At 71.8% G+C, this 461373-nt stretch carries 404 protein-coding genes, 1 tRNA gene, 3 rRNA genes, 3 pseudogenes and 3 riboswitches (2 of these 414 running past the window's edge); of the genes and pseudogenes, 254 read left to right on the top strand and 157 right to left on the bottom strand.

Annotated features, from left to right (window positions below):
• The 3 genes from ctaD (CP981_RS10680) to CP981_RS10670 all read left to right on the top strand — a co-directional run.
• Positions 1-1650, top strand: the 3' portion of a protein-coding gene (ctaD, locus tag CP981_RS10680) for an aa3-type cytochrome oxidase subunit I (protein ID WP_150522322.1). The gene continues 87 nt to the left of window position 1, outside the view; only the last 1650 of its 1737 coding nucleotides appear in the window; its start codon lies beyond the left edge, outside the window; its stop codon occupies positions 1648-1650.
• The gene (locus tag CP981_RS10675; protein ID WP_030083935.1) at positions 1647-2045 is read left to right on the top strand and encodes a cytochrome c oxidase subunit 4; all 399 of its coding nucleotides are present in this window, start codon (positions 1647-1649) and stop codon (positions 2043-2045) included. The genes ctaD (CP981_RS10680) and CP981_RS10675 overlap by 4 nt, the downstream gene beginning before the upstream one ends.
• 134 nt (positions 2046-2179) lie before the next feature.
• Positions 2180-3451, top strand: coding sequence for a L,D-transpeptidase (locus tag CP981_RS10670; protein WP_208852923.1), 1272 nt, complete (start codon positions 2180-2182; stop codon positions 3449-3451).
• A gap of 19 nt (positions 3452-3470) precedes the next feature.
• Here CP981_RS10670 and CP981_RS10665 read toward each other — a convergent pair whose 3' ends face one another.
• Positions 3471-3872 carry a DNA-binding transcriptional response regulator gene (locus CP981_RS10665; protein WP_085927301.1) on the bottom strand — a complete coding sequence of 134 codons (402 nt, stop codon included), beginning with the start codon at positions 3870-3872 and terminating at the stop codon, positions 3471-3473.
• Between the two features lie 263 nt (positions 3873-4135).
• Here CP981_RS10665 and ctaE point away from each other — a divergent pair, with 263 nt between their 5' ends.
• From ctaE to CP981_RS10635, 6 genes are all read left to right on the top strand, one after another.
• Positions 4136-4756 (top strand): aa3-type cytochrome oxidase subunit III, encoded by a 621-nt coding sequence (gene ctaE / locus CP981_RS10660; RefSeq protein WP_085927300.1) that lies wholly within the window; start codon positions 4136-4138, stop codon positions 4754-4756.
• Positions 4757-4833: 77 nt separating this feature from the next.
• Complete coding sequence (qcrC, locus tag CP981_RS10655; protein WP_085927299.1) at positions 4834-5643, top strand: cytochrome bc1 complex diheme cytochrome c subunit; 810 nt, start codon at positions 4834-4836, stop codon at positions 5641-5643.
• Entirely contained in the window at positions 5640-6704 is a 1065-nt protein-coding gene (gene qcrA, locus CP981_RS10650) for a cytochrome bc1 complex Rieske iron-sulfur subunit (RefSeq protein WP_085927298.1), read from the top strand. Before qcrC ends, qcrA begins: the two co-directional genes overlap by 4 nt.
• A complete protein-coding gene (gene qcrB, locus CP981_RS10645; RefSeq protein WP_085927297.1) occupies positions 6701-8338 on the top strand; it encodes a cytochrome bc1 complex cytochrome b subunit in 1638 nt (545 codons plus the stop codon). The genes qcrA and qcrB overlap by 4 nt, the downstream gene beginning before the upstream one ends.
• Before the next feature lie 140 nt (positions 8339-8478).
• The gene (gene trpD, locus CP981_RS10640; RefSeq protein ID WP_085927296.1) at positions 8479-9543 is read left to right on the top strand and encodes an anthranilate phosphoribosyltransferase; all 1065 of its coding nucleotides are present in this window, start codon (positions 8479-8481) and stop codon (positions 9541-9543) included.
• Positions 9544-9634: 91 nt separating this feature from the next.
• Positions 9635-9752: riboswitch (SAM riboswitch) on the top strand.
• A 169-nt stretch (positions 9753-9921) separates the two neighbouring features.
• Positions 9922-11301 (top strand): aminotransferase class V-fold PLP-dependent enzyme, encoded by a 1380-nt coding sequence (locus CP981_RS10635; RefSeq protein WP_085927295.1) that lies wholly within the window; start codon positions 9922-9924, stop codon positions 11299-11301.
• Between the two features lie 509 nt (positions 11302-11810).
• Here CP981_RS10635 and CP981_RS10630 read toward each other — a convergent pair.
• Together CP981_RS10630 and CP981_RS10625 are read right to left on the bottom strand one after the other, a co-directional pair.
• Complete coding sequence (locus CP981_RS10630) at positions 11811-12092, bottom strand: Lrp/AsnC family transcriptional regulator (RefSeq protein WP_085927294.1); 282 nt, start codon at positions 12090-12092, stop codon at positions 11811-11813.
• Positions 12089-12769, bottom strand: coding sequence for a rhomboid family intramembrane serine protease (locus CP981_RS10625; RefSeq protein ID WP_042162181.1), 681 nt, complete (start codon positions 12767-12769; stop codon positions 12089-12091). Before CP981_RS10625 ends, CP981_RS10630 begins: the two co-directional genes overlap by 4 nt.
• Before the next feature lie 294 nt (positions 12770-13063).
• Between CP981_RS10625 and CP981_RS10620 the strand changes: the two genes are divergently transcribed.
• The 5 genes from CP981_RS10620 to CP981_RS10600 all read left to right on the top strand — a co-directional run bounded on the left by CP981_RS10620 (position 13064) and on the right by CP981_RS10600 (position 18757).
• Complete coding sequence (locus CP981_RS10620) at positions 13064-13303, top strand: hypothetical protein (protein ID WP_085927293.1); 240 nt, start codon at positions 13064-13066, stop codon at positions 13301-13303.
• A gap of 18 nt (positions 13304-13321) precedes the next feature.
• Entirely contained in the window at positions 13322-14695 is a 1374-nt protein-coding gene (locus tag CP981_RS10615) for an NYN domain-containing protein (protein ID WP_085927292.1), read from the top strand.
• 305 nt (positions 14696-15000) lie between these two features.
• A complete protein-coding gene (locus CP981_RS10610; protein ID WP_085927291.1) occupies positions 15001-16026 on the top strand; it encodes a C40 family peptidase in 1026 nt (341 codons plus the stop codon).
• A gap of 232 nt (positions 16027-16258) precedes the next feature.
• Positions 16259-17305 carry a C40 family peptidase gene (locus tag CP981_RS10605; protein WP_085927290.1) on the top strand — a complete coding sequence of 349 codons (1047 nt, stop codon included), beginning with the start codon at positions 16259-16261 and terminating at the stop codon, positions 17303-17305.
• Positions 17306-17356: 51 nt separating this feature from the next.
• Positions 17357-18757, top strand: a complete 1401-nt coding sequence (locus CP981_RS10600; RefSeq protein WP_085927289.1) for a hypothetical protein — start codon at positions 17357-17359, stop codon at positions 18755-18757.
• A 15-nt stretch (positions 18758-18772) separates the two neighbouring features.
• On the opposite strand, the gene CP981_RS10595 is transcribed toward CP981_RS10600, so the two are convergent.
• Positions 18773-20107 (bottom strand): glycosyltransferase 87 family protein, encoded by a 1335-nt coding sequence (locus CP981_RS10595; protein WP_085927308.1) that lies wholly within the window; start codon positions 20105-20107, stop codon positions 18773-18775.
• A gap of 243 nt (positions 20108-20350) precedes the next feature.
• On the opposite strand from CP981_RS10595, the gene CP981_RS10590 reads away from it, so the two are divergent.
• On the top strand, positions 20351-21493 hold the full coding sequence (locus tag CP981_RS10590; RefSeq protein ID WP_085927307.1) for a glycosyltransferase family 4 protein: 1143 nt from the start codon (positions 20351-20353) through the stop codon (positions 21491-21493).
• Positions 21494-21755: 262 nt separating this feature from the next.
• Here CP981_RS10590 and CP981_RS10585 read toward each other — a convergent pair whose 3' ends face one another.
• A complete protein-coding gene (locus tag CP981_RS10585) occupies positions 21756-23552 on the bottom strand; it encodes an AMP-dependent synthetase/ligase (protein WP_085927288.1) in 1797 nt (598 codons plus the stop codon).
• 277 nt (positions 23553-23829) lie between these two features.
• Between CP981_RS10585 and CP981_RS10580 the strand changes: the two genes are divergently transcribed.
• The 6 genes from CP981_RS10580 (at position 23830) to CP981_RS10555 (ending at position 29017) form a co-directional block, all read left to right on the top strand.
• Positions 23830-24606: a metallophosphoesterase family protein gene (locus CP981_RS10580; protein WP_085927287.1), complete on the top strand. Its 777-nt coding sequence runs from the start codon at positions 23830-23832 to the stop codon at positions 24604-24606.
• Positions 24607-24783: 177 nt separating this feature from the next.
• On the top strand, positions 24784-25266 hold the full coding sequence (locus CP981_RS10575) for an SRPBCC family protein (protein ID WP_085927286.1): 483 nt from the start codon (positions 24784-24786) through the stop codon (positions 25264-25266).
• 2 nt (positions 25267-25268) lie between these two features.
• Positions 25269-26471 carry an ArsA family ATPase gene (locus CP981_RS10570; protein WP_085927285.1) on the top strand — a complete coding sequence of 401 codons (1203 nt, stop codon included), beginning with the start codon at positions 25269-25271 and terminating at the stop codon, positions 26469-26471.
• Between the two features lie 106 nt (positions 26472-26577).
• Positions 26578-27054 carry a DUF5304 domain-containing protein gene (locus CP981_RS10565; RefSeq protein WP_085927284.1) on the top strand — a complete coding sequence of 159 codons (477 nt, stop codon included), beginning with the start codon at positions 26578-26580 and terminating at the stop codon, positions 27052-27054.
• A 122-nt stretch (positions 27055-27176) separates the two neighbouring features.
• Positions 27177-28118 (top strand): ROK family glucokinase, encoded by a 942-nt coding sequence (locus tag CP981_RS10560; protein ID WP_085927283.1) that lies wholly within the window; start codon positions 27177-27179, stop codon positions 28116-28118.
• A 122-nt stretch (positions 28119-28240) separates the two neighbouring features.
• A complete protein-coding gene (locus tag CP981_RS10555) occupies positions 28241-29017 on the top strand; it encodes an endonuclease/exonuclease/phosphatase family protein (protein ID WP_425282121.1) in 777 nt (258 codons plus the stop codon).
• 1 nt (position 29018) lies between these two features.
• Here CP981_RS10555 and CP981_RS10550 read toward each other — a convergent pair whose 3' ends face one another.
• Together CP981_RS10550 and CP981_RS10545 are read right to left on the bottom strand one after the other, a co-directional pair.
• Positions 29019-29603, bottom strand: a complete 585-nt coding sequence (locus CP981_RS10550) for a hypothetical protein (RefSeq protein WP_085927282.1) — start codon at positions 29601-29603, stop codon at positions 29019-29021.
• A complete protein-coding gene (locus tag CP981_RS10545) occupies positions 29590-30384 on the bottom strand; it encodes an alpha/beta hydrolase (protein ID WP_085927281.1) in 795 nt (264 codons plus the stop codon). Before CP981_RS10545 ends, CP981_RS10550 begins: the two co-directional genes overlap by 14 nt.
• A gap of 160 nt (positions 30385-30544) precedes the next feature.
• Between CP981_RS10545 and CP981_RS10540 the strand changes: the two genes are divergently transcribed.
• The 5 genes from CP981_RS10540 (at position 30545) to CP981_RS10520 (ending at position 35787) form a co-directional block, all read left to right on the top strand.
• Positions 30545-31276 carry a lysophospholipid acyltransferase family protein gene (locus CP981_RS10540; RefSeq protein WP_042161973.1) on the top strand — a complete coding sequence of 244 codons (732 nt, stop codon included), beginning with the start codon at positions 30545-30547 and terminating at the stop codon, positions 31274-31276.
• 55 nt (positions 31277-31331) lie between these two features.
• Positions 31332-32666 (top strand): MacS family sensor histidine kinase, encoded by a 1335-nt coding sequence (gene macS / locus CP981_RS10535; RefSeq protein WP_425282120.1) that lies wholly within the window; start codon positions 31332-31334, stop codon positions 32664-32666.
• 41 nt (positions 32667-32707) lie between these two features.
• On the top strand, positions 32708-33379 hold the full coding sequence (locus tag CP981_RS10530) for a response regulator (protein ID WP_085927304.1): 672 nt from the start codon (positions 32708-32710) through the stop codon (positions 33377-33379).
• Between the two features lie 203 nt (positions 33380-33582).
• Positions 33583-34611, top strand: a complete 1029-nt coding sequence (locus tag CP981_RS10525; RefSeq protein ID WP_085927280.1) for a 6-phosphofructokinase — start codon at positions 33583-33585, stop codon at positions 34609-34611.
• A 159-nt stretch (positions 34612-34770) separates the two neighbouring features.
• The gene (locus CP981_RS10520; RefSeq protein ID WP_085927279.1) at positions 34771-35787 is read left to right on the top strand and encodes a 2-hydroxyacid dehydrogenase; all 1017 of its coding nucleotides are present in this window, start codon (positions 34771-34773) and stop codon (positions 35785-35787) included.
• On the opposite strand, the gene CP981_RS10515 is transcribed toward CP981_RS10520, so the two are convergent.
• Complete coding sequence (locus CP981_RS10515; protein ID WP_085927278.1) at positions 35753-37702, bottom strand: anthranilate synthase family protein; 1950 nt, start codon at positions 37700-37702, stop codon at positions 35753-35755. The genes CP981_RS10520 and CP981_RS10515 overlap by 35 nt on opposite strands.
• Before the next feature lie 259 nt (positions 37703-37961).
• Between CP981_RS10515 and CP981_RS10510 the strand changes: the two genes are divergently transcribed.
• Together CP981_RS10510 and CP981_RS10505 are read left to right on the top strand one after the other, a co-directional pair.
• Positions 37962-39305 carry a class II 3-deoxy-7-phosphoheptulonate synthase gene (locus tag CP981_RS10510; RefSeq protein WP_190146092.1) on the top strand — a complete coding sequence of 448 codons (1344 nt, stop codon included), beginning with the start codon at positions 37962-37964 and terminating at the stop codon, positions 39303-39305.
• Positions 39306-39477: 172 nt separating this feature from the next.
• Positions 39478-39732, top strand: a complete 255-nt coding sequence (locus CP981_RS10505; protein WP_167536079.1) for a (2Fe-2S)-binding protein — start codon at positions 39478-39480, stop codon at positions 39730-39732.
• A gap of 70 nt (positions 39733-39802) precedes the next feature.
• On the opposite strand, the gene bfr is transcribed toward CP981_RS10505, so the two are convergent.
• Positions 39803-40279 carry a bacterioferritin gene (gene bfr / locus CP981_RS10500; protein ID WP_085927275.1) on the bottom strand — a complete coding sequence of 159 codons (477 nt, stop codon included), beginning with the start codon at positions 40277-40279 and terminating at the stop codon, positions 39803-39805.
• A 156-nt stretch (positions 40280-40435) separates the two neighbouring features.
• Here bfr and CP981_RS10495 point away from each other — a divergent pair, with 156 nt between their 5' ends.
• A complete protein-coding gene (locus CP981_RS10495; RefSeq protein WP_085927274.1) occupies positions 40436-41059 on the top strand; it encodes a sulfite oxidase-like oxidoreductase in 624 nt (207 codons plus the stop codon).
• Positions 41060-41104: 45 nt separating this feature from the next.
• Here the strand turns inward: CP981_RS10495 and CP981_RS10490 are convergent, their stop codons facing one another.
• From CP981_RS10490 to thiO, 6 genes are all read right to left on the bottom strand, one after another.
• Positions 41105-41617 (bottom strand): DUF4396 domain-containing protein, encoded by a 513-nt coding sequence (locus tag CP981_RS10490; RefSeq protein WP_085927273.1) that lies wholly within the window; start codon positions 41615-41617, stop codon positions 41105-41107.
• Positions 41618-41657: 40 nt separating this feature from the next.
• A complete protein-coding gene (locus CP981_RS10485) occupies positions 41658-42557 on the bottom strand; it encodes a deoxyribonuclease IV (protein ID WP_085927272.1) in 900 nt (299 codons plus the stop codon).
• A gap of 66 nt (positions 42558-42623) precedes the next feature.
• Positions 42624-44612: a Stk1 family PASTA domain-containing Ser/Thr kinase gene (gene pknB, locus CP981_RS10480; RefSeq protein ID WP_244329611.1), complete on the bottom strand. Its 1989-nt coding sequence runs from the start codon at positions 44610-44612 to the stop codon at positions 42624-42626.
• Positions 44613-45115: 503 nt separating this feature from the next.
• The gene (locus CP981_RS10475; protein WP_085927270.1) at positions 45116-45910 is read right to left on the bottom strand and encodes a thiazole synthase; all 795 of its coding nucleotides are present in this window, start codon (positions 45908-45910) and stop codon (positions 45116-45118) included.
• A 9-nt stretch (positions 45911-45919) separates the two neighbouring features.
• A complete protein-coding gene (gene thiS, locus CP981_RS10470; RefSeq protein ID WP_085927269.1) occupies positions 45920-46135 on the bottom strand; it encodes a sulfur carrier protein ThiS in 216 nt (71 codons plus the stop codon).
• A gap of 76 nt (positions 46136-46211) precedes the next feature.
• Positions 46212-47435, bottom strand: coding sequence for a glycine oxidase ThiO (thiO, locus tag CP981_RS10465; RefSeq protein ID WP_208852921.1), 1224 nt, complete (start codon positions 47433-47435; stop codon positions 46212-46214).
• Positions 47433-47545, bottom strand: a riboswitch (TPP riboswitch). It overlaps the preceding gene by 3 nt.
• 154 nt (positions 47546-47699) lie before the next feature.
• On the opposite strand from thiO, the gene CP981_RS10460 reads away from it, so the two are divergent.
• The 5 genes from CP981_RS10460 (at position 47700) to CP981_RS10440 (ending at position 52486) form a co-directional block, all read left to right on the top strand.
• Complete coding sequence (locus CP981_RS10460; RefSeq protein ID WP_085927267.1) at positions 47700-48941, top strand: NAD(P)/FAD-dependent oxidoreductase; 1242 nt, start codon at positions 47700-47702, stop codon at positions 48939-48941.
• A gap of 112 nt (positions 48942-49053) precedes the next feature.
• Positions 49054-49419, top strand: a complete 366-nt coding sequence (locus CP981_RS10455) for an Rv2175c family DNA-binding protein (RefSeq protein WP_085927266.1) — start codon at positions 49054-49056, stop codon at positions 49417-49419.
• A gap of 113 nt (positions 49420-49532) precedes the next feature.
• Positions 49533-50183 (top strand): thiamine phosphate synthase, encoded by a 651-nt coding sequence (thiE, locus tag CP981_RS10450; protein WP_085927265.1) that lies wholly within the window; start codon positions 49533-49535, stop codon positions 50181-50183.
• Positions 50184-50350: 167 nt separating this feature from the next.
• Positions 50351-51268 carry a methylenetetrahydrofolate reductase [NAD(P)H] gene (metF, locus tag CP981_RS10445; protein ID WP_085927264.1) on the top strand — a complete coding sequence of 306 codons (918 nt, stop codon included), beginning with the start codon at positions 50351-50353 and terminating at the stop codon, positions 51266-51268.
• A 36-nt stretch (positions 51269-51304) separates the two neighbouring features.
• A complete protein-coding gene (locus CP981_RS10440) occupies positions 51305-52486 on the top strand; it encodes a hypothetical protein (RefSeq protein ID WP_085927263.1) in 1182 nt (393 codons plus the stop codon).
• Positions 52487-53018: 532 nt separating this feature from the next.
• Here CP981_RS10440 and CP981_RS10435 read toward each other — a convergent pair.
• The 5 genes from CP981_RS10435 to CP981_RS10415 all read right to left on the bottom strand — a co-directional run bounded on the left by CP981_RS10435 (position 53019) and on the right by CP981_RS10415 (position 59477).
• Positions 53019-54536, bottom strand: a complete 1518-nt coding sequence (locus tag CP981_RS10435) for a phytoene desaturase family protein (protein WP_085927262.1) — start codon at positions 54534-54536, stop codon at positions 53019-53021.
• A gap of 90 nt (positions 54537-54626) precedes the next feature.
• Positions 54627-55247 (bottom strand): DUF4126 domain-containing protein, encoded by a 621-nt coding sequence (locus CP981_RS10430; RefSeq protein ID WP_085927261.1) that lies wholly within the window; start codon positions 55245-55247, stop codon positions 54627-54629.
• 384 nt (positions 55248-55631) lie between these two features.
• On the bottom strand, positions 55632-56249 hold the full coding sequence (locus tag CP981_RS10425) for a TetR/AcrR family transcriptional regulator (protein WP_085927303.1): 618 nt from the start codon (positions 56247-56249) through the stop codon (positions 55632-55634).
• A gap of 83 nt (positions 56250-56332) precedes the next feature.
• Positions 56333-58540 carry a YhgE/Pip domain-containing protein gene (locus tag CP981_RS10420; RefSeq protein ID WP_085927260.1) on the bottom strand — a complete coding sequence of 736 codons (2208 nt, stop codon included), beginning with the start codon at positions 58538-58540 and terminating at the stop codon, positions 56333-56335.
• On the bottom strand, positions 58512-59477 hold the full coding sequence (locus CP981_RS10415) for an ATP-binding cassette domain-containing protein (RefSeq protein ID WP_085927259.1): 966 nt from the start codon (positions 59475-59477) through the stop codon (positions 58512-58514). The genes CP981_RS10420 and CP981_RS10415 overlap by 29 nt, the downstream gene beginning before the upstream one ends.
• 230 nt (positions 59478-59707) lie before the next feature.
• On the opposite strand from CP981_RS10415, the gene CP981_RS10410 reads away from it, so the two are divergent.
• The 3 genes from CP981_RS10410 to CP981_RS10400 all read left to right on the top strand — a co-directional run bounded on the left by CP981_RS10410 (position 59708) and on the right by CP981_RS10400 (position 61987).
• Complete coding sequence (locus CP981_RS10410; protein WP_085927258.1) at positions 59708-60193, top strand: SAV_6107 family HEPN domain-containing protein; 486 nt, start codon at positions 59708-59710, stop codon at positions 60191-60193.
• Positions 60194-60562: 369 nt separating this feature from the next.
• Positions 60563-61318: a methyltransferase gene (locus CP981_RS10405; RefSeq protein WP_085924909.1), complete on the top strand. Its 756-nt coding sequence runs from the start codon at positions 60563-60565 to the stop codon at positions 61316-61318.
• A gap of 258 nt (positions 61319-61576) precedes the next feature.
• Positions 61577-61987 carry a DUF3040 domain-containing protein gene (locus CP981_RS10400; RefSeq protein ID WP_085924908.1) on the top strand — a complete coding sequence of 137 codons (411 nt, stop codon included), beginning with the start codon at positions 61577-61579 and terminating at the stop codon, positions 61985-61987.
• Between the two features lie 324 nt (positions 61988-62311).
• On the opposite strand, the gene CP981_RS10395 is transcribed toward CP981_RS10400, so the two are convergent.
• From CP981_RS10395 to CP981_RS10380, 4 genes are all read right to left on the bottom strand, one after another.
• Complete coding sequence (locus tag CP981_RS10395) at positions 62312-64741, bottom strand: transglutaminase TgpA family protein (RefSeq protein ID WP_085924907.1); 2430 nt, start codon at positions 64739-64741, stop codon at positions 62312-62314.
• A 169-nt stretch (positions 64742-64910) separates the two neighbouring features.
• Complete coding sequence (locus CP981_RS10390) at positions 64911-66263, bottom strand: DUF58 domain-containing protein (protein ID WP_085924921.1); 1353 nt, start codon at positions 66261-66263, stop codon at positions 64911-64913.
• Complete coding sequence (locus CP981_RS10385; protein WP_085924906.1) at positions 66263-67282, bottom strand: AAA family ATPase; 1020 nt, start codon at positions 67280-67282, stop codon at positions 66263-66265. The genes CP981_RS10390 and CP981_RS10385 overlap by 1 nt, the downstream gene beginning before the upstream one ends.
• Positions 67283-67512: 230 nt before the next feature.
• A complete protein-coding gene (locus tag CP981_RS10380) occupies positions 67513-68070 on the bottom strand; it encodes a beta-class carbonic anhydrase (RefSeq protein WP_085924905.1) in 558 nt (185 codons plus the stop codon).
• 506 nt (positions 68071-68576) lie between these two features.
• On the opposite strand from CP981_RS10380, the gene rsmH reads away from it, so the two are divergent.
• The 16 genes from rsmH to CP981_RS10300 all read left to right on the top strand — a co-directional run bounded on the left by rsmH (position 68577) and on the right by CP981_RS10300 (position 86647).
• The gene (gene rsmH, locus CP981_RS10375; RefSeq protein ID WP_085924904.1) at positions 68577-69545 is read left to right on the top strand and encodes a 16S rRNA (cytosine(1402)-N(4))-methyltransferase RsmH; all 969 of its coding nucleotides are present in this window, start codon (positions 68577-68579) and stop codon (positions 69543-69545) included.
• On the top strand, positions 69542-70195 hold the full coding sequence (gene ftsL / locus CP981_RS10370) for a cell division protein FtsL (RefSeq protein ID WP_085924903.1): 654 nt from the start codon (positions 69542-69544) through the stop codon (positions 70193-70195). Before rsmH ends, ftsL begins: the two co-directional genes overlap by 4 nt.
• A gap of 7 nt (positions 70196-70202) precedes the next feature.
• Entirely contained in the window at positions 70203-72209 is a 2007-nt protein-coding gene (locus CP981_RS10365; protein WP_085924902.1) for a peptidoglycan D,D-transpeptidase FtsI family protein, read from the top strand.
• Positions 72210-72227: 18 nt separating this feature from the next.
• Positions 72228-73994, top strand: coding sequence for a UDP-N-acetylmuramoyl-L-alanyl-D-glutamate--2,6-diaminopimelate ligase (locus CP981_RS10360; RefSeq protein WP_425282119.1), 1767 nt, complete (start codon positions 72228-72230; stop codon positions 73992-73994).
• Positions 73995-74056: 62 nt separating this feature from the next.
• Positions 74057-75505: a UDP-N-acetylmuramoyl-tripeptide--D-alanyl-D-alanine ligase gene (locus tag CP981_RS10355; RefSeq protein WP_085924901.1), complete on the top strand. Its 1449-nt coding sequence runs from the start codon at positions 74057-74059 to the stop codon at positions 75503-75505.
• A gap of 5 nt (positions 75506-75510) precedes the next feature.
• Positions 75511-76575 (top strand): phospho-N-acetylmuramoyl-pentapeptide-transferase, encoded by a 1065-nt coding sequence (gene mraY, locus CP981_RS10350; RefSeq protein ID WP_085924919.1) that lies wholly within the window; start codon positions 75511-75513, stop codon positions 76573-76575.
• Positions 76572-78014, top strand: a complete 1443-nt coding sequence (gene murD, locus CP981_RS10345; RefSeq protein ID WP_085924900.1) for a UDP-N-acetylmuramoyl-L-alanine--D-glutamate ligase — start codon at positions 76572-76574, stop codon at positions 78012-78014. Before mraY ends, murD begins: the two co-directional genes overlap by 4 nt.
• Before the next feature lie 60 nt (positions 78015-78074).
• Entirely contained in the window at positions 78075-79415 is a 1341-nt protein-coding gene (ftsW, locus tag CP981_RS10340) for a putative lipid II flippase FtsW (protein ID WP_085924899.1), read from the top strand.
• 6 nt (positions 79416-79421) lie between these two features.
• Positions 79422-80513, top strand: coding sequence for an undecaprenyldiphospho-muramoylpentapeptide beta-N-acetylglucosaminyltransferase (gene murG / locus CP981_RS10335; protein ID WP_085924898.1), 1092 nt, complete (start codon positions 79422-79424; stop codon positions 80511-80513).
• A 22-nt stretch (positions 80514-80535) separates the two neighbouring features.
• The gene (locus tag CP981_RS10330) at positions 80536-81351 is read left to right on the top strand and encodes a cell division protein FtsQ/DivIB (RefSeq protein ID WP_085924897.1); all 816 of its coding nucleotides are present in this window, start codon (positions 80536-80538) and stop codon (positions 81349-81351) included.
• A 281-nt stretch (positions 81352-81632) separates the two neighbouring features.
• Positions 81633-82865: a cell division protein FtsZ gene (ftsZ, locus tag CP981_RS10325; RefSeq protein WP_085924896.1), complete on the top strand. Its 1233-nt coding sequence runs from the start codon at positions 81633-81635 to the stop codon at positions 82863-82865.
• Positions 82866-82878: 13 nt separating this feature from the next.
• The gene (pgeF, locus tag CP981_RS10320) at positions 82879-83646 is read left to right on the top strand and encodes a peptidoglycan editing factor PgeF (RefSeq protein ID WP_085924895.1); all 768 of its coding nucleotides are present in this window, start codon (positions 82879-82881) and stop codon (positions 83644-83646) included.
• Positions 83643-84365: a YggS family pyridoxal phosphate-dependent enzyme gene (locus CP981_RS10315; protein WP_244329609.1), complete on the top strand. Its 723-nt coding sequence runs from the start codon at positions 83643-83645 to the stop codon at positions 84363-84365. Before pgeF ends, CP981_RS10315 begins: the two co-directional genes overlap by 4 nt.
• 124 nt (positions 84366-84489) lie before the next feature.
• Positions 84490-85110 (top strand): cell division protein SepF, encoded by a 621-nt coding sequence (locus tag CP981_RS10310; RefSeq protein ID WP_042162053.1) that lies wholly within the window; start codon positions 84490-84492, stop codon positions 85108-85110.
• A 72-nt stretch (positions 85111-85182) separates the two neighbouring features.
• Entirely contained in the window at positions 85183-85476 is a 294-nt protein-coding gene (locus CP981_RS10305; RefSeq protein ID WP_085924893.1) for a YggT family protein, read from the top strand.
• Positions 85477-85525: 49 nt separating this feature from the next.
• Positions 85526-86647, top strand: coding sequence for a DivIVA domain-containing protein (locus CP981_RS10300; protein ID WP_085924892.1), 1122 nt, complete (start codon positions 85526-85528; stop codon positions 86645-86647).
• A 182-nt stretch (positions 86648-86829) separates the two neighbouring features.
• Here the strand turns inward: CP981_RS10300 and ileS are convergent, their stop codons facing one another.
• Complete coding sequence (ileS, locus tag CP981_RS10295) at positions 86830-89967, bottom strand: isoleucine--tRNA ligase (RefSeq protein ID WP_085924891.1); 3138 nt, start codon at positions 89965-89967, stop codon at positions 86830-86832.
• A gap of 652 nt (positions 89968-90619) precedes the next feature.
• Between ileS and CP981_RS10290 the strand changes: the two genes are divergently transcribed.
• The 4 genes from CP981_RS10290 (at position 90620) to CP981_RS10275 (ending at position 94834) form a co-directional block, all read left to right on the top strand.
• The gene (locus tag CP981_RS10290) at positions 90620-91393 is read left to right on the top strand and encodes a TraR/DksA family transcriptional regulator (protein WP_085924890.1); all 774 of its coding nucleotides are present in this window, start codon (positions 90620-90622) and stop codon (positions 91391-91393) included.
• 122 nt (positions 91394-91515) lie between these two features.
• The gene (lspA, locus tag CP981_RS10285; protein ID WP_085924889.1) at positions 91516-92118 is read left to right on the top strand and encodes a signal peptidase II; all 603 of its coding nucleotides are present in this window, start codon (positions 91516-91518) and stop codon (positions 92116-92118) included.
• 79 nt (positions 92119-92197) lie between these two features.
• Positions 92198-93139, top strand: a complete 942-nt coding sequence (locus CP981_RS10280; RefSeq protein ID WP_085924888.1) for an RluA family pseudouridine synthase — start codon at positions 92198-92200, stop codon at positions 93137-93139.
• Between the two features lie 99 nt (positions 93140-93238).
• Entirely contained in the window at positions 93239-94834 is a 1596-nt protein-coding gene (locus CP981_RS10275; RefSeq protein ID WP_085924887.1) for a Na+/H+ antiporter, read from the top strand.
• A gap of 30 nt (positions 94835-94864) precedes the next feature.
• On the opposite strand, the gene CP981_RS10270 is transcribed toward CP981_RS10275, so the two are convergent.
• Positions 94865-95959: a mechanosensitive ion channel family protein gene (locus CP981_RS10270; protein ID WP_085924918.1), complete on the bottom strand. Its 1095-nt coding sequence runs from the start codon at positions 95957-95959 to the stop codon at positions 94865-94867.
• A gap of 105 nt (positions 95960-96064) precedes the next feature.
• On the opposite strand from CP981_RS10270, the gene CP981_RS10265 reads away from it, so the two are divergent.
• The gene (locus CP981_RS10265) at positions 96065-96676 is read left to right on the top strand and encodes a dienelactone hydrolase family protein (RefSeq protein ID WP_208853056.1); all 612 of its coding nucleotides are present in this window, start codon (positions 96065-96067) and stop codon (positions 96674-96676) included.
• 34 nt (positions 96677-96710) lie between these two features.
• Here the strand turns inward: CP981_RS10265 and CP981_RS10260 are convergent, their stop codons facing one another.
• The 6 genes from CP981_RS10260 to CP981_RS10235 form a co-directional block, all read right to left on the bottom strand.
• Entirely contained in the window at positions 96711-98354 is a 1644-nt protein-coding gene (locus CP981_RS10260; RefSeq protein ID WP_085924885.1) for an alkaline phosphatase D family protein, read from the bottom strand.
• A 90-nt stretch (positions 98355-98444) separates the two neighbouring features.
• Positions 98445-99386 carry a thioredoxin domain-containing protein gene (locus CP981_RS10255; protein WP_085924884.1) on the bottom strand — a complete coding sequence of 314 codons (942 nt, stop codon included), beginning with the start codon at positions 99384-99386 and terminating at the stop codon, positions 98445-98447.
• 44 nt (positions 99387-99430) lie between these two features.
• Positions 99431-100138, bottom strand: coding sequence for a hypothetical protein (locus CP981_RS10250; protein WP_085924883.1), 708 nt, complete (start codon positions 100136-100138; stop codon positions 99431-99433).
• A gap of 124 nt (positions 100139-100262) precedes the next feature.
• Positions 100263-101072 (bottom strand): thioredoxin domain-containing protein, encoded by an 810-nt coding sequence (locus tag CP981_RS10245; RefSeq protein WP_085924882.1) that lies wholly within the window; start codon positions 101070-101072, stop codon positions 100263-100265.
• Positions 101073-101121: 49 nt separating this feature from the next.
• The gene (locus CP981_RS10240) at positions 101122-101784 is read right to left on the bottom strand and encodes a hypothetical protein (RefSeq protein WP_085924917.1); all 663 of its coding nucleotides are present in this window, start codon (positions 101782-101784) and stop codon (positions 101122-101124) included.
• Positions 101785-101889: 105 nt separating this feature from the next.
• A complete protein-coding gene (locus CP981_RS10235) occupies positions 101890-103254 on the bottom strand; it encodes a DUF2252 domain-containing protein (protein WP_085924881.1) in 1365 nt (454 codons plus the stop codon).
• Between the two features lie 216 nt (positions 103255-103470).
• Between CP981_RS10235 and dnaE the strand changes: the two genes are divergently transcribed.
• Positions 103471-107022 (top strand): DNA polymerase III subunit alpha, encoded by a 3552-nt coding sequence (dnaE, locus tag CP981_RS10230; protein WP_085924880.1) that lies wholly within the window; start codon positions 103471-103473, stop codon positions 107020-107022.
• A 74-nt stretch (positions 107023-107096) separates the two neighbouring features.
• Here dnaE and CP981_RS37640 read toward each other — a convergent pair whose 3' ends face one another.
• Positions 107097-107270 carry a hypothetical protein gene (locus CP981_RS37640; RefSeq protein WP_167536078.1) on the bottom strand — a complete coding sequence of 58 codons (174 nt, stop codon included), beginning with the start codon at positions 107268-107270 and terminating at the stop codon, positions 107097-107099.
• 276 nt (positions 107271-107546) lie between these two features.
• Between CP981_RS37640 and CP981_RS10225 the strand changes: the two genes are divergently transcribed.
• The 4 genes and pseudogenes from CP981_RS10225 to CP981_RS10210 all read left to right on the top strand — a co-directional run.
• Positions 107547-108839, top strand: coding sequence for an NYN domain-containing protein (locus tag CP981_RS10225; protein WP_085924879.1), 1293 nt, complete (start codon positions 107547-107549; stop codon positions 108837-108839).
• 161 nt (positions 108840-109000) lie between these two features.
• On the top strand, positions 109001-109933 hold the full coding sequence (locus tag CP981_RS10220) for an ABC transporter ATP-binding protein (protein WP_244330020.1): 933 nt from the start codon (positions 109001-109003) through the stop codon (positions 109931-109933).
• A 64-nt stretch (positions 109934-109997) separates the two neighbouring features.
• A complete protein-coding gene (locus CP981_RS10215; RefSeq protein ID WP_229894162.1) occupies positions 109998-110822 on the top strand; it encodes an ABC transporter permease in 825 nt (274 codons plus the stop codon).
• Positions 110823-110890: 68 nt separating this feature from the next.
• A pseudogene (locus CP981_RS10210) lies at positions 110891-111511 on the top strand (ABC transporter permease); the annotation flags it as partial.
• A 183-nt stretch (positions 111512-111694) separates the two neighbouring features.
• Here CP981_RS10210 and ybaK read toward each other — a convergent pair.
• The 3 genes from ybaK to CP981_RS10195 all read right to left on the bottom strand — a co-directional run bounded on the left by ybaK (position 111695) and on the right by CP981_RS10195 (position 114862).
• Entirely contained in the window at positions 111695-112189 is a 495-nt protein-coding gene (gene ybaK, locus CP981_RS10205) for a Cys-tRNA(Pro) deacylase (protein WP_085924875.1), read from the bottom strand.
• 46 nt (positions 112190-112235) lie between these two features.
• Positions 112236-112982, bottom strand: a complete 747-nt coding sequence (locus CP981_RS10200; protein ID WP_085924874.1) for an LON peptidase substrate-binding domain-containing protein — start codon at positions 112980-112982, stop codon at positions 112236-112238.
• Between the two features lie 278 nt (positions 112983-113260).
• Positions 113261-114862 carry an oxidoreductase gene (locus tag CP981_RS10195; protein ID WP_085924873.1) on the bottom strand — a complete coding sequence of 534 codons (1602 nt, stop codon included), beginning with the start codon at positions 114860-114862 and terminating at the stop codon, positions 113261-113263.
• A 263-nt stretch (positions 114863-115125) separates the two neighbouring features.
• Here CP981_RS10195 and hisD point away from each other — a divergent pair, with 263 nt between their 5' ends.
• The 11 genes from hisD to CP981_RS10145 are packed head-to-tail and all read left to right on the top strand — an operon-like array spanning position 115126 to position 122061.
• On the top strand, positions 115126-116448 hold the full coding sequence (hisD, locus tag CP981_RS10190; protein ID WP_085924872.1) for a histidinol dehydrogenase: 1323 nt from the start codon (positions 115126-115128) through the stop codon (positions 116446-116448).
• An 8-nt stretch (positions 116449-116456) separates the two neighbouring features.
• Positions 116457-117575, top strand: a complete 1119-nt coding sequence (locus CP981_RS10185) for a histidinol-phosphate transaminase (RefSeq protein ID WP_085924916.1) — start codon at positions 116457-116459, stop codon at positions 117573-117575.
• Positions 117572-118165: an imidazoleglycerol-phosphate dehydratase HisB gene (gene hisB, locus CP981_RS10180; RefSeq protein ID WP_085924871.1), complete on the top strand. Its 594-nt coding sequence runs from the start codon at positions 117572-117574 to the stop codon at positions 118163-118165. The genes CP981_RS10185 and hisB overlap by 4 nt, the downstream gene beginning before the upstream one ends.
• 3 nt (positions 118166-118168) lie before the next feature.
• Positions 118169-118333 (top strand): hypothetical protein, encoded by a 165-nt coding sequence (locus tag CP981_RS37635; RefSeq protein ID WP_167536077.1) that lies wholly within the window; start codon positions 118169-118171, stop codon positions 118331-118333.
• On the top strand, positions 118324-118980 hold the full coding sequence (hisH, locus tag CP981_RS10175) for an imidazole glycerol phosphate synthase subunit HisH (protein ID WP_085924870.1): 657 nt from the start codon (positions 118324-118326) through the stop codon (positions 118978-118980). The genes CP981_RS37635 and hisH overlap by 10 nt, the downstream gene beginning before the upstream one ends.
• 8 nt (positions 118981-118988) lie before the next feature.
• Positions 118989-119711, top strand: coding sequence for a bifunctional 1-(5-phosphoribosyl)-5-((5-phosphoribosylamino)methylideneamino)imidazole-4-carboxamide isomerase/phosphoribosylanthranilate isomerase PriA (gene priA / locus CP981_RS10170; RefSeq protein WP_085924869.1), 723 nt, complete (start codon positions 118989-118991; stop codon positions 119709-119711).
• A 21-nt stretch (positions 119712-119732) separates the two neighbouring features.
• Entirely contained in the window at positions 119733-120140 is a 408-nt protein-coding gene (locus tag CP981_RS10165) for a Rid family hydrolase (protein WP_085924868.1), read from the top strand.
• Positions 120137-120901: an imidazole glycerol phosphate synthase subunit HisF gene (gene hisF / locus CP981_RS10160; RefSeq protein ID WP_085924867.1), complete on the top strand. Its 765-nt coding sequence runs from the start codon at positions 120137-120139 to the stop codon at positions 120899-120901. The genes CP981_RS10165 and hisF overlap by 4 nt, the downstream gene beginning before the upstream one ends.
• 26 nt (positions 120902-120927) lie before the next feature.
• A complete protein-coding gene (locus CP981_RS39360; protein WP_085924866.1) occupies positions 120928-121197 on the top strand; it encodes an SH3-like domain-containing protein in 270 nt (89 codons plus the stop codon).
• Complete coding sequence (locus CP981_RS39355) at positions 121190-121474, top strand: SH3-like domain-containing protein (protein ID WP_085924865.1); 285 nt, start codon at positions 121190-121192, stop codon at positions 121472-121474. Before CP981_RS39360 ends, CP981_RS39355 begins: the two co-directional genes overlap by 8 nt.
• The gene (locus CP981_RS10145) at positions 121471-122061 is read left to right on the top strand and encodes a nitrile hydratase subunit alpha (RefSeq protein ID WP_085924864.1); all 591 of its coding nucleotides are present in this window, start codon (positions 121471-121473) and stop codon (positions 122059-122061) included. The genes CP981_RS39355 and CP981_RS10145 overlap by 4 nt, the downstream gene beginning before the upstream one ends.
• Position 122062: 1 nt before the next feature.
• Here CP981_RS10145 and CP981_RS10140 read toward each other — a convergent pair whose 3' ends face one another.
• The 3 genes from CP981_RS10140 to CP981_RS10130 are packed head-to-tail and all read right to left on the bottom strand — an operon-like array spanning position 122063 to position 125461.
• A complete protein-coding gene (locus CP981_RS10140; RefSeq protein ID WP_085924863.1) occupies positions 122063-122806 on the bottom strand; it encodes a succinate dehydrogenase/fumarate reductase iron-sulfur subunit in 744 nt (247 codons plus the stop codon).
• Complete coding sequence (locus tag CP981_RS10135; protein ID WP_085924862.1) at positions 122803-124752, bottom strand: fumarate reductase/succinate dehydrogenase flavoprotein subunit; 1950 nt, start codon at positions 124750-124752, stop codon at positions 122803-122805. The genes CP981_RS10140 and CP981_RS10135 overlap by 4 nt, the downstream gene beginning before the upstream one ends.
• A gap of 1 nt (position 124753) precedes the next feature.
• Entirely contained in the window at positions 124754-125461 is a 708-nt protein-coding gene (locus tag CP981_RS10130; protein WP_085924861.1) for a succinate dehydrogenase, read from the bottom strand.
• 95 nt (positions 125462-125556) lie between these two features.
• On the opposite strand from CP981_RS10130, the gene CP981_RS10125 reads away from it, so the two are divergent.
• On the top strand, positions 125557-126453 hold the full coding sequence (locus CP981_RS10125) for a LysR family transcriptional regulator (protein WP_085924860.1): 897 nt from the start codon (positions 125557-125559) through the stop codon (positions 126451-126453).
• Between the two features lie 101 nt (positions 126454-126554).
• The gene (locus tag CP981_RS10120) at positions 126555-127187 is read left to right on the top strand and encodes a TIGR03085 family metal-binding protein (RefSeq protein ID WP_085924859.1); all 633 of its coding nucleotides are present in this window, start codon (positions 126555-126557) and stop codon (positions 127185-127187) included.
• Between the two features lie 50 nt (positions 127188-127237).
• Here the strand turns inward: CP981_RS10120 and CP981_RS37625 are convergent, their stop codons facing one another.
• Positions 127238-127381, bottom strand: a complete 144-nt coding sequence (locus tag CP981_RS37625) for a hypothetical protein (protein WP_158092651.1) — start codon at positions 127379-127381, stop codon at positions 127238-127240.
• Between the two features lie 33 nt (positions 127382-127414).
• On the opposite strand from CP981_RS37625, the gene hisI reads away from it, so the two are divergent.
• The 11 genes from hisI to lgt all read left to right on the top strand — a co-directional run bounded on the left by hisI (position 127415) and on the right by lgt (position 137208).
• Positions 127415-127804 carry a phosphoribosyl-AMP cyclohydrolase gene (gene hisI, locus CP981_RS10115; protein ID WP_042162200.1) on the top strand — a complete coding sequence of 130 codons (390 nt, stop codon included), beginning with the start codon at positions 127415-127417 and terminating at the stop codon, positions 127802-127804.
• 10 nt (positions 127805-127814) lie between these two features.
• Entirely contained in the window at positions 127815-129359 is a 1545-nt protein-coding gene (locus CP981_RS10110) for an anthranilate synthase component I (RefSeq protein WP_085924858.1), read from the top strand.
• Between the two features lie 205 nt (positions 129360-129564).
• Complete coding sequence (locus CP981_RS10105) at positions 129565-130230, top strand: TIGR02234 family membrane protein (RefSeq protein ID WP_085924915.1); 666 nt, start codon at positions 129565-129567, stop codon at positions 130228-130230.
• Between the two features lie 85 nt (positions 130231-130315).
• On the top strand, positions 130316-130561 hold the full coding sequence (locus tag CP981_RS10100; protein WP_030988665.1) for an HGxxPAAW family protein: 246 nt from the start codon (positions 130316-130318) through the stop codon (positions 130559-130561).
• Between the two features lie 164 nt (positions 130562-130725).
• Entirely contained in the window at positions 130726-131166 is a 441-nt protein-coding gene (locus tag CP981_RS10095) for a DUF2752 domain-containing protein (protein ID WP_085924857.1), read from the top strand.
• 187 nt (positions 131167-131353) lie between these two features.
• Entirely contained in the window at positions 131354-132163 is an 810-nt protein-coding gene (trpC, locus tag CP981_RS10090) for an indole-3-glycerol phosphate synthase TrpC (RefSeq protein WP_085924856.1), read from the top strand.
• Between the two features lie 22 nt (positions 132164-132185).
• The gene (gene trpM / locus CP981_RS39520) at positions 132186-132479 is read left to right on the top strand and encodes a tryptophan biosynthesis modulator TrpM (protein WP_425282118.1); all 294 of its coding nucleotides are present in this window, start codon (positions 132186-132188) and stop codon (positions 132477-132479) included.
• A gap of 396 nt (positions 132480-132875) precedes the next feature.
• Entirely contained in the window at positions 132876-134162 is a 1287-nt protein-coding gene (gene trpB, locus CP981_RS10080; protein WP_085924855.1) for a tryptophan synthase subunit beta, read from the top strand.
• Complete coding sequence (trpA, locus tag CP981_RS10075) at positions 134159-134977, top strand: tryptophan synthase subunit alpha (protein ID WP_085924854.1); 819 nt, start codon at positions 134159-134161, stop codon at positions 134975-134977. Before trpB ends, trpA begins: the two co-directional genes overlap by 4 nt.
• Before the next feature lie 138 nt (positions 134978-135115).
• The gene (locus CP981_RS10070; protein WP_085924853.1) at positions 135116-136015 is read left to right on the top strand and encodes a DsbA family protein; all 900 of its coding nucleotides are present in this window, start codon (positions 135116-135118) and stop codon (positions 136013-136015) included.
• A gap of 128 nt (positions 136016-136143) precedes the next feature.
• Positions 136144-137208, top strand: coding sequence for a prolipoprotein diacylglyceryl transferase (gene lgt, locus CP981_RS10065; RefSeq protein ID WP_085924852.1), 1065 nt, complete (start codon positions 136144-136146; stop codon positions 137206-137208).
• An 85-nt stretch (positions 137209-137293) separates the two neighbouring features.
• Here the strand turns inward: lgt and CP981_RS10060 are convergent, their stop codons facing one another.
• Genes CP981_RS10060 through CP981_RS10035 form a run of 6 tightly spaced genes read right to left on the bottom strand, consistent with a single transcriptional unit; the run spans position 137294 to position 144719 of the window.
• Positions 137294-138325, bottom strand: coding sequence for an HpcH/HpaI aldolase/citrate lyase family protein (locus tag CP981_RS10060; protein ID WP_085924851.1), 1032 nt, complete (start codon positions 138323-138325; stop codon positions 137294-137296).
• Positions 138322-139578 carry a CaiB/BaiF CoA transferase family protein gene (locus tag CP981_RS10055; RefSeq protein WP_085924850.1) on the bottom strand — a complete coding sequence of 419 codons (1257 nt, stop codon included), beginning with the start codon at positions 139576-139578 and terminating at the stop codon, positions 138322-138324. The genes CP981_RS10060 and CP981_RS10055 overlap by 4 nt, the downstream gene beginning before the upstream one ends.
• Positions 139575-141035, bottom strand: a complete 1461-nt coding sequence (locus CP981_RS10050; RefSeq protein WP_085924849.1) for an ADP-ribosylglycohydrolase family protein — start codon at positions 141033-141035, stop codon at positions 139575-139577. Before CP981_RS10050 ends, CP981_RS10055 begins: the two co-directional genes overlap by 4 nt.
• The gene (locus CP981_RS10045; RefSeq protein WP_244329608.1) at positions 141032-142336 is read right to left on the bottom strand and encodes an ADP-ribosylglycohydrolase family protein; all 1305 of its coding nucleotides are present in this window, start codon (positions 142334-142336) and stop codon (positions 141032-141034) included. The genes CP981_RS10050 and CP981_RS10045 overlap by 4 nt, the downstream gene beginning before the upstream one ends.
• A complete protein-coding gene (locus tag CP981_RS10040; protein ID WP_085924848.1) occupies positions 142333-143616 on the bottom strand; it encodes an ADP-ribosylglycohydrolase family protein in 1284 nt (427 codons plus the stop codon). Before CP981_RS10040 ends, CP981_RS10045 begins: the two co-directional genes overlap by 4 nt.
• Complete coding sequence (locus tag CP981_RS10035; RefSeq protein WP_244329607.1) at positions 143613-144719, bottom strand: ADP-ribosylglycohydrolase family protein; 1107 nt, start codon at positions 144717-144719, stop codon at positions 143613-143615. The genes CP981_RS10040 and CP981_RS10035 overlap by 4 nt, the downstream gene beginning before the upstream one ends.
• A 362-nt stretch (positions 144720-145081) precedes the next feature.
• Here CP981_RS10035 and CP981_RS10030 point away from each other — a divergent pair, with 362 nt between their 5' ends.
• From CP981_RS10030 to CP981_RS10020, 3 genes are all read left to right on the top strand, one after another.
• On the top strand, positions 145082-145813 hold the full coding sequence (locus CP981_RS10030) for a VIT1/CCC1 transporter family protein (RefSeq protein ID WP_085924912.1): 732 nt from the start codon (positions 145082-145084) through the stop codon (positions 145811-145813).
• 289 nt (positions 145814-146102) lie between these two features.
• Positions 146103-150725: a glutamate synthase large subunit gene (gltB, locus tag CP981_RS10025; RefSeq protein ID WP_085924846.1), complete on the top strand. Its 4623-nt coding sequence runs from the start codon at positions 146103-146105 to the stop codon at positions 150723-150725.
• A complete protein-coding gene (locus CP981_RS10020; protein WP_085924845.1) occupies positions 150718-152178 on the top strand; it encodes a glutamate synthase subunit beta in 1461 nt (486 codons plus the stop codon). The genes gltB and CP981_RS10020 overlap by 8 nt, the downstream gene beginning before the upstream one ends.
• A gap of 123 nt (positions 152179-152301) precedes the next feature.
• On the opposite strand, the gene CP981_RS10015 is transcribed toward CP981_RS10020, so the two are convergent.
• On the bottom strand, positions 152302-152871 hold the full coding sequence (locus CP981_RS10015) for a hypothetical protein (protein WP_085924844.1): 570 nt from the start codon (positions 152869-152871) through the stop codon (positions 152302-152304).
• Between the two features lie 67 nt (positions 152872-152938).
• Between CP981_RS10015 and CP981_RS10010 the strand changes: the two genes are divergently transcribed.
• A complete protein-coding gene (locus CP981_RS10010; RefSeq protein WP_085924843.1) occupies positions 152939-153700 on the top strand; it encodes an ArsR/SmtB family transcription factor in 762 nt (253 codons plus the stop codon).
• 15 nt (positions 153701-153715) lie between these two features.
• On the opposite strand, the gene CP981_RS10005 is transcribed toward CP981_RS10010, so the two are convergent.
• Positions 153716-154297: a MarR family winged helix-turn-helix transcriptional regulator gene (locus CP981_RS10005; protein WP_085924842.1), complete on the bottom strand. Its 582-nt coding sequence runs from the start codon at positions 154295-154297 to the stop codon at positions 153716-153718.
• A gap of 68 nt (positions 154298-154365) precedes the next feature.
• Here CP981_RS10005 and CP981_RS10000 point away from each other — a divergent pair, with 68 nt between their 5' ends.
• Positions 154366-155088 carry an SDR family NAD(P)-dependent oxidoreductase gene (locus tag CP981_RS10000; protein WP_085924841.1) on the top strand — a complete coding sequence of 241 codons (723 nt, stop codon included), beginning with the start codon at positions 154366-154368 and terminating at the stop codon, positions 155086-155088.
• Between the two features lie 40 nt (positions 155089-155128).
• On the opposite strand, the gene CP981_RS09995 is transcribed toward CP981_RS10000, so the two are convergent.
• Positions 155129-155605, bottom strand: coding sequence for a PPOX class F420-dependent oxidoreductase (locus CP981_RS09995; protein ID WP_085924840.1), 477 nt, complete (start codon positions 155603-155605; stop codon positions 155129-155131).
• A 76-nt stretch (positions 155606-155681) separates the two neighbouring features.
• Positions 155682-156170: a hypothetical protein gene (locus CP981_RS09990; RefSeq protein ID WP_085924839.1), complete on the bottom strand. Its 489-nt coding sequence runs from the start codon at positions 156168-156170 to the stop codon at positions 155682-155684.
• A gap of 157 nt (positions 156171-156327) precedes the next feature.
• On the opposite strand from CP981_RS09990, the gene CP981_RS09985 reads away from it, so the two are divergent.
• Both CP981_RS09985 and CP981_RS09975 read left to right on the top strand, forming a co-directional pair.
• Entirely contained in the window at positions 156328-157062 is a 735-nt protein-coding gene (locus tag CP981_RS09985) for an MBL fold metallo-hydrolase (protein WP_085924838.1), read from the top strand.
• 211 nt (positions 157063-157273) lie between these two features.
• Positions 157274-157969, top strand: coding sequence for an alpha/beta fold hydrolase (locus tag CP981_RS09975; protein ID WP_085924837.1), 696 nt, complete (start codon positions 157274-157276; stop codon positions 157967-157969).
• Positions 157970-158014: 45 nt separating this feature from the next.
• On the opposite strand, the gene CP981_RS09970 is transcribed toward CP981_RS09975, so the two are convergent.
• A complete protein-coding gene (locus tag CP981_RS09970; RefSeq protein ID WP_085924836.1) occupies positions 158015-158914 on the bottom strand; it encodes a hypothetical protein in 900 nt (299 codons plus the stop codon).
• Positions 158915-159178: 264 nt separating this feature from the next.
• Between CP981_RS09970 and CP981_RS09965 the strand changes: the two genes are divergently transcribed.
• The 4 genes from CP981_RS09965 to CP981_RS09955 all read left to right on the top strand — a co-directional run bounded on the left by CP981_RS09965 (position 159179) and on the right by CP981_RS09955 (position 164791).
• Positions 159179-159973, top strand: coding sequence for a S1 family peptidase (locus tag CP981_RS09965; protein ID WP_085924835.1), 795 nt, complete (start codon positions 159179-159181; stop codon positions 159971-159973).
• A 217-nt stretch (positions 159974-160190) separates the two neighbouring features.
• Complete coding sequence (locus CP981_RS37620) at positions 160191-160367, top strand: hypothetical protein (RefSeq protein WP_158092650.1); 177 nt, start codon at positions 160191-160193, stop codon at positions 160365-160367.
• A gap of 31 nt (positions 160368-160398) precedes the next feature.
• A complete protein-coding gene (locus CP981_RS09960; protein ID WP_085924834.1) occupies positions 160399-161556 on the top strand; it encodes a sensor histidine kinase in 1158 nt (385 codons plus the stop codon).
• Positions 161557-161701: 145 nt separating this feature from the next.
• Entirely contained in the window at positions 161702-164791 is a 3090-nt protein-coding gene (locus tag CP981_RS09955) for an endo-alpha-N-acetylgalactosaminidase family protein (RefSeq protein ID WP_085924833.1), read from the top strand.
• A gap of 42 nt (positions 164792-164833) precedes the next feature.
• On the opposite strand, the gene CP981_RS09950 is transcribed toward CP981_RS09955, so the two are convergent.
• Complete coding sequence (locus CP981_RS09950; RefSeq protein ID WP_085924911.1) at positions 164834-166621, bottom strand: beta-galactosidase; 1788 nt, start codon at positions 166619-166621, stop codon at positions 164834-164836.
• Positions 166622-166825: 204 nt separating this feature from the next.
• Between CP981_RS09950 and CP981_RS09945 the strand changes: the two genes are divergently transcribed.
• The 4 genes from CP981_RS09945 to CP981_RS09930 all read left to right on the top strand — a co-directional run bounded on the left by CP981_RS09945 (position 166826) and on the right by CP981_RS09930 (position 173941).
• On the top strand, positions 166826-167713 hold the full coding sequence (locus CP981_RS09945) for a helix-turn-helix domain-containing protein (RefSeq protein WP_085924832.1): 888 nt from the start codon (positions 166826-166828) through the stop codon (positions 167711-167713).
• Positions 167714-168340: 627 nt separating this feature from the next.
• A complete protein-coding gene (gene pepN / locus CP981_RS09940; RefSeq protein ID WP_085924831.1) occupies positions 168341-170875 on the top strand; it encodes an aminopeptidase N in 2535 nt (844 codons plus the stop codon).
• Between the two features lie 199 nt (positions 170876-171074).
• The gene (locus CP981_RS09935; RefSeq protein ID WP_085924830.1) at positions 171075-172508 is read left to right on the top strand and encodes a pyridoxal phosphate-dependent decarboxylase family protein; all 1434 of its coding nucleotides are present in this window, start codon (positions 171075-171077) and stop codon (positions 172506-172508) included.
• Positions 172505-173941 carry a lysine N(6)-hydroxylase/L-ornithine N(5)-oxygenase family protein gene (locus tag CP981_RS09930; protein ID WP_085924829.1) on the top strand — a complete coding sequence of 479 codons (1437 nt, stop codon included), beginning with the start codon at positions 172505-172507 and terminating at the stop codon, positions 173939-173941. Before CP981_RS09935 ends, CP981_RS09930 begins: the two co-directional genes overlap by 4 nt.
• Before the next feature lie 48 nt (positions 173942-173989).
• On the opposite strand, the gene CP981_RS09925 is transcribed toward CP981_RS09930, so the two are convergent.
• Positions 173990-175801 (bottom strand): bifunctional metallophosphatase/5'-nucleotidase, encoded by a 1812-nt coding sequence (locus tag CP981_RS09925; RefSeq protein ID WP_085924828.1) that lies wholly within the window; start codon positions 175799-175801, stop codon positions 173990-173992.
• Between the two features lie 187 nt (positions 175802-175988).
• Here CP981_RS09925 and CP981_RS09920 point away from each other — a divergent pair, with 187 nt between their 5' ends.
• Positions 175989-176720, top strand: coding sequence for an SIMPL domain-containing protein (locus CP981_RS09920; RefSeq protein WP_085924827.1), 732 nt, complete (start codon positions 175989-175991; stop codon positions 176718-176720).
• A gap of 145 nt (positions 176721-176865) precedes the next feature.
• On the top strand, positions 176866-178302 hold the full coding sequence (gene pyk / locus CP981_RS09915) for a pyruvate kinase (protein WP_085924826.1): 1437 nt from the start codon (positions 176866-176868) through the stop codon (positions 178300-178302).
• Positions 178303-178354: 52 nt separating this feature from the next.
• Here the strand turns inward: pyk and CP981_RS09910 are convergent, their stop codons facing one another.
• Together CP981_RS09910 and CP981_RS09905 are read right to left on the bottom strand one after the other, a co-directional pair.
• Positions 178355-179143, bottom strand: coding sequence for a hypothetical protein (locus CP981_RS09910; protein WP_085924825.1), 789 nt, complete (start codon positions 179141-179143; stop codon positions 178355-178357).
• A gap of 84 nt (positions 179144-179227) precedes the next feature.
• A tRNA-Leu gene (locus CP981_RS09905) sits at positions 179228-179310 on the bottom strand.
• Between the two features lie 77 nt (positions 179311-179387).
• Between CP981_RS09905 and CP981_RS09900 the strand changes: the two genes are divergently transcribed.
• Positions 179388-180053, top strand: coding sequence for an ANTAR domain-containing response regulator (locus CP981_RS09900; RefSeq protein ID WP_085924824.1), 666 nt, complete (start codon positions 179388-179390; stop codon positions 180051-180053).
• 78 nt (positions 180054-180131) lie between these two features.
• On the opposite strand, the gene CP981_RS09895 is transcribed toward CP981_RS09900, so the two are convergent.
• The 7 genes from CP981_RS09895 to CP981_RS09865 all read right to left on the bottom strand — a co-directional run bounded on the left by CP981_RS09895 (position 180132) and on the right by CP981_RS09865 (position 189176).
• Positions 180132-180848 carry an ABC transporter ATP-binding protein gene (locus CP981_RS09895; protein WP_085924823.1) on the bottom strand — a complete coding sequence of 239 codons (717 nt, stop codon included), beginning with the start codon at positions 180846-180848 and terminating at the stop codon, positions 180132-180134.
• Positions 180845-181729, bottom strand: coding sequence for an ABC transporter ATP-binding protein (locus CP981_RS09890; protein WP_085924822.1), 885 nt, complete (start codon positions 181727-181729; stop codon positions 180845-180847). Before CP981_RS09890 ends, CP981_RS09895 begins: the two co-directional genes overlap by 4 nt.
• A 5-nt stretch (positions 181730-181734) precedes the next feature.
• Entirely contained in the window at positions 181735-183528 is a 1794-nt protein-coding gene (locus tag CP981_RS09885; protein WP_085924821.1) for a branched-chain amino acid ABC transporter permease, read from the bottom strand.
• A gap of 5 nt (positions 183529-183533) precedes the next feature.
• Complete coding sequence (locus CP981_RS09880) at positions 183534-184463, bottom strand: branched-chain amino acid ABC transporter permease (RefSeq protein ID WP_085924820.1); 930 nt, start codon at positions 184461-184463, stop codon at positions 183534-183536.
• Positions 184464-184581: 118 nt separating this feature from the next.
• Positions 184582-185802, bottom strand: a complete 1221-nt coding sequence (locus CP981_RS09875) for a branched-chain amino acid ABC transporter substrate-binding protein (protein WP_085924910.1) — start codon at positions 185800-185802, stop codon at positions 184582-184584.
• Positions 185803-186285: 483 nt separating this feature from the next.
• A complete protein-coding gene (locus CP981_RS09870; RefSeq protein ID WP_085924819.1) occupies positions 186286-186759 on the bottom strand; it encodes a PaaI family thioesterase in 474 nt (157 codons plus the stop codon).
• A 116-nt stretch (positions 186760-186875) separates the two neighbouring features.
• On the bottom strand, positions 186876-189176 hold the full coding sequence (locus tag CP981_RS09865; RefSeq protein WP_085924818.1) for an FdhF/YdeP family oxidoreductase: 2301 nt from the start codon (positions 189174-189176) through the stop codon (positions 186876-186878).
• 266 nt (positions 189177-189442) lie between these two features.
• Here CP981_RS09865 and polA point away from each other — a divergent pair, with 266 nt between their 5' ends.
• Together polA and CP981_RS39515 are read left to right on the top strand one after the other, a co-directional pair.
• On the top strand, positions 189443-192181 hold the full coding sequence (gene polA / locus CP981_RS09860; RefSeq protein ID WP_085924817.1) for a DNA polymerase I: 2739 nt from the start codon (positions 189443-189445) through the stop codon (positions 192179-192181).
• Between the two features lie 184 nt (positions 192182-192365).
• Positions 192366-192932, top strand: a pseudogene (locus CP981_RS39515) (rhomboid-like protein); the annotation flags it as partial.
• A gap of 199 nt (positions 192933-193131) precedes the next feature.
• Here the strand turns inward: CP981_RS39515 and CP981_RS09855 are convergent.
• On the bottom strand, positions 193132-194115 hold the full coding sequence (locus CP981_RS09855) for a DUF4184 family protein (protein WP_085924816.1): 984 nt from the start codon (positions 194113-194115) through the stop codon (positions 193132-193134).
• A 151-nt stretch (positions 194116-194266) separates the two neighbouring features.
• Here CP981_RS09855 and CP981_RS09850 point away from each other — a divergent pair, with 151 nt between their 5' ends.
• The 3 genes from CP981_RS09850 to pgfA all read left to right on the top strand — a co-directional run bounded on the left by CP981_RS09850 (position 194267) and on the right by pgfA (position 197515).
• Positions 194267-196087 carry a lytic transglycosylase domain-containing protein gene (locus CP981_RS09850; RefSeq protein WP_208852919.1) on the top strand — a complete coding sequence of 607 codons (1821 nt, stop codon included), beginning with the start codon at positions 194267-194269 and terminating at the stop codon, positions 196085-196087.
• 183 nt (positions 196088-196270) lie between these two features.
• Entirely contained in the window at positions 196271-196405 is a 135-nt protein-coding gene (locus CP981_RS09845; protein ID WP_107429620.1) for an SPW_0924 family protein, read from the top strand.
• A 96-nt stretch (positions 196406-196501) separates the two neighbouring features.
• Positions 196502-197515: a cell envelope lipid trafficking protein PgfA gene (gene pgfA, locus CP981_RS09840; protein ID WP_085928697.1), complete on the top strand. Its 1014-nt coding sequence runs from the start codon at positions 196502-196504 to the stop codon at positions 197513-197515.
• Between the two features lie 6 nt (positions 197516-197521).
• On the opposite strand, the gene hrpB is transcribed toward pgfA, so the two are convergent.
• Both hrpB and CP981_RS09830 read right to left on the bottom strand, forming a co-directional pair.
• Positions 197522-200134: an ATP-dependent helicase HrpB gene (gene hrpB, locus CP981_RS09835; RefSeq protein ID WP_085928696.1), complete on the bottom strand. Its 2613-nt coding sequence runs from the start codon at positions 200132-200134 to the stop codon at positions 197522-197524.
• 82 nt (positions 200135-200216) lie between these two features.
• Positions 200217-201038, bottom strand: a complete 822-nt coding sequence (locus CP981_RS09830; RefSeq protein ID WP_085928695.1) for a class I SAM-dependent methyltransferase — start codon at positions 201036-201038, stop codon at positions 200217-200219.
• Positions 201039-201415: 377 nt separating this feature from the next.
• Between CP981_RS09830 and rpsA the strand changes: the two genes are divergently transcribed.
• The 5 genes from rpsA (at position 201416) to CP981_RS09795 (ending at position 206715) form a co-directional block, all read left to right on the top strand.
• Positions 201416-202939 (top strand): 30S ribosomal protein S1, encoded by a 1524-nt coding sequence (gene rpsA / locus CP981_RS09820; protein ID WP_085928694.1) that lies wholly within the window; start codon positions 201416-201418, stop codon positions 202937-202939.
• Positions 202940-203495: 556 nt separating this feature from the next.
• Positions 203496-204449 carry a PAC2 family protein gene (locus tag CP981_RS09815; RefSeq protein ID WP_085928738.1) on the top strand — a complete coding sequence of 318 codons (954 nt, stop codon included), beginning with the start codon at positions 203496-203498 and terminating at the stop codon, positions 204447-204449.
• 192 nt (positions 204450-204641) lie between these two features.
• Positions 204642-205232, top strand: a complete 591-nt coding sequence (gene coaE, locus CP981_RS09810; RefSeq protein WP_085928739.1) for a dephospho-CoA kinase — start codon at positions 204642-204644, stop codon at positions 205230-205232.
• A 23-nt stretch (positions 205233-205255) separates the two neighbouring features.
• Positions 205256-205717, top strand: coding sequence for a cupin domain-containing protein (locus tag CP981_RS09805; RefSeq protein ID WP_244329606.1), 462 nt, complete (start codon positions 205256-205258; stop codon positions 205715-205717).
• Between the two features lie 581 nt (positions 205718-206298).
• Entirely contained in the window at positions 206299-206715 is a 417-nt protein-coding gene (locus CP981_RS09795; RefSeq protein WP_085928195.1) for a tetratricopeptide repeat protein, read from the top strand.
• A gap of 212 nt (positions 206716-206927) precedes the next feature.
• Here the strand turns inward: CP981_RS09795 and CP981_RS09790 are convergent, their stop codons facing one another.
• Entirely contained in the window at positions 206928-207242 is a 315-nt protein-coding gene (locus CP981_RS09790; protein WP_167536076.1) for a DUF6343 family protein, read from the bottom strand.
• Positions 207243-207313: 71 nt separating this feature from the next.
• The gene (locus CP981_RS09785; protein ID WP_085928197.1) at positions 207314-208831 is read right to left on the bottom strand and encodes a UvrD-helicase domain-containing protein; all 1518 of its coding nucleotides are present in this window, start codon (positions 208829-208831) and stop codon (positions 207314-207316) included.
• A 502-nt stretch (positions 208832-209333) separates the two neighbouring features.
• Here CP981_RS09785 and CP981_RS09780 point away from each other — a divergent pair.
• The 3 genes from CP981_RS09780 to CP981_RS09770 are packed head-to-tail and all read left to right on the top strand — an operon-like array spanning position 209334 to position 215670.
• Positions 209334-212279: a DEAD/DEAH box helicase gene (locus tag CP981_RS09780; RefSeq protein WP_208852918.1), complete on the top strand. Its 2946-nt coding sequence runs from the start codon at positions 209334-209336 to the stop codon at positions 212277-212279.
• Complete coding sequence (locus tag CP981_RS09775) at positions 212276-213724, top strand: SWIM zinc finger family protein (protein ID WP_085928198.1); 1449 nt, start codon at positions 212276-212278, stop codon at positions 213722-213724. The genes CP981_RS09780 and CP981_RS09775 overlap by 4 nt, the downstream gene beginning before the upstream one ends.
• Positions 213721-215670: a helicase-associated domain-containing protein gene (locus CP981_RS09770; protein WP_244329605.1), complete on the top strand. Its 1950-nt coding sequence runs from the start codon at positions 213721-213723 to the stop codon at positions 215668-215670. The genes CP981_RS09775 and CP981_RS09770 overlap by 4 nt, the downstream gene beginning before the upstream one ends.
• 193 nt (positions 215671-215863) lie before the next feature.
• Here the strand turns inward: CP981_RS09770 and CP981_RS09765 are convergent, their stop codons facing one another.
• The gene (locus CP981_RS09765) at positions 215864-217480 is read right to left on the bottom strand and encodes an FAD-dependent monooxygenase (RefSeq protein ID WP_085928200.1); all 1617 of its coding nucleotides are present in this window, start codon (positions 217478-217480) and stop codon (positions 215864-215866) included.
• A 736-nt stretch (positions 217481-218216) separates the two neighbouring features.
• Between CP981_RS09765 and CP981_RS09760 the strand changes: the two genes are divergently transcribed.
• The 4 genes from CP981_RS09760 (at position 218217) to CP981_RS09745 (ending at position 221689) form a co-directional block, all read left to right on the top strand.
• Complete coding sequence (locus tag CP981_RS09760) at positions 218217-219161, top strand: quinone oxidoreductase family protein (protein ID WP_085928201.1); 945 nt, start codon at positions 218217-218219, stop codon at positions 219159-219161.
• Positions 219162-219311: 150 nt separating this feature from the next.
• Positions 219312-220241 (top strand): IclR family transcriptional regulator domain-containing protein, encoded by a 930-nt coding sequence (locus CP981_RS09755; protein ID WP_085928202.1) that lies wholly within the window; start codon positions 219312-219314, stop codon positions 220239-220241.
• Between the two features lie 68 nt (positions 220242-220309).
• The gene (locus CP981_RS09750) at positions 220310-220948 is read left to right on the top strand and encodes a nucleoside/nucleotide kinase family protein (protein ID WP_085928221.1); all 639 of its coding nucleotides are present in this window, start codon (positions 220310-220312) and stop codon (positions 220946-220948) included.
• Between the two features lie 279 nt (positions 220949-221227).
• The gene (locus CP981_RS09745; protein WP_085928203.1) at positions 221228-221689 is read left to right on the top strand and encodes a type II toxin-antitoxin system PemK/MazF family toxin; all 462 of its coding nucleotides are present in this window, start codon (positions 221228-221230) and stop codon (positions 221687-221689) included.
• A gap of 18 nt (positions 221690-221707) precedes the next feature.
• Here the strand turns inward: CP981_RS09745 and CP981_RS09740 are convergent, their stop codons facing one another.
• The 3 genes from CP981_RS09740 to CP981_RS09730 form a co-directional block, all read right to left on the bottom strand.
• On the bottom strand, positions 221708-222250 hold the full coding sequence (locus tag CP981_RS09740) for a DUF1697 domain-containing protein (protein WP_085928204.1): 543 nt from the start codon (positions 222248-222250) through the stop codon (positions 221708-221710).
• 51 nt (positions 222251-222301) lie between these two features.
• A complete protein-coding gene (locus tag CP981_RS09735) occupies positions 222302-222895 on the bottom strand; it encodes a methylated-DNA--[protein]-cysteine S-methyltransferase (RefSeq protein WP_085928205.1) in 594 nt (197 codons plus the stop codon).
• Between the two features lie 83 nt (positions 222896-222978).
• On the bottom strand, positions 222979-223866 hold the full coding sequence (locus tag CP981_RS09730) for a glycerophosphodiester phosphodiesterase (protein WP_085928206.1): 888 nt from the start codon (positions 223864-223866) through the stop codon (positions 222979-222981).
• Positions 223867-224531: 665 nt separating this feature from the next.
• Between CP981_RS09730 and uvrB the strand changes: the two genes are divergently transcribed.
• The 4 genes from uvrB (at position 224532) to CP981_RS09710 (ending at position 230973) form a co-directional block, all read left to right on the top strand.
• A complete protein-coding gene (gene uvrB / locus CP981_RS09725; protein ID WP_085928207.1) occupies positions 224532-226664 on the top strand; it encodes an excinuclease ABC subunit UvrB in 2133 nt (710 codons plus the stop codon).
• Positions 226665-226904: 240 nt separating this feature from the next.
• Entirely contained in the window at positions 226905-227483 is a 579-nt protein-coding gene (locus tag CP981_RS09720) for a TerD family protein (protein WP_085928208.1), read from the top strand.
• Between the two features lie 100 nt (positions 227484-227583).
• A complete protein-coding gene (locus CP981_RS09715) occupies positions 227584-229773 on the top strand; it encodes a TerD family protein (protein WP_085928209.1) in 2190 nt (729 codons plus the stop codon).
• Positions 229774-229989: 216 nt separating this feature from the next.
• On the top strand, positions 229990-230973 hold the full coding sequence (locus CP981_RS09710) for a TerC family protein (protein WP_085928210.1): 984 nt from the start codon (positions 229990-229992) through the stop codon (positions 230971-230973).
• A gap of 134 nt (positions 230974-231107) precedes the next feature.
• Here CP981_RS09710 and CP981_RS09705 read toward each other — a convergent pair whose 3' ends face one another.
• The 3 genes and pseudogenes from CP981_RS09705 to CP981_RS09695 form a co-directional block, all read right to left on the bottom strand.
• The gene (locus tag CP981_RS09705) at positions 231108-231764 is read right to left on the bottom strand and encodes an MBL fold metallo-hydrolase (RefSeq protein WP_085928211.1); all 657 of its coding nucleotides are present in this window, start codon (positions 231762-231764) and stop codon (positions 231108-231110) included.
• A gap of 9 nt (positions 231765-231773) precedes the next feature.
• Positions 231774-232517: a maleylpyruvate isomerase family mycothiol-dependent enzyme gene (locus CP981_RS09700; protein WP_085928212.1), complete on the bottom strand. Its 744-nt coding sequence runs from the start codon at positions 232515-232517 to the stop codon at positions 231774-231776.
• A 127-nt stretch (positions 232518-232644) separates the two neighbouring features.
• Positions 232645-233487: pseudogene (locus CP981_RS09695) on the bottom strand (FAD-dependent monooxygenase); the annotation flags it as partial.
• A 173-nt stretch (positions 233488-233660) separates the two neighbouring features.
• On the opposite strand from CP981_RS09695, the gene CP981_RS37615 reads away from it, so the two are divergent.
• Both CP981_RS37615 and uvrA read left to right on the top strand, forming a co-directional pair.
• The gene (locus CP981_RS37615; RefSeq protein ID WP_167536075.1) at positions 233661-234020 is read left to right on the top strand and encodes a hypothetical protein; all 360 of its coding nucleotides are present in this window, start codon (positions 233661-233663) and stop codon (positions 234018-234020) included.
• Positions 234021-234278: 258 nt separating this feature from the next.
• Positions 234279-237248 (top strand): excinuclease ABC subunit UvrA, encoded by a 2970-nt coding sequence (uvrA, locus tag CP981_RS09680; RefSeq protein WP_085928213.1) that lies wholly within the window; start codon positions 234279-234281, stop codon positions 237246-237248.
• Positions 237249-237427: 179 nt separating this feature from the next.
• On the opposite strand, the gene CP981_RS09675 is transcribed toward uvrA, so the two are convergent.
• On the bottom strand, positions 237428-238423 hold the full coding sequence (locus tag CP981_RS09675) for a carbohydrate kinase family protein (protein WP_085928214.1): 996 nt from the start codon (positions 238421-238423) through the stop codon (positions 237428-237430).
• Positions 238420-239490: a LacI family DNA-binding transcriptional regulator gene (locus tag CP981_RS09670; protein WP_085928215.1), complete on the bottom strand. Its 1071-nt coding sequence runs from the start codon at positions 239488-239490 to the stop codon at positions 238420-238422. Before CP981_RS09670 ends, CP981_RS09675 begins: the two co-directional genes overlap by 4 nt.
• A 233-nt stretch (positions 239491-239723) precedes the next feature.
• Between CP981_RS09670 and CP981_RS09665 the strand changes: the two genes are divergently transcribed.
• Positions 239724-240137, top strand: a complete 414-nt coding sequence (locus CP981_RS09665; protein ID WP_085928216.1) for a Rieske (2Fe-2S) protein — start codon at positions 239724-239726, stop codon at positions 240135-240137.
• Between the two features lie 27 nt (positions 240138-240164).
• Here CP981_RS09665 and CP981_RS09660 read toward each other — a convergent pair whose 3' ends face one another.
• A complete protein-coding gene (locus tag CP981_RS09660) occupies positions 240165-241103 on the bottom strand; it encodes a hypothetical protein (protein ID WP_085928217.1) in 939 nt (312 codons plus the stop codon).
• Between the two features lie 242 nt (positions 241104-241345).
• Between CP981_RS09660 and CP981_RS09655 the strand changes: the two genes are divergently transcribed.
• The 13 genes from CP981_RS09655 to pgi all read left to right on the top strand — a co-directional run bounded on the left by CP981_RS09655 (position 241346) and on the right by pgi (position 255786).
• Positions 241346-241996, top strand: a complete 651-nt coding sequence (locus CP981_RS09655) for a papain-like cysteine protease family protein (protein WP_085928218.1) — start codon at positions 241346-241348, stop codon at positions 241994-241996.
• A 4-nt stretch (positions 241997-242000) separates the two neighbouring features.
• Positions 242001-242888, top strand: coding sequence for a hypothetical protein (locus CP981_RS09650; protein WP_085928219.1), 888 nt, complete (start codon positions 242001-242003; stop codon positions 242886-242888).
• Between the two features lie 339 nt (positions 242889-243227).
• Positions 243228-245315: an excinuclease ABC subunit UvrC gene (gene uvrC / locus CP981_RS09645; RefSeq protein ID WP_085927753.1), complete on the top strand. Its 2088-nt coding sequence runs from the start codon at positions 243228-243230 to the stop codon at positions 245313-245315.
• Positions 245312-246256, top strand: coding sequence for an RNase adapter RapZ (rapZ, locus tag CP981_RS09640; protein WP_085927752.1), 945 nt, complete (start codon positions 245312-245314; stop codon positions 246254-246256). Before uvrC ends, rapZ begins: the two co-directional genes overlap by 4 nt.
• Positions 246253-247314, top strand: coding sequence for a gluconeogenesis factor YvcK family protein (locus CP981_RS09635; RefSeq protein ID WP_085927751.1), 1062 nt, complete (start codon positions 246253-246255; stop codon positions 247312-247314). Before rapZ ends, CP981_RS09635 begins: the two co-directional genes overlap by 4 nt.
• Entirely contained in the window at positions 247305-248294 is a 990-nt protein-coding gene (gene whiA, locus CP981_RS09630; RefSeq protein ID WP_018091880.1) for a DNA-binding protein WhiA, read from the top strand. The genes CP981_RS09635 and whiA overlap by 10 nt, the downstream gene beginning before the upstream one ends.
• A 312-nt stretch (positions 248295-248606) precedes the next feature.
• Positions 248607-249611: a type I glyceraldehyde-3-phosphate dehydrogenase gene (gene gap / locus CP981_RS09625; protein ID WP_085927750.1), complete on the top strand. Its 1005-nt coding sequence runs from the start codon at positions 248607-248609 to the stop codon at positions 249609-249611.
• A 114-nt stretch (positions 249612-249725) separates the two neighbouring features.
• Positions 249726-250928 carry a phosphoglycerate kinase gene (locus CP981_RS09620; protein WP_085927749.1) on the top strand — a complete coding sequence of 401 codons (1203 nt, stop codon included), beginning with the start codon at positions 249726-249728 and terminating at the stop codon, positions 250926-250928.
• Positions 250929-250933: 5 nt separating this feature from the next.
• The gene (gene tpiA / locus CP981_RS09615; protein WP_085927748.1) at positions 250934-251710 is read left to right on the top strand and encodes a triose-phosphate isomerase; all 777 of its coding nucleotides are present in this window, start codon (positions 250934-250936) and stop codon (positions 251708-251710) included.
• 141 nt (positions 251711-251851) lie between these two features.
• Complete coding sequence (gene secG, locus CP981_RS09610) at positions 251852-252088, top strand: preprotein translocase subunit SecG (RefSeq protein WP_042161713.1); 237 nt, start codon at positions 251852-251854, stop codon at positions 252086-252088.
• Between the two features lie 155 nt (positions 252089-252243).
• Positions 252244-252579 carry an RNA polymerase-binding protein RbpA gene (locus tag CP981_RS09605; protein ID WP_078518748.1) on the top strand — a complete coding sequence of 112 codons (336 nt, stop codon included), beginning with the start codon at positions 252244-252246 and terminating at the stop codon, positions 252577-252579.
• Between the two features lie 210 nt (positions 252580-252789).
• Complete coding sequence (locus CP981_RS09600; protein ID WP_244329604.1) at positions 252790-254076, top strand: MFS transporter; 1287 nt, start codon at positions 252790-252792, stop codon at positions 254074-254076.
• 57 nt (positions 254077-254133) lie between these two features.
• Positions 254134-255786: a glucose-6-phosphate isomerase gene (gene pgi / locus CP981_RS09595; protein WP_085927754.1), complete on the top strand. Its 1653-nt coding sequence runs from the start codon at positions 254134-254136 to the stop codon at positions 255784-255786.
• 90 nt (positions 255787-255876) lie between these two features.
• On the opposite strand, the gene pgl is transcribed toward pgi, so the two are convergent.
• The 5 genes from pgl to tkt are packed head-to-tail and all read right to left on the bottom strand — an operon-like array spanning position 255877 to position 262490.
• Positions 255877-256659 carry a 6-phosphogluconolactonase gene (pgl, locus tag CP981_RS09590; protein ID WP_085927747.1) on the bottom strand — a complete coding sequence of 261 codons (783 nt, stop codon included), beginning with the start codon at positions 256657-256659 and terminating at the stop codon, positions 255877-255879.
• Positions 256656-257699 (bottom strand): glucose-6-phosphate dehydrogenase assembly protein OpcA, encoded by a 1044-nt coding sequence (gene opcA, locus CP981_RS09585; RefSeq protein ID WP_085927746.1) that lies wholly within the window; start codon positions 257697-257699, stop codon positions 256656-256658. Before opcA ends, pgl begins: the two co-directional genes overlap by 4 nt.
• Entirely contained in the window at positions 257696-259228 is a 1533-nt protein-coding gene (gene zwf, locus CP981_RS09580) for a glucose-6-phosphate dehydrogenase (RefSeq protein ID WP_085927745.1), read from the bottom strand. The genes opcA and zwf overlap by 4 nt, the downstream gene beginning before the upstream one ends.
• A gap of 6 nt (positions 259229-259234) precedes the next feature.
• Complete coding sequence (gene tal, locus CP981_RS09575; RefSeq protein WP_085927744.1) at positions 259235-260353, bottom strand: transaldolase; 1119 nt, start codon at positions 260351-260353, stop codon at positions 259235-259237.
• Between the two features lie 34 nt (positions 260354-260387).
• Entirely contained in the window at positions 260388-262490 is a 2103-nt protein-coding gene (gene tkt / locus CP981_RS09570; protein WP_085927743.1) for a transketolase, read from the bottom strand.
• A 458-nt stretch (positions 262491-262948) separates the two neighbouring features.
• Between tkt and CP981_RS09565 the strand changes: the two genes are divergently transcribed.
• The 3 genes from CP981_RS09565 to CP981_RS09555 all read left to right on the top strand — a co-directional run bounded on the left by CP981_RS09565 (position 262949) and on the right by CP981_RS09555 (position 265509).
• Positions 262949-263899, top strand: a complete 951-nt coding sequence (locus tag CP981_RS09565) for a heme o synthase (RefSeq protein WP_107429595.1) — start codon at positions 262949-262951, stop codon at positions 263897-263899.
• A gap of 46 nt (positions 263900-263945) precedes the next feature.
• Positions 263946-264326, top strand: a complete 381-nt coding sequence (locus CP981_RS09560; protein ID WP_085927741.1) for a hypothetical protein — start codon at positions 263946-263948, stop codon at positions 264324-264326.
• A 136-nt stretch (positions 264327-264462) separates the two neighbouring features.
• Positions 264463-265509, top strand: a complete 1047-nt coding sequence (locus CP981_RS09555; RefSeq protein ID WP_085927740.1) for an amidohydrolase — start codon at positions 264463-264465, stop codon at positions 265507-265509.
• Here CP981_RS09555 and CP981_RS09550 read toward each other — a convergent pair.
• The 3 genes from CP981_RS09550 to CP981_RS09540 all read right to left on the bottom strand — a co-directional run bounded on the left by CP981_RS09550 (position 265482) and on the right by CP981_RS09540 (position 268336).
• Entirely contained in the window at positions 265482-266486 is a 1005-nt protein-coding gene (locus CP981_RS09550) for a COX15/CtaA family protein (RefSeq protein WP_085927739.1), read from the bottom strand. The genes CP981_RS09555 and CP981_RS09550 overlap by 28 nt on opposite strands.
• A gap of 84 nt (positions 266487-266570) precedes the next feature.
• Positions 266571-267377 (bottom strand): ABC transporter permease, encoded by an 807-nt coding sequence (locus CP981_RS09545; protein ID WP_085927738.1) that lies wholly within the window; start codon positions 267375-267377, stop codon positions 266571-266573.
• Positions 267374-268336 (bottom strand): ABC transporter ATP-binding protein, encoded by a 963-nt coding sequence (locus CP981_RS09540; RefSeq protein WP_085927737.1) that lies wholly within the window; start codon positions 268334-268336, stop codon positions 267374-267376. The genes CP981_RS09545 and CP981_RS09540 overlap by 4 nt, the downstream gene beginning before the upstream one ends.
• A gap of 276 nt (positions 268337-268612) precedes the next feature.
• Here CP981_RS09540 and CP981_RS09535 point away from each other — a divergent pair, with 276 nt between their 5' ends.
• The 12 genes from CP981_RS09535 (at position 268613) to CP981_RS09480 (ending at position 278483) form a co-directional block, all read left to right on the top strand.
• Entirely contained in the window at positions 268613-269470 is an 858-nt protein-coding gene (locus CP981_RS09535) for a helix-turn-helix transcriptional regulator (RefSeq protein ID WP_085927736.1), read from the top strand.
• Entirely contained in the window at positions 269467-270888 is a 1422-nt protein-coding gene (gene sufB, locus CP981_RS09530; protein ID WP_085927735.1) for a Fe-S cluster assembly protein SufB, read from the top strand. The genes CP981_RS09535 and sufB overlap by 4 nt, the downstream gene beginning before the upstream one ends.
• A gap of 59 nt (positions 270889-270947) precedes the next feature.
• Entirely contained in the window at positions 270948-272168 is a 1221-nt protein-coding gene (sufD, locus tag CP981_RS09525; RefSeq protein ID WP_085927734.1) for a Fe-S cluster assembly protein SufD, read from the top strand.
• Positions 272165-272482, top strand: coding sequence for a non-heme iron oxygenase ferredoxin subunit (locus CP981_RS09520; protein WP_018091858.1), 318 nt, complete (start codon positions 272165-272167; stop codon positions 272480-272482). The genes sufD and CP981_RS09520 overlap by 4 nt, the downstream gene beginning before the upstream one ends.
• Positions 272483-272489: 7 nt before the next feature.
• A complete protein-coding gene (sufC, locus tag CP981_RS09515) occupies positions 272490-273254 on the top strand; it encodes a Fe-S cluster assembly ATPase SufC (protein WP_085927733.1) in 765 nt (254 codons plus the stop codon).
• Entirely contained in the window at positions 273251-274507 is a 1257-nt protein-coding gene (locus tag CP981_RS09510) for a cysteine desulfurase (RefSeq protein WP_085927732.1), read from the top strand. Before sufC ends, CP981_RS09510 begins: the two co-directional genes overlap by 4 nt.
• Positions 274508-274544: 37 nt before the next feature.
• Positions 274545-275003: a Fe-S cluster assembly sulfur transfer protein SufU gene (gene sufU, locus CP981_RS09505; RefSeq protein ID WP_030411905.1), complete on the top strand. Its 459-nt coding sequence runs from the start codon at positions 274545-274547 to the stop codon at positions 275001-275003.
• Positions 275000-275335 carry a metal-sulfur cluster assembly factor gene (locus CP981_RS09500; RefSeq protein WP_085927731.1) on the top strand — a complete coding sequence of 112 codons (336 nt, stop codon included), beginning with the start codon at positions 275000-275002 and terminating at the stop codon, positions 275333-275335. The genes sufU and CP981_RS09500 overlap by 4 nt, the downstream gene beginning before the upstream one ends.
• A gap of 125 nt (positions 275336-275460) precedes the next feature.
• Positions 275461-275781, top strand: a complete 321-nt coding sequence (locus tag CP981_RS09495; protein ID WP_085927730.1) for a DMT family transporter — start codon at positions 275461-275463, stop codon at positions 275779-275781.
• Positions 275781-276320 (top strand): TetR/AcrR family transcriptional regulator, encoded by a 540-nt coding sequence (locus tag CP981_RS09490; RefSeq protein WP_085927729.1) that lies wholly within the window; start codon positions 275781-275783, stop codon positions 276318-276320. The genes CP981_RS09495 and CP981_RS09490 overlap by 1 nt, the downstream gene beginning before the upstream one ends.
• 122 nt (positions 276321-276442) lie before the next feature.
• Entirely contained in the window at positions 276443-277438 is a 996-nt protein-coding gene (gene dapD / locus CP981_RS09485; protein WP_085927728.1) for a 2,3,4,5-tetrahydropyridine-2,6-dicarboxylate N-succinyltransferase, read from the top strand.
• A gap of 100 nt (positions 277439-277538) precedes the next feature.
• Positions 277539-278483 carry an EI24 domain-containing protein gene (locus CP981_RS09480; RefSeq protein WP_085927727.1) on the top strand — a complete coding sequence of 315 codons (945 nt, stop codon included), beginning with the start codon at positions 277539-277541 and terminating at the stop codon, positions 278481-278483.
• On the opposite strand, the gene dapA is transcribed toward CP981_RS09480, so the two are convergent.
• From dapA to CP981_RS09470, 3 genes are all read right to left on the bottom strand, one after another.
• The gene (gene dapA / locus CP981_RS09475) at positions 278395-279351 is read right to left on the bottom strand and encodes a 4-hydroxy-tetrahydrodipicolinate synthase (RefSeq protein ID WP_085927726.1); all 957 of its coding nucleotides are present in this window, start codon (positions 279349-279351) and stop codon (positions 278395-278397) included. The two genes, CP981_RS09480 and dapA, sit on opposite strands and share 89 nt — an antisense overlap.
• 146 nt (positions 279352-279497) lie before the next feature.
• The gene (locus CP981_RS37610) at positions 279498-279647 is read right to left on the bottom strand and encodes a hypothetical protein (RefSeq protein ID WP_167536074.1); all 150 of its coding nucleotides are present in this window, start codon (positions 279645-279647) and stop codon (positions 279498-279500) included.
• 125 nt (positions 279648-279772) lie between these two features.
• On the bottom strand, positions 279773-281611 hold the full coding sequence (locus tag CP981_RS09470; RefSeq protein ID WP_085927725.1) for an endonuclease/exonuclease/phosphatase family protein: 1839 nt from the start codon (positions 281609-281611) through the stop codon (positions 279773-279775).
• Positions 281612-281895: 284 nt separating this feature from the next.
• Here CP981_RS09470 and CP981_RS09465 point away from each other — a divergent pair, with 284 nt between their 5' ends.
• Entirely contained in the window at positions 281896-283407 is a 1512-nt protein-coding gene (locus tag CP981_RS09465; protein WP_085927724.1) for a hypothetical protein, read from the top strand.
• Between the two features lie 58 nt (positions 283408-283465).
• Here the strand turns inward: CP981_RS09465 and CP981_RS09460 are convergent, their stop codons facing one another.
• On the bottom strand, positions 283466-283852 hold the full coding sequence (locus CP981_RS09460; protein WP_085927723.1) for a cupin domain-containing protein: 387 nt from the start codon (positions 283850-283852) through the stop codon (positions 283466-283468).
• Positions 283853-283955: 103 nt separating this feature from the next.
• Positions 283956-284852, bottom strand: a complete 897-nt coding sequence (locus CP981_RS09455; protein WP_085927722.1) for an alpha/beta hydrolase — start codon at positions 284850-284852, stop codon at positions 283956-283958.
• Between the two features lie 96 nt (positions 284853-284948).
• On the opposite strand from CP981_RS09455, the gene CP981_RS09450 reads away from it, so the two are divergent.
• Together CP981_RS09450 and CP981_RS09445 are read left to right on the top strand one after the other, a co-directional pair.
• Positions 284949-285989 (top strand): helix-turn-helix domain-containing protein, encoded by a 1041-nt coding sequence (locus CP981_RS09450; protein ID WP_085927721.1) that lies wholly within the window; start codon positions 284949-284951, stop codon positions 285987-285989.
• 122 nt (positions 285990-286111) lie between these two features.
• On the top strand, positions 286112-287563 hold the full coding sequence (locus CP981_RS09445; protein WP_085927720.1) for an alkaline phosphatase PhoX: 1452 nt from the start codon (positions 286112-286114) through the stop codon (positions 287561-287563).
• 19 nt (positions 287564-287582) lie between these two features.
• Here the strand turns inward: CP981_RS09445 and CP981_RS09440 are convergent, their stop codons facing one another.
• From CP981_RS09440 to CP981_RS09425, 4 genes are all read right to left on the bottom strand, one after another.
• Positions 287583-288461, bottom strand: a complete 879-nt coding sequence (locus CP981_RS09440) for a class I SAM-dependent methyltransferase (protein ID WP_085927719.1) — start codon at positions 288459-288461, stop codon at positions 287583-287585.
• A gap of 276 nt (positions 288462-288737) precedes the next feature.
• Positions 288738-289994, bottom strand: a complete 1257-nt coding sequence (locus CP981_RS09435; RefSeq protein ID WP_085927718.1) for a TerD family protein — start codon at positions 289992-289994, stop codon at positions 288738-288740.
• 76 nt (positions 289995-290070) lie between these two features.
• Positions 290071-290343 (bottom strand): GlsB/YeaQ/YmgE family stress response membrane protein, encoded by a 273-nt coding sequence (locus CP981_RS09430; RefSeq protein WP_085927717.1) that lies wholly within the window; start codon positions 290341-290343, stop codon positions 290071-290073.
• Positions 290344-290459: 116 nt separating this feature from the next.
• Positions 290460-291278: an NAD-dependent epimerase/dehydratase family protein gene (locus tag CP981_RS09425; protein WP_085927716.1), complete on the bottom strand. Its 819-nt coding sequence runs from the start codon at positions 291276-291278 to the stop codon at positions 290460-290462.
• Between the two features lie 240 nt (positions 291279-291518).
• On the opposite strand from CP981_RS09425, the gene CP981_RS09420 reads away from it, so the two are divergent.
• Positions 291519-292499 (top strand): 5-dehydro-4-deoxyglucarate dehydratase, encoded by a 981-nt coding sequence (locus CP981_RS09420; protein ID WP_280116700.1) that lies wholly within the window; start codon positions 291519-291521, stop codon positions 292497-292499.
• Between the two features lie 24 nt (positions 292500-292523).
• Here CP981_RS09420 and CP981_RS09415 read toward each other — a convergent pair whose 3' ends face one another.
• From CP981_RS09415 to CP981_RS09405, 3 genes are all read right to left on the bottom strand, one after another.
• Complete coding sequence (locus CP981_RS09415; protein ID WP_085928222.1) at positions 292524-293234, bottom strand: response regulator transcription factor; 711 nt, start codon at positions 293232-293234, stop codon at positions 292524-292526.
• Between the two features lie 80 nt (positions 293235-293314).
• Positions 293315-294604, bottom strand: coding sequence for a sensor histidine kinase (locus tag CP981_RS09410; protein WP_244329603.1), 1290 nt, complete (start codon positions 294602-294604; stop codon positions 293315-293317).
• A 416-nt stretch (positions 294605-295020) separates the two neighbouring features.
• Positions 295021-295791 (bottom strand): IclR family transcriptional regulator, encoded by a 771-nt coding sequence (locus CP981_RS09405; RefSeq protein ID WP_085928223.1) that lies wholly within the window; start codon positions 295789-295791, stop codon positions 295021-295023.
• Between the two features lie 138 nt (positions 295792-295929).
• Here CP981_RS09405 and CP981_RS09400 point away from each other — a divergent pair, with 138 nt between their 5' ends.
• On the top strand, positions 295930-297480 hold the full coding sequence (locus CP981_RS09400) for an aldehyde dehydrogenase (NADP(+)) (protein ID WP_085928244.1): 1551 nt from the start codon (positions 295930-295932) through the stop codon (positions 297478-297480).
• A 5-nt stretch (positions 297481-297485) separates the two neighbouring features.
• The gene (locus CP981_RS09395) at positions 297486-298067 is read left to right on the top strand and encodes a GNAT family N-acetyltransferase (protein ID WP_085928224.1); all 582 of its coding nucleotides are present in this window, start codon (positions 297486-297488) and stop codon (positions 298065-298067) included.
• Here the strand turns inward: CP981_RS09395 and CP981_RS09390 are convergent.
• A complete protein-coding gene (locus tag CP981_RS09390) occupies positions 297979-298698 on the bottom strand; it encodes a class I SAM-dependent methyltransferase (protein WP_244329601.1) in 720 nt (239 codons plus the stop codon). The genes CP981_RS09395 and CP981_RS09390 overlap by 89 nt on opposite strands.
• An 81-nt stretch (positions 298699-298779) precedes the next feature.
• Between CP981_RS09390 and CP981_RS09385 the strand changes: the two genes are divergently transcribed.
• From CP981_RS09385 to CP981_RS09375, 3 genes are all read left to right on the top strand, one after another.
• Positions 298780-299484: a DsbA family oxidoreductase gene (locus CP981_RS09385; protein WP_085928225.1), complete on the top strand. Its 705-nt coding sequence runs from the start codon at positions 298780-298782 to the stop codon at positions 299482-299484.
• 113 nt (positions 299485-299597) lie between these two features.
• The gene (locus CP981_RS09380; protein WP_085928245.1) at positions 299598-300659 is read left to right on the top strand and encodes an aminotransferase class V-fold PLP-dependent enzyme; all 1062 of its coding nucleotides are present in this window, start codon (positions 299598-299600) and stop codon (positions 300657-300659) included.
• A gap of 91 nt (positions 300660-300750) precedes the next feature.
• Positions 300751-301818 (top strand): alkene reductase, encoded by a 1068-nt coding sequence (locus tag CP981_RS09375; protein WP_085928226.1) that lies wholly within the window; start codon positions 300751-300753, stop codon positions 301816-301818.
• 116 nt (positions 301819-301934) lie between these two features.
• On the opposite strand, the gene thpD is transcribed toward CP981_RS09375, so the two are convergent.
• The 4 genes from thpD to ectA form a co-directional block, all read right to left on the bottom strand.
• Positions 301935-302834, bottom strand: a complete 900-nt coding sequence (gene thpD, locus CP981_RS09370) for an ectoine hydroxylase (RefSeq protein WP_085928227.1) — start codon at positions 302832-302834, stop codon at positions 301935-301937.
• Between the two features lie 95 nt (positions 302835-302929).
• Positions 302930-303346 carry an ectoine synthase gene (locus CP981_RS09365; RefSeq protein ID WP_018091828.1) on the bottom strand — a complete coding sequence of 139 codons (417 nt, stop codon included), beginning with the start codon at positions 303344-303346 and terminating at the stop codon, positions 302930-302932.
• A gap of 54 nt (positions 303347-303400) precedes the next feature.
• Entirely contained in the window at positions 303401-304669 is a 1269-nt protein-coding gene (gene ectB, locus CP981_RS09360) for a diaminobutyrate--2-oxoglutarate transaminase (RefSeq protein ID WP_085928228.1), read from the bottom strand.
• A gap of 136 nt (positions 304670-304805) precedes the next feature.
• Complete coding sequence (ectA, locus tag CP981_RS09355; RefSeq protein ID WP_085928229.1) at positions 304806-305372, bottom strand: diaminobutyrate acetyltransferase; 567 nt, start codon at positions 305370-305372, stop codon at positions 304806-304808.
• Between the two features lie 608 nt (positions 305373-305980).
• Between ectA and CP981_RS09350 the strand changes: the two genes are divergently transcribed.
• Complete coding sequence (locus CP981_RS09350; protein WP_085928246.1) at positions 305981-307072, top strand: amidohydrolase family protein; 1092 nt, start codon at positions 305981-305983, stop codon at positions 307070-307072.
• A 286-nt stretch (positions 307073-307358) separates the two neighbouring features.
• Entirely contained in the window at positions 307359-308339 is a 981-nt protein-coding gene (locus CP981_RS09345; RefSeq protein ID WP_085928247.1) for an SCO1860 family LAETG-anchored protein, read from the top strand.
• Positions 308340-308502: 163 nt separating this feature from the next.
• Here the strand turns inward: CP981_RS09345 and cobC are convergent, their stop codons facing one another.
• The 8 genes from cobC to CP981_RS09305 form a co-directional block, all read right to left on the bottom strand.
• Positions 308503-309591: an Rv2231c family histidinol phosphate aminotransferase CobC gene (gene cobC / locus CP981_RS09340; protein WP_085928230.1), complete on the bottom strand. Its 1089-nt coding sequence runs from the start codon at positions 309589-309591 to the stop codon at positions 308503-308505.
• Between the two features lie 2 nt (positions 309592-309593).
• Complete coding sequence (locus CP981_RS09335; RefSeq protein ID WP_085928231.1) at positions 309594-310502, bottom strand: sirohydrochlorin chelatase; 909 nt, start codon at positions 310500-310502, stop codon at positions 309594-309596.
• Positions 310502-311107 carry a cobalamin biosynthesis protein gene (locus CP981_RS09330; protein ID WP_085928232.1) on the bottom strand — a complete coding sequence of 202 codons (606 nt, stop codon included), beginning with the start codon at positions 311105-311107 and terminating at the stop codon, positions 310502-310504. Before CP981_RS09330 ends, CP981_RS09335 begins: the two co-directional genes overlap by 1 nt.
• A gap of 151 nt (positions 311108-311258) precedes the next feature.
• The gene (locus tag CP981_RS09325) at positions 311259-312659 is read right to left on the bottom strand and encodes a cobyrinic acid a,c-diamide synthase CobB (RefSeq protein WP_085928233.1); all 1401 of its coding nucleotides are present in this window, start codon (positions 312657-312659) and stop codon (positions 311259-311261) included.
• A gap of 16 nt (positions 312660-312675) precedes the next feature.
• Positions 312676-313272 (bottom strand): cob(I)yrinic acid a,c-diamide adenosyltransferase, encoded by a 597-nt coding sequence (cobO, locus tag CP981_RS09320; protein ID WP_042161622.1) that lies wholly within the window; start codon positions 313270-313272, stop codon positions 312676-312678.
• Positions 313272-315383 (bottom strand): putative cobaltochelatase, encoded by a 2112-nt coding sequence (locus CP981_RS09315; protein WP_085928234.1) that lies wholly within the window; start codon positions 315381-315383, stop codon positions 313272-313274. Before CP981_RS09315 ends, cobO begins: the two co-directional genes overlap by 1 nt.
• A gap of 55 nt (positions 315384-315438) precedes the next feature.
• Positions 315439-317010: a cobyric acid synthase gene (locus tag CP981_RS09310; RefSeq protein ID WP_085928235.1), complete on the bottom strand. Its 1572-nt coding sequence runs from the start codon at positions 317008-317010 to the stop codon at positions 315439-315441.
• A gap of 109 nt (positions 317011-317119) precedes the next feature.
• A complete protein-coding gene (locus CP981_RS09305; protein WP_167536072.1) occupies positions 317120-318202 on the bottom strand; it encodes a cobalamin biosynthesis protein in 1083 nt (360 codons plus the stop codon).
• Between the two features lie 153 nt (positions 318203-318355).
• A riboswitch (cobalamin riboswitch) is annotated at positions 318356-318505 on the bottom strand.
• 203 nt (positions 318506-318708) lie between these two features.
• On the opposite strand from CP981_RS09305, the gene CP981_RS09300 reads away from it, so the two are divergent.
• Genes CP981_RS09300 through CP981_RS09290 form a run of 3 tightly spaced genes read left to right on the top strand, consistent with a single transcriptional unit; the run spans position 318709 to position 323176 of the window.
• On the top strand, positions 318709-319146 hold the full coding sequence (locus tag CP981_RS09300) for a hypothetical protein (protein ID WP_085928236.1): 438 nt from the start codon (positions 318709-318711) through the stop codon (positions 319144-319146).
• Between the two features lie 5 nt (positions 319147-319151).
• A complete protein-coding gene (locus CP981_RS09295; RefSeq protein WP_085928237.1) occupies positions 319152-321776 on the top strand; it encodes a caspase family protein in 2625 nt (874 codons plus the stop codon).
• Positions 321773-323176 carry an extracellular solute-binding protein gene (locus CP981_RS09290; protein WP_085928238.1) on the top strand — a complete coding sequence of 468 codons (1404 nt, stop codon included), beginning with the start codon at positions 321773-321775 and terminating at the stop codon, positions 323174-323176. The genes CP981_RS09295 and CP981_RS09290 overlap by 4 nt, the downstream gene beginning before the upstream one ends.
• A gap of 47 nt (positions 323177-323223) precedes the next feature.
• On the opposite strand, the gene CP981_RS09285 is transcribed toward CP981_RS09290, so the two are convergent.
• Positions 323224-323460: a hypothetical protein gene (locus CP981_RS09285; RefSeq protein ID WP_085928239.1), complete on the bottom strand. Its 237-nt coding sequence runs from the start codon at positions 323458-323460 to the stop codon at positions 323224-323226.
• A gap of 24 nt (positions 323461-323484) precedes the next feature.
• Positions 323485-324789 (bottom strand): inorganic phosphate transporter, encoded by a 1305-nt coding sequence (locus CP981_RS09280; protein WP_085928240.1) that lies wholly within the window; start codon positions 324787-324789, stop codon positions 323485-323487.
• A gap of 387 nt (positions 324790-325176) precedes the next feature.
• Here CP981_RS09280 and CP981_RS09275 point away from each other — a divergent pair, with 387 nt between their 5' ends.
• The 6 genes from CP981_RS09275 to CP981_RS09250 all read left to right on the top strand — a co-directional run bounded on the left by CP981_RS09275 (position 325177) and on the right by CP981_RS09250 (position 332339).
• Positions 325177-325845 carry a class II aldolase/adducin family protein gene (locus CP981_RS09275; RefSeq protein ID WP_085928241.1) on the top strand — a complete coding sequence of 223 codons (669 nt, stop codon included), beginning with the start codon at positions 325177-325179 and terminating at the stop codon, positions 325843-325845.
• A gap of 124 nt (positions 325846-325969) precedes the next feature.
• A complete protein-coding gene (locus CP981_RS09270) occupies positions 325970-327097 on the top strand; it encodes an alpha/beta hydrolase (protein WP_085928242.1) in 1128 nt (375 codons plus the stop codon).
• A 270-nt stretch (positions 327098-327367) separates the two neighbouring features.
• Positions 327368-328804, top strand: coding sequence for a hypothetical protein (locus tag CP981_RS09265; protein ID WP_085928243.1), 1437 nt, complete (start codon positions 327368-327370; stop codon positions 328802-328804).
• Between the two features lie 486 nt (positions 328805-329290).
• On the top strand, positions 329291-330889 hold the full coding sequence (abc-f, locus tag CP981_RS09260; RefSeq protein ID WP_085927250.1) for a ribosomal protection-like ABC-F family protein: 1599 nt from the start codon (positions 329291-329293) through the stop codon (positions 330887-330889).
• A 335-nt stretch (positions 330890-331224) separates the two neighbouring features.
• Positions 331225-331446, top strand: coding sequence for a helix-turn-helix domain-containing protein (locus CP981_RS09255; protein WP_006606369.1), 222 nt, complete (start codon positions 331225-331227; stop codon positions 331444-331446).
• Positions 331447-331559: 113 nt separating this feature from the next.
• The gene (locus CP981_RS09250; protein ID WP_085927257.1) at positions 331560-332339 is read left to right on the top strand and encodes an enoyl-CoA hydratase/isomerase family protein; all 780 of its coding nucleotides are present in this window, start codon (positions 331560-331562) and stop codon (positions 332337-332339) included.
• Between the two features lie 78 nt (positions 332340-332417).
• Here CP981_RS09250 and CP981_RS09245 read toward each other — a convergent pair whose 3' ends face one another.
• Positions 332418-333155, bottom strand: a complete 738-nt coding sequence (locus tag CP981_RS09245) for a hypothetical protein (RefSeq protein WP_085927249.1) — start codon at positions 333153-333155, stop codon at positions 332418-332420.
• Positions 333156-333373: 218 nt separating this feature from the next.
• Between CP981_RS09245 and CP981_RS09240 the strand changes: the two genes are divergently transcribed.
• The 5 genes from CP981_RS09240 to amaP are packed head-to-tail and all read left to right on the top strand — an operon-like array spanning position 333374 to position 335761.
• The gene (locus CP981_RS09240; RefSeq protein ID WP_085927248.1) at positions 333374-333835 is read left to right on the top strand and encodes an Asp23/Gls24 family envelope stress response protein; all 462 of its coding nucleotides are present in this window, start codon (positions 333374-333376) and stop codon (positions 333833-333835) included.
• Positions 333836-333871: 36 nt separating this feature from the next.
• A complete protein-coding gene (locus CP981_RS09235) occupies positions 333872-334066 on the top strand; it encodes a hypothetical protein (protein WP_085927247.1) in 195 nt (64 codons plus the stop codon).
• Between the two features lie 6 nt (positions 334067-334072).
• Positions 334073-334465, top strand: a complete 393-nt coding sequence (locus tag CP981_RS09230) for a hypothetical protein (protein ID WP_085927246.1) — start codon at positions 334073-334075, stop codon at positions 334463-334465.
• Complete coding sequence (locus tag CP981_RS09225) at positions 334462-335148, top strand: DUF6286 domain-containing protein (protein ID WP_085927245.1); 687 nt, start codon at positions 334462-334464, stop codon at positions 335146-335148. Before CP981_RS09230 ends, CP981_RS09225 begins: the two co-directional genes overlap by 4 nt.
• 7 nt (positions 335149-335155) lie before the next feature.
• The gene (gene amaP, locus CP981_RS09220) at positions 335156-335761 is read left to right on the top strand and encodes an alkaline shock response membrane anchor protein AmaP (protein WP_085927244.1); all 606 of its coding nucleotides are present in this window, start codon (positions 335156-335158) and stop codon (positions 335759-335761) included.
• Positions 335762-335802: 41 nt separating this feature from the next.
• Here the strand turns inward: amaP and CP981_RS09215 are convergent, their stop codons facing one another.
• The 6 genes from CP981_RS09215 to CP981_RS09190 form a co-directional block, all read right to left on the bottom strand.
• A complete protein-coding gene (locus CP981_RS09215; protein WP_085927243.1) occupies positions 335803-336558 on the bottom strand; it encodes an SDR family oxidoreductase in 756 nt (251 codons plus the stop codon).
• Positions 336559-336563: 5 nt separating this feature from the next.
• The gene (locus tag CP981_RS09210) at positions 336564-338348 is read right to left on the bottom strand and encodes a glycoside hydrolase family 15 protein (RefSeq protein WP_085927242.1); all 1785 of its coding nucleotides are present in this window, start codon (positions 338346-338348) and stop codon (positions 336564-336566) included.
• 55 nt (positions 338349-338403) lie between these two features.
• Positions 338404-339285 carry an SURF1 family cytochrome oxidase biogenesis protein gene (locus CP981_RS09205; protein WP_085927241.1) on the bottom strand — a complete coding sequence of 294 codons (882 nt, stop codon included), beginning with the start codon at positions 339283-339285 and terminating at the stop codon, positions 338404-338406.
• Positions 339286-339454: 169 nt separating this feature from the next.
• Positions 339455-339688, bottom strand: a complete 234-nt coding sequence (locus CP981_RS09200) for a hypothetical protein (protein ID WP_006606380.1) — start codon at positions 339686-339688, stop codon at positions 339455-339457.
• 63 nt (positions 339689-339751) lie between these two features.
• Entirely contained in the window at positions 339752-340783 is a 1032-nt protein-coding gene (locus CP981_RS09195; protein ID WP_190841094.1) for a DEDDh family exonuclease, read from the bottom strand.
• 619 nt (positions 340784-341402) lie between these two features.
• Positions 341403-342035 (bottom strand): TetR/AcrR family transcriptional regulator, encoded by a 633-nt coding sequence (locus CP981_RS09190; protein WP_085927240.1) that lies wholly within the window; start codon positions 342033-342035, stop codon positions 341403-341405.
• A 126-nt stretch (positions 342036-342161) separates the two neighbouring features.
• On the opposite strand from CP981_RS09190, the gene CP981_RS09185 reads away from it, so the two are divergent.
• The 4 genes from CP981_RS09185 to CP981_RS09170 all read left to right on the top strand — a co-directional run bounded on the left by CP981_RS09185 (position 342162) and on the right by CP981_RS09170 (position 346553).
• A complete protein-coding gene (locus tag CP981_RS09185) occupies positions 342162-342959 on the top strand; it encodes an acetoacetate decarboxylase family protein (protein WP_085927239.1) in 798 nt (265 codons plus the stop codon).
• Between the two features lie 88 nt (positions 342960-343047).
• Positions 343048-343941 carry an SDR family NAD(P)-dependent oxidoreductase gene (locus CP981_RS09180; protein WP_085927238.1) on the top strand — a complete coding sequence of 298 codons (894 nt, stop codon included), beginning with the start codon at positions 343048-343050 and terminating at the stop codon, positions 343939-343941.
• Positions 343942-343953: 12 nt separating this feature from the next.
• Positions 343954-345327, top strand: a complete 1374-nt coding sequence (locus CP981_RS09175; RefSeq protein WP_244329600.1) for an amidohydrolase family protein — start codon at positions 343954-343956, stop codon at positions 345325-345327.
• The gene (locus tag CP981_RS09170) at positions 345324-346553 is read left to right on the top strand and encodes an amidohydrolase family protein (protein WP_085927237.1); all 1230 of its coding nucleotides are present in this window, start codon (positions 345324-345326) and stop codon (positions 346551-346553) included. Before CP981_RS09175 ends, CP981_RS09170 begins: the two co-directional genes overlap by 4 nt.
• A gap of 133 nt (positions 346554-346686) precedes the next feature.
• On the opposite strand, the gene CP981_RS09165 is transcribed toward CP981_RS09170, so the two are convergent.
• Complete coding sequence (locus tag CP981_RS09165; RefSeq protein WP_085927236.1) at positions 346687-347922, bottom strand: glycosyltransferase; 1236 nt, start codon at positions 347920-347922, stop codon at positions 346687-346689.
• Between the two features lie 87 nt (positions 347923-348009).
• Entirely contained in the window at positions 348010-348297 is a 288-nt protein-coding gene (locus CP981_RS39510; protein ID WP_107429579.1) for a Type 1 glutamine amidotransferase-like domain-containing protein, read from the bottom strand.
• Positions 348298-348426: 129 nt separating this feature from the next.
• Here CP981_RS39510 and CP981_RS09155 point away from each other — a divergent pair, with 129 nt between their 5' ends.
• The 3 genes from CP981_RS09155 to CP981_RS09145 all read left to right on the top strand — a co-directional run bounded on the left by CP981_RS09155 (position 348427) and on the right by CP981_RS09145 (position 351693).
• Positions 348427-349338 carry a sterol desaturase family protein gene (locus CP981_RS09155; protein ID WP_085927254.1) on the top strand — a complete coding sequence of 304 codons (912 nt, stop codon included), beginning with the start codon at positions 348427-348429 and terminating at the stop codon, positions 349336-349338.
• Entirely contained in the window at positions 349335-350042 is a 708-nt protein-coding gene (locus CP981_RS09150) for a lysoplasmalogenase (RefSeq protein ID WP_085927235.1), read from the top strand. The genes CP981_RS09155 and CP981_RS09150 overlap by 4 nt, the downstream gene beginning before the upstream one ends.
• An 88-nt stretch (positions 350043-350130) precedes the next feature.
• Positions 350131-351693 carry a TIGR03086 family metal-binding protein gene (locus tag CP981_RS09145; protein WP_085927253.1) on the top strand — a complete coding sequence of 521 codons (1563 nt, stop codon included), beginning with the start codon at positions 350131-350133 and terminating at the stop codon, positions 351691-351693.
• A 92-nt stretch (positions 351694-351785) separates the two neighbouring features.
• On the opposite strand, the gene CP981_RS09140 is transcribed toward CP981_RS09145, so the two are convergent.
• A complete protein-coding gene (locus CP981_RS09140; RefSeq protein WP_085927234.1) occupies positions 351786-353300 on the bottom strand; it encodes a S8 family serine peptidase in 1515 nt (504 codons plus the stop codon).
• Between the two features lie 155 nt (positions 353301-353455).
• Positions 353456-353653 carry a hypothetical protein gene (locus CP981_RS09135; RefSeq protein ID WP_085927233.1) on the bottom strand — a complete coding sequence of 66 codons (198 nt, stop codon included), beginning with the start codon at positions 353651-353653 and terminating at the stop codon, positions 353456-353458.
• A gap of 219 nt (positions 353654-353872) precedes the next feature.
• Here CP981_RS09135 and CP981_RS09130 point away from each other — a divergent pair, with 219 nt between their 5' ends.
• From CP981_RS09130 to moaA, 3 genes are all read left to right on the top strand, one after another.
• Complete coding sequence (locus CP981_RS09130; RefSeq protein ID WP_085927232.1) at positions 353873-354217, top strand: DUF485 domain-containing protein; 345 nt, start codon at positions 353873-353875, stop codon at positions 354215-354217.
• A complete protein-coding gene (locus tag CP981_RS09125) occupies positions 354214-355851 on the top strand; it encodes a solute symporter family protein (protein ID WP_085927231.1) in 1638 nt (545 codons plus the stop codon). Before CP981_RS09130 ends, CP981_RS09125 begins: the two co-directional genes overlap by 4 nt.
• 185 nt (positions 355852-356036) lie before the next feature.
• Positions 356037-357026 (top strand): GTP 3',8-cyclase MoaA, encoded by a 990-nt coding sequence (moaA, locus tag CP981_RS09120; protein ID WP_085927230.1) that lies wholly within the window; start codon positions 356037-356039, stop codon positions 357024-357026.
• Between the two features lie 12 nt (positions 357027-357038).
• Here the strand turns inward: moaA and CP981_RS09115 are convergent, their stop codons facing one another.
• On the bottom strand, positions 357039-357284 hold the full coding sequence (locus CP981_RS09115) for a hypothetical protein (protein WP_085927229.1): 246 nt from the start codon (positions 357282-357284) through the stop codon (positions 357039-357041).
• Positions 357285-357513: 229 nt separating this feature from the next.
• On the bottom strand, positions 357514-357888 hold the full coding sequence (locus tag CP981_RS09110; protein ID WP_085927228.1) for a DUF3099 domain-containing protein: 375 nt from the start codon (positions 357886-357888) through the stop codon (positions 357514-357516).
• 222 nt (positions 357889-358110) lie between these two features.
• On the opposite strand from CP981_RS09110, the gene CP981_RS09105 reads away from it, so the two are divergent.
• Positions 358111-358389, top strand: a complete 279-nt coding sequence (locus CP981_RS09105) for a GlsB/YeaQ/YmgE family stress response membrane protein (RefSeq protein WP_085927227.1) — start codon at positions 358111-358113, stop codon at positions 358387-358389.
• Between the two features lie 104 nt (positions 358390-358493).
• Here the strand turns inward: CP981_RS09105 and tyrS are convergent, their stop codons facing one another.
• From tyrS to CP981_RS09090, 3 genes are all read right to left on the bottom strand, one after another.
• A complete protein-coding gene (tyrS, locus tag CP981_RS09100; RefSeq protein WP_085927226.1) occupies positions 358494-359897 on the bottom strand; it encodes a tyrosine--tRNA ligase in 1404 nt (467 codons plus the stop codon).
• A 124-nt stretch (positions 359898-360021) separates the two neighbouring features.
• On the bottom strand, positions 360022-361461 hold the full coding sequence (locus CP981_RS09095) for a metallopeptidase TldD-related protein (protein WP_085927225.1): 1440 nt from the start codon (positions 361459-361461) through the stop codon (positions 360022-360024).
• A gap of 209 nt (positions 361462-361670) precedes the next feature.
• Positions 361671-362144 carry an ArsI/CadI family heavy metal resistance metalloenzyme gene (locus tag CP981_RS09090; RefSeq protein WP_085927224.1) on the bottom strand — a complete coding sequence of 158 codons (474 nt, stop codon included), beginning with the start codon at positions 362142-362144 and terminating at the stop codon, positions 361671-361673.
• Positions 362145-362223: 79 nt separating this feature from the next.
• Between CP981_RS09090 and CP981_RS09085 the strand changes: the two genes are divergently transcribed.
• The 3 genes from CP981_RS09085 to CP981_RS09075 are packed head-to-tail and all read left to right on the top strand — an operon-like array spanning position 362224 to position 364134.
• A complete protein-coding gene (locus tag CP981_RS09085; RefSeq protein ID WP_085927223.1) occupies positions 362224-362631 on the top strand; it encodes an ArsR/SmtB family transcription factor in 408 nt (135 codons plus the stop codon).
• A complete protein-coding gene (arsB, locus tag CP981_RS09080) occupies positions 362622-363722 on the top strand; it encodes an ACR3 family arsenite efflux transporter (protein ID WP_085927222.1) in 1101 nt (366 codons plus the stop codon). The genes CP981_RS09085 and arsB overlap by 10 nt, the downstream gene beginning before the upstream one ends.
• A complete protein-coding gene (locus tag CP981_RS09075; protein WP_085927221.1) occupies positions 363715-364134 on the top strand; it encodes an arsenate reductase ArsC in 420 nt (139 codons plus the stop codon). Before arsB ends, CP981_RS09075 begins: the two co-directional genes overlap by 8 nt.
• Before the next feature lie 169 nt (positions 364135-364303).
• Here the strand turns inward: CP981_RS09075 and CP981_RS09070 are convergent, their stop codons facing one another.
• On the bottom strand, positions 364304-365836 hold the full coding sequence (locus CP981_RS09070; RefSeq protein ID WP_085927220.1) for a TldD/PmbA family protein: 1533 nt from the start codon (positions 365834-365836) through the stop codon (positions 364304-364306).
• Between the two features lie 285 nt (positions 365837-366121).
• On the opposite strand from CP981_RS09070, the gene fabG reads away from it, so the two are divergent.
• Both fabG and fabI read left to right on the top strand, forming a co-directional pair.
• On the top strand, positions 366122-366826 hold the full coding sequence (gene fabG, locus CP981_RS09065; RefSeq protein WP_042161552.1) for a 3-oxoacyl-[acyl-carrier-protein] reductase: 705 nt from the start codon (positions 366122-366124) through the stop codon (positions 366824-366826).
• Positions 366827-366831: 5 nt separating this feature from the next.
• Positions 366832-367602, top strand: coding sequence for an enoyl-ACP reductase FabI (gene fabI, locus CP981_RS09060; protein WP_085927219.1), 771 nt, complete (start codon positions 366832-366834; stop codon positions 367600-367602).
• A gap of 317 nt (positions 367603-367919) precedes the next feature.
• Here fabI and CP981_RS09055 read toward each other — a convergent pair whose 3' ends face one another.
• Positions 367920-368600, bottom strand: coding sequence for a FadR/GntR family transcriptional regulator (locus CP981_RS09055; RefSeq protein WP_085927218.1), 681 nt, complete (start codon positions 368598-368600; stop codon positions 367920-367922).
• Positions 368601-368744: 144 nt separating this feature from the next.
• Between CP981_RS09055 and CP981_RS09050 the strand changes: the two genes are divergently transcribed.
• From CP981_RS09050 to CP981_RS09040, 4 genes are all read left to right on the top strand, one after another.
• Positions 368745-370064 carry a CynX/NimT family MFS transporter gene (locus CP981_RS09050; RefSeq protein ID WP_085927217.1) on the top strand — a complete coding sequence of 440 codons (1320 nt, stop codon included), beginning with the start codon at positions 368745-368747 and terminating at the stop codon, positions 370062-370064.
• A 16-nt stretch (positions 370065-370080) separates the two neighbouring features.
• A complete protein-coding gene (locus CP981_RS39140) occupies positions 370081-370197 on the top strand; it encodes an SGM_5486 family transporter-associated protein (RefSeq protein ID WP_251085181.1) in 117 nt (38 codons plus the stop codon).
• A gap of 235 nt (positions 370198-370432) precedes the next feature.
• The gene (locus tag CP981_RS09045) at positions 370433-370645 is read left to right on the top strand and encodes a hypothetical protein (protein WP_085927216.1); all 213 of its coding nucleotides are present in this window, start codon (positions 370433-370435) and stop codon (positions 370643-370645) included.
• Positions 370646-370752: 107 nt separating this feature from the next.
• A complete protein-coding gene (locus CP981_RS09040) occupies positions 370753-371271 on the top strand; it encodes a SixA phosphatase family protein (protein WP_085927215.1) in 519 nt (172 codons plus the stop codon).
• Positions 371272-371516: 245 nt separating this feature from the next.
• On the opposite strand, the gene serB is transcribed toward CP981_RS09040, so the two are convergent.
• Positions 371517-372758 carry a phosphoserine phosphatase SerB gene (gene serB / locus CP981_RS09035; RefSeq protein ID WP_085927214.1) on the bottom strand — a complete coding sequence of 414 codons (1242 nt, stop codon included), beginning with the start codon at positions 372756-372758 and terminating at the stop codon, positions 371517-371519.
• A gap of 549 nt (positions 372759-373307) precedes the next feature.
• Between serB and CP981_RS09030 the strand changes: the two genes are divergently transcribed.
• A complete protein-coding gene (locus CP981_RS09030) occupies positions 373308-375884 on the top strand; it encodes an ABC transporter ATP-binding protein/permease (RefSeq protein ID WP_085927213.1) in 2577 nt (858 codons plus the stop codon).
• 96 nt (positions 375885-375980) lie between these two features.
• Here the strand turns inward: CP981_RS09030 and CP981_RS09025 are convergent, their stop codons facing one another.
• Positions 375981-376739 (bottom strand): transglycosylase SLT domain-containing protein, encoded by a 759-nt coding sequence (locus tag CP981_RS09025; protein ID WP_085927212.1) that lies wholly within the window; start codon positions 376737-376739, stop codon positions 375981-375983.
• Between the two features lie 1121 nt (positions 376740-377860).
• On the opposite strand from CP981_RS09025, the gene CP981_RS09020 reads away from it, so the two are divergent.
• From CP981_RS09020 to CP981_RS09005, 4 genes are all read left to right on the top strand, one after another.
• Positions 377861-379006 carry a GAF domain-containing sensor histidine kinase gene (locus tag CP981_RS09020; protein ID WP_085927211.1) on the top strand — a complete coding sequence of 382 codons (1146 nt, stop codon included), beginning with the start codon at positions 377861-377863 and terminating at the stop codon, positions 379004-379006.
• 19 nt (positions 379007-379025) lie between these two features.
• Entirely contained in the window at positions 379026-379721 is a 696-nt protein-coding gene (locus CP981_RS09015) for a response regulator (protein ID WP_244330018.1), read from the top strand.
• A gap of 206 nt (positions 379722-379927) precedes the next feature.
• On the top strand, positions 379928-380170 hold the full coding sequence (locus CP981_RS09010; RefSeq protein ID WP_085927210.1) for a chaplin: 243 nt from the start codon (positions 379928-379930) through the stop codon (positions 380168-380170).
• Between the two features lie 154 nt (positions 380171-380324).
• Positions 380325-380570: a chaplin gene (locus tag CP981_RS09005; RefSeq protein ID WP_085927209.1), complete on the top strand. Its 246-nt coding sequence runs from the start codon at positions 380325-380327 to the stop codon at positions 380568-380570.
• A 105-nt stretch (positions 380571-380675) separates the two neighbouring features.
• Here the strand turns inward: CP981_RS09005 and CP981_RS09000 are convergent, their stop codons facing one another.
• Positions 380676-381491 (bottom strand): hypothetical protein, encoded by an 816-nt coding sequence (locus CP981_RS09000; protein ID WP_085927208.1) that lies wholly within the window; start codon positions 381489-381491, stop codon positions 380676-380678.
• A 90-nt stretch (positions 381492-381581) separates the two neighbouring features.
• Between CP981_RS09000 and CP981_RS08995 the strand changes: the two genes are divergently transcribed.
• From CP981_RS08995 to CP981_RS08980, 4 genes are all read left to right on the top strand, one after another.
• Entirely contained in the window at positions 381582-382394 is an 813-nt protein-coding gene (locus CP981_RS08995; RefSeq protein ID WP_085927207.1) for an ABC transporter ATP-binding protein, read from the top strand.
• Positions 382395-382501: 107 nt separating this feature from the next.
• On the top strand, positions 382502-382915 hold the full coding sequence (locus tag CP981_RS08990) for an NfeD family protein (RefSeq protein ID WP_085927206.1): 414 nt from the start codon (positions 382502-382504) through the stop codon (positions 382913-382915).
• A gap of 101 nt (positions 382916-383016) precedes the next feature.
• Positions 383017-383952 carry an SPFH domain-containing protein gene (locus tag CP981_RS08985; protein WP_085927205.1) on the top strand — a complete coding sequence of 312 codons (936 nt, stop codon included), beginning with the start codon at positions 383017-383019 and terminating at the stop codon, positions 383950-383952.
• 76 nt (positions 383953-384028) lie between these two features.
• Entirely contained in the window at positions 384029-384802 is a 774-nt protein-coding gene (locus tag CP981_RS08980; RefSeq protein WP_425282117.1) for a sulfite exporter TauE/SafE family protein, read from the top strand.
• A 33-nt stretch (positions 384803-384835) separates the two neighbouring features.
• Here the strand turns inward: CP981_RS08980 and CP981_RS08975 are convergent, their stop codons facing one another.
• The 3 genes from CP981_RS08975 to CP981_RS08965 all read right to left on the bottom strand — a co-directional run bounded on the left by CP981_RS08975 (position 384836) and on the right by CP981_RS08965 (position 387095).
• Complete coding sequence (locus CP981_RS08975) at positions 384836-385339, bottom strand: HNH endonuclease (protein WP_042161512.1); 504 nt, start codon at positions 385337-385339, stop codon at positions 384836-384838.
• A 391-nt stretch (positions 385340-385730) separates the two neighbouring features.
• Positions 385731-386270, bottom strand: a complete 540-nt coding sequence (locus CP981_RS08970; protein WP_085927204.1) for a YbhB/YbcL family Raf kinase inhibitor-like protein — start codon at positions 386268-386270, stop codon at positions 385731-385733.
• Between the two features lie 42 nt (positions 386271-386312).
• Positions 386313-387095 (bottom strand): sporulation protein, encoded by a 783-nt coding sequence (locus CP981_RS08965; RefSeq protein ID WP_085927203.1) that lies wholly within the window; start codon positions 387093-387095, stop codon positions 386313-386315.
• A gap of 168 nt (positions 387096-387263) precedes the next feature.
• Here CP981_RS08965 and CP981_RS08960 point away from each other — a divergent pair, with 168 nt between their 5' ends.
• The 6 genes from CP981_RS08960 (at position 387264) to CP981_RS38120 (ending at position 395970) form a co-directional block, all read left to right on the top strand.
• Positions 387264-387914: a DNA-3-methyladenine glycosylase gene (locus CP981_RS08960; protein WP_085927202.1), complete on the top strand. Its 651-nt coding sequence runs from the start codon at positions 387264-387266 to the stop codon at positions 387912-387914.
• 727 nt (positions 387915-388641) lie between these two features.
• A 16S ribosomal RNA gene (locus CP981_RS08950) occupies positions 388642-390170 on the top strand.
• A gap of 301 nt (positions 390171-390471) precedes the next feature.
• A 23S ribosomal RNA gene (locus CP981_RS08945) occupies positions 390472-393594 on the top strand.
• A 114-nt stretch (positions 393595-393708) separates the two neighbouring features.
• Positions 393709-393825 (top strand): 5S ribosomal RNA (gene rrf, locus CP981_RS08940).
• Together the 16S, 23S and 5S rRNA genes form the textbook arrangement of a ribosomal RNA operon.
• A gap of 241 nt (positions 393826-394066) precedes the next feature.
• Complete coding sequence (locus tag CP981_RS38125) at positions 394067-395287, top strand: hypothetical protein (protein ID WP_244329599.1); 1221 nt, start codon at positions 394067-394069, stop codon at positions 395285-395287.
• Positions 395224-395970, top strand: a complete 747-nt coding sequence (locus CP981_RS38120) for a tetratricopeptide repeat protein (protein ID WP_194737897.1) — start codon at positions 395224-395226, stop codon at positions 395968-395970. Before CP981_RS38125 ends, CP981_RS38120 begins: the two co-directional genes overlap by 64 nt.
• Before the next feature lie 88 nt (positions 395971-396058).
• Here the strand turns inward: CP981_RS38120 and CP981_RS08930 are convergent, their stop codons facing one another.
• The 5 genes from CP981_RS08930 to CP981_RS08910 form a co-directional block, all read right to left on the bottom strand.
• Positions 396059-397876 carry an IucA/IucC family protein gene (locus tag CP981_RS08930; protein ID WP_085924212.1) on the bottom strand — a complete coding sequence of 606 codons (1818 nt, stop codon included), beginning with the start codon at positions 397874-397876 and terminating at the stop codon, positions 396059-396061.
• The gene (locus tag CP981_RS08925; protein ID WP_085924213.1) at positions 397873-398442 is read right to left on the bottom strand and encodes a GNAT family N-acetyltransferase; all 570 of its coding nucleotides are present in this window, start codon (positions 398440-398442) and stop codon (positions 397873-397875) included. Before CP981_RS08925 ends, CP981_RS08930 begins: the two co-directional genes overlap by 4 nt.
• Positions 398439-399758 carry a lysine N(6)-hydroxylase/L-ornithine N(5)-oxygenase family protein gene (locus CP981_RS08920; protein WP_085924214.1) on the bottom strand — a complete coding sequence of 440 codons (1320 nt, stop codon included), beginning with the start codon at positions 399756-399758 and terminating at the stop codon, positions 398439-398441. The genes CP981_RS08925 and CP981_RS08920 overlap by 4 nt, the downstream gene beginning before the upstream one ends.
• 34 nt (positions 399759-399792) lie before the next feature.
• Positions 399793-401325 carry a pyridoxal phosphate-dependent decarboxylase family protein gene (locus CP981_RS08915; protein WP_085924215.1) on the bottom strand — a complete coding sequence of 511 codons (1533 nt, stop codon included), beginning with the start codon at positions 401323-401325 and terminating at the stop codon, positions 399793-399795.
• Between the two features lie 155 nt (positions 401326-401480).
• Positions 401481-402746, bottom strand: a complete 1266-nt coding sequence (locus CP981_RS08910) for a DUF1015 family protein (RefSeq protein ID WP_085924216.1) — start codon at positions 402744-402746, stop codon at positions 401481-401483.
• Positions 402747-402916: 170 nt separating this feature from the next.
• On the opposite strand from CP981_RS08910, the gene CP981_RS08905 reads away from it, so the two are divergent.
• Positions 402917-403942 carry an HAD-IIA family hydrolase gene (locus CP981_RS08905; RefSeq protein WP_085924217.1) on the top strand — a complete coding sequence of 342 codons (1026 nt, stop codon included), beginning with the start codon at positions 402917-402919 and terminating at the stop codon, positions 403940-403942.
• 22 nt (positions 403943-403964) lie between these two features.
• Here CP981_RS08905 and CP981_RS08900 read toward each other — a convergent pair whose 3' ends face one another.
• Positions 403965-404855: a siderophore-interacting protein gene (locus CP981_RS08900; RefSeq protein ID WP_085924218.1), complete on the bottom strand. Its 891-nt coding sequence runs from the start codon at positions 404853-404855 to the stop codon at positions 403965-403967.
• A 179-nt stretch (positions 404856-405034) separates the two neighbouring features.
• Positions 405035-406063: an ABC transporter substrate-binding protein gene (locus CP981_RS08895; protein WP_085924219.1), complete on the bottom strand. Its 1029-nt coding sequence runs from the start codon at positions 406061-406063 to the stop codon at positions 405035-405037.
• Between the two features lie 61 nt (positions 406064-406124).
• Between CP981_RS08895 and CP981_RS08890 the strand changes: the two genes are divergently transcribed.
• From CP981_RS08890 to CP981_RS08880, 3 genes are all read left to right on the top strand, one after another.
• On the top strand, positions 406125-407174 hold the full coding sequence (locus CP981_RS08890; RefSeq protein WP_425282116.1) for a FecCD family ABC transporter permease: 1050 nt from the start codon (positions 406125-406127) through the stop codon (positions 407172-407174).
• The gene (locus CP981_RS08885) at positions 407171-408307 is read left to right on the top strand and encodes a FecCD family ABC transporter permease (RefSeq protein ID WP_208852915.1); all 1137 of its coding nucleotides are present in this window, start codon (positions 407171-407173) and stop codon (positions 408305-408307) included. The genes CP981_RS08890 and CP981_RS08885 overlap by 4 nt, the downstream gene beginning before the upstream one ends.
• Positions 408308-408540: 233 nt before the next feature.
• Positions 408541-409476 carry an ABC transporter ATP-binding protein gene (locus tag CP981_RS08880; RefSeq protein WP_085924221.1) on the top strand — a complete coding sequence of 312 codons (936 nt, stop codon included), beginning with the start codon at positions 408541-408543 and terminating at the stop codon, positions 409474-409476.
• Positions 409477-409738: 262 nt separating this feature from the next.
• On the opposite strand, the gene CP981_RS08875 is transcribed toward CP981_RS08880, so the two are convergent.
• Positions 409739-410086 carry an SCP2 sterol-binding domain-containing protein gene (locus CP981_RS08875; RefSeq protein ID WP_085924222.1) on the bottom strand — a complete coding sequence of 116 codons (348 nt, stop codon included), beginning with the start codon at positions 410084-410086 and terminating at the stop codon, positions 409739-409741.
• A gap of 74 nt (positions 410087-410160) precedes the next feature.
• Between CP981_RS08875 and CP981_RS39505 the strand changes: the two genes are divergently transcribed.
• From CP981_RS39505 to CP981_RS08845, 6 genes are all read left to right on the top strand, one after another.
• The gene (locus CP981_RS39505; protein ID WP_425282115.1) at positions 410161-410757 is read left to right on the top strand and encodes a hypothetical protein; all 597 of its coding nucleotides are present in this window, start codon (positions 410161-410163) and stop codon (positions 410755-410757) included.
• A gap of 7 nt (positions 410758-410764) precedes the next feature.
• Complete coding sequence (locus CP981_RS08865) at positions 410765-411580, top strand: TlyA family RNA methyltransferase (protein ID WP_085924223.1); 816 nt, start codon at positions 410765-410767, stop codon at positions 411578-411580.
• Positions 411577-412518: an NAD kinase gene (locus CP981_RS08860; RefSeq protein WP_244329598.1), complete on the top strand. Its 942-nt coding sequence runs from the start codon at positions 411577-411579 to the stop codon at positions 412516-412518. Before CP981_RS08865 ends, CP981_RS08860 begins: the two co-directional genes overlap by 4 nt.
• A gap of 175 nt (positions 412519-412693) precedes the next feature.
• A complete protein-coding gene (locus tag CP981_RS08855) occupies positions 412694-412876 on the top strand; it encodes a hypothetical protein (RefSeq protein WP_143658858.1) in 183 nt (60 codons plus the stop codon).
• 221 nt (positions 412877-413097) lie between these two features.
• Positions 413098-414825, top strand: a complete 1728-nt coding sequence (gene recN / locus CP981_RS08850) for a DNA repair protein RecN (RefSeq protein ID WP_085924226.1) — start codon at positions 413098-413100, stop codon at positions 414823-414825.
• Between the two features lie 159 nt (positions 414826-414984).
• Positions 414985-415776 carry a hypothetical protein gene (locus CP981_RS08845; RefSeq protein WP_085924227.1) on the top strand — a complete coding sequence of 264 codons (792 nt, stop codon included), beginning with the start codon at positions 414985-414987 and terminating at the stop codon, positions 415774-415776.
• A 149-nt stretch (positions 415777-415925) separates the two neighbouring features.
• Here CP981_RS08845 and CP981_RS08840 read toward each other — a convergent pair whose 3' ends face one another.
• Positions 415926-417071, bottom strand: a complete 1146-nt coding sequence (locus CP981_RS08840; protein WP_085924228.1) for an RNA polymerase sigma factor — start codon at positions 417069-417071, stop codon at positions 415926-415928.
• 8 nt (positions 417072-417079) lie between these two features.
• Positions 417080-417487, bottom strand: coding sequence for a YciI family protein (locus CP981_RS08835; protein WP_085924327.1), 408 nt, complete (start codon positions 417485-417487; stop codon positions 417080-417082).
• 548 nt (positions 417488-418035) lie between these two features.
• Here CP981_RS08835 and CP981_RS08830 point away from each other — a divergent pair.
• The gene (locus tag CP981_RS08830) at positions 418036-419199 is read left to right on the top strand and encodes a glycosyltransferase family 4 protein (protein WP_085924229.1); all 1164 of its coding nucleotides are present in this window, start codon (positions 418036-418038) and stop codon (positions 419197-419199) included.
• A 314-nt stretch (positions 419200-419513) separates the two neighbouring features.
• Positions 419514-420191, top strand: coding sequence for a LysE family translocator (locus tag CP981_RS08825; protein ID WP_167536071.1), 678 nt, complete (start codon positions 419514-419516; stop codon positions 420189-420191).
• 25 nt (positions 420192-420216) lie between these two features.
• On the opposite strand, the gene CP981_RS08820 is transcribed toward CP981_RS08825, so the two are convergent.
• Together CP981_RS08820 and CP981_RS08815 are read right to left on the bottom strand one after the other, a co-directional pair.
• Positions 420217-421848: a PucR family transcriptional regulator gene (locus tag CP981_RS08820; RefSeq protein WP_085924230.1), complete on the bottom strand. Its 1632-nt coding sequence runs from the start codon at positions 421846-421848 to the stop codon at positions 420217-420219.
• Positions 421849-421950: 102 nt separating this feature from the next.
• The gene (locus CP981_RS08815; protein ID WP_085924231.1) at positions 421951-423003 is read right to left on the bottom strand and encodes a LacI family DNA-binding transcriptional regulator; all 1053 of its coding nucleotides are present in this window, start codon (positions 423001-423003) and stop codon (positions 421951-421953) included.
• Positions 423004-423143: 140 nt separating this feature from the next.
• Here CP981_RS08815 and CP981_RS39135 point away from each other — a divergent pair, with 140 nt between their 5' ends.
• On the top strand, positions 423144-423266 hold the full coding sequence (locus CP981_RS39135) for a hypothetical protein (protein WP_280116699.1): 123 nt from the start codon (positions 423144-423146) through the stop codon (positions 423264-423266).
• Positions 423263-424486 carry a beta-1,3-glucanase family protein gene (locus CP981_RS08810; RefSeq protein ID WP_085924232.1) on the top strand — a complete coding sequence of 408 codons (1224 nt, stop codon included), beginning with the start codon at positions 423263-423265 and terminating at the stop codon, positions 424484-424486. The genes CP981_RS39135 and CP981_RS08810 overlap by 4 nt, the downstream gene beginning before the upstream one ends.
• Before the next feature lie 75 nt (positions 424487-424561).
• On the opposite strand, the gene CP981_RS08805 is transcribed toward CP981_RS08810, so the two are convergent.
• Entirely contained in the window at positions 424562-426373 is a 1812-nt protein-coding gene (locus tag CP981_RS08805; RefSeq protein ID WP_085924233.1) for a glycoside hydrolase family 15 protein, read from the bottom strand.
• A 413-nt stretch (positions 426374-426786) separates the two neighbouring features.
• Between CP981_RS08805 and CP981_RS08800 the strand changes: the two genes are divergently transcribed.
• The 9 genes from CP981_RS08800 to CP981_RS08760 all read left to right on the top strand — a co-directional run bounded on the left by CP981_RS08800 (position 426787) and on the right by CP981_RS08760 (position 438145).
• Entirely contained in the window at positions 426787-428442 is a 1656-nt protein-coding gene (locus CP981_RS08800; RefSeq protein WP_085924234.1) for a CTP synthase, read from the top strand.
• A 96-nt stretch (positions 428443-428538) separates the two neighbouring features.
• Positions 428539-429165, top strand: a complete 627-nt coding sequence (locus tag CP981_RS08795; protein ID WP_085924235.1) for an NUDIX domain-containing protein — start codon at positions 428539-428541, stop codon at positions 429163-429165.
• 169 nt (positions 429166-429334) lie between these two features.
• Positions 429335-431479: a tetratricopeptide repeat protein gene (locus tag CP981_RS08790; protein WP_085924236.1), complete on the top strand. Its 2145-nt coding sequence runs from the start codon at positions 429335-429337 to the stop codon at positions 431477-431479.
• Between the two features lie 168 nt (positions 431480-431647).
• Positions 431648-432763, top strand: a complete 1116-nt coding sequence (ald, locus tag CP981_RS08785) for an alanine dehydrogenase (protein WP_042157652.1) — start codon at positions 431648-431650, stop codon at positions 432761-432763.
• Between the two features lie 489 nt (positions 432764-433252).
• Positions 433253-434269: a ParA family protein gene (locus CP981_RS08780; RefSeq protein ID WP_018087947.1), complete on the top strand. Its 1017-nt coding sequence runs from the start codon at positions 433253-433255 to the stop codon at positions 434267-434269.
• Positions 434254-434919 carry a hypothetical protein gene (locus tag CP981_RS08775; RefSeq protein WP_425282114.1) on the top strand — a complete coding sequence of 222 codons (666 nt, stop codon included), beginning with the start codon at positions 434254-434256 and terminating at the stop codon, positions 434917-434919. Before CP981_RS08780 ends, CP981_RS08775 begins: the two co-directional genes overlap by 16 nt.
• Before the next feature lie 210 nt (positions 434920-435129).
• A complete protein-coding gene (locus CP981_RS08770; RefSeq protein ID WP_085924238.1) occupies positions 435130-436278 on the top strand; it encodes a segregation and condensation protein A in 1149 nt (382 codons plus the stop codon).
• Entirely contained in the window at positions 436275-436973 is a 699-nt protein-coding gene (gene scpB, locus CP981_RS08765; protein ID WP_190141115.1) for an SMC-Scp complex subunit ScpB, read from the top strand. Before CP981_RS08770 ends, scpB begins: the two co-directional genes overlap by 4 nt.
• Positions 436973-438145: a pseudouridine synthase gene (locus tag CP981_RS08760; RefSeq protein ID WP_085924239.1), complete on the top strand. Its 1173-nt coding sequence runs from the start codon at positions 436973-436975 to the stop codon at positions 438143-438145. The genes scpB and CP981_RS08760 overlap by 1 nt, the downstream gene beginning before the upstream one ends.
• A 527-nt stretch (positions 438146-438672) precedes the next feature.
• On the opposite strand, the gene CP981_RS08755 is transcribed toward CP981_RS08760, so the two are convergent.
• Entirely contained in the window at positions 438673-439368 is a 696-nt protein-coding gene (locus CP981_RS08755) for a nucleotidyltransferase domain-containing protein (protein WP_085924240.1), read from the bottom strand.
• Positions 439369-439600: 232 nt separating this feature from the next.
• Here CP981_RS08755 and aroH point away from each other — a divergent pair, with 232 nt between their 5' ends.
• The 5 genes from aroH (at position 439601) to der (ending at position 444043) form a co-directional block, all read left to right on the top strand.
• Entirely contained in the window at positions 439601-439963 is a 363-nt protein-coding gene (gene aroH, locus CP981_RS08750; RefSeq protein ID WP_042157464.1) for a chorismate mutase, read from the top strand.
• Positions 439960-441045, top strand: coding sequence for a prephenate dehydrogenase (locus tag CP981_RS08745; protein WP_085924241.1), 1086 nt, complete (start codon positions 439960-439962; stop codon positions 441043-441045). Before aroH ends, CP981_RS08745 begins: the two co-directional genes overlap by 4 nt.
• Before the next feature lie 86 nt (positions 441046-441131).
• Entirely contained in the window at positions 441132-441866 is a 735-nt protein-coding gene (gene cmk, locus CP981_RS08740; protein ID WP_085924242.1) for a (d)CMP kinase, read from the top strand.
• Positions 441863-442519 (top strand): lysophospholipid acyltransferase family protein, encoded by a 657-nt coding sequence (locus CP981_RS08735; RefSeq protein WP_085924243.1) that lies wholly within the window; start codon positions 441863-441865, stop codon positions 442517-442519. Before cmk ends, CP981_RS08735 begins: the two co-directional genes overlap by 4 nt.
• A gap of 63 nt (positions 442520-442582) precedes the next feature.
• Positions 442583-444043, top strand: a complete 1461-nt coding sequence (der, locus tag CP981_RS08730) for a ribosome biogenesis GTPase Der (protein ID WP_085924244.1) — start codon at positions 442583-442585, stop codon at positions 444041-444043.
• A 26-nt stretch (positions 444044-444069) separates the two neighbouring features.
• On the opposite strand, the gene CP981_RS08725 is transcribed toward der, so the two are convergent.
• Together CP981_RS08725 and CP981_RS08720 are read right to left on the bottom strand one after the other, a co-directional pair.
• On the bottom strand, positions 444070-444408 hold the full coding sequence (locus CP981_RS08725; RefSeq protein ID WP_244329597.1) for a hypothetical protein: 339 nt from the start codon (positions 444406-444408) through the stop codon (positions 444070-444072).
• 118 nt (positions 444409-444526) lie between these two features.
• Positions 444527-445336, bottom strand: a complete 810-nt coding sequence (locus tag CP981_RS08720; RefSeq protein ID WP_085924245.1) for a hypothetical protein — start codon at positions 445334-445336, stop codon at positions 444527-444529.
• Positions 445337-445620: 284 nt separating this feature from the next.
• Between CP981_RS08720 and CP981_RS08715 the strand changes: the two genes are divergently transcribed.
• Entirely contained in the window at positions 445621-446181 is a 561-nt protein-coding gene (locus CP981_RS08715; protein WP_085924246.1) for a LysM peptidoglycan-binding domain-containing protein, read from the top strand.
• 29 nt (positions 446182-446210) lie between these two features.
• On the opposite strand, the gene CP981_RS08710 is transcribed toward CP981_RS08715, so the two are convergent.
• Positions 446211-447005 (bottom strand): phytanoyl-CoA dioxygenase family protein, encoded by a 795-nt coding sequence (locus tag CP981_RS08710; RefSeq protein WP_085924247.1) that lies wholly within the window; start codon positions 447003-447005, stop codon positions 446211-446213.
• A 310-nt stretch (positions 447006-447315) separates the two neighbouring features.
• Between CP981_RS08710 and CP981_RS08705 the strand changes: the two genes are divergently transcribed.
• The 3 genes from CP981_RS08705 (at position 447316) to CP981_RS08695 (ending at position 450656) form a co-directional block, all read left to right on the top strand.
• Entirely contained in the window at positions 447316-448575 is a 1260-nt protein-coding gene (locus CP981_RS08705; protein WP_085924248.1) for a glycosyltransferase family 4 protein, read from the top strand.
• Positions 448572-449549: a hypothetical protein gene (locus CP981_RS08700; protein WP_085924249.1), complete on the top strand. Its 978-nt coding sequence runs from the start codon at positions 448572-448574 to the stop codon at positions 449547-449549. Before CP981_RS08705 ends, CP981_RS08700 begins: the two co-directional genes overlap by 4 nt.
• 72 nt (positions 449550-449621) lie before the next feature.
• Positions 449622-450656, top strand: coding sequence for a helix-turn-helix transcriptional regulator (locus CP981_RS08695; RefSeq protein ID WP_085924250.1), 1035 nt, complete (start codon positions 449622-449624; stop codon positions 450654-450656).
• On the opposite strand, the gene ctaD (CP981_RS08690) is transcribed toward CP981_RS08695, so the two are convergent.
• On the bottom strand, positions 450547-452226 hold the full coding sequence (gene ctaD, locus CP981_RS08690; protein ID WP_085924251.1) for an aa3-type cytochrome oxidase subunit I: 1680 nt from the start codon (positions 452224-452226) through the stop codon (positions 450547-450549). The genes CP981_RS08695 and ctaD (CP981_RS08690) overlap by 110 nt on opposite strands.
• Before the next feature lie 508 nt (positions 452227-452734).
• Here ctaD (CP981_RS08690) and CP981_RS08685 point away from each other — a divergent pair.
• A complete protein-coding gene (locus tag CP981_RS08685; RefSeq protein ID WP_018087928.1) occupies positions 452735-452947 on the top strand; it encodes an I78 family peptidase inhibitor in 213 nt (70 codons plus the stop codon).
• A 105-nt stretch (positions 452948-453052) separates the two neighbouring features.
• Here CP981_RS08685 and CP981_RS08680 read toward each other — a convergent pair whose 3' ends face one another.
• Entirely contained in the window at positions 453053-454090 is a 1038-nt protein-coding gene (locus tag CP981_RS08680; RefSeq protein ID WP_208852914.1) for a phosphatase PAP2 family protein, read from the bottom strand.
• 289 nt (positions 454091-454379) lie between these two features.
• Positions 454380-455573 carry a glycosyltransferase family 39 protein gene (locus tag CP981_RS08675; protein WP_085924253.1) on the bottom strand — a complete coding sequence of 398 codons (1194 nt, stop codon included), beginning with the start codon at positions 455571-455573 and terminating at the stop codon, positions 454380-454382.
• 212 nt (positions 455574-455785) lie between these two features.
• Here CP981_RS08675 and CP981_RS08670 point away from each other — a divergent pair, with 212 nt between their 5' ends.
• Positions 455786-457429 (top strand): MFS transporter, encoded by a 1644-nt coding sequence (locus tag CP981_RS08670; RefSeq protein WP_085924254.1) that lies wholly within the window; start codon positions 455786-455788, stop codon positions 457427-457429.
• 137 nt (positions 457430-457566) lie between these two features.
• Positions 457567-458763, top strand: coding sequence for an acyl-CoA dehydrogenase family protein (locus tag CP981_RS08665; RefSeq protein ID WP_085924255.1), 1197 nt, complete (start codon positions 457567-457569; stop codon positions 458761-458763).
• 104 nt (positions 458764-458867) lie between these two features.
• Here CP981_RS08665 and CP981_RS08660 read toward each other — a convergent pair whose 3' ends face one another.
• Positions 458868-459317 (bottom strand): cell division protein SepF, encoded by a 450-nt coding sequence (locus CP981_RS08660; protein WP_085924256.1) that lies wholly within the window; start codon positions 459315-459317, stop codon positions 458868-458870.
• Between the two features lie 834 nt (positions 459318-460151).
• Between CP981_RS08660 and CP981_RS08655 the strand changes: the two genes are divergently transcribed.
• Both CP981_RS08655 and CP981_RS08650 read left to right on the top strand, forming a co-directional pair.
• Complete coding sequence (locus CP981_RS08655) at positions 460152-461060, top strand: S1 family peptidase (protein ID WP_085924257.1); 909 nt, start codon at positions 460152-460154, stop codon at positions 461058-461060.
• Positions 461061-461288: 228 nt separating this feature from the next.
• Positions 461289-461373: the beginning of a slipin family protein gene (locus tag CP981_RS08650; protein ID WP_085924258.1), read on the top strand. 836 nt of this gene lie beyond the right edge of the window; only the first 85 of its 921 coding nucleotides appear in the window; the start codon lies at positions 461289-461291; the stop codon falls past the right edge of the window.

Raw genomic sequence — 461373 nt, 5'->3', positions numbered from 1 at the left:
GTCGTGAAGTGGCTGACGACCACTGACCACAAGACCATCGGCACGATGTACCTGGTCACGTCGTTCGCGTTCTTCTGCGTCGGCGGCCTGATGGCGCTGCTCATGCGCGCCGAGCTGGCCCGTCCCGGCCTCCAGATCATGTCGAACGAGCAGTTCAACCAGGCGTTCACGATGCACGGCACGATCATGCTGCTGATGTTCGCGACGCCGCTGTTCGCCGGATTCGCGAACTGGATCATGCCGCTCCAGATCGGCGCGCCCGACGTGGCGTTCCCGCGGCTGAACATGTTCGCCTACTGGCTCTACCTCTTCGGCTCGCTGATCGCGGTGGCCGGCTTCCTCACCCCGCAGGGTGCGGCCGACTTCGGCTGGTTCGCCTACTCCCCGCTGTCGGACGCGGTCCGCTCGCCGGGCGTCGGCGCCGACATGTGGATCATGGGTCTGGCCTTCTCGGGCTTCGGCACGATCCTCGGTTCGGTCAACTTCATCACCACGATCATCTGCATGCGGGCGCCTGGCATGACGATGTTCCGGATGCCGATCTTCACCTGGAACGTGCTGCTGACCGGTGTGCTGGTCCTGCTCGCCTTCCCGGTGCTGGCCGCCGCGCTGTTCGCCCTGGAGGCGGACCGTAAATTCGGTGCCCATGTCTTCGATGCGGCAAATGGCGGAGCGCTGCTCTGGCAGCACCTCTTCTGGTTCTTCGGCCATCCAGAGGTGTACATCATCGCGCTGCCGTTCTTCGGCATCATTTCCGAGGTCATTCCGGTCTTCTCCCGGAAGCCGATGTTCGGTTACATCGGTCTGATCGCGGCGACGATTTCCATCGCCGGTCTTTCGGTCACGGTCTGGGCGCACCACATGTATGTGACGGGCGGCGTGCTGTTGCCGTTCTTCTCGTTCATGACGTTCCTGATCGCGGTGCCGACGGGTGTGAAGTTCTTCAACTGGATCGGCACGATGTGGAAGGGCTCACTGTCCTTCGAGACGCCGATGCTGTGGACGATCGGCTTCCTGATCACCTTCACCTTCGGTGGTCTGACCGGTGTCATCCTGGCCTCGCCGCCGATGGACTTCCACGTCTCCGACTCGTACTTCGTCGTGGCGCACTTCCACTACGTGGTGTTCGGTACGGTCGTCTTCGCGATGTTCGCCGGCTTCCACTTCTGGTGGCCGAAGTTCACCGGCAAGATGCTGGACGAGCGGCTCGGCAAGATCACGTTCTGGACGCTGTTCGTGGGCTTCCACGGCACCTTCCTCGTCCAGCACTGGCTCGGTGCCGAGGGCATGCCGCGGCGTTACGCGGACTATCTCGCGGCCGACGGCTTCACGGCGCTGAACACCATCTCGACGATCAGCTCGTTCCTGCTGGGCCTGTCGATCCTGCCCTTCATGTACAACGTCTGGAAGACGGCGAAGTACGGCGAGAAGATCGAGGTCGACGACCCCTGGGGCTACGGCCGCTCGCTCGAGTGGGCGACGTCCTGCCCGCCGCCGCGGCACAACTTCCTCACCCTGCCGCGCATTCGCTCCGAATCCCCGGCGTTCGATCTGCACCACCCGGAGATCGCAGCTCTTGACGCGCTGCACAACGGCCGTGCCACCGAGGACGACAAGTCCCTCGCCGGCGGCAAGGAGGCGGGCAAGTGAAGATCCAGGGCAAGATGTTCATCTGGCTCTCCGTCTTCGTCCTCGCCATGGCGATCGTCTATGGCGTCTGGTCGAAGGAGCCCGCGGGTACCACCGCACTGTTCCTCGCCTTCGGCCTGTGCATCATGGTCGGCTACTACCTGGCCTTCACGGCCCGGCGGGTCGACGCGGGTGCACAGGACAACGAGAACGCCGAGGTCTCGGACGACGCCGGTGAGCTGGGCTTCTTCAGCCCGCACAGCTGGCAGCCGCTGTCCCTGGCCGTCGGTGGCGCGCTCGCCTTCCTGGGCGTCGTCTTCGGCTGGTGGCTGCTGTACTTCTCCCTGCCGGTGATCCTCGTGGGTCTCTTCGGCTGGGTCTTCGAGTACTACCGCGGCGAGAACCGCACGCAGTAACGGCACACAGCTGCCGTCGGGCGGGCCCGGACACCTCAACAGGTGTCCGGGCCCGCCGCTTTTGGTGGCGCGGGCCAGACCCGTTTGCAGTCCTCCAGCGCGCTGAGACAGGTGATTCTTCATATTTTTGGGGCATGAGTCACAGACCTCGAACCCGGACGGTGCTGAGCTGCGGCCTCCTGCTCGTGCCCCTTGCGGTGAGCGCCACCGCGTGCGGGGGCTCGGATTCGGAAGCGCTCTCCGCCAATCCCTACGACGCGGCCGACCAGATCTCGGCCAACACCCCGGACGGCAACAAGAAGGCGGACCCCGACAAGCCGCTTGAGGTGTCCGTCAACGGCGACGACGCGCGCATCACCGACGTCACGGCCACCGATTCCACCGGCCGCTTCGTCCACGGTGAGCTGAGCGCCGACGGCAGGCACTGGCGCACCACCGCGCCGCTGGCCGCCGGCTCCCGCTACACGGTGCGGGTGAGCACCGAGGAGGACGGTGAGCCCGGCCGCAAGACGCTCGTGGTCAACACCAAGGAGGCGGACGGCCAGTTGACCGCCGCCTTCGGGCCGGAGGCCGGCGAGTACGGCGTCGGCCAGCCGGTCACCGCGGAGCTGAGCCAGCCCGTCAAGGACCCGAAGGCCCGCGCCATCGTGGAGAGCGCCCTGAAGGTCGATTCCATGCCACGGGTGCAGGGCGCCTGGCACTGGGTGGACGACAAGAAGCTGCACTTCCGCCCGAAGGAGTACTGGCCCGCCCACGCCACGATCTCGGTGCACAGCAACCTGGCGGGCCTGAAGATCGCCAAGGGGCTCTACGGAGGCCCGTCCAAGCCCGTGAAGCTCACCACCGGCGACCGGGTGGAGGCGATCACCGACGCGGGCACACACCAGCTCACGGTGTGGCGCAACGGCGAGACGATCAAGACCATCCCGGTGACCACGGGCAAGCCCGGCTTCTCCACCCGCAACGGCATCAAGGTCGTCCTCGGCAAGGAGAGCTTCGTACGGATGCGCAGCTCGACGGTCGGCATCGCCGCCGGGAGCGGGGACTCCTACGACCTGCCGGTCTACTGGGCCACCCGGGTGACCTGGAGCGGCGAATACGTCCACGCCGCACCCTGGTCCGTCGGATCGCAGGGCGCGGCGAACGTCAGCCACGGCTGTACGGGCATGTCCACGGGCAATGCCCAGTGGTTCTTCAACACCGTGCGGGTCGGCGACATCGTCAAGGTCGTCAACAGCGGCGGCGACACCATGACGCCGTTCGACAACGGCTTCGGTGACTGGAACATGCCCTGGAAGGAATGGCGGGACGGCAGCGCGCTGAAGAACAGCGCGTCCAGCACCACAGGAGCGGCCGAGCGGGTGCAGAACCCGGTTGGAGAGGCCCGGCTGCGCCCGCGGATCTGAGCGGCGCCCAGCAGGCCGCTCAGGCCTGTACCAGGCTCCTGCGGCGCAGCAGCCCGGCCAGGGTGTCGGCGAAGGCCACCGGGTCCAGCGGATGGGTCACCGCGGCGTCCGCCCGGCTCCAGGTGGCCAGCCAGGCGTCCTGGGGCCGGCCGATCAGCAGCAGCACCGGCGGACACCGGAAGATCTCGTCCTTGATCTGCCGGCAGACGCCCATACCGCCCGCGGGCGCGGTCTCGCCGTCCAGTACGCAGACGTCGATGCCGCCCTGCTCCAGGGCCGTCAGGACGGCCGGTGCGGTGGCGCACTCCAGGATCTCGATCTGCGGGGCATCGGCGGCGGGGCGCCGTCCGGCCGCCAGCCGGACCTGCTCGCGGGTGTTGGCGTTGTCGCTGTAGACCAGCACCGTGGCAGTCGCCTGCATCGTTCCTCCACGCTTCGTAGCGGCACAGCATCGGGTGGGGCGGATGCTACTCCCGCAAGGGGCGCCGGCAGGAGGGGTTGACCGGATCCAAGATCTGCCCGACGGCCCGTCAGGACCGGCGCCGGCGGGCCCGCGGCACGGCGGCCGGCCGGGTACGTCCCCCCTTCGAGCGACCGCCGGAACGGTCCGTACGAGCAGGGCATACGTCCTTGACACACCGAACGGCACCCCCCGGAGTGAGGGCGGGATAAGCGACCGACATAATGTCGGTCGTGGCGACAGCAACGACAGTAGAAACCGGGCACGCGCACCCGTCGGTCAATCGGCCGAACCTCACCAGCGTCGGAACCATCATCTGGCTGAGTTCCGAGCTGATGTTCTTCGCGGCCCTCTTCGCGATGTACTTCACCCTTCGATCGGTGACCGGAACCGAGTATTGGAAGGAATCCGCCGATGCGCTGAATCTTCCGTTCTCCGCGACCAACACCACGATCCTGGTGCTCAGCTCTCTGACCTGCCAGCTCGGCGTTTTCGCGGCCGAGCGTGGCGATGTCAAGAAGCTCCGGGCCTGGTTCGTGGTCACCTTCGTCATGGGTGCGATCTTCATCGGCGGTCAGGTCTTCGAGTACACGGAGCTGGTCAAGCACGAGGGCCTGTCGCTCTCGTCCGGCCCGTACGGCTCGGTGTTCTACCTGACCACCGGTTTCCACGGACTGCATGTGACGGGCGGTCTGATCGCCTTCCTGCTGGTCCTGGGCAGGACGTACGCGGCCAAGAGGTTCACCCACACACAGGCCACCGCGGCCATCGTCGTGTCCTACTACTGGCACTTCGTCGATGTCGTCTGGATCGGCCTCTTCGCCACGATCTACCTGATCAAGTAGTCCGGACCCAGACCGGCTCGTATCAGACAGACCTATCCAAAGCATCGACGCAGAAGATCCTGACACCGGGGTAATCCGTGAAAAAGCTCTCCGCACGACGGCGCCACCCGCTGGCGGTGCTCGTCGTCCTACTCCTTGCGCTGGTGTCTACCGGAGGGGCGTACGCCGCGTTCGCGCCGGCGGACAAGGCTCAGGCCGATGACACCGCTCAGTCCCTTGCCATCAAGGAGGGCAAGAAGCTCTTCGCCGTGGGCTGCGCCAGCTGCCACGGCACCGGCGGTCAGGGCACCTCCGACGGCCCCAGCCTGGTCGGCGTCGGCGCCGCAGCCGTGGACTTCCAGGTGGGCACCGGCCGTATGCCGGCCCAGCAGCCCGGCGCCCAGGTGCCGCGGAAGAAGAACATCTACACCAATGCCCAGATCGACCAGCTCGCGGCCTACGTCGCCTCGCTGGGCGCCGGCCCGACCGTGCCGGACAAGGAGCAGTACAGCCCCGACGGCGCCAACATCGGCAAGGGCGGCGAGCTGTTCCGCACCAACTGCGCGCAGTGCCACAACTTCACCGGTAAGGGCGGCGCCCTGACCGATGGCAAGTACGCACCGACGCTCGAGGGCGTGGACCCGAAGCACATCTACGAGGCCATGGAAACCGGCCCGCAGAACATGCCCTCCTTCGGTGACGGTTCGCTGTCGAAGCAGAACAAGAAGGACATCATCGCGTACCTCGGCGCCGTCAACGGCGATGAATCCGAGAGCCCCGGCGGCCTCGACCTCGGCGGTCTCGGTCCGGTCAGTGAGGGTCTCTTCGGTTACATCTTCGGCCTGGGCGCGCTGATTGCGGTCGCCATCTGGGTCGCAGCCCGGACTACGAAGGCCAAGAAGTCATGAGTGAGACTGGACGACACGAAGACGTGCCAGAAGAAACCCTTCCCGGTGAGCGGGAGACGGCTCACGAAGGTGCGGTGACCACGGCGGAGAACCCCTTCGCCGACCCGGGTCTGCCGCCCCACGAGCACCGTGCCCAGGACATCGACGACCGGGCCGCCAGGCGCTCCGAGCGCACCGTGGCGCTGCTCTTCGTCGTGTCCATGATCGCCACGGTCGCCTTCATCGCCTCGTACGTGGCGATCCCGATCGAGCGGAACGTCTACATCTGGCCGCTCGGTCACATCAGCGCGCTGAACTTCGCGCTCGGTCTGACGCTGGGCGCGGCGCTCTTCTGCATCGGCGCCGGCGCGGTCCACTGGGCCCGCACGCTGATGTCCGACGAGGAGGTCGCCGACGAGCGCCACCCGATCGAGGCGGCGCCGGAGGTCAAGGCCAAGGTCATGGCGGACTTCGCCCAGGGGGCGAAGGAGTCGCAGGTCGGCCGCCGCAAGCTGATCCGCAACACGATGTTCGGCGCGCTGGCCCTGGTGCCGCTCTCCGGTGTGGTGCTGCTGCGCGACCTCGGGCCGCTGCCCGGGAACAAGCTGCGCACCACGAACTGGAAGAAGGGCGTCCGCCTGGTCAACCAGTCCACCAACCTCCCGCTGCGTCCCGAGGACATCGCCGTCGGCTCCCTCACGTTCGCCAAGCCCGAGGGCCTGGAGGAGGACGACGAGGAGTTCGCGGAGAAGATCGCCAAGGACGCCCTGATGCTCGTGCGGATCCAGCCGCAGAACATCAAGGACAAGCACGAACTCTCCTGGTCGCACGAGGGCATCGTGGCGTACTCGAAGATCTGCACCCACGTGGGTTGCCCGATCAGCCTGTACGAGCAGCAGACGCACCACGTGCTCTGCCCCTGCCACCAGTCGACGTTCGACCTCTCTGACGGCGGTCGGGTGATCTTCGGTCCGGCCGGACACGCCCTGCCGCAGCTGCACATCACAGAGAAGGACGGCTTCCTGGAGGCCGCAAGCGGCTTCGAGGAGCCCGTCGGCCCGAGCTTCTGGGAGCGCGGATGAGTAACGAGACGAGCGCGACCACCACGCGCCGTGGCCAGGCGCCACGGGGCGAGCGGATCGCCGACTGGGCGGACGGCCGGCTGGGCATCTACAGCCTGGCCAAGTCCAACATGCGCAAGATCTTCCCGGACCACTGGTCCTTCATGCTGGGTGAGGTCGCGCTTTACAGCTTCATCATCATCATCCTGACCGGTGTCTATCTGACGCTGTTCTTCCACCCGAGCATGGCCGAGGTGACCTATCACGGTTCCTACGTTCCCATGCAGGGAATCCGGATGACGCAGGCCTTCGAGTCGACGCTGAACATCAGCTTCGACGTGCGTGGCGGTCTGCTGATCCGGCAGATCCACCACTGGGCCGCGCTGGTCTTCCTGGCCGCGATGATGGTCCACATGATGCGGGTGTTCTTCACCGGCGCCTTCCGCAAGCCGCGCGAGGTCAACTGGCTGTTCGGCTTCCTGCTGCTGGTGCTGGGCATGTTCACCGGCTTCACCGGCTACTCGCTCCCCGACGACCTGCTCTCCGGCACCGGTGTGCGGTTCATCGAGGGCGTCATCCTGGCGATGCCGCTGGTCGGTTCGTACCTGCAGTTCTTCATCTTCGGCGGGGAGTTCCCGGGGCACGACATCATCCCGCGGTTCTTCACGGTGCACGTGCTGCTGCTGCCGGGCATCATGCTCGGCCTGCTGGTGGCGCACCTGATCCTGGTCTTCTACCACAAGCACACCCAGTTCCCGGGTGCCGGCAAGACCAACAACAACGTCGTGGGCATGCCGCTGCTGCCGGTCTACATGGCCAAGGCCGGAGGCTTCTTCTTCCTGGTCTTCGGTGTGATCTCGGTGATCGCCGCGATCGCCAGCATCAACCCGGTGTGGGCGATCGGCCCCTACCGGCCCGACCAGGTGTCCACCGGCGCCCAGCCCGACTGGTACATGGGCTTCGCCGAGGGTCTGGTGCGTGTCATGCCGGGCTGGGAGTGGAACTTCTGGGGCCACACCCTCAACTTCGGTGTGCTGATCCCGATCCTGATCTTCCCGCTGGTCCTGGTCGCGATCGCCGTCTACCCGTTCATCGAGTCCTGGGTCAAGGGCGACAAGCGCGAGCACCACATCCTGGACCGCCCGCGCAACGTCCCGACCCGTACCGGCTTCGGTGTCGCCTGGCTCGTCGCGTACTTCGTGATGCTGATCGGTGGCGGTAACGACCTGTGGGCGACGCACTTCCACCTGTCGATCAACTCGATCACCTGGTTCGTGCGGATCGCGTTCTTCGTCGGACCGGTGCTGGCCTTCATCGCCACCAAGCGGATCTGCCTGGGGCTCCAGCGTCGCGACAAGGACAAGGTGCTGCACGGACGCGAGTCCGGCATCATCAAGCGCCTGCCGCACGGTGAGTTCATCGAGGTCCACGAGCCGCTCGACCAGGAGCAGCTGCACCTGCTCACCCAGCACGAGCAGCCCGCGCCGCTCGAGCTGGGCCCCGAGGTCGACGAGAACGGTGTGGAGCGCAAGCTGTCGCGTTCGCAGAAGCTGCGCGCCAAGCTCTCCAAGGCCTACTACGGCGAGGACAACGTCATCCCGAAGGCCACGGCCGAGGAGTACAAGGAGATCACCAGCGGCCACGGCCACCACTGATCACCGCAGCGCTTCCTAGCGCACCGTAGGTAGTACGCCACCCAGAGGGCCCCGTCCGATCATCGGACGGGGCCCTCCGGCGTGCCCGGCGGCTCGATAGGGTGACGGCATAAGCAGGAGACAATCCAGGAGAGTGGACCATGAACGTTGTGACCCCGGTTGGCGGCGACAGCGTGGCGGCCCAGACCTGGCCGGAGCTCCTCAACGCCCTGCTCGCCGGCCGTGACCTCAGCGCGGACGACACCGCCTGGGCGATGGACAAGATCATGCGGGGCGAGGCCGGCGACGCCCAGATCGCCGGGTTCGCGGTGGCCCTGCGCGCCAAGGGCGAGACCGTCGCCGAGATCTCCGGTCTGGTGCGCACCATGTACGCGCACGCCCGGCTGATCGAGGTGCCCGGACCGAGCGTGGACATCGTCGGCACCGGCGGCGACGGTGCCAAGACCGTCAACATCTCCACGATGTCCTCGATCGTGGTCGCCGGCACCGGCGCCAAGGTCGTCAAGCACGGCAACCGCGCCGCCTCCTCCGCCAGCGGCGCCTCCGACGTCCTGGAGAAGCTCGGGGTCAATCTCGACCTCACCCCGCAGCGGGTCACCGAGGTCGCCAAGGAAGCGGGCATCACCTTCTGCTTCGCGGTGAAGTTCCACCCCTCGCTGCGGCATGTCGCCAACGCGCGGGCCCAGCTCGGCATCCGTACCACCTTCAATGTGCTCGGCCCGCTGACCAACCCCGCGAAGGTCCGCGCCCAGGCGACCGGTGTCGCGGACGCCCGGATGGCGCCGATCCTGGCCGGGGTGCTCGCCGAGCGCGGCTCGTCGGCGCTGGTGTTCCGCGGCGACGACGGCCTGGACGAGCTGACCACGACCGCGACCTCCCGGGTGTGGATCGTCCGGGACGGCACGGTGCGCGAGGAGTCCTTCGACCCCCGGGACGTGGGCATCCCCCTGGTGCCGGTGGAGGCGCTGCGCGGGGCGGACGCCTCGTACAACGCGGACGTGGCCCGCCGGCTGCTGGACGGGGAGACCGGCCCGGTGCGCGACGCGGTGCTGCTGAACTCCGCGGCGGCGCTGGTCGCGCTGGAGCCGGCGGACGCCCCGCTGGCCGAGCAGATCCGGGCCGGGATCGAGCGGGCCGCGGCCTCGGTCGACTCCGGCGCGGCCAAGCGGGCGCTGGAGCGCTGGGTGGCCGCCAGCAACACATGAGCGCACGGTGACACACGGTGTGACGCAAGGCCCTGTCCGTCATACGGACCGGGCCTTGCACCTCTTTGCCCGTGTGGCATGATGCTGCGCAGGTCACGAGTGACAGCGATGCAGGCCCCGGCCCGCTGTCCGGCAACCCTCCTTCCGTGGCGGGGTGCCCCGGGTGATGACCAGGCCGTAGGCAGCGAGGTCTGCGGCAAGCGCGGATCCCTCGCCAGGGATCCTGGTCCCCGAGGGAGAACTTCCGTGAATCAGCGAATGCGATAGGGCCCGACGGCCCCGTTTCCGCATCCCTTTTTCCTTTTCGCCGCGGTGCCCCGGCGCGCCCTTCCGCGCCCCGCCCGCCGCGAATTCGCTTACCTCTTACGGGAGTTCGCCATGTCCGTTTCCGCCGTTGCCGCCGACCGCTCCGTCTGTGCCCCGCTGCCGGTTCTCGGCCGGGACGTCCTCGTCCCGCTCGTGACCGGCGGCGAGGTCGACTACGCCGCGCTGGACTACGCCGCCAGCGCCCCCGCGCTCCAGCGGGTCTGGGACGACGTGGCGGCCTACGCCCCGTACTACGGCAGCGTGCACCGCGGCGCCGGATACCTCTCGCAGCTGTCCACCGACCTCTTCGAGAACAGCCGCCGCACGATCGAGGAGTTCCTCGGCTGCCGCACCGAGGACCAGGTCGTCTTCACCCGCTCCACCACCGACTCGCTGAACCTGCTCGCCGCCGTACTCCCCGAGAACACCCGGGTGTTCGTCTTCGAGACCGAGCACCACGCCTCGCTGCTGCCGTGGGAGCAGCGCCCGGACGTCGCGGTGACCTACCTCAACGCCCCGCGCACCCCGCAGCAGGCCGTGGACACCCTCGAAAAGGCGCTGGCGGCACGCGAGCCCTACGGCCCGGCGCTGGTCTGCGTGACCGGTGCGTCGAATGTGACCGGTGAGCTGTGGCCGGTGCGGGAGCTGGCGGCCGCCGCGCACGCCCACGGCGCCCGGATCGTGCTGGACGCGGCACAGCTCGTCCCGCACCACCCGGTGGACCTCGGCGAGATGGACGTGGACTGGGTCGCCTTCTCCGGCCACAAGCTCTACGCGCCGTTCGGCGCCGGGGTGCTGGCCGGCCGCGCGGACTGGCTGCGGGACGCCGCCCCGTACCTGGCCGGCGGCGGCGCCAGCCGCAAGGTCTCCCGCCGCTCCGACGGCGGGGTCGACGTCGAGTGGCACACCACCGCGGCCCGCCACGAGGCCGGTTCGCCCAACGTCATCGGCGCCTACGCCATCGCCTCGGCCTGCCGGGCGCTCACCGAGGCCGGCTTCGAGGGCCTGGTCGCCCGCGAACAGGAACTGATCGCCCGCCTCCGCACGGGCCTGGCCGAGGTACCCGAGGTCACCGTGCTCTCCCTCTTCGGCGACGACGCCGCCCGCGTGGGCGTCCTCTCCTTCGTCGTCGAAGGCTGGAACAGCTCCCACTTCGCGGCCGCCCTCTCCGCCGAGTACGGCATCGGCGTCCGCGACGGCCTCTTCTGCGCCCACCCCCTCGTCCGCACCCTCCTGGGCAGCGCCCCCCAGGACTCCGGCGAGTGCGGCGCCCCCGACGCGGCCCCCGGCGAAAAGTCCCTCAACGCCATCCGCGTGAGCTTTGGCGCCGGCACGCCGGATGAGCATGTTGACCGCTTCCTGGAAGCGGTCAAGGAACTGGTGACGAACGGCGCCCGCTGGAACTACCGCACCGAAGGCGGGCGTTGTGTGCCAGCGCGGAGCGCGGATTGATTCCCACGTTTTTGTCTTTCCCGCCGTGGTGGTTGCTCGCCGTTGCGCCTGGCGGCGGGCGGGTCCGCTGCGCGGGGCTGTTGGGGTGCGGTGACGGGTCTGCGCGGGTGGGGGTTTCCGGACTGCTTCGCTTTACGTCCGGAAACCCCCACCCGCGCAGACCCGTCCCCTCCCGTTGAGGGGTGGGAAAGACGGTCGGTGGGGGTGCACCTAGGTGGTTCGGTGCAGCTCGCAGGTCGCAGTGAACAGCTGGTTAGCACCGGCGCGGCTTACGAGGGCCAGCCCCCACTCACCGTCACTCATTCCCTCAACGGGAGGGGACGGGCCGGAGGGGCCGGTGTGTGGGACGTAAAGCGAAGCAGTCCCACACACCGGCCCCGGAGGTCCGTCACCGCACCCGACAAACACCCGGCCCGCCGCAGGCGCAACGGCGGGGGCACCGCGCAAGCGGGCCACAAACGGCGAGGTCCCCCACGGCGGGAAAGCCGAAAACGTGGGAAAAAGACGGGCTACGCTTCGAGCCCGATCGCAAAGGCGGCCTCAAGGTCGTGCTGGCTATAGGTGCGGAAGGCGATGTGCGTCTCCGTGGAGGCGACGCCGGGGACCTTGCTGATGCGGCCGGGGATGACGTCCGCGAGGTCGTCGTGGGCGGCGACGCGGACCATCGCGATGAGGTCGTGGGCGCCGGTGACCGAGTAGACCTCGCTGACGCCGTCCAGTGCGGCGATCTTCTCGGCGATCTCCGGGATCTGGTCCACGTTGGTCTTGATGAGCACGATCGACGTGATCACGGCTGGCTCTCTTCCTCGGTCGCCCGGTCGTTCGCCCTGGTGGCCCCCACACTATCCCTCCCGTAGCGGGCCCATGCGTAGAGGAAGCCGAGGGCGAAGCCGATGACATGGGCGAGGTAGGCGACGCCCGGGCCGCGGGGGTCGTCCTGGGCTGCCTGCCACTGGATGACGAACCAGAACAGCAGCACGATCCAGGCGGGAAAGCGCAGCGGCAGGAAGAACAGGAACGGGAAGAGGCTGGTGACGCGGGCCGTCGGGAACAGGTAGAGGAAGGCGCCCAGGACGCCGGAGATCGAGCCGGAGGCGCCGACCAGGGTCTGGCCGGAGTCGGCGTGTGCGGCCGCGTAGCCGAGCAGCGCCAGGTAGCCGATGATGAGGTAGAAGGCGGTGAACGGCAGCCGGCCCATGCGTGCCTCGGCCATCGCGCCGAAGACGTAGAGGAACAGCATGTTGCCGAGCAGGTGCAGCCAGCTGCCGTGCACGAACAACGCGGTGAGCGGCGTGACCAGTGCCCGTACCGAGCCGCTCCACAGATCCAGTGGGATCACGCCCCACCGCTCGAAATAGGCGGTCTGGGCCTTCAGCAGGGCGTCGCCGGTGCCGTATATCCGGTTCAGGCCGGAGGCGGGGCCGAGCACGAAGACCGCACAGCACAGGCCGATCAGCACATTCGTCATCCGCGAGAACACCGCGGTCAGTGACCGGGTGGGGTGCGGACGGCGGGGGAGGAGACCGGACGAGCGGGGAGAACGGGGAGTGGGGGCCGGCGCCGTCATGAAGTGATCATGGCTTAATGCGGGGCAATCGGGACAGAGTGCCTCGCCGTGTCCCGGCACCCGGGCGGGGCCCGCACCGGCCCCCCGTCAGGCCGTAGGGTTACAGGCAGTACTTTGCGTACTTCCGCAGTCCGACGGCGCACCGCGTGAACCGCGCAACCGCACATGACGATGAGTACGAAAGAGGACGACACGATGTCTGTTCCCCTGCCGACGGCCGGAACCCGGTGGCGCTGCACGCTGTGCGGCAACCTCACGCGTTTCGACGTGACCCGCCAGTCCAAGGTGGTGGAGTACGTCCACCTGGACCTGGCCGGGGAGCCGAAGGTGGAGGAGCGCGAGGTCCTCAGTGAGAGCATCGAGTCCGTGCGCTGCCGCTGGTGCAACGCGGTCGACCAGATCGAGCTGGTGGACCGTCCGGGCGCGAACGCCTGAGATCGGAGCGATGCAGCCGTGGTGGACCGTCCAGAAGGGGAGCCGGGGGCCCAGCGTGACGACGTACCCGAGGGTGCGGCGGACGAGGTGCTCGACCGACCGCTGCCCGAGGGCGTACGGCGCCGTGTAGTGGCGCTCACCGCGGAGTCGTTCGGCGCGCTGACGGTCGCCGAACTCCCGCCCCCGCTGCGGCAGTACGCCCGGTTCACCCCGACCCGTCGGGCCAAGTTCGCCGGTAACGCGATGGCCGCGGCGCTGGAGGGCGACGCGGTCTTCCGGCAGCGGATCGCCGGCAAGCTGCACGAGGCGCAGCCGGAGCTGGCCGCGGCGCTGGAGCACGGCACCCCGCCCGCGGCCGCCGATCCGCTCGATGTCGCGGCGGCGGCCTATGTGCTGCGGCCCGAGGGCTGGGTCAAGCTCGTCGCGGCGGCCGGCGAGGAGGCCCAGCGGGCGCGCGCGGAGCGGGCCGGCGAGGAGGCCGAGCGGGAGCTGGCCCGGCTGCGCGAGGAACTGGCGCAGGCGCGCGGCGAGGCCCGTACGGAGGCCGACCGCATCCGGGTGGACCTGGACGCGGTGCGCAAGGAGAACGAGTCGCTTCGGCGCAAGCTGCGCAGTGCGCTGAGCGACGTCAAGCGCGGTGAGGCGGCGGTCCGCAAGGCCGAGGCCGCACTGGCGGAGGAGCGGGACCGGGCAGCCACCGAGAAGACCACGGCGGACAGCGAGGTGCGCCGCCTCAAGAGCCGGATCACCGAGGCCGAGACGGCGCTGGAGACCAGCCGGCGCTCCGCGCGTGAGGGCCGCAGCGTCGAGGACATGCGGCTGCGGCTGCTGCTGGACACGGTGCTGGACGCGGCCCAGGGGCTGCGCCGCGAACTGGCCCTGCCGCCCGCGAACGTCCATCCGGCGGACACCGTCGAGGCGGTCGCGCCGGGGCGGATGACGCCCAAGGACATCGCGACCCGGGCGCTGTCGGAGATGGACCCGGCGCTGCTCGACCAGCTTCTCGCCCTGCCGCAGGCGCATTTGGTGGTGGATGGCTACAACGTCACCAAAACCGGCTATCCGACCATGCCGCTCGAAAAGCAGCGGCTGCGGCTGCTGGGCGGCCTCGCGGTGCTGGCGGCACAGACCGGCGCCGAGATGACCTGTGTCTTCGACGGGGCGGAGCTGGCGGCGCCGGTGCTGCTGGCACCGCCGCGCGGGGTCCGGGTCCTGTTCAGCAAACCGGGCGTAACGGCCGATGAGTTGATTCGTCAGCTGGTAAGGGCCGAACCGCCCGGCCGTCCGGTCGTCGTGGTCTCCACGGACCGGGAAGTGGCCGACGGTGTGGCGAAGGCCGGGGCGCGCCCGGTCGCATCGGCCCTGCTCCTCAAGCGACTTGCCCGCACCTGACGCACCGCCCTCGGGCGGGGTGCCGGAGGCCGGAATCAGCTCGCACTCCGTATCTGAGCGTCAATTGGCGCTTACTGCCTGTGTGATGTTGGTAAAGGATGGGGTTGGTGGCGCAGAATTTTCCCGTGAGGATTTGAAGCGATCACAACTCCGTTACTAAGGTCAGCCCCGAACCTTCATGCAGATGATCATCCAACCGGGATGAACAGTGAAGGAACCGCCGAGTCCGCGGCGTTCACGCGGAGCCGGGGTCTCACCCCCCCCACTTCCCGGTAGGCGGCTGGAGGAAGAAGGAGCTCGCCCCCGTGGCGTCCCACCGTCGACCCAAGCAGCCGAGCCGTACCCGCGTGACCGTGCTCACCGCCACCGCCGCGGCGGCCGTGGCTCTCTCGTCCCAGGCCGCCCAGGCCGACCCCCACCAGTCGAAGAAGGACGTCAAGTCCGAGGTCGACAAGCTCTACGGGGAGGCCGAGCAGGCCACCGAGAAGTACAACGGCGTCAAGGAGCAGCAGGAGAAGCTCCAGAAGGAGGTCGACGACCTCCAGGACAAGGTCGCCCGCGGTCAGGGTGAGCTCAACCAGCTCCGCAAGGGCCTCGGCGCGGTCGCCTCCGGCCAGTACCGCAGCGGCAGCATCGACCCCTCGGTCCAGCTGTTCCTCTCCGGTGACCCGGACACCTACCTCGAAAAGGCCGCCACGCTCGACCAGTTGAGCGGCAAGCAGGCCGACCAGCTGAAGACCATCGCGGACAAGCAGCGCCGGCTCGCCCAGGAGCGCGCGGAGGCCGCGGGCAAGATCAAGGACCTCTCCGAGACCCGTAAGGCGCTCGGGGACAAGAAGGACGAGATCAAGGGCAAGCTCGGCAAGGCGCAGGAGCTGCTGAACACCCTGACCGCCAAGGAGCGGGCGGCCATGCAGGCCGAGGAGAACCGTGCCGACCGCAGCAACGAGCGGACCGACCTCGGCGACGACGTCCCGGCCTCGCAGCGCGGTGCTGCCGCCCTCCAGGCTGCCCAGTCCAAGATAGGTTCGCCCTACGTCTGGGGTGCCACCGGCCCGTCGTCCTTCGACTGCTCGGGTCTGACCTCCTGGGCCTACCAGCAGGCCGGCCAGTCGCTGCCGCGCACCTCGCAGGCGCAGGCCAACGCCGGTACCCGCATCGCCTCGCAGAGCGCCCTCAAGCCCGGCGACCTGGTGCTCTTCTACGGCGACCTGCACCACATCGGCCTCTACGCGGGCAACGGCCAGGTGCTGCACGCGCCGAAGCCGGGCGCCTCGGTGCGCTACGAGCCGATCGGCAACATGCCGTTCGCGTTCGGCGTGCGGGTCTGAAAAGCCTCACAACCCCCTCAACCTGCCGCCCGAACGGGCGAATTGCGGCCCCGGCCGCTGACCTGCCGCCCCGCCGGTGACCTGCACAGTCACCGGCGGGGCGGCTTTTTGCGGTCGAAATGGGCGCTTTGGCCGGTGTGCATAGCCGCCGTTACTGTCTGCCCTCGCAGCATCCGGTTCACCGCGCGCCCTCCCGGGGCGGCAGGGGCTGCACGGAAGGAGTGCGGCTCTCGTGGTGTCCCACCGCCGTACCTCGCAGCACGCCCAGACCACCCTCGCCGGAGTCACCGTGGTGTCGGCCGCCCTGGCGACCGCGGCCGCCGCGCTGTCGGCGCCCCCGGCCGCCGCCGACCCCGCCGGCAACCCGTCCACCGGCCGGGCGGCGGCGACCGCACGGGTCGACAGCCTCTACGTCCAGGCGGAGCGCGCCACCGAGAAGTACAACGCCGCACAGGCCCGGACCACGGAGCTGCGCCACGAGGTCGCGGCCCTCCAGGACCGCACCGCCCGCGCCCAGGAGCGGGTCAACCGGATGCGCGGCCACCTGGGCGCGCTGGCCGCCGCCCAGTACCGGTCGGGCGGCATCGACCCCACGGTCCGGCTGATGCTCTCCGAACGCCCCGACACCTTCCTGGAGAAGGCCTCCGCGCTCGACCGGCTCGGCCACCGGCAGGCCGATGAGCTGCACGGCCTCCGGACGGCCCAGCGCCGCCTGGAGCAGCAGCGCGCGGAGACCGTCAGGAAGCTCACCGAGCTGGAGGCCGGCCGCAAGGCCGTCGCCCGCCACAAGAAGGACGTACAGCGCAAGCTGGCCACCGCGCGGCGGCTGCTGAACGCGCTCCCCAAGCGCGACCGGGCGGCCTACGAGCGGGCCTCGCGGAGCGACGGGCACCGCGAGGCGGCCCCGGACCTGCGCGGCGCCGCACCGTCCTCGGGGCGGGCCGCCGCCGCCGTCGCCGCGGTGCGTGCCGCGGTCGGCTCCCCGTACGCCTGGGGGAGCAGGGGCCCCACGTCCTTCGACTGCTCCGGACTCACCCAATGGGCCTACGGCCGGGCCGGAGTCTCCCTCCCGCGTACCTCCCAGGCCCAGCGGGGCGCCGGCCGGCAGGTGCCGCTGAGCCAGGCACGCCCCGGTGACCTGGTCATCTACCGTTCGGACGCCAGCCATGTCGGGATGTATGTCGGCAACGGCCAAGTGGTGCACGCGCCCTATCCCGGCGCACGGGTCCGCTACGACCCCGTCGGGATGATGCCGATCTCGTCCGTCACCAGGCCCTGAGGCGGATCTCCGCGTTTTTGCCCGGGCCGGGCCGGATCTACGATCGTCCGCATGTCACACCAGTGGGCGGGACGGCGGCCGTCGCGGGCCGGGCCGGCGGGCTGCGCCGCCCTGCTCCTCGCGCTGCTCGCCCCGCTGGCCGGCTGCGGGCCCGCGGGCTCCCCGCCGGCACCGGCCCGCTTCCCCGACGTCCAGCGGATGCTGGACACCCGTGCGCGGGCCGTCGAGCGCCAGGACGCGGCGGGCTTCCTCGCCTCCGTCGACCCGCGGTCCACCGGCTACCGCGACCGCCAGCGCGCGATGTTCGCCCACCTGAAGGGCGTGCCGCTGGCCGACTGGCACTACGACCTCGACTCCACCGAGGCCTTCCCGCTCCCGGCCGGCGGCGACCGGACGCGGCTGGCCGCGAAGGTGCGGCTGCGCTACCGCCTCAAGGGCTTCGACACCGCGCCGGTGCACGCCGTCCAGTACCTCACCCTGACCGAGCGCGCGGGCCGCTGGCTGATCTCGTCGGACACCGATGGCGCGGCGGCGGGCCGCAGCGGCACCCGCCAGCTGTGGGACCAGGGGCCGGTGACGCTGGTCCGCGGCCGCTACAGCCTGGTGCTCGGCGGCAGTGCGCAGCGGGCGCGGCTGAAGGATCTGGCGCACCGGGTGGACCGGGCGGTGCCCGCGGTCTCCGCGGCCTGGAAGGGGAAGTGGTCGCAGAAGGTCGTGGTGGAGGCGCCGGACTCGGTGGAGGGGATGGCGCAGCTGATGGGCAGCGACGATCCGTCCGGCTATGCGGGGATCGCGGCGGTCACCACCGGGGAGGCCGGGGTCTCGACGACCGCGCCCGCGGACCGCGTGATCATCAACCCGGACGCCTACGAGGAGCTCAACGACCTGGGCCGCCGGGTGGTCCTCACCCACGAGACCGCCCATGTCGCCACCCGTACGGCCACCACGCAGGCCACCCCGCTGTGGCTCTCCGAGGGCTTCGCCGACTGGGCCGCCTACCGAGGGATCCGCCGCAAGGCCGCCCTCACCGCCCCCGAACTCACCCGCGCGGTCGCCACCGGCAAGCTCCCCGCCCGTCTGCCGACCGACGAGGACTTCGGCTTCAAGGCGGGCGCCGACCGGCTGGCGAAGGCCTACGAGGGCAGCTGGCTGGCCTGCCGGATGATCGCCGAGAAGTGGGGCGAGGCCAAGCTGCTCGCCTTCTACCGGGCGGCGGGCCGGAGCGCGGCCCAGGTCTCGGCGGGGAGTGCGGGGGCCCCGATCGAGGCGGCCGCGTCGGCCACGGCGGCCTCCTCCCGCTCCCGTCCGGCCACCCCGGCCGCCCGCCCCGAAGAGCGGCCGAAGGCCCGCGCCGAGCGGACCGACCACGCCATGCGCACCCAACTGGGCGTCAGCATGGCGGAGTTCACCCGGCAGTGGCGTGCCTTCGTGCGGAAGCAGCTGGCGCGCTGAGCGGGGCGGACGGGCTCACGGCGACGGCGGCGCGCCTTCCGTCCGGGGCTGCGGGGCGGTGCCGGTGAGCTCCGGGGGAGCGGCGGGGGCCCCGGCGGCCGCACGGCGGGCGCGCACCACGCCGACGGTCCCGGTCCGCCCGCGCCCGGTCCGCCCGCGCCCGTCGCCCCGTGTCGAGACCCACAGCCGGCGGCAGGCGATCAGCGACGCGGCGACCAGCAGCCCGTTGCGTACGGCCAGCAGCGCGACGCCCCACGCATCGCTCGCGACGACCTGCGCGAAGCCGACGGGGAACTCCAGCAGTGTGACCCCGGTGGCGACCAGGACCAGCACCACCGGCAGCGTCTGCCGGGCGGCACGTACGGTCACACAGACCGCGCCGAGCCCCACCAGCCACAGCATGTACTGCGGGCTGATCACCCGGCTGGTGGTCGTGAACAGCAGCGTGGCGGTGAAGGCGGCCTCGCACAGCGTCCCGGGGCGCAGTTCCCGGGCCCACACCCGCCACAGGAACAGCCAGCCCACGGCGGCCAGGCTCAGGGTGAGCGCCACGGTGCTGACGAACGGGACCCCCGGACCGAGGAACTCCAGCGAGCCGTAGTTCAGCAGCACCTGCCCGTCCCACCCGTAGTGGCGGGCCACATGGAAGACCAGCGCGCCGAGCGATTCGACCTCCGTACCGCGGTCGCGCTGGAAGGTGAGGAAGGCCAGCGCGCCCGGTGCGGCGGCCACCAGGAGCAGGGTCATCCCGGCCGCGGTGCCGGCCGCGGTCCGCCACAGCGCGCGGGCCCGGCGGCCGCGCACCGCCGCCCCGGTCAACAGCAGCGCGGGCCAGACCTTCAGCAGCGCCCCGAAGGCGATCAGCGCGCCCGCCACCCGCGGCCGCCGGACGGCCGCGAACAGCGCGGCGACGGCGACCGCGGTGACCATCAGGTCGTAGCGGGCGTAGGCCGTCGGGCCCAGCAGCGCCACCCCCGCGATCCACACCCAGGCGCCGGCCGGCCGGTGCTCCGCACGGCGGCCGGCCCGCAGCAGGAGCGCCAGCGTCGCCGCGTCCGTGACCAGGATCAGGGTGAAGAAGGCCGTGGCGTAGTCCAGGAAGGGCAGCAGGCCGGGGGAGAGGATGGCCAGCGCCGCGGCCGGCGGGTACTGCCAGGTCACATCGTTCAGCGGGAAGGTGCCGGTCTTCAGGACGCCGAACCAGCCCTGATAGATCACCGAGACATCGGTGGTGACGTCCGGTCCCGGCAGCACCAGCACTCTCAGGACGCACAGCAGGACCACCGCCCGGGTCGCGGCCCAGACCGCGACCGGGAGCCACACCCCGCGCGCTCTGCTGATCCTGTCCATCGTCACCTCGTCGCTCCCTGCCGCCGGCCGCCGGCCGCCGGCGCCGCTCGCCGCCGTGGAGCCGGCGCCCCGCTCACTGTCCCGTACGTACCGCGCTGCCCGCTCGTGCCTGCTGCATGATGCCGGTGGCGGCTGTCATGACCGTAGAGGAGGCACGGGCGTGGCGGGGTGGGCGGCCGCCCATCCGGCACCGGCGGGTACTGTCGGGCCACCACCGCCGAGACCCACCGTCGAGAGACCATCGTGCACAAGACCTTGATCGTCACGAACGACTTCCCGCCGCGGCCCGGCGGCATCCAGGCCTTCCTGCACAGCATGGCGCTGCGCCTGGACCCCACCCAGGTCGTCGTCTACGCCTCGACCTGGAAGCGCAGCGCCGAGGGCCGCGCGGCGACCGCAGCCTTCGACGCCGAGCAGCCGTTCCCGGTGATCCGGGACCGTACGACGATGCTGCTGCCCACCCCGAGGGTGACCCGGCGGGCCACCGGGCTGCTGCGGGAACACGGCTGCTCCTCCGTCTGGTTCGGGGCGGCGGCGCCGCTCGGGCTGATGGCGCCCGCGCTCCGGGCGGCCGGCGCCCGCCGCATCGTGGGGACCACGCACGGCCACGAGGCGGGCTGGGCGCAGCTGCCGGCCGCCCGGCAGCTGCTGCGCCGGATCGGTACGGGGACGGACACGCTCACCTACCTCGGCGAGTACACCCGCTCGCGGATCGCCGGTGCGCTCACGCCGGAGGCCGCCGCACGGATGGTCCAACTCCCGCCCGGCGTCGACGAGAAGACCTTTCACCCCGGCTCGGGCGGCGACGCCGTACGGGACCGGCTCGGGCTCACCGGCCGGCCGGTGGTGGTGTGTGTCTCGCGGCTGGTCCCGCGCAAGGGCCAGGACACCCTGATCGAGGCGATGCCGGCCGTCCTGGCCGCGGTGCCCGACGCGGTGCTGCTGATCGTCGGCGGCGGCCCGTACGAGAAGGCCCTGCACGCGCTGGCCCACGAGAAGGGCGTCGCGGAGTCGGTCCGCTTCACCGGCGCGGTCCCGTGGGAGGAGCTGCCGGCCCACTACGGCGCCGGCGACGTCTTCGCGATGCCGTGCCGCACCCGCCGCGGCGGGCTGGATGTCGAGGGCCTCGGCATCGTCTACCTGGAGGCCTCCGCCACCGGCCTGCCCGTGGTGGCGGGCGACTCGGGCGGCGCCCCCGACGCCGTCCTGGAAGGCGAGACGGGCTGGGTCGTCCCCGGCGGGTCCCCGGCCCCCACCGCCGACCGCATCGTCACCCTGCTCAAGGACCCCGCGCTGCGCCGCTCGATGGGCGAACGCGGCCGCGCCTGGGTGGAGGAGAAGTGGCGCTGGGACCTGCTGGCGGAGCGCCTGAAGGAACTTCTCTGAGCGGGCCGTTCGCCGTCCGGAGCGCACGAAAAACCGCCGCCGTGGCGGGTGGCCACGACGGCGGCTTCCGGAGCCGAACGGCCCGGCGGGGGCCGGCCCCAGGGCGTGTCTTTTGGATCAGCCCGGATCAGGCCGCGGCGTCTGGTGCGGTGCATCGCAAGGCGGAGCCTCTGCCGCGTACTGGGCGTACTCGGGTGAGGCGACAACGCCGCGAGGTGCCGTGCCAGACGCCGCGGCCCCGGGGTGATCCGAAAGACACGCCCTACGCGCGGTAGAGCGCCTCGATGTCCTCCGCGAAGTCCTTGGCGACCACGTTCCGCTTGAGCTTCAGCGAGGGCGTGACATGGCCCGACTCCTCGGTGAACTGGGTCGGCAGGATGCGGAACTTGCGCACCGACTCGGCCTTGGAGACGGCCGCGTTGCCGTCGTCGACCGCGCGCTGAACGGCGGCCAGCAGCTCCGGGTCGTCGGCGAGCTGAGCCGGTGTCACCCCGGCCGGGTGTCCGTGCTCCTCGGCCCAGCGGGGCAGGAACTCCTCGTCGAGGGTGACCAGCGCGCCGATGAACGGCCGGCCGTCGCCGACGACCATGCACTCGGCGATCAGGGCGTGCGCCCGGATCCGGTCCTCGATCACGGCCGGGGCGACGTTCTTGCCGCCCGCGGTGACCAGGATCTCCTTCTTGCGGCCGGTGATGGCGAGGTAGCCGTCCTCGTCGAGGGTGCCGAGGTCGCCGGTGTGGAACCAGCCGTCGGACAGCGCCTCCTTGGTGGCCGACGGGTTGTTCCAGTACTCGGTGAACAGGTGCTCGCCGTGCAGCAGCACCTCGCCGTCGTCGGCGATCCGCACGACCGAGCCGGGCAGCGGCTGGCCGACGGTGCCGATCTTCTGCCGGTCCCACGGGTTGAAGGCGGTGGCTGCACAGGACTCCGTCAGGCCGTAGCCCTCCAGGACGGTGAAGCCGATGCCGCGGTAGAAGTGGCCCAGCCGTTCACCGAGCGGGGCGCCGCCGGAGATGGCGTGGGTGGCGCGGCCGCCGAGGACGGCGCGCAGCTTGCCGTAGACGAGCCGGTCGAAGACCTTGTACTTCAGCTTCAGACCGAACGCCGGGCCCGACGGGGTCTCCAGCGCGCGGCTGTAGGCGATCGCGACGTCCGCCGCCTTGTCGAAGATCTTGCCCTTGCCGTCGGCCTGCGCCTTGGCCCGCGCCGAGTTGTAGACCTTCTCGAAGACCCGCGGCACACCCAGGACCAGCTTCGGCCGGAAGGAGGCGAGGTCGTCGGTGAGGTTCTTGATGTCGGGGGCGTGGCCCAGCTTGATGGGCGCCATCACCGCGGCGACCTGCACCAGCCGGCCGAAGACATGCGCGATGGGGAGGAAGAGGAGCACCGAGGACTCGCCGGTGCGGAACAGCGGCCGCAGCCGCTCGACGATGTTGCCGCACTCGGCGAAGAAGCTGCGGTGGCTGAGCACACAGCCCTTGGGGCGGCCGGTGGTGCCGGAGGTGTAGACGATGGTCGCGGGCGAGTCCGCGTCGGCGAGCGCGCTGCGCGCCTCCACCTCGTCGTCGGAGATATCGGCGCCCGCGGCCTGGAGCCGGGCGATGGCGTCCCGTTCGATCTGCCAGATGTTCTCCAGCTCGGGCAGCCGGTCGCGGACCGACTCGACGGTCGCCTCATGGGTGGGGGACTCCACCAGGCAGGCCACCGCACCGGAGTCACCGAGGATCCACTGGATCTGCTCGGCGGAACTGGTCTCGTACACGGGGACGGTGATCGCGCCGGCGCTCCAGATGGCGAAGTCCAGCAGTGTCCACTCATAACGGGTGCGCGACATCAGACCGACCCGGTCGCCGGGCTTGACCCCGGCGGCGATCAGGCCTTTGGCGGCGGCGCGGACCTCGGCGAGGAAGGTGGCGGCGGTGACGTCCTGCCACGCTCCGTTCACCTTGCGTCCCATGACGGCAACATCCGGGTGCTGCGCGGCATTTCGGCGGATGAGATCCGTCAGGTTGCCGTCCGCGGGGACCTCGTACAGGGCCGGAAGGCTGAACTCGCGCAAGACTGCTGCTCCTCAAAAGCGCCGGCGCCACGACGCTGTGTGCTGCACCGGCGGCGGTCCACGATCGTGCAGGGGGGATTGGACTGCCCGGACGTTACCCATCGGTATCGCAGTTGGGATAGGGGGGAACGGCCAGATGTTCGATGCGTCACACGCTGCGGGACACGCCATGGGGCCTGACCCGCGCAGACTAGACCAATGGGTAGGTGACCCGAAAGTAACTCCGGCTCCGGGGCCCCGTCTCCCGTCGGCCGCGCGGGCAATCTAGGGTGACGCCATGCGTGTGCATGTGGTCAGTGACGTACACGGCAACAGCCGCGACCTCGCGGCGGCCGGAGCCGGCGCCGATGCCCTGATCTGCCTCGGTGACCTGGTCCTTTTCCTCGACTATGCCGACCACTCGCGCGGCATCTTCCCCGAGCTCTTCGGCGTCGCGAACGCCGACGCGGTGGTCGAACTGCGCACCGCCCGCCGCTTCGAGGAGGCCCGCGCCCTGGGCCGCCGGCTGTGGGGCGAGCTGGACCGTACGGGCGTGAGCCGGGAGTCGGCCATCGAGGGCGCGGTCCGCCGGCAGTACGCCGAACTCTTCGCCGCCTTCCCGAATCCCACGTACGCCACCTACGGCAACGTCGACATACCGCGCCTGTGGCCCGAGTACGCCGGACCGGGCACCACCGTCCTGGACGGCCAGCGGGTGGAGATCGGCGGCCGGGTCTTCGGGTTCGTCGGCGGCGGCCTGACCACCCCCATGCGCACGCCCTACGAGATCAGCGACGAGGAGTACGCCGCCAAGATCGAGGCGGTCGGCGAGGTGGACGTGCTGTGCACCCATATCCCGCCCGACGTCCCCGAGCTCTGCTACGACACCGTCGCCCGCCGCTTCGAGCGCGGCAGCGCGGCCCTGCTGCACGCCATCCGCACCACCCGGCCGCGCTACTCCCTCTTCGGCCATGTGCACCAGCCGCTGGTCCGCCGGGCCCGGATCGAGGGCACGGAATGCGTCAATGTCGGCCACTTCAACGCGACCGGGACGCCCTATGTCCTGGAGTGGTGAACCCGGACGCCTCTGGTCGTGAGCCCGGGGAGCGGGCCGGCCGGCCGCCCCGCCCCGTTCGTTCCGGGCCTGCTGGTGTCCGCCCGCGTTCCCCCGCGCGGTAGCCTTCAGCAGCAGAGACACCGCGTTTCAGCAAGTCGGCGGACCGACATGAATCGGCATGGAGGAGTCACGGCGATGGCCGAACACACCAGCTCGAGCATCACGATCGAGGCGGCACCCGCCGAAGTGATGGGAGTGATCGCCGACTTTGACCGCTACCCGGAATGGACCGGAGAGGTCAAAGAGGCAGAGGTGCTCGCCAAGGACGACCGCGGCCGCGCCGAGCAGGTGCGCCTGCTGCTGGACGCCGGGGCGATCAAGGACGACCACACCCTCGCCTACACCTGGACCGGCGAGAACGAGGTCAGCTGGTCCCTGGTCAAGTCCCAGATGCTGCGCGCCCTCGACGGCTCCTACCAGCTCTCCGCGCTCGGCAACGGCGTACGCACCGAGGTGACCTACCAGCTCACCGTCGACGTCAAGATCCCGATGCTCGGGATGATCAAGCGCAAGGCCGAGAAGGTCATCATCGACCGGGCGCTGGCCGGGCTGAAGAAGCGCGTCGAGAGCGGCCACGACGGCCCGCAGACGCCCGCCGACGAGGCCAAGAAGCTCTGAGCGTGCGCATCGTCCTCGTCACGGGCACCGGCGGTGCGGGCCGCACCACGCTCGCCGCCGCGACCGCCCTGGCCGGCGCCCGCCGGGGCGAGCGGGCCCTGCTGCTCACCACGGGGAGCAGCGCACCGGAAACGGTGCTGGGCACGCCCCTCGGCGCCGACGTGCCCACCCCGATAGCCGCCGGTCTGCACGCCCGACGTATCGACCCCGGCGACCGGTTCCGCCAGGAATTCCTCGCCTTCCAGGAGCGCGCCGGCGCCGCCCTCGACCTGCTCGGCGCCGCCCCTCTCGACGAGGACGAGCTCACCGAACTCCCCGGCTCCGAGGACTTTGCGCTGCTGCACGCGCTGCGCGGCGCACACGCCTCGGACGACTGGGACCTGGTCGTCGTCGACATGCCCCCGGCCGCCGAGACCATCCGGCTGCTCGCCCTGCCGGCCCAGGTGCGCCGCTATCTGCGCCGGCTGCTGCCGCCCGAGCGGCAGGCGGCCCGGGCGCTGCGCCCGGTGCTCGCCCAGCTGGCCGGCGTCCCGATGCCCGCCCAGAAGCTGTACGAGGCCGCCGAGCGCTGGGAGACCGAACTCGCCGCCGTCCAGCGCACGATCGACGACCCCGGCACCTCCGTACGCCTGGTCACCGAGGCCGGCCCGGTCGCCGCCGCCACGCTGCGCAGCATCCGCGCCGGACTCGCGCTGCACGGCCGGCGCACCGACGGCCTGGTCGTCAACCGGCTGCTGCCCACCGGCTCCGCCGACCCGTTCCTCGCCGCGCTCTCCGGCAGCCAGCAGACGGCCCTCAAGGCGCTGCGCGAGGAGTTCCCCGACCTCCCCGTCCATGAGGTGCCCCACCTGGGCCGGGACCCCCAGGGCGTCGACGAGCTCGACGAGTTGCTCGGCGGCCCGGCGGGCGAGACCGGCGTGGACGAGCCCGCCGGCGGACCCCGCCCCGACCCCTGGGCCGTCGAGGACCGGCTGGCCACCGACGGCATCCTGGTCTGGCGGGTGCCGCTGCCCGGCGCCGAACGCCGGGGCCTCGGCCTGGTGCGCCGCGGCGACGAGATCGTGGTCACCGTAGGCCGCTTCCGGCGGATCCGTACGCTGCCCTCCGCGCTGCGCCGCTGCACCGTCTCCGGTGCCGGACTGCACGACGGCGCCCTGGAGATCCGCTTCACCCCGGATCCGGATCTGTGGCCCAAGAGCGACTGAACCCGCTACCACCGTTCGGGTAACGTCGAGGGTGGGCCCCGCCCCGACGTGCCCGTCCCGCACTGCTTCGCCGTACCGCCTCGCAGCAGGAGTCACGGAGTTCCCCATGAGTGATGCCACCGAGCGCCCCGCCGACCGCCAGGCCGAGCCCGACGCCGACGCCTGGTCGACCGCCTGCGCCGAGGACCTCGCGGCCGAGAAGGCCCGGCACCGCGCCGCCCACGGCCCGCAGCCGGGCAGCGCCGCCGAGGAACTGCGCAAGCTCGCGGAGGCGGTGACCGACAAGCTCGCCGGTATCCAGCTGCCCGGCGCGCTCGGCGGGATCGCCGCACAGGGCGCCGTCAACCAGCTGTTCAAGCAGGCCAAGGCGGCCGTCGAGCCGGTCATCGAGCGCAACCCCGACATCTTCGACCACCTCGCCGCGGCCGGCTCCGAGCTGCTCGCCGCCTACCGCTCCGCCGTCGAGGGCAGCGAGCGCCGCTGGACCCGTGAGGACCTCGACGACCGGCCCGCCGCCGGCCGCGAGGACGATCCGCGCGACGACGACGGCCCCACCGGCACCGAGCGGATCGACCTCGACTGAGGCCCCCGGGCCGCCGGTGTACAGGGGGTGTCCCCACCCCTACAGCCCGAAGAACGCGGGCGGCACCCCGGCCTCCGGTACGGTGGGTCCCGGCGGGGTTCGAGCGAAAAACTGAGGGACACATGGGACTCACCATCGGCGTCGACATCGGCGGCACGAAGATCGCGGCCGGCGTGGTCGACGAAGAGGGCTCGATCCTTGAGACGTGCCAGGTGCCGACTCCGCATGCCACCGATGCGCTGACCGAAGCCATCGCGGAGGCGGTACGCACCGTCGGCGCGGGCCATCATGTCGAGGCCGTCGGCATCGGTGCCGCCGGCTATGTCGACGAGAAGCGGGCGACGGTCCTGTTCGCACCGAACATCGACTGGCGCCACGAACCGCTCAAGGACAAGGTCGAACAGCGCGTCGGCCTCCCCGTGGTGGTCGAGAACGACGCCAACGCGGCGGCCTGGGGCGAGTACAAGTTCGGCGCCGGCCAGGGCCACAGCGACGTCATCTGCATCACCCTCGGCACCGGCCTCGGCGGCGGCATCATCATCGGCAACAAGCTGCGCCGTGGCCGCTTCGGCGTCGCCGCGGAATTCGGGCACATCCGGGTCGTCCCCGACGGTCTGCTGTGCGGCTGCGGCAACCAGGGCTGCTGGGAGCAGTACGCCTCCGGCCGCGCCCTGCTGCGCTACGCCCGTCAGCGCGCCTTCGCCACCCCCGAGAACGCCCAGATCCTGCTGTCCCTCGGCGACGGCACCTCCGAGGGCATCCAGGGCCGGCACGTGAGCGAGGCCGCCCGCCAGGGCGACCCGGTCGCCATCGACTCGTTCCGCGAACTGGCCCGCTGGGCCGGCGCCGGGCTCGCCGACCTCGCCTCGCTCTTCGACCCGTCCGCGTTCATCGTCGGCGGCGGCGTCTCGGACGAGGGCGAACTGGTCCTGGAGCCGATCCGCAAGTCCTTCCGCCGCTGGCTGGTCGGCAACCAGTGGCGGCCGCACGCACAGGTGCTCGCGGCCCAGCTCGGCGGCAAGGCCGGTCTGGTCGGCGCGGCCGACCTGGCGCGCCAGGGCTGACCCGCCCCGGGCGCGCGGCGCCCCCTCATCCGTACGGCACCGTCCGTCGCGCCCCGTGGGGGAGCGGCGGGCGGTGCTCTATCTTGGCCCGCGTGACCCTCCCGGTGAGAGGACCTGCCGCCGTGATCTCGCTCCCCGCCTCCGCCACCGAACCCGGCCCCGCCGCCGGGCCGTCAGGACGCGGCGGTGCGGCCGTGATCCGGGTGCTCAGCTACAACATCCGTTCGCTGCGCGACGACCGGGCGGCACTGGCCCGGGTGATCCGGGCCTGCGAGCCCGATCTCGTGCTGGTCCAGGAGGCACCGCGGTTCTTCCGCTGGCGCAAGGCCGCCGAGAAGCTGGCCCGCGCGGCCGGTCTGGTGTACGTCAGCGGTGGCGGGACGACCGCGGGCCCGATGATCCTGTCCACCCTGCGCGCCCATGTGGAGCGTACGGAGGAGGTGCTGCTGCCCCGCACGCCCGGGCTGCACCAGCGTGGTTTCGCGCTCGCCGTGGTCCGGATCGGCGGGGCCCGGCTCGGCGTGCTCAGCTGCCACCTCAGCCTCGCCGACCGGGAGCGCTACGAGCAGGCCGGGCTGCTGCTGGAGCGGCTGGCCGCCCTGGACGTGCCGTACGCCGTCGCCGGGGGTGACCTCAACGACCGGCCGGAGGGCCGCAGCTTCCGGCGGCTGGCGGGGGCGCTCACGGACGCCTGGGCGGCGAAACCGTGGGGCGGGGAGTTCACCTCCACACCGCACGACCCGCATCAGCGGATCGACGCGATCTTCACCACGGCGGGTGTGGAGGTGCTGGGCTGCGGTGTGCCGCACGGGCTGGCGGGGGTACGGGAGGCCGACCTCCGGGCCGCCACGGATCATCTGCCGGTGCTGGCCGCCCTGCGGGTGCCGGCCGGCGGCTGACTCACACCACCGCGCCGCTGCCCGGCAGGTCGTTGTCGTCCTCGTCGTCGTCCTTCATCCGGGCCACCAGGGTGGCGAAGCCGCCGAGGAAGCCACCGACGCCCAGGACCGTGATCCACCACGTCACCGGCTGCTGGAGCAGCACCATGGCGACCAGCAGCAGCGGGCCGCCGATGACCGCGAGCCAGGCGAACTTGGCGGTGACGTCGGCCTTCGGCAGCGGGGGCGGCTCGGGCGGGGTGAAGTGGCCCTCGTCGCTCTCGTCGAAGTCGTCGTCGGACGCCTCGGCGGTCTTCCAGTCGCGGGGGCCGACACCCGGCGCGAAGACCACGAAGCTGCCCGGCCGCGCGGCGTCGCCGGTGCCGTCCGTGGCTCCGGTGCCGTCCTTCCCGGCCGTTTCGGCCGGGGCGGCGGCCTCGGAATTCTCGGCCGCGCCGTCCTCATCAGCCGCCTCGGCCTTCCCGGCCCCGCCGTCACCGCCGCCCGCGGGGAACGACGGCTGCTCGCCGTAGCCCGCCACGATCTCGGCCCAGGCGGCCTCTTCGTCCAGCGGGTCCCGGGGGTCGCCGGGGCTACGCTCCGCCACTGGCCGCCGTCCCCTCCTGCGCCGCGTCCGCCGCCTCCGGCGCGAGCCGGGCGATGAAGGCGAAGGTGTCCCGGAAGATCTGCTCGGCGTCGTGGTCCAGCGTCGCGACGTGGTAGCTGCGCTCCAGCAGCGTCTGCCGCACATCCGTGGAGGAGACCCGGGCGAGAATCCGCTCGGAGTCCGCGGCCGGTACGACATGGTCCTGCGGGCTGGTCATCACCAGCAACGGCTGGGTGACGCCCGGGAGTTCGGAGTCGACCCGCCCGAAGAACCGGCGCAGCGAATCCGCGGCGTGCAGCGGCACCCGCTCGTAGCCGACCTCCTGGGCGCCGGGCTTGGCGATGTCGCTGACCACGCCCTTAGTGGTCCGTACGAGATACCGCAGCACCGGGAGCAGCGGGGCGGCCGCGTCATGGAGCTTGTTGGCCGGGTTGACCACCGCCACCCCGCTGATCGCCTCGCCGTGCTTGGCGGCCAGCCGCAGCGCCAGCGCACCGCCCATCGACAGGCCGCAGACGAAGACCTTGGAGCAGCGCTCGGTCAGCGCGCGCAGCTCGCGGTCGACCTCGGCGTACCAGTCCTGCCAGGTGGTGATCTGCATGTCCTGCCAGCGGGTGCCGTGACCGGGCAGCAGCGGGAGGGCGACCGTCAGTCCCCGGTCGGCCAGGTATTCCGCCCAGGGGCGGACGGACTGGGGGGAGCCGGTGAAGCCGTGGCACACAAGGACGCCGACCTCTCCGCCGTCACGGCGGAACGGCTCGGCTCCGGGAAGGAGCGGCACCGGGGGTCTCCGATCGATGAGGGGCTGGCGAGTTACCTCAGGGTACGCAAAGTGACGGCAAGCGGGTAGGTCCGGCGGCGGCCGCGGCGCGAGTGCGTCACCGGGGCAGGTTAAGGTCTTTGCGTCACACACAGGAGGCAGTCGGTTGATCTACGGCGCAATGAAGTTTTCCATCGGCGGGTCGCTGAAGCTTGCCTTCAGGCCCTGGGTGGAAGGCATCGAGAACATCCCCGCCGAGGGTCCGGCGATCCTCGCGAGCAACCATCTGTCCTTCTCGGACTCCTTCTTCCTGCCCGCGGTGCTCGACCGCAAGGTCACCTTCATCGCCAAGTCCGAGTACTTCACCTCCCCGGGCGTCAAGGGCAAGCTGACCGCCGCGTTCTTCAAGGGCGTGGGTCAGCTGCCGGTCGACCGCTCCGGCGGCCGCGGCGCGGGCGAGGCGGCGATCAAGAGCGGTATCGAGGTCCTGGAACGCGGTGAGCTGTTCGGCATCTACCCGGAGGGCACCCGCTCCCCGGACGGCCGGCTCTACCGCGGCAAGCCGGGCGGGCTGGCCCGGGTGGCGCTGGCCACCGGCGCGCCGGTCATCCCCGTGGCGATGATCGACACCGAGAAGGTGCAGCCGCCGGGCAAGATCGTGCCGAAGATGATCCGGCCGGGCATCCGTATCGGCAAGCCGCTGGACTTCACCCGTTACCAGGGCATGGAGGGCGACCGCTTCATCCTGCGGTCGGTCACCGACGAGGTCATGTACGAGATCATGAAGCTGTCCGGCCAGGAGTACGTCGACATCTACGCGACCGCGGCCAAGCGGCAGATCGCCGAGGCCGCGAAGGCCGAGGCGAAGCAGCAGGCCGAGGCGGAGCAGGCCAAGAAGGCAGCCGCCGAATAGACGGGCAGAGCCGAGGCCGGGCGCGGGGGCGCCCGGCGAGGGGTGGGGGCCGGCAATGACGGATACGGAGACACGGACCGTGCGCGGCGGCCTGGCCGCCAGGGGCAGGCACAAGCCGCCGCCGGTGGTGCGGATGTCCGTCGAGCTGCCGCTGTGGCGCGCGCTCACCGGCTACCGCATCCTGACCCTCGTCTACACCCTGTGCCTGGTCGGGCTCTCGTACCGCAAGTACGACCACCCGCTGGGCGCCGCCGCCTATATGGGCGCGCTCACCATCTGGATGGTGCTGACCTGGCGCCGGACCACCTCCGCGGAGCGCTGCACCCGGCACTTCCTGCTCGCCGACCTCGGCTTCGCGGTCGGCGGCATCCTGCTCACCCCGCTGGTCGACAGCCACGCCCGCATCATGGACGGTGCGCCGACGCTGCCCTCCATCTGGACGGCGGGTGCCGTCCTGGGCTTCGCGATCAAGGGCGGCTGGCGCTGGGCCGCGGTGGCTTCCAGCTTCGTGGCGGTGGCCAACCTGGTCGAACGCCAGGAGCTGGCCCGCGACACGGTCCACAACGTGGTGCTGGTGTGGGTGGCCAGCGTCGGCATCGGCTATGTCGTCGAGGTGGCCCGCTCCAGTGAGCGCACCCTCGCGCGCGCCCTCCAGATCGAGGCGGCCACCCGGGAGCGCGAGCGGCTGGCCCGCGACATCCACGACAGCGTGCTCCAGGTGCTGGCGATGGTGCAGCGGCGCGGTACCGAGATCGGCGGCGAGGCGGCCGAACTGGGCCGGATGGCCGGGGAGCAGGAGGTCGCGCTGCGGACCCTGGTCGCCGGCGGGCTGGTGTCGCCGCCGCGCGGGGGCGGACCGGACGGTGCGGCGGGGACCGTGCCGCACCCGGCCGACGGGAGCGAGCCGGACGACCTGGATGCCGCTGCCCCGACTGGACCGGTACCGGACCCGGCCGGTGACGGGCCGTGTGACGTCCGGGCGTTGCTCGCGCCCTTCGCGGGTGCCGGGGTGACGTTCTCCGAGCCCGGTGCCCCGGTCGTGCTGCCGGCCGCCGCGGCGGCCGAGCTCGCGGCCGCTGTCAGTGCGGCGCTGGACAATGTGCGGGTGCATGCGGGGGGCGAGGCCCGCGCGTGGATCCTGGTGGAGGACGAGCCGCAGGCGGTGATCGTGACGGTCCGCGACGACGGCCCCGGCATTCCCGAGGGCCGGCTCGCGGACGCCGAGCGCGAGGGCCGGATGGGGGTGGCCCTGTCGATCCGCGGCCGGCTGCGGGACCTGGGCGGCACCGCGGAGTGGGTCTCGGTCCCGGGCCAGGGCACGGAAGTGGAGTTGACGGTCCCCAAGGGCACGGCGCCCGAGGGCGGAAGGCGGGGGAAGGCGAGAGCGTGAGCAGCACGGAGCGGGACGGGGCCGCGCGGGGCGGTGTCGGCATGAGCGAGCAGAAGGCCCTGCGGGTCATGGTGGTCGACGACCACCCCATGTGGCGGGACGCGGTCGCGCGGGATCTGGCGGAGGCCGGGTTCGACGTGGTCGCGACGGCCGGTGACGGCCTCCAGGCGGTGCGCCGGGCGCAGGCCGCCTCGCCCGATGTGCTGGTCCTGGACCTCAATCTGCCGGAGCTGCCCGGCGTGCGGGTGTGCAAGGAACTGGTCGGCACCAATCCGGCGCTGCGGGTGCTGGTGCTGTCCGCCAGCGGTGAGCACGCCGATGTCCTGGAAGCGGTCAAGTCCGGGGCGACCGGCTATCTGCTGAAGTCGGCGAGCACGGCGGAGCTGCTGGACGCGGTGCGCCGCACGGCCGCCGGCGACGCGGTGTTCACCCCGGGCCTGGCCGGTCTGGTGCTCGGTGAGTACCGCAGGCTGGCGACCGAACCGGCCCCGGCGACGCCGGACGAGCCGGGCGCACCGCAGCTGACGGACCGGGAGACCGAGGTGCTGCGGCTGGTCGCCAAGGGACTCTCGTACAAGCAGATCGCCGAACGCCTGGTGATCTCGCACCGCACGGTGCAGAACCACGTCCAGAACACCCTCGGCAAGCTCCAGTTGCACAATCGCGTGGAGCTGGTGCGGTACGCGATCGAGCGCGGTCTCGACGAGGCGTGACCGGCGCGTTCCCCGGCCGGACCGGCCGCGGCCGGATGCGGTCCGCTCGTACGGGTGAACGCCTCGTCCCAACTTCCGGATAAATCACCGGCATCCCCGTTTGTCCCATACCTGAGTGACCCAGATCACCATTAGCGTGACCGGGGTCGGATCGAATCCGGCCGTGTGCGTGCGGCCACTGACGGGATGTAGGTGAAGCAGCGATGCGGGTCGGAGTACTGACCGGCGGCGGCGACTGCCCGGGTCTGAACGCGGTGATCAGGGGCATCGTCCGCAAGGGCACCCAGGAGTACGGATACGAGTTCGTCGGCTTCCGCGACGGCTGGCGCGGGCCGATGGAAGGCGACACCCTGCCGCTGGACATCCCGGCGGTGCGCGGCATCCTGCCGCGGGGCGGCACCGTCCTCGGCTCCTCGCGGACCAACCCTTTCAAGGAGAACGACGGCGTCCGCCGGATCAAGGAGACGCTCGCCAAGCACGAGATCGGGGCGCTGATCACGATCGGCGGCGAGGACACCCTCGGCGTCGCCGCCCGGCTCTCCGACGAGTACGCCGTCCCCTGTGTCGGCGTCCCCAAGACCATCGACAACGATCTGTCGGCCACGGACTACACCTTCGGCTTCGACACCGCCGTCGGCGTCGCCACCGAAGCCATCGACCGGCTGCACACCACCGCCGAATCCCATATGCGGGTCCTGGTCGTCGAGGTGATGGGCCGGCACGCCGGCTGGATCGCGCTGCACTCCGGTCTCGCCGGCGGGGCGAACGTCATCCTCATCCCGGAGCAGCGCTTCGACATCGAGCAGGTCTGCCGCTGGATCGACTCCCGCTTCAAGGTCCGCTACGCCCCGATCGTGGTCGTCGCCGAGGGCGCGATGCCCAAGGACGGACAGATGGTCCTGAAGGACGACTCCACGGACTCCTTCGGACACGTCCGGCTGTCCGGTGTGGGGGAGTGGCTGGCCAAGGAGATCGAGGCGCGGACCGGCAAGGAGGCGCGGACGACGGTCCTCGGGCACACCCAGCGCGGCGGCACCCCGAGCGCCTTCGACCGCTGGCTGGCCACCCGCTTCGGGCTGCACGCCATCGACGCGGTGCGCGACGGCGACTTCGGCAAGATGGTCGCGCTGCGCGGCACGGACATCGTCCGGGTGCCGATCGCGGAAGCCACCGCCAAGCTGAAGACCGTGGACCCGGCGCTGTACGCCGAGGCCGGGGTGTTCTTCGGCTGAGCCCGGCCGCTGAGCCCGGCCGCTCACCGTTCCCGCCGCCGTCCGGCACTCCGGGCGGCACCTCCGGGCGATGGGCCGTATATTCGCCATACGCGACCTATCCGGCCTATCGCTCATGGGCGGGAGATTCTGAACCGGCGGAAGCACCCGGGAGAACTCGTGGAGATCGTCGCCTTCGGCGTGCAGACGGATGAGCAGCCGTATCTGGAGCGGGCCTTCGCCGGCCGCCACCAGGTCCGCAGCCTCGATGTCTTCCTCAACCGCGACACCGCCCCCATCGCCCGCGGCTACGAGATCGTCAGTTCCAGCGTCAGCGCCGATCTGGGCGCGGACGTCCTCCAGACCCTCGCGGCCGGCGGGACGAAGATGATCGCCCAGCGCTCCACCGGCTTCAACAACATCGATCTGGAGGCCGCGGCCGACCTCGGGATGAGCGTCGGCCGGGTCGCCCACTACTCTCCGCACGCGGTCGCCGAATTCGCCTGGGCGCTGGCGCTGGCCGTCGACCGGCGGCTGATCCGGGCCACGAACCGCACCCGTAACTTCGACTTCCGGCTGGACGGCCTGATGGGCCGCGATCTGCGCGGGCGTACGGCGGGGGTGCTCGGCACCGGCAGGATCGGCACGGCCTTCACCCGGATCGCCCATGGCTTCGGCATGAATCTGCTGGGCTGGGACCTCGCCGAGAACCCGCATTGCGTGGAACTCGGCATGAAGTACGTGGCCCGGGAGCGGCTGTTCGCCGAGGCGGATCTCGTCTCCCTGCACCTCCCGCTGACCGACGACACCCGGCATCTCGTCGACGCCGCCGCGCTGGCCGCGATGAAGGACGACGCGATCCTGATCAACACCAGCCGCGGCGGGCTGGTCGACACCGCGGCCCTCGTCGACACGCTCAAGGCCGGCCGGCTCACCGGTGTCGGCCTGGACGTCTACGAGGAGGAGGCCGCGTTCTTCTTCTTCGACAAGTCCCTGGACATCATCAGCGACGACACCCTCGCCCGCCTGATGACCTTCGGGAATGTGCTGGTCACCTCGCACCAGGCGTACTTCACCCAGGACGCGGTGGGCCAGATCATCGAGGCCACCGTGGCCAACGTCGAGGACTACCTGGCCCACCGCACCAACGAGAACATGCTGGTCACACGAGGACAGCTGCCAAAAGCTGCGCCGTGACCGAGGCACCGTCCAGGGTCAGCACCGACTCCGGGTGGAACTGCACCCCGGCGAAGCCCGGACCGCGCAGCGCATGCACCTCACCGGTGGCCGCATCCCGGCTCAACTCCACGCGGTGCATCGCCAGTTCGGCCGCGGTGGTGTCATCGCAGCGGGCCGTGAAGGTGTTGTAGAAGCCCACCGTCTCCTCGCGCCCGAAGAACTCGATCCGCTCCTGCGCGCCCTGGAAGGGCACCTCCTTGCGGACGATCTCCAACCCCAGCTCCGCGGCGAGGAGTTCATGCCCGAGGCAGACCCCGAGAAGACCGTGCCGGTGCCCCGCGACCAGCTCGGCGGTCAGCGACCGCAGAAAGCGCATCTTGGGGTCGGCGGCGTCGGACGGATCGCCCGGCCCCGGGCCCAGCACCACCGGCCCCTGGTGCGCACGGGCGGCCGCGCGCAGCCCCGGTTCGTCGAAGCGGCGCACGGTGACGGTCAGCCCCGAGGTGCGCAGCAGATGCGCCAGCATCGCGGTGAAGGTGTCCTCCGCGTCGATGACCAGGGCGTGTCCGCTCAGCTCGGCGGTGGGCGCGGTGGTCTGCATCCGCAGCCAGAACGGCGCCAGATCGGCCCGGCGGGCGTCCAGCGCGGCCCGCACCCGCGGGTCGTCGGCCAGCCGCGGCGGCCGCCCCCCGTCCGCCGGTCGCGCGGGCGCCGGCCGCACACCCAGCGCGCTCAGCACCCCCGCGGCCTTGGCGTGCGTCTCGGCGACCTCGCCGTACGGGTCGGAGCCGCGCACGAGCGTGGCACCGACCGGCACCCGCAGCCGCCCCCCGGCGGAGATGTCGGCGGTCCGGATCAGGATCGGCGAGTCCAGTGTCTGCGCCCCGCCGGTGTCCCGCCCGATCAGCGCCAGCGCCCCCGCGTAGTAGCCGCGCCCCCGGCCGTCGGCGTCCACCGGCTCGTGCCGCTCGATCACCCGGCAGGCGTTCTGCACCGGCGACCCGGTGACCGTCGCGGCGAACATCGTCTCCCGGAGCACCTCGCGGACATCGAGGGTGGACCGGCCGCGCAGCTCGTACTCGGTGTGCGCGAGATGCGCCATCTCCTTGAGCCGTGGCCCGACCACCACACCGCCCTTGTCGCCGACGGTGCACATCATCTTCAGCTCCTCGTCCACCACCATGGACAGCTCCTCGACCTCCTTGCGGTCGCCGAGGAACGCCAGCAGGCTCTCGGCGGTGGGGCCGCCCTCCGGGTAGCGGTAGGTGCCGCTGATCGGATTCATCACGACCGTCCCGCCGGAGGCCCGGACGTGCACCTCGGGGCTGGCGCCGACCAGCGTGTGCACCCCCGGGCGGTGCACCACATACGTCCAGTACGCGCCGCGCTCACCGGCCAGCAGCCGCCGGAACAGCGCCAGCGCGTCGGCCGCCGAGAAGTCCGCGATCTCGCCCTCGAACGTCCGGCGGATGACGAAGTTCGCGCCCTCGCCGGTGCCGATCTCGTCCCGGACCACCCGCCCGACGATCCCGGCGTAGGCGTCGTCGTCCACGTCGAACGCCCCGTCCGTCACCCGCACGTCATGGGCGGGCAGCGCCGCGAATATGTCGTCCAGGGGCAGCTCGGCGGTCTCCCGTGGGCGCAGCACGGCCAGCGGGGCGCCATCGTCATGGGCCCGGAAGCCGCGCTCGCGGATCTGCCGGAACGGGATCAGCGCGAGCGCGTCGGTGACCGGCGCGTCCGGCACGCCCTCGCCCAGCGGGATGTCGGCCAGCCGCTCGACCTCCGTCACCTCGCCGGTCAGCACCTCGACGACGGGGGAGGCGGCCTCCCGCCCCGGGGTACGGCGGTACAGCAGGGCGAACGGCGGGCACGCGGGGTCGAGCAGCCGCTGGACGAGCGCGGCGGCGGGGGCGGGGGGCTCGCGGTGCATGGCGGGGGTTCCTTCCAGGAGAGGAGGAACGGCCGCCGGAAAAGGCTGAAGGCCGCCCCTCGGGCGGCCTTCGCGAAGTGTGGGATGTGCGCGCGAATCAGTGGGCCGCCGGATGAGCGGTCCACCACCAGTTGCTGTTCATCGCAGGTCGCGTGCACATGGAGGGCACCTTACCGGACCCTCCGAGTGCCCTGCGTCTCAAAGTCCGGATGCCGGGACGGACAGTCCGCCGGGACCCCGTAATGTGGGGCTTGTGACCGTGAACGCTGAAACCCACGCCGGTGGCAACACCTGGCAAGACCTGCCCGCGGCGCAGCAGCCTGACTGGCCGGACCAAGAGGCTCTGCGCGATGTGATCGCGGAGCTCGAGTCCTATCCGCCGCTCGTCTTCGCGGGCGAGTGCGACCAGCTGCGCGAGCGTCTGGGAGCGGTCGCCCGTGGTGAGGCGTTCCTGCTTCAGGGCGGCGACTGCGCGGAGGCCTTCGACGCCGTATCCGCCGAGCACATCCGTAACAAGCTCAAGACGCTCCTCCAGATGGGCGCCGTCCTGACCTACGCCGGGTCCGTCCCGGTGGTCAAGGTCGGCCGGATCGCCGGCCAGTACAGCAAGCCGCGCTCCAAGCCCACCGAGACGCGCGACGGGGTGACGCTGCCGACCTACCGCGGCGACTCCGTCAACGGCTTCGAGTTCACCGAGGCGGCCCGGATCCCGGACCCGCAGCGGCTGAAGCGGATGTACCACGCCTCCGCGGCGACCCTGAACCTCGTGCGCGCCTTCACCACCGGCGGCTACGCCGACCTGCGGCAGGTGCACGCCTGGAACCAGGACTTCGTGAAGTCCTCGCCCTCCGGACAGCGCTACGAGGCGCTGGCCCGCGAGATCGACCGCGCGATGAACTTCATGAACGCCTGCGGGGTCAACCCGGAGGAGTTCCGCACCGTCGAGTTCTACGCCTCCCACGAGGCGCTGGTCCTCGACTACGAGTCCTCGCTGACCCGCGTCGACTCGCGCACCGGCAACCTCTACGACGTCTCGGGCCACATGGTCTGGATCGGCGAGCGCACCCGTCAGCTGGACGGTGCGCACATCGAGTTCGCCTCGCGCATCCGCAACCCCATCGGCGTCAAGCTCGGCCCGACGACCACCGCGCAGGACGCGCTGACGCTCATCGAGCGCCTCGACCCGGAGCGGGAGCCGGGCCGGCTGACCTTCATCACCCGCATGGGAGCGGACAAGGTCCGCGACAAGCTCCCCGAGCTGGTCGAGAAGGTCACTGCCTCCGGCGCGCAGGTCGCCTGGATCTGCGACCCGATGCACGGCAACACCTTCGAGGCCGCCTCCGGTCACAAGACCCGGCGCTTCGACGATGTGCTGGACGAGGTCAAGGGCTTCTTCGAGGTCCACAAGAGCCTCGGCACGCACCCGGGCGGTATCCACGTCGAGCTCACCGGTGACGATGTCACCGAGTGCGTGGGCGGCGGCGACGAGATCTTCGTCGACGACCTCCACCAGCGCTACGAGACCGCCTGCGACCCGCGGCTCAACCGCAGCCAGTCGCTCGACCTGGCGTTCCTGGTGGCGGAGATGTACCGCGATCAGTGAGGCGATCGGCCGCTGACCTGCACCGACGGTCAGGGACATAGCAGAGGTGGGGCGCGGATCCTGTGATCCGCGCCCCACTGCGTTGTGTAGCCCCTGCCGGGCCAGGTAAGGTAAGGGTTACCTCACTGAAGATCAGCCGGATCGGTGGGGCATCCCACCGGAGGTGAACCGCGTGTACGTCTGCTCTTGCTTCGGGATCACCGAGCAGCAGGTCCGCGACCACGCGGATACGGGCGCCTGCACGCCCCGCCAGATCGCCTCCGCCTGCAAGGCGGGCACCGACTGCGGCGGCTGTGTGCGCCGTATCCAGTCGCTGCTCGGCCGTGGGGACTGCCCCCGCCGGGAGCTCATCGACAGCGGCGCGCCCGAGCCGCTGGCCGCGGAGGCGGGCGCAGTGGCGCCCGCGGCGCTCTCGGGGGCCGCGTAGCCCTCAGGGGCACCGGCGATCTCCCCCTGCCGGCCGGGCCGCCGCGGAGCGCGGGCATCCGGCAGCTCGCTCAGCTCGGCTGCTCGATGACCTGGGCGATGTAGAGCGCTTCCCCTAGCTTCTCGATCAGTTCCAGCTGGGTGTCGAGATAGTCGATGTGGTGCTCTTCGTCCGCGAGGATGTCCTCGAAGATATTCGCCGACGTGATGTCGCCCTTGTTGCGCATGAGCTCGATACCGCGCTTGAGCCGGTCGATGGCCTCGACCTCCACCTGCCGGTCGGCCTGGAACATCTCGGTGACGGTCTGGCCGACCCGGACATGGAACAGCCGCTGGTAATTCGGCAGACCGTCGAGGAAGAGAATCCGGTCCGTGAGGATCTCCGCGTGCTTCATCTCGTCGAAGGACTCGGAGCGGGTGTACTTCGCGAGCTTCGTCCAGCCGAAGTTCTCCTGCATCTTGGCGTGCAGGAAGTACTGGTTGATCGCGGTCAGCTCGGCGGTCAGCTGCTCGTTGAGGAATTCGATGACCTCGGGGTCGCCCTGCATGGCAGCGGGCTCCTTCCACGCGAGAACTGGGCAGGTGCCGCGCATCCTCGCACCGCCCGGAGTGAGGCGTCCAGTAAGTGCATGCTTAGTACGAGTTGCCCGAATCCCTCCCATCCCTGGTCATCGGCACCCCTTCCGGTCTGACAACATGGAGGCATGGGTCAGCCGGAAAGCCGCGAAGAGGAGCCTGTCGAGCTGCCTCCGGGGCAGCGGCTCCAGCGGGGCTGGCCGGTGACGCATTACGGGCCGGTGCCGAAGTTCCGCGCCGAACGCTGGGAGTTCCGGGCATTCGGCGCCACCGCCGACGGGGCGAAACACTGCTGGTCGCACGAGGAATTCACGGCGCTGCCGTACAGCACGGTCGTCGCGGATATGCACTGCGTGACGAAATTCAGCATGCTGGGAGCCGAATGGGGTGGGGTACGCACCCGGACGATCCTGGAGCTGGCGCCGCCGGCACCCGATGCCACCCATGTCATGGTGTGGGCCGAGTACGGCTTCAGTTCGAATTTGCGGATCGAGGATTTCGCGGCGGAGAACTGCCTCTTCGCCACCCATCGCTCCGGTGAACTCCTCACCGCGGAGCACGGATTCCCGGTCCGTCTGATCGTGCCGCATCTGTACGCATGGAAAGGGCCGAAATGGGTCCGCGGCATTGAATACATGCGGGCCGACCGCCGCGGCTTCTGGGAGGAACGCGGCTATCACAACCTGGGCGACCCGTGGCGCGAGCAGCGCTACTCGTACCAGGAAGAGCCCGGCGACGGCCCCGAGCTCTGAGCCGTGGCCCCGGGGCGGATTTCCGTGACCCGGCGGGCTCCGTGATCAGTGATACCGGTGCACCACCGCATGCCCCTTCCCCCGGCCGATCATCCACTTGTTGACCGGCGTGGTCACCACGAAGGCGAGCACCAGGGACGCGGCCAGAGTGCCCCAGAACAGCGCGTCCGAGAGCTGGGCATCCATGGCGCTCGGCCAGAGCACGATCAAACCGTTGTCGATCAGCTCCATGACGGCGATGGACAGTGTGTCGGCGGCCAGCGCGACCCGGAGCGCCGCCCGGAGGCCGACGCCCGCCGCCAGGACGCCGCGCACGGTGAGCGCATAGCCGAAGACGAAGGCCAGCACGATCGCCAGAATCATCGTAGGGACGTTGTGCCAGGCCAGCGCCGTGCCGATCACCATGCCGAGGATCTCGCCGATGGCACAGCCGGTCAGACAGTGCAGGGTCGCCCGGGCGGCCGGCGCCCAGCCGGCCGGGCCGGCGGCGGCGTGCGGGACGGCCGCAGCGCCGGTGTCCGGTGCTGCGGTTCCGTGCTCGTGCGGTGCCTGCTCCATGGAAACCCCCAACGCGAGGTAGCGGTCCCGGCCGGCGGTCTCAGGGCGCGCGCAGCTCCTTGAGCCGGGCCACGTCCGCCGCATGGCCCTCCTTGCCGCCCGGCGTCTCGACGACCAGCGGCACGCCGGCCGTCGCCGGATGGACGAACAGTTCGCCGAACGGCTCCGCACCGATGTGACCTGCGCCGATGTTCTCGTGCCTGTCCTTGTGGGCGCCGGCCACATCCTTGGAGTCATTGGCGTGGATCAGCTTCAGCCGGCCCTCGCCGGTGACGTCCACCAGCTCGTCCAGCAGCGCCTTCATCCCGCCGGGCGCCGCCATGTCGTGCCCGGCGGCGAACGCATGGCAGGTGTCGAGGCAGATCCCCAGCTTGGGGTGCCGGTCCAGCGCGTCGAAATACGGACCGAGGTCCTCGGCCCGCGCGCACAGCGACGCGCCCTGCCCCGCCGTCGGCTCCAGCAGCAGCCAGGGGTCGTCCGGATGCGTCAGCTCGTCGAGCAGCGGCCGCATCTGCTCCCTGACCTGCGCCAGCGCCACCGCACGGGCCCGTCCGCCGGTCGCCGAGCCGGTGTGCACGACCACCCCGAGCGCCCCGATCTCCCGGCCGCGGCGCAGGGAGTGCCGCAGCGACGCCACGGACTTCTCGACGGTCGCCTCGGTGTGCGAACCGAAGTTGATCAGGTACGGCGCATGGACGTACGCCGGAATCCCCTGCTGCGCACAGGCCGCCCGGAACGCCTCGTCCTGGCCGGGGTTGCCGGGGACCGTCGCCCAGCCGCGCGGATTGGCCACGAAGACCTGCACGACCTCGTCGCCCATCTCCTGGGCGTACGGAATGCCGGTCTTCGCCAGACCGCCGGCCACCGGCACATGACCGCCGACCGGATTACGGGCACGGGCGCGCTGCTCGGCGCTCTTCTGGGAGGGGGAGGTACTCACCCTCCCAGGGTGCCAGGTGCGCCGTGGCCGCTGTCCGCCGGACGGCCGCCACGGCGCGGCAGGAGGTTACAGCGCGCCCTTGAGCTTGATCGTGATCGTGCCGCCCTTCGGCGCCTTCTTGCCCGCCTCCACGGACTGCGACTCGACCTCGTCCTGCGGGAACAGGAACGGCTTGTCCACCTCGACCTGGAAGCCGAGATCCGACAGCTGCGTCTTGGCGTCCTCTTCGCTCTTGCCGGTGACATCCGGGACGGGGACCATCTCCGGGCCCCTGGACAGCGTCAGGGTGACCGTTTCGCCCTTGCCCACCGTGCGGCCCTCGGCCGGTGTCTGCCGGGCGACGGTGCCCTTGTCCTGGGTGGAGAAGACCGGCTCGTCGGCGAAGCGCACCCGCAGGCCCGCCGCCCGCAGGGTCTCGGCGGCGTCCGCCCGCTTGCTGCCGAGCACACCGGGCACCTCGATCTCGGCGCCCCGGCTGATGGTCAGCCCCACCGCCGTATCGGGATGCCGCTTGCTGCCCGCGACCGGGTCCGTACGGATCACCGAGCCCCTGGCCACCTCGTCGCTGAACTCGTTCCGCTCGGTGCCCGGCTTCAGCCCGAGGTCGCGCAGCTTGCGCTTGGCGTCCGCGACCGGGGTGCCGGACAGATCCGGGACGGCGACGATGTTCGGGCCCCGGGAGACGGTGATCGTGACCGTGCCCGTCCCCCGGATCTGCTTGCCGTTGGCCGGGTCCAGCTTCATCACCCGGCCGCGGTCCACAGTCGAGCTGAAGCCGCGCACCACCTTCACGCCCAGCCCCTCGTCCCGCAGCGTCCGCTCGGCCTTGGCCTGCGGCATGTCCAGCACCGCCGGGACGGTGGTGAACTGGCCGAAGTTGATGTACCAGACGCCGGTGCCCGCTCCGAGGAGCAGCAGCACCGCCGCGGTGATCGTGGCGAGCTTGTGCCGCTGGAGGAGCCCGCCACGGGGCGCCTCGGGCGCCTCGGATGCCCGGACCGGACGCAGCCGGGTCGTCTGCTCCGACGGCGGCACCTCCAGCCGGCTGGTGCGGTTCAGCTCCGCCTCGTCCGTCCCCGGCAGCGGCGGCTGTACGCCCTCGGGGCGGGGTATCACATCCGTACGCTCCGAGCCGTCGCCCGCCCCGCCGCCGAGGCCGCCCGCGGGCACCTCCTTGGCCTGCGGCGGTACGACATCCAGCTGGGCGTCCGTCAGCTGCGCACGGGCCTCCTGTGCCCGGTACAGCAGCGCCACCGCGTCCTGCGGGCGCTGCTGCGGATCACGGGCGCAGGCCAGCGCGACCAGCTCGTCCAGCTGCGGCGCGAGACCGGGCACCAGCCCCGACGGCGGCAGCACGTCCTCGTGCAGATGCTGGTAGAGGACCTGCGCCACCGAGCCGCCGTTGTGCGGCTTGCCGCCGGTCAGCATCTCGTAGAGCACCACACCGCAGGCGTAGACATCGACCCGGGCGTCCGCGGTGCCGTGCTCCATCTGCTCCGGGGCGAGATACGAGACGGTCCCCAGGACCGAGCCCGTCGAGGCGGTGGTGTGCGTGTCCACCGCCCGCACCAGACCGAAGTCGGCGACCTTCACCCGGCCGTCATCGCCGATCAGGACGTTCTCCGGCTTCATGTCCCGGTGCACCAGCCCGGCGCGGTGCGCGGCCCCCAGAGCGGCCAGAATCGGCTCCAGGACGTCCAGCGCGGCCCGCGGCTGGAGGGCGCCCCGCTCGCGCAGCACATCGCGCAGCGTGCAACCGGCGACGTACTCCATCGCCAGATAGACGTACGTCCCGTCCGTGCCCTGATCGAAGACGCCCACCACATTCGGATGCGACAGCCGCGCCACGGACTTCGCCTCACGGATGAAGCGGTCGACGAACGCCCCGTCCGTCGCAAGCGTCGGGTGCATCACCTTCAGCGCGAGCAGACGGTCCAGCCGGGTGTCCATGGCTTGGTAGACCGTAGCCATACCGCCTGCGGCGATGCGCGCCTGGACGCGGTAGCGGCCGTCGAGCAGCTGACCCACTAGGGGGTCCTGAAGGGTCGTATCCACGGCAAACGAGTGTATGGCCTATTCCTACGTTGTTGCTTTCCCGCCGTTCCGCTGCGCTTTGCCTCGGCCGACGTTTGCGGGTTCCCCGCCGTTGCGCCTGCGGCGGGCGTTGCCGCTGCGCGGGGCTGTCGGGGTGCGGTGACGGGCCTGCGCGGGTGGGGGTTTCCGGACTGCTTCGCTTTACGTCCGGAAACCCCCACCCGCTCCGGCCCGTCCCCTCCCGTTGGGGGTGGGGAAGAAGGCCGGTGGGGCTGACCGTAGTGGTCCGGCGCGCCTCGTCATCGGGGGAAATCAGCCACAGCGCCCGCCCCCACCCACCTGTACTCACTCCCCCACGGGAGGGGACGGGCCGGAGGGGCCGGTGTGTGGGACGTAAAGCGAAGCAGTCCCACACACCGGCCCCGGAGGTCCGTCACCGCACCCACAGCCCCGCGCAGCGGACCCCGCCCGCCGCAGGCGCAACGGCGAGCAACACCTACGGCGGGAAAGCCGAAAACGTGGGGCTAAAAAGCGGGACGCTCAGGGTCGAAGGCGGCCACCCCATCCGTCGGGGAGGACGCCACGGCGAAGTGGCGACGGGGGATGCGGCCGGCCCGAAGGGCCATGCGGCCCGCCGTCACCGCGTGTCGCATCGCTGTGGCCATCAGTTCCGGTTCCTGGGCGCGGGTGACCGCGGATGCCAGCATGACGGCCGCGCAGCCCAGTTCCATGGCCAGTGAGACGTCCGAGGCGGTGCCGGCGCCCGCGTCGAGGATGACGGGGACGGCGGCCCGCTCGGTGATCAGCTGGAAGTTGTGCGGGTTGCGGATGCCCAGGCCGGAGCCGATCGGTGAGCCCAGCGGCATGATCGCGGCGCAGCCCACGTCCTCCAGCTTGCGGGCCAGCACCGGGTCGTCGTTCGTATAGGGCAGCACCGTGAAACCGTCGTCCACCAGGGTCTCGGCGGCGTCGAGGAGCTCGATCGGGTCGGGCAGCAGGGTCCGCTCGTCGGCGACGACCTCCAGCTTGACCCAGTCCGTGCCGAGCGCCTCGCGGGCGAGCCGGGCGGTGAGCACCGCCTCGCCGGCGGTGAAGCAGCCCGCGGTGTTCGGCAGCACCCGGATCTTGTGGCGCTCCAGTACGGACAGCACCGAGCCCTGCACGGTCGGATCCAGCCGCCGCATGGCGACCGTCGTCAGCTCCGTACCGGAGGCGAGCAGCGCCCGCTCCATGACGTCGAGACTGGGCGCGCCACCGGTCCCCATGATCAGACGGGACGCGAAGGTGGTGCCGGCAAGGGTGAACGGATCGTCGGCCATGTCTGCGGATCAGCCTCCCTGGACCGCGGTGAGTACCTCGACGCGGTCGCCGTCGCCGAGCGGGGTGGTGGGCCACTGGGTGCGCGGCACCACGACTTCGTTGACCGCCGCGGCCACCCCGGCCGGTGCCTGGGACAGCGTCGCGACGAGCCGGTCGAGGGTGAGTCCGCCGGGGATCTCACGGGCCTCGCCGTTGACGGACACGGACACGGTGGACGCGCTCATGCGCCGGCCTCGCTTCGTTCGGCGGGCCGGCCCTCGCCGCCCGCGCGCCTGTTCACGGTTCGCTCGATGCGCTCGCTCATACGGGCTGCTCCTCGGGGGCACGGGTGGGTGCCGGCCCCGGGGTGGCGGGGGAGAAGCGCGCGGGGGAGAAGGGGCGGGCCTCCTCGGGGAGGCTCCCGGTGGTCAGGACCTCGGCCATCGCGTCACCGGTGACCGGCGTCAGCAGCACCCCGTTGCGGTAGTGGCCGGTGGCCAGGTGGAGGCCGGGCAGTGCGGTCGGCCCCAGGAGCGGCGCGTTGTCGGGGGAGGTGGGACGCAGCCCGGCGCAGGTCTCGACCAGCGGCAGCTCGGTGATGCCGGGGACCAGCTCATGGGCATCCCGCAGCAGCTCGTAGACCCCGCCGGCGGTCACGGTGGTGTCCCAGCCCAGCTCCTCGCTGGTGGCGCCGACGACCAGTTCGCCGTTCTCCCGCGGCACCAGGTAGAGGGGACCGCCGCGGACGACGGCCCGTACGGTGCGCGACAGGAAGGCGGGACTGCCCGCGGGCACCTCCGGCAGCCGCAGCCGCAGCACCTGGCCCTTGACCGGCCGCACCGGCGGCAGCACCTCGTCGGGGACACCGGCGAGACCGCCGCTGTGGCTGCCCGCCGCCAGCACGACCTGACCCGCCGACAGCCGGGTGCCGTCGGCGAGTTCGGCGCCCGTGGCGCGCCCGCCGCCGACCGTCAGCCGGACCGCCGCGCTCCGGTGGAACGCCACGCCGGCGCGCTCACACGCGGCCAGCAGGGCGCTCACCAGCCGCCGCGGATCGACCTGATGATCGCCGTCCACCCGCAGCCCGCCGCGCACCCCGGGGGCCAGCATCGGCTCCAGGCGGCGGCACTCGCGCCCCGTGAGCCACTGCGAGTCCAGTCCGGAGCGGGTCTGGAGCGCGTGCAGCTCGCGCAGATGGGCGCGGTCATCGGCGTCCAGCGCGACGGCCAGGGTGCCGCACCGCCGGTAGCCGATCCGCTGCCCGGCGGCCTCCTCCAGCTCTTCGGTGAACCGCGGATAGCGCTGCGCCGAGGCGAGATTGAGGCCCAGCAGGGTCTGCTCGCCGTAGTGGAGCTCGGTGACCGCGGCCAGCATCCCGGCCGCGACCCGGGCCGCACCGCCGCCGGGCGCGGGATCGGCCAGCGCGACGGTCAGCCCGCGGCCGGCCGCCCGCCAGGCGGTGACCAGGCCGATGACGCCGCCGCCGAGAACGAGCACATCGGGACGCGGCGCGGCCGGTCCCGTCGGTGTGGCAGGTGGATGCATGATCTTTCAGCCCCTCCCTTCGCCGGCATGACCCGGATCAGGTTCGTACGGTCGGAGGCCGGCCAGCCTCCCTCTCAGCCCGGTACGTCCGGGCTCCCGCGAGTGCGTGTATCCGTCAGCCTAATACGGGGCCGCGAGACGCCGTAAGGCACGGCCCCCGGCACCCAGGGGCCCGATTTCCGGGACGGCCGACGGTGACGGTGTGTCAGAGATCTCCTTGCGTGCTGCTGCGAGCGGCGTCACGGACCGTCCTAGAGTGATCGGGTGAGCGAGCAGAGCAAGTCCTCCCAGGCCCCTGACCGCACGCCGCGCGTCGTGATCATCGGCGCGGGAATCGCGGGTGTGCAGACCGCGGTCGCCCTGCGCGAACAGGGCTGGCGCGGTGCGATCACGCTCCTCGGCGACGAGCCCCACCAGCCCTATGACCGCCCGCCGCTGTCCAAGGCGGTCCTGCTGGGCAAGGCCGAGGGCTCCACCTTCGACATCGACTTCGCCGGCCTCGACATCGAGCTCCGTCTGGGCCACCCGGTCACCGCCCTGCTACCGGACGCCCGCCTCGTCGAGACCGCCGACGGCCCCATCCCCTACGACTACGCGGTCCTCGCCACCGGCGCCGAACCGATCGTGCTGCCCGGCAGTGAAGGCATGCCCGGCGTCCACCTGCTGCGTACCCTCGACGACGCCGAGCGGCTGCGTCCGGTGCTCGCCGCCCAGCACGAGATCGTGGTCGTCGGGGCCGGCTGGATCGGCGCCGAGTTCGCGACCGCGGCCCGGGAGGCGGGCTGCGCGGTCACCGTCGTCGAGGCCGCCGAGCGCCCGCTGGCCGGTGCGCTGCCCGCCGAGGTGGCCGCCCACATGACCGGCTGGTACACGGACGCCGGCGCCGAGCTGCGCACCGGCGCCCGGGTCGCGTCCGTCACCGCGGGCGCGGTCACCCTCGCGGACGGCGTGACCCTGCCCGCCGACGCGGTGGTCATCGGGATCGGCGCCCGGCCCGCGACTGGCTGGCTGGCCGGCTCGGGCGTCGAGGTCTCCCCGCAGGACGGCTCCGTCCTCGCCGACGACCGGCTGCGCACCTCCGTGCCCGATGTCTACGCGGTCGGCGACTGCGCCTCCTTCCCGTCGGCCCGTTACGGCACCCGCCTGCTGATCCACCACTGGGACAACGCCCTCCAGGGCCCCCGTACGGTCGCCGAGAACATCGCCCGCGGCGACGCCGAAGGGCTGGTCTACGACCCCGTGCCGTACTTCTGGTCGGAGCAGTTCGGCCGCTTCGTGCAGTACGCGGGCCACCACGGCAACGCCGACGAGCTGGTCTGGCGCGGCGACCCGGCGGGGGCCGCCTGGTCGGTGATCTGGCTGAGGGAGGGACGGCTCGTCGCGCTGCTGGCCGTGGGGCGGCCGCGGGACCTCGCCCAGGGGCGCAAGCTGATCGAGCGGAGCGTCGTACTGGACCGCGAGCGGGCCGCGAACGCGTCCGTACCGCTGAAGGCCGCCGCCGTGTAGCGCGCGGTGGCCGCCGGTTGCCGGGCGGCCGCCGTCACCCTCCGGTGTGCACGAAGCCCCTGATGGCGATGCCCGGCTACCGGCTGTCAGTGCGAGGTGGCAGGCTTGTCCTGTGACCGAGATTGACGCAAACATCGATGGACTCGTCCCCGCCTGGCTCACCCTCCCCGACATCGCCGAACAATTCGGAGTCGAGGTGACGCGCGTGCGGCAGCTGGTCAAGGAGGGCCAGCTGATCGCGGTGCGCCGCGGCGAGAACCGGGCGCTGCATGTGCCCGCCGATTTCATCAAGGACGACAAGGTGGTCAAGGGCCTCGTCGGCACCCTCACCCTCCTCAAGGACGACGGCTTCACCGATGAGGAGATGCTGGAGTGGCTGTTCACCCCGGATGACACCCTGCCCGGCACGCCTGCCCAGGCGCTGCGCGAGAATCGCGGCACGGAGGTGAAGCGCCGGGCCCAGGCGCTCGCCGTCTGACCCGCCCGGCGCGCTCCCGTCCAGCCGCCGCACCCGCATCCGTAACCGCACCCGAGGGGCGTACGTGCCGGAAGGCCCGGCCGTACGCCCCCGACCTGGGGGGAAGCCGCCCGATGAGCACCGCACGACAGGCCCTGGCCGATGCCCGGCTCTATCTCTGCACCGACGCCCGCAAGCGGCAGGGCGATCTGCCGCAGTTCCTGGACGCCGTGCTCGCCTCCGGTGTGGACATCGTCCAGCTGCGGGACAAGGGCATGGAGGCCGGTGAGGAGCTCCGGCACCTGGAGGTCTTCGCGGACGCCTGCCGGCGGCACGGCAAGCTGCTGGCGGTCAACGACCGGGCGGATGTCGCCCATGCGGCCGGCAGCGAGGTGCTGCACCTCGGTCAGGGCGATCTGCCGGTCCCGGCCGCCCGCGCCGTCCTCGGCCCGGACGTCCTCATAGGCCGCTCCACCCATGCCGAGGCCGAGGTGGACGCCGCGCTCACCGAGCCCGGCGTGGACTACTTCTGCACGGGCCCGTGCTGGCCCACGCCCACCAAGCCGGGCCGCCACGCCCCCGGCCTCGACCTGGTCCGCTACACCGCCGCCCGGAGCCCCGAGCGCCCCTGGTTCGCGATCGGCGGGATCGACGCCGGGAATCTGGACGAGGTGCTGACCGCCGGCGCCCGCCGGGTCGTCGTGGTCCGCGCGATCACCGAGGCGGACGACCCGGGAGCGGCGGCCGCCGCCCTGGCCAAGCGCATCCGCACCTGGGACGCCTAGCTGCTCGGCCGACCGGGATCACTTCGCGGCGGCGGTCGACGGTCGAGCGGCGGTTTTCTGTCGTCCCGGAGACCGGAAAATGTCCAACCAGTGGACATGAACCCGACCAACCAGGCATTACGCCGAAGACGGTTGGTGTGTGCCCCGCCGCTGGTTAACCTGCCGGTATGGCCCTAGGTACAGCTTCCACCAGGACTGATCGTGCGCACACGGTGCGCGAGCTGCTCGCTTCCGGCAAGCAGTCCTATTCGTTCGAGTTCGCCGCCCCGAAGACCGAGAAGGGTGAGCGGACCCTGTGGAACGCCATTCGTCGGATCGAGGCCGTCTCCCCGACCTTTGTCTCCGTGACGTACGGCGCCGGCGGCACCTCCCGTGACGGCACGGTGCGCGCCACCGAGCGCATCGCCACCGACACCACTCTGACCCCCGTCGCCCATCTGACCGCGGTCAACCACTCCACGGCGGATCTGCGCAACATCATCGGCCAGTACGCCGACGCCGGGATCCGCAATATGCTCGCGCTGCGCGGCGACCCGCCCGGCGACCCGATGGGCGAGTGGGTCAGGCACCCCGACGGCGTCGGCTACGCGGCCGACCTGGTCCGGCTGATCAAGGAGTCCGGCGACTTCTGCGTCGGTGTCGCCGCCTTCCCCGAGATGCATCCGCGCTCGACGGACTGGGACACCGATGTGGCACACTTCGTCACCAAGTGCCGGGCCGGTGCGGACTTCGCCATCACCCAGATGTTCTTCTACCCGGAGGACTACTTCCGGCTCAGGGACCGGGTCACGGCCGCGGGTTGCTCCACGCCGATCATTCCGGAGATCATGCCGGTGACGAACGTGCGCCAGATCGAACGGTTCGCTCAGCTCAGCAATGCGGCGTTCCCGCCCGAGCTGGCCGAGCGCATCCTGGCCGTCAAGGACGACCCCGCGGCGGTACGCTCCATTGGGATCGAGTACGCAACGGAACTGTGCGCACGCTTGATGGCCGAGGATGTTCCCGGGTTGCACTTCATTACCCTGAACCACTCCACGGCGACCCTGGAAATCTACGAGAATCTGGGCCTGCACCAGCAGTCCTGATCACGGTGGCCGGCGAGCGGCGGAAGAGGGGCGTATATGGGCTGGGCGATCCTCTACATCGCGTTCGGTCTGGTCGCCCTGTGGCTGCTCGGTGAGGTGCTGCTCCAGTACAAGGCGCGGCTGCGCTGGCGGTTGCTCGCCTTCACCGGCTTCCTCGCCGTGGTCATCGGCGTGATCGTCCCCTCGGTGATCGTGATCGGGCTGGGCCTGATCGCCTTCGCCATCGGGCAGACGCAGGTCACGCTCTCCTTCCGCCGCGGCTTCACCACCGGCTGGGCGCTGGGCGGCAAGCCCGGCGAGAGCCGTCGCCGGCGGGCCCGCCCGGGCGGGCCGCCGCCCGCCGAACCGACCCTGGAGGTCTCCGGCTTGGAGGCGGTCCCGCCCACCGGCGGCACCGCCCCGGCTCCCGATAGCGGCCCGGACACCTTCGAGAGCACCGGCGGCTTCCAGAGCCGCGACGCCTTCGACAGCACGGGCGGTTTCCAGAGCCAGGACGCCTTCGCCGCGCAGGAAACCATCGTCGGCCAGGGCCCTTTTCCCGCGCAGGACACGTTCGCCGGGCAGGGCTCCTACGGCGGGCCGGGCTCCTACAACTACCCCGCCGACGACGGCTATCGGAGCCAGGACCCCTACCAGCCGCAGCAGGACCAGGACGCCTACGCCACCCAGCCGTTCGCCGCCCAGGACGACTACACCCGGGCCGACGGCGGCGCCGTCTACGCCCCGCAGCCGATGCCCGACGAGACCGGCCAGTACGGCATCTACAGCCCCGACGCCCGCGGCCCGCAGAACGACTACGGCTACGACGCGTACAACGGCGCCGCCGCCAACGCCAACGGCAACGGCTATGCGTACGACGGGAGTTACGGCCAGGGCCCCGCCGCCCAGGACCCGTATGGCGACCCCTACGCGGCCTACGGCGACAATCCGGGCCAGGCCGGGCAGGCACCCTACGCCGACCCGTACCTCGGCACCCAGCAGTACGCCGCGCCCTACGACCCGTACGAGCAGCCGGACCCGTACGCCCAACCGCCCTACGGTGCGCAGCAGTACGACAGCCAGGGACAGCCGCTCGGCCCGTACCCCGGCCAGGGCTACGGCGAGACCCCGCCCGGCGGCGTCTGGGTCCCCCAACAGCGCGACACCGAACTCCCGCCCGAGCAGCCCTATCCGCCCTACCAGCAGCCGGGGTACGACGGGCAGCCATATCGTTATTAGCCCCACGCTTTTGTCTTTCCCGCCGTGGTGGTTGCTCGCCGTTGCGCCTGCGGCGGGCGGGGTCCGCTGCGCGGGGCTGTTGGGGTGCGGTGACGGGTCTGCGCGGGTGGGGGTTTCCGGACTGCTTCGCTTTACGTCCGGAAACCCCCACCCGCTCCGACCCGTCCCCTCCCGTTGGGGGATGGGGAAAGCGTTGGTGGGGGACCAGCGGGTGGTCCGGTGCGGCTCGTTGAACACAGGCAAGGGGCACGAGCACAGGCACAGGCGTGGGGATCGGCGTAGGCATGGGCATGGGTGGCCCCGCCCCCACTCACCGTCACTCACTCCCCAACGGGAGGGGACGGGCCGGAGGGGCCTGGTGTGTGGACGTAAAGCGAAGCAGTCCACACACCAGGCCCCGGAGGCCCGTCACCGCACCCACAGCCCCGCGCAGCGGACCCCGCCCGCCGCAGGCGCCACGGCGGGGGCCCCGCGCAAGCGGGCCACAAACGGCGAGGTCCCACACGGCGGGAAAGCCGAAAACGTGGGAAGCCTACGTAGAGCCGTGCCAGGTGTCGCCGTTGACGATGAGGCCCGCGACGATCGCGCCGGACATGCCGGCGTGGGCCGGGCCGCCGCCCGGGTGTGACCAGCCGCCGACCGCGTAGAGACCCGGTATCCGGGTGCGGTTGGCGGGTCGCAGGAAGCGGCCCTCCTGGCCGGCCAGTGCCGGGCCCGGGACCAGGGCGTCGTCCGTCGGGGGCAGCACCTCGCGCCGCAGCACCCGCTCCCGCAGCCCGGGTACCGCGGCCTCGGCGATCTCTGTCATCCGCTCGGCGTCGGCCGCCACGGCCTCACCGTCGGTCCAGTCGACCGGGCCGTGCGGAGCCACCGTCGCGGTCAGGGTCACGGCCTCGTGGGCGTCGTCCGGCCGGGTGGCCGGGTCGTCGGGGCGCAGCACCGTCACCGTGGGCCGGTCGCAGGGGGTCCGCAGGCCGGACCCGTCGCCGAACACACCCGCCAGCTCGGCCTCGCGGTTCGCGGCATGGACCACTGTCCGATGAGCGGCCTCCTTGGGGCGTGTCCCACGCAGTGCGAGGCAGACCGTGAGCCGTCCGGTGGCGCGGTCGCCCGGCCCCAGGTCGGGGCGGACGTCGTCCGCACCCCACGGCTCCCGCCCCTGGCAGAGCTCCATGAGCCGCACCGGATCGACGCCGGCGACCACGAACTCCGCCTCGGACACCCGGCCGTCGGCCAGCTCCACGCCCGCCGCCCGGCCGTCCTTCTCCACGATCCCGGTCACCGCCGTGCCGAAACTGAACTCCACCTTGCGCGCCACACAGCGCTCGTACAGCGCGTCGGCCAGTGCCCGCATCCCGCCGCGCGGATACCAACTCCCGAAGGTCTGCTCCATGTACGGCAGCACGACGGCGCTGGCCGGGGCGCTGCGCGGGTCGAAGCCGTACGCCAGCGCATGGCTCTCCAGCAGCGCGATCAGCCGGGGATCGGCCAGCTCACGGCGGGCCACCTCAGCGAGGGTGGCGGTCGTGGGGCCCTTGCCGCGGCCGAACAGGCCGCGCTTGCGCACCGCCGGATAGGGATCGCGCCCCAGCACCCGCCAGTCCGGCCACAGCGGCTCCTCCAGGAGCGGCCGGCGGGTGGCGTCCCAGGCCTCGCGGGCGCGGCCCACCAGGTCGCTCCAGCGCTCCCCGGCGCCCGCGCCCAGCGCCTGGTCGAGGGCCGCCAGCACACCGGCCCGTGAGGCGTTCGGCAGTGAGACGGCCGTGCCGTCGGCGAAGACATGGCGGGCGGCGGGGTCGACCTGGGTCAGCTCGACGCAGCTCTCCAGCGGCTCCCGGCCGGTCTTGAGGAACAGATCGCGGTAGACGGCCGGCAGATGCAGCAGTCCGGGTCCTGTGTCGAAGGCGAAGCCGTCCCGTGCCAGTTGTCGCAGCGCGCCGCCGTGCGTCGCGCCGCGCTCGAACACCGCCACCCGGTGGCCCGCGACGGCCAGCCGGGCAGCGGCTGCCATCGCGCCCATCCCGGCGCCGATCACCGCAATCCGTGCCATGCCTGCGACTTTATCCGGAGCCGCTGACAACGCCCGCACGGCTGTGGAAAACCCTCCCGGCAGCGGCCGCCCGCCGCCGGAAGCCCGAGGTCAGGTCACCGGAGGTGCCGTGCCGGCCGCCACGGCCGACCGCTTCTGCGCGCGCCGCTCCCGCCGCCGCTGGAGGAATCGGCGGATCCGCGACCACAGGAAGATCACCACCGCGATCCCCGCGGCCAGCAGCGTCCCCGCGATGACCGCCGCGGCCACCGGATGGAACAGGGCGAAGGCGATGAGCCCCGCGACCCCCAGATCCTCGGCCAGGCTCAGCACGATGTTGCTGGCCGGCTCCGGCGAGGCGTTGACCGCGATCCGGGTGCCCGCCTTGACCAGATGGCTCAGCAGCGCCGTCGAGCCGCCCACCGCGCCCGCCGCCAGCTCGGGCAGCGAACCGTTGTGGCCGGCCAGCAGCGCCGCCACCACACCGCCGGCGACCGGCCGGATCACCGTGTGCACGGTGTCCCAGACCGAGTCCACGTACGGGATCTTGTCGGCGACGGCCTCGACCACGAAGAGCAGCCCGGCCACGATCAGAACATCCGGGCGCTCCAGCGCCGCGGGCACCTCATCGGAGACGCCGGTCGCGCCGAGCAGGCCGAGGAGCAGGACGACGGCGTAGGCGTTGATCCCGCTCGCCCAGCCACTGGTGAACACCAAGGGAAGTACGGACACGCCGCAGATCGTAGGCCCCGACTGGGGGTCGGTGCTCAGTTTTGAGTATCCGTACTCAGACGCCGAGATGAGTAGGTACGCGGATGGGCCGGAGCCCGCCCGGACGGAAGAGTAGGGATCACGGAAGGGAAGCGGCGCCGCACCGCCGACACGGGGCGGCGGAGCGGCGCGGCTCCCGGACGTGACGGGGGAACACGGGGGACGCACGGGGGAGTACGGGGGAAAACGGGGGAAGCGCTGTCCTGGTCGGATCGAAGGGGGAACGATCCGTGCCAGGGCAGCGCACCCTTTTGTGCGGGTTCCGGGGGAAGGGAAAAGGGGTGCGCGCCGTAGCTGACCACTACGGCGCGCACCCTCTTTCCGCTTCCGGGGGACGTCCTTCCGTCACTGCGAGGGCCGGCCGCTGATCCTCCCCTGGAGCAGCCGCGACAGCGCCGCGTGCACATCGTCGAGCGACCGGTCCGGCTGGTACGACTGCCAGTCCAGGGCGGCCACCAGCACCATCCCGAACAGCGCCGAGGCGGTCAGCGGGATATCGATCTCCTCGCTCAGCTCCTCACGGGCGACCGCCTCCCGCAGCACGTCCTCCACCACCGTGATGGCCCGCTCCCGCACCACCATCAGCGTCGACTGCCAGGCCCGGTTGGTGCGCCACAGCTCGGCGACGTAGAGCTGGGTGAGCGCCGGGTAACGGGAGATGAAGTCCAGCCCGGCCCGGATCATCGCGTCCAGCGCGTCGATCCGGGTGCCGCCCCCGTCGGTCACCTCCTCGGCGGCCGCCTGGAGGGACGTCGCCAGCATCTCGATGCCGTGCCGCAGCAGCTCTTCGAAGAGCACGTTCTTGCTCGCGAAGTTGTAGTAGACGGTGCCCTTCGCGACACCCGCCCGCTCGGCGATCTCATCCACCGTGGTCGAGGAGAAGCCCTGTTCGGCGATGAGCGTGACCGCGGCTTCGAAGAGCTTGCGCCGGGTGGCGTCGCGGCGTGAATTGGAGCTGTCCATGGGGGCGATTGTGCCGCCCCCGGACGATTGATGCGCGGCGCGGAGCGCCTCCGGCAGGGCGGTGGTGGGCGACGGGCGGGCGCTCACAGGCTCAGTTCCGGATGCAGGTCCTTCATCCGCACCACCTGGCGGCCGCGCGCCGTCAGGGACGTCAGCGCGAGGGCCCCCGCGGTGAACGCCAGCAGCACCACACTGCCCTGCCACACGGGCGCGAGGTCACCGCCCGTGATGAGCCGGCGCAGCCCCTCCACGATGTAACTCATCGGCAGATAGGGGTGGATGGCGGCGAAGAAGCCCGGACTGGTCTGCACCGGATAGGTGCCGCCCGCCGACGTCAGCTGGAGCATCAGCAGCGCCAGCACCAGGATCCGCCCGGCCGGTCCGAACTGCGCGTTCAGCCACTGCACCAGTGCCGAGAAACACGCCGTGACCAGGACAAGGAACCCGATGGTGCCGGCTGCCCGCACCATCTCCAGACCGATCGCGAAGTGCAGTACGGACATCAGCGCCGCGGTCTGAAGCACCCCCACGCCGAACACCGGCAGCCAGCCCGACAGCGCCACCCGCCAGGAGGCGGCGCCCATCGCCAGTGCCCGCCGGTTGAGCGGCTGGATCAGCATGTACGCCACCATCGCGCCCACCCACAGGGACAGCGGGATGAAGTACGGGGCGAACCCGGTGCCGTAGTTGGGCGCCTTGTGGGCCGCGTCCGAAGACAGCTGCACCGGGTCGGACATGACCAGGGTGTGCGCGTCGCGGTCCTTCTTGCCGTAGTCGGGGATCCGCTTCGCTCCGTCGTGCAGCCCGCCGGCCAGCTTCTGCGAACCGTCCGAGAGCTTGAACATGCCGCCGTTCAGTGTCTGCGCGCCGTCCTTGAGCCGGCCCACACCGGAGTCGAGGTCGCCGATCCCGGCCGCCGCGCGGCCCGTACCGTCGTGCAGCCGGTGCGCACCGTCGTTGAGCCGGTTCGCGCCGGCCGCCAGCCGGGCGTTGCCGGCGGACAGTTTGCGCGCCCCCGCGGACACCTTGTGCGCCCCGTCGTTCAGATCGTTGATCTTCTTGACCGCGGCATCCATGTCGGCGCCCAGGGTGGGCCCGCGCTGCGCCAGCTCGTTCGCCAGGGAGTGCAGGGTGTCCAGGTCCCGGCCCAGTTGGTCGAGGTTCTTCTGGTCGTGCACATAGCCGCTGACCTCCTCGGCCTTGTCCGCCGCGGTGGCCGCCTCCTCCTTGAGCTGCTTCAGCTCCGCACAGGAGGTGTCGAGCCGCACCCCGCTCTCACAGCGCAGCCGGTAGTAGGAGGCCATGTGGTCGGAGATCCCCCGGGAGAGCTTCGCTCCCGTGGAGGCCGCGGCGGGAAGCTTGTCCAAGTGGTCACGGATCGCCTGCGAACCGTCGGCGACGAGCTGCGCCGCCTCGCCGATCTCCTTGCCGTGCGCCCGGATGAAGGGCCCCACCTTGCCGACGACTCCGTTGACCTTGTCGGCCAGCTGCTGGGTGCCCTGCGCCACCTGCCCCGAGCCGTCGGCCAGTTGGCGCGAGCCGTCAGCGGCGGTCCCGGCTCCCCGGGCGAGATCGGAGCTGCCCCGGGAGAGCCGCCCCGCGCCCGCGTCGAGGTCGCCCAGGCCGGTGACGAGCTTGCCGCTGCCGTTCTTCGCGGTGCCCAGGCCGTCGGCCAGCTTGCCCGTGCCGTGCTTGGCCTGCCCGATGCCGTCCTTGAGCCGGTCAGCGCCGCTCGCGGCCTGTTCGGTCTTGCCGTGCAGCGTCGAGAAGGAGACGAAGATCTTGTCCAGGAAGGTCCGCGACGACTTCGTGGAGGCCGCGGAGCGCACCTCGGAGAACACCGTCCGGGAGATCTGCCCGACGATGTAGTTGTTCGCGTCGTTCGTCCGCACCTTCAGTGCGCCGGTCTCCGGATGGTCCCCGGAGCTGGAGGCGATCCGCCGGCTGAAGTCCTTGGGGATGGACAGCGAGAGGTAGTACGAGCCGTCCTCCACGCCCCTGGCGGCCTCCTTGGCGTCCACCGGCCGCCAGTCGAAGGTATGGCTGTCCCGCAGCCCCGAGACGATGCTGTCGCCCGCCGAGATCCGCTTCCCGCCGACGGCCGCGCCGGTGTCCTCGTTGACCAGCGCGACGGGGATCTTGTCCAGCCGCCCGTACGGGTCCCAGAAGGACCACAGGTAGAGCGCGCCGTACAGGAGCGGCAGCAGCAGGAGGGCGGCCAGCGCGGCGCGCGGCAGTTTGCCCCTCCCGAACCGCTTCAGCTCAAGCGCGGCCAGTTTCGGCGAGCGCATCGGCCGCCCCCTCCTCGTCGTGCCCGTCGTCGGCGGGGGCCTTGGAGGGGGGCTCGGCCGGTGCGCTGTCCGCGCTCGCGGTGCCGGCCGGTCCGGAGGGCTCGCCCTGGCTGTCCTTCCCGGCCTTTCCGGCCTCGCTCTCCTCGCGGCCCTCGGGGGTCTTGCTCTCCTCGCTGTCCGTGGTGGAGGTGGAGGTGCCGGACGCGTCCTCGGGGGCGGTGGGCTCCGGGCGGCCGCCCGTACGCACCAGCACCACGTCCTCGTCGCCCACCGGCGGCTCGCTGCACACCGCGAGCACCGTGGTGCCGGCCGCCGCGAGGCCGTGCAGCATCTTCCAGGCCGCGCCGCGCTCGTCGTCGGACAGCTTCAGATCGGTGTCGTCAATGGCCAGCAGCCGGGGGCCGCCGATCAGCGCGAGCGCCACGGACAGCCGCAGCGCCTCCAGCCGCTCCAGGTCGCGCACGGACGTACGGATCCCCTTGGGCAGCGACTCCAGGTCGAGGCCGGCCGCGGTCAGTGCGGTGTCCACCAAGGCGCGGGCCGCGGCCCTGCGCTCGCGCCGGGGCTTCAGCAGCGCCCGCAGTGAAGCGCCGAACCGGCCCTGCAACAGGGCGCGTTCCCGCAGATGCTCGCCCACGGTGAGCGCCGGATCGAGCTCGGCGACCCCCGGCACATGGGCGAGCGCGGTGACGGACCGGACCGCGGACTTCTTCTTGGGCAGTGGCAGGCCGCCGACCTCGGCGGTGCCCGCGGCGGACTTCATCCGGCCGGTGAGCGCGAGCAGCAGACACGTACGGCCCGAGCCCGAGGGGCCCTGTACGGCGATCAGCGAACCGGGCGCGGCCGTGAAGTCGATGTTCCGGAACGCCCATCCGCGGGGGCCCTTGACCCCGAATCCCGTGGCCGTGACCGCCGCCCCGTGCGGGGTGCTGTCCACGATCCCCTCCTTTGAACTGACTGGTCAGTTCAAAAAGTATGCCGCATCCCACCCCCCGTTCCGCAAGGGGATGTTCGGAATCCGTTCCCGCGAATTCGCGGATCAGGCCGTCCCCTTTTCGACGAAAGTGCAGGCCAGTGCCGATTGTCAGTGGCGTACGTCACGATGGGCTCATCCGGTCCGAATCGGCATTCGGTCCCGAACCGGCATGCGACGACAGGAGGTTCGTCATGGCAGCTCGTCCCGACAGGGGCAGCTCCGCTGCGTACGGTCCCCCGAGCGATGTCCACCCCGTCCTGCGGCGGGCGACCGCACCACCCGCCGCACTCGCCCTGCTCACCCAGGCCCAGCAGGGCCTCGACGAAGCACAGACCCTCGAAACTCCCAACGAGCAGTTCGCCACGGCCCATCTGGCCGCGCTGCGCACCGCCGCCGCCGTCCTCGCCGTCCGTGGCCGGCCGGAGACCACCGTGCGCCGCAGGCAGCGTATCCGCAGCGCCTGGGAAGTGCTGCCCGAGGTCGCGCCCGAACTCGCCGAGTGGAGCGCCCTGTTCGCCGCCGGCGCCGCCCGCCGCGCGAAGGCCGAGGCCGGCATAGCCGGTGCGGCCAGCCGCCGTGACGCCGACGATCTCCTGCGCGACACCGCCATGTTCCTGCGCCTGGTGGAGCGGATGCTGCTCCTCCAGCCCTCCGTGCCACCCCAGCGGGCGGGGTGAGCAACGGCTGAGCCCGGGGCGGGGAGGCGGCGGAGGAGAGCGGGAGGAGCGGAGCGGGAGGAGGGGAGTGGGGGTGGGGTGGGGCCGGGGCGCCGGGGGAAGGGGAAGCAGCGGTACTCGGCTCCCACCGCCCACTGCCCACCCACCTGCCCCACGCCCGCCTCTCCGCCCACCGCCCCGCCTCTCCGCGCCCCCGGGCCGCTGCCCCTCCGCTCCGCCACCTTGACCACCCGCTTCACCACCCGTCCCTCTCCCGCCCCGCCGAGCGCCACGGCGGCTCCCGGTGGCTCCGCAGGCGGTGGACGGCGCGGGACGGAATAGGGTGGTGAACGCCTAGACGTTCATGCCCCCGCCGAGGAGCCACCCGCCGTGTCTGACCCGCTGCGCCCGCGCGCATCCCTTCGTACCGCCGTGGTCTGGGAGGTCCTCAAGGACGCCCTGGAGCGCCGGGTCAAGGCCACCGGCCGCGACGCGCTGGACGTCCTCGACACCGGCGGCGGCACCGGCAACTTCGCCGTGCCGGTCGCCCGCCTCGGCCACCGCGTCACGGTCGTCGACCCCAGCCCCAACGCCCTCTTCGCCCTGGAGCGCCGCGTCGCCGAGGCGGGCGTCGCCGACCGGGTACGCGCGGTCCAGGGCGACGCCCACGGCCTGTTCGACGTCGTCGAGCGCGGCGGCTACGACGCCGTGCTCTGCCATGGCGTGCTGGAGTACGTCGACGACCCGGCCGAGGGTCTCCGCAACGCCGTCGACGCCCTGCGCCCGGCCGGCACCCTCAGCCTGCTCGCCGCCGGTCTGGGCGGTGCCGTCCTCGCGCGCGCCCTCGCGGGCCACTTCACCGAGGCCCGCCAGGCCCTCACCGACCCGGCCGGACGCTGGGGCGAGGGCGACCCGGTCCCGCGCCGCTTCACCGCCGATCAGCTCACCGAGCTGGTGTCCGCCACCGGCCTGGAGGTCGGCGCGGTCCACGGCGTACGGGTCTTCGCCGACCTGGTCCCCGGCGTGCTGGTGGACACCGAGCCGGGCGCCATGGAAGCGCTGCTGAAGCTCGAGGCGGCCGCCGCCGAACAGCCCGCCTTCCACTCCGTGGCCACCCAGCTGCACGTCCTCGCGGAACGCGACTGACCCAGGCGGCTCACGCGACTACCGCGTGCAGTCGGCCACAGACCACCCGATCAGCCCCTTCGCCCCGTATGATCGGGGTACGACGTTCCGGCATGACGGACAGGCGGGTGGGGAATGCAGGCAGCATCACCACCGGTCGCCGTGGCGGCCCGGACAGTGAACTGGCGTCGAGGGGCGGGTTTCACGGGGGCGATTCCCTGCCTATCCTGAAAGGGTCGCACCCGGTCGCCCCCCGCGACCGACGAGTAGGAGGACTCCGTGCCGCTCTCGGAGCACGAGCAGCGCATGCTCGAGCAAATGGAGCGAGCGCTGTACGCCGAAGATCCCAAGTTCGCGACAGCGCTTGAGGGAAGCGGGCTGCGTACGTACACCCGGCGACGGGTTTACCAAGCGGTCGCGGGCTTCCTGGTGGGTATCGCCCTGCTCATGGCCGGAATGGTCGCGCAGCAGATCTGGATCAGTGTGGTGGGCTTCCTCGTCATGCTCGGCTGCGCCGTGCTGGCGGTTACCGGCTGGCGCAAAGCTCCCAAGCCGGGTGAGCAGCAGTCTGCGGGTTCCGGAGGCGCCGCGGGTGCCCCGGCGCGCAGTCAGGCCAGGCAGCGGCGCTCGATGATGAACCGTATCGAGGACCGCTGGCAGCGACGCAGGGACGAACAACAGGGCCACTGAGCCACGACGGAGCGGCGGATTCGCGGGATTTCCCCGAATCCGTCGGGAGCGTCTCCCTGAGCGACTCCTCGTGCCCCGGGAGATGTTTCTTTCCGTCATTCTTCCTGTTGCGTCTCACGGCGCTTTCCGTCACTCTTTCCCGCCGCGTTTTCGCCGTTGCAGTTTGCCGTCTCCGGCCCGCAGTTCGCCCTCCGCGGGCCCGTTAGTTCTCCGTTCCTTTCCGCCCTTCGGCACGCAACACGTTCTCCGGTGGCGCCGGAAGCGGAAATGTGCTGGGGCCGCCCGATCCTGTCGGGCGGCCCCAGCACATTTTTTGCCGTGTGGTCAGGCCCGCCGCGGGCCCGGCCGGAGGGCGGCCAGCGCGCGCCGTGCCGTGGCCACCGGGCGGCTGGTACGGCAGCGGAGCAGCAGTGCCGACCAGCGGGCCGACCAGGCCCAGCGGAGCCGGACCGCGGAGCGCGGGGCGAGCTGGGCCCGCAGCCGCAGACCACGGCTCGCACCCGTCCGCAGCCCGGCCCGCACCTGCTGTACGTCCGGGGCGAGTCCGGACACCGGCTGCGGATGGGGGGCGTACAGCACCTGCTCGACCGCCGCCGCGACTCTCCGGGCGGCCCCGGCGGGCTCCGGTGGCAGCTCTCCGATGTGGATGATGCGCTCGGCGGCCTTGCGCGGGGTCAGTGACTCGTCCGGCAGGATGCCGAAGTCCCAGGCGGTGTCCAGCAGCTCCCGCCAGGCGGCGAGGGTGGCCGCCGTCGGGTCGTCGTGCGGGCCCGCCAGCCGTCCGGAGCGTATGCGCAGGCGCCACAGCAGCGGGCCCGCCGGCAGCAGCAGGACCAGCAGCGCGGCCAGTGCCGCGACGACGGCCGGCCAGGGGGACGAGCCGCCGTCCGGCGGGCGGGTACCGGCCTCCGCGGGCAGCGGGACGCAGGCCGAACCGGAGCCGGACCGCCGCTCACCGGGGCCACAGGACGGGTCCGCCGACGGGCCCGCCGAGGGGGCCGCGGACCGGGAGGGCGCGGGGTCCGGGCTGCCGGGGTCGGGGGTGTCCGGGGTGTCGGGGTACGCGTAGTCCGGGACACTGCCGCGGCTCGGGGTCGGTTCGAAACGGGTCCAGCCGATGCCCTGGAAGTACAGCTCCGGCCAGGCGTGTGCGTCCTTGAGGCCGACCGAGGTCGTGCCGTCGGGCTGCTTGGTGCCGGGGGTGAAACCGACCGCTACCCGGGCCGGGATCCCCAGCGTCCGGGCCATCGCCGCCATCGAGAACGAGAAGTGGACGCAGAAGCCCTCCTTCTGCCGCAGGAAGCGCGCGATGGCCTCGGAACCGCTGCCGGCCCGGACCTGCGTGTTGTAGCTGAAGCCGCCGTTGAGGGCGAACCAGTCCTGGAGCTTGACGGCCCTGGCGTAGGCGGTCGGGGCGCCGCGCGTGACCTGACGTGCGGTGCTGCGGACGACCGGGGGCAGCGAGCGGGGCACCTTGGTGTACTCGCGCAGCAGGTCGGCGGGGGGCGCCGGGGCGGCGGCCAGCTGCCGGGACGTGGGCCGCACCTGGAGGCTCTCGACCTGGTACTGGAGGCCGTGGGTGTTCTGTCCGCGGTCCCCGACGAGGGTGCGGCCCTGCGGCTCGAAGCGCCAGCGCCCGGAGATGTCCACCTTGGAGGCCGGGTAGGGGAGCGGCAGCCAGTTCTGGGCGTACCACTCGGCGGTCGAGATCGAGGTGTTGACCCGGTCGAGGTCGACCGCGGTGCTGAGGCCGGTCGGTTGCGGCAGCCGCTCCGGGACGTCCGTGACCGTGCGCTCGGACGGCTTCCAGGTCGTGCCGTCGAACTGGTCGAGGGCGACGATCCGCAGATACAGGCCGCGGGTGTCGGCGGCGGTCGTGCGGTAGTTGAGGACTTCCTTGTCCTCGGGCTGGTTGAGGCTGTCCTGGAGGGACACCAGGGGGTTCACCGCGGAGATCGTGCCGCCTCCGCCGCCGGGGCCCGCACCGCTGCCGCCGGTGCCGAACAGCCCGCCGCCAAGGGAGGGCAGTAAGGCGGGCACCACCAGGGCGATCCCGAGGACCAGGGCGCCGATCCTGCGGCCCGTACGGACCGGGGCCAGGACCGGACCGCCGAGGGCGGCGAACGCCTGGCCGCGGTCCGGCCGGCTCGCGTCGGCGCCCCCGCCGAAGACCCGGCCCCACTGGGAGAGCCGGTCCCGGCCCTCGGCCAGGAGGAGCAGCAGATAGCCGGCCGCCGCGATCAGGAACCGCAGCCAGCCCGCGCCGCCCTGGGACAGCCCGGCCGCCACCGAGTAGAGCGCGAGCAGCGGCAGACCGGCGGGCGCGGCGCTGCGGTACGTGACCGCCAGCGCATCGACTATCAGGCCGATCACCAGCACTCCGGCGATCAGCAGCAGCCGGATGCCGGGGGTGACGGGGGCGGGGATGGCGTACCGGCCGACGTCCCGCACGCCGGTCTGCAGCAGCCGGCCGAATTCCGCGAGGGCGTCCGGGCCCGGCAGCAGGCCGAGGATCGCCTCGCTCGGGGTGAAGAGCAGGGTCATCAGCAGCACGCCGGCCAGCAGCTGGACGCCGATGACCAGCGGCCCGGCCAGGGGGACCCGGCGCGCGGCCGCGCCCACGCCCGTCAGGAGGGCCAGCAGGACCGCCGCCTGGATCAGCCAGCTGATCGGTTCCACCAGCGGCAGCAGTGCGCCGGCGGCACACAGCGTCGCCACCGCCGCACACAGCGCCAGCCGCGCCCGGCCGCTCATGCCCGTGCCTCGCTTCGCTCGGGGCCGCCGGGGCAAGGCCCGCGCCGGCCGTTGATCCGACCGCTGATCCGGCCGCGGGAACGCCGCGCGCCCGGTTGTCCGTCCGCGGGCAGCACCTCGTCCCTCACCGGCCCCTGGCCCGTAAGCCGTCCATCGCGCCCGCTCCCGCTCATGACCGGCCTCCCGCCACCGTCTCCGGGGTGCCCGTACGCTCCGCGGCCGCGCGCCACAGGGTGGGGAGGGTGTCCCCGGGCGTCACCGGCAGCGCCGTCCAGCCGGCCTTCCGCAGCAGCTGAAGGCGTTCGGCCACCGGGACCTGGCCGTCGGAGAATCTGATGCCGCCGGGGCCCCGCGTCCAGGCGTCGCCGTCCAGGACGAAGGCGACGGCCGCGCCGCTGCGCTGCCGCATCCGCCCGGCGACCACCGCCTGCTCCTCGTCCAGATCGCCGAAGAAGGCGACCAGCAGTCCTTCGTTGCCGCCGCGCAGGACGTCGTACGCCGCCGACAGGCCGTGCTCCTCGGAGCGCTCCACGACGGCGAGAGTGTCCAGCAGCAGGCCCGCGGCGTCGGCGGAGCCGGTGCCGCCCGCGAAGCTGCCGGCGCCGTCGGGCCCTGGCACCGAGCTGCCGGTGTCGGTCAGCAGCCGCACCGAGAAGCCGCGTTCCAGCAGATGCACCGCGGTGGAGGCGGCGCCCGCCACCGCCCACTCGAAGGCCGAGTCGGGGCCCGAGCCCGGGTGGGCGTCCTCGCGGGTGTCGAGCAGGACCGTGCAGCGCGCCTTCTGCGGCTGCTCCTCCCTGCGGACCATCAGCTCCCCGTAGCGCGCGGTGGAGCGCCAGTGGACGCGGCGCAGATCGTCGCCGTGGCGGTAGCCGCGCGGGATGACGTCGTCCTCCCCGGCCAGCGCCGGCGAGTGCTGCCGCCCCTCGCCGTACCCGGCGGCCTCGCCCACCTGCCGCACGGCCGGCAGCGGTTCGACCCGCGGCACGACCGTCAGGGTGTCGGAGGCGCTGAACGAGCGGGTCAGCTCGCACATTCCGAACGGGTCCGAGAGCCGCAGCTGAAGCGGCCCCAGCGGATAGCGTCCGCGCAGATCGGAGCGGACCCGGTAGGAGACCTCGCGGCGGCCGCCGGCCTCGACCCGGTCCAGGATGAAGCGCGGCCGGGGGCCGAGGACATACGGCACCCGGTCCTGGAGCATCAGCACGCCGGTCGGCAGCCGGGACACGTTCTCCATCCGCAGCCGCACGCGGGATTCGGTGGCGGCGGGCACCCGCGCGGGGGCGAGCGTCCGGCTGCCCGCGACGCGGTAGCGGGTGCGGTGCAGCACCAGGACACACACCAGCGGGAGGGCGGCGAGCAGCAGCCCGACCCGCAGCAGATCCGCCTGCCCGAGGAGGTAGGAGCACACCGCGGCGGCCACCCCGGCCGCCAGGAACGACCGGCCGCGGGTCGTCAGCCCCGCGAGGGCCGCCCGCAGCCCGTCCCGTTCCGGAGCGCCCTCGCTCCCCCCGTCGGACATCACAACCCCCGTACGCCGGGCGGCCGCTGGCCTGGTGTCCGCCACGGCTGGGCGGACGGCTCGGGGACCGGGACGCGCTGGAGGAGCTCCAGCACGATCTGCTCGGCCGTACGGCGGTTCAACTGGGCCTGGGCGGTGGGCAGCAGCCGGTGCGCGAGCACCGGTACCGCCAGCGACTGGACATCGTCGGGGAGGGTGTACTCCCGCCCCTGGAGCGCGGCCGACGCCTTGGCGGCGCGCAGCAGATGCAGGGTCGCCCGCGGTGAGGCGCCGAGCCGCAGCTCGGCGTGGCTGCGGGTGGCTCCCACCAGATCGACGGTGTATCTGCGGACCGTATCGGCGACATGGACCGTGCGCACCGCGTCGATCAGCTTCACGATCTCGTGGGCGTGCGCGACCGGCTGGAGGTCGTCGAGGGGGGAGGCGCCGCCGTGCACATCCAGCATCTGCAACTCGGCCGCCGGGCTCGGGTATCCGATCGACACCCGGGCCATGAAGCGGTCCCGCTGTGCCTCGGGGAGCGGGTACGTGCCCTCCATCTCCACCGGGTTCTGGGTGGCGACCACCATGAAGGGGTCGGGCAGCTGGTAGGTCTGCCCGTCCATCGTGACCTGGCGCTCCTCCATGGACTCCAGCAGCGCCGACTGGGTCTTGGGCGAGGCGCGGTTGATCTCGTCGCCGATCACGATCTGGGAGAAGATCGCGCCGGGCTTGAACTCGAAGTCCCGCTGCTGCTGGTCGAAGATGCTGACGCCGGTGATGTCCGAGGGCAGCAGGTCGGGCGTGAACTGGATGCGCCGCACCGAGCAGTCGATGGAGCGGGCCAGTGCCTTGGCGAGCATGGTCTTGCCGACGCCGGGCACATCCTCGATGAGCAGATGTCCCTCGGCCAGCAGCACGGTCAGCGCGAGCCGTACGACCTCCGGCTTGCCCTCGATCACTTGCTCCACCGACCGGTGAACCCGCTCCGCGGTGGTGGTCAGATCGCTGAGGCTCGCTCGTTCGTCATACGTCGTCACTCGGCCCTCCTCGGCCCGTACCAAGGGCCGATGCCCCCTTTACGGACCCGGCCCACCCCGAACGTGCGCATCGCCCCCGGCCGGGGGCCAGGACGACGGCACCTACGCATTCTTGCTGCCCGCGCGGCTTTGCGTCATGACCTGTGGATAACTCACAAGGTTATCTCCCGGCCTTCCCGGCGAACCCGGCTTTCCGGGCAGGTTCCGTCGCCGGGAAGGCCGGGCCGGGGTCAGTGCTGGGGGTCGATCTCCCGCAGCAGGCCGGTCGTGACGTCGAAGACGAAGCCGCGGACGTCGTCGGTGTGCGGGAGGAAGGGGGAGGTGCGCACCCGCTGCATGGACTGCCGTACGTCCTCGTCGAGGTCCTTGAACGCCTCGACCGCCCAGGTGGGGCGCTGTCCGACCTCGGCGGCCAGGTCGTGGCGGAAGTCCTCGGTCAGGCTGAGCAGACCGCACCCGGTGTGGTGGATGAGGACGACGGACCGGGTGCCCAGCGCGCGCTGGCTGATCGTCAGGGACCGGATGATGTCGTCGGTGACCACCCCGCCGGCGTTGCGGATGGTGTGGCAGTCGCCGAGTTCGAGACCGAGCGCGGCATGCAGATCCAGCCGGGCGTCCATACAGGCCACGATGGCGACCTTGCGGACGGGCCGGGCATCCATCCCGGGGTCGGTGAAGGCGGCGGCATAGCGCTTGTTCGCCTCGACGAGACTGTCGGTGACCGTCTCACCGGTACGAACGGCACCGTCGGCGGAGGGGGGCAGCGGCTGCGACGCAGGTATGGACATGGTTTCACCGTAATCGGCGCCGGTCGTTTCAGCCGCATGAGAGGTCGGGCATAGGGGTCATCATCACTCCTTGTGAGGTAACCCACAGGTCCGTCCGTCCCGCCGCCGTCCGGGTGAGAAGCCCGCGGCACGGGCGGCGGGAAAGCCGTCGCGGGACGCGCGCAACCGGTTGATTGACCGGGGCAGCCGGTGGACTAAAGTGGCGCGAAGTGGGAGGCGTGACGCTCTCCTTGGATACCGGATTCCTCGCGTGCGCGCGCCGTACGTACGGCTCGGCCTCCTCCCGCTCCCATGGTCTTCCGACGTCACTTCCCCGTCGCCGGAGGGCCACTTCCCCTTCAGAGCGGGCGGGGACCAAGCGGTACGTGCGGCATCCCCCAGCCAGCGGCCGGGGCCCCACCTGCCGCCCAGCCCATCGGAAGGCACATGAGCGAGCGTAGCGAGCGAGTCAGGAAGAGGTGCGCGCTCTGCCGAGGCAGGCGGGCCGAGCGCGGCGGGGCCGCCGCATGAACAACAACACTCGCCACGTCCCCGTCATGCTCCAGAGGTGTCTGGACCTGCTCGCGCCCGCGCTCGCCGAGCCCGGTGCGGTCGTCGTCGACTGCACGCTCGGCCTCGGAGGGCACAGCGAGGCACTGCTGTCCACCTTCCCGGCGGCCCGGCTCATCGCCCTCGACCGTGACCCCTCCGCCCTGAAGCTGGCGGGCGAGCGGCTCGCCCCCTATGGCGACCGCGCCACCCTGGTACACGCCGTCTACGACGAGCTCCCCGAGGTCCTCGACCGGCTCGGCACCCCGCGGGTCCAGGGTGTGCTGTTCGACCTCGGCGTCTCGTCCATGCAGCTCGACGAGGCCGACCGCGGCTTCGCGTACGCGCAGGACGCCCCGCTGGACATGCGGATGGACCAGACGGCCGGCATCAGCGCCGCGGATGTCCTCAACACCTACGCGCCCGGTGAGCTGGTCCGGATCCTGCGCTCCTACGGAGAGGAGAAGCAGGCCAAGCGAATCGTCGAGGCCGTCGTCCGCGAGCGGGCCAAGGAACCGTTCACCAACAGCGCGCGGCTGGTCGAACTGATCCGTGACGCGCTGCCGCAGGCCGCCAAGCGCACCGGCGGCAACCCCGCCAAGCGCACGTTCCAGGCCCTGCGCATCGAGGTCAACGGGGAGCTGACGAGCGTGGAGCGCGCCATCCCGGCGGCCGTGAAGGCGCTCGCGGTGGGCGGCCGGATCGCTGTGCTCGCCTACCACTCGCTGGAGGACCGGCTGGTCAAGCAGGTCTTCGCGGCCGGCGCGGCCAATACGGCGCCGCCCGGCCTGCCGGTGGTCCCCGAGCGCTACCAGCCCCGGCTCAAGCTGCTGACCCGCGGCGCCGAACTCCCCACGGAGGAGGAGATCGCCGAGAACCGCCGGGCCGCCCCCGCCCGGCTGCGCGGCGCGGAGCGCATCCGCGAGAACGTCGAGGACACCGCATGAAAGGGCAGGGGCCGCGCGGCAGACAGAAACGCCTTGCCGCGCTGTTCCCCTCCGGCGCCGGTGCCCGCGGCACCGCGGCGCGCACACCCTTCGTGCTGCTCATCGTCGTCCTCCTCGGCTCCGGCCTGATCACTCTGCTGCTGCTCAACTCCGCCCTCAACCAAGGGTCGTTCGAGCTCAGCAAGCTGGAGAGACAGACCGAGGAGCTGACGGACGAGCAGCAGGCGCTCCAGCAGGAGGTGGACGCCTACTCCGCCCCGAGCGCGCTGGAGCAGCGCGCCCGGAAGCTGGGGATGGTGCCGGGCGGCACCCCGGTGTTCCTGCTCCCGGACGGCACGGTCCGCGGCCGGCCGAGCGTTGCCGGGCCGGAGGGGGCGCCGCTGAGCAGCTCCGCCGAGCCGTCGCCCCTCGGCCCGGCCGCCCGTACCTCCCTGCCCCGCCCGGCGGTGCCGCCGGTCCCGGCCCTGGCCGGTGTGCTGGGCCCGGACAGCGCCCCGGGTACGGGCGCGGCACCGGCCGATCCGGCCCCCTCGGCCGCACCGGCCTCCCTGACCTCGTACGCCCCGCCCGCCTCGTCCGGCGACGGCGCCCCCACCGCACCCGCGCCCGCCGCCGCGGCCGCCCCCACCCCGACGACCTCCGGCAGGTGAACGCGGCATGACCGAGCCCAGGGACCCCCGCCGGGTGCCGCGCCCCGCCCAGCGCGGCGGCCGGGCGGGCAGCGGGTCCGGCCGCCCGCCCGCCGCCAAGCGCCCCGCACCCCGGCCCGGCTCCCGGCCCGGCCCGCCCCGGCAGGCCGCCCGCCCCGGCCGCCCCCGCTCCGGGCCCCCGGCGCTCCGCCTCGGCAGCCCGCGTCCGCGGCTGCGGCTGGTCTCCCTGGGACTGACGCTGATCATGCTGGTCTTCGTCGTACGGCTCTTCCAGGTGCAGGCCGTGGACGCCGGGGCGTTCGCCGCCAAGGCCAACGAGAACCGCTATGTACCGGTCAAGCTGGCCGCCGAGCGCGGTGCGATCACCGACCGCAACGGCGTGGAGCTGGCCACCACCGTCGACGCGTACGACATCACCGCCGACCCGAGCCTGCTGGCCCCGGGGAAGACCAAGATCGACGATGCCCCCCGGCGGGCCGCCGCGCTGCTCGCCCCGATCCTCGGTGAGGACAAGGCCGTCCTGGCCAAGAAGCTCGACCGGCCCGCGGCGCGCTACGCCCTGCTCGCCCGGCAGCAGACCCCGCAGGTCTGGAAGAAGATCAAGGACCTGCGCAAGACCCTCGACGCCAAGGCGGCCGCCGCCCCCAAGGGCGCGCCCCGCCCCAATGTCCTGGTCGGGATCTTCGCCGACAAACACAGCAAGCGCCTCTACCCCAACAAGAACCTCGCCGCCGGTGTGCTCGGCTTCGTCAACGGCGCCGGCAAGGGCGGCGGCGGCCTGGAGGCGCGCCTGGACAAGCAGCTGGCGGGCAAGGACGGCAAGCTCGTCTACGCCCAGTCCGGCGGCCGCCGGGTGCCCACCGCGGACACCCAGGAGCACCCCGCGGTCCCCGGCAGCAATGTCGAGCTGACCCTCGACCGCGACATCCAGTGGGCGGCCCAGCAGGCCATCACCGAGCAGGTCGCCAAGTCGAACGCCGACCGCGGCTATGTCGTCGTCCAGGACACCCGCACCGGGGAGATCCTGGCGCTCGCCAACGCGCCCGGATTCGACCCCAACGAGGTGTCGCGGGCCGATCCGGAGGCGCTGGGCAACGCCGCGCTGTCCGACGCGTTCGAGCCGGGCTCCACCAGCAAGGTGATGTCGATGGCCGCCGTCCTGGAGGAGGGCGTCGCCACGCCGGCCACCCGGGTCACCGTGCCCAACCGGCTGCACCGGGGCGACCGGCTGTTCGCGGACGACGTCGATCACGCCACCTGGCATCTGACGCTCAACGGTGTGCTCGCCAAGTCCAGCAACATCGGCACGATCCTCGCGACCGGCCAGCTCGGCAGGACCCAGCCCCAGGCCAACCAGGTCCTCTACTCGTATCTGCGCAAGTTCGGGATCGGCCGGCCGACCGGGCTCGGCTTCCCCGGGGAGACCGACGGCATCCTGGCCAAGCCGCAGGACTGGAACACCTCGCAGCAGTTCACCATCCCGTTCGGCCAGGGGCTGTCCCTCAACGCCGTACAGGCCGCCTCCGTCTACTCCACGATCGCCAACGGCGGCGAGCGCATCGCCCCCTCCCTGGTCCGCGGCAGCACCGGGCCCGACGGGCACTACGCACCGGCGCCCAAGCCCGCGAAGAACCGGGTGATCAGCCGGAAGACCGCGGCCACACTGGCCACCATGCTCGAATCGGTGGTGGACGACGAGGAAGGCACCGGAGCGAAGGCGAAGATCGACGGCTACCGCGTCGGCGGCAAGACCGGCACGTCCAACCGGGTGGACCCCAGGACCGGCCGCTACCACGGCTACACCGCCTCCTTCGCCGGCTTCGCCCCCGCGGACAAACCGCGCATCACGGTCTACTGCGCCGTCCAGAACCCCACGACGGGCAGCTATTTCGGCGGCCAGGTCTGCGGCCCGATCTACCAGCAGGTCATGGCCTTCGCGCTGAAAACCCTCCAGGTCCCGCCGACCGGCGCCAAGCCCCCGCGGCTGCCGGTCACCTTCACGCCAGGCCAATGAAATCGAGGCAATTCCGCCGTGACGACCATCACCCCCGACGGCACCCCCGACGGCACCCCCGCTCCCGGAAACTGCTCCCCTCCACGGCCCTCACTTCGCCCCGGGCCGGTGGTGCCCGGTACGCTCACCGCCGTGTCACACGCTGATCAGTCCCCGAAACCCCAGCACGCCGAGAAGGGCGGGTCCGGTACGTATCCGGGAGCCCCGCGCCCTGAACGGGTCCGCCCCACCCCCCTGGCAGACCTCGCCGAGCAGCTGGGATGCCCGGCCCCGGACGCCGGCCGCCCCGGCGCCGCCGATGCCGCGCGGCCCGTGATGGTCACCGGCATCACCCATGACTCCCGTGCGGTCCGCCCCGGTGACGTCTACGCCGCGCTGCCCGGTGCCCGTCTGCACGGTGCCGACTTCGTCGCGCAGGCCGCCGACCTCGGCGCCGCGGCGGTCCTGACCGATCCGTCGGGTGCCGAGCGCGCCGCCGCGACCGGCCTGCCGGTCCTCGTCGTCGACAACCCGCGCGCGCGGATGGGCGCCCTGGCCGTCTCCATCTACGGAGCGCCGGGCGAGGACCTCCTCCAGATCGGCATCACCGGCACCTCGGGCAAGACCACCACCGCCTACCTCATCGAGGGCGGGCTGCGGGCCGCCGCGGCCAAGCTCCCCGACGGCGGGCTGACCGGGCTGATCGGCACCGTCGAGACCCGGATCGGCGACGAGCGCATCAAGTCCGAGCGCACGACGCCCGAGGCCACCGACCTCCAGGCGCTGTTCGCGGTGATGCGGGAGCGCGGCGTGCGCGCGCTGGCCATGGAGGTCTCCAGTCACGCACTGGTCCTCGGCCGGGTCGACGGCTGCGTCTTCGACGTCGCGATCTTCAACAACCTCAGCCCGGAGCACATGGAGTTCCACTCCGGCATGGAGGACTACTTCCAGGCCAAGGCCCAGCTGTTCACCAAGGCCCGCAGCCGGGCCGGGGTCGTCAACCTCGACGACGAGTACGGCAAGCGGCTGGCCGAGGGCGAGTCCGAGGTCCCGGTCACCACCTTCTCCGCCGAGGGTCACCCCGACGCCGACTGGCGGGCCGCCGACGTCGAGGTCGGCACCCTCGGCTCGACCTTCACCGTGCACGGCCCGGACGGCGTCACCCTGCGCGCCGCGTCCCCGATCGCCGGCCCGTTCAACGTCGCCAACGCGCTCGCCGCGATCGTCTCGCTGGTCGTCGCCGGGATCGACGCGCAGACCGCGGCCGACGGTGTCGCCGCGGTGCCCGGCGTGCCCGGCCGCCTGGAGCGCATCGACGCCGGACAGCCGTACCTCGCGGTGGTCGACTACGCCCACAAGACCGACGCCGTCGAATCGGTTCTGCGCGCGCTGCGCAAGGTCACCGACGGCAAGCTGCACGCCGTCCTCGGCTGCGGCGGCGACCGTGACCCGCACAAGCGCGCCCCCATGGGTGCCGCGGTGGCCCGGCTCGCCGACACGGCCGTACTGACCTCCGACAACCCGCGCGGCGAGGACCCCCTCGCGATCCTCGCCACGATGCTCGCGGGCGCCGCGGAGGTCCCCATTCATGAACGCGGCACGGTGCTCGTCGAAGAAGAGCGCGCCGTCGCCATCGCCGCCGCCGTCGCCCGCGCCGAGCCCGGGGACACCGTGATCGTCGCGGGCAAGGGCCACGAGCAGGGCCAGGACATCGCCGGAGTGGTACGCCCCTTCGACGACCGCCAGGTACTGCGCGAGGCCATCGAGGCTTCCTTGAAGTCACCGCAGCCGAACCACCAGGGATGACACACCGCCATGCGCGCACAACCCTTTTACCGTCACCGCCCGCCCGGTACCGGGGGTGACCTGTGATCTCCCTGTCGCTCGCCGAGATCGCGAGCATCGTCGGAGGGCAGCAGCACGACATACCGGACGACGGCCACCGGGTGACCGGACCGGTCGTGGCCGACTCCCGTGCGGTGTGCCCCGGCGCGCTGTTCGTGGCCTTCGCCGGTGAACGCGTCGACGGCCATGACTTCGCGCACCGCGCCGTCGAGGCCGGCGCGGTGGCCGTACTGGCCGCCCGCCCCCTCGGCGTCCCCGCGATCGTCGTCGACGACGTGGTCGCCGCGCTCGGTGCGCTCGCCCGCGCCGTCGTCGCACGGCTGGGCACCACCGTCGTGGGTCTGACCGGCTCGGCCGGCAAGACCAGCACCAAGGACCTGATCGCCCAGCTGCTTCAGCGCCACGGCCCGACGGTCTGGCCCGAGGGAAACCTCAACAACGAGATCGGGCTGCCGCTGACCGCGCTGCGCGCCGATGAGACCACCCGGCATCTCGTCCTGGAGATGGGCGCCCGCGGCGTCGGCCACATCCGCTACCTCGCCGGGCTGACCCCGCCGAGGATCGGCGTGGTGCTGAACGTCGGCAGCGCGCACATCGGCGAGTTCGGCGGCCGTGAGCAGATCGCCCTGGCCAAGGGCGAACTCGTCGAGTCGCTGCCGCCGGCCGAGGACGGCGGCGTCGCGGTGCTCAACGCCGACGACCCGTACGTCCGCGCCATGGTGCCGCGCACCCGGGCCCGCACGATCCTGTTCGGCGAGGCCGAGGAAGCCGACGTACGTGCCGAGAATGTCCGGCTCACGGATCTTGGTCAGCCCGCTTTCACGCTTCGCACACCCTCCGGGTGCAGTGATGTGACCATGCGGCTGTACGGTGAGCACCACGTGTCGAACGCGCTCGCCGCGGCCGCCGTAGCCCATGAGTTGGGCATGCCCGCAGACGAGATCGCTACCGCGCTCTCCGAAGCCGGCACGCTCTCCCGCTGGCGTATGGAGGTCACCGAGCGCGCGGACGGCGTGCGGATCGTCAACGACGCCTACAACGCGAATCCCGAGTCCATGCGAGCGGCGCTGCGTGCGCTGGTCGCGATGGGCGCAGCCGGCAAGGCGACGGGCGCTCGTACGTGGGCGGTGCTCGGTGAGATGGCTGAGCTCGGCGAGGAGTCACTCGCCGAACACGACGCGGTCGGGCGGCTGGCCGTCCGGCTCAACGTCAGCAAGCTCGTGGCAGTCGGCGGCAGGGAAGCGGCCTGGCTCGACATGGGCGCCAAGAACGAGGGTTCGTGGGGTGAGGAGTCGGTGCACGTGTCCGACGCGCGGGCGGCGGTCGACCTGTTGCGCAGCGAGCTGCGGCCGGGAGATGTCGTGCTGGTGAAGGCGTCCAGGTCGGTGGGGCTGGAGCGGGTCGCCGCAGCTTTGCTGGACGAGGGCATGCTGGGCGCCACGGGCGCTGAGGGTGGAGCCGCATCCCGATGAACTCGATGAAGCAGATCCTCTTCTCCGGAATGATCGGGCTCTTCCTGACCCTGATCGGCACCCCGTTGCTGATCAAGCTGCTGGCCAAGAAGGGATACGGGCAGTTCATCCGCGATGACGGCCCGCGGACCCACGGCAGCAAGAAGGGCACGCCCACCATGGGCGGTATCTCCTTCATCCTGGCCACGATCATCGCCTACGCCGTGACGAAGGTGATCACCTCCAGCGATCCGACCTTCTCGGGCGTGCTGGTGCTCTTCCTCTTCGCGGGCATGGGCCTGGTCGGCTTCCTCGACGACTACATCAAGATCGTCAAGCAGCGTTCGCTGGGCCTGCGGGCCAAGGCGAAGATGGCCGGCCAGCTGATCGTCGGCATCGCCTTCGCGGTGCTCTCGCTCCAGTTCGCCGATCTGCGCGGGCAGACCCCGGCGTCGGACCGGCTCTCCTTCACCCAGGACTTCGGCTGGCAGATCGGCCCGGTGATCTTTGTGATCTGGGCGCTGTTCATGATCCTGGCGATGTCCAACGGCGTGAACCTCACCGACGGCCTCGACGGCCTCGCCACCGGCGCCTCGGTGATGGTCTTCGGCGCGTACACCTTCATCGGTATCTGGCAGCACCAGGAGTCCTGCGCCAACCAGATCACCGCCGGACCGGGCTGTTACGAGGTACGCGATCCACTCGACCTCGCGGTGGTCGCCTCCGCGCTGATGGGCGCCTGCTTCGGCTTCCTGTGGTGGAACACCTCGCCCGCCAAGATCTTCATGGGCGACACCGGCTCGCTGGCCCTGGGCGGCGCGCTCGCCGGCCTGGCGATCTGCTCCCGTACGGAGCTGCTGCTCGCCCTCCTCGGCGGTCTCTTCGTCCTGATCACCATGTCCGTGGTCATCCAGGTCGGCTCCTTCAAGCTGACCGGCAAGCGGGTCTTCCGGATGGCGCCACTCCAGCACCACTTCGAACTCAAGGGGTGGTCCGAAGTCCTTGTGGTGGTCCGGTTCTGGATCATCCAGGGCATGTGCGTCATCGTGGGACTCGGCATCTTCTACGGCGGCTGGCAGGCAGCAAAGTGACCACGCACGGCCCGGCGGACTTCGCCGGTCAGCACATCACCGTCGCCGGCCTGGGCGTGAGCGGCATCAGTGCCGCCCGCGCGCTGGCCGGCCTCGGCGCACACGTCACCGTCGTGGACGGCGGCGACGGCGACAAGCAGCGCGCCGCCGCGCGGGAACTGACGGCGGACGGCCTAACGGTCCGCCTCGGCGACGGTGACACGCTCCCCGAGGGCACCGAACTCGTCGTCACCTCGCCCGGCTGGAAGCCGGACAGCCCGCTGTTCGCGGCGGCCGCTGCGGCGGGCGTCGACGTCGTCGGCGATGTGGAGATCGCCTGGCGGCTGCGGGGCCCCGGCGCCGCGGCCTGGCTCGGGGTCACCGGCACCAACGGCAAGACCACCACCGTGCGGATGCTGGCCTCGATCCTGGCCGCCGAGGGACTGCGCACCCTGGCCGTCGGCAACATCGGTACGCCGATCATCGATGTCGTCCTGGGGCAGGGCAAGGACGGCGAGCCCCCGTACGACGTCCTCGCCGTCGAGCTCTCCAGCTACCAGCTGCACTGGGCGCCCTCCCTACGGGCGCACTCGGGGGCCGTCCTCAACCTCGCCCCCGACCACCTCGACTGGCACGGCTCCATGCAGGCGTACGCCGCCGACAAGGGCCGGATCTACGAGGGCAACACCGTCGCCTGCGTCTACAACGCGGCCGACAAGGCGACCGAGGACCTGGTGCGCGAGGCCGACGTCGAGGAGGGCTGCCGGGCCATCGGCTTCACCCTCGGCACCCCCGGCCCCTCCCAGCTCGGTGTCGTCGACGGCATCCTCGTCGACCGTGCCTTCGTGGAGAACCGGCAGCAGCAGGCCCAGGAGCTCGCCGAGGTCTCGGACGTCACGCCGCCGGCCCCGCACAACATCGCCAACGCCCTCGCGGCGGCGGCGCTGGCCCGTGCCTTCGGCGTCCGCCCCACCGCCGTACGCGACGGTCTGCGCGCCTTCCATCCGGACGCGCACCGCATCCAGCACGTCGCGGAGCTCGACGGCGTCACCTACATCGACGACTCCAAGGCCACCAACACCCACGCCGCCGAGGCGTCGTTGGCGGCGTACGAGCACATCGTGTGGATCGCCGGCGGCCTCGCCAAGGGCGCGACCTTCGACGAGCTGGTGCAGAAGTCGGCGTCGCGGCTGCGCGGGGTGGTGCTGATCGGCGCCGATCGGGCGCTGATCGGGGAAGCCCTGGCGCGACACGCCCCCGATGTCCCGGTGGTCGACCTCGACCGGACCGACACTGGGGCGATGCCCGAGGCGGTCCGGGAAGCGACCCGTCTGGCCCGGCCCGGCGACACCGTCCTGCTGGCTCCGGCCTGTGCCTCGATGGACATGTTCGTCAACTACAACAAGCGGGGCGAAGCCTTCGCCGAGGCGGTCGGTGAGCTGACCGCCCGGGATCACTAGACCGTTTCTCCCCGCTGTCGCCGAGCGCCGGCGCCGCGCGGACCTGTGGAGGGGACGAGGATGACGGCCCGATCGGCGAAGGCGGCCGGACCGCGTCCGGCGCGCCGGCCCTCCACGGTGCGCAAGCCGCGCGGCGGCCGCACCCCGGGCGGCCCGCGGGGGCTCCACGCCCGGCTGAGACGGGCCTGGGACCGCCCGCTGACCGCGTACTACCTGATCCTCGGCGGCAGCCTGCTGATCACCGTCCTGGGCCTGGTGATGGTCTACTCGGCGTCCCAGATCAAGGCGCTTCAGTCCGGTCTCGCCCCGACGTACTTCTTCCGCAAGCAGCTGCTGGCCGCCGTCCTGGGCGGCGGGCTGCTGCTGGCGGCCTCCCGTATGCCGGTACGGCTGCACCGCGGGCTGGCCTATCCGCTGCTCGCCGTTTCGGTGTTCCTGATGTGCCTGGTGCAGATTCCCGGCATAGGGGTCGCGGTCAACGGCAACCAGAACTGGATCAGCCTCGGCGGACCTTTCCAGATGCAACCGAGCGAGTTCGCCAAGCTCGCGCTGGTGCTGTGGGGCGCCGATCTGCTGGCCCGCAAACAGGACAAAAGGCTGCTGGTCCAGTGGAAGCATCTGCTGGTGCCGCTGATCCCGGTCGCGTTCCTGCTGCTCGGGCTGATCATGCTCGGCGGCGACATGGGGACCGCGATCATTCTCACGGCGATCCTCTTCGGGCTGCTGTGGCTGGCTGGGGCGCCCACCCGGCTCTTCGTGGGGGTACTGGGCGCCGCCACGCTGATCGGGGCGCTGCTGATCAAGACCAGCGCCAACCGGATGTCCCGCCTGGCCTGCATCGGCGCGACCGATCCGGGGCCCGGTGATCAGTGCTGGCAGGCCGTGCACGGCATCTATGCGCTCGCGTCCGGCGGATTCTTCGGTTCCGGCCTCGGTGCAAGTATGGAAAAATGGGGTGAACTCCCGGAACCGCACACCGACTTCATCTTCGCCATCACCGGGGAGGAACTGGGTCTGGCGGGGACGCTGTCGGTCCTCGCCCTCTTCGCGGCTCTAGGCTATGCGGGTATCCGCGTGGCCGGACGCACGGAGGACCCCTTCGTACGGTACGCCGCGGGAGGCGTGACCACCTGGATCACGGCCCAGGCCGTGATCAATATCGGTGCGGTGCTCGGCCTGTTGCCGATCGCCGGGGTCCCCCTCCCGCTGTTCTCCTACGGAGGCTCCGCCCTGCTGCCGACGATGTTCGCCATCGGGCTCTTGATCGCCTTCGCGCGTAATGAGCCCGCTGCACGAGCGGCGTTGGCCATGCGGCAGCCGGTCTTCGGCAGGAGGCAGGCTGGGGTGAGATGGAAGACGATGAGACGGCGCGTCAAGAAGCGGCCGTCCGGAGAGCGGTGAATTTCGGTGCATGTCGTACTCGCCGGTGGGGGGACCGCCGGCCACATCGAGCCCGCGCTCGCCCTCGCGGACGCACTGCGGAGGCAGGACCCCACCGTGGGGATCACGGCACTCGGTACGGAAAAGGGCCTGGAGACCCGGCTCGTCCCGGAACGCGGCTATGAGCTGGGCCTCATCCCGGCCGTGCCGCTGCCGCGCAAGCCCACCCCCGAACTGATCACCGTCCCCGGGCGCCTGCGCGGCACGATCAAGGCCGCCGAGCAGATCCTGGAGCGCACGAAGGCGGACTGTGTCGTCGGCTTCGGCGGCTATGTGGCGCTGCCCGGCTATCTGGCCGCCAAGCGGCTCGGGGTGCCGATCATCGTCCACGAGGCCAATGCCCGCCCCGGCCTGGCCAACAAGATCGGCTCGCGGTACGCCAAGTTCGTCGCCGTCAGCACCCCGGACAGCAAGCTGCGCGGTGCCCGGTATGTCGGCATCCCGCTGCGCCGCACCATCGCCACGCTGGACCGCGCCGCGGTCCGCCCCGAGGCGCGGGCGGCCTTCGGTCTCGACCCCAACCTTCCGACCCTGCTGGTGTCCGGTGGTTCCCAGGGGGCCCGTCGGCTGAACGAGGTCATCCAGGCCGCCGTTCCGGCCCTCCAGCGCGCCGGCATCCAGGTCCTGCACGCGGTCGGCCCGAAGAACGAACTGCCGCACGCGGACAACATGCCCGGGATGCCCCCCTATGTCCCGGTACCGTACGTGGACCGGATGGATCTCGCGTACGCCGCGGCCGACATGATGCTCTGCCGCGCGGGCGCAATGACCGTCGCCGAGTTGTCCGCCGTCGGGCTCCCGGCCGCTTTCGTCCCGCTGCCGATCGGCAACGGCGAGCAGCGGCTCAACGCCCAGCCGCTGGTCAACGCCGGCGGGGGCCTGCTGGTCGATGACGCCCAGCTGACCCCGGACTGGGTGCAGAACAGCGTGCTCCCGGTCCTGGCCGATCCGCACCGGCTGTACGAGATGTCGCGCGCGGCCTCCGAGTTCGGCCGCCGGGACGCCGACGAGCTGCTGGTCGGCATGGTGTACGAGGCGATCGCACAGCGCAACAAGTAGCCCACGAGAGAAGGCAGGGAGCGTGGCCGGACCGACAACCGCCCGGCGAGGCGAGAAGAAGTCACTGTCCGGCCCGCCCTCCGCCGCGGCACCCCCCGGGCGAAGATTCCGGTGGGAGCGCCTTCCCCTTCGCGCGCCGAGCCGTCGCAGTCTGATCATCATCTTGATCGTCGCGGTGCTGCTCGGCGCGTTCGGCGTCTGGGCCCTCTATGCCTCGAACTGGCTCCGGGTGGAGCGCGTCAGCCCCGTCGGCACCAAAGTGCTGACACCGCACGAGGTCGTCGCCGCGGCGGACGCCCCGATGAACGCGCCGCTGGCCTCGGTCGATACGGACGTGCTGGCCCACCGGCTGCGCGCACGGCTGCCGCGCATCAAGACCGTGGACGTCGAGCGGTCCTGGCCGAACACAATCAGCCTGAAGGTGACCGAAAGGGTGCCGGAACTGCTGCTGCGATCGGGCGGAAAGTTTGTCGAAGTGGACGCCGGGGGCGTCCGGTTCGCCACCGTCGGCACGGCCCCCAAGGGCGTTCCGCTTCTGGAAATGGCCGCGTCCGACTCCCCGAGTCTGTATCGGTTCGGAATCGACCGGTTGCGGCGCGCCGCGGTCGAGGTCGCCCAGGATCTGCCGGCAGTCGTACGCAAAGACGTACGGAAGGTCCGCGTACGGTCCTACGACGCCATCACCCTCGAACTGACCGGCGACCGCACGGTCGCGTGGGGCAGCCGCGAACAGGGCGCCGAAAAGGCAAAGGTGCTGACCGCGCTGCTGAAAGCGGCCCGTGACGCCCGCCACTTCGACATCTCGGTGCCCAGCGCCCCTGCGGTGTCCCGGAGTTGACGTCTGTAGTGGCAGGCCAGCACCCTGGATGGCTACGACTATGGGTGATCACATAGGGTGAAAAGAAAAACGGGAGGTTCGGCGTGTTCGTTGAACGGGCGCGCCTTGTCGACTTAGTGTCTCGTTCCAAAGGGACTATGGAAGCAAGGAACACAGGCACAGGTAACCCTAAACTTCAACGTTAGGGTTCGGGTCGGCGATACGAACCGTCCCATCGGCATCAGTCGGCGTCCACACGCAGTGCGGCGACGACACGTAACTCGAGGCGAGAGGCCTTCGACGTGGCAGCACCGCAGAACTACCTCGCAGTCATCAAGGTCGTCGGCATCGGCGGCGGTGGCGTGAACGCCATCAACCGGATGATCGAGGTCGGGCTCAAGGGCGTCGAGTTCATCGCGATCAACACCGATGCGCAGGCGCTGCTGATGAGCGACGCCGACGTCAAGCTCGACGTCGGCCGCGAAATGACCCGCGGGCTCGGCGCCGGCGCCAACCCGGATGTGGGTCGGAAGGCGGCCGAGGACCACCGCGAGGAGATCGAGGAGGTCCTCAAGGGGGCCGACATGGTCTTCGTGACCGCGGGTGAGGGCGGCGGCACCGGCACCGGCGGCGCCCCCGTCGTCGCCAACATCGCGCGCTCGCTGGGCGCCCTGACGATCGGTGTGGTCACCCGCCCGTTCACCTTTGAGGGCCGCCGTCGCGCCAACCAGGCCGAGGACGGCATCGCGCAGCTGCGCGAAGAGGTCGACACCCTCATCGTGATCCCCAACGACCGACTGCTGTCCATCTCGGACCGCCAGGTGAGCGTGCTCGACGCGTTCAAGTCCGCGGACCAGGTACTGCTGTCGGGTGTCCAGGGCATCACCGATCTGATCACCACCCCGGGCCTGATCAACCTCGACTTCGCCGACGTCAAGTCCGTGATGTCGGAGGCCGGCTCGGCCCTCATGGGGATCGGCTCGGCGCGCGGCGACGACCGCGCGGTGGCCGCAGCGGAGATGGCGATCTCCTCGCCGCTCCTGGAGGCGTCCATCGACGGCGCCCGCGGTGTGCTGCTGTCCATCTCCGGCGGCTCCGACCTCGGTCTCTTCGAGATCAACGAGGCCGCGCAGCTGGTCAGCGAGGCGGCACACCCGGAAGCCAACATCATCTTCGGTGCGGTCATCGACGACGCACTGGGCGACGAGGTCCGGGTGACGGTCATCGCCGCGGGCTTCGACGGCGGTCAGCCGCCGGCCCGCCGGGACAGCCAGTCCTCCGCACTGTCGGCCCCGAAGCGCGAGGAGCCCGCCCCGGCCCCGAGCCGTCCGGCGACTCCGCCGGAGCCGCGTTCGTCGTCCTTCGGCGGACTGGGCTCGGTGCCCGTACGGGACGAGGAGCCGGCGCCCGCCGAGTCCTCCTCCTCACTGGGCGAGGTCCCGTCGTCCCCGGCGAGCGCTCCGCAGGTTCCCCCGGCCCGTCCGTACTCGGACTCGGCGGCCGAGGAACTGGACGTCCCCGACTTCCTGAAGTGACCGAAGCACTGAAGTGATAGGGCAACAGCACCACGAGAGCGGCGCGCACTTCGCCTTCACCGACAGGTGGGGCGGGGTGAGCGCCGCTCCGTACGATCAGCTCAACCTGGGCGGCGCGGTCGGCGACGACCCGCAGGCCGTGCACGCCAACCGGGCCCGCACCGCGGTGGAACTCGGTCTCGACCCGGCCGCCGTGGTCTGGATGAACCAGGTGCACGGCCGGGACGTCGCGGTGGTCGACGGGCCCTGGCGGCACGGCGACGACATCCCCGGTGTGGACGCGGTGGTGACGGAGCGCCGGGGCCTCGCGCTCGCGGTCCTGACCGCCGACTGCACCCCGGTCCTGCTCGCCGACCCGGTCGCCGGGATCGCGGGGGCCGCACACGCCGGCCGGCCCGGCCTGGTCGCCGGGGTCGTCCCGGCGGTGGTCGAGGCGATGGTGAAGCGGGGCGCGGAGCCGGCGCGGATGATCGCGTACACCGGACCGGCGATCTGCGGGCGCTGTTACGAGGTGCCCGATCAGATGCGGTCCGATGTGGCCGCGGTGGTCCCCGAGGCCCGCGCGATGACCAGCTGGGGCACTCCCGCGGTCGATGTCACCGCGGGGGTACGGGCCCAACTCGCCGCGCAGGGCGTGCTGGTGCGTGAAGATTCCCACATCTGCACCCGCGAATCCGCGGACCATTTCTCGTATCGACGCGACCGTACGACGGGGCGGCTCGCGAGCTATGTATGGCTCGGGGACACCCCCGGCCCGGGGCTGGGGGAGGCCACGCTGTGACGGAGGACCGCAAGGCGCAACTGGCAGAGAACCTGGCGCAGGTGGAGGAACGTATCTCTGCCGCCTGCGCCAAGGCCGGCCGGCCGCGTGACGAGGTGAACCTGATCGTGGTCACCAAGACCTACCCCGCGAGCGATGTCCGGCTGCTCGCGGAGCTGGGGGTGCGGCAGGTCGCGGAGAACCGCGATCAGGAGGCGGCCCCCAAGGCCGCTGAATGCGCTGATTTGCCCCTTACTTGGAACTTTGTCGGTCAGCTGCAGACCAACAAGGTGCGATCCGTAGCCGGTTATGCCGGAATTGTTCAATCGGTCGACCGGGCCCGGCTCGTCACCGCACTCGACAAGGAGGCGGTGCGCACCGGGCGCGAACTGGGTTGCCTGATCCAGGTGGCACTTGACGCGGAGTCGGGTGTGCGGGGTGAGCGGGGCGGTGTGGCAGCGGACGGTGTCGCGGTGCTCGCCGAGCAGATCGCCGGCGCCCAAGGTCTGCGGCTGGACGGTGTGATGACCGTCGCGCCGCTGGCCGGGCCCTATGCGGGGCGTGAACTCGCGGCTTTCGAACGGCTCATGGAAATCTCATCCGACCTGCGCGGGAACCATCCTGCTGCCAACATGGTGTCAGCAGGCATGAGCGCGGACCTCGAAGAGGCCGTGGCGGCCGGGGCGACACATGTGCGCGTCGGCACTGCGGTACTCGGAGTCCGACCACGGCTCCGGTAACGTCGCCAAGCAAGTCGGACCACAGCACAAAATATGGTCATTCCCGTAAAAAGCGGGGCAGGCCGAGTGGATCCAAGGCCCCTGGTGACGGAGCCGATCCACCACAGAGCGGAGGACGTAGAGAATGGCCGGCGCGATGCGCAAGATGGCGGTCTACCTCGGCCTCGTGGAGGACGATGGGTACGACGGCCGGGGGTTCGACCCCGATGACGAGTTCGAGCCCGAGCTTGACCCTGAGCCCGACCGCGGGCGGCGTCAACAGCACCCGGTGCAGGCCGAAATTCCCCCGGAACGGGAGGAACCCGTCCGTGCCGTGACGCCTCCGGCGCAACGTGAACCGGCCCCGCTTGCCGCGGAAAACGGACGACCCGCGCGAATCGCCCCCGTGGCATCCATCACACCCGACCGTCCGAATCTGGAGAAGAACGCACCGGTGATCATGCCCAAGGTTGTGTCCGAGCGGGAGCCCTACCGCATCACCACACTTCACCCCCGGACCTACAACGAAGCCCGTACCATCGGGGAACACTTCCGTGAGGGCACTCCGGTGATCATGAATCTGACCGAGATGGACGACACCGACGCGAAGCGACTTGTCGACTTTGCGGCCGGTTTGGTGTTTGGTCTTCACGGCAGCATCGAACGGGTGACGCAGAAGGTGTTCCTGTTGTCGCCTGCTAACGTCGATGTCACGGCGGAGGACAAGGCCCGTATCGCAGAGGGCGGGTTCTTCAACCAGAGCTGAGACGCAACACCGGGCACACCGAGGCCGTGAGGCCAACACAGGAGCAAGGCAAGGGGAGAGGGACAGCGCGAGATGAGTGTCTTTGGTCAGGTGATCTACATCGCGCTGTACTGCTTCCTGATCGTGTTGATCTTCCGGCTGGTGATGGACTATGTCTTCCAGTTCGCCCGTTCATGGCAACCCGGCAAGGCGATGGTGGTCATTCTTGAGGCCGCCTACACTGTCACTGATCCGCCACTCAAGCTTCTGCGGCGGGTCATTCCGCCGCTGCGTCTCGGGGGCGTGGCGCTCGACCTGTCCTTCTTCGTATTGATGATCATCGTGTACATCCTGATCACCGTCGTGAGGACGGTGTTGTTGGTGTGAACGATACGGTCTTGCCGATTGCCGACGACTACGTTGAGGTGAAGTAGAGATGCCGTTGACCCCCGAGGACGTGCGGAACAAGCAGTTCACGACCGTCCGCCTCCGAGAAGGCTATGACGAGGACGAGGTCGATGCCTTCCTCGATGAGGTCGAGGCCGAACTGACCCGGCTCCTGCGGGAGAACGAGGACCTTCGCGCCAAGCTGGCCGCTGCCACCCGCGCCGCCGCGCAGAATCAGCAGCAGCAGGGCCTGCGCAAGGGACCTGACCAGCAGCAGCAGGAGCAGCAGCAGAGGCCCGGGGCCCCTGTGCCCGCCGCCATATCCGGTCCGCAGCCGGTGCCGCCGCAGCAGCAGGGGATGGGTGGGCCTCCCCAACTGCCCGGTGGTGCACCTCAGCTGCCTCCTGGTCCCGGTGGCCACGGCCCCGGCCCGCAGGGCCCGCACGGCCCCGGTCCGATGGGCCCCGGCGGCCCGATGGGTGGCCCGATGGGCGGCCCCGGCGGACCGCAGCAGCTGCCCCAGGGCGGCCAGCAGGGTGGTCCCGGTGGTGACAGCGCCGCGCGCGTGCTGTCGCTGGCACAGCAGACCGCCGACCAGGCGATCGCGGAGGCCCGTTCCGAGGCCAACAAGATCGTCGGCGAGGCGCGCAGCCGTGCCGAGGGCCTGGAGCGGGACGCCCGCGCCAAGGCCGACGCGCTGGAGCGGGACGCGCAGGAGAAGCACCGCGTGGCGATGGGCTCGCTGGAGTCGGCCCGCGCGACGCTGGAGCGCAAGGTCGAGGACCTGCGCGGCTTCGAGCGCGAGTACCGCACGCGGCTGAAGTCCTACCTGGAGAGCCAGCTGCGTCAGCTGGAGAACCAGGCGGACGACTCGCTGGCCCCGCCGCGGACCCCGGCCGCCGCTCCCTCGCTGCCGCCGTCGCCGTCGATGGCGTCGGCCGGTGCGGGCGCCATGGGTGGCAACCACACCATGGGCGGCAACCAGTCGATGGGTGGCGGCAACCACTCCATGGCCGGTCCGTCCGGTGGCGGTCCGTCCTACGGCGGTCAGCAGCAGATGTCGCCGGCGATGACTCAGCCGATGGCTCCGGTGCGTCCGCAGAGCCCGCAGCCGATGCAGCAGACGCCGTCGCCGATGCGCGGCTTCCTGATCGACGAGGACGACAACTGACGTCCGCGTAGCGCGCACAGTCGGCAATCAGGGCCGGGCCCCGAAGGAACATTCCTTCGGGGCCCGGCCCTTTTGTGTGGACTTGTGCGTGCGGTGCGGTGCGGTCAGCGGGGACGGCAGAGCCCCCCGGCGCGGTGGCGCCGGGGGGCTCTGTTGACGTCGCGGTGCGGCCGCGTGCGCGGTTACGCCTTGCGCAGCCGGAACGTGAGAGCCAGGCTCTCGTCGGTGAACGCGGAGCCGTAGGAGGCGTCGGCCTCGCCGGGGGCGAAGTCCGTGGCGAGCACCTCGTCGGAGATCAGGCCGGTGTGGTCGGTCAGCGCCGTGCGCACCTCCTCGTCGGTGGACTGCCAGCGCAGCGCGATCCGGTCGGCGACGTCGAGGCCGCTGTTCTTACGGGCGTCCTGGATCAGCCGGATCGCGTCGCGGGCCAGGCCCGCCCGGCGCAGCTCCGGGGTGATCTCCAGGTCGAGGGCGACCGTCGCGCCCGCGTCGGAGGCCACCGACCAGCCCTCCCGCGGGGTTTCGGTGATGATCACCTCGTCGGGGGCGAGCGAGACGGTCTCGCCGTCCACCTCGACGCTCGCGGTGCCCTCGCGCAGGGCGAGCGAGAGGGCGGCGGCGTCCGCCGCGGCGACGGCCTTGGCGACCGCCTGGACACCCTTGCCGAACCGCTTGCCCAGGGCCCGGAAGTTCGCCTTGGCGGTGGTGTCGACCAGGGATCCGCCGACCTCCGACAGCGAGGCCAGCGAGCTCACGTTGAGCTCCTCGGCGATCTGCGCGCGCAGGTCCTCGGACAGGCCCGCGAAGCCGTGCGCCGCGACCAGTGCACGGGACAGCGGCTGGCGGGTCTTGACGCCCGACTCGGCGCGGGTCGCCCGGCCCAGCTCGACCAGCCGGCGCACCAGCTGCATCTGGCCGGACAGCGCCGGGTCGATGAGCGTCCGGTCGGCGACCGGCCAGGTGGAGAGGTGGACCGAGTCCGGGGCGTCCGGGGTGACCGGGACGATCAGGTCCTGCCAGACCCGCTCGGTGACGAACGGGGTGAGGGGCGCCATGAGACGGGTGACGGTCTCGATGACCTCGTGGAGCGTGCGCAGCGCGGCGGCGTCGCCCTGCCAGAAGCGGCGGCGGGAGCGGCGTACGTACCAGTTGGAGAGGTCGTCGACGAAGGACGAGAGAAGCTTGCCGGCGCGCTGGGTGTCGAAGGCCTCCAGCGACTCGGTGACCTGCTCGACCAGGCCGTTCAGCTCACCGAGCAGCCAGCGGTCCAGCAGCGGGCGGTCGGCGGGGGCCGGGTCGGCCGCGGAGGGCGCCCAGCCGGTCGTCCGGGCGTACAGGGCCTGGAAGGCGACGGTGTTCCAGTACGTCAGCAGCGTCTTGCGGACGACTTCCTGGATGGTGGAGTGGCCCACCCGGCGGGCGGCCCAGGGCGAGCCGCCGGCGGCCATGAACCAGCGGACCGCGTCGGCGCCGTGCTGGTCCATGAGCGGGATCGGCTGGAGGGTGTTGCCCAGGTGCTTGGACATCTTCCGGCCGTCCTCGGCGAGGATGTGGCCGAGGCAGACCACGTTCTCGTACGAGGACTTGTCGAAGACGAGGGTGCCGACCGCCATCAGTGTGTAGAACCAGCCGCGGGTCTGGTCGATGGCCTCGGAGATGAACTGCGCCGGGTAGCGCTTCTCGAACAGCTCCTTGTTGCGGTACGGGTAGCCCCACTGCGCGAACGGCATCGAGCCCGAGTCGTACCAGGCGTCGATGACCTCCGGGACGCGGGTCGCGGTGCCCTGGCAGGTCGGGCAGGCGAAGGTGATCGCGTCGATGAACGGGCGGTGCGGGTCCAGTTCGGACTGGTCGGTGCCGGTCAGCTCGGTCAGCTCGGCGAGCGAGCCGACGCAGGTGAGGTGGTCCTCCTCGCAGCGCCAGATGGGCAGCGGGGTGCCCCAGTAGCGGTTGCGGGACAGCGCCCAGTCGATGTTGTTGTTGAGCCAGTCGCCGAAGCGGCCGTGCTTGACAGACTCGGGGAACCAGTTGGTGTTCTCGTTCTCCCGGAGCAGGGCGTCCTTGATCGCGGTGGTGCGGATGTACCAGGACGGCTGGGCGTAGTAGAGCAGCGCGGTGTGGCAGCGCCAGCAGTGCGGGTAGCTGTGCTCGTACGCGAGGTGCCGGAAGAGCAGACCGCGGGCGTCCAGGTCGGCGACCAGCGTTTCGTCAGCCTTCTTGAAGAACTGGCCGCCGATCAGGGCCAGTTGCTCCTCGAAGGTGCCGTCCGGGCGGACCGGGTTGATCACCGGGAGGTCGTACGCCTTGCAGGTCTTGAGGTCGTCCTCACCGAAGGCCGGGGCCTGGTGGACGAGGCCGGTGCCGTCGTCGGTGGTGACGTACTCGGCGTTGACGACGATGTTGGCGCCGTCGAGCTCGACGAGGCCGAAGGGGCGCTCGTAGGCCCAGCGCTCCATCTCGCGGCCGGTGAACGACTCACCGGTGGCGCTCCAGCCCTCGCCGAGGGCCTTCTCCAGCAGCGGCTCGGCGACGACCAGCTGCTCGGTGCCGTCGGTGGCCACGACATAGGTGACGTCGGGGTGCGCGGCGACGGCGGTGTTGGAGACCAGGGTCCAGGGGGTGGTCGTCCAGATGAGCAGCGCGGCCCGGCCGGCCAGCGGGCCGGAGGTCAGCGGCAGGCGGACGAAGACCGAGGGGTCGACGACGTTCTCGTAGCCCTGCGCCAGTTCGTGGTCCGACAGGCCGGTGCCGCAGCGCGGGCACCAGGGGGCGACGCGGTGGTCCTGGACCAGCAGGCCCTTGCCGAAGATCTCCTTCAGCGACCACCACACCGACTCGATGTAGTCGGGGTCCATCGTGCGGTACGGGGCGTCCAGGTCGGTCCAGTAGCCCATACGGGTCGTGAGCTCGGCGAAGGCATCGGTGTGGCGGGTCACCGACTCCCGGCACTTGGCGTTGAACTCGGCGATGCCGTACGCCTCGATGTCCTTCTTGCCGCTGAAGCCCAGCTCCTTCTCCACGGCCAGCTCGACCGGGAGGCCGTGGCAGTCCCAGCCGGCCTTGCGGTCGACGTGGTAGCCCTGCATCGTGCGGAACCGGGGGAAGACGTCCTTGAAGACGCGCGCCTCGATGTGGTGCGCGCCGGGCATGCCATTGGCGGTCGGGGGGCCCTCGTAGAAGACCCACTCGGGGCGTCCCTCGGACTGCTGGAGGGTGCGGGCGAAGACCTTCTGCTCCTGCCAGAACTCGAGCACGGCGTGCTCAAGGGCGGGGAGGTCTACCTGGGCGGGTACCTGGCGGTACTGGGGCTGCGGACTCATCGGGGGCTTCCTCCGGCGGACACCTGCTGCGTTCTCCGTCCGGAGGGACGAGAGCCTGGGCTCCCGCGGTACCACCCTCCTTGGCGGTGCCGTCGCACCGCCCCCTCATTGGGGTCGCGCTGCCGGTTCTACTCGCCTTGGGCGGCCCGAGGTCCGTGGGTGGAACCCACTATCCAAGCCCGTGGGCGGAGCCCACTGTCCAACGCTTTCTTCCGGCGGCTCCGGGGTGATCTTCACGTCGTGCACGCCCCCGGGCTTCCACCGTCCCCGGGTCGCTGCTGGCTGCGTACGGCGCTACTCGTCCCGTCAATGCCTCTCGCTGGGGCCAGTGTACGGGGCGGGGCCGACAGCGGCCGACCGGATTTCGGCGGCCGGGGCGGAGCCCGGCGCGGGGCGCCGTACGGGGGTGGCCCGGACCGTCGCCGCGCCGCGCTCCCGACCTGCGCGATGACCCGAATGGCCAGCGGCCCGCCGCCCCTCCCACGGGCGGATTCGCCCCGCCGGGAAGCGGGCACAACCGAGACGAACCGCCCGTCCGGGCCAGGTGGCGGGGCGCGGAGGGCGGTGCGTCCCGTTGCCGCGTGGCGTGCGGCGATTTATCGTTCCCGTCACGATTCGCGAACAAAGTCACATATGTGAAGGGGTCGCGGCCATGGTGGCGAAAAAGACCGCCGCGGAGAAGAGCACGACGCCTGCCGACGAGGCCGACGCGAAGCAGCCTCCAGCGAAGAGGACAGCTCCGAAGAAGGCCGCGGCCAAGAAGCCGGCGGCCGGTACGGCCGCGCCGGAGAAGGCGACGGCCCGGAAGGCGGCGCCCAAGCGGGCCGCCACGAAGAAGACGGCGGCGAAGAAGACGGTGGTGAAGAAGACGGCGGCGAAGAAGGCCGCGAAGAAGGCTCCGGCCAAAAAGGCCGCGGTGCCCGCGAAGAAGACGGGAGCCAAGACGGTGGTGGCGAAGAAGACTGCGGCCGCATCGGCCACGGCACACGGCAAGGACTCCGCGGTGCCGATGGCCCGGGTGGCCGCGGCGCCGGGCGAGCTCGCCGTACGGCCCGGCGAGGACCCCTGGACGCCCGAGGAGGTCGCCGCGGCCCGGACCGAGCTGATGGACGAGACGGCGCGGCTGCGGCTGGAGATCGTCTCGGCCGAGGACGCCATCGCCGGGCTGATGCGTGACTCCGGGGACGGTGCGGGTGACGACGAGGCCGACACCGGCAGCAAGAACATCACCCGCGAACACGAGCTGGCGCTCGCCTCCAATGCCCGCGAGATGCTCCACCAGACCGAACGGGCCCTCGGCCGGCTGGACGCGGGCACCTATGGGCTGTGCGAGAACTGCGGCAACCCCATCGGCAAGGCGCGGATGCAGGCCTTCCCGCGCGCCACGCTGTGCGTGGAGTGCAAGCAGCAGCAAGAGCGCCGCTGAGCCGGCCGACCGGTGGCGCGGACGGCACCCGTGTCGCCCGCGCCCGCACGGGTGTGCCGTACTCTCGTGGTTCAGCCGGGCACGGCCCGGCCGGGGAAACAAACGGGCTGAGGGACTCACACGTGGCAGAGGCGGAACGCATCACCGGTACGCCGGAACCCGAGCCGGGTACCGGAGCGGAACCCGCAACGGGGTCCGAAGGGGGAGGTCCGGTGCGGACGGAGGAGAGCAAGGACCGCGGTAGGCGGCGGATCGCCGCGCTGCTGCTGGTCGCGCTCGTCGTCTACCTGCTCGATCTGGGCAGCAAGCTGCTCGTGGTCGCGAAGCTGGAGCACCATGCGCCCATCGAGGTGATCGGGACGCTGCTGCGGTTCACGGTGATCCGCAACCGCGGTGCCGCGTTCGGCATGGGCGAGGCCCTGACGATCTTCCTCACCATCATCGCGGCGGCCGTGATCGTGGTGATCGCCCGGATCGCCCGCAAGCTCTACAGCCTGCCCTGGGCGATCGCGCTCGGGCTGCTGCTCGGCGGCGCCTTCGGCAACCTCACCGACCGGATCTTCCGCGCGCCGGGCGTCTTCGAGGGTGCGGTGGTCGACTTCATCGCGCCGGCGCACTTCGCGGTCTTCAACCTCGCCGACTCCGCGATCGTCTGCGGCGGTGTGCTGATCGTGATCCTCTCCTTCCGGGGGCTGGACCCCGACGGGACCGTGCACAAGGACTGACCGGCCGCCCCGGGGCCGCCCTGAGGGACGGCCCCGCCCGCCGGGCAGGACACCATCGCGGGACTGCCATACTCGTGGGGTGAGCACCATTCCCGAGATCCGCACCCTGCCCGTACCGGACGGCCTGGAGGGCGAGCGCGTCGACGCCGCGCTGGCCCGGATGTTCGGCTTTTCCCGTACGAAGGCGGCCGAACTCGCCGCCGCCGGAAAGGTCCGGGTCGACGGATCCGAGGTGATGAAGTCGGAGCGGGTGCACGGCGGCGCGTGGCTGGAGGTCGAGATGCCGCAGGCCGCGCCGCCCGTCGAGATCGTCGCCGAGCCCGTCGAGGGCATGGAGATCGTCCATGACGACGACGACATCGTGGTGATCATGAAGCCCGTCGGGGTCGCCGCCCACCCGAGCCCCGGCTGGACCGGAACCACCGTCATCGGCGGCCTGGCCGCGGCCGGCTACCGCATCTCCACCTCCGGCGCCGCCGAGCGCCAGGGCATCGTGCACCGCCTCGATGTCGGCACCTCCGGCCTGATGGTGGTCGCCAAGTCCGAGCGCGCCTACACCCTGCTCAAGCAGCAGTTCCGCGAGCGGACGGTCGACAAGCGCTACCACTCCCTGGTCCAGGGCCACCCGGACCCGATGAGCGGCACCATCGACGCCCCCATCGGCCGCCACCCCCAGCACGACTACAAGTGGGCGGTCACCGCCGAGGGCAAGCCGTCGGTCACGCACTACGACCTGATCGAGGCGTTCCGGGCGGCCAGCCTGCTCGACATCAAGCTGGAGACCGGCCGCACCCACCAGATCCGGGTGCACATGGCCGCGCACCGCCACCCCTGCGTCGGCGATCTGACCTACGGCGCGGACCCCACGCTCGCCAAGCGGCTGGGTGTCGGGCGGCAGTGGCTGCACGCGGTCCGGCTGGGCTTCGAGCACCCCTCGGACGGCCGCTGGGTCGAGTTCGAGAGCGGCTACCCGGACGATCTCCAGCGCGCCCTGGACACCGTCCGGGACGAGAGCGGCTGACGCAGCCGCCTCCGGGGCGCCGACACGGCGGGCAACCGGCGGCTTCATGGCAGGCTGGGGGCGGAACATGACCGGATCCGACCCCGGAGCGTCGCCACCGTGGATCAGCTGGCTCTTGTGCTCGTCCTGCTGCTCGGAGCCGTGGTCATGGTTCCGGTCGGCGACCGGCTGCGGCTCCCGTCACCGGTGCTGATGACGCTCGCCGGTGCCGTCCTGGCGCTGCTGCCGTTCGTGCCCAACGTCGAGGTGCCGCCCGAGTTCATCCTGCCGGTGGTGCTGCCGCCGCTGCTCTACGCGGCCGTCCAGCGCACCTCCTGGCGGCAGTTCACCGCCAACCTCCGGCCGATCTTCCTGCTCGCCGTGGCGCTGGTCTTCGCGACCACCGCCGCGGTCGCCGCGGTCGCCCAGGCGGTGGTGCCGGGGATGCCGGTGGCCGCCGCGGTGGTGCTCGGCGCGCTGGTGGCACCGCCCGACCCGGTCGCCGCGACCGCCGTGGCCGGCAAGCTCGGGCTGCCCCGCCGGCTGGTCTCCATCCTGGAGGGCGAGGGGCTGTTCAACGACGTCACCGCGATCGTGCTCTACCACGTCGCCCTCGCCGCGGCCATCAGCGGCAGCTTCTCGGTGTCCGCCGCGATCGGCTCGCTGGTGCTGTCCGCCGTGGTGGCCATAGCGGTCGGCCTGCTGCTGGGCTGGGTCACCAACAAGCTGATGGGGCTGCTGGGTGACCCGACGCTCCAGATCGGCCTGACGCTGCTGGTGCCGTTCGTCGCCTATGTCCTGGCCGAGGAGTTCCACGGGTCCGGTGTGCTCGCGGTGCTGACCTGTGCGCTGTTCCTGGCCGAATACGCGGTCGACGCGGACGATGTGATGGGCCGGCTGGCCGGCTACACCTTCTGGGAGGTCGTCGACACCCTCGTCACCGGCGTCGCCTTCGGGCTGATCGGGCTGGAGCTGCACAACATCTTCGGGGCCGCCTCGCACCGCTGGGGTCAGCTGCTCGGGGCCGGTGCCGCGGTCGTCGGGGTGGTCGTCGGCGTCCGGCTGCTGTGGCTGCTGCCCGCCGCCTGGCTGGCCAAGCGGATGCACAAGCTCCGCGACTACGACGAGGAGATCCCGATGAGCTGGCGGGAGACGCTCATCATGTGGTGGTCGGGGATGCGCGGGGTGGCCTCCGTGGCGCTGGCGCTGGCGATCCCCTTCAGCATCGACGGTGGCAACGGCTTCCCCGCCCGTGACGACATCCTCTTCATCGCCTTCGCGGTGGTGCTCAGCACGCTCCTCGTCCAGGGCCTCACCCTGCCCTGGCTGGTGCGCAGGCTGCGGGTGCAGGCCGACACCGACGCCGTCGACGCGCTGGAGCGGGAGCTGGCGCTCCGGGTGATCAAGGCGTCCAAGCGGCGGCTGAAGGAGATCCTGGAGGTCGAGGAGCTGCCCGACGAGGTCAGCGACCAGCTGGCGCGCCGGGCGTACGACATGGGTGCCCGGATCGCGCCGGACATCGTCGACGACGAGCGGCGCGAGCTCTTCGAGCGGCGCATCCACCGGATGAAGAAGGTGCACCGCATCCAGGGCGAGATGCTCTCCGCCGCCCGGCACGAGGTGCTGGCCGCGCGCAGCGAGCCGGGCACCGACCCGGAGATCGTCGACCGGGTGCTGCGGCATCTGGACATGCGCAGTCTGCGGCACACCCCCTGACGCGGCGGCGCGGCCGGGCGGCCGCGCCGCTCAGCCCTTCGGCAGCTGCCGGGCGTCCGGCTCCTCGCCGTGCCGCGCCTCCGGGACCCCGAGCGGGGCCGGTGCGGTGCTGATCCGCGGCAGCGCGTAGGTGTGCTCGGTGCGCAGCCACTCCAGCATCCGCTCGCGGACCTCGCAGCGCACCGTCCAGAGGGTGTCCGCGTCCCGGGCCGTGACCAGCGCCCGCACCACGATCGTGGACGGGGTGGTCTCGGTGACCACCAGGCTCCAGGAGCGGCCGTCCCAGTCCGGGCACTCCTGGAGGATTTCGAGCAGTCGCTGGCGCATCTTCTCCACCGGCGCGCTGTGGTCGAGATGGAACAGGACGGTGCCGGTCATCTGGGACCCGCCGCGCGACCAGTTCTCGAACGGCTTGCCGGTGAAGTACGACACCGGCATGGTGATCCGGCGCTCGTCCCAGGTCCGTACGGTCAGAAAGGTCAGCGTGATCTCCTCGACGGTGCCCCACTCGCCGTCCACGACCACGGTGTCCCCTATCCGCACCATGTCACCGAAGGCGATCTGGAGCCCCGCGAAGAGGTTGCCGAGGGTGGACTGGGCGGCTATACCGGCGACGATGCCGAGCAGTCCGGCGGACGCCAGCATGGACGTGCCGACCGCCCGCATCTCCGGGAACGTCAGCAGCATCGAGGCGGCCGCGACGACGATCACCACGGCCGTCACCACCCGCTGGATCAGCGTCACCTGGGTGCGCACCCGCCGCACCCGCGCCGCGTCCCGGCCGCTCGCCGCGTAGCGCGAGTACGACGACTCGACGATCGCCGCCGCGGCCCGGACCACCAGCCAGGCGGTGGCCGCGATCAGGACCAGGGTCAGCGCCCGGCCGATGCCCGCCTCGTGCTCCTCGGCGACCTTCAGCCCCGACTCGTCGTACGAGCCGCGCAACAGGGCCGTGCACAGCGCCACTTGCAGCGGTATCCGGCAGCGGCGCAGCAGCCCCCACAAGGGCGTTTCCGGGTGGGCGGCGTCGATCCGGCGCAGGGCGCGGTCGGTGAGCCAGACCAGGACGAGGGTGAGGACGATCGAGCCGCCGATGACGACGATCGGACGCAGCACGGCCTCCAGAGACACGGTGTTCCTCCTTGCTGTGGTGCGTGCGGTGTGCTCCTGCCAATCCTTCCGACCGTAGCTGGCACGATGGGGGCAGTGCGATCCAACTCCAGGGAAGTGATGTCAGTGCCGGCCTCTGCCGAGTCCTCGACCAGCGGGCTTTCGACGATTGTCCTGTTTCATTCGGTATGCGGGCTGCGTCCCGCGGTGCATGCCGCGGCGGACCGGCTGCGGGCCGCGGGACACGAGGTGATCGTCCCCGATCTGTTCGACGGCCGGACCGCGGAATCGGTACCGGACGGCATTCTCATCAAGGACGAGATCGGCAAGGAGGAGCTGCTCAAGCGGGCCATCACGGCCGCGGCGCCGTACTCCGACCGCGGGCTGGTCTACGCCGGCTTCTCCTTCGGCGGCTCGGTCGCCCAGAATCTCGCGCTGGGCGACGAGAAGACCCGCGGGCTGCTCCTGCTGCACGGCACCTCGGACATCGCGGAGGACACCACCGCCGACGATCTGCCGGTGCAGCTGCATGTCGCCGACCCGGACCCGTACGAGCCGCACGACTGGCTGAACGCCTGGTACCTCCAGATGCGCCGGGCCGGCGCGGACGTAGAGGTCTTCCGCTACGCCGGCGCCGGCCACCTGTTCACCGATCCCGGGCTGCCCGACTATGACGCGGAGGCCGCGGAGCGCGCCTGGAAGGTGGCGCTGGGCTTCCTCGCCGGGCTGTGAACCGGGCGGCCGGCGCCGCACGGGACGTGCGCCGTCAGCCGACCGGCTGGTCCGCCCGCTCCATCTGCTGGGTGCCGGACCGGGTGCGGTACGAGCGCAGCAGGGCGCTGGTGGCCTGCGGGTCGGTCTTGTCGGAGATCCCGAAGTAGTCCATCTGCGTGCGCTCGGCGTTGACGTCCAGGACCCCGTAGCCGTGGGAGTCCATGTCCAGCCACTTCACATGCCGGTTGGCGGCCTTGAGGGCGGCGACCCCGGCCAGCGAGATGGTGTGCGGGGCGACATGCAGGAAGTCGTCGACGTTGTCGGAGGTGACGGAGGTGACCACGAACTCCGTCGCCACCGGCTGGTCGGCGGGGTAGGTCGCCGCCTGGAGCGGTACCTCGTTGGCCCAGGCCATGTGGATGTCGCCGGTCAGGAACACGGTGTTGTCGATACCGCGGTCGCTGAGGTGGCTCAGCAGCTCGCGCCGGTCATCGGTGTAGCCGTCCCACTGGTCGGTGTTGATCGCCAGGCCCTCCTTGGGTATCCCGAGGATGTCGGCGAGCGGGCCGAGCAGCTTGGCGGGGACGGCGCCGAAGGCGACCTGCGAGATCATCACCGAGGTGCCGACCAGCCGCCAGGCGGTGTCCGAGCGTTCCAGGCCGGCCTTGAGCCAGTCCAGCTGGGCCCGCCCGGTGAGCGTACGGCTCGGGTCGTCGACGTCGCCGCTGCCCACCTTGGCCTGCTCGTCGCGGAACGAGCGCAGATCCAGCAGATGCAGATCGGCGAGGGTGCCGAAGCGCAGCCTGCGGTAGGTGGTGCCGGCGGTCGAGGGGCGCACCGGCATCCACTCGAAGTACGCCTGCTTCGCGGCGGCCATCCGCGCGGACCAGGAGCCCTCACTGTCCGGCGTGTGGTTCGTCGCGCCGCCCTTCCAGGCGTTGTCGGCGAACTCGTGGTCGTCCCAGATGGCGACGACCGGGTGCGTGGCGTGCATGGCCAGCGCGTCCGGGTCGGTCTTGTGGACGCCGTGCCGGATGCGGTAGTCGGCGAGCGTCAGCAGCTCGTGGGCGGGGGAGTGCGGGCGGACGACGTACTTGAACTCCGGGTACTCGCCGGACTTGTACTCGTAGAGGTAGTCGCCGAGGTGCAGCACCGCGTCCAGGTCGGTGCGGGCGGCCAGGTGCCGGTACGGGGAGAAGTAGCCGGACTCCCAGTTGGCGCAGGAGACCACACCGAAGCGGACGTTGCCGGCGGCGGAGTCATGGGCCGGGGCGGTGCGGGTCCGGCCGACGGGGGAGTGCTGCCCGCCGGCGGTGAAGCGGTAGTAGTAGTGGGTGGCGGGCCGGAGGCCGCGGACGTCCGCCTTGACGGTGTGGTCGGCGGCGGCCGAGGCGGTCAGGCTTCCCCGGGCGACAACGGAGGCGAAGTCCTTGTCGGTCGCCACCTGCCAGCTCACCTTGGTGGCCGGTCCCCGGCCGGATCCGGGGGTGGCAGCCGGGGCCGGCGTGACCCGGGTCCACAGCAGGATGCCGTCCGGGAGCGGGTCCCCGGAGGCGACGCCGTGCTGGAAGAACGCGTCCTGGCCGGAGCCCTCTTGGGCCTGCGCCGTGGTGGCGCCGGCGAACGGCAGAAGTGCGGCGGTGGCGGCTACGGCCGTAACGGCGGAGCGGCGCGAGATCTGGTGATGATCGGTCACGGCCGCTCACCCTACTGGCCGGTAAGGGGACTCGGGAGGGCGAATTCGCGGGAACCCCGAGAATTCGCCCGTCCGTTGTCCGAAAGGCACTCAGCGGGAGGCCGTGGGGTCCTTTTCGCCCTCGCGGATGCCGTTCTGGCCCCCTTCGTCCTTGCTGCCGCCCTTGCCCGGGTCCGGCTTCCCGGCGCCCTTCGCCGGGCCGAACTCCTTGTCGATCATCTTCCGGAAGTTGGCCTGCGCGAGCCGGTTGTACTGCGCCTGCGTCATCTGCTGCTGCGGCACCTGCGGGATCGTCAGCTTCTTGTCGCCGTGCATGAAGGTGGGCGTGCCCTTGACGCCCTTGCGGCCGAACAGCGCGGTCATGTCCATCACCCAGCGGTCGTAGGTGCCGTTCTTCACCGCCGTCTCGAACGCCTTGTTGTTCTTCAGCTCCGGCACCGTGGCGGCGACCTTGAGCAGTTCGGCGTCCTTGCTGTAGGTGTCCACCTGCTCTTCGGGGTGGAACTTGGCGGAGTACAGCGCCGCCTTGTACTTCAGGAACGCCTCCGGGCTGACGTTCAGCGCCGCGCCGAGGGCGTTCAGCGCGTTCTTCGAGCCCTCGCCGCCGGCCGGGGTGTCGTCGATGAAGGTGTACATGGAGAAGCGGACCCGGTAGCGGCCGTCCTCGATGTCCTTCAGCAGCGCCTCGCCGCTGCTCTGCTCGAAGGACGCGCACGCCGGGCAGCGGACGTCCTCGAAGACCTCCAGGGTCTCCTTGGCGTTCTTGTCGCCTATCAGGATCTCGGTGCCGTTCTTGCCCTGGGTGTGGGCGGGCGCGACGGGCTTGGCCTCCTTGGCGGCCTCCCAGCCCGTGGGCTCGTTGGCCTTCATCGCCATGTAGCCGATGCCGCCGGCCACGGCCAGGACACCGACCACGGTCCCGGCCACGATGAGTTGACGGCGCAGCTTCTCCTGCTTCTTCTGGCGCTCGCGCTCGGCCCGGATGCGCTCGCGGGCCGCGGCCTTGCTGGCCTGGGTGTTGCGGTTGCTCATGGGGGGTTCCGTCTCTCAAGGGTGGGGTTGCTGCTGCGGACTGGTCAGACGGCGGCCGCGGCGGGCGGGCCGCGGCGCAGGACGCAGTGCACCAGGAGGGGGAGCGGACGGGCCGGCGGTGGAGGCGGCGGGCGGAGGCGCCGAGGGGGCGGCGGGAACGCGGTCGTGATCACCGCGGCCGCGATCCGCAGCGGGCGGACGGCGCCGGCCGCGGCGGCGCGCAGCAGGGCGTCCAGGGCGGCGTCACCGCGGTGCAGCCAGCCCGCGGCGAGCAGGCCGACGGCGACATGGGCGGCGAGCAGCAGCCACGGGGCGGCCGGCGGCACCGGTGGGAGGGGTGTGCCCGTGTGGGCGGCGAGGCGGGCGAGCGGAGTGCCCAACTCGCCGCCGGCGCACAGCAGATCGATGCCGACCGAGCGCAGCGGGCCGGTGACCGGGCCGCCGGCGCCGCCGTAACAGGTGTGCTGTCCGGCGGTGAAGACGGTGTCGGCGGCCAGCTCCAGGGGCACCAGCAGTGCGGCGATCCGGCCGTAGCCGCGCTCCTGTCCGGTCAGCGCGTAGGCCGCGGTGAAGACACCGGCGCAGATCGCGGCGACCGCCGCGGGCGGCAACGGGGCGCGGGAGAGCAGGACATGGGAGGTCGCGGACAGAGTGGTGCACAGCGCGGTGAACAACGCCGCCCGCACCGCCCGGAGCTGGACCCCCGGCGCGGCCGCCGGCCGGGTCCCGGGACGCACTCCCGTCGCCTGCACGTTCGGGAGTCTGCCATGTGCACCGCACCGGCACGGGTCAAGATTTGGCATCGGCCGGCACGCGGGGAGCGTGCCGGCCGAGGGAGCCAGGGGGACCGGTCACGGGAACCGGCCCCCGCCTACGTCACTTCTTCAGGGCCTTGTCCACCGCGGAGTTGAAGGCGGCCACGCTGGAGGGTGCCGACGTGCCCTGCGGGGTCTTGGTGCCCAGCACCGTGCCGTTGAGCTTGATCGTCGGGGTGGCCTTGACGTCCTTGACGGAGTCGAAGGCCTTCGACACCCCCAGCGCCCAGCGGTCGTACGTACCGGACTTGACGGCCTTCTGGAAGGCGGCGTTCCCCTTCAGCGCCGGGACGGTGTCGGCGACCTTGATCAGGTAGCTGTCGTCGGCGAACTTGTCCGGCCCGGTCTCGTCCGGGTGGAACTCCTTCGAGTACAGCGCGTACTTGTACTTCAGGAAGGCGTCCGGGCTGACGTTCAGGGAGGCGCCCAGCGCGTTGAGCGCGTTCTTGGAGCCGGTGCCCTGGAGGTTGTTGTCGAGGAAGGTGCCCAGGTGGTAGGAGGCCTTGTACTTGCCGTCCTTGATGTCCTTCTCGATGGTGGCACCGGCGGTCTGCTCGAAGGCCGCGCAGCCGGGGCAGCGCGGGTCCTCGAAGAGCTCCAGGGTGTTCTTGGCGTCCTTCTTGCCGACGGTGATCGTGGTGCCGTCGGTGCCGCTGGTGTTGGCGGGCTTGACCAGCGGGCCCTCGGCCGCGTTGTCGCCCGAGCCGGCCACGGCCACCGCGATGCCGCCGGCTACCGCCAGGACACCGACGATCGCGCCGCCGACGATCAGCTGCCGGCGGAGCCGGTCCTTCTTCGCCTGCCGCTCACGCTCGGCGCGCAGCCGCTCGCGGGCTGCCTGCTTGTTGGCCTGGTTGTTGCGATTGCTCATGGCTGTTCCTGCTCCGTGGGAATCCGTGCGATGGGGTGGGTGCGGTGGCCTACGCGGCGAGCGCGCAGGGCGGCCCACGGCGCACGACACAGTGCACGAGCAGGGGGGCGGTGCGGGCCGGAGACCCGGACCGTACGGGAGCGGGCGCCGGGCGGCGCGGGGCGGCGGTGGCGCCGACGACCGCGACGGCGAGGAGCAGCGGGCGGAAGGCGAAGCCGGCCACCGCGCCCAGCAGGCGGCCCAGCGCGGCCTCACCGCGGCGCAGCCAGCCCGCGGCCAGCAGCCCGATCAGCAGATGCGCCGCCAGCAGGACGAGCCAGCTGCTCACCGGTCCGGCCTGGTCCTCGGGCAGCCGCGTCAGCGGTGCGCCGCCGACCGGGCTCCCGCCGCACAGCAGATCCACGCCGAGCGAGCGCAGCGGCCCGGCGACCGGGCCGCCGGCCGCCCCGTAACAGGTGTGCTGACCGAGGCTGAAGACCAGATCGGCGGTGAGCTCCAGGGGGACCAGCAGCGCCGCGATGTGCCAGTAGCCGCGCTCCTGGCCGGCCAGCGCGTAGGCGAGGACGAACACGGCCGCACCGATCGCGGCGACGGTGGTCAGCGGCAGCGGCATACGGGACAGCAGCACATGGGACGCCGAGGACAGCGCGACGCACAGCGCCGTGAAGAGCGCCGCGCGCAGTGCCCGCAGGTGAGGTGCCGAAATGTCCATCGCAGCCGAGTGTGCCATGAGCAGGGATAAGGGGTGCTTAAGGGGGACCGAATCCGTACGCACCGGGCAAGAAGGTGCGTACGGAGCGACTCGGGCCCGTGCTCCCTACAGGCCGGGGATCCGGCCGTTGCGGAAGAGGTCCACGAAGATCTGGTGGTCGGCCCGGGCGCGGGCCCCGTAGGAGTGCGCGAAGTCCACCAGCAGCGCCGCGAAGCCCTCCTCGTCGGCCGCGATGGCCGCGTCGATGGCGCGCTCCGTCGAGAACGGGACCAGCGAGTGGCCACTCTCGTCGTCCGCGGCGGCGTGCATGGTCGCGGTGGCCCGGCCCAGGTCGGCGACCACGGCCGCGATCTCCTCCGGGTCGTCGATGTCGGACCAGTCCAGGTCGACCGCGTACGGCGAGATCTCGGCGACCAGCTGGCCCGCGCCGTCGAGTTCGGTCCAGCCCAGCCACGGGTCGGCGTGGTCCTGGAGGGCGCGCTGCGAGATCACCGTGCGGTGGCCCTCGTGCTGGAAGTAGCCGCGGACCCGGGGGTCGGTGATGTGCCGGGAGACGGCCGGGGTCTGCGCCTGCTTCATGTAGATCACGACATCGTTCTCCAGGGCGTCGCTGTTGCCCTCCAGAAGGATGTTGTACGACGGCAGACCGGCCGAGCCGATGCCGATGCCGCGGCGGCCGACCACGTCCTTGACGCGGTAGGAGTCCGGGCGGTCCAGGCTCGACTCCGGCAGCGTCTCCAGATAGCCGTCGAACGCGGCGAGGACCTTGTAGCGGGTCGCCGCGTCCAGCTCGACGCTGCCGCCGCCCGCCGCGAAGCGCCGCTCGAAGTCCCGGATCTCGGTCATCGAGTCCAGCAGTCCGAACCGGGTCAGCGAGCGGGCGTCGCGCAGCGCGTCCAGCAGCGGACCCTCGGCAGTGTCCAGCGTGAAGGGCGGCAGCTCGTCCTTGTCGGAGCTCTTGGTCCCCGACGCCAGTGCGTGGATGCGCTCCCGGTAGGCGGCCGCGTAGGTGCGCACCAGGTCGGTGATCTGCTTGTCGCTGAGCGCCTTGGCGTAGCCGATCAGCGCGACCGAGGCGGCGAACCGCTTCAGGTCCCAGGTGAACGGGCCGACGTAGGCCTCGTCGAAGTCGTTGACGTTGAAGATCAGCCGGCCGGTGGCGTCCATGTACGTGCCGAAATTCTCGGCGTGCAGATCGCCGTGGATCCACACCCGGGCGGTCCGGTCGTCCAGATACGGGCCGCTGTCCTTGCCGCCGCCGTCCTGTGCGGCGTACGCCTCCATGTCCCGGTAGAACAGGCAGGCCGTGCCCCGGTAGAAGGCGAACGCGGAGGCGGCCATCTTCCGGAATTTCACGCGGAAGGCCGCGGGGTCGGCGGCGAGCAGCTCTCCGAAGGCGGTGTCGAAAACGGCGAGGATCTCCTCGCCGCGCTGCGCGGCGTCCTGCGCCGGGGCGTGCTGGGACGGCATCGCTGGGTGCCTCCTGAGGTGCGGAACGGTACGGGATCCGTGGCGGATCCCCCGGCGGTGGGCCGGGGGAGGATCTGCCACTGACAACGCGCGAGGCTACTCGTCGGTGCCCGTCGATTGTCACCGGGGAGCCGTAGACTTCGAGACCACCATCCGCCCCTCCCGGCCCTGCCGGGCAGGTGCCCCCGCCGACCGTTTTCCCGGAGGTCCTCCGCCGTGGCAGCCCCGTCCAGGCCCCCCTTCACGCACCTGCATGTCCACACCCAGTACTCACTGCTGGACGGTGCGGCGCGGCTGTCGGACATGTTCAAGGCGTGCAACGAGATGGGCATGACGCATATCGCCATGTCCGACCACGGCAACCTCCACGGGGCCTACGACTTCTTCCACTCGGCGCAGAAGGCCGGGGTGACGCCGATCATCGGCATCGAGGCCTATGTGGCCCCGGAGTCGCGGCGCAACAAGCGCAAGATCCAGTGGGGCCAGCCGCACCAGAAGCGCGATGACGTCTCCGGTTCCGGTGGTTACACCCACAAGACGATCTGGGCGGCCAACAAGACCGGTCTGCACAACCTCTTCCGACTGTCCTCGGACGCGTACGCCGAGGGCTGGCTGACGAAGTGGCCGCGGATGGACAAGGAGACCATCTCCCAGTGGTCCGAGGGCCTGATCGCCTCCACCGGCTGCCCCTCCGGTGAGCTCCAGACCCGGCTGCGGCTCGGCCAGTTCGACGAGGCGCTGAAGTCCGCGTCCGAATACCAGGACATTTTCGGCAAGGACCGGTATTTCCTGGAGCTGATGGACCACGGCATCGAGATCGAACGCCGGGTCCGTGACGGCCTGCTGGAGATCGGCAAGAAGCTCGGCATCCCCCCGCTGGTCACCAACGACTCGCACTACACCTACGCCCACGAGTCCACGGCGCACGACGCCCTGCTGTGCATCCAGACCGGCAAGAACCTCTCCGACCCGGACCGCTTCCGCTTCGACGGCACCGGCTACTACCTCAAGTCCACGGACGAGATGTACGCCATCGACTCCTCGGACGCCTGGCAGGAGGGCTGCGCCAACACCTTCCTGGTGGCCGAGCAGATCGACACCAGCGGGATGTTCGAGAAGCGCGACCTGATGCCGAAGTTCGACATCCCGGAGGGCTTCACCGAGGTCACCTGGTTCCAGGAGGAGGTCCGGGTCGGCATGCAGCGCCGCTACCCGGACGGGGTGCCTGAGGACCGGCAGAAGCAGGCCGAGTACGAGATGGACATCATCATCCAGATGGGGTTCCCCGGCTACTTCCTCGTCGTCGCCGACTTCATCATGTGGGCCAAGAACAATGGCATCGCGGTGGGCCCCGGCCGTGGTTCCGCGGCGGGTTCGATCGTGGCGTACGCGATGGGCATCACCGACCTCGACCCGATCACGCACGGGCTGATCTTCGAGCGGTTCCTCAACCCCGAGCGTGTCTCCATGCCCGATGTCGACATCGACTTCGACGAGCGCAGGCGCGTCGAAGTGATCCGGTATGTGACGGAGAAGTACGGCGCCGACAAGGTCGCCATGATCGGCACCTACGGCAAGATCAAGGCCAAGAACGCCATCAAGGACTCGGCCCGCGTCCTCGGTTACCCGTACGCCATGGGTGACCGCCTCACCAAGGCCATGCCCGCCGACGTCCTCGGCAAGGGCATCGACCTCAGCGGCATCACCGACCCCCAGCACCCGCGCTACAGCGAGGCGGGCGAGATCCGGGGGATGTACGAGAACGAACCGGACGTGAAGAAGGTCATCGACACCGCCAAGGGCGTCGAGGGCCTGGTCCGGCAGATGGGTGTGCACGCGGCCGGCGTGATCATGTCCAGCGAGCCCATCGTCGACCACGCCCCTCTCTGGACGCGGCACACCGACGGTGTGACCATCACACAGTGGGACTACCCCCAGTGCGAGTCGCTCGGCCTGCTGAAGATGGACTTCCTGGGCCTGCGCAACCTCACCATCATGGACGACGCCGTCAAGATGGTGAAGAAGAACAAGGGCGTCGACCTGGAGATGCTCTCGGTCCCGCTGGACGACCCCAAGACGTACGAGATGCTCTGCCGCGGTGACACCCTCGGCGTCTTCCAGTTCGACGGCGGCCCGATGCGCTCGCTGCTGCGGCTGATGAAGCCCGACAACTTCGAGGACATTTCCGCCGTCTCGGCGCTGTACCGCCCCGGCCCGATGGGCATGGACTCGCACACCAACTACGCGCTGCGCAAGAACGGCCTCCAGGAGATCACCCCGATCCACCCGGAGCTGGAGGAGCCGCTCAAGGAGGTCCTGGGCCTCACCTACGGCCTGATCGTCTACCAGGAGCAGGTGCAGAAGGCCGCCCAGATCATCGCCGGGTACTCCCTCGGTGAGGCCGACATCCTCCGCCGCGTGATGGGCAAGAAGAAGCCCGAGGAGCTGGCGAAGAACTTCGTGCTCTTCCAGGAGGGCGCCCGCAAGAACGGCTTCTCCGACCAGGCCATCCAGGCGCTGTGGGACGTCCTGGTCCCGTTCGCCGGCTACGCCTTCAACAAGGCGCACTCCTCCGCGTACGGCCTGGTCACCTACTGGACCGCCTACCTCAAGGCCAATTACCCCGCCGAATACATGTCCGCGCTGCTGACCTCCGTGCGCGACGACAAGGACAAGTCGGCGGTCTATCTGAACGAGTGCCGGCGCATGGGCATCAAGGTGCTGCCGCCCAACGTCAACGAGTCCGAGGCGAACTTCGCCGCCCAGGGCGACGATGTGATCCTCTTCGGCCTCACCGCGGTCCGTAACGTCGGCCAGAACGTCGTCGACTCGATCATCCGCAGCCGCAAGGCGAAGGGAAAGTACCTCTCCTTCCCCGACTACCTCGACAAGGTCGACGCGGTCGTCTGCAACAAGCGCACCACCGAATCACTGATCAAGGCCGGGGCCTTCGACGAGATGGGCCACACCCGCAAGGGACTGACGGCCCACTATGAGCCGATGATCGACAACGTGGTCCAGGTCAAGCGCAAGGAGGCCGAGGGGCAGTTCGACCTCTTCGGCGGCATGGGCGACGACAGCGCCGACGAGGGGCCGGGCTTCGGGCTGGACGTCGAGTTCTCGGACGTCGAGTGGGACAAGACCTATCTCCTCGCCCAGGAGCGCGAGATGCTCGGTCTCTACGTCTCCGACCATCCGCTCTTCGGCCTGGAGCATGTGCTGTCCGACAAGGCGGACGCCGCCATCGCCCAGCTGACCGGCGGCGACTACTCGGACGGCTCGATCGTCACCATCGGCGGCATCATCTCCGGCCTCCAGCGCAAGATGACCAAACAGGGCAACGCCTGGGCCATCGCCACCGTCGAGGACCTGGCCGGCTCCATCGACTGCATGTTCTTCCCGGCGACCTACCAGCTGGTGTCCACCCAACTCGTCGAGGACACCGTGGTCTTCGTCAAGGGCCGCCTCGACAAGCGGGAGGACATCCCGCGGCTGGTGGCCATGGAGATGATGGTCCCCGACCTCTCGGAGGCCGGCACCAACGCCCCCGTGACGATCACCATTCCGACGGTCAAGGTCACCCCGCCGATGGTCGAGAAGCTCGGCGAGGTGCTCAGCAGCCACCGCGGCTCCACGGAGGTGCGGATCAAGCTCCTGGGGGCGCGCAAGACCACCGTGCTCCGGCTGGACCGGCACCGGGTCACGCCCGACCCGTCGCTGTTCGGCGATCTGAAGGTGCTGCTCGGCCCGTCCTGTCTGGCGGGCTGACCGGCCGGCTCCGGCCGGTACCCCGAGGGGCGCGCCCATTGTGGACGCGCCCCTCAACTTCCCTGCGGCAAAGGTCAGTTGTGGCCGAAGCGCCGCTGGTGCTTACGTGCCACATCCGCCGGGCTGCCCTGTGCCTGCGACCGCGCCTGGGACTGTGCCTCCAGGCTCGCCTTCTGGGCCTCCTGCTGGCCGCGCTCGGACGCGGATGCCTTCTGCTGACTGCGGTCCTGCTTCTTGTCCTTGGCCATGATCTTTGCCTCCTGAGGGGGGGAATCCGGGATCTGGGCCGGAACCAGACTGACATGGCAGACAGACGCCTGCATTTCGGGCAATTACCGTGCGTTATATGGTTGATCACGCACCGTGTACGACGCCCCCGCTGAATCCGCCACGCCGATGATCGAGTTCGGGCAGATAACGCCCGTACGGTCGGGCAGACTCGAAGGAAAGCCGAAGAACACTCGAGCCATGGGCCGAGCCGGGGGGCGACCGGACTTTCAGCACCTCAGGGAAGAGGGTGGAACGTGGATCGCTGCGTCGTCCTGGTGGACGCCGGATATTTGCTCGGTGCCGCCGCGAGTCTGCTCGCCGGAGAGCCCGCCCGTTCCAGGATCAGCGTCGACCATGCCGCCCTCATCCAGGGGCTGCGCCAGCGCGCCGAGGCGGAGACCGAACGCCCGCTGCTGCGGATCTACTGGTTCGACGGCGCCCCCGACCGCGTCCCGCAGCCCGAGCACCGCAGGCTGCGGGTGATGCCCCGGGTCACCGTCCGGCTGGGTGCCCTGACCCGCAGCGACGGCCGCTGGGCGCAGAAGGGCGTGGACGCCGCCATGCACGCCGAGCTGACCGAACTCGCCCGTAACCGCGCCTGCTCCGACATCGTGCTGGTCACCGGTGACGGCGATCTGCTGCCCGGACTGATGTCGGCGAAGGAGCACGGCGTCGCCGTCCATCTGTGGGCCGTGCAGGCCGCGGACGGCGACTACAACCAGTCCGAGGACCTGGTCGCCGAGGCCGATGAGCGGCGGGTGCTGGACCGCACCTGGATCACCCGCGCGGTCCGCGCCAAGGAACTCGGCGGCCCCTGCGCCCCGCCGCCGGTACCCCGCCCCGAGATCGCCGCGATCCTCTCCGCGCCACTGCCCGAGTCCGCGGCCGCGGCAGCCGCGGCGGCCGCCGCGGCCGGCCCGGAAGCCGCCGAGCACACCCATGAGCACAACGGCGCCAACGGCGTCTCCCACCCGGCGGCCGGTCCCGGGAGCGCAGCGGCCGCCGCCGACGGGCCCGGCGCCGGATCCAGGGTCGTGCCCACCCCCAAGGACCTGGCCGGCCTCGGCCGGGCACACGCCGCGGGCCAGCAGCCGGCCGGCGCGGGCGGGCCCGCCCCCGCGGCGGGCGCCACCCTGCGCTGGTCGTCCGACAAGGGCTGGGTCGAGCGCGGCGGCCCGGCCGGTGACCCGGACGGGGCCGCGGCCCTGCCCACCCTCGCCCAGCTCACCAGTGCCGAGCAGCGCTGGGCCGACCGCGAGGAGGACATCACCGCCGTCAGCGGCGACCCCTTCGAGGTCGGGCAGGTCTTCGCCCGCCGCTGGACCGACCGGCTCTCCGACGCCGCGCACCTTCAGCAGCTGTCCACGGAGTACCCCCGCATCCCGCACCGGATCGACGGTGAACTGCTGCGCTACGCCGCCCGCTTCGGACTGCTCGCCCACAAGGACGACCAGATCGACGAGCACGACCGCTATGCGATCCGGGCCGGTTTCTGGCGCGAGGTCGATCTGCGGACGGCCGCCGAGCACGCACCGGCCGGAGACTGACGGCCCGCGCCGCCCCGGGCCCGGCTCGCCCGCCGGAGCCCCGCGGCCCGGAGGCGGCCCGGGGACGCGTACCCTCATAGCTCGTGAGGACGGGCGCAAAACAGGTGGAGCGCGGAGTGCCGGTGTGCGCCGTGCGGGACCTGGTCAAGACATACCCCGCGATGCGCGGACGCCGCGGGGCGGCACAGGCGCCCGCCGTACGCGCCAGCGACGGCATCACCCTCGATGTCCACCGCGGCGAGATCTTCGGGCTGCTCGGCCCCAACGGCGCCGGGAAGTCCACCCTGGTGCGCCAGCTCACCGGACTGCTGCGCCCCGACTCCGGCGGGATCTCCGTCCTGGGCCACGACCTGGTGCGCCACCCGGAGCGGGCCGCCCGGCTGCTCGGCTACCTGGGGCAGGAATCCACCGCCCTGGACGAGATGACCGTGGCGCTGGCCGTGGAGACCACCGGCCGGCTGCGCGGGCTCGGGGCCCGCGAGGCGCGCGCCGAGCGGGACGCGGTGATCGACGAGCTGGGCCTCGCGGACCTCACCGGACGGGCCCTGAAGAAGCTCTCCGGCGGGCAGCGCCGGCTGGCCTGCTTCGCCACCGCGCTGATCGGCGAGCGGCCGCTGCTGGTGCTGGACGAGCCGACCACCGGGATGGACCCGGTCGCGCGGCGCGCCGTATGGGCCGCGGTGGACCGGCGGCGGGCCGAGCGCGGTGTCACGGTGGTGCTGGTGACGCATAACGTCCTGGAGGCCGAGAGCGTGCTCGACCGGGTCGCGGTGATCGACCGCGGCCGGGTCATCGCCTGTGACACGCCCGGCGGACTGAAGGAAATGGTGAGCGACGAGGTGCGGCTGGAGCTGGTGTGGCGCGACCGCCCGCCGCTGGACGTGCCCGAGGTCGCCGCCCTGGAGGCCGCCGCGCACGTCTCCGGCCGCCGCTGGACCCTCCGCCTGCCCGCCGACCGGGCCCGCGCCGCCGTCGCCGACGTCACCGCGGGCCCCGCCTTCGCCGCCCTCGACGACTTCACCCTTGCCACGCCGAGCCTGGAAGATGTCTACCTGGCCCTCGGCGGCCGTGCCGAGGGGCTGGTCAAGGCATGAACGGGGACCGGTCCGGCGGACGTATGCACGACCACGGGGGCAGCGAGGAAGGCGTGATGACAGCGTGAGTGTGGTTCCCGTGCAGGCGGTGGCCGGGGCGGCCCCGGCCACCGGGGTACGAGACGAGGAGGCGGCCGCGCCGCTGGCGCCGTCCGCCCGTCTGGTGCCCGCGCTGGTCGCCGTCTACCGAGCCCAGCTCTCCCGGGCCCGGGTCGCACGGATCCCGCTGCTGTTCGTCGCCACCTTCCAGTCCATCGGGATCATGGTTCTGCTGCGCGGGGTGGTCGACGGCGGCGAACCGGCGCGGTCGGTGGTGTCCGGCTCCAGCGTGCTGGTCGTCGCCTTCGTGGCGCTCAACCTCCTCGCCCAGTACTTCGGCCAGCTGCGGGCCGGCGGCGGGCTCGACCACTACGCCACGCTGCCGGTGCCGCCGGCCGCCGTGGTGCTCGGTGCCGCCGCGGCGTACGCCTCGTTCACCGTGCCGGGGACGGTGGTCACCGCGGTCACCGGCTGTGTGCTCTTCCAGCTGCCGATGTCCCATCTGTGGGTGCTGGCCGCGGTGCTCCCGCTCGCCGGGGCGGCGCTGGCCGGTCTCGGCGCGGCCCTCGGCCTGCTCGCCCCGCGCCAGGAACTCGCCACCCTCTGCGGCCAGTTGGGGATGTCGGCGGCGCTGCTGCTGGGCGTCCTGCCGGCCGAGCGGATGCCCGGGGTGATCGGCTGGGCCCGTGATCTGCTGCCGTCGACGTATGGCGTGGAGGCGCTGGCACGCAGCTTTGACCCGCACCCGGACTGGGTCGCGGTCGGCGCCGACCTGGGCGTCTGCGCGGCCGTCGGGGTGCTGTCGCTGGCCGTCGCCACCTGGGCCTACCGCCGGGCGGCGACCCGATGAACGGTGCCACCCCGCCGAACGGGCGTCCTGCTGCCGGTCCCACCAGCCCCACCTGGCACGATGACGGTGTGACCGCACCGCTGACGCCCCGCGACAACCAACCGCCCGAAGAGCCCCGGCACCCCGAGGCCGCGCCCGCCGCCGATCACGGTGGCCTCGGCGGCCCGGAGCTGGCCCGCGAGCTGCGTGAGGGTGCGCTGATCGCGCTCCTGGTCGCGGTGACCGGTGTGCTGCTCGGCCTGCTGTGGAACTGGCTCGCGCCGCATGTCCCGCTGGTCGCGGACACCCGCAACGTCTACCTCAAGAACACCGAGGGCGAGGAGTCGATCGGCGCGGACGGCACCTTCCTCCTGCTGGCCTTCGCGTTCGGTGTGCTCACCACCGCCGTGGTCTTCCTCTTCCGCCGGCGCGGCGGGATTCCGCTGGTCGTGGCGCTGGTCGTGGGCGGGCTGCTGGGCGCGACGCTGGGCTGGATGACGGGGATGTGGCTGGGCCCCACCCCGGACGTGGTGGCCCACGCCAAGCAGGTCGGCCCCGGTGTGGTCTTCGACGGCCCGCTGCGGTTGCAGGCCAAGGGCGCCCTGCTGGCGTGGCCGATGGGGGCGATGGTCACCCAGCTGGTGCTGTCCGCGCTGTTCGGACCGCGCGACCCGATGCCGGAGGCGCCGTACTGGCTCCAGGGGCAGCACGCCCAGCAGGCACCGCAGGACCGGGAGACCCCGCAGGCCCAGCAGGCACCACTGGCTCAGGAGACACCGCAGCAGGAGGTCCCGGACCGGCTGCGGGAGCACCACGACCGGAAGCCGCCCGCCGAGGGCTGAGCAACGCGGAACGCACGGGGCGGCCGGTCCACCGGCCGCCCCGCGCCGCGTTCAGCCGCGGGCGATCGGCGCGAGGTGCGCCCCCGTGAGCGCCACCAGGTCCTCAGGAGCCAGTTCGACCTCCAGCCCGCGCCGTCCGGCCGAGACACAGACCGTCGGCCGGCCCTCGGCCGAGGCGTCCACGACCGTGCGCAGCTGCTTGCGCTGCCCCAGCGGCGAGATGCCGCCGCGGACATAGCCGGTGCTGCGCTCGGCCGCCGCCGGATCGGCCATCGTGGCCCGCTTGCCGCCCACCGCGGCCGCCAGCGCCTTGAGGTCCAGCGACCCCGACACCGGGACCACGGCGACCGTCAGGGTGCCGTCGACGTCCGCCAGCAGGGTCTTGAACACCTGGTCCGGCGCGACACCGAGCGCCTCGGCGGCCTCCTCGCCGTACGACGGGGCGGCCGGGTCGTGCTCGTAGGAGTGCGTGGTGAACGGGACGCCGGCCGCGGTGAGGGCGACGGTCGCCGGGGTGCCGACGGACTTCTTGGACTTCTTCGCCAACGTCTTCGTGCCTCGCGTCAGGGGCCCGGCAGCGGGGGCCGCTCGTTCAGTTGGGGCTGGTCGGCTGCCGGGTCAGATCCACCGCCGGCAGCGACGGGAGCTTACCGAGCACCGCCGACTCCTGGCGAAGCAGTTTCAGCTCCTGCGCCAGCCGGGCCGCGGTGTCCGGCGCCTCCAGCAGCCGCTGCTTGGCGGGCACGTCCAGCACGGCCGCCGCGGCGACCAGGTACGACAGCACGGACGGGTCGGCCGGCAGATCCTGCCCGCTCGACAGGGTCCGCTCGTTCGCCCAGGCCAGCCGCTTCTGATAGGTCCGGAACGCCCGTACGACGCCGGAGGCCAGCGCGCCGGCGCCCTCGCCGTCGTCGTCCTCCAGTTCCTCCAGCTCACCGGTCAGATACGGCCCCGAGGCATCCACCGACAGCAGCCGGAAGCGGGTGGTGCCGGTGGCGAGGACCTCGTAGCCGGTGTCGTCGTCGGACGACTTCTCCCGGATGGTGGCCGCGTCGGCGATACAGCCCACGGTGTGGAACGCCTGCACCGGGTCGTCACCGAAGCCCGCCGCGGGACCGTCCGACGCGGGGACGGTGTTGTCGGGCATGCCCTGGGCGGTGGCGGCGACCTCCCGGCCGTCCCGGATCGCGATCACCGCGAAGCGGCGGTCGTCCTCGGGTACGGCGCTCAGATCGCGCATCATGGCCCGGTACCGCGCCTCGAAGACGTTCAGCGGGAGCACGAGTCCCGGGAACAGCACCGAGTTCAGCGGGAAGAGCGGTAGGCGCAGGGAGGTCACAGCCCGTAAGCCTAGACGCTGCGCTTGGCGGTGTTCCCACGTGGGCGGGAATCCCGCCGTGGTTCGTTTCGCTGTTGCGCCTGCGGCGGGCCGGGTCCGCTGCGCGGGGCTGTCGGGGTGCGGTGACGGGCCTCCGGGGTAGGGGTGTGGGACTGCTTCGCTTTACGTCCCACACCCCTACCCCTCCGGCCCGTCACCTCCCGTGGGTGGGTGGGGGAGAAGGCCGGTGGGGGTGGGCGTAGGTGGTCCGGTGCGGGTTGTCGGTCGTAGGGAACTGGCTATTGGCGTCGCAGCAGGCGGGAGGCGCCGGCGGCGACCGTTGTGGCCAGGACCCAGCCCGCGAGGATGAGTACCGCGGCTGCCCACTGTGCGCCGCCGCCCGGTTTCCACGCGGCGCTCTGGTTGAGGTCTATCACCGGCAGCAGGAGGTCGAGGGAGTAGAGGTACGGATTCCAGGGCGGTGCCTCGCCGGTCTTGAGGGGCGGTGGCGGGGACATCGAGAAGTAGATCGTGCCGATCGCCCACAGGATGGCCATCCACACCGCGGCCCGCCCCGGGCGGTAGCCGTAGGCCACCGTCCAGTCCTGGAGGAAGCCCCAGGTCTTCGCGGCCAGTGGCAGTGTCTCGCGGCGGCGCCGCTGCTTGGCCAGCAGCACCTCGCGGGCGTCGGCGTCCTCACCGGTGGTGCGCAGCGAGGCGGCGAGCATCTCGTACGGCTCGGGCGCGTACTCGGGGGTCGCCGCGGCCACCCACTGGAGCCGCAGCGAGAGCGGGAAGTGGCCGCGCGGGATCAGCGTCTCGTAGGCGAAGCCGGCCATCCACAGGCCGCCGAGCCCCGGCCAGCTCGCCGACTTGTCGACGAGATTGACCACCCGGGCGCCGGAGAGGATCACCCGGCCGCGCTGCGGGCGCTCGCCGAGGAACCGCAGCTCGGGCGTCTGGATACGGCGCAGCGACAGCTCCTGGTCGGACTCCATGATGAACCGGGCGTGCTCGAAGTCGACCGCGTCGCCGAACCGCCCGTCGTCCAGCCGCATCCCGCCCTCGCACTCGAAGCGCTGCACCCGAGTGCCGCGCGAGGGGGTGTAGGCGGTGCCGTACGGGGGAGTGGCGCCGCTGGAGAACGGGGAGTTGGGCAGCCCGGCGGCGGTCAGATAGAGGGTGCGCTCGACGGTCAGCTGCGGGGCGTTCAGGGCGCGGCGGCCGAAGGGGTTGCTCAGCCGGCTGCCGCGCAGGCTCAGCGACACCCCGATGGTGGCGCCGCGCAGCGACAGCTCCCCGTAGGACTCCAGCATCTCGGCCTGGAGGTCCTGGGTGACGGTCATCCCGTCCGCCATGATCGACCGGCCCTGGCGGTCCTTGTGCACCACGGTCTGATTGAGCATCAGGTCGGTGCCTATGTGGGCGTCGGTGAGCCGGATGCCGGAGTTCACCACGCAGCGCGGCAGATGGAGATCGCCCTCGGTGTGCAGCCGGGCCGCCTCCACCCGGGGTATCGCGCAGTTCACCAGCCGCAGGGTGGTGAAGCGGCTCTCGGGGAGCACCACCTCGGCCTCGAAGCGGCAGTCCCGCAGCTCCACGAATGGCTTGATCGTGCCGCCCGCAACGTCGAGAGTGTCCGTGATGTACGCGCCGGTGAGCTTGAGCGCGGAGACCCGGCCGGGTTGCGCGGGCGGCCCGTCGAGCAGCAGCAGTGCCACGACCCGGGCCCGCACCCGGCGCTCCGGGCCCCACAGATGCTGCCCGTGCGGATCGTCCCTGGCCGGATCGCCGATGTGCAGATCGCAGGTGCTGCCGTTGCGGAAGGCCTGCCACATGCTCCATTCCGCGGAGGTCAGCTGTAGCTCGGCCGGCGCGTCGCCGTCCGCGGGTTCGGTCACTGTGGGTCCCCCTTGCTCTCCCGTGGTGTGTCGCAACCTGTTCGGACGCAATTCGTGCACTGGTCGTGTTGCGTCCCGCAGGTCTCCCCGTACGCCGTCGTGAGGCCCTTGCCCGCCCCGTGACTGCTTGAACACGCGCGGTCAGGGCCAACTCCGGTCAACTTCGAACGGCCGGGTCACGGTGCGTCCGGGGTGTGCTCCGCTGTGTATCACTGAGTGATACGGCCGCTCGGGCGCCGGAGCGGGTCTGAGACACTGGGGGAGTGATCTCCCGAATCGATCTGCGCGGTGACGCCCTTCCCGAGGGCGGCGCCCTGCGCGACCTGCTGCCCCGTGCCGAGTTCGACGTGGAAGCCGCCCTGGAGAAGGTGCGGCCCATCTGCGAGGACGTACGCCATCGGGGCACCGCGGCGCTGATCGATTACGCGCGGCGGTTCGACGGTGTGGAGATCGAGCGGGTACGGGTGCCCGCCGAGGCCCTGCGGGACGCGCTCGACGGGCTCGACCCGGCCGTGCGCGCCGCCCTGGAGGAGTCCATCCGGCGCGCCCGGATCGTCCACCGCGAACAGCGCCGCACGGACGTGACCACCAAGGTCGTCCCCGGCGGCACGGTCACCGAACGCTGGGTGCCGGTCGAGCGGGTGGGCCTCTATGTCCCCGGCGGACTCGCGGTCTACCCGTCCTCCGTGGTCATGAACGTGGTCCCGGCGCAGGAAGCCGGTGTCGAGGGCATCGCCGTGACCTCCCCGCCGCAGAAGGAGTTCGGCGGCCGCCCGCACCCGACCATCCTCGCCGCCTGCGCCCTGCTCGGCGTCGACGAGGTCTACGCGGCCGGCGGCGCCCAGGCCATCGCGATGTTCGCCTACGGCACCGACGAGTGCCTGCCGGTCAACCTCGTCACCGGCCCCGGCAACATCTACGTCGCCTCCGCCAAGCGCCTGCTCAAGGGCCGGATCGGTATCGACGCCGAGGCCGGCCCCACCGAGATCGCGGTCCTCGCGGACGCCACCGCCGACCCCGAGCACGTCGCCGCCGACCTGATCAGCCAGGCCGAGCACGACACCCTCGCCGCCGCCGTGCTGGTCACCGACTCCGCCGAGCTCGCCGACGCCGTCGACGAAGCCCTCAAGCGGCAGGTCGCGGCCACCAAGCACATCGAGCGGATCACCGAGGCGCTGGGCGGCCGGCAGTCCGCGACCGTCCTCGTCGACGGCATCGACGAGGGCCTGCGGGTCGTGGACGCCTACGGCGCCGAACACCTGGAGATCCAGACCGCCGACGCCACCGCCGTCGCCGCCCGGGTCCGCAACGCCGGCGCGGTCTTCGTCGGCCCGTACGCCCCGGTCTCGCTCGGCGACTACTGCGCCGGCTCCAACCACGTGCTGCCCACCGGCGGCTGCGCCTGCCACTCCTCCGGCCTGTCCGTGCAGTCCTTCCTGCGCGGCATCCATGTCGTGGACTACTCGCGTGACGCGCTGGCCGAGGTCACCCACCATGTGGTGACCCTCGCCGAGGCCGAGGACCTCCCGGCCCATGGCGCCGCGCTGAAGGCCAGGTTCGACTGGAAGGTCCCGCAGAGCAAGTGAGCAGCCACGTGACCCGTATTGACGATCTCCCCATCCGGGACGAGCTGCGCGGCAAGTCGCCCTACGGCGCGCCGCAGCTGGACGTCCCGGTGCGGCTGAACACCAACGAGAACCCCTACCCGCTGCCCGAGCCGCTGGTCCGGCGGATCGCCGAGCGGGTGACCGAGGCCGCCCGGCAGCTCAACCGCTACCCCGACCGGGACGCGGTCGAGCTGCGCACCGAACTGGCCCGCTACCTCACCCACACCGCCGGCCACGAGGTCACCAAGGACCACGTATGGGCCGCCAACGGCTCCAACGAGGTCATCCAGCAGCTGCTCCAGACCTTCGCCGGCCCCGGCCGTACCGCCCTCGGCTTCGAGCCGTCGTACTCGATGCACGGGCTGATCTCCCGCGGCACCGGCACCGGCTGGAGCTCCGGCCCGCGCAACGACGACTTCACCATCGACGTCGAGGCGGCCACGGCGGTCATCGCCGAGCGGCGGCCCGACGTGGTCTTCATCTGCTCGCCGAACAACCCCACCGGCACCGCCGTCGAGGCCGCCACCGTGCTCGCGCTGTACGAGGCGGCGCAGGCGGCCCGCGCCGACGGGGCCGGGGCCCTGGTGGTGGTCGACGAGGCCTACGGCGAGTTCAGCCACCGGCCCTCGCTGCTGCCGCTGCTCGCGGGCCGGCCGAATCTGGTGGTCACCCGGACGATGTCCAAGGCCTTCGGCGCCGCCGGGCTGCGGCTGGGCTATCTGGCCGCCGACCCCGCCGTGGTCGACGCCGTCCAGCTGGTCCGGCTCCCGTACCACCTCTCGTCCGTCACCCAGGCCACCGCGCTGGCCGCGCTGGAGCACACCGAGACGCTCCTGAAGTATGTCGAGCAGCTCAAGACCGAGCGGGACCGCCTGGTCACCGAGCTGCGGGCGGCCGGCTGCCAGGTCGTCGACTCCGACGCCAACTTCGTGCAGTTCGGCCTCTTCGAGGATTCCCACGCCACCTGGCAGGCGATCCTCGACCACGGCGTGCTGGTCCGTGACAACGGCGTACCGGGCTGGCTGCGGGTCACCGCCGGCACCCCGGCCGAGAACGACGCGTTCCTCGACGCGGTTCGCGCAGTACTGAAGGAGAGCAAGCGATGACCCGCGTAGGACGCGTGGAGCGCACGACGAAGGAAACGTCCGTGCTCGTCGAGATCGATCTCGACGGCCGGGGCGACGTGGACGTGTCGACCGGTGTCGGCTTCTACGACCACATGCTCGACCAGCTCGGCCGGCACGGTCTGTTCGACCTCAAGGTCAAGACCGACGGCGATCTGCACATCGACACCCACCACACCATCGAGGACACCGCCCTCGCCCTGGGTGCCGCCTTCAAGCAGGCGCTCGGTGACAAGTCCGGGATCTACCGCTTCGGCAACTGCACCGTCCCGCTGGACGAGTCGCTGGCCCAGGTGACCGTCGACCTCTCCGGCCGCCCGTATCTGGTGCACACCGAGCCGGAGAACATGGCGCCGATGATCGGCTCCTACGACACGACGATGACCCGGCACATCTTCGAGTCCTTCGTCGCCCAGGCCCAGGTAGCGCTGCACATCCACGTGCCGTACGGCCGCAACGCCCACCACATCGTGGAGTGCCAGTTCAAGGCGCTGGCCCGGGCGCTGCGCTACGCCAGCGAGCGCGACCCGCGGGCGGCCGGCATCATCCCGTCCACCAAGGGAGCCCTGTAGCCCGTGAACGGTCTCTCCACCGTCTTCATCCTGCTCGGGCTCTTCCTCCTCGGCGGCGTCTACTCCTTCTGGAAGCAGCAGCTGCCCAAGGGCCTGATCGTGCTGTTGTCCGTGGGATCGGCGCTGTGTCTGGCCGCCGGTGTGCTCCGGTTGGAGGTATGGAATTGACCGCCTCGGCACCCCGTAAGAAGGTCGTCGTCCTCGACTACGGCTTCGGCAACGTCCGCTCCGCGGAGCGCGCCCTGGCGCACGTCGGCGCCGATGTGGAGATCACCCGGGACTTCGACCGGGCGATGAACGCCGAGGGGCTGCTGGTCCCCGGCGTCGGCGCGTTCGCCGCCTGTATGGCCGGGCTGAAGGAGGCCCGCGGTGACTGGCTGGTGGGCCGCCGGCTGGCCGGCGGCCGCCCCGTCATGGGCATCTGCGTCGGCATGCAGATCCTCTTCGGCCGTGGCATCGAGCACGGTGTGGAGACCGAGGGCCTGGACGAGTGGCCCGGCACGGTCGGCCCGCTCAAGGCCGACATCGTCCCGCACATGGGCTGGAACACCGTCGAGGCCGCCGAGGGCTCACAGCTCTTCGCCGGTCTGCCCGCCGACGCCCGCTACTACTTCGTGCACTCCTACGCGGTGCACGACTGGGAGCTGGAGGTCGGCAACCCGCACATCGCCGCGCCCAAGGTCACCTGGGCCACGCATGGCGCGCCCTTCGTGGCCGCGGTCGAGAACGGCCCGCTGTGGGCCACCCAGTTCCACCCCGAGAAGTCCGGCGACGCCGGCGCCCAGCTCCTGACCAACTGGATCAACACCCTGTGAGCCCCCTGATGCCGAAGCTCGAACTCCTCCCCGCCGTCGATGTCCGCGACGGCCAGGCCGTCCGCCTCGTCCACGGCGAGTCCGGCTCCGAGACCTCCTACGGCGACCCGCTGGAGGCGGCCCTCGCCTGGCAGCGGTCCGGCGCCGAATGGCTGCATCTCGTCGACCTCGACGCGGCCTTCGGCACCGGCGACAACCGGGCGCAGATCGCCGAGGTCGCCCGCTCCATGGACATCAAGGTCGAGCTGTCCGGCGGCATCCGCGACGACGACACGCTCGCCGCCGCCCTCGCCACCGGCTGCCGCCGGGTCAACCTGGGCACCGCCGCGCTGGAGACCCCCGAATGGGTCGCCAAGGTCATCGCCGAGCACGGGGACCAGATCGCGGTCGGTCTGGACGTGCGCGGGACGACGCTGCGCGGCCGCGGCTGGACCCGCGACGGCGGCGACCTCTACGAGACGCTGGCCCGGCTCGACGCCGAGGGCTGCGCCCGCTATGTCGTCACCGACATCAACAAGGACGGCACCCTCCAGGGCCCCAACCTCGAACTGCTGCGGAACGTCTGCGCGGCCACCGACCGGCCCGTGGTCGCCTCCGGCGGCGTGTCCTCGCTCGACGACCTGCGGGCGCTGGCCACGCTGGTGCCGGAAGGTGTCGAGGGCGCGATCGTCGGCAAGGCGCTCTATGCGAAGGCGTTCACCCTCGAAGAGGCGCTGGCGGCAGTGTCGTAACAGCGGACGAAAGGCGGCGTGATGACCATCGAGCGCGTACGGACCGGCGGTCCCTGGGAAGAGAAGATCGGCTTCGCACGCGCCGTGGCGGCCGGCGACCGGGTCCTGGTCGCCGGCACGATGCCGCTGATCGACGGCGTCCTCCAGGGGGAGGGCGACCCCTATGTGCAGACCAAGGTCGCCCTCGCCAACGCCCTGGAGGCCCTCACCCCCTTCGGCCTCGGCGCCGAAGCGGTCCTCCGCACCCGTCTGTACCTCACCCATCTGCGCGACGTGGACGCGGCCGGCCGCGCCCACCGGGAGCTGTTCGCCGCGGCGCCGCCGGCCTCGACCCTGGTCGTGGTCTCCGGCTTCGTCGACTCCCGCGTCCTGGTCGAAGTGGAACTGGAAGCTTTCCGAGAAATGTCAGAGAGGCCTGAAGCGACATGACCCTGGCGGTCCGAGTCATCCCTTGCCTGGACGTCGACAACGGCCGGGTCGTCAAGGGCGTCAACTTCCAGAACCTGCGGGACGCCGGCGACCCCGTCGAGATGGCGAAGATCTACGGGGACGAGGGCGCCGACGAGCTGACCTTCCTCGACATCACCGCCTCCTCCGGCAACCGCGAGACCACCTATGACGTGGTCCGCCGCACCGCCGAGCAGGTCTTCATCCCGCTGACCGTCGGCGGCGGCGTCCGCACGCCCGAGGACGTCGACAAGCTGCTGCGGGCCGGCGCCGACAAGGTCGGGGTCAACACCGCCGCCATCGCCCGCCCCGACGTGATCCGCGAGATCGCCGAGCGCTTCGGCAGCCAGGTCCTGGTCCTCTCGGTCGACGCCCGCCGTACCGACGCGGGCACCCCGTCCGGCTACGAGGTCACCACCCACGGCGGCCGACGCGGCACCGGTATCGACGCCGTCGAATGGGCCCACCGCGCCGCCGAGCTGGGCGCCGGCGAGATCCTGCTGAACTCCATGGACGCCGACGGCACCAAGGACGGCTACGACGTGGCGATGATCGAGGCGGTCCGCAAGCACGTCACCATCCCGGTGATCGCCTCCGGCGGCGCCGGCACGCTGGACGACTTCGCCCCGGCCGTCGCCGCCGGCGCCGACGCGGTGCTGGCCGCCTCCGTCTTCCACTTCGGCGATCTGCGCATCTCCCAGGTCAAGGACGCCCTGCGGGGAGCGGGTCACCCCGTGCGCTGACGGCGGTGCGGGCCTAGGCTCGGGCCATGAGCCGTGTCAACGATGTGGGTGGCCAGGCCGGGTTCGGGGCCCTGGAGATCGAGGCGGACGAGCCGCCGTTCCATGCGGACTGGGAGGCGCGGGTCTTCGCGCTGAACGCCGTGCTGGTGCGGAACGGGGTCTACCGGCTCGACCAGTTCCGGGACGCCGTCGAGCGGATGGCCCCGCAGGAGTATCTGGCGGCGTCGTACTACGAGCGCTGGCTGCACGCGATCGAGACGCTGCTCGCCGAACGGGGGCTGCTCGGCGATGGCTGACTTCCGGGCGGGGGAGCGGGTGCGGGTGCGCGCCGTCGACCCGGAGGGGCACACCCGGGTGCCGCGGTATGTGCGCGGCCAGGTGGGGCGGATCGTCGAGTGCCAGGGGCGCTGGGCGCTCGCCGACGAGTGCGCGGCGGGCATCGCCGAACCACGCGTCGAGCCCGTCTACACCGTGGCCTTCGCCGCGGGTGATCTGTGGGGCGAGGGCGGTCACGAGGTCACGGTCGACCTCTGGGAGTCGTACATCGAGCGGGTACGGGAGGACGGCGCATGAGCGGCGAGCACACGAGTACACCGGTGGCGGCGCGGGTCAGGCGGCTGGAGGCGCGGCTGACCGAGGCCGGAGTGGTCACCGAGGAGCAGCTGGACGCGGCACTCGCCGCGATGCTGAAGGGGGCCTCGCCGGTCAACGGGGCGCGGATCGTGGCGCGCGCCTGGACCGACCCGGGGTTCCGGGAACGGCTGCTGGCCGACGCGAACGCGGCGCTGCCCGAAGTGGGGCTCTCGATGGCGGGCGGTATCCAGGAGCAGCGGCTCAAGGTCGTCGAGAACACCGCCACCACGCACCATGTCCTCGTGTGCACGCTGTGCTCCTGCTATCCGATCGGGCTGCTGGGGCCCTCGCCGTCCTGGTACAAGAGCGAGGCCTACCGCTCGCGGGTGGTGCGCGAACCCCGCGCGGTGCTAGCCGAGTTCGGGCTGGAGCTGCCCGGCGACACCACGATCACGGTGTGGGACTCCAGCGCGGAGAGCCGCTATATGGTCCTGCCGCGGCGGCCCGAGGGCACCGAGGGACGGAGCGAGGCGGAGCTGGCCGCGCTCGTCACCCGGGAGGGGCTCATCGGGACCGCCGCGGTCTGACTCAGCGGCCCTTCCGCGCCGCCCGCAGGAACTCACGGTTCATCGCCGTGATGCTGAACAGCGGGATGCCCTTGGGGCAGGCGGTGGCGCACTCGCCGGCGAGGGTGCAGCCGCCGAAGCCCTCCTCGTCCATCTGCGCCACCATGTCCAGCACCCGGGTCCCGCGCTCGGGCGCGCCCTGCGGCAGCACATTGAGATGGTTCACCTTGGCGGAGGTGAACAGCATCGCGGCACCGTTCGGGCAGGCCGCCACGCAGGCCCCGCAGCCGATGCACTCGGCGTGCTCGAACGCGAAGTCGGCGTCCGGCTTGGGCACGGGGGTGGCATGGGCCTCGGGCGCGGCCCCGGTCGGCGCGGTGATGTAACCGCCGGCCTGGATGATCCGGTCGAAGGCGGAGCGGTCGACGACCAGGTCCTTGACGACCGGGAACGCCGCGGCGCGCCACGGCTCGATGTCGATGGTGTCGCCGTCCCGGAAGGACCGCATGTGCAGCTGGCAGGTCGTTGTCCGCTCCGGGCCGTGCGCCGCGCCGTTGATGACGAGTGAGCAGGCGCCGCAGATGCCCTCGCGGCAGTCGTGGTCGAAGGCGACCGGGTCGTCACCGCTGAGGATCAGCTCCTCGTTGAGGGTGTCGAGCATCTCCAGGAACGACATGTCCGGTGAGATGCCGTCGATCTCGTAGGTGGACAGGGCGCCGTCGGCGCCGGCGTTCCGCTGGCGCCAGACGCGCAGGGTGAGCCTCATGCGTAGCTCCGCTGGGTGGGGTGGACGTACTCGAAGACCAGGTCTTCCTTGTGGAGGACGGGGGCCGCGCCGGTGGCGGTGAACTCCCAGGCCGCGGCGTAGGAGAACGCCTCGTCGCGGCGCGCGGCCTCGCCGTCCGGGGTCTGCGACTCGGCGCGGAAGTGGCCGCCGCAGGACTCGGCCCGGTGCAGCGCGTCGAGGCACATCAGCTCGGCGAGCTCCAGGTAGTCCACGATGCGGTTGGCCTTCTCCAGGGACTGGTTGAACTCTTCGCCGGTGCCGGGCACCTTGAGGCGGCGCCAGAACTCCTCGCGGATCTGCGGGATCCGGTCGAGGGCCTTGCGCAGACCGGCGTCGGTGCGGGCCATGCCGCAGAACTCCCACATCAGCTCGCCGAGTTCCCGGTGGAAGGAGTCGGGCGTACGGTCCCCGCCGACGGCGAGCAGCCGCGCCAGCCGGTCCTCCGTCTCCCGTACCGCCCCGGTGACCGCCGGGTGACCGGCGGAGACCTCGTCGTGGTGCGGGTGGCGCGCCAGGTAGTCGTTGATGGTGGACGGCAGGACGAAGTAGCCGTCGGCCAGCCCCTGCATCAGCGCGGACGCGCCGAGCCGGTTCGCCCCGTGGTCGGAGAAGTTGGCCTCACCGATCGCGAAGAGGCCCGGGACGGTGGTCTGGAGGTCGTAGTCGACCCACAGTCCGCCCATCGTGTAGTGCACGGCGGGGTAGATCCGCATCGGCACCTCGTACGGGTCCTCCGCGGTGATCCGCGCGTACATCTCGAAGAGGTTGCCGTACTTCTCCTCGACCTTTGCCCGGCCCAGGCGCGCGATGGCGTCCGCGAAGTCGAGGTAGACGCCCTGTCCGCCGGGGCCGACACCGCGGCCCTCGTCGCAGACGTTCTTCGCGGCGCGGGAGGCGATGTCCCGCGGCACGAGGTTGCCGAAGGACGGGTAGGTGCGCTCCAGGTAGTAGTCGCGCTCGTCCTCGGGGATCTCGGCGGGCGGGCGGGTGTCGCCCTGGGCCTTCGGCACCCAGATCCGGCCGTCGTTGCGCAGCGACTCGCTCATCAGCGTCAGCTTCGACTGATGGTCGCCGGTGCGCGGGATACAGGTCGGGTGGATCTGGGTGAAGCAGGGGTTGGCGAGGTAGGCGCCCCGGCGGTGGGCCCGCCAGATCGCGGTGGCGTTGGAGTTCATGGCGTTCGTCGAGAGGTAGAAGACGTTGCCGTAGCCGCCGGACGCGAGGACCACGGCGTCCGCGAAGTAGGTGTCGATCCTCCCGGTGACGAGGTCGCGGGCGACGATGCCGCGGGCCCGGCCGTCGACGACGATCAGGTCGAGCATCTCGGTCCGCGGGTGCAGCTCCACGTTCCCGGCGGCGATCTGCCGCGACAGCGCCTGGTAGGCACCGAGCAGCAGCTGCTGCCCCGTCTGCCCGCGGGCGTAGAAGGTCCTGGACACCTGGACGCCGCCGAAGGAGCGGGTGTCGAGCAGACCGCCGTACTCCCGCGCGAAGGGGACGCCCTGGGCGACGCACTGGTCGATGATCTCGACGGAGATCTGCGCGAGCCGGTGCACGTTCGACTCGCGGGCCCGGAAGTCGCCGCCCTTGACGGTGTCGTAGAACAGCCGGTGGACCGAGTCGCCGTCGTTGCGGTAGTTCTTCGCCGCGTTGATGCCGCCCTGCGCGGCGATCGAGTGGGCGCGGCGCGGCGAGTCCTGATAGCAGAACTGGACGACGTGGTAGCCCTGTTCGGCGAGCGTGGCACCGGCCGAGCCGCCCGCGAGACCGGTGCCGACCACGATCACGGTGTGCTTGCGGCGGTTGGCGGGGTTGACGAGCTTCGCCTCGAAGCGCCGCTTGTCCCAGCGCCCGGCGACCGGCCCGCCCGGCGCCTTGGTGTCGGAGACCGGCTCCCCGGTCGCGTAGTTGGCATAAGAGGTCATGTCAGCTCACCACTCCGGTCATGACGGCGACGGGTACGGAGATGAAGCCCACGGTCAGCACCAGCGCGAGGACCTGGGCGAGGGTCTTCAGCAGGCGTTCGCGGGTCCGGCTGCCGACGCCGAGCGTCTGCGCGGCGCTCCAGAAGCCGTGCCGGATGTGCAGCCCGAGGGCGAGCATCGCGACGAGGTAGATGACGTTGCCGTACCAGGTCGAGAAGGTGTCCAGGACGTTCTGGTACGGATGGCCCGGCTGGAAGCCGCCCGCGTGCACGGTGCCGGTGGTCAGGTCGAGGACATGCCAGACGATGAACAGACCGAGGATGATCCCGCCCCACCGCATGGTGCGGGTGGCGTAGCTGCTGCGGGCCTTCTTGTGCGCGTAGCGGCTGGGCCGCGCCCTGAGGTCGCGGCGGCTGAGCTGGTAGGCGGACGTGGCATGGGCGACGACGGCGGCCACGAGGACCACCCGGACCAGCCACAGCGTCCACTCCTCGTGCATGAACGGTTCCCCGACGACGCGCAGCCAGTGGGCGTAGCCGTTGAACTCGTCCGCCCCGAAGAAGATCTTCAGGTTGCCGATCATGTGGACGACCAGGTAGAGCAGCATGACCAGCCCGCTCACGGCCATCACCGTCTTCTTGCCGACGGTCGAGCCCCACAGCAGAGCCGCGAAGGACGTCCGTCGGTCCGTCCGTGTGTCCAGTGCCATGGGTCCCGACGGTAAGGACCAGGTGGTCCATCAGTCCAAGACATGGTTCGGCTCATCTCCATAGGTGCTGCCTATCGATGGCTTACCGTCGTCGTATGCAGTTGCAGCAGCTCCGCTACTTCGCCGCCGTGTCCGACACCCGGCACTTCACCCGCGCCGCCGAGCGCGAACATGTCGCCCAGCCCTCCCTGTCCCAGCAAATCCGCGCCCTGGAACGGGAGCTGGGAGCGGAGCTCTTCCACCGGGCCCGCGGCCACATCACCCTCACCGACGCCGGCGAGACGCTGCTGCCGTTCGCCCGGCGCATCCTCGCCGACGCCGAGACCGCCCGCCGCGAGGTCCAGGAGGTCGCCCGGCTGCGCCGCGGCCGGCTCCGCCTCGGCGCCCCGCCCAGTCTCTGCGCCAGCCTCGTCCCCGACGTCCTGCGCGCCTTCCACGCCGGCTACCCGGGCGTGGACCTGATCGTCACCGAGGACGGCTCGCAGGACCTGGTCCGGGCGCTGGCCGACGGCGCCCTGGACCTGGCCCTGATCATCACCCCGCTGCCGCTCCAGGCCCCCGCCCTGACCACCTCCGAGCTGCTGCGCGAGGAACTCGTCGTGGTGTCCGCGCCCGACCTCCCCGCCCCCGTCGGCCGGCGCACCCGCATCCGGGTGGAGGATCTGCGCGGCCGGCCGCTGGCCATGTTCCGCCGCGGCTACGACCTGCGGGAATTCACCACCGCGGCCTGCCGGGCGGCCGGCTTCGAACCGGCCTTCACCGTCGAGGGCGGCGAGATGGACGCGGTCCTCGGCTTCGTCCGCGCCGGGCTGGGCGTCGCCGTGGTGCCCAGCATGGTCGCCGAGCGCTCCGGCCTGCGGATCACCCGCTTCTCGACGCCCGGAATGCACCGCGTGGTGTCCGTCGCCCACCGGGGCGATGTCTCCCCGCCGCGCGCCGCCCGGGAGCTGGCCCGCATCCTGATGGAGCATGTGGACCCGGGCGCGTCCTGACCGGGGGCGGGCCCGGCGGCCGGGACGAGCGGGCGGCCACCGGCGCGGGCCCCGGGCGCGGCCCCGTGGCAGGGGTGCGAGGCCGGTCGTAGGCTGGCCGCATGTCGACCCATGCGAAGCGTGAACGGCTCCTTCTCGCCGACTTGTTGGAGAGCGCCGGCCCCGAGGCGCCGACGCTGTGTGAGAACTGGCGCGCGCGGGACCTGGCCGCGCACGTAGTGGTGCGCGAGCGGCGCGCCGACGCGGCCGGCGGACTCCTCGTCAAACCGCTGGCCGCCCGGCTGGAACGGGTCCAGGCGGAGTTCGCCGGCAAGCCGTACGAGGAGCTGATCCACCTGATCAGGACCGGCCCGCCGCGGATGTCGCCGTTCGCCCTGAAGCAGATCGACGAGGCGTCCAACACCGTCGAGTTCTACGTCCACGCCGAGGACGTCCGGCGCGCCCAGCCGGACTGGGCGGCGCGCGAGCTGGACCCCGTGTTCGCGGACGCCCTGTGGTCCAGGATCGAGCGGATGGCCCGGGTGCTCGGCCGGAAATCGCCGGTGGGCCTGGTGCTGCGGCGGCCCGACGGGCGGACCGCGGTGGCCCATCGCGGCACCCCGGTGGTCACCGTCGTCGGCGAACCGGGCGAACTGACCATGTTCGCCTTCGGCCGCCAGGAGGTCGCCGATGTGCAGCTGGACGGCGACAAGGAGGCGGTCGACCTGGTGACGGCGGCGAAGCTGGGCGTGTGAACCCGGCCCCCGCCCCGTAGCCGCGCGCTACGAGGACCCATAGCCACGCGCTACGAGCGGAGCACCACCACCGCGACCACCACGGCCACCACCACCGCCGCCGCGAAGACCGCACCCAGGACCCGTGCCGCGACCCGCGCGGCGCGGTCCGGGTCCGGCGGCGGTGGCGGCGCGGACGGCTGCTGAGGATGCATAAAGGCAGGATGCCGCACGGCACAATGGAGACCATGAGCAGCCGCGCCACCACCCCGGACACCACCCCCGCCCTCGACCCCGCCATCGCCGCCCGCCTCAAGCGCGGCGCCGACGGCCTGGTCCCGGCCATCGCCCAGCAGTACGACACCGGCGAGGTGCTGATGCTCGGCTGGATGGACGACGAGGCGCTGCGCCGCACCCTGACCACCGGCCGCTGTACGTACTGGTCCCGCAGCCGCCAGGAGTACTGGGTCAAGGGCGATACTTCCGGCCACGTCCAGCATGTGAAGTCGGTGGCGCTGGACTGCGACGCCGACACCGTCCTGGTCCGGGTCGACCAGGTCGGCGCCGCCTGCCACACCGGCGACCGCACCTGCTTCGACGCGGACGTTCTGACCACCCGGGACGCCCGGGACCAGTAGGCTCCGCGCCATGACCACGGGAACCACCGGCACCGCCCTTCCGGACCTCGACACCTTCCGCACCCTCGCCAAGGACCGGCGGGTCATCCCCGTCACCCGGCGGCTGCTCGCGGACGGCGACACACCGGTCGGGCTCTACCGCAAACTCGCCGCCGAACGCCCCGGCACCTTCCTCCTGGAATCCGCCGAGAACGGCCGTACGTGGTCGCGCTACTCCTTCATCGGCGTCCGCAGCGCCGCCACCCTCACCACCCGCGACGGGCAGGCGCACTGGCTCGGCACCCCGCCCGTCGGCGTGCCCACCGACGGTGACCCGCTCGCCGTCCTGCGCGCCGCCGTCGAGACCCTGCACACCCCCCGGGACCTCATCGAGGGCGAGGGGCTGCCGCCGTTCACCGGCGGCATGGTCGGCTACCTCGGCTACGACATCGTGCGCCGCCTGGAGAAGATCGGCGAGCAGACCACCGACGACCTCCGGCTGCCCGAACTCACCATGCTGCTCACCTCGGACCTCGCCGTCCTCGACCACTGGAGCGGCACCGTCCTGCTGATCGCCAACGCGATCAACCACAACGACCTCGACACCGGTATCGACGAGGCCTACGCGGACGCGGTGGCCCGCCTGGACACCATGGCCGACGACCTCGCCCGGCCCGCGCCCGCCAGTGCCGCCGCGCTGCCGCCGTCCGAGGTCCCGCCGTACACCGCCAAGTGGGGCGGCGCGGCCTACCAGGACGCCGTCGAGGACATCAAGGAGCGCATCCGGGCAGGAGAGGCCTTCCAGGTCGTGCCCTCCCAGCGGTTCGAAACCCCGTGCACGGCGAGCGCGTTGGACGTCTACCGGGTGCTGCGGGCCACCAACCCCAGCCCGTACATGTACCTCTTCCGCTTCGAGGGCCCCGACGGCGGCGAGGACGGCGCCTTCGACGTGGTGGGCTCCAGCCCCGAGGCGCTGGTGAAGGTCGAGGACGGCCGGGCCATGGTCCACCCCATCGCCGGAACCCGCCCGCGCGGCGCCTCCGTCCAGGAGGACCAGGCCCTGGCGGACGAGCTGATGGCCGACCCCAAGGAGCGCGCCGAGCATCTGATGCTGGTCGACCTGGGCCGCAACGACCTGGGCCGGGTCTGCGAACCGGGCAGTGTCGAGGTCGTCGACTTCATGTCCGTCGAGCGCTACAGCCACGTGATGCACATCGTCTCGACGGTCACCGGGCAGGTCGCGCAGGGCCGTACCGCCTTCGACGTGCTCACCGCCTGCTTCCCCGCGGGCACCCTCTCCGGCGCCCCCAAGCCGCGCGCCCTCCAGATCATCGAGGAGCTGGAGCCGTCCCGGCGCGGCCTGTACGGCGGCTGTGTCGGCTATCTCGACTTCGCCGGCGACTCCGACACCGCCATCGCGATCCGCACCGCCCTGCTGCGCGACGGCACCGCCTACGTCCAGGCGGGCGCCGGGGTCGTCGCCGACTCCGACCCGGTGGCCGAGGACACCGAGTGCCGCAACAAGGCGGCCGCGGTGCTGCGCGCCGTGCACACCGCCAACCACCTGGGGAGGTAGCCCGCCGAGGGGTGGTCCACCGGGCGGGACCACCAACGGCTCCTGCCCCGGTCCACCCCGACGCGGGGTGCCCCGAGTGCCCAACAAGGCGGCCGCGGTGCTGCGCGCCGTGCACACCGCCAACCACCTGGGCAGGTAACGGGCCGGTCACCCGCAGCACCCCCGCGCACCGGCCCCCGGCGGCCGGTGCGCGATAGTGGTACGCGTGAGTGCCGCATCCCAGACCCCCACCGACACCGCGCCGCAGGGCGATTCCGGGCCCCCGCCGGCCAGGCCCGCGCGCCGCGCGCACCGCAGCCTCGCCCTGGCGCTGCTGGCCGGGGCGGCGGGCGCCGCCCTGGCGCTGCTGGCCTCCGGCCGCACCTGGGCCGAGGGCTCCGCGGTGCTGGCCCAGGGCGAGTTGCCGCGCACGGTGACCGGCGCCGATGTGACCGGCGTGCCCGGCGCGCTGGCCGTCGTCGGCCTGGCCGCGCTGGTCGCCGTCTTCGCGGTCCGCCGGGCCGGCCGCATCGCGGTCGCCGCCCTCCTCACGCTCAGCGGTGTGGGCATCGCCGTCGCCGCCGTACTGGGCAACTCCGACACCTCGGCGCTGCGCGAGAAGGCCGCCACCGCGGTCGGGCTGACCGGAACCGATGTGCATCACGTCACCCACACCGGATGGCCATGGGTGGCCGCGGCCGGCGGTCTGCTGCTGCTGGTCGCCGGGCTGCTGGCGCTGGTGTACGGACGCCACTGGCCTGCGATGTCGGGCAAATACGAGCGCACGCCCGGCGGCGGCCGGGGCCCGCGGCGGACACCGGCCCCGCCGGATCTGGACCGCCCCGAGGAGATCTGGAAGTCCCTGGACCGCGGTGAGGACCCCACCCGGTAAAGGGGTTCCCTCCGGCATCGGTGACAATGGGCCGAGCGGATCATCGCGCCCCGACCCCGGCGCGACAGAGCATCGAGGAGCATTCATGTCGAGCAGTGGCCACGGACACACCCCCGCCGCCTGGACCGGCGTCATCATCTCGTTCATCGGCTTCTGTGTGGCCGGAGCCTTCATCGTGCTGGCGAACGTGCCGGGCTTCTGGGCCGGTATGGCGCTGATCGGCCTCGGTGCCGTCGTGGGCGGTCTGATGCGCATGGCCGGTCTGGGCTCGGAGCCCAAGCGCGCCGCCAAGCCGCGCCCCCAGGCGCAGGCGCAGCCGCAGGAGGGCTGAGCCCCCGCTCCCGTGGCGCCGGGGTCCGGCGCCACTCCCGCAGCACCCCCGAAGGCGCCGCTTCCCGGCCCGTACGCACCGTGGTGCCGTACCCGCCGTCCGTGACCGTTCCGTACGGCGGCCGAGAAGCTGCGCCTTCGCCTGTCCGGCCGGACAATCGGCACGTGAGCCAACCCGCGGCCCGGCCCGACGCCTCCCCGCGCGGTGGTCTGCCGCGCCGCCTCGTGGCGCCCCTCGGCGCCCTGGCCGCCGCCACCGCCGCCTTCGCCGTCCTCGGCGCCGTCGACCCGAACGAGCCCGGCCACTACCCCGTGTGCCCGCTGCTGCACCTCACCGGCGTCTACTGCCCGGCCTGCGGCGGGCTGCGCAGCGCCCATGCCGTCGCGCACGGTGACCTCATCGGGGCGCTGGGCGCCAACGCCCTCGCGGTGGCCGGGTACGCCGCCTGTGCGGTCTTCTGGGCGCTCTGGCTGGGCAATGCGGTCCGCGGGCGCCGCACGGCGGGACCACGGCCGCGAGCCGTCCACTGGTGGGCGCTGGGCGGGCTGCTGCTGGTCTTCACGGTCGTCCGCAACCTCCCCTTCGGCAGCGGGCTCGCACCGTGACCCCGCAGCCGTGCGGACCCGGCGCCACCGGCTCCGCAGCATCCGCAGCATCCGCAGAAGTCCAGGTCGTGGGATCGCGGTCCACCGGATGTGAGACCTGCCTCGCTTGGCGGATACCATCGGAGTGCCGGATGGGACCGTTCGTCCGGGGGACCGTCCACCACCGCTCCAGAAGGAGGCCGCTCGCGTGAGTGTGCTCGACGAGATCATCGACGGCGTCCGCGCCGACCTCGCAGAGCGGCAGGCGCGGGTGAGCCTCGACGAACTCAAGGAGCGGGCCCAGAAGGCGCGCCCCGCGAAGGACGGCGTCGCCGCGCTCAAGGGCGAGAGCGTCACGGTGATCTGCGAGGTCAAGCGCTCCAGCCCCTCCAAGGGCGCGCTCGCCGCGATCGCCGACCCGGCCGGTCTGGCCGCCGACTACGAGGCGGGCGGCGCGGCCGTCATCTCCGTCCTCACCGAGCAGCGCAAGTTCGGCGGTTCGCTGGCCGACCTGGAGGCCGTCCGCGCCAAGGTCGACATCCCCGTACTGCGCAAGGACTTCATCGTCACCGCCTACCAGCTGTGGGAGGCCCGTGCCTACGGCGCCGACCTCGCGCTGCTGATCGTCTCCGCGCTGGAGCAGGAGGCGCTGGTCTCGCTGATCGAGCGCGCCGAGTCGATCGGACTGACGCCGCTGGTCGAGGTGCACGACGAGGAAGAGGTCGCCCGCGCGGTGGACGCCGGCGCCAGGATCATCGGCGTCAACGCCCGCAATCTGAAGACCCTGGAGGTCGACCGCGGCAACTTCGCCCGGGTCGCCCCGGAGATCCCCGACCACATCGTCAAGATCGCCGAGTCCGGTGTCCGCGGACCGCACGACCTGATCGCCTACGCCAACGACGGCGCGGACGCGGTGCTGGTCGGCGAGTCGCTGGTCACCGGCAAGGACCCCAAGACCGCGGTCTCCGACCTGGTCGCCGCGGGCTCCCACCCGGCGATCCGGCACGGCCGGTCCTGAGCGCCCGGGACAGCACAGCGACATGACCGCCACCGCCGCAGACCTCCGCTGCCGGGCCCGGGTACCGCACCCGGGCCCGGCCGGGGTGCGCGCCGGGGCGGCCGTCCGCGTTCCCTGCCCGGTGGTGCCGGTCCACGGCTTCCCGACCGCCCCGCACCGGCGCCGCCCCGACCCGAAGCGCTGTGCGCTGCCGCCGTGGCACCGGGGCTGCCGGGCGCCCGCCCGGCGGGTCCACGGGCGCCGGGTCAGGTATCACATCGGTTCCGAGCCGGGACAGATCAACGGCATGCGATGGCGACCGGGGTCCGCGCGCTGACGCGCCGGCCCCGTCCGGGCACCGGGACACCGGGGGACGCAGCGGTCAACTGACCGCCTGCGCCCCCCCCACCCCCGAACCCACCCCCCGCCCCTCCCCCCCTCCCCGAAGGGGGAGGGGGGGAGGGGGCGGGGGAGCGCCCCAGTCCGGGTCGGGGAGCGCCCCGGCCGGGTCGGGGAGTGCCCCGCCGTCGGGGAGCGCCCCGGCCGGGTCGGGGAGTGCCCCGCCGTCGGGGAGCACGCCGTCCGGGTCCCGCGACGCCCACCGGCCTCCGCGAGCGCCCGTGCCACTGCGCAGTGGCAACGGCCCGCCCGCTTCGCGCGCGCCGCATACCGTGATGCCCATCCCGCCACCACTGGACTTCCGGGGCCGTTGCCCCGGCGAGGAGTGCGTCTGATGTCCGCCGATTTCTTCCTTCCCGATCCCGAGGGTCGGGTGCCGAACCCCGAAGGCTATTTCGGTGCGTTCGGCGGCAAGTTCATTCCCGAGGCGCTGGTCGCCGCGGTCGACGAGGTCGCCGCGGAGTACGAGAAGGCCAAGGGGGACGCCGCGTTCGCGGCCGAGCTCAACGACCTGATGGTCAACTACACCGGGCGCCCCAGCGCGCTCACCGAGGTGCCGCGGTTCGCCGAGCACGCCGGCGGGGCCCGGGTGTTCCTCAAGCGCGAGGACCTCAACCACACCGGCTCCCACAAGATCAACAACGTGCTGGGCCAGGCGCTGCTCACCAAGCGGATGGGCAAGACCCGGGTCATCGCCGAGACCGGCGCGGGCCAGCACGGCGTGGCCACCGCCACCGCCTGTGCCCTGTTCGGCCTCGAATGCACCATCTACATGGGCGAGATCGACACCCAGCGGCAGGCCCTCAACGTCGCCCGGATGCGGATGCTCGGCGCCGAGGTCATCGCCGTGAAGTCCGGCAGCCGCACCCTCAAGGACGCCATCAACGAGGCCTTCCGCGACTGGGTCGCCAACGTCGACCGCACCCACTACCTGTTCGGGACCGTCGCCGGACCGCACCCGTTCCCCGCGATGGTGCGCGATTTCCACCGCGTCATCGGCGTCGAGGCGCGCCGCCAGATCCTGGAGCGCGCCGGCCGGCTGCCGGACGCCGCGGTCGCCTGTGTCGGCGGCGGCTCCAACGCCATCGGCCTCTTCCACGCCTTCATCCCGGACGCCGGGGTGCGGCTGATCGGCTGTGAGCCCGCGGGCCACGGCATCGAGACCGGCGAGCACGCGGCCACGCTGAGCGCCGGTGAGCCGGGAATCCTGCACGGGTCGCGGAGTTACGTCCTCCAGGACGACGAGGGTCAGATCACCGAGCCGTACTCCATCTCGGCCGGTCTCGACTACCCGGGCATCGGGCCCGAGCACGCCTTCCTCAAGGACAGCGGCCGCGGTGAGTACCGCGCCGTCACCGACGACGCCGCGATGCAGGCGCTGCGTCTGCTCTCCAGGACCGAGGGCATCATCCCCGCCATCGAGAGCGCGCATGCCCTCGCCGGCGCCCTGGAGGCCGGCCGGGAGCTCGGCAAGGACGGCCTGATCGTCGTCAATCTGTCCGGGCGCGGCGACAAGGACATGGACACCGCCGCCCGCTACTTCAGCCTCTACGACACGGACGCCGCCGTCGAGGCGGACGCCGGCACCGAGGACGCGGAGATCGAGGGGGACGCCAAGTGAGCGGGAACATCAAGCTGTTGAGTGACACCCTCGCCGCCGCGAAGGCCGAGGGCCGGTCCGCGCTCATCGCCTACCTGCCGGCCGGGTTCCCGACCGTCGACGGCGGTATCGAGGCGGCCAAGGCCGTCTTCGACGGCGGCGCGGACGTCGTGGAGGTCGGGCTGCCGCACAGCGACCCGGTGCTCGACGGCCCGGTCATCCAGACCGCCGACGACATCGCCCTGCGGGGCGGGGTGAAGATCGCCGACGTCATGCGGACGGTGCGCGAGGCCCATCAGGCCACCGGCAAGCCCGTCCTGGTGATGACGTACTGGAATCCGATCGACCGCTACGGCATCGAGCGCTTCACCGCCGAGCTCGCCGAGGCGGGCGGCGCGGGCTGCATCCTGCCCGACCTGCCGGTCCAGGAGTCCGCGGTCTGGCGGGAGCACGCCGACAAGCACGGTCTCGCCACCGTCTTCGTCGTCGCCCCCAGCAGCAAGGACGCCCGGCTCGCCGAGATCACCGCGGCCGGTTCGGGCTTTGTGTACGCCGCTTCGCTGATGGGCGTCACGGGCACCCGTGCGTCGGTGGGCGAGCAGGCGCAGGACCTCGTGCGGCGCACCAAGGCCACCACCGGGCTGCCGGTCTGCGTCGGCCTCGGGGTCTCCAACGCCGAACAGGCCGCCGAGGTGGCCCGGTTCGCGGACGGGGTGATCGTCGGCTCGGCGTTCGTCAAGCTGCTGCTGGCGGCGGACGGCGATCTGACGGCCGGTCTCGCCGGGGTCCGCAGCCTGGCGGGCGAGCTGGCCGAGGGCGTGCGCAAGCGCTCCTGACGGCGGGGCGGGCGGCCGGGCCGGGCGGGACGCGGGCCCGGCCGCTGTCCCTCGATAGGGCGAACAGCTGTCCCTCGATAGGGCGAACATCGGTGCGGAGGGGTGCGGCGGCACCCCTCCGCTTCGTTGTCCAGGGGCGTGAGCCAGAAGAATCATGAGGGTAAGAAATCCGCCCGCGAGCGACTCCAGGAACAGCGGGACAAGGAGAAGGCCCGCGCCCGGCGCGGCCGCCAGGCGATCGTCGCGGGGGCGGTGGTGGTGGTGCTGGCGGTGGCCGGCGGCATCGCCGTCTGGGCGTCGTCGTCCTCCGAGAAACCAGCCGCCAACGACAACGAGGTCGCCGTCCCGAAGCAGGCCAGCGACGGCGCCCGGCCCGCCGTCCCGGTCGGCGCGTCCGGTGCCCCCGCCACACTCACGGTGTGGGAGGACTTCCGCTGTCCCGCCTGCCAGCAGTTCGAGACCGGCTTCCGCCCGGTCATCCATGAGCTGGAGGACTCCGGCCGGCTCAAGAGCGAGTACCACCTCGTGACCATCATCGACGGCAACGCCGGCGGCCAGGGGTCCCGGAACGCCGCCAACGCCGCCCTGTGCGCCCAGGACGCCGGGAAGTTCCGCGCGTACCACGACGTCCTCTACTCCCACCAGCCGCCCGAGCCGCAGGACAAGTTCGCCGACAAGCAGTACCTCCTCCAACTGGCCGGCAAGGTCAAGGGGTTGGTGACCCCCGCCTTCACCAAGTGCGTCAATGACGGCAGGTACAACCGCTTCGTGCAGAAGTCCAGCGACGCCTTCGCCTCCTCCGGCTACCGCGGCACCCCGACCGTTCTGCTCAACGGCAAGGACCTGTCGAAGGAGAAGGGCGGTCAGCTCAGCCCCGCCGACCTCAAGAAGATGGTGCTGGACGCCGGCAAGTCCAGGCAGCCGGGGAAGCAGAGCGCCGCACCGCACACCGGCTCCTCGCCCCAGGGCAGGCACACCGGAAGGAGCGCCGCACCCCGGGCGGAGCCGCCCGCCGGGGCCGTCGCGCCCTCGCCGTAGACGGGCCCACCGGCGCCGACTGCCGGTGTGGACACGGAGCGTCATGGCGCGGGGACGGGGTCGTTACGCAGCCGTAGCCGGGCCGGGTTGCCGCCGACCCCGCCCGGCGCGGTAGCGTCGTCCCTGCCATGGACCTCGCATTCATTCCCAGCCCGTCGGTCGGCGTCGTACATCTCGGCCCGATCCCGCTGCGCGGCTACGCGTTCTGCATCATCATCGGCGTCTTCGTCGGCGTCTGGCTCGGCAACAAGCGCTGGGTGCAGCGCGGCGGCCGCTCCGGAACCGTCGCGGACATCGCCGTATGGGCCGTCCCCTTCGGGCTGGTCGGCGGCCGTCTCTACCACGTCATCACGACGTACGAGCCGTACTTCGGCCCGAACGGCCACCCGCTCGACGCCTTCAAGGTGTGGGAGGGCGGCCTCGGCATCTGGGGCGCGGTGGCGCTCGGCGCGGTCGGCGCCTGGATCGGCTGCCGCCGGCGCGGTATCCCGCTCCCCGCGTACGCCGACGCGCTCGCGCCCGGCCTGGCCCTCGGGCAGGCGATCGGCCGCTGGGGCAACTGGTTCAACCAGGAGCTCTACGGCAAGCCGACCGATGTGCCGTGGGCGCTGGAGATCAGCTCCGACCCGGCCATCGGCCGCATCGGCGGCACCTACCACCCGACCTTCCTCTACGAGTGCCTGTGGTGCATCGGCGTCGCGGCGCTGGTCATCTGGGCCGACAAGCGCTTCCGGCTCGGCCACGGACGGGCCTTCGCCCTCTACGTCGCCGCGTACTGCGCGGGCCGCGCCTGGATCGAGTACATGCGGGTCGACGAGGCGCACCACATCCTGGGCCTGCGGCTGAACGTCTGGGTCGCGCTGATCGTCCTCGTCCTCGCCGTCGTCTACTTCGTGATCTCCGCCAAGAAGGCCCCCGGCCGGGAAGCGGTCGTCGAACCGGGTGCGGAGTCCGTCGAGGGCGCGGACGGTGACACCGCGGAGAGCGGTACGGAAGAAGCCGCCGAGAAGGCCGGGGTCCCGGTCGAGAAGCCGGCGGTGAAGACCGCGGCCGACGACGAGGCGGAGTCCGGTGCCGACGCGGCCGAGGAGTCCGCGACGGACGCGTCCGGCGACAAGAAGTCCGAGGACACGGCGGATGAGCCCGCCGCGGACGCCAAGCCGGCCGGCAGCGGCAGCACCAAGAAGCCCTGAGGCGGCCCCGGCCGCCGTACGCGCCGGGCGGACCCGACAACGGGTTCGCCCGGCGCTGTGCTGTCCGGACCCGGCGGCCCGGCGGTCAGTTCCGGCGCCCGGCCAGGTCCAGCACCCGCCGGGCGCCCGCGACCACCGCCGCGTCCACGAACCGGCCGTCCGGCAGCGCCAGCGCCCCGCCCTCCGCCATGGCGGCCCGCACGATCTCCTGGGCCTCGGCGACCTCCTCCGCCGAGGGGAGGTAGGCCGCCTCGATCACCGGGAGCTGGCGGGGGTGGATCGCCGCCCGGCCCAGGAAGCCCAGTGCCCGGCCCCGGGCGCAGGACCGGGCCAGCCCGTCGAGGTCGTGGACGTCCGGGTGGACCGACTGCGGCGGCGGGGCCAGACCGGCCGCGCGGGCGGCGACCACGGCCCGGCTGCGCGGCCACGCCAGCCCCGCGTCGTCCCGCACCCCCAGCTCCCCGCACAGATCGGCCTCGCCGAGCGCGATCCCGCGCAGCGCCGGATGCGCGGTGGCGATGGCGAAGGCGTGCTCGATGCCCAGCGCGGATTCGAGCAGCGCGTACAGGGCCGGGGTGGCGGGCAGTGCGCTCGCGGCGGGCGGGGCCTCGGGGGCGAGGGTGGCGGTGCTGCCGGGGGGCGTACGGACCGGGGCGAGGTGGTCCGGGGCGAGGTGGTCCGCGCGGGTGTGCCCGGCCGGTGGTACGGGGCCTTCGGCGGCGTACGGGACGTGTTCGGGTACCGGCTCCAGGGCCGTCGTCGCCCAGCCGGCGGCGCGGTGGACATCGGCCGGGCCCTGCACCTTGGGCAGCCGGAGACCGGCCAGGCCCGGCAGCGCCGCGAGGGTGCGGATCTCGTGTGCGGCGAGCGGGCCGTCCAGCGCGTTGACGCGGACATGGACCGGTACCGGCAGCGGGGCGCCCAGCAGCTCGGCGGTGGCCCGCAGCGCATGGTCCTTGCGGTCCGGGGCGACCGCGTCCTCCAGGTCGACCACGACCACATCGGCCCCGCAGCCGAGCGCCTTGGCGACCACGTCAGGGCGGTCCCCGGGCACATAGAGCCAGGTCAGCGGGGTGGGGGCGGGTGTCTGGCGGGGGGCCTGGGGCGCCGGCCTCACAGCGCACCCGCCGTGCGCAGCCCGGCGATCTCCGCGTCGGTCAGCCCGAGTCCGGCCAGCACCTCGTCCGTGTCCGCGCCGTGCGGGCGGCCCGCCCACCGGATGGCGCCCGGTGTCTCGGAGAGCCGGAAGAGGACGTTCTGCATCCGGACCGTGCCGAGTTCATCGTCCGGGACCTCGGTGATCGATCCCAGCGCCGCGTACTGCGGGTCCGCCATCACCTCGCGGATGTCGTAGATGGGTGCCACGGCCGCCTCGGCCTTCTCGAAGGCGGCCAGCACCTCGGCCCGGTCGTGCCGGGCGATCCAGTCACCGACCGCGGTGTCCAGCTCCTCGGCGTGCCGGGCCCGCCCCTCGCCGGTCGCGAACCAGGGCTCGTCGATCACCTCGGGCCGGCCGACCAGCCGCATCACCCGCCCGGCGACCGACTCGGCCGAGGTGGAGACCGCCACCCAGGAGCCGTCGGCGGTGCGGTAGGTGTTGCGCGGGGCGACGTTCGCCGAGCGGTTGCCGGTCCGCGGCTGGACATGGCCGAGCTGGTCGTACCAGAGCGGCTGCGGACCGAGGACCGTCAGAATCGGTTCGATCAGGGCCAGATCGACGACCTGGCCGCGGCCGGTGGCGTCCCGCGCGCGCAGCGCGGCCATTACGGCGTACGACGTGGTCAGCGCGGCGATCGCGTCGGCGAGACCGAACGGCGGCAGGGTCGGCGGCCCGTCCGGCTCCCCGGTGATCGCGGCGAAACCGCTCATCGCCTCGGCGAGGGTGCCGAACCCGGGGCGCCGGGCGTACGGGCCGAACTGCCCGAAGCCGGTGACCCGGGCCAGCACCAGCCGCGGGTTGACCGCGGACAGCTCGTCCCAGCCCAGGCCCCAGCGCTCCAGGGTCCCGGGCCGGAAGTTCTCGACGACCACATCGGCCCCGGCGGCGAGCCGCAGCAGTACGTCCCGGCCGCCGGGGTGGGACAGATCGAGCGTCATGGTTCGCTTGTTGCGGCCCAGCAGCTTCCACCACAGGCCGATGCCGTCCTTGGTGGGCCCGTGGCCGCGGGACGGGTCGGGCCGGTGCGGATGCTCGATCTTGATCACCTCGGCGCCGAAGTCGCCCAGCAGGGTGGCGGCGAGCGGGCCGGCGAACAGCGTGGCGAGATCGAGCACCCGCAGCCCGGTGAGCGGGCCGGCGGCGGGGGATCCGGGGGCGGTGCCGTCGTCGGCGGTGGGCCGGGGCGCCCCGGACTGGGAGGGGTCGGTCATGGTGCGGGGGCCTTCGTTCGGTGGGCGGGGGTACCGGGCACGACCAGCGCGGCGGTGCGCGCGGCGAGGGCGTCGAAGCCGATGCCGTCCAGCCCGCGGACGCTGGTGGCCAGCCGGTTGCGCAGCGGTGCGGTCCAGCGGGCGGGCAGCGCCCCGGGCGACCCGGCGAGCAGGCCGGTCAGCGACCCGGCGGTGGCGCCGTTCGAGTCGGTGTCCCAACCGCCCGACACCACACGGCAGATGGAGCCGCTGAAGTCGCCGTCGGCGTGGGTGAGCGCGGCGGCCAGCAGCGCCGCGTTGGGCACGGCGTGCACCCAGTGGTGGTGTCCGTAGGCGCTGTGCAGCCGGTCGACGACGGTCGCGAAGCCGGCCGGGGTGCCGGTGGGTTCGGCCCGCGCCAGTGCGATACCGCGGCGGACGGCCCGCGCGAGCCGGGAGCGCGCGGGGAGCACGGCCAGCCCGGCGCGCAGCGCGCCGTGCACCTCGGTGCCGCCGCCGGCCGCCGCGGCGAGCGCGGCGGCCACGAACATCGCGGCGTACACCCCGTTCGCGGTATGGCTGAGCGTGGCGTCCCGCCAGGCCTGGGCCGCGGCGGCCGCCGGGTCGCCGGGGTGGGTCCAGCCGTGGACGTCGGCGCGGATCTGGGCGCCGATCCACTCCCGGAACGGGTTGCGGTACCGGGCGGTGTGCGGCGGCTCGATGCCGTCGAGGAGGTTGCGGTACGCCAGGCGCTCGGCGGTGAAGGTCCGGCCGGCCGGCAGTTCGTCCAGCCACAGCCGCGCCACGTCGGCCGTGGTGAAGCCGGGGCCGTGGCGTTCGAGGAGCAGCAGGCCCAGGAGCGGGTAGTTGAGGTCGTCGTCCTCGGGCATGCCGTCGATGTTCCCGGCGAGTGAGGTGGCGCGGCTGCGACGGTTCCACGGGTGGCGGGCGGCCACCGCCGGGTCGAGTCCGGCCTCGGTGAAGTACCCGTCCAGCGGCCAGTTTCCGGTCGAGCGGGCGAGCGCCCGGATCCCGTCGAGCGGCAGTTTCTCGACGGGTTTGCCGAGCAGACAGCCGGCCGCCCGCCCGAGCCAGGCGGCCTCCAGCCGGGCGGTCGGCACCTTGCTGCCCGGGCTCGGCCCACCCTCCTCGGGCCACGGCGCCCACTCCCGCTGGATCGCCGTCAGCTCGGTGGGCTCATCGGCCGCCGACGGGCAGGGCAGCAGGGCCAGTTCGTCGAGCAGCGCCCCGGCGAGCGTACGCAGGGCCGGACCGGCCGGGCCGGGGGAGGCGCCCGCCCGGCCCGGTGCCGTCGTACCGCCCGCCGTCCGCCACCGCCGCGCGAGCCCGGCGGCGTCCCGGCCGTCCTCCGCCGCCTGGCGCAGTTCGTGCCCGACCAGGTCCTCGGGCTGCACCCAGGTCACCCGGAGCGGCGCCGCGGGCGCGGGCCGGGCGGGCGCCGCCGCCGTGGCCGTCACGGCCCGACCGCCTCCGTCATCGCCGGGATCGCCGAGATCGCGGTGAAGGCCTGATCATGGGTGCGGGCGCGGGCCCGGTCGCGGGTGAAGACCTCCCGTGCGACGGCGGCCAGCGCGGCGCCGGGCGCTTCCAGATCGAGGCGGCTGGCGCGGGCGACCTCCGTGCTCCACTCGGCCGGTACCGCCTCCGCGCCGCGCAGCGCGCCGACCAGCGCGCCGCTCATGGTGGCGATCGAGTCGCAGTCGCGGCCGTAGTTGACCGAGCCGAGGACCGTGGACCGGAAGTCGCCGCCGCCGATCAGCAACATGCCCAGGGCGATGGGGAGTTCCTCGATGGCGTGCAGCCGGGAGGGCCGCCGGGCGCCGAGCGACGGGTTGCGGTAGTCGGGGCCGACCGTGTCGAAGGGGGCGACCGCCGCGCGCAGCGGGGCCGGTGCCGAAGCCGGGTCGGTGACCGAGGACGCCGCCTCACAGACCGCCTCGATCGCGGCCCGGGTGCCGTCCTTGGCGAGCCGCAGCGCCTGGACGACGACCGAGGACGGGGTCGCGTCCGGGATGAACGCGGCGGCCACCGCCGCGGCGAACACCCCCGCCGCCTCCCGCCCGTACGAGGACTGATGGGCCCCGGCGATGTCCAGCGCCTCGGCGTAGGCCCGGTCGGGGTTGCCGGCGTTGACGATGCCGACCGGCGCCATGTACATCGCCGCACCACAGTTGACGATGTTCCCGACGCCCGCCTCGCGCGGATCCGCGTGCCCGTAGTGCAGCCGCGCCACGATCCACTTCTCGGCGAGGAAGATCCGCTGCACCGGCAGCGCCTCGGCCTCCAGCTCCGGGATCCAGCGCGGGGTGCCGATCAGATCCGGTACCAGGTGGTCGGCGATGTCGTAGGCGTCGAGGTGGTCGCGCACGGCCTCGTAGACCCGCACCAGCGCATGGGTCATCAGGGTGTCGTCGGTGACATGGCCGTCGCCCTTGTGGTACGGCGCGAGCGGGCGGGCGGTGCGCCAGTCGTCGTGGAACGGGCCGACGATGCCCTCGACCCGGCCGCCGTGCCGCTGCACGATCTCCTCCGGTGTCCGGCCCTCCACCGGCCCGCCGAGCGCATCGCCGACGGCGGCGCCGACCAGCGCGCCGGTCGCCCGGTCCTCCAGGGTCGGGGGGACGGGCGCGACGGGGGGCACCGGGTTCACCGGCGACGGCTTGGCGACCACGGTGACGGGGGTGACCGGCAGGATCCGGGTGGCCTGCGGGTCGGCCGTGGGCGCCGCGGCCGGTGTCTGCTCGCTTGCGTACGTCATGTGCGGGTGAGTCCTTCCACGGTGGGGGAGGGGGCGGGAGCCAGAAGGGCGCCGGAGACGGCTTCCGGACGGGCCGGCGGGGGCGCCGCGGCGGCTTCGGGCGCGGTCAGCTCCGTACGGGCGAGCAACCCGGCCAGCTCGACCAGGTCCGTGCCGGCCAGCCGCGGCAGCGCACAGCCGGACAGCACCCGGCAGGCGTCGCGCCAGGTGCGGGGCAGCGCGTGCGCACCGCCGAGCGCTCCGGTCAGCGCTCCGGCGAGGGCCGGGGCGGAGTCGGCGACCCGGGAGAGACAGGCGGCGGCCGGTACCGCCTCGGCGACCCGCCCGTCCGTCGCGAGGGCCAGTGCCAGCGCCACCGGGACGGTCTCGGCCGCGGCGATGCCGTAGCTGTAGACGTGGTCGACGATCTCGTGCTCCAGCACGGGCACCAGGGCGAAGGCGGTGCCGGGGCGGCCGGGCGGGCCGTCGGTGGCGAAGGACCGGGCGAGCCGGACCGCGTGCAGGGCGTTGCGGCGGATCTCGGTGCCGTCGGGGAGCTGGTCCAGCGCCGCGTCCACACAGCCGCCGGCCGCCGTGCCGCCGAGCGCGGCGGCGACCGCGGCGGCCATCGCCCGCGCCCCGTGCACCCCGTCGCCGTCCTGGGTGTAGCGCGCGTCGTACTCGGCCAGTTCGGCGGCGGCGGACGGCTCGCCGGGGTGCACCACGGCCAGGACGGCGGCGCGTACACAGGCCGCGTCGTCGAAGTAGTGCGGGTTGTCATGGCCGGTGGCGGGCGGCCGCAGCCCGGCGGCGAGGTTGCCGAGCCCGGCCCGTACGGAGATCCGGGCGCGCAGCGGCAGCACTGCGGACTCGACCTCGGGCGCCCGGTCGGCGGCCGCGGCTACCTCGTTGGCCAGCGCGTTCCAGGCGAGATCGACGGCGGCCCGCATCCGGCGGTCCCGGCCCAGGTCGCTGAGGGGAGCGCCGGCCGCGGTGAGCACCGACTCGGCGGTGAAGGCGGCCCACTCGGCGTCGTCGGAGGGGCCCAATCGCAGCGGTTCGGGCGGCTGGTTGAGGGCGATCGGCACCGGCAGCGTGGTGGTCGCGTTCTGCTCGGCGAAGGTGTCCAGCTCCCGGGTCAGCCGCCGGGTCCACTCCGGCATCCGCGCCGCCCGGTGCCGGGCCGCCGGCCATCCCGCGGCGTCCCCCGCGGCCACCCCGAGCAGCAGCCCCTCGATACGGCTGCGCGCCCCGGCAAGGTCGCCGGGCCCGGCGTCGTTCACCGCTTCCCGGCCGTTCACCGGGCGCCCACCACGTCCTCGGCGACCGCCCCGGCACCGGGCCCCACTGCGGCATCCGCCCGCGGGCCCGCCCCCTGCGCGGTCAGCAGCTCCGCGATGTCCAGCACGTGATAGCCCGCCATCGACGGCAGACAGCTGCCGCGCGCTGGGCCGATGGCGGCGGCCCAGGCCTCGGGGATCGCCGCGGCGCCGCACAGCGCCCCGGCCAGCGCACCGGCGACGGCCGCCGTGGTGTCGGCGTCGCGCCCCATGTTGACCGCGGTCAGCACCGAGGCGGAGAAGTCACCGCGGGCCGCCTCGAACGCGCCGAAGGCCAGGCCGACGGCCTCCGGCGCCAGATCCGTCCACGGGTAGCCGCCGATCACGACGGCGGAGCGCACCGCGCGCTCGGTGCCGAGCTGGGTGATGCCCGGGGTGTGCCGGGAGCGCTGGGCGGCCCCGACCGCACGGCGCAGCGAACGGGCGGTCCAGGAGTCCTCCGGCACGACGGACAGCGCGGCGGCGATCACCGCGTCGGTGGAGGAGGCGACCAGGGCAGTGGCGACGCCGGCGGCCACCGCCCGGCCGCCGTAGATCCCCTCGCCGTCGTGGCTGACCGTGCCGTCGATGGCCACCAGCCGGGCGGCCTCGGCGGGCCGCCCGGCGGCGAACACCCCGAACGGCGCGGCGCGCATCGCCAGCCCGTCGCTCCAGGCGTGCCGGTGCTGGGCGGAGATGGGCGCGGCCAGGCCACGGCGCAGGTTCTCCAGGGTGCCGCGCTCACTGAAGCCCGCACCGCGGAACGGCCCCTCGTCACGGTCGGCGATCCACTGGTGCCAGGCGGCCTCGACCTGGGCGACGGTCAGCGCCGAGCCGTGCGCGGCCAGCAGCAGCCCCGAGAAGATCGCGTACTCGGTGTCATCGGTGCCGGCCGGGTCGTCCTCGACATACCCCTCGATCCGGCCCCAGCGGCGGCGGATCTGCGAGGGCTTCATGTTCTCCGCGGGGGCGCCGAGCGCATCACCGACGGCGAGCCCGAGCAGCGCGCCGCGGGCCCGGTCGCGGACGGCGTCGCCCACGCCGGGCCCGGCCGGTTCCACGGGCGGAGGGTGCGCTGCGCTCATGTGCGTGCCGTTCTGTCGTACGGGCCGGACCGCCGCCGGGCCCGCAGGGCGGCCGCCCGGCTGCGGACCGCTGCGCTGTATCCGTGCCACGCGACGGCCCGGCTCTCCTGTCCCGGGCGGCAGGGTCACCCGGTCGACCGCCCCGGACGGCCCCGGAGGGGTGTGTCCGGCTGGCCCCGTACGGGTGTGTGACCCGGATCTCATCGCCGACCTCGCGGAAAAACCGCAGGTCAGCGCGGTAAGTTCGGCCTTCCTTGCTAGCGGAGAAGGCCAGGAGCCGCATAACTTCGAAGCGTTGGAGGGGGAAGTGCCGCCATCGGCCCACACCTCGCTCGCAGGGAGTAGGTACCGATATGTCCGTCATGGAGATCATGGACGCCGCGGCGCCGACGCATGTCGCCCACCGTGACAACCACACCCACCGCGATGTGAACGGCGGCTGGCTGCGCCCCGCCGTCTTCGGTGCGATGGACGGGCTGGTCTCGAATGTCGCCCTGATGACGGGCGCCGCCGGCGGTGCGCTGCCGCAGCAGGCGATCATCATCACCGGCCTCGCGGGCCTGGCGGCCGGCGCCTTCTCGATGGCGGCGGGGGAGTACACCTCGGTCGCCTCGCAGCGCGAGCTGGTGCAGGCCGAGCTGGATATCGAGCGCGCAGAACTGCGCAAGCATCCGAAGGACGAGCTGGAGGAGCTGGCGGCCCTCTACCAGTCGCGCGGGGTCGAGCCGGCGCTCGCCCGGCAGGTCGCCGAACAGCTCTCCAGGGACCCGGAGCAGGCCCTGGAGATCCATGCCCGCGAGGAGTTGGGCATCGACCCGTCCGACCTTCCTTCGCCTGCTGTTGCCGCGATTTCCTCCTTCGGATCGTTTGCGTTGGGCGCGCTGTTGCCTGTCCTTCCTTACCTGTTGGGGGCGTCCGCCATCTGGCCCGCGGTGCTGCTCGCGCTGGTCGGACTGTTTGCCTGCGGGGCGGTCGTGGCGCGTGTGACGGCGCGTTCCTGGTGGTTCAGCGGGCTGCGTCAACTGGTCCTCGGCGGTGCGGCCGCGGGTGTGACGTACGTCCTGGGAGCACTGTTCGGAACCGTCGTAGGGTGACGTGTCATACGGGTGACTGCATAATTACAGCGTTACCCAGCGGTTTCGGTTTGTTGACGGCCGGGCATAAGGCCCAGGCGTCGCGGGCAATGTCGCTCGCCGAACGCCGCCTTGTGGGACGGCCTCGTTTCCGTCCGCGTACTGACTCACCGCAGGTGCGGTGTCCGCATGTTGGAAGCCCCTTTTCGCTTTTTGAGAAGGGAGTCATCCTGTAACCTGCACGAAATTTCGCGGAGGGCCAACGTCGTCCCTCGGCAATGCCTATGCCACGACGACGTTGGGAGAGCCGATGCGTTTCGCGTCCACGCACTCCGCGACCACCAGCAGCAGCGACGCCGCAGCCTGGTCGCCCATGGACGGCCGCCCCGCCCAGCAGGGGATGTACGACCCCCGCAATGAGCACGACGCCTGTGGCGTCGGCTTTGTGGCCACCCTCACCGGCGAGGCCAGCCACGCACTGGTCGAGCAGGCGCTCACCGTCCTGACGAATCTGGAGCACCGCGGTGCCACCGGCTCCGAGCCCGACTCGGGCGACGGCGCCGGCATCCTGCTCCAGGTGCCGGACGCGTTCCTTCGCGAGAACGTCACCTTCGAGCTCCCCGAGGCCGGCGCCTACGCCGTCGGCATCGCCTTCCTCCCCTCCGATGCCCAGGAAGCGGCCGAGGCCGTCTCACGCATCGAGACGATCGCCGGCGAAGAAGGCCTGGACGTCATCGGCTGGCGCGTGGTCCCGGTCGCCCCGCAACTGCTCGGCAACGGCGCCCGCGCCACCATGCCGGCCTTCTCCCAGATCTTCGTGAGCGACGGGGTGAACACCGGCCTGGCGCTGGACCGCAAGGCCTTCGCGCTGCGCAAGCGCGCCGAGCGGGAGGCCGGGGTCTACTTCCCCTCGCTGTCCGCCCGGACGATCGTCTACAAGGGCATGCTGACCACCGGCCAGCTGGAGCCCTTCTTCCCGGACCTGTCCGACCGCCGCTTCGCCACCGCCATCGCGCTGGTCCACTCGCGGTTCTCCACCAACACCTTCCCGAGCTGGCCGCTGGCCCACCCGTACCGCTTCGTCGCGCACAACGGCGAGATCAACACGGTCAAGGGCAACCGCAACTGGATGCGCGCCCGTGAGTCGCAGCTCGCCACCAAGCTCTTCGGCGCGGAGAACGGCGAGGACGCCGAGAACCTCTCGCGGCTCTTCCCGGTCTGCACCCCGGACGCCTCCGACTCCGCCTCCTTCGACGAGGTCCTGGAGCTGCTCCACCTCGGCGGCCGGTCGCTGCCGCACTCCGTGCTGATGATGGTCCCCGAGGCGTGGGAGAACTCCCCCTCCATGGACCCGGCCCGGCGCGCCTTCTACCAGTACCACTCCACGATGATGGAGCCCTGGGACGGCCCGGCCTGTGTCACCTTCACCGACGGCACCCAGGTCGGCGCGGTCCTCGACCGCAACGGTCTGCGCCCCGGCCGCTACTGGGTCACCGACGACGGCCTGGTCGTGCTCTCCTCCGAGGTCGGCGTCCTGGACATCGACCCCGCGAAGGTCGTCCGCAAGGGCCGCCTCCAGCCCGGCCGGATGTTCCTCGTGGACACCGTCGAGGGCCGCATCATCGAGGACGACGAGATCAAGGCGCAGCTCGCCGCCGAGCAGCCCTACCAGGAGTGGCTGGAGTCCGGTCTGATCGAGCTCGCGGACCTGCCCGAGCGTGAGCACATCGTGCACACCCACGCCTCGGTCACCCGCCGCCAGCAGACCTTCGGCTACACCGAGGAAGAGCTGCGCGTCATCCTCGCCCCGATGGCCAAGGCCGGTGCCGAGCCGATCGGCTCGATGGGCACCGACTCGCCGATCGCCGCGCTCTCCGAGCGCCCCCGGCTGCTCTTCGACTACTTCACCCAGCTCTTCGCGCAGGTCACCAACCCGCCGCTGGATGCCATCCGCGAGGAGCTCGTCACCTCGCTGATCTCCTCGCTCGGCCCCCAGGGCAACCTCCTGGAGCCGACCGCGGCCTCCTGCCGCAGCGTGACCCTGCCCTTCCCGGTCATCGACAACGACGAGCTGGCCAAGCTCGTGCACATCAACGCCGACGGCGACATGCCCGGCATGAAGGCCGTGACCCTCTCCGGCCTCTACCGGGTCTCCGGCGGCGGCGAGTCGCTGGCCGCCCGGATCGAGGAGATCTGCGCCGAGGCCGACGCCGCCATCGACGACGGCGCCCGGCTGATCGTGCTCTCCGACCGGCACTCCGACGCCGAGCACGCGCCGATCCCGTCGCTGCTGCTCACCGCCGCGGTCCACCATCACCTCATCGGCACCAAGGAGCGCACCCAGGTCGGTCTGCTCGTCGAGGCCGGCGATGTGCGCGAGGTGCACCATGTCGCGCTGCTCATCGGCTTCGGTGCCGCGGCCGTCAACCCGTACCTGGCCATGGAGTCGGTCGAGGACCTGGTCCGGGCCGGCACCTTCCTGCCGGGTGTCGAGGCCGAGACCGCCATCAAGAACCTGATCAAGGCGCTCGGCAAGGGCGTCCTGAAGGTCATGTCCAAGATGGGCATCTCGACCGTCGCCTCCTACCGGGGCGCGCAGGTCTTCGAGGCCGTCGGCCTGGACGAGGAGTTCGTCGAGAAGTACTTCCACGGCACCGCCACCAAGATCGGCGGCGCCGGCCTGGACGTCATCGCCAAGGAGGTCGCAGCCCGGCACGCCAAGGCCTACCCGGCCTCCGGCATCGCCGCCACGCACCGCGCGCTGGAGATCGGCGGCGAGTACCAGTGGCGCCGCGAGGGCGAGCCGCACCTCTTCGACCCGGACACCGTCTTCCGGCTCCAGCACTCCACCCGCTCGCGCCGCTACGACATCTTCAAGCAGTACACCGAGCGGGTGAACGAGCAGTCCGAGCGGCTGATGACGCTGCGCGGCCTGTTCTCCTTCGCCTCCGAGCGCCCCTCGATCCCGATCGAGGAGGTCGAGCCGGCGTCCGAGATCGTCAAGCGCTTCTCCACCGGCGCCATGTCGTACGGCTCCATCTCCCAGGAGGCGCACGAGACGCTGGCCATCGCCATGAACCAGCTGGGCGGCAAGTCCAACACCGGTGAGGGCGGCGAGGACCCCGAGCGGCTCTACGACCCGGCGCGGCGCTCGTCCATCAAGCAGGTCGCCTCCGGCCGCTTCGGTGTGACGTCCGAGTACCTCGTCAACTCCGACGACATCCAGATCAAGATGGCCCAGGGCGCCAAGCCCGGCGAGGGCGGCCAGCTGCCCGGCCACAAGGTCTACCCGTGGGTCGCCAAGACCCGGCACTCCACCCCGGGCGTCGGCCTGATCTCCCCGCCGCCGCACCACGACATCTACTCCATCGAGGACCTGGCTCAGCTGATCCACGACCTCAAGAACGCCAACCCGCAGGCCCGCATCCACGTGAAGCTGGTCTCCGAGGTCGGCGTCGGCACGGTCGCCGCGGGTGTCTCCAAGGCGCACGCGGACGTGGTCCTGATCTCCGGCCACGACGGCGGTACGGGTGCCTCCCCGCTGACCTCCCTCAAGCACGCGGGTGGTCCCTGGGAGCTGGGCCTGGCCGAGACCCAGCAGACGCTGCTGCTCAACGGCCTGCGCGACCGGATCGTGGTGCAGACCGACGGCCAGCTCAAGACCGGCCGCGATGTCGTCATCGCCGCGCTGCTGGGCGCCGAGGAGTTCGGCTTCGCGACCGCGCCGCTGGTCGTCTCCGGCTGCGTCATGATGCGCGTGTGCCACCTGGACACCTGCCCGGTCGGCATCGCCACCCAGAACCCGACGCTGCGCGAGCGGTTCAGCGGCAAGGCCGAGTACATCGTCAACTTCTTCCAGTTCATCGCCGAAGAAGTCCGTGAGCTGCTGGCCGAGCTGGGCTTCCGCACCCTCGACGAGGCCATCGGCCACGCCGAGCTGCTGAACACCTCCCGCGCCGTGAACCACTGGAAGGCGCAGGGCCTGGACCTGGCCCCGCTGCTGCACGTCCCCGAGCTGGCCGAGGGCGCGGTGCGCCACCAGGTCATCGAGCAGGACCACGGCCTGGAGAAGGCGCTCGACAACGAGCTGATCAAGCTCGCCGCCGACGCCCTGGCCGCGGACACCGCCGAGGAGGCCCAGCCGGTCCGGGCACAGATCGCGATCCGGAACATCAACCGGACCGTCGGCACCATGCTCGGCCACGAGGTCACCAAGAAGTTCGGTGGCGCGGGCCTGCCCGACGACACCATCGACATCACCTTCACCGGCTCGGCCGGCCAGTCCTTCGGCGCGTTCCTGCCGCGCGGCATCACGCTGCGCCTGGAGGGCGACGCCAACGACTACGTCGGCAAGGGCCTGTCCGGCGGCCGGGTCGTGGTCCGCCCGGACCGCGGCGCCGACCACCTGGCGGAGTACTCCACCATCGCCGGCAACACCCTCGCCTACGGCGCCACCGGCGGCGAGCTGTACCTGCGCGGCCGGGTCGGCGAGCGCTTCTGCGTCCGCAACTCCGGTGCCACGGTGGTCTCCGAGGGCGTCGGCGACCACGGCTGCGAGTACATGACCGGCGGCAACGCGGTCGTGCTGGGCGAGACGGGCCGCAACTTCGCGGCCGGTATGTCCGGCGGCTTCGCCTACGTCATCGACCTCGACAAGGCCAACGTCAACAAGGAGCTCGTCGACGCCGTCCACACGCTGGACGACGCCGACAAGCAGTGGCTGCACGACGTCGTGCAGCGCCACCAGGAGGAGACCGGCTCGACCGTCGCCGCCAAGCTCCTCGCCGACTGGGATGCCGCGGCCGCGCGCTTCAGCAAGGTCATCCCGCCCACCTACCAGGCAGTGCTCGTCGCCAAGGACGCCGCTGAGCAGGCCGGACTCTCCGAGTCCGAGACCCACGAGAAGATGATGGAGGCGGCGACCAATGGCTGACCCCAAGGGCTTCCTGAACCACGAGCGCGAGGTCGCCAAGACCCGCCCCGTCGAGGAGCGCGTCAAGGACTGGAACGAGGTCTACCAACCCGGCTCCCTGCTGCCGATCATCAGCAAGCAGGCGTCGCGCTGCATGGACTGCGGTATCCCGTTCTGCCACAACGGCTGCCCGCTCGGAAACCTCATCCCCGAGTGGAACGACTACGCCTACCGCGAGGACTGGACCGAGGCCAGCGAGCGGCTGCACGCGACCAACAACTTCCCGGAGTTCACCGGCCGTCTGTGCCCCGCGCCCTGTGAGGCCGCCTGTGTGCTGGGCATCAACCAGCCGCCGGTGACCATCAAGAACGTCGAGGTCTCCATCATCGACAAGGCGTGGGACAACGGCGACGTCACCCCGCAGCCGCCCGAGCGCCTCTCCGGCAAGACCGTCGCCGTCATCGGCTCCGGACCGGCCGGTCTGGCCGCCGCCCAGCAGCTGACCCGGGCCGGCCACACCGTCGCCGTCTACGAGCGCGCGGACCGTATCGGCGGCCTTCTCCGCTACGGCATCCCCGAGTTCAAGATGGAGAAGCGCCACATCAACCGCCGCATCGAGCAGATGCGCGCGGAGGGCACCAAGTTCCGTACCGAGGTGGAGATCGGCCGCGACCTCGACGCGAAGAAGCTGCGCAAGCGCTACGACGCCGTCGTCATCGCCGCCGGTTCCACCACCTCCCGTGACCTGCCGGTGCCCGGCCGTGAGCTGAACGGCATCCACTTCGCGATGGAGTACCTGCCGCTCGCCAACAAGGTGCAGGAGGGCGATCTGACCGTCGCCCCGATCAGCGCCGAGGGCAAGCACGTCGTCGTCATCGGCGGCGGCGACACCGGCGCGGACTGCGTCGGCACCGCCCACCGCCAGGGCGCGGCCTCCGTCACCCAGCTGGAGATCATGGGCAAGCCGGGCGAGGAGCGGAACGCCAACCAGCCCTGGCCGACCTTCCCGATGCTCTACAAGGTCACCTCCGCGCACGAGGAGGGCGGCGAGCGGGTCTACTCCGTCTCCACCACCCACTTCGAGGGCGACGAGGACGGCAACGTCCAGTGGCTGCACCTGACCGAGGTGGAGTTCAAGGACGGCCGGCCGGAGCCGAAGCCCGGCACCGAGCGGAAGATCCCGGCCCAGCTGGTCACCCTCGCCATGGGCTTCACCGGCACCGACCAGGAGAACGGCCTGGTCGAGCAGTTCGGCCTGGAGCTCGACCCGCGCGGCAACGTCGCCCGTGACGGTGACTTCGCCACCAACGTCCCCGGTGTGTTCGTCGCCGGTGACGCGGGCCGTGGCCAGTCCCTGATCGTGTGGGCCATCGCCGAGGGCCGTTCCGCGGCCAAGGGCGTGGATCGCTTCCTGACCGGAGTCAGCGCGCTGCCGGCTCCCATCAAGCCGACGGACCGGGCACTCACCGTGTGACCGACCGTCCCCCGATGTCCCGTACAACGTCGTGCGGAACAATCGCGGCGCCTGCCTCCTCCCCCGACCGGAGGGCAGGCGCCGCGGCATTTTTGGCGGCCCCGGGCCCGGTGTGCCGGCGCCCTACGCGCCACCTCGGGCGGCTGGGAAACGCCGCCCCAACTGCCGTGCCATCTCCTGTGCGGAGGCCGGTACGGCCTGCGGCGGGGGAGTGGCCGGCGGCCGGAAGTCATGCACCGGCGGATGCCAGCCCCCCAGGTCGATCCGCCGGTCGCCCAGCGGCAGCACCCACCGCGGATCGGCATGCACCCGCAGCACCTGCGCCTCGATCTGTGTCCACGCCCCGTCGGTGACCGTCCGCTCGCCGACCCGGCGCGCCTCCAACTGCACCGGACAGTGCACCAGCCGGGGCGGCCGCACCAGCTCGGACGGCTCCGTCCACGGCGCGTCCGTGGACGGCATGGCGCTCGCCCCCTCCTCGGCCCCCGTCCCGTCCGGCGGCAGATTGAAGACCACGTCCGGGCGTACCGCGAGATTGCGCGCGGTCCGGCCGCGGGCCGGCAGCCAGACGCTGACGACCGGTCCGAGCTCCCACCGGATGCGCAGCTCGATCAGGACGAAGGTTCCGTCGTCGTTCTCCGTGGACAGCAGCGCCGGGGCGACCGAACTGCTTTTCTCCAGCGCGCCTTTCATGCTGCCGAGGATAGAAGCCGGACGATTCGGTGCTCACCGAAATGTTATGAGAGGTTACTCTGTGTAGATGAACCGATGGGACGCCGATCAGGAAAGCGTCGCGGAAACCCCCGACCTGGCCGCCCTCGCGGCGCTGCTCGCGGACCGCACCCGTGCCGCGATCTGTATGGCCCTGCTCGACGGCGGCGCCTGGACCGCCGGCGAACTGGCCGAGTACGCCGCGGTGGCGCCGTCCACCACCACCGAGCACCTCAACCTCCTGGTCGCCGGCGGCCTCCTTGCCGAGGAACGCCAGGGGCGGCGGCGCTACGTCCGGCTGGCCGGGCCGGAGACCGCGGAGACCCTGGAGAACCTCGCCGGCCTCGCCCCCTACCGCCGCGTCCCGGTCCGCTCGCTGGCCGAGGCCAACCACCGCCGCGCCCTGCACCACGCCCGGACCTGCTACGACCACATCGCCGGCGCCCTCGGCGTCGCCATCGCCGACGCGATGACCGAACGCGGCCTGCTGGCCCGGGACTACGGCCTGGTGCTGACCGCCGCCGGCGCCGACTGGCTCACCGCGCTCGGTCTCCCCGACACCGCGCCGCGGGACGCCCACCGGGCCCATGTCCGCACCTGCCTCGACTGGACGGTGCGCCGGCAGCATCTCTCCGGCGCGGTCGGCGCCGCCCTCTACCGGCACGCCCTGGAACGCGCCTGGGTCGTCAAGGCCGTCGCCACCCGCATCCTCACCGTCACCGCGGCGGGCCGGGCGGCCTTCCGCGCACAGCTCGGCCTCCCCGACGAGGCGCTTTTTCCGTCCCTCACGCTCCAGCCGCCCCGCGGCTGACAGTCTGGGCGCTTCTCAGACGTCACCGACCTGGCTGATCCGGTCGTCGCCGAGCTTGCGCTGGGTGTCCTGCAGTAGGGTCCGCAGCAGACCGGCGAGCTGTGTCTGCTGGCCGGGGGTCAGGCCGTCGATCAACTCCGCCTCGCGGTAGAGCACTTGGTCGACGGTGGCCTCGACGAGTTCATGGCCGGCCGGGGTCAGCTCGACCAGGACCGTGCGCGGTCGGCCCTCGCCGGGCCGGCGGGTCACCAGCCCCTCGCGCTCGGCACGGGCCACCCGCTGGGAGACCGCCCCCGCGGTGACCATGGAGCGGCGGCCGAGCTCACGGGTCGTCAGGGTGTAGGGCGCGCCGCCGCGGCGCAGCACGCTGAGCAGATCGAGGGTGGCCGGGTCCACCCCGGCGCGGGTCAGTACCCGGCGCCGGTCGTCGCCCAGCAGCTTCGCCAGCTGCCAGATCGGTGTCACGATCCCGATCGAGGAGACCGGTGTGCCGGGCCGCTCGCGCTCCCAGGCGGCCGCGATCTCCTCCACGGGGTACGCCGAGGCGCGTGCCCCCGCCCGGTCGCGGCCGTCCTGCGCCTCGGGTTCTCTTGCCACGGGGCCTCCCGTCGATGTTATGTTCAGGTCTAAATTTAGGTCTGAACGTGATGGACGGAGCTCAGCATATGTCACGCACCATCCTGGTCACCGGCGGCGGAACCGGCATCGGACGCGCCGTCGCCCACCACTTCGCGGAGCACGGCGACGAGGTCGTCGTCACCGGCCGGCGCCTCGCGCCCCTGGAAGAGACCGCGGCCGGCCGGGCGACCGTCCGGCCGCTGGTGTGCGACCACACCGACCCGCGGTCGCTCACCGAACTGCTCGCTCGGCTCCCCGAACGGATCGACGTGCTGGTCAACAACGCCGGCGCCAACACCGACCTCGATGCCGAGGAGGCCACCGATCTGGCCTCCTACGCCCGGGACTTCCGCGCCAACCTCGACGCGAACCTGGTCAGCGCCGCCCTGACCACCAGGGCGCTGGACGGCAGGCTGGCGGCCGGCGGCGCGGTCGTCCAGCTAGGGTCGATCGCCGCCGACCAGGGCGGCGGCGCCTACGGGGCGGCCAAGGCCGGCCTCGCCTCCTGGAACGTCGAACTGTCCCGGAACCTCGGCCCCCGCGACATCACCGCCAATGTCGTCGCGCCGGGCTATATCGCCGACACCGATTTCTTCCGCGACAAGCTCACCGACGAGCGCCGCGACCGGCTGGTGGCCGCCGCGGCGGTGCGCCGCGCCGGATCCCCGGAAGACATCGCCGGGACGGTGGCCTTCCTGGCGTCCCCGGCGGCCCGGCACATCACCGGCCAGGTCCTGAACGTCAACGGCGGTACCCGCACCACCCGTTGACGCCCGGTCCGGCCGGTTCAAGAGGTGCTGCGGACACCCCCTAGGAGCCGCCGCCCTCCGTGAGACGGGCCGGGAAACCGCCGGTGGCGACCGGGCCCCAGCGCAGCGGTGTCACCCGGATCAGTGACTTGCCCTGCTTGCGCATGGCCTCCCGGTACTGGTCCCAGTCCGGGTGCTCACCGGCGATGTTGCGGTAGTACTCGACCAGCGGCTCGATGGCGTCCGGGGTGTCGATGACCTCGGCCTCGCCGTCGATCTGCACCCACGGGCCGTTCCACTCGTCGGACAGCACGATGACGCTGACCGACGAGACCCGGCGGGCGTTGCGGACCTTGGCGCGCTCCGGATACGTCGCCATCACCAGCCGCCCGGAGTCGTCCACCCCGCACGTCAGCGGCGAGCCCTGCGGGGTGCCGTCGGAGCGGCGGGTGAGCAGGATCGCGCGATGGCGGGAGCGGACGAACTCCAGCAGCTCGGGCAGTTCGACACGGGTGTTGGTGGCGGTGGAAGGACTCATGCGGGTGAGCCTAGGGCGTGGAGTGCCCTCCGGGCCGGAGCCGCGGAGCCGGTCCACCGCCGCGTCGGACCGGCGGTCAGCTCTTGAAGAGCTCCTTGCCGGTGGCCGCGTCCACGACCTTGCGGTCGCCCAGCGCGCTCTTGAGCTGCACCTTCACCTTGTCGGTGGCCAGCTGCTCGGTGCACATCCCCTTGGAGCTCTTCCGCTTGCCCCAGCCGGTGATCACCACCAGGTCCTTCGACTCATGGCCGCGGGCGCCGAAGTCCACATCGCAGGCGCTGTGCCCGACGGTCACGGTGATCTCCCGTGCCCCGGTGTCCTTGGGGCGGTCCGCGCCGGCCAGCGGCAGCAGCGCCTGCTGCCGCCCGGTGACCGGGGAGACCTTCGGCCAGTGCCGCACGATCTGGTCCGCCCGCTGCTCGAAGGCGTCCGGCTTCTTCGGCGGCGGCGCGCTGCCCACGGTCTGCTGCTTCTGGCCGCAGCCGGACAGTACGGCGGTGCCGGCCACCGCCAGCGCGAGCACGGTGGTGAGGGAACGGGTGCGGGAGAGGTGGGATCCTCGCATGACTTGCCTCCTTGGTGTTCGGCGATGAGACGCACCGAAGGCAAGACAGGTTCCGGCCGCGTTCGGCCGCGCTGGGCCGGGGCGTCCGCTCTGCGCTCAATCCGCCCACGGCGCAACGGCCGGTGGTCAGCGGCGCGGTCCGGTTAGCGTCCCGGCCATGGACACACTTACCGAGATCACCCCCACCGTCTGGCAACTCGCCTTCCCCGTAGGGCATGTGTACCTCGCCGCCCTCCCCGACGACGGATACGCCGTGGTCGACACCGGCATCCCCGGCTCGGCCCCCGCCGTCCTCGATGCGCTGGCCCGGCTCGGCGGCCGGCCGGACCAGCTGCGGCAGATCGTGCTCACCCACTATCACGTGGACCACATGGGCTCCGCCGCCGACCTGGTCGCCGCCACCGGCGCCCGGGTCCTGGCCGGCGCCCTGGAGGCCCCGTACATCCGCGGCAGTGTCCCCGAACCCGTGCCGGCGCTCAGCCCTGCGGAACGGTCGCTGCATGAAGGGATCATGGCCGATTTCGCGACCGCCGGGATGCCGCCGCTGCGCCCCGTCGAGGTCGATGTCGCACTCCACGACGGAGACACCCTCGACGGCTGGGCGGAGCCGGTGCGGGTGCTGCACGTCCCCGGCCACACCCCCGGCGGGATCGCACTGCACCTCCCCGAGAGCCGGCTGCTCTTCCCCGGCGACATCATGGGCACCAGCCCCGACGGCACCCGCGTGGTCCTCGGCCCCATCAACGTCGCCCGTGAGGAAGCCATCGCCTCCTTCCGGCGGCTCGCCGCCCTCGACGCGGTCGACACGGTGTGCGTCCCGCACGGCGTCCCGCTCCGCACCGGCACCCGCGCCATCCTGGCCGCGGCCACCCCGGAGACGGACTGGCTGTGAGCGCCCCGGACGGCGTCGGAGCAGGTCGGCGACCAGGCCGGCGATCTGCTCCGGGCGTGTGATCTCGGCGCGGACGCTGGTCAGCCGGGGGCGCAGCAGCCGCGCCGGCAGCAGATCGTCCGTGTAACGTCGGGCCGGTGCGCCACCGGACCGGCGAACGGGACCGGACCCCCGGGAGCCGGAGCGCGCGGGAATCGAGGAGAGGCAGGGCATGCAGCTGCACACCCACGAATGGGGCACCGGCGAACGCGTCGCGGTGCTGGTCCACGGCCTGATGTCCGATCACCGCACCTGGCACCGCGTCGGTCCGGCGCTCGCCGACCGCGGCTACCGGGTGCTCGCCGTCGATCTGCGCGGCCACGGCCGCAGCCCGCGCGGCCCGTACGACACCGAGCTGTTCGCCGAGGACCTCGTGGAGACCCTGCCCACCGCACCCGAGGTCGCCATCGGCCACTCCCTGGGCGGGCTGGCGCTGTCCCGGGCGGTGGAGCGGCTCCAGCCGCGGCGGGCGGTGTACTGCGATCCGGCCTGGTCGCTCGCCAGGGTCGGACAGCCCGTCGACCCGGCCCTGTTCGTCGCGTTCAAGCGGGCCGGCCGGGAGATGGTGCGGACCTTCAACCCGCGCTGGTCCGAGGCCGATGTCGACCTCGAACTGGCCACCGTCGCGGACTGGGACACCGGGACCGCCCTCGCGCTGTCCGCCGTCCACCTCCAGGACCACACGCCCGAGAAGCCGGTCGTCCCGTCCCTGGTGCAGTTCGCGGGGGAGGGGTTCCTCTTCTCCGCGCAGGCGGCGGCCGAGCTGACCGAGCGGGGCTTCGAGGTCCGTACGGTGCCCCGCACGGGCCACACCATCCACCGGGACGACTTCGACGGCTTCATGGCCGGCCTGGAGGGGTGGGTCTAGGAACGGCCCGGGAGCCGAGCGCCCCGCGCAGCGGCCGGCGACCCGTCAGGTGTCACAGTCCAGCAGCGTCTTGCACAGCCCGCAGCGCGCCTGGAGCCGGCCGCGGACCGGGACCCGGATCCGCTGATGGCAGGCCGGGCAGGGGAACGACACCCGCAGTGGCGACGGGCCCTCGAAGGCATAGCCCTCGGCCGTGGCGGCCGGCCGGCCCGTGCGCCGCGGATCCTGCGCCGCCCGGCGGTCCTTGGCATAGCGCAGCCGGGCGGCCCAGCCCGCACCGGCGAGCGGGGGCCGGCGCAGGTCCTGGCGGGCCCGCGCGGCGCCCGCCGTGTACGCGTCGTACGCCTGCGGGCTGGTGAACCACGGCGCCGGGTCCTCCCCGAAGAACCGGGCCCGCTTGGCGAGGACATAGCCGAACTCCTCCGGCGTCAGATAGCCCAGCTTCTGCGAGAACGGGCCGTGCTCCCGGTAGGCGTCCAGCAGCAGCCAGCCCGCGCCGAGGTAGGCGGCGGCGGTGTCGGTGAGGATCTCGTTGTCACGGGTGCCGGGAAACGCCAGATCCAGACGGTGCAGCGCGACATGCGTCACCTCATGGGCCAGCGCGGCGCCGATGTCCTTGCGGTGCGTGCGGAAGCGGTCGTTGAGCTCGATGAAGTACTCCGGACCCGCGGTCAGTTCGACATTCGCGGCATGCTCCATCTCGCGGAAGGTGATCACCGCCCGCGCGTCCGGCAGATGCAGTTGCCGGATCATGGCACCGGCCACCCGCTGCGCGCCCAGATGCAGATCCTCGTCCTCGCCGAAGGCCACATCGACCGGCAGCACGCTGGTGTCGAAGGTGCGCACCGTGTCGTACGACAGGCGTTTGAACAGGGCGTGGAGGGCTGAACGCACCGTGTCGAGGTGGGGGTAGCCGTGCTCGATCGCTCTGCCGCCGGTGGTCACCCGGCCACTGTACGGGGGGCCGGGAAAGTCCGGAATGAGGTGTACGGGCGTGGCGCGTACGGGAGTTGGCCGGATGCGCACCCTTGTCACTCTGATCGGCCACTCCACATAATCACAGAGCGCTGTACGGACTCATCCCCCACTGGGTCCGGACGCCTCACGGTGTGCTGTCGTCCGTCATGTGCTGTGTGCGGCGGTCACATCCGGCTCCGGTGTTGGCATGGGCTCGTCATCGACGTGCAACCCCCCACGAAAGGAAGCCCGTTGCGCACCTACCGGAAGCCCCTCAAGAGAACCCTCGCCGTCGGCGCGGTCGCCCTGGCCGCCTTCAGCCTCCAGCCCGGCTCGGCCTCGGCCGCCCCCTCCTCCGAACCGTCCACCAAGGTCGTCGGCGGCACCAAGGCCGACCAGGGTGAATTCCCCTTCATGGTCCGGCTGTCGATGGGCTGCGGCGGCGCCCTCTACGCCAAGGACATCGTGCTCACCGCGGCGCACTGCGTCGACGGCAGCGGCGACAACACCTCCATCACCGCCACCGCCGGCGTGGTCGACCTGGAGGACTCCGCCGCCGTCAAGGTCAACTCCACCAAGGTCCTCCAGGCCCCCGGCTACAACGGCAAGGGCAAGGACTGGGCCCTGATCAAGCTCGCCAAGCCGATAGACCAGCCCACCCTGAAGATCGCCGAGGACGACAAGCTCAACAGCGGCGACTTCACCATCGCCGGCTGGGGCGCCGACAAGGAAGGCGGCGACCAGCAGCGCTACCTCCTCAAGGCGACCGTGCCGTTCGTCGACGACGCCGCCTGCCAGAAGGCGTACGGCGACCAGCTGACGCCCGGCGACGAGATCTGCGCCGGCAAGGTGGACACCGGCGGCGTCGACACCTGCCAGGGCGACTCCGGTGGCCCGATGTTCCGCAAGGACGACGCCGGCCAGTGGCTCCAGGTCGGCATCGTCTCCTGGGGCGAGGGCTGCGCACGACCCGGCAAGCCCGGTGTCTACAGCGAGGTGAGCGCCTTCGCCGCCAACATCAAGAAGGCCGCGGGCGAACTGGGCTGACCGGCTCCCCGCACACCGAGGGCCCGGGGAACTGCCCCCGGGCCCTTCGCCGGGCCGGAAGTCCCGGACCTCGGTCCCGGTCCTTGGTCCCGCCCCGCCACGGCCCTTGGTCCGTCAGCCCCGGGACCAAATACGGGTTCCCGGCCGGGCCCTGTGCCGCCACGGATGACCGGACGGCCTCTGGGCGGCCCCGCGCCCGCTCCCTAGCGTGAACGGCATGACCCCCGAGCCCCGCCGCCGGCCCCCGGCGCCCGACCGCGACCGCCGCACCACCGTCTTCGCCGCCCTGCTCCTCGCCGCCTCCGCCGCGGCCCTCGCCTACGTCCTGCTCGGCGGTCATCACGACCCCCTTGAGACACCGGACGATGCCCCCACGACTGCGGCGTGGGGGTGAACCGCACGGCAACACCGGACGGGCCCCGCGGATGAACCCCCTGCCCGGGCGGCCGACGGGCCGGCCACCGCACCGCGTCGCGGCCGCGGCCGGCCCGGCGGTGCTTCTGCTGCTCCTCGCCGGGCTGGAGGCCGTGGCGATGACCCACCAGCCCGCCCGGCCGCACGCCGTCATGGGCGCGACCGCCCTCGCGGTCTGCCTGTGCACGGTGCCCAGTGCCCGGATCCCGCTGACCGCCCGGGCCGCCGCCGCGGCCGTGGTCTCGCTGACCGGGTCCGCGCTGCTGATCGCCGGACCGCGCCCACCGCACGTATGGGGCCTGGGCGAGGGCCTCGCCCTGCTCCTGCTGCTCGCCGCCGTGGTCCGCCGGGCGCCCGGCCGCACCGCCGCCGTCCTCGGCCCGCTGCTGGGCCTGGCCTGCGTCCTCACCCCGCTGCGCGACCTCCGGCCGGGCCTGTTCACCGTGGTCCAGGCGGTGCTCACGGTGGTCGTCGCCGCCTACTCGCTGACCCTGCGCCGGCAGGACGCCCAGCGGCTGCGCGATCTCGCCGCGGTCCGGGCCGCCGAGCGTCTGGAACTGTCACGGGAGCTGCACGACCTGGTGGCCCACCACGTCACCGGCATCGTCGTCCAGGCCCGCGCCGCCCGCTGCACCGGCCTCGAAGGCCCGCCGGCCGACGCCACCTTCGAACGGATCGAGACCGCCGGCAGCGAGGCGCTGGGCGCGATGCGGCGACTGGTGCGGGTACTGCGTGAGGACGGGACGCGGGCCCATCCGCTCGCCGGGCTCGCCGAGGTCCGGGCGATGACCGACACCTTCGCCCGCACCGGCCCGCCGGTCGTCCTCGCCCTGGAATCCGCCGCCGCGCACGCGCTGCCGGCCGAGGTGGCCGCGGCCGTCCACCGCATCGTGCGCGAGTCACTCACCAACATCCGCAAGCATGCCGCGGACGCCACGGCGGTGCGTATCGGTCTGCGGTCCGTCCCCCGCGGGGTGGAGCTGCGCGTCGCCAACGACGGCGGCGCCCCCGCCCGCCTCTCCGAACAGGCCCGCGGCGGAGGCTTCGGCCTGGCTGGACTCACCGAACGGGCCGAGGCGATGGGCGGCCGGCTCACCGCGGGCCCGGCCCCGGAGGGCGGCTGGGAACTCACCGCCGTCCTGCCCCTCGACGGCGGGGCCACGGCCTGACCCGCCCCCCCGCGGGCGGCGCCACCGCTCGGCCCGCCGCACATCTGTCCAACACCTGCCCCTCCTTTGTCCATAGGCGCACAGCCCGCACCGGCAGCACGCTGTCCGCCGAGAGGCAGTGCAGGTACGAAGGAGGACCGCGCGCGTGAACGAACAGACCGCAGCCCCGGCCGGGCCCAGCCGCCGAAAGGTCGTCGCCGCCACCGCGCTCGCCGGGGCCGTCGGCGCCCTCCCGCTCGCCGCGCAGCCCGCCACGGCCGCGCCCCGCGCGGCGGAGGCGGTGCTGCGGTCCGACGCGCTGGAGGTCCGCGTCGACACCGCCTTCCCGCGCATCGTCTCCTACACCGACCGCGGCACCGGCGCCGTGCTGCACGGCGGGCACACCCCGGTCACCCGGGTCCTGATCGACGGCACCGCCCACACCCCCCGGGTCACCCACCGCACCCGCGCCGGCCGCGCCACCTACACCCTCGGCTTCGACGGCGGCACCAGCATCACCGTCGAGATCGCCGTCCACGGCCGGCGGACCACCTGGCGGGTCACCGGCATCACCGACACCCCGACACTGCGCATCGGCACCCTGGAGATCCCCGGCCTCGCCCTGCTCGCCGTCCGCAGCGACCAGCCCGGCGCCACCCTGCTCGCCGCCCGGATCGCCCTCGACAAGGCCACCAGCGGCGACACCCTGATACGGGTCACCGACGACACCCCCGCCGAGGCCACCCCCACCGGATGCGCCTACGCCGTCGTCGCCACCGGCCAACTGGCCGCCGGCCTCGACACCAACACCTGCTACGACCGGCCCACGGGCGCCACCACCTGGGAGAACGGCCGGCTGTGGCGGCAGACCGTACACGGCGACGGCCTCGTCACGGCCCAGCTGGGCTGCGGTCAGTGGACCCACCGGGCGGCCGGCCAGCCGTCCGGTGCCCCCCTCGCCACCGACCCGCTGCCGTACGCGACCGTCATCGTCACCCGCGACCGCAACGGCGACGGCACCGCCGACTGGCAGGACGGCGCGATCGCGCTGCGCGACCTCATGGTGCGGCCGCTGGGCGCCGAAGAACAGCATCTGCGGGTCGTCCCGCACATCCCCTTCAACTTCGCCAGCCAGGCCACCAACCCCTTTCTCGCCACCCTCGACACCGTCAAGCGCATCGCGCTGGCCACCGACGGGCTGCGGCAGTTCACCCTCCTCAAGGGCTACCAGTCGGAGGGCCACGACTCCGCCCACCCCGACTACGGCGGCAACTACAACGAGCGGGCCGGCGGCCTCGCCGACCTCAACGCCCTGCTCAGCGCCGGCAAGAAGTGGAACAGCGACTTCGCGGTGCACGTCAACGCCACCGAGTCCTACCCCGTCGCGCACGCCTTCTCCGAGCAGCTCGTCGACAAGAACGACAAGCAGTGGGACTGGCTCGACCAGTCGTACCGCATCGACGCCCGCCGCGATCTGGTCTCCGGCGACATCGCCCGGCGCTTCGCCCAGCTGCGCGAGGAGACCGACCCCGCGCTGAACACCCTCTACCTCGACGTCTTCCGCGAGTCCGGCTGGAACTCCGACCGGCTCCAGCGCCATCTGCGCGACCAGGGCTGGCAGATCACCACCGAATGGGGCCACGGGCTGGAGCGCTCCGCCCTGTGGTCGCACTGGGCGAACGAGACCGACTACGGCCCCGACACCTCACGCGGTATCAACTCCCAGCTGATCCGCTTCCTGCACCACCACCAGAAGGACGTCTTCGCCGACAAGTGGCCCACGTTGCTCGGCTGCGGCCGGATGGGCAACTTCGAGGGCTGGGTGGGCAAGACCGACTGGCACGCGTTCCACACGATCATCTGGACCGACGCGCTGCCCGCCAAATACCTCCAGGCGTACCCGATCACATCCTGGGGCGCGCACGAGATCACTTTCGAGGGCCCCACCAGGACCTCGGTCAGCGATGCCGAAGGCACCCGCCGGATCACCACCGACGGCCGCCTCGTCTACGACGGCGGCACCTATCTGCTGCCCTGGGAACCCCGCCGGGCCACCGACCCCGACAAGCTCTACCACTACAACCCCCGTGGCGGCAGCACGAGTTGGGCGCTTCCCCGGGGCTGGTCGGCGACTCGCGCCGTCTACGCCTACCGGCTCACCGACCAGGGCCGCACCGAGGAGACCCGGATCCCCGTCCGCGACGGCAGGATCACCCTCACCGCCCGGCCCGGCGTGGCCTATGTCGTCCACCGCACCAAGGCCCCCGCCCAGGGCGACCCCCACTGGGGCGAGGGCACCCCCGTCACCGACCCCGGCTTCCACTCCGGCACCCTGGACGGCTGGCGGACCACCGGCCCGGCCTCCGTACAGCTCAGCAAGCCGGGCGACTACGAGCTGGTCATCGGCGCGGGCGCCGCCGCCACCGTCGCCCAGAAGCTCGCCCGGCTCGCCCCCGGCAGCTACGCCGCCTCCGTCCAGATCGAGGTCGGGGCCGAGGCGGGCGAGCGGCGCCGGGCCGGCCTGGAGGTCCGTACCGCCGACGGTGTCACCGCCACCAACTGGACGGACACCTCCACCGCCGGCAACTACGTGGCGGCGGACCGCAAATCCGGCACCCGCTTCCAGCGCCTGTTCACCCACTTCACCGTCCCCGAGGGCGGCGGCCCGGTCACCCTCGCCCTGACCGCGGCGGCCGGCCGGGCCCGGGTCCGTTTCGACAACGTCCGCGTCGTGCCCGCCCGGCCCACCACCAAGAAGGGTGCCCTGGCCTACGAGGACTTCGAGCACGTCCCCCAGGGCTGGGGCGTCTTCGTCAAGGGCGACGCGGGCGGCAGCACCGATCCGCGCACCCATATCGCCCAGCGGCACGCCCCGTTCACCCGGCGCGGCTGGAACGGCAAGGCGATCGACGACGTCATCGACGGCGGCTCCTCGCTCAAGTCACGCGGCGAGAACACCGGGCTGGTCTACCGGACCGTCCCGCACACCGTCCGCTTCGTCCCCGGCCGCCGCTACCGGGTCACCTTCCGCTACGCGAACGAGAAGGCCGGCCAGTACGCCTGGGTCACCGCCGTCGACGAACCGGCGCCCCGCGAGCTGAGCCGCCGCCCGCTCCCGGTGGCGACCCAACCGGCCACCTGGACCTACGAGTTCACCGCCCCGGACAGCGGCACGGCATGGGTGGGACTGCGCAAGGTGGGCGACGACGGGACGGCGGAGTGCGTCCTGGACACGTTCGAGGTGCGCGAGGTGTAGCCGGGCCGTGGGGGCGGGGCCGGCGCGCCCCCACGGCCGCCGTCAGCTCCCTGCCGTGCAGGGATACAGACCGGGCGCCCCCGCCCCTCTTCCCACCAGGGCCGGGGCGCCCTCCCACTCCCACAACAGCAGCGTGTTGTCGCCCTCGCGCAGCACCGGACCCGGCACGTACAGCGTGCGCTGCGGCCCCTCGGCCCGGTAGCGGCCCAGGCAGAACCCGTTGATCCAGGCGAACCCGTGGCGCCAGCCCGGCAGCGCGAGATCCGCGTCACCGGGCCGCCCGGCCACCGTCAGCGTTCCCCGGTACAGCCCCGCACCGCCACCGGCCCCCTCCACGGCCCGGAACGGCACCCGGTCCGCCGCCCCCGCCTCCTCCAGCGCGTCCAGCCGCAGCCCCCGCGACCGCACCCCGTGCAGATACTGCCGCTCGTGCAGCAGCCCGCCCACGATCCCCTTGGACTCGGCCAGCCGCGGCCCGTAGTTGACCCGCCCCAGCGACGCCACCCACAGCTCCACCGACGCCGGCCCCGCCACCGCACCCAGCACCGCGTCCTCGCCGTCCACCACGGCCCGCAGCTCCCCGTCGACGCACACCACCGCCCGGTCCCGCAGCCCGCGCACCCGCAGCGGGTACCGCCCCCGCGGCCCCGGAACCGTCACCTGATAGCGGACCAGCCCCCGGTCCACCCCCAGCTCCTCGAACGTCGCCGGACCGGCCGCCTCGACCTCCGCACCACCGAGCGCCGCCAGCACCTCCACGGCCGGCGCCCACTCCCCGACCACCGCACGCACCGGCGCCGCCAGTACGGGCAGCGGCTCCGGCACCGGGGGCAGCGGCCCGTCCGCGTACTCGGCGAGCACCTCCCGGAACCGCCAGAACTTCTCGGTCGGCCGCCCGCGTTCATCGACCGGCGCCTGGTAGTCGTACGAGGTGACCGTCGACCGCAGCTCCCCGTCCTGCAACGCACCCGCGCGGTTCGCGCCCGCCCAGCCGCCGAAGCTCGTCCCGCCGTGCGCCATATAGACATTGACCGAGGCGCCGCACTCCAGGATCTCCCGCAGCGCCGCCGCCGCGTCCTCCGCGGCGCGCGGCTCCTCGCCGCGCCCCCAGTGCGTGAACCAGCCGCACCAGAACTCCATACACATCAGCGGCCCGTCCGCCCGATGGCGGCGCAGCGCCGCGAACGCCTCCCGGGCCCCGGAGCCGAAGTTGACGGTGGCCAGGACGCCGGGCACCGCACCGCCGCTCAGCATGTGGTCCTCCGGCCCGTCCGACGTGCAGAGCGACACCCGCACCCCCAGCGCCCGCAGCCGCTCCACGAGCCACGCCAGATAGCCGGCATCGCTCCCGTACGAGCCGTACTCGTTCTCCGCCTGCACCAGGATCACCGGCCCGCCGCTGTCACACTGACGCGCCACGACCTGCGGCAGCAGCCGCCCGAACCACGCGTCCACGGCCCGCAGATACTCCGCGTCCCGGGTCCGCACCCGCCGCCCCAGCGGCCCGGTCAGCCACTCCGGCAGCCCGCCGTTCTCCCACTCCGCGCAGATGTACGGCCCCGGGCGGACGATCGCCCACAGCCCCGCCGCCCGCACCGCGTCCAGGAACCGTCCCAGCGCCTCCGGGTCCCGGAACTCCCCGGGCCGCGGCTCGTGCAGATTCCACGGCACATATGTCTCCACGCAGTTCAGGCCCATCGCCCGGAGCATCGCCAGCCGGTGGCCCCACTGCGCCTCGTGCACCCGGAAGTAGTGCAGCGCACCGGACAGCAGCCGCACCGGCCGCCCGTCCACCGTGAAGTCCCGCTCGCCCACCGCAAAACGCGCCACGCCGCCCCGCCCCTGTGTCGTCCCGCGCCGCCGCCACCGCGCCGTGGCCGCCTGGGCGCCGGCGGGCCGGGCGGGCACGGTCACCGATACGTCATCGGTCACCCTCGCCCTCTGGCGGTGTGCCGGTCCATGGACAAAGATCGACCCTGCTTGGACGGTTCGACGGAGCGGCACGGAGAGATACGGAGCGACGGGAGGCCGGGCGTGTACCACACCTGGATGCGCTACTTCACGCCGAACCCGGTCCACCACCGGCTCGGCCTGGTGTGCCTGGGCGTCGGCCTCCAGCACGGCGCCCTGCCCACGGTCGGCCCGCGCACCCTCGACCATCACGTCGCCATCGTCATCAGCGCCGGCCGCGGCTGGAGCACCACCCCCGACGGCCGCCGCCACCCGGTCACCGCCCCCGCCCTGCTGTGGATCACGCCGGGCGTGGTGCACCACTACGGGGCCGACCCCGAGACCGGCTGGGACGAAAGCTTCGTCGACTTCACCGGCCCCGCCGCCGCCACCTACACCGAACTCGGCTACATCGAGCCGGACCGGCCCGTCGTACCGCTCGCGGACACCGGACCCGCGCGGGCCGCGGTCGGGCGCATCGCACGCGCCGCACGCCGCGGCAACCCCCTGCTCGAAGTCGAGACCTCCGCCGCCGTCCACGAACTCCTGGTCGCCCTGCGCCGCGCCCGCGCCGACACCGACGCCGACGGCGACCCCGTCCTCCAGGCCCTGGCCCGCGACGCCTTCCTCCCCCTCTCGGTCGCCGAACACGCCGCCCGGCACGGTATGACCCCCGCCGAACTCCGCACCGCCGTCCGCCGCGGCGCCGGCTGCAGCCCGAAGGACTACCTCCTCGGCATACGCCTGGGCCGCGCCAAGGAACTCCTGGTAGGCACCGAACTCCCGGTATCCGCAGTCGCCCGCCGCGTCGGCTACGACGACCCCGCCTACTTCAGCCGCCTCTTCACCCGCCGCGTAGGCACCGCCCCCATCCGCTTCCGCGACCGCCAGGTCCACAACGTCCCCGGCGGCTGGTCCACGGAGATTCCCGACCCGAACGATCCCCCCTTGGTCAGCGGCTGGAGCGGTTGAAGCTGCGCAGTGGCTTGGGCCGGTGCGGGTTTGCCGTGGGCTGGGCCGGTGCGCCCATGGCGTGTGGGTGGTGGGGTCGGAGGGGACGCCCGGTAACCCGTCCTCGGCGCGGGCGACGCGGGTCCCAGAGGTTCTAAGCCCCGTTGTCCGCTCCGGGTCCTGCGGGCGGCTCACCGGACATCCCCTCCGACCACTGTCCTTGCGCGGCTGTCCCGCCGTACCGATGACCGTTACGGCAAGGCAGCAGGACCTCTTGGCAGGCATCTGGTCCCCGCAGGTTGGGCGCGGGCCGAGCTGGGTGGTGACGGACGGTGCCACCGTCCGGCAGTCGGCAACGTTGGACGGTCGGAGGGGATGTACCGGGGCCCGCCCGCAGGACCGGAGCAAACACCGGGGTGCTCAATCGCACGTAGCCGCGTCGCCCGCGCCGAGGACGGGTCCCGGTGCGTCCCCTCCGGCCCCCGCGGCAACCACGTAACCCGCAACGGCGCCAGCCACAACGCCGCCGCAGCAAAAACGCCACGGCCACCCCCACAGGGGCGCGAGGAACTGCGCGCCCAGCCACAACAAACCCGCAGACAAAAAACACACACCCCCGGCCGCAGGCCGTACGGCAGCATGGGCCCCATGCCCCAACTGACGCGCGACGAGGCGCAGACCCGAGCCCGACTCATCGACGTTCACCGCTATGAGGTCGCCCTCGACCTCACCCTAGGCACGGAGCGGTTCGGCTCCCGGACGGTCATCCACTTCACCGCGCGCACCGGCGGCGACACCTTCGTCGAGCTCAAGCCCGCCGAGCTGCACGCCGTCACCCTCGACGGCCGCCCGCTCGACCCCGCGGCCCTCGACGACAACCGCCTCCCGCTGACCGGCCTGGCCCCCGGCGCCCACGAGCTGCGGCTGGACGCCACCATGGACTACTCCCGCACCGGCGAGGGCATGCACCGCTTCACCGACCCGGCCGACGACGAGAGCTACGTCTACACCCAGCTGTTCATGGAGGACGTCCAGCGCGTCTTCGCCGCCTTCGACCAGCCCGATCTCAAGGCCGTCTTCGCGCTCGCCGTCCAGGCCCCGGAGGACTGGACCGTACTCGCCAACGGCCGCACCGAGCACCTGGGGGAGGGCCGCTGGGAGGCAGCTGCGACGCCCCTCATCTCGACCTACCTGGTCGCCGTCGCCGCCGGCCCCTGGCACTCGGTCCGCACCGAGCACGCCGGACTGCCCTTCGGCATCCACTGCCGCCGCTCGCTCGCGCCCCACCTGGACGCGGACGCCGAGGAGATCCTCGACCTCACCCGCCGCTGCTTCGACCGCTACCACGAGATCTTCGAGGAGCCGTACCCCTTCGACTCCTACGACCAGGCCTTCGTCCCCGAGTTCAACGCCGGCGCCATGGAGAACCCCGGACTGGTCACCTTCCGCGACGAGTTCGTCTACCGCTCCGCCGTCACCGACACCGAACGCCAGACCCGCGGCGTCGTGATCGCCCACGAGATGGCCCATATGTGGTTCGGCGATCTGGTGACGCTCCAGTGGTGGGACGACATCTGGCTGAACGAGTCCTTCGCCGAATACATGGGCTACCAGGTGCTGGCCGAGGCCACCCGCTTCACCGACACCTGGACCGACTTCGCCGTCGCCCGCAAGGGCTGGGGCTACGACGCCGACCAGCGGCCGTCCACCCACCCCGTCGCCCCCACCCCCGAGGACGTCCCCGACACCGCCTCCGCGCTGCTGAACTTCGACGGCATCTCGTACGCCAAGGGCGCCTCCGCACTGCGCCAACTCGTCGCCTGGATGGGGGAGAAGGACTTCCTCACCGGCATCAACGAGCACTTCGCCCGGCACCGCTTCGGCAACGCCACCCTCGCCGACTTCCTCGACTCCCTGGCCCGCGCCACCGACCGCGATGTGCACGCCTGGGCCGCGCGCTGGCTGCGTACGACCGGAGTCGACACCCTCACGCCGATCGTGCAGGAGGCCGCGGACGGCAGCTGGAGCGTGTCCGTCGAGCAGACCGGAAGCGGGGACGGCACCCGCCCGCACCGGCTCACCATCGGGCTCTACGACCACGACCGCGCCGCCACGGGCCGCCTCGTCCCGCGCGAGCCGCTGTCCTGGGACGTGCCCGACGACGGCTCCCTCACGGGCACCGGCGGCCGCCCCGCCCTGCTCCTCCTCAACGACCAGGACCTCACCTACGCCAAGGTCCGCCTCGACCCCGTCTCCTGGGACACCGTCCTCGGCGCCCTGTCCGGCCTCCCCGACCCGCTGACCCGCGCCGTCGTGTGGAACGCCGCCCGCGACATGGTCCGCGACGGCGAACTCGCCCCCACCGCCTACCTGGACGCCGCCCGCGCCCACCTCCCGCACGAGACCGATCTCGCCCTCGTCCAGGGCGTCCTCGCCTTCGCCCGCACCCAGATCGCCGACCACTACCTCCCCCACTCCGAACGCCACGGTGCCCTCACCACCCTCACCGCCCTCAGCCGCGACATACTCCGCCGCACCGAGGGCCCTGAACACGGCACCGAAGCAGGACTGCGGCTCACCGCCGTACGCGCCTTCATCGACAGCGCCACCACCCCCGCGGGCATCCAGGACTGGCTCGACGACGGCAGTGTCCCCGGCGGCCCCCGCCTCGACCCCGAACTGCGCTGGCGCATCCTCGGCCGGCTCGCCACCCTCGGCGCCACCACCCCGGACGCCATCGACGCCGAACTCGCCCGCGACCCCAGCGCCACCGGCCGCGAGGGCGCCGCCCGCTGCCATGCCGCGCTCCCCGACCCGGCCGCCAAACAGGCCGCCTGGGACGCCCTGTTCACCACCGACGGCGCGGCCGCCCTCTCCAACTACCTGTTCACGGCCACCGCCACCGGCTTCTGGGCCCCCGAACAGCTCGACCTGCTGCGCCCCTACGTCGACCGCTACTTCACCGAGGTCCCCGGCCTCGCTGCCGCCCGCGGCCCGGCCCTCGCCACGGCCGCCGGCCGCTACGCCTTCCCGGCGCCCTTCGTCGAGGACCACACCCTCCTGCTCGGCGAGGCCTGCCTCACCGACCGCGACCCGACCCCGGCCCTGCGCCGTAAGCTCCTCGACCAACTCGACGACCTGCGGTGGGCCCTGCGGGTACGCGCCGCGGCCGGCGGCGCCTGACCGCCGGCTGAACGCACCGGGCGCCGCCGGACCGGCAGCCGGCGGCACCCGAACACGTGCGGTACACCCGTACCACTTACGGGTGGTATGACCGCGACCAGTGGATACGCACCGTACAGGGAAAGTAACTTAGGGCCGCCTAAAAGGGCTCGTCCGCACCGGGCCGCGGCCCGAACTCCCCTGACAGAAGAGCACATTGATGCCTGTGCCCCCTGCCGGCACCGCCCTCGCAGGCGGCACCAACGGCCCCCGCGCACTCCGCCCCCTCCTCGACACCGTCCTCGACGCCCTCACCACCGGAGCCGAGGACCGCGCCGGCCCCCTGCCCCCCGGCGGCCCCGAAACGGTCGCCCGCACCGTACGCGACGCCTGCCACCCCCTGCTCCCCGACCACGGCAGCGGCCCGGTCGCCGCCCTGCGCACCCTCGTCCACACCCTCGCCGCCGGCGCCGCCGACCCCGCCGACCCGCACTGCGCCGCCCATCTGCACTGCCCGCCGCTGGCCCTCGCCGCCGCCGCCGACCTCGCCGCCGCCGCCCTCAACCCCTCCCTCGACTCCTGGGACCAGGCCCCCGCCGCCTCCACCCTCGAAGCCCTCACCAGCCGCGCCCTCGCCGCGCTGGTCTACCCCCAGGCCACCGACCCCGACGCGCTGATCACCACCGGCGGCACCGAATCCAACCAGCTCGCCCTGCTCCTCGCCCGCGAAGCCACCGCCCCCGACGGCACCGCGACCGACCCCCACCGGCCCGCCCGCCCCCTCCAGATCGTCTGCGGCGCCAACGCCCACCACAGCATCCACCGCGCCGCCTGGCTCCTGGGCCTCCCCGAACCCCTCACCCTCCCCACCCCCGACGGCATCCTCACCGCCGACACCGTCCACAGCTGCCTGGCCAACCTCGCCGGACGCACCGGCCCCGTCCTCCTCACCGCCACCGCAGGCACCACCGACTCCGGCGCCATCGACCCCCTGCCCGCCCTCGCCGACGTCGCCGAACAGCACGGCGCCCGCTTCCACATCGACGCGGCCTACGGCGGAACCCTCCTCTTCAGCGACACCCACCGCACCGCCCTGCACGGCCTCGCCCGCGCCCACACCGTCGCCCTCGACCTGCACAAACTCGGCTGGCAACCCGTCGCGGCCGGCCTTCTCGCCGTCCCCGGGCCCGCCACCCTGGCCCCCCTCGCCCACCAGGCCGACTACCTCAACGCCGACGACGACACCGACGCCGGCCTCCCCGACCTGCTCAGCCGCTCACTGCGCACCACCCGCCGCCCCGACATCCTCAAAATCGCGGTCACCCTCAAGGCCCTCGGCCGCCACGGCCTCGGCGAACTCGTCGACCGCACCCTCGCCGCTGCCCAGACCCTCGCCGACCTCATCGAGGCCCACCCCCGCTACGAACTCCACTCCCGCCCCACCCTCAGCACCGTCCTCTTCCGCCCCACCGGCGCCGACCACACCACCCTCGCCACCATCCGCCGCACCCTCCTCACCGACGGCCAGGCCGTGCTCGGCCGCGCCACCACCCCCACCGGGCTCTGGCTCAAGGCCACCCTCCTCAACCCCCACACCCAACCCGGAGACCTCAGCACCCTCCTCAAACTCGTGGAAGGCCACACCCCCAGATGAGCAGCACTCCACACCCCCAAGGCCCCCTCACCGACGACACCACGAGCCCCGACGAACCCCTCGACCTCGCCGGCATCGGCGTCGGCCCCTTCAACCTCTCCCTCGCCGCCCTCGCCCACCCCCTCACCCACCTCCGCACCGCCTTCTACGACCAGCGCCCCGCCTTCCACTGGCACCCCGGCCTCCTCATCGACGGCGCCACCCTCCAAGTCCCCTTCCTCGCCGACCTCGTCACCCTCGTCGACCCCGCCAGCCCCTGGACCTTCCTCAACTACCTCAAGACCCGCGAACGCCTCTTCCCGTTCTACTTCGCCGAGCGCTTCCACATCCACCGCGCCGAATACGACGCCTACTGCCGCTGGGTCAGCGAAAAACTCCCCACCCTGCACTTCGGCCACCAGATCGACGCCATCCGCTGGAACCCCGAACGCGAACTCTTCGAAGTCGACTTCACCCAACTCGACACCGACGGCGAAGCCGAAGCCCTCGGCCGCACCTACGCCCGCAACCTCGTCCTCGGCATCGGCACCACCCCCCACATCCCCGTCCCGCTACGCCCCCTCGCCGACGCCCCCGCCGTCCCCGTCATCCACTCCGCCGACTACCTCGACCACCGCGAACGGCTGCTCGCCGCCGACCACCTCACCGTCATCGGCGCCGGCCAGTCGGGCGCCGAAATCTTCCTCGACCAGCTCCGCGCCCGCCCCGCCGGCCGCGAACGCCTGCACTGGCTCGCCCGCACCCCCGCCTTCGCCCCCATGGAGTACAGCAAGCTCGGCCTCGAACACTTCACCCCCGACTACACCCGCTACTTCCACGCCCTCCCCGAACGCGTCCGCGACGACCTCGTCCCCGGCCAGTGGCAGCTCCACAAAGGCATCGACCACACCACCCTCGCCGCCCTCCACGACGAGCTCTACCGCCGCACCCTCGACGGCGGCTGGCCCGACGCCACCCTCACCCCCGGCGTCTTCGTCCGCACCGCGGGCCGCGTCGGCACCACCAAGGTCGAACTCCACCTCGACCACCTCCAGCAAGGCACCCGCTCCCGCCTCACCACCGACGCCGTCGTCCTCGCCACCGGCTACCGCGAACGCCGGATGGACACCCTGCTCGCCGCCCTCGACCCATACGTACGCCGCGACTCCGGCGCCCGCCCCCGCATCGACGCCCACCACCGGCTGGTCCTCGACCCCACCGTCACCGGCTCGGTCTACGTCCAGAACGCCGAAACCCACACCCACGGCGTAGGCGCCCCCGACCTCGGCCTCGCCGCCTGGCGCAGCGCCACCATCCTCAACTCCCTAACCGGCAACACCCCCTACCCGCTCCCCACCCGCACCGCCTTCACCACCTTCGGCCTCCCGCAGCCCACCACCGGCCGCGCGGGCACGGTTCCCCGCCAGGGCTCCACCCTCGTGCCCCGCCGCTGACCCGCACCCGCCGCCGCTCGGGGGCGACCTCCCGGCCCCCGCCCCGACTCAGAACACCGGCACCCCGTCCCGGGTCAACATCCAGTCCACCGAGGCGAATTGAGCCGGATCGATCTCCCCGGTCCCCTGCACCCACCCGATCATCAGATTCCGGATCTCGTCCGACGCCGACCACACCTGCTCGGCAGCCGCCACATGCGGGAAATTGCCGCCACCGCTCGCCCGGTAATTGTTCACCGCCAGCACGAACCGCGCCGCATCGTCCAACGGCTTCCCGCCGAACATCAGCTTCCCGATCCGCTGCCCCGCCGGCTTCGCGATATCGACCTCGTACGACACCCCACGCACCACGTCGTAGTTGTAATCCGGAACACCGTCCGCATTCGTCACCTTCGAGGGATCCACCGGACCCCCACCGGCCGGCGTCCGCACGTAATACCGCGCCGAGAACTCCAGATACGCCCGCAGCTGAGCCCCCGTCAACACCCGGGCCTCCAGGGTGTTGTCGAACGGATAGAGCGCCGCCATCGACCGGATCGTCACATCACCCTCCGGCACCCGCGCGGTCCGCGAAAAACACGACGCCTGCGACACCACCGGCAACGACGCATACGCCGACCCCGCCAGCGCCTTGCGCACCACCTCCGCCTGCACCCATGCGATGAAATCCAGCAGGGGCGTGTCCCGCACCGGCGCCTCGGCCGCCGTCATCTCCGCCTTCGACCGGCCGATCACCCGGTTCACATACGCCACGACCTTCCGGTGCTCCGCCCGCAGCAGACCCGTGATCCGCGCATCCTCCGCCACCGCATTCGCATTCATGACCCGCGAACCGACCGACCCCACCTCCCAACGCCCCCGGCGCCACTCGACCACCACATCGAAAAGCGTCAGCCGCTGCCCCCACTTCAGCGGCTCCGACAGCACCACCTCCCGGCCCGACCGCTCATTCCGCACCCGCCGCTCGGGAACCTCCACATGCGCATGCCCCACCAACACCGCATCGATCCCCGGCACCTGCTCCGCCATCAATGCCGCCGCATTCTCCACATACGGCAGCTGATCCCCGTACGACGACGTACCGCTCATCCCGGAATGCGCCGCGACGAACACCACATCCGCGCCCATCGACCGCAGCTTCGGCACCCACTTCGCCGCCTGCTCCACCAGCCCCGGAAACGCCAGCTTTCCCTGCACATGCGCCTTGTCCCAGATCGCGATCCCGGGATTCGTCAGACCCAGCACGGCCACCGTCACCACCCGCCCCCGCGGTGACCGCAATCGCTTCAGCACATACGGCCGGAACGCCGGACGCAGGGATCTCGCATCCACCGCATTCGCCCCCAGCAGCGGAAAATCACAGCTCTCCTCGAACTTCCGCAGCACCGGAATCCCGTAATTGAACTCATGATTCCCCAGCGCCGCCGCGTCATAGCCGATCGCATTCATCGCCCGCGCCATCGGATGCACCGGACCGTCCGGATCCGTGATCGGATCCACCTTGGCGTAGTAATACGCCAGCTGCGTCCCCTGAATGGTGTCACCCGCATCGATCAGCAGGGTGTGCTGCCGGCCTTTCTCCCGTCGCACCTCGTTCACCAGGGTGGAAATCTTCGCCAGCCCCACATCGTTGTGCGCCGCGTCATCGAATTCCGCATCCGTGGCGTAGTCCCAGTTGAAGACATTGCCGTGCAGATCCGTCGTGCCCATGACCGTGAACGCATACCGCTCCCGACAGCCGTGCCCGTGCCCGCCCGGCTCCCGGGCCGCCGCCTCCGCCGCCGGCGCACCGCCCACGAGGGCCACACCCGCTCCCGTCACCACAGAACTCCCCAAGAACTTCCTACGGTCGAGCGACATGCCAACTCCCTCGGAGAACGCGGAACCATGCGGACGAAAGCCGCCACACCGGTGGGCAACGCGCGTAGATTCTGGCGCAGCCGCCCCGCCCGGAACACCCCTCACACTCGGCGGCCTGACTACCCGCCAGCGGCCACCCCGATATGCGACCCTTCACCACCCACACCCCCGCACCCGGGAGCAACCCATGACCGACGCCGACGACACCCCCACCGTTCCCACCACCGGCACCACCCCCACCACCCTTCCCTACGGCACCCCCGACACCCCGCGCCTCGCCGTACGCGGCGAAGCCCGCCTCGAAGTCGACCCCGAAATCGCCCGCCTCGCCGTCACCGTCAGCGCCCGCGGCACCGACCGCACCGCCGCCCTCGCCGACCTCACCCGCCGCAACGAAGCCGCCCTCACCCTCATCAAGAGCTACGGCGACGCCATCGAAAAGCTCGAGACCGGCACCTTCAGCCTCACCCCCCAGCTCACCGAAAAAGGCCGCCACGAACGCATCCGCGCCTACCACGGACGCGTCACCCACACCGCCACCCTCAACGACTTCACCCTCCTCGGTGAACTCACCACCCGCCTCGCCGACCTCGACCTCACCCGCGTCGACGGCCCCTGGTGGGCCCTGCGCCCCGACTCACCCGCCCACCGCGCCGCCCGCACCCAAGCCGTCCACGAAGCCGTCCAGCGCGCCCGCGAATACGCCGAAGCCCTCAGCGCCCGCCTCGACGCCCTGCTCGAAATCGCCGACCTCGGCGCCGAGAACTCCGCCCCCACGGCCGCCCCCGCCATGCGCTCCTTCGCCGGCTACGGCGGCGCCACCCAGGAATCCGCCCCCGCCCTCGATCTCGAACCCCAGCGCCAGGCCGTCTACGCCCATGTCAACGCGCGCTTTACGATGACCCGTCCCGTACTGTGAGACCGCCCGCCGCGAGAGCTATATTCCGCTCATCGGAGCGCCTTCGCGCGCATTTCATTAGTTGTCAACAGCCTTTCATCAAGCGCTCGTTGGGCAGTCACTTTCTTACAGTTCCCTACCGCTCGGTAAGTCATAGAGTCGAAACATGCGCCGAGCAAAGATCGTCTGCACTCTGGGACCCGCCACCGACTCGTACGAGCAGATCAAAGCCCTCGTCGACGCCGGAATGAACATCGCCCGCTTCAACCTCAGCCACGGCACCTACGCCGACCACGAGGCACGATTCGACCGGGTCCGCAAAGCATCCGAAGAAACCCGCCGCAGCGTCGGCATCCTCGCCGATCTTCAAGGCCCGAAGATCCGCCTCGGCCGATTCCGCGAAGGCCCCGTACTTCTCGAACGCGACGACGAGTTCACCATCACCGTCGAACCGGCCGTCGAAGGCGACCGCCAGATCTGCGGCACCACCTACGACGGCCTCGCCGCCGACGTCACCACCGGCGAACGCATCCTCGTCGACGACGGCAAGGTCACCCTCGAAGTCACCGGCGTCGACGGACCCCGCGTCCGCACCAAGGTCATCGAGGGCGGCATGGTCTCCGACCACAAGGGCCTCAACCTCCCCGGCGTCGCCGTCTCCGTCCCCGCCCTCTCCGAAAAGGACCGGGACGACCTCCGCTGGGCCCTGCGCTACGGCGCCGACATCATCGCCCTCTCCTTCGTCCGCAGCGGCCGCGACATCGAGGACGTCCACCGCATCATGCGCGAGGAGAACCGCTTCCTGCCCGTCATCGCCAAGGTCGAAAAGCCGCAGGCCGTCGACAACATCGACGACATCGTCGCCGCCTTCGACGGCATCATGGTCGCCCGCGGCGACCTCGGCGTCGAAATGCCCCTCGAAACCGTCCCGATCGTCCAGAAGCGCGCCGTCAAACTCGCCAAGCGCAATGCCAAACCGGTCATCGTCGCCACCCAGATGCTCGACTCGATGATCGACAACTCCCGCCCCACCCGCGCCGAGGCCTCCGACGTCGCCAACGCCGTCATCGACGGCACCGACGCCGTGATGCTCTCCGGCGAGACCAGCGTCGGGAAGTACCCCACCGAGACCGTCAAAACCATGAGCCGCATCGTCGAGGCCGCCGAGGAAGACCTCCTCGCCAAGGGCCTCCCGCCGCTCACCGAGGCCAACAAGCCCCGCACCCAGGGCGGCGCCGTCGCCCGCGCCGCCGCCGACATGGGCGACTTCCTCGGCGCCAAATTCCTCGTCGCCTTCACCCAGTCCGGCGACACCGTCCGCCGCCTCTCCCGCTACCGCTCGCCCATCCCGCTGCTGGCCTTCACCCCCGACCCGGCCACCCGCTCCCAGCTCAACGTCAGCTGGGGCGTGGAGACCTTCCTCGGCCCGACCGTCAACTCCACCGACGAGATGGTCGCCCAGGTCGACGAGCAGCTCCTGCGGCTCGGCCGCTGCCAGAAGGGCGACGTCGTCATCATCACCGCCGGCTCCCCGCCCGGCGTCCCCGGCTCCACCAACCTCGTCCGCGTCCACCACATTGGCGAGGACGACTCCCCGAAGTAGCCCCACCCGCACCGCGCTCCCGCTGGGCCGAGGTACCTGACTGCCGTCCCTGTCAGTACTTCGGCCCGATGTGTTGATCCATGAGGGCGACGGAGGATTTCCGGGCGACGGAGATGTTGAACGGGTCGCTGCCGCGGGCGAGGACGGTCCACTCGACGCCGACTTTGGTGAGGGTGTCCGAGAAGAGCCTGCGGATGTCGTCGGACTTGTTGGTGAAGAGGTACCGCGGGTACTCGTAGCGCTTGCGCTCGCCGCCCACCGTCCGCGTCGTCCAGTTGGTGATCCGGCAGCCGTCAGAGTGGATGAGGCCGCGGAGGAACTCCCAGGGGTGTGCGTCCACGATCCGCTGCTGCCAGGGTTCCAGGACGATCGGCCGCTCGTGCTTCTTGCCGGGGCCGTGCTGCGGGAACATGCACCATAAGTGCTTCGAGTAGAGCTTCACGTTGTGGCAGCCGGTCCTGCGCACCCGGCACACGGAGTTGTCCGGGAACACCGCGCGCATCGCGGTTTCGCAGGCATCCATCAGGCCGGGCCAGCCGTCGCCGCACGTGATCATGAGGCTCGGTGCGCGATGTGCCGAGTACTGGATGATGTGGCCGTCGCCGAGGTAGAGGGCGAGGAGGTAGGCGTAGGCAGCCGCGTCGAGTTCGCGCCCGTCGCACCGTGGGCATTTCGGGTTGTGGGCGCCCGGACACTCTCCGCGCTCGGCGCGGTCCATATGTCGCCAGTAGCCGATGGTGCCGAGAGGGACGCCCAGCGCGCGGGCCACCTCCGCGTTCCGTGCCCCCGCGCGGAGCTGGGCGATTGCCTTGTGTCGCACGTCTGTGCCGTGGAAGTTCATGACATCACTGTGCGTGACGAAGCGCGAGAAAGGAACGAAAGTGCGTGCGAACCACGCGAAGGTGCAATTCCACTTATTCAAAGGTGCCCGGTGTGGGATTCGAACCCACATGCCCAAGGGCACGGCTGTTTGAGAGCCGCGTGTCTGACCAGTTCCACCAACCGGGCCGGTTGCGAGAGACACCCTACCGTGTGCATCACTTCGGTCGCCTCTAGGTAGGCTGCAATGGCACCACCTGCCTGGAATGAGGAGTCCCGTGAGCGCCGCCGAGCCCGAGCAGCCCGTCGCCGATGACGATCAGTCGCATGTCCCGCCGCTGACCACGCGCGTCGTGATCGCCGAGGACGAGGCCCTCATCCGTCTCGATCTCAAAGAGATGCTGGAGGAGGAGGGCTACACCGTCGTCGGCGAGGCCGGGGACGGGCAGACCGCCGTGGAGCTGGCCCGGGAGCACCGTCCCGACCTGGTGATCCTGGACGTGAAGATGCCGGTGCTGGACGGTATCTCGGCGGCCGAGAAGATCGCCGAGGAGAGCATCGCGCCGGTGCTGATGCTGACCGCGTTCTCGCAGCGTGAGCTGGTGGAGCGGGCGCGGGACGCGGGGGCGATGGCGTATCTGGTGAAGCCGTTCTCGAAGAGCGATGTGGTGCCGGCGATCGAGATGGCGGTGAGCCGGTTCACCGAGCTGCGGACGCTGGAGAAGGAGGTCGCGGACCTCACCCAGCGGCTGGAGACCCGGAAGCTGGTGGACCGGGCCAAGAGCATTCTGCAGACGCAGTACGGGCTGACGGAGCCGGCCGCGTTCCGGTGGATCCAGAAGACGTCGATGGACCGGCGGCTGTCGATGCAGCAGGTCGCCGAGGCGGTCATCGAGGACGCCGAGGAGAAGAAGCAGCAGAAGGATCAGTAGGCGCTGCCGAGCGTGTGAGCGGCCCCGTACCGGTGTTGACCGGTGCGGGGCCGCTCGTGTTTGTGGCGCGGGGGCGGGTCAGTCCTCGCCGAGGTAGGCCTTGCGGACGGATTCGTCGTGGAGGAGGGATTCGCCGCTGCCGGAGTGGACGATGCGGCCGATTTCCATGACGTGTCCCTGGTCGGCGAGGGAGAGCGCGGCCTGGGCGTTCTGTTCGACGAGGAGGATGGTGGTGCCCTGGGAGCGGAGTTCGCGGATGGTCTCCATGATCTTCTGCATCATGATCGGGGAGAGGCCCATGGAGGGCTCGTCGAGCATGAGGAGTTTGGGGCGGGACATCAGGGCGCGGCCCATGGCGAGCATTTGCTGTTCGCCGCCGGAGAGGGTGCCGGAGGCTTGTTTGCTGCGTTCGCCGAGGATGGGGAAGAGCTCGTAGACGCGCTGGATGTCTTTCTCGATGCCGTCGGCGTCTTTGCGGAGGAAGGCGCCGAGCTTGAGGTTTTCGGAGATGGTGAGGCGGGGGAAGAGGCGGCGGCCTTCGGGGGAGTGGGCGAGGCCGCGTTCGACGATTTTGTGGGCGGGGACGCCGTTGAGCGGTTCGCCATCGAAGGTGATCTTGCCGGCCAGGGGCTTGAGGAGGCCGGAGAGGGTGCGCAGGGTGGTGGTCTTTCCGGCGCCGTTGGTGCCGATGAGGGTGACGGCCTGGCCTTCTTCGACGGAGAACGAGATGCCTTTGACGGCTTCGATCTTGCCGTAGGCGACGCGGAGGTCCTCGACCTCGAGCAGTGCGGTCATGGGGTGTCTCCGGTCTGTCCCTGGGCCGGCCGGTCTGCGGGGGCCGTCCCGTCTGCGGTGTCGGTGGGCCGGTCCGGTGGTGTGACGTCCTCGACGGGGGGGCCCAGGTAGGCGGCGATGACGCGTTCGTCGGCCTGGACGACGTCCGAGGTGCCTTCGACGAGTTTCTGGCCCTGGACGAGGACGGCGACGCGGTCGCACATGTTGAAGATGAAGCGCATGTCGTGCTCGATGACGAGGACGGCGATGCCCTGTGCGCGGATGGCGAGGACGAGGTCCTGGGTGGCGCGGGTTTCCTGGGGGTTCATGCCGGCGGTCGGTTCGTCCAGCAGCAGCAGTCCGGGTTCGCTGGCGAGGGCGCGGGCGATTTCGAGCTTGCGTTGTTCGCCGTAGGGGAGGTTGCGGGCGAGGTGGTCGCGTTTGTGGGCGAGGCCGGTGAACTCCAGGAGTTCCATGGCGCGTTCCTCGCTGGTGCGTTCGGCCTTTTTGAAGCCGGGGCTGCGGAGGAGCGCGGACCAGAGTCCTTCTTTGGTGCGGGTGTGCCGTCCGACGAGGACGTTTTCCAGGACCGTCATGTTGGCGAAGAGGCGGATGTTCTGGAAGGTGCGGGCGACACCGGCCTGGGTGACGAGGTGGGGTTTGCGGGAGAGGCGGGTGCCCCGGTAGCTGACGGTGCCTTCGGTGGGCACGTAGAGGCCGGTGAGGCAGTTGAAGAAGGTGGTTTTTCCGGCACCGTTGGGGCCGATGAGGCCGACGATTTCGCCGGCGCCGACGGTGAGGTCGACGCCGCGTACGGCGGTGAGTCCGCCGAAGCGCATGGTGACGCCGTCGGCCTTGAGGACGGTGTCAGTGGCGGGTGCGAGGCTGGGTGCTGTGGTCATGGTCGTCACGCCTTTGCCTTGGTGGCGCCGAGGGTGGCGTCTGCGTCCGGGAGGCGCTGGTCGGGCACGTCGAGTTGGCCGGTCTCGTGGAATTCCAGCTGCTTCCTGCGGTCGGGGATGAGGCCCTCGGGGCGGTAGCGCATCAGGAGGACGAGGGCGATGCCGAAGAGCAGGAGTTGGTAGTCCTGGATGAAGTCGAGCTTGGCCGGGATGAGGAAGAGCAGGGCGGCGCCGACGAGGGGTCCGCTGAGGGTTCCCATCCCGCCGAGGATGACGGCGGCGAGCAGGAAGGCGGAGTTGGGCGGCTGCGGCCCGGCGAACTGGAACTGTTCGGGGGTGGCCGTGGTGACGACGTGGGCGTGCACGGTGCCGGCGAGTCCGGCGAGCGCGGCGCCGAGCGCGAACGCCAGCAGGCGCAGCCGGAAGCTGTTGATGCCCATGGCGATGGCGGCGGTCTCGTCCTCACGGATGGCGATCCAGGCGCGGCCGATGCGGGAGGCCGCGGCGCGCCGGAAGACGAGGACGACGAAGGCCGTCACGAGGATCATCAGCAGGTAGTAGTTGCCGTAGGTGGCGATGGGGATGCCGAGGATGGTGTGGGGCTCGCCGAAGTTGAAGCCGAAGATTTCCAGGTTGGGGATGTTGGGGATGCCCATGGCGCCGTTGGTGACGTCGGGGCCGGTGGTGCCGTTGAGGTTGAGCATGGCGATGCGGAAGATCTCACCGAAGCCGAGCGTGACGATGGCGAGATAGTCGCCGCGCAGGCGCAGGGTGGGGGCGCCGATGAGGACGCCGAAGATGAGGGAGGCCGCGGCGCCGGTCAGCAGGGCCGCCCAGAAGGGGAAGCGGAGCCCGAGGGCGGATTCGGGGGAGCCGGAGACGAGGGCGGCCGCGTAGGCGCCGACGCCGAGGAAGGCGACGTACCCGAGGTCGAGCAGGCCGGCGAGGCCGACGACGACGTTGAGGCCCAGGGCGACGGTCGCGAAGATCAGGATGTTGGCCCCGATGATCGTGTACTGGTCGGTGTCCTGGGTGAGGGGGAAGCAGGCGGCGGCGACGAAGGCCGCGCCGAGGGCCACGCCGCGGTGGGTGTGGGTGAGTGCGGTGAGCCGCGCGATGAGTCCGGCCCGGTTGAGGGCGGGGATGGCCAGCACCATGAAGATCAGGTAGCCGACGAAGGGGGCGCCGTCGTCGGTGTCGATCCCGTAGGTGAAGACCAGGAGCCCGGCGGCGAACGCGGCCGCGATGATCAGGATCTCGGCCCAGGAGGGGAGTTCGAGGGTGCGCCGCCGTAGGGGGGAGGCGGCCAGGCTCGCGGTGAAGCGCTGCCACGGGTTGGCGGGCGGTGTGTCGGGGACCTGATCGGGAGGCAGCGCGAGGGCGCCGGCGACGGTGATCAGGGAGGCGATCCCGGCGACGGCGCCGCCGGGTTCGAGGTTGACCAGGCCGTGCAGCTCGACGGCGATGGAGAGCAGGGTGAACCAGGTGGCGGCGAAGGTCGCGAGGGCCGCGAGGAGCGTGGGCGCGTGGCGTCCTGCCGGGGTGAGCCATTGCAGGCCGCGGACGCCGAGCGCGGAGCAGGCGAGGAGCAGGGTGAGGAGGCCGCCGACGAGGGTGACGATCTGGAGGCCGGCGGGGGAGAGGTAGTAGGTGAGGTCGCCGGGGAAGTCGCTGCTCCAGGTCCAGGCGAGGGCGGTGCTGGCGGTGGTGGCCAGAGCGCCTGCGGCGGTGACGAGGCGCGCGGTGCGCTCGGGGAGCGGTATCAGGCCGCGGGCCGGGGTGGTGGTGTGGGTGGTCATCGGTATCACGCCCGATCCGCGACGCGTTCGCCCAGGAGGCCTTGTGGTCTCAGGAGGAGTACGAGGATGAGGAGAACGAAGGCCCAGACGTCCTTCCAGGCTCCGCCGCCGAATTGCTCCATGCCGGGTATTTCCTCGATGTAGGCGGTGGCGAGGGCTTCGGCGACGCCGAGGACGACACCGCCGAGCATGGCGCCGTAGATGTTGCCGATGCCGCCGAGCACGGCCGCGGTGAAGGCCTTGAGGCCCATGATGAAGCCCATGCGGAACTGGACCTCGCCGGTGCGCAGTCCGTAGGCGACGGCGGCGACACCGGCGAAGGCGGCGCCGATGGCGAAGGCCAGGACGATGATGCGGTCGGTGTTGATGCCCATGAGCTTGGCAGTGTCGGGGTCCTGCGCGGTGGCCTGCATGGCGCGGCCGCTGCGGGTCTTGGCGACGAAGAAGCCGAGGGCGATCATGCAGGCGGGGGCGGCGATGAGGACGAAGAGGTCGCCGCGCTGGACGGTGGCGCCGAGGATGTCGAAGGCGTGGCCCTTGAACTGGGGGAAGACGCGGGCCTGTTTGCCGTCGGGGTACCACTTCCAGATGGCTTGCTGGAGGGCGATGGACAGGCCGATGGCGGTGATGAGGGGGGCCAGGCGTGGGGCGCCGCGCAGCGGGCGATAGGCGAATCGCTCCGCTGCGATGCCGACGAGGACGGATACGGCGATACCGCCGAGGAGCATGATCGGCAGGGCGAGGACGAGTGAGGTGCCGGCGGGCAGTGCGAGGAAGACGCTGAGCGCTCCGAAGCCGCCGACCATGAAGATCTCGCCATGGGCGAAGTTGATGAGCTGGACGATTCCGTAGACCATCGTGTAGCCGATCGCGATGAGACCGTACATCGCGCCGAGGATGAGTCCGTTGGCCAGCTGTTGCGGCAGTTCGCTCACCGCAGGGCCTCCGTTGCGTGGGAGTGAGGAGAAGCCGGGGGGTTCCGGTGTGCCACGGGCCGCGCCAGGGTCGTGGTGCGTCCTGGCGCGGCCCGGTGGTGTGGTGTGGTGCGGTCGGTCAGCTCTTGTCGAACTTCTTGAATTCGGCGCTGAAGCGGGAGGCCCACTTCCCCTTGTCCACCTGGTAGGCGGTGATCATGGTGTTGGTGGTGTCGCCGTATTTGTCGAAGGCGATGGGGCCGGTGACACCGTCGAAGGTGACCTTGTTCATCGCGTCGACGACCTTCTTGCGGGCGTCGTCGGGGAGCTTGCCGTCGCTGTCCTCGACGACCTTCTTCACGGCCTGGATGATGGCCCAGGTCGAGTCGTAGGTGGAGCCGCCGTAGGCCTCGTAGGACTCCTTGAAGCCGGCTGCCTTGTAGGCGGCGATGAACTTCTTGGCGGAGGGCAGCTCTTCGACGGGCTTGCCGACGGAGGAGGCGTAGTCGCCCTGCGCCTTCTTGTTGAGCTTGATGTAGTCGCCGCTGTACATGCCGTCGCCGCCCATGAGGGGAACGGTGACGCCGCCGTCCTTGAGCTGCTGGCTGAGCGGGCCGGAGGCGGGGTATTCGCCGCCGTAGAAGACCAGGTCGGGCTTGGCGGACTTGACCTTGGAGACGACGGCCTTGAAGTCACGGTCGTCGGGGCTGACGTGTTCGGTGCCGGCGATCTTTCCGCCGAGCTTGCTGAACTGGTCCTTGAAGGAGGAGGCCAGGCCGACGCCGTAGGTCTTCTGGTCGTCGATCACATAGGCCTTCTTGACCTTCATCTTCTCCCACGCGTACTGGCCGTCGAAGGCGCCCTGCACCTCGTCGGTGGTGGCGGTGCGGAAGTAGGTGGGGAAGGGGCGGACGCGCTTGTTCTGCTTCCAGTCCTTGCCCTGGGTCAGGTCGGGCGTGGTGTTCGCCGGCGAGATCAGGGTGAGGTTGTTCTGCTTGGAGACCTGCTGCATGGACTGGGCGACGCCGGAGTTGAGCGGGCCGACCACGCCGAGCACGTCCTTGTCGCCGGCGAGCTTGGTGGCGTTCTGCTGGCCGACGTTGGGGAGGGCCTTGTCGTCGAGGGCTTCGAGCTTGAAGGTGACGCCCTTGACCTCGCCGGCCTTGTTGGCGGTGTCGATGGCGAGCTGGGCGGAGTTGCGGATGCCCAGGCCCAGGGCGGAGAGCTCGCCGGTGGTGGGGGCGTCGAGGCCGATGACGACGGTGGTCTTGGAGCCGTCGCCGCTCTTGTTGTCGCCGCGGGAGCCGCACGCGGAGAGCGTGAGGGCGCCGGCGGTGACTGCGGTGGTGAGGAGAAGCAAGGAACGGTGACGCACGATCAGTCCTTTCCCTGGCGCGGCCACGGCTGTCGCATGGCCGTTCCGCGGCCGGGCGGGCTGGGGCGCGAGGGTGCGTGCTCCGTCAGCGGGCCCGGCGGCGCGGTGACTGGCGGTGACTCTAAGCCGGTGTTCGCCGCATCGGCAGAGGCGCCGACCAGGATGTGACGCTCTTGTTATGACCTTCGATGAGCGTTATGCCGTTATGGTCCTTACACCGCAGGGCGAACGCGGTGCGGAGGGTGAACTCGCACTTCCACGGGGGGATGGGGCGCGTGGTGACGGAACGGCGTCCGGATAGCGGATGCGCCGGTCAGGGTGGTGCCGATGCCCGTGGGGGGTACGGGAGTTGCGCCGGGCGACGCACGGCGCATGGGTTACTCAGAGTTACGGATACGCGGACGGCCCCGCTCCCGGGACCGGGGGCGGGGCCGTGACGGCGGCGGGCGGAGTGCCGGCCGGGGTGGATCAGGCGCGGTAGGCGTCGGTGTCCACCTCGCGCAGCATGCAGGTCAGCCGGGCGGTGCAGACCCGCTTGTCCTGTTCGTCGGTGATCACGATCTCGTAGGTGGCGGTGGAGCGGCCGCGGTGTACCGGGGTGGCGACGCCGGTGACCAGTCCGGAGCGCACGCCGCGGTGGTGGGTGCAGTTCAGGTCGACGCCGACGGCGAGCTTGGTGGGGCCGCCGTGCAGCATGGCGCCTACGGAGCCGAGGGTCTCGGCGAGGACGGCCGAGGCGCCGCCGTGCAGCAGTCCATAGGGCTGGGTGTTGCCCTCGACAGGCATGGTGCCGACGATGCGCTCGGGCGCGGCCTCGGTGACCTGCACGCTCATCCGCTCGCCGAGGTGGCCCGCGGAGAAGAAGGAGGGCAGGTCGAGGCCGAGGCCGGCCCACTGGTCCAGGATCTCCTGCGGAAATGTGGTGGTGCTGCGCTCACCCATGCCTACGGCTCCGTTCGCTCGCCCGTGATCGTCGTCGATCCGTGCTGTTCCTATCAGGCCCCTGAGCAAGCGCTCAGCGCGGGGTCGTTGTTCCCGCCCGGCCGCCCCGTGGGCGGTCAGTCCTCCCGGGGGCTCTCCAGGCGGATCACGATCGACTTGGCGGCGGGGGTGTTGCTGGTGTCGGCGGTGTGGTCGAGCGGGATCAGGACATTGGTCTCGGGGTAGTAGGCGGCCGCGCAGCCGCGGGCCGTCGGGTAGTGCACGACGCGGAAGCCGGGCGCGCGCCGCTCGCTGCCGTCCGTCCATTCGCTGACCAGGTCGGTGTACGCGCCGTCGGCCAGGCCCCGTTCGCGGGCGTCGTCGGGGTGGACGAGCACCACCCGGCGGCCGTTCTTGATGCCGCGGTAGCGGTCGTCGAGGCCGTAGACGGTGGTGTTGTACTGGTCGTGGGAGCGCAGCGTCTGGAGCAGCAGCCGCCCTTCGGGGGCGGTGGGGTATTCGACGGGCGCGGCGGTGAAGTTGGCCTTCCCGGTGGCGGTGGGGAAGCTGCGCTTGTCCCTGGGGGCGTGCGGGAGGGCGAAGCCTCCGGGGCGGGCGACCCTGGTGTTGAAGTCCTCGAAGCCCGGGATGACATGGGCGATACGGTCGCGGATCGTCGCGTAGTCCCGCGCGAACTCCTCCCAGGGGGTGCGGCTTCCGGCGCCCAGGACACGGCGCGCCAGCCGGGCGACGATGGCCGTCTCGGACAGCAGCTGGGGGCCGGCGGGCGCCAGGCGGCCGCGGGAGGCGTGCACCATGCCCATGGAGTCCTCGACCGTCACGAACTGTTCGGCGGGCGCGCCGTCCGGGCCGGTCTGCACATCGCGTTCCGTACGGCCCAGCGTCGGCAGGATCAGTGCGCGGGCGCCGGTGATCACATGCGAGCGGTTGAGCTTGGTGGAGACATGGACGGTCAGCCGGGCGCGGCGCATGGCGGCCTCGGTGACGTCGGTGTCGGGGGTGGCGGAGACGAAGTTGCCGCCCATCGCGAAGAACACCTTGGCCTGCCCGTCGCGCAGCGCGCGGATGGCGCGGACGACATCGAGGCCGTGCTCCCGGGGCGGAGCGAAGCCGAACTCCTTCTCCAGGGCGTCGAGGAAGGCGGGCGCGGGCCGCTCGAAGATGCCCATGGTGCGGTCGCCCTGGACGTTGCTGTGGCCGCGTACGGGGCAGACGCCGGCGCCGGGGCGGCCGATGTTGCCGCGCAGCAGGAGGAAGTTGACGACTTCCTGGATGGTGGGGACGGAGTGCTTGTGCTGGGTCAGGCCCATGGCCCAGCACACGATGGTGCGCTTCGACGCGAGGACCATGGCGAGCGTGCGGTCGATCTCCGCGCGGGTCAGGCCGGTGGCGCGCAGCGTCTCGTCCCAGTCGTCATCGGCGCGGGCCGTGCGCGCGAACTCCTCGAAGCCGTGGGTGTGTTCACGGATGAAGTCCTCGTCGAGGGCTCCCTCGGTGTCGAGCACGAGGCGGTTGAGGGCGCGGAAGAGTGCCTGGTCGCCGCCGAGGCGTACCTGGAGGAAGAGGTCGGTCAGCGCGGTGCCGCCGCCGGCCAGACCGCGCGGGGTCTGCGGGTTCTTGAAGCGCTCCAGTCCGGCCTCGGGCAGCGGGTTGATCGAGATGATCTTTGTGCCGCCGGCCTTGGCCTGCTCCAGGGCGGTGAGCATCCGCGGGTGGTTGGTGCCCGGGTTCTGGCCGGCGACGATGATCAGGTCGGCCTTGTAGAGGTCCTCCAGGAGGACGCTGCCCTTGCCGATGCCGATGGTCTCCGTCAGGGCGGAGCCCGACGACTCATGGCACATGTTGGAGCAGTCGGGGAGGTTGTTGGTGCCGAATTCGCGGGCGAAGAGCTGGTAGAGGAAGGCGGCCTCGTTGCTGGTGCGCCCGGAGGTGTAGAAGACGGCCTCGTCGGGGGAGTCGAGGGCGGTCAGCTCCTCGCCGACGATGTCGAAGGCCCGCTCCCAGCTCACCGGCTCGTAGTGGTCGGCGCCCTCGGCGAGGTACATGGGGTGGGTGAGGCGGCCCTGCTGGCCGAGCCAGTAGCCGCTGCGGTCCGCGAGGTCGGCAACGGAGTGCGCGGCGAAGAAGTCCGGGGTGACGCGGCGCAGGGTGGCCTCTTCGGCGACGGCCTTGGCGCCGTTCTCGCAGAATTCGGCGGTGTGCGGCTTGTCGGGCTCGGGCCAGGCACAGCCGGGGCAGTCGAACCCGTCCGGCTGGTTGACCCGCAGCAGGGTGAGGGCGGTGCGGCGCACGCCCATCTGCTGCTGGGAGATGCGCAGCGCGTGAGCGATCGCCGGCAGCCCGACGGCGGCGTGCTGGGGTGCGCTGACCTGGGGCGCGTCCTGGACGGGGTCCGACGCGGGCGGCTTGCCTGCCATGGCGCTCTCCCTTGAGCCGTGAGCTGCTCCGCCGGCACCGGCGGATCGTTGCGGTACGCATCAGATCCTGTCACGGACGTGCGGGGCGGTGTAGAGGTGCTCGCCGCAGGTGCGGGCGGGGGCGGTTCCCGGGGGTGCGGCACGGCCCGAGCGGTGTGCGGGCGGGTGCCGGTGCGGTGTGCGGCGACGGGGGCGGAGCGGTGTACGGCGAGGGGCCGGGGCCGCCGCGGCGGGGATTGTCAGTGGGGCGTGGCAGGATCGGGGGCGTGGCAGCAAAGGCAGCGAAGAAGAGCGAAGCGACCGGGACCGAAGCGGCGGCGGGCGGCCGTCCCCGCCTGCTCCTGATGGACGGGCATTCCATGGCATACCGGGCGTTCTTCGCCCTGCCCGTGGAGAATTTCACGACCGTCACGGGACAACCGACCAATGCGATCTACGGCTTCGCGTCGATGCTCGCGAACACCCTGCGCGACGAGGCGCCCACGCATTTCGCGGTGGCGTTCGACGTCTCCCGCAAGACCTGGCGGTCCGAGGAATTCGCGGACTACAAGGCGAACCGCTCCAAGACGCCCGACGAGTTCAAGGGCCAGGTCGAGCTGATCGGCGAGATGCTCGACGCGATGCGGGTCAAGCGCTTCGCGATCGAGGGCTTCGAGGCCGACGACGTCATCGCCACCCTCACCGAGCAGGCCACCGCCCAGGGCTTCCACGTCTCGATCGTCACCGGCGACCGCGACTCCTTCCAGCTGGTCTCCGACGACGTCACGGTCCTCTACCCCACCAAGGGCGTCTCGGAGCTGACCCGCTTCACCCCGGAGAAGGTCTTCGAGAAGTACGGCCTGACCCCCGCCCAGTACCCGGACTTCGCGGCGCTGCGCGGCGACCCGTCCGACAACCTCCCCGGCATCCCGGGCGTCGGCGAGAAGACCGCCACGAAGTGGATCAACCAGTTCGGCTCGTTCGCCGAGCTGGTGGAGCGCGTCGACGAGGTCAAGGGCAAGGCGGGCGCCAACCTCCGCGAGCACCTGGAGGCGGTGAAGCTCAACCGCCGGCTCACGGAGATGGTGCGCGATGTCGAGCTGCCGTGCGGCCCGGCGGAGCTGACCCGCGAGGCGTACGACCGTGACGCCCTCGCGGTCCTCTTCAACGCCCTGGAGATCCGCAACCAGGGCCTGCGCGACCGGCTGCACGCCGTCGACCCGGGCGCCGCCGAGGCCGCCGACGAGGCCGCCCCGGCCCCCGGCGTCGAGGTGGACGGCACCGTCATCGGCGCGGGTGAACTCGCTCCGTGGCTGGCCGAACACGGCACGGGACCGCTCGGCGTGGCCACGGTCGACGTCTGGACCCTCGGCAGCGGCAGCGTCGCAGAGATCGCGCTGGCCGCCGCCGACGGCCCGGCCGCCTGGTTCGACCCGTCGCAGCTCGACGAGGCCGACGAGCGGGCCTTCGCCGCCTGGAGCGCGGACGCCGCCCGCCCCAAGGTGATGCACAACGCCAAGGGCCTGATGCGGGTCTTCGGCGAGCACGGCTGGACCATCGACGGCGTCGGCATGGACACCGCGCTGGCCGCCTATCTGGTCAAGCCGGGCCGCCGCTCCTTCGCCCTGGACGCACTGTCCGTCGAATACCTGGGGCGTGATCTCGCCCCGGCGGCGGCCGGTGACGGCCAGCTGGCGTTCGGCGCGGACGAGGAGGCCGAGGCGGACGCCCTGATGGGGCAGGCCCGTACGGTCCTCGATCTGGGGACGGCGTTCGAGGCGAAGCTGGCGGAGGCCGGCGCGGCCGGGCTGCTGCGCGATGTGGAGCTGCCGACCAGCGTGCTGCTGGCCCGGATGGAGCGGGCCGGTATCGCCGCGGACCGGGGCTGGCTGGAGCGGATGGAGCAGCAGTTCGCCGGCGCGGTGCAGCAGGCCGTCAAGGAGGCGCACGCCGCCGCGGGCCATGAGTTCAACCTGGGCTCGCCCAAGCAGCTCCAGGAGGTCCTCTTCGGCGAGCTGGGCCTGCCCAAGACCAAGAAGACCAAGACGGGTTACACCACCGACGCCGATGCGCTCGCGTGGCTGGCCGCGCAGACCGACAACGAGCTCCCGGTGATCATGCTCCGGCACCGTGAGCAGGCCAAGCTGCGCACGACCGTCGAGGGCCTGATCAAGACCATCGCCGCCGACGGCCGGATCCACACCACCTTCAACCAGACCGTGGCGGCCACCGGCCGGCTGTCCTCCACGGACCCCAATCTCCAGAACATCCCGGTGCGCACGGACGAGGGCCGGGCGATCCGCCGCGGCTTCGTCGTCGGCGAGGGCTTCGATTCGCTGCTGACCGCCGACTACAGCCAGATCGAGCTGCGGGTGATGGCCCATCTCTCCGAGGACGAGGGCCTGATCGAGGCGTTCACCTCCGGTGAGGACCTGCACACCACCGTCGCCTCGCATGTCTTCTCGGTCGACAAGACCAAGGTCGACCCGGAGATGCGCCGCAAGATCAAGGCGATGTCCTACGGCCTGGCGTACGGGCTGTCGGCCTTCGGCCTCTCTCAGCAGCTGGGCATCCAGCCCGATGAGGCCCGCAAGCTGATGGACAACTTCTTCGAGCGCTTCGGCGGGGTGCGCGACTACCTCCAGCGCGTCGTGGAGGAGGCCCGCGCCACCGGCTACACGGAGACGATGCTCGGCCGCCGCCGCTATCTCCCCGACCTCAACAGCGACAACCGCCAGCGCCGCGAGACGGCCGAGCGGATGGCGCTCAACGCCCCGATCCAGGGCACCGCCGCCGATATCGTCAAGATCGCGATGCTGCGGGTCGACGCGGCGCTGCGGACCGCGGAGCTGGAGTCCCGGCTGCTGCTCCAGGTCCATGACGAAATCGTGGTCGAGGTGGCCCCCGGCGAACGCCGGCAGGTCGAGGAACTGGTCCGCCGCGAAATGGCCGCCGCGGCCGAACTGAGCGCCCCGCTGGACGTCTCGGTCGGCTTCGGCAAGGACTGGGAGTCGGCAGCCCACTGAGCCGGGACACGGGTGGTGGCGCGAATGCCCCGCGCCACCACCCGCCCGCATCACCCAACCCGGCCCGCACCGCAGCGAGTTGCGACCGGTCCGGGCCCGCCCGCCGGTGGCGTGAAACCGGTCGTCGCCCGGCGCGTCATGGAGCGTGTTCCGCCCGGAAGCGCTGTGCTTTGATCACCGCGTGATGCGTCGTGCGGCCCGCGCCCTGGGCACCTATGTCTCCCGTAGCCCGGTCACCGTCGGCTATCTCGCCCTGCTGTTGGCGACGCATGTCTGGTGCACCGCGGTGCTGTCCACCGCGGAGTCCCAGCGGGTGCTGCTCGGCGTCAGTACCCATCTGGACAATCTTCAGGACCGTCCGCTCCGGGTGCTGGCGGGCAGCCTGCTGTTCTTCGACGGCACCCTGACCGAGATCGCCTCGGAGGCATTCGCCGGCACGCTGATCACGCTCGGCCTCGGCGTCGCCGTGAGCCTGGCATGGCTGGAACGGCGGTACGGACCGGGGCGCGCCTACGGCATCTTCCTCCTGGGGCATCTCGCGGCGACGCTGCTCACCGTGCCGGTGATCCAGGTGGCCCTCGCCCACGGCTGGTACCCGGACAGCGTCCGGCACGCCCCCGACTTCGGCATCAGCTACGGGGCCGAGACGGTGCTCGCGGCGGGGGCGCTGCTGCTGCCCCGGGCACGTTGGCTCGCGGCGGCCGGAGTCGTCGCCTGGCCGGTGCTCGGCGGCGACTGGAGCGGGGTGCTGCCCGACTTCACCACCGTCGGACATCTGCTCGCGGCCGCCATCGGCTTCGTCTGCGGCGCCTTCCTGCTCCGGGCCGCCCGGCGCGCCGCCCCGGCCCCGGCCCCGGTGCCCGGAGCCCGGCCCGGCGCTCGTCGAGTAGCCCGACGGGGCGCGGCGGCGCGGGTGCGGGCGCGGGTGCGAGCGGGGTCCTCGGGCCCCGTCACTCCGTGGCGGACGGCGAGTTCGGCGACGTGGCCGCGGCCCCGGACGGGGTCACGGGCGGCGCATCCGCGGCGCCCGGCGCCACCGCCCGGGGCACGGTCCGCTCCGCGGGCCTCGGCGGGCGGCCCGTGCCGCCGGCCGCCCGGTTGCGGAGACTGCGGCGGTGCAGCAGTCGTACGGCCACCGCGTAGAGCGGCAGCCCGAGGACGAGGCCGGCCCCGGCACCGAAGAGCGCGGTCGGGAGGTAGTCGAGCGCGCTCACCTCGGGCCCGAACACGGCGCGCGCCCGCAGGACACGGTGCACGGTGCCGGCCGCCACACACAGCGCGAGCAGGGCGGTCAGCAGCAGCCGCAGCCGTACGGTCAGCACCGGTACCGCGACCGGCACGGCCGCCCCGGCCGCCGTGCCGCCGCCGTCCCGCCGCCGCAGGATCGGCCACACGAACGCGCCCATCGCGGCCAGTGCGAGCGCCGAGGTGCCGTACTGGACATACGTAGAGAGCGGCAGGCCGCCCACGACCCGGTCCAGGCCGGGCACCAGCCGGGTGCCCCAGCGGCCGGGGTGGGTGAAGGCGTCCCAGACCACATGGGTCACCGCCCCGAGGACCGCCGAGACCACGAACCAGCCCACCAGGGCGGCGAGTTCACGGGGCCCCTGGGGCCGCCAGGACCGGCCGCGGACGAAGGTGTGGACCGTGCTGCGCCACGCCCGCGGCACCAGCGCCATCAACGGCTCGCGCACCAGCAGCCAGCCGCCCACGAGCGCCGCGGTGACCAGCACATCCACGGTCAGCACCCCGGGCAGTGAGTGGGTGAAATCGCCGAAAGCCATGCCGCCGGGAACCAGGGAGTCCGCGTAGTACGTCATATCGGGTGCGAACGACCCCGCCACGAGTGCCGAGGCGACCAGCGGACCGCGGGCCGCGCCGTTCCGCCGGATGGCCGGGAGCACGGCGGCGGCATGGCTGAGCGTGAACGGCATGTGCCACTCCTTGATCGATTCAGATCATTATGTGGGTGAAGCGGGTGGTAGATGCCAGGCCCGAGTTGTCGTAGTCTCGCCTGAGTTGGCGCGCTGGGGAGCGCGATACCGCGTCAGGAGCGCGGTCAGGCAATGCGGAGGGGAACCACGTATGGCAGCCACATTCCGACGGCGGCTCCAAAGGGGAGCGGCCTCGACGGCCGTGGCAGCCCTGGTGCTGGCCGCGCTGACCGCCTCTCAGGCGCCGGGAGCCACCGGCGCCGCGGCCGCGAAACGGCGGCCGGCCCCGCCGCCCGCCGATGTCCCGATCGACGGCGGTTCCGCGTACTACACCGACCTGCCGCCCCTCAAGAGCCCGGTGCCGCCGCACGGTTCGCCGCACACCGGCAAGGGCCCCGCCACCGGCCGGGGGCCCGCCGAGGCCGGCCTCCCCGCCACCGTCCTGGCCGCGTACAAGAAGGCCGCGACCACGATCGACGCCTCCGACCCGGGCTGCCGGCTGCCCTGGCAGCTGCTCGCCGGGATCGGCAAGGTCGAGTCCGGCCAGGCGCGCGGCGGCGCGGTCGACGCCGAGGGCACCACCCTCCGTCCGATACTCGGCCCGCAGCTCAACGGCCACGGCTTCGCCCGGATCACCGACACCGACGCCGGCCGCTATGACGGCGACCTCACCCACGACCGCGCCGTGGGCCCGATGCAGTTCATCCCGTCCACCTGGTCCAACGGCGGCCCCGACGGCACCGGTTGGGGCGCTGACGGCAACGGCGACGGCAAGAAGGACCCCCACAACGTCTTCGATGCGGCGCTCGCCGCGGGCCGCTATCTCTGCGCCGGCGACCGCGATCTGACGGCTCAGGCCGACCTGGACCGGGCGATCCTCGGCTACAACCACTCCGACGCGTATCTGCGCACGGTGCTGTCCTGGTACGCGTTCTACCGCAACGGCACCCACGAGGTACCGGACGGCAAGGGCGTGCTGCCGGTCCACCGCGACGCCGGCCGGTCCGGCGACAACAACGGCGGCCGGTCCGAAGGCAAGCGGCACCACGGCCGCGGCTCCGGCGCCGAGTCGGACAAGAGCCCGCGCCCCGGCAGCTCCGACAAGCCGTCCAAGCCCGGCAAGCCCGGCAAGCCCGGCAAGGGACAGCAGCACCACCCCGGCAAACCGGGGCGCCCGGACGGCACCCGCCCCACCCCGGGCGGCACGCAGCCCCCCACCCAGAAGCCCACCCCCAGCCCCGAGCCCGCGCACCCCACCACCCTCGTACGGGTCGGCGACAAGGATCTGACGGCCACCGCGGGCGCCGAGTTCGCCACCCCGCCCCAGGTCCGCGCCCAGGATGCCCAGGGCAAGGCCGTCGCCGGTGTCCCCGTCCGCTTCACCCTCCCCCCGGCCACCGACGCCCGCTTCCCCGGCGACGCGACCGCCGTCACCGTCACCACGGACAAGGACGGCCTGGCGACCGCCCCCACTCTGCGTGCGGGCGACCGGACCGGGGACTTCCGCATCCGGGTCAGCACCGTGCGGCACACCGCGCCCGCCGTCGAGGTCGGCGCCACCGTCAAGGCCAAGCCCGCCCCGAAGGCCGACAAGCTCGCCCGTACCTCGGACAAGGAGCTGACGGCGACCGCCGGAAAGGCCTTCGCGGAGGACGCGGTCGAGATCAAGGCGACCTACCGGGGCGAGCTCGCGGCGGGAGTGGCGGTCACCGCCACCATGGTCACCAACGATCCGCAGCGGCCCGTGGAGAACGACAAGGGCCCCTACTTCAAGGACCCCGCGGCCACCGGCCACGACGGGGACAAGCCGGTCCGCACGCTCACCGGGCTCACCACGGACGCCAACGGCCTGCTGAAACTCCCGAAGATCTACACCGACGCGCACTCGGGAACGTTCCTGCTGAGGCTGACCACCGCCGACGGCGCCGTCCTCACCGTCAAGCTGAAGGTCGCCGCCCCGGCCGGCTCCTGACCACGCCGGCCGGCCCGTCCGCGCGGCCGGTTCCACACCCCGGGCCGCCGTCCGCGCCCGGTATGCCTCCGCCGTCCTGCCCGCCGTCCCGGGCAGGACGGCGGTGCCACGTGTTCTCATCTGCGCCGCCCGTTGCTACGGTGCCCCCGCCCTGACGCAGCATCAGCTCCCGGGAGGCCGGCCATGCGCGCCCTGACAGCAGCCGCGGTCGGACTGGCCGCGGCGTTCGCCCTCGTCCTCACCCTCACGGCGACCGGCGCACCCAGCGGCACGACCTCCCCCGAACCGCTGCTGACCACTGTCCCCAAGCACCCCTGAGGGAGGGACGCGCCCGCCATGCGCCGTACCGTGCCCACTCAGAGGACCTCCGACGGTCCACCGCCCGAACCCGGCCGGCGCCGCCCCGCCCGCGGCATGCGCCGTCGGTCGAGCCTGGTGCTGCTCGCCTGCGCCGTCTTCTTCACCGCGCTGTCCCCGCTGATGCGGTGGTACGCCTTCCCCCGCCTCGCCAAGATCCCGCCCGGCCAGTACCAGGACATGGTCCTGGAGGCCCGGCCCGCCACCCTCCTCAACTACGGGACGATGAAGGCCGAACGCGTCCCGAAGGTCACCATCGTGCAGACCCTCAAGGGCGATGTGGCGGCCTCCGACCGGATCGAGAAGTCCGCGGGCCGGGACATCGTCGTCTGGGACGCGCTGTCCTACGTCGCCGGACCCGACGGCAAGATGGTCTCCGCGATCCCCGAGCGCTATCTCTTCGACGCGCACTCCCAGGAACCCGTGCACGCCACCGGCGAGATGGTCGACGGCGACCCGGTGCGCCGCGAGGGCATCGAGTTCAAGTGGCCGTTCCTCACCGAGCGCCGCGACTACACCTACTTCGACGCCCAGACCCGCACCTCGGCCCCCATCCACTACAAGGGGACTCGCACCTTCCGCGGCCTGGAGGTCTACTACTTCGAGCAGACCATCCCCTGGACCAAGGTCGCCCTCCCCAAGAAGATGCCGGTCAAGGGCATCACCCCGCAGTCCGTCGCGAAGATGGGCACCACCCGCTGGTACACCACCAAGCGGATGTTCTGGGTCGAACCCGTCACCGGCGCCCCCGTCAACGGCCAGGAGATCCACCGGGAAGAGCTGCGCGGCGGCGATCTGCTGCCCGGCGGCGGCAAGGTCACCGCCTTCGCCGGCCATGTGAAGATGCGCGCCGACTACGTCGACTCCACCGTCGCCCTGGTGACCTCACAGCGCACCCTCGTCCTGCTGCTCACCCGCTATCTCCCCTGGGGCTTCCTCCTCCTCGGCGCCGCGCTGCTCGCCCTGAGCCTGTACCTCGAAGCCCGCGGCCGCCGCCCCGCCCCCGCAGCGGTCCGGCCGCCCGCCCCCGCGGCGACGGCCGGTGACGGCGCGGCGGGCGGCGGCCCGTGACGCCGCTCAGCTCCGTTTGAGGCGCGCCGACGTGTGCCGCGTCGGCTCCGCCGTCGACGGATCCTCCGGCCAGGGATGCTTCGGATAGCGGCCGCGCAACTCCGCGCGCACGGACCGGTAGCCGTCCCGCCAGAACGAGGCGAGATCGGCGGTGACGGCGGCCGGCCGACCCGCGGGGGAGAGCAGATGCACCAGCACAGGCACCCGCCCGCCGGCCACCCGCGGCGACTCCTGCCAGCCGAACAACTCCTGGAGCTTGACCGCCAGCACCGGCTGCGCACCGCCGTAGTCCACCCGCACCCGGGAACCGCTCGGCACCTCGAGACGCTCCGGCGCCAGCTCGTCGAAACGGGCCGCGTCGCCGGTCGCCCACGGCAGCAGCCGGGCCAGCGCCTGCCCCGCATCGATCCGCTCCAGATCGGCCCGCCGCCGGGCCCGCCCCAGCTCCACCCCCAGCCACTCCTCGACGCACTCCAGCAGCGCCGCATCCGAGACCTCGGGCCAGGGCGCGCCCAACTCCCGGTGCACGAATGCCATCCGCTCCCGCAGCGACGCCGCGGCGGCCGACCACCGCAGCAGCCCGAGCCCCTCCCGCCGCAGGCCCGTCACCACCGCGTCCCGCAGCAGCCCGGGGTCAGGGGCGGTCAGCGGCCGGGCCGCCAGCTCGATCGCCCCCAGCCGGGTCACCCGCCGGGCCACCACGTCCCCGTCCGACCAGCGCACCTCCTCACCGGACGCGTACAACGCCGGCGCCGCCGCAATGGCCGTCTCCTCGTCGATCACCGCCGCCAGCCGCACCCGCGCCGACGCGGCCGCCACCGGCCGGTCCGCCACCGCCACCGCCAGCCACTCCGCGTCCCGCAGCCCCGAACCGCCCCCCGCGCCCGGGGACCCCGGCCGCTGCCCCCAGCCGCCCGACGCCCCCGCCGTCTCGGCCCCCGTCCCGGACGCCATCAGGTAGCTCCCGCCACCACGAGCCCGGGCCACCCGCTCCGGGAACGCCAGCGCGGCGACGAGACCGGCCACGGCATCATCGGTGAGCGCCGCCCCGCCGTCCCCGCCCGACCCGGTACGCGGCTCCCCGGCCGCCGACGCCAACCGCCGCGCCTCCTGCCGCCACCTGGCTCCGTACGCATCCCCGCCCCGCCGCGCGGTGCGCCACGCCGCCGCCAGATCGTCCCCATAGGCCCGCGGCGGCTCCTCGCTCAGCAGGGCGACCACCTCCGCCGCCCGCCGCACCCCGGCCTCCGGCGCCCCGTCCAGCAGAGCCCGCGCCAGCCGCGGATGCAGTCCGAGCCGCGCCATCCGCGCGCCCCGCTCCGTCGCCCGGCCGGCCCCGTCCACCGCACCGATCGCCGTCAGCACCTCCCGCGCCGCGGCCAGCGCACCGGCCGGCGGCGGGTCGAGCAGGGCCAGTCCGTCCGCCGCCGGATCACCCCAGCAGGCCGCCTGAAGGGCGAACGCCGTCAGATCGGCGACCTTGATCTCCGGATCGGGGAACGCCGGCAGCCGCCCGTCCTCACCCTCCGGCCAGCAGCGGTACACCGCGCCCGGCGCCTCCCGCCCCGCCCGGCCGGCCCGCTGCCGGGCCGCCGCCCGGGAGGCCCGCACAGTGGTGAGCGCGCTGAGCCCCCGTGCGTGATCCGTCCGCGGCACCCGCGTCAGCCCGCTGTCCACCACCACCCGTACGCCCGGCACGGTCAGGCTGGACTCCGCCACCGACGTCGCCAGCACCACCCGCCGTACGCCGTTCCCGCCCGCCAATACGGAGTCCTGCACCGCCGCCGGCGCCCGCCCGTGCACCTGAAGCACCTCGGCGTCCACCCCGGCCAGCTCCCCGGCGACCCGCCCGATCTCCCCGACACCGGGCAGGAAACACAGCACATCCCCCGACCGCTCACGCAGCGCCCGCCGCACCACCCCCGCCACATGCGACAGCAGCGCCGGATCGACCCGCGTCCCATGGGCCGGCCGCACCGGCCGCTCCGGCGGCGCCCACACCACCTCCACGGGATGCGACACGCCCGCCGCCTCGACCACCGGCGCCGCGCCCTGGGCGCCGCCCAGCAGGCGCGCCCACCCCTCCGCGTCCGTAGTGGCGGACGCCGCCACCAGCCGCAGCTCGGGCCGCAGCGTCTCCCGTACGTCCAGGAGGAACGCCGCGGCGGTATCGGCGTCGAGATGCCGCTCATGGCACTCGTCGAGCACCACCACATCCACCCCGGCCAGCTCCGGATCGCGCTGAAGCCGCTGGAGCAGCACACCGGTGGTCACCACTTCCACGGTGGTACGGGGCCCGGCCCGGCGCTCACCCCGCACCGTGAACCCCACCCGGCCCCAGCCCTGCGCCGGGGCAGCCCCCGTGCCGACCTCCTCGCCCAGGAGCCAGGCCATCCGCCGCGCCGCCGCACGGGCCGCCATCCGGCGCGGCTCGGCGACCAGCACCCGTCGCACCGGCCCCGCACCGGTCAGCCCCGCCAGATCCAGCGGCACCAGCGTGGTCTTGCCGGTACCCGGCGGGGCGCACAGCACCGCGCTCCCGGGCCCGTCGAGGGCGGCGCGCAGCGCGGGCAACGCGGTACGGACGGGCAGCTGGGCAAGGGCGTCACGGCGGATCACGCCCCCAGTCTGCCGCCCCGGCCCCGCACCCCGGTCCGCTGCCCCGGGCCTCCGAGTCGTCTGCGGCCCCTAAGACACAGCCCTAAGAGTCCGCCGTACACACGAAGATCGCCGTCCCCGGGATCAGATGCCCGCGCAGCGGGGACCAGCCGCCCCACTCCTGGGTGTTCCACTCGGGCCATTCCGGTTCGACGAGATCCTCCAGCCGGAACCCGGCAGTCACCACGTCCCGTACCCGGTCACCCAGCGTCCGGTGGTGCTCGACATACACGGCCCGGCCGGCCTCGTCCTGTTCCACATACGGCGTGCGGTCGAAATACGACGCCGCCACCGACAGCCCCTCCGGCCCCGGCTCGTCGGGGAAGGCCCACCGGATCGGGTGGGAGACGGAGAAGACGAACCGGCCCCCCGGCCGCAGCACCCTGCGCACCTCCCGCAGCACCCGCACCGGATCGGCGACGAACGGCAGCGCGCCATAGGCGGAGCAGGCAAGATCGAAACTGTGGTCGCGGAACGGCAGCGCCCCCGCATCCGCCTCCACCAGCCCGACGGCGTCGTCCGTCGCGCCGTCCGCGATCCGCAGCGCGTGCTGGAGTTGCCGGTGGGAGAGGTCCAGCGCCACCGGGAGCGCGCCCTGCGCCGCCAGCCAGCGGGAGCACTGCGCCGCGCCGGCCCCGATCTCCAGGATCCGCCGCCCCTTCAGCTCGGCGGCCGGCCCCAGCAGCGCGGCCTCCGCCTCGTCCAGCCCCTCGGGCCCCCAGATGAACCGGTCGTCCCCGAGGAACGCACCGTGCTCGCTCTGGTACTCGTCCGCGTTGCGGTCCCACCATCCACGGCTGGCCCGGCTGCTTTCGGTGTCCGAGGCGTCACGGCGGGTCGCCTCGGGCTCGTGGTCTTGGTTCATCGCGCCCGTCGTCGTAGTCTTTGCTCTGCTTGTCGCTGCAGGGACTGTGAGGCCGTTCGACCTCGCGGAACATCGCGTGTGCCGGTTATGGGGTATTCCGCCCCCGGTGTGCGCGTTCGCGCATTGACCGGGTCCGGCTGCCCCCGTATGCTACAAGTTGCGCTGCGGGCTTGCGCGCCTCAGACGGAGCAGGCCGCGCTCGCATCTGTATGTATGTCCCCTCGGTTTGAGGCGATTCGGGTCGTTCCGGATGCTTTGCATTTGCGAGCTTCCCCCAGACTCGCCCTTCACACTGTCCGGTCTTATGCAGAGGCGATAGAGGCTCTCGGCGTAGCAGTACCTACGACTTCAATGTCCGCACCGGAGCCTTTACCCACATGACGAGCAGCACCGAGACCACCGCCACCACCCCGCAGGTTGCGGTCAACGACATCGGTAACGAGGAAGCCTTCCTCGCCGCGATCGACGAGACGATCAAGTACTTCAACGACGGCGACATCGTCGACGGCGTCATCGTGAAGGTCGACCGGGACGAGGTCCTGCTCGACATCGGTTACAAGACCGAAGGTGTGATCCCGAGCCGCGAGCTCTCGATCAAGCACGACGTCGACCCCAACGAGGTCGTTGCCGTCGGTGACGAGATCGAGGCCCTGGTCCTCCAGAAGGAGGACAAGGAAGGCCGCCTGATCCTCTCGAAGAAGCGCGCCCAGTACGAGCGCGCCTGGGGCACCATCGAGAAGATCAAGGAAGAGGACGGGATCGTCACCGGTACCGTCATCGAGGTCGTCAAGGGTGGTCTCATCCTCGACATCGGCCTCCGTGGCTTCCTCCCGGCCTCCCTGGTCGAGATGCGCCGCGTCCGCGACCTCCAGCCCTACGTGGGCAAGGAGCTCGAGGCCAAGATCATCGAGCTGGACAAGAACCGCAACAACGTGGTCCTGTCCCGCCGTGCCTGGCTGGAGCAGACCCAGAGCGAGGTCCGCCAGACCTTCCTCACCACCCTCCAGAAGGGTCAGGTGCGCTCCGGCGTCGTCTCCTCCATCGTCAACTTCGGTGCCTTCGTGGACCTGGGCGGCGTCGACGGTCTCGTCCACGTCTCCGAGCTGTCCTGGAAGCACATCGACCACCCGTCCGAGGTTGTCGAGGTCGGCCAGGAGGTCACGGTCGAGGTCTTGGACGTCGACATGGACCGCGAGCGCGTCTCCCTGTCGCTCAAGGCGACCCAGGAAGACCCGTGGCAGCAGTTCGCCCGGACCCACCAGATCGGTCAGGTCGTCCCGGGTAAGGTCACCAAGCTCGTTCCCTTCGGTGCGTTCGTGCGCGTCGACGAGGGCATCGAGGGCCTGGTCCACATCTCCGAGCTGGCCGAGCGCCACGTCGAGATCCCGGAGCAGGTTGTCCAGGTCAACGACGAGATCTTCGTCAAGGTCATCGACATCGACCTCGAGCGTCGCCGGATCTCGCTGTCGCTGAAGCAGGCCAACGAGTCCTTCGGCGCCGACCCGTCGGCCGTCGAGTTCGACCCGACCCTGTACGGCATGGCCGCGTCCTACGACGACCAGGGCAACTACATCTACCCCGAGGGCTTCGACCCCGAGACCAACGACTGGCTCGAGGGCTACGAGACCCAGCGCGAGGCCTGGGAGAACCAGTACGCCGAGGCGCAGCAGCGCTTCGAGCAGCACCAGGCTCAGGTCATCAAGTCCCGCGAGGCCGACGAGCAGGCTGCGGCCGAGGGCGCTGCGGCGCCGGCGGCGCAGGGTGGCGGCCAGACCGGCGGCGGCAACGCCGGTGGCGGCGGCGGCTCCTACTCCTCGGAGTCGGCGGACAACTCCGGCGCCCTGGCGTCGGACGAGGCCCTCGCCGCGCTCCGCGAGAAGCTGGCCGGCGGCCAGAGCTGAGCTCTCGCCGGTAGGCAGCGGTCCGCCGCTGCCAGGCACTAGCCGATAGACGAAGGCCCGTTCCCCTTGGGGGGAGCGGGTCTTCGTCGTGTGTGGGGTGGGGCCGGTGCGGTGGGGCGGGGGTGGGGCTGTTGTGTCCGGGAGGGCGGCGAGAACCGGACGGAACGTGGCGGCTGGGGCGGTTGGGTCTGTGATGGGGAGCTGGAGGTGAACTTGCCTGCTTTGTGGGGAAGTTGACGGTTCTGCGGAGGAAGGGGCGAGGGGAGGGGGCATGGCGTGCGTTGGGGGTGGAGGCGTGGGGGTGCCCCGTGGGCGTGCGGCGTCCGTGGGTCCGGGGGCGTGGCAGGCCGGGTGGGGTCGCGTGGGGCCGTGGGGGGCTGGAAACGGCCGGTTTCGGATGGGCGGGGCGGGGTCGGTGTGTGGCGCCGGTGCGGTGGGGGACTGGCCTGGTGTGGGGCCGGGCGGTGCGCACGGTGGGCCAGGGCATCTCCGTTGCCGGGAATGCCTGCGCCGGGTCGTGCGTTGCCGCTCATGAGAACGAGGAGGAGCGGTCACTGTGTTGGATCCCCAGGGTTTGTACGAATGGGAGCCGAGCGGGCTCGCGGAGGTGGAGGCGCTTGCCTCCAGGGACTCCGCCGGACTGGTGCTGCTGTACCACTTCGACGGGTACATCGATGCCGGTGAGACCGGCGACCAGATTGTGGACCGGCTGCTGGACGGTCTGCCGAACGAGGTCGTCGCCCGCTTCGACCACGATCGCCTCGTCGACTACCGGGCCCGCCGGCCCCTGCTCACCTTCGAGCGCAGCCGCTGGACCGCCTATGAGACCCCGAGCATCGAGCTGAGGCTCGTACGGGACACCACCGGCGCGCCGTTCCTGCTGCTGTCCGGACCCGAACCGGACGTCGAGTGGGAGCGCTTCGCGAGCGCCGTGAAGGAGATCGTGGAGCGGCTCGGCGTGCGCCTCTCGGTGAACTTCCACGGCATCCCCATGGGCGTCCCGCACACCCGTCCCGTGGGCCTCACCCCGCACGGCAACCGCACCGACCTGATGCCGGGCCACGGCGGCTTCTTCGACGAGGCGCAGGTGCCCGGCAGCGCGGAGGCGCTGATCGAATTCCGGCTCGCGGAAGCCGGACACGATGTCCTGGGAGTGGCGGCGCACGTACCGCACTACATCGCCCGCTCCGCCTACCCGGACGCCGCGCTGACCGCTCTGGAGGCGGTGACGGCCGCGACCGGCCTGGTGCTGCCGGGCGCCGCGCATTCGCTGCGTACGGAGGCGCTGCGGACCCAGGAGGAGATCGAGCGGCAGATCTCGGAGGGCGACGAGGAACTGGTCGCGCTGGTCAGTGGCCTGGAGCATCAGTACGACGCGGTGGCCGGCGCGGAGAGCCGCGGAAGCCTCGTGGCCGAGCCGGCCGAACTCCCGTCGGCCGACGAGCTCGGCCGGGAATTCGAACGCTTCCTGGCGGAGCGGGAAGGCGATGGCGGGGCGGGCGGGGCCTGAATCGGGCGGGCCTGGATCGGTCGGTGCTGGAATCGGCGGGTGCTTGGACCGGCTGGTGCCGGTAGCGGCCGGTGGCTCTTTTGGCGGGAGGCTCTCATCGTCCGGCGTCTGAATCGGCCGGTGCCTGAGCTGGTCGGCGCCTGAATCAATGGGAGTCTCCTGCCGTCCGGGCGCAGCGTATAGCGTGGGCCCATGGTGAAGGTGGGGCTGACCGGCGGAATCGGCGCGGGCAAGAGTGAGGTTTCGCGACTGCTGGCGTCGTACGGCGCGGTGATCGTGGACGCGGACAAGATCGCACGCGAGGTCGTCGAGCCGGGTACGCCCGGACTGGCGGCGGTGGTGGAGGAGTTCGGCGCCGACATCCTCGCGCCGGACGGCACGCTGGACCGGCCGAAGTTGGGCGGCATCGTGTTCTCCGACCCCGGCAGGCTCAAGGCGCTGAACGCGATCGTGCACCCGCTGGTCGGGGCACGCTCGGCCGAACTCGAAGCCTCGGCAGGCCCGGACGCGGTGGTGGTGCACGACGTGCCGCTGCTGACGGAGAACGGGCTGGCCCCGCTGTACGACCTGGTGGTGGTCGTCGACGCCGCACCCCGGACCCAGCTGGACCGCTTGGTGCGGCTGCGTGGCATGGCGGAGGACGAGGCGAAGTCGCGGATGGCGGCCCAGGCGACCCGCGAACAGCGGCTGGCAGTCGCGGATCTGGTCATCGACAACGATGGACCGCTGGAGGCGCTGGAACCGCAGGTCCGCGCAGTGTGGGAGCGCCTGCGGACCGCTTGAGGCCGGACGATACCCTCGCCGCCATGACTGCTGCTTCCGGCGTTGACGCCAAGACCCCTGACATAGAGCCCGATCTCGCCGCGGAGCCCGGCTCCGACACCTCCGCAGAGTCCCCCATTGCCGGGGACGCGGCGCCGGCATCGTTCGTGGTCAACATCCCTGGCATCGCGGACAACGATCTGGAGCCCGATCCCCTGGACCCTTCCCAGATCGTCTCCGGTGAGCCGGTGGTGACGGGCAAGGTGCTGTGGGAGGCCCCCGACGGCCGGCAGATCCGGGGCATCTGGCAGATCACTCCGGGCGTGGTGACGGACACCGAGGCCAATGAGCTGTTCGTCGTCGTCAGCGGGCGCGCCACCATCGAGGTCGAGGGCGGCCCGGTACTGGAGGTCGGCCCCGGCGACGCCTGCGTCCTGCGCGAGGGCGACCGCACCCGCTGGACCGTGCACGAGACCCTGCGCAAGGCGTACCACATCAGCTTGTAGCAGTAGGGTCCGGCGGGCGGCGGGCGGCGGGCGGCGGGCGGCGGGCGGCGGGCGGCGGGCGGCGGGCGGCGGGCGGCGGGCTGCGGGCTGCGGGCGGGGTGCCTGGTGCCTGGTGGCGGGGCGGTGGAGGCGGGGTAGTGGAGGCGTGGCCCTGGGGCCCCCTCCCCCTCCCCTCCCCTCCCACCCTCCCCTCCCCTCCCACCCTCCGCCTCCGCTGGTGCCACCGCCTCCGCTGGTGCCGCCTCCTCGGTATCCGCCTCCGCCGGTGCCACCTCTTCGGGTTCCTCCTCTGCTGGTCGCCCGTTGCTGCCGGCACCTCCGCTTCTCGCCCTTCTGCCTTCTCTCGCGACACCCCACCGTCTGTTTCCGCAACCTCCCAGGCTGGAGACGGGGATAGATCATTGCCCCGCGTCGTTCCTCCTCCCGGTACATGGTGAGAGCCTCATGCGGGGCCGCCGGTAGGGCCGGTTGAGGCCGGGCCGGCGGGGGAATGCCCGGACCGATGGGATTGTTGTGCCGCAGGCAACGCCGTACGGTCCGCAGGTAAGGGAAGTCCCGACGGCGACCGAGAGGAGCAGGCCGTGCCCGAGAGCAGCCCCGAGACGCATGTCATCGACTTCCGCGCCGCGGAGCAGCTGTTGGCGGCCCGCGACCCGCGCGGGGCGATCCGCCTGCTGGACTCGGTCATCTCCGCGCACCCCGAGAACACCGCGGCCCGACTGCTGCGCGCCCGTGCCTTCTTTCTCGCCGCTCAACTGCGTCCTGCGGAACTCGAGTTCCAGATCGTTCTGGAGCGCGAACCGGACAATGCCTTCGCGCACTTCGCGCTCGGCCGCACCTTGGAGCGCGCCGGCCGGTCCGAGGAGGCACTGCGCCACTTCCGACTGGCGGCGGCTCTCGACCCGCGCCCGGATTACATCGAAGCCGCCCGCTTCGCACAGGACACCGGCGACGGCGATGGCGAACGCGGCCCTGGTCCCGCTAACGGCGATCAGTAGCAGCTGAGCGGAGGTCGTTCCACGTCCGAGTCAGAGGCGGGGAGCCCGGGTCCGGAGTGCTGGACGTCAGGCCCCTCTGGGTCCCTCCCGCCCGACTCCGTACCCGACGGTCCTCAGGCGGGTGGACGGTACGGAACCTGGCAATGCTGCCCCGCAGCTCGCAGTACGGCATCGTCTCGGCAAGGAGGGCCCGGCACCGTTGCGCCGCAGCCCTACGGCCTGGTGTCCCGTCTCCGGCCTGTGTCGTTGCGTATGCCGAATGCGTCGTTCCGGCCTCGGTCAGGGGCGTAGGGCGGTATGTCCTTGCCCGGCTGGTAGTGCGGTCCCTGGCGGATGTGGCGGATCACCATGGCCAGGTCCGCGGCCGCCACCATCGCCAGGGCGGCACACGCGGCGGCCCATTCCGGCCTGCCGGCATTGACGAAGGCCACGGCTCCGGCGATCGTCCACAGCAACCCCCACAGCGCCAGCCCGCAGCGGATTTTCAGCGGGCTGCGTGCGTGAAGGGGCTCATTTCCTGTACGCATCGGAACCCATCTCCCACCTCCAGGATCCTCCCGGTCGACGAGCCAGTCACCTGTCCCTGGCACCTCTTTCCCTACTTTTCACCCTTTGCTCCTCTTCTTGGTTGTGTGGGACGTGGGTCGCCGGCGGGGTGGCTGTTGATCCATGAGAGTCCGCCGATGTCGAGCAGTGAGCGGGCGCGGGTCACGGCGACGTAGGCCAAGCGCGCCTCGCCGATGTCGATCGGGCCGGGGAGAGGGGTCCCGTCCTCGTCGCGCTCGTCGAGATCTTCGGGGCCGGTGAAATCGTCCGCGATGCGTACGCGCGCCCACTCCCGGCCCTTGGCCCGATGGGCCGTGGACACCGTCACCTCGGCGGAGTCCTCGGGAGAGAGCCGGTGCAGGGCGCACAGCAGGGCCTCGGTGCCGTGCTCGTCGATCAGCTCCACCAAGGGCAGCAGGTCCCGTCCGGCCGGGTCGAACTCCGCGTACTCGCGTAGTTCGCCCCAGGTTTCGAAGAGCATCAGCTCGGGGTGGGCCGTGCGGCGCCCGGATTCGAGGTCGTGAGCGGCGCGGGCAAGGGCGCTGAGTGCCTCGCCGCCGCCGGCCAGCGCGACCCGGCGGTCCGCGTCCAGGTGTCGTATCACCTCCACCATCGCTCCCACATTGGTCCGGCACAGGACCGCGTCCGGTGCACAGGCCGTGCCCAACTCCGTCTCCAGACCGGGCGAACCTGTGAGCCGGATCGGTGCGTCGGTGATCGTGAGCCAGCGGTTGGCCTCGGCCGCGAGCGGCGGGCCGAAGCGAAACGAGTGGGAGAGGCTGAGCTGTCTGCCGTCGAATCCGGTCATCACGTCGCGTGCGCCGCGCCAGCCGTAGATGGCCTGGGCGGAGTCCCCGACCAGCACCAGCTGAGCGTGGTCGCGCTGGGCGGTGAAGACCTGCTCGACCACGGGGTTGGTGTCCTGTGCCTCGTCGAGGAGCAGGAAGTCCGCCGGGATGACGGGATCGCGCAGCGCCCACATCTTGAGGTAGTGGTCGTGCTCGAAGCGGACCACGCCGTGAGCGGGGTGCTGGAGATCGGCCCAGGCCTTGCGCGCGTAGGGAAGGGTGAGCTCGGCGAGCTGCGCCCGCAGGGGCTCGGCTTTGGCTCCGCGCAGGGGCGGGACATGGTGTGGTGCGAGCTCCTCGTCGGCCGACCGGCAGAAGCGGGTGACGGTGCGCAGGGCCGTGTGGGAGAGCGCCCTGTTGGTGACGTTGCGTGCTCCGAGGCGTAAGGACGTCTCTTCGTCGATGCCCAGGGCCGCTCCCGTGCGCCATCCCGCTTGCCGTGGGGCGTTCATCCGTGCCTGGTAGTCCCTGCCCACGGCGGTGTAGGCGAGGGCGTGGGCGGTCCCGCAGGCCACCTCGGCGGGGAAGGTCCGGGCGGCGTGGCGGGCGACGGCTCTGTTGAAGGCGATGTACCGGCCCCGCCGGCCCTGTCGCCGGGCGGTGCGGGCCAGCAGGGCAAGGGTCGTTGTTTTGCCGGTCCCGGCGCCCGCCTGGATCACGAGATGCGCGCCGGTCGGGAACGCCTCCGTCGCGGCGGTTTGTTCGTGCGTAGGGCTGTTCATGAGAGCTCCTCACCGATGCCGACTGATTGATCACTGAGAGTGATGACGTCACTCACCGTAGCGGATTTCGGGATGCGGGCAAGGAGATTTTCGTGGGCTGTGGATAACCCTGATCGGTGTGCGAAAAGCGCAGGCGGGGGGCGTTGTCAGTGCTGTCTGCTTCCATCGGAGTCAGGCAGCACGCGGTCGGACGATCGCCGGCGGGCGGGGCGGCACGGCTGCCATCGGCCGGACGAGGCGACAGGCCGTGCGCTCGCTGTCTCCGTCCTGGCGCCGGGCGCGTGCCGCGGCGGGGCGGAGCCGAGGGTGGGTGACCGGTGATCCATCGCCCGCCGCTCGATCAAACGCAGGCGCAGACGCGGGAGAGGGGGCGGGAGACGCAGTGGGTACGACCGTAGACTCGCAGGTCGGGGGCGTCGGAGCAGGGCGGGCGCGGCAGGCTCGGAGGGTGTCGCGCCCGGGGCGGAACGACCAGGCAATCGACCAGGCAGCAGGGGATGGAATGGCGAGGCGGTGGGAGACGGCAGCGGGGGAGGCCCGGTCGCCGGACGGTTCGCCCGCTGTGGCCCTTCCCGTGGGCACGGGGCAGGGCCGCGGAATCGGTGCTGCCGCCCTGGTCGGCTGCGCCGCGGTCTTCCGGCCGGCCCAGCTGCCACGCGCCGGGAAGATCGCTTTTTGGCGGCCTGATGGCGGGCCGCTTCCGGATCTCGCCGCCCGGGGAAGCGACGAAGGGGCGTGGGACGGGTACGGGGGCGCCGAGCAGGGGATGCTGACCGTCGCCCGCCGTCATGGGAACGGGGCCCGCAGCCGTACGGTCCCCGCCGTCCTGCTCCCGGTGGCCGAGGCCGTCCCCTTGCTGGTCGGTGCCCGGCACGACCCGACGGCTCACCCGGCCGCCGCCTGCTGGGGCGCGGCCACCCTGCATGCGCTGCACCTCGCCGCCCGCGGCCGCATGCTGCCCGGACTGACCCTCGAGGACACCGACGCCTGGCGCGCCGGCCCGCTCGACGCCGAGGACATCGCGCACCTCCGGGCCATCGCCGCCGCCATGCCCGCCGAGGCGCATGCCGTGCCGGTCCCCGGCAGCCATCCTCTTCAGGTGACCGATCCCGCGGTCCTGGTGCGGCTCTATGTGGACGCGGTCGTTGATGCGCTGCCCCGTACGCCCGCCGCCGGGCTGGTGGCCGGTGCCCCGTTCGCCGCGAGTGCGTCCCAACATCTCCCCGGCGCCCGGGAATGGGCCGCCGAGGTGGCGGCCGGTGTCGATGCCGGTGTGCGGCTTTCCCTGCGCCTCGACCTTGCCCCGCACAAGCTCTTCGACAGGGCGGAGGAGAGAGCGGAGGGCGGCACCGAGGAGCGCAGTGCGGCCGCCGCTGTCCTCCAGGTGCACAGCCTCACCGACCCCACCCTGGTCGCCGACGCCCGGGACCTGTGGGAAGGCGAAGGCCCCGACCACTTCGGGCCGCGTTCCCGGGTGGACACTCTCCTTGCTCTGCGCCGCGCCGCCCGTATCTGGGCCCCGCTCGCCCGCCTCCTGGAGCGGCCGGTCCCCGACGTACTGCCGCTCGGCGAGGACGAGTTGTACGACCTGCTGGGGGAAGCCGCGTCACGCCTGGGTGCCGCGGGAGTCACCGTGCACTGGCCCAGGGAGATCGCCCGTGGCCTGGCCGCCGCGGCGGTGCTGCGCCCTGCGCCGGCCTCGGCCGCGGACGGCTTCGGCTTCTTCGACACCAGTGAACTGCTGCAATTCCGCTGGCAGCTGGCGATGGACGGAGTACCGCTGACCGAGGCGGAAATGGATGCCCTCGCCGAGGCCCACCGGCCCGTCGTCCGGCTGCGTGACCAGTGGGTCCTGGTGGACCCCGGGCTCGTCCGCAAGGCCCGTAAGCGGGAACTGGGCTATCTGGAGCCGGTCGACGCCCTCGCCGCGACGCTCAACGGCACCGCCGAGGTGGACGGCGAGGAGGTCGAGGTGGTGCCCCAGGGTGCCCTCGCCGCACTGCGCGGCCGCCTCACCACCGAGGCCCGCCCGCTGCCCCAGCCGCCCGGACTGCGGGCCACCCTCCGCGACTACCAACTACGGGGCATGGCCTGGCTCGACACCATGACCTCCCTTGGTCTCGGCGGCTGCCTCGCCGACGACATGGGCCTGGGCAAGACCCTCACCGTCATCGCGCTCCACCGGCACCGGCGGCCGAGCGCGCCCGTCCTGGTGGTCTGCCCGGCCTCCCTGCTGGGCAACTGGCAGCGCGAGATCGAGCGCTTCGCTCCCGGTACCCCCGTACGCCGCTTCCACGGCGTCGGCCGCAGCCTCGACGGCCTCGACGGAGGCTTCGTGCTGACGACCTACGGGACGATGCGCAGCAGCGCCACCCGGCTGGCCGGGCGGTCATGGGCCTGGGTCGTCGCCGACGAGGCCCAACACGTGAAGAACGCGCGCTCCTCGACGGCCAAGGCGCTGCGCAGCATCAAAGCCCCCGCCCGGATCGCCCTCACCGGCACGCCCGTGGAGAACAACCTCTCCGAGCTGTGGGCCCTCCTCGACTGGACGACCCCTGGACTCCTCGGGCCCCTCAAGACGTTCCGCGCCCTGCACGCCCGTGAGGTCGAGGGCGGCGAGGATCCGGCGGCGGCCGAGCGGCTGGCCAGGCTGGTGCGCCCGTTCATCCTGCGCCGTAAGAAGTCCGACCCGGGGATCGCGCCCGAACTGCCGCCCAAGACCGAGACGGATCACCCGGTGGCACTGGGGCGCGAACAGGCCGCGCTCTATCAGGCCGTCGTCCGCGAGACCCTCACCCGGATCGAGACCGCCGAAGGCATCGCCCGCCGTGGCCTGGTCATGAAGCTGCTCACCGCCCTCAAACAGATCTGCAACCACCCCGCGCAGTATCTGAAGGAGGCCGCGCCCGGTCTCGCCGCCCGATCCGGGAAGCTCGAACTCCTCGACGAACTCCTGGACACCATCCTCGCCGAGGGCAGCGCCACCTTGATCTTCACCCAGTACGTGGGCATGGCGCGGCTGCTCGAACGGCACCTGGCCACCCGCGGCATCCCGGCGCAACTCCTGCACGGCGGCACCCCCGTCGCCGAACGGGAGAAGATGGTCGACCGCTTCCAGTCCGGGCATGCGCCGGTCTTCCTGCTGTCCCTGAAGGCGGCGGGCACCGGTCTGAATCTGACCCGCGCCGGACATGTGATCCACTACGACCGCTGGTGGAATCCGGCGGTGGAGGAGCAGGCCACCGACCGCGCCTACCGGATCGGCCAGACCCAGCCCGTCCAGGTCCACCGGCTGATCGCCGAGGGCACCGTCGAGGACAACATCGCCCAACTCCTCAGCGCCAAACGGGCGCTCGCCGACGCGGTGCTCTCCGGTGGCGAGACCGCGCTCACCGAGCTCACCGATGCCGACCTGGCCGACCTCGTCTCCCTCAGGAGGCCCGGATGAACCCTCGCCGCACCTCCGGGCGCGCCGCCGCCGCGGACCGGCTGGCCCGCGCGGACCGCTCGCGTACCTTCCTGCCCCTGCCGGTCCGGACCGGTGCCCGGGGGCTGTTCGCCGAATCCTGGTGGGGCAGCGCCTGGCTGGACGCACTGGAGACCGCCGCGCTCGACAGCGCCCGGCTCGCCCGTGGCCGCACCTACGCCCGCGACGGCCATGTCGACACCATCAACGTCACCCCGGGCCGCATCGTCGCCACCGTACGCGGCAGCAGGCCCCGGCCCTACAGCGCGGACATCCGTCTGCGAACCCTCAGCGACCAGGAGTGGGACGGCCTCCTGGATGCCATCGCCGCCGAGCCCGACCAACTGACCGCTCTGCTGGCCAAGAAGCTGCCCCGGGCGCTGGCCGACGGCGAGACGCGTCTCCTTCCCGGGCCGGGCGACCTCGTCGCCCGCTGCTCGTGCCCTGACCACGGCAGGCCCTGCAAGCACGCCGCCGCACTCTGCTTCCAGGTGGCCCGACTCCTGGACGCGGACCCGTTCGTGCTGTTGCTGATGCGCGGCCGCGGCGAACGCGAACTTCTCGACGACCTCTCCTGCCGCAATGCCGCCCGTACCGCCCACGAAGCCCGCGCCCACACCGTCGCCACCACCTCGCCGCCCCGGCAGGGCCAGGGGACCGAGGGCCGTCCGGCGACGCCAACCGCCGCCCCCGGACCGGCCGCGGAGGCGGCCCCCGGAGAGCGTGCGGTACCAGGGGCGGCGTCTACCTCTCACGGCGTCCTGGCCAGAGTGGCGCTCGCCGACCGCCCCCGGCCGCCGCTCCCGCCCCCGCTGCCGGCGCCCCCACAGCCCGGCCGCCCGCCGGCCCTGCCGGACGGTGACGGTCTGCCCTTCGACCCCGCCGCCCTCGAATTCCTGGCAGCCGACGCCGCCGCCCGCGCGCACGCCTGCGTGACCGCCGCCGCGCCCCCGAGCCCCGGTTCCGGACGTCCGCCCGTCCACAGCCCGTTCCCGTCACTGCCCCCATGGGAGGACGCCATCCGCCTGACGGCCACCGCCCACCCCACCGCCGGCCTGACCTCCACCACCCGGGCCCTCTACCGTGACCTCGCCGCGGCGACCGGCCGTACGACCACGGACGTGGCCCGTGCCGTCGCCGCCTGGCGGCAGGGCGGACCCGAGGGCCTCACCCTCCTCGACACCGCCTGGAACCCCCCGGCCGGCGACTTCGACCGGGCCCGCAGCGCCCTCCTCGCCGCGGACCTGCCGTCCCTGCGCCCGCGCCACAACCACCTCACCGACCCGGAGCGCGGCATTCAGCTCCGCTTCGGCCACGACCACCGCTGGTATCCGTACGAATCCGAGCCCGGCACCGAGGACTGGTGGCCCACCGGTCCGGCCGACTCCGACCCCGTGGGCGCCCTCACCGCCCTGCTCGCGCGATGACTAACCTCAACGCCGTGGAAGGTCTCGACGCACTCACCCAATCCCTCGCCCGGCGCACCCCCGAACAGCTCGCCGCGCTCCTCACCCGCCATGCCGAGCCGCTCGCCCGCCGGCCCGCCCCCACCGAACTCCGCGGCCTGGCCGGTGCCTTGTGGTCCTACGAAACCCTCCACCAACTGGTGCTGCACCTCGACCACCCCCGGCTCCAGGTGCTCACCGCCACCGCCCGCATCAGCCAGGAGCGCGCCCGGAATGCCGCCCCCGGCCCCGCGGCCCCCGCCCCGGGCGCCGACTACCAGTCCCTGATGGCGCACCGGCTGTCGTTCGCGCACCTGGCCACCGAACCCGTCCCGCCCGAAGAGGTCTTCGCCGCCCTCGGCGCCACCCCGCCCGGCCCCGCTCGCACCGCCGCCGAAACCGCCCTGCACGCCCTCTACGAGGACGGACTCGCCGCGCCCACCGGGGACGGCGCGATCGTCGTCCCGCCGCGTACCCCGCAACTCCTGGCCGCCCACGACCCCGGCCCGCTCCTCGCCGACGCCCCGCGGCCCACCCTGGACAACCCCGCCGACTCCACCACACCCGCCGCATCCGTCGCGCCGACCTCGCCGTACGACGAATCCCGGGCCGCCGCGGCAACCCTCGCCGCGACCCTGGACCGCCTGCTGGCCTCCCTGGCGACGCAGCCCGCCGCGCTGCGCAAATCGGGCGGGCTGGCCGTACGGGAGATCAAACGGCTGGCCAAAGCGGCCGGCGCCACCGAACCGCACACCCGCCTCCTCCTCGACCTGGCGCTCGCCGCCGACCTGATCGCGCTGACCCGCACCCCGTCCGGCATCACCGCGCTCCCCACCGGCGCCTACGACGACTGGCTCGGCCGCCCGCCCGGCGCCCGCCTCGCCCCCGTACTGGCCGCCTGGTCAGGGCTGTGGGACATCCCCACCCACACCCCGTTCGGCGAGACCCCGACCGCACTGGTCCGCGGCCACGACCGGCACGCGCCCGCCCTCCGGCACGCCCTCCTCGCCGCCCTGGCCGCCGTCCCCTACGGGGCGGGAGCGCCCTTCCCGGCACTGCCGTTCACCGAACCCGCGGAGCAGGAGACCAGCAACGGCACCGCCTGGAACGCTCTCCTCCGGGCGGCGGACTGGCACCGCCCCCTCGCCGTCACCCACCAGCCGATGGCCGGGGAACGTGCCGCCCACACCCTCCACGAAGCCGCCTACCTGGGCATCGCCGCCCACGGCACCCTCACCCCGCTCGGCCGCGCACTGCTCACCGACCCACGGTCGCTGGACCGGCCGCTCGCCGATCTGCTGCCGCCGCTCCTCGAACAGGCCCATTTCCAGGCCGATCTGACCGTCGTCGTGCCCGGCCGCCCCGCCGCCGCGCTCGCCGCCCTGCTCACGTCCGCGGCCGACCGTGAATCCGAAGACCACGCCGTGACCTGGCGTTTCACCCCTGCCTCCGTACGCCGTGCACTGGACACCGGCCACACTGCCGACACCCTCCTGGCGGACCTCACCCGCGCCTCGGCGACCGGCGTCCTGCCGCAGCCCCTCGACTACCTCATCCAGGACACCGCCCGCGCCCATGGCCGGATGCGCGTCCTGCCCGCCGCCTGCTGCATCCGCTCCGACGACGAGGCCCTCGTCAAGGAACTCGCCGCCCACCGGGCGCTGCACGACCTCGGGCTGCGCGCCATCGCCCCGACCGTCCTGGTCAGCGCCCGTCCGCCGGCCGCCACCCTGGACGCACTGCGCGCCGCCGGCTACGCACCGACCCTGGAATCCGACACCGGCACCACGACCGTCGAACGCCTCCCCACCCACCGCGCCACGGCACCCGCCCCCACCCGTGACCACCGGGCGCCACTCGCCCTCGCCCACCGCCTCCTGGGGGTCCCGGCACCACGCCAAGAGGCCACAACGCCCGGCGGGGAGTGACCCGTTGGCGGGGTGATGCCTCCGTCCGCGGCGGGATCAACGGTTCCGGTGAGCTTCCTCGGCGACCGCCGCGCCCGAGGAGCGACCCTCGCCGATGCGTGTGTGCAGTCGTGGAGCGAGGAGGGCCACCGGGCGGACGGGCGCCCACGGTCCCCTCGTCAGCCGTCAGCCGTCAGCCGTCAGCCGTCAGCCGTCAGCCGTCAGCCGGTTTCCGTCGGGTCGCCCAGTTGATCCGGCGCAGCGCCGTCGGCCCGAAGCTGAGCGGGCGGGGGAGGCGTCTGGAGGCGGGTGTGGAGCCGGGAGGGAGGGGCGGGGCCGGGGGCCGTCCCGGCGCGGGCGGCGCGGCCGACAGGGCGGCGGCGGGCCGCGCCGAGAGGGCCGGGGCGGTACCGGCCGCCGGGGGGTGCGGACCGGCGGCGGACGGGCTGCCGGGCGCTGCTGTGAGGGGCGCCGGGACCGGATCGGGCGACGCCTGCCGGGCCGGTGCGCTGTCGGCCGTGGGCCGGGTCCGTGCCGTCCCCCGGAGCAGACCGAGTGCGGCGGTGGGGCGCAGGAGCGGGGTCGTGGGGGCGGTGGGCGCGAGGACGTCGAGGTAGGCGCGGCGGATGGCCCGGCCGGTCGTGGGGGAGGGGCGCAGGTCGCCGGTGGCCACGGACCACGATTCCTGGGCGAGGCGTCCGAGGGTCCGCTGCATCTTCCGGGCGAGGGACGGCTCGTCGATGCCGTGCCGTCGCAGTGCCCCGCGCAGCGCGGCGGCCCCGTGGGCGGCGAGGGACAGGCCCTGACCGCAGTCGTGGGCGAGCGAGACCACAGCACCGCCGAGGGCGATGAACCCCGTCGGCCAGGACGGCAGCTGCTCGTAGCGCCGCCGCCGGTCCGAGGTGTCGCGGGTGAGGCGTACCTCGCTCAGCGGCTCGGCGTCGGCGATGAGGTCGGCGATGGCGGGGTGGCCGGTGCGGCGGGCGAACGGGACGAAGCGGCCCGCGTGTTCGGAGGGCCGGTCGTCGCCGGTGCCGGTGAGCGTGACCAGCCAGCGTCCGCCTTCGATCGGCACCAGCGTCGCCGTCTTTTCGGGAAACGGGCGGCGGTGCCGTGTGCCAGGGCCGGTGAGCGCCGAACGGGCGGTGAGCACCGGGCAGTTCTCCGCGCCCTCGGTGGCGCGGAAGATCCGGGTCGCCGAGACGGTCCCGGAGTCCGCCACGTCCTCGTGAGCGGCCGGCAGCCCCAGTGTGGTCAGCCACTCCCGGGTGGCGGAGTGCCGGCCCGTCGCGTCGACGACGAGGTCGGCGTCGAGCAGGTAGCCGGCGCCGCTGGTGGTGTCCCGGACGCGTACGCCGGTGATGTGTTCGGCGGTACCGGTCAGTTCGGTCGCTTCGGTTCCGTCGAGGACGGTCACCCCGGGGAGGGCCGGTACCTGCCGGCGGATGACCCGGTCGAGCAGATCGCGGGAGCAGGCGAGCAGATACCGCGAGCGTGCGCGGCGGCCCGGCCGGCCCTTAGGGGCGCGGCCGGCGAACTCCGTCGGTAACGGCATCCGGCGGGCGCCCTCCGCCAGCCAGCGCGCGGCACTGCCGGGCAGCACGGAGTCGATCAGCCGGACGCCGTCCGCCGTCAACAACTGCGCGTGCCGGGCCTGCGGGAGGTCCGTGGGGTGGGCGGGGGTCCGCGGCAGCCGCTCCCGTTCGACGACGATCACATCGGCGTGTCCGGACAGGGCCGCGGCGGCGAGCATGCCGGTGAAACCGCCGCCGAGCACCACGGCGAGGTAAGGGTGGGTGAACTCGAGCCCGTTGCTGCTCGACGCGTTCATGGGCAGTCCCTTTCTCGGCAGCGGCGCGCCGTTCCCCGGCGGGAGCGGGACACGTCCAGAAAGGGCGGTGCCGCATACGGTCGGGAACGTCGGCGGGCGGCGGCGATGACGGCGTCGGAGGCGGCCGCGAAGGAAGCCGTGAAGGATGCCGCCAACGAGGACGGCAAGGATGCGGAGGCGTTCCGCAGGAAGCGCAGCGCTGCCGGTGGAAGCGGCTGTGCGCGTTGTGGGTCCCGGCAGGCCGGCGCGAACGCCGGCCTGCCGCCCCCCGATTTCCCCATCATGATTCCCCCTCAGGCCGTGCCCGCCCGCCCTGCGCACCGCCACGTCCTCCTCCACCACCCGCCCGTATCACCGGGTGCGGTGGGCGGGCACATCTGCCTCGCGGAGCGTGCTCCGCCCGGGGGACGCGGCCGTCACATGTGGTCGACAGCGGACACATTTCGGGATCGTAGGCGGCGGCGATCACATCCGACAGCCGGGTTTGAGCGAGAGACACGAGGCAGCCACCCCCGGGATACCGATGGGTAGATGCGCAGCAAAACGGTGCAATGGGCAGAAACCGCCGTGGCGATTTCTCGCGACGCGAGAAAGCGGGCGGGAAATCCTCGCGGGAAGAGGGGCGGGCGCCCCCGGAGCACCGCATGGTTGGCGCGAAATGATCGGGTGACCGCGGGCAGTTGGCCGCCGTGCCTACCCTGTGCGGGCACCGCACTGGAGAACCCGAGGGAGAGTCGTGCGCGCGATTGTGATGCGAGAATTCGGCGGCCCGGACGTGCTGCGGCTCGAAGACGTGCCCGAGCCCGCACCCCGCGGCGGCCACGCGCTGGTCGACGTGGCCCTGGCCGGCATCAATTACGCGGATGTGCACGCCCGGGGGGACTCCTATCTCGCGCCCGTCGAGCTGCCGTACGTACCCGGCAACGAGGTCGTGGGGACGGTCGACGGCGGGCGACGTGTCGTCGGGCTGTGCCGCGGCGGCGGATACGCGGAACGGACGCTGCTGCACCGCCGCGTCACCTGGGACGTCCCCGACGCCATCAGTGACGAACAGGCCGTCGCCCTGGCGCTCCAGGGCAACAGCGCCTGGCATCTGCTGTTCACCTCGCTGCGTCTCACCGGGGGCGAGACCGTAGTGGTGCCCGCCGCGGCGGGCGGCGTCGGGTCGCTGGCCGTCCAGCTCGCCGCGCGCGCCGGCGCCAAGGTCATCGGTCTCGCCGGCTCCCCGGAAAAGCGCAAACTGGCCGCCGAATTGGGCGCCCACGCGGTGGTCGACTCGACCGCCGAGGACCTGACGGAGCGCATCCTGGACGCGGCCGGCGGTCCCGTGGCGGCGGCGCTGGAGATGACCGGTGGCGCCACCTTCGAGCGGACCCTTGCCGCTGTCGCGCCGCGCGGGCGGCTCGCGGTGTACGGCTTCGCGGGCGGCGAGCTGGCGAGCGTGCCCACCCGGGAGCTGATGGAACGGAGCCTCACCGTCTCCGGCTTCTGGCTGCCGCAGCTCTACGCGGACCGTACGGCGCTGCCGACGTCCATGCGGGCCCTGTTCGACGCGGTCGCCGAGGGCACCCTCAAGCCGCTGACCGGCGCCGTCTACGGGCTCGGGGAGGCGGCACGGGCGCACCACGAGCTGGCCGCCCGCACCCCGACCGGGAAGCTGGCGCTCGACGTCACCCGGTAAGACGGGCGGCCCGGGGGACCGGACGGGTACCGGGGGCGCGGGAGCACCGCCCGGGGCCGTCCATCGGGAGCAGCGGGCAAAGGGGGCGGCCCGTGCCGCACATGCCGCGCGCCTTCGGGCGCGGATCACCGCCAGGGGAGAGAGCACACGATGGGTCACAGCACCGCAGCCACGGGATCGCCGGCCCCGGCCGCCGAGCCCGCCACCGGCGTGGCGCCGCGCACCGCGGGCCACTCCAAGAAGACGCGCCAGGCGCCCAAGGGCATGACGTCCGCGGGCTCCCGGGCATCGGGATCCGGCCATGCCGAGCGGGTCTTCCTCGTCCAGACTGCCTTCGCCGAGCTGGGCGGATCCGCCCACGGGCCCGGTGAGATCGCCGAGTTCACCGGCCTGGACGACTCCGTCGTCTACCGCATCCTTCAGTCCGGTATCTACCAGCGCATCTTCGAGCGGGTGGACCGCGGCCTCTACCGGCTGCGGACCTCGGCCGCACAGCTCGCCTTCACCGCGCTCGACCACCGGATCGACGGCGAGATCTCGCAGACGGTGCTCCGCGAACTGCGGACGGCCACCGACAGCGGGCTGGCGTTCCTCTACATGGTGGCCCCGTTCTCCGGTGCCCAACGGCAGTGCGTCGACATGGCCGTCGGCGATTCCGACCTCGCGGAGCTGGGCATGACGCCACGCGATGTGCTGTCCGTGACGCGTTCCCTGCGCACCGGCGCCTCCGGGCGGACGATCCTCGCCTACCTGCCGGAGGTGCTCCAGCAGCGGGTGCTGGCCGAGCCCGTACCCGACCAGGCGGGACCCGGTGTCTTCCGCGACAACGGCGCCCTGCTGGACTCCCTCGCGGAGGTTCGCGACCTCGGCTACGCCCTCGGGTACGAGGAGTGCATGGCCGGCTGGAACTCCTGCGCGGCGCCGATCATGTGGGACGGCTCCATCATGGGCGCGGTCCTGCTCCTCAAGCTCAAGTCCGTGATGCCGGTGGCCCCCGACGGCGTCATCGAGGCGACGAAGGAGGCGGCGGCCGAACTCAGCCGCTACGGAGCGGCCAGCCCGTCCGCGGACCAGGCCTGACGCGCGGCCCCCGGCCGCCCGTCCCCTCATGAGGCGGCCCGCGCCGGGCGGCCGTGCAGAATGGCGGGGTGCGGCTCGAAGCGATCACCTGGGAACGGCTCACCGACGCGCTCGCCGAGCGGCTGGTCGCGATGCCGGCGAAGGACGGGAGCCCGTGGCTGCGGGTGGCCGTCGACGGGGCTCCCGCCGCGTCGCCCGGTGAGCTGGCCGCCCGGCTCGCCGAGGAGCTGCGGCTGCGGGGGCGGGCGGTGCACAAGGCCGGCACCTTCGGCTTTCTGCGCCCCGCCTCGCTGCGGCTCGAATACGGCCGGGAGGATCCCGACGCCTACCACGACGAGTGGTTCGACCGGCAGGCGCTGTGGCGCGAGATCTTCCAGCCGCTGGAGCCGGGCGGCACCGGGCGGGTGCTCCCGGACCTGTGGGATCCGGTGGCGGACCGGGCGACCCGCAGTGCGTACGTGGAGCTGCCGCCCGGCGGCGTCCTGCTGTTGCACGGTCCCCTGCTGCTCGGTCACTGGTTTCCCTTCGATCTCTCGGTCCACCTGAAGCTGTCGCCGGCCGCGCTCGCCCGCCGCACCCCGGAGGACGAGCGCTGGACACTGCCCGCCTTCGCGCGCTACGAGGCCGAGACCCGGCCCGAGGAGGCGGCCGATGTGGTCGTACGGGCCGACGATCCCCGCCGGCCGGCCTGGAGCGGACCGGAGTGAGCGTCCGCGGCGTCCGAAGTGGCCTTCCCGGCACGCGGGTTCGTCCTCGTCGGGCGGCCGCTCCCAGACGGGCTGCCGAAGCAACTCATGGGCGCCGCAGCCCTCTTGTGAAAGCGCCGGATATCTCGCGGCCCCGGACATCTCTCTCCCCCTCCCCGGGCGGCCCGACGGCCGTCCCCCGCTGTAGAAACCGTACGGCCGACCACTGACAATCGACCGTGGAGACGCCGGGCGCGGACCGCTGACCGGCGCCTGCGGGACGGCGGTTAGCGTGGCCCCGTGACGACTTCATTCCCTGCATCCGACGAGCCCGACGCGCTGCCCGGCAGCCAGGGCCCCACCGCCACCGTGGAGGCCCGGCCGCGCTCGGTCGGCGCCGTGAAGATGACCTATGCGCCGGACCCTGACGGCGACCCGGACCCCGGCGAGATCGTGTGGACCTGGGTGCCCTACGAGGAGAACGACGGCCGGGGCAAGGACCGCCCGGTGCTGGTCGTCGCCCGGGAGGCGGGCGGCACGCTGCTGGCCGTGCAGCTGTCCAGCAAGCGCCACAACAACGACCGGGAGTGGGTCCCGATAGGGGCCGGCCCGTGGGACCGCGCGGGGCGCGACTCATGGGTCGCCGTGGACCGGGTGCTGCGGGTGCACCCGGCCGGGATGCGGCGCGAGGCCTGCGCCCTGGACCGGGGCCGTTTCAACCTGGTCGGCAACCGGCTGCGCGAGCGCTACGGCTGGCGCTGACGGGCCGGTGGCGGGGTCTCAGGCGGCCGCCAGGGCCAGCAGCTTGGTGACGGTGTTCCAGTTACGGGCGGTGGCAGTGACCCCCAGCGGTGCGCGGCTCACCGCGTCGGCCAGCTTGGAGCGGCCGATGCCGCCGGGGCACCACAGATACAGTTCGCGCCCGATCAGCCGGTACTGATCGGGCGTGAACGCGGCCGGGTCGAGTGCGTCGAGCCGGGAGGTGTCGGCCGGCACCGCCGACAGGAACGTGACATGGAGGCTCTTGGGCTCCGGCACGGCCTGCGGAAACGGGTTCGCGGCGACGGCGGCGGCCAGCTCGGTACCGGTCCGGACGATCACCGGCACCGTCAGACCGAGGTCGGCGGCGATCCGGTCATGGATCACCCGGGCCGTCTCCTGGGGCGGTGTACCGGGGTCGGCGAAGACGATATTGCCGGTCTGGAGCAGGACCGAGACGTCCTGGTAGCCCAGCGACTCGGCCAGCTCCAGCTGCTTCGCCTTGGGGAAGGAGTTGTGGCCGCCGACGTTGATGCCGCGGAGCAGAGCGATCTGACGGGACATGACGCTGCCTTCATGGGAGCCGGCCTCGGCGAGGCCGGACGACGGTCGGGATCAGAAGAGCGGGGCGGGCAGCACACCTTCCAGGGCCAGCAGCAGGCGCTTGGTCTCCAGGCCGCCGCCGAAGCCGCCGATCCCGCCGTCACTGGCCACGACCCGGTGGCAGGGGACGACGACCGGCAGCGGATTGGAACCCATCGCCGCGCCCACGGCACGGGCGGCGCCCGGCTCCCCGACCCGGTCGGCGAGGTCCTGATAGCCGACGACGCTGCCATAGGGGACGCCGTCGGCCAGCGCGTGCAGGACCCGGGCATTGAAGCCGGCGGACAGCGACCAGTCCAGGGGGACGGTGAAGGACCGCAGCTCCCCGGCGAAGTAGGCGGTCAGCTCGGCGGTGGCCGTCGTCAGATGAGGTATCTCCGCGAGGGGCGGTCCGCCGAAGAACTGCTCCAGACGGGCCAGCGCACCGCGGGTCGTCCGCTCATCGGCATGGAAGACGACCTGGACCAGGCCCTCCCGGGTCGCGGCGAGCAGCAGCGGGCCGATGGGGGTCGTCAGCCCTCCCCAGGCCCAGTCGCGCCGCGCCGCCGCGTCCGGTGCCGCGTCCGGTGGTGTCGCCGGACCGGAATCCTGCTCTTCATACGTCACCTGATCAGGGTAGGACGCACCACTGACAACGCGACGGGGAACGGACCGGCGCCCGGCGCCGCACGCCCCGTCCCGTCGGCCACTCAGCCGTCGTCGTGCTTCTCCAGGGCGTCCCGCACCACGTCGGGCTTGTTGGTGATGATCCCGTCGACGCCCAGACCGGCGGCCTTCACCGCGACTGCCGGGTCGTCGACGGTCCAGGTGTACAGGTCCAGCGCCTTGCGGTGCGGGCCGCGCAGACCGTGCACGGCGGCGACGTACTCCCGGGTGACCGCCGTGTGGACGGGATTGATCTGGTCGCAGTACTTCGCGAACTTCGGGAGGTCGGCGACCGAGGGATTGCCGAGGAAGCCCGTCTTGATGTCCGACCGGAGGCTGTGCACGGTCTTGATGGCGTCGGCGTTGAAGCTCTGGATGATCAGACGGCGCTTCACGTGCCCCTTGTCCAGCCAGCCCGCGCGGCGCAGCTCCGTGAGGGTCTGGAGCTCGATGCCCGGGTAGAGCTCCGGCGACTTGAGCTCCATCAGGAGGCTCTGGTCGTTGTGCTCGACCTCATCCATGTAGTCCTCCAGGGTCGGCACCCGCTCCCCCCGGAACTTCGGCCCGAACCAGCTGCCCGCGTCCAGCTTCTCGATCTCGTCGAGGGTGAAGTCCGAGACGTTCCAGGGCGAGCGCCCGGGGAAGACCTGCTCGACGTTCGTCGTCCGGGCGAGCGAGTTGTCATGGAGGATGACCAGCTCGCCGTCCTTGGTGCGCTGTACGTCGTTCTCGACCCACTCGATACCGAGCCGGTCGGCCGCGTCGATCGCGGCGAGGGTGTTCTCGGGCGCGTACGACGAGGCGCCGCGGTGGGCGACCGTCAGCGGTGCGTGTCCGGCCGGCGCGGCCTGGGCGGCGGCCGGGGAGAGGGCGAGCGTGGACAGACCCATGAGCGCACCGGAGACAACGGTGGCGACGGGGCGAATACGCATACGGGCTCCTCGTGACGTCGTGGACGTGAGCTGACGTGAAGTGACGTGAACCGGGTCGGACGGACAGAGGCTCGCAGCCGGGCCGTAGCGGGAGACGGTCGTGTGGTGTCCGGGACCTGAACGAGACGTGGCCGGTGTGCCGTTCTGGAGCAGCGCGCAGTTGCAGGATGCCCGGATCAGCCCTGCCACAGACGTACGCTCCGCCGTCGTCCAACTTGCCGGAGGCGCGGCATCCGCGCATCTTGGCCGATGATGCGTCACCCCTCGTGCTTCTGACCGGTTTTGGTCGAACAGCTCGCTGGACGGACCGGCGCGGCGGGCTCCGGGCACGGGCGCGACGCGCTCACGGACCTGCCTCCGGCCGGGAAGAAGGGGGAGTCCCGGGGACGCAGAGGGCACGTCCCGCACGGCGTCCCGCGTGCGCCCTGATTCCGCGGCGGCCCCGGCCCGCCGGGTACCGCCACCTGACTGCCCCGCGCCGCCGCTCAGCACCGCGCCGCCCCGCGCTCGCCGCCGTCCCGCCGCGTCGCCCGGCCGCCCCACCGCCCGACGCCCGGCGGCGAACGCCCCGCGCCCGCCGCGGGCACCGGCCGCCCCCGCGGTAAAGCCGCAGGTCGGGGCATTGGCCACGTCGGTTGTCAGTGCTGGGTCGTACGGTGGATCCCATGCGGCCCGTATCAAAGATCGAACGCACGGTGGCGCCCTTCGAGGTCGTCAGCCCCTACCAGCCCAATGGCGACCAGCCGGCGGCCATCGCCGAGCTGGAGCGGCGCATCCGCGGGGGTGAGAAGGACGTCGTCCTGCTGGGTGCGACCGGCACCGGCAAGTCGGCGACCACCGCGTGGATGATCGAGAAGCTGCAACGCCCCACACTCGTGATGGCGCCCAACAAGACCCTCGCGGCCCAGCTCGCCAACGAATTCCGCGAGCTGCTGCCCAACAACGCCGTCGAGTACTTCGTCTCCTACTACGACTACTACCAGCCCGAGGCGTACGTCCCGCAGTCCGATACGTACATCGAGAAGGACTCCTCCATCAACGAGGAGGTCGAACGGCTGCGCCACTCCGCGACGAATTCGCTGCTCACCCGGCGTGACGTCGTCGTGGTCGCCTCGGTGTCCTGCATCTACGGTCTGGGCACCCCGCAGGAGTACGTGGACCGGATGGTGCCGCTGAAGGTCGGCGACGAGATCGACCGCGACCAGCTGCTGCGCCGCTTCGTCGACATCCAGTACACCCGCAACGACGTGGCCTTCACCCGTGGCACCTTCCGGGTGCGCGGCGACACCATCGAGATCTTCCCGGTCTACGAAGAGCTGGCCGTGCGGATCGAGATGTTCGGCGACGAGATCGAGGCGCTGTCCACCCTGCACCCGCTCACCGGCGAGGTGATCAGCGACGACCGGGAGCTGTACATCTTCCCGGCCAGCCACTACATCGCCGGCCCCGAGCGCATGGAGAAGGCCATCGCCGGGATCGAGGCGGAGCTGGCGGACAGCCTCGCCACGATGGAGAAGCAGGGCAAGCATCTGGAGGCCCAGCGGCTGCGGATGCGCACCACGTACGACATCGAGATGATGCGGCAGATCGGCTCCTGCTCGGGCATCGAGAACTATTCGATGCACATGGACGGCCGTGAACCCGGCTCCGCGCCCAACACCCTCATCGACTACTTCCCCGACGACTTCCTCCTGGTCATCGACGAGTCGCATGTGACCGTCCCGCAGATCGGCGCCATGTACGAGGGCGACGCCTCGCGTAAGCGGACCCTGGTCGAGCACGGCTTCCGGCTGCCGTCCGCCCTGGACAACCGGCCGCTGAAGTGGGAAGAGTTCCTGGAGCGCATCGGCCAGACCGTCTATCTGTCCGCGACCCCGGGCTCGTACGAGCTCGCCCGGGGCGACGGCTTCGTGGAGCAGATCATCCGCCCGACCGGCCTGGTCGACCCGGAGGTGGTGGTCAAGCCCACCGACGGGCAGATCGACGACCTGGTGCACGAGATCCGTACGCGCACGGACAAGAACGAGCGCGTCCTGGTCACCACCCTCACCAAGAAGATGGCCGAGGACCTCACGGACTACTTCCTCGAGCTCGGTATCCAGGTCCGCTATCTGCACAGCGACGTGGACACCCTGCGCCGGGTGGAGCTGCTGCGGGAGCTGCGATCGGGTGAGTACGACGTCCTGGTGGGCATCAACCTGCTGCGGGAGGGCCTCGACCTCCCCGAGGTCTCCCTGGTGGCCATTCTGGACGCCGACAAGGAGGGCTTCCTGCGCTCCGGTTCGGCGCTCATCCAGACCATCGGACGCGCGGCACGCAACGTCTCCGGACAGGTGCACATGTACGCCGACAAGGTCACCCGGGCGATGGAGAAGGCCATCGATGAGACCAACCGCCGCCGGGAGAAGCAGCTGGCGTACAACAAGGAGAACGGCATCGACCCGCAGCCGCTCCGCAAGAAGATCGGCGACATCGTCGCCACCCTCGCCCGCGAGGAGATCGACACCCAGGAGCTGCTGGGCACGGGCTACCGCAAGGGCTCCGAGGGCAAGGACGCCAAGGGCAAGGCACCGGTCCCGGCGCTCGGTGCCAAGGGCGCGAAGGGCAAGGGCGGCAAGGCCGGCGCGGAGCTGACGGACCGTCCCGCCGCCGAACTGGCCGCGCTCATCGAGGAGATGACGGAGCGGATGCGTGCCGCCGCGGCGGAGCTCCAGTTCGAGGTCGCCGCCCGGCTGCGCGACGAGGTGGGTGAACTGAAGAAGGAGCTGCGGCAAATGAGGGAGGCCGGGGTGAAGTAGAGGCGGCAGGCGTGCGCTGAGGGGGAGGTCGGGGACGTACGCGGCCGGGCCGTCCGGGTGGCGGGCCGCACCGGCCAGGGGCGGGTATCGCCGCACGTGGGCGCGGTGTGCTCAGCGGACCGGTGTGTTGCAGAAGCGCCACAAAACGCGGGCCTTGTGCGTGCCCGGCCCGCCGCCGTGCATAGGGTCGAAGGGCCGCCGGAAAGCTGGGCGGGGACAGTACGAGAGAGGGGACGGCGCGTGTCGGTCAATTTGTCCAAGGGGCAGGGCATCAGCCTGCAGAAGTCCGACGGAGGAGCCCTGACCGCGGTGCGGATGGGGCTGGGGTGGCGCTCGGCGCCGCGCCGTGGCCTGTTCGGGCGGCGGACCAGCGAGATCGACCTGGATGCCTCGGCGGTGCTGTTCGCCGACAAGAAGCCGATAGACGTCGTCTTCTTCCAGCATCTGGTCAGCGATGACGGCGCGGTCCGGCACACCGGCGACAACCTGGTCGGCGGCGCGGGCCAGGGTGGCGACGACGAGGCGATCCTGGTCGACCTGGCGCGGGTCCCGGTGCACATCGACCAGATCGTGTTCACCGTCAACTCCTTCACCGGCCAGACCTTCGCCGAGGTGCAGGACGCCTTCTGCCGTCTGGTGGACGAGTCCACCGGCCAGGAGCTGGCCCGCTACACCCTCACGGGCGGCGGCGACTACACCGCACAGGTCATGTCCAAGGTGCACCGCACCGGCAGCGGCTGGCAGATGACCGCCATCGGCGAGCCCTGTGTCGGCCGCACCTTCCAGGACCTCGTGCCGGCGATCGTGCCGCACCTGTAGCCACCACCGTCGTGGCAGCGCGCACCGGGCCGCGCCGCCGCTCCGGGCCCGCGCCCGGCGTCCGGCCCGGGGAACGCCATCACTACCAGGGGGAACAACGATGACGGCCGAGCTGGTCCGGGGGCAGAACCATCCACTGGACCGGACACGGGTGGAGATCCGGGTGGCGGCGGGCGGCCCCGTCGTGGCCGGGGTGACCCTCGGCGACGAGCAGGGCAGGCTCTCCGGCGTCGAGGCGGTGGCCCACCCGGGCGCGCCCCGCCGCACCGGCATCGAGGTTCCCCGCCAGGCGGCCGCCGAGCACCGCATCGCGGTCGATCTCGACGCGCTGCCCGCCGCCGTCCACCGGGTGAGCGTGCTGCTGGCGCTGCCCAGCGGGATCGGCGGGCTGACCGCCTTCGGCGCCGCCGCCGCACCCGCCGTCACGGTCACCGGCCTCGACGGCACCGGCATCGTCCGCTACCCGATCACCGGCCTGGGCGCCGAGTCCGCCGTCGTCGCCGTGGAGCTCTACCGCAGGCAGGACGCCTGGAAGGTGCGCGCCGTGGGCCAGGGCTACGCCGGTGGCCTCCCGGCGATGCTGCGGGACCAGGGGCTGTCGCAGGCGGCGGAGCTGGCCGCGGAGATCGAGGAAGCGGTCGGCCGGGGGCAGGCCCGTGCGGTCCCCGCCCCCATGACGGCCGGCCGGTCCGAACGCCCCGGCACCGGCCCGGCCGCCGCGCCCGCCCAGGACCGGCCGTCCCCCGCACCCCCCACAGCAGCTGACGGCCCGACACCTTCCGGGGCCGGGGCGGGAACCGGTGCCGGGACTGAAGCCGTATCCGGGACCGGAACCGCATCCGGTCCCCGCCCCGGTCCCGGAACCGCATCCGGTCCCCGCCCCGGCTCCGGAACCGCAGCCGGCCCCGGGACCGGCGTAGGCGCGAAGTCCGCCGCCGGCCCGAAGGCCGGAGACCTGCCGCCCACCTCGGCGGACGGCGGCCCCATCGACTACCGGCACCCCCGCCGCCGCAGCACACCCGCCCCGGCCGCCCCCGCCCCGTCTTCCCCGCGCCCGGCCGGCCCGTCCCCCTCGGCCACGGGTCCGACCGCACCGGACGGCTCCCCGCTGCCGGTCGCCGGTGACGCCGCCGGCTGGAGCATGGACGAGCGGCTCTACAACCAGGTCTGGGGCATGTTCGAGGATCTGGCGCGCTCGGTCGCCGCGTACCGCAGCGCCGCCGACTTCGCCGAGACCCGCCTGGAGCAGGAGCTCGACCGGGCCCTCGCCGACCCGCGCGCCCGGCTCGGCACGGCGGGCGACGCCGCGCGCGCCACCGCCCGCGACAAGCACGCCACCCTCGTCACCCAGGCCCGCGCCGCCCTCGACCGCGACCTCGCGCAGCTGACAGCCGAGTCGGAGGTCGTGGAGCCCGCGCTGCCGCCCGCCTTCGCCCGTTGGGACAACCCCGTATGGCAGGGCTACCACGTCCCGCTGGAGCGCCCGATGGCGCTGCGCCTGGGCGATCTGCACCTCCCGGAAGTCCTGGACCTGCGTATCCCCATGCTGGTGCGGCTGCCGCTGGAGCGCGGGCTGTGGATCGACAGCGGGCCCGACAGCTACGGCCGCGGCGGTCCCGGCCCCGAGCGGGACATCGGCCGGCGGGAGCTGCCCGGTGCGCTCACGGACGGGGCGCCGGACGGGGCCGAGCTGCGCCGCCTGGCCATGGAGTCGGCCGTCGCGATCGCCGCCCGGCTGCTCGCCATCCACCCCGCCGGTGAGTTCGCGGTCCAGGTCATCGACCCGGCCGGGGCCGCCGCGCCCGCGCTGGCGCCGCTGGTGGAGAGCGGCGCCCTGCCCGCCTACCCGCTGCCCGGCGCCAAGGGTGTGGCGGCGGTCCTGGAGGAGCTGACCCGGCGGGTGGAGCTCGTCCAGATGGCCGTCCGCCATCGCGCCGCGGACGCGCTGCCGGTGGATCTCGACACCGCCGAGCAGCTGCTGATCGTGCATGACTTCCCGCACGGCTTCGATGACCGTGCCCTCACCCGGCTCCGCTATCTGGCCGACGAGGGGCCGGCGGTCGGGGTGCATCTGATGCTGGTCGCCGACCGCGCCCAGAGCCGGGAGTACGGCCCGGTCCTGGATCCGCTGTGGCGTTCCCTGCTGCGTCTCACTCCGGTGCCCGATGCGCACCTCGCCGACCCCTGGGTCGGCCATGCCTGGACGTACGAGCCGCCGCTCGCTCCGCCGGGCAGCCAGGTGGTGCGTCAGGTGCTGGGTCGGCTCGCTGCGGCCCGCCGGGCCTCCTGACCAGCCATTTTACCTTTTTCTTTACTATTCATTGGTCTTCCTTTACGCTTCTTTGTGCGGAGGGGAGTATTCCCACCACGACGTACCCGTCATCACGGATTGCGAGTGTGACGAGATCCCGGGGCGTCGGTCCCGTCCCTCTTCGGGCGGACGGGGCGGAAGAGACCTCCGGCAGCGACGACGCTGTAAGTGCCGTACGACTCTGCCGGAGGAGCAGTGGACGTTTCCCTGAACCTGTGGGTGCTGACCATCCTTGGTCTCTGCGCCCTGATCGCCGCCGACTTCTTCATCGGCGGCCGCAAACCACACGAGGTCTCCCTCAAGGAGGCCGGAATCTGGACCGGTGTCTGGATCGCCCTCGCCGCGCTGTTCGGCGTCGGGCTGCTGCTGTTCGGCGGCACCGCACCGGCCGGTGAGTTCTTCGCCGGATTCATCACCGAGAAGTCCCTGAGCGTCGACAACCTCTTCGTCTTCGTGCTGATCATGGCGAAGTTCGCGGTCCCGGCGATCTACCAGCAGCGGGTGCTGATGGTGGGTGTGCTGATCGCGCTGGTGCTGCGGGCCGGCTTCATCGGTGCGGGCGCCGCGATCATCGCCAACTTCTCCTGGATCTTCTACCTCTTCGGCGCGTTCCTCATCTGGACCGCCTGGAAGCTCATCAAGGAGGCGCGCGCCGACCAGGAGGACGAGGAGTTCGAGGAGAACCGCTTCCTGAAGTTGGTCGAGAAGCGCTTCCCGTCGACCGACAAGTACCACGGCACCAAGCTGTTCATCGTCGAGAACGGCAAGCGGCTGATGACGCCGATGCTGATCGTCATGCTGGCGATCGGTACCACCGACGTCCTCTTCGCCCTGGACTCCATCCCGGCGATCTTCGGCCTCACCCAGGACCCGTACATCGTCTTCACCGCCAACGCCTTCGCCCTGATGGGTCTGCGGCAGCTGTACTTCCTGATCGGCGGACTGCTCAAGAAGCTGGTCCACCTCTCGTACGGCCTGTCGGTCATCCTGGGCTTCATCGGCGTGAAGCTGGTGCTGCACGCCCTCCACGAGTCCGGCGTGCCGGTCCCGGAGATCAGCATTCCGGTCTCGCTGGGCGTGATCTGCGCAGTCCTGGTCATCACGACCCTCACCAGCCTGCGAGCCTCGAAGAAGCAGGCCGCGGCCGAGGCCACGGCCAAGGAGCGCATAGACGCTTAAGGCCGGCACCCAGGCCCCGGAAGAGCGTCGACGGCGCCCGGTTCCCGCTCCCTCCAGGGGCGGGGCCGGGCGCCGTCGCCGTGTACGGGTCAGCGCCTGTCAGTACGTCACCGTGATCCGCCGCGCCACCCGTGCTACCAGCCGCGCTTGCGCCACTCCGCGAGCTGCGGGCGCTCCGCGCCGAGCGTGGTGTCGTTGCCGTGGCCGGGATACACCCAGGTCTCGTCGGGCAGTTCGCCGAAGAGCTTGTGTTCCACGTCGTCGATGAGACGGGCGAAGTTCTCGGCGCTGCCGAAGGTGTTGCCGACGCCGCCGGGGAACAGGCAGTCCCCGGTGAACAGATGCGGGGCGCCGTGCGGGTCGTCGTAGACCAGCGCGATACTGCCCGGGGTGTGCCCGACCAGGTGGCGCGCGGTCAGTTCGACCCGGCCGACGGTGAGGGTGTCGCCGTCCTCGACCGGCACATCCGTGGGGACGGGAATGCCCTCCGCGTCGTACCGCCCCGCGTAGGTCCGCGCGCCCGTCGCCTCGACGACCTCGCGCAGCGCGCCCCAGTGGTCACCGTGCCGGTGGGTGGTGACCACGGAGGCGATACCGCTGTCGCCGATCAGCGAGAGGAGGGTGTGCGGTTCGGCGGCCGCGTCGATCAGCAGCTGCTCATCGGTCGCCCGGCACCGCAGCACATAGGCGTTGTTGTTCATCGGACCGACCGCGACCTTGGAAATCATCAGGTCGGTCAGCTCGTGCACGTCGGCCGGTCCGCCGACCTTCACTGCTCCGCTGTAGCCCATGGGACCACTCTAAAGCGGCGGTACGGCGGGCAGTACGCAGCCGTGGCTGTCCAGTTTGGCGTGGTCGCCGCGGCCGGTGAGCCAGCCGACCAGGTCGGCCGCGGAGCCCGTCACCACCAGGGGGGCGGCCGCGGCGTCCGGCCCGGTGGCCGTGCGGCCGGTGCGCCACCGGCGGCCGTCGTCGGCGCGCAGCTCCAGCGGGGGCAGGTCCGGGTGCCCGGCGAATTTGATCGCGGACAGGAAGTCCAGCTCACGGTCGATGAACGCGGGGGACAGCTGGTCGACGGTGTGGCCGACGCCGAGGTCGACATGGTGCAGTTCGAGCTCGGCCAGCCGGCGCAGCGGCAGCCGGTCGGCCCGCTCGACGACGCCGTTGCGCATCTCGACCTCGAACGCCCGCCGGGCCTCCGGCAGCTCCTCCATCGCCGCGTCGAAGCGCGCTGCGGTCTCCCGGAGATCCTCCAGCTGCGCCGCCAGCGGCCGGTCCGCGCCCTGCTCGATATCGCGCTCGCGCGCCTCGGCGCTGGCGTACATCGGGGTCCGTACGTCCGTACGCGCCCAGGTGAGGAGGTTGCCCAGCGCGTCCGCGTTGCGCGCCAGATGGGCGAGGACATGGCCGCGGGTCCAGCCGGGGAGCAGCGACGGCTCGCCGATCGCCGCGTCGTCGAGCTTGCTCACCGAGACCAGGAGCCGGTCGGTGGCCTCGCGGACGGCTGCCACATCGTGCGGGAAGTCAGACGGGGTGAGGGTCATGGTGCGACGCTAGCGCTGTCCGGGCGGCTGTGGGAGTCGGTCGACGCCGGTCGGGGCGTACGCGGGCGGGGCGGGGAGCGCGTATCAGCCGAACGGGAGGGCTGGTCCGCGCCACCCGCCCCGCGGGTCAGGCCACCGCGCCGTCCGGTGTGCCGAACCAGCTGCGGAGCGCCGTGGCCAGCTCGTCCCGGGTGTCCGGGCCGCCGGAGTCCGCCGCCCAGGCGGTGCAGCCGTCCGGCCGCACCAGCAGTCCGGTCAGGCCGGGCCGCCCGGGGCAGCCCACGGTGACCACCCGCACCCGGTCGCCGTACCCCGCGGCGGCAGCCCGCACCCCGGCGTCCTCGGCGAGATCGAGCAACAGCCCGCGCCCGTCGTGCAGATGGCCGGCGAGCCGGGTGCCGTCGGAGAGCTCCAGGTCCGGGGCGCTGCGGCCGGTCAGCGGATGGCCGCCGGGCAGGTCGTAGCGCTGGCCGACCCCGGAGATCTTCTTGGCGAAGAAGGTGGTGGCGGTGACGGTCCCGGTCAGTTCCGCGAGCACCCCGCGCAGCGCCCGCGCATGCGACTCCGGCCGCATCAGGGCCACTTGGGCCCGGGTCCACTCCAGCACCCAAGCACCCAGGGGGTGCCGTTCGGCGGTGTACGTGTCGAGCAGTCCCTCCGGCGCCCGGCCGCGTACCGTGGCGGCCAGCTTCCAGCCGAGGTTCATCCCGTCACCGATACCGAGATTCAGCCCCTGGCCGCCGAACGGCGAGTGCACATGGGCCGCGTCACCGGCCAGTAGTACCCGCCCGGAGCGGTAGTCCGGTACCTGGCGCGCGTTGTCCGTGAACCGGGTCGCCGAGAGCACCTTGTGGATCCTGACGTCCGGCACCCCGGACACCTTGCGCAGGGACTCCTCCAACTCCTCGGCGGTGACGGGGGCTTCACGGTCCGCGGGCGGCCCGTCGAATTCCACTTGACCGACCCCGCCTTGATCGTCGTGTCCACTTCGGTCAGCCGCTCCAGGACGATGACCGGTATCTCTGCCAGTGCGAGTTCGCAGGCGAGCATCAGCCCCACCGGGCCGCCCCCCGCCACCACTACGTCCGCGCCGTCCGGGAGCGCGGCCCGGAGGAGTCGCCCCTCGCCGCGCTGCGCCGGCGGGTGCTCGCCCTGCTGGCGGAGCGGCATCCGCTGGGCGGGGTGGGGGAGGGGTCCGAGCACTTCTGGCGCACGGTGCTGGACTCCCCGGCGCTGCGGGCGCGGGGACGGGAGGCGGTCGAGGAGATGGAGGGCGTGCTCGCCGCACTGCTCGCCGAGGCCGCGGGGGGCGACGCGGAGCGGCCCGGTCATGAGGCACGGCTGGGCGCGGCGCTGACCGTCGCGGCGATCCGGGTGGCATACGTCGACACCGCGTCCCGGCAGCTCGGGGGTGACCCGGTGGACGAGGTGGCCGTTGAGCAGGCGGAGGTGCTGCGGCGGACGTTCGATGCGCTGGAGCGGGCGCTGCCGGGCTTTGCTTGACGGGGGCGTTTCCGCAGCGTATGGGCGTGTGGCGGGGCGGGAAGATTGTGCGGCCGCCACACGTTCGGGTGAAGAGGACTTGCGAGTCCGGCAAATCGAATGCGCGTGCTATAAGCTCGTGTGTGGCATCCCAAAGACAGTGCCGCGGCGGGCCCCTACCCTGGGGCGGGGCTCCGCTCGCTCCGCCGCCCCTGCTCACTCCGAGCGGCGGACGCAGAGCCGCGGCCCCCGCCCCCTTCAAGAAAGGTGCCGACCGGCGTGGCCGACCGTCTCATCGTCCGTGGCGCTCGCGAGCACAACCTCAAGAACGTCTCGCTCGACCTCCCCCGCGACTCCCTCATCGTCTTCACGGGGCTTTCCGGGTCGGGCAAGTCCTCGCTCGCCTTCGACACGATCTTCGCCGAGGGGCAGCGGCGCTATGTCGAGTCGCTCTCCTCCTATGCCCGGCAGTTCCTCGGGCAGATGGACAAGCCCGATGTGGACTTCATCGAGGGCCTGTCCCCCGCGGTGTCGATCGACCAGAAGTCGACCTCGCGCAACCCGCGCTCGACGGTCGGCACGATCACCGAGGTCTACGACTACCTCCGCCTGCTCTTCGCCCGGGTCGGCAAGCCGCACTGTCCCGAGTGCGGACGGCCGATCGCCCGGCAGTCGCCGCAGGCCATCGTCGACAAGGTGCTCGAACTCCCCGAGGGCAGTCGCTTCCAGGTGCTCTCCCCGCTGGTGCGCGAGCGCAAGGGTGAGTTCGTCGATCTCTTCTCCGACCTCCAGACCAAGGGCTACAGCCGGGCGCGGGTGGACGGGGAGACGATCCATCTCGCCGAGCCGCCGAAGCTGAAGAAGCAGGAGAAGCACACCATCGAGGTGGTCGTCGACCGCCTCACGGTCAAGGAGACCGCCAAGCGGCGGCTGACCGACTCCGTCGAGACGGCCCTCGGGCTCTCCGGGGGCATGGTCATCCTCGACTTCGTCGACCTGGACCCGGATGACCCGCAGCGCGAGCGGATGTACTCGGAGCATCTGTACTGCGCCTACGACGACCTCTCCTTCGAGGAGCTGGAGCCGCGCTCCTTCTCCTTCAACTCGCCCTTCGGCGCCTGCCCGGACTGCACCGGTATCGGTACCCGCATGGAGGTCGACCCCGAGCTGATCGTCCCCGACGAGGACCGCTCCCTCGACGAGGGCGCGATCCACCCCTGGTCGCACGGGCACACCAAGGAGTACTTCGGGCGCCTGGTCGGTGCGCTGGCGGATGCCCTCGGGTTCCGTACGGACATCCCGTGGGCCGGGCTGCCGGCCCGCGCCAAGAAGGCCCTGCTCCAGGGTCACAAGACCCAGATCGAGGTGCGCTACCGCAATCGGTACGGCCGCGAGCGGGCCTACACCACCCCCTTCGAGGGCGCCCTCCCGTTCGTCAAGCGGCGGCACTCCGAGGCGGAGAGCGACAGCAGCCGGGAGCGCTTCGAGGGCTATATGCGCGAGGTGCCCTGCCCGACCTGTGAAGGCACCCGGCTCAAGCCGATCGTGCTCGCCGTCACGGTCCAGCAGAAGTCGATCGCCGATGTCGCGGCCATGTCGATCAGCGACTGTGCCGACTTCCTGCGGGAGATGAAGCTCACCGCGCGCGAGAAGAAGATCGCCGAGCGGGTCCTCAAGGAGGTCAACGAGCGGCTGAAGTTCCTGGTCGACGTCGGCCTGGACTACCTCTCGCTGAACCGCGCGGCCGGCACCCTTTCCGGCGGTGAGGCCCAGCGCATCCGCCTCGCCACCCAGATCGGCTCCGGCCTGGTGGGCGTGCTCTACGTCCTCGACGAACCCTCGATCGGACTGCACCAGCGCGACAACCACCGGCTGATCGAGACCCTGGTGCGGCTGCGCGACATGGGCAACACCCTGATCGTCGTGGAGCACGACGAGGACACCATCAAGGTCGCCGACTGGGTCGTGGACATCGGCCCGGGCGCGGGTGAGCACGGCGGCAAGGTCGTGCACAGCGGCCCGATGAAGCAGCTGCTGGCCAACAAGGACTCGGTCACCGGCCAGTATCTGTCCGGCAAGAAGGCCATCGCGACCCCGGACATCCGGCGGCCCGCCGACCCGGCGCGGCAGCTGACGGTGCACGGCGCGAAGGAGAACAACCTCCGCGACATCGACGTCTCCTTCCCGCTGGGGGTGTTCTCCGCGGTCACCGGAGTCTCCGGCTCCGGCAAGTCGACGCTGGTCAACGACATCCTCTACACCCACCTCGCGCGCGAGCTGAACGGCGCCAAGTCGGTGCCGGGCCGGCACACCCGGGTCGCCGGGGACGATCTGGTGGACAAGGTCGTGCATGTCGACCAGTCGCCGATCGGCCGTACCCCCCGCTCCAACCCGGCCACCTACACCGGTGTCTTCGATCATGTCCGCAAGCTCTTCGCGGAGACGATGGAGGCCAAGGTCCGCGGCTATCTGCCGGGCCGCTTCTCCTTCAACGTCAAGGGCGGCCGCTGCGAGAACTGCTCCGGCGACGGCACCATCAAGATCGAGATGAACTTCCTGCCGGATGTGTATGTGCCGTGCGAGGTCTGCCACGGGGCGCGCTACAACCGCGAGACGCTGGAGGTCCACTACAAGGGCAAGTCCATCGCCGAGGTGCTGGACATGCCCATCGAGGAGGCCCTGAGCTTCTTCGAGGCGGTGCCGACCATCGCCCGGCATCTCAAGACGCTCAACGAGGTCGGCCTCGGCTATGTCCGGCTCGGGCAGTCCGCGCCGACGCTCTCCGGCGGCGAGGCGCAGCGCGTCAAGCTGGCCAGCGAGCTCCAGAAGCGTTCCACGGGCAGCACGGTTTATGTCCTCGACGAGCCGACCACCGGTCTGCACTTCGATGACATCAGCAAGCTGATCAATGTGCTGGCCGGCCTGGTCGACAAGGGCAACACGGTGATCGTCATCGAGCACAACCTCGATGTGATCAAGACCGCCGACTGGGTCATCGACATGGGCCCCGAGGGCGGCAACGGCGGCGGCCTGGTCGTCGCCGAAGGCACCCCGGAGGACATCGCGTCCATCCCGGCCAGCCACACCGGCAAGTTCCTGCGGGAGATCCTCGGCGACCGCGTCAGCGACGCCGCACCGGTGAAGGCCTCCGCCAAGAAGCCGGTGGCCAAGAAGGCCGTGGCGAAGAAGACCGCAGCAAAGAAGACCGCGGCCAAGAAGACCACGGCGCGGGCCCGTCGGTCCTCCTGACACCCACGAGCCGTGCCTGCCGGGCCGTCACCGCTCTCCGTACGACGGGGGGCGATGGCGGCCCGTCGTGGTGGCGCCCGTCGTGGTGACGGGCCGGGCCCAGCGGTGCGCCGGGGGCCCGGCGGCCCGTACGCCCCGCACCGGAGCGGGCCTCCCCTCCACCGGCCTCCAACCCCCTCCTACGCCGCTACCTCCGCGGCGAACGGCGGTTCCGCGCCCGCTCGCGAGCAGGTGACGGCGGCCGCGCGGGCGGCGAAGCGCAGGATGTCGTGCCAGTCCTCGGTGCCGAGCGCGGCGACGGCGGTGCGGGAGAGGGCGTCGTGGGCGTCCAGCCGGTGCAGCAGCGCGGCGTTGACCGTGTCACCGGCGCCGATGGTGTCGACGACGGTGACCCGCTCGCCGGGCACCGTCAGCTCGCCGCCGCCTGGCGTCAGCACCGTCAGACCGTCCCCGCCATGGGTGAGAACGATCGCCGCGGGCCCTGCGGCCAGCCACTCCTTCGCCGCCGCGAGGACCGCGTCCCGGCCCCCGCCCGGTCCCTCGCCGGCCCCCGCCAGCCACAGCGCGTCCTCCTCGGAGAGCTTCAGCAGGGCGACGTCGGGGAGCCAGGAGCGGAAGCGGGCCCGGTAGGCGTCCGGGTCGGGGATCAGACCGGGCCGGACGTTGGGGTCGAGCGCCGTGAAGACCCCGCGCCCGGCCTCCCGGCGCAGCAGGGACTCATACGCACTCGCGCCCGGCTCCAGGACGAGCGAGCAGGTGCCCAGGGAGAGCGCCCGGACCGCGGCGGGCAGCGCCGGCGGCAGGGCGAAGAGCCGGTCGGCGGTGCCGTCGGCGTAGAAGCCGTAGCCGGCCGACCCGTCCGGGCTGATGTCCGCCACGGCAAGGGTGGTCGGCTCACTGCCGCGCTGCACCAGCGAGGTGTCCACGCCCCCTGCGCGCAGCCAGGCCAGCAGCGCCTCGCCGAACGCATCGGTCGAGATCCGGGAGCAGAAAGCGGCGGGCGAGCCCAGCCGCCCCAGCGCGACCGCGGTGTTGTACGGGCCGCCGCCACGCCGCGGCAGCAACGCCGGCAACGGGCCGCCCGGGGCGGGGGAGCCCCCGTCGGGGGCGGGCGGGAGTGCGGTCTGCGGGCTGGGGACGAGGTCGATCAGTGCCTCGCCGGCGACGACGATCACGGGGTGCGGTTCCTTTCCTGGGCGGCCGGACGGGCGGCCTGGGGTGCGGCCGGGCGGCCGGCCGGGGCGGGTTCGGGGCAGCCGCACGACGTACGGTGCACAAAGGTGCAGGGGAGACGGAGGGTGCGCGGGGGCCGGTCCGGCTCCGCCAGACGCTCCAGCAGCAGCCGGACCGCCGCCGCCCCGATGTCCTTGCTGGGCTGGGCGATCGCGGTCAGCCGGGGTGTGAACAGCTCCGCCCACGAGAAGTCGTCGAAGCACGCCAGCGCGATGTCGTGGGGGACCGCCCGGCCCAGTTCGCGCAGCGCCCGCAGCGCGCCGATGGTCATCGCGTTGTTGGCGGTGATCAGCGCGGTGGGCGGTTTCGCCGAGGCGAGCAGCTGCCGGGTGGCGGCCTGGGCGCCCGCGGCCTCGGAGTTGCCGCCGGCGAGGAGCGCGGGCACGAACGGCAGCCCGCGGGCGCCGAGCCCGTCGCGGTAGCCCTCGACCCGCTCGGTCGTGGTGCTCAGCCCCGGGAGGCCGGCCACCAGTCCGATCCGGGTGTGCCCCAAGTCGGCCAGATGCTCGACCAGTTGACGCACCGGGCCGGTGTTCTCGGCGCACACCTGGTCGTGCGCGTCGCCGACCAGCCGGTCCAGGAAGACCGCCGGCACCGCGCGCCGGGCCAGATACTCCACCATCTCCGCGGGCTCCGCGGACGGCGCGACGATCACACCGTCCACCCGTCGCTCATGCAGCAGCTGGACGACCGTGCGCTCATGCCGGGGGTCGTCGTGCGGATCGGCGATCAGCAGGCTGTAGCCGGCCGCCAAGGCGCCGGCCTCGACGCCCTGGAGGATCTCGGTGAAGTACGGGTTGCTGATCGCGGAGACCGCGAGGCCGATCGAGCGGGTGCGGGAGGTGACCAGGGAACGGGCCAGGGTGTTGTGGGTGTAGCCGAGCTCGTCGATGGCGCCGAGCACCGCGGCGCGGGTGGCGGGGCGCACCGGCCGGGTCCCGTTCAGCACATGCGAGACCGTGGCGACCGAGACCCCGGCCCGCCGCGCCACATCCGTCATCGTCGTCATCCACTCTTCCTCCCGCGTGTGCGGCACCACGGCGGCGCCCCGGCTTCCCGGGCCTCGTCCCGCGAAGCCCCCACACTACGAGCGCCGACCTCAAACGTAAACGCTTACGTAAGCGTTTACGCTCCGGGGGTGCCCCGGTGCCCGACCCGGCGTCCGGCCCGGCCGGAAGCGGAACGATCTGCGCCGGTATCGTCGGGAGCCGCCGCCTCTGACCCCTGACCTCTGGAGCAGCCATGAGCCAGTCCCCCGACCGCCGAACCGTGCTGCGGGGGGCGGCGCTCGCCGGGGCCGCCGGCTTCGGGCTGGCCGCCTGCTCCTCGGGGGAGTCGGGCGCGAACGCCTCGGCGGTGCCCGAGGAGCCGGTCGACCTCGGGGCCGCCGCCGACGTGCCGGTCGGCGGCGCCAAGCTCTACCGCGAGGACCGGCTCGTCGTGTCGCAGCCCTCCAAGGGCACCTACAAGTGCTTCAGCGCCAAGTGCACGCACGCCGGCTGCATCCTGTCCGACGTCGAGAAGAAGGAAGGCAGCTGCCCCTGCCACGGCAGCCGCTTCGACGTCGCCACCGGCAAGGTCCTCCAGGGCCCGGCGACCGAGCCGCTGCCCGAGGTCCCGGTCAAGGCCAAGGACGGCAAGCTGATCGCGGGCTGAGGCGGCGGATCGCCGGCCCCGCGGGGCTCACCCCCAGTCCCAGGCGATGCCCAGTATCCCGGGCCGGACCCCCTGCTCCACGAGGTGCACGGCGCGGTGCCGTCCGCTGAGCGTCAGCTCCTGCTGACCGCTGCGCGGGGCGCCCGCGGAGGTCTGCGCGAAGCGGCGGCAGCGCACCGGCAGCGCCGCCTCGTCGAAGCGCACCTGGAGGACGTACTGGCCGCCGGCGAAGGTGAAGCCGCGCAGGTACTCGGTGCTCGGGCCGCCGCTGCCGTCCTCGAAGGCGTAGCCGAAGACATGGGTGTCACCGGCCCGCAGCCGGGCGTCGAAGAGCAGCTCGGCGACCACCACCCCGGTCTCGGCGTGCCCGCGGACCCGGCCCAGCCGGCAGTTCTCCGCGGCCCGCACCCGGACCCCGGACGTCTCGCAGCCCGACTCGCCCCGGTGGATGGCGACATAGCGGTCCACGCCGTCCCGGTGGGCCCGGACCACCTGGAGCGATTCGCGAGTGAGGAGCTCACGCCCGGGCCCGATGGCGACTCGCTCGTGGTGGCCGACGGTGTGCAGCCCGCCGTCCACGGGCGTCTCCAGCTCGGCGAACAGCTGCTGTAGCGCGGCGGCGGGCGCCACCAGGGAACGGTACGAGCGGGCGAGCGGCCGCTCGGCCTCCGGGCGGGCGGCGCCCTCCGGTACCAGCAGCCGGTGCAGCGAGTGCGCGGGCAGGTCCAAGACCTCCTCCAGGGCGCGCACCGCCCGCAGCGACTCGGGGCGCTGCGGCCGACGGGCGCCCTGCTGCCAGTAGCTCAGACTGGTCACGCCGATGGTGATGCCGCGCTGTGCGAGCTTGTGCTGGACGCGGGCGAGGGCGAGGCCGCGCTCGGTGAGCGCGGAGCGGAGCGCGAGGTGGAACGGACCGGTCCGGAGCAGCTGCGCCAGCTCGGCCGACTGCGGAGTGTTCTGTCCCATTGCCTCGCTCCTCCGGCGCGCGGGTGAACGTTCACAACCGGATCGCGCGCCGCACACTCTGCCTGTCCGTTCACCGCAGTACGCCGGGCACCGGCCGTTCACATCCGGGCCCGTCCGTCCACACCCCCATGTACTTCCGCATTGAAGCGTGTTGACCTGCCTGCGACAACACCTGATGCTCCTCAGCAGCATCCGGATGCGCTCCTCTCACCCCCTCACCCCCCATGTTCGGGAGGAACGCCATGACACGTGCACCCCACGCACGCCGTTCCCGCCGCAGAGGGCTGTCGGCCGCAGCGCTCACGACCGCCGCACTATCCCTGCTCACGGGCGTGACCGCCGCCTCGGCAGCGCCCCTCACGCCCCCGGCGCACACCCCCACCGCCGCGAAGGCGGCGGCCGCACCGCGCTTCGCCGCCAACCGCCTCGACATCGCCATGCAGGCCCAGGAGAACACCAACTGGTGCTGGGCCGCCTCCGGCAACACCATCGCGACCTGGTTCGGCAGGAACTACACCCAGAACCAGTTCTGCAACGCCGCCTTCAACCGCCAGCAGGGCAGCACCTGCCCCAACGACCAGGCCACCCTCGGTAATGTGCAGACCGCCCTCACCTGGATGGGCATCAACTCCGGTTCCTATGTGACCGGTTGGCTCCGCCCCGGCACCGTGCAGAGCGAGATCGACGCCCGCCGGCCGGTCGAGACCCGCATCCAGTGGTCCTCCGGCGGTGGCCATATGCACGTGGTCTATGGCTATGACACAGATCGAAACTGGATTTACTGGGGTGATCCCTGGGCGGCCAACTCCCGCTACAACTGGGGCGATTTCGACTACTACGTGAACGGAAGCTCCTTCTCCTGGACGCACTCCCTCTACCGGATAGGAGCCTGAGGCCATGACGAAGCGCACCGCCGTCCGCACCGCCCTCCGCGCCGTCGCCACAGGAGCGTTCGCGACCACCCTCCTCGGCCTCGCCCCGCAGGCCGCAGTGGCCGCGCCCGTCCCCACGCCCCAGGCCCCGGCCCGTGCGGTGGTCGCCGCTGCCCACGAAGCCGCCGCCGCCCCCGCGACGCTGGACACCCTCGCCCGTTTCTTCGCCGCCGACCGCAAGCGCGGTGGCGCACCGGCACTGGCCCCCGCGGCACAGGGTGCCCCGCGCATCGAGGGCGGCACGGTCCCCGTCTACCTCCTGTCACCGGACTTCGTACGCGGCCGGACCGCGGCCCCCGTGGCCCGTCTGGAGTTCCTCGCCAGCAAGGCCGTCGCCGCCGACGGCCGCACGGCCTCCGTATGGACCGTGCGGCAGGGCGCGGCCTGGAAGGTCGTCAACATCGCTGACGGCGACGACGAGGCCCGCTACACCGCGGCCGGGGCCGCGCGTGCCAAGGGCGGCACGGTCTTCCACGAGCCGCAGATCGACGCCTGGTACGTGCAGCGCGGCGACCGGATCGAGCCGCTGGACGCCGACGCCCGCAAGGCCGTCGGGGCGCATGGCACCACCGTCGCCGCCTACCGGAAGCGGGTGGCGAAGGCCTACGGGGACAAGCTGCCGGGCTCCGCGTACGACCGGCGCGGCGAGGCCGGCGGCTACGGGCCGGAGGCCGCGGCCGGCGCCAAGGAGCCCCAGGCCCAGGCGGCGCCGGCCCAGCAGCCCCTCATGGCGGGCGCGTTCACGGACGCCAGCCTGCCGGTGACCGCGGCCACGACCGTGGCGGGCGCCGCCGCCCTGCTGGCCCTGGGACTGTCCGCCGCGGCGGCCCTGCGCCGGCGCCGCAACGGCTGAGCGGGCCGCGCCTGCGCCGCAGCGGCTGAACGGGCGCGCCCGCGCCGCAGCGGCTGACGGGGCGCGTCTGCCCGCCGCATGCCGTCCGTACGGCGGGCAGGCGCTTCCGCCGCCCCCTCCCCCTCCTCCCCCTTCGGGGGGAGGGGGAGGGGGGTGGGTTCGGGGGTGGGGGGGGAGCCGCGACGCGAACGCGCACCGCGACCCCACGAGCACCCTGCACCCCGGCCCACGCCCCCAATGCCCCCACGGCAGCCGAGCACGGCCACACCCCGCCTCCCCCGCCAGGAACGCAGCCGGTCCCGGCCGTGATTGTCGGTGGCGGTCAGTAGGGTGGTGGGCATGGCAGACCCCAGCAGCTATCGACCCAAGCCGGGACAGATCCCCGACTCGCCGGGGGTCTATAAGTTCCGCGACGAGCACGGCCGGGTCATCTACGTCGGCAAGGCGAAGAGCCTGCGCCAGCGGCTGGCCAACTACTTCCAGGACCTGGCCGGCCTCCATCCGCGTACCCGCACGATGGTCACCACCGCCGCCTCCGTGGAGTGGACCGTCGTCACCACCGAGGTCGAGGCGCTCCAGCTCGAATACACCTGGATCAAGGAGTTCGACCCCCGCTTCAACGTCAAGTACCGCGACGACAAGAGCTATCCGTATCTCGCGGTGACCCTCAACGAGGAGTTCCCGCGCGTCCAGGTCATGCGCGGCGCCAAGAAGAAGGGCGTGCGCTACTTCGGTCCGTACGGGCACGCCTGGGCCATTCGCGAGACCGTCGACCTGCTGCTCCGTGTCTTCCCCGTACGGACCTGCTCCGCCGGTGTCTTCAAGCGCTCCGCGCAGATCGGCCGCCCCTGCCTGCTCGGCTACATCGGCAAGTGCGCGGCCCCCTGCGTCGGCCGGATCTCCGCCGACGAACACCATGAACTGGCCGAGGAATTCTGCGACTTCATGGCCGGCCGCACCGGTGCCTACATCCGCCGCCTGGAGCGCGGGATGCAGGAAGCGGCGGAGGAGATGGAATACGAGCGCGCCGCCCGGCTGCGGGACGACATAGGCGCGCTCAAGCGGGCCATGGAGAAGAGCGCCGTGGTGCTCGCCGACGCCACCGACGCCGATCTGATCGCGGTCGCCGAGGACGAGCTGGAAGCCGCCGTCCAGATCTTCCACGTCCGCGGCGGGCGGGTGCGCGGCCAGCGAGGCTGGGTCACCGACAAGGTCGAGGCCGTCACCACCGGCGATCTGGTCGAGCACGCCCTCCAGCAGCTGTACGGCGAGGAGCGGGGCGACGCCGTCCCCAAGGAGGTCCTGGTCCCGGCGCTGCCCGAGCCCGTCGACCCGGTCGCCCAGTGGCTGACCGGGCGCCGCGGCTCCCAGGTCTCGCTGCGCATCCCGCAGCGCGGCGACAAGAAGGACCTGATGGCCACGGTCGCCCGCAACGCCCAGCAGGCCCTGGGCCTGCACAAGACCAAGCGCGCCTCCGACCTGACCACCCGCTCCCGTGCCCTGGAGGAGATCGCCGAGGCCCTCGGCCTGGATTCGGTGCCGCTGCGTATCGAGTGCTTCGACATCTCCCACCTCCAGGGCGATGACGTCGTCGCCTCGATGGTGGTGTTCGAGGACGGTCTCGCCCGGAAGAGCGAATACCGCCGCTTCCAGATCAAGACCTTCCAGGGCCAGGACGATGTCCGGTCCATGCACGAGGTCATCGGCCGCCGTTTCAAGCGCTATCTCCAGGAGAAGCAGAAGGCCGGCGAGTGGACGGAGGAGCCGGCCGGCGACGCCCGTGTCGACGACAACGGCGCCACCGCCTCGGCCGTCGCCGCCGGCCCGGACGATGAGCCGGACCCGATGGCCGGCCGCCCGACCGACGAGGACGGCCGCCCCAAGCGGTTCGCCTACCCGCCGCAGCTCGTGGTCGTCGACGGCGGTGCCCCGCAGGTCGCGGCCGCCCGCCGGGCCCTGGACGAGCTCGGCATCGACGATGTCGCGGTCTGCGGCCTGGCCAAGCGCCTCGAGGAGGTCTGGCTGCCCGAGGACGACGACCCGGTGGTGCTGCCGCGCAGCAGCGAGGGTCTCTACCTCCTCCAGCGCGTCCGGGACGAGGCACACCGCTTCGCCCTCGCCTACCAGCGCAGCAAGCGCACCAAGCGACTGAAGTCCTCGCCGCTGGACACCGTCGCCGGACTGGGCGACACCCGCCGCCAGGCGCTGCTCAAGCATTTCGGCTCGCTGAAGAAGCTGCGGGCCGCGACGATCGACGAGATCTGCGAGGTTCCGGGCGTCGGCCGCAAAACGGCGGAGACGGTCGCCGCGGCGCTGGCCGGGGCGGCGCCGTCCGCCCCCGCGGTGAACACCGCCACAGGAGAGATCATTGAGGATGACGGGGCCCCACCGGCCGCGTTGTCAGCAGAACGGGGGCAGGACCGATGAGTACACCGCACGAAGCGCAGGAAACCGAGAGAGACGGTGCACAGGTGAGTACGGGCACGACCGACCAGGGCGAGAGTGCCGCGATTCCCGAGTTGGTGATCATCTCCGGGATGTCCGGCGCCGGCCGCAGCACGGCCGCGAAGTGTCTGGAGGACCTCGGCTGGTTCGTCGTCGACAACATCCCGCCCGAGCTGATCGCACCGATGGTCGAGCTGGGCGCCCGGTCGCAGGGCAATGTCGCCCGGATCGCGGTCGTCGTCGACGTCCGCGGCCGCCGCTTCTTCGCCAACCTCAAGGAATCGCTGGCCACCCTCGACGCGCAGAACGTCAAGCGCCGCATCGTCTTCCTGGAGTCCTCCGACGAGGCCCTGGTGCGCCGCTTCGAATCCGTGCGCCGCCCGCACCCCCTCCAGGGCGACGGCCGGATCGTCGACGGCATCGCCGCCGAACGCGATCTGCTGCGCGAGCTGCGCGGCGACGCCGACCTGGTCATCGACACCTCCAGCCTCAACGTCCACGAACTGCGCGCCAAGATGGACGCTCAGTTCGCCGGCGAGGAGGTCCCCGAACTGCGCGCCACGGTCATGTCCTTCGGCTTCAAGTACGGCCTCCCGGTCGACGCCGACATGGTCATCGACTGCCGCTTCATCCCCAACCCGCACTGGGTCCCCGAGCTGCGCCCCTTCACCGGCCTCAACGACGAGGTCTCCAACTACGTCTTCAGCCAGCCCGGCTCCAAGGAGTTCCTGGACGGCTACGCCGAGCTGCTGCGGATCGTCGCCGAGGGCTACCGCCGGGAGGGCAAGCGCTATGTGACCATCGCCGTGGGCTGCACGGGCGGCAAGCACCGCAGCGTCGCGATGTCCGAGAAGCTCGGCCGCCGCCTGGTCTCCGAAGGGGTGGAAACCGTCATCGTCCACCGGGACATGGGGCGCGAGTGAGCGGGCGCACCCCACGGCTGCGCCGGGTCCGGCGGTTCGTCCCCAGTGGCCGTATCACGAAGGGCGCCACGCCCAAGGTGGTGGCGCTGGGCGGCGGCATGGGCCTGTCCGCCTCGCTGACCGCGCTGCGCCGGATCACCGGTGATCTGACCGCGGTCGTCACGGTCGCCGACGACGGCGGTTCCAGCGGCCGGCTCCGCGACGAGCTCGGCGTGCTGCCGCCCGGCGATCTGCGCAAGGCGCTGGCCGCGCTGTGCGGTGACGACGACTGGGGCCAGACCTGGTCCCGGGTGATCCAGCACCGCTTCCAGAGCGAGGGCGAGCTGCACGACCACGCGGTCGGCAATCTGCTGATCGTGGCCCTGTGGGAGCAGCTCGGCGACCATGTCCAGGCCCTCGACCTGGTCGGCAAGCTGCTCGGCGCGCACGGCCGGGTGCTGCCCATGTCGGCGGTGCCGCTGGAGCTCCAGGCCCAGGTCAGGGGCCATGAATCGGGCCGTCCGGACGCGATCACCACGGTCCGCGGTCAGGCCACCGTCGCGCTCACCCGCGGCGAGGTGCAGTCCGTCCATGTGGTCCCCGAGGACCCGCCGGCCGTCCCCGAGGCGGTAGCCGCGGTGCGGGACGCCGACTGGGTGGTGCTCGGTCCCGGCTCCTGGTTCTCCTCCGTGATCCCGCATCTGCTGGTGCCGGAGCTGCGCGAGGCGCTGGAGGAGACCAAGGCCCGAAAGGTCCTTTCGCTCAACCTTGCGCCCCAACCGGGCGAAACCGATGGCTTCTCCCCGCAGCGTCATTTGGAGGTTTTGGCCCGACACGCCCCTAAACTCGCCTTCGACGTGGTGCTGGCCGACAAGGCCGCCGTGCCCGACATCGAAGGTCTGACGGTTGCCGCGAAGCAGCTGGTCGGCAGCGAGGTCGAGCTGGCGGCGGTCGCCGCACAAGGAGACGACGCCCGGTCGAGTGCCGGGGGAGCCCCCGACCGGCACGACCCGGAGCTGCTGGCAGCCGCGTACGACCGTATTTTTCGGATGCATGGAAGGATCGGCCCATGGCGATGACGGCAGCGGTGAAGGATGAAATCTCCCGGCTCCCCGTCACCCGGACCTGCTGCCGGAAGTCGGAGGTCTCGTCGATCCTGCGGTTCGCGGGCGGTCTGCACCTGGTCAGCGGACGCATCGTGATCGAGGCGGAGCTGGACACGGGCATCGCGGCCCGGCGGCTGCGCAAGGACATCCTGGAGATCTTCGGGCACAGCTCCGACCTGGTGGTGATGGCCCCCGGCGGCCTGCGGCGCGGCAGCCGCTACGTCGTCCGGGTGGTGGCCGGTGGCGATCAGCTGGCGCGCCAGACCGGCCTGGTGGACGGCCGCGGCCGGCCCATCCGCGGGCTGCCCCCGCAGGTGGTCTCCGGCGCGACCTGCGACGCCGAGGCGGCCTGGCGCGGCGCCTTCCTGGCCCACGGCTCACTGACCGAGCCGGGCCGCTCCTCGTCCCTGGAGGTCACCTGCCCCGGGCCCGAGGCGGCGCTCGCCCTGGTCGGTGCCGCCCGCCGGCTCGGCATCGGTGCCAAGGCCCGAGAGGTGCGCGGAGTGGACCGCGTCGTGGTCCGGGACGGTGACGCGATCGGTGCCCTGCTGACGCGGCTCGGCGCCCATGAGTCGGTGCTCGCGTGGGAGGAGCGGCGGATGCGCCGCGAGGTCCGCGCCACCGCCAACCGCCTCGCCAACTTCGACGACGCCAACCTCCGCCGCTCGGCGCGCGCCGCGGTCGCCGCGGGCGCCCGGGTCCAGCGGGCCCTGGAGATCCTCGGCGAGGAGGTCCCCGAGCACCTCGCGGCGGCCGGCCGGCTGCGCATGGAGCACAAGCAGGCCTCGCTGGAGGAGCTGGGCGCCCTCGCCGACCCGCCGCTGACCAAGGACGCGGTCGCCGGCCGGATCCGCCGGCTGCTGGCGATGGCCGACAAGCGGGCCCAGGACCTCGGCATCCCGGGCACCGAGTCCAACCTCACCGAGGAACTCGCCGAGGGCATGGTCGGCTGACCGCCCGCGCCGCGTACACCCCCGGCTGCTCCCTGATGCCCTTGTGTCACTCCCGGATCTGTGTTACCGGGGGTCGGCGCGAGCGGGCGTCGAAGGACGCGGCCGGGGGTGCTCGTTTGAGGGGGCGAAAGCCCGTTTGACCGGCGCGAACAGGCGACGAAGGACCTGGCCGGGACTGCTCGTTTGAGGGGACGAAAGCCCGTTTGTCAATGTCACGTACGTCTCTTATTGGGGGTAGGGTCGGAGGCGGTCGGGGACAGCCCATACAGCTCGCCGGTGACCCATCGGCGTACCTAACGAGGAGATCGGTTCGTGACGATCCGCGTAGGCATCAACGGATTCGGCCGCATTGGTCGCAACTACTTCCGCGCGCTCCTGGAGCAGGGTGCGGACATCGAGATCGTCGGTGTCAACGACCTGACCGACAACGCCACCCTGGTTCACCTGCTGAAGTACGACACCATTCTGGGTCGCCTCAAGCAGGCCGTCAGCCACACCGACGACACCATCACGGTCGGCAACCAGACCTTCAAGACGATGGCCGAGCGCGACCCGGCGAACCTCCCCTGGGGCGAGCTCGGCGCCGACATCGTCATCGAGTCGACCGGCATCTTCACCAAGAAGGCCGACGCCGAGAAGCACATCCAGGCCGGCGCCAAGAAGGTCCTGATCTCCGCGCCCGCCAAGGACGAGGACATCACGATCGTGATGGGCGTCAACAACGACAAGTACGACGCGGCCAAGCACCACGTCATCTCCAACGCCTCCTGCACCACCAACTGTGTGGCGCCGATGGCGAAGGTGCTCGACGAGAACTTCGGCATCGTCAAGGGCCTGATGACGACGGTCCACGCGTACACCAACGACCAGCGCATCCTGGACTTCCCGCACAGCGACCTGCGCCGCGCCCGCGCCGCCGCGGAGAACATCATCCCGACCTCGACGGGTGCCGCCAAGGCCACCGCCCTGGTCCTCCCGCAGCTCAAGGGCAAGCTGGACGGTATCGCCATGCGCGTGCCCGTCCCCACCGGTTCGGTCACCGACCTCGTGCTGGAGCTCGACCGCGAGGTCACCAAGGACGAGATCAACACCGCCTTCCAGAAGGCCGCCGAGGGCCAGCTCAAGGGCATCCTGGAGTACACCGAGGACCCGATCGTCTCCTCGGACATCGTGAACTTCCCGGCCTCGTGTACCTTCGACTCCTCGCTGACCATGTCCCAGGGCAAGCAGGTCAAGGTCGTCGGCTGGTATGACAACGAGTGGGGCTACTCCAACCGCCTGGTGGACCTGACCACCTTCGTCGGCGGCCAGCTCTGATCGCTGGTTGACGCCCGAGGCACCGAGATGTGAGGACGGGGCTCGTATGACGCGAAGAAGCGTCGTACGGGCCCCGTCCCATGGCCGAGCTACGCAAACACGGAGTCACTTCTCATGAAGACGATCGACGACCTCCAGGTCGCCGGACAGCGCGTCTTTGTCCGCGCTGATCTCAACGTGCCGCTGGACGGCACCACCATCACCGACGACGGCCGGATCCGCGCCGTCGCCCCGACGATCGCCAAGCTCGTCGAGCGCGGCGCCAAGGTGATCGTCGCCTCGCACCTGGGCCGTCCCAAGGGTGCCCCGGACCCGGCCTTCTCGCTGGCCCCGGCCGCCGCGCGGCTGGGCGACATCCTCGGGCAGGACGTGGCGTTCGCGACCGACACGGTCGGCGAGTCCGCCCGGTCCGTCGTCGCGGGCCTGTCCGACGGCCAGGTGGCCGTGCTGGAGAACCTCCGCTTCAACGCGGGCGAGACCAGCAAGGACGACGCCGAGCGCGGTGCGTTCGCCGATCAGCTCGCCGCCCTCGCCGACCTGTACGTGGGCGACGGCTTCGGCGCCGTGCACCGTAAGCACGCCTCCGTGTACGACCTGCCCAAGCGCCTTCCGCACGCCGCCGGCGACCTGATCGCCACCGAGGTCGGCGTCCTGAAGAAGCTCACCGACGACGTCAAGCGCCCCTACGTCGTCGCGCTGGGCGGCGCCAAGGTCTCCGACAAGCTGGCTGTCATCGACCAGCTCATCGAGAAGGCCGACCGCATCCTGGTCGGCGGCGGGATGGCCTACACCTTCCTCAAGGCCAAGGGCCACGAGGTCGGCATCTCGCTGCTCCAGGAGGACCAGGTCCCGGCCTGCCTGGAGTACCTGGCACGGGCCGAGAAGCGCGGTGTGGAGTTCGTCCTCCCCGTGGACGTGCTGGTCTCCGGCGAGTTCCCGGACCTGAAGACCAAGGCCCCGGCCCACCCCGACGTCGTCGCCGCGGACGCCATCCCGGCCGACAAGGAGGGCCTGGACATCGGCCCGAAGACCCGTGAGCTCTACGCCGCGAAGCTCGCCGACGCGGGCACCGTCTTCTGGAACGGCCCGATGGGCGTCTTCGAGCACCCCGACTACGCCGGCGGCACCAAGGCCGTCGCGCAGGGGCTGCTCGACTCGGACGCCTTCACCGTCGTCGGCGGCGGTGACTCGGCCGCCGCGGTGCGCCTGCTGGGCTTCGACGAGAATGCATTCGGCCATATTTCGACCGGCGGCGGCGCCAGCCTCGAATACCTCGAAGGCAAGACGCTCCCCGGCCTCGCCGCTCTGGAGGACTGAACAACGTGACTGACCGTACCCCGCTGATGGCGGGCAACTGGAAGATGAACCTCAACCACCTCGAGGCCATCGCCCACGTCCAGAAGCTCGCCTTCGCCCTCGCCGACAAGGACTTCGACGCCGTCGAGGTCGCGGTCCTGCCGCCCTTCACCGATCTGCGGTCGGTGCAGACGCTGGTCGACGGCGACAAGCTCAAGATCAAGTACGGCGCCCAGGACATCTCGGCGCACGACTCCGGTGCCTACACCGGCGAGATCTCCGGCGCGATGCTGTCCAAGCTCAAGTGCGCCTACGTGGCCATCGGCCACAGCGAGCGCCGCCAGTACCACGGCGAGAACGAAGAGATCTGCAACGCCAAGGTCAAGGCCGCCTTCAAGAACGGGATCACCCCGATCCTGTGCGTCGGCGAGGGCCTGGACGTGCGCAAGGCCGGCAACCAGGTCGCGCACACCCTCGCCCAGGTCGACGGCGGTCTGGCCGACGTCCCGGCCGAGCAGGCCGAGACCATCGTGATCGCCTACGAGCCCGTGTGGGCCATCGGCACCGGTGAGGTCGCCACCCCCGAGGACGCGCAGGAGGTCTGCGGTGCGATCCGCGGCCGCCTCGCCGAGCTCTACGGCCAGGAGCTGGCCGACAAGGTCCGCATCCAGTACGGCGGCTCGGTCAAGTCCGGCAATGTCGCGGCGATCATGGCGCAGCCCGACGTCGACGGCGCGCTGATCGGCGGCGCGGCGCTGGACGCGGACGAGTTTGTGAAGATCGTCCGTTTCCGCGACCAGTAGCAGCTATGACGAGGGGGAACCCTCGTCGTACCCTGTCGGGGCCGGGACCGGTGCAGCCGCACCGCCCCCGGCCCCGCACCATTTGTTCCGTATATCGTGATCCATAAGTCCGTCCGTCAGTCCTAGAGAGTTGGTCCAGCCGTGGTCATCGGGTTCTCGATCGCCCTCATCGTCTTCAGCCTGCTGCTGATGATGCTGGTGCTCATGCACAAGGGAAAGGGCGGCGGCCTGTCCGACATGTTCGGTGGCGGCATGCAGTCCTCGGTGGGTGGCTCCTCGGTCGCCGAGCGCAACCTTGACCGCATCACCATCGTGATCGGTCTGCTGTGGTTCGCCTGCATCGTCGTGCTCGGCATCCTGATGAAGCTCAGCAACTGACACAGTGTCGGAGGCGCGGCCTATCATGAGGGAGGCGTCCTCGGACGGGTAACTCCAGCCACTGGACGCGCGTTGGGCCTTACGTAGACTGGGGCGTTCCGCAGCGCAGCTGCTGCGAGAGGCTGTGCAGCACCATTACGCAGGGAGTTACGACCGTGGCAAGTGGCAACGCGATCCGAGGAAGTCGGGTCGGGGCGGGGCCGATGGGGGAGGCCGAGCGCGGCGAGTCCGCGCCGCGCACCCGCATCTCCTTCTGGTGCTCCAACGGGCACGAGACGCAGCCCAGCTTCGCCGGCGATGCGCAGGTTCCGGACACCTGGGACTGCCCGCGCTGTGGTTTCCCGGCAGGCAAGGACCGGGAGAGCCCGCCGGACCCGCCGCGCACCGAGCCGTACAAGACCCACCTCGCCTACGTCCGTGAGCGTCGCAGCGACGCCGACGGTGAGGCGATCCTCGCGGAGGCCCTCGCCAAGCTCCGCGGCGAGATCTGACGGATCAGCACCTGACGCGGCCGGCCCGGCCGGAGGGACACACCCCTTCCGGCCGGGTCGGCCGCGTCTGTGCGTCCTGGTGAGCCGTACGCGCCCGCCGCGGGGCGGTCGGCCCGCATCTGAGGTAGCTGATGGGGAAGTCGCCCGAGGGCCACTGTCAGTGGCTGCCCGTAGCGTTTTCCGTACGCGGACGATGCGGACGGGGGCGGCATGGCGGACAGCGGGACGGGCACCGAAGCGGGGCACGGGGCAGCGGCGGGCGCGCTCGCCCCGCGCGGCGGCTTCGGCCGGCTGTGGAGCGCCGCTGCCATCTCCCGCTTCGGTGACTCTCTGCGCGGCACGGCGCTCCCGCTGCTCGCCTACACGCTCACCGACTCGCCGCTGCTGATCTCGCTCGTCACCGCCTGCGGCTTCGTTCCCTGGCTGTTCTTCGGGCTGCTGGGCGGCGCGGTCGCCGACCGGGTGGACCAGCGGCGGGCGATGTGGGCGGTCGATGTGCTGCGGGGGCTGCTGATGGCCGGCTTCGCGCTGGCCGTGGCGCTCGGCCACGTGGGCATCGGGCTGCTGCTCGCGCTGTCCTTCGCGCTCACCACCCTCCAGACGCTGTTCGACAACGCCGCCACGGCCCTGCTGCCCGCGGTGGTGCCCAAGGAGAAGCTGGCCGCCGCCAATGCCCGGCTGATGACCGGTCAGGAGCTGGCGGGCCGGTTCGTCGGTGGCCCGCTGGCACCGGTGCTGATCGCGCTCGGCGCCGCCCTCCCGTTCCTGGCCGACGCGGCCACCTACCTCGTCGCGGCCGCCCTCGTCGCCTCCCTGCGCACCGGCCCGCCGGCCGGGCGGCCGGCCACCGCCGGGCGCACCGTCCGGCGCGAAATCGCCGAGGGAATACGGCAGTTGTGGCGCGACCGGGTGCTGCGCGCGTTCTGTGTGGCGGTGGCGCTGAGCAATGTCGGCATCGGCGCACTGATCGCGACCCTGGTGGTGGTCATCAAGGGCTGGCTGGGCGCCGGGGACTTCGGCTATGTCGTCGTGACCATCGGCTACGGCATCGGGATGGTCCTGGGCGGGCTTCTCGCGGACCGGACGATCGCCGCGGCCGGCGGCACCGGCCGCACTCTGCTGTTCGCCGGAGTGCTCCAGGCCGTGACCCTGGTGGGGTTCGGGACGCTGCGCTCGGTCTGGCTCGCGGCGCTGCTCCTGGGCCTGTTCGGCTTCGCCGGCATGGTGGGGAACGTCCTGGAGACCACGGCCGTGCAGCAGCGCAGCCCGGCCGGGATGCTCGGCAGGATCAGCTCCGCCTTCCGCACGGTCTCCGTCGCCGGGACCCCGCTCGGCGCGCTGTGCGGCGGCGCGGCCGCCACCGCCTTCGGGCCCAACGCCCCCGCGCTGCTGGCCGCCGTCCTGCTGGCCCTGGGGGCCGCCGCGTTGACACCCGTTCTTCAGACCCCCGACGGCGCCTCGTCCGACAGCGGACAGATACCTCATACCGCGCCCTGATCAATTAGGTTGGGAGATGGCGGGGCCGGTACGAGATGAAGAAGGCTGATGTCCGAGATGAACGCAGAAGGCCGCAGCAGGCTCGATCAGATGCCTGAGTGGACGGCGCTGGGCAAGCACCGGGAGCAACTGGCGGAGGTGCATCTGCGCGAGCTGTTCGAGCGCGACCCGGAGCGCGCCGAGCGCTACACCCTGCAGGTCGGCGATCTGCACCTGGACTACTCCAAGCACCTGGTCACCGACGAGACGCTGGGGCTGCTGCGCGAGCTGGCCGCGGCGGCCGGCGTGGCCGAGCTGCGGGACGCGATGTTCCGCGGCGAGAAGATCAACATCACCGAGCGGCGCTCCGTGCTGCACACCGCGCTGCGCGCGCCCGGCTCGGCGGTCATCATGAGCGACGGTGAGAACGTCTCCCCGGGCGTGCAGCACGTGCTCACCCGGATGGGCATCTTCTGCGACCGGGTCCGCTCCGGAGACTGGAAGGGCCACACCGGCAAGCGCATCAAGACCGTCGTCAACATCGGGATCGGCGGCTCGGACCTGGGCCCGGCGATGGCGTACGAGGCGCTGCGCGCCTACACCCACCGGGACATGCAGTTCCGCTTCGTCTCCAATGTGGACGGCGCCGATCTGCATGAGGCGGTCCGCGATCTGGACCCCGCCGAGACGCTGTTCATCATCGCCTCGAAGACCTTCACCACCATCGAGACGATCACCAACGCCACCTCGGCCCGCGACTGGCTGCTGACCGGTCTGGGCGCCGGGGGAGAGGCCGTCGCCAAGCACTTCGTGGCGCTGTCGACCAACGCCGGGAAGGTGGCGGAGTTCGGCATCGACACGGACAACATGTTCGAGTTCTGGGACTGGGTCGGCGGCCGTTACTCCTTCGACTCCGCGATCGGCCTGTCGCTGATGATCGCGATCGGCCCGGAGCGCTTCCGCGAGATGCTGGCCGGCTTCCACCTCGTCGACGAGCACTTCCGCACCGCCCCGCCGGAGGAGAACGCCCCGCTGCTGCTGGGGCTGCTCGGTATCTGGTACGGCAACTTCTGGGACGCCCAGTCGCATGCCGTGCTGCCGTACAGCCACTACCTCTCCAAGTTCACCGCCTATCTCCAGCAGCTGGACATGGAGTCCAACGGCAAGTCGGTGGACCGCGAGGGCAACCGCGTCGGATGGCAGACGGGGCCGGTCGTCTGGGGCACGCCCGGCACGAACGGCCAGCACGCCTACTACCAGCTCCTGCACCAGGGCACGAAGATGATCCCGGCCGATCTCCTCGGCTTCGCCGAGCCGGTCGCCGATCTCCAGCCGGGCCTGGTCGCCCAGCACGACCTGCTGATGGCCAATCTCTTCGCCCAGGGCCAGGCGCTGGCCTTCGGCAAGACGCCGGACGAGGTGCGCGCCGAGGGCGTGGCCGAGGAACTGGTGCCGCACAAGACGTTCCCGGGCAACCGCCCCACCACCACCATCCTGGCCGGCGAGCTCAGCCCGTCCGTGCTGGGCCAGTTGATCGCGCTCTACGAGCACAAGGTGTTCGTTCAGGGCGCGGTGTGGAACATCGACTCCTTCGACCAGTGGGGCGTGGAGCTCGGCAAGGTGCTCGCCAAGCGCGTCGAACCGGCCCTGACCGAGGGCGCCGAGGTGCCGGGTCTGGACGCCTCCACGGCGGGTCTGGTCGCCAAGTACCGGGAGCTGCGCGGACGTTGATCCCCGGGATTGCGGCAGGGCCGTCGCGCTGACGCCGTAGGCCCCGCACCCTCCGGGGGTGCGGGGCCCACGGCCTTGCTGCGGTGACTCTCAGGCCGACGCCGGCGGGTAGAGATCGCGCGGCAGTTGGGACGCCGCCGCCTCGTCCAGCAGCCACAGGGTCCGGCTGCGGCCCCGTGCGCCGGCTGCCGGGGCCTGGACCTCACCGGCACCGGAGAGGGCGATGGCCGCGGCATTGGCCTTGTCCTCGCCGGCCGCCAGCAGCCAGACCTCCCGCGCCGCACGGATCGCGGGCAGCGTCAGCGAGACCCGGGTGGGCGGCGGCTTGGGCGCGCCGTGCACCCCGACCACCGTCCGCTCCTGCTCGTAGACGGCGGGCAGCTCCGGGAACAGCGAGGCGACATGGGTGTCCGGGCCGACGCCCAGCAGCAGGACGTCGAAGGACGGCACCGGGCCGTGGTCCTCGGGCCCCGCGGCGGCGGCCAGTGCGGTCGCGTACGCCTCGGCGGCGGCGTCGGCGTCATTGCCGTACGGGCCGTCCGACGGGGGCATGGGGTGCACCCGGGCGGGGTTCAGCGGGACGCTGTCCAGCAGCACCTCCCGGGCCTGGGTGTGGTTGCGCTCCGGATCGCCGTCCGGTGCGAACCGCTCGTCGCCCCACCACAGATCGAGCCGGGACCAGTCCACCGCGTCCCGGGCGGGCGCCTCGGCGAGGGCCGCGAGCAGCCCGTTGCCGTTGCGCCCGCCGGTCAGGACCACGGAGGCGGAGCCGCGGGCGGTCTGGGCGTCCACGATCTTCGTGATCAGCCGGGCCGCCGCGGCCTTGGCCATCAGCTCCTTGTCGCGGTGCACGACAACCTGCGGAGCACTCACTTGGCGGCCGCCTTCTTCGCGGCCTTCTTCGCCGCGGGCTTGGCCGGGTCGCTTCCGTCCGCCGCCTTCTCGCCGGTGGCAGGCTGCTGCCCGTCCGCCGGCTGCTCACCGTTGCCGTGACCGAGCCGGTCCACGCCGAACTTCAGCGCCCTGGCGTAGATCTCGTCCGGGTCGAGCCGGCGCAGCTCCTCGGCGAGCAGCTCGGCGGTCTCCCGCCGCTTGAGCGCCACCGCGCGGTCGGGCTGGCCGTGCATCGAGAGCGTGGCCAGCGAGCCGTCCGGGCGGTCCAGCACGATCGCGCCGATGCTGGACTCCATCCGGACGGCCGTCAGACCGGGGCCGTCGGACACCTTGCGGGTGACCGGGACGTTCAGCCGGTCGGCCAGCCACATGGCGAGCAGCTCGCAGCTGGGGTTGAACTCCTCGCCGGTCACCTCGGCCGAGGAGACCGTGCACGGAGCCTGGTCGAGCGCCGCCGCCAGCATCGAGCGCCATGGCGTTATGCGGGTCCAGGACAGATCCGTGTCACCCGGGGTGTAGGTCTCCGCGCGGGCGGACAGCTCATGAATGGGCTGCTCGTCGGCGTAGGCGTCGGTGACCCGGCGCTGGGCCAGCGCACCGAGCGGGTCCTGTGCGGGGGCCGCCGGGGCGTTCACCGCCCACCAGACCACGACCGGGGCGTCCGGCAGCAGCAGCGGCAGCACCACGGACTGGGCGTGGTCGATGACCTCGCCGTACAGCCGCAGCAGCACCGTCTCGCCGGTGCCGGCCTCCGTGCCGACCCGCACCTCGGCGTCCAGACGGGCCTTGGCGCGGTCGCGCGGCGACCGGCTGACCCGCTTGATGACGACGAGGGTGCGCGAGGGGTGCTCACGGGACGCCTCGTTGGCGGCCTTCAGGGCGTCATAGGCGTTCTCCTCGTCGGTGACGATGACGAGGGTGAGCACCATGCCGCTGGTGGGAGTGCCCACCGCGCGGCGGCCCTCCACCAGGGCTTTGTTGATCTTGCTGGAGGTGGTTTCCGTCAGATCGATCTTCATGGCCGACGCCAGCTCCGTCCGTCTCGTGCGAGCATTTCGTCCGCCTCGGCCGGGCCCCAGGTGCCCGCCGGGTACTGCGCGGGCTTGCCGTGCTTGTCCCAGTACTCCTCGATCGGGTCGAGGATCCGCCAGGACTGCTCCACCTCCTCCAGGCGTGGGAAGAGGTTGGCGTCGCCGAGCAGCACATCGAGGATCAGCCGCTCGTAGGCCTCGGGGCTGGACTCCGTGAAGGACTCGCCGTAGGCGAAGTCCATCGACACATCCCGCACCTCCATCGAGGTGCCGGGCACCTTGGAGCCGAACCGCACGGTCACGCCCTCGTCCGGCTGCACCCGGATGACCAGGGCGTTCTGCCCCAGCTCTTCGGTGGCGGTGTGGTCGAAGGGGGAGTGCGGAGCACGCTGGAAGACCACCGCGATCTCGGTGACCCGGCGGCCCAGGCGCTTGCCGGTGCGCAGGTAGAAGGGGACGCCCGCCCAGCGGCGGTTGTCGATCGACAGCTTGATCGCGGCGTAGGTGTCGGTCTTCGACTTGGGGTCGATGCCGTCTTCCTGGAGGTAGCCGACGGCCTTCTCACCGCCCTGCCAGCCCGCCGCGTACTGCGCGCGGACGGTCTCCTTGCCGAGCTCCCTGGGCAGCCGGACCGCGCCCAGCACCTTGGTCTTCTCCGCGACCAGCGCGTCCGCCTCGAAGGAGGCGGGCTCCTCCATCGCGGTCAGCGCGAGCAGCTGGAGGAGGTGGTTCTGGATGACGTCACGGGCGGCGCCGATGCCGTCGTAGTAGCCGGCCCGGCCGCCGATGCCGATGTCCTCGGCCATCGTGATCTGGACGTGGTCGACATAGCTGCGGTTCCACAGCGGCTCGAACATCGTGTTGGCGAACCGCAGCGCCAGGATGTTCTGGACCGTCTCCTTGCCCAGGTAGTGGTCGATCCGGAAGACCTCGTGCGGCGGGAAGACCTCATGGACGATCCGGTTGAGCTCCTGTGCGCTCTCCAGGTTGTGTCCGAAGGGCTTCTCGATGACCGCGCGGCGCCAGGAGTCCTCCTTCTGGTCGGCCAGCCCGTGCTTCTTCAGCTGCTGGACGACCTTGGGGAAGAACTTCGGCGGCACGGACAGGTAGAAGGCGAAGTTGCCGCCGGTGCCCTGCGCCTTGTCGAGCTCGTTGATCGTCTCCTTGAGCGTCTCGAAGGCCTCGTCGTCGTCGAAGTTGCCCTGGACGAAGCGGCAGCCCTGGACCAGCTGCTGCCAGACCTCCTCGCGGAACGGCGTACGGGAGTGCTCCTTGACCGCTGCGTAGACCTCCTGCGCGAAGTCCTCGTGCTCCCACTCGCGGCGGGCGAACCCGACGAGCGAGAAACCCGGCGGCAGCAGCCCCCGGTTGGCGAGGTCGTAGACGGCGGGCATCAGCTTTTTACGGGACAAATCGCCCGTGACGCCAAAGATGACCAGGCCCGACGGCCCCGCGATACGCGGGAGCCGTCGGTCCAGGGCGTCACGGAGCGGGTTGGCTCCGTGGGAATCAGTCAAGGGAGATCAGCCCTCCGAGGGAGCGAGGCGCTTGAGCTCCGCCTCCGTGGACTTGAGCAGGTCGTTCCAGGACGCCTCGAACTTCTCCACGCCCTCGTCCTCCAGGAGCTGGACGACCTCGTCGTACGAGATGCCGAGCGCGGCGACCGCGTCCAGGTCGGCGCGGGCGGCCGCGTAGCCGCCGCGCACGGTGTCACCGGTGATCTGACCGTGGTCGCCGGTGGCCTCCAGGGTGGCCTCCGGCATGGTGTTGACCGTGCCCGGGGCGACCAGCTCGTCCACGTACAGGGTGTCCTTGTACGCGGGGTCCTTGACGCCGGTCGACGCCCACAGCGGACGCTGCTTGTTGGCGCCGGCCTTGTCGAGGGCGGCCCAGCGCTCCGAGGAGAAGACCTCCTCGTACGCCTCGTAGGCGAGCCGGGCGTTCGCCAGCGCGGCCTTGCCCTTGAGGCCCTTGGCCTCGTTCGTGCCGATCTTCTCCAGGCGCTTGTCGATCTCGGAGTCCACACGGGACACGAAGAAAGAGGCGACCGAACGGATCAGCGACAGGTCCAGGCCCGCGGCCTTGGCCTTCTCCAGGCCCGCCAGGTAGGCGTCCATGACCTCGCGGTAGCGCTCCAGCGAGAAGATCAGCGTGACATTGACGCTGATGCCCAGGCCGATGACCTCGGTGATGGCCGGCAGACCCGCCTTGGTGGCCGGGATCTTGATCAGCGTGTTCGGACGGTCCACCAGCCATGCCAGCTGCTTGGCCTCGGCGATGGTCGGGGTGGTGTGGTGCGCCAGGCGCGGGTCGACCTCGATGGAGACCCGGCCGTCCTGGCCGCCGGTGGCGTCGAAGACCGGCCGCAGGATGTCGGCGGCGTCCCGGACGTCCGCCGTCGTGATCATGCGGATGGCTTCCTCGACGGTGACCTTACGGGCGGCGAGGTCGGCGACCTGCTGGTCGTAGCCGTGGCCGTCCGAGATGGCCTTCTGGAAGATCGACGGGTTGGTCGTGACACCGACGACATGCTGCTGGTCGATCAGCTCGGCGAGGTTGCCGGACGTGATGCGCTGGCGCGACAGGTCGTCCAGCCAGATCGCGACGCCTTCGTCGGAGAGGCGCTTGAGTGCGTCTGTCATGGGTTCTGCATCTCCTACTTGTCGTATACGGGCGTCAGCGCGCGGCGGCTTCGAGCGATTCCCGGGCGGCGGCGGCGACCGCGTCGGCGGTGAAGCCGAACTCGCGGAAGAGCACCTTGCCGTCGGCCGAGGCACCGAAGTGCTCCAGGGAGACGATGCGCCCGGCGTCACCGACGAAGCGGTGCCAGGTCAGCCCGATGCCGGCTTCGACGGCGACCCGGGCCCGGACGGCCGGCGGCAGCACACTGTCGCGGTAGGCCTGGTCCTGCTGGTCGAACCACTCGACGGACGGCATCGACACCACACGGGTGGGAATGCCCTCGGCCTGGAGCTGCTCGCGCGCCTCGACGGCGAGCTGCACCTCGGAACCGGTGCCGATCAGCACGACCTGCGGCGCGGTGTCCTGGCCCTCGGGACCGGTGGCGTCGAAGAGGACGTAACCACCCTTGGCGGTGTCCTCGTTGGCGGGGTACGTCGGCACGCCCTGACGGGTCAGCGCGAGGCCGTGCGGGGCCCCCACGCCGTACTCCTTGGTGTAGCGCCGGAGGATCTCGCGCCAGGCGATGGCGGTCTCGTTGGCGTCGGCCGGGCGCACGACGTTCAGGCCCGGGATGGCGCGCAGCGAGGCGAGGTGCTCGATGGGCTGGTGGGTCGGGCCGTCCTCGCCCAGACCGATGGAGTCGTGCGTCCACACGTACGTCACCGGCAGGTGCATCAGCGCGGACAGCCGGACGGCGTTGCGCATGTAGTCGGAGAACACCAGGAAGGTGCCGCCGTAGATGCGGGTGTTGCCGTGCAGCGCGATGCCGTTCATCTCCGCGGCCATGGAGTGCTCACGGATACCGAAGTGGATCGTGCGGCCGTAAGGGTCGGCGCCCGGCAGCGGGTTGCCCTCGGGCAGGAACGACGAGGTCTTGTCGATCGTGGTGTTGTTCGAGCCCGCGAGGTCGGCGGAGCCGCCCCACAGCTCGGGGATGACCCCGCCGAGCGCCTGGAGCACCTTGCCGGACGCGGCACGGGTGGCCACGGCCTTGCCGGTCTCGAACGCCGGGAGGTGGTCCTCCCAGCCCGCGGGCAGCTCGCCCGCCGCGATCCGGTCGAACTCCGCGGCACGCTGCGGGTTGGCGGCGCGCCAGTCGGCGAAGGACTTCTCCCACTCCTTCTTGGCGTCGCGGCCGCGGTCGAGGGCGGCGCGGGTGTGCGCCAGCACCTCGTCGGCGACGTCGAAGGACTTCTCCGGGTCGAAGCCCAGGACCCGCTTGGTGGCCGCGACTTCCTCGTCACCCAGCGCCGAGCCGTGCGCGGCCTCGGTGTTCTGGGCGTTCGGGGCGGGCCAGGCGATGATCGAGCGCATCGCGATGAACGACGGACGCCCGGTCTCGGCCTTGGCGGCCTCCAGGGCCTTGGCGAGACCCGCCGGGTCCAGGTCGCCGTTGGGCAGCTGCGCGACGCGCTGGACGTGCCAGCCGTAGGCCTCGTAGCGCTTGAGGGTGTCCTCGGAGACCGCGGTCTCGGTGTCACCCTCGATGGAGATGTGGTTGTCGTCCCACAGCAGGACGAGGTTGCCGAGCTTCTGGTGACCCGCCAGGGAGGACGCCTCGGCGGAGATGCCCTCCTGGAGGCAGCCGTCACCGGCGATGCAGTAGATGGTGTGGTCGAACGGCGAGGTGCCCTGAGCCGCCTCGGGGTCGAACAGGCCGCGCTCGTAGCGGGCCGCCATCGCCATGCCGACCGCGTTGGCGACGCCCTGGCCCAGCGGGCCGGTGGTGGTCTCCACACCGGTGGTGTGGCCGTACTCGGGGTGGCCCGGGGTCTTCGAGCCCCAGGTGCGGAACGCCTCCAGGTCGGCCAGCTCCAGGCCGTAACCGGCGAGGTAGAGCTGGATGTAGAGGGTCAGGCTGGAGTGGCCCGCGGAGAGGACGAACCGGTCGCGGCCGGTCCAGTTCGCGTCCGCCGGGTCGTGCCGCATCAGCTTCTGGAAGAGAAGGTAGGCGGCCGGCGCCAGGCTCATGGCCGTACCGGGATGGCCGTTACCGACCTTCTGCACGGAATCCATGGCCAGGACACGGACGGTGTCCACTGCCCGCTGATCCAGTTCGGTCCACTCGAGATCTGTGGTGGTCGGCTTGGTGCTCACCCTGAGTCAGGGCTCCTCTCCACATGTCGAATGCCGCGGACGGTATGTCCGCCAGGCGGTGTCGAGCCTACCCCCGCGAGTGCGTGCGTCTTTTCGACGCTCAGTCGGTGTTTTCGGCGCTCAGTCGGTGCGGCGCGGTCACTGCGGCCCGTCGCTTTGGGCAACCAAATCAGGACTTCTGGCGTTCCGGTCCCCGATGCGAGAGCCATACGACCAGACTGCCGGGCAGCGGTCCGGTTCGCCTCCTGAACGCCGGGCGAACGGCCGGGGAAAGGTGGCGGGGGCGCGGCGCCGCCCGGTGCCCAACACGACCCGACCCCCGCGAAGATCGCCGTATGGCCAACGTCTAAAGTGGCGTGGTACGCGCAAGCCCTTTACCGGGTCTTCACTGCCGGAAGTGCTTGCAAGCCTTATCTCTTCTGCGGCAGAGGCCGCTGATGTTACTTCCAGGGGTGTGCGTGACGGCCGTCGAATCCCGTCCAGCGGGGGCGCTCTCTCAGAACCCGGGGAGTCCCGGTCAGCGGCCGTTCGGGGCCCGGGTCAAGGCGTTCGTGGCGCTGACCAAGCCGCGGGTCATCGAGCTGCTGCTGATGACCACGGTGCCGGTGATGTTCCTGGCGGCCAAGGGTGTGCCCGATCTGTGGCTCGTCCTGGCGACCTGCATCGGCGGCTATCTGTCCGCCGGCGGCGCCGCGGCCTACAACATGTACCTCGACCGCGACATCGACGCGCTGATGGACCGCACGTCCCAGCGGCCGCTGGTCACCGGCATGGTGAGCCCCGCCGAATGCCTGGTCTTCGCGACCGCCCTCGCGGTGGGCTCCACGGCCTGGTTCTGGGTCCTCGTCAACCCGCTGTCGGCGATGCTGTCGCTCGGTGCGCTGCTTTTCTATGTCGTCGTTTACACGATGATCCTCAAGCGGCGTACCAGCCAGAACATCGTCTGGGGCGGTATCGCCGGCTGCATGCCGGTCTTCATCGGCTGGTCGGCGGTGACGAACTCCGTCTCCTGGGCCTCGTTCATCCTCTTCCTCGTCATCTTCTTCTGGACGCCGCCGCATTACTGGCCGCTGTCGATGAAGGTCAAGGACGACTACGAGCGCGCCGGTGTGCCGATGCTGCCGGCCGTCGCGGGCAACAAGGTCGTCGCGCGGCAGATCGTCGCCTACAGCTGGGTGATGGTGGCGGTCTCGCTGCTGCTCCAGCCGCTGGGCTACACCGGCTGGTTCTACACCGCGGTCGCGCTCGCCTGCGGAGCCTTCTGGCTCAAGGAGGCACACGGCCTCCAGGCCCGCGCGAAGGCCGGCATCACGGGCGCCAAGCTCAAGGAGATGCGGCTGTTCCACTGGTCCATCACCTATGTGTCGCTGCTGTTCGTCGCCGTCGCCGTGGACCCCTTCCTCCGCTGAGAGGTGTGGGGGATCACCCTCACCAAAAGCCGTACTCGCGGGTAGCATGCTGGGTATGGCAGACACCCAGCAGGCGGAAGAGCAGGTGGAGGCGGCGGCCGGCACGGCGGCCGACAAGCGGGCCGGCCGGCGCACGGCCAGCCTCACCAAGCAGATCCGCGCCTTCGCCGACAGCCACGGCGGCAGCGCCGAGGGCCAGCTTGCGCACATCGGCCGCGGCCGCGTCCGGATCGCCCTCGTCGGGGCCAACGGCGAGTGGGGCAACCTCGTCGCGGACTCCTTCGACTCCGCCAAGGAAGCCGCCACCGCGTCCGGCATCACCCTTCAGGACGACTTCGACGGCGACCTCGCCGCCAAGGTCCGCACCGGCCGCTACGAGTGGTCCCGGATGGCGGGCATCCAGGTCGGCGGCCCGGCCAACGCCTGAGGCGCGGTACCCGGGCGCCGTGCGCCGGAGCGTACGCCGGAAGCGGAGCCCGCTACCTCACCACCACCTCGTCCGTTAAGCCCACCAGGCGCGGCGCTTCGGCCGCGTCCGGCGGGCTCTCGGCGAGGAGAAGCGGATGGACGGCCTTCCACCGCTCATCGACCAGTACAGCTTCGGCGCGGTGCACGACGAGCTCGGCCTCGGCTCCTTCGAGACCCACCTCGCCGCCGCGGCCGGCGCCCATGGCCCGGCCCCCGCCGGCACCAGTTACTTCGACAGCTTCACCGGCCTCGCGATACGCCGCTGGTGCCCCCCGCTGCTCGGCCTGGAACCGCACTGCCCGCCCGCCCACTACCTGGCGCGCCGCCGCGAGATGGGCGCCTACCGGGCCGGACGCATGCTGCTGCGCGGCTCCGGGATCGGCACGTTCCTGCTGGCGGCCGGGGCACCCAGCGATCTGACCTCGGCCACCGAACTCGCCACCGCCGCCGCGGCCCACGCTCACGAGGTGGTACGGCTCGAACCGCTCGCCGAGCAGGTCGCCGACACCTCCGGCAGCGTCGACTCCTTCCTCGGCTACACCGCCGAGGCCCTCTACACCGCGGCCCAGCACGCCACCGCCTTCGCCTCCGGCGCCACCCACTGCGAGGGGCGGGCCCCGGAGGCCGGTGAGGTGCGGCGCGCCGCGGACCGCTGGCTGCTCCGCCGCCGTCCCGGGGAGCGGCTCGGGGAGCCCGTGCTCGTACGGCATCTGTTGTGGAGCGCGGTGGCGACCGGTCTGCCGGTGCAGCTGCACTGCCCCGATCCGCAGCCGCTGACGCCCTTCCTGCGCGCCACCACGGGCATCGGCGCGGACCTCGTCCTGCTGCCGGAGGCACCGCACCACCGGCGGGCGGCGCAGCTCGCCGCGGTGCACACCCATGTGTACGCGGATGCCGGGCCCTGCCCCGAGGAGACGCTGAGCCGGGCGCCGTTCGGCAAGCTGCTGTTCTCGTCGGGGGCCCGCGGGCTGCCCGAGCTCTATGTGACCGGCGCCCGGTGCTTCGTACGGGCCATGGCGCGGCTCGTACGGGAGTGGACCGAGGAGGGCCTGTGCGGGCCCGGGGACGGGCGGCGGATCACCGAGACGGTCGGGTTCGGGACCGCGCGCCGGGTCTACCGGCTGAGCGCGGAGGCCGCCTGAGGCTCCGGTGCCTCGTGCGTGCCGGAGGGGGCGGGCCGGCCGGGGTCCTCCTCCTGGAGCGGACCGCGGTCGCGCAGGGAAAGACACACCCGCAGCACCCAGATCCACACCAGGGCCGAGCCCAGCATGTGGAGCCCGATGACGATCTCGGGCAGGCCCGAGAAGTACTGGACATAGCCGATGACGCCCTGCGCGGCGATACAGGCGAACAGCTCCAGGAGCATCCGGCGCGGGGCGGCCGGTGCCTTGACGGCGCGCAGCGTGAACCACAGCGCGACGGACAGGCCGACGACGATGTAGACGAAGTCGACGTGGAGCTGGGTGATCTCCTGCCAGTCCAGCGGGATGCGGTGCACCTTCTTGGCGTCGCCCGCGTGCGGGCCGGTGCCCGTGACGACCGTGCCGATGACCGTGAGGGCCCCGGTCGCGGCCACCAGCAGCCAGGCCAGCTGCCGCGCCGGACGGGCGACCAGGTCGCGCGGCTCCTCGTCGCCCTCGCCTGCCCGCTTCCAGCTCAGCACGGCGACCGTGAGCAGCGCCGTGGCCGCAAGGAAGTGCGAGCTGACGATGTACGGGTTCAGGCCGGTCAGGACCGTGATACCGCCGATGACGGCATTGCTCATGACGAGCCAGAACTGTGCCCAGCCGAGCCGGGTGAGGGAGCGGCGCCGGGGGTGACGGGCGCGGGCGGCGATGATGAACAGCCCGACGACCGCGCACAGCACATACGTCAGCATGCGGTTGCCGAATTCGATGAGGCCGTTGATGCCCATCGCGGCAGTCGGAGTCAGGCTGTCCGGCGTGCACTTGGGCCAGGTCGAGCAGCCCAGCCCGGACTGGGAGAGCCGGACCGCGCCACCCGTGACGACGATGATCACGGCCATCACGACGGTGGCCAGTGCGGCCCGTCGTACGAAGGCCGCGGACGGCTGCCAGCGGCGGGCGATCAGCTCAAGGGGGTTCAGCGTGTTCGGCACGGGAGCCATCGTAAGCGGCCCCTTGTGCAAACTTTCACGAGGGGTGCGTTCGCGGCGAAGCCACCCGTCCCGTGCCTCGGCCGCTCACTCCCAGCGGAAGAACCGGGCCGCGGCCCCCAGACCGAGCACCGCCCACACCGCGAGGATGCCGAGGTCCGGCCAGGGGAGGCCGGCGCCGTGCTGGAGCACCGCGCGCAGCCCGTCGGACAGCGCCGTGATCGGCAGCAGCCCGAGCACGCTCTGCGCGGCCTCCGGGAACTTCTCCAGCGGGACGATCACACCGCCGCCGACCAGCAGCAGCAGGAACACCAGGTTGGCCGCGGCGAGGGTGGCCTCCGCCTTGAGCGTGCCGGCCATCAGCAGGCCCAGGCCCGAGAAGGCGGTGGTGCCCAGAAGGAGCAGCGCCGCCACCGCGAGCGGGTTGCCCTGCGGGGACCAGCCCAGGGCGAGCGCGACCGCCGTCAGCAGCGCGATCTGGAGGACCTCGGTGACCAGCACCGCGCAGGTCTTGGCCGTCATCAGCCCCCAGCGCGGCAGCGGCGAGACGGCGAGCCGCTTGAGCACGCCGTAGCGCCGCTCGAAGCCGGTCGCGATGGCCTGGCCGGTGAAGGCGGTGGACAGCACGGCGAGTGCCAGGATGCCGGGCGCCAGGAAGTCGACGGAGCGGCCCGCGCCGCCGGCCGTGGCCGTGGGCACCGCGATGATGTCGACGGCGGAGAACAGGACCAGCAGCAGCGTCGGGATGATCACGGTCAGCAGCAGCTGCTCACCGTTGCGCAGCAGCATCCTGGTCTCCAGGGCCGCCTGCGCGCGGATCATCCGGGGCAGCGGAGCCGCACCGGGTCGCGGGCTGAAGGTGCCGGTGACGCCACCGGCCTCGGTGGTGGTCATGCGCGCAGCTCCTTGCCCGTGAGTTCCAGGAAGACGTCCTCCAGGGTGTGGCGTTCGACGGCTATCGCGTCGGGCATCACGCCGTTCTGGGCGCACCAGGAGGCGACGGTGGCCAGCAGCTGCGGGTTGACCTTGCCGTGGACGCGGTAGACGCCGGAGGCGGGCTCCGTGGCGGCGCTGTCCGCGGGCAGTGCCTTGAGGAGCGAGGCGAGGTCGAGTCCGGGGCGGCCGGTGAAGCGCAGGCTGTTCTCCGCGCCGCCGCGGCACAGCTCGTCCGGGCTGCCCTGGGCGATCACCCGGCCGCCGTCGATGATTGCGACATCGTCGGCGAGCTGCTCGGCCTCGTCCATGAAGTGGGTGGTCAGTACGGTGCTGACGCCGTCGGCGCGCAGTTCCCGTACGAGGTCCCAGGTGGCGTGCCGGGCCTGCGGGTCGAGTCCGGCCGTCGGCTCGTCCAGGAAGACCAGCTCGGGGCGGCCGACCACGGCCATCGCCAGCGCCAGCCGTTGTTGCTGGCCGCCGGAGAGCCGCCGGTAGGGCGTCCGGCCGCAGCTGCCCAGGCCGAGCCGGTCGATCAGCGCGCCGACGTCGAGCGGGTGGGCGTGCAGGGTGGCGGTGTGCCGCAGCATCTCGTCGGCCCGGGCGCCCGCGTAGACGCCGCCGGACTGGAGCATCACGCCGATCCGCGGGCGCAGCGCCGCGGCGTCGGCGACCGGGTCCAGGCCCAGGACCCGCACCCGGCCGGCGTCCGGGCGGCGGTAGCCCTCGCAGGTCTCGATGGTGGTGGTCTTGCCGGCGCCGTTCGGGCCGAGCACGGCGGTCACCGCGCCGCGCGCGACGGTCAGGTCGAGTCCGTCCACGGCGGTCTTGGTCCCGTATCGCTTGACCAGGCCGGTGATCTCGACGGCGGGCTCTCGGCCGGGGGGCCGGGGGTCGCCCCCCGGGGAGGTGCTGGGCATGCCGGGCAGTCTACGGAGAGTGGCGGGCCGGGCTTCAATGGGGGCGACGGCCCGGAATACTGTTCGTTCCCCGATCCGGCGGTGTGCGACCGAACGGATTTCGGAGCCCGCGACCCCTGGTGCGCCGCTGCCGGCCCGGTGGACGCCCGTGCAGGTCGGCGCCGCTTTCGCCGCTCCGGCGGGTACTTGAATTAGGTAACCCTAAGTGATAGAGGCCACCCGTCGGTGCTCCCGCGAGGCTTGAATCGCTTTGACGAATTACGCAACAATGGCGTTGTGAAATACGCGAGCGAGGAACAGGAAGGGCCCGCGGTCGAGCAGACCGACGGGCCGGCCCCCTCCGCGCCCGAGAAGACCGAGCGGCGAGGGTCCGCCACCCACGCCGCGGCGCCGCACGATGAACAGCAGGGCACCCGCAACCGGGTCGCCCGCTCCATTCTCGACCACGGCCCGTCCACCGCGGCCGAGCTCGCCCTGCGCCTGGAGCTGACCCAGGCGGCCGTCCGGCGGCATCTGGACGCGCTGGCCGCGGAGGGCGTCGTCGAGCCCCGCGAGAAGCGCGTCTACGGCACCCGTGGCCGGGGCCGCCCGGCCAAGGCCTTCGCCCTCACCGACTGCGGGCGGGACGCCTTCGACCAGGCCTACGACCAGCTCGCCTCCGAGGCGCTGCGCTGGATCGCGCAGAGCGCCGGCGGCGGCGAGAAGGGTGAGGCGGCCGTCGCCGCGTTCGCCCGCGCGCGCCTCGCCGCGCAGGCCGAGGGTTACCGCGAGGCGGTCGAGGCCGCCGAGCCGGAGGCCCGTACGGAGGCCCTTGCGAAGGCGTTGACCGCGGACGGGTACGCTGCTACGGCGCGCAGCGCCCCCAATCCCCAGCTCGGTGAACAGCTCTGCCAGCACCACTGCCCGGTCGCCCATGTCGCCGAGCAGTACCCGCAGCTGTGCGAGGCGGAGACCGAGGTCTTCTCCCGATTGCTCGGGACCCATGTACAGCGTCTTGCCACCATCGCCCATGGCGACGGGGTGTGTACGACCTTCGTTCCGAAGGCCGGTGCCGGCAAGGCCGCTCACAGCACCGCACGCACCAGTAAGACCACCACAGCATCTGCAAGCACGGCCGGGAGGAACCCCGCATGACGCTCCCCACGGAGACTGCTCACCCCGAGCTCGAGGGCCTGGGCAAGTACGAATACGGCTGGGCCGACTCCGACGTGGCCGGCGCCTCCGCCAAGCGCGGTCTCTCCGAGGCCGTCGTCCGCGACATCTCGGGCAAGAAGAACGAGCCGGAGTGGATGCTCAAGCTCCGCCTCAAGGGCCTGAAGCTGTTCGACAAGAAGCCCATGCCGAACTGGGGCTCGGACCTGTCGGGCATCGACTTCGACAACATCAAGTACTTCGTCCGCTCCACCGAGCAGCAGGCCGCCTCCTGGGAGGACCTGCCCGAGGACATCAAGAACACCTACGACAAGCTCGGCATCCCCGAGGCGGAGAAGCAGCGCCTGGTCGCCGGTGTCGCCGCGCAGTACGAGTCCGAGGTCGTCTACCACCAGATCCGTGAGGACCTGGAGGAGCAGGGCGTCATCTTCCTGGACACCGACACCGCGCTCAAGGAGCACCCGGAGCTCTTCCAGGAGTACTTCGGCACGGTCATCCCGGTCGGCGACAACAAGTTCGCGTCGCTGAACAGCGCGGTGTGGTCCGGCGGCTCGTTCATCTACGTGCCCAAGGGTGTCCACGTCGACATCCCGCTCCAGGCCTACTTCCGGATCAACACCGAGAACATGGGCCAGTTCGAGCGGACGCTGATCATCGTCGACGAGGACGCCTACGTCCACTACGTCGAGGGCTGCACGGCGCCGATCTACAAGTCGGACTCGCTGCACTCCGCGGTCGTCGAGATCATCGTGAAGAAGGGCGGCCGCTGCCGCTACACGACCATCCAGAACTGGTCGAACAACGTCTACAACCTGGTCACCAAGCGCGCCGTCGCCTACGAGGGCGCGACCATGGAGTGGGTCGACGGCAACCTCGGCTCCAAGGTGACCATGAAGTACCCGGCCGTCTACCTCATGGGCGAGCACGCCAAGGGCGAGACCCTCTCCATCGCCTTCGCGGGCGAGGGCCAGCACCAGGACGCCGGCTCCAAGATGGTCCACATGGCGCCGAACACCTCCTCCAACATCGTCTCCAAGTCGGTGGCGCGAGGCGGCGGCCGGACCTCCTACCGCGGTCTGGTCGAGATCGGCGAGGGCGCCGCGGGCTCCAAGTCCAACGTGCTGTGTGACGCCCTGCTGGTGGACACCATCTCCCGTTCGGACACCTACCCCTACGTCGACGTCCGCGAGGACGACGTGTCGATGGGCCACGAGGCGACCGTCTCCAAGGTCAGCGAGGACCAGCTCTTCTACCTGATGGCGCGCGGCCTGACGGAGTTCGAGGCCATGGCGATGATCGTGCGTGGCTTCGTCGAGCCGATCGCCCGTGAGCTGCCGATGGAGTACGCGCTGGAGCTCAACCGGCTGATCGAGCTGCAGATGGAAGGTTCGGTCGGCTGACGCCCGGCCCCCAGCAGCGACTGACTCCCTGATTGCAGAAAGCGAGCACTACGACAGCCATGGCTGAGGCTCAGAACTCCCCCACTCTCGGCTCCGCTCGAGCGGGGGGACCCCCACCGGCGGGTTCCACGACCACCGGCTCACTTGCGGTGGCCGCGGAGTCCACCGTTGCCACCCGGATGAGCGCCCCGCCGTCCTACGACGTGGCGGACTTCCCGGTGCCGCACGGCCGCGAGGAGGAGTGGCGCTTCACGCCGCTCGCGCGCCTGAAGGGCCTGCACGACGGCAGCGCCGAGGCCGGCGGTCCGGACCTGAAGATCGACATCACCGCTCCCGAGGGCGTCACCCACGAGCTGGTCGACCGCACCGACCCGCGGGTCGGCAAGGCCGGCAAGCCCGTGGACCGGGTTGCCGCCCAGGCGTACAGCTCGTTCGAGAAGGCCTCGGTCGTCTCGGTCCCCAAGGAGACCGTGCTCGCCGAGCCCATCCGGATCACCGTGCACGGTGAGGGCGGCACCGCCTTCGGCCACCAGGTCATCGAGCTGGGCGCGTTCGCCGAGGCGGTCGTCGTCATCGACCACACCGGTGACGCGGTGCTCGCCGCCAACGTCGACTACCTCCTCGGTGACGGCGCCAAGCTGACCGTCGTCTCCGTCCAGGACTGGGACGACCAGGCCGTGCACGTCGGGCAGCACAACGCCCTCGTCGGCCGGGATGCGAGCTTCAAGTCCGTGGTCGTCACCTTCGGCGGTGACCTCGTCCGGCTGCACCCGCGCATCACGTACGCGGGCCCCGGCGGTGAGGCCGAGCTCTACGGTCTGTACTTCACCGAGGAGGGCCAGCACCAGGAGCACCGCCTTTTCGTCGACCACGAGGCGTCCAACTGCCGCTCCCACGTCACGTACAAGGGCGCGCTGCAGGGCCAGGACGCCCACGCGGTCTGGATCGGCGATGTCCTCATCCAGGCCTCGGCGACCGGTACGGACACCTACGAGCTCAACCGCAACCTCGTCCTCACCGACGGCGCGCGGGTCGACTCGGTGCCCAACCTGGAGATCGAGACCGGCGAGATCGTCGGCGCCGGCCACGCCTCGGCGACCGGCCGCTTCGACGACGAGCAGCTGTTCTACCTGATGGCCCGCGGCATCCCGGCCGACGAGGCCCGCCGACTGGTCGTCCGCGGCTTCTTCGCCGAGCTGGTCCAGCAGATCGGTCTCCCGGACGTCGAAGAGCGTCTGATGAGCAAGATCGAGGCCGAGCTGGAAGCGTCCGCGGCATGACGTACGTACGCGCAGCGGCGCTCAGCGAGCTGGAGGAGGACACCCCCAAGCGGGTGGAACTCGACGGCACGCCCGTCTCCCTGGTCCGCACCGAGGGGGAGGTGTTCGCGATCAACGACATCTGCTCGCATGCGAACGTCTCGCTCTCCGAAGGCGAGGTCGAGGACTGCTCGATCGAGTGCTGGCTGCACGGTTCGAGCTTCGACCTGCGTACCGGCAAGCCGAACGGCCTTCCCGCGACGCGCCCCGTCCCCGTATACCCCGTAAAGATCGAAGGGGACGACGTGCTCGTCTCCGTCACCCAGGAGTCCTGAGTTCCCCATGGCAACGCTTGAGATCCACGACCTGCACGTCTCCGTCGAGGCCGAGAACGGCCCGCGCGAGATCCTGAAGGGCGTCGACCTGACTGTGAAGCAGGGCGAGACGCACGCCATCATGGGCCCCAACGGCTCCGGCAAGTCGACCCTCGCCTACTCCCTCGCAGGTCACCCCAAGTACACGATCACCGGCGGCACCGTCACCCTCGACGGCGAGGACGTCCTGGAGATGTCCGTCGACGAGCGCGCGCGGGCCGGCGTCTTCCTCGCCATGCAGTACCCGGTCGAGGTCCCCGGCGTCTCGGTCTCCAACTTCCTGCGCACCTCCGCGACCGCGATCCGCGGCGAGGCCCCCAAGCTGCGGCTGTGGGTCAAGGAGGTCAAGGAGGCCATGCAGCGCCTCCAGATGGACCCCTCCTTCGCCGAGCGCAACGTCAACGAGGGCTTCTCCGGCGGTGAGAAGAAGCGCCACGAGATCCTCCAGCTGGAGCTGCTCAAGCCGGCCATCGCGATCCTCGACGAGACCGACTCCGGCCTGGACGTCGACGCGCTGCGCACCGTCTCCGAGGGCGTCAACCGCGTCCGCGAGACCGGCGAGGTCGGCACTCTGCTGATCACCCACTACACGCGCATCCTGCGCTACATCAAGCCCGACCAGGTCCACGTCTTCGCCAACGGCCGGATCGCCGAGTCCGGCGGCGCGGAGCTCGCGGACAAGCTGGAGGCGGAGGGCTACGAGGCATACACGAAGGGTGGCGCAACCGCGTGACACAGCTGCCGGGCCTCCTCGACACAGAGGCGATCCGTAAGGACTTCCCCATCCTGGATCGCCAGATCCACGACGGGAAGAAGGTCGTCTACCTGGACAACGCGGCGACCTCCCAGAAGCCGCGCCAGGTCCTCGACGCCCTGAACGCCTACTACGAACGTCACAACGCCAACGTCCACCGCGGCGTGCATGTGCTCGCCGAGGAGGCCACGGCGCTGTACGAAGGCGCCCGTGACAAGGTCGCCGCCTTCATCAACGCGCCGAGCCGCGACGAGGTGATCTTCACCAAGAACGCCTCCGAGTCGCTCAACCTCGTGGCCAACATGCTCGGCTGGGCCGATGAGCCCTACCGCGTGGACCGCGAGACCGAGATCGTCATCACGGAGATGGAGCACCACTCCAACATCGTCCCGTGGCAGCTGCTCTCGCAGCGCACCGGCGCGAAGCTGAAGTGGTTCGGCATCACCGACGACGGCCGTCTCGACCTGTCCAACATCGAAGAGGTCATCACGGAGCAGACGAAGATCGTCTCCTTCACGCTGGTCTCCAACATCATGGGCACCGTCAACCCGGTCGAGACGATCATCCGCCGCGCCCAGGAGGTCGGCGCGCTGGTCTGCATCGACGCCTCGCAGGCCGCCCCGCACATGGTGCTGGACGTGCAGGCGCTGCAGGCCGACTTCGTGGCCTTCACCGGCCACAAGATGTGCGGCCCGACCGGCATCGGCGTCCTCTGGGGCCGCCAGGAGCTGCTGGAGGACCTCCCGCCGTTCCTCGGCGGCGGCGAGATGATCGAGACCGTCTCGATGCACTCCTCGACCTATGCGCCCGCGCCGCACAAGTTCGAGGCCGGTACGCCCCCGATCGCCCAGGCCGTCGGCCTCGGCGCGGCCGTGGACTACCTCACCTCGATCGGCATGGACAACATCGCCGTGCATGAGCACGCGATCACCGAGTACGCCGTCAAGCGGCTGCTGGAGGTCCCCGACCTGCGCATCATCGGCCCGAGCACGGCCGAGGACCGCGGGGCGACGATCTCCTTCACGCTCGGCGACATCCATCCCCACGACGTCGGCCAGGTGCTGGACGAGCAGGGCATCGCGGTCCGGGTGGGTCACCACTGCGCACGGCCGGTCTGCCTGCGCTACGGAATTCCCGCGACCACGCGAGCGTCGTTCTATCTGTACTCCACGCCCGCCGAGGTCGACGCCTTGGTCGAGGGGCTGGAGCACGTCCGCAACTTCTTCGGTTAATCAAGCACAGCGGATGAGGACGAGGACTGACTGAGTCGTGAAGCTGGATTCCATGTACCAGGACGTCATCCTGGACCACTACAAGCACCCCCATGGGCGCGGTCTTCGGGACGGCGACGCAGAGGTGCACCATGTCAACCCCACGTGCGGCGACGAGATCACGCTGCGCGTGCGGCTCGACGGCGCGACGATTGAGGATGTGTCCTACGAGGGCCAGGGCTGCTCCATCAGCCAGGCCAGCGCGTCGGTGCTCAACGACCTCCTGGTCGGCAAGGAGCTCGGCGAGGCGCAGAAGATCCAGGAGACGTTCCTGGAGCTGATGCAGTCCAAGGGTCAGGTCGAGCCGGATGACGCCATGGAGGAGGTGCTGGAGGACGCGGTCGCGTTCGCCGGTGTCTCGAAGTACCCGGCGCGTGTGAAGTGCGCGCTGCTCAGTTGGATGGCCTGGAAGGACGCCACGGCCAAGGCCCTCTCCGAGGAGGCGAAGACCGCATGACCGAGACTCCGACCACCACCAAGCCCGCCTCCGAGGAGGAGGTCCGCGAGGCGCTCTACGACGTCGTGGACCCCGAGCTGGGCATCGATGTCGTCAACCTGGGGCTGATCTACGGCATCCACGTCGACGACGCCAATATCGCCACCATCGACATGACGCTGACCTCCGCGGCCTGCCCGCTGACCGACGTCATCGAGGACCAGGCGAAGTCCGCCACGGACGGCATCGTCAACGAGCTGAAGATCAACTGGGTCTGGATGCCCCCGTGGGGCCCGGACAAGATCACCGACGACGGCCGCGAGCAGCTCCGCGCGCTGGGCTTCAACGTCTGACGAGATCTCCTGAGCGCTTCGGCCGTGCCCGCCAGTCACCACTGGCGGGCACGGCCGTTTCGGCGTTTCCGGGGCCCGCGCATGACTATGTACACCCGTACGCAACGTTGTGTACGCTCGTACGCATGGCCCCCTTGATGCTCGCCGGAGCGATCCTGTCCGAGGTCCTCGCGACCACCGCGATGAAGTACAGCGACGGCTTCAGCAAGCTGTGGCCGTCGCTGTACACCGCGGCGGGTTATCTGCTGGCCTTCTTCCTGCTGGCGCAGACGCTCAAGACGATGAGCGTCGGCACCGCGTACGCCATCTGGGCCGGTGTCGGCACGGCGCTGATCGCCGCGATCGGGATGGTGTTCCTGGGGGAGAGCACCAGTGCGCTGAGGATCTTCGGGGTGCTGCTGGTCATCGCCGGTGTCGTGGTGCTGAACATGGGCGGGGCGCACTGATGGCCCGGCGCTACGACCCGGACCGGCGGCAGCGGATCATCGACGCGGCGATCGCCGTGGTGGGCGAGCGCGGGATCGCCGGGCTCAGCCACCGCTCGGTGGCCGCCGCGGCGGATGTCCCGCTCGGCTCGACCACGTACCACTTCTCGACCCTGGACGAGCTGCTGGTCGCCGCGTTGCGGCAGGTCAACGGCGAATGCCTGGCCGACTTCGCGCGCTGGGTGGACGGCCTCGATCCGGCGGTGCCGCTCACCGACGAGGTGGCCCGGTTCGTCGAGGAGGCCCTGACCGGGGACCGCTCGCGGATGCAGCTGGAGTACGAGCTGTATCTGGCGGCGCTGCGGCGCGAGGCGGTGCGGCCGATCGCCGCGGAGTGCCTGGACGAGATGGTGCGGCTGCTCGGACAGCGGATCGGCGATGTCCCGACCGCGCGGGCCGTGGTGGCGCTCACCGACGGACTGCTGCTCCAGCATCTGCTGACCGGGCAGCCCTTCGACCCCGCGTCGGTACGGGCCGGGCTGGCCGGGGTGCTGGGCTGAACGGCGGCCCCGGTGGCGCGGGCCTTGTGTGCCCGTACGAACCCGGTGGTGCGACCCTACGGAGCGGCCCGATCGCTGAGACCGGTTCGCCTCGGCGGGCGCCCTCCGGTTAGGTTTCGAACATGACCGAAGCTGCTACCTCCCGTACGACCGGCGCCGTCGCCGCCGGGCTCGCCACCGTCACCTCCGACGGCACCGTTCTCGACACCTGGTTCCCGGCGCCCCAGCTGGCCGCCGCCGACGGCCTGGGCCCCGCCGGCACCGAGCGCCTCGACGACGAGCGCGCCACCGAACTGCTGGGCGCCGCCGTGCTCAAGGCGATCGGTCCCGACCCGGTCCGCGAGGTCGAGGTCGTCGCCGTCCGCACGGTCATCGGCTCCCTCGACGACAAGCCGCTGGACGCCCATGACGCGTACCTGCGCCTCCACCTGCTCAGCCACCGGCTGGTCAAGCCGCACGGGCAGAACCTGGAGGGCGTCTTCGGCCTGCTGGCCAACGTCGCCTGGACCTCGCTGGGCCCGGTGGCCGTCGACCGGGTGGAGACGGTGCGGCTGAACGCCCGTGCCGAGGGCCTGCATCTGATGGTCACCGGCATCGACAAGTTCCCGCGGATGACGGACTATGTCGCGCCCACCGGTGTGCGGATCGCGGACGCCGACCGGGTGCGGCTGGGCGCGCACCTCGCGGCCGGTACCACGGTCATGCACGAGGGCTTCGTCAACTTCAACGCCGGGACGCTGGGCACCTCCATGGTCGAGGGCCGGATCAGCGCGGGTGTGGTCATCGGCGACGGCTCCGACATCGGCGGCGGCGCCTCCACCATGGGCACCCTCTCCGGCGGCGGCAAGCAGATCATCTCGATCGGCGAGCGCTGCCTGCTCGGCGCCGAGTCGGGTATCGGGATCGCGCTGGGCGACGAGTGCGTCGTCGAGGCCGGTCTGTACGTCACCGCGGGCACCCGGGTCACGCTGCCCGACGGCCAGATCGTCAAGGCCCTGGAGCTCTCCGGCGCGGACAACATCCTCTTCCGCCGCAACTCCACCACCGGAACCGTCGAGGCCCGCCCGAACAAGGCGGAGTGGGGCGGCCTCAACGAGGTGCTGCACAGCCACAACTGAGCGGTCACGGTCACACCACGGCCCGGCGGGTGTCCCGCCGGGCCGCGCTGTTGCCGTCACCCCGCTCACCGGCCCGGCCGGCCGCCGATAAGCTTGCGCCATGCGTGATCTTGTAGCGGGGATGCGGTATCTGGGCAAGGGGCAGCGCTGGGTCGCCCAGCACGGCCGGTGGTGGGGATTCGGGCTGATTCCGGCGCTGATCGCCCTGGTGCTGTATGCCGCGGTGCTCACCGTGCTGGCCATCTGGTCCGGCGATATCGCGGCCTGGGCGACGCCGTTCGCCGACGGCTGGGGCTCGCCCTGGCAGGGGCTGCTGCGCGGGGTGTTCGTGGCGCTGCTGTTCGCCGGCGGGCTGATGCTGTCGGTGCTGACGTTCACCGCGGCCACCCTGCTGATCGGCGACCCGTTCTACGAGTCGCTCTCGGAGAAGGTCGAGGAGTCCGAGGGGCACTGCCCGCCGTCCCCGGACCGGCCGCTCTGGCAGGAGATCTGGATCGCGCTGCGGGACAGCGTGCATGTGCTGCTGCGCGCCGCCGGCTTCGGCCTCCTGCTCTTCGTCCTCGGGTTCATCCCGTTCATCGGGCAGACCGTGATCCCCGTGATCGGCTTCTGTGTCTCCGGCTTCTTCCTCGCCGTCGAGCTGACCTCGGTGGCCATGCAGCGCCGGGACATCCCGGTGCGCGAGCGGCTCCGGCTGCTGCGCGGCCGCAAGGGCCTCGCGGTCGGCTTCGGCACCCCCATCGTGCTGCTGTTCCTGATCCCGTTCGTCGCGGTGGTGCTGATGCCGGGCGCGGTCGCCGGTGCGACGCTGCTCGTCCGTGACCTGGTGCCGGGCCCGGACGAGCCGTCCGAGCCGGAGCGGGGCGCGGCGGCCGCCGGACCGGACCAGACCGCGGCTCCGTACGGGCAGCCGGGCGCGCCGGGCGGCTTCGGGCCGCCGCCCGCCCCCTTCCCGCCTAACCAGGGACCCCCGCAGGCACCGCGGTATCCGCATCAGCAGTCCGGTCCAGGGTCGTCCGCAGCGCGTCCACCAGCCGGCTGGTGAGCTCGGCGTCGGCCGCCAGCAGCGGGCCGCGCACCGGTCCCGCGGGCAGCCCGAGGTGCTGGAGCAGCGCCTTCGTGGTGACCGTGCCGGGGGCTTCCCCGCCGGTCACCGCCTCGATGAGCGGGACCAGGGCGAGCTGACGGCGGGCCGCAGCGGCCGTGTCGCCGGCGTCATAGGTGTCCAGTACGGCGCGCACCGCCCGGGGTGCGGCATTGGCGACCGTGCTGACGCAGCCGGCGCCGCCGAGGGCCCGTAGCGGCAGGATCTGTTCATCGCAGCCCGCGTAGTAGGCCAGGTCCGTCGCGGCCAGCACCTTCGCCGTCTTCAGCGGGTCGTAGCCGCAGTCCTTGACCGCCACGATCCGCGGATGGGCGGCCAGCCGCAGCAGGGTCCGGGTGCTCAGCGCGGTGCCGGTGCGGCCCGGGATGTCGTAGAGCATCACCGGCAGTCCGGTGGCGTCCGCGACCGTCCGCAGATGATGGCCGACGGCCTCCTGGGTGGGCCGCGAGTAGTACGGCGTGACCACCAACAGGCCGTGGGCGCCCGCCCGTTCGGCGTCGCGGGCCAGGGAGACGGTGTGCCGGGTGTCGCTGGTGCCGACCCCCGCGATGATCCGCGCCCGGTCGCCGACGGCCTCGGCCACGGCCCGCAGCAGGGTCTCCTTCTCGGTGTCCGACGTGGTCGGGGACTCCCCGGTGGTGCCGCTCAGCACCAGTGCGTCGCAGCCGCCGTCGTCGACGAGGCGGGTGGCGAGCTGCTGCGCGCCGTCCGGGTCGAGCGCGCCGTCGGCGGTGAACGGGGTGATCATGGCGGCCGCGGTGCGCCCGAAGGGCGGCGCGGCGGTGCGGGGGGCGGTCAGGGTGGTCATGCCAGGAGTGTGAGGGCGCCTCATAATTCACGTCCACTTAGTTGTACTGCTGGGTTTGTTAAGCATCGCTACGCCAGTGCGGCCCGGAAACGCGAAGCGGCCGCCGCACCCTTCGGTGCGACGGCCGCTCGGGCATCACAGGCCCATCACGCGCCAGTCAGGCCGTTCCGCGAACGCTTCAGGTCCTGGGTCCGCTCGGAAGCGGACTCCTCCGACGACTTCGGCTTCCGCTGGTCGGCGCGCCTCTCGGCGGCACGGTCCTTGTTGCCCGACTTACGGTTCTGGGACTTCGGCATGATGACTCCCTATGTCTCGCCGAATGGTGCTTACCTGCCCAGTACCGCACCCCCGGCGGCAGTTGGCCCCCGGGCGTGGGCCGGACGGGTGACGAGGGAGTCACGTGCGGTGACCTTCCGCCGTGCTACGGGCGGATCCGCAGCACCTGCGGATCGTGGTCGCTGGCCTGGTCGGCGTACTCGGAGTTGAGGTGCACGATGTCGTAGTCGGCGCGGGTCAGCCGGCGGCTGGTGAGCATGTGGTCCAGCACCTGCGAATTGCCGTTGTAGACATAGCCGTAGCGCTCCGCGGCGGGCAGCCGGCCGACCAGATCGGTGAGCACACCCCCGGCGGTGAGGGACTTCAGGGCCGGCGAGAACTGGTAGTCGTTGAGGTCACCGGCGACCACCACCGCGGCCTTCGGGTCCTTCGCCAGCAACTCCTTGACGAACGTGTTCACCAGCCCGGCCTGGGCGGTGCGCTGGGTCTCCGAGCTGCGGGCCGGCGGCTGGAACCGGCTGTCCAGACCCTGGTCGCCGCCCTTGGAGTTGAAGTGGTTGGCGATCACGAACACCCGGCTCCCCGGGCGGCTCTTCAGCGAGAACTGGCCGACCAGCGGCTTGCGGCTGGTCTTCCACGCAGGGTCGTCCGGCGCGATCCGGCCCGGGGACGCGGACAGTGTGGCCTTGCCGTGGTCGTCGACCACCTTCACCGGTGTCGTGGCGTCCCCGCCCTTGATGTCGGTGAACGAGACCCGCTCGGGGTTGAACAGGAACGCCACCCGGATGTTGCCGCCGGGCTGGCCGCCGTCCTGGCCGTCGACCGGGTCGATCTGCCGCCACTCGTACGCCGGGCCGCCGGCCGCCTTGATCGCCTCGGTGAGCTTCTTGAGGGTCTCCCCGGCGGTCACCACCCCGTTGTTCTTGGGGCCGTTGTCGTCCTGGACCTCCTCCAGTGCGACCACATCGGGGGTGGCGAGGTGCTCCACCAGCCCCTTGGCCAGCCGGTCGAACTTGGCCTGCGGGGTGCTGGGGGAGAGGTTCTCGACGTTGTAGGTCGCCACCGCCAGCTCGTCGGACTTCTGCTTGCGGGTCTTCTCCGGCTCCGGGCCCTTGTCGGCGAGTTTGCCCAGCTCGGTGGCCTGAAGGGTGTATCCGCCGAAGCTGTCGTAGTCCAGCGGCCCGGCGGTGGTGCCGGTCAGCGCGTCGCCGACATCGGCCACCGGGAACGGCTGCTGCGCGAACGGGATCAGCGACGCCACCTTGACCCGGCCGCCGTTGGGGTCCGCGTACGAGCGGTAGAGCGTGCCGCCGCGGGCCGTGCGGTGGTGCCGCGGCTCGGCGGTCACCCACAGCTCGTGATGGGTGTTGGTCGCCCCGACGACCGGCGCGTCCGCCACCGCTACGCGCATGCCCTCCAGCGACTCGTAGCGGTCCAGGGCGTACGAGCCGGGGCGCAGCTTCAGGGACTCGATGCTCTTGCCGCCCGCGTTCGGGGCGTAACGATTCGGCACCGAGGCCGGGTTGAGCGGGAAGACGGCCGGCAGCGGGGCGTCGGCGGAGACCGTCTTCCAGGTCGCATCGGTGATCTCGGTGACCGACTGGAGACCGGCGTCCTTGCCGCCGGGGTAGTACTCGCTGACCGTGCCGGAGAAAGTGACCGCGTCACCGACCGTGACCTTCGGCGTCTCCTTGCCGGTGAAGACGAAGACCGCCTCACTGGTGGCCGGGTCGCGGTCCGGGTGCGGGTCCTGCACCCAGAAGCCGCGCGCCGAGCCGAACGAGCGGATCGCGGTGACCGTACCGGGCACCTCGCTGACCTGCTGCCCGGCCAGCGGGGATATGCGGGTGCTGCCCTGGATGTCGTGGATCCGGGCGCCGGCTGCCGAGGCGGACTGGGTGGCGGTCAGCAGTCCGCCGGCCAGGGCGGCGCAGACCACCGCGGCGACGGTGACCGGTCTGCGGAGCGAGCGACGGGACGGCATGGATGCCTCCGAGGGGTTTGGGGGGTGGCTGGGGCAACGTCGATACGAAGCGGGACCGGCGCACGCTACGCGCGTCGATCTGCGTCAATCTCTTGTGCACGCACGGGAGTTGTCAAGCTTCTGCGGGTAACCAGAAGGGGGCGCGGGGGTGAACCGTCCGAGATACGGAGAATTCCGTCTACGCTTGGGCGGCGCACACCCCAGCCACCGCTGGGTGGGGGTTCCCCCAGCGGTAGCTGGAGGAGTATCCCCAGCCGTAGTCCGTCCGAGGAGCTGAGCACCCGATGTCCGCAGACCGCCCCACCCTGCCGCCGGTGCGGCTGCACTCCGAAGCGGAACTGGCCCGGGACGCGCTGAGCGCCCCCCTGATGGCCCGCGCCGCGAAGCTCGCCCGCTGGGCCGAGCCCGGCGTCCCGGTCGGCGTCGGCGGCCAGATCCTGGAAGAGCCGCTGGCCGCCGCCACCGAACACCTCGGCCTGGCCGGTGACGAGGACGGCCCCGCCTACACCGCCGAGGCCTGGCAGCTCGCGGTGGACACCGGACTCGTGGAGATCACCGAGACCGAGGAGAGCGAGGACGGCGCCGACCTGCCCGACGACGCCATGGCCGGGATCGCCACCCCCGGCGAGGAGCTGGGCCTGCTCACCTCCGGCAGCCCGCAGGACATCCTCGACATCTGGCTCGGCGGCATGGAGACCGTGCTCGCCGACGCGGCCGCCCCCGACCTCGCCGACCTCGCCGACCAGCTCACCGAGGGCGGCGAACTGGATCTGGACGCGCTCGACTGGAACCCCGAGGAGGAGGCCGAGCTGCTGGACGGCATCCTCGGCAACCTCTATCTGCTCACGGCCCTGAACGAGCGCCCTGACCAGGAGGTTCCGCTGCCCGCGCTGGCCGCCTCCATGATCGTCCCGGACGATATGGACGAGCCCACGGACGATGTCCTCGAAGAGGTCTCCGAGGCGATGATGCGCCTGGACGACCAGTTCCGGGTGCTGGAACCGATCGGTCTGGTCGCCTACCAGCCCGTCGACGAGGCACTCATCGAGGAGCTGGACGAGGACGGCGAGACGGCCCTTCCCCAGAAGCCCCGGGGGACCTCCGACGAGCCGCTGACCGACGAGGACGTCTCCCGCTACGGCCTGGTCCGCCTCACCCCGCTCGGTGTCTACGCCGTACGCGCCCGGATGCTGGACGCGGGCGTCCACGCCCCCGCGGTCGGCGACCTCACCGACAAGGGCTCCGATGTCCTCCTGGACGCGCTGCCCGACTACCCCGAGGCGCTCGCCCAGGCCGAGTCCGAGCTCTGGCTCGCCGCCCGTACGCCCGTGGACGCCGCCCGGGACCTGCTCACCGCCGCCCGCGGGGACGACGAGCGCGCCCCGCGGCGCCGGCTCGCCGCCCAGCAGACCCTCTCGCTGGTCTCGCCGGACGCCGAGGCCGCGCTGCGTGAGGTGCTCGACGACCGGCAGCTCGGCGGCCTGGCCCGGGTCTGGCTCGCCGAGCGCGCGCTGCCCGGCATCCCCGAGCCGTCCCAGGAGCTGATCTTCTGGCTGACGGTGGACACCATCGCGGCCCAGCTGGACAGCGTCGACGAGGACGCCTCGACCGAGCTGCGCGACCTCGTACAGGGCCTGACCGAACAGCACAGCGGGTTCTTCGACACCGCCTGGCGGGTGGACCACCCGGCCACCGCCGACGTCCTGGAGGCCATGGGCCGCCTGCACCCGGACAAGAAGGCCGCCAAGGAGGCCCGCAAGGCCGCGTTCAAGGCGCGGTCGCGACGGTCGGGCTAGGGCTTGTCCGGGCGTGTCCGGCGGACCAGGGGCAGCCCCGATCCGCCGGACACGCCCGCTAACCCGCGCTCCGCTTCTCCAGGCGGCTGCCCCGCGGCAGGGTGACGGACATGATGTCGCCGGGGGCGTCCAGGGCGAGGCGGTGCCACCGCCCGCGCGGCACGATGACCGCGGTGCCGGGCGTCAGCGCGATCTCCTCCTCCGGGTCTCCCGGCTGTTCCGGGCGGAGGACGAGGCGGATACCGCCGGTGAGGCAGGAGACGAGTTCCTCCGCGTCGGGGTGGACTTCCCAGTGGTCGGCGTGGAGATCGGCGTCGGTCTCCACATGGAAGGTCATCAGCTGCCAGCCGTCGCGCTCGGCGTCGAACGAGGGCGGCTCGGCGCGCACCCGGCGGTCGTCGAGGTGGAGGAAGGAGCTGAAGAGATCGATCGGGGTGACGGTCATGCCGGGAGGTCCTTCCAGCGGTGGGTATTCAGACGGTGGGTTTTCGGGCGACGGGTTTTCGGGCGGTGGGGTGGTGGCACGGGGGCGGCCGTTCGCGGCCGTCTCACTCGGCCAGGGCGCGGCGCAGGACGGCACCGAGTTCGGCGATCTGGCGCTGGGACACCTCGGCGGACAGGATCGCCTGCGAGCCGTGGAAGGTGCCGGGCCACTGATGCAGCTCGACCGAGACGCCGGCCTGTAGGAGGCGCAGCGCGTAGGTGATGTCCTCGTCGCGGTTCGGGCAGAGTTCGGCGGTGGCGATATAGGCGGCGGGCAGGCCGGAGAGGTCGGCGGCCCGTGCGGGGGCGGCGTCGGGTGTGGCGGGGGCGCCGCCCAGGTAGTGCCGCCAGGAGGCGGTGACCTTGTCGCGGTTCATCCAGGGCGTATCGGTGAAGTGCCGCTGCGACCAGGTCTCCTGCCGGTCGTCGAGTCCGGGCTGATTGAGCAGCTGGTAGCGGATCGGCGGCCCCTGCCGGTCGCGCGCCCGCAACGCCAGCGCCGCCGCGAGCCCCGCGCCCGCACTGTGCCCGCCGACCGCGATCCGCTCCGGGTCGATGCCGAGCCCGGCCGCGTGCTCCGCCGTCCAGGCCAGTACGGCGTACGCGTCGTCCAGGGCGGCCGGGTACGGATGCTCGGGGGCCAGCCGGTAGCCCACCGAGATCACCACCGTGCCGGAGAGGTCCGCCATCCGGGCCGCCCAGGGGTGCTCGGTCTCCAGGTCACCCATGACGAATCCGCCGCCGTGCAGCCAGACGACGGCGCCCTGGGCCTCGCGCGGGCGGTAGATCCGCACCGGCACGTCCGGATCGGCGGGCACCGTGCGGTCCTCGATGTCCAGGCGGGTGACGTCCGGCGCCGGGACCGCGGCGGCCAGGTCGGCGAAGTTCTTGCGCTCGGTGACCGGGTCCGTCAGATCGGCCCGGGGGAACAGCGGGATGAATGCTTCGAGTTCGGGATCCATGTCGGCCATCCTCACCGTTGCCGGCCCACCGGATCATCCGCCAACTGTCGGCCATCCCGCCCGAGTTGCCCGCCGGTCGGCGCCTATCCTCGGCACATGGAGGCACTGGCCGCACGGCTGTCGCAACTGGATGCGCAAGGCGAGGGCGCGATCCGCGTCGTCATGTTCTACGACACCCTGATGCGCCGACGGGTGGATCTCCCGGCGCTCGCCCGGGCCTCGGCGGGCCTGGCCGAGTGCGTGACCGGGATCCGGCTGCACGGCACCGGGCAGGTGATCCGCTTCTCGCCCGACGGCACGGCGGCGGCCGCTCCGGCGCCACCGGCGTCCACCACGGCACCGATCACCCTCGACGAGGAGGAGATCGGCACGGTGTGGCTGGAGCGCCCCGGCCCGCCGGGCGCGCCGAACCTCGACGAGCTGCTGCTGGAGCGGCTCGCCCTCGCCGTCGCGGCGGTCGTCGAGCGCTACGGCCCGGCCCGCACCACCATGGCCGACCCCGCCCTGGTCGAGCTGGCGATCAGCGCCGACAGCGACGAGGCGGCCCGGGCCCGGGCGCTGCGGCTCCTGGGCTTCGCCGCCGACCTGCCGGTCCAGGTCGTCGCCGTACGGTCGCCGCTGCCGCTCGACCGGATCGGCGGGCTGCTCTGCCCGGCCCGCCCGGTGAAGGCCGCGCCCCTCGCCGATGTGGGCGTCATCCTGGCCACCACCGTGGACCGGACGCGGATTCCGGCCGGTGTACGCGCCGGCCTCGGCGCCGCCGCGCGCCCCGACCGGTCCTGGCGGGAGGCCCGTACCGCCCTCCGCTTCACCAGCCCGCGCGAACCGGTCATCCGCTACGCCGACCTGGGCGCACTGGCACTGCTGGCCGAGATACCCCGGGACACCGCGCGGGACAACGCCGATGTGGCCGCCATCGCCCGGATCGCCGGCCGCCCGGCGGACCTGGAGACGCTGGACACCTACTGCGCCGCCGGCTCCCTGCGCCGCGCCGCCGACCTGCTCCACCTGCACCACAGCAGCGTCGCCCGGCGGCTGGAACAGATCGGCAAGATCCTGGGCATCGACCTCACCGAGCCCACCGGACTGACCCGGGCCGGGCTCGCCCTCACCGCCTGGCGGCTGCTCGACGGCTGAGGGAGCGGCCCGGTGGCAACCGCTGCCCGGATGTCGCATCGCGTTCAACTGGAGTTCGGCGGCGCACGAGAGCGTGTGCCCGCAGGCAAGGGGAGAAGAATCCGGCCATCCAGGAGATGACAATGCCGCTCACCCGCAGAGACTTCGCCAAGCGTTCCGCCCTCACCGGTGCCGGGGTCGCCCTGGCCGGCAGCGTCGGCGTGCTGGCCACCGCGCCCGGAGCCATCGGCGCGGAGGCACCGGCCGGCGGCCCGGACGACGCGGCGGACGGGCACGGTGTCGGCTACGGCCCGCTGATCCCGGACCCGGAGGGCCTGCTCGCGCTGCCCGCCGGGTTCTCGTACCGGATCATCACCCGGACCGGGGTCACTAAGCTCGACAGCGGTGAGTCCACCCCCTCGAATCACGACGGCACCGGCACCTTCGAGGGCCACCGCGGCACCACCCTCCTGGTCAACAACCACGAGCTGAAGGGCCCGCGCGCCGACTGGCCGCACCCGGTGCCGCTGACCGAAGGACTGGTCTACGACCCGGCGGCGTCCGGCGGCTGCACCGTCGTCGAGGTCGCCAAGGACGGCAGCCCGGTCGGCGAGTGGGTCGGCATCGCCGGTACCTCCACCAACTGCGCGGGCGGCACCACCCCTTGGGGCACCTGGCTCACCGGCGAGGAGACCGAGGACAAGGCCGGCGAGCACGGCATGACCAAGGACCACGGCTATGTCTTCGAGGTCGACCCGCACGACCGCCGGGCCGGCCGCGACCCCAAGCCCGTCAAGGCGCTGGGCCGCTACGCCCACGAGGCCGTCGTCGTCGACCCCAAGCGCGGCCACCTCTACCTGACCGAGGACGCCTCCGGCCCCAACGGCCTCTTCTACCGCTGGACCCCGCCGCACGGTTTCCGCCACGGCCGCGGGCAGCTGCGCTCGCTCGCCGGTGACTCGGGGGTGCTGGAGGCCTTCAAGTGCTTCGACTCCGGCGGCCGGTTCGTCGACGACCTCTCCCGCGCCACCAAGACCGGCACCGTCTACGGCGTCGACTGGGTCGAGGTCCCCGACCGCGACGCCCGCAAGGTCTCGGTGCGCAAGCAGTTCACGGACGGCGAGATCACCCGCGCCCGCAAGCTGGAGGGCCTGTGGTGGGCGGACGGCGGCGCGTATGTGGTGTCCTCGTACGCCCGTGACGAGAGCCCGGTCCAGCACGACGGCCAGGTCTGGTTCTACGACCCCCGGCGGCGGACCCTGACGCTGAAAGTGCTGCTGGGCGTCAACCCGGACCCGGCCAAGGACGGCGCGCTGGACGGTCCCGACAACATCACCGTCTCGCCCTACGGCGGGCTGATCATCGCCGAGGACGGCGAGGGCGTCCAGCACCTCTTCGGGGCCACCGACGACGGCCGGACCTACCCGATCGCCCGTAACGAGCTCAACATCGGTACCGCGGCCGAGCCCGAGTTCAGCGAGTTCACCGGCCCGGTGTTCTCCCCGGACGGGCGGACGCTGTTCGCCAACATCCAGGAGCCCGGCATCATGCTGGCCATCACCGGGCCGTGGAAGCGGCAGCGCCGCCAGCGCTAGCCGGCCGTCCGGCGGCGGCTCAGCCGGCCGCCGCCGTCAGCAGGTAGTAGTCCAGCAGACCGGTCTCATACGCCGTCAGATAGCGGCGCGGCCACTCGTCGTCGCGGAGCTCCGGCTGCTGGGCCATATAGCGGTCGTAGGGCTCCCAGACCCCGTCGCCGATCGGCCGGACCCGCACCTCCCGCAGCCCCGCCGCGGTCAGTGACGCGGCGACCTCGTCGACCACATGCGGGACGTCCAGGCCGTCGGCGTACGGGGGCAGCAGCTCGGGCAGGGCGCGGGCGGCCGCCCGGGTGCGGGCGAAGAACGTGGTCAGCGCCAGCCGGCCGCCGGGGCGCAGCACCCGCGCGGCCTCCCGGGCGAAACCGGGCAGATCGCGGAAGTGCTGCGCCGCCTCTACCGAGAACAGACAGTCCACGGAGCCGTCGGGCAGCGGGATGCGCTGGGCCGCGCCCAGCAGGAACTCCAGCCGGCCGGGGGAGCCCCCGGCCGCAGGGAGCAGGTCCGCGTTGGCGTCCCGGGCACGGGCGATCTGGTCGGGGTGCGCGTCCAGCCCGATGACCGGCTCCAGCCCGAACTCCCGCAGCGCCAGCGCACAGCCCAGCCCGCGTCCGCAGCCGACGTCCAGGGCGGTGCGGCCCCGCGGCCGGTCGAAGGTGCCCAGCACCAGGCGGTAGAGATCCTCCTCGCTGCGCACCCGGTCGGCCGTGGTCAGCTCGCGGTCCGCGGGGCCGGGCAGACCCGTCCAGTACCCGAAGTTGATGAAGCCGCCGGCGAAGGCGGGGACGGTGCTGAGGTCGAACTCGCCGTAGACCCGCGCGACCCGCTCCGGAAGGTCCGGGGGTGCTGGGCCGTCCGGGGGGTCCGCGGGGCCGGCCGGCGGCGGCTGCTGCGTCATCGAACGCTCCTCGTGCGTGCCGTGGGGGACATGCCGTGACGGGCTCTGCCGTGACGGGGCGAGGCGGAAGGGCGTGGCGGAGAGGGCGGGATCCGGGGGCCGGTGGACGGGGGAGGAGAGGCTGCTGAGCTCGTCGATACGGACGACACAATTCTCGGTCCTGGCCCGTTGACGCACCAGGGAAGGGCGTCCGTGGCGGTGGCGCCGCGCGGGTGAGGCGCCGCGGCCCGCCTCCCTGGCGGCGGCGGGGCCGTCGGGGAAGCGGGCGTCGTCGGATCACAGGGCCTGGCCGGCCGGTTTGACCATGCCGCGGACCGTGCGGGCGTCGACATACTCGCCCAGTGCGGTCATCTCCCACTCGCCGGAGAACTGGCGGATGAGCTTGGCCATCATCACGCCCGTACGGGGCTCCGAGTGGGTGAGGTCGAAACGGACCAGCTCCTCGCCGCTCTGGGCGTCCAGCAGGCGGCAGTACGCCTTGGCGACATCGGAGAACTTCTGGCCGGAGAAGGAGTTCACGACGAAGACCAGGCCCGTGACCTCCGGGGGCAGCCCGCCGAGGTGGACGGTGATCGCCTCGTCGTCGCCGGCGCCCTCACCGGTGAGGTTGTCGCCGGAGTGCTGGATCGCGCCGCCCAGGATCATCAGCTTGCCGAAGAAGCAGTTGTCGACCTTCTTGCGGTCCGGGCCGTAGGCGATCACGGAGGCGTCGAGGTCGATGCTCTTGCTGCGGAAGGCGGGCTCCCAGCCGAGGCCCATCCGCACCGAGCTGAGCAGCGGACGGCCGCCCTTGACCAGGGAGACGGTCTGGTTCTTCTGGAGGCTGACGCGGCCCTTGTCGAGGTTGATCTTGCCCGGGGCGGCGGCCGGGGCGGGGGCGGCAGCGGCGGGGGCCGGGGGCGCGACCGGGGCCGGGGCGCCGGTGGGCGGTCCCCACTGGCCGGTGGGTGCTGCGGGCGCCGGGGCCGCGGCCGGGGGAGCGGGGGGTGCCTGCGGGGCGGCGGGTGCGGCCGGTGCCTGCGGGGCCGCGGCCGGTGCGGCCGGTTCCTCCACGCTGACGCCGAAGTCGGTGGCGATCCCCGCCAGGCCGTTGGCGTAGCCCTGGCCGACCGCGCGGACCTTCCAGGCGCCGGCCCGGCGGTAGATCTCGACGACCACCAGCGCGGTCTCGGTGCCGAGCTGCGGCGGGGTGAAGGAGGCGAGGACGCTGCCGTCGTCGGCGTTGCGGACCGTGCCGGTCGGTTCGGTGCCGGCGAAGGTCGCGCCGGGGGCGTCCAGGCTCGCGGTGACCACGATCTTCTCGATGCCGTCGGGCACCGCGGCGGTGTCCACCGTGATGGTGTCGCCGCCGCCGGCCGCCGCGGAGTGCGTCACGCCCGGCCCGGCGGGCTGGTTGTAGAACACGAAGTCGTCGTCGGAGCGCACTTTGCCGTCGGCGGCCAGCAGCAGGCCCGAGACGTCCAGCCGCACGGGGGCGGTGACGTCCACCGCCACCCGCACGGCACTGAGCGGGAGGTTCGAGCCAGGAGTCATAGCGGTCATGCCGGGCTCAACGATCGGCGCGCCTTTGCGGTTCCATTACCTGCGGCCGGATGGCGGCCCGGCCCGTTCACCGCCGTTCGCGGGAGTTGCCGAAGAGCAGCCGGTAGGCGATCAGCAGGACCAGGGCCCCGGCGATCGAGGCGACCCACATTCTCGGCTCGCCGAAGTCCTTCGGGATCGGCTCGTGCAGAAACTTGGTGGAGAGCCAGCCGCCGATGAAGGACCCCACGATGCCGATCAGGGTCGTGCCGACGATCCCGCCCGGGTCCCGTCCCGGCAGCAGAACCTTGGCGATGACGCCCGCGATCAGCCCGAGTACGAGCCAGCTGACGATGCCCATGATGCGTTCCTCGTTCCTGCGCGGAGAGTCGGTACGTAGACGAGGACGCCTGGTGGGCGGCACGGGTTCCGTGGCGTGGCCCGTGGGGTGCCCGGTACGGCCGTGGGGCGCGCCGGTCAGTGCGGCCACCGGGGCGGGTCGGTGCAGAAGGAGCCGCCGAGATGGGCGTGGGCGGGGTTGCCGGGGTCCAGCGCGCCCTGGGCGGCGAGCAGCTCCGCCGCGTACGGCTCGGAGTCGTCCCGCGGGGTGTACCCCAGCGCGCGGGCGGTCGACAGGTCCCACCACAGACGGGTGTTGGCGGAGGAGCCGTAGACGACGGTGTGGCCCACGCCGGGCGCGGTGAGCGCGGCGTCCAGCAGCCGTGCGCAGTCGGCCGGGCTCAGCCAGATCGACAGCATCCGTACCGAGGTCGGCTCCGGGCAGCAGGAGCCGATCCGGACCGAGACGGTCTCGATGCCGTGCAGGTCCCAGTAGAGCGAGGCGAGATCCTCGCCGAAGCCCTTGGACAGGCCGTAGTAGGTGTCGGGGCGGCGGGGTGTGCCGACGGGGATGGCGCCGGAGCCGTCCGCGGGGCGCGGGGTGAAGCCGACGGCGTGGTTGGAGGAGGCGAAGACGACCCGGCGGACACCTGCCGCGCGGGCCGCCTCGTAAAGACGGTAGGTGCCCTCGATATTGGCGCGCAGGATCTGCTCGAACGGGGCTTCCAGGGAGATACCGGCGAGGTGCACGATCGCGTCGACCCCGTCCACCGCCGCGCGCAGCGCCTCCGTATCGGCCAACTCGGCGGTGATCGCGTCCGGTTCGCCGTCTGTGGTCTCGATGGTTCGCTGGTCGAAGAGGCGCAGCCGGTAGCCGTACGGCGGCAGCAGCTCGCGCATCAGGGTGCCGACGCCGCCGGCGGCGCCGGTGAGCAGGACGGTGCGGGGTGCGGTCATGGGCGGCGACTCCTCCGGCCGTGCGGCAGGGCCGCGGTTGCGGACGTCATTCAGATGGCTGGACACCGACCGTAGGAAGCCGGATCTCGGCCGGTCAAGACGCTTGACGGGTGGTGTGAAACGGCTTGTGGCGCGGCAGTTGTGGCACCTTGACCACCGCGGTGCGGCTGCCCTAGCGTGGCGCCGTTCAGAAATATGGACGTCGATCATGAATATGCACAGGCACGCCAGGGAGCGCCCGTGACCTCAGCCCCTCCCCCCGCCACCGCCGGGAGGCAGCAGCGCCGGCTCGCCGACCGCCTGGACGGCCCCCTGTTCTTCCCCGTGACCGCGTACGGACCGGACGGCGCCCCGGACCCGGCCGCCTTCCGCGCCCATGTACGCGACGGCATCGACGCGGGCGCGGCCGCCGTCTTCGCCTGCTGCGGCACCGGCGAGTTCCACGCGCTCACCCCCGGGGAGTTCGCGGACTGCGTCGCGGCCGCGGTCCAGGAGGCCGCGGGCCGGGTCCCGGTGATCGCCGGCACGGGCTACGGCACCGCGCTCGCCGCACAGTTCGCCGGGCTCGCGCACGCCGCGGGCGCCGACGGGCTGCTCGCCCTGCCGCCCTATCTCGTCGTCCCCGGCCAGCAGGGGCTGCTGGCGCACTACACCGAGCTCGCCGCCGCCACCCCGCTCCCGGTCATCGTCTACCAGCGCGACAACGCCGTCTTCGCCCCCGCCACCGTCGCCGCCCTGGCCAGGACCCCCGGCATCATCGGCCTCAAGGACGGGGTGGGCGACCTCGATCTGCTCCAGCGCATCATCAGCACCGTCCGCACCGAGGCCCCCGACGAGAACTTCCGCTACTTCAACGGCCTGCCCACCGCCGAACTCACCGCACCCGCCTACCGGGCCCTGGGCGTCCAGCACTACTCCTCCGCGGTCTTCGCCTTCGCCCCCGAGATCGCCCTGGCCTTCCACCGCGCGCTGAACACCGGCGACGACACCACCGTGCAGCGGCTGCTCGACGGCTTCTACCGGCCCCTGGCCGAACTCCGCAACCAGGGCCACGGCTACGCCGTCTCGCTCGTCAAGGCGGGCGTACGCCTGCGCGGCCGCGACGTCGGCCCGGTCCGGCCACCGCTCAGCGAACCGTCGCCTGCACATGTGAAGGAGCTGGCGGGGCTGGTCGAACGTGGCTTGCGGCTGGTGGCGGAGGGGGTGGGGGGTGGCGGGTGAGGGGGCACGCCGTCCCCCCGGCTCTCATCCCGGCCGCACAAACCCGCACTCGTACGCGGCGATCACCGCCTGGGTCCGGTCCCGTACACCGAGTTTGGCGAGCACGCCCGCCACATGTGTCTTGACCGTGGCCGGGCCCACTCCGAGCCGGTCCGCGATCTCGGCATTCGTCATTCCGGCCGTCATCAGGCGCAGCACGGCCCGCTCCCGCTCGGACAGCCGGGCCCGCAGCGTCCGCACGGCGTCGTCCGCGGCCCGTTGTGCGGCGTGCCGGGCGGCCAGTTGGCGCACCGCGGCCGGGAACAGCAGCGAGTCGCTGCGCGCCACCAGCCGTACGGCCTGCACCAGGTCCTCCGCGCCGGACCGCTTGAGCAGGAACCCGCTGGCACCGGCCCGCAGCGCGTCATAGACGTAGGCGTCGTTCTCGAAGGTCGTCACCACGATGATGCGCGGCGGCCGGTCCATCCCGGCGAGCACCTGCTCGGTCGCCCGGATCCCGTCGATCTCCGGCATCCGGACGTCCATCAGCACGATGTCCGGGCGCAGTTCACGGATCAGCGGCACCGCCTCGGCGCCGGTCGCCGCCTCGCCGACGACCTCCATATCGCCCTCGGCACCCAGGATCGCGCGCAGCGCCGAGCGCACCATCTGCTCGTCGTCGGCGAGCACGATACGGAGGGGGCGGGGGGCCTCCCCGTGGTGGCCCCGCTGGTCGTCGTCCTGCGTCGTGGTCATGCCCCGCTCGTCCCCGTTCCCGGCCGTCGGTCGTCTGTCATCCGCCGCCTCGCCCACCGTTCCCGGCCGTCGATCGTCTGTCATCCGCCGCCCGCTCGCCATTCCTCTGTGCCCGTCCCTGCCTCTGCCCCTGTCCCCGCCTCTGCCCCCGTGACCGTCCCCGTCCCCGCCCCCGTCAGTGGTAGCCGGGCTGTCAGCCGCCATACGCCGTCCCGTTCCGCCGCCGTGGCCGCACCGCCCAGCAGCCGTGCGCGCTCGGCGATCCCGCGCAGCCCGCGGCCCCCACCCGGCCGGGCCGCCGCCGCACCGGCCACCGCCCCCGCCACCGGATTCTCCACCCGTATCAGCAACTCGCCGTCCCGGACGCCGAGATGCAGCCGGACCGGCACCGGACCGGCGTGCCGCAGTGCGTTGCTGAGGCCTTCCTGCACGATCCGGTAGGCCTCCCGGGAGACCACCGGCGCCAGCCCCGCGCACGGCCCCTCCACCGTCGCCTCTACCGGTACGCCCGCCGCCCGGGTGCGGCCGAGCAGCGCCTCCAGACCGTCCAGGGTGGGCGCGGGCGCGGCCGGATCGCTGCCGTCCTCCTCCCGCAACAGCCCGAGGACGGTGTCCAGTTCGGCGACCGCGTCGCGGGTGGTCTCCTCGATGGCGGCCAGCGCCCGGCGGGCGAACTCCGGGTCGGTGTCCAGGACCCGGCGGGCCGCGCCCGCCTGGAGAGTGACCGCGCTCAGCGCATGGCCGACCGCGTCGTGCAGTTCGCGGGCCAGCCGGTTGCGGGACGCCAGTTCGGCGGCCCGGCGCTCGGCGGCCGCCAGCCGGTCGGCCGGTGTGGGGCCCAGCAGCACGGGGGCGGCGCGGCCCAGCAGCGCCCCCGCCCCCCAGGCCGTGCCCACCACCAGGGCCAGCAGCGCCAGCCCCGTGAGCGGGCCCAGCACGCCGTGGAAGGCGTCCGGCAGCGAGGTGTGCCGCAGGGGGTCGGCGAACGGCAGCAACAACAGAACCACCGCGGCCGGCGGCGCGGACAGCGTCATCCCGCTGACGATCCCGCCGGCCAGCAGATGCGCCACGAACCACAGCGCCGTACGCCGCCGGGCCGCCCAGGAGACCGCCGGCCCCTCGGCCAGCAGCTCCGCGGGCACCCCGCACAGCGACCGTACGGCGGCCACCTCCAGCGGCCGCAGCAGCGGGAAGAGCAGCGCGGCCAGGGCGGCCAGCGGCAGCGCACCGCCGAACGCGACGAACTGCCAGCCCACGTCGAGGAACGGGTTGGCGCCGTCCGCGAGCAGCGGCACGACGACCGAGGTCAGCAGGAAGAACGGCATCAACAGCGCGCCGCCCAGCACCAGATGGACCCAGCGCCGGCCCATCAGCAGCACCGGGCGGCCTCACGTACGGCGAAGAAACGGGCCCCGGCCCCCGCCACTCTTGTCCCGACGCTCATCCGCACAGCGTAAGTGGAGCTCCTCAACGGTGGGGACGGCTTCGGTTCCGCTGTCGTAGCGGTCGGCGGAGCCAGGCGCCCCACGGGCCGGGTGGCACGACCCGCCGGGCGTATGACGGGCGGCAGGGCGGCCGCGTACGGGGCCCGCGCGGCGTGGCCTCTCCGGATGCTCATGGCGCCCAGCCTCCCGGCCGCCGCTCCGCAGCGCCTCGCCCCCACTGACGATCCCCCTCCGCCGCGCGGGGGAGGAGCACTCAACCGGCCCCGGCCTCAAACGGCTTCAACCGGCCGCAACCCACCTCAACCGATCCCGTCCGGCCTCACCCGCTCCGGCCCTCCCCCTCACAACCGCCGGGTCGCCAGCGTCAGCCGGTCGCGGGCGTCGAACAGCGCTTCCTTGATCATCTGCTCGTGCCCCGGGGTCAGCCGGGCCACCGGCACCGAGCAGCTGATCGCGTCCCGCGCCGGGGTGCGGTAGGGGATCGCGACACCGAAGCAGCGCAGGCCCAGGGTGTTCTCCTCGCGGTCGACCGCACAGCCCTGTTCACGTACCGCGTGCAGCTCCTCGATCAGCTGCTCGCGGTCGGTGAGGGTGTGCTCGGTCAGCGGGGCGAGGGCCGGCGGCAGCATCGCCCGGACCTGCTCGTCGGTGTACGTGGCGAGCAGCGCCTTGCCCAGCGAGGTGGAGTGCGCCGGAAGCCGCCGGCCGACGCGGGTGAAGGGGCGCAGATAGTGCTGGGACTGCCGGGTCGCGAGATAGACGACGTTGGTGCCGTCGAGCCGGGCGAGGTGAATGGTCTCGGTGGTGTCGTCGGAGAGCCGGTCCAGCGTCGGCCGGGCCGCGGCCACCACCTCGTCGCCGTCGATGTACGAGGTGCCGACGAGCAGCGCGCGCACTCCGATGCCGTAGCGGGTGCCGGTCGTGTCGGTCTCGACCCAGCCCAGGTCGACGAGGGTGCGCAGCAGCATGTAGAGGCTGGACTTCGGGTAGCCGACCGATTCCTGGACCGAGGCCAGACTGTGCATGCCGGGACGACCCGCGAAGTACTCGAGCAACTCCACCGTCCGCACCGCGGATTTGACCTGCGATCCACCGGTTTCGGCAGCTGACATCGCCCTTGACCCCTCTGTTCGGACCGCCATAGAGTCCCAGTTGTTCATCATCTGGAACAGCGTTCACGATATCGAACGTGATCCGGTGTGCGGCAAGGCGCGGAACGACTCGGCAGCATCGCCCGGGAGGAATGCACGGTGGCAGCGACAGCAGCAGCACCAGTCTGGAGTGTCGACCCCCGAACCGGGAAGCAGCGGGAACAGGTTGCGGTGGAAGCCACCGCCGACGAGGTGGACACCGCGGTCCGCACCGCACACGCCGCCCGTGGCGCACTGGCCGACCGCACCGTACGCGCCGCCCTGCTGCGCCGCTCCGCCGATCTGCTGGACGAGGCGGGTGAGGCGGTCATCGAGGCCGCCGACGCCGAGACCGCGCTCGGCCCCGGCCGGCTCACCGGCGAACTCGCCCGTACCACCTACCAGTTGCGGGCCTTCGCGGACCTGGTCGAGGACGGCGCGTTCCTCGACGTACTGATCGACCACGCCGACCCCGGACTCACCCCGCCCCGGCCCGACCTGCGCCGCTACAAGATCCCGCTGGGCCCCGTCGCCGTCTACGCCGCCAGCAACTTCCCGCTCGCCTTCTCGGTACCGGGCGGGGACACCGCCAGTGCCCTCGCGGCCGGCTGCCCGGTCGTCGTCAAGGCACACCCGGACCATCCGGCGACCTCCGAGCTGTGTGCCGCGCTGCTGCACCGCGCCGCCAGGGAGGTTGACCTGCCGGAGGGCGTGGTCAATCTGGTGCACGGCTTCCAGGCCGGTATCGACCTGGTGCGCCACCCGCTGATCAGCGCGGCAGGCTTCACCGGCTCGGTGCGCGGCGGCCGTGCCCTGTACGACGCGGCCGCCTGCCGCCCGCACCCGATCCCCTTCCACGGCGAGCTGGGCAGCCTCAACCCCGTCGTGATCACGGAGGCCGCGGCCGCCGAGCGCGCCGAGCAGATCGGGGCCGGGCTGGCCGGGTCGATGACCCTCGGCGTCGGCCAGTTCTGCGTCAAGCCGGGCCTGGTCCTGGCGCCCGGCGGCGAGACCGGCGACCGGCTGCTGACGGCGCTGACCGCGGCGGTCAGCGACACCGAGGCCGGGGTGCTGCTCGACCACCGGATGCGCGAGGCGTTCCTCGACGGGGTCCGCACCCGCGCCGCGCTCCCCGGTGTCCACGCGCCGGTCACCCCCGGCGCGGGCAGCGAGCACACCGTCAGCGCCGGTTTCCTCGCCGTCCCCGCCGCCCACCTGGCCGCCGAAGGGCCGCACGACCTGCTCCTGGAGGAGTGCTTCGGCCCGGTCACCGTCGTCGCCCGCTACAGCGACGAGGCCGAGATCGGCGCCGTGCTCGCCAGGCTCCCCGGCAATCTCTCCGCGACCCTTCAGCTCGGCGACGCGGAGAGCGCCGGCACCGATGCCGCGGGCCGCGGCGCCCGGCTGCTGGCCGAGGTCACCCCGCTCGCCGGCCGGGTGGTCGTCAACGGCTGGCCGACCGGCGTCGCGGTCGCCCCCGCCCAGCACCACGGCGGCCCCTACCCGGCCACCACCTCCACGTCCACCTCCGTCGGCGGCAGCGCCGTGGAACGCTGGCTGCGCCCGGTCGCCTACCAGGACACTCCGCCCGCGCTGCTGCCGCCCGAGCTGCGCGAGGACAACCCGCTCGGTCTGCCGCGCCGGGTCGACGGCCGCGCCGAGGGCGCATAGCGACCGTGCGCCCCGCCCCCGACGCGGCCGCCCTCCAGGTCCGCGCCGCGACCGCCGCCGACCTGCCCGCGATCGCCGCCCTGCACACCGGGGCCCGCGCCGCCTACCACCGCGCCCGGTTCCCGGACACGCACTTCGACGTCGTCGCCGAACGGGCCCGCCGGCACGACGCCTGGTTACGCGACCTGGCCCGGGGCGACACCCCCGCGCTCTGCGCCGCCCGGCACGGCACGGTGGTCGGTGCGGCCTCCTACCGCCACCGCGCCGACCACCACCGGCCGGCCGTCACCCTCCACCAGCTCCATGTCGACCCCCACCACTGGGGCACCGGCGTCGGCCGCGCCCTGCACGCTGCCTGCCTGCGGGCCTGGCGCGCGGCGGGTTTCTCCCGGGCGGTCCTCGACGTGCTCTGGCACAACCACCGCGCCCGCGCCTTCTACACCCGGCTCGGCTGGCGCCCCGACCCGGACCGCCGCCCCGCCCCGGACGCCACCCACCTCACCCTGTGGCTGGACCTGGCGACACCTCCGGCGGCACCGGCTCCGGGTGCACCGGCTCCGGCGGCACCGGATCCCGCCGGGCGATGAGCTGAAGCCGCTGGGCCGTCTGCCCGTCCAGCGTGGCCACCGACCCCTCCCGCTCCTTCAGCACCGTGAAGCCCGCCTCCCGCACCAGCCCCCGCAGCCGCTCCGGCGGATGGTGCCGGAACACCCCGCCGTCGGGCGTCTCGAACACCCCGTACGTCCCGTACCGCGCCGAGAAACGCGCATACCGCTCCCGGTTGAGCGCGTCCCCCTGCAACGGCACATCGCTCAGATACAGCACCCCACCCGGCCGCACCAGCCGCCCCAGCTCCCCGACGATCGCCGTCTGGTCCGCGTCCCGGGGCACACAGGTCAGCACCGCGAACAGCAGCGCCGCATCGAAGGCACCGTCCCCGAACGGCAGCGGAAAACCGGGGCAGTGCAGCAGCTCCAGCTCCGGATGCTCCCGCTTCCCCCGCGCGATCAGCGCCGCCGAGACATCCACCCCGCGCACCGCGCGGTACCCGGCCCCGGCCAGCTCGGCGGTCAACCGCCCGTAGCCGCATCCGTAGTCCAGCACCCGCGCGCCCCGCGGCACATACGCGTCCAGCAGCGCCGGGTCGAGCGGGTGGGTGAAGGTCTTGGCGGACCCGGTCGTCTCCCAGAACCCGAGAAATCCCTGTGACGAGGTCATGCCGGGACCGTACCCGGGGAATAGCCCGCCGCCCCGCCGACGTTGCACCCCCCGCACATCCACCACGAGGAAAGTCAGCTCATGCGCGTCGAAATCTGGTCCGATATCGCCTGCCCCTGGTGCTACATCGGCAAGGCCCGCTTCGAGGCCGGGCTGGCCGGCTTTGCGCACCGGGAGCGCGTCGAGGTGGTGCACCGCTCCTTCGAGCTGGATCCGAATGCGCCGGCCGCCACCGACGTCCCGGTGGTCGAGATGCTCGCCACGAAGTACGGCGTGAGCCGGGCGCAGGCCGAGGCGATGGAGGCCCGGGTCGCCGAGGCGGCGGCGGGGGAGGGGCTGGAGTACCGGTCCGACCGCATCCACGGCAACACCTTCGACCTGCACCGGCTGCTGCACCTCGCCCGGGAGCACGGTGTCCAGGACGCGCTGCTCGATGCCTTCTACCGGGCCAACTTCGCCGAGGCCAGGCGGCTCGGTGAGCCCGCTGTGCTCCGTGCGACCGCGGTCGGCGCGGGGCTGCCCGCCGAGGAGGTCGCCCGGGTGCTGGCCGACCCCGAGGCGTATGCGGAGGAGGTGCGCGCCGAGGAGCGGGAGGCCGCGGAGCTGGGTGCCACGGGGGTGCCGTTCTTCGTCATCGACCGCCGGTACGGCATCTCCGGCGGGCAGCCCGCCGAGGTCTTCCGGGAGGCTCTGGAGCGTGCGTACGCCGACGGGGCGGAACCGCTCGGGGCGGCCGGGGACGCCGGGGTGTGCGGGGACGACGGCTGCGCCGTGCCCGGGAAGTGAGCCGGGGACCCTCCGCCCGCACTCGGCGTGACCTGCGGTCATAGGGAAGTGGCGCGGGCCGGACGGGCGGAGTCGCCATGGACGGGGCGCGCTGCGCCGAGCAGAGTGGGGACATGCATCGACGTGAGCCACTCGGCGGGGCCGAATTCGCGCCCGAGACGACCTATCTGAACTCCGCCTCCAGCGGACTCCTCCCACGGCGCAGCGCCGACGCCCTGCGCGCGGCCCTGGCGGAGTCCGCCTCCTACGGCACCATGGGCCGCGACTACTTCGCCGCCGCCACCGCCTCCCGTGCCGCCTTCGCCCGGCTGCTGGACGTGCCCGCCGAGCGGGTCGCGCTGGGCAGTTCGGTCACGGTGCAGTCCGCGTTCGTCGCCGCCACGCTCCCGGAGGGCGCCGAAGTGCTGGCCCCCGAGGGCGACTTCAGCTCCCTGGTCAATCCGTTCGCCGCCCACCCGGGCATCAAGCTGCGCACCGTGCCGCTGGAGGCGCTCGCCGACGCCGTGCGCCCCGGCACCGCGCTGGTCGCCTTCAGCGCCGTGCAGTCACTGGACGGCCGGATCGCCGATATGGCGGCGGTACGCGAGGCCGCCCGGGCCCACGGGGCGCGTACCTACCTCGACATCACCCAGGCCGCCGGCTGGCTGCCGCTGCCCGCCGCCGACTTCGACTTCGTCGTCGCCGGGGCGTTCAAGTGGCTGCTGTGCCCGCGCGGGACGACCTTCATGGCGTTCGGCGGGGACTTCGGGCGGGGCGCGGAGTGGCCGGCCGCGCTGCATGCGGGCTGGGTCGCGGGGGAGGACATCGGCGCGTCCAACTACGGGCTGATCCAGCCGGCGGCCACCGCCCGGCGCTTCGACGAACCGTACGCACACTTCTCCTACGTCGGCGCCGAGCAGTCCCTGGGCCTCCTGGAGGAGTTGGGTGTGGAGACCGTCCACGCCCACAACACCGCGCTCGCCGACCACTACCGCGCGGGGCTGGCCGAGCGGGGGCTGACGCCGCGGCCCGCACCCGGTTCGGCGATCGTCTCCACGCCCGGGATCGCGGACGCGGAGGACCGGGCCGCCGCGGCGGGCGTGCGGATCTCGGTGCGCGGCGGACTGCTCCGCGCGGCCTTCCACCTCTACAACTCGACCGATGACGTGGACCGCTTGCTGGCCCTGCTGGGGTAGCGGCGGCCGGTGAAGAGGGGGCGGGCGGGGGCGTCGGAGCGGCTGGTGTAATGGTAAACGATCTTGTTCCGGAAGCAGTGAAAGGCCTTCAGTGACCACCGCGTTCGACCCGATAGACCTCGCCGGCACCCCGCTCGCCAACCGCCTCGTCATGGCCCCGATGACCCGCAACCGCGCCACCGCCGAGGGCGTCCCGACCCCGTCGATGGTCCGCTACTACACCCAGCGGGCCTCGGCCGGACTCATCATCACCGAGGCCTCGCAGACCGAGCCGGTCGGCCGTGGTTACCCGCTCACCCCCGGACTGCACACCCCGGAGCAGGTCGCCGGATGGCGCCGGGTCACCGACTCCGTGCACGCCGCGGGCGGCAAGATCTTCGGCCAGCTGTGGCACGGCGGCCGCATCGGTCACCCGGTGCTGCTGCCCGACGGCCTGGTGCCCGTCGCGCCCTCCGCGGTCGGCGCGGCCGGCCAGGGCTTCACCCAGGACGGCCCGACGGACTTCGTCACCCCGCGCGAGCTGACCGACGAGGAGATCCACCGGACCATCGACGGGTTCGCGGCGGCGGCCCGCAACGCCCTGGAGGCCGGGTTCGACGGTGTGGAGATCCATGGCGGGAACGGCTATCTGATCCACCAGTTCCTGGCGCCCAACACCAACCTGCGGACCGATGCCTGGGGCGGCTCCGACGAGGCGCGCGCCCGCTTCGCCATCGAGGTCGTCAAGGCCGTCGCGGCCGAGGCCGGTGCGCACCGCACCGGTCTGCGGCTGTCGCCCGGCAACCCCTTCAACGACATCGACGAGCCCGCGCCCGAGGCCACCTACACCGCCGTGGTCGAGGCCGTCGCCCCGCTGGGCCTGGCCTATCTGCACACCTGCGATGTGCTCGATCTGGAGCTGCTGGCCCGGCTGCGCAAGCGCTTCGGCGGGACGTTCCTGCTCAACCCGGCCACCACAGGCCGGCCCACCGGTCCCGAGGAGCTGTCGCTCGTCGAGGAGGGCGAGGCCGATCTGCTGGCGTACGGCGCGCTGTTCCTCGCCAACCCCGATCTGCCCAGGCGGCTGGCGCTCGGCGGCCCCTTCAACACCCCGGACCGGGCGAGCTTCTATGGCGGTGACGACTCCGGCTACATCGACTACCCGGCGCTGGAGGCCTGAGGAGCCGGCCGCCGGGTGCGGGCGCCCCGGTGGGCCCCGCCCACCGGCCGGACAACACGGCGCGGCCGCCGCACAGACCTGCTGTGCGGCGGCCGCGCCACCGGTGCGAACGTCCCCTAACGCACCGGAGTGAAGTCGCGGGCCCCGATGTATTCCGGGCGCCGGACCGGTGCCGCGAACGGCTCCACCGCTTCGTTCTCCACGCTGTTGAAGACGATGAAGACATTGCTGCGCGGGTAGGGCGTGATGTTGTCGCCCGAGCCGTGCATGGCGTTGCAGTCGAACCACGTCGCCGAGCCGGCCTGACCCGTGAAGAGGCGGATCCCGTGCTTGTCCGCCATCTTCGTCAGCACCTCGTCCGACGGGATGCCCGCGTCCTGCATCTGGAGTGACCGCTTGTAGTTGTCCTTCGGCGTCTCGCCCTCACAGCCCACGAAGTGCTGGTGTGAGCCGGGCATGATCATCAAGCCGCCGTTGGTGTCGTAGTTCTCCGTCAGCGCGATCGAGACCGACACGGTGCGCATATTCGGCAGCCCGTCCTCGGCGTGCCAGGTCTCGAAGTCGGAGTGCCAGTAGAAACCGGAGGCACCGAAGCCCGGCTTCACATTGATCCGCGACTGGTGGACATACACGTCCGAGCCGAGGATCTGACGGGCCCGGCCGACCACCCGCGGATCGGAGACCAGCTTGGCGAACACCTCGCTGATCTTGTGCACCTCGAACACGGTCCGTACGTCCTGTGACTTCGGCTCGACGATGGAGCGCGGGTCGGCGCGCATCGTCGGGTCGAGCACGAGCCGGTCCAGTTCGGCGCGGTACACCGCGACTTCTTCCGGCGTGAGCAGTTCCCCGATGGCGAAAAAGCCGTCGCGTTCGAAGTCGCTCAGCTCGGACGGCGCGAAGGGGCCGGCCGTTCCGGGCTGCGACCACACCACCGGGTCCTTCCGCGTGGTGATGACCTCAGCGGTCCCACGGGTCGGGTACAGGTCGGCGGTGCGCTCGGGTGCGGTGGTCATGGTGTTGCCTTCCTCTCCTCTCGTACGGAATCTGGCTTACGTGCGTGTGCGTGCCTCCTGGGCGCTGCCGGACGGGGCAGCGGGCGGGCGGCGCCTCAGACCGTCTCGGGCTCAGACTCCGGTTCGGTGAGAAGCGGGTAGACCCCGTTCTCGTCGTGGTCCTCGCGGCCGGTGACGGGCGGGTTGAAGACACACACGCAGCGGAAGTCCTCCTTGATCCGCATGGTGTGCTTCTCGTGCCCGTCGAGCAGGTACATCGTGCCCGGCGTGATGGTGTATTTCTCGCCGGTCTCATCGTTCGTGAGCTCGGCCTCACCCTCTACGCAGAGTACGGCCTCGATGTGGTTCGCGTACCACATCGACGTCTCGGTCCCGGCGTACAGCGTGGTCTCGTGCAGCGAGAAGCCGACGCGCTCCTTGGCGAGCACGATGCGCTTGCTCTCCCAGGTGCCGGACTTGGCCTTGACGTGGCGGTCGGTGCCTTCGATGTCCTTGAAGGATCGGACGATCACGGTGCTCGGTGCCTTTCTGTGGAACGGTAAGGATCTCTGGGGCCGTTGGGCCGATCAGGCGCAGTCGCGGACCGCGCGGGCGAGGATGCGGAGTCCCTCGTCCAGTTCCTCGGGGGTGGTCGTCAGCGCGGGGAGCAGTTTGACGACCTCGCTCTCCGGGCCGGAGGTCTCGATCAGCAGGCCGAGCTCGAAGGCGCGGGCCGCGATCTTGTTGGCCAGGGGCTTGTCATTGCACTCCAGGCCCCACACCAGACCGCGGCCGCGGTACTCGGCGATGGCGTCCGGGTGCTCCTCGGCGATGGCCTTCAGGTGCGCTTCGACGATCTCACCGCGGGCGAGAGTCTGCTTCTCCATCTGGCCGTCGGCCCAGTAGGTGTCCAGCGTCGCGGCGGCGGTCACGAAGGCCGGGTTGTTGCCGCGGAAGGTGCCGTTGTGCTCGCCCGGCTCCCAGATGTCCAGCTCAGGCTTGAACAGGGTGAGCGCGAGCGGCAGGCCGTAGCCGCTGATGGACTTCGAGACGGTGACGATGTCCGGCACGATGCCCGCCTCCTCGAAGGAGAAGAAGGCACCCGTACGGCCGCAGCCCATCTGGATGTCGTCGACGATGAGCAGCATGTCCCAGCGCTCGCACAGGTCGGCGAGGGCGCGCAGCCACTCGGGACGGGCGACGTTGATGCCGCCCTCGCCCTGGACCGTCTCGACGATCACGGCGGCGGGGGTGTTCAGGCCGGAGCCCTGGTCCTCCAGCAGCCGCTCGAACCACAGGAAGTCCGGGTAGGTGCCGTCGAGGTAGTTGTCGAACGGCATCGGGGTGCCGTGCACCAGCGGGATACCGGCGCCGGCCCGCTTCATGGAGTTACCGGTGACGGCGAGGGCGCCCAGCGACATGCCGTGGAAGGCGTTGGTGAAGGACACGATCGACTCGCGGCCCTTGACCTTACGGGCCAGCTTCAGCGCGGCCTCGACGGAGTTGGCGCCCGTCGGGCCCGGGAACATGACCTTGTAGGGCAGGTCACGGGGCCGCAGGATGATGTTCTGGAACGACTCCAGGAAGGCCCGCTTGGCCGTGGTGGACATGTCCAGGCCGTGGGTGACGCCGTCCCGCTCGATGTAGTCGATCAGGGCGCGTTTGAGGACGGGGTTGTTGTGGCCGTAGTTGAGTGACCCGGCGCCGGCGAAGAAGTCGAGGTAGGTGTGGCCGTCCTCGTCGGTCATGCGGCTGCCCTGCGCACGGTCGAAGACGGTGGGCCAGCTACGGCAGTAGCTGCGCACCTCCGACTCCACGGTCTCGAAGACGCTCAGATCGGGCTGGGTGATGGTCACAGCATGCTCCTGGGAGATGAGTGGCGAAGGATGCGGAAGTCTGTTGGGGGCTGGGCGGGACCGGCCGTGTCACGGGGTGTGGTGCCGGGTTCCGCCTGACCGCTGCGGCGCCGTCGTCGCGCGGTCCTGGGTGCGTTCAGTGCCCCGAGCGGGCCGGTGGCTCGAACGGGCCGATGAGGTGCAGCACCTCCGGCTCGTGGCCCTGCTCCGGGAACAGCCCTGCGTCAAAGAGCACCTCGCTCTTGAGGGGCACTGAGTGCCGCTCGGCGAAGGACGCGAACAACCGGTTGGATGCGGTGTTGTCGGGGGTCACGGTGGTCTCGACGAAACGAACGCCCAGCTCGTCCCTGGCCCGGGCGGCGAGCCCGTCCAGGAGTGCGGCCGCCAGTCCCTGCCCACGGTGCGCGTCGTCGACGGCGACCTGCCAGACGACGAGGGTCTCCGGGCGCTCCGGGCGAAGGTATCCGGTGATGAAGGCGGCCGGCTCGCCCTCCGCGTCGCGGGCGACTACGGAGGTGGCGGCGAAGTCGCGACACCACAGGAGGTAGCTGTACGAGGAGTTGAGATCCAGCGCCTTCGAGTCGCGGGCGATGCGCCAGATCGCGGCTCCGTCCTCCACGCGTGGGGTGTCGAGCTTGAAGCCCTCCGGAAATTCTCTGATATCGCGTCGGGCACCGGCATGGTCTGCTTGTGCGGCGGTCATGGGAATTAAATTTACCCAGGGAAAAAGGAAATTGCATCGCGGGCAGGGGTTACGGAAGCGGCCGAGATGTGTTATCGCGCGGGGGCGCCCGGGTGCGCGATGCCACCGCGTGATGTACCGATTTGACCGGGATGTTCGGGGTAAAACGGACACGTTGTGTAGTCGGTCACAGCTCCGTAACACCCATGAGATCCGTCCGAATTACGGTACTTGCCACTAGCAAAATTGTGGCGTTTGAGGTGGAGAAAAGCGGGCAGAAGAATACGGGAAGCTGTACTTCTAAGGAATTGGGAATTCGCCGCCGGAAGGCCGGGCGCAGGCCCATGGAAACCTGCGCGGCAAGACCGTGACAAGACCCGCGGGAACCTGCGCGAGGCGATCTCCCGGAAGACCGCGTGAAACGTACGCAGAGTTGCCGGGAACGCACGGAGAACGGTGCCGCGCGGGTGGCGGAAGCCACACGGAGAGTGCACGGAAAAGTCCCGGCGGAAAGTCGGGCGGGGTGCCCGGTGTCCCGGAAACGGGCAGGGAAAGCCGACCGCGCGAACCGGCGCGACCGCCCCGGCCATCTGCCGTACCGCGCCGCCTACAGTGCCGGTATGACGTCCATGAGTGAAGGTGCGGTGCTGCACCTCAAGGGGAGGGTCCTCGTCGGGCCGGACGACGTGCGCGACGAGCTGTGGGTGGTCGGCGGCAGGGTGACATTCGACCGGCCGGCGATGGCACGGGATGCCACCACGGTGACGGGCTGGGCCCTGCCCGGCCTGGTCGACGCCCACTGTCATGTGGGCCTGGACGCCCACGGCCCGGTGGACGCCCCCACCAGCGAAAAGCAGGCGCTCACCGACCGTGACGCCGGCACCCTGCTGATCCGCGACGCCGGATCCCCCTCCGACACCCGCTGGGTCGACGACCGCGAGGACCTGCCGCGGATCATCCGCGCCGGCCGGCACATCGCCCGTACCAAGCGCTACATCCGCAACTACGCGCACGAGATCGAGCCGGCGGACCTGGTCGCCTATGTCGCCCAGGAGGCCCGCCGCGGTGACGGCTGGGTCAAGCTCGTCGGTGACTGGATCGACCGCTCCACGGGCGACCTGGCGGCCTGCTGGCCCCGCGGAGCGGTCGAGGCCGCCATCGCCGAGGCCCACCGGCTGGGCGCCCGCGTGACCGCCCACTGCTTCGCCGAGGACACCCTCGCCCCGCTCGTCGAGGCGGGCATCGACTGCATCGAGCACGCCACCGGGCTCACCGAGGAGACCATCCCGCTGTTCGCCGAGCGTGGCGTGGCCATCGTCCCCACGCTCGTCAACATCGCCACCTTCCCGCGGCTCGCGGACGGCGGCGCGGCCAAGTTCCCGCGCTGGGCGGACCACATGCGGCGCCTGCACGACCGCCGCTACGACACCGTCCGGGCGGCCTACGACGCCGGAGTGCCCGTCTTCGCCGGTACGGACGCCGGCGGCTCGCTCGCCCACGGCCTGGTCGCCGAGGAGGTCGTCGAGCTGACGCGGGCCGGTCTGCCCGCCGTGGCGGCCCTCTCCGCGACCACCTGGGGCGCCCGGGACTGGCTGGGCCGCCCCGGCCTCACCGAGGGCGCCCCGGCGGACCTGGTGGTCTACGAGAGCGATCCACGCGAGGACGTCCGGGTGCTGGCGGCGCCGCGCCGGGTGGTGCTGCGGGGGCAGATCGTGGGGTAGCACCGGGGTGACCCGGTGGACCGGCGCGGTCAACGCGGGTCACCCGGGAGGTGGGGCGGCTGGGGCGCCGGTGGTGCCCCGTGTCGCAGGAATCGAATACAGGCACGGAAACCACCCATTGGGATGAACTGACGCCACGTGGCTGCCCGTTCACCCTCGGTGCGGACACGATGTGCGGGTCGATGCCGTCGGCCCGCGCGATGTCCCCCATTGGCGCGGCCGGCGGCTCCATTTCTCCTGTGAGGGTTCCACACACGTGTCCACCAGTCCCACCAGCTCCTTCGGCATGCCCCGACGCCTCGCCGCGACCCTCGTCGCCACCGCGCTCACGGCCGGTCCCGCCGTCCTCCTCGGCGCCGTCCCCGCGCATGCCACCGGAGACCATGGCCCGGCCCGCGGCACCGCCGACGCGGTCGTGCTGCGCACCGGCGTGAACGTCGGGCTGCTCAACAAGACGCTCGATGTCCCGCTGAATGTCGCCCTCAACGAGGTGCACGCCCCGGCCTCGGCCGGCAAGACCGCGCTCACCGTCAAGCTCGACGGCATCGACCACGGCCGGCCGTTCAGCGTGCTGCGCGCCGACGCCGCCACCGCACGGGCCACCGCCGACCGCCGCGCGGCCGAGGGCTACGCCAACCTCGTCCGGGCCAAGGTGCATCTGCCCGGTCTGCCGCTGCTCTCCGTGATCGAGGTCCAGCAGGTCACCGCCAAGGCGGTCTGCGAGGCGGGCGCGCGGCCCCGCGCGGAGGCGAACGTGCTGGGCACCGTGCGCGTCCTGGGGCAGAAGGTCACGCTCACCGCGGGCGGCACCACCAAGGTCAAGGTGCCGGGGGTGGGCCAGGTGCGGCTCGACCTGTCCAAGAAGAACGTGACGTCCAAGGGCGCCGCGGCCACCGCCCTCGACCTCGATGTCTCCGTCAACCCGCTGAAGCTGAACGTCGCCGATGTGCACGGCCGGGTCACGCTGGCCAAGGCCACCTGCACCACGCCGCGCGGCAAGGCGCCCGAGGACAACGGCTCCGGCGGCACCAGCGGCGGCCAGACCAGCGGCGGCCAGACCGGCGGCGGCACCGAGCCGGCCGGCGGCAAGGGCACCGAGGTGACGCAGACGGGCTCCGGGACCAGCACCCAGAACCTCGCGGAGACCGGCGGCAGCTCGGCCACCCCGTACCTCGCCGGCGGTGCCGGGCTGCTGCTCGCCGCGGGTGCGGGTGCGATGGTCTTCGCCCGCCGGCGCCGCAGCGCCGCGCCCGAGGGCCGCGGCTGACCGACCCCGTACACCGCGCCGGTGCTGTGGGGGCGTCGCGCGCGGTGTACGGCCCGGGGTGTGCCGTACGGGCCGCGGACCGTGCGGCACACCTCACCCTCGCCGGAAACCCCGCCAGGCGCGGACCGGCGGGGTCCGGCCGCGGGGGACCGTCGCGTCCGCCCTACCCGAGCACCTCGCCCAGCGCCGTCACGAAGCGGTCCGTGGTGGCCCGGTCGCGCACCGCGAGCCGCAGCCAGTCGGGGCCCAGACCGGGGAAGGTGTCACCACGGCGTACCGCGAAGCCGCGGTCCCGCAGCGCGGCCCGCACCCGGTCCGCGTCCGGCAGCCGGATCAGTACGAACGGGCCCGCCGCCGGGCCGGCCGTCCGGATCTGCCGGAACTCGCCCAGCCGGGCCAGCAGATGGTCCCGGTCCCCGGCGATCGCCTCGGCCGCCGCGGCCGCCTCCGCCAGCGCCCGCGGCGTACAGCACGCCTCGGCGGCGGCCAGCGCGGGACTGGAGACCGGCCACAGCGGCTGGGCCCGCTCCAGGGCGGCGACGGTGTCCGCGGTGGCCAGCACATAGCCGATCCGCAGCCCGGCCAGCCCCCAGGTCTTGGTGAGGCTGCGCAGCACCACCAGCCCCGGCAGATCCGTGCGCCCGGCCAGCGCCGCCCGTTCACCGGGCACCGCGTCCATGAACGCCTCGTCCACCACCAGCGTCCGGCCCGGCCGCGCCAGGGAGGCCAGCGCCTCGGCGGGGTGCAGGACGGAGGTGGGGTTGGTGGGGTTGCCGACGACGACCAGATCGGCGTCCTCGGGCACCGCGGCCGGGTCAAGCCGGAAGCCGTCGCGTGCGTCGAGCAGCACCCGCCCGACCTCGTGCCCGGCGTCCCGCAGCGCCGCCTCGGGCTCGGTGAACTGCGGATGCACCACCACCGGCCGACGGGCCGGCAGGGCGCGGGCGAGCAGCACGAACGCCTCGGCGGCACCCGAGGTGAGCAGTACCCGCTCCGTGGGCAGCCCGTGCCGGGCCGCCACCGCCCGGCGGGCCGCACGGCCGTCGGGGTAGGCGGCGAGACCGTCCAGCGAGGCGGCGATCCGGGCCTTGAGCCAGGCCGGGGGAGTGCCGGTGCGGACATTGACCGCCAGATCCGTCAGCCCGGCGTCCGCGCCCCGTACCTCGGCGTCGCCGTGGTGCCGCAGATCGGGTTCGTGCGGGGCGGCGGGGCCGGGGTCCCGGAGGCGGGCGGCCGCGGAGTGCGAGGGCATGCTCACCGGTCCCCGGCGCCCGCGGTCAGGGAAGTGCCCTGCCATGCCGCACCGTGCGCCTGCCGGGCGTCCTCCGCCGCCGCCCGGCAACTGCACGGCGCGGCGCCGAACGGCGGCTCGCCCGCCACCGCCGCGCGGTAGCGCTCCATGATCACGTCGGCCACCTCGGGCTCCGGGCCGATCACCGTCGCGCCGAAGACATCGGTGCCGGGGTGCGCCGCGGCCCAGCCCTCGGCCTGCATGTGCAGCCGCTCCACCGGGCCGCCGGGGAGGAGGAAGTAGGGCAGCACCACGATCCGGCCCGGTTCACCGGCGCCCGCCGCGGTCGCCAGCGCCCGGCACCGGTCCAGGCCCGCCGGGACGTCGGGTGCCGCCTGCGAGACGAACGCGGTCTCCACGCCCGCGAAGCCGCGCCCCTCCCACAGCAGCCGCGCGGCCCGTGCCACCTCGGCGTTGGCGTGCGGATCGGTCGCGCCGTGGCCCACCAGCAGCACCGTGGTGCGGGCCCGGTCGGCGGGCTTGCGGGCGCCGCTGCCCAGCGCCTGGTCCAGCCGCCGCTCCAGTACGTCGAGCAGCCTGGGGTGCGGCCCCAGTTCGGCGCCGCAGACATGGGTGAGCCCCGGGTGGCGCTCGCTCGCCCGCGCCAGCACCGTGGGCAGCGCCTCCGGGACCGGGCCGGTCGGGGCGGTCAGCAGGGGTATGACGGCGAGCCGGTCCGCGCCCCGCTCGACGAGCCCGTCGACGGCGTCGGACAGCGGCAGCGGCGAGGCCGGGGCGCCGAAGAACCCGCCGGCGACCGGCACCTCGGGGTGGCGCTCGGCCAGCAGGCGCACCAGGGCGCGCAGGGCGTCGGCCCCGCCTTCGTCGCGGGTGCCGTGACCGGCGATGAGCAGTGCGGGAGAGGTCGTCACTAGGTCTCCTTGGTACCGGTGGGTCCGCTGCCGGGCGCCGGGTCGCCGGCGACCGCCGTCCACCGATCCGGGCCACGGCGGGGCGGGTTGGGGGAGGTCATGACGATATCCGCAGCGGAAGAGCGGTCGGTGGCCGCTCCCTCCCTACCAGCGGTAAGGGCACCGCTCTCCGTTACAGCGGGCCCGGCCAGCGCACAGGTTGCCCCGGGAGGCCGGTCCCGCGGCGCCGACTTCCGCTTGCCGGCGAGCAGTTCCGCGCCCGGCCCGGCGGCCAGCAGCGCCGCCGCCTCGGCCACGCTCGGTGTCCCGACGGCGGCCGCCGCGGCGCCGGACGGAGCGGGCACCGGCACCGCCGCCAGGGCCGCCGCCGGGAACGACCGCAACGGCACCCCCAGCCGGCGCGCCGCCCCGAGCAGGCCCGGCTCCGCCGCCTTGGCCGCGACCGTCGCCAGCGCGACGACCGGCCGGTCCGTACAACCGGCCGCCGCGCGGGCGGCCGCGATCAGCTCCAGCACCTCGGACACCGGCACACCACGACGCGCCCCCACCCCGACGACCAGCGGCGCCGCGGCACCGCCGGTCTCGTCAGGGGCCCGGCCCGTCATACCGCTACGGCTCCCCGGCCGGAGGCGATCCGCCCGGGCCGCCCCTCCAGGACCGCGGTCCGCCCGGCCGGCCCGTTGGTGGTCGCTGCGCCCGGCCGCTGACGGGTGCCCCGGCCCGGACGCCTGCCGCCGCCCACCGGCCGTACGCCGGTCACCGGCCGCCACCCCGGGCCGCCGCGCTCCGTGCCGCGCTCGCCACCAGCCGCCCGGCCAGCGACGGTTCGGCGGCCCAGTGCACATGCAGATACGAGGCATGCACCCCGCCGGCCACAAAGCCCTCCACCCGGCGCTCCGGATGCGTCAGCCCCCACGCCGGGTCCGCGCCCGCGCCCGGCTCCAGCGCCGTGCGATGGAACTCGTGGCCGCGCACCCGGGTGCCGGCCGCGGCCAGCGCGTTGTCCGAGAGCGCCACCGCCTCGCGGTAGCCGAGGGTGAGCCGTTCGGTCATCCGGGCCTCGGCGGGCAGCACCCCGCACATCGGCTTTCCGTCCAGGGACCGGGAGAGGTACAGCAGCCCGGCGCACTCGGCGGACACCGGCGCCCCGGAAGCGGCCAGTTCGGCCACCGCGGCGCGCAGCGGGGCGTTCGCCGACAGATCCGGCGCGTACATCTCGGGGAAGCCGCCGCCGATCACCAGCCCCTGGGTGCCGGGCGGCAGTTGCTCGTCCCGCAGCGGGTCGAACGGGGCCACCTCGGCGCCCGCGGCGGCCAGCAGCTCGGCGTGTTCGGCGTACGAGAAGGTGAACGCGGCGCCGCCCGCGACGGCGATCAGCGGCTTCTCCGGGGCGGCGGCCGCCCCCTCGGCGGGTGCGAGGTGCGCCGCCGGGTCCCAGGCCGCGTCCGGCAGCTCCGGCACCGTACGCGCCAGCGCCAGCAGCGCCTCCAGATCGCAGCCCGCACGGATCCGCGCGGCGAGTCCGGCCACCGACTCCACCGCCTCGGACCGCCGTTCGGCGACCGGCACCAGGCCCAGGTGCCGGGACGGCGTACCGGCCCGTCCGTCCCGGCGCAGCGCGCCCAGCACCGGCACCCCGGAGGAGTCCATCGCCTCCCGCAGCAGCTCCTCGTGGCGGTCCGAGCCGACCTTGTTGAGGATCACCCCGGCCAGCCGCACCTCCGGGTCCCAGGAGGCGAAGCCGTGCACCAGCGCGGCCACCGACCGGGACTGCGAGGACGCGTCCACCACCAGTACCACCGGCGCCCGCAGCAGCTTCGCGACATGCGCCGTCGAGGACAGCTCGCCCATTCCGGACGCCCCGTCGAACAGCCCCATCACGCCCTCGACGAGCGCGAGATCGGCGCCCGCCGCCCCGTGCAGGAACAGCGGCGCGATCCGGTCCGGCCCGCACAGATAGGCGTCCAGATTGCGGCCGGGGCGGCCGGTCGCCAGGGAGTGGTAGCCGGGGTCGATGTAGTCGGGACCCACCTTGTGCGGCGACACCGTGAGCCCGGCCTCGGCGAACGCCGCCATCAGGCCGGTGGCCACCGTCGTCTTGCCCGCGCCGGACGACGGTGCGGCGATCACCAGCCGTGGAATCGACCCGCTGCTCACGCGCTGTGCTCCCTGTTCACCATTCGATGCCCCGCTGGCCCTTCTGGCCCGTGTCCATGGGGTGCTTGACCTTGGTCATGTCCGTCACCAGATCGGCGAAGTCCAGCAGCGCCTCGGGGGCGTTCCGCCCGGTGATGACGACATGCTGCGTACCGGGGCGGTCGCGCAGCACCGACACCACCTCCTCGGTGTCGATCCAGCCCCACTTCAGCGGGTACGCGAACTCGTCGAGCACCAGCAGCTTGTAGGTCTCCGCGGCCAGATCCCGCTTGACCTGCTCCCAGCCCTCGCGCGCCGCGTCCTCGCTGGAGGCGATGTCGCGCTGCACCCAGGACCAGCCCTCGCCCATCTTGTGCCAGGCGACGGTGCCGCCCTCACCGGACTCCCCGAGCACCTTCAGCGCCCGCTCCTCGCCGACCTTCCACTTCGCCGACTTCACGAACTGGAACACCCCGACCGGCCAGCCCTGGTTCCAGGCGCGCAGCGCCAGCCCGAAGGCGGCGGTGGACTTGCCCTTGCCCTGGCCGGTGTGGACGAACACCAGCGGACGGTTGCGACGCTGGCGGGTGGTGAGCCCGTCGTTCGGTACGACGGACGGCTGTCCCTGCGGCATTACGCGGCCTTCCTGTTGCCCTGCACGGTCCGTACGAGCGCGGAGACACTGTCCGCGCGCAGTTCGTCTAGGGTGATCGCGGTGCCCTGGAGCTCCCGGGCCAGCTCGCCCGCGAGACCCAGCCGCACCGGGCCCGCCTCACAGTCCACGACCACCGACGCGGTGCCCTCACCGGCCAGCAGCCGGGCGGCGCGGGCGGCCCGGACGACGGGCTCCGGGCCACCGGTCGCCCGGCCGTCGGTGACGACCACGAGCAGCGGCCGCCGCGAGGCATCCCGCATCCGCTCCACCCGCAGCACCTCATGGGCCCGCAGCAGGCCCTCGGACAGCGGCGTACGGCCGCCCGTCGGCAGCTGCTCCAGCCGTGCCGCGCCCGCCTCGACCGAGGAGGTCGGGGGCAGCGCCAGCTCGGCGCCGGTGCCGCGGAAGGTGATCAGGCCGATCTTGTCGCGCCGCTGGTAGGCGTCCAGCAGCAGCGAGAGCACCGCGCCCTTGACCGCGCTCATCCGCTTCCGCGCCGCCATCGAACCGGAGGCGTCCACGACGAACAGGACCAGATTGCCCTCCCGCCCCTCGCGGACCGCCTCGCGCAGATCGTCCCGGCGCACCACCAGTCCCCGCCCGGCGCGGCCGCGGGACCGCTGGTGCGGCGCCGCGGCCTGCACGGTCGCCGCCAGATGCAGCTTGCCCAGGGCGCCTTGGGGACGGCGGGCGCCGGTCGTCCGGCCGTGCGCGGTACGGGCCCGGGAGCGGCGGCCGTCCGCGCCCTCGCCCAGGCCCGGCACATCCAGCCGCCGGGTGCGGAACGGCTCGGTGGCCCCGACCGCCGCCTTCTCCCCGGCGGCGCCTCCCTGCGGCGCGCTCTCGGGCTCGGGCTGCTCGGAGGCCTGCGGTGCCTGCGGGGCCTCCCGCTCCTGCTGGTGGGGGAGTTCGGCCTCCGGCGGCAGTGGGGCCTCCTCCTGCCCGCCGTCCTGCGGCGGCTGTCCGCCGCCCTCCGGACCGCCGCCGTCCGGGCCGCCCCGGTCGGGACCGCCGTCCGGACCGTCCGGCTCCGGATCGTCGTCGCCGCCCGTGCCCTCGTCCGCCCCGAACTCCTCCAGCGTCTGGTCGAGTTTGTCCTCGTCCAGGCCGGGGGCGTCGAAGGGATTGCGGCGCCGGCGGTGCGGCAGCGCCAGCAGCGCCGCCTGCCGCACGTCCTCCTCCAGGACGTCCGTCCGCCCCGCCCAGGCGGCCAGCGCGGTGGCGGTGCGCGCCATCACGATGTCCGCGCGCATCCCGTCCACCTCGAACGCGGCACAGGTCGCGGCGATCTGCCGGAGCGCCGCATCGCCCAGCGTCACCCGCGGCAGCAGCTCCCGGGCCGCGGCGATCCGCCCGCGCAGCGCGTCCTCCTCGGCCGCCCAGTCCGCCGCGAAACCGGCCGGATCGGCGTCGTAGGCCAGCCGGCGCCGGACGACCGTCACCCGCTCGTCGGGCTCGCGGGAGGCGGCGACCTCGACCGTGAGCCCGAACCGGTCCAGCAACTGCGGCCGCAGCTCGCCCTCTTCGGGGTTCATCGTCCCGACGAGCAGGAAGCGGGCCGCGTGCCGTACGGAGACCCCCTCGCGCTCGACGTACGAGGCACCCATGGCGGCCGCGTCCAGCAGCAGGTCCACGAGGTGGTCATGGAGCAGATTGACCTCGTCGACGTACAGGATGCCGCGGTGCGCGTCCGCCAGCAGGCCCGGCTCGAAGGCCTTCACGCCCTCCGACAGCGCCCGCTCGATGTCCAGCGCGCCGACCAGCCGGTCCTCGGAGGCGCCGACGGGGAGTTCGACCATCCGCGTCGGGCGCTCCTCGACGGCGCCGGTCTCGTGCGGCCCGTCGGGACAGCCCGGGTCGGGCGCGTCCGGGGCGCAGGCGAAGCGGCAGCCGCCGACCACGTCCACCGCCGGCATCAGCGCCGACAGCGCCCGGACGGCGGTGCTCTTGGCGGTGCCCTTCTCGCCTCGGACCAGCACGCCGCCCACCGCGGGGCTCACCGCGTTCAGCAGCAGCGCGAGCCGCAGATCGTCCATCCCGACCACCGCGGTGAAGGGGTACTGCGGGGTCGTGTTGTGCGCGGTCGTCATGCTGTGTCGTCCTCCATGTCGCCGTCGAACTCCGGATTCGTCGTGTGCGTACCCCTCATGGCGCCCCCGGAGGCACGAACGGCAGTCCCTCCGGCACCCCTTCCTCCAGCAGCCGCAACAGCGCGGCGGTGTCCGCGTGCTCCTCGATCAGATCGCCCAGCCGGTCCAGCTGCTCCTCGCGCAGCACGCCGAAACGGGTGTCGGGGGCCGGGACGAAGGCCCGGCCCGCGTCCGCCGCGACCCGCCGCAGGAAGGCCCGGCGGAAGCCGTCGCTCTCCAGGGAGCCGTGCCAGTGCGTGCCCCATACGGAGCCGGTCCGGCAGCCGTCCAGGAACTGTTCCTCTCCGCCGGTCACTTCGGCGACCCCGTGGTGGATCTCGTAGCCCTCCACCGGCTCGCCCAGCGCCTCGCCGGCCGGCCGCGCGAGCGTCTTCTCCGCCGCGAACCGCACCCGTACGGGCAGCAGCCCCAGCCCGTCGACCACGCCCGCCTTCGACTCGACCTCGTCCTCGATGCGCTCGCCCAGCATCTGGAAGCCGCCGCAGATGCCCAGCACCGGGCGCCCCCCGGCGGCCCGCCGGGCGATCGCGTCCGCCAGGCCGCGCTCCCGCAGCCATGCCAGCGCCCGTACGGTGCCCCGGGTCCCCGGCAGCACCACCAGGTCGGCGTCGGCCAGCTCCTCGGGCCGGTCCACGAACCGCACCACCACGCCCGGTTCGGCGGCCAGCGCGTCCACGTCCGTGAAGTTCGACATCAGCGGGACGGCACAGACCGCCACCCGCAGCACATCCGCCCCGTGCGGTGGTGCCACCACGCTCTCGCGCACCGCGCCGCGCAGCGAGACCCGCAGACCGTCCTCCTCGTCGATGCCGAGCCCGTGCGCGAAGGGCAGCACGCCCAGCGTCTGCCGCCCCGTGAGGCCGCGCAGCATCGCAAGGCCCGGCTCCAGCAGCGTCACATCGCCCCGGAACTTGTTGACCATGTACCCCGCGATCAGCGCCTGGTCCTCCTTGGACAGCAGAGCGGTGGTGCCGAAGAACGAGGCGAACACCCCGCCGCGGTCGATGTCACCGACCACCACCGCCGGGATACGGGCGGCCCGTGCGAGGCCCATGTTCACGATGTCGGTACGCCGCAGATTGATCTCGGCGGGACTGCCGGCGCCCTCACAGATCACCGCGTCATGGGTACGCCGCAGCTCCTGGAGGCAGTCGGTCACCGTCCCGAGCAACTGCTCCCGGCGGCCCGCGTACTGCGCCTCCCCTGGGGACGTCCCCCCGAAGTACCCCCGGGCGCTGAGCTCGCCCACCGGCTTCCCCAGCAGCACCACCTGGCTGCTGCGGTCACTGCCCGGCTTGAGCAGGACGGGGTTCATCAGCGCGGTCGGCTCCACCCGCGCCGCGGCGGCCTGCATCGCCTGGGCCCGTCCGATCTCCGCGCCCTCGCGCGTGACGAACGAATTCAGCGACATGTTCTGTGCCTTGAAGGGCGCCACCCGGACGCCCTGCCGGACCAGCCAGCGGCAGATCCCGGCCGTCACCACGCTCTTACCGGCGTCGGACGTCGTCCCGGCCACCAACAGGCCACCGCCGACCACCCCGCCGGCTGCCTTCAACCGCCCGTTCACCGGGTCCTCCTCCTGCGCTTCGGGTCACTACACCCGCCCACCCGCTCCGGGTCACTACACCCGCCCACCCCCCGAAGGGGGGTGGGCGGCGGGGAAAAAACGGACGGCCTCATACCGGCCCCGCCTCACGCCCGCGGACCGAGCCCGCCACCCGCCCGCGCCCCCCGGCCCCCCGAGCCGCCGCAGTCACCGCTCCCCGAGCCGCCGCTCTCCGAGCCGCCGCCGCCCGCGCAGCGCCGACCGCCGCCCGCGCCGCCACCGTCGTCACCAGTGCCAGCACGTTCACCCTGCGGGAGAGCCGCACCGCCCGTTCGATGTCCGGCACCGCCACCGGCGGCGCCGCGCCGTTGAGCACCGGACGGTCCTCCACCCGCCCGCCGTACGCCAGCCTGCCGCCCAGCCGTACGCCCAGCGCACCCGCGAACGACGCCTCCACCGGGCCCGCGTTGGGGCTCGGATGCGCACCGCCGTCCGCCCGCCAGGCCCGCAGCGCACCGCGCCGGTCGGGGCCCGCGAGCACGGTCAGCGCGGCGGTCAGCCGGGAGCCGGGCCAGCCGGCGAGATCGTCGAGCCGGGCCGCGGCCCAGCCGAAACGGCGGTAGCGCGGCGACTTGTGCCCCACCATCGCGTCCAGGGTGTTCACCGCGCGGAACGCCACCAGGCCGGGCACTCCGCCCAACGCGCCCCATACCAGGGCGCCGACCACCGCGTCGGAGGTGTTCTCGGCGACGGACTCCACCACCGCACGGGCCATCTGCGGCCCGTCCAGCGCCTGCGGATCGCGCCCGCACAGATGCGGCAGCCGCTCCCGTGCCACGTCCAGATCACCCGCCGTCAGCGCCCCGCCGACGGCCCGCGCCTCCCGGCCCAGCGAGGTGCCGCCCAGCACGGCCCAGACCGTCGCCGCGGTCAGCGCGATCCCGGCGCCACCACGGAGCGACAGCGGAGCAGCGGGAGCGCCGCCCCGCACGGCGCGCTGCAGCAGCGCGGCACCGGCGGCGGCCCCGCCCGCACACAGCACGGCATGAGCCGCCCCGTAACCGCGGTGGTCGCGCCACAGCCGGCGCTCGACGGCACCCGCGGCCCGGCCGAACGCGGCCACCGGATGGCCGCGCCGCGGATCCGCCGCGATCAGGTCGCCGAGAAAGCCGAGGGCCGCGCCGTACACATATCCCGCGTGTTCGCCGCGCATCGGGTCAGACCGCCGTGCGGGCGCGTCCGTGACGTCCCGCCCGGGCCCGAAGGAGCCCTGCGGCAGCGGGCAGTGGAGATCTCAAGGGGCGGCCGGGCATGGCGGTATGTCCTCACTCAGGGTCCGCGCCCTGGCTCGACGTGACGGCGACCAGAGTCTCCTGGCTCCCGGATCGGCGTGTCCTCCGGCCTTCCAGTCCCGCGTACGTCATCCGACGTATGCGAGGCGGACCGTGGCCTTCGCTGGAGGAACGCTCCCCGGTGACAGTGGCGGGACCGCGCCGGATTCGCACCGGACTTCCTCTGCTGTCGCCGATTGGCTCCGGCAGTCCACCACGCCCCGCGAACGCCGTCAACTCACCCTTGACCTGCGACGCTGCCCTGTGGCAGGCGCTGTGGTGCACGCCACAGCGTGGCTGAGGGGTCACGGACGGTTGCCCGCACACCTGATCCCGCGTCACTATCTGGTGCACGGCGGCGAAGGGGCCGCCGGAAGGGGGCCGGGGGATGCCGCAGCGCGCTGACCGACATGAGATCCGTATCAGGATCACGGGCACGAACAATCCTGAGCAGGACGTCGAGGACCTCAAGGCGTGGCTGGAGCGCGAGCCCTGGCTGAACCGGCGGTCGCACGAGTGGGAACTGAGGCCGGCGGGGGAGCGCGACGACGGCCCCGGCGACATGGCCATCGGCGTCGACGACCTGATCCTGGTCGTGGTCGGCGCGGTCGCCGCCGAGATCACCAAGAGCATGGGTATCGCCCTGCGCGAGTGGCTGCGCCGCCGCAGGGAGGAACGCGACACCGGCGAACGGCCCGCCGTGGCGGTCGGCGGCGGGGACGGCGAACTGCGCGCACTGGGCGAGCCGGGACCGGGCGCCGCGGCCCCCGAACGCCCCGATCCCGGCAGCCCGGCGAGCGGGGGCACCAGCACCGCCGGGGACTGAGCCGGATGTCCGAATACGACGCACGGGGCAAGGTCAACCGGGCGCTGCTGATCTGCGTCGACGACTACCGGCATCTGCGGCCGCTGCCCGCGGTGCGGGACAACCCCGGGGAACTCGAACGCGTCCTGCTGGCCCCCGGCACCGACCTCTTCACCAAGGGCGAGGTCGTCATCTGCCGGCCCCAGGAGCCCTGGGAGGTCGAACAGGCCCTGGACGCCGTCACCCAGGAGGCCCGCGGGCTGCTGCTGGTGTACTTCTCCGGCCACGGCCGGGTGGGGCGGGACGGCGGCAATCTCCAGCTCATGGTCGGTGCCTCGGAACGGCGGCACAAAACCGTCTCCTGGCAGGACACGGTGCTGTCCTACCTGGACAACGCGCGGGCCGACCGGATCGTGATCGTCCTGGAGTGCTGTTACGCCGGCAACGCCGGGGAGGCCTTCCACGCCTGCCGCACCCCCACCTCGCTGCTGATGGCCGCACAGCCCAACCGCCGGATCTTCAGCGGCGAGGAGCCCACCGGCGGCAGTGTCTTCACCCGCGCCCTGCGGCAGATCCTGGAACAGGGCATCCCCGGCAAGCGGTTCGTCACCTTCGAGGACCTCGTCCGGGAGCTGCGGGCCCAACTGGCCGGCGAGCGGACCCCGATGGGCGACGTCTGGGAGCCCCGCTCGGCCAAGCAGAACACCGTCGACGACGTCATCCTGTCCTTCGCCACCCCCGGGATCCGGCCGCCCACCCCGCTGCGGATCCGCTTACGGCGCCGGCTGAACACCTCCTTCCGGCACTGGTTCCGGATCCTGATGGTGCTGGCGATCATCGCCGTACCGGCCACCGCGGGCATCGTCCTGCTGAACCTCCCGGGCGCGGCCGTAGCCTGCCCGCCCGCCCTCGAACTGCGGCTGCTCACCACCCCCGAGGCCGAACCCGCGCTGCGCCAGGCGGCCTTCGACTACGAGATGTCCGCCGCCAACACCCGGCCCCTCAGCGGTGAGGGCGACCTCCCCGACGGCTGCCGGCGCGCCCAGATCACCGTCTACTCCGCCGCCAAGGACCAGGTCGACCAGGGCTTCGCCGCCGCCGGCCGCTGGCAGGGCGAGGCCCACGGCACCGGCAAGGACGGGCCGGACGACAAGGGCATCGACCCCCTCTACCGGCCCGGACCCCAGCCCGACATCTGGATCCCCGAATCCACCGCCGACTACTACGAGGCCCGCCGCGGGATGCCCGCCAAGGGCTCCCCGGCGACCCTGCACTACAGCGCCCCGGTCGCCTACACGCCGCTGGTCGTCGGCATCCCGGCACACCGCCGGCTGGACGACGTCGAACCGGCCGGCGCCTCCTGGCGGGAACTGCTCACCGGCACCGACCGCACCCACCGCGACCTCCGGCTGCTGCGCCCGAGCCCGGTGCTCTCCGGCACCGGACTGCTGCACACCCTCGGCCTCTACCTCGCCCACGACGGCTCGGACGCCGCCTCCTCCGGCGCGCCCGACCTCACCCTCGCCCGGCACGCCGAGGAGCGGCTGTCCGCCCCCGGCAGCCAGTACGCGGGCAGCACCGAACTGCTGTGTTCGCTGCGCCCCGACGCGGACGCCGCCGGCTCCGTCGACCGTACCCGGTCCGCGCCCCTGGTCTCGGAGAAGTCCCTCGCCGACTACAACCTCGGCCGGGCCACCGGCAGTTGCCCGGCCCTGGACGCCCCGCTCCCGCTCCGCGACCGCTACGTCGCCTACTACCCCCGGCACGTCCCCGCCCTCGACCACCCCCTGATCCGGGTCGACTGGCACGGCACCAGGGACGCCACCCCACGGCAGGCCGCCGTGGCGGGCTTCGCGACCTGGCTGCGCGCCGCGGACGGCGGCCAGCGCACCCTCACCGCCCAGGGCTACCGCGGTGTGCACGGCACCGGCCCGGGAGCGGGCTCACCGCTGCTCGACAGCCGCGCGGACATCAGCCTCCTCGCCCCCACCGTCGCCTTCACAGCGGGCCCGGACCAGGTGTCCCAGGTGCTGGACGGCTACGACAAGGCCCAGAAGTCCAGCCAGGTGCTGATCCTCCTCGACACCTCCACCTCCATGGCCGACGGCGGCCGGCTGCCGACCGCCGTGCGCGCGGCCGGGCGCGTCCTGGAGATGGTCGGCGCACGCCACACCTACGGCCTGTGGGCCTTCCCGGACCGTGCGCACCCCACCGACGCCGACGCGGTGCGCGAGCTCGTCCGGCCCGGCAGCGCCGACCCGGCACCGGGCCGGGCCGCGCTGAACCGGATCGCGGGCGGCGAACTCGTCGACCACGGCGCCGCGATGGAGGAGGCGCTGACCCGCGCGGTGCGCCGGATGAAGAAGTCCCCGGCCACCAACAAAGCCATCGTGCTGATCCTCGACCAGGACGACGGCGCGGGCCCGGAGCGCGCGGCGGGCGTGGAGCGGACCCTCGGCACCCTCGTGGAGGAGGGCCCCGAAGTGCCCGTCCTGGTGCTGGCGCTGGGCAAGAACGGCTGTGACACCTTCGCCCTCCAGCGGCTGGCCGACGCCTCCCACGGCCAGTGTGTGCCCGGCGGCCCGCAGGCCGTCGACACCCTGGCCGGCCGGATCGCCTCCATCGGCACGGCCACGAAGGGGGACCGATGACCGCGCCACGCACCGCCGCACCCGCCGCCCTGGCCTGTCTCGCCCTGACGCTCGCGGCGAGCGGCTGCACGCCGGGGGAGCAACTCGTTCCGGAGAAGGGCGCGATCGTCCTCGCCACCGGCAGCGACCTCAGCAGCTCGGGCGTCCGCCAGGACCTGATCCACGACTGGGAGCGGCGCACCGGCCGTACGGTCCGGATCGTCAAACTCCCGGACACCGCCGACGGCCAGCGCAGCCAGCTGCTGGCGGCGGGCCAGTCCGGCAGCGGCGGCTACGACGTGCTCAACCTCGATGTCGCCTGGACCGCGGAGTTCGCCGAGGCGGGCGTGATCCGGCCCTGGGCCACGGCCCTGGACGGCGACTTCCTCGACAGCGTGGCCAAGACGGTGGAGTACGACGGCAAGGTGTGGGGGGTGCCCTTCAACACCGACGCCGGGCTGCTCTACTACCGCAAGGACATCCTGCGCGCGTACGGCCACGGCGCCCCGTCCAACTGGGGCGAGCTGAAGGACGTGGCGACCGAGGTGGCGCAGGACTACAACCGCGAGGCCGCCCGGGACGCCGCCACCGGCCACAAGAAGCAGCGGCCCAGGATGTACGGCATGGTCGCCCAACTGCGGCCCTACGAGGGGCTGACCGTCAACACCCTGGAGTCGGCCTGGGTCAACGGCGGCGACCCGGACGCCACCAGTTTCACCAAGGGCGAGCAGATCGGCGCGCTCCAGCAGGGCATCGCCGACCTCAAGGTCCGGCTCGACTCGATCATGCCGCACGAGGCCACCACGATGGACGAGACGGAGAGCCGCCGCTGGTTCGCCGACGGCCGCGCGCTGTTCATGCGCAACTGGCCGGTCGAGTACGCCTCGGTCGCCGAGAAGCTCACGCCCGGCGAGCAGTTCGACGTCACCCAGCTGCCGGCCCGCCCCAGCGACGGCAAACGGATGTCCGTGCTGGGCGGGCAGAACCTCGCCCTCGCGGCCGGCAGCACCCGGCTGGCCGGCGCCCGGTCCCTGATCGAGGCGCTGACCGGCCCCGGGAGCGAACGCTGCCTGCTGGAGCGGGGGTTCGCGGCCACCCGCGACTCGGCCTACCGGGACGCGGCCACGGCACCACACTGCCCGCTGCCGCCCGGCGACGCGGAACGCGGTGAGCACGGCGCCACGGGACGGCCGGAGCCCCGGCCCGACCCCCGCACCCTGCACGCGGCGCTGATGGCGGCCGCACCGCGCCCGCGCAGCGCCCACTACCAGACCTTCAGCAAGGTCGTACAGATCGGGGTGTCCGCCTACCTCAACGGCCCCGGCGGCACCGCCATCGCCGACCGGCTGGCCCGGCAGGCCGATGACGCGCTCGACGGACGCGGCGGACAACGGACGAGGCGCCCGGCGGACGACGGCTGATGCCGGGGTCCGCCGGGCGCCTCACCCGGTCCGTCGTGGCGGCGGCGTCAGCCGGCCACGATCAGATAGATGCCATAGGCCACCGCCACCGCGCAGAGGCCGAAGGCGGCCAGCGCGCCGGCCCGTGCGCCCGCAGCCGGTGCGGCGACCGCGGCGGCCGCACCCTCCTGGCCCGCCTTGCGGGACGTGCCGGCGATGCCGACGGTGAACAGGCCCACGATCCCGACCGTCACCACGAGGGTCACGCCGAAGACCTGGCCGAGAGCTGCCCAGTCGATGCTCATGGAGTTTTCCTTAGGTGATGACAGCTAGCGGGTGACCGTCGCGGCCTTGGCGCGCGGGGTGGTGGAGGTGTCGGCGCCGGATGCCTGGGCCGGAATCCCGGCGGCTTCCGGGGCGTCGGCCGGAGCGGCGTCGGCCGGAGCGTCGGCCGCCGGGGCCTGCTGGCCCGCCGGGGGCGGGGAGACGGTACGCAGCGCGGCGGTCACCACGCCCACCGGCTCGGCCGCGGGACCTTCGTTGACGTTGGTGTGGTCGATCGGCTTGCGCCGGGAGGCGGCCCAGATCGCACCGCAGATGCCCAGTCCGAGCACCGCCACCGCCGCCACGCCCCAGTCGCCCTGACCGGCGAGGAACGCGGCACCCGCGGCGACCGCACCGGCGGCCGGCAGCGTCAGGCCCCAGGCGGCGACCATCCGGCCGGCCGTGGACCAGCGCACCACGCCGCCCTTGCGGCCCAGGCCCGAGCCCATCACGGAGCCGGAGCAGACCTGGGTGGTGGAGAGCGCGAAGCCGAGGTGGGAGGAGGCCAGGATGGTGGCCGCGGCGCCGGTCTGGGCGGCGAAGCCCTGCGGCGGCTGGATGTCGGTGATGCCCTTGCCCATCGTGCGGATGATCCGCCAGCCGCCCAGGTACGTGCCGAGCGCGATGGCGACACCGGCCGAGGCGATGACCCACAGCGGCGGGTCGGCGTGCGGGGCGACCACTCCGCCGGTGATCAGCGCGAGCGTGATCACACCCATCGTCTTCTGGGCGTCGTTGGTGCCGTGGGCGAGGGAGACCAGGGCGGCGGAGGCGATCTGCCCCGCGCGGTAGCCCTTGGCGGTGTCCGCCTCGTCGCGGTTGCGGGTCAGCCGGTAGGTGAGCCGGGTCGCCGCCATCGCGGCCAGGCCGGCGACGATCGGGGCGGCCACCGCCGGGATCAGGACCTTCATCACGACCGCGTCACCGTGCACACCGTGGGTGCCGACCGACACCAGGGTCGCGCCGATCAGACCGCCGAAGAGGGCGTGGGAAGAGCTGGAGGGGAGACCCGCGAGCCAGGTCAGCAGGTTCCAGACGATCGCGCCGACCAGGCCGGCGAAGATCACTTCAGGTCTGATGCCGGCGGCCTCGTCAATGATCCCCCCGGAGATGGTCTTGGCCACCTCAACGGACAGGAACGCGCCGACGAGGTTGAGGACTGCCGACATCGCCACCGCGGTCTTGGGTCGCAAGGCCCCGGTGGAAATGGTGGTGGCCATCGCGTTGGCCGTGTCGTGGAAGCCGTTCGTAAAGTCGAACACCAAGGCCGTGACGATCACGATCCCGATGAGAAGCGTGATGTGTTCCATTCACCCAGGCAATCAGTTCGAAGGTCAGTGTCGCTGGGACCGTACGGAGAGCGGGTGAACGGAGGATGAACTGGGACGGGCGCGTCGGTGACACCACCGCAGTGTTCACGCGGAGGCGCCTCCGGCGTCACTTCCGCATCACCCGTTGGCGAACTTCCTGCGCTTCACCGACGAGCCGTTCCCCGCGGTCCCTGCTGGTCGTGGATCCCCCTCGACGGTAAGGGCGAGCCACCCAGGAGAGCTCAAATCAGGTCAGTTCCCGGTACCTGCACAGGTGTCCCCATCTGGGGGATACCGTGCGGGCGGACCCACGACGTACGGTGCCCCGGCCCGCTCGTACGGTGTCGCGCACCGCATCCGCTTTCGCCGCACCGCGCCGGAGGACCCATGAAGGACCACCCCGCCGACCTCGCCGCCGCCTGGAGCGAGCTGGTCGCCACCGCCCGCCGAACGGTCACCGACGGCCTGGTCGTCGGCACCTCGGGCAATGTCTCGCGCCGCATCAGGGACCTGGTCCTGGTCACCCCCAGCGGCGTCCCCTACGACCGGCTCGGCCCCGGCGACACCACCGCGGTCGACCTCGAAGGCCGCCAGATCATCGGCGCGCTCCGGCCGACCAGCGAACTCCCGATGCATCTGACGGTCTACCGCACCACCACGGCCACCGCCGTCGTCCACACCCACGCCCCGTACGCCACCGCCGTCTCCACCCTCGTCCCCGAACTCCCGCCGGTCCACTACATGGCCGCGGCGCTCGGCGGCCCCGTCCGTGTCGCCCCCTACGCCCTGTACGGCAGCGACGAGCTCGCCGCGAACATAGGCGAGGCGCTCCGCGACCGCACCGGCTGTCTGCTGGAGAACCACGGCACGATCACCTACGGCGACAGCCTCGACCAGGCGCTGGACCGCACCGCCCAGCTGGAATGGATGTGCCGGGTGTGGCTCGCCGCGAGCTCCGTACCGGGCCGTACGCCGAACCTGCTGTCCGCCGGGCAGCTCGACGCGGCCGCCGGCCGGCTGCGCGGCTACGGCCAGCAGGACCGCGACCAGGGCTGAACGCCCGTCCCGGGGCGGCGGCCCGTACCCCGTCCGCCGCCCCGGGCCCGCCCGGCGCCCCGCCCGGTCACCCGCCCGACTCCGCCCGGTGGCCGCCCCCGGCACCGCTGCGCACACTGGTGAGGTGCGCCTGGGTACTGCGGCGGCCGTGGCCGCCATCACCGTGATAGGTGCCGGGGCGGCCGCCGTGGCGGTCGGCCGGTACGCCAGTGACATTGCCCTGAAACCATCGCCGGACCAGCCCTTCCCGGGCGACTCCCGCCTCACCGTGCACTCCGCCACCGAGGAGCGCATCGCCCTCACCCGCAGCCTGGCGTCCCTGCGCCCCGGCACATACGGGCTCACCGGCTCCGGCTGCCATGCGGTGCTCGGCGATGTCGTCCACGGCGTCCCGCACCCCGCCGACGCGGTCGTCCGCCGCCTGGTACGGGTCACCCACGGCACCCTCGGGCCGGGCAACCGGATGCGGCTCACCCCCCAGGTGCACCTCGGCAACCCCCGGGACGCGCTCGGCCTGGACTGCGCCGACGTCGACATCCCCGGCGAACTCGGCTCCCTCCCGGCATGGTTCGTCCCCGGCGTCCGCGACACCTGGGTCATCACCGCACACGGCCTGGGCACCACCCGCGAACACCCCATGGTGGTCATGCCGTTCCTGCACCGCCACCGGCTGCCGGTCCTCGACCTGTCCTACCGCAACGACCTCGGCGCCCCGCGCACCGTCGACGGCGTCAACCACCTCGGCGACACCGAGTGGCGCGACCTGGACGCGGCGATCCGCTACGCCCTGCGCTACGGCGCCCGGAACGTCGTCCTCCACGGCTGGTCCACCGGCGCGACCATGGCCCTGCGCGCCGCCACCCACTCCGCGCTCCGCGACCGGATCAGCGGCCTGGTCCTGGACTCCCCGGTCCTCGACCGGAACGCCACGGTCCGCGCGCTGGCCGGCGCCCGGCGGATCCCGCGCGCCCTGCTGCCGCTGGTGGTACGCGCCGCAGAGGGCAGCACCGGAGTGCCCCTCGGCCATCCCGCCGACGCCGTCGACCCGGACGAGCTGGAGATTCCCACGCTGCTCTTCCACGGGCCCGACGACGTGATCGCCCCCTGGACCGCGTCCCGCTCCTTCGCCGCCCGCCGGGCCGACCTGGTCACGCTTCAGCCGGTCCCGCACGCCCCGCACGCCGCGATGTGGAACGCCGACCCCTCGGGCTACGAAGAAGCGCTGCGGCGCTTCCTCACGCCGCTCATGTAGCCCCGGCCCGGCCCGACCCCGGCCCGTGTGCCTGTCACCGCCCCGGCCCGACCCCGGACCGCCCCGGCCCGGATCCCGGTCACCGGCGCGGGCTCCCGCAGGCCGCCCCCTCCACCAGGCCCGGCGCCCCGATGGCTCCCGGGCATCTCCCGGGTATACAGGGGGACAACTCCCCTCATCAGGGATGGGTCGGCGAGATGACGCGGCCGTGGCAGATCGCAAGCCGGGTTCCGATTGGGCTTTCGGGCCGACAGCGGCAACACTGCTCCTGTGACGTCCCGTACTCCGCGCGACTCCCGGCTCCGACTCGTCCCCCGTCAACCGGTTGCGGCCGCCCGCCGGGCGGTGACAACCCGGGCCAAGCGCCCGGCGCCCCGCCCGCCCGAGGGCACGCCGCCGCCCGCGGAACTGGCCCGCCAGGCCCGTGCCGTACTGGCCGGCGCCGCCCGGCTCGCCCGCTGGGCCGACAGCGTCGGTGCCGGCGCCGCCGGCGGCAGCCTGCGTGCCGGCCCCGACGGAGCGCTGCCGAAGGCCGCCGCGGAACGCGCCGCCGAGGCCCTGGGTCTGACGCCGCATCAGGTCCGCATCGACTGGGACCGGGCCCGGCTGGCCGGCCTCGTCGAACTCCACGACGGCCTCGCCCGCCCCGGCTGGCGGCTGCGCGCCTGGGACCGCGACGACACCGCCGTGCTGCGCGGCTGGGTCGCGCTCTTCGACGCCTGGTCGCTGGCCCGCCCCGCACCGGCCGGCGCCGGCCCCGCGATAGTCGCCGAAGTCGTCGAGGCACTGCCGCAGTTGCTGTCCCTGCTGCATCTGTCGGCCGGTCCCGTGCGGCTGCCGGTGCTGCTCGACATGCTCGACCAGCGCGTCGCCGAACTGCGCACCGAACGCTGCGAGGTCCCCTACGGCCAGGACCCGGGCGGCGCCGACGAGGCCGCGGCCGCCGGCGACGCCGCGGGGGCGTCGCTGGCCGCGCTGCTGGACTGGGCGCTGGACGCCCTGCGGACCGTCGGCGCGCTGGTGCCGCCGGACGGCGCGGAGGCCGCGCACGACGCGTCCGAGGCGCAGCTGACGCCGCTCGGCAACTGGTCGGTATGGGTCAAGCTGGAGCAGATCTGTGTGGCCGCGCAGAGCCCGGCCGGCAATATCGAACAGTCCGCGGAGGCGATGCTGCGCGGCTGCGCCCGGCTCACCCCGGGCCCGGCCCGCGCCGAATACCGGGCCTGGCTCGCCGCCCGCTCCGTCGGCGCGGCCGTCGAGGAGCTGCTGACCGTGGCCCGCGGCGAGGACGCGCTGCTGCGCGGTCTGGCCTTCGAGGCACTGCGGGCGGTCGGCGCCCCGGCCGAGGCCGCCGTACGGGCCGCCGCCGACGAGCCGGGCCTGCGGCCGTACGCCCTGCTGTGGCTGGTCGAGCACGAGGGCGGCGACCCGGAGACCGCGCCCGATGTGCTCACCCGCGAGGAGTCCACCTGGCTGTGGGTGGACACCGCGGCGGCCGTCGCCGACCACGGCGAGACCCAGCTGCTCGTCCGCCACCTCGACTCGGCGGTCCAGGGCTCCGTTCCGCGCCTCCTGGAGGAGGTCCGCGCCGTCGGCCACCCCAGAACCGTCCAGGTCCTGGTAGCCCTGGCCGCGGCCCACCCCGACCCGGCCCTCGCGAAGGCGGTACGGCGCGCGGCCTTCCAAGTCCACACGGGTGGGGTTTGATCCCACGTTTTTGTCTTTCCCGCCGTGGTTGTTGCTCGCCGTTTGTGGCCCGCTTGCGCGGTGCCCCCGCCGTTGCGCCTGCGGCGGGCCGGGTGGGTGTCGGGTGCGGTGACGGGCCTCCGGGGCCTGGTGTGTGGACTGCTTCGCTTTACGTCCACACACCAGGCCCCTCCGGCCCGTCCCCTCCCGTTGGGGGAGTGAGTGACGGTGGGTGGGGGCTGGCCACCGTAGCCGTGTCGGTGCGGCCGAGCTGTTCACTGCGATCTACGAGGTGCACCGGCCCCCTACAAATCCCCCACCAAGGTTTTTCCCACCCTCCGAGCAACAACCACGGCGGGCCAGCCGAAAACGTGGGAGGAAAAACGACTTGCGCGGGAACGTTAGACTGCCTCCCATGGCAGTTCTCCCTTGGGTTCATTAGACGGCGCAGCTCGCCCTCGGACCGTCCGTCCAACCCGCCGTCTTCCTGACCCTGGAGCTTTTCCCGTGATCACCGCCTCTGGCCTTGAGCTGCGCGCCGGCGCCCGCATTCTGATCGAGTCCGCTTCCTTCCGTATCGCCAAGGGCGACCGCATCGGCCTGGTCGGCCGTAACGGCGCCGGCAAGACCACCCTGACCAAGGTGCTGGCGGGCGAGGGCATGCCCGCCGCCGGCACGGTCACCCGCTCCGGCGATGTCGGCTACCTTCCGCAGGACCCGCGCACCGGCGACCTGGACGTGCTCGCCCGCGACCGCATCCTGTCCGCCCGTGATCTGGACTCCGTGCTCCGCAAGATGCGCGAGAACGAGGACCGGATGGCCAACGGCAAGGGCGCCACCCGCGAAAAGGCGATGAAGAAGTACGAGCGCCTGGAGACGGAGTTCCTGACCAAGGGCGGGTACGCCGCGGAGGCGGAGGCCGCGACCATCGCCGCCAGCCTCGGGCTGCCCGACCGCATCCTCGGCCAGCCGCTGCACACGCTCTCCGGCGGTCAGCGCCGCCGCGTCGAGCTGGCCCGGATCCTGTTCTCGGACTCCGACACCCTGCTGCTCGACGAGCCGACCAACCACCTCGACGCCGACTCGATCGTCTGGCTGCGCGACTACCTCAAGACCTACCGCGGCGGCTTCATCGTGATCTCCCACGATGTCGACCTGGTCGAGACCGTCGTGAACAAGGTCTTCTACCTCGACGCCAACCGCTCCGAGATCGACATCTACAACATGGGCTGGAAGCTCTACCAGCAGCAGCGCGAGGCCGACGAGAAGCGCCGCAAGCGCGAGCGCGCCAACGCCGAGAAGAAGGCCGCGCAGCTGAACTCGCAGGCCGACAAGATGCGGGCCAAGGCCACCAAGACGGTCGCCGCGCAGAACATGGCCAAGCGTGCCGACAAGCTGCTGGCCGGGCTGGACGCCAAGCGAGTCTCCGACAAGGTCGCCAAGCTGCGCTTCCCGGACCCGGCGCCGTGCGGCAAGACCCCGCTCACCGCCGAGGGCCTGTCGAAGTCCTACGGCTCGCTGGAGATCTTCACCGACGTCGACCTGGCCATCGACAAGGGCTCCCGGGTCGTCATCCTCGGCCTGAACGGTGCGGGCAAGACCACCCTGCTGCGGCTGCTGGCCGGCGTCGAGACCCCGGACACCGGCGAGGTCCGCCCTGGTCATGGCCTCAAGCTCGGCTACTACGCCCAGGAGCACGAGACCCTGGACCCGGACCGCACGGTCCTGGAGAACATGCGCTCGGCCGCCCCGGACATGGACCTGGTCGCCATCCGTAAGACGCTGGGATCCTTCCTCTTCTCCGGCGACGACGTCGACAAGCCCGCCGGGGTGCTCTCCGGCGGCGAGAAGACCCGGCTCGCCCTGGCGACGCTGGTCGTCTCCTCCGCCAATGTGCTGCTCCTCGACGAGCCCACCAACAACCTCGACCCGGCCAGCCGCGAGGAGATCCTCGGCGCGCTGCACACCTTCACGGGCGCGGTGGTCCTGGTGTCGCACGACGAGGGCGCGGTGGACGCACTGGAGCCGGAGCGCATCATCCTGCTGCCCGACGGCGTCGAGGACCTGTGGGGCCAGGACTACGCGGATCTGGTCGCGCTGGCCTGACCGCGGCGGATGGATCATGCCGTATGGATCATTCGGCCGATGTGTGATCCATCATCTGAGTGAGAACGGCTCGTACACCGGCGAGTCTGCGGCCTACGGCCGGGTCCTTGGGGCCCGGCCGTTGCCTTTTCGGTCACACGCCACCTGACCTGCCACTTCTCGCGTACGGCCGGTCGCGGGCGGCCTCCGGCACAGCCGGAATGAGGCATTCCGGCCCGAGTTTTCGGGCCTCCGCCGGCAAACGATGTCGTATCGACCTTGCGGAATGGGTGGCCAGGAAGCCGGGGAGGGGTGATCATGAGAGTCCAGAGCGCACTTCCCACGAGGAGGCACGGGTGGCCGAGACTCTGAAGAAGGGCAGCCGGGTAACCGGCGCCGCGCGCGAGAAGCTCGCGGCAGACCTGAAGAAGAAGTACGACTCCGGTGCGAGCATCCGGGCGCTGGCCGAGGAAACCGGCCGCTCCTACGGATTCGTGCACCGGATGCTCAGCGAATCCGGTGTGGTCCTGCGCGGTCGCGGCGGAGCCACGAGGGGCAAGAAGGCCGCATCGGCCTGACGGCCGCGACTCCGGGTGCAGCGGTGTCCCCCCGGTCGACCGAGCAGTCGACCGGGAGGTTACCGTTCAGTCACTTACGCACGCAGGTGCGGCTGGCTGACTCGGAGGCGCTGATGACTCTGCTCGACAAGGACGGTGTGCGACTCACCGTGGACGATGCCATCGCCACGGTGACCCTCGCCAACGCGGCCAAGCGCAACGCGCAGTCGCCGGCCATGTGGCGGGCGCTTGCCGAAGCGGGGTCGCTGCTGCCGGGAAACGTACGGATCGCGGTGCTGCGCGGTGAGGGCAAGTCCTTCTCCGCGGGCCTCGACCGTCAGGCGTTCACGCCCGAAGGCTTCGACGGCGAGCCGTCGTTCATCGATCTGGCGCGCGGCACGGACGAGGCACTGGACGCCACGATCGCCGAGTACCAGGAAGCGTTCACCTGGTGGCGGCGCACGGATCTGGTGTCCATCGCCGCCGTGCAGGGGCATGCCATCGGTGCCGGCTTCCAGCTGGCGCTCGCCTGCGATCTGCGGGTGGTCGCGCCGGACGTACAGTTCGCCATGCGCGAGACCAGCCTCGGGCTCGTACCGGACCTGACCGGTACCCACCCCCTGGTCGGGCTGGTGGGCTACGCCCGCGCGCTGGAGATCTGCGCCACCGGGCGCTTTGTGCACGCGGAGGAGGCCGAGCGGATCGGCCTCGCCAACCTCGTGGTGCCCGGCGACCAACTTGATGCCACCGTGGCCGACTTGGCGGCCGCGCTCACCGCCGCGCCGCGCGATGCCGTCATCGAGACCAAGGCCCTGCTGGCCGGTGCCGCGGGCCGTACGTACGAGGAGCAGCGCCGCGCCGAGCGGGCCGCCCAGGCGCGCCGGCTGCGCGACCTCGCGGGCGTGGGGGAGTAGCTCCCCGTCCCACACCTTCACTTGCCCGAGCTGCCCGGCCGCGGTTGCTCCCACGGAGTTCCCGGCCGGGCCGGCTCATCAGCTCCGGTCCACCGCCGTGACCAGCACCGCGACCGTCGAGACCGCGGGTGGCGCGGCCGCCACCGCCTGCCGTACGGCGCAGGCCACATCCAGCGCCCGGTGTCCGGGCGCGGTCGCCAGCTGGATCAGCGCATGCCCGTCGGTGAGCCGCACCGGACGGGACGCACCGCCGAGCACCGGCGCCAGCCGGGCCACGCCCGCGACGCCCCGCGCGACGGCGGCGACGCCCGCCGCGCCCTCCTGAGTCGCACCGGTCCGCTCACCCGTCGCGGGCGCGGTGGGCGGCACTTCCTCCTGGGGAGCGGAACCGGCTGACGCACCCTCCGCCGTGGCCTCGTCGGCTTCGAGCAGGCCGCTGACCCGCAGATCCACCACGCCCACCACCAGCCCCAGCCCCTGGATCGACGCCTCCAGCAGTGCGGCGCGCACCTGGTCGGCGAGTACGGGCAGCGGCCGGTCGGCCACCGCGGCGAACTCCGCCTCGATCCGCAGCGGGCCGGGCGGCAGTGCGCTCGGCGGCGCCGGCACCGCCGGTTCCGGGGCGTGGCCGGGGTCGGCGACGGACAGCCGCAGCGAGCCGATGCGGACCCCGGCCGGTGTACCGGCGGACGCCCGCAGCGCCCCGGCGGCTGCCTGCTCGGTGATCCACGAGCCGTCCGCGGGGCCGCCGAGCGGCAGCAGCCGGCCGATCCCGAGCTGTGTGCGGACCGTCTGCGCCCACTGGTTCACGGCCACCGCGTCACCCCTTTCCCGGAAGGTCCCCGGACCGTCTCCGGACACGTCCCGGACACGCCCCCAGCCTGCCGCAGACCCGCCCGCACGGCAGGGCGGTGGGCCCGACGGCGCCGTAGGGACACTCGCCTGCCACATCCCTGGAGCGGTCCGGAGACACCCGGCCTACTGTGGGGATCGGAGCGGGCGGACCGCTTCTCCCCGCGGAAAGGGATACGGCGATGAGCGAGAGCCAGCAGCACGCAGAGGCGCCCAGGACGCCCGCCAAACGGGGCGGCGGCGACCCCGCGACCCGGGGGCGGACCACCATCGCCGACGGTGTCGTGGAGAAGATCGCCGGCCTGGCGGCCCGGGACGTCATCGGCGTGCATGCCATGGGCAGCGGCCTCGCCCGTACGCTCGGCGCCGTGCGGGACCGGGTGCCCGGCGGCGGCAGGTCCGCGACCGCGACCCGGGGTGTCAAGGCCGAGGTCGGCGAGGTGCAGACCGCGCTGGACCTGGAGATCGTGGTCGACTACGGCGTCGCCATCGCCGATGTCGCACGGTCGGTCCGGGAGAACGTCATCACTGCCGTGGAGCGGATGACGGGCCTGGAGGTCGTCGAGGTCAATATCGCGGTCAGCGACGTCAAGCTGCCCGATGAAGCAGACGAAGAAGAGGAATCGGAGCCACGGCTCCACTAGCCGGGCCCGTCCGGAGTGGCAGCGAAGGAGCGCACGATGAGCATGGCTGTGGTCGGCCTCTTGGCCGGCATGGCGCTGGGCTTCGCCGGATACTTCGGCGGCTTCGGCGCCTTTGTCCTGGTGGCGGCGCTGGGCGCCATCGGGTTCGTGGCCGGCAGGTTCCTCGACGGGGACCTGGAGGCCGGCGATTTCTTCCGTCCGCGCGGCGGCGACCGCGACCGGCGGCGGTGAAGCCGGGTGGCGACGGTGTCCCCGGCCGCCGCTGCCACCGCCGTACCGGCGGGTGAGCGGGGCGCGACCAGAATCGCGGACCGGGTGGTGGCGAAGATCGCCGCACGGGCCGCCCGGGAGGCGCTGCGCGCGGAGTCCCCGCGCGCCCGCACGGACGCCCATGCGACGGTGACCGTGCACCGGCGCGACGACCGCCGGCACTTCGGCGAGGCGCGGGTGCGGATCGCCGTGGAGCTGGGCTACCCCTCCGACATCGGCGGACAGTGCCGGGTGGTGCGCCGCCGGGTCACCGAACGGGTGACGGAGCTGGCGAACATGACGGTGCCCGAGGTCGCGGTGGAGGTCGAGCGGCTGCACTCCCCGCTGCTGGACCGTACGGAGCGCGGGAGGGTGCGATGAGCGACGAGGACGCGGAGCGGTCCGACACCCGGCGGCTGCCCACGCTCGACAAGACGCCGGACGGGGCAGAGAAGACGGACGGGGCGGACGGGGCGGCACCGGCCGGCGCGGACGCCCCGGCCACGGGGACCGCCGACCACCACCGGGTCCGGCGCTTCCGGTCGGCCCGCCGGGTGCCGGCCGCCCTGGTGGCACTGGTGCTGCTGGCCGCCGCGGGCCTGTTGCTCTACGACGTGGCCGCGGTGCGCGCCAACCGTCCCGCGATGACCTGGCGCCGGTGGCTGGCCCGCGAACTGGGCACCCGTCACCTCGACAACCCCTGGGTCCTGGGCGCCGCCGCGCTGGCCGTGGTGCTCGGCATCTGGCTGGTCGTCTCGGCCGTCACGCCCGGACTGCGCCAGGTGCTGCCGATGCGGCCGGCGGCACCGGACACCCGCGCCGGGCTGGACCGTGCGGCCGCCGCGCTGGTGCTGCGCGACCGGGCCATGGAGGTCGCCGGCGTGCAGTCCGTACGGGTGGCCGTCAGCCGCCGCAAGGCCAAGACGCACGCCGTCTCGCACTTCCGCGAACTGGACGAGGTCCGCGCCGACCTCGATACCTCGCTCGGCGAGGGGCTGCGGCAGCTGGGCCTGGCGCACGAGCTCCGTTTGACCGTGGACGTCCGGCGCCCGAAGAAGAGGTGAGCGAGCGATGCGCGCAGGCCGCGGAAGGGTCAACCGGGTACTGCTCGGTCTGATCGGTGTGGTGCTGTTCGGAGTGGGCGGCCTGGTGCTGCTCGGCGGCCTCGATCTGCCCGCGAAATGGCAGCTCGGACTGCCCGCCGGCTGGCCCTGGTCCCGCCCCGACCAGGTGCTGCTCCCCGCACGGCAGCGCACCCGCTGGACGGACCAGGGCTGGTGGTGGCCCGTCGTCATCGCCGCGCTCGCCGTCTTCCTGCTGCTGGTGCTGTGGTGGCTGCTGACCCAGCTCCGGCGGCACCGGCTGACCGAGATCCTCGTCGACAGCGGCGACGGCGAGGGCGCCCAGCTGCGCGGCCGGGCCCTGGAGGCCGCCCTGACGGCCGAATCGGAGGCACTGGACGGTGTCGACGGGGCCGGTGTGCTGCTGACCGGCCGCCGGGGCGAACCGCATGTGCGAGCCGTGCTGGCGCTCGCCCCGCACGCCGACCCGGGGACCGTCGTCCGGCGGCTGTCGGACGAGGCGATGGCGCATGCCCGCCGCTCGGCCGGGCTGGACCGGCTGCCGGCCGAGGTCCGGCTGCGCGCGGTCAAGCACCGGCCCGAGCGGGTCAGTTAGGGCCTCGGGACGACGGCGCGGAGGCCGCCGTCCGCGCCGCGTCAGAACCCGTGCCGGGCCCCGCCGTCCACCGGCACCATCACCCCGTTGATGTACGACGCGGCCGGCGACAGCAGGAAGGCCGCGGCCCGGCCGAACTCCTCCGGCCGGCCGTAGCGGCCCAGCGGGATCGCGGCGCAGTTGCGGGCGCGGGACCCCTCCGGGTCGCCGGAGCGCGCGTCGAGCTGGGTCATCCGGTCGGTGGCGATCCGGCCCGGCAGGACGCCGAGTACGCGGATGCCGCGCGGCCCCAGCTCGTTGGCGAGCGACTTGGCGAAACCGGCGAGACCGGGGCGGAGTCCGTTGGAGATGGTCAGTCCGCCGATCGGCTCGTACACCGAGCCGGACAGCACGAAGGCGATCACCCCGCCCTCGGGCAGCTCGGCGGCGGCCGCACGGGCCAGCCGTACCGCGCCGAGGAAGACCGACTCGAAGGCCGACTGCCACTGTGCGTCGGTGTTGTCGGCGGTGGTGCCGGGCGCCGGGCCGCCCACGCTGATGAGCACTCCGTCCAGCCGCCCGAAGCGTTCCCGGGCCGCCGCGATCAGACGGCCGGGGGTCTCCGGGTCGGCGTTGTCGGCCGCGATGCCCAGGGCCCGCTCGCCGAGCGAGGCGGCCGCCGCGGCCGCGCTCTCCTCGGTGCGTCCGGTGAGCACGACCTGGGCGCCGTCGGCGACCAGTTCACGGGCGGTGGCGAAGCCGAGGCCACGGGTCGCCCCGGTGACGAGGTACGTCCGGTCGGTGAGTCCAAGATCCATGGCCCCTAGTGTGCCCGTGCCCCGTCCTGGAGGCCGAAGGCGGTCCCCACCAGGCCGATATGGCTGAAGGCCTGCGGGAAGTTGCCCAGCTGGCGCCGGGCGGCCGGGTCGTACTCCTCCGACAGCAGCCCCACGTCGTTGCGCAGCCCCAGCAGCCGTTCGAACATCTCCTGCGCCTCGGCCCGCCGGCCGCTCAGCCGGAGCGCGTCGGCGAGCCAGAACGAGCAGACCAGGAAGGTGCCCTCGCCGCCCGGCAGCCCGTCGACCGCGATGCCCTCGGTGCTGTAACGGCGTACCAGACCGTCGTGCGTCAGCTCCCGGCGCACCGTGTCGATGGTGCTGAGGACCCGCGGATCGTCCCCCGGCAGAAAGCCGACACGGGGGATCAGCAGGGTCGCGGCGTCCAGTTCCCGGGAGCCGTAGAACTGGGTGAAGGTGCCGCGGTCGGCGTCGTAGCCGCGCTCGCACACCTCGCGGCGGACCTCGTCGCGCATCGCCCGCCAGCGGTCGACCTCCCCGCCGAACTTCGGATACGCCTCGATCGCCCGCACCGCCCGGTCGGCCGCGACCCAGGCCATGACCTTGGAGTGCACGAAGTGCCGGCGCGGCCCGCGGATCTCCCACAGCCCTTCGTCGGGGTCGCGCCAGGTGGACTCCAGGTAGTCCACCAGCGACCGCTGGATGCTCCAGGCGTGCTGCTCGGCCGGCAGTCCGGCCGAGCGGGCGATGTGGAAGGAGTCGAGGACCTCGCCGTAGACATCGAGCTGACGCTGTTCGACGGCGGCGTTGCCGATGCGTACGGGCGCGGAGTCGCAGTACCCGGTCAGCCACGGCAGCTCGGCCTCCGGCAGCCGCCGCTCACCGGCCAGCCCGTACATGATCTGAAGGTCGTCGGGGGCGCCGGCCACCGCGCGCAGCAGCCAGTCCCGCCAGGCGCCGGCCTCCTCCAGATATCCGGCGGAGAGCAGGGAGTTCAGGGTGAGGCTGGCGTCGCGCAGCCAGCAGTAGCGGTAGTCCCAGTTGCGTACGCCGCCCAGCTCCTCGGGCAGTGAGGTGGTGGGGGCCGCCACGATGCCGCCGGTGGGCGCGTAGGTGAGGGCCTTGAGGGTGATCAGCGAGCGCATCACGGCCTCGCGGTACGGCCCTTTGTAGCGGCAGCGCGCGGACCAGCCGTGCCAGTCGTCCAGGGTGTCCTGGAGCGCCGTGAACGGTTCGATCTGGGTCGGCCGGGGCTCGTGCGAGGGGTGCCAGGTCAGCACGAACGCCGTGCGCTGCCCCGCGGCGACGGTGAAGTCCGAGCGGGTGCTGAAGTCCTTGCCGTAGGTGGTGCTTTCGGCCGGGGTGCGCAGCCATACCGAGTCCGGCCCGGCGATGGCCACCCGGCAGCCCTCGGTGGCGCGCACCCAGGGCACCACCCGCCCGTAGTCGAACCGCAGCCGCAGCACCCCGCGCATCTCTACGCTGCCGCTGAGACCCTCGATGATCCGTACGACGTCGGGCGCCCGGTCCCGCTGCGGCATGAAGTCGGTGACCCGGACACTGCCCGTGGGGGTCTCCCAGACGGTGTCGAGGATCAGCGAGTCGCCGCGGTAGGAGCGCTGGGCGCGGGCATCGGGGGAGCAGGGGGCGAGCCCCCAGTGGCCGTTGTCCTTGCCGCCGAGGAGGGCGGCGAAGCAGGCGCCGGAGTCGAAGCGCGGCAGGCACAGCCAGTCGATGGACCCGTCGCGGCCGACGAGTGCGGCGGTCTGAAGATCGCCGATGAGCGCGTAGTCCTCGATACGTGGGTGCACTCAGCGCCCCTTCCCGTCCGGCGGGTGCGCTACGCGGTGGTGACGGCTGACCGGGTTACGGGTTGGCCGGGGCCGCCGCCGCCTCGTCGCCGGCTGTCTCGGTCTCCCCGGAACCGGCCGGTTCCGCGGTCCGCCCGCCGTCGCCCGCGGTGGCCCCGGCCTCCCGGGCCTCTTGGGCCTCCTTGACCGCGGCCGCCCGGTCGCGGCGCTCGCGGCGTACGAGGACGATCCAGCCGACCGGCACCGCGGCGGCGAACAGCCACCACTGGATGGCGTAGGCCATGTGCGGGCCGATGGAGTCGTGGTCCGGCTCGGGGACCGGCTCCGGGGTGTTGCCGGCCGGCTTGGGCAGGGTCTGCTCGATATAGCCGCCGAGCATCGGCCGGCCGGTCCGCTTCGCCTGCTCCGAGCTGTTGATCAGCATGACCTGGCGGGCCGGCAGGCCCTTGGTGTCCTTGATGCCGCTGGCGGCGGTGGTCTCGTCGGCCATCATCCGGCCGGTGACGGTGACCTTGCCACGGGGGGCGGCCGGGACGTCCGGGAACTTGGTGAGGTCGTTGCCGGCCGAGACCCAGCCGCGGTTGATGAGCACGCCCCGGCCGTTGCCGAGGACCAGCGGGGTCACCACGTAATAGCCGATGCTCTGCTCGTCGGCGGCGGTGCGCTGGCGGACCACGACCTCGTGGGCGGTGTCAAAGGTGCCGGTGGCGGTGACCGTGCGCCACATGTCGCGCCGCGGCAGCTCCCGGCCGGGGGCGGTCAGCGTGGTGACCGGAACCGGGTCGTCGGCGAGGCTGCGCGCGATCAGCGCGTTCTGCGCCACCTTGTGCTGATGGCGGTGGAGCTGCCAGTAGCCCAGCTTGATCATGACGGGGATCAGCACAAGACCCACGAGGGTGAGGATCACCCACTGCCGGGACAACAGGAAGCGGTACACGGCTTCGACGGTACCTGGGGCGCCGGGCCCGCTGAGCCGGGGGTCCCCCTGGGGGCACCGCAGGCGCCCGCCGGGGGAGGCAGCCGGGGAGCGCCGGGCCGGGTCCGCCCGTGCCGGTCCGGTGGCCGCCCCGGGTTCAGCCCTGGTTCAGCCCTGGTTCAGCCCTGGTTCAGACCCGGTCGACGATGCCCACGCGGCCGTCCGAGCGGGCGCAGTGCGCGCCGCAGTACCACTTCTGGTCGGCCTCGACGCCCTGCCCGATGATCTGGCACCGGCAGTGCTCACAGATCGGCGCCATGCGGTGGATGGCGCAGGCGAAGCAGTCGAAGACATGCACCGCGCCCTGCGCGTGCACCTCGAACGTCATGCCGTATTCGTTTCCGCAGACCTCACAACGTGCCATGCGCCACAGCGTGCGGGCGCCGCCCGCGCGCGGCGCGTTGCCGACGGGTGTGTTGGGCGGGCTTCACCCGGACGCAGGCGCCGGAGCCACGTCCTGGAGCAGCTGCATGAAGGCTGCCTCGTCGATGACGACCGTCCCGAACGAGGCGGCCTTGGCGGTCTTCGAGGTCCGGGCGTCGGGGTCGTTGGTCACCAGCAGGCTGGTCAGCCGGGACACACTCGTGGCGACATGCAGCCCCGCCTCGATCGCCCGGTCCTCCAGCAGCTCACGGTCCACGGAGGTGTCACCCGAGAAGGCGACCCGCATCCCCTGGACCAGCCGGCCGCCGGACTCGTAGCGCCCCGGGTTGGGGTACGGGCACGCCGGGCGCTTACGGGACGGCCGCCAGGACGTGGGGCGGTAGGACGGGGCGGCGGCATGCTGCCGGGGCGCGGGGGTGTCCGACCACTCCGTCAGCGGCTGGCAGCTGAGCAGCGGCAGCCGCACATTCTCCTGCGCGGCGCGCCGCAGACTGGGACGGAACGCCTCGGCCAGCACCCGGGCGTCATCGAGCGCATGGTGGGCGCGCTCCTGCACCACGCCGTAATGGGCGGCGAGGGACTCCAGCTTGTGGTTGGGCAGCGGCAGCCGCAGTTCCTTGGACAGGGCGATGGTGCACAGCCGCTGCTCCACCGGGGCGGTCGCCGCGGCGCGGGCGTACTCGCGGGCGATCATCGACCAGTCGAACATGGCGTTGTGCGCGACCAGCACCCGGTCCGCCAGGCGCCGGGACAGCTCCGGGACGATCTCCGGGAAGAGCGGGGCATCGGCGAGCACGGCGCTCGTGAGCCCGTGGATCCAGACCGGCCCGGGGTCCCGCTGCGGGTTGACGAGGGTGTACCAGTGGTCCTGGACGTCGCCCCGGGCGTCGAGTTGATACACGGCTGCCGAGATGATCCGGTCGTCGCGGGCCAGGCCCGTGGTCTCGACGTCGACCACCGCGTATCCCTGCGGATACGCGGAGGGCCAGGGAGCCGGCGGCGTCTGCGGGCCCGGCTGCTGCCCAATCTTCGGCGCGATCGGGTCGGCGGCTGCTGCCATGCGGTCTTCGAGCATGGTCCCTGAGGATACGGGCCACCACTGACAGCCACCGAACCGCATCGGACCACCCCGGAGGGAGACACTCCTGGCGCTCCCGCAGTTCGCGGGTGGGTGGGGGAGTTGACGGGGTGTGGGGGGGCGTGGGCTGCGGGGCTCCGGGGGGTACCTGGTCTGGTCTGGTCCGGTGCGGTTCTGGTCCGGTGCGGTCCGGGGGTTGGGGGTGCTCACCTGACCCGCCCACCCCCCGAAGGGGGGTGGGCGGCGGGGAAAAAACAGCAGGCCTGCGCGGCGGGGAAAAAACAGCAGGCCCCTAGGAGGAGGCGTGGGAAGGGGGGGCGTGTCCCAGGAAGCGAAGGGGCCACAAGAAGCGGACCTGCCCCAAGAAGCCGGACCTGCCCAGGGAAAGAAGCCAGCCACCCGGAACGGCCGAACAACGCCCCCCGAAGAAAGGGGCATACGGAAACCCCCGCAAGGAAGCAGACAAAACACCCTTCCGGCGGGCCCCGGCGAGAACCACACGAACGGGCGGCGGCGGCCCGGCCGGCGCCGGCCCGTCCGGGCGCCCCCCGCGAAGTCCGGCCGGGAGTGAGGTCCCAAGCCCCCGACGGCCACCGCCCGCCCACCCCACCCCCGTTCAGGAGCCGGCCACCCCAGGGGACAGCAGTGAGCTCACCAGCGCCTCCAGTGAGACCGTGAACAGGCGCTCGGTGTCGGCCGGGCCGGCCAGTGCGCGGGCCAGTGCCGGGTCGTGTTCGGCGGTGGGGGAGTCCCATAGCTCGCCCTCGCTCGGATGCTGTTCGGGTGACCGCTCGCGGTTGCGCTCGACCAGGACGAAGCCGACGACCTGGAACTGGACCGCCCGCACCGCCTCGGCGGCCGTCTCGCCGCGCAGCCCGGCGGCGTGCATCTCATGGACCAGCGCCTGCTGCGCCGGCAGGAACATCCGTTCCGTCAGGCCGCGTTCGTGCACCATCGCGATCAGCTGCGGGCGCTCGCGCAGTGCCGAGTGCAGTGCGCGGGCGACCGAGACGACGCGGGCGTGCGGGGTGTCCCCGATGGGGTGGATCTCGCCCATCTCCCGGACGGTGCGCTCGACGAGGGCGTCCAGCAGCGACTCGCGGTTGCCGACGTGCCAGTAGATCGAGGTGACGGCGGTGCCCAGTTCCGTGGCGAGGCGGCGCATGGTCAGCGCGCCGGGGCCGTCCGCCCGCACCAGCCGGGCGGCGGTCGTCAGGACCTCTTCGCTGGTCAGCGCGGTACGTGTCATATTCCCCCACTATCCCTCAACTCCCGTACGCACACAGCCCTTTACCCTTCATCCCGGTCGGTGTAACAGTGTTACAGACGCCTCGCACGACCCCCGCAAGTCACCGACGACGAAGGGTGGTACGCCATGGCACGCATACGTTACGGAGCCCGCACCGCGGCGGAGATCACCGCGGCACGCACCGCGAGCTCCCGGCTCCCCGAGATCTGGTCCACCGGTGTGGTCGCCGTGTGGGAGAGCGACCCGGACGCGGTCGCGGCCGTGCTGCCGCCGCCCCTCGAACCCACCGGACGCCCGCTGGTCCGGGCCACCATCAGCAAGGTCGAGCTGCCCGGTTACCCCCTGGGCGCCGGCTCGGTCGCCGTCGCCGCCGCCCATCGCGGCATCGAGGGCTGGTATCCGCTGGTGATGCCGATGACCCATGAGCGGGCCCTGACCGGCGGGCGGGAGGTCTTCGGCGAACCCAAGAAACTGGGCGAGGTCACCGTCGACCGCGACGGCCCGGTGGTGCGCGCCGCGCTCGCCCGGCACGGCATCGCCTTCGTCGAGGTACGCGGCGCGGTGAGCGGACCGCTGCCGGTCCCCGAGCTGGCCCGGAAGACCGACTTCTACTTCAAGTTCCTGCCCGCCGTGGACGGTTCGGGCCTCGACCTCGACCCGGTGCTGGTGCACTGCCTGCGCCACGAGAAGGTCCGCAGGCTGGAGCGGATCACCGGCGATGTCGTGCTGCGCGAGTCGATGTACGACCCCGTCGCCGACCTCCCCGTACACACCCTCGTCGAGCTCACCCTCGGCGAGAAGACCAGCGACCAGCAGGGCCGGGTCGTCGAGCGGGTCAGCGCCGAGTCCCTGCTGCCGTACATCCACCAGCGCTACGACGATCCGCAGCAGCTCCTCGACGGGCCGCCCGAGGGGAGCGCCTGATGCCGGTCCCGCACGGAGAACAACGCCGAGCACCCCGGCCGTCCCGAGCCCCCCGGCCGCCCCGAGCGGCCCGGCGAGGGGAGCGGGCATGGAGCTGACAGCGGGACAGGTCGCGGTCGTCACCGGCGCCGCGAGCGGTATCGGCCTGGCCATGGCGCGCCGCTTCGCCGCGGAGGGGCTGCGGGTGGTCCTCGCGGACGTCGAGGCGGAGCCGCTGCGGGCCGCCGCCGACGAGCTGACCGCGGACGGCGCCCGGGTCCTGGCGCGCACCGTGGACGTCGGGGTGCGCGAGGAGGTCGCCGCCCTCGCCGACGCCGCCTACGACACCTTCGGCGCCGTCCATCTGCTGTGCAACAACGCGGGGGTGGGCTCCGGCGCCGAGGGGCGGATGTGGGAACACGAGCCCAACGACTGGGCCTGGGCGTTCGCGGTGAACGTCTGGGGCGTCTTCCACGGCATCCAGTGCTTTGTGCCCCGGATGCTGGCGGGCGGCGGCCCCGGCCATGTCGTCAACACCTCCTCGACGGACGGCGGCGTCGCCCCGCTGCCCACCGCGTCCGTCTACGCCGTCACCAAGGCGGCCGTGGTGACCATGACCGAATCGCTCTACGCCCACCTCAAGGCCGAGGGCGCCCCCATCGGCGCCTCGGTGCTCTTCCCCGGCCCGCACATGCTCCGCACCGGCCTGTGGGAGTCGCACCGCAACCGGCCCGCGCGCTACGCCAAGTCCCGGCCGCGCCGTACGCCGTACCGCAGCCTGGTGCAGTGGGAGGCGGCGATGAAGGAGGCCGGGCAGGAGGTCGCCTTCACCCCCGTCGAGGACGTCGCCGCGCAGGTCGTGGACGGCGTACGGGCGGACCGCTTCTGGATCCTGCCGCCTGCCGCGCACACCGACGCGCAGATCCGGGCACGAACCGCCTCGATGCTCGGCCGCACCGCCCCCGACTACCTGGAGCACTTCATCCTCGACCCGGACGACTGAGGGAGGTTCGCCATGACGGACCCACAGGCCGCTACCGACCCACAGGCCCCTGATCCACAGGCCCCTACGGACCCCCAGGCCCCCGCGGACCGGCCGGACGCCCGTCCCGGCCCGGACGACCCGTACCTGATCATTTCCTCCGACTGCCACGCCGGGCTCCCCACCGAGGAGTACCGCCCCTACCTGGAGGCCCGCTTCCACCGCGCCTTCGACACGTTCCTCGGCGAACGGGACGCCCGCCGCGCGGCGGCCACCCGCCTCGGAATCCGCAACGAGGCCTTCGCCGCCCGCTGGTTCCAGGACCACGAGGAGGGCCTGCGCGGCGGCTGGGACCCCGCCCAGCGCCTGAAGGAGCTCGACGGCGACGGGGTGGCGGCGGAAGTCGTCTTCCCCGACGCGGACGCCGTCGACAGCGGCACCGCGGCCCCCTTCGGCGTCGGCCTCGGCCTCTCCGGCGACCAGGACCCGGACCTCGGCATGGCGGGTGCCCAGGCACACAACCGCTGGCTCGCCGACTTCGTCTCCGGGCACCCCGAACGGCACTGCGGCGTGGCCCTGCTGCCGGTCACCGCCGACACCGGCCGGGTCGTGGCCGAGATTCACCGCGCCAAGGAGTCCGGGCTCAGAGCCCTGATGATCCCGTCCATGTGGGTCGACAAGGAGCCGTACCACGACCGCCGTTACGACCCGGTGTGGGCGGCGGCCGCCGAGTGCGCGATGCCGGTGCTGACCCACTCCGGGGCCGCACCCCGCCACGAGTACGGCGACCACCTCGGGATCTATGTCTCCGAGGTGACCTGGTGGCCCGCTCGCCCCCTGTGGTTCCTGCTCTGGTCCGGGGTCTTCGAACGCCATCCCGGCCTGCGCTTCGGCGTCGCCGAGTCCGGCTGCTGGTGGCTGCCCAACCTGCTGTGGTTCATGGACCGCCTCTACCTGGGCGCGCACGGCGGCAAGAAGCTCTCCCCGTTCGCCGCCCTCAAGCGTCCGCCGCACGAGTACCTGGACCGGCAGGTCTTCGTCTGCGCCACCAACACCAAGCGCCGGGAACTCGCCCAGCGTTACGAGATCGGCGTCGACAACATCCTCTGGGGCAGCGACTTCCCGCACCCGGAAGGCACCTGGCCGGACACCCGAGGCTGGCTGACGAAGACCTTCCATGACATTCCGGTCGCCGAGACCCGCCGGATGCTCGGCCTGTCCGCCGCCGAGGTGTTCGGCTTCGACACCGCGCGGCTGGCCCCGCTGGCCCGCCGTATCGGCCCCATCCCGGCGGACCTCGGCCAGAGCGCCGACCAGCCGGCGGTCGAGGCCTCCTGGGCCCGCTCCCGCGAGGTGGGCCGCCACTGGCTGACCGACCACGACTTCCCGGTACTGGGGGCGCAATGACCGACGACCGCTACACCGTGATCTCCGCCGACTGTCACGCCGGCGCCGACCTCCTCGACTACCGGCCCTACTTGGAGTCCCGGTACCACGACGCCTTCGACGCCTGGGCGGCGTCGTACGTCAACCCGCACGAGGATCTGCTCGCCGACACCGCCGACCGCAACTGGAACTCCGCCCGCCGGCTGGCCGAACTCGAAGCCGACGGCATCGTCGCCGAGGTCGTCTTCCCGAACACCATCCCGCCGTTCTTCCCCAGCGCCGCCCTCATGGCCCCCGCGCCCAGCGGCACGGACGCCGAGCAGCGCTGGGCAGGCCTGCGCGCCCACAACCGCTGGCTCGCCGACTTCTGCGCCGAGGCCCCCGGCCGCCGCGCCGGTGTCGCCCAGATCCTCCTCAACGATGTCGACGAGGCCGTACGGGAAGTCCGCCGCACCAAGGAAGCCGGTCTCACCGGCGGCATCATGCTCCCCGGCACCCCGCCAGGCTCCGGCCTCCCCGAGCTCCACTCCACGTACTACGACCCCCTCTGGGCGGTCTGCGCGGAACTGGACGTGCCCGTGAACCACCACGGCGGCTCGGCCTCCCCGCCGCTCGGCGACGAACCCGCCGCCCGCGCCGTCTTCATGGTCGAGACGACCTGGTTCTCCCACCGGGCCCTGTGGCACCTGATCTTCGGCGGTGTCTTCCACCGCCATCCCGGTCTCCGCCTGGTCCTCACCGAACAGGGCTCCGGCTGGATCCCCGGAGTCCTGGACATGCTGGACTACTACCACGGGCGGCTGGTCGCGGCTGCGTCCCAGGCCGCCACCGCCGAGGCCAAGTTCGGCGTCGGCCTGGCCGCGGCCATGGGCGACTCCCCGGCCGGAATCTGGCGCGCCCACTGCTTCGTCGGCGCCAGCTTCATGCGCCCGCACGAGGTGCCGCTGCGCCACCGCATCGGCCTCGACAAGATCATGTGGGGCAGCGACTACCCCCACGACGAAGGCACCCACCCGCACTCCCGCGAGGCCCTCCGCCTCGCCTACGCCGACGTCCCGGCCGACGAGACCGCCGCCATGCTCGGCACCAACGCCGCCCGCGTCTACGGCTTCGACCTCGCCCGCCTCGCCCCCCTCGCCGCCCGCATCGGCCCCAGAGTCACCGAGATCGCCGAGCCCCTGGAAAAGATCCCCGCGGACGCCACCAGTCCGGCGTTCGCCCGGGGTGGATCGGTGCGGGTGTGGTGAGAGGGCGGACCGGCCGCGCGACGGCCTGAAGCGGAATGCCCCACCGGCCGGGCCCGGGGCACTCCGCACCGCATGCCCCGGAAGCCGGTGCCGTCCGTCGCCCGCCGGTCCCCGGCTCAACGGCTCCGGTGGCTCATGCGGACCCGGGCCCCCTTCCCCGGCCGGCCACGTCGAGCAGCATTTTCGCGGCCAGCGTCGCCCCGTCCGTGCGGATCGTGCCCGCCACGGCCCTCGCCCGTACTCCGGTCTCCGGGGCCAGGGCCGTGGTGAGCGCGGCCGACAGGGAGCCGACGGTCGGGGCCGGGCCGTCGTGTACCGCGCCGATGCCCAGCTCGGCCACCCGGGCGCCCCAGTGCGGCTGGTCCGCGATCTGGGGCACCACCACCTGCGGAGCACCGGCCCGGGCGGCCGTCGTCGTGGTGCCCGCGCCGCCGTGGTGCACGACGGCGGCCACCCGGGCGAACAGCGCCTGCTGGTTCACCTCGCCCACGACGAAGCAGTCGTCCCGGTCGTCGATCCGGGCCAGCTCGGCCCAGCCGCGGGCGAGGAGGACCCGGTGGCCCCGCGCGCGGACCGCCTCGACGGCCACCCGGGCGAGGTCCTTCGAGGTGTGCAGGGCCATGCTGCCGAAGCCCACGTACACCGGCGGTTCCCCGTCGTCCAGGAACGCCTCCAGCTCTTCCGGGAGGGGGCGTTCGTCCGGCAGGATCCACGCCCCGGTCTGCACCAGGTCGAGCTCCGTCATCTCCTGCCACGGGCCCAGGACCGGGTCCGCCGCCAGCCACGGCCGGCCGGTCAGGACATGGTCACGGACGCTGTCCACCGGCGGCAGGCCGATCGCCGCCCGGTGACGGTTGAGCGCCTCCCCGTACAGCGCGTTCACCCGCTGGCCGTCCTGCTCCCACAGGACCTTGAGGTCGGTCTCCTCCCGCGGGGACGGCGTGCCGGGCCGCGCCCCCGGGCGGAAGTGCCGCGAGGGCATCCCGAACGGATGGAAGCAGGCGAACACGTAGGGGATGCCCAGCTTCTCGGCCACATCCGGTGCGCCGGCCGGCATCAGGCCGGTTGCCAGGAGCGCGTCAGCCCCCTCGGCCGCCACGGAGAGCGTGTCGAACCGCGCGGCGACCAGCTCCGGCGCCAGCCGGAACGCGTCCTGCGCCGTCGGCGGCCGCTCGCCCGTCACCACCGAGCGCACCGACGGGCCGAGCGGCACCAGCTCCACGCCGACACCGGCCAGCAGCGTCGCGAACTCCTCGTCCGGCGGCGCGCACACCCGTGCCTCCGCGCCGAATTCCCGCAGCCGCACCGCCAGCGCGGCCAGCGGTTCGACGTCCCCGCGCGATCCCCATGTCGACAACACCACACGCATAGCGCAAATCCCCCATTTCCCCAGGTTCTGGTTTCGGCCGCCCATCTTGCGGCACGACCCGGGTCTTGCCGCAAGCCCCCCGGTGCGCTATAGGTTGAGAGTGGCAGGGAGGTGCACCTCCCTGCCGTTGTTGTGTGCCGTCCGCCCGGGTCGGACGGCCTCCTCGCGAAGCGGCGCCCGCAGTGGAGCTCCCCGCGCCCCGAACGCCGCGTGGAACCCCTCGATGTACCCCGGCGCATCGCCGCTCGCGGTCGGCAGGAAGCAGACCTTCGGCCGGGGCCGCCCCGCGGTTTCCAGCACGAAATCGTCCAGCAGGGTGTCCGGATCGTCGGAGAAGCCGCCGCCGAGCAGGACGAGGGTGGGTGCGCCGGTCATGGGGCCTCGTTTCCGGTCGTGGTGGGGGCGCCGGCGGCGGACGATGCGGCCCAGCTGACGGCACGTCTTACATACTTCTCAGTAACAACCCCTAGCGGCACGCCCGTCAACGCCTTTATGGTGCGGGACATGCCGCACCTGCCCGATGTCGTGTTGTGGTCCGTACCGGCCTTCGTCCTGCTCACCGTCGTGGAGATGGTGAGCTACCGCCTGCACCCCGACGAGGACGCGGAGGGCTATGAGGCGAAGGACGCCGCCACCAGCGTCGGCATGGGGCTCGGCAGCCTCGTGTTCGACGCGCTGTGGAAGGTACCGATCGTGGCGATCTACGCCACGATCTACGAACTCACCCCGCTGCGGGTGCCCGTGCTGTGGTGGACGCTGCTCCTGATGCTGCTCGCACAGGACTTCTTCTACTACTGGTCGCACCGCGGCCACCACGTCATCCGCGTCCTGTGGGCCTGCCACGTGGTGCACCACTCCAGCAAGAAGTTCAACCTCACCACCGCGCTGCGGCAGCCCTGGACGACCTGGACCGTCTGGCCGTTCTACGTCCCGATGGTCGCCCTCGGCGTCCACCCGGCCGTGATCGCCTTCACCTCCGGGGTCAACCTCGTCTACCAGTTCTGGGTGCACACCGAGCGGATCGACAAGCTGCCCCGGCCCTTCGAGTTCGTGCTCAACACCCCGTCCCACCACCGCGTCCACCACGCCTCGCAGGGCGGCTACCTGGACCGCAATTTCGGCGGCATCCTGATCGTCTGGGACCGGATGTTCGGCTCGTTCGTCGCGGAGACGGAGCGGCCGGTCTACGGGCTCACCAAGAACATCGAGACCTTCAACCCGCTGCGGGTGGCCACCCATGAGTACGCCGCCATCGCGCGGGACATACGGGCCGCGGACAGCTGGCGCGAGCGCGCCGGCCGGGTGTTCCGCGGGCCGGGCTGGCAGCCGGCCGAACGGATCGCCGCGGCGCAGGCGGCGAAGGACGGCCCGTCCGGGAACCGGGCGCCCGCCTCCGTCGAGGAGCCGGCCGCGTGACGACACGGTGGCCGCGGGCCGTATCACCGCTGCTGTGGGCGTTCGTCCTGCTGAGCGCCGTGCACCTCGGGGCACTGCTGGCGGGCGTCCTGCCCGTCGTACAGCTCACCAAGCCCGTGCTGATGCCGGTGCTCGCCGGCTATGCGCTGGCGCGCGGCGGCCCCCCGCTGCTCGCCGCCGCGCTCCTCTTCGGCTGCGGCGGCGACACCTTCCTCCAGATCGGCGGGGATATCGCCTTCCTGGTGGGGATGGGCTCGTTCGCCGCGGGACACATCTGCTATCTGCTGCTGTTCGCCCGTCACGGGGCGGCTCCGGCGGGCGGCCGACGGGGGCCGGCCGTGGCGGCCGGTGCCGTGTACGCCGTGCTGCTGGTCGGCACGGTGCTGCTCCTGTGGCCGGACCTCCCGGCGGAGCTGCGGATCCCGGTCGCCGGGTACAGCCTGCTGCTCACCGCGATGGCGTTCGGCGGGCTCCGGGCGGGCCCGTGGGCCGCGGCCGGCGGGCTGCTGTTCCTGCTCTCCGACACCTTGATCGCGAGCGGGATCGCGCACTGGCCGCAGCTCCCGGCCCCGCAGTTCTGGATCATGTGCACCTATGCGGCGGCCCAGTGGGCGCTGGCCGACGGGGTGCTGCGGTCCGCCGCCACGGCTCCGCGGCCCACCGCACGGCAGGCGGGGGAGCTGCGGGCGGCGGGCGCACCGTAAGCGTGGAGGGGCGATCGGCGGGCACGGTGCGCCGCCGGAAGCCCCTCGACTTGAGTCTCCCTCCGGGGGAGACCCGACAGTGGACGGCATGAACGAGGACGGCACGGGTCTGCTCACCATCGGCCAACTGGCAGGGCTGACCGGTCTTCCGGTCAAGACCATCCGCAGTTGGTCGGACCAGGACCTGCTGCCGCCCGCCGCCCGCACCCCCGCGGGCTACCGGCTCTACGGCCCGGACGCCCCGGCCCGCCTGGAGATCGTGCGCAGCCTGCGCGCGCTGGGCATCGGGCTGGCGGCCATCCGGTCCGTACTGCACCGCGAGTGCACGGTCGCCGAGACGGCGGCGCAGTGGGCGGACGCGCTGGACGCGCAGATCCGCACCCTGCGGCTCCAGTCCGCGGTGCTGCGCTCGGTGGCCGCGCGGGGCAGCGCAGCAGAGGAGCTGCCGTACATGACCGAACTGGCCCGTCTGTCGGCCCGGGAACGCCGCCTGATCATCACGGACTTCGTCGAGGACGCCCTCGACGGGGTGGACGCCCCCGCCTACCGCAGCGGTCTGCTGGCCGCCACGCCCGAGCTGCCCGACGACCCCACCCCGGAGCAGATCGGCGCCTGGCTCGAACTGGCCGCCCTGGTCCGTGAGCCGGAACTACGGGCGGCACTGCGCCGGCTGGCCGAGCATAGCGCGCGTACGGCGGGGGCGGTGGGGGAGGCGTACGCGCAGGAGCAAGCAGCCATAGGTGTCGCCGAGTTGATGCGGGTACGCGGTGAGGAGGCCGTCGCGGCCGGTATCGCCCCGGACTCCCCGGCCGCCGAGCCCGCCATCGCCGAACTGGTCGCCGCCTGGCTCCCCACCCAGACCGGCACCGCCGACCCGCCCACCGAGGACGGCCCGGCGGCCCGCGCCCGGCTGCTGGAGCAGCTGGAGACCGCCGCCGAGCCGCTGGTCGAGCGCTACTGGCAGCTGCTGTGCGCGGTCACCGGCCGGCCCGCACCACCCCGCTGGGACACCGCCGGCACCTGGACCACGGCCGCACTGCGTGCCCACCCCGGCCCGTACGAGCTGGACCGCTCCGCGTTCGACGGCACCGACCCGGACCGGGTGCTGCGTGCCTACGAAGAGGTGACCCGGGACGTCGCCGCCCTGGTCGCCGCCGTACGGCCCGAGGACCTCACGCTGCCGACCCCGTGCGCGGGCTGGACCGTCCGGCAGCTGCTCGACCACATGGTGTGGGAGAACCTGATGGCCACCTCGATCGCCGAGGGCACCCCGCGCGCCGACCACACCGCCGACCACCTCGGCGACGACCACCGCACCGCCTTCGCGGACTCGGTACGTGCCGCCCGTACCGCCTTCACCGGCAGCGGGATGCTGCACCGCACCTACGGCCCCTATGAGGCACCCGGCGCGATGATCGTCCAACAGGTCGTGGTCGAACTCCTCGCACACGGCTGGGACTTGGCACGGGCGACCGGCGCGCCGACCGCACTGGCGCCGGAGTCTGCCGAGGAGACCCTGGCCGCGGCGTACCGGATCTACGGCGCGGCGCCGCGCACCGAGGGCAGCTCGTTCGCCCCGGAGTGCCCCGCTCCGCCCGGCGCGGGCGCCACGGACCGGCTGGCGGCCTTCCTCGGCCGCGACGTGACCTGACCGGCCCACGGGCCCGCTCCCGGGGAGGCGGGAAAGAGGGCCGGGTGATGATCACCCGGCCCTCTCCTCAACTGCCGTCACCGGCACATGAGTTACTTCTTCACCGCGTCCAGCGCATCGACGATGCCGTAGCCGAAGTGGCTGTTGACATGCTTGGTGCCGGTGCAGGTGGTGTCACCCGTGGGGCAGCCGGGGTTGTCCGCCTGCTTCTTGAGGAGCCACTGGATCTCCTGCGGGCTCGCCTTCGGGTGGGCGCTCTTGAGCAGCGCCGCGACACCCGCGACATGCGGGCTCGCCATGGAGGTACCGGCCAGGTAGGCCCAGTCGCCGCCCGGCATGGTGGAGAGGATGTTGCCGTTCTTGGCGGGCAGCTCGGGCACCTGCTTCGAGTCACCGCCCGGCGCGGCCACATCGATCTGGTTGAGGCCGTAGTTCGAGTAGTACGACTTGAGCTTCTGCACACCGCTCGCCGCGACCGTCACCGTGCCCGGCAGCTGGGTGGGCACGTCCCAGCAGGTCTTCGGGGTGACCTTGCGCTCGACGGGGGTGGTGTCGTTCGGGCTGGAGCTATCGGTGAGCTGGGCGGCCCCCAGGTCCATACCGGAGTTGCCCGCCGCCGCGACATTGATCGCGCCCTTGCGCTGCGCGTAGCTCGCCGCCCGGCCGACCGCGTCGATGATGGCGGCCTGGTCGGCGTCGTTCTTGCAGTTGAACATCCACGGGTCGACGTAGTAGCTGTTGTTGGTGACCTCGACGCCGTGGTCGGCCGCGAAGACGAAGGCGCAGACCACGCTCTCGGCGTAGAAGAGGCTCGTCTCCGGCTCGCTGACCTTGAGGGCGGAGATCTTCACGCCCGGGGCGACCCCCGACACACCGACGCCGTTACGGGCCGCGGCGATCGTGCCCGCGACATGGGTGCCGTGGTAGTCCTCGTCCGGGTTCCAGGGCCGCCAGGAGCCCTTGGAGGTGTCGGCCACGCCGCCCACGCAGTTGGCGGACTGCTTCGCGGAGAAGTTGGCCTTCAGATCGGGGTGGGTGTCGTCCACACCGGTGTCGATGATGGCGACGGTGACGTTCTTGCTGCCCGGGTTCACCTTCGCGGCCTTGTCGGCCTTGATGGCGGGCAGGTCCCACTGAAGCGGTTCCAGCGGCTCCTCGCCATTGGCCTTCGCTGCCTGGCCGGCCGCCTTGAGCTGGGACTTCGGCAGGTCGATCTTCTGCGGCTTGCCGATGTCGGTGGTGCCCTGTGCCTTGAGCGGCGCGGTACGGGTCGCGCCCGCCGACTGCACGCCCGGCACCGTCCGCACGGTGGCGGCGAACTGCGGGTCGGCCGAGTGGACGACGATCACGCCTATCTGCTCATGGGCGACGATCACCTTCCCGCCGGCCTGGGCTATCGCCTTCTTGACCTTGCCGACCGCGGTGTGGCCGGGCGTGGTGTTCACGACGTACGAGAGCAGCGGGCCGTCGGCCGAGGCCGCTGCGGCCGGGGCGGAGTCCTGCGGTGCGGCGGTGGCCGCGTTCGGCAGGAAACCGAGCGACGCCGTCAGGGCCAGTCCGAGCGGTACGGCCAGCGCCCGCATGCGTCTTGAGCGGGGATGCGCCATGGATACTCCACATCATCCGTGAGACCGCCCGGGCGCGGATTTGCGCACGGGCGGGTGCAATGAGCGTGAAGTTATCGGCGATCACTCGCGGACAGCAATGGAAAAGGGAAAAAAGCAGGGCGAAAACCTGACAAGAGGCCGGAATTGACAGGGTGTCAGCCGTGACGCCGCAAGGTCGTGATGCTCAGCGGGGGCAGCGCGATCCGCGGGCCGTACCAGCGGCGGGCGACCGCGGCGGTCCCCGGGCGGGGCTGCGGCGGGGTGACGGTGAGCGGCGCCGGCAGCCGGACGCTGCCGTACGGGCGCCGACGGGGAGCGGGTGGCTGCGGGGCCTGCTGGGGCGGCGGATTCACACCGGGCTCAACGAAGCGCCCCGCGCGCGGTGGCGGTCGGCGCGGGCATTCCCCCGGTTTCTTCTGGGATTCAACCAACGCCCCCCTGTCGGATCGTGTGCCACGCCTCTACGATGCGTGATCCGGATCACTTATATAAGCCTTATGACCGGCGGGGTGCTCCCGCGCAGATCCCGGACCGGTCCCTGGGAAACCCGCCCCTTCGCGTCAGGAGATCCCGTGAGCGCCGCACCGACCCTCGACCCGGGGACGCATGAGCCGCCCGACTACCTCCAGGTGCAGTCGAGCGCGGAATTCGATGAACTCCGCCGCGCACACCGCTCGTTCGCCTTCCCGCTCACCGTCGCCTTCGTGCTCTGGTACCTCGCCTACGTGCTGCTGTCGAGCTACGCCGGCGGCTTCATGGCCACCAAGGTCGCCGGCCACCTCAACGTCGCCTTCGTCCTCGGCATCGCCCAGTTCGTGACGACCTTCCTCATCGCCTGGTGGTACTCCCGGCACGCCGCCGCCAAGCTCGACCCGAAGGCCGAGGCCATCAAGTCCCGCCTGGAGGGCGACGCATGAACCTCACCCAGCAGCCGCTCGCGCAGCAGCTCGCGGCCGGCGGCGCGGGCGAGCACCGCGCCCTGATCATCACCCTCTTCGCGGTCTTCGTCGCCGCCACCCTCGGCATCACGGTCTGGGCGGGACGGCAGACCAAGGGCACGGAGGACTTCTACGCCGGTGGCCGGCAGTTCAGCGGATTCCAGAACGGCCTGGCCATCTCCGGCGACTACATGTCCGCCGCGTCCTTCCTCGGCATCGCCGGCGCCATCGCCCTCTTCGGCTACGACGGCTTCCTCTACTCCATCGGCTTCCTCGTCGCCTGGCTCGTCGCGCTGCTCCTGGTCGCCGAACCGCTGCGCAACTCCGGCCGGTTCACCATGGGCGACGTCCTCGCCTACCGGATGCGTCAGCGCCCGGTCCGGACGGCCGCCGGCACCTCCACCATCGTCGTCTCGATCTTCTATCTGCTCGCCCAGATGGCCGGCGCGGGCGCCCTGGTCACCCTGCTCCTGGGCATCACCAGCGAGGCGGGCAAGATCCTGGTGGTCGTCCTCGTCGGCATCGTGATGATCCTCTACGTCACCATCGGCGGTATGAAGGGCACCACCTGGGTGCAGATGGTCAAGGCCGTGCTGCTGATCGCCGGCACCCTGCTGATCACCTTCCTGGTGGCGCTCAAGTTCCACTTCAACCTCTCCGACCTGCTCGGCGCCGCCGCGGAGAACAGCGGCAAGGGCTCCGCCTTCCTGGAGCCCGGCCTCAAGTACGGGGCCACCGCCACCTCGAAGATCGACTTCATCTCGCTGGGCCTCGCCCTCGTCCTGGGCACCGCGGGCCTGCCGCACATCCTCATCCGCTTCTACACGGTCCCCACCGCCAAGGCCGCCCGGAAGTCCGTGAACTGGGCGATCGGCATCATCGGCGTCTTCTACCTGATGACCATCGCGCTGGGCTTCGGCGCCGCGGCCCTCATCAAGCCCGAGACGATCACCGTCTCCAACAAGGCGGGCAACACCGCGGCCCCGCTCCTCGCCGAGGCGATCGGCGGCGGCGCCGGCTCCACCGGCGGCGCCATCCTCCTCGCCGTCATCTCCGCCGTCGCCTTCGCCACCATCCTCGCGGTGGTCGCCGGCCTCACCCTCGCCTCGTCCTCGTCCTTCGCCCACGACCTGTACGTCAACGTGATCCGCAAGGGCAAGGCCACCGAGAAGGAGGAGGTCGGCGCGGCCCGCTGGGCGACCGTCGGCATCGGTGCCGTCGCCATCGTCCTGGGCGTCTTCGCCCGCGGCCTGAACGTCGCCGGTCTGGTGGCGCTCGCCTTCGCGGTCGCCGCCTCCGCCAACCTTCCGACGCTCCTGTACAGCCTGTTCTGGAAGCGCTTCACCACCCAGGGCGCGCTGTGGTCCATCTACGGAGGTCTCGCCTCCTCCGTCTTCCTGGTGCTCTTCTCCCCGGTCGTCTCCGGCAAGGAGACCTCGATGTTCCCCGGCGCGGACTTCGGCTTCTTCCCGCTGGAGAACCCGGGGCTGATCTCCATCCCGCTCGGCTTCCTGCTCGGCTGGCTGGGATCGCTGCTGTCGAAGGAGGAGCCGGACGCCCAGAAGTACGCCGAGCTGGAGGTCCGCTCGCTGACCGGGACCGGCGCGCACTGACGCGGCCCGGCTGAGGCGTCCGCACAGGGCCGGGCGGGGGTGGTGTCGTAGAGATCTACGACATCACCTCCGCCCACCTCGTGCTTCTCATCTCTGCTCGCTGTCACACCCATCGCGTAGGCTCGAAGACGTACTGATCCACCGAAGGAGAAGTACCGAGCCATCACTCTTGGGGAGGGGGCCCAGTGCTCATCGACACTTTCGGCCGCGTGGCCACCGACCTGCGCGTTTCGCTCACCGACCGGTGCAATTTGCGGTGCACGTACTGCATGCCGGAGGAGGGCCTTCAGTGGCTGGCCAAGCCCGATCTGCTCACCGACGACGAGATCGTCCGGCTGATCACCATCGCGGTGCGCGACCTGGGCATCGACGAGGTCCGCTTCACCGGCGGTGAGCCGCTGCTCCGCCCCGGCCTGACCGGCATCGTCGAGCGCGTCGCCGCCCTCGACCCGCGCCCCCAGATGTCGCTGACCACCAATGGCATCGGCCTCCAGCGCACCGCCGCCGCCCTCCGCGACGCCGGCCTGGACCGCGTCAATGTCTCCCTCGACACCCTCCGGCCGGAAGTCTTCCAGGCCATGACCCGCCGCAAGCGGCACGACGACGTCCTCCGCGGTCTGGAGGCGGCCCGCGACGCCGGTCTGACACCGGTCAAGGTCAACGCCGTTTTGATGCCGGGCCTCAATGACGACGAGGCCCCCGACCTGCTGGCCTGGGCGATCGCCCATGACTACGAGCTCCGCTTCATCGAGCAGATGCCGCTGGACGCCCAGCACGGCTGGAAGCGCGACGGCATGATCACCGCAGGCGACATCCTCACCTCGCTGCGTACGCGCTTCACGCTCACCCCCGAGGACCAGGAGGAGCGTGGCTCCGCGCCCGCCGAGCGCTGGCTCGTCGACGGCGGCCCGCACCGCGTCGGAGTGATCGCCTCGGTCACCCGCCCGTTCTGCCGGGCCTGCGACCGTACGCGACTGACCGCCGACGGCCAGGTCCGTACGTGCCTGTTCGCCACCGAGGAGACGGACCTGCGCGGTGCCCTGCGCTCCGACGCCCCCGATGATGAGATCGCGCGGATATGGCAGACCGCGATGTGGGGCAAGAAGGCGGGCTCCGGTCTCGACGACCCGTCGTTCCTCCAGCCGGAGCGCCCGATGTCCGCGATCGGCGGCTGAGCCGGTCCGGCCTCAGCGACCGGCGGCCGACGCCTCCCACTCCGCGAGCGTCACGACATCCTTCAGAAAGCCGCGCACCCCGAGGAACTGCGACAGATGCTCCCGGTGTTCCTCGCACGCCAGCCAGGTCTTGCGCCGGTCCGGCGTGTGCAGCTTCGGGTTGTTCCAGGCCAGCACCCATACGGCCGCGGCGCGGCAGCCCTTCGCGGAGCAGATGACGGCGCTGTCGGCGGAGTCCTGGGGATTTGGGGAGTTCACGGCCTCAACCCTACGTCCTGGGCCCACGGCCCCGGCCCGGCGATCCCGCCCTCGGCCCTGCGAACATGACGACGCCGGGCAGCCACGGGGGGAGCCGCCCGGCGTCGGTCTGTCGCTCCGACGGGGGATGCGGAGCGCGTACGCAGTATGTCACGGGGGATGGTGCCGCGTGCACCGGAACTCCATGATTGATCTGAGCTTTTCTTGAGCTTTGCAGACCGCGAGATGATCAGCTGGGGTCGTGTTGCGGCCCGGAAGCGCCCGCCGCCGGACGCTCCGGAACGGACTCCGCGGGGGTGTCGGAGGCACCCGGCGGCAGCATCGTCCTGGTCGGGCCCGCGACGAACGTCTTCGGCAGCGAAGGCGCGTTCTCCCGGCCCGCGTTGGCGATGACGACCGCGATATAGGGGAGCGCCAGGCCCAGCACCAACGTCGCGATGGCCACCGGCCGCTCAATGTTCCACAGCACGACGGTCAGCACCACGGCCACCGTGCGCACCGCCATCGAGATCACATACCGGCGCTGCCGCCCGCGGACATCCTCGGACAACCCCTGCCGGGCCCCCGTGATCCGGAAGGTCTGGCCGCTGCTCTGCTTCCGCATCACGCTCCACCACCTGGTCAGTCATGCCGGATTCTCCCCGGTATCCGGTCGGTTTCCACGGTACGCCGCGACTGCGCCGCCTTCGAGACCGGGTCGTGCCACGCTTCGCCCGGATCGGCCGGGCCACCGTGCGTACCACCGGCTCCGGCGTGCGCCGTAGAAGAAGCGGGGCGACACTGACGGAGCGACCGTCATCTGCACCGCGCCGCAGGAGGAGTCGACATGACGTGGTTGTGGGCCATCATCGTGGGCCTGGTACTGGGCCTGATCGCGAAGGCCATCATCCCGGGCAAGCAGCAGATCCCGCTCTGGCTGACCGTGATCTTCGGAATGCTGGGCAGCGTGCTCGGCAACTGGGCGGCCACCGGCCTGGGGGTCAACGAGACCCGTGGCATCGACTGGATCCGGCATCTGCTCCAGCTGGCCGGCGCGGTCCTCGTCGTCGCCCTCGGCGACCGTCTCTGGGTCTCCATGCGGAGCCGCAGGAAACACGTGGCTTAGGGGGTGTCGAGGATCGGTACGGGCTGATCCGAACGACATCGCCCTCATACGCCACGGGCGGCCGGCGCGCACTCCGCGCACAGGCCGCCCGTACGTCTGCCGTCTCAGCGCCCTTCGAGCTGGGCCAGCTTCCGGCCCGCCTTCAGGTACGCGACGCCGGGGGAGTCCGCCAGCTTCTCGGCCAGCACCTCGCCCAGCGGGCGGGCCGCGTCGGCCTCCGCCAGCACCACGGCCTGCTGGCCGCTCTCGCCCTCCACGACCAGCCGCAGCGCGTTCTGCTTGGCCAGCCGGCGCGCCGCCGAGGCGCTCGGGGTGAACTCCAGCACCGTCGTCAGCACCGCCGCCACCGTCTCCGCGCCGTGCGCCGCGACATCCACGGACGGCAGCGACTCCACATCGGAGAACGACTTCTTGGAGAACTGCGCCACGAAACCGGCCCGCGCGGCCATCGCCGCGTCGATCCCGTACAGCGCCGTCACGACCTCGCCCGCCAGCACCTTCTTGAGGTCCATCGGGTGCATCGAGCGGTCCGCGACCCGGCCCAGGACGAGCGCGATCTCCTCGTCGGTCCACTCCGTCCAGGCCTTCAGGTACGGCTCCATCAGCCGGTCCGGCACCGACATGATCTTGCCGAAGACATCGTCGGCGGGCGCGTTCAGCCCGACGTAATTGCCCTTGGACTTGGACATCTTGGCGCCGGTGCCGTCGGTGCCCTCGATCAGCGGCATGGTCACGACCAGCTGCGGCCGCTGCCCGCGCAGCTCCATCAGCTTGCGGCCCATCTGAAGATTCAGCAGCTGGTCGGAGCCGCCCAGCTCCACATCGCACTCCAGCGCCACCGAGTCCAGGCCCTGCGCGATGGGGTACAGCAGCTCCGTCATGGTCAGACCGGACCCGGCCGCCAGCCGGTTGCGGAAGTCCTCGCGCTGGAGCAGCTGCGAGGCCGGCACCTGCGCGAGCAGCGCGAGCAGCTCGGGGAAGGTGTACGGCGCCAGCCACTCGCTGTTCTGCCGGAAGCTGACCTTCTCGAAGTCGAAGAAGGGGCGGACCTGTTCGCGGTACGTGGCGAGGTTCTGCGCGATGTCCGCGTCGGTCAGCGGCGGACGCTCGGCCGTACGGCCCGACGGGTCGCCGATCTTGGCGGTGAAGTCACCGATGATCAGGGTGACGTCATGGCCCAGCCGCTGGAACCGGCTCAGGATGATCAGCGGGACCGCATGCCCGAGGTGCACATCGGTCGCCGTCGGGTCGATGCCCAGCTTGATGTGCAGACCCTGGCCGGCCGCCCGGCGCTCCTCGATCCGCTCGGCCAGCTTCTCCACGCCCGGCAGAACCTCGACCGTACGGGCCGCGATCAGCTCGGCCTGCTCCTTGGCGGGCAGGTCCGTCAGATCCAGATAGCGCCGCGCGCCCGTCTCCTTGAGCAGCTCCTGGACCGTGGCGTCCGAGGAGAGGTCGGCGGAGAGCAGAGTGCTGGCGCGGGCGACGGATTCGCCGAGGCGTGTCATGGCGTTCCTGATCGATCGTGGTTCCCCGAGGGGAGGACAAGCGGACAGTCTATTCGCCCCGTACGACACTCCCGCGCCGTCCGCCCGCCCGGCCCGCCACGACGGGCCGGGCGCACGCCCCGCGTCACACGCCCCGGCTCACCGAACTCATGTTGAAGTCCGGGATCCGCAGCGCCGGCATCGCCGCCCGGGTGAAGTAGTCGCCCCACTCGCGCGGCAGCGTCCGCTCCGTACGGCCCGCCTCCACCGCCCGGGACAGCAGATCCACCGGCGACTCGTTGAACCGGAAGTTGTTGACCTCGCCGACCACCTCGCCGTTCTCGACCAGATAGACCCCGTCCCGGGTCAGCCCGGTCAGCAGCAGCGTCGCCGGGTCCACCTCGCGGATGTACCACAGGCAGGTCAGCAGCAGCGCGGGACCGTCATGGCCGGCGGCCGCCACCATCTCGTCCAGCGAGCGCGAACCACCGCCCTCCAGAAGGAGGTTGTCGATGCCCGGCGCCACCGGGAGGCCGGTCAGCCCGGCACTGTGCCGGGTGGTCGGCAGCCGGTGGAGGACCCCGTCACGAATCCAGTCGGTGGCGGTCAGCGGCAGCCCGTTGTCGAAGACCGAGGCATCGTCGCCGGAGGAGTGCGCCAGGACGAACGGCGCGCACTCCAGACCCGGCGCCCCCGGGTCGCTGCGCAGCGTCAGCGGCAGCTCACTGAGCCGCTCACCCAGCCGGGTGCCCGCCCCCGGCCGCGCCTCCCCGTCGCCGTTGCCCGGCCGGGAGAAGACCGTGCGGCCCTCGGCGGCGTCCCGGGCCCCCGACGACCACATCTGGTAGATCAGCAGGTCGGCGACGGCGGTCGGCGGCAGCAGCGTCTCGTACCGCCCGGCCGGCAGCTCGATGCGCCGCCCGGCCCAGCCCAGCCGCCGGCTCAGCTCGCCGTCCAGCTCCCGCGGGTCGACATCGGTGAAGTCACGGGTCGCCCGGCCGGTCCAGGCCGAGCGGCTGCGGTCCGGTGACTTGGCGTTCAGCTCCAGCGTCCCGGTGGGCTGGTCGTGCCGCAGCCGGAGCCCGGTCGAGGTGCCCAGATACGACGAGACGACCTCGTGGTGGGCGAAGCCGTACAGCTCCCGGCCGCCGGAGCGGGCCTGCCGGAAGGACTCACCGAGCGCCGGCGCGAACCCCGCGAACACCTCCGAGGAGGTCTCGGCGGGCGCCTCCGTGAAGTCGGCGGACGCCTTCTCTCCGCCGACCAGCGGCTGCGCGTCCTCGGCGGGCCCGGCCTCCCGGGCAGCCGCCTCGGCGGCCCGCACCAGCGGTTCCAGGTCGTCCGCGGTCACCGCCGAGCGCGAGACGACACCCGACGCCGCGCCCTGCCCGCCGTCCACGGTCGCCACCACCGTCAGGGTGCGCCCCCGGGTGACGCCATTGGTCGTGAGCGCATTACCCGCCCACCGCAGATTCGCGCTGGAGTGCTCATCCGCGATGACCACACAGCCGTCGGCCCGCGAAAGCTCCAGCGCCCGCTCGACGACCTCGTGCGGCGTATTCCTACGCGACCTGCGGGTGCTCATCGACCGGCCTCCTGCGTCGTGTTGAGACAGTGCCATTCCGGGGGACAGCCCCCGGACCCCCGGCCGGATCCGTGGTGGGGTCTGGTGATGATGTGGTGTCGACCGGGGGAGGAGAGCTTATCGAGCGGGGGGCGCGCTGCTGTAGAGGGCGATCGGCCTCACGGGTTCCCGGACCGGCCGCGGCCGGCACAGTGCAGGTGCTGCTCCGGTCAGCTTCCGCATCCGCACGCTCCGGCAGAGGCCGGCTCCTCGTGGGTGCCGGCGCAGCATCCGTCACCGCCGGCACGTGCCGGGTCGGTGCTCGCGCCCAGTGTGTCGGCGTCGGCCTTGACGACGTAGACCTCCCACGGCTCTTTGCCGGGGCCATGCACCCACACCTTGTCCTGGAGGGCGTAGCAGCACGAGGTGTCGTTCTCCTCGAATGTGGCGAGGCCGGCGTTCTTGAGGCGGGTCGTCGCGGCTGTCACCCGGTCTGTGGAGTCGACTTCCACGCCGAGGTGATCGAGGCGGGTTTCCTGTCCGGGTTCGCCCTCGATCAGTACGAGCTTGAGCGGCGGCTCTGCGAGGGCGAAGTTGGCGTAGCCCTCGCGTCGCTTGGCCGGTTCGGTGCCGAACAGCTTCGAGTAGAAGGTGATCGACGCTTCGAGGTCGCTGACGCGCAGGGCGAGCTGTGCACGGGACATGGTACGCCTCCCAGCTGGCTGCATTGAGTTCTATCAATTCAAGGTTGCCTCTTGGATCGAAAGACGTCAACATAGAAGAATGTCGAAACAAGAGCTTGAGGTGCTGGAGCGGGACGGCGCGGTGAACGCGTGCTGCCCGGGCATCCTGACGGCGCCCCTCGATGAGGGGCAGGCCGGGGAACTGGCGAAGGTGTTCAAGGCGCTCGGTGACCCGGTGCGGCTGCGGCTGCTGTCGCTGATCGCCTCACGGGCCGGCGGTGAGATCTGCGTCTGCGACCTCACACCCGCCTTCGACCTGTCGCAACCGACGATCTCTCATCACCTCAAGCTGCTGCGGCAGGCCGGTCTCATCGACTGCGAGCGACGCGGCACCTGGGTCTACTACCGGCTGCTGCCGGAGATGACCGACCGCCTGGCCGGCATCCTGACGCGCCCCGCAGGCGAGCCCCTTCCCTCCCGCGCCGGATCAGCCGGAGGATGCCCGTGAGCGCCGCGACGCCGCAGCCCGGCGTCGCCGGCCGTCTCTCCTTCCTGGACCGGTACCTCGCGGTGTGGATTCTCGCCGCGATGGTGGTGGGCCTCGGCCTGGGGCGCCTGGTGCCCGGCCTCGGGGATGTTCTGGCCGACGTCACGGTGACCGGGGTTTCGCTGCCGATCGCGCTGGGACTGCTGGTGATGATGTACCCGGTCCTGGCCAAGGTGCGTTACGACCGGCTCGACACCGTGACCCGGGACCGGCGCCTGCTGCTGCCGTCGCTGCTGCTGAACTGGGTCGCCGGCCCGGTCATCATGTTCGCGCTGGCGTGGCTGTTCCTGCCGGACCTGCCCGAGTACCGCACGGGTTTGATCATCGTCGGCCTGGCCCGCTGCATTGCCATGGTGATCATCTGGAACGACCTCGCCTGCGGGGATCGCGAGGCCGCCGCCGTTCTGGTCGCGCTGAACTCGGTCTTCCAGGTGATCGCGTTCTCGGCCCTCGGGTGGTTCTACCTCTCCGTGCTCCCCGGTTGGCTGGGGCTGCAACAGGCGGGTCTGGATGTGTCCGTGTGGCAGATCGCCCGCAGCGTTCTGATCTTCCTCGGTATCCCGCTCGCCGCCGGATACCTCACTCGGCGGTTCGGCGAACGCGCCAAGGGCCGTGACTGGTATGAGTCCGAGCTGCTGCCGAGGGTCGGCCCATTTGCCCTGTACGGCCTCCTGTTCACCATCGTGGTGCTGTTCGCGCTGCAAGGTGACGCGATTGCCTCGCAGCCGCTCGATGTCGCCCGCATCGCGCTCCCGCTGCTCGTCTACTTCGCCGTGATGTGGGTCGGCTCCATGGCGCTCGGACGCGCTGTCGGCCTGAACTACTCACGCGCCACGACGCTCGCTTTCACCGCGGCGGGCAACAACTTCGAGCTGGCCATCGCCGTCGCCATCGCCACGTTCGGCGCATCGTCGGGACAAGCACTCGCCGGAGTGGTCGGCCCCCTCATCGAGGTACCGGTCCTGATCGGCCTCGTCTACGTCGCGCTGTGGGCTCGGCGCTTCTTCACCTCTCCCGCTCCCGCGCCCCAGGAGGACACCGTCCATGTCTGACACGGCCCCGCCGTCCGTGCTGTTCGTCTGCGTCCACAACGCCGGCCGCTCCCAGATGGCGGCAGCCTTCCTCGCTCACCTCGCGGGCGACCGGGTACAGGTGCGATCGGCCGGGTCCGCTCCGGCGGAAACCGTCAACCCCTCCGTCGTGGCGGCGATGGCGGAGGTGGGCATCGACATCTCGGCCGAGACACCCAAGGTCCTCACCGTTGCGGCCGTTGAGGCGTCCGACGTGGTGATCACGATGGGCTGCGGGGACAGCTGTCCCGTGTTCCCGGGGAAGCGATACCTCGACTGGCAGTTGCCCGATCCCGCCGGCCAGGGGATCGAGGCCGTCCGGCCGATCCGCAACAAGATCGAAGAGCGTGTCCGGGGACTGATCGACGAAATCGCCACCGTCGAAGGGAAGTGACCTCTGCTCGATGTCGCCCTACCGGCCATGGGGTACGGCAGATGACGCTTTCCGCGCACGCTCGCCACCTCCTCTTGCTCGTCCGGGCAGCGCGGCGGGGACGGAACCCGTCGCGCTGCCCGAGCGTGTCAGGGGAGGCAGAACGGGCGGAACCAGCTCGGCCAGGGGCTCACGAGCGACCGGCCTCCTGCGTCGTGTTCAGAATGTTCACGCCCTCGAAGAGCGCTGACGGGCAGCCGTGCGAGACGGCGGCGACCTGGCCCGGCTGGGCCTTGCCGCAGTTGAAGGCGCCGCCCAGTACATAGGTCTGCGGGCCGCCGACCGCGGTCATCGAGCCCCAGAAGTCGGTGGTGGTCGCCTGATAGGCGACGTCCCGCAGCTGCCCGCACAAACGGCCGTTCCGGATCGCGTAGGCCCGTTGCTGGGTGAACTGGAAGTTGTACCGCTGCATGTCGATGGACCACGAGCGGTCGCCGACGACATAGATGCCGCGGTCCACCCCGGAGATCAGCTCCTCCGTGGACGGTCCGTCGGCCGCCGGCTGCAGCGAGACATTCGCCATCCGCTGGACCGGTACATGGCCGGGGGAGTCCGCGTAGGCGCAGCCGTTGGAGCGCGGGAAGCCCGTCAACTCGGCGATTCTGCGGTCGAGTTGGTAGCCGACCAGGGTGCCGTCCTTGATCAGGTCCCAGGACTGGGCGGCCACCCCCTCGTCGTCGTAGCCGATCGTGGCGAGCCCGTGCTCGGCGGTCCGGTCGCCCGTCACATTCATCAGCGCGGAGCCGTACGCCAGCTTCCCGAGCTGGTCGAAAGTGGCGAACGAGGTTCCCGCGTACGCCGCCTCGTAGCCCAGCGCCCGGTCCAGTTCGGTGGCGTGTCCGATCGACTCATGGATCGTCAGCCAGAGGTTGGACGGATCCACCACCAGGTCGTACGCGCCGGCCTCGACGGTCGGTGCGTGCATCTTCTCGGCGAGGTGCTCCGGGATACGGGCCAGCTCGCCGTCCCAGTCGTAGTGGCCGCCGGTCAGATATTCCCAGCCGCGCCCGACCGGCGGGGCCAGGGTGCGCATCGAGTCGAAGTCGCCGCTCGCCGGGTCCACCGCGACCGCGGTGAGCTGCGGATGCAGCCGTACCCGCTGCTGGGTGGTGCTGGTGCCCGCGGTGTCGGCGTAGAACTTGTTCTCCTGGACGGTCAGCAGCGAGGCGTCCGCGTGGGCCACGCCCTCGGCGGCCAGCAGCCGCGCGCTCCACTCCGCCAGCAGCCCGGTCTTGTCGGTGTCCGGGACATCGAAGGGGTTGATCTCGTACGAGGAGACCCAGGTGCGGTCCGGATGCGTGGGCTCCGCCGCCAGCTCGACCCGCTCGTCCGAGCCCGCGGCCCGGATCACCTTCGCCGACAGCTTCGCCATCGCCACCGCCTGCGCGGCCACTCGCGCCGCCGCGTCCATCGTCAGATCCACCCCGGACGCGAACCCCCAGGCCCCGCCGTGCACCACCCGCACCGCGTACCCGAGGTCGGTGGTGTCCGAGGTCCCGGACGTACGGGCGTCCCGCAGCCGCCAGGACGCGCTGCGGATCCGTTCCAGGCGGAAGTCCGCGTGGTCGGCGCCCAGCGCGCGGGCGCGGGCCAGCGCGGCATCGGCCAGCGCGTGCCGCGGCAGCGCCAGGAATGTCTCGTCAACGGCATGGGGTGCAGGCAAGGAATTCCTCCCGTGGTCGGCGCCTGCATCATGCCCTGTGGCGGGCCCGCGGCCCAGAGCGCACCGGCGTGCGGCGCCGTGCCGTCGGCCGGGGTGGCGCGGGTCCCGGGGCCGGTGCGACACAGTCGGCGGGAGCCGCCGCGGGAGGGGATTGGCCGTGGTTCTGTGGAGACCCGACAGGGACCGGCGCACGCGCCTGTCCGTGCTCGATTCCCCGGAAGGGCCCCGTGACCGATAGTTTCGTATCGAAACGCTGGACGGACAGGAAACGGAAAGGGTGATCTCTTGAGCCGCTCGGTTCTGGTCACCGGAGGTAACCGCGGCATCGGCCTCGCCATTGCCCGTGCCTTCGCCGAGGCAGGCGACAAGGTCGCCATCACCTACCGCTCGGGCGAGCCCCCCGCGGGATTTTTGGCCGTGAAGTGCGACATCACGGACAATGAGCAGGTCGAGCAGGCGTACAAGGAGATCGAGGAGAAGCAGGGTCCGGTCGAGGTCCTGGTGGCCAACGCCGGCGTCACCCGTGACCAGCTGCTGATGCGGATGTCCGAGGAGGACTTCACCTCGGTCCTGGAGACCAACCTCACCGGCACGTTCCGGGTGGTCAAGCGCGCCAACCGGGCGATGCTGCGGGCCCGCAAGGGCCGGGTCGTGCTGATCTCGTCCGTGGTGGGCCTGATGGGCGCGCCGGGCCAGGCGAACTACGCCGCCTCCAAGGCCGGCCTGGTGGGCTTCGCCCGCTCGCTCGCCCGGGAGCTGGGCAGCCGCAACATCACCGTCAACGTCGTCGCCCCCGGCTTCGTCGACACCGACATGACCCGGGTGCTCACCGATGAGCAGCGGGAGGGCATCGTCAAGCAGGTACCGCTCGCGCGGTATGCGCAGCCCGAGGAGATCGCCGCCTCGGTCCGCTTCCTGGCCTCCGACGAGGCCGCGTACATCACCGGAGCCGTCATTCCTGTCGACGGCGGATTGGGCATGGGTCACTGATCAGCATGAGTGGAATCCTCGCAGGCAAGCGCATCCTCGTCACGGGTGTCCTGACCGAGTCGTCGATCGCGTTCCAGGCGGCCAAGGTCGCCCAGAACGAGGGCGCCGAGGTCATCCTCACCGGCTTCGGCCGGCTCTCCCTCGTGGAGCGGATCGCCAAGCGGCTGCCCAAGCCCGCCCCGGTCATCGAGCTGGACGTCACCAACCAGGAGCACCTGGACGGCCTGGCCGACAAGATCCGTGAGCACCAGGGTGAGGGCGCCCGCCTCGACGGCATCGTGCACTCCATCGCCTTCGGCCCGCAGGGCGCCTTCAACTTCCTGGAGGCCGAGTGGTCCGACGTGGGCACCGCGGTCCAGGTCTCGGCGTACTCCTACAAGTCGCTGACGATGGCCTGCCTGCCGCTCATGGAGCACGGCGGCGCGGTCGTCGGCCTCACCTTCGACGCGCAGATCGCCTGGCCGAAGTACGACTGGATGGGCGTGGCCAAGGCGGCGCTGGAGAGCACCAACCGCTACCTGGCGCGTGACCTGGGCTCCAAGAACATCCGCTGCAACCTGGTCTCGGCCGGCCCGATCAAGTCGATGGCCGCCAAGTCCATCCCCGGCTTCGAGGAGCTGGCGGACGTGTGGAACCACCGCGCCCCGATCGGCTGGGACCTGGCCGACCCGGAGCCGGCCGGCCGTGGTGTCGTCGGCATGCTGTCCGACTTCTTCCCGCGGACGACGGGCGAGATCGTGCACGTCGACGGCGGCGTGCACATGATGGGCGCCTGACGCCCCGCGTTTCCTCCGTACTGCCCGCCCCGGTGTGCCGGGGCGGGCAGTACGCATTTGTGTGTGGGGGGAGGCCGGGGTGTGCCGGGGGACGTCGCGGGTGCCCGGGGCGCCACGGGGTGCCAGGCGCGCCGGGGACGCCGCGGGGTGCCCTGGGTGCCTCGCGGTGCGCGGCGCTTCGCGGTGCGCGGTGCCTCGTGGTGCCTCGCGGCGCCACGGGAATACCGCCCCCGCCTGCCCCGTTGTGGTCCCGCAGGGGGCGCCGGCATCCCCTACGGGAACCGTTCGACCCCTCTCAGGGCCCCGCAACGGTCCCGTCAGGACCCCGGTACGGTCAGCCGGCAGCCGAAGGGGTGCGCGCTCGCCTCGGCGGCGGCCCGGTCGGCGTCGCCCGCGCGGATCGCTTCCACCAGCCGGGCATGGTCCATATGCGCCTCGGGCCGCAGCTCCTCGCCCACGTCGGCCCGCAGGAAGTCCCGCAGCACGCCCCCTAGATCGGCGTAGATCTCAGCCAGCACCTCGTTGTGGGAGGCCGACACGATCGCCATGTGCAGGTTCGCGTCCGCCTCCACGAAGGCCTCCGCCGCACCGGATTCCCAGGCCCGCTCGCGCCGGTCCAGCAGGGCGTCGAGCTGCCGCAGGTCCTGTGCGGTACGGCGCTCGGCGGCGAGCCGGGCGGCCGACGTCTCCAGGGCGCTGCGCAGCTCGGCGACGTGACCGGGCTCGGCGGCCGCGAACCGGCGGTTCATCACCCCGGCGAGCTCACTGGTGGCGACCACATAGGTGCCCGAACCCTGGCGGATGTCCAGCAGCCCGTTGTGGGCCAGCGCCCGGACGGCCTCACGGACGGTGTTGCGGGCCACCCCGAGCTGCTCGACGAGTTCCGGTTCGGTCGGGATACGGGATCCCATCGGCCACTCGCCGGACGTGATCTGGGCGCGCAGCTGCGCGATCACCTGGTCCGCCAGCGCGGACCGGCGGGGCGAGGTCAGAGGCATGGCTGCGCTCCGGGGGAAAGGGGCGGACGGACGGCGGCGGTGCGGCGCCCGCCGGACCCTGTCGGCTCCCGGCGCCGCCCGGGACAGCCGAGGCTATCGGCATCGGTTGGACAAGGATTCATCCCATGATTCTATGATGGGTCTATGGCAGATGACGACCTCGCGACCCTCGGCCCCGCCGCCGGGCCCCGTACGACCTCCACCGACCAGCCGGCCGACGGCCCGGAACACCCGCAGCCGGGCCCCGGAACGGCCCCCGCGGCCGGGCCGGCCGCCCGCTGGCTGCCGCGCCTCGTGATCGCCGGTCTCGTCCTCGCCGCGCTCAACCTCCGCCCGGCCATCACCAGCCTCGGCGCCCTCCTGGAAGAGGTCCGCGACGGCCTCGGCATGAGCGGCACCGTCGCCGGGCTGCTGACCTCCGTCCCCGCCCTGTGCTTCGCCGCCTTCGGTATCGCCGCACCCCGGCTGGCCAGGCGCTGGGGGCCCGGCGCAGTCGTCTGCACCGGCATGGTCGCGATCACCGTGGGCGTCGCGGTGCGCCCGTACGCCGGCGGCACCGGCGGCTTCCTCGCCGCCAGCGCGCTCGCCCTGGCCGGTATCGCGGTCAGCAATGTCCTGATGCCGGTCGTCATCAAGAGCTGGTTCCCGAGCCGGGTCGGCCCGATGACCGGGCTCTACTCCATGGCGCTGGCCCTGGGCACCTCGCTCGCCGCGGCGCTCACCGTCCCCATGACCGGGGCGCTGGGCGGCAGTTGGCGGACCGGCCTGGCGGTGTGGGCGGCGCTCGCCGCGGTCGCCGTACTGCCCTGGCTCGTGGTCGTCCGGCAGCGCCGGGCCACCGCCGGACCGGCCGGCGCCACCACGGCCCGGCCCGTGGAAACCCCGGTGCGGATCACCGCGTCGCCGACCGCCTGGGCGCTGGCCGTCTTCTTCGGTCTCCAGGCCACCGCCGCGTACATCACCATGGGCTGGATGCCGCAGATCTTCCGCGACGCCGGGGTCTCGGCCGGTACCGCGGGGGTGCTGCTCGCCGTCACCATGGCGATGGGCGTGCCGCTCTCCTTCGTCCTGCCCCGGCTCGCGACCCGGATGCGGCATCAGGGTCCGCTCGCGGTGCTGCTCGGCCTCTGCGGTCTGGCCGGTTACGCCGGACTGTGGCTGGCACCGGCCGCCGGCGCCTGGGCCTGGGCGCTGCTGATGGGCATCTCCAACTGCGCCTTCCCGCTGGCCCTGACGATGATCGGGATGCGCTCGACCAGCTCCGCCGGCGTCGTCAAGCTCTCGGCCTTCGTCCAGAGCGTCGGCTATCTGATCTCCATCCCGGGGCCGCTGCTGGTCGGCACGCTCTACCAGCACAGCGGCGGCTGGGGGCTGCCGATCGCCCTGATGGCCGGGCTCATGGTGCCGCAGATCGCGGTGGGTGTGCTGGCCGGCCGGGACCGGCGGATCGAGGACGAGGCGTGAGTGCGACACTGGGGCCATGCCAGTGCTCGAACCGAATCCGCAGGGCGGACAGAAGAAGCTGCTCCTCGTCCTGGGCGCCATGCTCGGCGTGACCGTCGTCGTCGCGATCATCGCGAGCGTCGTCGCGCCGTAGTGCCTGCCCAGGCCGGACCGGGGTCGGAACGAGGCCCGGCCAGGGACCGGATCCCGCGGGCCCGGGGGAAGGCCCCACCGTCCCCTAGGGGACGGGCATCAGGGGCAAGTGGGTGGCTTCCCGGGTAGGAACGGCCGCCGGTGATCCGTAGCGTCGAAGTACACCGCCAGACAGCGGTGGGTGCGCCGCGGTCCGCGGTCGCGCCGCCCGTCGACGCACCTCGGAGGCGATCCGCATGTCCGCCGTGTTCCGCCGGTCATCCGCGCCCGGCGCGTCCCGCCTGCGGACGCGGCTGCCGTGGTGGGCGCTGGCCCTGCCGGTGGTCTCCTTCATAGCCCTGCTGGCGCTCGTCGTGGGCTCCCCCGAGGCGAGCGCCGCGAGCGCCCGGCAGGGCCTGGCTCCGCTGCTGCGAATCCTGGCCCAGCTGCTGCACGGTGCCCCATGGTGATCACGCGCGGCGCTGCGTGATGATCAGCCGTGCCCGCGTCCCACCCGGCGGAACGAGCGCTTCAACACCCCGCGCCCCGCGCCGCCTTTCGTGCGAAGCTGGGACGCATGAGCGCCGATACACCCCGCCGGATTGTCCTCCTCCGACACGCCAAGGCCGAATGGTCGGACAGCAGCGACCATGAGCGTCCGCTCGCCGGCCGCGGCCGCACGGATGCCCCGGTCGCCGGCCGCTGGCTGGCCGGAGCCGGGATCACCCCAGATCTGACCCTGTGCTCGACGTCAGTGCGGACCCGCGAGACATGGAAGCTCGCCGTCCATGAACTCCCGCAGCGCCCCAAGACCGTCTATGAGGAGCGGATCTACGAAGCCTCCCTCGGCGAGCTCATCGCGCTGCTGAACGAGACCTCCGACGAGGTGAACGACCTGATGCTGGTCGGGCACAACCCCGGTGTGCACGCCCTCGCGGACGCACTCTCCGGCGAGGCCGAGGGCGATCTGCTGCCGCGGATGAACCGCAGCGGCTTCCCGACCGCCTCGGTGGCCGTGCTGACCTTCAACGGCTCCTGGAAGTCCGTCGAGCACGGCGTCGGACGACTGGTCGCGTACTGGACACCGCACGACTGATCCAGGCGCCTGCGCACGCCCGGTGCGTGCGGGGAGCGGAGACGGCGAGGGCCCCGGCAGAGAGGTTTCTGCCGGGGCCCTCGGATGTGCGAGGACGGTTCCTGCCGGACGGTGCCGGACGCGGCCGTGCCAGATGTTGCGGTGCCGGGCGTCGCCGTGCCGGATATGGCGGCCGCCGGGCGTCGCCCCGCCGGGCGTGGCCGTTGCCGGACGTGATCGCGCCGGCGCGGGCGCCGGCCGTGCGGTCACCCGACGTGGGTGTCCGCCGCCTCGACCTCGTCGCGGGTGATGCCCAGCAGATACAGCACGGTGTCCAGGAACGGCACATTCACCGCGGTGTGCGCCGCCTCCCGCACCACCGGCTTGGCGTTGAAGGCGACCCCGAGCCCGGCCGCGTTGAGCATGTCGAGGTCGTTGGCGCCGTCGCCGATCGCCACGGTCTGCGCGAGCGGCACCCCGGCCTGCTGCGCGAAGTCCCGCAGCAGCCGGGCCTTGCCGGCCCGGTCCACGATGGCGCCGGTGACCCGCCCGGTGAGCTTGCCGTCGATGATCTCCAGGGTGTTGGCGGAGGCGAAGTCCAGCCCCAGCTCCTCCTTGAGCGCATCGGTGACCTGGGTGAAACCGCCCGAGACGACGCCGACTTGGTAGCCGAGCCGCTTGAGGGTCCGGACCAGCGTGCGGGCGCCGGGGGTGAGCCGCACCTCCTTGCGTACGGCGTCGACCACGGACGCGTCGAGGCCGCCGAGCAGCTCGACCCGGGCGTGCAGCGACTGCTCGAAGTCCAGCTCACCGCGCATCGCGGCGGCGGTGACCTCGGCGACCTCGGCCTCACAGCCGGCGTGCGCCGCGAACAGCTCGATGACCTCGTCCTGGATGAGGGTCGAGTCGACGTCCATGACGACCAGCCGTTGTGCCCGGCGCTGGAGCCCGGCCGCCACCACGGCGACATCCACCCCGAGCTGCGCGGCCTCGGGCGCCAGCACGGTGCGCAGCGCCTCGGTCGCCGCACCGGAGACCGCGAACTCGACGGCCGTCACCGGATACTTGGCGAGCCGGAAGATACGGTCGATGTTGCCGCCGGTGGACGTTATGGCGGCGGCGATCGCGGCGGCCGACTCGGCCGTGAGCGGATGCCCCAGCACGGTGACATGCGAACGTCCGGTGCCGCGCGGACGGTTGTCGCCCCGGCCGGAGATGATCTCCGCCTGGAGGTTCAGGGACTCGGCCCAGCTGTGCACGGTGGCCCGCAGGTCGCCCTCGGCGGAGCCGGAGCCCCCCTGGGAGGGGGCGGTGACCAGTGCGCACAGCGTGATGCGTCCCCGGGTCACCACCTGTTCGATGTCCACGACGTCGACGGAGTAGGCAGCCAGGGTGTCGAAGAGGCCAGCGGTGATGCCGGGCCGGTCCTTCCCGAAGATCTTCACGAGAAGGGTCGGTACGTCATCGCCCGGTACGGCGGTGGCAGGCGGGGTCTGCGATGCGCTCATGGTGCCCTTACGGTAGCCGCCGGGCGGGCGGATCCGTACGGGCGTCCGGGGTTCGGACCGGCGCTGCCCCCGTGCCCCGCGCCCGCACCCCGTGGCTCCCGGCCCCGGCCGCCGCCGTCGATCGTTATGGAGTCGTGTCCGGCCCGCCCCGGGCCGTTGGCCAGGGCATCCGCTCGGTATGCCAACGACCTTGCCGGGCCGAAGCGTTCGGCAGGCCGAGAGGGCGCGACCGCGGCGGGCCGCCCCGCCGCCCGGGCATTCGTCCGCTTCATCCCATCATGCGGCCTCCGGGGCGGACGTGCATGGCGTACTCGGAGGCCGCCGCCGCTCCCCGCCGCACCCGGTCCGTCCGTAACACCCGGTATCCGATGATCTCTGCCCATCCATGGGTTCTTCCCGTGCTCCGGGAGCGTTTGGCGCACCGGCGCGAGCTCCCTGCACCCCGGTCCCGTCCCGGTTTCCGGTCGGTGGGCCGAGCCTGAAATAGTTCCTCACGATGTTCGCCATCCCTGGACTTCCCATACAGGGCGTCACTCGGGGGACTATGTAATGGGGCATGGAGTGCCTGAACTCGTACTCGAATTGAACGGACGGACCTGGACGCTCGACCCGTCCCGGTCCTACAACGTGGGCCGTGATCCGCAGGGCGACATGGTGCTCGACGACGCCAGGGTCTCCTGGCGGCACGCCACCGTGAGATGGGCCGGCCGCAGCTGGATCATCGAAGACCAGGGCAGCACCAACGGGACCTACGCGCAGGGCCAGCGGATCCACCAGATGGAGATCGGCCCCGGCTCGATCGTGCATCTGGGCAATGCCACCGACGGCCCCCGGGTGACCCTGTCGGCCCCGGCGGCCAACGCCTTCAGCGCGCCGCCCGCGAGCGCGCCGCAGCAGCAGGCCGCGCAGGGCTGGCAGGCGCCCCCCGCGCACCAGCAGCCGGTCCAGCAGCCGCCCGCTCAGCAGGGCTGGCAGGCGCCGCCGCAGGCACAGCAGCCGCCCTACCTCCCGCCCCAGCAGGCGCAGCAGCCCCAGCAGCCCCAGCAGTCCGCGCCCCCGCAGCAGGCCCGCCCGCAGCAGGAGCGCCCGGCGCAGCAGGGGGGCGGCGGACCGGTCCACGGCGACCGCAGCCCGACCACCTTCCACCGCCTGGACATGGGCCGGGTGATGCGCATCGGCCGTGCGCTGGAGAACGAGCTGGTCGTCTCCGACCTCCAGGTCTCCCGCCACCACGCCGAGTTCCGCGCCACCCCCGACGGCCGCTTCGAGATCCATGACCTCGGCAGCCACAACGGCACGTACGTCAACGGCCAGCCGGTCCCCAAGTCCGGCAAGGCGCCGGTCGGCCCGAACGACATCATCGGCGTCGGTCACTCCACCTTCCGGCTGGTCGGCGACCGCCTGGAGGAGTTCGTCGACACCGGCGAGGTCTCCTTCTCGGCCCGCCATCTGACCGTCACCGTCGACGGCGGCAAGCAGATCCTCAAGGACGTCTCCTTCGGCGTCCCGGAGAAGTCGCTGGTCGCGGTCATCGGCCCCTCGGGCTCCGGCAAGTCGACCCTCCTCAAGGCGCTGACCGGCTACCGGCCCGCCAACCAGGGCGATGTCCTCTACGACAACCGGAACCTCTACAAGCAGTTCGCCGAACTGCGCCAGCGCATCGGTCTGGTCCCGCAGGACGACATCCTGCACAAGGAGCTGACCGTCCAAAAGGCGCTGCGTTACGCCGCCAAGCTCCGCTTCCCGGGCGACACGGCGGAGTCCGAGCGTGAGGCCCGGATCGACGAGGTGCTGCGCGAGCTCAAGCTCGACATCCACAAGGACAAGCGGGTCACCTCGCTCTCCGGTGGTCAGCGCAAGCGCGTGTCGGTGGCCCTGGAGCTGCTCACCAAGCCGTCACTGATCTTCCTGGACGAGCCGACCTCCGGACTCGACCCGGGCATGGACCGCGATGTCATGCAGCTGCTGCGCGGCCTCGCGGACGACGGCCGTACGGTCCTGGTCGTCACACACTCCGTGGCCGAACTCGCGCTCTGCGACAAGCTGCTGGTGATGGCCCCGGGCGGCGGCGTGGCCTACTTCGGCCCGCCGGACGAGGCGCTCAACTTCTTCCAGTACGACTCCTGGGCGGATGTCTTCTCGGCGTTCGAGAACTACCGCGACTACGACTGGATGGGGCGCTGGCGCGGCTCCCCGCACTACCAGATGTACGCCGCCGACATCGACGCCGTCGCGCCGCAGTCGGTGAACGTCCAGGTGCCGCCGGCCCGGATACACAAGTCCCAGAGCTGGGGCTCGCAGCTGTGGACGCTGATGCGCCGCTATGTCTCGGTGCTCGCCTCCGACCGTGGCTTCCTCGGGCTGATGGTGATCCTGCCCGCGGTGCTCGGTGTGGTCTCGATGCTGATCCCCAGCGACTACGGCCTCGGCTACGGTCCGCTGAACAGACACCGCACCAACCGCGACGCGAGCACGATCATGCTGATCCTCGCGGTCGGCATGTGCTTCTCGGGCGCCGCCAACTCGGTCCGTGAGCTCATCAAGGAGCGCGTCATCTACGAGCGCGAACGGGCCACCGGTCTGTCGCGGTCGGCGTATCTGATGTCCAAGGTGATCGTGCTCGGCGTGGTCACGGCCATCCAGGGCGTGATCATCGCGGCGATCGGCTTCTCGACCCGGAACATGCCCAGCGAGGGCCTCATCGTGGCGAAGGCCCCGGCGATCGAGATGGCGCTGGCGATCATCGCGCTCGGCTTCACCTCGATGATGTTCGGCCTGATCATCTCCGCGCTGGTCAAGACCGCCGAGAAGACCATGCCGCTGCTGGTCATGTTCGCCATCGTCCAGGTCGTCTTCACGGGCGTGCTCTTCCAGCTCTTCGACACCCCGGGCGTCGCGCAGTTCGCCTGGCTGATGCCGTCGCGCTGGGCTGTCGCCGCGATGGGCGCGACCGCCGATATGAACACGCTGCTGCCGTGGGAGCTGGGCAACCCGGACCCGCTGTGGAAGCACCAGACCGGCGTCTATGTGATGGACATGATCATCCTGATCACGCTGGGCATCGGCCTCGCCTTCGTGGTCGCGCGGCTGCTGCGCCGCCACGAGCCGGAGGTCATGCGCAAGTAGCGCCGCGCACCACACGACAACGCCCGAGGGGCGGCACCCGAAACGGGTGCCGCCCCTCGGCGGTGTGTGCGTCCGCGGACCGCGTCAAACGCCGGCTCAGTACGCCGAGTTGACGTTGTCCATCGAGCCGTAGCGGTCGGCCGCGTAGTTGCAGGCGGCGGTGATGTTGGCGACCGGGTCGTACAGGTTCCAGGAGGTGCCCTCGACGTGGTACGTGTTGAAGGTCGGCTGGATCACCTGGAGCAGGCCCTTGGACGGGGTGCCGTTGATGGCGTTGATGTCCCAGTTGTTGATGGCCATCGGGTTACCGCTGGACTCCCGCATGATGTTGCGGTGAATGCCCTCGTAGGAGCCGGGGATGCCCTTCTTGGCCATGATGTCCAGCGACTCGCGGATCCAGCCGTCCAGGTTGTCCGGGTAGACCTTCGCGGCGGGCTTCGCGGCCGGCTTCGGGGCAGCCGCGGGGATCGCGGTGCGCACCTGCGAGCGGCTCGCGGCGGCCTTCGCCGCACGCGCCTTCTCGGCCTTCGCCTTCGCCACGGCGGCGGCCTTGGCCTTGGCGGCCTTCTCGGCGGCGGCCTTCTTCGCGGCGGCCTCGGCCCTGCCCTTGGCGGCGGAGTTGTTCGCCTGCTGGGTGATCGTGGCCTGCTGGGTCTTGGCGGCGGTGTCGACGGCGCTGAAGGCAACCGGCTTCACGTTCTCCACGGCGGCCGCCTGGCTCTTGCCCTGGTCGGCGCCGGCACCCGGAACGATGCTGAAGACCAGCGCGGCGGCGCCGGCGGTGGCGACACCGGCGACGGAGAGCTTGTGGGTCCGGGACAGGCGGGGGAGACCAGAAGTGAGGTGCTTAGGCATGGCGGGACAGACCTTCCGAATGGGGGGAGGTCGCACGGGCCTTGAGCGGGGCGAACGCCGAGTTTCCGACCACGGCGCCGAGCGACGAAAGCCATTCTTAGCGGCAGGAAATTGCCCCGGCAAAGGTGTGACGTACGATCCGGCTTAGTGGAACCACGGTGTGGAATATTCCGTCCCGGATAGCAGCAGCCCAGCTCACGCCCTATTTACGGTTCCACTACCCCCGCTCGTAAGTGACCTGCGTCCTATGCGCGGCGTCACAGCGTCAAGGGGTTTGTCTCGCCAGACGTAATTGCAAATGCACAGCCTGTATATGCCAGAACTCGTCCGCGACTCCATCGACGGACTTTTTGGTCAAATCGGACACTTGGCATTCCGGTACGGGGGAAGCGCGCGGGAATGACCGCCCGCGGGTGCTCGTCGACGGGCCTGCGCCACTCTGCGCCGCCGTCCGCCGCCGCCCACGCCACCGTCACCGCCTCCAGCGTCAGCAGATGCGACGCGGTGGGCTCGTGCGGCCCGGCGAGCAGGCCGTCCACCGCCGCACCCCGCGCTCACCGCGCCCCCGGCCGTCCCTGATCCGGCCGTCCACCGTTGCCGGCAGAGGTCGGATAGGCCCCGACGGCCGCGTCCGACCTGATGTTGAGAATCGCCCTACCTGTCCCTATATAAGGGGGCGAATCGGATGAACCGGCATTTCGGACATTCTTGATATTGGGGTGTGAATCGTATGGCTCGCCATTGTCGTCCCCGACTCCCGAAAGGGCACTGTCCACGCGAGGAGTGGCTTCCTCGTACGACGGTGAATAGGAGAACATGCGTAAAAGGGGCATAGCCTCCTGAATGATCCCAGTGGTGCCACCACATTCACTTCCAGCGCCGCGGCAAGTGCCCGGCCCAGCCCAGCCCCTTCGAGGCCCCCGTGATGATCGCCACCGGCGTGGTCAGATCTCCTTCCGGCCCTGACCGGGACTCCGGCCCTCGCCCTCACGGCAGGAACGGCACCATGCCCCGGACGTCGGCCGCCGGACCGGCCGTGGCCAGGGCCTAGGGCCGGGGGCGTAGGCGGCAGCCGTCATCGGACCGATACGGGCTGGTCGGCCCGCCGGTACGGTGAGCCCATGACCAACGGACCGGGAGCCGGGATCCCCGCGGTGAGCACCGCGATCCTGGCGATGAGCAGGCATCTGGAGGTGCGCGACGTCCTCAAGACGATCGTGGCCTCGGCCCGCGAACTGCTGGACGCCGAGTACGCCGCCTTGGGAGTGCCCGACGATCACGGCGGCTTCGCCCAGTTCGTGGTGGACGGCGTCAGCGCCGAGCAGTGGAAGGCCATCGGCCCGCTGCCCCGCCAGCACGGCATCCTCGCCGCGATGCTGCACAACGCCACCCCCGAGCGGCTCGCCGACGTCCGGACGGACCCGCGCTTCGGCGGCTGGCCCGCGGCCCACCCCGATATGTCCGACTTCCTCGGTCTGCCGGTCGCCGACGGCGACGAGATCCTCGGCGCCCTCTTCCTGGCCAACAAGCGCTGCCCCAAGCCGGCCGGCGGCTGCGGCTTCACCGAGCAGGACGAACGGCTGCTCGGGATACTCGCCCAGCACGCCGCCATCGCCCTGACCAACGCCCGCCTCTACGAGCGCAGCCGCGAGCTCACCATCGCCGGGGAGCGCGCCCGGCTCGCCCACGAGCTGCACGACGCCGTCGCCCAGAAGCTCTTCTCGCTCCGCCTCACCGCCCAGGCCGCCACCGCCCTGGTCGACCGGGACCCGGCCCGCGCCAAGGACGAGCTGCACCAGGTCGCCGCGCTGGCCGCGGAGGCCGCCGACGAACTGCGGGCCGCCGTCATCGAGCTGCGGCCCGCGGCCCTGGACGAGGACGGCCTGGTAGCCACCCTGCGCTCACAGGCCCAGGTCCTGGACCGGGCCCACTCCGCACGGGTCACCTTCGAGGCCCACGGCGTCCGGGCGCTGCCCGCCGCCCAGGAGGAGGCCGTTCTCCGGGTCGCCCAGGAGGCGCTGCACAACGCCCTGCGGCACTCCGGCGCCAAGACCGTCGAGGTGAGCCTGGCCCGTGACGGCCAGGGCGCGCTGCTGCGGATCGCCGACGACGGCTGTGGTTTCGACCCCCGCGCGGTCCGCCGGGCCGGCCGCCATCTCGGCCTGGTCTCGATGCACGACCGTGCCGGCGGCGTCGGGGGAAAGCTCACCGTGGAGTCGGAGCCCGGCAAGGGCACCGCTGTCGAGATGGAGGTGCCCGGTGGCTGAGAGAGAAAAGGACGGTGCGATGGGGCTTCCCCGGGATATCGGCAGGGAGCGCCCGGGCCGCCGGGCGACGGGCGAGGGGCGGGCCATCCGCGTCCTGCTCGTCGACGATCACCAGGTCGTGCGCCGCGGGCTGCGGACGTTCCTGGAGGTCCAGGAGGACATCGAGGTGGTGGGGGAGGCCTCCGACGGGGCCGAGGGCATCGCCGCCGCCGAGGAACTGCGCCCCGACGTGGTCCTGATGGACGTCAAGATGCCCGGCATGGACGGTATCGAGGCGCTCCGCAAGCTGCGCGCACTCGACAACCCCGCCCGGGTGCTGGTCGTGACCAGCTTCACCGAACAGCGCACCGTCGTCCCGGCGCTGCGCGCGGGCGCGGCCGGCTATGTCTACAAGGACATCGATCCGGACGCACTGGCCGGCGCCATCCGCTCCGTCCACGCGGGCCATGTCCTGCTCCAGCCGGAGGTGGCCGGCGCGCTGCTCGCCCAGGAGGAGAACAACGGCGGCCAGGGGCGCGGTACCTCACTCACCGACCGGGAGCGCGAGGTCCTCGGCCTGATCGCGGACGGCCGCTCCAACCGTGAGATCGCCCGTGCGCTGGTGCTGTCCGAGAAGACCGTCAAGACGCATGTCTCCAACATCCTCATGAAGCTCGACCTCGCCGACCGCACCCAGGCCGCCCTGTGGGCCGTACGGCACGGCATCGGGGCCTGACCGCCGTAGGGGAGAAGCGCAGCGCCGCGGTCCTGTACGACCGCGGCGCTCTTGTACAACGACAGCAACCGGAATGTCGTCTTCAGATCCGAGATTCATACTGTCGTGTAGCCGTAGCCCGTTTGGCGTATCCGTTCCCGGGCCGGGCCGTTGTCCAGTGCAGCCGTGGCGGCTGGCCACGGCAACGGCAACGAGGAGCTAGAGAAGTGAAGAACATCAAGCGCGCAATGGCCGTCACGGTGGCGGCGAGCGGTCTCGCCCTCGCGGGCGCCGGCATCGCCTCGGCGCACACCCCGCAGGCGCAGGGCGCCTCGATGGACTCCCCGGGCATCGTCTCCGGCAACAACGTCCAGGCCCCGGTGCACGTCCCGGTGAACGTCTGCGACACCACCGTCACCGCCATCGGTGCGCTCAACCCCACCTTCGGCGCCCCCTGCCTCAACCCCTGAGCACGGGCCTGCCCGCAGGATCCGTCTGACCCGCGCGACGCCACGGTCCGCGCGGGTCACCCCGGACCGGCCCGCCCCTCAGGGCGCGGGGCCGGTCCCCTCCCTCCGCACCCGTCATTCCGGCCCTGTGCCACCACGTGAGGAACACGCCCCCATGAACACCGCCAAGAAGGCCGCTCTCGTCCTCGCCACCACCGGTCTCGCCCTCGGTGCGGCTGCGGGTTCGGCCTTCGCCGCCAGTGGCGCGCAGGCCGACGGCAGGGCCACGAACTCCCCCGGCATCGGCTCCGGCAACCTGGCGCAGGTGCCCGTGCACGTCCCCGTGAACGCCACCGGCAACACCGCCAATGTCATCGGTGTGCTCAACACCGCCTTCGGCAACATCAGCGAGAACAACTGAGGTTGTCCGATCTGGGATGCCCGGCTCCGCCTGCCCAGAGCCGTGCACCCCACTTCGGCACGGGCCCCGTCGACCACACAATGGTCCGGCGGGGCCTGTTCCGTTTCAGCCCCGGTTCCGCTCCCGCTCCTCCACCGCGGAGTTGTACGCCGCCACCTGCGCCCGCCGGGCCGTACGCTCCACCGGCCGCAGCGCCTCGGCACGGGCCGCGATCTCCGACGAACTCACCGCCGCGCCGTGCTCCCGGCCGTCCCCGCCGGCCTGCTGCGCGATGCCGATCAGCGCACCGACGCGCTGCGCCAGCTCCAGCACCCGCACCGCCCGCGGCGGATACCCCGGAGCGAGCACCTGGCGTCCGGCCTCCGCCCGCGCCCGGTACGCCGCCAGCGCCGCCTGCGCCACCGGACCGGACCCGGCTACATCCAGCCGCGAGAGCAGCGCGGTCGCCTCCTGGAGCGCCTCCGCCAGCTCCCGCTCCGCCTCGCCCAGCGACGGCACATCGGCGGGCGGCGCCTCGCGCACCGGCAGACAGCGCCAGACCACCTCCACATGCACATCGGGTCCGGCGCCGCCCTCCGGCCCGGCCTCGTACGTCTCCGGAATCAGCCCGAGCCCGGCCCCCGAGGCGATCACCGCCTCCTCGGCCTCCAGGGCCCGTGCGTTGAATTCCGGCGGTCCGCACAGTCCCAGCGGATGGCCGGGCACCGGCAGCGCCACCCGCAGGCCGACCGCCCCCAGGGCCCGCAGCCGCCCCAGCGCGAGGGTCAGCCCGACCGGGGCCGCCTCCCCGGGCAGGTCCTCCACGCGGTGCACCGCATCGTCTTCCGCGATCCGGTGCGCGGCTTCATCAGGTGAGACAAGTCCGGCCAAAAGGGCATTTCCCCATGCTGCCAGCCGTCCTGAACGAGGTTCATCGAGCATGGTCCCCAGCCTAGGGAAGAGCACCGACAACGAGTGGCGTAGGTTTGCAGGGGGGCTGCGCCTACAGGTGTACGCGACGACCGAGAAGCAATGGGAGACAACGCGCTCATGAGCGATGTGCTGGAGCTGGTGGACGTATCCGTGGTCCGCGAAGGACGGGCTCTGGTGGACCAGGTCTCCTGGTCGGTGAAGGAGGGGGAGCGCTGGGTCATCCTCGGTCCCAACGGGGCGGGCAAGACCACCCTGCTGAACCTCGCCTCCAGCTACCTCTTCCCGAGCTCCGGCAGCGCCTCGATCCTCGGCGAGGAGCTCGGCAAGGTCGACGTCTTCGATCTCCGCCCCCGCATCGGCATCGCCGGCATCGCCCTCGCCGACAAGCTGCCGCGCAGCCAGACCGTGCTCCAGACCGTTCTCACCGCCGCGTACGGCATGACGGCCAGCTGGCAGGAGAACTACGACGACATCGACGAGCAGCGCGCCCGGGCCTTCCTGGACCGCCTCGGCATGACCGCCTACCTGGACCGGAAGTTCGGCACCCTCTCCGAGGGCGAGCGCAAGCGCACCCTGATCGCCCGCGCGATGATGACCGACCCCGAGCTGCTCCTGCTGGACGAGCCGGCCGCCGGCCTCGACCTCGGCGGCCGCGAGGACCTGGTGCGCCGCCTCGGCCGCCTCGCCCGCGACCCGTACGCCCCCTCCATGATCATGGTCACCCACCATGTCGAGGAGATCGCCCCCGGTTTCACCCACGTCCTGATGATCCGTCAGGGCAAGGTGCTGGCCGCCGGCCCGCTCGAACTCGAGCTGACCTCCAGCAACCTCTCGCACTGCTTCGGCCTCCCGCTGGTCGTCGAGCGCAACGGCAACGACCGCTGGACCGCGCAGGGCCTGCCCCTTACCTGAGCGCCGCCCGCCGCCCGGCCACTTGAGGCGCCGGGGCCGCGTCGCTGACCGATCGTGCCCTGTCCCGGGCCGCCGCACGGATCTACCATGAAGCCGTGGATCCATGGGTGTGGTGGCTGATCGCCGCCGTAGGACTGGGCATTCCGCTCGTCGTGACCGCGATGCCCGAATTCGGGATGCTCGCGGTCGGCGCCGTCGCCGGTGCCGTCACCGCAGGCATCGGTGGCGGCACCGTCCTGCAATTCATCGTCTTCGCCGCCGTATCGGTCGCGCTGATCGCGGTCGTACGCCCCCTCGCCAACCGCCATCGCGGCCAGAGCCCCCAACTCGCGTCCGGAGTCGACGCGCTGAAGGGCCGCAGCGCCACGGTCCTGGAGCGGGTCGACGGCGGAGCCGGCGGCCGCATCAAACTCGCCGGTGAGATCTGGTCCGCCCGCGCCCTCGACGGCAACCAGGTCTATGAGCCCGGCCAGCAGGTCGACGTCGTCGAGATCGAAGGCGCCACCGCTGTCGTCATCTGACCCGAACACGCTGCGCGACGAGCCACGTCTCTGAAAGACTGATCAACGGCAAGCCGGTCGCCGGCCGGCACGGACCAGCAACGAAGGGCACGGGAGCCGCTGTGGAACCGATCATCATCGTCCTGATCATCCTGGTGGTGCTCGTGTTCATCGCACTCATCAAAACGATCCAGGTCATCCCACAGGCCAGCGCCGCCATCGTCGAACGCTTCGGCCGCTACACCCGCACCCTCAACGCCGGCCTGAACATCGTCGTTCCGTTCATCGACTCCATCCGGAACCGCATCGACCTCCGCGAGCAGGTCGTCCCGTTCCCGCCACAGCCGGTGATCACCCAGGACAACCTGGTCGTGAACATCGACACCGTCATCTACTACCAGGTGACCGACGCCCGCGCCGCGACGTACGAGGTCGCCAGCTACATCCAGGCCATCGAGCAGCTCACCGTCACCACGCTGCGGAACATCATCGGCGGTATGGACCTGGAGCGGACCCTGACCTCCCGCGAGGAGATCAACGCGGCGCTGCGCGGCGTCCTCGACGAGGCCACCGGCAAGTGGGGCATCCGCGTCAACCGCGTCGAGCTGAAGGCCATCGAGCCGCCGACCTCCATCCAGGACTCGATGGAGAAGCAGATGCGCGCCGACCGCGACAAGCGCGCCGCCATCCTCCAGGCCGAAGGTGTCCGGCAGTCCCAGATCCTCACCGCCGAAGGTGAGAAGCAGTCCTCGATCCTGCGCGCCGAGGGTGAGGCCAAGGCCGCGGCCCTGCGTGCCGAGGGCGAGGCCCAGGCGATCCGGGTGGTCTTCGAGTCCATCCACGCCGGCGACCCGGACCAGAAGCTGCTCTCCTACCAGTACCTCCAGATGCTCCCGAAGATCGCCGAAGGCGACGCCAACAAGCTCTGGATCGTGCCCAGCGAGATCGGCGACGCCCTCAAGGGCCTCGGCGGTGCCATCGGCAACTTCAACCCGGCGGGCGGCGGTTCCATCCCCAAGCCCAGCTCGCCGAACCGTGAAGCGCCCCCGATCGACTGACCGTTCAGCCTCGTGCATGATCAGTGGTGGCCCCTCGACCTTCATGGCGGGGAGGCGACCCTGACCATGTGAGGAGATGGCCTTGTCCATCGGGGAAGCAGTCGCAGTCTTCGCCGCCGGGATCGGCGCCGGCACGATCAACACCATCGTCGGATCCGGGACGCTGATCACTTTCCCGGTACTGCTCGCCTTCGGCTTGCCGCCCGTCACGGCCAACGTCTCCAACACCCTTGGCCTGGTGCCCGGTTCGCTCAGCGGCGCGGTCGGCTACCGCCGCGAGCTGGCCGGCCAGCGCCGCCGTCTGCTGCGCTTCGCCGCCGTCGCCCTCATCGGCGGCCTCGGCGGCGCGATCCTGCTCCTGGCGCTGCCCTCCGAGGCCTTCGACACCATCGTCCCGGTGCTGATCGCCGTCGCCCTCGTACTCGTCATCGCGCAGCCCAGGCTCGCCGCACGGATCCGCGCCCGGCGCGAGCGCAACGGCACCACCGCCCACCCCGACGGTGGCCCCGTCCTGCTCCTCGGCCTGATGCTGGCCAGCGTCTACGGCGGCTACTTCGGCGCCGCCCAGGGGGTGATCTACGTCGCCCTGATGGGCGTGCTGCTCAACGAGGACCTCCAGCGGCTCAACGCCCTCAAGAACGTCCTCGCGGCCGTCGTCAACGGCGTGGCGGCGGTCTTCTTCCTCTTCGTCGCGGAGTTCGACTGGACCGCCGTCGCCCTGATCGCGCTGGGCTCCACCCTCGGCGGCCAGCTCGGCGCGAAGGTCGGCCGACGGATGCCGCCCACCGCACTGCGCGCCGTCATCGTCGTCGTCGGCCTGCTGGCCATCGTCCAGCTCCTCCTGAAGTAGGGGGAGCTGGACGCGTCTTCCGGACGGTGTGCGTCACGCCGGCACCGGCAGCCACTCCGGCAGCCCGTCCCGCACCGACACCCCCAGCGTCGACAGCAGCGCATCCGCCGGCGTCGGCTCGAAGGGGCGCCGCAGCAGCCGCATCCCTGCCTGCTCGGGCGTCCGGTCCGCCTTGCGGTGGTTGTCCTCCGCACACGAGGCGACGGTATTCAGCCAGGTGTCCCCACCGCCGTGCGACCGCGGCACGACATGGTCCACGGTCGTCGCCCGGCGCCCGCAGTACGCGCACCGGTGCTGGTCACGCACCAGCACGCCCCGCCGCGACCACGGCGCCCGTCTTCGGAACGGCACCCGTACGTACCTGCTCAGCCTGATCACCTGCGGCACCGGCACATCCACCGAAGCGGCACGGATGCGCAGCCCCGGGTGAGCGTGCTCGACGACGGCCTTGTCCTGCATGACCAGCACCACCGCACGCCGCAGCGACACCGTCGACAGCGGCTCGAAGCTCGCGTTGAGCACCAGCGTCTCGCGCATCCCGTCCACCTCCCGGACCCGCTCCGCCCCCGCGGCGAAGTTGCTCCACTGTGCAGCGGCAGGTATTCCCCGAACAACGCAATTTCCGTATGCCACAAGGGAAATGGCGGACGATCGGCAGATGAAAAAGAGGTGCTCCGGCGGCGCCCCGCACGGCACGAAAGCGTGCGCTCCGGGTCCCACCCCCGTGAAACACGCGAGACCCGGAGCGAACGGCAGCCGGCGAGGACGCCCGAGACACGTACGGGCTCCGACAAGCGGCCGGCGACACACCTGCGCCCCGCCGCTCCCGCCACTGCGGTACCAGCTGCCCGACGCCCTTCTTACGGGGCGGCGGCACGGACACCACTGTGCGTGCGGGAAGCGCCGGGGCGCAACGGAATTACGGCGATCAGCCCGCCGCCGGCACCTCGTACTCGGCGATCAGCTGGGCCCGCCCGAGGGTGTGGAACCGCAGATTGAAGCCCACCACCGCGGGCGAGGCATCCGCGTCCGGACCGAGCTTCGCCTGGTCCACCGCGTAGACGGTGAACACATAGCGGTGTGGACCGTCCCCGGGCGGCGGCGCGGCGCCGCCGAACTCCCGGGTCCCGTAGTCGTTACGAACATGAACGGCGCCCTCGGGCAGCCCCTTCATGTCGCCGGACCCGGCACCGGCCGGCAGCTCCGTCACCGACGCCGGGATGTCGAACAGCGACCAGTGCCAGAAGCCGCTGCCCGTCGGCGCGTCCGGGTCGTAGCAGGTGACGGCGTAGCTCTTCGTCCCCGCGGGCGCACCCTCCCACCGCAGCTGCGGCGAACGGTTCCCCTCCGAGAAGACCTGCTCCGGCGGCAGCGTCCCGCCCGGCTCCACCTCGTCGCTCAGCACCGTGAACTCGGCCACCGGCGGATGGAAATCGTGCGGGAGCGGCCGCCGCTTCAGCTCGGACACTGCAACACCTCCTGGTCGCTTGCTGACACCTGTCCGGCCAGGTTAGAGCCAGTTCCGCTTACCGCCGACCTCCGCCAGCCACTGGTTGAGGTATCCCGCCCAGTCGGTCCCCTCGAAGTCGTTCAGCCCGACCGTGAATGACCGGTAGGTGTCCGACCCCTCGCTGAACAGCCCCGGCTTCTTGTCCATCTCCAGGATGACGTCCATCTCCCGGTCGTCCGCCACGAACGACAGCTCGACCTGGTTGAGCCCGCGGTACTGCTGCGGCGCGTGGAACTCGATCTCCTGGTAGAAGGGCAGCTGCTGCCGCGTCCCCCGGATGTGACCCTGCTCCAGGTCAGCGGCCTTGAAGCGGAATCCGAGCCGCCCGAACGCGTCCAGAATCGCCTGCTGCGCCGGCAGCGGGTGCACATTCACCGGGTCCAGGTCACTGGAGTCCACCGCACGGGCGATCGCCAGCTCCGTCGTCACCCCGACGTTCATCCCGTGCAGATGGGTCCCCAGGAACGTGGTGATCGGCGTCTCCCACGGAATCTCCAGCCCGAACGGCACGGTGTGCGCCGCCCCCGGCTGCACCGTGAACTCCCCGCCCAGCTGCACCTTGGTGAACTCGACGTTCCGCTTGTACTCCTCCTCGCCGCTCTCCACCTCGACGCGCGCCTGGAGTCCGACCGACAGCCCCTGGATCTCCTGGGCCACCGATCCGCCCTGGATCCGCACCTCGCCCTGCACGACCCCACCCGGGACGACGTTCTCCTCGAAGAGCACCGTCTCCACCGACGCGCCCCCGGCCCCCAGGCTCGCCAGCAGCTTCTTGAATCCCATGCTCGTCCTCCCCAGGCGGAACGCCTGTGCTGTGTGTAGCGCGCCGATATCTCGGCTTGATTCCTACGAACGCGAAACCGCGCAAGCCGGTTCCACGCCACACCTTCCCAACCTCGGCACTTCCATGGCCAGCCGCCCTCCACAACGGCTCCACTACGCTCGGTCCGCATGACCGACGTACCGGAACGAATGCCGCTCACCCGGGACTTCTTCGACCGCCCCGTCGTGGACGTGGCCCCTGACCTGCTGGGCCGGACTCTCCTCCGCAACACCCCCGAGGGCCCGATCACCCTCCGACTCACCGAGGTCGAGGCGTACGACGGCGAGACCGACCCCGGCTCCCACGCCTACCGCGGCCGCACCGCACGCAACGCCGCCATGTTCGGCCCGCCCGGCCATGCGTACGTCTACTTCATCTACGGGATGTGGTTCAGCCTCAACGTGGTCTGCGGCCCCGAGGGCAAGGCGAGCGGTGTCCTGCTGCGCGCCGGCGAGATCCTCACCGGCGTACCCCTGGCCGCCGGCCGCCGCCCCAAGGCCCGCAGCACCAACGAACTGGCGAAGGGCCCGGCCCGCCTGGCCACCGCCCTGGACATCGACCGCACCCTCGACAGCACGGACCTGTGCACCGGCGGCGCTGCCCCGCTCTCCCTGCTCCCCGGCCAACCGCCGGCTCCCGAGCGGGTACGCAACGGCCCGCGCACCGGCGTCGGCGGAGACGGCGCGGACCACCCCTGGCGGTACTGGATCGCCGACGACCCCACCGTCAGCCCCTACCGTCGCCACGTCCCCCGGCGCCGCACCACCACCGCTTCTTGACTCTGCATCGCGAACCGCCTAACGTAGCCCAAGCCGCTGGAGACGGGCAGCGCTATCTGCGCAGACCGCCAGGCGGCACAACCAACTACTCTCAACGATTCCCTAACGGGTCCTCTTTCGCGTTGCCGAAATTCGACCCCAGCCGACCCGATTATGAGTCGCCAGGGAAAGCCGCTAAAGTAGTAACCCGCCGAAAGGGCAGCGGTAAATAACTGCTCCAAGGTGGACCTCCGACGGAAATCGGAACCGGAATCGAAACGAATCCGGATCTGATAAAGTCGGAAAGGCCGGAAAGCGAAAGCCGAACGGCCGGGCCCGCTCCAACAGGGCACCGGAGACGGAAACGGATCTGGTAAGGTTGGAAACGCGAAGAAGCCGAAAGGCGGAAACGCACCGGCGAAAATCGGGCCCGCAAGGATCTGATAGAGTCGGAAACGCAAGACCGAAGGGAAGCGCCCGGAGAGCCCGGTACTGAGTCAAATCAGAACCGATAAGGCACAAAGGAAGCGTCCGTTCCTTGAGAACTCAACAGCGTGCCAAAAGTCAACGCCAGATATGTTGATACCCCGTCCACCGGAAACACTTCCGGAGGATGAGGTTCCTTTGAAAAGTCCATCCCGCCCATGTGGTGCGGATGGCACACACAGCGAGGACGCTGTGAACGACCGGACCTATTCCGTCTGGTCGTTCCGCTCTCGTGTGTGTTTCACCCGATTACGGGTAAACATTCACGGAGAGTTTGATCCTGGCTCAGGACGAACGCTGGCGGCGTGCTTAACACATGCAAGTCGAACGATGAACCTCCTTCGGGAGGGGATTAGTGGCGAACGGGTGAGTAACACGTGGGCAATCTGCCCTTCACTCTGGGACAAGCCCTGGAAACGGGGTCTAATACCGGATACGACTACCGACCGCATGGTCTGGTGGTGGAAAGCTCCGGCGGTGAAGGATGAGCCCGCGGCCTATCAGCTTGTTGGTGGGGTGATGGCCTACCAAGGCGACGACGGGTAGCCGGCCTGAGAGGGCGACCGGCCACACTGGGACTGAGACACGGCCCAGACTCCTACGGGAGGCAGCAGTGGGGAATATTGCACAATGGGCGAAAGCCTGATGCAGCGACGCCGCGTGAGGGATGACGGCCTTCGGGTTGTAAACCTCTTTCAGCAGGGAAGAAGCGAGAGTGACGGTACCTGCAGAAGAAGCGCCGGCTAACTACGTGCCAGCAGCCGCGGTAATACGTAGGGCGCAAGCGTTGTCCGGAATTATTGGGCGTAAAGAGCTCGTAGGCGGCTTGTCACGTCGGATGTGAAAGCCCGGGGCTTAACCCCGGGTCTGCATTCGATACGGGCAGGCTAGAGTTCGGTAGGGGAGATCGGAATTCCTGGTGTAGCGGTGAAATGCGCAGATATCAGGAGGAACACCGGTGGCGAAGGCGGATCTCTGGGCCGATACTGACGCTGAGGAGCGAAAGCGTGGGGAGCGAACAGGATTAGATACCCTGGTAGTCCACGCCGTAAACGTTGGGAACTAGGTGTGGGCGACATTCCACGTCGTCCGTGCCGCAGCTAACGCATTAAGTTCCCCGCCTGGGGAGTACGGCCGCAAGGCTAAAACTCAAAGGAATTGACGGGGGCCCGCACAAGCAGCGGAGCATGTGGCTTAATTCGACGCAACGCGAAGAACCTTACCAAGGCTTGACATACACCGGAAACGTCTGGAGACAGGCGCCCCCTTGTGGTCGGTGTACAGGTGGTGCATGGCTGTCGTCAGCTCGTGTCGTGAGATGTTGGGTTAAGTCCCGCAACGAGCGCAACCCTTGTTCTGTGTTGCCAGCATGCCCTTCGGGGTGATGGGGACTCACAGGAGACTGCCGGGGTCAACTCGGAGGAAGGTGGGGACGACGTCAAGTCATCATGCCCCTTATGTCTTGGGCTGCACACGTGCTACAATGGCCGGTACAATGAGCTGCGATACCGCGAGGTGGAGCGAATCTCAAAAAGCCGGTCTCAGTTCGGATTGGGGTCTGCAACTCGACCCCATGAAGTCGGAGTTGCTAGTAATCGCAGATCAGCATTGCTGCGGTGAATACGTTCCCGGGCCTTGTACACACCGCCCGTCACGTCACGAAAGTCGGTAACACCCGAAGCCGGTGGCCCAACCCCTTGTGGGAGGGAATCGTCGAAGGTGGGACTGGCGATTGGGACGAAGTCGTAACAAGGTAGCCGTACCGGAAGGTGCGGCTGGATCACCTCCTTTCTAAGGAGCATCTAGATCTCGTAAGAGATCCAGAGCCACTACGTCGGCAAATGTTCGACGGTGGTTAGCTCATGGGTGGAACGTTGACTATTCGGCGCACTTGATTCTCTGGAAGTTAGTACTGCTTCGGCGTGGAACGCTTCCGGGAGATTGAGTGGGTCGGGCACGTTGTTGGGTATCTGAGGGTACGGACTGATGTCTGGACCTTCGCGATGCTGGCCCCAGTGAACTCAGCCTTCGGGTTGGGGTGGTGGGTGGCTGGTCGTTGCTTGAGAACTGCACAGTGGACGCGAGCATCTGTGGCCAAGTTTTTAAGGGCGCACGGTGGATGCCTTGGCACCAGGAACCGATGAAGGACGTGGGAGGCCACGATAGGCCCCGGGGAGCTGTCAACCAAGCTTTGATCCGGGGGTGTCCGAATGGGGAAACCCGGCAGTCGTCATGGGCTGTCACCCGCTGCTGAACACATAGGCAGTGTGGAGGGAACGCGGGGAAGTGAAACATCTCAGTACCCGCAGGAAGAGAAAACAACCGTGATTCCGGGAGTAGTGGCGAGCGAAACCGGATGAGGCCAAACCAGTCACGTGTGATACCCGGCAGGGGTTGCGTGGTTGGGGTTGTGGGATCTCTCTTTCACAGTCTGCCGGCTGTGAGACGAGTCAGAAACCGTTGATGTAGGCGAAGGACATGCGAAAGGTCCGGCGTAGAGGGTAAGACCCCCGTAGCTGAAACATCAGCGGCTCGTTTGAGAGACACCCAAGTAGCACGGGGCCCGAGAAATCCCGTGTGAATCTGGCGGGACCACCCGTTAAGCCTAAATATTCCCTGGTGACCGATAGCGGATAGTACCGTGAGGGAATGGTGAAAAGTACCGCGGGAGCGGAGTGAAATAGTACCTGAAACCGTGTGCCTACAAGCCGTGGGAGCGTCGCACAAGGAACTTGTTCCTTGTGTCGTGACTGCGTGCCTTTTGAAGAATGAGCCTGCGAGTTTGCGGTATGTTGCGAGGTTAACCCGTGTGGGGAAGCCGTAGCGAAAGCGAGTCCGAATAGGGCGTTGAGTAGCGTGCCCAAGACCCGAAGCGGAGTGATCTAGCCATGGGCAGGTTGAAGCGGAGGTAAGACTTCGTGGAGGACCGAACCCACCAGGGTTGAAAACCTGGGGGATGACCTGTGGTTAGGGGTGAAAGGCCAATCAAACTCCGTGATAGCTGGTTCTCCCCGAAATGCATTTAGGTGCAGCGTCGTGTGTTTCTTGCCGGAGGTAGAGCACTGGATAGGCGATGGGCCCTACCGGGTTACTGACCTTAGCCAAACTCCGAATGCCGGTAAGTGAGAGCGCGGCAGTGAGACTGTGGGGGATAAGCTCCATGGTCGAGAGGGAAACAGCCCAGAGCATCGACTAAGGCCCCTAAGCGTGTGCTAAGTGGGAAAGGATGTGGAGTCGCAGAGACAACCAGGAGGTTGGCTTAGAAGCAGCCATCCTTGAAAGAGTGCGTAATAGCTCACTGGTCAAGTGATTCCGCGCCGACAATGTAGCGGGGCTCAAGCACACCGCCGAAGTCATGTCATTGCAGCAATACTCCCAACGGAGGCTGTGATGGGTAGGGGAGCGTCGTGTGCCGGGTGAAGCAGCCGTGGAAACGAGTTGTGGACGGTTCACGAGTGAGAATGCAGGCATGAGTAGCGATACACACGTGGGAAACGTGTGCGCCGATTGACTAAGGGTTCCTGGGTCAAGCTGATCTGCCCAGGGTAAGTCGGGACCTAAGGCGAGGCCGACAGGCGTAGTCGATGGACAACCGGTTGATATTCCGGTACCCGCTTTGAAACGCCCAATATCGAATCCATTAATGCTAAGGCCGTGAAGCCGGCCTGGAGTCTTCGGACAAAGGGACGTGGTGGAGCCGCCGATCCAAGGTGGTAGTAGGTAAGCGATGGGGTGACGCAGGAAGGTAGTCCAGCCCGGGCGGTGGTTGTCCCGGGGTAAGGGTGTAGGGCGCTGTCCAGGTAAATCCGGACAGCATGAAGCCTGAGACCTGATGCCGAGCCGATTGTGGTGAAGTGGATGATCCTATGCTGTCGAGAAAAGCCTCTAGCGAGTTTCATGGCGGCCCGTACCCTAAACCGACTCAGGTGGTCAGGTAGAGAATACCGAGGCGTTCGGGTGAACTATGGTTAAGGAACTCGGCAAAATGCCCCCGTAACTTCGGGAGAAGGGGGGCCATTGCTGGTGATGAGTTTTGCACTCTGAGCTGGTGGTGGCCGCAGAGACCAGCGAGAAGCGACTGTTTACTAAAAACACAGGTCCGTGCGAAGCCGTAAGGCGATGTATACGGACTGACGCCTGCCCGGTGCTGGAACGTTAAGGGGACCGGTTAGTCACATTTCGGTGTGGCGAAGCTGAGAACTTAAGCGCCAGTAAACGGCGGTGGTAACTATAACCATCCTAAGGTAGCGAAATTCCTTGTCGGGTAAGTTCCGACCTGCACGAATGGCGTAACGACTTCTCGACTGTCTCAACCATAGGCCCGGTGAAATTGCATTACGAGTAAAGATGCTCGTTTCGCGCAGCAGGACGGAAAGACCCCGGGACCTTTACTATAGCTTGATATTGGTGTTCGGTTCGGCTTGTGTAGGATAGGTGGGAGACTTTGAAGCGGCCACGCCAGTGGTTGTGGAGTCATTGTTGAAATACCACTCTGGTCGTGCTGGATGTCTAACCTGGGTCCGTGATCCGGATCAGGGACAGTGTCTGGTGGGTAGTTTAACTGGGGCGGTTGCCTCCTAAAGAGTAACGGAGGCGCCCAAAGGTTCCCTCAGCCTGGTTGGCAATCAGGTGTTGAGTGTAAGTGCACAAGGGAGCTTGACTGTGAGACTGACGGGTCGAGCAGGTACGAAAGTAGGGACTAGTGATCCGGCGGTGGCTTGTGGAAGCGCCGTCGCTCAACGGATAAAAGGTACCCCGGGGATAACAGGCTGATCTTCCCCAAGAGTCCATATCGACGGGATGGTTTGGCACCTCGATGTCGGCTCGTCGCATCCTGGGGCTGGAGTCGGTCCCAAGGGTTGGGCTGTTCGCCCATTAAAGCGGTACGCGAGCTGGGTTTAGAACGTCGTGAGACAGTTCGGTCCCTATCCGCTGTGCGCGTAGGAGTATTGAGAAGGGCTGTCCCTAGTACGAGAGGACCGGGACGGACGAACCTCTGGTGTGCCAGTTGTCCTGCCAAGGGCATGGCTGGTTGGCTACGTTCGGAAAGGATAACCGCTGAAAGCATCTAAGCGGGAAGCCTGCTTCGAGATGAGTGCTCCCACCCCCTTTGAGGGGTTAAGGCTCCCAGTAGACGACTGGGTTGATAGGCCAGATATGGAAGCCCGGTAACGGGTGGAGTTGACTGGTACTAATAGGCCGAGGGCTTGTCCTCAGTTGCTCGCGTCCACTGTGTGGTTCCCGGGTTGCGAACAGTCGCAATCGCTGGTTGAATCAAGTTTCACTCTTTAACTAAAAAGTGTGCTTGTTCGCTAGAACCCGATAGGGTTTCGGTGGTCATAGCGTTAGGGAAACGCCCGGTTACATTCCGAACCCGGAAGCTAAGCCTTTCCGCGCCGATGGTACTGCAGGGGGGACCCTGTGGGAGAGTAGGACGCCGCCGAACAATCTTTCAGGACCCTTGGTCCCAGCGTTCATGCTGGGACCAAGGGTCCTTTTTGTTTTTGCCGAAGCGCGCCGAAGTGATCGGTGCGTGAGAATGAATGCAGTACCGAAGACAGGAGTCACGTCGATGTCCACCAACTCTTCCGACGATCGTTCGGAGCGCCGGCCGCAGCGGCGCGACGACGGCGACCGCGGTGGTTTCCGGCGTGACGACCGCGGGTCGCGCGGCGACAATCGTGGTGGTGACCGTGGAGGTTACCGACGTGATGACCGCCCGTCGGGTGGTGACCGCGGCGGATACCGCGGAGGCGACCGTCGGGACGACCGCGGCGGAGACCGCGGCGGAGACCGTGGCGGGGACCGTGGTGGCTTCCGCCGGGATGACCGCGGGCCGCGGCGGGATGACCGTTCCTTCGGTGGTGACCGTCGCGATGATCGCGGTGGTTTCCGGCGTGATGACCGTCCGTCGGGTGGTGACCGTGGTGGATACCGCGGTGGTGACCGGCGAGATGACCGTGGCGGCGAGCGCGGTGGCGATCGTGGCGGTTTCCGTAGGGACGACCGTTCCCAGGGCGGTGACCGTGGGGGATTCCGTCGTGATGACCGGCCGTCCGGGGGGGACCGTGGCGGCTTCCGGCGTGATGACCGTCCGTCCGGTGGTGACCGTGGTGGATACCGCGGTGGCGACCGTCGGGACGACCGTGGCGGGGAGCGCGGTGGGGACCGTGGCGGTTTCCGGCGGGATGACCGTGGCGGCGAGCGCGGTGGGTTCCGTCGGGACGACCGGCCGTCCGGTGGCGACCGTGGTGGATACCGCGGTGGTGACCGGCGGGATGACCGCGGCGGCGACCGGCGGGACGACCGCGGTGGGTTCCGCAGGGATGACCGTGGGCCGCGTCGGGATGATGAGCGTGGTGGCGGGTTCCGGCGGGAGGAGCGGGGCGGGGATCGTCCCGGCTTCCGGCGGGATGACCGTCGCGATGACCGTGGTGGGTTCCGGCGTGATGACCGTCCGTCGGGTGGTGACCGTGGTGGATACCGCGGTGGCGACCGTCGGGACGACCGTGGAGGCGAGCGCGGTGGGGACCGTGGCGGTTTCCGGCGGGATGACCGTGGTGGCGAGCGTGGTGGGTTCCGTCGGGACGACCGGCCGTCGGGTGGCGACCGAGGTGGGTTCCGTGGTGGTGACCGGCGCGATGACCGTCGGGACGACCGCGGTGGCGACCGGGGCGGGTTCCGCAGGGATGACCGTGGGCCGCGTCGCGATGACCGTGGGGGATTCCGGCGGGATGACGAGCGTGGCGGGCGTCGGGCGTACGGCGGTGGCCGGGGGCGGGATGACCGCCGGGACGATCGCCGTGATGACCGGCGGGACCGGGACCGGGAGCCGATCAAGCGGCTGCCGATTCCGGAGGACGTCACCGGTGAGGAGATCGACAAGGATGTGCGGCAGGAGCTGCTGAGCCTGCCAAAGACGCTGGCCGACGACGTCGCCAAGAACCTGGTGATGGTGGCGAAGCTGCTGGACGAGGAGCCGGAGAAGGCGTACGGGTACTCGCGGGTGGCGCTGCGGCTGGCGTCCAGGGTCGCGGCGGTGCGTGAGGCCGCGGGCTTCGCGGCGTACGCGGTCGGCAAGTACAGCGAGGCGCTGGCGGAGTTCCGGGCGGCGCGGCGGATGACCGGCAGCGTGGAGCTGTGGCCCGTCATGGCGGACTGCGAGCGGGGTCTCGGCCGTCCGGAGAAGGCGATGGCCATGGCCGGCGAGCCCGAGGTGCAGAAGCTCGACAAGGCCGGCCAGGTCGAGATGCGGCTGGTCGCGGCGGGTGCCCGTCGGGACATGGGCCAGGCGGACGCCGCGGTGGTGACGCTCCAGAGCCCGGAGCTCGCGTCGAGTGCGGTGCACCCGTGGACGGCGCGGCTGCGCTACGCGTACGCGGACGCGCTGCTGGCGGTCGGGCGTGAGGACGAGGCGCGCGACTGGTTCGCCAGGGCGCTGGAGGCCGACCAGGGCGGTACGACGGATGCCTCGGACCGGCTCGCGGAGCTGGACGGCGTGGAGTTCACCGACGCGCTGGACGAGGACGACGAGGCGGACGCGGCCGAGGGCGACGGTGCCCAGGGCGAGGCCGGTTCCGAGAGGGACTGAGCCGGCCGTCGGCCCGAGCCGATGTGACGCATGAGGAAGGGCGGGACCTCTGGGAGGGGTCCCGCCCTTCGGCGTGTGTGGGGGTGGGTCAGGAGGCCGGAGCGTAGGGGGCGAGGGGGTTGCGGAGGGTGCCGATGAGCTGGAGGGCGCCCGCCGGGTCCTGGAGGTCGACCATCTCCTGGTTGTTGCGCAGCTGGAGGCGGTTGAGGCAGGAGAGCGCGAATTCGTCGGTGAAGAGGTCGTAGCGCGCGAATTTGTCGGCGAGCTGGGGGGTGGCCGTCTGGTAGTCGGTGACGCAGGCGGCGACCGTGCGCCAGAAGGTGTCCTCGTCGAGGGTGCCGTGGTCGTCGAGGGTGCTGCTGAGGAAGCGGAAGAAGCAGTCGAAGACGTCGGTGAAGACGGACAGCAGCTTCTTGTCCTCGGGGACGTCGGCGCGGATGCGTTCGACGGCGGGGGGCAGGACCGCATCGGGGTCCATGACGGCGATCTCCTCGGCGATGTCCTTGAAGATCACGCGGGCCACGGCGCCGTCCTCGATGACCAGGATGGCGTTCTCGCCGTGCGGCATGAAGACCAGGTCGTAGGCGTAGAAGGCGTGGAGTACGGGCGTGAGGTAGGCGTCCAGGTAGCGGCGGAGCCAGACGGCGGGTTCCAGGCCGGACTCCTCGATGAGGGCGGCGGCGAGGGAGCCGCCGTCGTCGTCGGTGTGGAGGAGGGAGGCCATGGTGGCCAGGCGCCGGCCGGGTTCGAGGGTGGGGACGGGGCTTTCGCGCCACAGGGCGGCGAGCATTTTGCGGTACGGGGAGCCCTTGGCGGTGGCGGCCTCGTACTGGCGGTGGTGGTAGCCGATGGCGGCGCGCTCCCGGATGATCGAGAAGCGGGCGGCCCGGAAGGTGTCGTCGGCGTCGATGAGGCGGGCCAGCCAGTCGTTGATGGCCGGGGTGGCCTCCATGTAGGACGCGGACAGGCCGCGCATGAAGCCCATGTTGAGGACGGAGAGCGCCGTTTTGACGTAGTGCTTGGTGGGGCTGGTGGTGTTGAAGAAAGTACGGATCGACTGCTGGGCCAGGTAGTCGTCGTCGCCGGGGCCCAGGCACACCAGGCGCTGCTGGGCGACTTCGGCGGCGAAGGTGACGGAGAGCTTGTTCCACCACTGCCAGGGGTGGGTGGGGAAGAAGTAGTAGCCGGCGGGGTCGAGGCCGAGGGCGGTGAGGGTGGCGGTGAAGCGGGCGCGGGTCTCGTCGGGGAGTTCGTCGCGGATCAGGGCGTCGTAGTCGAGGCCGGCGCCGGCGGTGAAGGTGGCGTGGTCGCGGTGGGCGGCGAGCCAGATCAGCCGGAGCGGGGCCGCGGTCTCCGGGGCGTAGGCGTGGTACTCGTGGACGCCGAAGCCCAGCCGGCCGTTGTTGGCGACGAAGCAGGGGTGGCCCTCGGTCATGCCGGTCTCGATGGCTTGGAAGTGGCTCTTGGCGAGCTCGGCGGCGGCGGGCCGGTCGGCGGCGAGTTTGTAGGCGGTGCCGGAGAGGGTGGAGCTGATTTCCTCCAGGTAGACCGGGAGGATCGCCTCGCCGAGGCCCAGGGAGTCGCGGAGTTCGAGGAAGAACGCCAGGGCGTCCAGGGGGAGTTCGTCGTGGTCGCGGTGCCGGGTGATGCTGTCGGCGTCGATCTGCCAGTGGTCCAGGGCTCGTCTGCGGGCGGCGAAGCGGTACTCGGTGGCGCCGTCGTCGCTGCGTACGGCGTAGTGGCCGTCCTGGGGGAGGGGCCGGGGGGTGAGCAGCCGTTCATGGGCGAACTCGGCGAGGCCCTTGCGGATCAGCAGCCGGTTGGCGCGGGCCCACAGGTCGGGGGTGAGGTGGGCGACGGCCTCCCGGGCGGACAGGTGCGGGGTGCCGTCGGAGGGGGCGGTCATCGGTGGTCTCCTCGGGTGGCCAGGAACTGTTCGCGGGTGCAGGTGCTGAGGTAGGCGTCTTTGGAGGGGAGCGAGACGGTACGCAGGACCTCGAAGCCGACGGCCTTGTTGAGGGCGTGAACGGCGGTGTTGCGGGCGTCGGGCTCGACGACGACACGGCGGGTGTCCGGGTCGGCGAAGAGCATTTCCATGACGGTGGTGATCACGGCGCGGGTGAACCCGTGCACGGGGGTGTCGGTGGGCGCCGACAGGAAGTGCATCCCGACGTCGCCGGGTTCGGCGGCGTGGATGCCGACGAGTTCGCGGTGGGCGGGGTCGTAGCGCTCCATGAGGAAGGCCGGGGTGCCGTTGTGCAGGCCGAGGAAGGCGTCGTGGAAGGGGTCGGCGGATATCCGCGCGAATTCCTTCTCGACGGCGGCGAGGTCGCAGTCCTGCATCAGCCAGAAGGCGGCCTTGGGGTGGGTGACCCAGCGGTGCAGCAGTTCGGTGTCGCCGTACGGGTCGACCGGGCGGAGCGAGAACTCCCCGAGCACGGCGTCGGTGCGGGTGAAGAGGGGGACGGTCATGCCGGGAGCTCCATGGGGTGGTGCGGGCCGGCCGGGGCGGCGAATTCCTGGAAGGCGATGGCCTTTTCGACCGGGTAGTACTCGCGGCCGAGCAGTTCGCGGATGATGCACGCGTTGCGGTAGGCGGCCATGCCGAGGTCGGGGGTGACGAAGCCGTGGGTGTGCAGCTCGGCGTTCTGCACGAAGATGCCCCGGCCGGTGGTGTCGATGCTGTAGTTGCGCGCCACGTCGTAGCGGCCGGCGTCGTCCCAGACGATGCGGTCGCGGACGGGGGAGAGGAAGTCCGGTACGCGGTAGCGGTAGCCGGTGGCGAGGATCAGGCCCTGGGTGTCGTGGGCGAAGTCGGTGCGCTGTTCCTCCTGGCGCAGGCCCAGGGTGTAGGTGCCGGACGTCTCGTCGTAACTCGCCTGGCGCAGGGCGGTGTTGGTCAGGAGCCGGGTGGGGACCGGGCCGGCCAGGTTCTTCTGGTAGAGCAGATCGAAGATGTCGTTGATCAGCTCGGAGTCGATGCCCTTGTAGAGGTGCTTCTGGGTGGCGTTGAGGCGCTCGCGGGTGGCCGGCGGGAGGGCGTGGAAGTAGTCCACGTACTCCGGGGAGGTCATCTCCAGGGTGAGCTTGGTGTATTCGAGGGGGAAGAAGCGCGGGGAGCGGGTCGCCCAGGTCAGGTGGTAGCCGTGGCTGTCGATGTCCTGGAGGAGGTCGAAGTAGATCTCGGCCGCGCTCTGGCCGCTGCCGATGAGGGTGATGCTGTCCTTGGCCTGGAGGGCCGCCTTGGCGTCCAGGTACCCGGCGTTGTGCAGCAGGTCACCGCCCAGGTCACGGCAGGCGTCCGGGATGTACGGCGGGGTGCCGGTGCCCAGGACGAGCCGGCGGGCGCGGAAGGTGTGGCGTTCGCCGGTGGGCCGCTGCTCGGCGTGGACGACGTAGAGCTCCTCGCGCTCGTCGTACTCGACGGTGGTGACCCGGTGGCCGAAGCGGATGGAGTCGAGTTTGCCGGCCGCCCAGCGGCAGTAGTCGTTGAACTCGGCGCGCAGCGGATAGAAGTTCTCGCGGATGTAGAACGAGTACAGCCGCCCCGATTCCTTGAGGTAGTTCAGGAACGAGAAGGGGGAGCTGGGGTCGGCGAGGGTGACCAGGTCGGCCAGGAACGGCACCTGGAGGTGGCTGCTGTCCAGCATCATGCCGGGGTGCCAGTCGAAGGACGTCTTGTCGTCCAGGAACAGGCCGTCGAGTCCGTCGATCGGCTCGGTCAGGCAGGCCAGGCCCAGGTTGAACGGGCCGAGGCCGATGGCGATGAAGTCGTGCGGGGCGGACACAGGGGTCTCCGATGGGGGCGGTTGGCGGGGGAGGTCAGCGCGCGCTGAGGGCCGGCCGGGGCTGCTCGGCGAGGAAGCCGCCGGCGTGCTCGGCGATCAGGTCGAGGACGGTGGCGATGTCCTCGAGCGTGGTCTCCGGGTTGAGCAGGGTGAACTTGAGGTAGTGGCGGCCGTCGACGACGGTGCCCGCGACGATCGCCGCACCGGAGGCGAACAGCGCTTCCCTGGCGTGCAGATTGACCCGGTCGCTGAGGTCGGGGTCCTGGTCGGTGGAGGGCACGTAGCGGAAGACCAGGGTGCTCAGCTGGGGCTCGACGACGACCTCGAAGCGGGGGTCGTCGTGCAGCAGTTTCCAGGCGTCCGCGGCCCGGTCGATGACCTCGTCGAAGAGTTCGCCGACGGCCTGGGCGCCCATGATGCGCAGGGTGAGCCAGAGCTTGAGGGCGTCGAAGCGGCGGGTGGTCTGGATCGACTTGTCGACCTGGTTGGGGATGCGCTGCTCCACCATGCGGCGGGGGTTGAGATAGTCCGCGTGGTAGGTGACATGCCGCAGGGTGGCGCGGTCGCGGACCAGGATGGCGCTCGAACTGACCGGCTGGAAGAAGGACTTGTGGTAGTCGACGGTCACCGAGTCGGCGCGTTCGATGCCGGTCAGCAGGGCGCGGCGGCGGGAGACCAGCAGTCCGCAGCCGTAGGCGGCGTCGACATGCATCCAGGCGCCGTACCCCGCGCACAGCCCGGCGATCTCGGGGAGCGGGTCGATGGAGCCGAAGTCGGTGGTGCCGGCGGTGGCGACGACGGCCATGGGTATCAGGCCGTCGCTCTGGCAGCGGGCCAGTTCGGCGGCGAGCGCGTCGGTGCGCATGCGCTTGGTGTCGTCGCTGGGGACGGTGATGACGGCTTCCGCGCCCATGCCGAGCAGGGTGGCCGACTTACGGATGCTGAAGTGGCCGCATTCGGAGGTGAGGATGCGCAGCCGGGGCAGTACGTCGGTGAGCCGGGCGCCGACCGGGGAGCCCTCGCGGCTCAGTTCGCGGCGGCAGGCCTCGTCGCGGGCGAGCAGCATCGCCTGGAGGTTGGACTGGCTGCCGCCGCTGGTGAAGATGCCGTCGGCCGCCTCGCCCAGGCCGATCCGCTCGGCCGTCCAGTCGATCAGCCGGCGCTCGATGAGCGTGCCGCCCGCGCTCTGGTCCCAGGTGTCCAGGGAGGAGTTGACGGCGGAGAGCACGGCCTCGCCGACGAGGGCGGGGATCACCACGGGGCAGTTGAGGTGCGCGAGGTAGCGCGGGTGGTGGAAGTAGACGGCGTCGCGGAGGTAGACCTCTTCGAGTTCGTCGAGCGCGGCGGCCGCGTCGTGCAGCGGGCTGTCGAGGTCGACGCCGGAGACGGTGGGGGTGAGGCCGTCGACGGTGATTCCGGTGAACGGTTGGGCGGTGGCGGCGATTTTGGCGCTGATCCGCGTGACGCTCTCGGTGACCGCGCTGTGGTAGCGCCGGGCGGTGCCGTTGTTGAGCAGATACGCCCGGTTGTCGGCCGGGTCCTCGGCGGAACGCGCGAGGAGACTCATGAAGATGTCCTCCCTGGTGCGGAGTTGACCACGTCCTGCGCAGGGCGGGGTGTGCGCAGGGGCAGGGAGACCCCGCCCGGCGACGTAGTGAGGTAAGCCTAACCTAACTAAGTCGCGGGGGCGGGGCTGAGGGGCCGTGACGGGCGGCCTGAAGGTCAGTTCTCGTCGCCGTCCAGGGTGCGCAGGACCAGGCCCGTGGCGGGCTTGGGGCCGAAGGAGGTGGACTTCCGCGGCATCGTCACGCCGTGCTCGGCGAGCTGACGGACCGTCTCCTCGGAGGTGGCACGCATCAGCACGGCCGTACCGCCGTGCCGGGCGGCCTGCTCGACGGCGGCTTCGGTGTGATGCAGATAGCCGATGTCCGACGGGTGGTCAGGGATGTGCCAGACCTCGTCCAGCAGGACGGAGTGCAGCACGGTGGCGTCCAGCTGCCGCCAGGCCTCGGGCCGGTCCCGGCGGATCGTCCGGTCCAGCAGACCGGGATCGGGACGGTCCAGGAGGTGGAAGGAGTCCGGGCCGCCGGCGAGCACGAAGGCGGTGCCGGGCGTCTCCTCCAGGGCCTCCATGGCGGCGGACAGCTCGCCGGGGAGGGCACGGGATCGGAAGGCACCGGCCAGGTCCGCCAGGGCCTTGGCGGGCGGCAGATGCGGCAGTACCCGGTGGATCGCGCGGACCTGGAGCGGATAGCGGGCGGTGTCCACCAGCAGCACCAGACCGGAGGCCCAGGGCGAGCCGGCGGTGGCGCCGGCCTGCTGCTCGTACAGCCGCTGGTAGGTCGCCCAGCGGTGGTGGCCGTCGGCGATCAGGGCCTGCCGGCGGGTGAGGTCGTCGTCGATGGCGGTGAGGTCGGCCGGGTCGGTGACCGCCCACAGGCGGTGCGCGAAGCCGTCCTCCGTAGTGGTGGCGAGCAGCGGCTCCCGCTCCACCACGCGCTCGATGACCGCGGCGGCGCCGGTCGCGGTGCCCTCACCGCGGTAGGAGAGCAGCAGCGGTTCGAAGTTCGCGGCCGCCGCCCGCATCAGGGCCGCCCGGTCCTCGACCACCTCGGGGATGACCCCCTCGTGCGGCAGCACCGGACCGTCCAGGCGCAGCGCCCCGATCAGCCCGCGCTGGAGCACCTCGCCGGCGCGCTGCTCGTAGACGTACAGCGCGGGCTCGGCGTCCTGCGTCAGCACGCCCTCGCTGCGCCAGCGGTGCAGGGTGTCGGCGGCCTGGCGGTGGCGGGTGGTGGGGTCCGCGGCGTGCGGCAGGATCAGCCGGACGATGTTGTACGGATCGGCGGTCTCCAAGTGGCGCACGCCGTCCGGCCGGACCACCACGTCGTACGGCGGGGACATCACAGCGGTCAGGCTGCTGACCCGCTCCGGGGCGTAGCGCAGCCCGCGGAACGGGAGGAGGCGGAGGCCGTCGGTACTGGTCATTGAAGAATGCTATGCCGCCGGACGGATGAGGGAAGATCGGGGGACAGCCCGTGCGTGGCTGGAAATATTGGTATGCGCGAAGTGGAGGGTGAGGGTCCCCACGGTGCGGTGAGTGCGCCCCGTGGGCGGCGGATGCCCGGCGCGACGCGTGGAGCGAGGAGCGAGACGGCATGAACGAGCAGGTTCGCAGGCAGCCCGACGGGTGCCGGCACGCGCTGAGCGAGGCATATGACACCGCGCTGCTGGATCTGGACGGGGTGGTCTACGCCGGCGGACAGGCCATCGAGCACGCGGTGGCGTCGCTGACGCGTGCGCGCGAGGGCGGTATGCACCTCGCCTATGTGACCAACAATGCCGCCCGGACCCCACAGGCCGTCGCCGACCAGCTGTCCGGTTTTGGTCTGCCGACCGGTTCGGACGATGTGATCACCTCGGCGCAGGCGGTGGCGCGGCTGATCTCCGAGCAGGTGCCGCCGGGCGCGCGGGTGCTGGCCATCGGCGGCGAGGGGCTGCGGGTGGCGCTGCGCGAGCGCGGTCTGGTGCCGGTCGGCTCCGCGGACGACGACCCGGCGGCCGTGGTGCAGGGCTATGACCCCTCGCTGGACTGGGAGCGGCTGGCGGAGGCCGCGTACGCGGTGCAGCGCGGGGTGCCCTGGTTCGCGTCCAACACGGATCTGACGATCCCCAAGGAGCGCGGGATCGCGCCCGGCAACGGGGCGTTGGTGGAGGTGGTCCGGATCGCCGCGGGCGGCACCCCGCAGGTGGCGGGCAAACCGCAGCCGCCGATGCACCGGGAGACGGTGCTGCGCACCGGTGCGCAGCGGCCGCTGGTGATCGGCGACCGGCTCGACACCGACATCGAGGGAGCCTGCAACGGCGAGGTCGACTCGCTGCTGGTGCTCACCGGCGTCACCACACCGGCCGCGCTGCTGGCCGCCCCGCCGGAGCACCGCCCCGCCTACGTGGACGAGGATCTGCGCGGACTGCTGACCCCGCAGCCGGAGGTGACCGCGGACGGCGGCGGCTTCCGGTGCGGCGGCTGGCGGGCCGAGGCGGCCGGGGACACCCTGCGGGTGGCAGGCGAGGGGACGCCGGTCGACGGGCTGCGGGCGCTGTGCGCGGCGGCCTGGACGGCGGCGGGGGACGGCAGTTACGCGGCGGACACGGGGCCGGCGCTGGCGCGGATCGGCAGTTAAGCGGTGGCCCGGCGCGCGGGGATCAGTCCTCCTCGGGCGCCGGGGCAGCGGCCGTCAGCTCCGCGAGCAGCTCTTCCTCGGAGGCGCCACGGCGCCAGTAGCCGGTGAACTTGACGGCCCTGCGGTCGATTCCGCGCTCGCGGACGAGATGCCGGCGCACCGCCTTGACGGTGCCGGACTCGCCGGCGATCCAGGCGTACGGGGTGCCCTCGGGCAGCTCGGCGGCGCGCAGGGCGTCGAGCACCGGCTCGCGCCGCGCGGCGGTCGCCGCGTCCCGGACGAGCCAGGTGATGTCGGTGTCGGCGAAGGACGGCAGCTGCTGCCGGTCGTCCTCGTGCGCGATCTCGATCCAGACCTTGGCGTGGGTGCCGGGGGAGAGCCAGGACAGGATGCCGGCGATCGCGGGCAGCGCCGTCTCGTCGCCGGTGATCAGGATCCAGTCGGTGCCGGCCGGCGGCCGGAAGTCGACACCGCCGTTGTCCTCCACGGCCGGGGCGAGGACGGTCAGCCGGTCGCCGGGCCGGGCATGGGCGGCCCAGCGGGAGGCGGGGCCGCCGGCCGACGGCGAGGCCTCCGGCCCGGCACCGTGCAGCGCGAAGTCGACATCGAACTCCCGTGGTTCATGGCGCTGTTCGCGGATGGTGTACGAGCGCATCAGCGGCCGCTCGGCCGGATCCTGCGCCCGCCAGGTGGTGTACCAGCCGTCGCCGGTGTCGTGGAAGACCGGCCGGTCCTGGTGGGGCTGCGGAAGGAAGAGCTTGAAGCGCTGGTCACGACCGCCGGAGGCCAGTTCGGCCAGCCGTTCACCGCCGAAGGTGACCCGCACCACCGAGGGGCTCAGCCGTCGGGTCCGTACGACCTGCACGTCGAAGAAGCGGAACGGTGCGGTGGCGGGGGCGGCGGTCGTGGTCATGTGGGGGACCTCCCGGGACGGGGCGGGGACTGTGCGGTGTGGTGGTGCGGTGGCTCTCGGGTGGTGCGGTGGCCTCGGGCACGGCGACGCCGAGGCGCTGAGGTGTGTGGGTGCCGCGGTGGACCGTGGCGGCCGGGGTCTGCTGCGGCCGGGGCCGGGCGATCCACCGCGGCCGTACGTCACGTGGTCTTCTTGGCGCCCTCGATGGCCTTGGCGAGCGACTCGATGAGCGGGGCTGCGCCCGCGTAGGAGAAGCGCGGTTCGCTCGACCACGGGGTGATCTGGCCGGCCTTGACGGCGGGCAGCTTGGCCCAGGAGGGCTTGGCTGCCAGGTCCTTGGGCTGGAGGGTGGCGGTCCGGTTGTCCAGCAGGAGCACATCCGCCTGGTACTTGTCGGCGTTCTCCCAGCTCAGGCTCTCGAAGTAGCCGCCCTTGTCCAGGTGGTCGGGGACGATCAGGTCGACGCCGAGGGACTTGTAGTACATGAGGTCGGCGTTGATGCCGGGGTTGGACGCGTAGAAGAGGTTCGGGCTGCCGGAGCAGGCGAGCACCTTGACCGGGTGGGACTTGGCGGCCTTGCGCAGCGCCGCGGAGGCCTTCTCGAAGCGGGCCTTGGCGTCGGTGACCTTCTTCGCCTGGAGGTCGGCGCCCAGCGACTTGGCCAGGTCGGCGTAGCGCTCGATGATCTTGACGAGCGGGACCCGGGCCGAGGTGATGGCGACGGTCTTCGCCAGCGGGGTGATCTTGTCCTTGCTCTCGTCCGGTACGAACCACAGCGCGTCCGGCTCGTACATGTTCGTGACCAGCAGATCGGGGCGCAGGGACGCGTACTTCTCGATGTTGAACTGGTTGTAGGCGTTGCCGATGATGGTGACCTTGTCGACGTCCAGGTCACCGGCCTGCGGATCGGGCTTGCCGTTCTTGAGCTTGGTGGGGCCGAAGACACCGACGATCTGGTCGTCGATCCCGAAGTCGTGGAGCGCGGCCGCGGTGCCGGTGAAGGCGACGATGCGCTGCGGGGTGTTCTTCAGCGAGACCTTCTGCTTGCGGTCGTCGGTGAAGGACCACGGGCCGGTGCCGGCGCCCTTGTTGGCACCCTCCGAGCCCTTGTCTCCGCCGCATGCGGCCAGCAGGGCGCCGATACCGACGGCGCCGCCCGCGGCCAGGATGCCGCGACGGGACAGAGGGACGTTTGGGGAGGTGCTCATGGGTGCACTTCTCTCTGGGAGGGCTGCGAGTCGAATGTGAGGGTAGGCTAACCTAACCATCGTGTTGGTTGACAGTCCCCCCGAAGCGGCAACGGCTCCGGACCTCGTGACACCCCGGCGGCGCCCCCTCCTGCGCTCCGCTGGGCTGGTGGTCTCGGTGGCCGTATTGGCCGTCATCGTCGTCCTCGGCATCGCCGTCGGCGCCAAACAGATCCCCCTCGACCAGGTGTGGCACGGGGTGTTCCACTACTCCGGCTCCGACACCGACGTCGTCATCCGCGATGTCCGCTTTCCGCGCACCCTGCTCGGCCTGCTTGTCGGCGCCGCGCTCGGCCTGGCCGGCACGGTCATGCAGGCGCTGACCCGAAATCCCCTGGCGGACCCCGGAGTTCTCGGCATCAACGCCGGTGCCTCGGCCGCGGTCGTCACCGCCATCAGCTTCTTCGGCATCACCTCACTGACCGGCTATGTGTGGTTCGCGTTCGCCGGCGCCGCGGTGGTCAATGTCGCGGTGTACGTCCTCGGCGGCACCCGGGGCGCCACGCCCGTACGGCTCGCCCTGGCCGGCACCGCGCTGACCGCCGTCCTCATCGGCTACATCAACGCCGTCAACCTGATGGACACCGCGGCACTGGACAAGATGCGGTTCTGGACGGTGGGTTCGCTGGCCTCGGCCACGCTGCCGACGGTCACCTCGATCGCGCCGTTCCTGGCGGTGGGGGGCGTCCTCGCGCTGCTGATCGCCCGGCCGCTGAACGCCATCGCGCTCGGCGACGACCAGGCGCGGGCGCTGGGCGCCCGGCTGACCCGCACCCGGGTGCTGGCGATGCTCGCCGTCACCCTGCTGTGCGGCGGGGCGACCGCCGCCTGCGGCCCGATCGTCTATGTGGGCCTGATGGTTCCGCACGCCGTACGGGCCGTCACCGGGCCCGATATGCGCTGGATCCTGCCGTACTCCGCGGTGCTCTCACCGGTCCTGCTGCTCGGCGCGGATGTCCTCGGCCGAGTCGTGGCCCGGCCCGGTGAGCTCCAGGTCGGCATCGTCACGGCCGTCCTCGGCGGACCGGTCTTCATCTATCTCGTACGACGTCGGAGGATGGCCCAGCTGTGAGCGCGACCGTGAAGTCCGGGGAGGCTGTGGGGACCGAGGCCGGGAAGGGCCGGGCGGCGGGGGCCCGGCGGGTGAGAGCGGTACGCACCAAGGGCGGCCTCTCGGTGCGCCTGGACATGCGCGCCACGGCCGTCGGACTGCTGCTGCTGGCCGTCGCGCTGGCCGCCGCCGTCGCCCTGATCGGCTCCGGCGACTACCCGATGACCCCGTCCGAGGTGCTCGCCGCCCTGACCGGCGGCGGGGACGCCGGACAGCAGTACATCGTGCACGACCTGCGGCTGCCGCGGGTGCTGGTCGGGCTGTTGGTCGGTGTCGCGTTCGGGGTCTCCGGGGCCGTCTTCCAGACCGTCTCCCGCAATCCGCTGGGCAGTCCGGACGTCCTCGGCTTCTCGCAGGGCTCGTCCGTCGGCGCCCTGGCCGCCATCGTCTACTTCCAGGCCGATGCCATCGGGGTCGCGGCCGGCGCGGTGGCCGGCGGGGTGGGCACCGGGATCGCCATCTTCCTGCTCGCCTGGAAGCGCGGCATCCACGGCTACCGCTTCGTGCTCGTCGGCATCGGAGCCGGCGCCATGCTCTACGCGATGGTGCTCTTCCTCATGACCAAGGCGAACATCGTCGAGGCGACCCGGGCCACCACCTGGATGACCGGTTCCCTCAACGGCCGGGGCTGGGACCAGGTCGAGCCGCTGGCCGCGGTCTGCGCGGTCCTCGTCCCGCTGCTGCTGTTCTTCGGGCGGCCGCTGCGCATGCTGGAGATGGGCGATGACGCCGCGTACGCGCTCGGAGTACGGGTCGACCGGGTCCGTATCGTCGTGCTGCTGACGGCGGTGGTGCTCGTCGCCGCCGCCACCGCGGCGGCCGGGCCGATCTCCTTCGTCGCGCTCACCGCCCCCCAGTTGGCCCGCCGGCTGAATCTCCCGCGCCGGCTCAAGGGCGGGGGCGGTGCGCCGATGCCCGGTCCCAACCTGGTGCTCTCCGGCCTCATGGGAGCCGTGCTGCTGGTCGCCGCCGACTGGGCGTCACAGCAGCTCTTCGGCGCCGACCAGCTGCCGGTGGGGGTGCTCACCGGTGTTCTCGGCGGCGGCTATCTGCTGTGGCTGCTGGCCACGGAGCGCAAGGCGGGACGGGTATGAGCGGCCGTACGACGGCGGAAGGCCGGGCCGGGCGGCGCACACCGGAGGGCGGCGCGGCCCGCGCCGGGCGGCAACTCCGCGCGGGCCGGGCGGCGCACACCGGAGGGCGGCGCGGCCCGCGCCGGGCGGCAACTCCGCGCGGGCCGGGCGGCGGTGCGGCCCCCGGCCGGCGACGGTGCGGCCGGTAGCGGGCCGGCCAACAGCAGTGACACGACAACCCCAGGAGTTCCGAAGTGAGCCGTCTCTCGGCCGAGAACGTCACCCTCGCCTACGACCAGCGGGTCATCGCCGAGAACCTCTCGGTCGTCATCCCCGACCACTCCTTCACGGTCATCGTCGGCCCCAACGCCTGCGGTAAGTCCACGCTGCTGCGCGCGCTCTCGCGGATGCTCAAACCGGCCAGTGGATCGGTCCTGCTGGACGGTGCGGCGATCTCCTCGCTGCCGGCCAAGAAGGTCGCCAGGACGCTCGGGCTGCTGCCGCAGTCCTCCATCGCCCCGGACGGGATCACCGTGTCGGATCTGGTGGCCCGCGGCCGCTATCCGCACCAGGGGCTGCTGCGGCAGTGGTCGCCCGAGGACGAGCGGATCGTCGAGGAGTCGATGGCGGCCACCGGCGTCGGCGAGCTGGCCGACCGCTGTGTCGACGAGCTGTCCGGCGGCCAGCGGCAGCGGGTCTGGATCGCGATGGCGCTCGCCCAGCAGACCCCGCTGTTCCTGCTGGACGAGCCGACGACGTATCTGGACATCCAGCACCAGATCGAGGTGCTGGACCTGTGCGCCGAGCTCCACGAGGAGCAGGGACGCACGCTGGTCGCGGTGCTCCACGACCTCAATCACGCGGCCCGTTACGCGACGCACCTCATCGCCATGAAGGACGGCGCGGTCATCGCCGAGGGCGCCCCCGCCGACATCGTCACGGCGGAACTCGTGGAGCAGGTCTTCGGCCTCGGCTGCCAGATCATCGAGGACCCGGAGAGCGGCACCCCGTTGGTCGTGCCTGCGGCGCGTAAGCCGCGTAAGGGGGGTGCGCGCGGGAGCCGGGCGGCGGAGCTTGAGGCGTCCGCGGGGGAGAAGGCGCCTTCGGCAGCGGGGGAGGCTTCGGGGGCTGAGGGGCCTGTGGGGGCCGAGGAGGCTTCGGCGGGGGTTGGGCGGGGGAGCGGTCGGTAGGGGGGCGGGCGCGCGTCGCGGGCTGTGGTTGGTGAGGCGTGAGGCCGTCAGGGTCTGGCCGGTGGGGCGCCTGGGGGCGGCTGGTGGGGCCTGGCCGGAGTGTGCCGAGCACGAGCGGGTCTGTGGTTGCCGAGGCGGTACGAGCGGAGCTGCTGCCGGTCGGCCGCGCCGAGCGGGGCCGCGGTCGGCGGGGCACGGCGGGGCACGGCGGGGTGTGACGAGCGGGGCTGCGGCTAGTGAGGCGCGAGGGATGGGGCTGCTGTTACAGCAGTGTCCTGAGGCGGAGCAGATCCCTTAGGCCGGCCTCCAGCTTGACGCGGCCGCTGCCCCAGGCCTTGGCGAAGTTCAGCTCTCCGTCCACCAGGGCCAGCAGATCATCACCGGCCATGGACAGTCGGATGTCGGCCTTGTGCGGGGGCGGACCGGGGACGCTGGTCACCTCCTGGATGGTGCCGTCGGACAGCCGCCCGAGAAAGGTCACGTCGAGGTCCGTGATGCGGCAGCTGAGCGAGCGGTCGAACGTGGCGGCCTGGCGGACGCTTCCGTCGGCCGAGGACAGGTTCTGGGCCAGCCGGTCGAGAGCGGCGCGGCACTGGTCGAGGGTTGCCATCGTGATCGACGATACGCCAGGTCGGGGACGGCTCGTTCCTCCTCGACCGGCTTCGCCGAGGTAGCGTCGGGGGCATGGAAGAGCCGACGTCCGGCCCGGAGCCGGAGGCGCCCGCACAAGCCGCGCCAGGGGACCCCACAGAGCCTGCGGCACCGAGGGAGCCCGGTCAGCGCGAGGGCAGCGGAGCCGTGAGCACCGCGGGCGGAGCGCGGGCCGGTCTCGTCGGGCCGGACGGTGCCGCCGAGCCGGGGGTAGCGGCCGAGCGGGGTGGTGTCGCCGAGCGGGACGTTGCGGCCGAGTGGGGCGGTGACGCCGAGCCGGGTGCCGCTGCGTCGGGCGGTGGCGCTGCGTCGGACGGTGGCGCCGAGTACGTCGATGCCGCTGAGCAGGGGCGTGCCGCCGAGCCAGGCGGCCGGGGCCGGCCCGACCCCACGGGCGAGCGGGAGGCGCCCGGCGGGCCGCAGCCGATCGGAGTGGGCGTGACAGCGACCGGTGAGGCCGCGGTCGATACCGGGCTGCGGCGCCTCGCCGATGCCGACCACCTCCCCGCGAGCGAACACCTCCGGGTGTACGAGGATGTGCACCGTGGGCTGCGCGATGTGCTGGCCGGTCTTGACCAGCACCCCGGGCTGCCCGCCTCTTCCTCGACGACGCACGACAACAGGAGCTGAACCACAGGTGGCAGGAGTGGCACGACGCCGACTCGATGCGGAGCTGGTGCGCCGCAAGCTGGCCCGTTCCCGCGAGCACGCGAGCCAGCTGATCGCCGCGGGCCGGGTGACCGTCGGCGGGGCGACCGCGACCAAACCGGCCACCCAGGTGGAGACCAGCGCGGCCGTGGTCGTCCGCGACGACGAGAGCGACCCCGACTATGTCTCGCGCGGCGGGCACAAGCTGGCCGGGGCCTTCGCCGCCTTCGTCCCGCTCGGCCTGAAGATCGAGGGCCGCCGGGCACTGGACGCGGGCGCCTCGACCGGTGGCTTCACCGACGTCCTGCTGCGGGCCGGCGCGCGTCATGTCGTCGCCGTCGACGTCGGATACGGACAGCTCGCCTGGTCGCTCCAGAGCGACGAGCGGGTCACCGTGAAGGACCGCACCAACGTCCGCGAATTGACCCTGGAGCAGATCGACTCGGAGCCCGTCGACCTCGTCGTCGGCGATCTCTCGTTCATCCCGCTGGGGCTCGTACTGCCCGCACTGGCCCGCTGTGCGGCGCCCGACGCGGATCTGGTGCTGATGGTCAAGCCGCAGTTCGAGGTCGGCAAGGAGCGGCTGGGCAGCGGCGGGGTGGTGCGCAGCGCGGAGCTGCGGGCCGAGGCCGTCCGCGCGGTCGCGAGCCGGGCCGCCGAACTGGAATTTGGCGTACTTGGCGTAACTGCGAGCCCACTGCCTGGACCTTCCGGGAATGTCGAGTACTTTCTGTGGCTGCGCGCCGGGGCGCCTGCACTCGACCCGGCGGACGTCGACCGTGCAGTGGCGGAGGGGCCTCGTTGACCACTACCCATGCAGTTGAAGGCAGCGCAGCACACGAGAACACCGGAGCCGGGCGGACGGTGTTCCTGCTCGCTCACACGGGCCGTCCCGCGGCCATCCGCAGTGCCGAACTCGTTGTCCAGGGGCTGCTGCGCAGCGGCATCGGGGTGCGGGTGCTGGCGGAGGAGGCGGCGGATCTGCCGCTGCCGTCGCCGGTCCAGCGCGTCGACTCCGAGCAGTGCGCCGCCGAGGGCTGCGAACTCCTGGTGGTGCTGGGCGGGGACGGCACGCTGCTGCGCGGCGCGGACTTCGCCCGGACGTCCGGGGTCCCGATGCTCGGCGTCAACCTCGGCCGGGTCGGCTTCCTCGCGGAGGCCGAGCGCGACGACCTCGACAAGGTCGTCGACCGGGTCGTCACCCGGGCGTACGAGGTCGAGGAGCGGATGACGCTCGATGTCCTCGTCCGCAACAACGGCAATGTCGTACACACCGATTGGGCCCTGAACGAGGCATCGGTGGAGAAGGCCGCACGGGAGCGGATGCTGGAGGTGGTGACCGAGGTCGACGGCCGGCCCGTCTCGCGCTTCGGTGGCGACGGTGTGGTCTGTGCGACTCCGACCGGTTCGACCGCATACGCCTTCTCGGCCGGCGGGCCGGTGGTCTGGCCCGAGGTCGAGGCCCTGCTGATGGTCCCGATCAGCGCCCACGCCCTGTTCGCCAAGCCGCTGGTCACCTCACCGCGTTCCGTGCTGGCGGTGGAGGTCCAGCCCAAGACGCCGCACGGCATCCTCTGGTGCGACGGCCGCCGCAGTGTCGAACTCCCCGCCGGGGCCCGCGTCGAGGTCCGCCGCGGCGCCGTTCCCGTACGCCTGGCACGTCTGCACCATGCCTCCTTCACGGACCGCCTGGTCGCCAAGTTCGCCCTCCCCGTGGCGGGGTGGCGGGGGGCGCCGCACTAAGGCCTGTCCGGTGCGTCCCCGCTGCCGTCGGGTCCGGCGGCAGCGGGCGCGGGTCGCGCGGAGCGTCACACATTCGCGGCCCTGCCGGGAGATGGGGTCCCTCCTTGAGCTTGAGACGGGGCCCCTCGTCCGTACGCTCGCGAATATCGACATGTGGATCCAGTCGCGGAGCGGAGTGACAGCCGTGCCCGTCGCGGCGCCGCCGGCAGTCGGCACCCGGCCCGCGGCGGACGGCAGGGCCTCCGCGCCGGCCCCGAAGAGCCGCTTCACCGACGCGATGAGCCGCCTCATCGAAGCGCCGGCAATCGCCATCGCACCCCGCCTGACCACCGCAGTCCTGCCGACCGCGGGCCGGTGACCGCACCACCCCGCATACGTCGTTGCGTACCTCGATCCGCTGGACATGACCACACCTTTCGTTCCGGACTGTGATCAGCTTGACGGCTGAGCGTGATCACGCACCATGCGGAATTCCCCCGTTTTTCGATGCGGTTTTCCGCAGGTGCGGGGGCAGGAGTGAGGGGAGGCCGTCGCGGGGCGCCCCCGGGACCTCGTAAGGTCGTATCCGTGTTGGAGGAGATGCGGATCCGGTCCCTGGGTGTCATTGATGACGCCGTTGTCGAGCTGTCCCCCGGCTTCACGGCGGTGACCGGCGAGACGGGCGCGGGCAAGACCATGGTCGTCACCAGCCTCGGCCTGCTGCTCGGCGGGCGCGCCGACCCCGCCCTGGTGCGGATCGGCGCCAAATCGGCGGTAGTGGAGGGCAGGATCAGCGTCGGTTCCCAGGCCCCTGCCGCGGTACGTGCCGAGGAGGCCGGTGCGGAGCTGGACGACGGTGCGCTGCTGATCAGCCGCACACTCTCCGCCGAGGGCCGCTCGCGCGCCCATGTGGGAGGTCGCTCCGTCCCGGTCGGTCTCCTGGCGGAGTTGGCCGACGACCTGGTCGCCGTACACGGCCAGACCGACCAGCAGGGCCTGCTGCGGCCGGCCCGCCAGCGCCAGGCCCTGGACCGCTACGCCGGAGACACGGTCGCGGTCCCGCTGGCCAAGTACACCGCCGCCCACCGCCGGCTGCGCGCCGTCGCCACCGAGCTGGACGAGCTGACCACACGGGCCCGCGAACGCTCACAGGAAGCCGACCTGCTGCGCTTCGGCCTCGACGAGATCGCGGCGGCCGAGCCGCAGCCCGGCGAGGACACCGACCTCGCCGCCGAGGCGGAGCGGCTCGGCCACGCCGAGGCACTGGCCTCCGCCGCGACCCTGGCGCACGCCGCGCTGGCCGGCAATCCCGAGGACCCCGAGGGCGTCGACGCCACCACCCTGGTCGCCGGCGCCCATCGCGCGCTGGAGGCCGTACGCAGCCATGACCGGGAGCTCGCCGGGCTCGCCGAGCGGATCGGCGAGATCGGCATCCTGATGGCGGATGTGGCGGGCGAGCTGGCCGGCTACGCGGACGGCCTGGACGCCGACCCGTTGCGGCTGGCCGCGGTCGAGGAGCGTCGTGCCGCGCTGAACCATCTGACCCGCAAGTACGGCCAGGACATCGCGGCGGTGCTGGCCTGGGCCGAGGAGAGCGCCGCCCGGCTCAGCGAACTGGACGGCGATGACGACCGGATCGGCGAGCTGACCGCCGAGCGGGACGCACTCCGCACCGAACTGGGCGAACTGGCACAAACGTTGACCGATGCCCGTACGGAGTCGGCGAAGCATTTCGCCGACGCGGTCACCGCCGAGCTGGCGGAACTCGCCATGCCGCACGCCCGGGTCACCGTCGAGATCCGCCAGACCGAGGTCGCCGAGGACGCCGACGGTATCGAGGTCGGCGGCCGTACGGTGGCCTATGGACCGGCCGGCGCCGATGAGGTCGAGCTTCTCCTGGCCCCCCACCCGGGCGCACCGCCCCGGCCGATCGCCAAGGGGGCGTCCGGCGGTGAGCTCTCCCGGGTGATGCTCGCCGTCGAGGTGGTCTTCGCCGGCTCCGACCCCGTACCGACCTACCTCTTCGACGAGGTCGACGCGGGTGTCGGCGGCAAGGCGGCCGTCGAGGTCGGCCGGCGGCTGGCCAGGCTCGCGAAGTCGGCGCAGGTCGTGGTCGTCACGCACCTCCCGCAGGTCGCGGCGTTCGCGGACCGTCAGCTGCTGGTGGCGAAGACGAACGACGGCTCGGTCACCAGGAGCGGTGTCACGGTCCTGGAAGGCGAGGAGCGGGTCCGCGAACTCTCCCGGATGCTGGCGGGCCAGGAGGACTCCGAAACGGCCCGCGCGCATGCCGAGGAGCTGCTGGAGACGGCGCGCACGGGCAACTAGCAAGCGGCGCGTACCCGGGGCGCTTCAGCTCTCTCACCGGCCACTGGCTACGGGCCCCGGCCACCGGTCGCCGGGGGCGTCGTTCCCGCGCGACCGGGGGGCGCTCGCCCCTAGGGTGACGGGAAGCGAGCCGGCAACGTGCCGGGTGAGGGGCGTGACATGGCGGCGGTGGCAGGCGGCAGGGTGTCGGGACGGATCTCGCCGCTCCTGGGGGCGGCAGGGGCGACCCGGGCCGTGTACACGGCGCTCAGGAAGCGCCCGCCGGGCGGTGCCGTCCTGTGGGAGCGGAAGAACTACGCCGGCCGCACCGTGAACCTGCACGCGGGTCTCGCCACGACCACGGGCACCGCCCTCGCCGCCGTCACCGCACCGGGGCTGCCCGCCCGTACCCGGGCCGCCGGGGCGCTGGCTGTACTGGCCGCCGGGGGCTGCGGTGCGTACGACGACGTGTTCGGCGCCAGTGATCCACGCCGCGGATTCCGGGCGCACATCTCGGCGCTCCGGCAGAAAGAGGTCACCAGCGGGACGGTGAAGCTGTTCGGGATCGGCGCCGCCGGGCTCGCGGCCGGCGCCCTCCTCAAGGAGCGGCCGGCCGACAAAGTGCTGGCAGGCGTGGTGATCGCGGGCTCGGCGCATCTGGTGAATCTCCTGGACGTCCGGCCGGGCCGGGCGGTCGGCGCCGTACTGGCCATCGGCGCACCCGGGCTGCTGCGCCGCGGCCCGGCGGGCGCGCTGTCCGCCGCGCCCATGGGGGCCGCGGCCGCAGTCCTGGGCGACGACGTCGGGGAGCGCACGATGATCGGGGACGCCGGGGCGCACGCCCTCGGCGCGGCACTCGGTCTCGCCATCGTCACGGGCAACGGACGCCGCGGCCTGGCCGCGCACGCCGCCGGGCTGATCGCCGCCGCGGCCGCGGGAGACCGCGTCAGCCGGGCAGCGGCAGCGCTCTGAGCCGGTAGCCGGTAGCCGGTTGAAGGCCCGCCGAATCGCTGCCCCTCCGGGGAAGCACCCCGTGCGGGAGCACCGCCCGTCCGGTTCGGGAAATCCGAGCGCCCGGTTCGGGAAATCCGAGCGCCCGGCTCAACACCGGGCGGGGCCCGTCACCGCCCCCGCCCGGTGTTGAGCCGGGCGGCCTGGCGCGTCAGGTGGTCGCGCTCGGCAAGGTTGGGCGCCTTCTGGGCCGCCTCGGCGTACAGCCGGGCCGCCGTCGTCAGGTCGCCGTCGCGTTCGTGGAGGTAGGCCGCCACCGCGGCGTGGCGGGGCAGGGAGTCGTTCAGCGCCGCGAGCGCCGCCAGGCCGGCGCGCGGTCCGTCGGCCTCACCGACGGCCACCGCGCGGTTGAGCCGGACGACCGGGCTGTCGGTCAGGCGCACGAGCTCGTCGTACCACTCGACGATCTGCACCCAGTCGGTCTCCTCGGCGGTGGGCGCGTCGGCGTGGAGTGCCGCGATGGCGGCCTGGGCCTGGAACTCGCCCAGCCGGTCGCGGGCGAGGGCCGCCTGAAGGATCTCGACGCCCTCCGCGATCGACGCGGTGTCCCACCGGCTCCGGTCTTGCCCGGCGAGCGGCACCAGGCTGCCGTCGGCCGCGGTCCGGGTGGCGCGCCGGGCGTGGTGGAGCAGCATGAGGGCGAGCAGCCCCGCCACCTCGGGATGGTCGATCGTGGCCGCGAGTTGCCGGGTGAGCCGGATGGCCTCGGCGGCGAGGTCGATGTCGCCGGAGTAGCCCTCGTTGAAGACCAGGTAGAGGACGCGCAGCACGGTGGCGACATCGCCGGGCCGGTCGAACTGCACGCCCGAGACGGTGCGCTTGGCACGACTGATGCGCTGCGCCATGGTCGCCTCGGGCACCAGGTAGGCCTGGGCGATCTGGCGCGTGGTGAGCCCGCCGACGGCGCGCAGGGTGAGCGCCACCGCGGACGACGGCGTCAGCGACGGGTGGGCGCACAGGAAGTAGAGCTGGAGCGTGTCGTCCACCGCGGGCGCGGGCCCTGGCGCCGGCTCCTCGTCGACGAGGTCCTCACGCCGGCGCCGGGCGGCGTCCGCCCGGGTCGCGTCGAGGAACCGGCGCCAGGCCACGGTGACCAGCCAGCCCTTGGGATCCCGCGGCCGGTCGGCCGGCCAGACGCGGACCGCCTCGATCAGCGCGTCCTGCACGGCGTCCTCGGCCGCCGCGAAGTCGGCTCCGCGGCGGACGAGGATCGCGAGGACGCTCGGTGTGAGGCTCCGGACCAGGGCCTCGTCCATGGGTGAGCTCACTCCGTGATGGTGGGCGGCGCGGTCAGGAACGGGCGCACCTCCAGCCACTCATGGATCGGCTTCCCGCCCGCCCCGGGGGCGGCCGACAGTTCCCCGGCCAGCTCGACGGCGCGCTCGTGGCTGTCGACGTCGATCACCATCCAGCCGGCGATGAGGTCCTTGGTCTCGGCGAACGGGCCGTCGGTGACCGGCGGACGCCCCTCACCGTCGTACCGCACCCACGAGCCCTCGGGGGCGAGCGCCTGACCATCGACGAACTCGCCGCTCTTCTCCAGTCGGGCCGCGAAGTCGTTCATGTACTGCACGTGCGCCGTGATCTCCTCCGGCGTCCACTGATCCATGGGCACGTCGTTGACCGCGGCGGGAGCGCCTCGGTAGTGCTTGAGCAGCAGGTACTTGGCCATGGTGTTCTCCTCGGTGCTGGTGCGGCCCATTGTGGTCGCTCTCACCCCGGGGACGGAGCCGGTCACGGGTTCTCGACATCGCCGTGCGAAGTTTTTTGGCCCGGGCAGCGGAACCTGTGTGAGCCGCCTCGCGGGGTCGAGGTTCACGGGGCGGCACGAGGGCGAGAAGGCGCGAGGCCCTCCGACTCCGTATTCGGCCAAACACCGGCCGCGCTCCGGGTGGCGGCGCACGCGCCCTGTGGCGCGGCGCGAGGCGCACTCCGGGGAGTGGGTTCACTCTCAGGAGCCATTCATTCGCGCGGGCGGTTTGTCGCCCATGTGGGTGATCTGGTGGGCGCAGGGGTGAGACTTCCCACCGGAACGGCGGCCGGACGGTGCCGATTTGACCCCGCCGGGCTGGCATCCTGGGCGCGGTACGCAGCCCCGGGCCCGTTCGCCGCGTCCTGGCCCGTCGCCGGGCAGGCAGGTGGCCGCCGGCCGCGCGCCGCAGCTCAGCGGACCGACCCGCCGGTACGGCCCGCCCGCCCCCGATCCAGGAGACCCACCACGTGATCAGCACGCCGACCTCGGCGCACGGGCTGTCGCCGCTGCGCACGGTCCAGGTGCTCGGGCACGGCAGCGCCGGCAGCGCGGCACATGTCCGCTCGCTGGCCGAAGGCCTGGTTGCACGCGGGGTCCGGGTGTCCGTCTGTGCCACGCCGGAAACCGAGGAGGCATACGACTTCACCGGGGCGGGTGCGCGGTTCGTGCAGGTCCCACCGCGGATGGATCCGGCGAGCGTGGCCGTGCTGCGCAGCGCCTGCTGGGACGCCGACCTCGTCCATGCGCACGGCCTGCGGGCCGGGCTGCGGGCCTCGATGGCGTTGCGCGGACTGCGCGGCCCACGGGGCGGGCGGCGGGTCCCCCTGGTCATCACCTGGCACACCAAGGCGCACACCGAGGGTGCGCGAGCCGGGGTGGTGCATCTGATGGAGCGGCGGGTGGCACGGGCGGCCGCCGTGGTTCTGGGAGCTTGTTCCGATCTCGTGGACCGGGCGCGTGAGCGGGGCGCCCGTGATGCGCGGCTTGCGCCGGTCGCGATTCCGCGCCCCCGGTCCGGTGGCACACGTGGCGAGATCGAGGAGCACGACCGGACGCGTCACAAGGAACGGGCCGAACTGGGCGCGGTGGACCGCCCGTTGCTGCTCGCGGTGGGCCGTCTCGATCCCAGCCAGGGCCATGACCTGCTGCTGGACGCGGCGCACGCCTGGTGCGCGCTCGACCCGCAGCCGCTGGTCGCCATCGCGGGGGAGGGCGACCAGCGGAGCGCGCTTCAGCGGCGGATCGACAGCGAGCAGTTGCCCGTCCAGCTGCTCGGGCGCCGTGACGACGTGCCCGAACTCCTCGCCGCCGCCGACCTGGTGGTGCTGCCCAGCCGGTGGGAGGCGCGTTCGCTGATCGCCCAGGAGGCGCTGCGCGCCGGGGTGCCGCTGGTCGCCACCGACACCGGAGGCACCCGCGAACTGGTCGGCCGGGCCGCCGAGCTGGTCCGCTACGGGGATGCCGCCGCCCTGGCCCGTACCGTTCTCGCGCTCCTCGCCGACCCCGCCCGGCGGGACGCGCTCGCCGAGGCGGGCCGCGCCCAGGCGGCCGGCTGGCCCAGCGAGAACGACACCGTCACCCAGGTCCTCAGCGTCTACGACGAGCTGACCCAGCCGATTCAGCCGGTCTAGCCGGGCCGACCGACGACCGGGCCGACCGAAGGCCGGGCCGACCGAAGGCCGGGCCGACCGAAGGCCGGGCCGACCGAAGGCCGGGCCAACCGACCGCCGAGCCGGCCAAGAGACGGCCGGGCCGGTCAAGAGACGGCCGGGCCGGCCAATACGGCGGGCCGGCCAAGCAGCCACCGCCGGCCACCGCCCAACTGGCCCCCACCGCCCAACAGGCCCCGCCGCCCCTGCCGATAAGCTCCCCGCATCCGATTCATGTACGGCCCACGTGTCTTCCCCTGCCACACCCCGGGCCACAGGTACGAGAGGAGAGCGCCGTGACGGCTGCGGTAGCGGGCTTCGCGCTGTTCGCCCTGCTGGTGACGATGGCTCCCGGCCCGGACACCCTGCTGGTGCTGCGCAACTGCGTGCGCGGCGGGCGGCGTACGGGGGCCGCCACGGCCGTCGGCGCCGCCGCCGGTTCGCTCGCCTGGGCGGTGGCCGCCGCGGTCGGGCTGGCCGCGGCGCTACAGCGCTGGGACGCGGCGTTCACGGTCGTACGGCTGGCCGGCGCCGCCTACTTGGTGCTGCTCGGCGCCCAGGCGCTCTGGGCGCACCGGCGGTCCGCGGCGGCAGCGACGCCCGCGCTCGCCCCCGCCCCGGACCCCTTCGACACCCCGGAACCGGACGCCCGAGCCGCCGCGCCCCTCACACCCCCGCGCGCCTTCCGGCAGGGGCTGCTGAGCTGTCTGCTCAACCCCAAGGTCGGGATCTTCTTCGTGGCCGTGGTGCCGCAGTTCCTTCCCGAGGGGCACTCGGTGCTGGGGACGACGCTGCTGCTCGGGGCCGTCGACGCGGTGATCGCCGCGGGCTGGCTGCTGCTGGTCGTGGTCTGCGCGGGCCGGCTGCTGCGCCGTCTGCGGCGTCCCCGGGTGCACCGCAATCTGGAGCGCACCACGGGCGGGGTGCTGATCGCGCTCGGTATGGGGACGGCGGCCGAGACGGTCGCGGGGTGACGCGCCGCCCGGTGGCCGCCGCCCGTTACGGCTTGTCCGTGTGGCGCCGGGCGCGCAGCGCCAGCCGCAGGCCCAGGACGGTCTGCGGATCGTCCAGGTCCGTGCCGAGCAGCTGCGCGATACGGGCCAGCCGGTCGTACAGCGTCTGCCGGTTCACATTCAGATCGCGGGCGGTCTCGGCCTTGCGGCCCGCGCTGGCCAGATAGGCCTCCAGCGTCGGCAGCAGCGGCTGACGGGCGGCCCGGTCATGGGCCAGCAGCGGCCCGATGGCGCGCTCCACGAAGTCGGTGAGCACACCCTGCTCGCCGTGTTCGCGCATCCGCCACAGCAGCAGCTCGATATCCAGCCGGCGGGCGTCGTACCAGGGCTGTTCCGGCAGGCCCTGGGCGGCGGCCGCCGCCTCCGCCGCGTGCTGGAGACCGGGGCCCGCCGCCGCCCAGTCACCGGGCGTCCCGACGACGACCACCGGGCGGTGCGCGGCCGGCCGGTCCAGCCCCGCGCGGACCACCCCGGCGCGCAGGGCCTCGGCGATCCGGCCGGCCAGCGCGTCCCGGTCCTGGCCCGCGCGCAGCGCCACCAGTATCGGCACCCGGCCCTCCACGGGACGGACGCCGAGCAGTACGGGCACCCCGGGGGCCGCGAGTTCCTCGCGCAGGGCCTGGGCGAGCAGCGCCCAGCTGCCGGGCGAGGGCAGCCCCGCCGGCAGCCGCATCACCACCGGGAACACCGGCTCGGGGCCGGGGCGGAAGCCGAGCAGGCGGGCCTGTGCGGGCGCCTCGGCCGCGGAGATCCGGCCCTCCGAGAGGTCGGCCAGGAAGTCGCCGCGCCCCCGGGCGGCGAGCACCTCCTCCTGGCGGGACTGGAGCATGACGACGGCGAGCAGATCGGCGGCGCGTTCGGCGGCGATCCGGTGCACCGGCGCCAAGGGGGCGTTGACGGGCAGCAGGACGAGGCGGGCGCGGACCGCGTCGGGGCCGTGGCCGCCGCCGGGCACATCGACCCGCAGACCGGTGTCGCGCAGGCCCTCCCAGGCCAGCAGCGGGTCGGCTTCCGCGGGACCGTCGTCCTCGCTGTCCGGGCCCGCCGCGTAGAGCGGGCTGCCGTCGGGGGCCTCCAGACAGAGCGGGTTGCCGGTGAAGACGGCCAGCAGCCGGAGGACCTCGGGGACGCCACCGCCGCGCAGCAGCACGTCCGTGCAGCGTCGCAGGATCTCGTCGGCACGCCGCAGCAGCGCGTAGTGGCTGTTGATGATCTCGGTGTGGATCGCCTCGGTGACGGTGACGTACGGGACCTCGCGGTGCAGCTGGATCAGCGGCAGCCCGCAGTCCCGGGCGGCGTCGACCAGCGCGACGGGCAGGGAGGCGAACCGGGAGCCCAGCTCCACGACGAGCGCGGCGATCTCGCGGTCCGCAAGCTTGCGGATGAAGGCGCGCTGCTCGGAGGGCCGGGCTCCCAGCCCCAGGCCGGTGGTCAGCAGCAGCTCGCCGCCCTTGAGCAGCGAGGCGATATGCGGGACCTCACCCGCGTGCACCCAGCGGACCGCGCGGTCCAGCCGGTCCCCGCCGGCCAGCACCTCCGGCAGACCACGCCGCAGCGCGGGCAGCTCCAGCGCCCTGCGTACCGTGACCTCGGCTTCGATCTTCGCTTCCTGCCCCATGGCGAGGACGGTACCCGTAGTCCGCTATCCGGAGCTTCGCGGTCCGGATCACCGTGCCGTAGGGCGCCGGGAGGGGCGCGTGCCTCCCGGCGCCTCCGCCCGTCACCCCGACTCCCGCACCACCAGCCGCGCCTCCGTGATCACCGGAGCGAGCTCCACCGCGTCCGCCTCCGCCACCTTGCCCGGCTCCAGCAGCCGCAGCAGCAGCCGGGCCATCAGCCGCCCCATCTCCTCCACGTCCTGCCGCACCGTGGTCAGTGGCGGATCCGCCCAGGCCGCCGGTTCCAGATCGTCGTAGCCGACCACCGCCACCTCCTCCGGAACCCGTCGCCCGCGTGCTCGGAGGGTGCGCAGCGCACCGTTCGCCATCAGGTCGGAGCAGACGAAGACGGCGTCCAGGTCCGGGGCGGCGTCCAGGAGTTCGGCCATGGCCCGCTCGCCGCCGGCGGCCGTGAACCCGCCGTCCGCGATCAGCCGCGGGTCCGGCTCAGCCGTGCCGAGCGCGTCGCGGTAGCCGTCGAGACGGTCCACCGCGGAGGTCTGGTCGAGTGGTCCGGTGATCACGGCGATCCGGCGGCGGCCGCGGCCGAGGAGATGGCGTACGGCCTGCCGGGCGCCCCCGCGGTTGTCGGTGTCGACATACAGCGGCCGCGGCCCCTGGCCGCCGCCCGCCCAGCCGGGCCGGCCGCCGTAGACGGTGGGCAGTCCGGCGCGCTCGGCCATGGCGGGCAGCGGGTCGTCGCGGTGCAGCGAGAACATCAGCGCGCCGTCGACATGCCCGGCCGACAGATACCGGCCGATCCGGTCGTAGTCGGCGCGGTGCTCGACGAACATCAGCAGCAGCTGGGTGTCGGCGGCGGCCAGTTCCCGGCTGATGCCGCGCAGTTGGCGCCCGAAGAACGGATCGCTGAAGACCCGGGTCTCCGGCTCCGCGATGACCACGGCGACCGCGCCGGTGCGGCGGGTGACCAGGGAGCGGGCCGCGCTGTTCGGTACGTAGCCCAGCTCGGCGACGGCCTGGCGCACCCGTTCCTGGACCGCGGCCCGGACCCCCGCACCGCCGTTGACCACACGGGACACCGTGGCGCGGGAGACCCCGGCGCGGGCCGCGACCGCCTCCAGCGTCGGCCGTGGACCGTTCGGCTCGGACACCATTCAACTCCTTTTTCCACGCGATGACTTGACGGTCTGCCAGGAAATCGGCAGGGTGCACAGCGCACGATATGAGAGCGCTCTCAGTCCGGGTACCCCCCAGAACTCCTCACGACCCCCCACCGCGCCGAGGAGAGAATGTCATGAGCATGAGAGTCGGACCCGGATGCCGGACGGTCGCCGTCCCGCCGCCCGCCGGGGCCGGTACCCGCCGGAACGTCACCCCCACCGATCGGCACACCGCCCCGCAAGGAGCCACCTCGTGATCACTCGCCGCAGTCTGCTCGGCGGCCTCGCCGCTGGTGCCGCCGCCTCCGGAATCGCCCTGGCCGGCCGTGCGAACGGCGCGCCCGCCCCGTCCGCCGCACCCCGCGGGCCCGCCCGGTCCGCCGCCGGAATGCCCCTGCACCTCGTCAACCACTCCGGCGCCTACGCCAACTCCTCGGTCTGGATCTACGTCGTCGGCAATGACGGCACCCAGCAGGTGCACGTCACCCCGGACGGCGAGCTCAAGCCCGTGGCACTGGCCGACAACGGGCCGGACGGCTTCACCGACTACGCCATACCGCTCGCGGCGAGCGGCACCACGACCCTCCAGCTGCCCCGGATGTCCGGCCGGATCTACACCGCGCTGGGCGGCAAGCTGAAGTTCAAGGCCGTCGAGGACGGCAACGGCAAGGCCGCGCTCGCCTACCCGGCGGGCTGGGTCGCCGGCGACCCCAACTACGACGTGCTGCACGACTGCGCCGAGTTCACCTACAACTCCGGCGGGATGTACTGCAACACCACCATGGTCGACATGTTCAGCGTGCCGCTCGCGATCCAGCTCACGGGCGCCAAGGACCAGACCACGGGCACGCTCAAGGACGGCGCCCGCGACAGGGTCTTCGCCGACGTCCGGGCCGCCGACGGCTTCGACCGGCTGGTCATCGGCGACCGCCGGGTGATCGCCCCCGGCCACGGCCTGGACAGCGGACTGTTCGCCCCCGACTACCTGGCCCCCGCCATCGACGAGGCCTGGTCCGCCTACGCGGCCAAGGACCTGTCCGTCACCACGAACGCGGGCACCTTCACCGGCCGGGTCCGCGACGGCAAGCTCGTCTTCACCGTCCCCCAAGGGCTCAAGGGCCCGAGCGGCGGGGCCGCCCCCACCGGCACGGTCTCCTTCGACAAGCCGTCCACCCGCGATGTCCTCTTCTGCGACGGCACCCTGGCCGCCCCCAACGACGGAACCCTCGGCCCGATCGCGGCCATCCTGGGCGCCGCCCTCAACCGCTCCACCCTCACCGCGCACGCCGCCCAGCCCACCACCGACCCGGCCACCTTCTACCGGGAGCGGCTGACCCATCACTACGCCAAGGCCATGCACGCCGCGACCCGGGACGGCAGGGCCTACGGCTTCGCCTTCGACGACGTCGCCGGCTTCGCCTCCTACATCGAGGACCCCGCGCCGAAGGAGATCACCCTCACCCTGACCCCGTTCTGACAAGAAGAAGGGGTGCCACCCGGAAACCGGGCGGCACCCACGACCGCCGGGGGGTTAGGGCCCCGGAGGGGGGCCCTAACCTCCGTAAGCCCCACTGGCCGTCAGCCGCAGCGCGGTGTCGATCAGCGGAACATGGCTGAATGCCTGTGGGAAATTGCCCACCTGCCGCTGGGCCTTGGGGTCCCACTCCTCCGCGAGCAGACCCAGGTCGTTGCGGAGCGAGAGCAGCTTCTCGAAGAGCTTGCGGGCCTCGTCCACCCGGCCGATCATCGCGAGATCGTCGGCGAGCCAGAACGAGCAGGCGAGGAAGGCACCTTCCTCACCTTCCAGACCGTCCACCCCGAGATCGTGTGCACCGGATGTCGGGTAGCGCAGCACGAAGCCGTCCTCGGTGGACAGTTCCCGCTGGATCGCCTCGATGGTGCCGATGACGCGCTTGTCGTCCGGCGGCAGGAAACCCATCTGCGGGATCAGCAGCAGCGAGGCGTCCAGCTCCTGCGAGCCGTAGGACTGGGTGAAGGTGTTGCGCTCCTTGTCGTAACCCTTCTCGCAGACGTCCCGGTGGATCGTCTCGCGCAGGTCCTTCCAGCGCTCCAGCGGTCCGTCGACGTCCCCGGACTCGATCAGCTTGACCGTACGGTCGACCGCGACCCAGGTCATGACCTTGGAGTGCACGAAGTGCCGGCGCGGGCCGCGGACCTCCCAGATGCCCTCGTCCGGCTCGTCCCAGTGCTTCTCCACCCACTGGATCAGCTTGAGCTGGAGCAGTGAGGCGTAGTCGTTACGGGCCAGCCCCGTCATGTGCGCCAGGTGCAGCGCCTCGGTGACCTCGCCGTAGACATCGAGCTGGAGCTGTCCCGCGGCGCCGTTGCCGACCCGTACGGGACGGGAGTTCTCGTAGCCGGGAAGCCAGTGGAGTTCGTTCTCGCCCAGCTCCCGCTCGCCCGCGATGCCGTACATGATCTGCAGGTTCTCCGGGTCGCCGGCCACCGCCCGCAGCAGCCACTCCCGCCAGGCCCGCGCCTCTTCGCGGTAGCCGGTGCGCAGCAGGGAGGACAGGGTGATCGCCGCGTCCCGCAGCCAGGTGAAGCGGTAGTCCCAGTTACGGACCCCGCCCAGGCACTCCGGCAGCGAGGTCGTCGGCGCCGCCACGATCCCGCCGGTCGGCGCGTAGGTCAGCGCCTTCAGCGTGATCAGCGAGCGCACCACCGCGTCCCGGTAAGGGCCGTGGTACGTGCAGTGCTCGACCCACTCGCGCCAGAACTCCTCGGTGGCCTCCAGCGACCCCTCCGGGTCGGCGACGGCCGGCGGCTGCTTGTGCGAGGGCTCCCAGCTGATCGTGAAGGCGATCCGCTCACCCGGCGAGACGGTGAAGTCGGAGAACGTCGTCAGGTCCTTGCCGTAGGTCTCCGCCTCGGTGTCCAGCCACACCGAATCGGGCCCGGCCACCGCCACCGTCCGGTCGTCGATCTTGTGCACCCACGGCACGACCCAGCCGTAGGAGAACCGCATCCGCAGCTCCGAACGCATCGGGACGCGTCCGCTGACGCCCTCCACGATGCGGATCAGCTGCGGCGCGCCATCGCGGGGCGGCATGAAGTCGATCACGCGGACGGTGCCGCGCGGGGTGTCCCACTCCGATTCCAGGACGAGCGAATCGCCCCGGTAGCGCCGGCGGTCGGCCGGTGCGGGCCGCCCCCCGGGGCCGTTGACCGGCCCCAGCCGCCAGAATCCGTGCTCCTCCGTGCCCAGCAGCCCCGCAAAGACCGCCGGCGAGTCGAAGCGGGGCAGGCACAGCCAGTCCACCGTGCCGTCCCGGCACACTAGAGCGGCGGTTTGCATATCGCCGATAAGTGCGTAGTCCTCGATGCGCCCGGCCACGTGCATCTCCCGTCGAACTGGAGTCACGCCCCCCATGGGACGTATGTATTGGTCCGTCCTGCCCATGAAACGTCGCCGAGCAGCGGGACCGGAAATCGGGCGGCGGGGGTGGTGCCTTCCCGGACGGCTCGTAGCGAGTGTCCGAGCAGGATACGACGCAGGTGGGTGATCCGCGTGACCCTCGCACGGACTGAAGTGCTCCGAACGGGTGGCCTCCGTCACGTGACACTGTCACCCCGGCCGTGACCGCGCGGTCGCCCTGTGTGGCCGGGCGCGACCATGCCCGGTCGCTGATAGCCTGGTACCCCGTGGACCGGTGGTCACGAGAACCCCCGAACCGCAGCGACGGCACCCCTGAAAACCGGGACGCGCCGCTTCGCACCTCTCCACCTCGCGACCACGGGAGCTCCCTCTTGGCCATGCCGCCCAAATCCACGACGACCAAGCACCTCTTCGTCACGGGGGGCGTCGCCTCCTCGCTGGGCAAGGGGCTCACCGCCTCCAGCCTGGGTGCTCTCCTCAAGGCGCGCGGCCTGCGGGTCACGATGCAGAAGCTCGACCCGTACCTGAACGTCGACCCCGGAACGATGAACCCGTTCCAGCACGGTGAGGTCTTCGTCACCAACGACGGCGCCGAGACCGACCTGGACATCGGCCACTACGAGCGCTTCCTGGACGTCGACCTCGACGGCTCCGCGAACGTCACCACCGGCCAGGTCTACAACACCGTGATCGCCAAGGAGCGGCGCGGCGAGTACCTCGGTGACACCGTGCAGGTCATCCCGCACATCACCAACGAGATCAAGCACCGCATCCGGCGGATGGCGACCGAGGACGTCGATGTCGTCATCACCGAGGTCGGCGGCACCGTCGGCGACATCGAGTCGCTGCCGTTCCTGGAGACCGTCCGCCAGGTCCGCCACGAGGTCGGCCGGGACAACGTCTTCGTCGTGCACATCTCGCTGCTGCCCTACATCGGCCCGTCCGGTGAGCTGAAGACCAAGCCGACCCAGCACTCCGTCGCCGCGCTGCGCAACATCGGTATCCAGCCCGACGCCATCGTGCTGCGCGCCGACCGCGAGGTCCCGACCGCCATCAAGCGCAAGATCTCGCTGATGTGCGACGTCGACGAGGCCGCGGTGGTCGCCGCGATCGACGCCCCGTCGATCTACGACATCCCCAAGGTCCTGCACACCGAGGGCCTGGACGCCTATGTGGTGCGCAAGCTGGACCTGCCCTTCCGGGACGTGAACTGGACCCAGTGGGAGGACCTGCTGGACCGGGTCCACAACCCCGACCACGAGGTCAAGGTCGCGCTGGTCGGCAAGTACATCGACCTGCCGGACGCCTATCTCTCGGTCACCGAGGCGCTGCGGGCCGGCGGCTTCGCGAACAAGGCCCGGGTGAAGGTGAAGTGGGTCACCTCCGACGACTGCAAGACCCCGGCCGGGGCCGCCGAGCAGCTCGGGGACTGTGACGCGGTCTGCATCCCCGGCGGCTTCGGCGACCGGGGCGTGGACGGCAAGGTCGGCGCGATCACCTACGCCCGGGAGAACAAGCTCCCGCTGCTCGGCCTGTGCCTGGGCCTCCAGTGCGTGGTCATCGAGGCGGCCCGCAACCTGGCCGGCATCCAGGGCGCGAACTCCACCGAGTTCGACCCGGCCGCGGCCGACCCGGTCATCTCCACGATGGCCGAGCAGATGGACATCGTCGCAGGTGAGGGCGATATGGGTGGCACGATGCGGCTGGGTATGTACCCCGCCAAGCTCGCCGAGGGCTCGATCGTCCGCGAGGTCTACGACGACCAGCCCTACGTCGAGGAGCGCCACCGCCACCGCTACGAGGTCAACAACGCCTACCGCGGTGAGCTGGAGAAGAAGGCCGGGCTGCTGTTCTCCGGCACCTCCCCGGACAACAAGCTCGTCGAGTACGTCGAGTACCCGCGGGAGATCCACCCCTACCTGGTCGCCACCCAGGCGCACCCGGAGCTGCGCTCCCGCCCGACCCGTCCGCACCCGCTCTTCGCCGGGCTGGTGAAGGCCGCGGTCGCGCGCAAGACGGGCGCCGCGAAGTAGCGGACACCACGGCGGATACGGTTGCCGGGGTACGGCCTCTTCGAGGTCGTGCCCCGGTTTCTGCGTTGGTACAGGCAACACACAGGAGGACGCGCCATGGCGATCAAGGACACCCCGGAGGAGTGGACGGTCACCGCGACCACGACGCCGTTCACCGGAAACAAGACCAGCGTGCGCACCGACGAGGTCGTCATGCCGGACGGCTCCACCGTCACCCGTGACTACCAGGTCCACCCCGGTTCCGTGGCCGTCCTCGCGCTCGACGAGGAGGGCCGGGTGCTGGTGCTGCGCCAGTACCGCCACCCCGTACGCCAGAAGCTGTGGGAGATCCCCGCCGGGCTGCTCGACATCCCCGGGGAGAACCCGCTGCACGCCGCGCAGCGCGAGCTGTACGAGGAGGCGCACGTCAAGGCCGGGGACTGGCGGGTGCTGACCGATGTCTACACCACGCCCGGCGGCTGCGACGAGGCCGTGCGGATCTTCCTCGCCCGCGATCTGTCCGAGGCCGAGGGCGAACGTTTCGAGGTCTCCGAGGAGGAGGCCGACATGGAGCTGGCGCGGGTGCCGCAGGACGAACTGGTCCGTGGCGCGCTCGCCGGTGAGCTGCACAACAACTGCCTCGTCGTGGGGGTGCTGGCACTCACCGCGGCCCGGGCCGGTGCGGGTCTGGACGCGCTGCGCCCGGCCGACGCGCCGTGGCCGGCCCGCCCCTTCGAGGCCTGACCGACGGGCCCGTCCCCGCCGTACGACGTGCCCGTCGGATGATCCGCCGATCCGATCGGGTGACGTAACCGCCCTGCGCTGCGCGAGACGTGACGTGCCGTGAACTACGCTCGGCAGCGTCCGCCCCGGCGGCGGATTCGTACGCGCAGGTGGACGGGAGCGTGAGCCGGTGACGGACCAGGCGGTGGGCGGGGGGCACCTCCCGCCGGAGGCGGCGAGAGCGTCTGCCACGACAGCGCCCGGACCGCGCGGCGCGGCGCCCCGCCAGGACGGTGCCGCCGCCCGCCCCACCGTTCCCGCGACCGCCGCCGCCCCTGCCCCGAGTGGCTTCACCGGGCGGCGCCGCGAGCTCAAGGAGCTGCACGCCGATATCGCCCGCGCCGGCCTGGACACCCTCTCCGGCCGCAAGGGCGCCCGCAGCCGGGTACTGCTGATCGCCGGACGCCCCGGTTCCGGCCGTACGGCCCTGGCCGAGGAGCTGCTGCGGGAACTGGCCGGCGACCACCCCGACGGGGTGCTGCGGGCCACCCTGACCGGGCCGGGCGGCGAACCGGCCGACACCGGCCACACCGCACGGGAACTGCTGGCCGCGCTCGGCACCGGCGCCCCGCCCGGCGCTCCCGAGGACGAGCTGACCGAGCGGCTGCGCGAGGCGCTCGCCGGGCGCCGGGCGCTGCTCTTCCTGGACGACGCACCGGGCGCCGACCAGGTCGAACCGCTGCTCCCGGACGCCCCGGACTGCCTGGTCGTGGTGGTCTCGCAGGGGCCGCTGACCGGCATTCCGGACGTCCGGCCGTGTGCCCTGGGCGGCCTGGACAGCGCGGCCGGGGTCGCCGTTCTCAGCCGGTACGCCGGGCCGACCCGGATCACCGTCGACCCGCGGACCGCCGACCGCGTCGTGGAGGAGTGCGGCGGCCAGCCGGCCGCCCTGGTGCTGGCCGGTGCCTGGCTCGCCGCCCGCCCGATGTCCTCGGTCGCCGATCTGTGCCAGGCGCTGCACGCCGTCCCGCTGCCGCCGGACCTGCCCACCGGCGCCCGGCCGCTGTTCCGCGCCTTCCGCCTCGCCCACGACGCGCTGCCGGCGCCCGCCGCCCGGATGCTGCGGCTGATCACCCTGGCGCCGGGCGGCCTGGTGGACGCGCACATCGCCTCCGCGCTGGCCGGCTGCTCGGTGGCGGTGGCCGCCACGACGCTGGGCGAATTCGCCGCGCTCGGGCTGCTGCGGCCGGCCACCGCGGAGGACGACGAGGTCCCCGGCGCCCGGGCGCCCGACGCCGCCCTGTATCTCCCGTACCGCCTTCCCGGCTGCCTCGGCCCGCTGGTGCGCGATCTGCTGACCGAGCACGAGCGCCCGGCCGACGTCCAGCTGGCCCGCGCCCGGATGCTGGAGCGGACCGTACGGCTGCTCCAGTCCTGCCGGGCGATGGGCGAGCCGGCCGATTCCCCCGCCCGGCAGAAGACCGCGGGACTGCCGCGTTCGCTGCGCTTCGGCTCCCGGGCCGCCGCCGCGCACTGGCTGCGCAGCCGCCGCGGCGCCCTGCTCGACGCCGCCCGGATCGCTGTCGCGGACGGTGAACTCGACACCCTGGACCGGCGGTTGATGGCCGCGCTGACCCGGACGCTGCTGGCTCACCAGGGCGCCGAGGCCGCCGCGCCGGACCTTTACGCGCTGCACGGGCTCGTCCTGCGGGTCGCCGAGCGGCGCGGGCTGGCGCGCGAGCGGGCCGCCGCCCTCCTGAACCTCGGGGACCTGGACGGCCAGGCGGGACGGACCGCACAGGCGGCCACCCGCTACCGGGGTGCCCTGGAGGCGGCCCGCTCGGTGAAGGACCCGATGGCCACCGGCCGGGCGCTGGAGTCGCTGGGCGGCGCGTACACCGAGCTGGGCGACTGGCAGCGGGCCGCCGACTGGTACGGCCGGGCCCTGGAGCTGCGGCTCGCCCGGGGGGAGGGCGCGGACGCGGCGCGGCTGCACGGCCGGATCGGCGGCGCGCTCAGCCAGGCGGGCCGGTGGGGCGAGGCGCTCAAGGCGTGGGGGGCCGCCGTCGGGGCCTGCCGCAGGCTCGGCGACGTGGCCGGCCAGGCGCGGGCGACCGGTGAGATGGCCCGGGTTCAGGAGTACGCCGGGCGGCCCGAGGATGCCCTGCGGACCTGCCTCGAAGCCCTGGACACCGCCCGGAAAGCGGGCGACGGACGACTGGAGGCGGCCCTTCAGCTGCGGATTGCGGACACCCTCGACCGGCTCGGAGATCCGGCCGCGGCACGGCTCCATCGCGCCGCTGGAGAGCGACTCCTTGGAGATCATCCCGAGTGACCTACGAAATCGGTAGTGCTTCTCGCGAGAATTAATGCTTTGCAAGGCTAGACAAGAGGAGCTCCTTCAATAGACTGGCTGGACCGCGTTCGGCGCGGCCAGTTCCGTCATGCAAGGCATGAGGGGATAATTCCTCCTGCACCCTCTCTAGCAAGGACCGTGATCGACGTGAAGGTCGGCATCCCCCGCGAGGTCAAGAACAACGAGTTCCGTGTGGCCATCACGCCCGCCGGAGTCCACGAGCTCGTCCGCCACGGCCACCAGGTCTTCATCGAGAAGGACGCCGGTCTCGGCTCGTCCATCACGAACGAGGAGTACGTCTCCGCCGGCGCGTCCATCCTGGACACCGCCGATGAGGTCTGGGGCACCGCTGACCTGCTGCTGAAGGTCAAGGAGCCGATCGCGGAGGAGTACCACCGCCTCCGCAAGGACCAGACGCTCTTCACCTACCTGCACCTGGCCGCTTCCAAGGAGTGCACGGACGCCCTGCTGGAGTCCGGCACCACCGCCATCGCCTACGAGACCGTCGAGACGGCCGGCCGCCAGCTGCCGCTGCTCGCCCCGATGTCCGAGGTCGCGGGCCGTATCGCCCCGCAGGTCGGCGCCTACCACCTGATGCGCCAGGCCGGCGGCCGCGGCGTGCTGCCCGGTGGCGTCCCCGGTGTCCACGCGGGCAAGGCCGTCATCATCGGCGGTGGCGTCTCCGGCTGGAACGCGCTGCAGATCGCCGTGGGCCTCGGCTTCCACGTCACCCTGCTCGACAAGGACATCAACAAGCTCCGCGAGGCCGACAAGATCTTCGGCACCAAGGTGCAGACGATCGTCTCCAACGCCTACGAGCTGGAGAAGGCCGTCGTCGACGCCGACCTCGTCGTCGGTGCCGTCCTGATCCCCGGTGCCAAGGCGCCGAAGCTGGTCACCAACGAGCTCGTCGCCAAGATGAAGCCCGGAAGTGTTCTTGTCGACATCGCGATCGACCAGGGCGGCTGCTTCGAGGACTCGCGTCCCACCACGCACGCCGAGCCGACCTTCCCGGTCCACAACTCGGTCTTCTACTGCGTCGCCAACATGCCCGGCGCGGTGCCGAACACCTCCACCCACGCGCTCACCAACGCCACGCTGCCCTACATCGTGGAGCTGGCGAACCGCGGCTGGGTCGAGGCGCTGCGCCGTGACCCGGCGCTGGCCAAGGGCCTGAACACGCACGACGGCAAGGTCGTCTACGGCCCCGTCGCCGAGGCGCACGGCCTGGAGCACGTCGAACTGCGCACCCTCCTCGGCTAAGACGTCAACCGCGGACGTCAACGCCGTACCACCGGCCGGGCCTTGTCGACAAGGCCCGGCCGGTCGCGTGTGCGACCCGCGGCGCGCCGCCCTCCGGGTCGCCGGCACTCAACTCGCCGCGAACGTAACCCTTTAACCGATTCGCGCACCCCTGAAACATCGGTCCGATACCGCTTGCGCCCTTGACATCGGGGGGTCCGGTTACCGACACATCGTGCCGGGTCCGGTGGATTGTGTTGCTGCGGACGCCCGACACGCCATAGAGTCGCCAACCGTCGGCATGGTGCCACGCTGACCTATCGATAAAGTTTCCTGGTCACGTCCAAGGAGGTAAGACGACTTGTGAATGAGTCGACATTTACTCCCGGAGGCGGTCAACCAGGAGTGGTTGCACGGGACCAGGGTCCCTCGGGGCGCGAGGCTGTCGGCTCCGTTGCGGTCCATACCTACGCAGCCCATCAGAGTATTTCCACGACAGCCCACCAGAGCATGGACGGCCATCACGTGAACGCCATGGCCGGCGACCGGGGCAGTGGAGAACCCGCCCGTCTCGCCGACTACGACGACCTGCCCGAGGGGCACTTCTACGATCCGGACGCGGAGTACGAGCCGGACCCCGAATACGCCGCGACGCTTGCGCCGGACGCCGCGCGCCAGCGCCGCGAACGCGTCGGCCCGACCGGACGCCCGCTCCCTTATTTCCCCATCCCGGGACCACTGTCGGACCACGGCCCCGCCAAAATCATCGCGATGTGCAACCAGAAGGGCGGGGTCGGCAAGACCACCTCGACCATCAACCTGGGCGCCGCACTCGCCGAATACGGACGACGGGTGCTGCTCGTCGACTTCGACCCGCAGGGCGCCCTCTCGGTCGGACTCGGCGTCAACCCGATGGAGCTCGACCTGACGGTCTACAACCTGCTCATGGAGCGGGGCATGTCGGCCGACGAGGTGCTGCTGAAGACCGCGGTCCCCAACATGGACCTGCTGCCCAGCAATATCGATTTGTCAGCGGCAGAGGTGCAGTTGGTCAGCGAGGTCGCGCGCGAGTCGACGCTCCAGCGTGCCCTGAAGCCGCTGCTGGCCGACTACGACTACATCGTCATCGACTGCCAGCCCTCCCTCGGCCTGCTCACCGTCAACGCCCTGACGGCGGCTCACAAGGTCATCGTGCCGCTGGAGTGCGAGTTCTTCGCGCTGCGCGGTGTCGCGCTGCTCACCGAGACGATCGAGAAGGTCCAGGAGCGGCTCAACCCCGAGCTGGAGCTGGACGGCATCCTGGCGACGATGTACGACTCCCGCACCGTGCACAGCCGTGAGGTCCTGGCGCGGGTCGTCGAGGCCTTCGACGACCACGTCTACCACACCGTCATCGGCCGTACGGTCCGCTTCCCGGAGACCACGGTCGCCGGTGAGCCGATCACCACGTACGCCTCCAACTCCGTTGGTGCCGCCGCCTATCGTCAGCTCGCCAGGGAGGTGCTCGCCCGGTGTCACGCCGAGTGAGTCTGCCGGGAGCCGACGAACTGTTCCGTACCACGGGGGGAGGGGGGCTACAGCCCTCCAGCCCCCGCCGCTCGGCGAACGGCTCCCCGGCCGGCAGCGAGGCGCCCCGGGTGCCCGCACCGGCCGGCGAGCCCGATCCGGCGGCGGACGGGCCGGAGGCGGCCACCGCGGTACGGCAGCGTCGGCCCGGGGCCGGCGGCTCGGACACCCCGGCGGCGACGGCCGGTGACGGCGGACCGGCCACCCCGCCCCGGGTGCCCGCCGTCGGCCCGCCGGCCGAGCACAGCGGCCGCGAGACGGCCGGCGAGACCGCCAAGGGCCACCGGGCCAAGGCGGCCAATGGCGGCCAGACCGGTTCCGAGCCGGACGCCGCGACCGGGCAGACCGGTGGCCAGGGCCGCCGCCGCGGCGGCTCCCGCGGCGCCAACCGCCGCCCCAGCGGCCGGGAACGGCACGACGAGAAGATCACCGTCTATGTCTCCGCCGAGGAGCTCATGGACCTCGAACATGCGCGGCTGGTGCTGCGCGGCGAGCACGGCCTCGCCGTGGACCGCGGCCGGATCGTCCGCGAGGCGGTCGCCGTCGTCCTCGCCGACCTGGAGTCGCGGGGCGACGCCAGCATCCTGGTGCGGCGGCTGCGGGGCCGCTGACGCCCGCTTCCCGCGGTCCGTGCGTGCCGGTCGGCACCGTTGTGGCCGCCGTCGTGGCCGCCCGCAGAGGACGGCCGAGAATTCCCGCCCCGCCGCCGCGGTGCGGAAACGTCACGCCGGGTGGGCCGGGATAGCCTGCCTCCTCGGCGGGGTCTCCCGCCCGTGACCAGCCCGTCGCCCCGGCACGGGACCGCAGCACCATGGACCGCGATGCCGACGACCAACGACGAATCCCCCGCGCCCCGCACCCGCAGACCCCTCGGCCGCGGGGCGGGCGCGGGGCCGGCGTCACCGGGGGAGGCGGTGGCGCCGGAGGTGCCCGGGGCGGTGCCGGACGAGTCCCCGGCAGCTGAGATGCCGGAGGTTTCCGGTGTGGCGGAGGCGACCGCCGCCCGGGAGGAACCCGCGGCCGTCCCCAGTAGTGCTCCCACCGAGGCTGCGCCCGAGAACGGCGAGCAGGCCGGGCACGTCGAGAGCGGCGAAAGCGGCGAGAACCCCCAGAGCGCCGAGAGCGCCGAGAACTCCGACGGTCGCTTCACCCTCCACCTCGACAACTTCGAGGGCCCCTTCGATCTTCTCCTCCAGTTGATCTCGAAGCACAAGCTGGACGTCACCGAGGTCGCGCTGTCGAAGGTGACCGATGAGTTCATGGCGCACATCCGTGCCATGGGGCCGGACTGGGACCTGGACCAGACCACGGAGTTCCTGGTCGTGGCGGCGACGCTGCTGGATCTGAAGGCGGCCCGGCTGCTGCCCGCGGCCGAAGTGGAGGACGAGGCGGACCTCGCGCTCCTGGAGGCCCGTGATCTGCTCTTCGCCCGGTTGCTCCAGTACCGCGCCTACAAACGGATCGCAGACATCTTCAGCGGCCGGCTGGCGGACGAGGCCCGCTGCCATCCGCGTACGGTCGGCCTGGAGCCGCAGCTGGCCGAGCTGCTGCCCGAGGTCGTGATCAGCACCGGGGCGGAGGGCTTCGCCGAGCTCGCGGTGAAGGCGATGCAGCCCAAGGCGCGGCCACAGGTCTATGTCGACCACATCCACGCTCCGCTGGTGAGCGTGCGGGAGCAGGCCGAGGTGGTGATGGCGCGGCTGCGGGAGGCGGGCGAGCGCAGCTTCCAGGAGCTGTGCGCGGACGCACCGGACACCCTCACCGTCGTGGCGCGCTTCCTGGCCCTGCTGGAGCTCTACCGGGAGCGGGTGGTGGTCCTGGACCAGGAGGAGGCCCTGGGGGCGCTGACGGTCCGCTGGACGGGCGCGGAGGGGGCCGAGCCGGTGGTCACCGACGAGTTCGACCAGGAACCGGCACAGCGCGCCGCCGAGGCGGCGCGGGCAGAGCGAGCAGGACAGGAGCGGGCATGAGCGGCGCGGCCGGTGGCGAGGCGTACGACATCACGGAGACCGGTACGGGCGGCACCCCGGGGGAGCGGCCCGGGGCGCCGGCCGGGGCGCTGGGCGTCGACGGGCTGGAGCTGAAGCCCGCGCTGGAGGCCGTCCTCATGGTCGTCGACGAGCCCGCGACCGAGGAACACCTGGCCAGGGTGTTGCAGCGGCCCCGCCGTGCGGTCGCGCTGGCGCTGCGCGAACTGTCCGACGACTACACCCGCCAAGGGCGCGGTTTCGATCTGCGCCTGGTGGCCGGGGGCTGGCGCTTCTACTCCCGTGCCGCGTACGCGGACGCGGTGGAGAGCTTCGTCCTGGACGGGCAGCAGGCCCGGCTCACCCAGGCAGCTTTGGAGACTCTGGCCGTGGTCGCGTACCGTCAGCCGGTCAGCCGTTCCCGTGTCTCGGCCGTACGCGGCGTGAACTGTGACGGTGTGATGCGCACGCTCCTCCAGCGCGGCCTGGTGGAGGAGGCGGGGACGGAACCTGAAACAGGTGCGATCCTGTACAGGACGACGAATTACTTTCTGGAGCGGATGGGCCTGCGCGGCCTCGACGAGCTCCCTGAGCTCGCACCGTTCCTCCCGGAGGCGGACGCGGTCGAGGGCGATTCCCCGGAAGGTATCCCGTCGTTCGACGTAGACGACAGCGGCGACTCTCAGACGGATCATTGATGCGAAGCAGCGGCAGGAACAACGACAGCGGGCGGGGCAACTACCGCGGCGCGGGTGGGGGCACCTCCCAGCCGAAGGCAGGAGGAAAGAGGGACGACAAGCAGCAGCGGGCCGGCCGTCCCCGCCCCGAGGAGCGCCGCTACGACGTGGGCGGAACCGGCGGCCCGGGCGGCAAGGACGAGCGCGGCGGCGCCAAGGGCGGCGGTCCCAAGAGCGGCGGTCCCAAGAGCACGGGCAGCCGGGGCGCGGCGGCCCGTGGCGGCGCCAAGGGCGGCCCCCGTACCGGCGCCAAGTCCGGCCCCGGTGCCAAGGGCGGACCCAAGGGCGGCCCGCAGCGCGGCCGTGGCCAGGCGCCCGCGCGGCCCCGTGAGTACGACGCCCAGGTAGAGGAGCGCAACCGCGCCCGCCACAACAAGCCGCAGATCAAGACCCCCAAGACGTTCGGGGACGAGGACGGCGAGCGACTCCAGAAGGTGCTGGCCAGGGCCGGGATGGGCTCGCGCCGGGCCTGCGAGGAGCTGATCGACCAGGCGCGGGTCGAGGTCAACGGCCAGATCGTCATGGAGCAGGGCGTCCGGGTCGACCCGGAGAAGGACGAGATCAAGGTCGACGGCCTGACGGTCGCCACCCAGTCCTACCTCTTCTTCGCACTGAACAAGCCGGCCGGCGTCGTCTCCACCATGGAGGACCCCGACGGCCGCCAGTGCCTCGGTGACTACGTCACCAACCGCGAGACCCGGCTCTTCCACGTCGGCCGCCTCGACACCGAGACCGAGGGCATCATCCTGCTCACCAACCACGGTGAGCTGGCCCACCGCCTCACGCACCCGCGCTACGGCGTCAAGAAGACCTACCTGGCCGCCATCCAGGGCCCGCTCCCGCGCGACCTGGGCAAGCAGCTCAAGGACGGCATCCAGCTGGAGGACGGCTACGCCCGCGCGGACCACTTCCGCGTCGTGGAGAACACCGGCAAGAACTACCTCGTCGAGGTCACCCTCCACGAAGGCCGCAAGCACATCGTGCGCCGGATGCTCTCCGAGGCCGGCTTCCCGGTCGACAAGCTCGTCCGCACCAGCTTCGGCCCCATCGCCCTCGGCGACCAGAAGTCAGGCTGGCTCCGCCGCATGACGAACACGGAGGTCGGCATGCTGATGCGAGAGGTCGAGCTTTAGCTCTTGCTTCCCACGTTTTCGGCCGTCCCGCCGTGTGGGACCTCGCCGTTTGTGGCCCGCTTCGCGGTGCCCTCGCCGTTGCGCCTGCGGCGGGCGTTGCCTCTGCGCGGGGCTGTTGGGGTGCGGTGACGGGTCTGCGCGGGTGGGGGTTTCCGGACTGCTTCGCTTTACGTCCGGAAACCCCCACCCGCTCCGACCCGTCCCCTCCCGTTGAGGGGTGGGAAAACCTTGGTGGGTGGACCCGTAGGTGGTCCGGTGCGGCTCGTTGATCACAGGCCATGGGCATGGGTGGCCCGCCCCCACCCGCCGTCACTCTCTCCCCCCCCACGGGAGGGGACGGGCCGGAGGGGCCGGTGTGTGGGACGTAAAGCGAAGCAGTCCCACACACCGGCCCCGGAGGTCCGTCACCGCACCCACAGCCCCGCGCAGCGGACCCCGCCCGCCGCAGGCGCAACGGCGGGGGCACCGCGAAGCGGGCCACAAACGGCGAGCAACCACCACGGCGGGAAAGCCAAAAACGTGGGCCGTCAAGCAAGCGCAGAAACGCGCCGGGCCCGGTACAGAAAGTCGGCCACCCGGGCCCGGTCCGGGGTGGCTGGTAGGGGGGAGCCGGAGACCGCCGCTTCGGCCTCTTCGGAGAGGCGGGCCATCCGGCGTTCCACCGTGTTCCACGGGATCTCGCCGCGGCGGACCGCCAGCAGATGGTCCCGGTCCGGGCCGACGTCGAGGGTGAGCTCGCCCGTGCGGAGCAGATCGCGGGAGCAGGCCAGTATCCGCAGCAGGTGCATGGCGTGTTTCCAGCGGGGCGCGCCGTGCTGCCGTACGTCGGCGCGCAGTTGTTTGAGCTGCCCGCCGGCGTAGCCGGCGAAGGTGCGGTGGACCTGCCGGGACAGGAACGCCTCGCGCAGTGTGAGCAGTTCCCGGCCGGTGGCGTCGATCCGCTCCACGAGCGGGGAGTGCAGGCATTCCAGGACGGTGGGGTTGGCGCGCAGCGCCAGCTGGCAGAACCGTTCCAGCTCCCAGGAGAACTCCTCCTGGCGCGGTCCCTCCACATGGGTCGGCGGCTTCTCGAAGCCCCAGAAGAGCGGGGTGGGGGCGAGAAACACTCCGCGGCGGTCGGTGTCGCTGGTCTCCGTGGCCAGGCCGAAGGCGCGCGAGCCCATCACACAGGCGTAGACGGTGTGCTCGGTGACCAGGGAGTGATCTGCGGCGGCTTCGGACATGGCGGCGATTGTCGCTGGCGGGAGGGGGCGGTGTCACCAGGTTTCGGCGGCCCGTTTACCGGCCGGTTGAGGGCTCGGCCACCGTCGGTGCACGGGCGGTCGCGGGGCGCGCGGACCGCTCTCCCGCGCCGCCGGTCCTGCCGCCGCCGTACGGATTGTCCGTGCGGCTGGTTACGCTGATCAGTGCGCGCACAGGTGCGTGACGCGGCACATAACGCAGGGGAGCAGTGACGTGGCGGTACGAGCGGTCCGCGGGGCCGTCCAGCTGGAGCGGGACGACGCGGAGCACATGCAGGAGCAGGTCGGCGCGCTGCTCACCGCCATTCTGGAGCGCAACGAGCTGCGCGCGGACGACCTGATCAGTGTGTGGTTCACCGCCACCCCCGATCTGCACAGCGATTTCCCGGCCGCCGCCGCGCGGGCCCTGGGCATCACGGACGTCCCGCTGATCTGTGCCCAGGAGCTGGACATCACCGGTGCCATGGAGCGCGTGGTGCGGGTGCTGGCCCATGTCGAGACCGATCTGTCCCGGGCCGGGATCGCCCATGTCTACCTCGGCGCGGCCGGGGCGCTGCGGAAGGACATCGCGCAGTGAGGACCGCACTCGTCATCGGCACGGGCCTGATCGGCACCTCGGCCGCGCTCGCGCTCAACGCGCGGGGTGTGCAGGTGTTCCTGGAGGACCATGACCAGGCCCAGGCCCTGACGGCTGCCGCGCTCGGTGCGGGCACCGCCGAGGCGCCGCCGGGGCCGGTCGATCTGGCCATCGTGGCCGTGCCGCCGGCCCATGTCGCGACGGCGCTGGCGGACGCGATGCGGCGCGGGGCGGCCCGTGCCTACATCGATGTCGCCAGCGTCAAGGGCGGCCCGCGCCGTGAGCTGGAGGCGATGGGTCGCGATCTGGCCGGCTACCTCGGCACGCACCCGATGGCGGGCAAGGAGCGCTCCGGCCCGCTGGCCGCCACCGCCGACCTCTTCGAGGGCCGCCCCTGGGTGCTGACCCCGACCCGTGACGGCGACACCGAGGTGCTCAATCTCGCGCTGGAGCTGGTCGCGCTGTGCCGGGCCGTCCCGGTGGTGATGGACGCGGATGCGCACGACCGCGCGGTCGCCCTCGTCTCGCACACCCCGCAGCTGCTCTCCAGCCTCGTCGCCGCCCGCCTCAAGGGCGCCGACGAGACCGCCGTACGCCTCTGCGGCCAGGGCATCCGGGATGTGACGCGGATCGCGGCCTCCGACCCGGCGATGTGGATCGACATCCTGTCGGCGAACCCGGGCCCGGTCGCCGATGTGCTGTCCGAGATCGCCGCCGATCTCGACGAGACGGTGCGTTCCCTGCGCGCCCTGGAGTCCGCCGACGAGGACAAGCGCGGCAGCGGTGCCGGCGGCATCGAGGACGTGCTGCGCCGCGGCAACGCGGGGCGGGAGCGGGTGCCGGGCAAGCACGGCGCCGCCCCGGCCACCTACGAGATCGTCGCCGTCTACATCGGCGACCAGCCCGGTGAGCTGGCCCGGATCTTCGCCGACGCCGGCCGGGCCGGGGTCAATATCGAGGACGTCCGCATCGAGCACGCCACCGGCCAGCAGGCGGGCTTCATCCAGCTCATGGTCGAGCCGCAGGCGGTGCCGGTGCTCACCGCGGAGCTGCGGGAGCGGGGCTGGTCGATCCGGCAGTGACACCGTGGACGGGGCGGTGCGGGTGAGCCAGTAACCTTGTCCGAGGCCCTTATGGCCCTTGGACCCCCGCCCCGTGTACAAGAAAGGTGTTCGTCACCGTGGAAACCGCCGCTCGGACCGCCCCGGCAGCAGTGATTGTCGCCATCGACGGCCCCGCAGGCACGGGCAAGTCCAGCACGTCCAAGGCCGTCGCCGCCAAGCTGGGCCTCGGCTACCTCGACACCGGTGCCCAGTACCGCGCGATCACCTGGTGGATGCTGAACAACGGCATCGACGTCAATGACGCGATCGCGGTGGCCGACGCCGCCGCCAAGCCCGTGATCGTCTCCGGCACCGACCCGGCCGCCCCGACCATCACCGTCGACGGCCTGGACGCCGCGGGCCCGATCCGCACCCAGGAGGTCACCGCCGCGGTCAGCGCGGTCAGCGCCGTCCCCGAGGTGCGGACCCTGATCACCGACCTCCAGCGCAGCATCGCCGCGGAGGCGCCGCTCGGCATCGTCGTCGAGGGCCGGGACATCGGCATCACCGTCCTGCCCGACGCCGACCTCAAGGTCTTCCTCACCGCCTCCCCCGAGGCGCGGGCGGCCCGCCGCAGCGGCGAGCTCAAGGGCAAGGAGGCCGGAGACCTGGCCGCCACCCGCGAGGCGCTGATCAAGCGCGACGCCGCCGACTCCGGCCGCAAGACCTCCCCGCTGGCCAAGGCGGACGACGCCGTCGAGGTGGACACCACCGAGCTGACCCTGGAGCAGGTCATCGAGTGTGTGGTCACTCTCATCGAGGGCGCCGGCGCCGAAAAGGCAGGGCGGGCCGCCCGGTGACCGACAGCGGCAGGGCGCCGAGCGCGGCGGGCGCCGCGGTCGGCCGCCGGATCGGCATCGGCCTGATGTACGGGCTGTGGCGGCCGCGGGTGCTGGGCGCCTGGCGGGTGCCGTCGGCCGGCCCGGTGATCCTCGCCGTCAACCATTCGCACGGTATCGACGGCCCGATGCTGATGGGCACCGCGCCGCGGCCGGTGCACTTCCTGATCAAGAAGGAAGCCTTCGTCGGCCCGCTGGACCCGTTCCTGCGGGGCATCGGGCAGCTGAAGGTGGACCGCGACACCACCGACCGCAAGGCGATCACCGACGCTCTCGGGGTGCTGACGGACGGCGGCGTGCTGGGGATCTTCCCCGAAGGCACCCGGGGCGAGGGCGACTTCGCCTCCCTGCGGGCGGGCCTGGCGTACTTCGCGGTGCGCTCCGGGGCCCCGGTCGTGCCGGTGGCGGTGCTCGGCGGCAAGGACCGGCACAGCCGGCTGTCGTCGGCCGTACCGGCGCTGCGCTCTCGCGTCGATGTCGTTTTCGGCGATGCCTTCGAGGCGGGCGACGGCAGCGGCCGGCGCACCCGTAAGGCGCTCGACGAGGCGACCGTACGGATCCAGGAGCGGCTGACCGCCCACCTGGCGGAGGCCAGGCGCCTGACCGGGCGCTGAACCACACTTGAGTAGTGGGCCGCGGACGAGCGGCCCACCGATGATGAACGAGGAACGGACTTCATGAACGACCAGACCCCTACCGGCGACGAGCACGGTGCGCTTGGCGACGCCGAGTACGCGGAGTTCATGGAGCTCGCCGCGGAGGAGGGCTTCGATCTTGAGGAGGTCGAGGGTGACATCGCCGCGGCCGGCCATGGTCCGCTGCCCGTCCTCGCCGTCGTCGGCCGCCCCAACGTCGGCAAGTCGACCCTGGTGAACCGCATCATCGGCCGCCGGGAAGCGGTCGTCGAGGACAAGCCGGGCGTCACCCGCGACCGTGTCACCTACGAGGCCGACTGGAACGGCCGCCGTTTCAAGGTCGTCGACACCGGCGGCTGGGAGCAGGACGTCCTCGGCATCGACGCCTCCGTGGCGATGCAGGCCGAGTTCGCCATCGAGGCCGCGGACGCGGTCGTCTTCGTCGTCGACGCCAAGGTCGGCGCGACCGACACCGACGAGGCCGTCGTCAAGCTGCTGCGCCGCTCCGGCAAGCCCGTCGTCCTGGTCGCCAACAAGGTCGACGGCCCGTCCGGGGAGGCCGACGCCGCGATGCTGTGGTCGCTGGGCCTCGGCGAGCCGCACCCGATCTCCGCGCTGCACGGCCGGGGCACCGGCGACATGCTCGACGCCGCGCTGGACGCGCTGCCCGAGGCCCCCGCGCAGACCTTCGGCACGGCCCTCGGCGGGCCCCGCCGGATCGCGCTGATCGGCCGCCCGAACGTCGGCAAGTCGTCGCTGCTGAACAAGGTCGCCGGCGAGGAGCGGGTGGTCGTCAACGAGCAGGCCGGCACCACCCGCGACCCGGTCGACGAGCTGATCGAACTGGCCGGCAAGACCTGGAAGTTCGTGGACACCGCCGGTATCCGCCGCCGGGTGCACCTCCAGGAAGGCGCCGACTACTACGCCTCGCTGCGCACCGCGGCGGCCGTCGAGAAGGCCGAGGTCGCCGTCGTCCTGATCGACGCGTCCGAGTCCATCAGCGTCCAGGACCAGCGCATCATCACGATGGCCGTGGAGGCCGGACGCGCCCTGGTCATCGCCTACAACAAGTGGGACACCCTCGACGAGGAGCGCCGCTTCTACCTGGAGCGGGAGATCGAGCGGGACCTCGTGCAGATCCCCTGGGCGATGCGGGTGAACGTCTCCGCGCGCACCGGCCGGCACATGGAGAAGCTGGTTCCGGCGATCGAGACCGCGCTGGCCGGCTGGGAGACCCGGATCCCCACCGGGCGGCTGAACGCCTTCCTCGGCGAGATCGTCGCCTCCCACCCGCACCCGATCCGTGGCGGCAAGCAGCCCCGCATCCTCTTCGGCACCCAGGCGGGCACCAAGCCGCCGCGCTTCGTCCTCTTCGCCTCCGGCTTCCTGGAGGCGGGCTACCGCCGCTTCGTCGAGCGGCGGCTGCGGGAGGAGTTCAGCTTCGACGGGACGCCGATCCACATCTCCGTGCGGGTGCGCGAGAAGCGCAGCAAGAAGAAGTAGCGGCGGTCTCCGGCCGTGCGGACGGCTCAGTGTCCGCGCGGCCGGGAGTCCCGCTGTGCCGGTGGCAGCGCCGCCGGGCCCTGCCCCCGGGGGTGGTAGGGCTGCCGGCTCACGACCTCCCAGTGGCCCGCGGAGCCCGGCGTACGGCTCCAGCTTCCGCGCAGCGCCTCCGGCAGCTCCGGCTCGTCCGTACGGTCCCCGGGCAGCGCCCGGAAGCTGCGGCGGTACTCGGCGTACAGCGCGTCATAGATCGGTGTGGCCGAGCCGTGATCCGCGGTGTGCGTCGTCCCGTGTTCGCGCGACGGGCGCATGCCGGGGATCGGGTGGGTGTACTGGGCGGGAACGGAGGGGTCGTATGCGTGCACGTATGTGCCAACGACCCCGATGGCCGCGGGATGCGGCTTTCCTGTGGAAATGGCTGATCGCGAGGGCATGACCGGCCGGATCGGCGGTCCTGCCCCCGCGATCGGGACCACGGGAATGTCAGGTGCCGGCCAGCGGGATCTCCGCGGCGACCAGGGCGCCCTTCGCCGCGGCGTCCTCCAGCGCCTGCCGCATCAGGTCCTCGCGGGGCTGGTGGCCGATGGTGCCGGCGGGCGCGGCGTACAGCACCACGGACTGCGCCTTGTTGGCCGCGGCGCGCCAGCCGTCCGAGACGGCCAGCGGCTGGTGGGCCTGCCACCAGGCGGACTGCTGGCCGGAGTTGCCCGGCTGGAGGACGGCGTGCAGCTTGCCCATGGCCAACAGCGCGGACCAGCCCGGGTTCGGGCCGGGGAGCTGGTTCATGTCCGTCACCGGGTGGAAGCCCTGCTCCAGGAGCAGCGGCAGGAAGTCGTCGTCCGGGCCGGCCGAGCCGGGACGGGCGATCGGACCGTCGGGCTCGACCACCAGGGCCGGGCGCAGGTCGGCCTCGACGAGCACCAGACCGCAGGTGATCCCGAGGGTCGCCTGGCGGGGCGCGGTGGGAACCGGGACGGCCGGGGACGGCTGCGAGCCGGGCGTGCGGGGGGCGGCGTCCTCTCCGGTGATGGAGCGCACGGCTCCCTGGAGCTGCTCCTCCGAGACCGGGACGACCTGCGAGGGGATGCAGGTGGCATGGGCGAACGCGAGCACCGCGGTCTCCTCGCCCACGAACAGGACGGTGCTGGTGCGCTCCTGGTCGCTGTCTCCCGGGGTCCGGCAGGAGGTGCAGTCATAGCTGCCGGGGGCGTCGCCACCGGCCAGCAGGCGGTCGGCTTCTTCGTCGCCGATCTCGGCGCGAACGTCGTCGCTGACGTCGAGCATGCGCGGCACGGGTGGCTCCTCGATCTCTGTGCGTCTGCCGGGTGGTCTCCCGGCTCGTACAAGCACAACGGGTGACCTGCGGCCGGAGTCACGCGAGGACGGGAACAGAATCGAACCAATCGCCGCACAGCGGAAAATCACGGAAAGCCGTCCCACAAGCGGTCACTTAACGCCAACTCTTGCGCAGAACTTGGCGCAGTCGGCGGCGTTCCGTACGCCGGACCGGGTGGGACCGGGACGCCGAGGGCGTGGCACGCTGGCCGGCGCCGGAGGGCTGCTTACCGTCACCGGCTATGTCGGACAACTCTTCGGCGCCACGGCGCCTCGTGGGATCCGTCGGGCTGCTCACCGCGGCGGCCGCTGCCCTGGTCCTGGGCCTGCCCGGGGGCGCCGCCGCCGACGGGCCGGACGGCCCCGGCAAGGCCTCGCACGCCTGCGCCGGTGACCAGTGGCCATGGGGCTGCCTCGCCGAGTGCGAGAGCAGCGGTGACTGGCACATCAACACCGGTAACTCCTTCTACGGCGGGCTCCAGTTCCACCAGCCCACCTGGGAGGATTTCGGCGGCCTGGCCTTCGCGCGGCGGGCCGACCTCGCCTCCCGTGAGGAGCAGATCGAGATCGCGAAGAGGGTCCAGGCCGCCCAGGGCTGGGGCGCCTGGCCGGAGTGCGCCCGGCGCTACGGGCTGACCGCCAAGAGCCGGACCCATGTCGTACGGCGCGGGGAGACGCTCGGCGAGATCGCCCGCAAGTACCGGGTGAAGGGCGGCTGGCAGGCGCTGTACGAGGCCAACCGGTCGGCCATCGGCCAGAACCCGAACCGGCTGTCGATCGGCACCCGGCTGCGGCTCCCCTAGGAGGGCCCTGAACGGCCGGACCATCGGCGTCAGTGTCCGAGACCGCGGCGAATGGCGACCTCCACCGGTGAGTAGTCCCCGTCGGGCCGTTCGATGCGGGGGTCCGCACCCGGCCTGGGGAGCAGCGGCGGCTGGGCCATGAAACGGGGCCGGGTGCCCCGGTGCGGCTGCGCGGCGTGCACGAGGAACGGGTGACAAAGGTAGACGTCACCGGCGCGCCCGGTGGCCAGGGCGAGCGGCCGGTGCTCGGTGGCGGGCACCGCGCGCCCGGCGAGGTCCATGAAGGACAGCCCGGCCTCGCCCTCCGGTCCGAGGAGCGCGGCGACGTCCAGATGGGAGCCGACGCGGATGCGGGTCGGCGCGTCGTCGTCGCCCACGTCGGACATCAGGAACAGCATCAGCAGCCAGCGGCCCCTGGACGCGGCGTTCACCCGGTAGGACAGGAAGTCGGCGGGGTCGTCGCCCGGGAAGCTCGCGTCGATGTGCCAGCCGTCGTCGCCCGGTTCGTCGTCGCTGCGGAACCGCACCGGGAACGTGCCGAGGTCACCGCGCGGTGCCCAGCGCTCCTTTCCGGCGAGCGCGTCGTACGCGGCGCGCAGCCGGGGCGCATTGACGGCGGCCCGGAAGGGTTCCTGCCCGTAGAAGCCGAGCCGTACGACGGGGTCCTTCCATGTCGCCGGATCGCCGGGCTCACCCGGGATGTCCCGCCACATGATCTCCCGGCACTCGGCCGCGACCTCGGGTGCGAACGCGCCCTCCACACGGAGAAAGCCCTGCTCCACGAAGGCGGACAAGGCGGTGTCATCGAGGGTCGGTTCATTCATGGGGTCAGCGTGACGCGGGGGAGGGGCGGCCGGCCAGCGATTTTCCGCGGGCGCCGCCGGGCGGGTGCGCGGTGGTCAGCGGACGTCTCCGGCTCCCGCGGGGCGGAGGGGATTTGCGGCCCAGGGGTTCCATGAAGTGATTACCGATGAACTAACTCTTCTGGAACAAGTTGGCGAAAGGCCCAACCGGGATCCCCGTTTCGCGGTCCTTCCCTAGAGCAGGGGGCCGCCTCGCGCCATCAGGAGGGGAGTGCGAAGCGGCCCCGGGGGAGACCAGGCAGGACCGGAAGACCAGGGGACACGGGGACGGATGCACATCTCATTCCTGATTCACAATGCCTACGGGATCGGGGGGACGATCCGGACCACGTTCAATCTGGCCCGGACGCTCGCCGAACGGCATGACGTCGAGATCGTGTCCGTGCTGCGGCACCGCGACGACCCGGTCTTCGACCTGGGTCCCCGGGTCGCGCTGCGGCATCTCGTGGACCTCAGGGAGAGCAGTCCGGGCCATGACGGCGCCGATCCCGAGCACGCCCGTCCCGCCAGGGTCTTCCCCGCCGCCGAGGGCCGCTACGACCAGTACAGCGAGCTCACCGACCGCCGGATCGCCCAGCATCTGCGCCGGACGGAGGCGGACGTGCTGGTCGGCACCCGGCCCGGCCTCAATGTGCACATCGCCAGGCAGGCGCGCCGCGGCCCGGTGCGGATAGGCCAGGAGCACCTCACCCTGGACACCCACAACCGGGCGCTCAAGCTGGCGCTGCGCGGTGCCTATCCACGCCTCGACGCGGTCACCACCGTCACCGAGGCCGATGCCGACGCCTACCGCCGGACGCTGCGGCTGCCCGGTGTGCGTGTCGAGGCGGTGCCCAACAGCGTGCCGGCGCCCGCTCTCGCGCCTGCCGACGGCAGCGGCAAGTGGGTCGTCGCGGCCGGCCGGCTCGCCCGCGTCAAGCGCTATGACGTGCTCATACGGGCCTTCGCCCAGGTCGCCGCCGAGCGGCCCGACTGGCGGCTGCGGATCTACGGCGGCGGCGCCGAGAAGGCCACGCTGCGCGCCCTGATCGACGAACTCGGCCTGTACAACCACGTCTTCCTGATGGGCCCGGCCAACCCTCTGGAGCCGGAGTGGGCCAAGGGCTCGATCGCCGCGGTCTCCTCCAGCCTGGAGTCCTTCGGGATGACCATCGTCGAGGCCATGCGCTGCGGTCTGCCGGTCGTCGCCACCAACTGCCCGCACGGGCCGGGCGAGATCATCGACGACGGGGTGGACGGCAAGCTGGTGCCGGTCGGCAATCCCGAGGCGCTGGCCGGCTCGCTGCTGACGCTGATCAACGACGACGCCGCCCGCAAGCGGATGGGGGTGGCCGCGCTGGCCTCGTCGGCGCGCTTCGATCCCGCCACGGTCGCCGGGCGCTATGAGGCGCTCTTCGGGGAGCTGCTCGCCCGCAGGCGCGAGCGCCGATGGCACAGCAGCCTGCATCGCGCCCGCGGAGCCCTGCTCAGCGGCGCTTACGCCACCAAGGATGCGGCCCGCGCCGCGCTGAGAGGGGTGCGGACGGTATGACGGCGCCGAGCCAGTTGACCGTGACCGGACACGAGACGAAGGAGTCCTCCGCCATCGATCAGGAACCCATGGCTCCGGCGAGCTCCAGACCGGAGAGGCCCGAGCGGCCGGGCGAGCGGGGCGGCGAAGCGGCTCCGGTGGAGCTGCGGGCCGACTGCATCGCGGACTCCGCGGGCGGCCTCACCTTCGACCTGAACGCCCCTCAGGACACCCACACCACCTGGAGCGCGGCGCTGGTCCTGCGGCTGCGCGGCGGCGACGGCGCGGACGACGAGGTACGGCTGCCGCTCGGGCCGAACGGCGCCGGACGGCTGCGCGCCGTTCTGCCCAGCACCGTCGCGCTCGCCGAGGGCCGCTGGAACGCCTACGCCGACCTCGGCGACGGCCAGGACCCCCGGCGCCTGCTGCCCGGCGTCAACGATCTGCGGTCGCTGGTGGACCGCCGGCCGCTGGCGGGCATCGGCCGGCTCGGTGTGCGCATCCCGTACGCGACGAAGTTCGGCAACCTCGCGCTGCGCAGCTGGCTGCGCGGCCCGCACGCCGAAGCCGGTGACATTCTTGTCGCACCCGACGGCATGACGGTCTCCGGCCGGCTCTACGGTGCCGTCCCGGCCGCCGGCGCCCGTGCGGAGGCCCGTGCGCGCCGCAATCCGAAGTCCCCGGAGACGGCACCGGCCACGGTGACCGTCCCGCTGACCGTCGAGGGCGCGGACTTCACCTTCACGCTGCCCTACGCGGAGCTGGCCGGCCGGTGGCAGCACGGCAGCGAGCCGTGGGACCTGTGGCTGCGCCTCGCCGACGGCGCCCGGTCGGTGCGGATCGCCCGCCTCCTGGACGATGTCGCCGACAAGAAGCAGGTGTTCAGCTACCCGGCGCTGCCGGTGCCGGCCGCCGCGGGCGAGCTCAGGATCGGCCCGTATTACACGCTCGACAACGACCTGGCCCTACGGGTCGCCGGGCCGGCCGAGGACTGACGGGGCACCGGCTGCGGTCCCGGTCCGATATCGAGGACCGCAGCTGTCCGCAAGGGCTGCGAAACTCGGGCCATGTTGGAGACCTCGGCACGTCTGCTCCGTCTGCTCTCCCTGCTACAGGCCCACCGGGAGTGGTCCGGCGCGGAGCTCGCCGACCGGCTCGATGTCACCCCGCGCACGGTGCGCCGGGACATCGACCGGCTGCGCGAGCTGGGCTACCCCGTCCACTCCGCGCCGGGGACGGCCGGCGGCTACCGGCTCGGCGCGGGCGCCGAACTCCCGCCGCTGCTGCTGGACGACGACGAGGCGGTGGCGGTCGCGGTCGGGCTGCGCACCGCCGCGGCCGGTGGTGTCGACGGCATCGAGGAGGCCTCCGTACGGGCGCTGGCGAAGCTGGAGCAGGTGCTGCCGCACCGGCTGCGGCGCCGGGTCGGGGCGCTGACCGCCTTCACCGTGCCGATCCTCGACGCGGGCGGCCCCCGGGTGGATCCGCACACCCTCACCGAGCTCGCGCACGCCTGCCGGGACAGCCGGCGGCTCCGCTTCGACTACACCACCCATGACGGCAGGGCCTCCCGCCGCACCGTGGAACCGCTCCGCCTGGTCTGCGCCCGGCGCCACTGGTACCTCGTCGCCTGGGACGTGGACCGCGACGACTGGCGCACCTACCGTGCCGACCGGATCACCCCCACCCCGCCGCACGGCCCGCGTTTCGACCCCCGTACGCCACCGGCCGAGGACCTCGCCGCATATGTCTCCCAGGGCATCTCCACCAGGGCCTACGCGACCCGGGCCACCGTGCTGCTGCATGCCTCGCTGGAGCAGGCCGCGGCGCGCATCAGCCCGGCGGCCGGAGTGCTCGAAGCGGTCGACGAGCAGCACTGTCTGCTGCGCACCGGGGCGCACAGCCTCGACCTGATGGTGCTGCACATCGTGCTGACCGGCTTCGACTTCGAGGTCCGGGAGCCGCCGGAGCTGCTCGGCAAGGTACGGGAGGTCAGGGACCGGCTGGACCGGGCGCTGGTACCGCCACCGGCTGCTTCCCCACCTCCGGGTGGTGCAGATCGAACGCCGGGGACTCGGAGCGGATCCTCGGCAGGGTCGTGAAGTTGTGCCGGGGCGGCGGTGAGGAGGTCGCCCACTCCAGGGACCGGCCGAAGCCCCACGGGTCGTCCATGGTGATCCTGACGCCGTGGTGGGTGGTCTTCCAGACGTTGTAGAGGAAGGGCAGCGTGGACAGCCCGAGCAGGAAGGAGCCGATGGTGGAGAAGGTGTTCAGGGCCGTGAAGCCGTCGGCGGCCAGGTAGTCGGCGTACCGTCGGGGCATGCCCTCCACGCCCAGCCAGTGCTGGACGAGGAAGGTGGTGTGGAAGCCGGTGAACAGCGTCCAGAAATGGATCTTTCCCAGGCGCTCGTCGAGCATCTTGCCGGTGAATTTCGGCCACCAGAAGTAGAAGCCCGCGTAGGTGGCGAAGACGACCGTCCCGAAGACGACGTAGTGGAAGTGGCCGACGACGAAGTACGAGTCGGTGACGTGGAAGTCCATCGGCGGTGAGGCCAGGATGACGCCGGTCAGCCCGCCGAACAGAAAGCTCACCAGGAACCCGATCGACCAGAGCATCGGCGTCTCGAAGGACACCGAGCCGTGCCACATGGTGCCGATCCAGTTGAAGAACTTCACCCCGGTCGGCGCCGCGATCAGGAACGACATGATGGAGAAGAACGGCAGCAGCACCGCCCCGGTCACGAACATATGGTGCGCCCAGACCATCACCGACAGCGCCGTGATGGCCATCGTCGCGCCGATCAGCATGACGTAGCCGAAGATCGGCTTGCGGGAGAAGACCGGGATGATCTCCGTGATGATGCCGAAGAACGGCAGCGCGATGATGTAGACCTCGGGATGGCCGAAGAACCAGAACAGGTGCTGCCACAGCAGCGCCCCGCCCCACTGCGCGTCGAAGACCACCGCCCCGAACTGCCGGTCCGCCTCCAGCACCAGCAGCGCGGCCGCCAGCACGGGGAAGGCCATCAGCACCAGGATCGACGTGAAGAGCACGTTCCAGGTGAACACCGGCATCCGGAACATCGTCATGCCGGGCGCCCGCAGCACGATGATCGTGGTGATGAAGTTGACGGCACCGAGGATCGTGCCGAATCCGGCGAGCGCCAGCCCCATGATCCACATATCGGCGCCGATGCCGGGGGAGCGGACCATCGAGTTGAGCGGGGCGTAGGCCGTCCACCCGAAGGCCGGGCCGCCGTACGGCGTGAGGAAGCTGCCCAGCACGATCAGCCCGCCGAAGAGGAACAGCCAGTACGAGAGCATGTTCAGCCGCGGGAAGGCCACATCGGGCGAGCCGATCTGAAGCGGCATGATCTCGTTCGCGAAACCGGCGAACGCGGGGGTGGCGAACAGCAGCAGCATGATCGTGCCGTGCATGGTCACCGCCTGGTTGAACTGCTCGGCGTCGATGATCTGGAGCCCGGGACGGGCCAGCTCGGCGCGCATCACCATCGCCAGCAGACCGCCCACCAGGAAGAACCCGAACGCGGTGATCAGGTAGAGGTGCCCGATCTTCTTGTGGTCGGTGGTGGTCAGCCAGTCCACCAGCACCGAGCCGGGGTGCCGCGCCTCGGGGGGCCGGATGTGCGCCCGGTCGGCGTCCGTAACCATCCGCTGCACCTCGTTCGTCGAAGGTGGACTGGGGCCCGGCACATGATGCTCGCGCGGGGGACGCAGGGCGAGAGGGCGCTCCGGTCCGTTCCGGTGGCATCCGGCGGGCGGTGGACGGCGGGGCCGGGAGAGCGCGGGGCCCGGTAAGCGAGGTGATGGGCGATGTGCGGAAAATGTGTGTGGAGTGTGTCTCGTTGGCCAATTTCCGGTCGGCCGATAAAGAGCGTCGGGTAATGCGAATCCGGAACTGACAGGGGATTGTTTTCGGACGGCGTGTCGCGTTGACCGGACCGAACGGGTCCGTTCCGTCTTCGATCAAGGCGGAATTGCGGCCGATTAATTTTCCACCCGGTTGCGCCGTCACGCGGCGCGTACGGGTGACGGAAGTTCCGGCGAACGCGCGCACGTTCGCTGTGACACAAGTGTGACCAATGCCGGACCGGGAAGTCACCGGGGCATGCGGGGGCGGGCCTTCCACGGGCCGTCGCGGGCGCCTACGGTGGCTGTCATGGACGTACCGAACCTCCCCGACAACCCCCAGGACGACATCGAGGCGTATGTCGGTCTCGCGCAGCAGGACGCCGAGGAGCAGGCGAGAGCGCGCGGCTGGACCACGGTCCGCTCGCTGCCGCCGGGCGCGATCATCACGATGGAGTACCTGGCCGGCCGGCTCAACTTCGAGGTCAAGGACGGCGAGGTGCACCGCACCTGGCAGGGCTGACCGCAGCTGTCGACGACGAAGGCCCCGGCCGCTCCTGGGAGCGGCCGGGGCCTTCGGTGCGGGGTTGAGGGTGTGTGCGTACCGGCCCCGCGGCTGGTGGGGCGGTCAGCCGCTCCCGTTGCGGCCGCGCCCGGACGTCGGGCTCAGCGGCGAGGTGCGCGGGACGCGGTCCGCGTGCGGCGGCCGCCGGCTGCCCGCCGGGGTGGCCGGCGTGCGCTCCGAGCGGATGGAATACGGGCGCGACGGGTGGTGCGGCCAGCCGTCCGGGGTGTGTCCGGTGGCCGAGCGGCCGCCCGTCCCGGCGGAGATCGTCTCGCGTACGAGGACCTCGCCGTCGGAGGCGAGGCGCTGCCGGGAGACTCCCGGGGCCAGCGCGCCGGCCGGCAGCGGGCCACGCAGTGAATCGGGGCGCAGCCGCAGCCACAGCCGCAGCAGGATGCCCATGAGACGGTCCTCGAACCAGGTGATCGCCGGCTCCAGCCAGGGCATCGCCAGCAGCACCAGCAGCCCCGCGGCCCAGCCGAGCAGCACATCGCTGACCCAGTGGGTCCCGAGGTAGACGGTGGTCATGCCGACGCCCAGCGCGCCCAGCGCGGCGATCACCGACAGCGTGCGGCGGCGCAGCGAGGTGGTCGCCAGGTAGGCCAGCACGCCCCAGGTGACCACGGCGTTCGCGGTGTGACCCGAGGGGAATATGTCGCCGTCGAGCCACATCTCGTTGGCGCCCACCACGGTCGCGTAGTGCGGGCCGAGCCGGCCCATGCCGAGCTTGGCGGCGCCCACGGTGATGTTCAGCAGCAGCAGTGAGGCGCCGAGCACCAGCAGCGGGTGGAGGTTGCGCTGCCGCCAGCAGCGCCAGCCCAGCCAGGCGGCCACCGCCACCGCGGTCGGTCCGCGCTGCCCCAGCACCACGAAGTAGTCGAGGAAGGCATGGATCTCCGGCCACTGCTTGTAGGGCCGGAAGAACATGACCTGCCAGTCGAACGTGACCAGCCATGAAGTGGCCAGCACCCCGGCCACGATCGCGAAATAGACCGCCAGGGTGCCCCAGAACAGCCACATGCGGGTCGGGGTCATGCTGGGCGGTCGAACGCGATCGGTGGGGCGCTCCTCCATCTGGTCGAGCTTGTCATCGGTACGCACTCAATCGACGTTACCGCGTGTGATGTAGGTGCTTGGTCAAACTGTGCGCTTTGTAATGACGATGTGATGTGGAATGTGTCTCAATCGAGGCTTGGCCGCAGGGATTTGGAAGGGAATTCCCGGCGATTTTCCATCGGCTCCGCGCATGCGCGTGTCGTCACCCTGAGCGCCTTATCTTCTTTTCCCCTCCGGAGTTTATCGGCTATTCGCTCATGGGTAGCGTGACGTTCCCTCGCCGGCAGTGCTCACGGAGCGGACTCGATCGATTACGCGGAGTGTCGACGGGAGGTCATGGCGGGCCCGAACCGTTCAGCCAGAACGCCCCGTAGACCGCGGAGCCCACCGCCGTCACCCCGACGACCAGCCAGGTCCACACCGGGCGTCTTCGCGCGAGCGCCACCGCCAGGGGCAGCAGCAGCGGGTAGGCCGGCATCATCAGCCGGGGCTTGGACCCGAAGTAGCCCTTGGCGGTCAGCGCGAGCACCAGCACCGCCCCGCCGTAGACCGCCAGCGGCAGCGGCTGCCCCTGCCGCACCCCGTGCACGTGGAGCCAGATCACCAGTCCGACGCCGACGACCAGTGCGAGTCCGGCCGCGAACGCCGGCCCCGACAGCTGGTGCCGGACGAAGGAGCCGAACGCGATCCCCCCGTCGAAGCCGTTGCCCCAGCCTTCCTGGACGTCGAGATAGCCGGTGAACGAGCCCTGCCGCGCCCCGACCCACAGGAAGTAGCCACACCAGCCGAGCGGTGCGAGCAGCACACCGGGCAGCATCCCCGGGTGCCGGAGCGGCGCCGTGCGCAGCCGTGCCCCGCCGGCCCGCTCCCGCCACAGCGTCACCGCCGCGGTGAGCCACACGGCCACCACCACCGCCGCGCCCACCGGCCGGGTCAGCCCGGCCAGCGAGGACAGCACCCCCGCCCACACCCAGCGCTCCGTGAGCACGGCGTACAGACTCCAGGCCGCGAGCGCGGTGAACAGCGCCTCCGAGTACGCCATCGACTGCACGATCCCGACCGGCAGCGCGGCCCACAGCGCCGCGAGCGCGACCCCGGCCCGCGGCCCGTGCAGCCGCTCTCCGGTCGTGTACAGCGCCCAGGCCGCACCCAGCGAAGCCAGCCAGGCCACCAACAGCCCGGCGTCGGCGGGCGACAGCGTCGTGAGTGCCGACAGGCCGCGCTCCAGCCAGGGGAACAGCGGGAAGAAGGCCAGGTTGGAGTGCACCTCGCCGGTGGGCAGCGTGACGGTGTAGCCGTAGCCCTGCTCGGCGACCCGGGTGTACCAGAGCGCGTCCCAGCGGGCGGCCAGCAGGGTGTGCCAGTTCTTGCCGTCGGCCGCCGACCAGAGGGCGAGGGCCACGATGCCCAGCAGCCGGATCGCCGCGTACGCCAGCAGCGCGGGCGCGGCCCGGCGCAGCGCGGCCCGTACGACGGATCCGTCGTACGGGGTCCGGCCGGGAACGGCGGCGGAGGCAAGATCGTTCATCGGGACGATTATCCAGGTGGCCGAAGAACGACTGCCGACGGCTGGTGGGGGAACGCATGGCGCTGCGATGAGCGTCTCATCGTGAGGTGAGCCACGCGGCACGCCACGGGACTCGCGTAGTCTGAGCGTCTTAACTCGCCCGTGCCGCCGGTTCGCCCGGGGCGTTTTCGCGCCCTGTTCCGTGGCCGCGAGAGCATGACTGGAGGTGCTGCATGTCCGGGACGACCACGTCCGGCAGTGGACGGACGGCTGGTGTTCCCCGGCTTTCACGTGGTGGTGCGAACCGCTGGACCGTGCTGATCGTGCTCTGCGTCAGCCTGCTCTTCGTCGCGCTGGACACCACGATCCTGTACGTCGCCGTGCCCTCGGTCACCGAGGACCTGCGACCGGGACCCGTCGAGCTCCTCTGGATCGTCGACGTCTATCCGCTGATCGCGGCCTCACTGCTGATCCTCTTCGGCACCCTCGGCGACCGCGTCGGCCGCCGCCGCGTCCTCCTTCTCGGCTACGGCCTCTTCGGCCTGGCCTCGGCCGCCGCCGCCCTCGCGCCCAATCCGCAGATCCTGATGGTCGCCCGCGCCCTGCTCGGCATCGGCGGCGCCATGATCATGCCGGCCACGCTGTCGATCCTGCGGCAGGTCTTCCCCGACCGGCGCGAGCGCGCGGTCGCCATCGGCGTATGGAGCGCGGTGGCCGCGGTCGGTGCCGCGGTCGGCCCGGTCCTCGGCGGCTTCCTCGTCGAGAACTTCTGGTGGGGCTCGGTCTTCCTCATCAACATCCCGATGATGGCCGCGATGCTGCTGATAGGGCGGTGGCTGCTGCCGGAGTCGCGCGGTGAGCGCAACGGCCCCTGGGACGTGATCGGTGCGATCGTCGCGGCGCTCGGTGTGCTGGGGATCGTCCTCGGCGTGAAGCGGATCGGCAGCGGTGCGGCCGTGGTGGGCCCGACCACGCTGCTGCCCATCGTCCTCGGCGTCCTGCTGCTGGTCCTCTTCGTCCGCCGCCAGCGCCGCCGCAAGGACCCGCTGATCGATGTGCGGCTGTTCGCCCGGCCCGCGTTCGGCACCTCCGTCGGCTGCATCGTGCTGGCCATGCTCGCCCTGGTGGGCCTTCAGCTGATCGCCGTTCAGTACCTCCAGCTCGTCCTCGGACTGAGCCCGCTGGAGACCGGACTGCGGATGCTGCCGCTGGTCTTCGCCGCGATGGCCGCCGGCCTCACCGGCTCGAAGATGCTTCAGGTCCTGGGCCCGCGCGCGATGGTCTCCCTCGGCTTCGTGCTGACCGCTGTCGCGGTGCTCTGTCTGACCGCGATGAGCTCTCAGGACTGCCTCTGGCTGCTGTCCCTGGGCTTTGTGCTGCTCGGCTTCGGTTTCCAGTCCACGCTGTTCGGTGCCTACGAGTCGATGCTCAGCGAGGCGCCCGCCGAACAGTCCGGCGGTGCCGCCGCGATCGGCGAGACCTCCTACCAGCTCGGCGCCGGTATCGGTGTCGCCCTGCTCGGCAGCGTCATGAACGCCGCCTACGCCCCGGGCCTGAACCACGTCGACGGCGTCCCCGCACGGGCCTCCGCCTCGGCGGCGCACTCCCTCGGCGAGGCCTACAAGGTTGCCGCCGGTCTGGACGGCCCCGCTCGCGCCGCTCTGCGGGAGGCCGCCCGGGACTCCTTCGTCCGCGGGCTGCATGTCACCCTCGTCGCCAGCGCCGTGCTGCTGCTGGTCGGCGCGGGGATCGCACTGCGGCTGCCGCGCCGGGCGGCGGACTCCACGGAGCGTGCGGAGGCGGACGGTGAGCCCGCCCCGGGTGAGGGCGCCGGCCGTGGCAGCAGCGAGCCCGCCCCGGCGAACTCCGGCCGCTGACCCCGGCTCTCCTCCCGGGTGTCCCTGCCCCGCCGCGCGGCGGTGACCCTTGCCGCGCGGCACCGCGGCCCGTACCGTCGGAAGCGCAAATAACTACCACTGCTAGTTTTTCGCGCTGATCCGCCGGAGGCCCCGCCATGTCCGCACCGCCGTCCTCGACGCTTCCGCCGTTCGACCCCAGCGACCCCCTGGGCCTCGACGATCTGCTGACCGACGAGGACCGCGCCGTACGGGACACCGTCCGCCGGTGGGCCGCCGACCGGGTGCTGCCGCAGATCGCCGACTGGTACGAGCGCGGCGAACTCCCCGGCATCCGCGAACTCGCCCGTGAGCTCGGCTCCCTCGGCGCGCTCGGAATGTCCCTGACCGGCTACGGCTGCGCGGGCGCCTCCGCCGTCCAGTACGGTCTGGCCTGCCTGGAGCTGGAGGCCGCCGACTCCGGTATCCGCTCGCTGGTCTCCGTCCAGGGCTCGCTCGCCATGTACGCGATCTGGCGCTTCGGCTCCGAGGAGCAGAAGCAGCGGTGGCTGCCCGCAATGGCGGCCGGCGAGATCATCGGCTGCTTCGGCCTGACCGAACCCGACCACGGCTCCGACCCCGCCGCGATGCGGACGTACGCCAAGCGCGACGGCGGGGACTGGGTGCTCAACGGGCGCAAGATGTGGATCACCAATGGCTCGGTCGCCGGTGTCGCGGTCGTCTGGGCACAGACGGACGACGGCATCCGCGGCTTCGTGGTCCCCACCGGCAGCCCCGGGTTCTCGGCCCCCGAAATCACCCATAAGTGGTCCCTGCGTGCCTCGGTGACCAGCGAACTCGTCATGGACGACGTACGGCTGCCGGCCGACGCGGTGCTCCCCGAGGTCACCGGACTGCGCGGCCCCCTCGGCTGTCTCAGCCACGCCCGCTACGGCATCGTCTGGGGCTCCATGGGAGCCGCGCGCGCCAGCTTCGAGGCGGCGCTGGACTACGCGAAGACACGGGAACAGTTCGGCAAGCCGATCGGCGGCTTCCAGCTCACCCAGGCCAAGCTCGCCGACATGGCGGTCGAACTGCACAAGGGGATCCTGCTGGCCCATCATCTGGGGCAGCGGATGGACGCGGGGCGGCTGCGCCCCGAGCAGATCAGCTTCGGCAAGCTGAACAACGTACGGGAGGCGATCGAGATCTGCCGCACGGCCCGGACGATTCTCGGTGCCAACGGGATCTCGCTGGAGTACCCCGTCATGCGGCATGCGACCAACCTCGAATCGGTGCTCACCTACGAGGGCACCGTCGAGATGCACCAGCTGGTGCTGGGCAAGGCGCTCACCGGCCTGGACGCCTTCCGGTGAGCGGCCTCGCCCGTTGAGCGGGGCACTGCCTCAGCCGGGGGCCGGCGCGCCGGTAGCTGCCGCCGCGGGCCCCCGGACCTCCGTCCGGACACCCGTCGGCCGGCTCAACTCTGGTTGAAGAAGCCGCCGTTGCGGTGGCCGCGGGCCTCCCCGCTGACCACCTTGTAGTCGGCGGGGGTCAGCAGGAACACGCGGGTGGCGACCCGCTCGATCGAACCGCGCAGACCGAACGTCAGGCCGGCCGCGAAGTCCACCACCCGCTTCGCGTCGGAGGACTCCATCGCCGTCAGATTGACGATCACCGGCACGCCGTCCCGGAACAGTTCGCCGATGCCGCGGGCGTCCCGGAAGCTCTCCGGGGAGACCGTGGCGATGCGGGTGCCCTGGTCATGGGCGGCCTCGTCGGCCACTCGGACCCGGGGGTCGGTGACCCAGGGGCTGTCGCCCGAGTCACCGGCATCGGGTCCCTCGGCGTAGTCGTCGTCGTAGTAGCGCTCGTCATCACTGTCGTCGACGAGGCCAAGCCAGGCACTCGCCTTGCGCACCGATCCCATTGACGCCTCCTCTCACCCGCGGTCTCTGCGTGTCCGCCCCTATCGTCGTTCATGAGGCGGAGGGTGTGCCAAGTGGATAGCCGCCGCACGGGGGGTTCGTGACACATCTGGTGCAAAGAGGGTGGCGCAGCATCAGCTTACGCGCCCCGTAAGGAAACTGACAGTACGACGAACATCACGGTCGGTACTCTATCGGGTGAGCGGGGCCGGTGCGGGCAAGAAAACGGAGCTGACCCCCGGGTCGGTTCGCGCACGGGACCAGGGCAAATGCCAATGGACTCGGCGGAGGGGCACGGGGTGGCCCGATGATCGGGAGACTGGCCCATCGGAGGGGTGTTGACGCTGCGGCGGATTCCGACCTGTGTCCACCGGACCCCCTTCCCTCGAAAGTTGAGCGAGCCGATTGTCCGACGATGGCAGCCGGAGCGCGGCATTCCGGGTGGGTTTCACGCCCCCCGGCCGGGGGGTCGGGCGCATCATTCGCGCCACGTTTCACCGCCTGCCCGGACCGCGGTACCGAGGAGGTCCGCGGGCGGGGCGGAACCGTATCGTCCGCTGATTCGTCCCATCCGCGACCGAGGGGGTCAGCGCCGCCCCGGCAGTCGTCAATGTGGCTGCCGGGGCGGAGTTTTTGGGCGTGGTGGGGGGAGTGCGGGCGGGTGCCGGGCGGGAGACGTTGGTGCGGACCTCTTGCGCCGCGGGGGTGGTGCGCCCGAGACTCCGCTCAGCGCTTGTCAGGGGCACGCCGAAAATGAACGTGCGGATTCTTGCGTGCCCTTTGGCTGCGCCTCACCGGCCGCCCACCGGCGGCCCCCGATCCCCTCGGAGGAATCAGTGAGGAACGAGCGCACCACCCCCCGCAGCGGCGTGGCGAGACGCACCCGGCTGATCGCCGTGGCGTCCGGACTGGTGGCCGTCGGTGCCATCGCCATCCCGAACGCCCACGCACAGAACCCCGCTCCCGCACCGAAGTTCAGCGCCGCCCAGCTCTCCGCCGCCGGGAACGCGGTACGCGCCGCGGATGTCCCCGGCACCGCCTGGCGGGTCGACAGCGCGACCGGCACCCTGGTCGTCACCGCCGACCGCACGGTCTCCCGGGCGGAGATCGCCAAGATCGAGCGGGCCGCGGGCAGCAATGCCGACGCGGTCCGGATCGACCGCATCGCGGGCACCTTCCGCAAGTTCATCTCCGGCGGCGACGCCATCTACGCACCCAGCTGGCGCTGCTCGCTCGGCTTCAACGTCCGCAGCGGCAGTACCTATTACTTCCTGACGGCCGGTCACTGCACCGACGGCAACCCGCCGTGGTACACCAACTCCTCGCACACCACGAGCATCGGCCCGACCGCCGGCTCCAGCTTCCCCGGCAACGACTACGGCATCGTGAAGTACACGAACTCCTCCGTGGCCCACGCCGGCATGGTCGGCAGCCAGGACATCACCAGCGCCGGCACCCCGAGTGTCGGCCAGTCGGTCACCCGCCGGGGCTCCACCACCGGCATCCACAGCGGCAAGGTCACCGCCCTGAACGCCACCGTGAACTACGGCGGCGGCGACATCGTCTCCGGCCTCATCCAGACCACGGTCTGTGCCGAGCCCGGCGACAGCGGGGGCCCCCTCTACTCCGGGACCAAGGCGCTCGGCCTCACCTCCGGTGGCAGCGGTGACTGCACCTCCGGCGGTACCACGTTCTTCCAGCCGGTCACCGAGGCGCTCAGCGCGTACGGCGTGAGCGTCTACTGACGCCGGCCGGCTGAAGTCCGTACGGCCCGGGATCGCGCGGCCCCGGGTCCGTACGGCGGGAACCCCGCACGAACGCCGGACCTGGCTCCGGCGGTATGACGGCCCCCGTCCGCCGGCGGACGGGGGCCCGGCCGTGTCCGCCCTGAGCCTCGACCGCCCTCCCGAGCCGGGCATACCATGGTAAACAGCGCGATTCAGACGCGTGCGGCACATGTTCAGGGAGCCGTGATGGTCGAAGAACTGGTGACGGCCGGGGTGGCGCTGGCCTGCACGGGCACGGTGTATCTCATGGCGGCGGCGCGGGTGGTCAAGC

This window comes from Streptomyces platensis, from assembly GCF_008704855.1.
Taxonomy (GTDB): Bacteria; Actinomycetota; Actinomycetes; order Streptomycetales; family Streptomycetaceae; genus Streptomyces; species Streptomyces platensis.
Note: the sequence above shows the minus strand (reverse complement) of the source record. Positions and strands in the feature narration are given on the sequence as shown.

Excerpts from the sequence above, each read along its gene's own strand:
- CP981_RS08840 (WP_085924228.1), bottom strand. The coding sequence starts at position 417,071 with ATGGACGAGGCCCTGGTCCGGAGCCTCACACCGAGCGTCCTCGCGATC.
- CP981_RS09250 (WP_085927257.1), top strand. The coding sequence starts at position 331,560 with ATGACTCTGCTCGACAAGGACGGTGTGCGACTCACCGTGGACGATGCC.
- CP981_RS09925 (WP_085924828.1), bottom strand. The coding sequence starts at position 175,801 with ATGTCGCTCGACCGTAGGAAGTTCTTGGGGAGTTCTGTGGTGACGGGA.
- CP981_RS10145 (WP_085924864.1), top strand. The coding sequence starts at position 121,471 with ATGAGCGGCGAGCACACGAGTACACCGGTGGCGGCGCGGGTCAGGCGG.
- thiO (WP_208852921.1), bottom strand. The coding sequence starts at position 47,435 with ATGCATCCACCTGCCACACCGACGGGACCGGCCGCGCCGCGTCCCGAT.
- CP981_RS10575 (WP_085927286.1), top strand. The coding sequence starts at position 24,784 with ATGGCCGAACACACCAGCTCGAGCATCACGATCGAGGCGGCACCCGCC.
- CP981_RS09700 (WP_085928212.1), bottom strand. The coding sequence starts at position 232,517 with ATGACCCTCACCCCGTCTGACTTCCCGCACGATGTGGCAGCCGTCCGC.
- sufD (WP_085927734.1), top strand. The coding sequence starts at position 270,948 with ATGGCTGAGGCTCAGAACTCCCCCACTCTCGGCTCCGCTCGAGCGGGG.
- CP981_RS08980 (WP_425282117.1), top strand. The coding sequence starts at position 384,029 with ATGGCCTTGTCCATCGGGGAAGCAGTCGCAGTCTTCGCCGCCGGGATC.
- CP981_RS09045 (WP_085927216.1), top strand. The coding sequence starts at position 370,433 with ATGTCCGCCGTGTTCCGCCGGTCATCCGCGCCCGGCGCGTCCCGCCTG.
- tyrS (WP_085927226.1), bottom strand. The coding sequence starts at position 359,897 with ATGACACGCCTCGGCGAATCCGTCGCCCGCGCCAGCACTCTGCTCTCC.
- CP981_RS09155 (WP_085927254.1), top strand. The coding sequence starts at position 348,427 with ATGCCGCACCTGCCCGATGTCGTGTTGTGGTCCGTACCGGCCTTCGTC.
- dapA (WP_085927726.1), bottom strand. The coding sequence starts at position 279,351 with ATGACCACCCTGACCGCCCCCCGCACCGCCGCGCCGCCCTTCGGGCGC.
- CP981_RS10395 (WP_085924907.1), bottom strand. The coding sequence starts at position 64,741 with ATGAGCGGCCGGGCGCGGCTGGCGCTGTGTGCGGCGGTGGCGACGCTG.
- CP981_RS09465 (WP_085927724.1), top strand. The coding sequence starts at position 281,896 with ATGTCCGCAGACCGCCCCACCCTGCCGCCGGTGCGGCTGCACTCCGAA.
- CP981_RS08780 (WP_018087947.1), top strand. The coding sequence starts at position 433,253 with ATGGACGGCCATCACGTGAACGCCATGGCCGGCGACCGGGGCAGTGGA.
- CP981_RS10490 (WP_085927273.1), bottom strand. The coding sequence starts at position 41,617 with ATGGAGCAGGCACCGCACGAGCACGGAACCGCAGCACCGGACACCGGC.
- uvrC (WP_085927753.1), top strand. The coding sequence starts at position 243,228 with ATGGCAGACCCCAGCAGCTATCGACCCAAGCCGGGACAGATCCCCGAC.
- CP981_RS09140 (WP_085927234.1), bottom strand. The coding sequence starts at position 353,300 with ATGGCGCATCCCCGCTCAAGACGCATGCGGGCGCTGGCCGTACCGCTC.
- CP981_RS09185 (WP_085927239.1), top strand. The coding sequence starts at position 342,162 with ATGGCACGCATACGTTACGGAGCCCGCACCGCGGCGGAGATCACCGCG.
- CP981_RS09175 (WP_244329600.1), top strand. The coding sequence starts at position 343,954 with ATGACGGACCCACAGGCCGCTACCGACCCACAGGCCCCTGATCCACAG.
- rapZ (WP_085927752.1), top strand. The coding sequence starts at position 245,312 with ATGAGTACACCGCACGAAGCGCAGGAAACCGAGAGAGACGGTGCACAG.
- serB (WP_085927214.1), bottom strand. The coding sequence starts at position 372,758 with ATGAGCGCATCGCAGACCCCGCCTGCCACCGCCGTACCGGGCGATGAC.
- ileS (WP_085924891.1), bottom strand. The coding sequence starts at position 89,967 with ATGAGTCCGCAGCCCCAGTACCGCCAGGTACCCGCCCAGGTAGACCTC.
- CP981_RS09600 (WP_244329604.1), top strand. The coding sequence starts at position 252,790 with ATGGCGGACAGCGGGACGGGCACCGAAGCGGGGCACGGGGCAGCGGCG.
- CP981_RS09990 (WP_085924839.1), bottom strand. The coding sequence starts at position 156,170 with ATGCGAGGATCCCACCTCTCCCGCACCCGTTCCCTCACCACCGTGCTC.
- CP981_RS09190 (WP_085927240.1), bottom strand. The coding sequence starts at position 342,035 with ATGACACGTACCGCGCTGACCAGCGAAGAGGTCCTGACGACCGCCGCC.
- CP981_RS08800 (WP_085924234.1), top strand. The coding sequence starts at position 426,787 with ATGCCGCCCAAATCCACGACGACCAAGCACCTCTTCGTCACGGGGGGC.
- CP981_RS10120 (WP_085924859.1), top strand. The coding sequence starts at position 126,555 with ATGTCGACCCATGCGAAGCGTGAACGGCTCCTTCTCGCCGACTTGTTG.
- CP981_RS10125 (WP_085924860.1), top strand. The coding sequence starts at position 125,557 with ATGCAGTTGCAGCAGCTCCGCTACTTCGCCGCCGTGTCCGACACCCGG.
- CP981_RS09300 (WP_085928236.1), top strand. The coding sequence starts at position 318,709 with ATGCCGCAGCGCGCTGACCGACATGAGATCCGTATCAGGATCACGGGC.
- pyk (WP_085924826.1), top strand. The coding sequence starts at position 176,866 with ATGCGCCGAGCAAAGATCGTCTGCACTCTGGGACCCGCCACCGACTCG.
- CP981_RS09200 (WP_006606380.1), bottom strand. The coding sequence starts at position 339,688 with ATGGCACGTTGTGAGGTCTGCGGAAACGAATACGGCATGACGTTCGAG.
- CP981_RS09960 (WP_085924834.1), top strand. The coding sequence starts at position 160,399 with ATGAACCCCCTGCCCGGGCGGCCGACGGGCCGGCCACCGCACCGCGTC.
- CP981_RS09195 (WP_190841094.1), bottom strand. The coding sequence starts at position 340,783 with ATGCTCGAAGACCGCATGGCAGCAGCCGCCGACCCGATCGCGCCGAAG.
- trpM (WP_425282118.1), top strand. The coding sequence starts at position 132,186 with ATGACCGCCACCGCCGCAGACCTCCGCTGCCGGGCCCGGGTACCGCAC.
- CP981_RS39505 (WP_425282115.1), top strand. The coding sequence starts at position 410,161 with ATGGAAGAGCCGACGTCCGGCCCGGAGCCGGAGGCGCCCGCACAAGCC.
- CP981_RS09235 (WP_085927247.1), top strand. The coding sequence starts at position 333,872 with ATGAGCATGGCTGTGGTCGGCCTCTTGGCCGGCATGGCGCTGGGCTTC.
- CP981_RS09165 (WP_085927236.1), bottom strand. The coding sequence starts at position 347,922 with ATGCGTGTGGTGTTGTCGACATGGGGATCGCGCGGGGACGTCGAACCG.
- trpD (WP_085927296.1), top strand. The coding sequence starts at position 8,479 with ATGAACGTTGTGACCCCGGTTGGCGGCGACAGCGTGGCGGCCCAGACC.
- CP981_RS09995 (WP_085924840.1), bottom strand. The coding sequence starts at position 155,605 with ATGAGTCCTTCCACCGCCACCAACACCCGTGTCGAACTGCCCGAGCTG.
- CP981_RS08995 (WP_085927207.1), top strand. The coding sequence starts at position 381,582 with ATGGGAGACAACGCGCTCATGAGCGATGTGCTGGAGCTGGTGGACGTA.
- CP981_RS09930 (WP_085924829.1), top strand. The coding sequence starts at position 172,505 with ATGAGCAGCACTCCACACCCCCAAGGCCCCCTCACCGACGACACCACG.
- CP981_RS08975 (WP_042161512.1), bottom strand. The coding sequence starts at position 385,339 with ATGCGCGAGACGCTGGTGCTCAACGCGAGCTTCGAGCCGCTGTCGACG.
- CP981_RS08670 (WP_085924254.1), top strand. The coding sequence starts at position 455,786 with ATGTCCGGGACGACCACGTCCGGCAGTGGACGGACGGCTGGTGTTCCC.
- CP981_RS09315 (WP_085928234.1), bottom strand. The coding sequence starts at position 315,383 with ATGACGACCGCGCACAACACGACCCCGCAGTACCCCTTCACCGCGGTG.
- sufC (WP_085927733.1), top strand. The coding sequence starts at position 272,490 with ATGGCAACGCTTGAGATCCACGACCTGCACGTCTCCGTCGAGGCCGAG.
- CP981_RS09305 (WP_167536072.1), bottom strand. The coding sequence starts at position 318,202 with ATGCGCGGCGAACACGCGGGATATGTGTACGGCGCGGCCCTCGGCTTT.
- CP981_RS09775 (WP_085928198.1), top strand. The coding sequence starts at position 212,276 with ATGAACCCTCGCCGCACCTCCGGGCGCGCCGCCGCCGCGGACCGGCTG.
- CP981_RS10300 (WP_085924892.1), top strand. The coding sequence starts at position 85,526 with ATGCCGTTGACCCCCGAGGACGTGCGGAACAAGCAGTTCACGACCGTC.
- qcrA (WP_085927298.1), top strand. The coding sequence starts at position 5,640 with ATGAGTGAGACTGGACGACACGAAGACGTGCCAGAAGAAACCCTTCCC.
- CP981_RS09440 (WP_085927719.1), bottom strand. The coding sequence starts at position 288,461 with ATGACGCAGCAGCCGCCGCCGGCCGGCCCCGCGGACCCCCCGGACGGC.
- CP981_RS09780 (WP_208852918.1), top strand. The coding sequence starts at position 209,334 with ATGGCGAGGCGGTGGGAGACGGCAGCGGGGGAGGCCCGGTCGCCGGAC.
- CP981_RS08695 (WP_085924250.1), top strand. The coding sequence starts at position 449,622 with ATGTTGGAGACCTCGGCACGTCTGCTCCGTCTGCTCTCCCTGCTACAG.
- CP981_RS09935 (WP_085924830.1), top strand. The coding sequence starts at position 171,075 with ATGCCTGTGCCCCCTGCCGGCACCGCCCTCGCAGGCGGCACCAACGGC.
- CP981_RS09415 (WP_085928222.1), bottom strand. The coding sequence starts at position 293,234 with ATGACCACGACGCAGGACGACGACCAGCGGGGCCACCACGGGGAGGCC.
- CP981_RS39135 (WP_280116699.1), top strand. The coding sequence starts at position 423,144 with ATGAGCATGAGAGTCGGACCCGGATGCCGGACGGTCGCCGTCCCGCCG.
- CP981_RS09085 (WP_085927223.1), top strand. The coding sequence starts at position 362,224 with ATGTCGAAACAAGAGCTTGAGGTGCTGGAGCGGGACGGCGCGGTGAAC.
- CP981_RS10530 (WP_085927304.1), top strand. The coding sequence starts at position 32,708 with ATGAGCGAGCAGAAGGCCCTGCGGGTCATGGTGGTCGACGACCACCCC.
- CP981_RS09295 (WP_085928237.1), top strand. The coding sequence starts at position 319,152 with ATGTCCGAATACGACGCACGGGGCAAGGTCAACCGGGCGCTGCTGATC.
- hisI (WP_042162200.1), top strand. The coding sequence starts at position 127,415 with ATGAGCAGCCGCGCCACCACCCCGGACACCACCCCCGCCCTCGACCCC.
- CP981_RS08875 (WP_085924222.1), bottom strand. The coding sequence starts at position 410,086 with ATGGCAACCCTCGACCAGTGCCGCGCCGCTCTCGACCGGCTGGCCCAG.
- CP981_RS10625 (WP_042162181.1), bottom strand. The coding sequence starts at position 12,769 with ATGACGAATGTGCTGATCGGCCTGTGCTGTGCGGTCTTCGTGCTCGGC.
- CP981_RS09125 (WP_085927231.1), top strand. The coding sequence starts at position 354,214 with ATGAACCTCACCCAGCAGCCGCTCGCGCAGCAGCTCGCGGCCGGCGGC.
- CP981_RS09660 (WP_085928217.1), bottom strand. The coding sequence starts at position 241,103 with ATGGGACAGAACACTCCGCAGTCGGCCGAGCTGGCGCAGCTGCTCCGG.
- CP981_RS09850 (WP_208852919.1), top strand. The coding sequence starts at position 194,267 with ATGGCAGCCACATTCCGACGGCGGCTCCAAAGGGGAGCGGCCTCGACG.
- CP981_RS10515 (WP_085927278.1), bottom strand. The coding sequence starts at position 37,702 with ATGCACCGCGAGCCCCCCGCCCCCGCCGCCGCGCTCGTCCAGCGGCTG.
- CP981_RS09350 (WP_085928246.1), top strand. The coding sequence starts at position 305,981 with ATGAGTGAAGGTGCGGTGCTGCACCTCAAGGGGAGGGTCCTCGTCGGG.
- thpD (WP_085928227.1), bottom strand. The coding sequence starts at position 302,834 with ATGACCACCGCACCCGAGCGCACCGCCGACCTGTACCCGACCCGTGGG.
- CP981_RS09895 (WP_085924823.1), bottom strand. The coding sequence starts at position 180,848 with ATGACCGCACTGCTCGAGGTCGAGGACCTCCGCGTCGCCTACGGCAAG.
- CP981_RS08710 (WP_085924247.1), bottom strand. The coding sequence starts at position 447,005 with ATGAATGAACCGACCCTCGATGACACCGCCTTGTCCGCCTTCGTGGAG.
- CP981_RS10305 (WP_085924893.1), top strand. The coding sequence starts at position 85,183 with ATGAGTGTCTTTGGTCAGGTGATCTACATCGCGCTGTACTGCTTCCTG.
- CP981_RS10565 (WP_085927284.1), top strand. The coding sequence starts at position 26,578 with ATGAGTGATGCCACCGAGCGCCCCGCCGACCGCCAGGCCGAGCCCGAC.
- ftsL (WP_085924903.1), top strand. The coding sequence starts at position 69,542 with ATGAAAGGGCAGGGGCCGCGCGGCAGACAGAAACGCCTTGCCGCGCTG.
- CP981_RS08755 (WP_085924240.1), bottom strand. The coding sequence starts at position 439,368 with ATGTCCGAAGCCGCCGCAGATCACTCCCTGGTCACCGAGCACACCGTC.
- CP981_RS10365 (WP_085924902.1), top strand. The coding sequence starts at position 70,203 with ATGACCGAGCCCAGGGACCCCCGCCGGGTGCCGCGCCCCGCCCAGCGC.
- CP981_RS08915 (WP_085924215.1), bottom strand. The coding sequence starts at position 401,325 with ATGAGTCTCCTCGCGCGTTCCGCCGAGGACCCGGCCGACAACCGGGCG.
- CP981_RS09755 (WP_085928202.1), top strand. The coding sequence starts at position 219,312 with ATGGGTCACAGCACCGCAGCCACGGGATCGCCGGCCCCGGCCGCCGAG.
- whiA (WP_018091880.1), top strand. The coding sequence starts at position 247,305 with ATGGCGATGACGGCAGCGGTGAAGGATGAAATCTCCCGGCTCCCCGTC.
- CP981_RS09490 (WP_085927729.1), top strand. The coding sequence starts at position 275,781 with ATGGCCCGGCGCTACGACCCGGACCGGCGGCAGCGGATCATCGACGCG.
- thiE (WP_085927265.1), top strand. The coding sequence starts at position 49,533 with ATGAGCACCGCACGACAGGCCCTGGCCGATGCCCGGCTCTATCTCTGC.
- thiS (WP_085927269.1), bottom strand. The coding sequence starts at position 46,135 with ATGAGCGCGTCCACCGTGTCCGTGTCCGTCAACGGCGAGGCCCGTGAG.
- CP981_RS09285 (WP_085928239.1), bottom strand. The coding sequence starts at position 323,460 with ATGAGCATCGACTGGGCAGCTCTCGGCCAGGTCTTCGGCGTGACCCTC.
- ctaE (WP_085927300.1), top strand. The coding sequence starts at position 4,136 with ATGTCGGTCGTGGCGACAGCAACGACAGTAGAAACCGGGCACGCGCAC.
- CP981_RS37610 (WP_167536074.1), bottom strand. The coding sequence starts at position 279,647 with ATGCCGAAGTCCCAGAACCGTAAGTCGGGCAACAAGGACCGTGCCGCC.
- CP981_RS09380 (WP_085928245.1), top strand. The coding sequence starts at position 299,598 with ATGCATCGACGTGAGCCACTCGGCGGGGCCGAATTCGCGCCCGAGACG.
- CP981_RS09410 (WP_244329603.1), bottom strand. The coding sequence starts at position 294,604 with ATGGGCCGGCGCTGGGTCCATCTGGTGCTGGGCGGCGCGCTGTTGATG.
- CP981_RS10595 (WP_085927308.1), bottom strand. The coding sequence starts at position 20,107 with ATGGACAGGATCAGCAGAGCGCGCGGGGTGTGGCTCCCGGTCGCGGTC.
- ctaD (WP_085924251.1), bottom strand. The coding sequence starts at position 452,226 with ATGGTTACGGACGCCGACCGGGCGCACATCCGGCCCCCCGAGGCGCGG.
- CP981_RS09830 (WP_085928695.1), bottom strand. The coding sequence starts at position 201,038 with ATGAACCAAGACCACGAGCCCGAGGCGACCCGCCGTGACGCCTCGGAC.
- bfr (WP_085927275.1), bottom strand. The coding sequence starts at position 40,279 with ATGCAGGGCGACCCCGAGGTCATCGAATTCCTCAACGAGCAGCTGACC.
- CP981_RS09020 (WP_085927211.1), top strand. The coding sequence starts at position 377,861 with ATGACCAACGGACCGGGAGCCGGGATCCCCGCGGTGAGCACCGCGATC.
- CP981_RS10055 (WP_085924850.1), bottom strand. The coding sequence starts at position 139,578 with ATGACCGACCCCTCCCAGTCCGGGGCGCCCCGGCCCACCGCCGACGAC.
- CP981_RS08665 (WP_085924255.1), top strand. The coding sequence starts at position 457,567 with ATGTCCGCACCGCCGTCCTCGACGCTTCCGCCGTTCGACCCCAGCGAC.
- CP981_RS10580 (WP_085927287.1), top strand. The coding sequence starts at position 23,830 with ATGCGTGTGCATGTGGTCAGTGACGTACACGGCAACAGCCGCGACCTC.
- CP981_RS08845 (WP_085924227.1), top strand. The coding sequence starts at position 414,985 with ATGGCGGCGGTGGCAGGCGGCAGGGTGTCGGGACGGATCTCGCCGCTC.
- CP981_RS08965 (WP_085927203.1), bottom strand. The coding sequence starts at position 387,095 with ATGGGATTCAAGAAGCTGCTGGCGAGCCTGGGGGCCGGGGGCGCGTCG.
- CP981_RS09920 (WP_085924827.1), top strand. The coding sequence starts at position 175,989 with ATGACCGACGCCGACGACACCCCCACCGTTCCCACCACCGGCACCACC.
- CP981_RS08820 (WP_085924230.1), bottom strand. The coding sequence starts at position 421,848 with ATGGGGCAGGAAGCGAAGATCGAAGCCGAGGTCACGGTACGCAGGGCG.
- CP981_RS09225 (WP_085927245.1), top strand. The coding sequence starts at position 334,462 with ATGAGCGACGAGGACGCGGAGCGGTCCGACACCCGGCGGCTGCCCACG.
- CP981_RS10240 (WP_085924917.1), bottom strand. The coding sequence starts at position 101,784 with ATGGACATTTCGGCACCTCACCTGCGGGCACTGCGCGCGGCGCTCTTC.
- CP981_RS09425 (WP_085927716.1), bottom strand. The coding sequence starts at position 291,278 with ATGACCGCACCCCGCACCGTCCTGCTCACCGGCGCCGCCGGCGGCGTC.
- CP981_RS08700 (WP_085924249.1), top strand. The coding sequence starts at position 448,572 with ATGACGGCGCCGAGCCAGTTGACCGTGACCGGACACGAGACGAAGGAG.
- CP981_RS37640 (WP_167536078.1), bottom strand. The coding sequence starts at position 107,270 with ATGGCCAAGGACAAGAAGCAGGACCGCAGTCAGCAGAAGGCATCCGCG.
- CP981_RS08805 (WP_085924233.1), bottom strand. The coding sequence starts at position 426,373 with ATGCACGTGGCCGGGCGCATCGAGGACTACGCACTTATCGGCGATATG.
- hisF (WP_085924867.1), top strand. The coding sequence starts at position 120,137 with ATGACCCTGGCGGTCCGAGTCATCCCTTGCCTGGACGTCGACAACGGC.
- CP981_RS08660 (WP_085924256.1), bottom strand. The coding sequence starts at position 459,317 with ATGGGATCGGTGCGCAAGGCGAGTGCCTGGCTTGGCCTCGTCGACGAC.
- qcrB (WP_085927297.1), top strand. The coding sequence starts at position 6,701 with ATGAGTAACGAGACGAGCGCGACCACCACGCGCCGTGGCCAGGCGCCA.
- CP981_RS09560 (WP_085927741.1), top strand. The coding sequence starts at position 263,946 with ATGCTGGGTATGGCAGACACCCAGCAGGCGGAAGAGCAGGTGGAGGCG.
- gltB (WP_085924846.1), top strand. The coding sequence starts at position 146,103 with ATGCGTTTCGCGTCCACGCACTCCGCGACCACCAGCAGCAGCGACGCC.
- CP981_RS10030 (WP_085924912.1), top strand. The coding sequence starts at position 145,082 with ATGGAGATCATGGACGCCGCGGCGCCGACGCATGTCGCCCACCGTGAC.
- CP981_RS09145 (WP_085927253.1), top strand. The coding sequence starts at position 350,131 with ATGAACGAGGACGGCACGGGTCTGCTCACCATCGGCCAACTGGCAGGG.
- CP981_RS09845 (WP_107429620.1), top strand. The coding sequence starts at position 196,271 with ATGCGCGCCCTGACAGCAGCCGCGGTCGGACTGGCCGCGGCGTTCGCC.
- CP981_RS09105 (WP_085927227.1), top strand. The coding sequence starts at position 358,111 with ATGACGTGGTTGTGGGCCATCATCGTGGGCCTGGTACTGGGCCTGATC.
- CP981_RS09790 (WP_167536076.1), bottom strand. The coding sequence starts at position 207,242 with ATGCGTACAGGAAATGAGCCCCTTCACGCACGCAGCCCGCTGAAAATC.
- CP981_RS10310 (WP_042162053.1), top strand. The coding sequence starts at position 84,490 with ATGGCCGGCGCGATGCGCAAGATGGCGGTCTACCTCGGCCTCGTGGAG.
- recN (WP_085924226.1), top strand. The coding sequence starts at position 413,098 with ATGCGGATCCGGTCCCTGGGTGTCATTGATGACGCCGTTGTCGAGCTG.
- CP981_RS09985 (WP_085924838.1), top strand. The coding sequence starts at position 156,328 with ATGGACACACTTACCGAGATCACCCCCACCGTCTGGCAACTCGCCTTC.
- CP981_RS09095 (WP_085927225.1), bottom strand. The coding sequence starts at position 361,461 with ATGAGCACCCGCAGGTCGCGTAGGAATACGCCGCACGAGGTCGTCGAG.
- CP981_RS09900 (WP_085924824.1), top strand. The coding sequence starts at position 179,388 with ATGAGGAGTCCCGTGAGCGCCGCCGAGCCCGAGCAGCCCGTCGCCGAT.
- CP981_RS10495 (WP_085927274.1), top strand. The coding sequence starts at position 40,436 with ATGGGTCAGCCGGAAAGCCGCGAAGAGGAGCCTGTCGAGCTGCCTCCG.
- fabI (WP_085927219.1), top strand. The coding sequence starts at position 366,832 with ATGAGTGGAATCCTCGCAGGCAAGCGCATCCTCGTCACGGGTGTCCTG.
- CP981_RS09555 (WP_085927740.1), top strand. The coding sequence starts at position 264,463 with ATGGACGGCCTTCCACCGCTCATCGACCAGTACAGCTTCGGCGCGGTG.
- CP981_RS09055 (WP_085927218.1), bottom strand. The coding sequence starts at position 368,600 with ATGCCTCTGACCTCGCCCCGCCGGTCCGCGCTGGCGGACCAGGTGATC.
- CP981_RS09090 (WP_085927224.1), bottom strand. The coding sequence starts at position 362,144 with ATGTCCCGTGCACAGCTCGCCCTGCGCGTCAGCGACCTCGAAGCGTCG.
- CP981_RS09855 (WP_085924816.1), bottom strand. The coding sequence starts at position 194,115 with ATGCCGTTCACGCTCAGCCATGCCGCCGCCGTGCTCCCGGCCATCCGG.
- CP981_RS10140 (WP_085924863.1), bottom strand. The coding sequence starts at position 122,806 with ATGAGGCTCACCCTGCGCGTCTGGCGCCAGCGGAACGCCGGCGCCGAC.
- scpB (WP_190141115.1), top strand. The coding sequence starts at position 436,275 with ATGAGCGGCGCGGCCGGTGGCGAGGCGTACGACATCACGGAGACCGGT.
- CP981_RS09865 (WP_085924818.1), bottom strand. The coding sequence starts at position 189,176 with ATGGCAGGCAAGCCGCCCGCGTCGGACCCCGTCCAGGACGCGCCCCAG.
- CP981_RS09655 (WP_085928218.1), top strand. The coding sequence starts at position 241,346 with ATGACACGTGCACCCCACGCACGCCGTTCCCGCCGCAGAGGGCTGTCG.
- CP981_RS09030 (WP_085927213.1), top strand. The coding sequence starts at position 373,308 with ATGGGGCATGGAGTGCCTGAACTCGTACTCGAATTGAACGGACGGACC.
- CP981_RS08760 (WP_085924239.1), top strand. The coding sequence starts at position 436,973 with ATGCGAAGCAGCGGCAGGAACAACGACAGCGGGCGGGGCAACTACCGC.
- rsmH (WP_085924904.1), top strand. The coding sequence starts at position 68,577 with ATGAACAACAACACTCGCCACGTCCCCGTCATGCTCCAGAGGTGTCTG.
- CP981_RS10390 (WP_085924921.1), bottom strand. The coding sequence starts at position 66,263 with ATGTCCGACGGGGGGAGCGAGGGCGCTCCGGAACGGGACGGGCTGCGG.
- CP981_RS09005 (WP_085927209.1), top strand. The coding sequence starts at position 380,325 with ATGAACACCGCCAAGAAGGCCGCTCTCGTCCTCGCCACCACCGGTCTC.
- ectA (WP_085928229.1), bottom strand. The coding sequence starts at position 305,372 with ATGACCGCCGCACAAGCAGACCATGCCGGTGCCCGACGCGATATCAGA.
- CP981_RS09050 (WP_085927217.1), top strand. The coding sequence starts at position 368,745 with ATGGCAGATGACGACCTCGCGACCCTCGGCCCCGCCGCCGGGCCCCGT.
- CP981_RS09480 (WP_085927727.1), top strand. The coding sequence starts at position 277,539 with ATGCGTGATCTTGTAGCGGGGATGCGGTATCTGGGCAAGGGGCAGCGC.
- CP981_RS09890 (WP_085924822.1), bottom strand. The coding sequence starts at position 181,729 with ATGACCACAGCACCCAGCCTCGCACCCGCCACTGACACCGTCCTCAAG.
- CP981_RS09075 (WP_085927221.1), top strand. The coding sequence starts at position 363,715 with ATGTCTGACACGGCCCCGCCGTCCGTGCTGTTCGTCTGCGTCCACAAC.
- CP981_RS08895 (WP_085924219.1), bottom strand. The coding sequence starts at position 406,063 with ATGAGCACCTCCCCAAACGTCCCTCTGTCCCGTCGCGGCATCCTGGCC.
- CP981_RS08705 (WP_085924248.1), top strand. The coding sequence starts at position 447,316 with ATGCACATCTCATTCCTGATTCACAATGCCTACGGGATCGGGGGGACG.
- CP981_RS39355 (WP_085924865.1), top strand. The coding sequence starts at position 121,190 with ATGGCTGACTTCCGGGCGGGGGAGCGGGTGCGGGTGCGCGCCGTCGAC.
- CP981_RS10110 (WP_085924858.1), top strand. The coding sequence starts at position 127,815 with ATGACCACGGGAACCACCGGCACCGCCCTTCCGGACCTCGACACCTTC.
- opcA (WP_085927746.1), bottom strand. The coding sequence starts at position 257,699 with ATGAAGATCGATCTGACGGAAACCACCTCCAGCAAGATCAACAAAGCC.
- CP981_RS10475 (WP_085927270.1), bottom strand. The coding sequence starts at position 45,910 with ATGGCCGACGATCCGTTCACCCTTGCCGGCACCACCTTCGCGTCCCGT.
- CP981_RS09345 (WP_085928247.1), top strand. The coding sequence starts at position 307,359 with ATGCCCCGACGCCTCGCCGCGACCCTCGTCGCCACCGCGCTCACGGCC.
- CP981_RS09520 (WP_018091858.1), top strand. The coding sequence starts at position 272,165 with ATGACGTACGTACGCGCAGCGGCGCTCAGCGAGCTGGAGGAGGACACC.
- CP981_RS09385 (WP_085928225.1), top strand. The coding sequence starts at position 298,780 with ATGCGCGTCGAAATCTGGTCCGATATCGCCTGCCCCTGGTGCTACATC.
- CP981_RS10000 (WP_085924841.1), top strand. The coding sequence starts at position 154,366 with ATGTCACGCACCATCCTGGTCACCGGCGGCGGAACCGGCATCGGACGC.
- CP981_RS09180 (WP_085927238.1), top strand. The coding sequence starts at position 343,048 with ATGGAGCTGACAGCGGGACAGGTCGCGGTCGTCACCGGCGCCGCGAGC.
- CP981_RS09785 (WP_085928197.1), bottom strand. The coding sequence starts at position 208,831 with ATGAACAGCCCTACGCACGAACAAACCGCCGCGACGGAGGCGTTCCCG.
- CP981_RS10425 (WP_085927303.1), bottom strand. The coding sequence starts at position 56,249 with ATGGACAGCTCCAATTCACGCCGCGACGCCACCCGGCGCAAGCTCTTC.
- CP981_RS09805 (WP_244329606.1), top strand. The coding sequence starts at position 205,256 with ATGACTGCTGCTTCCGGCGTTGACGCCAAGACCCCTGACATAGAGCCC.
- rpsA (WP_085928694.1), top strand. The coding sequence starts at position 201,416 with ATGACGAGCAGCACCGAGACCACCGCCACCACCCCGCAGGTTGCGGTC.
- coaE (WP_085928739.1), top strand. The coding sequence starts at position 204,642 with ATGGTGAAGGTGGGGCTGACCGGCGGAATCGGCGCGGGCAAGAGTGAG.
- CP981_RS10245 (WP_085924882.1), bottom strand. The coding sequence starts at position 101,072 with ATGAGCAATCGCAACAACCAGGCCAACAAGCAGGCAGCCCGCGAGCGG.
- CP981_RS10435 (WP_085927262.1), bottom strand. The coding sequence starts at position 54,536 with ATGGCACGGATTGCGGTGATCGGCGCCGGGATGGGCGCGATGGCAGCC.
- CP981_RS09665 (WP_085928216.1), top strand. The coding sequence starts at position 239,724 with ATGAGCCAGTCCCCCGACCGCCGAACCGTGCTGCGGGGGGCGGCGCTC.
- hisH (WP_085924870.1), top strand. The coding sequence starts at position 118,324 with ATGGAATTGACCGCCTCGGCACCCCGTAAGAAGGTCGTCGTCCTCGAC.
- CP981_RS09240 (WP_085927248.1), top strand. The coding sequence starts at position 333,374 with ATGAGCGAGAGCCAGCAGCACGCAGAGGCGCCCAGGACGCCCGCCAAA.
- CP981_RS09765 (WP_085928200.1), bottom strand. The coding sequence starts at position 217,480 with ATGAACGCGTCGAGCAGCAACGGGCTCGAGTTCACCCACCCTTACCTC.
- CP981_RS10035 (WP_244329607.1), bottom strand. The coding sequence starts at position 144,719 with ATGAGCGCAGCGCACCCTCCGCCCGTGGAACCGGCCGGGCCCGGCGTG.
- CP981_RS10045 (WP_244329608.1), bottom strand. The coding sequence starts at position 142,336 with ATGACGTACGCAAGCGAGCAGACACCGGCCGCGGCGCCCACGGCCGAC.
- CP981_RS09910 (WP_085924825.1), bottom strand. The coding sequence starts at position 179,143 with ATGAACTTCCACGGCACAGACGTGCGACACAAGGCAATCGCCCAGCTC.
- CP981_RS08815 (WP_085924231.1), bottom strand. The coding sequence starts at position 423,003 with ATGGTGTCCGAGCCGAACGGTCCACGGCCGACGCTGGAGGCGGTCGCG.
- pgfA (WP_085928697.1), top strand. The coding sequence starts at position 196,502 with ATGCGCCGTCGGTCGAGCCTGGTGCTGCTCGCCTGCGCCGTCTTCTTC.
- CP981_RS37625 (WP_158092651.1), bottom strand. The coding sequence starts at position 127,381 with ATGCATCCTCAGCAGCCGTCCGCGCCGCCACCGCCGCCGGACCCGGAC.
- hisB (WP_085924871.1), top strand. The coding sequence starts at position 117,572 with ATGACCCGCGTAGGACGCGTGGAGCGCACGACGAAGGAAACGTCCGTG.
- CP981_RS09730 (WP_085928206.1), bottom strand. The coding sequence starts at position 223,866 with ATGCGTATTCGCCCCGTCGCCACCGTTGTCTCCGGTGCGCTCATGGGT.
- CP981_RS10020 (WP_085924845.1), top strand. The coding sequence starts at position 150,718 with ATGGCTGACCCCAAGGGCTTCCTGAACCACGAGCGCGAGGTCGCCAAG.
- CP981_RS10635 (WP_085927295.1), top strand. The coding sequence starts at position 9,922 with ATGTCCGTTTCCGCCGTTGCCGCCGACCGCTCCGTCTGTGCCCCGCTG.
- CP981_RS10015 (WP_085924844.1), bottom strand. The coding sequence starts at position 152,871 with ATGAAAGGCGCGCTGGAGAAAAGCAGTTCGGTCGCCCCGGCGCTGCTG.
- CP981_RS10410 (WP_085927258.1), top strand. The coding sequence starts at position 59,708 with ATGGCAGCTCGTCCCGACAGGGGCAGCTCCGCTGCGTACGGTCCCCCG.
- dapD (WP_085927728.1), top strand. The coding sequence starts at position 276,443 with ATGACCGAAGCTGCTACCTCCCGTACGACCGGCGCCGTCGCCGCCGGG.
- tal (WP_085927744.1), bottom strand. The coding sequence starts at position 260,353 with ATGACAGACGCACTCAAGCGCCTCTCCGACGAAGGCGTCGCGATCTGG.
- CP981_RS09170 (WP_085927237.1), top strand. The coding sequence starts at position 345,324 with ATGACCGACGACCGCTACACCGTGATCTCCGCCGACTGTCACGCCGGC.
- mraY (WP_085924919.1), top strand. The coding sequence starts at position 75,511 with ATGAAGCAGATCCTCTTCTCCGGAATGATCGGGCTCTTCCTGACCCTG.
- macS (WP_425282120.1), top strand. The coding sequence starts at position 31,332 with ATGACGGATACGGAGACACGGACCGTGCGCGGCGGCCTGGCCGCCAGG.
- CP981_RS09770 (WP_244329605.1), top strand. The coding sequence starts at position 213,721 with ATGACTAACCTCAACGCCGTGGAAGGTCTCGACGCACTCACCCAATCC.
- CP981_RS09430 (WP_085927717.1), bottom strand. The coding sequence starts at position 290,343 with ATGGGCATCGTCAGCTGGCTCGTACTCGGGCTGATCGCGGGCGTCATC.
- CP981_RS10220 (WP_244330020.1), top strand. The coding sequence starts at position 109,001 with ATGCGCGGACGCCGCGGGGCGGCACAGGCGCCCGCCGTACGCGCCAGC.
- CP981_RS09330 (WP_085928232.1), bottom strand. The coding sequence starts at position 311,107 with ATGACGGGCCGGGCCCCTGACGAGACCGGCGGTGCCGCGGCGCCGCTG.
- CP981_RS09015 (WP_244330018.1), top strand. The coding sequence starts at position 379,026 with ATGGGGCTTCCCCGGGATATCGGCAGGGAGCGCCCGGGCCGCCGGGCG.
- CP981_RS10540 (WP_042161973.1), top strand. The coding sequence starts at position 30,545 with ATGAAGTTTTCCATCGGCGGGTCGCTGAAGCTTGCCTTCAGGCCCTGG.
- CP981_RS09460 (WP_085927723.1), bottom strand. The coding sequence starts at position 283,852 with ATGACCGTCACCCCGATCGATCTCTTCAGCTCCTTCCTCCACCTCGAC.
- CP981_RS08795 (WP_085924235.1), top strand. The coding sequence starts at position 428,539 with ATGGCGATCAAGGACACCCCGGAGGAGTGGACGGTCACCGCGACCACG.
- sufB (WP_085927735.1), top strand. The coding sequence starts at position 269,467 with ATGACGCTCCCCACGGAGACTGCTCACCCCGAGCTCGAGGGCCTGGGC.
- CP981_RS08960 (WP_085927202.1), top strand. The coding sequence starts at position 387,264 with ATGACCGACGTACCGGAACGAATGCCGCTCACCCGGGACTTCTTCGAC.
- CP981_RS09620 (WP_085927749.1), top strand. The coding sequence starts at position 249,726 with ATGAAGACGATCGACGACCTCCAGGTCGCCGGACAGCGCGTCTTTGTC.
- CP981_RS09540 (WP_085927737.1), bottom strand. The coding sequence starts at position 268,336 with ATGCCCAGCACCTCCCCGGGGGGCGACCCCCGGCCCCCCGGCCGAGAG.
- CP981_RS09445 (WP_085927720.1), top strand. The coding sequence starts at position 286,112 with ATGCCGCTCACCCGCAGAGACTTCGCCAAGCGTTCCGCCCTCACCGGT.
- CP981_RS09450 (WP_085927721.1), top strand. The coding sequence starts at position 284,949 with ATGGAGGCACTGGCCGCACGGCTGTCGCAACTGGATGCGCAAGGCGAG.
- CP981_RS10440 (WP_085927263.1), top strand. The coding sequence starts at position 51,305 with ATGGGCTGGGCGATCCTCTACATCGCGTTCGGTCTGGTCGCCCTGTGG.
- CP981_RS39140 (WP_251085181.1), top strand. The coding sequence starts at position 370,081 with ATGCCAGTGCTCGAACCGAATCCGCAGGGCGGACAGAAGAAGCTGCTC.
- CP981_RS10525 (WP_085927280.1), top strand. The coding sequence starts at position 33,583 with ATGCGGGTCGGAGTACTGACCGGCGGCGGCGACTGCCCGGGTCTGAAC.
- CP981_RS08675 (WP_085924253.1), bottom strand. The coding sequence starts at position 455,573 with ATGAACGATCTTGCCTCCGCCGCCGTTCCCGGCCGGACCCCGTACGAC.
- lgt (WP_085924852.1), top strand. The coding sequence starts at position 136,144 with ATGGACCTCGCATTCATTCCCAGCCCGTCGGTCGGCGTCGTACATCTC.
- CP981_RS09495 (WP_085927730.1), top strand. The coding sequence starts at position 275,461 with ATGGCCCCCTTGATGCTCGCCGGAGCGATCCTGTCCGAGGTCCTCGCG.
- CP981_RS09040 (WP_085927215.1), top strand. The coding sequence starts at position 370,753 with ATGAGCGCCGATACACCCCGCCGGATTGTCCTCCTCCGACACGCCAAG.
- trpB (WP_085924855.1), top strand. The coding sequence starts at position 132,876 with ATGTCCGCCGATTTCTTCCTTCCCGATCCCGAGGGTCGGGTGCCGAAC.
- CP981_RS09650 (WP_085928219.1), top strand. The coding sequence starts at position 242,001 with ATGACGAAGCGCACCGCCGTCCGCACCGCCCTCCGCGCCGTCGCCACA.
- CP981_RS08905 (WP_085924217.1), top strand. The coding sequence starts at position 402,917 with ATGAACGAGCAGGTTCGCAGGCAGCCCGACGGGTGCCGGCACGCGCTG.
- CP981_RS09545 (WP_085927738.1), bottom strand. The coding sequence starts at position 267,377 with ATGACCACCACCGAGGCCGGTGGCGTCACCGGCACCTTCAGCCCGCGA.
- CP981_RS10420 (WP_085927260.1), bottom strand. The coding sequence starts at position 58,540 with ATGCGCTCGCCGAAACTGGCCGCGCTTGAGCTGAAGCGGTTCGGGAGG.
- CP981_RS10135 (WP_085924862.1), bottom strand. The coding sequence starts at position 124,752 with ATGACCTCTTATGCCAACTACGCGACCGGGGAGCCGGTCTCCGACACC.
- CP981_RS10255 (WP_085924884.1), bottom strand. The coding sequence starts at position 99,386 with ATGAGCAACCGCAACACCCAGGCCAGCAAGGCCGCGGCCCGCGAGCGC.
- CP981_RS09500 (WP_085927731.1), top strand. The coding sequence starts at position 275,000 with ATGACCGAGACTCCGACCACCACCAAGCCCGCCTCCGAGGAGGAGGTC.
- CP981_RS10665 (WP_085927301.1), bottom strand. The coding sequence starts at position 3,872 with ATGCAGGCGACTGCCACGGTGCTGGTCTACAGCGACAACGCCAACACC.
- CP981_RS10130 (WP_085924861.1), bottom strand. The coding sequence starts at position 125,461 with ATGGCACTGGACACACGGACGGACCGACGGACGTCCTTCGCGGCTCTG.
- CP981_RS09405 (WP_085928223.1), bottom strand. The coding sequence starts at position 295,791 with ATGTCAGCTGCCGAAACCGGTGGATCGCAGGTCAAATCCGCGGTGCGG.
- pgi (WP_085927754.1), top strand. The coding sequence starts at position 254,134 with ATGAACGCAGAAGGCCGCAGCAGGCTCGATCAGATGCCTGAGTGGACG.
- arsB (WP_085927222.1), top strand. The coding sequence starts at position 362,622 with ATGCCCGTGAGCGCCGCGACGCCGCAGCCCGGCGTCGCCGGCCGTCTC.
- CP981_RS08835 (WP_085924327.1), bottom strand. The coding sequence starts at position 417,487 with ATGGCCAAGTACCTGCTGCTCAAGCACTACCGAGGCGCTCCCGCCGCG.
- CP981_RS09275 (WP_085928241.1), top strand. The coding sequence starts at position 325,177 with ATGAAGGACCACCCCGCCGACCTCGCCGCCGCCTGGAGCGAGCTGGTC.
- CP981_RS09885 (WP_085924821.1), bottom strand. The coding sequence starts at position 183,528 with ATGACCACCCACACCACCACCCCGGCCCGCGGCCTGATACCGCTCCCC.
- CP981_RS09975 (WP_085924837.1), top strand. The coding sequence starts at position 157,274 with ATGCAGCTGCACACCCACGAATGGGGCACCGGCGAACGCGTCGCGGTG.
- CP981_RS10100 (WP_030988665.1), top strand. The coding sequence starts at position 130,316 with ATGTCGAGCAGTGGCCACGGACACACCCCCGCCGCCTGGACCGGCGTC.
- CP981_RS09740 (WP_085928204.1), bottom strand. The coding sequence starts at position 222,250 with ATGTCCCGTCAGATCGCTCTGCTCCGCGGCATCAACGTCGGCGGCCAC.
- CP981_RS08930 (WP_085924212.1), bottom strand. The coding sequence starts at position 397,876 with ATGACCGCCCCCTCCGACGGCACCCCGCACCTGTCCGCCCGGGAGGCC.
- pepN (WP_085924831.1), top strand. The coding sequence starts at position 168,341 with ATGCCCCAACTGACGCGCGACGAGGCGCAGACCCGAGCCCGACTCATC.
- CP981_RS10670 (WP_208852923.1), top strand. The coding sequence starts at position 2,180 with ATGAGTCACAGACCTCGAACCCGGACGGTGCTGAGCTGCGGCCTCCTG.
- CP981_RS09290 (WP_085928238.1), top strand. The coding sequence starts at position 321,773 with ATGACCGCGCCACGCACCGCCGCACCCGCCGCCCTGGCCTGTCTCGCC.
- CP981_RS37620 (WP_158092650.1), top strand. The coding sequence starts at position 160,191 with ATGACCCCCGAGCCCCGCCGCCGGCCCCCGGCGCCCGACCGCGACCGC.
- cobC (WP_085928230.1), bottom strand. The coding sequence starts at position 309,591 with ATGCCCTCGCACTCCGCGGCCGCCCGCCTCCGGGACCCCGGCCCCGCC.
- priA (WP_085924869.1), top strand. The coding sequence starts at position 118,989 with ATGCCGAAGCTCGAACTCCTCCCCGCCGTCGATGTCCGCGACGGCCAG.
- cobO (WP_042161622.1), bottom strand. The coding sequence starts at position 313,272 with ATGCCGCAGGGACAGCCGTCCGTCGTACCGAACGACGGGCTCACCACC.
- CP981_RS09215 (WP_085927243.1), bottom strand. The coding sequence starts at position 336,558 with ATGGATCTTGGACTCACCGACCGGACGTACCTCGTCACCGGGGCGACC.
- CP981_RS09110 (WP_085927228.1), bottom strand. The coding sequence starts at position 357,888 with ATGCGGAAGCAGAGCAGCGGCCAGACCTTCCGGATCACGGGGGCCCGG.
- CP981_RS08715 (WP_085924246.1), top strand. The coding sequence starts at position 445,621 with ATGTCGGACAACTCTTCGGCGCCACGGCGCCTCGTGGGATCCGTCGGG.
- uvrB (WP_085928207.1), top strand. The coding sequence starts at position 224,532 with ATGCGGCCCGTATCAAAGATCGAACGCACGGTGGCGCCCTTCGAGGTC.
- CP981_RS09435 (WP_085927718.1), bottom strand. The coding sequence starts at position 289,994 with ATGACTCCTGGCTCGAACCTCCCGCTCAGTGCCGTGCGGGTGGCGGTG.
- CP981_RS09670 (WP_085928215.1), bottom strand. The coding sequence starts at position 239,490 with ATGACGACGATGACGGATGTGGCGCGGCGGGCCGGGGTCTCGGTCGCC.
- metF (WP_085927264.1), top strand. The coding sequence starts at position 50,351 with ATGGCCCTAGGTACAGCTTCCACCAGGACTGATCGTGCGCACACGGTG.
- CP981_RS39360 (WP_085924866.1), top strand. The coding sequence starts at position 120,928 with ATGAGCCGTGTCAACGATGTGGGTGGCCAGGCCGGGTTCGGGGCCCTG.
- CP981_RS10380 (WP_085924905.1), bottom strand. The coding sequence starts at position 68,070 with ATGTCCATACCTGCGTCGCAGCCGCTGCCCCCCTCCGCCGACGGTGCC.
- CP981_RS09000 (WP_085927208.1), bottom strand. The coding sequence starts at position 381,491 with ATGCTCGATGAACCTCGTTCAGGACGGCTGGCAGCATGGGGAAATGCC.
- CP981_RS10165 (WP_085924868.1), top strand. The coding sequence starts at position 119,733 with ATGACCATCGAGCGCGTACGGACCGGCGGTCCCTGGGAAGAGAAGATC.
- CP981_RS08910 (WP_085924216.1), bottom strand. The coding sequence starts at position 402,746 with ATGACCAGTACCGACGGCCTCCGCCTCCTCCCGTTCCGCGGGCTGCGC.
- CP981_RS09715 (WP_085928209.1), top strand. The coding sequence starts at position 227,584 with ATGACGGCCGAGCTGGTCCGGGGGCAGAACCATCCACTGGACCGGACA.
- CP981_RS10265 (WP_208853056.1), top strand. The coding sequence starts at position 96,065 with ATGTCAGTGCCGGCCTCTGCCGAGTCCTCGACCAGCGGGCTTTCGACG.
- ftsW (WP_085924899.1), top strand. The coding sequence starts at position 78,075 with ATGACGGCCCGATCGGCGAAGGCGGCCGGACCGCGTCCGGCGCGCCGG.
- CP981_RS09390 (WP_244329601.1), bottom strand. The coding sequence starts at position 298,698 with ATGACCTCGTCACAGGGATTTCTCGGGTTCTGGGAGACGACCGGGTCC.
- CP981_RS10600 (WP_085927289.1), top strand. The coding sequence starts at position 17,357 with ATGTCACACCAGTGGGCGGGACGGCGGCCGTCGCGGGCCGGGCCGGCG.
- der (WP_085924244.1), top strand. The coding sequence starts at position 442,583 with ATGAACGACCAGACCCCTACCGGCGACGAGCACGGTGCGCTTGGCGAC.
- CP981_RS10290 (WP_085924890.1), top strand. The coding sequence starts at position 90,620 with ATGGTGGCGAAAAAGACCGCCGCGGAGAAGAGCACGACGCCTGCCGAC.
- CP981_RS09470 (WP_085927725.1), bottom strand. The coding sequence starts at position 281,611 with ATGCCGTCCCGTCGCTCGCTCCGCAGACCGGTCACCGTCGCCGCGGTG.
- CP981_RS10235 (WP_085924881.1), bottom strand. The coding sequence starts at position 103,254 with ATGCCGTCCCAGCACGCCCCGGCGCAGGACGCCGCGCAGCGCGGCGAG.
- CP981_RS08770 (WP_085924238.1), top strand. The coding sequence starts at position 435,130 with ATGCCGACGACCAACGACGAATCCCCCGCGCCCCGCACCCGCAGACCC.
- CP981_RS09455 (WP_085927722.1), bottom strand. The coding sequence starts at position 284,852 with ATGGATCCCGAACTCGAAGCATTCATCCCGCTGTTCCCCCGGGCCGAT.
- CP981_RS09025 (WP_085927212.1), bottom strand. The coding sequence starts at position 376,739 with ATGCCTAAGCACCTCACTTCTGGTCTCCCCCGCCTGTCCCGGACCCAC.
- CP981_RS08685 (WP_018087928.1), top strand. The coding sequence starts at position 452,735 with ATGGACGTACCGAACCTCCCCGACAACCCCCAGGACGACATCGAGGCG.
- CP981_RS08925 (WP_085924213.1), bottom strand. The coding sequence starts at position 398,442 with ATGACCGTCCCCCTCTTCACCCGCACCGACGCCGTGCTCGGGGAGTTC.
- CP981_RS09280 (WP_085928240.1), bottom strand. The coding sequence starts at position 324,789 with ATGGAACACATCACGCTTCTCATCGGGATCGTGATCGTCACGGCCTTG.
- amaP (WP_085927244.1), top strand. The coding sequence starts at position 335,156 with ATGCGCGCAGGCCGCGGAAGGGTCAACCGGGTACTGCTCGGTCTGATC.
- CP981_RS10620 (WP_085927293.1), top strand. The coding sequence starts at position 13,064 with ATGTCTGTTCCCCTGCCGACGGCCGGAACCCGGTGGCGCTGCACGCTG.
- CP981_RS10560 (WP_085927283.1), top strand. The coding sequence starts at position 27,177 with ATGGGACTCACCATCGGCGTCGACATCGGCGGCACGAAGATCGCGGCC.
- CP981_RS39510 (WP_107429579.1), bottom strand. The coding sequence starts at position 348,297 with ATGACCGGCGCACCCACCCTCGTCCTGCTCGGCGGCGGCTTCTCCGAC.
- CP981_RS10010 (WP_085924843.1), top strand. The coding sequence starts at position 152,939 with ATGAACCGATGGGACGCCGATCAGGAAAGCGTCGCGGAAACCCCCGAC.
- CP981_RS09870 (WP_085924819.1), bottom strand. The coding sequence starts at position 186,759 with ATGGGTGAGCGCAGCACCACCACATTTCCGCAGGAGATCCTGGACCAG.
- CP981_RS08900 (WP_085924218.1), bottom strand. The coding sequence starts at position 404,855 with ATGACCACGACCGCCGCCCCCGCCACCGCACCGTTCCGCTTCTTCGAC.
- CP981_RS09705 (WP_085928211.1), bottom strand. The coding sequence starts at position 231,764 with ATGGGCTACAGCGGAGCAGTGAAGGTCGGCGGACCGGCCGACGTGCAC.